421 protein-coding genes, 9 tRNA genes, 1 other RNA gene, 16 pseudogenes and 2 riboswitches (1 of these 449 running past the window's edge) are annotated in these 451235 nt (G+C 71.7%); of the genes and pseudogenes, 223 read left to right on the top strand and 224 right to left on the bottom strand.

The features are described 5' to 3' along the window. The 3 genes from katG to ACPPVX_RS12080 all read right to left on the bottom strand — a co-directional run. Positions 1-892, bottom strand: partial view of a catalase/peroxidase HPI gene (gene katG, locus ACPPVX_RS12090; RefSeq protein WP_426570809.1) — the beginning only. It extends 1343 nt beyond the left edge of the window; only the first 892 of its 2235 coding nucleotides appear in the window; its start codon is at positions 890-892; its stop codon lies beyond the left edge, outside the window. 243 nt (positions 893-1135) lie between these two features. Next, positions 1136-1738: a TetR/AcrR family transcriptional regulator gene (locus tag ACPPVX_RS12085; RefSeq protein WP_426570808.1), complete on the bottom strand. Its 603-nt coding sequence runs from the start codon at positions 1736-1738 to the stop codon at positions 1136-1138. Between the two features lie 97 nt (positions 1739-1835). Continuing rightward, complete coding sequence (locus ACPPVX_RS12080) at positions 1836-3590, bottom strand: ABC transporter substrate-binding protein (RefSeq protein ID WP_426570807.1); 1755 nt, start codon at positions 3588-3590, stop codon at positions 1836-1838. 171 nt (positions 3591-3761) lie between these two features. Between ACPPVX_RS12080 and ACPPVX_RS12075 the strand changes: the two genes are divergently transcribed. Both ACPPVX_RS12075 and ACPPVX_RS12070 read left to right on the top strand, forming a co-directional pair. Continuing rightward, positions 3762-4400 carry a hypothetical protein gene (locus ACPPVX_RS12075; RefSeq protein ID WP_426570806.1) on the top strand — a complete coding sequence of 213 codons (639 nt, stop codon included), beginning with the start codon at positions 3762-3764 and terminating at the stop codon, positions 4398-4400. Then, positions 4397-5560 carry a zinc-binding dehydrogenase gene (locus ACPPVX_RS12070; RefSeq protein WP_426570805.1) on the top strand — a complete coding sequence of 388 codons (1164 nt, stop codon included), beginning with the start codon at positions 4397-4399 and terminating at the stop codon, positions 5558-5560. The genes ACPPVX_RS12075 and ACPPVX_RS12070 overlap by 4 nt, the downstream gene beginning before the upstream one ends. Here ACPPVX_RS12070 and ACPPVX_RS12065 read toward each other — a convergent pair whose 3' ends face one another. Continuing rightward, complete coding sequence (locus tag ACPPVX_RS12065) at positions 5561-6259, bottom strand: hypothetical protein (protein WP_426570804.1); 699 nt, start codon at positions 6257-6259, stop codon at positions 5561-5563. Positions 6260-6418: 159 nt separating this feature from the next. Here ACPPVX_RS12065 and ACPPVX_RS12060 point away from each other — a divergent pair, with 159 nt between their 5' ends. Beyond that, on the top strand, positions 6419-6817 hold the full coding sequence (locus ACPPVX_RS12060; protein WP_426570803.1) for an SHOCT domain-containing protein: 399 nt from the start codon (positions 6419-6421) through the stop codon (positions 6815-6817). A 9-nt stretch (positions 6818-6826) separates the two neighbouring features. On the opposite strand, the gene ACPPVX_RS12055 is transcribed toward ACPPVX_RS12060, so the two are convergent. The 6 genes from ACPPVX_RS12055 to ACPPVX_RS12030 form a co-directional block, all read right to left on the bottom strand. Continuing rightward, positions 6827-7549: an SAM-dependent methyltransferase gene (locus tag ACPPVX_RS12055; RefSeq protein WP_426570802.1), complete on the bottom strand. Its 723-nt coding sequence runs from the start codon at positions 7547-7549 to the stop codon at positions 6827-6829. A 146-nt stretch (positions 7550-7695) separates the two neighbouring features. Beyond that, the gene (locus ACPPVX_RS12050) at positions 7696-9102 is read right to left on the bottom strand and encodes an NADH:flavin oxidoreductase (RefSeq protein WP_426570801.1); all 1407 of its coding nucleotides are present in this window, start codon (positions 9100-9102) and stop codon (positions 7696-7698) included. Further along, complete coding sequence (locus tag ACPPVX_RS12045; RefSeq protein ID WP_426570800.1) at positions 9099-10058, bottom strand: dihydrodipicolinate synthase family protein; 960 nt, start codon at positions 10056-10058, stop codon at positions 9099-9101. Before ACPPVX_RS12045 ends, ACPPVX_RS12050 begins: the two co-directional genes overlap by 4 nt. Beyond that, the gene (locus ACPPVX_RS12040) at positions 10055-11917 is read right to left on the bottom strand and encodes a DUF2264 domain-containing protein (protein WP_426570799.1); all 1863 of its coding nucleotides are present in this window, start codon (positions 11915-11917) and stop codon (positions 10055-10057) included. The genes ACPPVX_RS12045 and ACPPVX_RS12040 overlap by 4 nt, the downstream gene beginning before the upstream one ends. Before the next feature lie 353 nt (positions 11918-12270). Further along, a complete protein-coding gene (locus ACPPVX_RS12035) occupies positions 12271-13005 on the bottom strand; it encodes an SDR family NAD(P)-dependent oxidoreductase (protein WP_426570798.1) in 735 nt (244 codons plus the stop codon). 46 nt (positions 13006-13051) lie between these two features. Next, positions 13052-15262, bottom strand: coding sequence for a DHA2 family efflux MFS transporter permease subunit (locus ACPPVX_RS12030; RefSeq protein ID WP_426570797.1), 2211 nt, complete (start codon positions 15260-15262; stop codon positions 13052-13054). Between the two features lie 196 nt (positions 15263-15458). Between ACPPVX_RS12030 and ACPPVX_RS12025 the strand changes: the two genes are divergently transcribed. Together ACPPVX_RS12025 and ACPPVX_RS12020 are read left to right on the top strand one after the other, a co-directional pair. Then, positions 15459-15821, top strand: coding sequence for a nuclear transport factor 2 family protein (locus ACPPVX_RS12025; protein ID WP_426570796.1), 363 nt, complete (start codon positions 15459-15461; stop codon positions 15819-15821). Positions 15822-15857: 36 nt separating this feature from the next. Continuing rightward, the gene (locus ACPPVX_RS12020; RefSeq protein WP_426570795.1) at positions 15858-16655 is read left to right on the top strand and encodes a helix-turn-helix domain-containing protein; all 798 of its coding nucleotides are present in this window, start codon (positions 15858-15860) and stop codon (positions 16653-16655) included. A gap of 49 nt (positions 16656-16704) precedes the next feature. On the opposite strand, the gene ACPPVX_RS12015 is transcribed toward ACPPVX_RS12020, so the two are convergent. The 3 genes from ACPPVX_RS12015 to ACPPVX_RS12005 form a co-directional block, all read right to left on the bottom strand. Then, complete coding sequence (locus ACPPVX_RS12015) at positions 16705-17424, bottom strand: hypothetical protein (protein ID WP_426570794.1); 720 nt, start codon at positions 17422-17424, stop codon at positions 16705-16707. Positions 17425-17485: 61 nt separating this feature from the next. Next, complete coding sequence (locus ACPPVX_RS12010; RefSeq protein WP_426570793.1) at positions 17486-20200, bottom strand: helix-turn-helix transcriptional regulator; 2715 nt, start codon at positions 20198-20200, stop codon at positions 17486-17488. 279 nt (positions 20201-20479) lie between these two features. After that, complete coding sequence (locus ACPPVX_RS12005) at positions 20480-21019, bottom strand: cupredoxin domain-containing protein (RefSeq protein WP_426570792.1); 540 nt, start codon at positions 21017-21019, stop codon at positions 20480-20482. A gap of 134 nt (positions 21020-21153) precedes the next feature. Between ACPPVX_RS12005 and ACPPVX_RS12000 the strand changes: the two genes are divergently transcribed. From ACPPVX_RS12000 to ACPPVX_RS11990, 3 genes are read left to right on the top strand one after another with little or no spacing between them, the layout of a single operon-like run. After that, entirely contained in the window at positions 21154-21711 is a 558-nt protein-coding gene (locus ACPPVX_RS12000) for an RNA polymerase sigma factor (protein ID WP_426570791.1), read from the top strand. Next, a complete protein-coding gene (locus tag ACPPVX_RS11995; RefSeq protein WP_426570790.1) occupies positions 21708-22424 on the top strand; it encodes a hypothetical protein in 717 nt (238 codons plus the stop codon). Before ACPPVX_RS12000 ends, ACPPVX_RS11995 begins: the two co-directional genes overlap by 4 nt. A gap of 39 nt (positions 22425-22463) precedes the next feature. Next, entirely contained in the window at positions 22464-23411 is a 948-nt protein-coding gene (locus tag ACPPVX_RS11990) for an SDR family NAD(P)-dependent oxidoreductase (RefSeq protein WP_426570789.1), read from the top strand. A 65-nt stretch (positions 23412-23476) separates the two neighbouring features. Here ACPPVX_RS11990 and ACPPVX_RS11985 read toward each other — a convergent pair whose 3' ends face one another. Then, positions 23477-24049 (bottom strand): histidine phosphatase family protein, encoded by a 573-nt coding sequence (locus ACPPVX_RS11985; protein WP_426570788.1) that lies wholly within the window; start codon positions 24047-24049, stop codon positions 23477-23479. After that, positions 24046-24768, bottom strand: a complete 723-nt coding sequence (locus tag ACPPVX_RS11980; RefSeq protein WP_426570787.1) for a dienelactone hydrolase family protein — start codon at positions 24766-24768, stop codon at positions 24046-24048. The genes ACPPVX_RS11985 and ACPPVX_RS11980 overlap by 4 nt, the downstream gene beginning before the upstream one ends. A gap of 131 nt (positions 24769-24899) precedes the next feature. Between ACPPVX_RS11980 and ACPPVX_RS11975 the strand changes: the two genes are divergently transcribed. Then, positions 24900-25262: an STAS/SEC14 domain-containing protein gene (locus ACPPVX_RS11975; RefSeq protein WP_426570786.1), complete on the top strand. Its 363-nt coding sequence runs from the start codon at positions 24900-24902 to the stop codon at positions 25260-25262. A 21-nt stretch (positions 25263-25283) separates the two neighbouring features. Here ACPPVX_RS11975 and ACPPVX_RS11970 read toward each other — a convergent pair whose 3' ends face one another. The 4 genes from ACPPVX_RS11970 to ACPPVX_RS11955 all read right to left on the bottom strand — a co-directional run bounded on the left by ACPPVX_RS11970 (position 25284) and on the right by ACPPVX_RS11955 (position 28637). Continuing rightward, on the bottom strand, positions 25284-26723 hold the full coding sequence (locus ACPPVX_RS11970) for a DUF1254 domain-containing protein (RefSeq protein WP_426570785.1): 1440 nt from the start codon (positions 26721-26723) through the stop codon (positions 25284-25286). A 28-nt stretch (positions 26724-26751) separates the two neighbouring features. Then, complete coding sequence (locus tag ACPPVX_RS11965; RefSeq protein ID WP_426570784.1) at positions 26752-27567, bottom strand: enoyl-CoA hydratase/isomerase family protein; 816 nt, start codon at positions 27565-27567, stop codon at positions 26752-26754. 153 nt (positions 27568-27720) lie between these two features. Continuing rightward, positions 27721-28188, bottom strand: a complete 468-nt coding sequence (locus ACPPVX_RS11960) for a transglycosylase SLT domain-containing protein (RefSeq protein ID WP_426570783.1) — start codon at positions 28186-28188, stop codon at positions 27721-27723. Between the two features lie 360 nt (positions 28189-28548). Continuing rightward, positions 28549-28637, bottom strand: a tRNA-Ser gene (locus ACPPVX_RS11955). Positions 28638-28695: 58 nt separating this feature from the next. Between ACPPVX_RS11955 and ACPPVX_RS11950 the strand changes: the two genes are divergently transcribed. Next, a tRNA-Ser gene (locus tag ACPPVX_RS11950) sits at positions 28696-28783 on the top strand. Between the two features lie 128 nt (positions 28784-28911). On the opposite strand, the gene ACPPVX_RS11945 is transcribed toward ACPPVX_RS11950, so the two are convergent. From ACPPVX_RS11945 to ACPPVX_RS11915, 7 genes are all read right to left on the bottom strand, one after another. Continuing rightward, positions 28912-29676, bottom strand: a complete 765-nt coding sequence (locus ACPPVX_RS11945) for a hypothetical protein (RefSeq protein WP_426570782.1) — start codon at positions 29674-29676, stop codon at positions 28912-28914. Beyond that, positions 29673-31913: a class C sortase gene (locus ACPPVX_RS11940; protein ID WP_426570781.1), complete on the bottom strand. Its 2241-nt coding sequence runs from the start codon at positions 31911-31913 to the stop codon at positions 29673-29675. Before ACPPVX_RS11940 ends, ACPPVX_RS11945 begins: the two co-directional genes overlap by 4 nt. Positions 31914-31979: 66 nt before the next feature. Then, positions 31980-33554, bottom strand: a complete 1575-nt coding sequence (locus tag ACPPVX_RS11935; RefSeq protein WP_426570780.1) for a SpaH/EbpB family LPXTG-anchored major pilin — start codon at positions 33552-33554, stop codon at positions 31980-31982. Between the two features lie 71 nt (positions 33555-33625). Next, a complete protein-coding gene (locus ACPPVX_RS11930; RefSeq protein WP_426570779.1) occupies positions 33626-36991 on the bottom strand; it encodes a SpaA isopeptide-forming pilin-related protein in 3366 nt (1121 codons plus the stop codon). Positions 36992-37414: 423 nt separating this feature from the next. Beyond that, the gene (locus ACPPVX_RS11925; RefSeq protein WP_426570778.1) at positions 37415-38506 is read right to left on the bottom strand and encodes a lysyl oxidase family protein; all 1092 of its coding nucleotides are present in this window, start codon (positions 38504-38506) and stop codon (positions 37415-37417) included. Between the two features lie 59 nt (positions 38507-38565). Next, positions 38566-39309 carry a hypothetical protein gene (locus ACPPVX_RS11920; protein ID WP_426570777.1) on the bottom strand — a complete coding sequence of 248 codons (744 nt, stop codon included), beginning with the start codon at positions 39307-39309 and terminating at the stop codon, positions 38566-38568. 270 nt (positions 39310-39579) lie between these two features. Next, positions 39580-40239 carry a dihydrofolate reductase family protein gene (locus tag ACPPVX_RS11915; protein ID WP_426570776.1) on the bottom strand — a complete coding sequence of 220 codons (660 nt, stop codon included), beginning with the start codon at positions 40237-40239 and terminating at the stop codon, positions 39580-39582. A 184-nt stretch (positions 40240-40423) separates the two neighbouring features. Here ACPPVX_RS11915 and ACPPVX_RS11910 point away from each other — a divergent pair, with 184 nt between their 5' ends. After that, positions 40424-40978 carry a heme-binding beta-barrel domain-containing protein gene (locus ACPPVX_RS11910; protein WP_426570775.1) on the top strand — a complete coding sequence of 185 codons (555 nt, stop codon included), beginning with the start codon at positions 40424-40426 and terminating at the stop codon, positions 40976-40978. An 8-nt stretch (positions 40979-40986) separates the two neighbouring features. Here the strand turns inward: ACPPVX_RS11910 and pheA are convergent, their stop codons facing one another. Then, on the bottom strand, positions 40987-41985 hold the full coding sequence (pheA, locus tag ACPPVX_RS11905; RefSeq protein WP_426570774.1) for a prephenate dehydratase: 999 nt from the start codon (positions 41983-41985) through the stop codon (positions 40987-40989). 19 nt (positions 41986-42004) lie between these two features. Here pheA and larB point away from each other — a divergent pair, with 19 nt between their 5' ends. The 4 genes from larB to ACPPVX_RS11885 are packed head-to-tail and all read left to right on the top strand — an operon-like array spanning position 42005 to position 44939. Then, positions 42005-42796 carry a nickel pincer cofactor biosynthesis protein LarB gene (larB, locus tag ACPPVX_RS11900; RefSeq protein WP_426570773.1) on the top strand — a complete coding sequence of 264 codons (792 nt, stop codon included), beginning with the start codon at positions 42005-42007 and terminating at the stop codon, positions 42794-42796. Then, entirely contained in the window at positions 42793-44163 is a 1371-nt protein-coding gene (larC, locus tag ACPPVX_RS11895) for a nickel pincer cofactor biosynthesis protein LarC (protein ID WP_426570772.1), read from the top strand. The genes larB and larC overlap by 4 nt, the downstream gene beginning before the upstream one ends. Positions 44164-44182: 19 nt before the next feature. Further along, positions 44183-44632 carry a nuclear transport factor 2 family protein gene (locus tag ACPPVX_RS11890; RefSeq protein ID WP_426570771.1) on the top strand — a complete coding sequence of 150 codons (450 nt, stop codon included), beginning with the start codon at positions 44183-44185 and terminating at the stop codon, positions 44630-44632. Between the two features lie 4 nt (positions 44633-44636). Then, on the top strand, positions 44637-44939 hold the full coding sequence (locus ACPPVX_RS11885; RefSeq protein ID WP_426570770.1) for a DUF4031 domain-containing protein: 303 nt from the start codon (positions 44637-44639) through the stop codon (positions 44937-44939). A 12-nt stretch (positions 44940-44951) separates the two neighbouring features. Here the strand turns inward: ACPPVX_RS11885 and ACPPVX_RS11880 are convergent, their stop codons facing one another. The 3 genes from ACPPVX_RS11880 to ACPPVX_RS11870 are packed head-to-tail and all read right to left on the bottom strand — an operon-like array spanning position 44952 to position 48511. Beyond that, entirely contained in the window at positions 44952-45626 is a 675-nt protein-coding gene (locus ACPPVX_RS11880; RefSeq protein WP_426570769.1) for an HD domain-containing protein, read from the bottom strand. Further along, positions 45623-47434, bottom strand: a complete 1812-nt coding sequence (locus ACPPVX_RS11875) for a DUF2207 family protein (RefSeq protein ID WP_426570768.1) — start codon at positions 47432-47434, stop codon at positions 45623-45625. Before ACPPVX_RS11875 ends, ACPPVX_RS11880 begins: the two co-directional genes overlap by 4 nt. A gap of 39 nt (positions 47435-47473) precedes the next feature. Further along, a complete protein-coding gene (locus ACPPVX_RS11870; protein WP_426570767.1) occupies positions 47474-48511 on the bottom strand; it encodes a fatty acid desaturase family protein in 1038 nt (345 codons plus the stop codon). A 26-nt stretch (positions 48512-48537) separates the two neighbouring features. On the opposite strand from ACPPVX_RS11870, the gene ACPPVX_RS11865 reads away from it, so the two are divergent. After that, the gene (locus ACPPVX_RS11865; RefSeq protein WP_426570766.1) at positions 48538-49341 is read left to right on the top strand and encodes a PaaX family transcriptional regulator C-terminal domain-containing protein; all 804 of its coding nucleotides are present in this window, start codon (positions 48538-48540) and stop codon (positions 49339-49341) included. A 49-nt stretch (positions 49342-49390) separates the two neighbouring features. Next, entirely contained in the window at positions 49391-50113 is a 723-nt protein-coding gene (locus ACPPVX_RS11860; RefSeq protein ID WP_426570765.1) for an MBL fold metallo-hydrolase, read from the top strand. Positions 50114-50122: 9 nt separating this feature from the next. Here ACPPVX_RS11860 and ACPPVX_RS11855 read toward each other — a convergent pair whose 3' ends face one another. Continuing rightward, complete coding sequence (locus tag ACPPVX_RS11855) at positions 50123-52024, bottom strand: APC family permease (RefSeq protein WP_426570764.1); 1902 nt, start codon at positions 52022-52024, stop codon at positions 50123-50125. A 280-nt stretch (positions 52025-52304) separates the two neighbouring features. Here ACPPVX_RS11855 and ACPPVX_RS11850 point away from each other — a divergent pair, with 280 nt between their 5' ends. Genes ACPPVX_RS11850 through ACPPVX_RS11840 form a run of 3 tightly spaced genes read left to right on the top strand, consistent with a single transcriptional unit; the run spans position 52305 to position 54580 of the window. Beyond that, the gene (locus tag ACPPVX_RS11850; RefSeq protein WP_426570763.1) at positions 52305-52982 is read left to right on the top strand and encodes a potassium channel family protein; all 678 of its coding nucleotides are present in this window, start codon (positions 52305-52307) and stop codon (positions 52980-52982) included. Further along, entirely contained in the window at positions 52982-53650 is a 669-nt protein-coding gene (locus tag ACPPVX_RS11845; protein ID WP_426570762.1) for a potassium channel family protein, read from the top strand. Before ACPPVX_RS11850 ends, ACPPVX_RS11845 begins: the two co-directional genes overlap by 1 nt. Before the next feature lie 60 nt (positions 53651-53710). Beyond that, the gene (locus ACPPVX_RS11840) at positions 53711-54580 is read left to right on the top strand and encodes a L,D-transpeptidase (RefSeq protein ID WP_426570760.1); all 870 of its coding nucleotides are present in this window, start codon (positions 53711-53713) and stop codon (positions 54578-54580) included. Positions 54581-54586: 6 nt separating this feature from the next. On the opposite strand, the gene ACPPVX_RS11835 is transcribed toward ACPPVX_RS11840, so the two are convergent. Continuing rightward, positions 54587-54763 (bottom strand): antitoxin, encoded by a 177-nt coding sequence (locus ACPPVX_RS11835; protein WP_426570759.1) that lies wholly within the window; start codon positions 54761-54763, stop codon positions 54587-54589. 114 nt (positions 54764-54877) lie between these two features. Between ACPPVX_RS11835 and ACPPVX_RS11830 the strand changes: the two genes are divergently transcribed. After that, on the top strand, positions 54878-55228 hold the full coding sequence (locus tag ACPPVX_RS11830; RefSeq protein ID WP_426570758.1) for a hypothetical protein: 351 nt from the start codon (positions 54878-54880) through the stop codon (positions 55226-55228). Between the two features lie 41 nt (positions 55229-55269). On the opposite strand, the gene ACPPVX_RS11825 is transcribed toward ACPPVX_RS11830, so the two are convergent. Beyond that, on the bottom strand, positions 55270-55665 hold the full coding sequence (locus ACPPVX_RS11825) for a sirohydrochlorin chelatase (RefSeq protein WP_426570757.1): 396 nt from the start codon (positions 55663-55665) through the stop codon (positions 55270-55272). 26 nt (positions 55666-55691) lie between these two features. After that, positions 55692-56615 (bottom strand): tRNA glutamyl-Q(34) synthetase GluQRS, encoded by a 924-nt coding sequence (gluQRS, locus tag ACPPVX_RS11820; RefSeq protein WP_426570756.1) that lies wholly within the window; start codon positions 56613-56615, stop codon positions 55692-55694. A gap of 223 nt (positions 56616-56838) precedes the next feature. Here gluQRS and ACPPVX_RS11815 point away from each other — a divergent pair, with 223 nt between their 5' ends. Then, entirely contained in the window at positions 56839-57057 is a 219-nt protein-coding gene (locus ACPPVX_RS11815; protein WP_426570755.1) for a hypothetical protein, read from the top strand. On the opposite strand, the gene ACPPVX_RS11810 is transcribed toward ACPPVX_RS11815, so the two are convergent. The 8 genes from ACPPVX_RS11810 to ACPPVX_RS11775 form a co-directional block, all read right to left on the bottom strand. Continuing rightward, entirely contained in the window at positions 57026-59794 is a 2769-nt protein-coding gene (locus ACPPVX_RS11810) for an ATP-binding protein (protein ID WP_426570754.1), read from the bottom strand. The two genes, ACPPVX_RS11815 and ACPPVX_RS11810, sit on opposite strands and share 32 nt — an antisense overlap. Positions 59795-59910: 116 nt before the next feature. Then, positions 59911-61044, bottom strand: a complete 1134-nt coding sequence (locus ACPPVX_RS11805) for an acyl-CoA dehydrogenase family protein (RefSeq protein ID WP_426570753.1) — start codon at positions 61042-61044, stop codon at positions 59911-59913. A gap of 62 nt (positions 61045-61106) precedes the next feature. Then, complete coding sequence (locus ACPPVX_RS11800; RefSeq protein WP_426570752.1) at positions 61107-61589, bottom strand: hypothetical protein; 483 nt, start codon at positions 61587-61589, stop codon at positions 61107-61109. Next, on the bottom strand, positions 61586-62107 hold the full coding sequence (locus tag ACPPVX_RS11795) for an FAS1-like dehydratase domain-containing protein (protein WP_426570751.1): 522 nt from the start codon (positions 62105-62107) through the stop codon (positions 61586-61588). The genes ACPPVX_RS11800 and ACPPVX_RS11795 overlap by 4 nt, the downstream gene beginning before the upstream one ends. Then, a complete protein-coding gene (locus ACPPVX_RS11790; RefSeq protein ID WP_426570750.1) occupies positions 62104-63270 on the bottom strand; it encodes a CaiB/BaiF CoA transferase family protein in 1167 nt (388 codons plus the stop codon). Before ACPPVX_RS11790 ends, ACPPVX_RS11795 begins: the two co-directional genes overlap by 4 nt. A 5-nt stretch (positions 63271-63275) precedes the next feature. Then, positions 63276-64496 carry an acyl-CoA dehydrogenase family protein gene (locus tag ACPPVX_RS11785; protein WP_426570749.1) on the bottom strand — a complete coding sequence of 407 codons (1221 nt, stop codon included), beginning with the start codon at positions 64494-64496 and terminating at the stop codon, positions 63276-63278. Between the two features lie 128 nt (positions 64497-64624). Beyond that, positions 64625-65866, bottom strand: a complete 1242-nt coding sequence (locus tag ACPPVX_RS11780) for a CaiB/BaiF CoA transferase family protein (protein WP_426570748.1) — start codon at positions 65864-65866, stop codon at positions 64625-64627. Between the two features lie 72 nt (positions 65867-65938). Continuing rightward, entirely contained in the window at positions 65939-66631 is a 693-nt protein-coding gene (locus ACPPVX_RS11775) for a pentapeptide repeat-containing protein (RefSeq protein WP_426570747.1), read from the bottom strand. Between the two features lie 265 nt (positions 66632-66896). Between ACPPVX_RS11775 and ACPPVX_RS11770 the strand changes: the two genes are divergently transcribed. Further along, positions 66897-68336, top strand: a complete 1440-nt coding sequence (locus tag ACPPVX_RS11770; protein ID WP_426570746.1) for an OB-fold domain-containing protein — start codon at positions 66897-66899, stop codon at positions 68334-68336. Position 68337: 1 nt separating this feature from the next. Further along, complete coding sequence (locus ACPPVX_RS11765) at positions 68338-69543, top strand: acetyl-CoA acetyltransferase (protein WP_426570745.1); 1206 nt, start codon at positions 68338-68340, stop codon at positions 69541-69543. Between the two features lie 3 nt (positions 69544-69546). On the opposite strand, the gene ACPPVX_RS11760 is transcribed toward ACPPVX_RS11765, so the two are convergent. The 4 genes from ACPPVX_RS11760 to ACPPVX_RS11745 all read right to left on the bottom strand — a co-directional run bounded on the left by ACPPVX_RS11760 (position 69547) and on the right by ACPPVX_RS11745 (position 73066). Next, positions 69547-69954 (bottom strand): type II toxin-antitoxin system VapC family toxin, encoded by a 408-nt coding sequence (locus ACPPVX_RS11760; protein ID WP_426570744.1) that lies wholly within the window; start codon positions 69952-69954, stop codon positions 69547-69549. Then, complete coding sequence (locus ACPPVX_RS11755; protein ID WP_426570743.1) at positions 69929-70195, bottom strand: FitA-like ribbon-helix-helix domain-containing protein; 267 nt, start codon at positions 70193-70195, stop codon at positions 69929-69931. The genes ACPPVX_RS11760 and ACPPVX_RS11755 overlap by 26 nt, the downstream gene beginning before the upstream one ends. Before the next feature lie 77 nt (positions 70196-70272). Next, positions 70273-71280 (bottom strand): zinc-dependent alcohol dehydrogenase, encoded by a 1008-nt coding sequence (locus ACPPVX_RS11750; protein ID WP_426570742.1) that lies wholly within the window; start codon positions 71278-71280, stop codon positions 70273-70275. Positions 71281-71413: 133 nt separating this feature from the next. Continuing rightward, the gene (locus ACPPVX_RS11745) at positions 71414-73066 is read right to left on the bottom strand and encodes an MFS transporter (RefSeq protein WP_426570741.1); all 1653 of its coding nucleotides are present in this window, start codon (positions 73064-73066) and stop codon (positions 71414-71416) included. Between the two features lie 131 nt (positions 73067-73197). Between ACPPVX_RS11745 and ACPPVX_RS11740 the strand changes: the two genes are divergently transcribed. Further along, on the top strand, positions 73198-73791 hold the full coding sequence (locus ACPPVX_RS11740; protein ID WP_426570740.1) for a TetR/AcrR family transcriptional regulator: 594 nt from the start codon (positions 73198-73200) through the stop codon (positions 73789-73791). A 49-nt stretch (positions 73792-73840) separates the two neighbouring features. On the opposite strand, the gene ACPPVX_RS11735 is transcribed toward ACPPVX_RS11740, so the two are convergent. Beyond that, positions 73841-75625, bottom strand: a complete 1785-nt coding sequence (locus ACPPVX_RS11735) for an AMP-dependent synthetase/ligase (protein ID WP_426570739.1) — start codon at positions 75623-75625, stop codon at positions 73841-73843. A gap of 188 nt (positions 75626-75813) precedes the next feature. Between ACPPVX_RS11735 and ACPPVX_RS11730 the strand changes: the two genes are divergently transcribed. Together ACPPVX_RS11730 and ACPPVX_RS11725 are read left to right on the top strand one after the other, a co-directional pair. Beyond that, on the top strand, positions 75814-77007 hold the full coding sequence (locus ACPPVX_RS11730; protein ID WP_426570738.1) for a thiolase family protein: 1194 nt from the start codon (positions 75814-75816) through the stop codon (positions 77005-77007). A gap of 171 nt (positions 77008-77178) precedes the next feature. Further along, on the top strand, positions 77179-77484 hold the full coding sequence (locus ACPPVX_RS11725; RefSeq protein WP_426570737.1) for a hypothetical protein: 306 nt from the start codon (positions 77179-77181) through the stop codon (positions 77482-77484). Positions 77485-78005: 521 nt separating this feature from the next. Here the strand turns inward: ACPPVX_RS11725 and ACPPVX_RS11720 are convergent. Next, the gene (locus ACPPVX_RS11720; protein ID WP_426570736.1) at positions 78006-78617 is read right to left on the bottom strand and encodes a cell division protein CrgA; all 612 of its coding nucleotides are present in this window, start codon (positions 78615-78617) and stop codon (positions 78006-78008) included. 90 nt (positions 78618-78707) lie between these two features. On the opposite strand from ACPPVX_RS11720, the gene ACPPVX_RS11715 reads away from it, so the two are divergent. Beyond that, positions 78708-79298: an anthranilate synthase component II gene (locus tag ACPPVX_RS11715; protein ID WP_426570735.1), complete on the top strand. Its 591-nt coding sequence runs from the start codon at positions 78708-78710 to the stop codon at positions 79296-79298. 47 nt (positions 79299-79345) lie between these two features. On the opposite strand, the gene pknB is transcribed toward ACPPVX_RS11715, so the two are convergent. From pknB to ACPPVX_RS11685, 6 genes are read right to left on the bottom strand one after another with little or no spacing between them, the layout of a single operon-like run. Then, on the bottom strand, positions 79346-80974 hold the full coding sequence (pknB, locus tag ACPPVX_RS11710; protein WP_426570734.1) for a Stk1 family PASTA domain-containing Ser/Thr kinase: 1629 nt from the start codon (positions 80972-80974) through the stop codon (positions 79346-79348). A gap of 56 nt (positions 80975-81030) precedes the next feature. After that, the gene (locus ACPPVX_RS11705; protein WP_426570733.1) at positions 81031-82554 is read right to left on the bottom strand and encodes a peptidoglycan D,D-transpeptidase FtsI family protein; all 1524 of its coding nucleotides are present in this window, start codon (positions 82552-82554) and stop codon (positions 81031-81033) included. Further along, the gene (locus tag ACPPVX_RS11700) at positions 82554-83867 is read right to left on the bottom strand and encodes an FtsW/RodA/SpoVE family cell cycle protein (protein ID WP_426570732.1); all 1314 of its coding nucleotides are present in this window, start codon (positions 83865-83867) and stop codon (positions 82554-82556) included. Before ACPPVX_RS11700 ends, ACPPVX_RS11705 begins: the two co-directional genes overlap by 1 nt. Then, a complete protein-coding gene (locus tag ACPPVX_RS11695) occupies positions 83864-85240 on the bottom strand; it encodes a Stp1/IreP family PP2C-type Ser/Thr phosphatase (protein WP_426570731.1) in 1377 nt (458 codons plus the stop codon). Before ACPPVX_RS11695 ends, ACPPVX_RS11700 begins: the two co-directional genes overlap by 4 nt. Beyond that, positions 85237-85701, bottom strand: coding sequence for an FHA domain-containing protein FhaB/FipA (locus tag ACPPVX_RS11690; protein WP_426570730.1), 465 nt, complete (start codon positions 85699-85701; stop codon positions 85237-85239). Before ACPPVX_RS11690 ends, ACPPVX_RS11695 begins: the two co-directional genes overlap by 4 nt. Positions 85702-85751: 50 nt before the next feature. Continuing rightward, entirely contained in the window at positions 85752-86411 is a 660-nt protein-coding gene (locus ACPPVX_RS11685; RefSeq protein ID WP_426570729.1) for an FhaA domain-containing protein, read from the bottom strand. A gap of 64 nt (positions 86412-86475) precedes the next feature. Here ACPPVX_RS11685 and ACPPVX_RS11680 point away from each other — a divergent pair. The 6 genes from ACPPVX_RS11680 to ACPPVX_RS11655 all read left to right on the top strand — a co-directional run bounded on the left by ACPPVX_RS11680 (position 86476) and on the right by ACPPVX_RS11655 (position 94602). Then, positions 86476-86562 (top strand) — tRNA-Leu (locus ACPPVX_RS11680). Between the two features lie 98 nt (positions 86563-86660). Next, positions 86661-88646 carry a DUF7507 domain-containing protein gene (locus ACPPVX_RS11675; RefSeq protein WP_426575030.1) on the top strand — a complete coding sequence of 662 codons (1986 nt, stop codon included), beginning with the start codon at positions 86661-86663 and terminating at the stop codon, positions 88644-88646. Positions 88647-88884: 238 nt separating this feature from the next. Next, positions 88885-89910, top strand: coding sequence for a S1C family serine protease (locus ACPPVX_RS11670; RefSeq protein WP_426570728.1), 1026 nt, complete (start codon positions 88885-88887; stop codon positions 89908-89910). Between the two features lie 61 nt (positions 89911-89971). Next, positions 89972-90652 carry a TetR/AcrR family transcriptional regulator gene (locus ACPPVX_RS11665; protein ID WP_426570727.1) on the top strand — a complete coding sequence of 227 codons (681 nt, stop codon included), beginning with the start codon at positions 89972-89974 and terminating at the stop codon, positions 90650-90652. Further along, a complete protein-coding gene (locus ACPPVX_RS11660; protein ID WP_426570726.1) occupies positions 90642-92264 on the top strand; it encodes an MFS transporter in 1623 nt (540 codons plus the stop codon). The genes ACPPVX_RS11665 and ACPPVX_RS11660 overlap by 11 nt, the downstream gene beginning before the upstream one ends. A 175-nt stretch (positions 92265-92439) precedes the next feature. Next, positions 92440-94602, top strand: coding sequence for a hypothetical protein (locus ACPPVX_RS11655; protein ID WP_426570725.1), 2163 nt, complete (start codon positions 92440-92442; stop codon positions 94600-94602). Positions 94603-94659: 57 nt separating this feature from the next. Here the strand turns inward: ACPPVX_RS11655 and ACPPVX_RS11650 are convergent, their stop codons facing one another. Next, positions 94660-95481, bottom strand: coding sequence for an inositol monophosphatase family protein (locus ACPPVX_RS11650; RefSeq protein ID WP_426570724.1), 822 nt, complete (start codon positions 95479-95481; stop codon positions 94660-94662). 356 nt (positions 95482-95837) lie between these two features. On the opposite strand from ACPPVX_RS11650, the gene ACPPVX_RS11645 reads away from it, so the two are divergent. Beyond that, on the top strand, positions 95838-96656 hold the full coding sequence (locus ACPPVX_RS11645) for a GNAT family N-acetyltransferase (RefSeq protein ID WP_426570723.1): 819 nt from the start codon (positions 95838-95840) through the stop codon (positions 96654-96656). A 19-nt stretch (positions 96657-96675) separates the two neighbouring features. Here ACPPVX_RS11645 and ACPPVX_RS11640 read toward each other — a convergent pair whose 3' ends face one another. Genes ACPPVX_RS11640 through ACPPVX_RS11630 form a run of 3 tightly spaced genes read right to left on the bottom strand, consistent with a single transcriptional unit; the run spans position 96676 to position 99235 of the window. Beyond that, positions 96676-97368: a helix-turn-helix transcriptional regulator gene (locus ACPPVX_RS11640; RefSeq protein WP_426570722.1), complete on the bottom strand. Its 693-nt coding sequence runs from the start codon at positions 97366-97368 to the stop codon at positions 96676-96678. Then, on the bottom strand, positions 97365-98540 hold the full coding sequence (locus tag ACPPVX_RS11635) for an S-adenosylmethionine:tRNA ribosyltransferase-isomerase (RefSeq protein WP_426570721.1): 1176 nt from the start codon (positions 98538-98540) through the stop codon (positions 97365-97367). The genes ACPPVX_RS11640 and ACPPVX_RS11635 overlap by 4 nt, the downstream gene beginning before the upstream one ends. Further along, positions 98537-99235 (bottom strand): SDR family NAD(P)-dependent oxidoreductase, encoded by a 699-nt coding sequence (locus tag ACPPVX_RS11630; RefSeq protein ID WP_426570720.1) that lies wholly within the window; start codon positions 99233-99235, stop codon positions 98537-98539. Before ACPPVX_RS11630 ends, ACPPVX_RS11635 begins: the two co-directional genes overlap by 4 nt. 313 nt (positions 99236-99548) lie before the next feature. On the opposite strand from ACPPVX_RS11630, the gene ACPPVX_RS11625 reads away from it, so the two are divergent. Further along, positions 99549-100427, top strand: a complete 879-nt coding sequence (locus tag ACPPVX_RS11625; protein WP_426575029.1) for a cation diffusion facilitator family transporter — start codon at positions 99549-99551, stop codon at positions 100425-100427. 226 nt (positions 100428-100653) lie between these two features. Then, a complete protein-coding gene (locus tag ACPPVX_RS11620) occupies positions 100654-103377 on the top strand; it encodes a DUF7507 domain-containing protein (RefSeq protein WP_426570719.1) in 2724 nt (907 codons plus the stop codon). Positions 103378-103447: 70 nt separating this feature from the next. Here ACPPVX_RS11620 and ACPPVX_RS11615 read toward each other — a convergent pair whose 3' ends face one another. Then, the gene (locus ACPPVX_RS11615) at positions 103448-105694 is read right to left on the bottom strand and encodes a CocE/NonD family hydrolase (protein WP_426570718.1); all 2247 of its coding nucleotides are present in this window, start codon (positions 105692-105694) and stop codon (positions 103448-103450) included. Between the two features lie 158 nt (positions 105695-105852). Between ACPPVX_RS11615 and ACPPVX_RS11610 the strand changes: the two genes are divergently transcribed. Next, positions 105853-106527: a DUF1361 domain-containing protein gene (locus tag ACPPVX_RS11610; protein WP_426570717.1), complete on the top strand. Its 675-nt coding sequence runs from the start codon at positions 105853-105855 to the stop codon at positions 106525-106527. A gap of 13 nt (positions 106528-106540) precedes the next feature. On the opposite strand, the gene ACPPVX_RS11605 is transcribed toward ACPPVX_RS11610, so the two are convergent. Further along, positions 106541-107527, bottom strand: a complete 987-nt coding sequence (locus ACPPVX_RS11605; protein WP_426570716.1) for an aldo/keto reductase — start codon at positions 107525-107527, stop codon at positions 106541-106543. Between the two features lie 51 nt (positions 107528-107578). Continuing rightward, a complete protein-coding gene (locus ACPPVX_RS11600) occupies positions 107579-108223 on the bottom strand; it encodes a hypothetical protein (RefSeq protein WP_426570715.1) in 645 nt (214 codons plus the stop codon). A gap of 141 nt (positions 108224-108364) precedes the next feature. On the opposite strand from ACPPVX_RS11600, the gene ACPPVX_RS11595 reads away from it, so the two are divergent. Both ACPPVX_RS11595 and ACPPVX_RS11590 read left to right on the top strand, forming a co-directional pair. Then, positions 108365-109468 (top strand): dihydrodipicolinate reductase, encoded by a 1104-nt coding sequence (locus tag ACPPVX_RS11595; protein ID WP_426570714.1) that lies wholly within the window; start codon positions 108365-108367, stop codon positions 109466-109468. Beyond that, complete coding sequence (locus ACPPVX_RS11590; protein WP_426570713.1) at positions 109465-109989, top strand: carboxymuconolactone decarboxylase family protein; 525 nt, start codon at positions 109465-109467, stop codon at positions 109987-109989. The genes ACPPVX_RS11595 and ACPPVX_RS11590 overlap by 4 nt, the downstream gene beginning before the upstream one ends. A 91-nt stretch (positions 109990-110080) precedes the next feature. Here the strand turns inward: ACPPVX_RS11590 and ACPPVX_RS11585 are convergent, their stop codons facing one another. Continuing rightward, entirely contained in the window at positions 110081-111439 is a 1359-nt protein-coding gene (locus ACPPVX_RS11585) for a GH1 family beta-glucosidase (protein ID WP_426570712.1), read from the bottom strand. A gap of 431 nt (positions 111440-111870) precedes the next feature. Here ACPPVX_RS11585 and ACPPVX_RS11580 point away from each other — a divergent pair, with 431 nt between their 5' ends. Beyond that, positions 111871-112713 (top strand): hypothetical protein, encoded by an 843-nt coding sequence (locus ACPPVX_RS11580; RefSeq protein ID WP_426570711.1) that lies wholly within the window; start codon positions 111871-111873, stop codon positions 112711-112713. Between the two features lie 6 nt (positions 112714-112719). Here ACPPVX_RS11580 and ACPPVX_RS11575 read toward each other — a convergent pair whose 3' ends face one another. Next, positions 112720-114696: a penicillin-binding transpeptidase domain-containing protein gene (locus tag ACPPVX_RS11575; protein WP_426570710.1), complete on the bottom strand. Its 1977-nt coding sequence runs from the start codon at positions 114694-114696 to the stop codon at positions 112720-112722. A gap of 155 nt (positions 114697-114851) precedes the next feature. Here ACPPVX_RS11575 and ACPPVX_RS11570 point away from each other — a divergent pair, with 155 nt between their 5' ends. Beyond that, positions 114852-115490 carry a carboxymuconolactone decarboxylase family protein gene (locus tag ACPPVX_RS11570; RefSeq protein WP_426570709.1) on the top strand — a complete coding sequence of 213 codons (639 nt, stop codon included), beginning with the start codon at positions 114852-114854 and terminating at the stop codon, positions 115488-115490. Positions 115491-115496: 6 nt separating this feature from the next. Here the strand turns inward: ACPPVX_RS11570 and ACPPVX_RS11565 are convergent, their stop codons facing one another. Together ACPPVX_RS11565 and ACPPVX_RS11560 are read right to left on the bottom strand one after the other, a co-directional pair. Further along, positions 115497-116054, bottom strand: a complete 558-nt coding sequence (locus ACPPVX_RS11565; RefSeq protein ID WP_426570708.1) for a hypothetical protein — start codon at positions 116052-116054, stop codon at positions 115497-115499. Positions 116055-116113: 59 nt separating this feature from the next. Further along, complete coding sequence (locus tag ACPPVX_RS11560) at positions 116114-117364, bottom strand: DUF480 domain-containing protein (protein WP_426570707.1); 1251 nt, start codon at positions 117362-117364, stop codon at positions 116114-116116. Between the two features lie 43 nt (positions 117365-117407). Between ACPPVX_RS11560 and glgB the strand changes: the two genes are divergently transcribed. The 5 genes from glgB to ACPPVX_RS11535 all read left to right on the top strand — a co-directional run bounded on the left by glgB (position 117408) and on the right by ACPPVX_RS11535 (position 124726). Further along, the gene (gene glgB, locus ACPPVX_RS11555) at positions 117408-119312 is read left to right on the top strand and encodes a 1,4-alpha-glucan branching protein GlgB (protein WP_426570706.1); all 1905 of its coding nucleotides are present in this window, start codon (positions 117408-117410) and stop codon (positions 119310-119312) included. A 51-nt stretch (positions 119313-119363) separates the two neighbouring features. Further along, positions 119364-120665, top strand: a complete 1302-nt coding sequence (locus tag ACPPVX_RS11550; RefSeq protein WP_426570705.1) for an AAA family ATPase — start codon at positions 119364-119366, stop codon at positions 120663-120665. Continuing rightward, entirely contained in the window at positions 120662-122029 is a 1368-nt protein-coding gene (locus tag ACPPVX_RS11545) for a tetratricopeptide repeat protein (protein WP_426570704.1), read from the top strand. Before ACPPVX_RS11550 ends, ACPPVX_RS11545 begins: the two co-directional genes overlap by 4 nt. 59 nt (positions 122030-122088) lie before the next feature. Next, positions 122089-123594, top strand: a complete 1506-nt coding sequence (locus tag ACPPVX_RS11540; RefSeq protein ID WP_426570703.1) for a DNA-methyltransferase — start codon at positions 122089-122091, stop codon at positions 123592-123594. 163 nt (positions 123595-123757) lie between these two features. Continuing rightward, positions 123758-124726 carry a pirin family protein gene (locus tag ACPPVX_RS11535; protein WP_426570702.1) on the top strand — a complete coding sequence of 323 codons (969 nt, stop codon included), beginning with the start codon at positions 123758-123760 and terminating at the stop codon, positions 124724-124726. Positions 124727-124822: 96 nt separating this feature from the next. On the opposite strand, the gene ACPPVX_RS11530 is transcribed toward ACPPVX_RS11535, so the two are convergent. Continuing rightward, positions 124823-126511 carry an MFS transporter gene (locus tag ACPPVX_RS11530; RefSeq protein WP_426570701.1) on the bottom strand — a complete coding sequence of 563 codons (1689 nt, stop codon included), beginning with the start codon at positions 126509-126511 and terminating at the stop codon, positions 124823-124825. Between the two features lie 170 nt (positions 126512-126681). Between ACPPVX_RS11530 and ACPPVX_RS11525 the strand changes: the two genes are divergently transcribed. Continuing rightward, the gene (locus ACPPVX_RS11525) at positions 126682-127269 is read left to right on the top strand and encodes a TetR/AcrR family transcriptional regulator (RefSeq protein ID WP_426570700.1); all 588 of its coding nucleotides are present in this window, start codon (positions 126682-126684) and stop codon (positions 127267-127269) included. 24 nt (positions 127270-127293) lie between these two features. Here ACPPVX_RS11525 and ACPPVX_RS11520 read toward each other — a convergent pair whose 3' ends face one another. Beyond that, positions 127294-128649: a pyridoxal phosphate-dependent decarboxylase family protein gene (locus ACPPVX_RS11520; protein WP_426570699.1), complete on the bottom strand. Its 1356-nt coding sequence runs from the start codon at positions 128647-128649 to the stop codon at positions 127294-127296. A gap of 33 nt (positions 128650-128682) precedes the next feature. After that, positions 128683-128755 (bottom strand) — tRNA-Ala (locus ACPPVX_RS11515). A 192-nt stretch (positions 128756-128947) separates the two neighbouring features. Between ACPPVX_RS11515 and ACPPVX_RS11510 the strand changes: the two genes are divergently transcribed. Then, a complete protein-coding gene (locus tag ACPPVX_RS11510) occupies positions 128948-129772 on the top strand; it encodes a GNAT family N-acetyltransferase (RefSeq protein ID WP_426570698.1) in 825 nt (274 codons plus the stop codon). A 57-nt stretch (positions 129773-129829) separates the two neighbouring features. Here the strand turns inward: ACPPVX_RS11510 and ACPPVX_RS11505 are convergent, their stop codons facing one another. Next, positions 129830-130300, bottom strand: a complete 471-nt coding sequence (locus tag ACPPVX_RS11505; protein ID WP_426570697.1) for a hypothetical protein — start codon at positions 130298-130300, stop codon at positions 129830-129832. A 193-nt stretch (positions 130301-130493) separates the two neighbouring features. Here ACPPVX_RS11505 and ACPPVX_RS11500 point away from each other — a divergent pair, with 193 nt between their 5' ends. The 3 genes from ACPPVX_RS11500 (at position 130494) to ACPPVX_RS11490 (ending at position 136775) form a co-directional block, all read left to right on the top strand. Further along, positions 130494-133991, top strand: coding sequence for an EAL domain-containing protein (locus tag ACPPVX_RS11500; RefSeq protein WP_426570696.1), 3498 nt, complete (start codon positions 130494-130496; stop codon positions 133989-133991). 85 nt (positions 133992-134076) lie between these two features. Continuing rightward, positions 134077-135279, top strand: coding sequence for a magnesium transporter MgtE N-terminal domain-containing protein (locus ACPPVX_RS11495; RefSeq protein WP_426570695.1), 1203 nt, complete (start codon positions 134077-134079; stop codon positions 135277-135279). After that, a complete protein-coding gene (locus ACPPVX_RS11490) occupies positions 135276-136775 on the top strand; it encodes an alpha/beta hydrolase (RefSeq protein ID WP_426570694.1) in 1500 nt (499 codons plus the stop codon). Before ACPPVX_RS11495 ends, ACPPVX_RS11490 begins: the two co-directional genes overlap by 4 nt. Here the strand turns inward: ACPPVX_RS11490 and ACPPVX_RS11485 are convergent. The 3 genes from ACPPVX_RS11485 to ACPPVX_RS11475 all read right to left on the bottom strand — a co-directional run bounded on the left by ACPPVX_RS11485 (position 136727) and on the right by ACPPVX_RS11475 (position 140489). Further along, positions 136727-138283: an alkaline phosphatase D family protein gene (locus ACPPVX_RS11485; RefSeq protein ID WP_426570693.1), complete on the bottom strand. Its 1557-nt coding sequence runs from the start codon at positions 138281-138283 to the stop codon at positions 136727-136729. The two genes, ACPPVX_RS11490 and ACPPVX_RS11485, sit on opposite strands and share 49 nt — an antisense overlap. Positions 138284-138389: 106 nt before the next feature. Further along, positions 138390-139979, bottom strand: coding sequence for a peptide chain release factor 3 (locus ACPPVX_RS11480; RefSeq protein ID WP_426570692.1), 1590 nt, complete (start codon positions 139977-139979; stop codon positions 138390-138392). A 69-nt stretch (positions 139980-140048) separates the two neighbouring features. Then, positions 140049-140489 (bottom strand): Fur family transcriptional regulator, encoded by a 441-nt coding sequence (locus ACPPVX_RS11475; RefSeq protein ID WP_426570691.1) that lies wholly within the window; start codon positions 140487-140489, stop codon positions 140049-140051. A 148-nt stretch (positions 140490-140637) separates the two neighbouring features. Between ACPPVX_RS11475 and ACPPVX_RS11470 the strand changes: the two genes are divergently transcribed. From ACPPVX_RS11470 to flgN, 5 genes are all read left to right on the top strand, one after another. After that, the gene (locus ACPPVX_RS11470) at positions 140638-142026 is read left to right on the top strand and encodes a DUF4214 domain-containing protein (protein ID WP_426570690.1); all 1389 of its coding nucleotides are present in this window, start codon (positions 140638-140640) and stop codon (positions 142024-142026) included. Between the two features lie 218 nt (positions 142027-142244). Next, positions 142245-143009, top strand: coding sequence for an inositol monophosphatase family protein (locus ACPPVX_RS11465; protein WP_426570689.1), 765 nt, complete (start codon positions 142245-142247; stop codon positions 143007-143009). 3 nt (positions 143010-143012) lie between these two features. Further along, entirely contained in the window at positions 143013-143153 is a 141-nt protein-coding gene (locus ACPPVX_RS11460; RefSeq protein WP_426570688.1) for a hypothetical protein, read from the top strand. Continuing rightward, on the top strand, positions 143150-144205 hold the full coding sequence (locus ACPPVX_RS11455) for a hypothetical protein (RefSeq protein ID WP_426570687.1): 1056 nt from the start codon (positions 143150-143152) through the stop codon (positions 144203-144205). Before ACPPVX_RS11460 ends, ACPPVX_RS11455 begins: the two co-directional genes overlap by 4 nt. Before the next feature lie 59 nt (positions 144206-144264). After that, positions 144265-144783: a flagellar export chaperone FlgN gene (gene flgN / locus ACPPVX_RS11450; RefSeq protein ID WP_426570686.1), complete on the top strand. Its 519-nt coding sequence runs from the start codon at positions 144265-144267 to the stop codon at positions 144781-144783. A gap of 348 nt (positions 144784-145131) precedes the next feature. Here flgN and ACPPVX_RS11445 read toward each other — a convergent pair whose 3' ends face one another. The 12 genes from ACPPVX_RS11445 to dnaA form a co-directional block, all read right to left on the bottom strand. Further along, positions 145132-145986, bottom strand: a complete 855-nt coding sequence (locus tag ACPPVX_RS11445) for a sigma-70 family RNA polymerase sigma factor (RefSeq protein WP_426570685.1) — start codon at positions 145984-145986, stop codon at positions 145132-145134. 201 nt (positions 145987-146187) lie between these two features. After that, on the bottom strand, positions 146188-147165 hold the full coding sequence (locus tag ACPPVX_RS11440; RefSeq protein WP_426570684.1) for a Gfo/Idh/MocA family oxidoreductase: 978 nt from the start codon (positions 147163-147165) through the stop codon (positions 146188-146190). Next, positions 147165-147302: a hypothetical protein gene (locus tag ACPPVX_RS11435; protein WP_426570683.1), complete on the bottom strand. Its 138-nt coding sequence runs from the start codon at positions 147300-147302 to the stop codon at positions 147165-147167. Before ACPPVX_RS11435 ends, ACPPVX_RS11440 begins: the two co-directional genes overlap by 1 nt. A gap of 32 nt (positions 147303-147334) precedes the next feature. Further along, a tRNA-Ile gene (locus ACPPVX_RS11430) sits at positions 147335-147408 on the bottom strand. A 62-nt stretch (positions 147409-147470) separates the two neighbouring features. Next, positions 147471-148130, bottom strand: coding sequence for a DUF3566 domain-containing protein (locus tag ACPPVX_RS11425; RefSeq protein WP_426570682.1), 660 nt, complete (start codon positions 148128-148130; stop codon positions 147471-147473). A gap of 51 nt (positions 148131-148181) precedes the next feature. Continuing rightward, positions 148182-148523 (bottom strand): pilus assembly protein TadG-related protein, encoded by a 342-nt coding sequence (locus tag ACPPVX_RS11420; protein ID WP_426570681.1) that lies wholly within the window; start codon positions 148521-148523, stop codon positions 148182-148184. Next, entirely contained in the window at positions 148516-151014 is a 2499-nt protein-coding gene (gene gyrA, locus ACPPVX_RS11415; RefSeq protein ID WP_426570680.1) for a DNA gyrase subunit A, read from the bottom strand. Before gyrA ends, ACPPVX_RS11420 begins: the two co-directional genes overlap by 8 nt. Positions 151015-151053: 39 nt before the next feature. Beyond that, on the bottom strand, positions 151054-153003 hold the full coding sequence (locus ACPPVX_RS11410) for a DNA gyrase/topoisomerase IV subunit B (RefSeq protein WP_426575028.1): 1950 nt from the start codon (positions 153001-153003) through the stop codon (positions 151054-151056). Positions 153004-153193: 190 nt separating this feature from the next. Next, on the bottom strand, positions 153194-153532 hold the full coding sequence (locus tag ACPPVX_RS11405; RefSeq protein WP_426570679.1) for a DUF721 domain-containing protein: 339 nt from the start codon (positions 153530-153532) through the stop codon (positions 153194-153196). A gap of 29 nt (positions 153533-153561) precedes the next feature. Continuing rightward, the gene (gene recF, locus ACPPVX_RS11400) at positions 153562-154641 is read right to left on the bottom strand and encodes a DNA replication/repair protein RecF (protein ID WP_426570678.1); all 1080 of its coding nucleotides are present in this window, start codon (positions 154639-154641) and stop codon (positions 153562-153564) included. A 10-nt stretch (positions 154642-154651) separates the two neighbouring features. Then, the gene (dnaN, locus tag ACPPVX_RS11395) at positions 154652-155749 is read right to left on the bottom strand and encodes a DNA polymerase III subunit beta (protein ID WP_426570677.1); all 1098 of its coding nucleotides are present in this window, start codon (positions 155747-155749) and stop codon (positions 154652-154654) included. Positions 155750-156063: 314 nt separating this feature from the next. Beyond that, positions 156064-157461 (bottom strand): chromosomal replication initiator protein DnaA, encoded by a 1398-nt coding sequence (gene dnaA, locus ACPPVX_RS11390; protein WP_426570676.1) that lies wholly within the window; start codon positions 157459-157461, stop codon positions 156064-156066. Between the two features lie 373 nt (positions 157462-157834). Here dnaA and rpmH point away from each other — a divergent pair, with 373 nt between their 5' ends. The 8 genes from rpmH (at position 157835) to ACPPVX_RS11350 (ending at position 166571) form a co-directional block, all read left to right on the top strand. Beyond that, on the top strand, positions 157835-157969 hold the full coding sequence (gene rpmH / locus ACPPVX_RS11385) for a 50S ribosomal protein L34 (protein WP_426570675.1): 135 nt from the start codon (positions 157835-157837) through the stop codon (positions 157967-157969). An 8-nt stretch (positions 157970-157977) separates the two neighbouring features. Further along, the gene (locus ACPPVX_RS11380; RefSeq protein ID WP_426570674.1) at positions 157978-158325 is read left to right on the top strand and encodes a ribonuclease P protein component; all 348 of its coding nucleotides are present in this window, start codon (positions 157978-157980) and stop codon (positions 158323-158325) included. Further along, on the top strand, positions 158322-158582 hold the full coding sequence (gene yidD / locus ACPPVX_RS11375) for a membrane protein insertion efficiency factor YidD (protein ID WP_426570673.1): 261 nt from the start codon (positions 158322-158324) through the stop codon (positions 158580-158582). The genes ACPPVX_RS11380 and yidD overlap by 4 nt, the downstream gene beginning before the upstream one ends. Next, the gene (locus ACPPVX_RS11370) at positions 158582-159703 is read left to right on the top strand and encodes a YidC/Oxa1 family membrane protein insertase (protein ID WP_426570672.1); all 1122 of its coding nucleotides are present in this window, start codon (positions 158582-158584) and stop codon (positions 159701-159703) included. Before yidD ends, ACPPVX_RS11370 begins: the two co-directional genes overlap by 1 nt. A gap of 6 nt (positions 159704-159709) precedes the next feature. After that, positions 159710-160615, top strand: a complete 906-nt coding sequence (jag, locus tag ACPPVX_RS11365) for an RNA-binding cell elongation regulator Jag/EloR (protein WP_426570671.1) — start codon at positions 159710-159712, stop codon at positions 160613-160615. Next, a complete protein-coding gene (locus ACPPVX_RS11360; protein ID WP_426570670.1) occupies positions 160612-161238 on the top strand; it encodes an RsmG family class I SAM-dependent methyltransferase in 627 nt (208 codons plus the stop codon). The genes jag and ACPPVX_RS11360 overlap by 4 nt, the downstream gene beginning before the upstream one ends. A gap of 3553 nt (positions 161239-164791) precedes the next feature. Beyond that, entirely contained in the window at positions 164792-165670 is an 879-nt protein-coding gene (locus ACPPVX_RS11355) for a ParA family protein (RefSeq protein WP_426570669.1), read from the top strand. Next, positions 165657-166571 carry a ParB/RepB/Spo0J family partition protein gene (locus ACPPVX_RS11350; RefSeq protein ID WP_426570668.1) on the top strand — a complete coding sequence of 305 codons (915 nt, stop codon included), beginning with the start codon at positions 165657-165659 and terminating at the stop codon, positions 166569-166571. The genes ACPPVX_RS11355 and ACPPVX_RS11350 overlap by 14 nt, the downstream gene beginning before the upstream one ends. Before the next feature lie 398 nt (positions 166572-166969). Here the strand turns inward: ACPPVX_RS11350 and trxA are convergent, their stop codons facing one another. The 9 genes from trxA to ACPPVX_RS11305 all read right to left on the bottom strand — a co-directional run bounded on the left by trxA (position 166970) and on the right by ACPPVX_RS11305 (position 175580). Beyond that, positions 166970-167296, bottom strand: a complete 327-nt coding sequence (trxA, locus tag ACPPVX_RS11345; protein WP_426570667.1) for a thioredoxin — start codon at positions 167294-167296, stop codon at positions 166970-166972. A gap of 66 nt (positions 167297-167362) precedes the next feature. Then, positions 167363-168328: a thioredoxin-disulfide reductase gene (trxB, locus tag ACPPVX_RS11340; RefSeq protein WP_426570666.1), complete on the bottom strand. Its 966-nt coding sequence runs from the start codon at positions 168326-168328 to the stop codon at positions 167363-167365. Between the two features lie 100 nt (positions 168329-168428). Further along, on the bottom strand, positions 168429-168776 hold the full coding sequence (locus tag ACPPVX_RS11335) for a hypothetical protein (RefSeq protein WP_426570665.1): 348 nt from the start codon (positions 168774-168776) through the stop codon (positions 168429-168431). A gap of 49 nt (positions 168777-168825) precedes the next feature. Continuing rightward, entirely contained in the window at positions 168826-169671 is an 846-nt protein-coding gene (locus ACPPVX_RS11330; protein WP_426570664.1) for a hypothetical protein, read from the bottom strand. Beyond that, entirely contained in the window at positions 169668-170264 is a 597-nt protein-coding gene (locus ACPPVX_RS11325) for an RNA polymerase sigma factor (RefSeq protein ID WP_426570663.1), read from the bottom strand. The genes ACPPVX_RS11330 and ACPPVX_RS11325 overlap by 4 nt, the downstream gene beginning before the upstream one ends. Further along, complete coding sequence (locus tag ACPPVX_RS11320; RefSeq protein ID WP_426570662.1) at positions 170261-171868, bottom strand: serine/threonine-protein kinase; 1608 nt, start codon at positions 171866-171868, stop codon at positions 170261-170263. The genes ACPPVX_RS11325 and ACPPVX_RS11320 overlap by 4 nt, the downstream gene beginning before the upstream one ends. 59 nt (positions 171869-171927) lie before the next feature. Further along, positions 171928-172764 (bottom strand): DegV family protein, encoded by an 837-nt coding sequence (locus ACPPVX_RS11315; RefSeq protein ID WP_426570661.1) that lies wholly within the window; start codon positions 172762-172764, stop codon positions 171928-171930. Positions 172765-172827: 63 nt separating this feature from the next. Beyond that, positions 172828-174867, bottom strand: coding sequence for a hypothetical protein (locus ACPPVX_RS11310; RefSeq protein ID WP_426570660.1), 2040 nt, complete (start codon positions 174865-174867; stop codon positions 172828-172830). Then, complete coding sequence (locus ACPPVX_RS11305) at positions 174864-175580, bottom strand: GNAT family N-acetyltransferase (protein WP_426570659.1); 717 nt, start codon at positions 175578-175580, stop codon at positions 174864-174866. Before ACPPVX_RS11305 ends, ACPPVX_RS11310 begins: the two co-directional genes overlap by 4 nt. Positions 175581-175694: 114 nt before the next feature. Here ACPPVX_RS11305 and ACPPVX_RS11300 point away from each other — a divergent pair, with 114 nt between their 5' ends. The 5 genes from ACPPVX_RS11300 (at position 175695) to ACPPVX_RS11280 (ending at position 181537) form a co-directional block, all read left to right on the top strand. Beyond that, complete coding sequence (locus ACPPVX_RS11300) at positions 175695-176726, top strand: histone deacetylase family protein (protein ID WP_426570658.1); 1032 nt, start codon at positions 175695-175697, stop codon at positions 176724-176726. 30 nt (positions 176727-176756) lie between these two features. Further along, positions 176757-177839: a type IV pilus twitching motility protein PilT gene (locus ACPPVX_RS11295; RefSeq protein WP_426570657.1), complete on the top strand. Its 1083-nt coding sequence runs from the start codon at positions 176757-176759 to the stop codon at positions 177837-177839. A gap of 278 nt (positions 177840-178117) precedes the next feature. Next, a complete protein-coding gene (locus ACPPVX_RS11290; RefSeq protein WP_426570656.1) occupies positions 178118-179476 on the top strand; it encodes a CCA tRNA nucleotidyltransferase in 1359 nt (452 codons plus the stop codon). A 214-nt stretch (positions 179477-179690) separates the two neighbouring features. Continuing rightward, the gene (locus tag ACPPVX_RS11285) at positions 179691-180674 is read left to right on the top strand and encodes an ATP-binding cassette domain-containing protein (protein ID WP_426570655.1); all 984 of its coding nucleotides are present in this window, start codon (positions 179691-179693) and stop codon (positions 180672-180674) included. Continuing rightward, a complete protein-coding gene (locus ACPPVX_RS11280; protein WP_426570654.1) occupies positions 180671-181537 on the top strand; it encodes an ABC transporter permease in 867 nt (288 codons plus the stop codon). The genes ACPPVX_RS11285 and ACPPVX_RS11280 overlap by 4 nt, the downstream gene beginning before the upstream one ends. Positions 181538-181566: 29 nt before the next feature. Here the strand turns inward: ACPPVX_RS11280 and ACPPVX_RS11275 are convergent, their stop codons facing one another. Further along, a complete protein-coding gene (locus ACPPVX_RS11275) occupies positions 181567-182322 on the bottom strand; it encodes a class I SAM-dependent methyltransferase (protein ID WP_426570653.1) in 756 nt (251 codons plus the stop codon). Between the two features lie 72 nt (positions 182323-182394). Between ACPPVX_RS11275 and ACPPVX_RS11270 the strand changes: the two genes are divergently transcribed. The 3 genes from ACPPVX_RS11270 (at position 182395) to ACPPVX_RS11260 (ending at position 185969) form a co-directional block, all read left to right on the top strand. Further along, a complete protein-coding gene (locus tag ACPPVX_RS11270) occupies positions 182395-183087 on the top strand; it encodes an endonuclease/exonuclease/phosphatase family protein (protein WP_426570652.1) in 693 nt (230 codons plus the stop codon). Between the two features lie 66 nt (positions 183088-183153). After that, entirely contained in the window at positions 183154-183564 is a 411-nt protein-coding gene (locus tag ACPPVX_RS11265; RefSeq protein WP_426570651.1) for a DUF5318 family protein, read from the top strand. Between the two features lie 98 nt (positions 183565-183662). Continuing rightward, positions 183663-185969, top strand: a complete 2307-nt coding sequence (locus tag ACPPVX_RS11260) for a transglycosylase domain-containing protein (RefSeq protein ID WP_426570650.1) — start codon at positions 183663-183665, stop codon at positions 185967-185969. Between the two features lie 18 nt (positions 185970-185987). On the opposite strand, the gene ACPPVX_RS11255 is transcribed toward ACPPVX_RS11260, so the two are convergent. Beyond that, on the bottom strand, positions 185988-186170 hold the full coding sequence (locus tag ACPPVX_RS11255) for a hypothetical protein (protein WP_426570649.1): 183 nt from the start codon (positions 186168-186170) through the stop codon (positions 185988-185990). A 201-nt stretch (positions 186171-186371) separates the two neighbouring features. Between ACPPVX_RS11255 and panB the strand changes: the two genes are divergently transcribed. The 7 genes and pseudogenes from panB to dnaB all read left to right on the top strand — a co-directional run bounded on the left by panB (position 186372) and on the right by dnaB (position 191629). Then, complete coding sequence (gene panB, locus ACPPVX_RS11250; protein ID WP_426570648.1) at positions 186372-187256, top strand: 3-methyl-2-oxobutanoate hydroxymethyltransferase; 885 nt, start codon at positions 186372-186374, stop codon at positions 187254-187256. 133 nt (positions 187257-187389) lie between these two features. Next, positions 187390-188052 carry a DUF192 domain-containing protein gene (locus ACPPVX_RS11245; protein ID WP_426570647.1) on the top strand — a complete coding sequence of 221 codons (663 nt, stop codon included), beginning with the start codon at positions 187390-187392 and terminating at the stop codon, positions 188050-188052. A 175-nt stretch (positions 188053-188227) separates the two neighbouring features. Next, on the top strand, positions 188228-188572 hold the full coding sequence (rpsF, locus tag ACPPVX_RS11240; RefSeq protein WP_426570646.1) for a 30S ribosomal protein S6: 345 nt from the start codon (positions 188228-188230) through the stop codon (positions 188570-188572). Positions 188573-188585: 13 nt separating this feature from the next. Further along, on the top strand, positions 188586-189041 hold the full coding sequence (ssb, locus tag ACPPVX_RS11235) for a single-stranded DNA-binding protein (RefSeq protein WP_426570645.1): 456 nt from the start codon (positions 188586-188588) through the stop codon (positions 189039-189041). Continuing rightward, positions 189041-189289 (top strand): annotated as a pseudogene (rpsR, locus tag ACPPVX_RS11230) (30S ribosomal protein S18); the annotation flags it as partial. The gene ssb and the pseudogene rpsR, both read left to right, overlap by 1 nt. A 182-nt stretch (positions 189290-189471) precedes the next feature. Further along, positions 189472-189918, top strand: a complete 447-nt coding sequence (gene rplI / locus ACPPVX_RS11225) for a 50S ribosomal protein L9 (protein ID WP_426570644.1) — start codon at positions 189472-189474, stop codon at positions 189916-189918. A gap of 304 nt (positions 189919-190222) precedes the next feature. Further along, positions 190223-191629, top strand: a complete 1407-nt coding sequence (gene dnaB, locus ACPPVX_RS11220; RefSeq protein ID WP_426570643.1) for a replicative DNA helicase — start codon at positions 190223-190225, stop codon at positions 191627-191629. 27 nt (positions 191630-191656) lie between these two features. On the opposite strand, the gene ACPPVX_RS11215 is transcribed toward dnaB, so the two are convergent. Then, the gene (locus tag ACPPVX_RS11215) at positions 191657-191893 is read right to left on the bottom strand and encodes a hypothetical protein (protein WP_426570642.1); all 237 of its coding nucleotides are present in this window, start codon (positions 191891-191893) and stop codon (positions 191657-191659) included. Between the two features lie 369 nt (positions 191894-192262). Here ACPPVX_RS11215 and ACPPVX_RS11210 point away from each other — a divergent pair, with 369 nt between their 5' ends. Continuing rightward, on the top strand, positions 192263-194314 hold the full coding sequence (locus tag ACPPVX_RS11210; RefSeq protein WP_426570641.1) for a transglycosylase domain-containing protein: 2052 nt from the start codon (positions 192263-192265) through the stop codon (positions 194312-194314). A gap of 30 nt (positions 194315-194344) precedes the next feature. Here ACPPVX_RS11210 and ACPPVX_RS11205 read toward each other — a convergent pair whose 3' ends face one another. After that, positions 194345-194473 (bottom strand): hypothetical protein, encoded by a 129-nt coding sequence (locus ACPPVX_RS11205; protein ID WP_426570640.1) that lies wholly within the window; start codon positions 194471-194473, stop codon positions 194345-194347. Between the two features lie 164 nt (positions 194474-194637). After that, complete coding sequence (locus ACPPVX_RS11200) at positions 194638-195105, bottom strand: ester cyclase (protein ID WP_426570639.1); 468 nt, start codon at positions 195103-195105, stop codon at positions 194638-194640. Positions 195106-195645: 540 nt separating this feature from the next. Here ACPPVX_RS11200 and ACPPVX_RS11195 point away from each other — a divergent pair. From ACPPVX_RS11195 to ACPPVX_RS11180, 4 genes are all read left to right on the top strand, one after another. After that, positions 195646-196380, top strand: a complete 735-nt coding sequence (locus tag ACPPVX_RS11195) for a helicase-related protein (protein WP_426570638.1) — start codon at positions 195646-195648, stop codon at positions 196378-196380. A gap of 391 nt (positions 196381-196771) precedes the next feature. Then, complete coding sequence (locus ACPPVX_RS11190) at positions 196772-197722, top strand: ATP-dependent helicase C-terminal domain-containing protein (RefSeq protein WP_426570637.1); 951 nt, start codon at positions 196772-196774, stop codon at positions 197720-197722. A gap of 132 nt (positions 197723-197854) precedes the next feature. Further along, positions 197855-198637, top strand: coding sequence for an aquaporin Z (aqpZ, locus tag ACPPVX_RS11185; protein ID WP_426574967.1), 783 nt, complete (start codon positions 197855-197857; stop codon positions 198635-198637). A 72-nt stretch (positions 198638-198709) separates the two neighbouring features. Next, a complete protein-coding gene (locus ACPPVX_RS11180; protein WP_426574966.1) occupies positions 198710-200230 on the top strand; it encodes an ABC1 kinase family protein in 1521 nt (506 codons plus the stop codon). Positions 200231-200325: 95 nt separating this feature from the next. Here the strand turns inward: ACPPVX_RS11180 and ACPPVX_RS11175 are convergent, their stop codons facing one another. Further along, complete coding sequence (locus ACPPVX_RS11175; protein WP_426574965.1) at positions 200326-200781, bottom strand: hypothetical protein; 456 nt, start codon at positions 200779-200781, stop codon at positions 200326-200328. A gap of 355 nt (positions 200782-201136) precedes the next feature. Here ACPPVX_RS11175 and ACPPVX_RS11170 point away from each other — a divergent pair, with 355 nt between their 5' ends. Then, complete coding sequence (locus tag ACPPVX_RS11170) at positions 201137-201376, top strand: hypothetical protein (protein ID WP_426574964.1); 240 nt, start codon at positions 201137-201139, stop codon at positions 201374-201376. 27 nt (positions 201377-201403) lie between these two features. Here the strand turns inward: ACPPVX_RS11170 and ACPPVX_RS11165 are convergent, their stop codons facing one another. The 3 genes and pseudogenes from ACPPVX_RS11165 to ACPPVX_RS11155 form a co-directional block, all read right to left on the bottom strand. Then, positions 201404-201841: a cupin domain-containing protein gene (locus tag ACPPVX_RS11165; protein ID WP_426574963.1), complete on the bottom strand. Its 438-nt coding sequence runs from the start codon at positions 201839-201841 to the stop codon at positions 201404-201406. A gap of 65 nt (positions 201842-201906) precedes the next feature. Next, positions 201907-202308, bottom strand: coding sequence for a hypothetical protein (locus tag ACPPVX_RS11160; protein WP_426574962.1), 402 nt, complete (start codon positions 202306-202308; stop codon positions 201907-201909). Then, positions 202305-203907 (bottom strand): annotated as a pseudogene (locus ACPPVX_RS11155) (succinic semialdehyde dehydrogenase). Before ACPPVX_RS11155 ends, ACPPVX_RS11160 begins: the two are co-directional and overlap by 4 nt. A gap of 158 nt (positions 203908-204065) precedes the next feature. Here ACPPVX_RS11155 and ACPPVX_RS11150 point away from each other — a divergent pair. After that, on the top strand, positions 204066-204278 hold the full coding sequence (locus ACPPVX_RS11150; protein WP_426574961.1) for a hypothetical protein: 213 nt from the start codon (positions 204066-204068) through the stop codon (positions 204276-204278). Beyond that, a complete protein-coding gene (locus ACPPVX_RS11145) occupies positions 204239-204625 on the top strand; it encodes a GNAT family N-acetyltransferase (RefSeq protein ID WP_426574960.1) in 387 nt (128 codons plus the stop codon). The genes ACPPVX_RS11150 and ACPPVX_RS11145 overlap by 40 nt, the downstream gene beginning before the upstream one ends. A 58-nt stretch (positions 204626-204683) precedes the next feature. On the opposite strand, the pseudogene ACPPVX_RS11140 reads toward ACPPVX_RS11145, so the two are convergent. Both ACPPVX_RS11140 and ACPPVX_RS11135 read right to left on the bottom strand, forming a co-directional pair. Then, a pseudogene (locus ACPPVX_RS11140) lies at positions 204684-205567 on the bottom strand (thioesterase family protein). Positions 205568-205636: 69 nt separating this feature from the next. Further along, positions 205637-206104 (bottom strand): SRPBCC family protein, encoded by a 468-nt coding sequence (locus tag ACPPVX_RS11135; RefSeq protein ID WP_426574959.1) that lies wholly within the window; start codon positions 206102-206104, stop codon positions 205637-205639. Between the two features lie 114 nt (positions 206105-206218). On the opposite strand from ACPPVX_RS11135, the gene ACPPVX_RS11130 reads away from it, so the two are divergent. After that, the gene (locus tag ACPPVX_RS11130) at positions 206219-207424 is read left to right on the top strand and encodes an acyl-CoA dehydrogenase family protein (RefSeq protein WP_426574958.1); all 1206 of its coding nucleotides are present in this window, start codon (positions 206219-206221) and stop codon (positions 207422-207424) included. A 184-nt stretch (positions 207425-207608) separates the two neighbouring features. Next, the gene (locus ACPPVX_RS11125) at positions 207609-208133 is read left to right on the top strand and encodes a GNAT family N-acetyltransferase (protein WP_426574957.1); all 525 of its coding nucleotides are present in this window, start codon (positions 207609-207611) and stop codon (positions 208131-208133) included. Positions 208134-208197: 64 nt separating this feature from the next. Here the strand turns inward: ACPPVX_RS11125 and ACPPVX_RS11120 are convergent, their stop codons facing one another. Further along, entirely contained in the window at positions 208198-208611 is a 414-nt protein-coding gene (locus tag ACPPVX_RS11120; RefSeq protein WP_426574956.1) for a PaaI family thioesterase, read from the bottom strand. After that, positions 208611-209381 (bottom strand): VOC family protein, encoded by a 771-nt coding sequence (locus tag ACPPVX_RS11115; RefSeq protein WP_426574955.1) that lies wholly within the window; start codon positions 209379-209381, stop codon positions 208611-208613. Before ACPPVX_RS11115 ends, ACPPVX_RS11120 begins: the two co-directional genes overlap by 1 nt. Before the next feature lie 117 nt (positions 209382-209498). On the opposite strand from ACPPVX_RS11115, the gene ACPPVX_RS11110 reads away from it, so the two are divergent. Further along, positions 209499-209849 carry a pyridoxamine 5'-phosphate oxidase family protein gene (locus ACPPVX_RS11110; protein ID WP_426574954.1) on the top strand — a complete coding sequence of 117 codons (351 nt, stop codon included), beginning with the start codon at positions 209499-209501 and terminating at the stop codon, positions 209847-209849. A 5-nt stretch (positions 209850-209854) separates the two neighbouring features. Here the strand turns inward: ACPPVX_RS11110 and ACPPVX_RS11105 are convergent, their stop codons facing one another. Next, a complete protein-coding gene (locus ACPPVX_RS11105; RefSeq protein WP_426574953.1) occupies positions 209855-210595 on the bottom strand; it encodes a DUF2786 domain-containing protein in 741 nt (246 codons plus the stop codon). A 99-nt stretch (positions 210596-210694) separates the two neighbouring features. After that, entirely contained in the window at positions 210695-211264 is a 570-nt protein-coding gene (locus ACPPVX_RS11100; RefSeq protein WP_426574952.1) for an NADPH-dependent FMN reductase, read from the bottom strand. A gap of 105 nt (positions 211265-211369) precedes the next feature. Here ACPPVX_RS11100 and ACPPVX_RS11095 point away from each other — a divergent pair. Next, a tRNA-Arg gene (locus ACPPVX_RS11095) sits at positions 211370-211446 on the top strand. 150 nt (positions 211447-211596) lie between these two features. On the opposite strand, the gene ACPPVX_RS11090 is transcribed toward ACPPVX_RS11095, so the two are convergent. From ACPPVX_RS11090 to ACPPVX_RS11045, 10 genes and pseudogenes are all read right to left on the bottom strand, one after another. Continuing rightward, positions 211597-212649, bottom strand: coding sequence for a tellurite resistance/C4-dicarboxylate transporter family protein (locus ACPPVX_RS11090; RefSeq protein ID WP_426574951.1), 1053 nt, complete (start codon positions 212647-212649; stop codon positions 211597-211599). Next, positions 212646-212849 carry a DUF6755 family protein gene (locus ACPPVX_RS11085; protein ID WP_426574950.1) on the bottom strand — a complete coding sequence of 68 codons (204 nt, stop codon included), beginning with the start codon at positions 212847-212849 and terminating at the stop codon, positions 212646-212648. Before ACPPVX_RS11085 ends, ACPPVX_RS11090 begins: the two co-directional genes overlap by 4 nt. After that, positions 212846-213340, bottom strand: a complete 495-nt coding sequence (locus ACPPVX_RS11080) for a ubiquinol-cytochrome c reductase iron-sulfur subunit (RefSeq protein WP_426574949.1) — start codon at positions 213338-213340, stop codon at positions 212846-212848. The genes ACPPVX_RS11085 and ACPPVX_RS11080 overlap by 4 nt, the downstream gene beginning before the upstream one ends. Continuing rightward, positions 213340-213858 (bottom strand): 4Fe-4S dicluster domain-containing protein, encoded by a 519-nt coding sequence (locus tag ACPPVX_RS11075; protein ID WP_426574948.1) that lies wholly within the window; start codon positions 213856-213858, stop codon positions 213340-213342. The genes ACPPVX_RS11080 and ACPPVX_RS11075 overlap by 1 nt, the downstream gene beginning before the upstream one ends. Continuing rightward, positions 213831-213956 (bottom strand): 4Fe-4S binding protein, encoded by a 126-nt coding sequence (locus ACPPVX_RS11070; protein WP_426574947.1) that lies wholly within the window; start codon positions 213954-213956, stop codon positions 213831-213833. The genes ACPPVX_RS11075 and ACPPVX_RS11070 overlap by 28 nt, the downstream gene beginning before the upstream one ends. Beyond that, positions 213953-216139: pseudogene (locus ACPPVX_RS11065) on the bottom strand (molybdopterin oxidoreductase family protein). Before ACPPVX_RS11065 ends, ACPPVX_RS11070 begins: the two are co-directional and overlap by 4 nt. 1181 nt (positions 216140-217320) lie before the next feature. Beyond that, positions 217321-217542 (bottom strand): hypothetical protein, encoded by a 222-nt coding sequence (locus tag ACPPVX_RS11060; protein ID WP_426574946.1) that lies wholly within the window; start codon positions 217540-217542, stop codon positions 217321-217323. Between the two features lie 187 nt (positions 217543-217729). Further along, on the bottom strand, positions 217730-217972 hold the full coding sequence (locus tag ACPPVX_RS11055; protein ID WP_426574945.1) for a YwiC-like family protein: 243 nt from the start codon (positions 217970-217972) through the stop codon (positions 217730-217732). Next, on the bottom strand, positions 217966-218136 hold the full coding sequence (locus ACPPVX_RS11050; protein WP_426574944.1) for a hypothetical protein: 171 nt from the start codon (positions 218134-218136) through the stop codon (positions 217966-217968). Before ACPPVX_RS11050 ends, ACPPVX_RS11055 begins: the two co-directional genes overlap by 7 nt. After that, entirely contained in the window at positions 218133-218543 is a 411-nt protein-coding gene (locus ACPPVX_RS11045; protein ID WP_426574943.1) for an RrF2 family transcriptional regulator, read from the bottom strand. The genes ACPPVX_RS11050 and ACPPVX_RS11045 overlap by 4 nt, the downstream gene beginning before the upstream one ends. A gap of 60 nt (positions 218544-218603) precedes the next feature. Between ACPPVX_RS11045 and ACPPVX_RS11040 the strand changes: the two genes are divergently transcribed. Then, positions 218604-219026, top strand: coding sequence for a group III truncated hemoglobin (locus ACPPVX_RS11040; RefSeq protein WP_426574942.1), 423 nt, complete (start codon positions 218604-218606; stop codon positions 219024-219026). Beyond that, positions 219023-219559: a group III truncated hemoglobin gene (locus ACPPVX_RS11035; protein WP_426574941.1), complete on the top strand. Its 537-nt coding sequence runs from the start codon at positions 219023-219025 to the stop codon at positions 219557-219559. The genes ACPPVX_RS11040 and ACPPVX_RS11035 overlap by 4 nt, the downstream gene beginning before the upstream one ends. A 25-nt stretch (positions 219560-219584) precedes the next feature. On the opposite strand, the gene ACPPVX_RS11030 is transcribed toward ACPPVX_RS11035, so the two are convergent. Beyond that, a complete protein-coding gene (locus tag ACPPVX_RS11030; RefSeq protein ID WP_426574940.1) occupies positions 219585-219929 on the bottom strand; it encodes an ArsR/SmtB family transcription factor in 345 nt (114 codons plus the stop codon). 204 nt (positions 219930-220133) lie between these two features. On the opposite strand from ACPPVX_RS11030, the gene ACPPVX_RS11025 reads away from it, so the two are divergent. Next, positions 220134-220382 (top strand): hypothetical protein, encoded by a 249-nt coding sequence (locus ACPPVX_RS11025; RefSeq protein WP_426574939.1) that lies wholly within the window; start codon positions 220134-220136, stop codon positions 220380-220382. A gap of 25 nt (positions 220383-220407) precedes the next feature. Then, the gene (locus tag ACPPVX_RS11020; RefSeq protein ID WP_426574938.1) at positions 220408-221214 is read left to right on the top strand and encodes a YoaK family protein; all 807 of its coding nucleotides are present in this window, start codon (positions 220408-220410) and stop codon (positions 221212-221214) included. On the opposite strand, the pseudogene ACPPVX_RS11015 reads toward ACPPVX_RS11020, so the two are convergent. Further along, positions 221097-222715: pseudogene (locus ACPPVX_RS11015) on the bottom strand (AMP-binding protein). The gene ACPPVX_RS11020 and the pseudogene ACPPVX_RS11015 sit on opposite strands and share 118 nt — an antisense overlap. Positions 222716-223109: 394 nt before the next feature. Between ACPPVX_RS11015 and ACPPVX_RS11010 the strand changes: the two are divergent. From ACPPVX_RS11010 to ACPPVX_RS10975, 8 genes are all read left to right on the top strand, one after another. After that, positions 223110-223403, top strand: a complete 294-nt coding sequence (locus ACPPVX_RS11010) for a toll/interleukin-1 receptor domain-containing protein (protein WP_426575027.1) — start codon at positions 223110-223112, stop codon at positions 223401-223403. Between the two features lie 372 nt (positions 223404-223775). Then, on the top strand, positions 223776-224300 hold the full coding sequence (locus tag ACPPVX_RS11005) for a hypothetical protein (RefSeq protein WP_426574936.1): 525 nt from the start codon (positions 223776-223778) through the stop codon (positions 224298-224300). Further along, positions 224300-224512, top strand: a complete 213-nt coding sequence (locus tag ACPPVX_RS11000) for a hypothetical protein (protein ID WP_426574935.1) — start codon at positions 224300-224302, stop codon at positions 224510-224512. Before ACPPVX_RS11005 ends, ACPPVX_RS11000 begins: the two co-directional genes overlap by 1 nt. Beyond that, entirely contained in the window at positions 224467-224862 is a 396-nt protein-coding gene (locus tag ACPPVX_RS10995) for a hypothetical protein (protein WP_426574934.1), read from the top strand. The genes ACPPVX_RS11000 and ACPPVX_RS10995 overlap by 46 nt, the downstream gene beginning before the upstream one ends. Beyond that, positions 224859-225827 carry a hypothetical protein gene (locus ACPPVX_RS10990; RefSeq protein ID WP_426574933.1) on the top strand — a complete coding sequence of 323 codons (969 nt, stop codon included), beginning with the start codon at positions 224859-224861 and terminating at the stop codon, positions 225825-225827. Before ACPPVX_RS10995 ends, ACPPVX_RS10990 begins: the two co-directional genes overlap by 4 nt. Beyond that, positions 225824-226183: a hypothetical protein gene (locus ACPPVX_RS10985; protein ID WP_426574932.1), complete on the top strand. Its 360-nt coding sequence runs from the start codon at positions 225824-225826 to the stop codon at positions 226181-226183. The genes ACPPVX_RS10990 and ACPPVX_RS10985 overlap by 4 nt, the downstream gene beginning before the upstream one ends. Beyond that, positions 226180-226395 (top strand): hypothetical protein, encoded by a 216-nt coding sequence (locus tag ACPPVX_RS10980; protein WP_426574931.1) that lies wholly within the window; start codon positions 226180-226182, stop codon positions 226393-226395. The genes ACPPVX_RS10985 and ACPPVX_RS10980 overlap by 4 nt, the downstream gene beginning before the upstream one ends. 49 nt (positions 226396-226444) lie before the next feature. Beyond that, positions 226445-227515: a hypothetical protein gene (locus ACPPVX_RS10975; protein ID WP_426574930.1), complete on the top strand. Its 1071-nt coding sequence runs from the start codon at positions 226445-226447 to the stop codon at positions 227513-227515. Positions 227516-227824: 309 nt separating this feature from the next. Here ACPPVX_RS10975 and ACPPVX_RS10970 read toward each other — a convergent pair. From ACPPVX_RS10970 to ACPPVX_RS10960, 3 genes and pseudogenes are all read right to left on the bottom strand, one after another. Beyond that, positions 227825-228142, bottom strand: a pseudogene (locus ACPPVX_RS10970) (alpha/beta fold hydrolase); the annotation flags it as partial. Between the two features lie 42 nt (positions 228143-228184). Further along, positions 228185-230590: an AAA family ATPase gene (locus tag ACPPVX_RS10965; RefSeq protein ID WP_426574929.1), complete on the bottom strand. Its 2406-nt coding sequence runs from the start codon at positions 230588-230590 to the stop codon at positions 228185-228187. A gap of 193 nt (positions 230591-230783) precedes the next feature. Continuing rightward, positions 230784-231323: pseudogene (locus tag ACPPVX_RS10960) on the bottom strand (AfsR/SARP family transcriptional regulator); the annotation flags it as partial. Between the two features lie 198 nt (positions 231324-231521). Here ACPPVX_RS10960 and ACPPVX_RS10955 point away from each other — a divergent pair. From ACPPVX_RS10955 to ACPPVX_RS10945, 3 genes are all read left to right on the top strand, one after another. Further along, a complete protein-coding gene (locus ACPPVX_RS10955) occupies positions 231522-232436 on the top strand; it encodes a hypothetical protein (protein ID WP_426574928.1) in 915 nt (304 codons plus the stop codon). Beyond that, complete coding sequence (locus tag ACPPVX_RS10950) at positions 232433-232675, top strand: hypothetical protein (RefSeq protein WP_426574927.1); 243 nt, start codon at positions 232433-232435, stop codon at positions 232673-232675. The genes ACPPVX_RS10955 and ACPPVX_RS10950 overlap by 4 nt, the downstream gene beginning before the upstream one ends. A 181-nt stretch (positions 232676-232856) precedes the next feature. After that, positions 232857-233879, top strand: a complete 1023-nt coding sequence (locus ACPPVX_RS10945) for an alpha/beta hydrolase (protein WP_426574926.1) — start codon at positions 232857-232859, stop codon at positions 233877-233879. Between the two features lie 72 nt (positions 233880-233951). On the opposite strand, the gene ACPPVX_RS10940 is transcribed toward ACPPVX_RS10945, so the two are convergent. From ACPPVX_RS10940 to ACPPVX_RS10930, 3 genes are all read right to left on the bottom strand, one after another. Then, a complete protein-coding gene (locus ACPPVX_RS10940) occupies positions 233952-235175 on the bottom strand; it encodes a serine hydrolase domain-containing protein (RefSeq protein WP_426574925.1) in 1224 nt (407 codons plus the stop codon). 98 nt (positions 235176-235273) lie between these two features. Next, complete coding sequence (locus ACPPVX_RS10935; RefSeq protein WP_426574924.1) at positions 235274-235870, bottom strand: hypothetical protein; 597 nt, start codon at positions 235868-235870, stop codon at positions 235274-235276. A 254-nt stretch (positions 235871-236124) separates the two neighbouring features. Continuing rightward, on the bottom strand, positions 236125-237594 hold the full coding sequence (locus ACPPVX_RS10930) for a hypothetical protein (RefSeq protein WP_426575077.1): 1470 nt from the start codon (positions 237592-237594) through the stop codon (positions 236125-236127). 305 nt (positions 237595-237899) lie between these two features. On the opposite strand from ACPPVX_RS10930, the gene ACPPVX_RS10925 reads away from it, so the two are divergent. The 5 genes from ACPPVX_RS10925 (at position 237900) to ACPPVX_RS10905 (ending at position 242761) form a co-directional block, all read left to right on the top strand. Next, on the top strand, positions 237900-238382 hold the full coding sequence (locus tag ACPPVX_RS10925; protein WP_426575076.1) for a hypothetical protein: 483 nt from the start codon (positions 237900-237902) through the stop codon (positions 238380-238382). Next, positions 238325-238666: a helix-turn-helix domain-containing protein gene (locus ACPPVX_RS10920; protein ID WP_426574923.1), complete on the top strand. Its 342-nt coding sequence runs from the start codon at positions 238325-238327 to the stop codon at positions 238664-238666. The genes ACPPVX_RS10925 and ACPPVX_RS10920 overlap by 58 nt, the downstream gene beginning before the upstream one ends. 237 nt (positions 238667-238903) lie before the next feature. After that, a complete protein-coding gene (locus tag ACPPVX_RS10915) occupies positions 238904-239227 on the top strand; it encodes a hypothetical protein (protein ID WP_426574922.1) in 324 nt (107 codons plus the stop codon). After that, on the top strand, positions 239224-241899 hold the full coding sequence (locus ACPPVX_RS10910) for an NB-ARC domain-containing protein (RefSeq protein WP_426574921.1): 2676 nt from the start codon (positions 239224-239226) through the stop codon (positions 241897-241899). Before ACPPVX_RS10915 ends, ACPPVX_RS10910 begins: the two co-directional genes overlap by 4 nt. Before the next feature lie 70 nt (positions 241900-241969). Further along, entirely contained in the window at positions 241970-242761 is a 792-nt protein-coding gene (locus ACPPVX_RS10905) for a GDSL-type esterase/lipase family protein (RefSeq protein WP_426574919.1), read from the top strand. An 11-nt stretch (positions 242762-242772) separates the two neighbouring features. Here ACPPVX_RS10905 and ACPPVX_RS10900 read toward each other — a convergent pair whose 3' ends face one another. Then, positions 242773-243072 carry a hypothetical protein gene (locus ACPPVX_RS10900; RefSeq protein ID WP_426574918.1) on the bottom strand — a complete coding sequence of 100 codons (300 nt, stop codon included), beginning with the start codon at positions 243070-243072 and terminating at the stop codon, positions 242773-242775. 348 nt (positions 243073-243420) lie between these two features. On the opposite strand from ACPPVX_RS10900, the gene ACPPVX_RS10895 reads away from it, so the two are divergent. Then, complete coding sequence (locus ACPPVX_RS10895) at positions 243421-243666, top strand: hypothetical protein (RefSeq protein ID WP_426574917.1); 246 nt, start codon at positions 243421-243423, stop codon at positions 243664-243666. Positions 243667-243715: 49 nt separating this feature from the next. Here ACPPVX_RS10895 and ACPPVX_RS10890 read toward each other — a convergent pair whose 3' ends face one another. Next, the gene (locus ACPPVX_RS10890; protein ID WP_426574916.1) at positions 243716-244741 is read right to left on the bottom strand and encodes a ferritin-like domain-containing protein; all 1026 of its coding nucleotides are present in this window, start codon (positions 244739-244741) and stop codon (positions 243716-243718) included. A gap of 154 nt (positions 244742-244895) precedes the next feature. On the opposite strand from ACPPVX_RS10890, the gene ACPPVX_RS10885 reads away from it, so the two are divergent. Continuing rightward, a complete protein-coding gene (locus tag ACPPVX_RS10885) occupies positions 244896-245420 on the top strand; it encodes a VOC family protein (RefSeq protein WP_426574915.1) in 525 nt (174 codons plus the stop codon). Here ACPPVX_RS10885 and ACPPVX_RS10880 read toward each other — a convergent pair whose 3' ends face one another. After that, positions 245421-245693, bottom strand: coding sequence for a hypothetical protein (locus tag ACPPVX_RS10880; protein WP_426574913.1), 273 nt, complete (start codon positions 245691-245693; stop codon positions 245421-245423). It lies immediately after the preceding gene. Then, positions 245690-246649 carry a DUF4214 domain-containing protein gene (locus ACPPVX_RS10875; RefSeq protein ID WP_426574912.1) on the bottom strand — a complete coding sequence of 320 codons (960 nt, stop codon included), beginning with the start codon at positions 246647-246649 and terminating at the stop codon, positions 245690-245692. Before ACPPVX_RS10875 ends, ACPPVX_RS10880 begins: the two co-directional genes overlap by 4 nt. A gap of 129 nt (positions 246650-246778) precedes the next feature. Between ACPPVX_RS10875 and ACPPVX_RS10870 the strand changes: the two are divergent. Continuing rightward, positions 246779-249005 (top strand): annotated as a pseudogene (locus ACPPVX_RS10870) (molybdopterin-dependent oxidoreductase). A gap of 16 nt (positions 249006-249021) precedes the next feature. Here the strand turns inward: ACPPVX_RS10870 and ACPPVX_RS10865 are convergent. Continuing rightward, on the bottom strand, positions 249022-249672 hold the full coding sequence (locus tag ACPPVX_RS10865) for a TetR/AcrR family transcriptional regulator (RefSeq protein ID WP_426574911.1): 651 nt from the start codon (positions 249670-249672) through the stop codon (positions 249022-249024). A gap of 191 nt (positions 249673-249863) precedes the next feature. On the opposite strand from ACPPVX_RS10865, the gene ACPPVX_RS10860 reads away from it, so the two are divergent. From ACPPVX_RS10860 to ACPPVX_RS10845, 4 genes are read left to right on the top strand one after another with little or no spacing between them, the layout of a single operon-like run. Further along, on the top strand, positions 249864-251207 hold the full coding sequence (locus ACPPVX_RS10860; protein WP_426574910.1) for a bifunctional 3-(3-hydroxy-phenyl)propionate/3-hydroxycinnamic acid hydroxylase: 1344 nt from the start codon (positions 249864-249866) through the stop codon (positions 251205-251207). Next, positions 251204-251413, top strand: coding sequence for a hypothetical protein (locus ACPPVX_RS10855; protein ID WP_426574909.1), 210 nt, complete (start codon positions 251204-251206; stop codon positions 251411-251413). The genes ACPPVX_RS10860 and ACPPVX_RS10855 overlap by 4 nt, the downstream gene beginning before the upstream one ends. Continuing rightward, positions 251410-252258 (top strand): fumarylacetoacetate hydrolase family protein, encoded by an 849-nt coding sequence (locus ACPPVX_RS10850; protein ID WP_426574908.1) that lies wholly within the window; start codon positions 251410-251412, stop codon positions 252256-252258. Before ACPPVX_RS10855 ends, ACPPVX_RS10850 begins: the two co-directional genes overlap by 4 nt. After that, positions 252255-253154 carry a VOC family protein gene (locus ACPPVX_RS10845; RefSeq protein ID WP_426574907.1) on the top strand — a complete coding sequence of 300 codons (900 nt, stop codon included), beginning with the start codon at positions 252255-252257 and terminating at the stop codon, positions 253152-253154. Before ACPPVX_RS10850 ends, ACPPVX_RS10845 begins: the two co-directional genes overlap by 4 nt. Before the next feature lie 299 nt (positions 253155-253453). Here the strand turns inward: ACPPVX_RS10845 and ACPPVX_RS10840 are convergent, their stop codons facing one another. Next, positions 253454-253777: a hypothetical protein gene (locus ACPPVX_RS10840; protein ID WP_426574906.1), complete on the bottom strand. Its 324-nt coding sequence runs from the start codon at positions 253775-253777 to the stop codon at positions 253454-253456. Between the two features lie 249 nt (positions 253778-254026). On the opposite strand from ACPPVX_RS10840, the gene ACPPVX_RS10835 reads away from it, so the two are divergent. Beyond that, positions 254027-254506, top strand: a complete 480-nt coding sequence (locus ACPPVX_RS10835; RefSeq protein ID WP_426574905.1) for a hypothetical protein — start codon at positions 254027-254029, stop codon at positions 254504-254506. A 20-nt stretch (positions 254507-254526) separates the two neighbouring features. Here the strand turns inward: ACPPVX_RS10835 and ACPPVX_RS10830 are convergent, their stop codons facing one another. From ACPPVX_RS10830 to ACPPVX_RS10820, 3 genes are all read right to left on the bottom strand, one after another. Then, positions 254527-255783 carry a metallophosphoesterase family protein gene (locus ACPPVX_RS10830; RefSeq protein ID WP_426574903.1) on the bottom strand — a complete coding sequence of 419 codons (1257 nt, stop codon included), beginning with the start codon at positions 255781-255783 and terminating at the stop codon, positions 254527-254529. A 77-nt stretch (positions 255784-255860) separates the two neighbouring features. Then, on the bottom strand, positions 255861-256190 hold the full coding sequence (locus ACPPVX_RS10825; protein WP_426574902.1) for a hypothetical protein: 330 nt from the start codon (positions 256188-256190) through the stop codon (positions 255861-255863). Between the two features lie 64 nt (positions 256191-256254). Continuing rightward, on the bottom strand, positions 256255-256518 hold the full coding sequence (locus ACPPVX_RS10820) for a hypothetical protein (RefSeq protein ID WP_426574900.1): 264 nt from the start codon (positions 256516-256518) through the stop codon (positions 256255-256257). A gap of 300 nt (positions 256519-256818) precedes the next feature. Between ACPPVX_RS10820 and ACPPVX_RS10815 the strand changes: the two genes are divergently transcribed. Next, positions 256819-258345: an HNH endonuclease gene (locus tag ACPPVX_RS10815; RefSeq protein WP_426574899.1), complete on the top strand. Its 1527-nt coding sequence runs from the start codon at positions 256819-256821 to the stop codon at positions 258343-258345. A gap of 26 nt (positions 258346-258371) precedes the next feature. Here ACPPVX_RS10815 and ACPPVX_RS10810 read toward each other — a convergent pair whose 3' ends face one another. Beyond that, positions 258372-260375, bottom strand: a complete 2004-nt coding sequence (locus ACPPVX_RS10810; RefSeq protein ID WP_426574898.1) for a S9 family peptidase — start codon at positions 260373-260375, stop codon at positions 258372-258374. Positions 260376-260489: 114 nt separating this feature from the next. On the opposite strand from ACPPVX_RS10810, the gene ACPPVX_RS10805 reads away from it, so the two are divergent. After that, entirely contained in the window at positions 260490-260978 is a 489-nt protein-coding gene (locus ACPPVX_RS10805) for a VOC family protein (protein WP_426574897.1), read from the top strand. Between the two features lie 228 nt (positions 260979-261206). On the opposite strand, the gene ACPPVX_RS10800 is transcribed toward ACPPVX_RS10805, so the two are convergent. The 4 genes from ACPPVX_RS10800 to ACPPVX_RS10785 all read right to left on the bottom strand — a co-directional run bounded on the left by ACPPVX_RS10800 (position 261207) and on the right by ACPPVX_RS10785 (position 266655). Beyond that, positions 261207-262076, bottom strand: a complete 870-nt coding sequence (locus tag ACPPVX_RS10800; RefSeq protein ID WP_426574896.1) for a fructosamine kinase family protein — start codon at positions 262074-262076, stop codon at positions 261207-261209. Between the two features lie 133 nt (positions 262077-262209). Beyond that, positions 262210-264243 carry an ABC transporter ATP-binding protein gene (locus tag ACPPVX_RS10795; RefSeq protein WP_426574895.1) on the bottom strand — a complete coding sequence of 678 codons (2034 nt, stop codon included), beginning with the start codon at positions 264241-264243 and terminating at the stop codon, positions 262210-262212. Then, positions 264240-265973 (bottom strand): ABC transporter ATP-binding protein, encoded by a 1734-nt coding sequence (locus ACPPVX_RS10790; protein ID WP_426574894.1) that lies wholly within the window; start codon positions 265971-265973, stop codon positions 264240-264242. Before ACPPVX_RS10790 ends, ACPPVX_RS10795 begins: the two co-directional genes overlap by 4 nt. Before the next feature lie 61 nt (positions 265974-266034). Beyond that, positions 266035-266655: a TetR/AcrR family transcriptional regulator gene (locus ACPPVX_RS10785; protein ID WP_426574893.1), complete on the bottom strand. Its 621-nt coding sequence runs from the start codon at positions 266653-266655 to the stop codon at positions 266035-266037. Between the two features lie 249 nt (positions 266656-266904). On the opposite strand from ACPPVX_RS10785, the pseudogene ACPPVX_RS10780 reads away from it, so the two are divergent. From ACPPVX_RS10780 to ACPPVX_RS10770, 3 genes and pseudogenes are all read left to right on the top strand, one after another. Then, positions 266905-267189, top strand: a pseudogene (locus ACPPVX_RS10780) (DUF664 domain-containing protein); the annotation flags it as partial. A gap of 126 nt (positions 267190-267315) precedes the next feature. Further along, positions 267316-268202: pseudogene (locus ACPPVX_RS10775) on the top strand (arginase family protein). A gap of 70 nt (positions 268203-268272) precedes the next feature. Beyond that, complete coding sequence (locus ACPPVX_RS10770; RefSeq protein WP_426574892.1) at positions 268273-268572, top strand: hypothetical protein; 300 nt, start codon at positions 268273-268275, stop codon at positions 268570-268572. A gap of 84 nt (positions 268573-268656) precedes the next feature. Here ACPPVX_RS10770 and ACPPVX_RS10765 read toward each other — a convergent pair whose 3' ends face one another. The 3 genes from ACPPVX_RS10765 to ACPPVX_RS10755 all read right to left on the bottom strand — a co-directional run bounded on the left by ACPPVX_RS10765 (position 268657) and on the right by ACPPVX_RS10755 (position 271361). Continuing rightward, on the bottom strand, positions 268657-269397 hold the full coding sequence (locus tag ACPPVX_RS10765; protein WP_426574891.1) for a hypothetical protein: 741 nt from the start codon (positions 269395-269397) through the stop codon (positions 268657-268659). Positions 269398-269643: 246 nt separating this feature from the next. Continuing rightward, positions 269644-270600, bottom strand: a complete 957-nt coding sequence (locus ACPPVX_RS10760; RefSeq protein WP_426574890.1) for an MFS transporter — start codon at positions 270598-270600, stop codon at positions 269644-269646. Next, entirely contained in the window at positions 270498-271361 is an 864-nt protein-coding gene (locus tag ACPPVX_RS10755; protein WP_426574889.1) for an MFS transporter, read from the bottom strand. The genes ACPPVX_RS10760 and ACPPVX_RS10755 overlap by 103 nt, the downstream gene beginning before the upstream one ends. A 67-nt stretch (positions 271362-271428) precedes the next feature. Between ACPPVX_RS10755 and ACPPVX_RS10750 the strand changes: the two genes are divergently transcribed. The 4 genes and pseudogenes from ACPPVX_RS10750 to ACPPVX_RS10735 all read left to right on the top strand — a co-directional run bounded on the left by ACPPVX_RS10750 (position 271429) and on the right by ACPPVX_RS10735 (position 273144). Then, entirely contained in the window at positions 271429-271938 is a 510-nt protein-coding gene (locus tag ACPPVX_RS10750) for a MarR family winged helix-turn-helix transcriptional regulator (protein WP_426574888.1), read from the top strand. A gap of 146 nt (positions 271939-272084) precedes the next feature. Next, a complete protein-coding gene (locus tag ACPPVX_RS10745) occupies positions 272085-272636 on the top strand; it encodes a hypothetical protein (protein ID WP_426574887.1) in 552 nt (183 codons plus the stop codon). Then, positions 272570-272851, top strand: a pseudogene (locus ACPPVX_RS10740) (polysaccharide deacetylase family protein); the annotation flags it as partial. The gene ACPPVX_RS10745 and the pseudogene ACPPVX_RS10740, both read left to right, overlap by 67 nt. A gap of 149 nt (positions 272852-273000) precedes the next feature. Continuing rightward, positions 273001-273144 carry a hypothetical protein gene (locus ACPPVX_RS10735; protein WP_426575075.1) on the top strand — a complete coding sequence of 48 codons (144 nt, stop codon included), beginning with the start codon at positions 273001-273003 and terminating at the stop codon, positions 273142-273144. Positions 273145-273177: 33 nt separating this feature from the next. On the opposite strand, the gene ACPPVX_RS10730 is transcribed toward ACPPVX_RS10735, so the two are convergent. Next, entirely contained in the window at positions 273178-274101 is a 924-nt protein-coding gene (locus tag ACPPVX_RS10730) for an alpha/beta fold hydrolase (RefSeq protein WP_426574886.1), read from the bottom strand. 111 nt (positions 274102-274212) lie between these two features. Between ACPPVX_RS10730 and ACPPVX_RS10725 the strand changes: the two are divergent. Continuing rightward, positions 274213-274833 (top strand): annotated as a pseudogene (locus ACPPVX_RS10725) (oxygenase MpaB family protein); the annotation flags it as partial. A 92-nt stretch (positions 274834-274925) separates the two neighbouring features. Beyond that, positions 274926-275111, top strand: a complete 186-nt coding sequence (locus ACPPVX_RS10720; protein WP_426575074.1) for a hypothetical protein — start codon at positions 274926-274928, stop codon at positions 275109-275111. On the opposite strand, the gene ACPPVX_RS10715 is transcribed toward ACPPVX_RS10720, so the two are convergent. The 7 genes and pseudogenes from ACPPVX_RS10715 to ACPPVX_RS10685 form a co-directional block, all read right to left on the bottom strand. Then, the gene (locus ACPPVX_RS10715; RefSeq protein ID WP_426574885.1) at positions 275042-276367 is read right to left on the bottom strand and encodes a diguanylate cyclase domain-containing protein; all 1326 of its coding nucleotides are present in this window, start codon (positions 276365-276367) and stop codon (positions 275042-275044) included. The genes ACPPVX_RS10720 and ACPPVX_RS10715 overlap by 70 nt on opposite strands. A 255-nt stretch (positions 276368-276622) precedes the next feature. After that, entirely contained in the window at positions 276623-277129 is a 507-nt protein-coding gene (locus ACPPVX_RS10710) for a pyridoxamine 5'-phosphate oxidase family protein (RefSeq protein ID WP_426574884.1), read from the bottom strand. 58 nt (positions 277130-277187) lie between these two features. Further along, the gene (locus tag ACPPVX_RS10705; protein WP_426574883.1) at positions 277188-278870 is read right to left on the bottom strand and encodes an MFS transporter; all 1683 of its coding nucleotides are present in this window, start codon (positions 278868-278870) and stop codon (positions 277188-277190) included. A 60-nt stretch (positions 278871-278930) separates the two neighbouring features. Further along, positions 278931-279128, bottom strand: coding sequence for a hypothetical protein (locus tag ACPPVX_RS10700; protein ID WP_426575073.1), 198 nt, complete (start codon positions 279126-279128; stop codon positions 278931-278933). An 83-nt stretch (positions 279129-279211) separates the two neighbouring features. Then, positions 279212-279316, bottom strand: a pseudogene (locus ACPPVX_RS10695) (hypothetical protein); the annotation flags it as partial. A gap of 686 nt (positions 279317-280002) precedes the next feature. Further along, positions 280003-280935 (bottom strand): annotated as a pseudogene (locus ACPPVX_RS10690) (fibronectin type III domain-containing protein); the annotation flags it as partial. Between the two features lie 142 nt (positions 280936-281077). Then, a pseudogene (locus tag ACPPVX_RS10685) lies at positions 281078-282012 on the bottom strand (oxidoreductase). Between the two features lie 125 nt (positions 282013-282137). Between ACPPVX_RS10685 and ACPPVX_RS10680 the strand changes: the two are divergent. From ACPPVX_RS10680 to ACPPVX_RS10670, 3 genes are read left to right on the top strand one after another with little or no spacing between them, the layout of a single operon-like run. After that, the gene (locus tag ACPPVX_RS10680) at positions 282138-282539 is read left to right on the top strand and encodes a hypothetical protein (protein ID WP_426574882.1); all 402 of its coding nucleotides are present in this window, start codon (positions 282138-282140) and stop codon (positions 282537-282539) included. Further along, positions 282539-283213, top strand: a complete 675-nt coding sequence (locus ACPPVX_RS10675) for a GGDEF domain-containing protein (protein WP_426575026.1) — start codon at positions 282539-282541, stop codon at positions 283211-283213. The genes ACPPVX_RS10680 and ACPPVX_RS10675 overlap by 1 nt, the downstream gene beginning before the upstream one ends. Positions 283214-283256: 43 nt before the next feature. Further along, positions 283257-283808, top strand: a complete 552-nt coding sequence (locus tag ACPPVX_RS10670) for a TIGR03086 family metal-binding protein (protein WP_426574881.1) — start codon at positions 283257-283259, stop codon at positions 283806-283808. Between the two features lie 26 nt (positions 283809-283834). Here ACPPVX_RS10670 and ACPPVX_RS10665 read toward each other — a convergent pair whose 3' ends face one another. The 3 genes from ACPPVX_RS10665 to ACPPVX_RS10655 all read right to left on the bottom strand — a co-directional run bounded on the left by ACPPVX_RS10665 (position 283835) and on the right by ACPPVX_RS10655 (position 286041). Next, complete coding sequence (locus ACPPVX_RS10665) at positions 283835-284443, bottom strand: GGDEF domain-containing protein (protein WP_426574880.1); 609 nt, start codon at positions 284441-284443, stop codon at positions 283835-283837. A gap of 289 nt (positions 284444-284732) precedes the next feature. Then, positions 284733-285263, bottom strand: a complete 531-nt coding sequence (locus ACPPVX_RS10660) for a GAF domain-containing protein (protein ID WP_426574879.1) — start codon at positions 285261-285263, stop codon at positions 284733-284735. 127 nt (positions 285264-285390) lie between these two features. After that, positions 285391-286041, bottom strand: a complete 651-nt coding sequence (locus ACPPVX_RS10655) for an EAL domain-containing protein (protein WP_426574878.1) — start codon at positions 286039-286041, stop codon at positions 285391-285393. Positions 286042-286248: 207 nt separating this feature from the next. On the opposite strand from ACPPVX_RS10655, the gene ACPPVX_RS10650 reads away from it, so the two are divergent. Next, positions 286249-286869 carry an EthD domain-containing protein gene (locus ACPPVX_RS10650; RefSeq protein WP_426574877.1) on the top strand — a complete coding sequence of 207 codons (621 nt, stop codon included), beginning with the start codon at positions 286249-286251 and terminating at the stop codon, positions 286867-286869. Here ACPPVX_RS10650 and ACPPVX_RS10645 read toward each other — a convergent pair. Further along, a complete protein-coding gene (locus ACPPVX_RS10645; protein WP_426574876.1) occupies positions 286857-287360 on the bottom strand; it encodes a GNAT family N-acetyltransferase in 504 nt (167 codons plus the stop codon). The genes ACPPVX_RS10650 and ACPPVX_RS10645 overlap by 13 nt on opposite strands. Before the next feature lie 83 nt (positions 287361-287443). Here ACPPVX_RS10645 and ACPPVX_RS10640 point away from each other — a divergent pair, with 83 nt between their 5' ends. The 5 genes and pseudogenes from ACPPVX_RS10640 (at position 287444) to ACPPVX_RS10620 (ending at position 292433) form a co-directional block, all read left to right on the top strand. Further along, positions 287444-287926: an SRPBCC family protein gene (locus ACPPVX_RS10640; RefSeq protein WP_426574875.1), complete on the top strand. Its 483-nt coding sequence runs from the start codon at positions 287444-287446 to the stop codon at positions 287924-287926. Between the two features lie 79 nt (positions 287927-288005). Further along, entirely contained in the window at positions 288006-289685 is a 1680-nt protein-coding gene (locus ACPPVX_RS10635) for a hypothetical protein (protein ID WP_426574874.1), read from the top strand. Positions 289686-289848: 163 nt separating this feature from the next. Then, a complete protein-coding gene (locus tag ACPPVX_RS10630) occupies positions 289849-290196 on the top strand; it encodes a YciI family protein (protein WP_426574873.1) in 348 nt (115 codons plus the stop codon). Between the two features lie 114 nt (positions 290197-290310). Then, positions 290311-291499, top strand: a pseudogene (locus tag ACPPVX_RS10625) (RNA polymerase sigma factor). Between the two features lie 76 nt (positions 291500-291575). Beyond that, entirely contained in the window at positions 291576-292433 is an 858-nt protein-coding gene (locus ACPPVX_RS10620; protein WP_426574872.1) for a 3,4-dioxygenase subunit beta, read from the top strand. Between the two features lie 43 nt (positions 292434-292476). Here ACPPVX_RS10620 and ung read toward each other — a convergent pair whose 3' ends face one another. Next, positions 292477-293148 (bottom strand): uracil-DNA glycosylase, encoded by a 672-nt coding sequence (gene ung, locus ACPPVX_RS10615; protein WP_426574871.1) that lies wholly within the window; start codon positions 293146-293148, stop codon positions 292477-292479. A 102-nt stretch (positions 293149-293250) separates the two neighbouring features. On the opposite strand from ung, the gene ACPPVX_RS10610 reads away from it, so the two are divergent. The 5 genes from ACPPVX_RS10610 (at position 293251) to ACPPVX_RS10590 (ending at position 297468) form a co-directional block, all read left to right on the top strand. Then, entirely contained in the window at positions 293251-294045 is a 795-nt protein-coding gene (locus ACPPVX_RS10610; protein WP_426574870.1) for a HAMP domain-containing protein, read from the top strand. Further along, positions 294009-294599: a sensor histidine kinase gene (locus ACPPVX_RS10605; RefSeq protein WP_426574869.1), complete on the top strand. Its 591-nt coding sequence runs from the start codon at positions 294009-294011 to the stop codon at positions 294597-294599. Before ACPPVX_RS10610 ends, ACPPVX_RS10605 begins: the two co-directional genes overlap by 37 nt. After that, the gene (locus tag ACPPVX_RS10600) at positions 294596-295204 is read left to right on the top strand and encodes a GerMN domain-containing protein (protein WP_426574868.1); all 609 of its coding nucleotides are present in this window, start codon (positions 294596-294598) and stop codon (positions 295202-295204) included. Before ACPPVX_RS10605 ends, ACPPVX_RS10600 begins: the two co-directional genes overlap by 4 nt. Before the next feature lie 85 nt (positions 295205-295289). Further along, the gene (locus ACPPVX_RS10595; protein WP_426574867.1) at positions 295290-296672 is read left to right on the top strand and encodes a diguanylate cyclase domain-containing protein; all 1383 of its coding nucleotides are present in this window, start codon (positions 295290-295292) and stop codon (positions 296670-296672) included. A 79-nt stretch (positions 296673-296751) separates the two neighbouring features. Beyond that, the gene (locus ACPPVX_RS10590) at positions 296752-297468 is read left to right on the top strand and encodes a YceI family protein (protein WP_426574866.1); all 717 of its coding nucleotides are present in this window, start codon (positions 296752-296754) and stop codon (positions 297466-297468) included. Between the two features lie 17 nt (positions 297469-297485). Here the strand turns inward: ACPPVX_RS10590 and ACPPVX_RS10585 are convergent, their stop codons facing one another. Further along, on the bottom strand, positions 297486-299828 hold the full coding sequence (locus tag ACPPVX_RS10585; protein ID WP_426574865.1) for a penicillin acylase family protein: 2343 nt from the start codon (positions 299826-299828) through the stop codon (positions 297486-297488). A 52-nt stretch (positions 299829-299880) separates the two neighbouring features. After that, on the bottom strand, positions 299881-301110 hold the full coding sequence (locus ACPPVX_RS10580; protein ID WP_426574864.1) for an MFS transporter: 1230 nt from the start codon (positions 301108-301110) through the stop codon (positions 299881-299883). A 56-nt stretch (positions 301111-301166) separates the two neighbouring features. Here ACPPVX_RS10580 and ACPPVX_RS10575 point away from each other — a divergent pair, with 56 nt between their 5' ends. Next, the gene (locus tag ACPPVX_RS10575) at positions 301167-301559 is read left to right on the top strand and encodes a VOC family protein (RefSeq protein ID WP_426574863.1); all 393 of its coding nucleotides are present in this window, start codon (positions 301167-301169) and stop codon (positions 301557-301559) included. On the opposite strand, the gene ACPPVX_RS10570 is transcribed toward ACPPVX_RS10575, so the two are convergent. Next, on the bottom strand, positions 301560-302606 hold the full coding sequence (locus tag ACPPVX_RS10570) for an oxygenase MpaB family protein (protein ID WP_426574862.1): 1047 nt from the start codon (positions 302604-302606) through the stop codon (positions 301560-301562). A gap of 145 nt (positions 302607-302751) precedes the next feature. On the opposite strand from ACPPVX_RS10570, the gene ACPPVX_RS10565 reads away from it, so the two are divergent. After that, positions 302752-305949 (top strand): CocE/NonD family hydrolase, encoded by a 3198-nt coding sequence (locus tag ACPPVX_RS10565; RefSeq protein ID WP_426574861.1) that lies wholly within the window; start codon positions 302752-302754, stop codon positions 305947-305949. 10 nt (positions 305950-305959) lie between these two features. Further along, complete coding sequence (locus ACPPVX_RS10560) at positions 305960-306469, top strand: SRPBCC family protein (RefSeq protein ID WP_426574860.1); 510 nt, start codon at positions 305960-305962, stop codon at positions 306467-306469. 233 nt (positions 306470-306702) lie between these two features. On the opposite strand, the gene ACPPVX_RS10555 is transcribed toward ACPPVX_RS10560, so the two are convergent. Together ACPPVX_RS10555 and ACPPVX_RS10550 are read right to left on the bottom strand one after the other, a co-directional pair. Further along, positions 306703-307095 carry a VOC family protein gene (locus ACPPVX_RS10555; RefSeq protein ID WP_426574859.1) on the bottom strand — a complete coding sequence of 131 codons (393 nt, stop codon included), beginning with the start codon at positions 307093-307095 and terminating at the stop codon, positions 306703-306705. Positions 307096-307104: 9 nt separating this feature from the next. Then, positions 307105-308481 (bottom strand): DUF4173 domain-containing protein, encoded by a 1377-nt coding sequence (locus ACPPVX_RS10550; RefSeq protein WP_426574858.1) that lies wholly within the window; start codon positions 308479-308481, stop codon positions 307105-307107. Positions 308482-308890: 409 nt separating this feature from the next. Between ACPPVX_RS10550 and ACPPVX_RS10545 the strand changes: the two genes are divergently transcribed. After that, entirely contained in the window at positions 308891-310423 is a 1533-nt protein-coding gene (locus tag ACPPVX_RS10545; protein WP_426574857.1) for an FGGY family carbohydrate kinase, read from the top strand. Between the two features lie 29 nt (positions 310424-310452). On the opposite strand, the gene ACPPVX_RS10540 is transcribed toward ACPPVX_RS10545, so the two are convergent. The 3 genes from ACPPVX_RS10540 to ACPPVX_RS10530 form a co-directional block, all read right to left on the bottom strand. Then, positions 310453-311004, bottom strand: coding sequence for an MgtC/SapB family protein (locus tag ACPPVX_RS10540; protein WP_426574856.1), 552 nt, complete (start codon positions 311002-311004; stop codon positions 310453-310455). A 265-nt stretch (positions 311005-311269) separates the two neighbouring features. Next, the gene (locus ACPPVX_RS10535) at positions 311270-312826 is read right to left on the bottom strand and encodes an acetolactate synthase large subunit (RefSeq protein ID WP_426574855.1); all 1557 of its coding nucleotides are present in this window, start codon (positions 312824-312826) and stop codon (positions 311270-311272) included. 148 nt (positions 312827-312974) lie between these two features. Further along, positions 312975-314348, bottom strand: a complete 1374-nt coding sequence (locus tag ACPPVX_RS10530) for an FAD-binding oxidoreductase (RefSeq protein ID WP_426574854.1) — start codon at positions 314346-314348, stop codon at positions 312975-312977. A 159-nt stretch (positions 314349-314507) separates the two neighbouring features. Between ACPPVX_RS10530 and ACPPVX_RS10525 the strand changes: the two genes are divergently transcribed. The 4 genes from ACPPVX_RS10525 (at position 314508) to ACPPVX_RS10510 (ending at position 318165) form a co-directional block, all read left to right on the top strand. Continuing rightward, on the top strand, positions 314508-315296 hold the full coding sequence (locus tag ACPPVX_RS10525) for an SDR family oxidoreductase (RefSeq protein ID WP_426574853.1): 789 nt from the start codon (positions 314508-314510) through the stop codon (positions 315294-315296). 102 nt (positions 315297-315398) lie between these two features. Next, positions 315399-316070 (top strand): TetR/AcrR family transcriptional regulator, encoded by a 672-nt coding sequence (locus ACPPVX_RS10520; RefSeq protein WP_426574852.1) that lies wholly within the window; start codon positions 315399-315401, stop codon positions 316068-316070. A gap of 149 nt (positions 316071-316219) precedes the next feature. Next, positions 316220-317104, top strand: a complete 885-nt coding sequence (locus ACPPVX_RS10515) for a dihydrodipicolinate synthase family protein (RefSeq protein WP_426574851.1) — start codon at positions 316220-316222, stop codon at positions 317102-317104. 83 nt (positions 317105-317187) lie between these two features. Beyond that, positions 317188-318165: a potassium channel beta subunit family protein gene (locus tag ACPPVX_RS10510; protein ID WP_426575025.1), complete on the top strand. Its 978-nt coding sequence runs from the start codon at positions 317188-317190 to the stop codon at positions 318163-318165. Positions 318166-318385: 220 nt separating this feature from the next. On the opposite strand, the gene ACPPVX_RS10505 is transcribed toward ACPPVX_RS10510, so the two are convergent. Beyond that, a complete protein-coding gene (locus ACPPVX_RS10505) occupies positions 318386-318901 on the bottom strand; it encodes a hypothetical protein (RefSeq protein ID WP_426574850.1) in 516 nt (171 codons plus the stop codon). Positions 318902-319005: 104 nt separating this feature from the next. Between ACPPVX_RS10505 and ACPPVX_RS10500 the strand changes: the two genes are divergently transcribed. Then, the gene (locus tag ACPPVX_RS10500) at positions 319006-319833 is read left to right on the top strand and encodes a DapH/DapD/GlmU-related protein (protein ID WP_426574849.1); all 828 of its coding nucleotides are present in this window, start codon (positions 319006-319008) and stop codon (positions 319831-319833) included. Here ACPPVX_RS10500 and trmB read toward each other — a convergent pair. Then, a complete protein-coding gene (gene trmB, locus ACPPVX_RS10495) occupies positions 319830-320552 on the bottom strand; it encodes a tRNA (guanosine(46)-N7)-methyltransferase TrmB (RefSeq protein WP_426574848.1) in 723 nt (240 codons plus the stop codon). The two genes, ACPPVX_RS10500 and trmB, sit on opposite strands and share 4 nt — an antisense overlap. 178 nt (positions 320553-320730) lie before the next feature. Between trmB and ACPPVX_RS10490 the strand changes: the two genes are divergently transcribed. From ACPPVX_RS10490 to ACPPVX_RS10475, 4 genes are read left to right on the top strand one after another with little or no spacing between them, the layout of a single operon-like run. Beyond that, positions 320731-322578 carry a GspE/PulE family protein gene (locus ACPPVX_RS10490; protein WP_426574847.1) on the top strand — a complete coding sequence of 616 codons (1848 nt, stop codon included), beginning with the start codon at positions 320731-320733 and terminating at the stop codon, positions 322576-322578. Positions 322579-322624: 46 nt separating this feature from the next. Beyond that, positions 322625-323836, top strand: coding sequence for a type II secretion system F family protein (locus tag ACPPVX_RS10485; RefSeq protein ID WP_426574846.1), 1212 nt, complete (start codon positions 322625-322627; stop codon positions 323834-323836). Then, the gene (locus ACPPVX_RS10480) at positions 323836-324351 is read left to right on the top strand and encodes a hypothetical protein (protein ID WP_426574845.1); all 516 of its coding nucleotides are present in this window, start codon (positions 323836-323838) and stop codon (positions 324349-324351) included. Before ACPPVX_RS10485 ends, ACPPVX_RS10480 begins: the two co-directional genes overlap by 1 nt. A gap of 8 nt (positions 324352-324359) precedes the next feature. Next, positions 324360-327347, top strand: a complete 2988-nt coding sequence (locus tag ACPPVX_RS10475) for a fibronectin type III domain-containing protein (RefSeq protein ID WP_426574844.1) — start codon at positions 324360-324362, stop codon at positions 327345-327347. Positions 327348-327655: 308 nt separating this feature from the next. Here ACPPVX_RS10475 and ACPPVX_RS10470 read toward each other — a convergent pair whose 3' ends face one another. Continuing rightward, positions 327656-328537 carry a hypothetical protein gene (locus tag ACPPVX_RS10470; RefSeq protein ID WP_426574843.1) on the bottom strand — a complete coding sequence of 294 codons (882 nt, stop codon included), beginning with the start codon at positions 328535-328537 and terminating at the stop codon, positions 327656-327658. A gap of 299 nt (positions 328538-328836) precedes the next feature. Here ACPPVX_RS10470 and ACPPVX_RS10465 point away from each other — a divergent pair, with 299 nt between their 5' ends. Together ACPPVX_RS10465 and ACPPVX_RS10460 are read left to right on the top strand one after the other, a co-directional pair. Continuing rightward, positions 328837-329211: a type II secretion system protein gene (locus ACPPVX_RS10465; RefSeq protein ID WP_426574842.1), complete on the top strand. Its 375-nt coding sequence runs from the start codon at positions 328837-328839 to the stop codon at positions 329209-329211. A gap of 198 nt (positions 329212-329409) precedes the next feature. Then, positions 329410-332541 carry a hypothetical protein gene (locus tag ACPPVX_RS10460; RefSeq protein WP_426574841.1) on the top strand — a complete coding sequence of 1044 codons (3132 nt, stop codon included), beginning with the start codon at positions 329410-329412 and terminating at the stop codon, positions 332539-332541. A 48-nt stretch (positions 332542-332589) separates the two neighbouring features. Here ACPPVX_RS10460 and ACPPVX_RS10455 read toward each other — a convergent pair whose 3' ends face one another. Beyond that, positions 332590-333708, bottom strand: a complete 1119-nt coding sequence (locus ACPPVX_RS10455; RefSeq protein ID WP_426574840.1) for a type IV pilus twitching motility protein PilT — start codon at positions 333706-333708, stop codon at positions 332590-332592. A gap of 101 nt (positions 333709-333809) precedes the next feature. Here ACPPVX_RS10455 and ACPPVX_RS10450 point away from each other — a divergent pair, with 101 nt between their 5' ends. From ACPPVX_RS10450 to ACPPVX_RS10440, 3 genes are read left to right on the top strand one after another with little or no spacing between them, the layout of a single operon-like run. Beyond that, the gene (locus tag ACPPVX_RS10450) at positions 333810-335399 is read left to right on the top strand and encodes a PilT/PilU family type 4a pilus ATPase (RefSeq protein ID WP_426574839.1); all 1590 of its coding nucleotides are present in this window, start codon (positions 333810-333812) and stop codon (positions 335397-335399) included. Positions 335400-335448: 49 nt separating this feature from the next. Then, positions 335449-335793, top strand: a complete 345-nt coding sequence (locus tag ACPPVX_RS10445; protein ID WP_426574838.1) for a pilus assembly FimT family protein — start codon at positions 335449-335451, stop codon at positions 335791-335793. Between the two features lie 58 nt (positions 335794-335851). Then, the gene (locus ACPPVX_RS10440; protein WP_426574837.1) at positions 335852-337654 is read left to right on the top strand and encodes an O-antigen ligase family protein; all 1803 of its coding nucleotides are present in this window, start codon (positions 335852-335854) and stop codon (positions 337652-337654) included. Between the two features lie 110 nt (positions 337655-337764). On the opposite strand, the gene ACPPVX_RS10435 is transcribed toward ACPPVX_RS10440, so the two are convergent. After that, complete coding sequence (locus tag ACPPVX_RS10435) at positions 337765-339189, bottom strand: lipopolysaccharide biosynthesis protein (RefSeq protein ID WP_426574836.1); 1425 nt, start codon at positions 339187-339189, stop codon at positions 337765-337767. 118 nt (positions 339190-339307) lie between these two features. Here ACPPVX_RS10435 and ACPPVX_RS10430 point away from each other — a divergent pair, with 118 nt between their 5' ends. Next, positions 339308-340264 carry an alpha/beta fold hydrolase gene (locus ACPPVX_RS10430; protein ID WP_426574835.1) on the top strand — a complete coding sequence of 319 codons (957 nt, stop codon included), beginning with the start codon at positions 339308-339310 and terminating at the stop codon, positions 340262-340264. Next, positions 340261-340962 carry an alpha/beta fold hydrolase gene (locus ACPPVX_RS10425; RefSeq protein WP_426574834.1) on the top strand — a complete coding sequence of 234 codons (702 nt, stop codon included), beginning with the start codon at positions 340261-340263 and terminating at the stop codon, positions 340960-340962. Before ACPPVX_RS10430 ends, ACPPVX_RS10425 begins: the two co-directional genes overlap by 4 nt. Positions 340963-340980: 18 nt before the next feature. Here ACPPVX_RS10425 and ACPPVX_RS10420 read toward each other — a convergent pair whose 3' ends face one another. Beyond that, positions 340981-342057 carry a polyprenyl synthetase family protein gene (locus ACPPVX_RS10420; protein WP_426574833.1) on the bottom strand — a complete coding sequence of 359 codons (1077 nt, stop codon included), beginning with the start codon at positions 342055-342057 and terminating at the stop codon, positions 340981-340983. A gap of 176 nt (positions 342058-342233) precedes the next feature. On the opposite strand from ACPPVX_RS10420, the gene ACPPVX_RS10415 reads away from it, so the two are divergent. Further along, positions 342234-342746: a hypothetical protein gene (locus ACPPVX_RS10415; RefSeq protein ID WP_426574832.1), complete on the top strand. Its 513-nt coding sequence runs from the start codon at positions 342234-342236 to the stop codon at positions 342744-342746. A gap of 293 nt (positions 342747-343039) precedes the next feature. Further along, positions 343040-343375 (top strand): potassium channel family protein, encoded by a 336-nt coding sequence (locus ACPPVX_RS10410; protein WP_426574831.1) that lies wholly within the window; start codon positions 343040-343042, stop codon positions 343373-343375. Between the two features lies 1 nt (position 343376). On the opposite strand, the gene xseB is transcribed toward ACPPVX_RS10410, so the two are convergent. Then, entirely contained in the window at positions 343377-343655 is a 279-nt protein-coding gene (xseB, locus tag ACPPVX_RS10405; RefSeq protein WP_426574830.1) for an exodeoxyribonuclease VII small subunit, read from the bottom strand. Further along, entirely contained in the window at positions 343652-345025 is a 1374-nt protein-coding gene (gene xseA, locus ACPPVX_RS10400; RefSeq protein ID WP_426574829.1) for an exodeoxyribonuclease VII large subunit, read from the bottom strand. Before xseA ends, xseB begins: the two co-directional genes overlap by 4 nt. 128 nt (positions 345026-345153) lie before the next feature. Between xseA and ACPPVX_RS10395 the strand changes: the two genes are divergently transcribed. Next, positions 345154-347823 (top strand): DUF4214 domain-containing protein, encoded by a 2670-nt coding sequence (locus tag ACPPVX_RS10395; protein ID WP_426574828.1) that lies wholly within the window; start codon positions 345154-345156, stop codon positions 347821-347823. Positions 347824-347977: 154 nt separating this feature from the next. Here ACPPVX_RS10395 and ACPPVX_RS10390 read toward each other — a convergent pair whose 3' ends face one another. The 3 genes from ACPPVX_RS10390 to ACPPVX_RS10380 all read right to left on the bottom strand — a co-directional run bounded on the left by ACPPVX_RS10390 (position 347978) and on the right by ACPPVX_RS10380 (position 351128). Further along, positions 347978-348562, bottom strand: coding sequence for a superoxide dismutase (locus tag ACPPVX_RS10390; RefSeq protein ID WP_426574827.1), 585 nt, complete (start codon positions 348560-348562; stop codon positions 347978-347980). Positions 348563-348656: 94 nt separating this feature from the next. Next, positions 348657-350519, bottom strand: a complete 1863-nt coding sequence (locus tag ACPPVX_RS10385; protein WP_426574826.1) for an ABC transporter ATP-binding protein — start codon at positions 350517-350519, stop codon at positions 348657-348659. Between the two features lie 81 nt (positions 350520-350600). Further along, positions 350601-351128, bottom strand: a complete 528-nt coding sequence (locus ACPPVX_RS10380) for a MarR family winged helix-turn-helix transcriptional regulator (protein ID WP_426574825.1) — start codon at positions 351126-351128, stop codon at positions 350601-350603. Positions 351129-351228: 100 nt separating this feature from the next. On the opposite strand from ACPPVX_RS10380, the gene ACPPVX_RS10375 reads away from it, so the two are divergent. From ACPPVX_RS10375 to ACPPVX_RS10365, 3 genes are all read left to right on the top strand, one after another. After that, positions 351229-351798, top strand: a complete 570-nt coding sequence (locus ACPPVX_RS10375; RefSeq protein WP_426574824.1) for a YceI family protein — start codon at positions 351229-351231, stop codon at positions 351796-351798. A gap of 177 nt (positions 351799-351975) precedes the next feature. Then, on the top strand, positions 351976-352458 hold the full coding sequence (locus ACPPVX_RS10370; RefSeq protein ID WP_426574823.1) for a VOC family protein: 483 nt from the start codon (positions 351976-351978) through the stop codon (positions 352456-352458). A 219-nt stretch (positions 352459-352677) separates the two neighbouring features. Next, positions 352678-352992, top strand: coding sequence for a hypothetical protein (locus tag ACPPVX_RS10365; protein WP_426574822.1), 315 nt, complete (start codon positions 352678-352680; stop codon positions 352990-352992). Here the strand turns inward: ACPPVX_RS10365 and ACPPVX_RS10360 are convergent. The 6 genes from ACPPVX_RS10360 to ACPPVX_RS10335 form a co-directional block, all read right to left on the bottom strand. After that, positions 352970-353251, bottom strand: a complete 282-nt coding sequence (locus tag ACPPVX_RS10360) for a helix-turn-helix domain-containing protein (RefSeq protein WP_426574821.1) — start codon at positions 353249-353251, stop codon at positions 352970-352972. The genes ACPPVX_RS10365 and ACPPVX_RS10360 overlap by 23 nt on opposite strands. A gap of 139 nt (positions 353252-353390) precedes the next feature. Then, positions 353391-353477 (bottom strand) — tRNA-Ser (locus ACPPVX_RS10355). Positions 353478-353546: 69 nt separating this feature from the next. Next, positions 353547-354014 (bottom strand): nucleoside deaminase, encoded by a 468-nt coding sequence (locus tag ACPPVX_RS10350; protein WP_426574820.1) that lies wholly within the window; start codon positions 354012-354014, stop codon positions 353547-353549. Positions 354015-354078: 64 nt separating this feature from the next. Next, positions 354079-354567 carry an NUDIX domain-containing protein gene (locus tag ACPPVX_RS10345; protein WP_426574819.1) on the bottom strand — a complete coding sequence of 163 codons (489 nt, stop codon included), beginning with the start codon at positions 354565-354567 and terminating at the stop codon, positions 354079-354081. Position 354568: 1 nt separating this feature from the next. Further along, positions 354569-355321 (bottom strand): maleylpyruvate isomerase family mycothiol-dependent enzyme, encoded by a 753-nt coding sequence (locus ACPPVX_RS10340; protein ID WP_426574818.1) that lies wholly within the window; start codon positions 355319-355321, stop codon positions 354569-354571. Between the two features lie 158 nt (positions 355322-355479). Beyond that, positions 355480-355848 (bottom strand): AraC family ligand binding domain-containing protein, encoded by a 369-nt coding sequence (locus tag ACPPVX_RS10335; RefSeq protein WP_426574817.1) that lies wholly within the window; start codon positions 355846-355848, stop codon positions 355480-355482. A gap of 130 nt (positions 355849-355978) precedes the next feature. Between ACPPVX_RS10335 and ACPPVX_RS10330 the strand changes: the two genes are divergently transcribed. Together ACPPVX_RS10330 and ACPPVX_RS10325 are read left to right on the top strand one after the other, a co-directional pair. Then, positions 355979-357541 carry an HD domain-containing phosphohydrolase gene (locus ACPPVX_RS10330; protein ID WP_426574816.1) on the top strand — a complete coding sequence of 521 codons (1563 nt, stop codon included), beginning with the start codon at positions 355979-355981 and terminating at the stop codon, positions 357539-357541. A gap of 71 nt (positions 357542-357612) precedes the next feature. Continuing rightward, positions 357613-360189, top strand: coding sequence for a DUF4062 domain-containing protein (locus ACPPVX_RS10325; protein WP_426574815.1), 2577 nt, complete (start codon positions 357613-357615; stop codon positions 360187-360189). Between the two features lie 140 nt (positions 360190-360329). On the opposite strand, the gene ACPPVX_RS10320 is transcribed toward ACPPVX_RS10325, so the two are convergent. Next, positions 360330-360414: transfer RNA gene (locus tag ACPPVX_RS10320), tRNA-Ser, on the bottom strand. A 33-nt stretch (positions 360415-360447) separates the two neighbouring features. Next, positions 360448-360546: signal recognition particle sRNA small type (gene ffs / locus ACPPVX_RS10315), an RNA gene on the bottom strand. 141 nt (positions 360547-360687) lie between these two features. On the opposite strand from ffs, the gene ACPPVX_RS10310 reads away from it, so the two are divergent. Continuing rightward, the gene (locus ACPPVX_RS10310; protein WP_426574814.1) at positions 360688-360978 is read left to right on the top strand and encodes a hypothetical protein; all 291 of its coding nucleotides are present in this window, start codon (positions 360688-360690) and stop codon (positions 360976-360978) included. A gap of 15 nt (positions 360979-360993) precedes the next feature. Here the strand turns inward: ACPPVX_RS10310 and ACPPVX_RS10305 are convergent, their stop codons facing one another. Beyond that, the gene (locus tag ACPPVX_RS10305; RefSeq protein ID WP_426574813.1) at positions 360994-362562 is read right to left on the bottom strand and encodes an alpha/beta hydrolase; all 1569 of its coding nucleotides are present in this window, start codon (positions 362560-362562) and stop codon (positions 360994-360996) included. Positions 362563-362639: 77 nt separating this feature from the next. Between ACPPVX_RS10305 and dnaX the strand changes: the two genes are divergently transcribed. Genes dnaX through recR form a run of 3 tightly spaced genes read left to right on the top strand, consistent with a single transcriptional unit; the run spans position 362640 to position 365766 of the window. Beyond that, on the top strand, positions 362640-364700 hold the full coding sequence (gene dnaX / locus ACPPVX_RS10300) for a DNA polymerase III subunit gamma/tau (protein WP_426574812.1): 2061 nt from the start codon (positions 362640-362642) through the stop codon (positions 364698-364700). 27 nt (positions 364701-364727) lie between these two features. After that, entirely contained in the window at positions 364728-365159 is a 432-nt protein-coding gene (locus tag ACPPVX_RS10295; RefSeq protein WP_426574811.1) for a YbaB/EbfC family nucleoid-associated protein, read from the top strand. A 7-nt stretch (positions 365160-365166) separates the two neighbouring features. Next, a complete protein-coding gene (gene recR / locus ACPPVX_RS10290; protein WP_426574810.1) occupies positions 365167-365766 on the top strand; it encodes a recombination mediator RecR in 600 nt (199 codons plus the stop codon). A 19-nt stretch (positions 365767-365785) separates the two neighbouring features. Here the strand turns inward: recR and ACPPVX_RS10285 are convergent, their stop codons facing one another. After that, the gene (locus ACPPVX_RS10285) at positions 365786-366262 is read right to left on the bottom strand and encodes a DUF1992 domain-containing protein (RefSeq protein ID WP_426574809.1); all 477 of its coding nucleotides are present in this window, start codon (positions 366260-366262) and stop codon (positions 365786-365788) included. Between the two features lie 186 nt (positions 366263-366448). On the opposite strand from ACPPVX_RS10285, the gene ACPPVX_RS10280 reads away from it, so the two are divergent. Then, positions 366449-367201: a hemerythrin domain-containing protein gene (locus tag ACPPVX_RS10280; protein ID WP_426574808.1), complete on the top strand. Its 753-nt coding sequence runs from the start codon at positions 366449-366451 to the stop codon at positions 367199-367201. A 126-nt stretch (positions 367202-367327) separates the two neighbouring features. Here the strand turns inward: ACPPVX_RS10280 and ACPPVX_RS10275 are convergent, their stop codons facing one another. After that, positions 367328-368518 (bottom strand): acetyl-CoA C-acetyltransferase, encoded by a 1191-nt coding sequence (locus ACPPVX_RS10275; RefSeq protein ID WP_426574807.1) that lies wholly within the window; start codon positions 368516-368518, stop codon positions 367328-367330. A gap of 126 nt (positions 368519-368644) precedes the next feature. After that, positions 368645-369232 (bottom strand): DivIVA domain-containing protein, encoded by a 588-nt coding sequence (locus ACPPVX_RS10270; RefSeq protein ID WP_426574806.1) that lies wholly within the window; start codon positions 369230-369232, stop codon positions 368645-368647. Between the two features lie 125 nt (positions 369233-369357). Between ACPPVX_RS10270 and ccrA the strand changes: the two genes are divergently transcribed. Then, complete coding sequence (gene ccrA / locus ACPPVX_RS10265) at positions 369358-370707, top strand: crotonyl-CoA carboxylase/reductase (protein WP_426574805.1); 1350 nt, start codon at positions 369358-369360, stop codon at positions 370705-370707. A 214-nt stretch (positions 370708-370921) separates the two neighbouring features. Then, positions 370922-371422 carry a VOC family protein gene (locus ACPPVX_RS10260; RefSeq protein WP_426574804.1) on the top strand — a complete coding sequence of 167 codons (501 nt, stop codon included), beginning with the start codon at positions 370922-370924 and terminating at the stop codon, positions 371420-371422. A 68-nt stretch (positions 371423-371490) separates the two neighbouring features. Here ACPPVX_RS10260 and mce read toward each other — a convergent pair whose 3' ends face one another. Next, positions 371491-371910, bottom strand: a complete 420-nt coding sequence (mce, locus tag ACPPVX_RS10255; protein WP_426574803.1) for a methylmalonyl-CoA epimerase — start codon at positions 371908-371910, stop codon at positions 371491-371493. Between the two features lie 98 nt (positions 371911-372008). Between mce and ACPPVX_RS10250 the strand changes: the two genes are divergently transcribed. Further along, on the top strand, positions 372009-372947 hold the full coding sequence (locus tag ACPPVX_RS10250; RefSeq protein ID WP_426574802.1) for an ABC transporter ATP-binding protein: 939 nt from the start codon (positions 372009-372011) through the stop codon (positions 372945-372947). After that, the gene (locus ACPPVX_RS10245; protein WP_426574801.1) at positions 372944-373714 is read left to right on the top strand and encodes an ABC transporter permease; all 771 of its coding nucleotides are present in this window, start codon (positions 372944-372946) and stop codon (positions 373712-373714) included. The genes ACPPVX_RS10250 and ACPPVX_RS10245 overlap by 4 nt, the downstream gene beginning before the upstream one ends. A 9-nt stretch (positions 373715-373723) precedes the next feature. Here the strand turns inward: ACPPVX_RS10245 and ACPPVX_RS10240 are convergent, their stop codons facing one another. Beyond that, the gene (locus ACPPVX_RS10240; protein ID WP_426574800.1) at positions 373724-374224 is read right to left on the bottom strand and encodes an N-acetyltransferase family protein; all 501 of its coding nucleotides are present in this window, start codon (positions 374222-374224) and stop codon (positions 373724-373726) included. Between the two features lie 121 nt (positions 374225-374345). On the opposite strand from ACPPVX_RS10240, the gene ACPPVX_RS10235 reads away from it, so the two are divergent. Together ACPPVX_RS10235 and ACPPVX_RS10230 are read left to right on the top strand one after the other, a co-directional pair. Then, complete coding sequence (locus ACPPVX_RS10235) at positions 374346-376175, top strand: hypothetical protein (protein WP_426574799.1); 1830 nt, start codon at positions 374346-374348, stop codon at positions 376173-376175. Then, the gene (locus ACPPVX_RS10230) at positions 376172-376858 is read left to right on the top strand and encodes an ABC transporter ATP-binding protein (RefSeq protein WP_426574798.1); all 687 of its coding nucleotides are present in this window, start codon (positions 376172-376174) and stop codon (positions 376856-376858) included. The genes ACPPVX_RS10235 and ACPPVX_RS10230 overlap by 4 nt, the downstream gene beginning before the upstream one ends. Positions 376859-376981: 123 nt before the next feature. On the opposite strand, the gene ACPPVX_RS10225 is transcribed toward ACPPVX_RS10230, so the two are convergent. The 3 genes from ACPPVX_RS10225 to ACPPVX_RS10215 are packed head-to-tail and all read right to left on the bottom strand — an operon-like array spanning position 376982 to position 380618. Beyond that, complete coding sequence (locus ACPPVX_RS10225) at positions 376982-377854, bottom strand: ECF transporter S component (protein WP_426574797.1); 873 nt, start codon at positions 377852-377854, stop codon at positions 376982-376984. After that, entirely contained in the window at positions 377851-379482 is a 1632-nt protein-coding gene (locus tag ACPPVX_RS10220) for an ABC transporter ATP-binding protein (protein ID WP_426574796.1), read from the bottom strand. Before ACPPVX_RS10220 ends, ACPPVX_RS10225 begins: the two co-directional genes overlap by 4 nt. Then, positions 379479-380618, bottom strand: coding sequence for an energy-coupling factor transporter transmembrane component T (locus tag ACPPVX_RS10215; protein ID WP_426574795.1), 1140 nt, complete (start codon positions 380616-380618; stop codon positions 379479-379481). Before ACPPVX_RS10215 ends, ACPPVX_RS10220 begins: the two co-directional genes overlap by 4 nt. 108 nt (positions 380619-380726) lie before the next feature. Then, positions 380727-380859, top strand: a riboswitch (cobalamin riboswitch). A 78-nt stretch (positions 380860-380937) separates the two neighbouring features. On the opposite strand from ACPPVX_RS10215, the gene ACPPVX_RS10210 reads away from it, so the two are divergent. The 4 genes from ACPPVX_RS10210 to ACPPVX_RS10195 all read left to right on the top strand — a co-directional run bounded on the left by ACPPVX_RS10210 (position 380938) and on the right by ACPPVX_RS10195 (position 385549). Continuing rightward, positions 380938-382650, top strand: coding sequence for a DUF4214 domain-containing protein (locus ACPPVX_RS10210; RefSeq protein ID WP_426574794.1), 1713 nt, complete (start codon positions 380938-380940; stop codon positions 382648-382650). A gap of 53 nt (positions 382651-382703) precedes the next feature. After that, positions 382704-383690: a hypothetical protein gene (locus ACPPVX_RS10205; protein WP_426574793.1), complete on the top strand. Its 987-nt coding sequence runs from the start codon at positions 382704-382706 to the stop codon at positions 383688-383690. A gap of 157 nt (positions 383691-383847) precedes the next feature. Beyond that, on the top strand, positions 383848-384612 hold the full coding sequence (locus tag ACPPVX_RS10200) for a hypothetical protein (protein ID WP_426574792.1): 765 nt from the start codon (positions 383848-383850) through the stop codon (positions 384610-384612). Positions 384613-384673: 61 nt separating this feature from the next. Then, positions 384674-385549 carry a 5'-3' exonuclease gene (locus ACPPVX_RS10195; protein WP_426574791.1) on the top strand — a complete coding sequence of 292 codons (876 nt, stop codon included), beginning with the start codon at positions 384674-384676 and terminating at the stop codon, positions 385547-385549. Between the two features lie 28 nt (positions 385550-385577). Here the strand turns inward: ACPPVX_RS10195 and ACPPVX_RS10190 are convergent, their stop codons facing one another. From ACPPVX_RS10190 to ligD, 5 genes are all read right to left on the bottom strand, one after another. After that, positions 385578-386036, bottom strand: coding sequence for a winged helix-turn-helix transcriptional regulator (locus tag ACPPVX_RS10190; RefSeq protein ID WP_426574790.1), 459 nt, complete (start codon positions 386034-386036; stop codon positions 385578-385580). Next, positions 386033-388309, bottom strand: a complete 2277-nt coding sequence (locus ACPPVX_RS10185) for a molybdopterin-dependent oxidoreductase (protein ID WP_426574789.1) — start codon at positions 388307-388309, stop codon at positions 386033-386035. Before ACPPVX_RS10185 ends, ACPPVX_RS10190 begins: the two co-directional genes overlap by 4 nt. A 94-nt stretch (positions 388310-388403) precedes the next feature. Continuing rightward, positions 388404-389153, bottom strand: a complete 750-nt coding sequence (locus tag ACPPVX_RS10180; RefSeq protein WP_426574788.1) for a hypothetical protein — start codon at positions 389151-389153, stop codon at positions 388404-388406. 122 nt (positions 389154-389275) lie between these two features. Beyond that, complete coding sequence (locus ACPPVX_RS10175; protein WP_426574787.1) at positions 389276-389941, bottom strand: YkgJ family cysteine cluster protein; 666 nt, start codon at positions 389939-389941, stop codon at positions 389276-389278. Continuing rightward, positions 389938-390948: a non-homologous end-joining DNA ligase gene (gene ligD, locus ACPPVX_RS10170; protein WP_426574786.1), complete on the bottom strand. Its 1011-nt coding sequence runs from the start codon at positions 390946-390948 to the stop codon at positions 389938-389940. The genes ACPPVX_RS10175 and ligD overlap by 4 nt, the downstream gene beginning before the upstream one ends. 64 nt (positions 390949-391012) lie before the next feature. Here ligD and ACPPVX_RS10165 point away from each other — a divergent pair, with 64 nt between their 5' ends. Next, positions 391013-391717: a class I SAM-dependent methyltransferase gene (locus ACPPVX_RS10165; protein WP_426574785.1), complete on the top strand. Its 705-nt coding sequence runs from the start codon at positions 391013-391015 to the stop codon at positions 391715-391717. 8 nt (positions 391718-391725) lie between these two features. Here ACPPVX_RS10165 and ACPPVX_RS10160 read toward each other — a convergent pair whose 3' ends face one another. Then, complete coding sequence (locus ACPPVX_RS10160; protein ID WP_426574784.1) at positions 391726-392985, bottom strand: diguanylate cyclase domain-containing protein; 1260 nt, start codon at positions 392983-392985, stop codon at positions 391726-391728. Positions 392986-393074: 89 nt separating this feature from the next. Further along, positions 393075-393965, bottom strand: coding sequence for an aminoglycoside phosphotransferase family protein (locus ACPPVX_RS10155; protein WP_426574783.1), 891 nt, complete (start codon positions 393963-393965; stop codon positions 393075-393077). Between the two features lie 101 nt (positions 393966-394066). Between ACPPVX_RS10155 and ACPPVX_RS10150 the strand changes: the two genes are divergently transcribed. Continuing rightward, positions 394067-394687 (top strand): hypothetical protein, encoded by a 621-nt coding sequence (locus ACPPVX_RS10150; RefSeq protein WP_426574782.1) that lies wholly within the window; start codon positions 394067-394069, stop codon positions 394685-394687. A gap of 10 nt (positions 394688-394697) precedes the next feature. Here ACPPVX_RS10150 and ACPPVX_RS10145 read toward each other — a convergent pair whose 3' ends face one another. Next, positions 394698-396005 (bottom strand): chloride channel protein, encoded by a 1308-nt coding sequence (locus ACPPVX_RS10145; protein WP_426574781.1) that lies wholly within the window; start codon positions 396003-396005, stop codon positions 394698-394700. Positions 396006-396021: 16 nt separating this feature from the next. Beyond that, a riboswitch (Fluoride riboswitch) is annotated at positions 396022-396086 on the bottom strand. A 56-nt stretch (positions 396087-396142) separates the two neighbouring features. On the opposite strand from ACPPVX_RS10145, the gene ACPPVX_RS10140 reads away from it, so the two are divergent. Together ACPPVX_RS10140 and ACPPVX_RS10135 are read left to right on the top strand one after the other, a co-directional pair. Next, positions 396143-397171, top strand: a complete 1029-nt coding sequence (locus tag ACPPVX_RS10140; protein ID WP_426574780.1) for a Gfo/Idh/MocA family protein — start codon at positions 396143-396145, stop codon at positions 397169-397171. Further along, positions 397168-398238, top strand: coding sequence for a Gfo/Idh/MocA family protein (locus tag ACPPVX_RS10135; protein WP_426574779.1), 1071 nt, complete (start codon positions 397168-397170; stop codon positions 398236-398238). The genes ACPPVX_RS10140 and ACPPVX_RS10135 overlap by 4 nt, the downstream gene beginning before the upstream one ends. A gap of 5 nt (positions 398239-398243) precedes the next feature. On the opposite strand, the gene ACPPVX_RS10130 is transcribed toward ACPPVX_RS10135, so the two are convergent. After that, positions 398244-402026, bottom strand: coding sequence for an FG-GAP-like repeat-containing protein (locus tag ACPPVX_RS10130; RefSeq protein ID WP_426574778.1), 3783 nt, complete (start codon positions 402024-402026; stop codon positions 398244-398246). Positions 402027-402151: 125 nt separating this feature from the next. Here ACPPVX_RS10130 and ACPPVX_RS10125 point away from each other — a divergent pair, with 125 nt between their 5' ends. Beyond that, positions 402152-403081 carry a diiron oxygenase gene (locus tag ACPPVX_RS10125; RefSeq protein WP_426574777.1) on the top strand — a complete coding sequence of 310 codons (930 nt, stop codon included), beginning with the start codon at positions 402152-402154 and terminating at the stop codon, positions 403079-403081. A 1-nt stretch (position 403082) separates the two neighbouring features. On the opposite strand, the gene ACPPVX_RS10120 is transcribed toward ACPPVX_RS10125, so the two are convergent. The 3 genes from ACPPVX_RS10120 to ACPPVX_RS10110 all read right to left on the bottom strand — a co-directional run bounded on the left by ACPPVX_RS10120 (position 403083) and on the right by ACPPVX_RS10110 (position 404999). Next, positions 403083-403640 (bottom strand): cysteine hydrolase family protein, encoded by a 558-nt coding sequence (locus tag ACPPVX_RS10120; protein ID WP_426574776.1) that lies wholly within the window; start codon positions 403638-403640, stop codon positions 403083-403085. A 100-nt stretch (positions 403641-403740) separates the two neighbouring features. Then, a complete protein-coding gene (locus tag ACPPVX_RS10115; protein ID WP_426574775.1) occupies positions 403741-404532 on the bottom strand; it encodes an ArsR/SmtB family transcription factor in 792 nt (263 codons plus the stop codon). 20 nt (positions 404533-404552) lie between these two features. After that, positions 404553-404999, bottom strand: coding sequence for an SRPBCC family protein (locus tag ACPPVX_RS10110; RefSeq protein ID WP_426574774.1), 447 nt, complete (start codon positions 404997-404999; stop codon positions 404553-404555). A gap of 162 nt (positions 405000-405161) precedes the next feature. Between ACPPVX_RS10110 and ACPPVX_RS10105 the strand changes: the two genes are divergently transcribed. The 4 genes from ACPPVX_RS10105 to ACPPVX_RS10090 all read left to right on the top strand — a co-directional run bounded on the left by ACPPVX_RS10105 (position 405162) and on the right by ACPPVX_RS10090 (position 407618). Next, entirely contained in the window at positions 405162-405641 is a 480-nt protein-coding gene (locus ACPPVX_RS10105; protein ID WP_426574773.1) for an SRPBCC family protein, read from the top strand. A gap of 116 nt (positions 405642-405757) precedes the next feature. After that, positions 405758-406099: a hypothetical protein gene (locus ACPPVX_RS10100; protein ID WP_426574772.1), complete on the top strand. Its 342-nt coding sequence runs from the start codon at positions 405758-405760 to the stop codon at positions 406097-406099. 124 nt (positions 406100-406223) lie between these two features. After that, complete coding sequence (locus ACPPVX_RS10095; protein ID WP_426574771.1) at positions 406224-406685, top strand: phage tail protein; 462 nt, start codon at positions 406224-406226, stop codon at positions 406683-406685. A gap of 168 nt (positions 406686-406853) precedes the next feature. Beyond that, positions 406854-407618, top strand: a complete 765-nt coding sequence (locus ACPPVX_RS10090; protein WP_426574770.1) for an MBL fold metallo-hydrolase — start codon at positions 406854-406856, stop codon at positions 407616-407618. A 37-nt stretch (positions 407619-407655) separates the two neighbouring features. Here the strand turns inward: ACPPVX_RS10090 and ACPPVX_RS10085 are convergent, their stop codons facing one another. Both ACPPVX_RS10085 and ACPPVX_RS10080 read right to left on the bottom strand, forming a co-directional pair. Continuing rightward, positions 407656-409092, bottom strand: a complete 1437-nt coding sequence (locus ACPPVX_RS10085; protein ID WP_426574769.1) for a phosphoribosylaminoimidazolesuccinocarboxamide synthase — start codon at positions 409090-409092, stop codon at positions 407656-407658. Positions 409093-409237: 145 nt separating this feature from the next. Then, positions 409238-409310, bottom strand: a tRNA-Glu gene (locus tag ACPPVX_RS10080). Positions 409311-409549: 239 nt separating this feature from the next. Between ACPPVX_RS10080 and ACPPVX_RS10075 the strand changes: the two genes are divergently transcribed. Then, entirely contained in the window at positions 409550-411226 is a 1677-nt protein-coding gene (locus ACPPVX_RS10075; RefSeq protein WP_426574768.1) for a hypothetical protein, read from the top strand. On the opposite strand, the gene ACPPVX_RS10070 is transcribed toward ACPPVX_RS10075, so the two are convergent. Genes ACPPVX_RS10070 through ACPPVX_RS10060 form a run of 3 tightly spaced genes read right to left on the bottom strand, consistent with a single transcriptional unit; the run spans position 411219 to position 413017 of the window. Continuing rightward, on the bottom strand, positions 411219-411710 hold the full coding sequence (locus tag ACPPVX_RS10070; protein ID WP_426574767.1) for a DUF2017 family protein: 492 nt from the start codon (positions 411708-411710) through the stop codon (positions 411219-411221). The genes ACPPVX_RS10075 and ACPPVX_RS10070 overlap by 8 nt on opposite strands. Before the next feature lie 34 nt (positions 411711-411744). Continuing rightward, entirely contained in the window at positions 411745-412050 is a 306-nt protein-coding gene (gene clpS / locus ACPPVX_RS10065; protein WP_426574766.1) for an ATP-dependent Clp protease adapter ClpS, read from the bottom strand. Continuing rightward, positions 412001-413017 (bottom strand): COX15/CtaA family protein, encoded by a 1017-nt coding sequence (locus ACPPVX_RS10060; RefSeq protein ID WP_426574765.1) that lies wholly within the window; start codon positions 413015-413017, stop codon positions 412001-412003. Before ACPPVX_RS10060 ends, clpS begins: the two co-directional genes overlap by 50 nt. 116 nt (positions 413018-413133) lie before the next feature. Between ACPPVX_RS10060 and ACPPVX_RS10055 the strand changes: the two genes are divergently transcribed. From ACPPVX_RS10055 to ACPPVX_RS10020, 8 genes are all read left to right on the top strand, one after another. Then, on the top strand, positions 413134-414030 hold the full coding sequence (locus ACPPVX_RS10055) for a heme o synthase (RefSeq protein ID WP_426574764.1): 897 nt from the start codon (positions 413134-413136) through the stop codon (positions 414028-414030). Positions 414031-414259: 229 nt separating this feature from the next. After that, positions 414260-415789 carry a cbb3-type cytochrome c oxidase subunit I gene (locus tag ACPPVX_RS10050; protein WP_426574763.1) on the top strand — a complete coding sequence of 510 codons (1530 nt, stop codon included), beginning with the start codon at positions 414260-414262 and terminating at the stop codon, positions 415787-415789. Next, a complete protein-coding gene (locus tag ACPPVX_RS10045) occupies positions 415789-416385 on the top strand; it encodes a cytochrome c oxidase subunit 3 (RefSeq protein WP_426574762.1) in 597 nt (198 codons plus the stop codon). The genes ACPPVX_RS10050 and ACPPVX_RS10045 overlap by 1 nt, the downstream gene beginning before the upstream one ends. Before the next feature lie 9 nt (positions 416386-416394). Further along, positions 416395-417234, top strand: a complete 840-nt coding sequence (locus ACPPVX_RS10040) for a hypothetical protein (protein ID WP_426574761.1) — start codon at positions 416395-416397, stop codon at positions 417232-417234. 17 nt (positions 417235-417251) lie between these two features. Then, positions 417252-418451, top strand: a complete 1200-nt coding sequence (coxB, locus tag ACPPVX_RS10035; RefSeq protein ID WP_426574760.1) for a cytochrome c oxidase subunit II — start codon at positions 417252-417254, stop codon at positions 418449-418451. Positions 418452-418464: 13 nt separating this feature from the next. Beyond that, positions 418465-420534, top strand: a complete 2070-nt coding sequence (gene ctaD, locus ACPPVX_RS10030) for a cytochrome c oxidase subunit I (RefSeq protein ID WP_426574759.1) — start codon at positions 418465-418467, stop codon at positions 420532-420534. Then, on the top strand, positions 420527-421144 hold the full coding sequence (locus ACPPVX_RS10025) for a cytochrome c oxidase subunit 3 (RefSeq protein ID WP_426574758.1): 618 nt from the start codon (positions 420527-420529) through the stop codon (positions 421142-421144). The genes ctaD and ACPPVX_RS10025 overlap by 8 nt, the downstream gene beginning before the upstream one ends. A gap of 11 nt (positions 421145-421155) precedes the next feature. Then, complete coding sequence (locus ACPPVX_RS10020) at positions 421156-421542, top strand: cytochrome C oxidase subunit IV family protein (protein ID WP_426574757.1); 387 nt, start codon at positions 421156-421158, stop codon at positions 421540-421542. Positions 421543-421837: 295 nt separating this feature from the next. Here ACPPVX_RS10020 and ACPPVX_RS10015 read toward each other — a convergent pair whose 3' ends face one another. Beyond that, a complete protein-coding gene (locus ACPPVX_RS10015; protein ID WP_426574756.1) occupies positions 421838-422590 on the bottom strand; it encodes an ABC transporter permease in 753 nt (250 codons plus the stop codon). After that, complete coding sequence (locus ACPPVX_RS10010) at positions 422587-423588, bottom strand: ABC transporter ATP-binding protein (protein ID WP_426574755.1); 1002 nt, start codon at positions 423586-423588, stop codon at positions 422587-422589. The genes ACPPVX_RS10015 and ACPPVX_RS10010 overlap by 4 nt, the downstream gene beginning before the upstream one ends. A gap of 139 nt (positions 423589-423727) precedes the next feature. On the opposite strand from ACPPVX_RS10010, the gene serS reads away from it, so the two are divergent. The 6 genes from serS to pdxH all read left to right on the top strand — a co-directional run bounded on the left by serS (position 423728) and on the right by pdxH (position 428058). Next, positions 423728-425005 carry a serine--tRNA ligase gene (serS, locus tag ACPPVX_RS10005; protein ID WP_426574754.1) on the top strand — a complete coding sequence of 426 codons (1278 nt, stop codon included), beginning with the start codon at positions 423728-423730 and terminating at the stop codon, positions 425003-425005. A gap of 1 nt (position 425006) precedes the next feature. After that, positions 425007-425660, top strand: a complete 654-nt coding sequence (locus ACPPVX_RS10000; RefSeq protein WP_426574753.1) for a class I SAM-dependent methyltransferase — start codon at positions 425007-425009, stop codon at positions 425658-425660. Positions 425661-425996: 336 nt separating this feature from the next. Further along, positions 425997-426614 carry a cysteine dioxygenase gene (locus ACPPVX_RS09995; protein ID WP_426574752.1) on the top strand — a complete coding sequence of 206 codons (618 nt, stop codon included), beginning with the start codon at positions 425997-425999 and terminating at the stop codon, positions 426612-426614. Continuing rightward, entirely contained in the window at positions 426611-427018 is a 408-nt protein-coding gene (locus ACPPVX_RS09990) for a rhodanese-like domain-containing protein (RefSeq protein ID WP_426574751.1), read from the top strand. Before ACPPVX_RS09995 ends, ACPPVX_RS09990 begins: the two co-directional genes overlap by 4 nt. Before the next feature lie 64 nt (positions 427019-427082). Continuing rightward, positions 427083-427397 (top strand): phosphoribosylpyrophosphate synthetase, encoded by a 315-nt coding sequence (locus ACPPVX_RS09985; protein ID WP_426574750.1) that lies wholly within the window; start codon positions 427083-427085, stop codon positions 427395-427397. Positions 427398-427404: 7 nt separating this feature from the next. Then, the gene (gene pdxH, locus ACPPVX_RS09980; protein ID WP_426574749.1) at positions 427405-428058 is read left to right on the top strand and encodes a pyridoxamine 5'-phosphate oxidase; all 654 of its coding nucleotides are present in this window, start codon (positions 427405-427407) and stop codon (positions 428056-428058) included. 1 nt (position 428059) lies between these two features. On the opposite strand, the gene ACPPVX_RS09975 is transcribed toward pdxH, so the two are convergent. The 5 genes from ACPPVX_RS09975 to orn all read right to left on the bottom strand — a co-directional run bounded on the left by ACPPVX_RS09975 (position 428060) and on the right by orn (position 431345). Continuing rightward, positions 428060-428983: a cytochrome c biogenesis CcdA family protein gene (locus tag ACPPVX_RS09975; protein ID WP_426574748.1), complete on the bottom strand. Its 924-nt coding sequence runs from the start codon at positions 428981-428983 to the stop codon at positions 428060-428062. 3 nt (positions 428984-428986) lie between these two features. Continuing rightward, positions 428987-429631, bottom strand: a complete 645-nt coding sequence (locus tag ACPPVX_RS09970; protein WP_426574747.1) for a TlpA family protein disulfide reductase — start codon at positions 429629-429631, stop codon at positions 428987-428989. 271 nt (positions 429632-429902) lie between these two features. After that, entirely contained in the window at positions 429903-430250 is a 348-nt protein-coding gene (locus ACPPVX_RS09965; protein WP_426574746.1) for a WhiB family transcriptional regulator, read from the bottom strand. A 161-nt stretch (positions 430251-430411) separates the two neighbouring features. Then, a complete protein-coding gene (locus ACPPVX_RS09960; protein WP_426574745.1) occupies positions 430412-430606 on the bottom strand; it encodes a hypothetical protein in 195 nt (64 codons plus the stop codon). Positions 430607-430742: 136 nt separating this feature from the next. Then, positions 430743-431345: an oligoribonuclease gene (gene orn / locus ACPPVX_RS09955; RefSeq protein WP_426574744.1), complete on the bottom strand. Its 603-nt coding sequence runs from the start codon at positions 431343-431345 to the stop codon at positions 430743-430745. Positions 431346-431379: 34 nt separating this feature from the next. Here orn and dut point away from each other — a divergent pair, with 34 nt between their 5' ends. Continuing rightward, positions 431380-431829 carry a dUTP diphosphatase gene (gene dut / locus ACPPVX_RS09950; protein ID WP_426574743.1) on the top strand — a complete coding sequence of 150 codons (450 nt, stop codon included), beginning with the start codon at positions 431380-431382 and terminating at the stop codon, positions 431827-431829. A 32-nt stretch (positions 431830-431861) separates the two neighbouring features. Here the strand turns inward: dut and ACPPVX_RS09945 are convergent, their stop codons facing one another. The 3 genes from ACPPVX_RS09945 to ACPPVX_RS09935 are packed head-to-tail and all read right to left on the bottom strand — an operon-like array spanning position 431862 to position 434053. After that, positions 431862-432626 carry a SigB/SigF/SigG family RNA polymerase sigma factor gene (locus ACPPVX_RS09945; protein WP_426574742.1) on the bottom strand — a complete coding sequence of 255 codons (765 nt, stop codon included), beginning with the start codon at positions 432624-432626 and terminating at the stop codon, positions 431862-431864. A gap of 2 nt (positions 432627-432628) precedes the next feature. Continuing rightward, entirely contained in the window at positions 432629-433018 is a 390-nt protein-coding gene (locus ACPPVX_RS09940; protein WP_426574741.1) for a hypothetical protein, read from the bottom strand. A 27-nt stretch (positions 433019-433045) separates the two neighbouring features. After that, positions 433046-434053 (bottom strand): hypothetical protein, encoded by a 1008-nt coding sequence (locus tag ACPPVX_RS09935; protein WP_426574740.1) that lies wholly within the window; start codon positions 434051-434053, stop codon positions 433046-433048. Between the two features lie 103 nt (positions 434054-434156). Here ACPPVX_RS09935 and ACPPVX_RS09930 point away from each other — a divergent pair, with 103 nt between their 5' ends. The 4 genes from ACPPVX_RS09930 (at position 434157) to ACPPVX_RS09915 (ending at position 438361) form a co-directional block, all read left to right on the top strand. After that, positions 434157-435497: a PepSY-associated TM helix domain-containing protein gene (locus ACPPVX_RS09930; protein WP_426574739.1), complete on the top strand. Its 1341-nt coding sequence runs from the start codon at positions 434157-434159 to the stop codon at positions 435495-435497. Then, a complete protein-coding gene (locus tag ACPPVX_RS09925; RefSeq protein WP_426574738.1) occupies positions 435494-436009 on the top strand; it encodes a hypothetical protein in 516 nt (171 codons plus the stop codon). Before ACPPVX_RS09930 ends, ACPPVX_RS09925 begins: the two co-directional genes overlap by 4 nt. A gap of 103 nt (positions 436010-436112) precedes the next feature. Further along, positions 436113-437591 carry a ketol-acid reductoisomerase gene (locus ACPPVX_RS09920; RefSeq protein WP_426574737.1) on the top strand — a complete coding sequence of 493 codons (1479 nt, stop codon included), beginning with the start codon at positions 436113-436115 and terminating at the stop codon, positions 437589-437591. A 353-nt stretch (positions 437592-437944) separates the two neighbouring features. Beyond that, positions 437945-438361, top strand: coding sequence for an organic hydroperoxide resistance protein (locus tag ACPPVX_RS09915; protein ID WP_426574736.1), 417 nt, complete (start codon positions 437945-437947; stop codon positions 438359-438361). A gap of 9 nt (positions 438362-438370) precedes the next feature. Here the strand turns inward: ACPPVX_RS09915 and ACPPVX_RS09910 are convergent, their stop codons facing one another. Next, the gene (locus ACPPVX_RS09910) at positions 438371-439915 is read right to left on the bottom strand and encodes an alpha/beta hydrolase domain-containing protein (RefSeq protein ID WP_426574735.1); all 1545 of its coding nucleotides are present in this window, start codon (positions 439913-439915) and stop codon (positions 438371-438373) included. 125 nt (positions 439916-440040) lie between these two features. On the opposite strand from ACPPVX_RS09910, the gene ACPPVX_RS09905 reads away from it, so the two are divergent. Further along, complete coding sequence (locus ACPPVX_RS09905; protein WP_426574734.1) at positions 440041-440709, top strand: hypothetical protein; 669 nt, start codon at positions 440041-440043, stop codon at positions 440707-440709. Positions 440710-440933: 224 nt separating this feature from the next. Continuing rightward, positions 440934-441809: an MBL fold metallo-hydrolase gene (locus ACPPVX_RS09900; protein WP_426574733.1), complete on the top strand. Its 876-nt coding sequence runs from the start codon at positions 440934-440936 to the stop codon at positions 441807-441809. Positions 441810-442001: 192 nt separating this feature from the next. On the opposite strand, the gene ACPPVX_RS09895 is transcribed toward ACPPVX_RS09900, so the two are convergent. Further along, complete coding sequence (locus ACPPVX_RS09895; RefSeq protein WP_426574732.1) at positions 442002-443210, bottom strand: sterol desaturase family protein; 1209 nt, start codon at positions 443208-443210, stop codon at positions 442002-442004. Positions 443211-443248: 38 nt separating this feature from the next. Then, positions 443249-444415 carry a PLP-dependent aminotransferase family protein gene (locus ACPPVX_RS09890; protein ID WP_426574731.1) on the bottom strand — a complete coding sequence of 389 codons (1167 nt, stop codon included), beginning with the start codon at positions 444413-444415 and terminating at the stop codon, positions 443249-443251. A 27-nt stretch (positions 444416-444442) separates the two neighbouring features. Here ACPPVX_RS09890 and ACPPVX_RS09885 point away from each other — a divergent pair, with 27 nt between their 5' ends. The 3 genes from ACPPVX_RS09885 to ACPPVX_RS09875 all read left to right on the top strand — a co-directional run bounded on the left by ACPPVX_RS09885 (position 444443) and on the right by ACPPVX_RS09875 (position 447752). After that, positions 444443-445885 carry a PLP-dependent aminotransferase family protein gene (locus tag ACPPVX_RS09885; protein WP_426574730.1) on the top strand — a complete coding sequence of 481 codons (1443 nt, stop codon included), beginning with the start codon at positions 444443-444445 and terminating at the stop codon, positions 445883-445885. Between the two features lie 434 nt (positions 445886-446319). Then, positions 446320-446898: a sigma-70 family RNA polymerase sigma factor gene (locus tag ACPPVX_RS09880; protein WP_426574729.1), complete on the top strand. Its 579-nt coding sequence runs from the start codon at positions 446320-446322 to the stop codon at positions 446896-446898. After that, the gene (locus ACPPVX_RS09875; RefSeq protein ID WP_426574728.1) at positions 446895-447752 is read left to right on the top strand and encodes a hypothetical protein; all 858 of its coding nucleotides are present in this window, start codon (positions 446895-446897) and stop codon (positions 447750-447752) included. The genes ACPPVX_RS09880 and ACPPVX_RS09875 overlap by 4 nt, the downstream gene beginning before the upstream one ends. Positions 447753-447917: 165 nt before the next feature. Here the strand turns inward: ACPPVX_RS09875 and ACPPVX_RS09870 are convergent, their stop codons facing one another. Then, positions 447918-449318, bottom strand: coding sequence for a wax ester/triacylglycerol synthase family O-acyltransferase (locus tag ACPPVX_RS09870; protein WP_426574727.1), 1401 nt, complete (start codon positions 449316-449318; stop codon positions 447918-447920). Continuing rightward, positions 449306-450712 (bottom strand): wax ester/triacylglycerol synthase family O-acyltransferase, encoded by a 1407-nt coding sequence (locus ACPPVX_RS09865; protein ID WP_426574726.1) that lies wholly within the window; start codon positions 450710-450712, stop codon positions 449306-449308. Before ACPPVX_RS09865 ends, ACPPVX_RS09870 begins: the two co-directional genes overlap by 13 nt. An 83-nt stretch (positions 450713-450795) precedes the next feature. Between ACPPVX_RS09865 and ACPPVX_RS09860 the strand changes: the two genes are divergently transcribed. Further along, positions 450796-451005 (top strand): hypothetical protein, encoded by a 210-nt coding sequence (locus ACPPVX_RS09860; protein ID WP_426574725.1) that lies wholly within the window; start codon positions 450796-450798, stop codon positions 451003-451005. The last annotated feature ends 230 nt before the right edge of the window (positions 451006-451235 follow it).

Genomic DNA, 451235 nt, shown 5'->3' with positions numbered 1-451235 from the left:
CGAGCTCGGCGCCCTCGGGCTCGCGGGCGACGTAGACATCGCCGTCGGCGGCGCCGTGGGTCTTGCCGAAGGTGTGGCCGCCGGCGATCAGCGCCACGGTCTCCTCGTCGTCCATGGCCATCCGGGCGAACGTCTCGCGGATGTCGCGGCCCGAAGCCACCGGGTCGGGGTTGCCGTTGGGGCCTTCGGGGTTGACGTAGATCAGGCCCATCTGGACGGCACCGAGCGGGTCGGCCAGCTCGCGGTCGCCGCTGTAGCGCTCGTCGTCGAGCCAGGTGGTCTCGGGCCCCCAGTAGATGTCCTCCTCGGGCTGCCAGACGTCGGCCCGGCCGCCGCCGAAGCCGAAGGTCTTGAACCCCATCGACTCGAGGGCGACGTTGCCGGTGAGGATCATCAGATCGGCCCACGAGATCTTCTGGCCGTACTTCTGCTTGATCGGCCACAGCAGCCGGCGGGCCTTGTCGAGGTTGACGTTGTCGGGCCAGCTGTTCAGCGGGGCGAAGCGCTGCGTGCCCGAGCCGGCGCCGCCGCGCCCGTCGTGGATGCGGTAGGTCCCGGCGCTGTGCCACGCCATGCGGATGAAGAGCCCTCCGTAGTGGCCGAAGTCGGCCGGCCACCAGGCCTGCGAGTCGGTCATCAGCGCGGTGAGGTCGGCCTTCAGGGCGGGGAGGTCGAGGCTCTCGAAGGCGGCGGCGTAGTCGAACTCCTCGCCGAGCGGGTCGATCAGCGGCGAGTTCATGGCCAGCGACCTGAGCGTCAGCTGGTCGGGCCACCAGTGCTCGTTGGCGGTGGATCCGGTTGCGGTGTGGCTGTGATCCATCACGGGGCACTTGGCCGAGGGGGCGTCCTCCTCGTCGGTGGTGGTGATGGGACCGGTCTCTTCGTTGGCCATCGGGGGCCTCCTCGTTGCTCGAGCGCTGGTGATCCTTTTCTCCTGCAACGCGGCCGCCGCGCAAGGGCGTGGGCGGCGGCGCACGCATCCCAGTCCGACCGAACCATCGCCCGGACCCGTCATCGAGGACCGTAACGCGGCTCGCCCCGATTAGCTCGCGGACCTGGGACTACGCCGGTCGACGGGCCGGAACCGCCGCGGTCGCCGGGACGGGTGGACGACGCGGCGGGAGGGCGCGAGGGGTCAGGGCGCGGGTGGCCCGGGGTCGGCCTTGGCCGCCCGGATGACCCCGGCGACCGACGCGCCGATCAGGCGGGCGAGGTGCTCCTTGGAGACGTCTCGCGCCCGCAGCCAGTCGAGCGAGGCCCCCTCGAGGAAGCCGATCCAGCCGCGCAGCGCGATGCGCTGCGCCGGGGTCATCTCGTCGAAGCCGAACTCGTCGGCCAGGCGGCGGACCACCACGTCGCGCGAGGCCTCGACGATGGCTTGGACCTCGCGATGCGAGCTCATGCCGCCCTGGAGCACGGCCCGGTACGCCAGGTCGTTGGCCTCGATCCAGTCGAGGTGGGCGTCGAGCGCCGCCGTGCGCCGGGCCCGGGCGGGGAGCGACGGGTCGGGCTTGGTGGCCTCGGCCAGCTCGTCGGCCGCCAGGCGGACGGCGGCGAGGTAGAGGTCGGACTTGGTGGAGAAGTAGTGGTACAGCAGCGGCTTCGACGCGCCGGCGGCGGCCGCCACGTCGGCCATCGACACCTCGTCCCAGGGCCGTTCGCCGAGCAGCTGCAGGCAGGCGCGCAGCACCTCGTCACGCCGGTCGTCGACCGACAGGCGTCGTCGAGGCTGCTGCACGTCGACCATCTCTAGCAGGGCCGGTCCGACGGCCCCGGTGCCGGCGGGCGCGACGCACGCAAGGTGCGGCGCGCCCGCCGATCGGGGGGATCTTGGATCAGCTGTCGATCCACATGCCGATGAGCGAGTGGCCGTTCGCCAGGCCGGCGCTCGGCTCGAGGTCCTTGTCGGTGGTGCTCGCCTCGCCGGGCTGGCTCGGGTCGTCGCCGGGCAGCGGCGGCCCGAGGATGTTGTGGATGTTGCTCTTCTCCACGACGGCCCACGGGGTGAACCAGGTCCAGAGGCTCCACACCTGCTTGGCGAACTCGTTGTTGATCTGCTTGTAGAGCTCGGTCCGCTTGGTGGGGTCGGTCTCGCTGCGACCTTCGTCGAGGAGCTTGTTGATGGTGGCGTCGTCGTAGCCGCTGAAGTTCACGGGGTTGCCCTGGCCGTACCACCACACGTAGTTGATGTCGGGGTCGCCACCCGGGAAGTTCCGGAACAGCATCGCCTGGTACTTCTTGCCGATGGCGTCGTTGATCCCGGCGGCCTGGTCGCGCAGCACGATCTTCACCTTGAGCCCGATCTTGAGGGCCCGCTGCTGGATCAGCTGGGCGAAGCGCATGGTGGCGGCGTCGGGTCCGCTCACCAAGGTGAACGAGTTCTTGCCCCCGTCGGCCACGTACTCCTTGACCAGCTTCTTGGCCGCCTCCAGGTCGAAGGCGGGGTACCCCGGGTCGGCGACGAACGCTTCCGAGCTCGGGGCGAAGGGCCCCGAGGCCACCGTGGGCAGGCCGTTGTTCTGGACCTGGTTCAGCTCCTTGCGGTCGAGGCCCTGGGCGAGGGCCTTGCGCATGCGGATGTCGTCGAACGGGGGCTTGGTGGAGTTGAGCTGGATGAACGTCGGCTCGGCCGCGTCCTCGGACACCAGCATGTTGGTCTTGCCGGCGTTGCGCAGGTCGAGCAGGTCGCCACCGATCTGCTCGGCGTTGCTGGTGTGGATGACGTTGGCGCCGCTGGGGCTCTTGATCGAGTTCAGCCGCACCTGCCCGTCGGCGATGATCCGGAACTCGATGCCGTTCGCGTAGGGGTAGCTCTTGCCGTCGGGGGCCGTCTGCCAGTAGTTCGGGTTGCGGACGCCGACGAGCTTGTCGCCGGTGCTCCAGCTCTTGAACTCGAAGGGCCCGGTCCCGATGAGCTTGCGGTCGCACGACTTGGAGTCGTCGAGCTGGGCCTGCGCCATGATCCCCATCCGGCTGCCGGAGAAGAGGAACGCCGGGAAGGCGATCCAGGGCACCTTGGTGGTGACGGTGACCGTCTGGCCGTCGGCGGTGACGGTGTCGATGTTCTGGAGCGTGAACTTGAACAGCAGCGGCGCCCGGCCCGGGTACGTGCCCCGGTAGGCGTCGAGGTTGTTCTTGACGACCTCGCCGGTGAGGTCGGTGCCGTCGTGGAACTTCACGCCGTCGCGCACGACGATCTTCCAGGTCTTGTAGTCGGTGCTGGGCGTGACCGACTTGGCGAGGTAGGGCGTGTAGCCCCCCGCCGCGTTCGGCACGGTCAAGGTGTCGTAGATGGCGCGCACGACGAGCTCGCCCGAGATGGCGAGCTGGGCCTCGGGCAGGCAGAACCCGCCGTTGGTCTCACCCTCGAGGCCGTAGATGATGGTGCCGCCCCGCTTCGGCGTCCCGGCGTCCTTCAGGCCGCTCTCGCCGCACTTGGCGTTGAGGCAGTCCTCGGCGGTCGAGGTCGGCCCCTTGTCGGCGTCGCTCTTCGTGGTGCCGCCGCACGCGGCGGCGACCACACTGAGCGTCAGCAGCGCGGCGAGGCCGACTGCGGAGGCGCGAGAAGGTGCATGGCGGAAGGTGTGCATCGATGTCCCCTGACGGTGATGGCATTCCGGTTTTGGGCGACAGCTTGCCCCATTTCGGGTCGGCTCGTCGGGTGTTAGTATTACACACATGGTCAGTAGAGAGCGTGACCGATTTCACGCCTCGCGAGTGCCAGCCCTGGTAGGCCAACGATCAGGAAGCGACGTCACGCCATGAAGCTCTTGGACTCCTCTCAGTTCGACGTGAGCCGCCTCGACATCACGAGGCAGAACGTGGCCGTCGAGAAGGTGCTCGAGCACACCGACGACCCACGGCACCGGTACCTCCTGCAGGCGTACCTGCGGCACCGCTACCTCGAGTCGGCCGGGCGCTGGGAGGAGATCCTCGACCCCGCCCTCACCGTCGACGAACCGCACTACCGCTTCGACCTGATCGCCCAAGGCCGGTTCGCCCTGCACGGCAAGGACGAGGTGGCCGCGCTCTACGGCCACTGGACGGCCACCGACCAGTGCGTGTTCTACGTCGAGGACGAATCGGTCGCCGTCGGCGACCACATGGTGGTGGGGAGGGGCATCGGCTACCAGCAGACGCTCGGCTCCGAGGTGGCCGGCACCGGCCTCGACATCGACCCCGAGGCCATGTACCTGCTGCGCTCCCAGATCATGATGCTGTGGCCCTACGACGACCACGGCCGGCTCCTCGGCGAAGACGTCTGGGAGTTCGACGACGCCGAGAAGGCGCTGATCCGGCTCGACCCCGCCGACGTGCTCACCGCCGAGCAGGCAGGACGGCTCCTCGACCCGTTCATCAAGCCGCTCCCGGCGTTCGACGACAGCATGCTCCCCTCGTGAAGGCCGTCGTCTGCCACGAGTCGGATCTCGAGGTGGTGGAGCTCCCCGCCCTCGAGCCGGGCAAGCGCCAGGTGATCGTCGAGGTCACCGGCTGCGGGATCTGCGGCTCCGACCTCCACGCCCGCCACCACGCCGACGAGCAGGCCGACATCCTGGCCGAGGCGGGCTACGACGGGTTCATGCGCGCCGACCAGCGGGTGGTGCTGGGCCACGAGTTCGTCGGCGAGGTGGCCGACTACGGGCCCAAGGCGGCCCGGAAGCTCCCCGTCGGCACCCCCGTCGTCGCCGTCCCGCTCATCCGCACCGGCCCCGACGTGCACGCCATCGGCCTGTCCGCCGCCGCACCCGGCGGCTACGCCGAACAGGTCCTGGTGGAAGAGGCGCTGATGCTCGCGCTGCCCAACGGCCTCGCTCCCGAGGTCGCCGTGCTCACCGAGCCCATGGCGGTCGGGTACCACGCCGTGCGCCGCTCGGAGATCGCCAAGAAGGACACGGCGATCGTCATCGGCTGCGGCCCCGTCGGCCTCGCCGTCATCGCCGTGCTCAAGGCCAAGGGGGTGCGGACGATCATCGCCAGCGACTACTCCCCCGGCCGCCGCGCCCTCGCCACCGCGTGCGGCGCGCACGTGGTGGTCGACCCGAGCGAAGGCACGCCCTACGACACGCTCGGCGACGCCGGCTTCGTGCAGACCGTGCCCGACGCCGCCTGGGGTGCCATCACCATCATCGAGAAGATCCAGCGCGGCAAGCTGCCCCTGCCCTGGCCCACCGTGTGGCGGACGGCCGAGAAGCTCGGCGCCGGGCCCAAGCGGCCGGTGATCTTCGAGTGCGTCGGCGTGCCCGGGATCATCGACGGGCTGATCAGCACCGCGCCCCTGTTCTCGCGCGTGGTCGTGGTGGGCGTGTGCATGGAGGACGACACGTTCCGACCGGCCATGGCGATCAACAAGGAGATCGACCTCCGGTTCGTCGTCGGCTACACGCCGCTCGAGTTCCGCGACGCGCTGCACCTCCTGGCGGAGGGCAAGGTCGATGCCTCGCCCATCGTCACGGGGACGGTCGGGCTGCACGGCGTCGACGCCGCGTTCGACGCCCTCCAGGACCCGGAGCAGCACGCCAAGATCATCATCGACCCCCGGAGCGCCGCCACCGCTCCGTGATCAGTGGGCCAGGAGCGGGAGGTCGAGCGGAGCGCGGGCGGTGCGCTTGAGCTCGGAGAAGCCGGCGTGGTCGGCCAGGGTGCGGACCGCGTCGTACACCGCGACCGCGTCCTCGTCGTTCGGGATGTCGCTGATGACGGGGCCGAACAGCGAGTTCCCCGTGGGCGGGCCGAAGGTGATGATCGGGGTGCCCACATCGGGACCGGTGCGGCGGAACGCCTCGTCGCTCTCGGCGCGGATCAGGCCGTCCCACGAGTCGTCGTCAGCGGCCGCCAGCAGGGTGTCGGGCAGGCCCGCCTCGGCCAGCAGCTTGGCCGGCTCGACGGCGGCGGCGGCACCGGCGAAGCGATCCGTCAGGTCGCCCTCGCCCTTGGCGTACCAGAAGGCCTCGCCGTACACCCGGTACAGGTCGCCGACGGCGTCGTTGCCGAACTGCTCCCGGGCCGCCGCGCAGATGCGGTGGTACCGGAGGCCGCGCTGCTGCGCCTCGGCCATCGACTCGGACAGGTCCTCGTTGGCCTCGTTGATGAACTTGAGGGAGATGAAGCGCCAGCCCACGTTCAGGTCCCGGAGCTCCGCCACGCGCCGGATCCACACCGACGTCTGCCAGGCGAACGGACAGCCCGGGTCGAAGAAGAACTCGAGGTCGTAGGGGCCGCCCGGCAGGTCGGGGACGGTGGTAGCAGAAGCTTCAGTCATACACATTTCAACCATCATCCGAGCCCCCTTGTTCCCTGGCGCCGGACGACTTCACCCGAGACGGGGGAGGGTGGGTCAGCCATCACCCGCGGCACCACGGCTCGGCGCCCAGACTTGGGCAGGTCCCCCCTCCCGGGGCCGCAAACGAAAGGCACCCCCATGCTGGCTTCCGACTTCGGAACCGGACAGATCTTCTGGTCGTTCGTCTGGTTCACCATGTTCTTCCTGTGGATCTACCTGCTGATCGTGGTGTTCGCCGACATCTTCCGCAGCCACGAGCTCAGCGGCTTCGCCAAGTTCCTCTGGATCCTCTTCGTGATCATCACCCCGTACCTGGGCGTGTTCGTCTACTTGATCGCACGCGGCCACAAGATGACCGAGCACCGGCTCGAAGACGCCGCGGCCCGCGACCAGGCGGCCCAGGCCTACGTCCGCCAGGCGGCCGGCACGCCGCCGCCCACCGCGGCCGGCGAGCTCCAGCGGCTCGCCGACCTGCGCGACAACGGCGTGCTCAGCCCCGAGGAGTTCGAGGTCCAGAAGGCGAAGATCCTCGCCTGACGGCCCGGGTCAGCCCCGGCGGCGGACCAGCACGACGCCATCGAGCAGCGTGCCGGTCTGGCCGTCGGGGCTGCTCCCCTCTCGCTCGACCACCTCGCAGCGCACCGTGTCCCAGCGCGCCGGATCGAGCGCCAGCGCGTCGAGCTCCTCCTGCGGTGTGGGGAACCGGTGCTTCGGGTCGTGCTGGGTGGACCACGGCGGGAACGCCGCGTGCGACACCGCCAGCAGGGCGCCGCCGGGCCTCAGCGCCGCCGCCGCCCGACCCAGGATCTCGGCGCGCGGCAGGTCGATCGGCGACTGGAAGAACTGGGCCGACACCAGGTCGAACGTCCCCACCGGGAACGACACCGCCAGGTCGTGGCGCTCCCACGAGATGCGATCGGCCACGCCCGCAGCCTCGGCGGCCTCGGTCCCCCGCTCGATGGCCACCGCCGACACGTCGACCGCCGTGACCTCCCACCCGCGCTCGGCGAACCAGATGGCGTCGCCGCCCTCGCCGCACCCCAGGTCGAGCACCCGGCCGGGCGGCCACGACCCCACCTCGGCGGCCAGCACCGGGTTCACCCGGCCGCTCCAGATCAGCGGACGGTCGCGGTACCGCTCCTCCCAGAACTCGCGGGTCTCGAGCTCGTGCTCCCGCTCGTGGTCGTGCTGGTGCCCTTCGGCGTGCACCTGCCCCGAGTCGTGTGCCGACCCGTGCGCTCCACTGGATACCGACTCGTTCGCGGTCATGGTCGAACCTCCTTCGTTCCCGTGCAGGTTGGACGGGATCGCGCGATCCGGCAACCACCGTTGCCGGATCGGCAACACCCACACCGCCCCCGAAATCTGAACCTGGCACCGATCACGGACTGGGGTGGCCCTGATCCGTGCCGGGCTCAGGGGGTGGGGGCGCGGGTGGCCTTCTTGACGGCCGCCAGCTCCACGCGCTGCGGGTGGTCCTTGTAGAAGGGGTCGAGCGGGAAGCAGCCTGAGACCAAGCCGTTGCGGGGGGCCGTGGTGCAGTCGCTGAACGTGCGGCAGATGAGCCGCGAGTCGAGCGGGCGGCCGGCGAGGACCTCGGCGGGGAGGTCGGGGTGCGACAGCGCCATGCGGCCGAGACCGATGAGGCTGGCTCCGCCCGCCTCCGCCACCGCCCGCGCCGCGTGCGGCAGCCACTGCTGGAGGTACGAGTAGCCCGAGCCCACCACGGTGAGGTTCGGGTGGGCCGCGGTCAGCTCGGCGGTGGCGGTCAGCTGGCGGGCCACGCCGACCAGCGGATCCTCGGGGAGCTTGTAGCCGTCGGAGGGCGGGAAGTACGCCGGCCGCTGCACGTGCGGGTTGTAGTACGGGCTGCCTGCGGTGGTGCAGACGAGCCCGATCCCCAGGGCCTCGATGGCATCGAGCAGCGCGTGCGGCTCGGCGAGGTCGATCCCGAGCCCGGTGCCATCGCCCCCGAACGCGTACGGATAGGGACCGTCCACCACCGGCACGCCCACGCTGCCGGGCCCCGGGGCGAACGGCATCAGGTCGAAGACCGAGAGGCGCACGGCGATCGCCAGGCCCGGCGCCTGCTCCCGGATGCCGGCGGCGACCCGGCGCAAGAAGGTGGTGCGGCCGTGGAGGCTGCCGCCGTAGGCATCGCCGCGGTCGCGGGCCGAGAGCAGCTCGTGGAGGAGGTAGCCGTGACAGTGCTTGACGTCGACGAAGTCGAACCCGGCCTGGGCGGCCAGCACGGCGGCGGCCACGTACTGCTCGACCAGCTCGTCGAGCTCGTGGGTGGCGAACACGGCCTCGGCGCCGACCCCGACCCGACCGTCGAGCTCCGGGTGGGCGTAGGCGGTGCGCGGGAGCGGAGCGCCATCGGGCCGGGACCACCGACCCGAGTGGGTGAGCTGCAGCCCGGTCACCTGACCGGGGGCCAGCAGCGTGCGCAGCGCGGCGATGCCGTCGATGGTGGACTCGTCGATCACCAGCTGGTGCGGGTTGGCCCGGCCGTCGGGGCGCACGGCGGTGGCCTCGCCCCACACCAGGCCGGCACCGGAGGCCCCGAACCGCGCCCAGCGGCGGCGCACGAGGTTCGTGGCCCGGCCGTCGGTGCCGGCGTCCCAGCCCTCCATCGGCAAGATGGCGAAGCGGTTGGGGATGCGCAGGGTGCCGGCGCCGGCGTCGTGCACCTCCACCGCCTCGGCGAGCCGGCCGCCGGCGTCGACCGCGTCGGCGAGCGGGATGTCGATCCCCAGCTCGGCGCACCGGTCGCGGAGCTGGTCGACCGTGGTGAACTTCTTGACCTGCGGATACCTCACGTCAGCTCATCGATGCGGGCGCTGATGTCGGCCAGGACCGCACGGTCGGAGTCGGGGCGCTGGGGCGCGCCCGCCGGCGTGCGATCGGTGGCGGCCCAGCCGCGGAGGTGGAGGAACATCGCCGCATCATGGCGGTACCCGGGGACGGGGGCGCGGAAGGTGAAGTGGCCGAGGTACTGGAGCAGGTCGTTCAGCTCGTAGAAGCGCGGGTCGCCCTGCTCCCACAGCTGGTCGCGGCGGGCGAACGCCTCGGGCGCGAACGTCGACAGGCCGAGCAGGTAGTCGGAGCCGTACATCACCATGTCGATCGCCAGGTCGTTGCCGGTGAGGACCTGGAACTCGGGTCGGAGCTGGTCGCGCAGCGCCAGCCGGTCCCACTCGGCCTGCCGGCTGAGCGACGAGTGCTTGGCCCCGGCGCACTGCGGCACGTCGAGCAGACCGCGGTAGGCCTCGAGCGGGTAGATCCGGCCGTACGGCACGAACTGGGGCCCGAGCTCGAAGCCGATGAACCGGTCGACGCGCCGGCCGATGCCGGACATCGCCGCCACCCACGCATCGGGGTCGAGGGCGTTGAGGCCGTGCGACGGGAAGATCACCGGCGTGCCGCCGCGCTCGACGATGGGCTCGATGGCGGCGGCGTAGGCGTCCTCGTCGTAGGGCGCGCCCGGCTGGTCGGCCACGAACGCCCCCGCCACGAAGCCGCCGCCGGCCACCGTGGCTCGGGCCAGGTCGAGCACCCGCTCGCGGGTCTCGACGTCGATCAGCTGCACGTACCCGGTGTCCATGTTGACGGCCGGCGCCAACCCCGCGCGGTGGGTGCGCGCGATGTGCGCCTCGAGCGCCGACCAGTCGGTGCCGCCGTCGGCGGCGATCGGCAGGAGGATCGCGGACATGCCGGTGATGCGCCGACGGGGCCGGAGGAGCGAGGCCACGTCGGCGGGTTCGAGGGTGGTCACGGGAGGTCCTCGTGGATGATGCGGTCGAGCAGGGCGGTGGCGGCGTCGGGGACGTCGGGCCGCTCGTCGGGCAGCGGCTGGCTGGGACTGGCATAGACCAGCGCGCCCAGCCGGTGCACACCCTGGCCCAGCGCGCAGGCAAGGGCGGGGACCGCGGCGTTCGGCCGGATCAGGTTGGCGTTGACGGCGACGGCCGCCACCCACCCGGTCCGCTCCTCCCCCAAGGCGGGGAGGCCGATGAGCGCCGTGGTGCCGTGCTCGGTGGTGAGGGCCGCCCGATCGGTGACCGGAGCGGCGGCGGCGGTGAGCGCGTGGCGCGTGGGCGAGTAGCCGACCGCGAACCCGGTCTCGACGGCGCGCAGCCTCCGAGCCGTGCGGATCTGGTGCAGCCGCCCGTGCCAGCGCCCGTCGACGGCGAAGCAGACCGAATCGACGCGCACGTCGGGCCACGGGTACCAGGTGCTCCAGCTCATCGCGTCCTCGACGCCCGCGACGTCGACGCCGAGGCGGGCCCGGCGGTTGCCCTCGGCATCGGTGAGTGCGAGGGTCGAGTCGGTGACGTACGTGCCCGAGACATCGGGGACATCGGCGCTGAAGCCGAAGGCCGACGAGTAGGCGAACTTCCGGTACTTGGCCCCAGCCTGCTCGGGGAACTCGATGGGCCAGCCCGGACGCGCCACCAGGGCGACGGCCTGGTCGTCATCGCGCGTGACCACCCACCCGGGATCGGTCAGCGTGACGGGAGCGTCGGCGGCGGGCGCGGCCAGCTCGGGATCGGCCCAGTACGGGTGGTCGGCGGGGGCCGCCAGGCCCAAGAACGCCTTCATGCACCAATAGGGCGAGCCGGGCGAGTTGTAGCTCTCGGCGAGGGTGCGGTTGGCGTACGTGTAGCCCACCGACAGCAGGCCGTCGGCCTCGCTGATCGCCTTGTCGGACCACCAGCGGAGGTTGCGCAGGGTGTGGCCCTTCGCCTCGCCCCACGGCACCGGCGACGCCACGTCGGCCCACGCCAGCGCGCCCCAGAACGAGCTCATGGCGAAGCGGTACGTGAGGCTGCGGCCCACGGGGATGGCGGCGCCGTCGGCGGCGAACCAGTGGCGGAAGTCGGCGGCGAAGCCCGCGGCGCGCTCGCGGTAGAGCTCGGCGTAGCCGGGGTTGCCCAGGCCGACATCGGACGCCGCCGCACAGATCAGCCCGTAGGTGTGGAACGCGAACGGGACGTAGTAGTCGACGTTCTCCAGCTCGCCGTCGACGTACCAGTGGTGGCCGCGGCGGAACGTCTCGAGCAGCCGGTACGACTCCTCCACCTTGTCGATGGCGAACGGCTGGCCCACCCGCTGCAGCCCGAGCGCCACGAGGATGCGGAAGAACTGCCAGTTGTTGTTGGCCGGGTCGTGGTCGAAGATCCCCCACAACCAGGTGACGAGCCGCTCCCGCGCCACCGGCCCGAGGTGGTCCCACGTGCACTCCGGGCAGAAGGCGAGGGCGAGGCCGATGGCCGCCTGCTCCACCATGCGCTGGTCGAGATCTCCCTCCACCGGCCCCCAGTACTCGTCGGAACCCGGGTTGGTGCCGGCCTCCAGCCCGGCGCAGATGCGGTCCCAGCCGTGGAACGCGCCACCGCCCACCACGAGCGGGACGATCCCGTAGAGGGGCCGGGCGAACCCTTCGAGCTCCGCCGCCGCCTGGTCGAACAGGGCGCCTCCGCTCCCGACCCGCACCCGAGCGCCACCCCGGCTGGTGCGCGGGCCGAGCGGTCGGTGGAGGTCGAGCACGGCGCGCTGCAGGTGCGCCCGGGTCTCGAGCGGGCCCAGAGCGAGCGGGTTCCCGCCGAGGCGGGCGACGTCGAACGGCGGCACCGCACGATCTTGTCGCAGCGAGCCGACCTGCGCTTGCAGTACAACCAACGGGTGACCTGCCCACCCCCCTCGTCCGGCCGGTGACCGTGACCGCGGGGACCGTCCTGCTCGGCACGGTCGCGATCGAGCCAACCGCTGGGCCACCCTCGATCCCTCGGGCGCCCCGTCGACGGTGGTCGCCGACTGGCTCGCTCCCCTCGCCGCCGCGGGCTTCGACGGCCTCGAGCTGTGGGAGCGGCGAGCACGTCGCCGAGGAGATCGGGCGGTGGGCCGCCGGCGAGCCGGCGGTCAACGAGGTCCGGCTCGATCAGCTCCCCCGCCTGGCGTGAGCCCGGGCGAAGCCCGGCAGCACGTCAGATGACCAGGCCCAGCCCGCCGTCGACCACGAGGGTCTGGCCCGTGGCGTAGCGGATGCCCACCAGGGCCACCACCGCCTCGGCGATGTCGGCCGCGGTGGCCACCCGGTGCAGTGGGGCGATCGCGGTCACGCCCTCCTTCATGGCGTCCCAGTCCTCGGTCCAGGGCGTGGCGACCAGGCCGGGGGCCACGGCGTTGACCCGCACGCCACCGCCGGCGTGCTTGGCCATGATCGTCGTGAGGTGGTCGAGCGCCGCCTTCGACACGGCGTAGGGCAGCGAGCTGCCGGTCTGGCGGACGCCGGCGAGCGACGTGATGTTGGTGATCCAACCGTCGGGCGCCTCGCGCAGCAGCGGAAGCGCGGCCTGGCTCAGCAGGAACGTGCCCACCACGTTGGTGCGCAGGATCTTGTCCCAGTGCTCGGCCGTCACCGCGGCGATGTCGGTGAGCGGCACCTCGCAGGTCACGCCCGCGTTGTTGACCACACCGTCGAGGCGGCCCCAGCGGCCCTCGGCCGCGCCGATCAGCGCGGCCGCGGTGGCGGGGTCGCCCACGTCGCCCCGCACGTAGACGGCATCGGGCAGCTCACCGGCGATGCGCTCGCCGGCCTCGACCGACGACGCCGAGTTGACGACGATGCCGGCGCCCAGGGCGGCGAACCGGCGGGCCACCTCCTCGCCGATGCCGCTGGACGATCCGCTGACGATGATGGCTTGGCCGGTGAGGTCCACGGTGGTTCCGATCGACGGGGGCGAGACCGCCCATCTTGTCCGGTGGTCAGTCGACCGGCCCGGCGACGCCCACCACCCGGAGCGCCTCGTCGACCAGATGGCCGGTGAACTCGGCATCGAGCGGGTCTCTCGTGACGAGGGCGCGCAGCCAGATGGGTCCGCTGATGGCGTCGGCGAGCCACTGGATGTCGGTGCTCGGCGGGAGCTGCAGGGCGGTGACCGCCCGGTCGATCCGACCGACGAGCTGCTCGCGGCGCGGCTCCACCAGGCGGCGGCGCAGCTCGGCGTCGAGCACCGGATCGTTGGCGGCCGCGGCGATCAGCGAGCCCAGCACGGCGCGCCCCTTGGGCGTGTCGATCACCTCGCGGAGCGACTCGGCGTAGCCGTTGAGGTCGTCGACGATGTCGCCGGTGTCCTCGACGGGGTGCTGGGCGAAGACCTCGTTGACCGCGTCGACGACGGCATCGACGCGCGAGCCCCAGTAGCGGTCGAGGTTGTTGGTGCTCACGCCGGAGCGGGTGGCGATGCCGCTGAAGGACAGGCTCGAGAACCCGGCCTCGGCGAGGAGGTCGAGCGTGGCCCCGGCCAGATCTCGGCGCGACAGGTTGGGCAGCGACCGGGCGCTCGTGGCCACCAGGTCCTCGATGCCCTCGGTGGCATCCTCGTCGGCGCTGACCGGGCGGGCCGGGAGCCACACCGCCGCCACGACCGCACCCGCGAACGCCACCAGCGCACCCACGATCACGGTGTGCTGGAGCGCCACCACGAACGCCTCGTTGGCGGCGTCGGTGATCAGCTGGGCGGCTTGGGCCGGGAGGTGCGCGCCCACGATCGACGCGCTGCCCACCGAGTCGGAGACGGCCTTGGCGGCCTCGGGCGACGCCTTGGCGAGCGCCTCGTAGTTCGGGTTGGACCGGATCTGGCTCGTGTACACGGCGGCGGTGACGCTGCCCAGGATGGCCACGCCGAGGGCGCCGCCGATCTCGCGCGTGGTGTCGTTCACCGCGGAGCCGACGCCGGCGCGCGACGGGGGCAGCGAGCCCATGATCGAGTCGGTCGCCGGCGCCATGGCGAAGCCCATGCCGACACCCACGATGACCAGCACCAGGGCTACGAGCGGGTACCCGCTCGTGACCGTCACCCGGGAGAAGATGAGCAGGGCGAGGCCCACGAGCCCGAGCCCGGTGGCCACCACGATCTTGGTGCCGAACCGGCCGACGAGCTTGGCGCTGAGCGGCGCCGCCACCATCAACGCCAGGGCGATGGGCATGAGGCAGGCACCCGACTTGAGCGCCGAGAACCCCAGCACGAACTGGAGGTACTGCGTCACGAAGAACATGGCGCCGAACATGGCGAAGAACACGAGCGTGACCGCCACCGACGCCGCCGAGAACCGGGGGTTCTTGAAGAACGTGACGTCGAGGATCGGGTGGTCGGTGTGGCGCTCCCAGAGCACGAACGACGTGAGCAGCACCAGCGCTGCCGCACCGCACACCAGGATCACCGGATCGGTCCAGCCGCGCGACGGGCCCTCGATGATGGCGAACAGCATGGCGACCAGCCCGAACAGCGACAGCAGCGTGCCGATGATGTCGAGCCGCTGCGGGTGGGCGTCCTTCGAGTTGGGCACCAGGACCGAGGCCGCGATCACCGCGATGATCACGATCGGGACGTTCACCAGGAAGATCGAGCCCCACCAGAAGTGCTCGAGCAGGTAGCCGCCGGCGAGCGGCCCGATGGCCACGCCGAGGCCCGACACCCCGGCCCAGATCGAGATGGCCCGGGCCCGCTCGGCCGGGTTGCCGAAGACGTTGGTGAGGATCGACAGGGTGCTCGGCATGATGAACGCCGCGCCCAGGCCCTGGACGGCGCGCATGGCGATGAGGGCGTGGGCCGAGCCCGCCTGCGAGCAGGCGAGCGATCCGCAGCCGAAGATGACGAGGCCGACGATGAGCGTCCACTTCCGGCCCAACCGGTCGCCGGTGTTGCCGGCGATCAGCAAGGTGCTGGCGAAGATGATCGTGTAGGCGTCGACGATCCACTGGAGCTCGCTCGACGACGCTCCGATGTCGCGGACCAGCGTGGGCAGCGCCACGTTGACGATGGTCCCGTCGATGCCGACGATCAGCAGGGCCAGGCACAAGACGCCGAGGATCGTCCAGCGGTTGGGATCGCTGGGGATGGCTCCTTCCGCCTCGAGCTCGTCGGTGGAGAGCCGATCGAGGTCGTCCGCTGTGGCACTGCCCGCGTCGCCCATGCGGGGAGTCTCACAGCTTCCGGCCGAGAAGTCACCAGGTCATCGCGCCGGCGTTCACCCATGGGCCGCCCTGGAGCAGATCCCCGTCGCCCGGCGGCCCGGGCCGCTCCGGCACTACCTGACGGGTAATCGATCTTCCGCGGCCTCGGGCGCACGATCGGTGGAGCAACCATCCACCGAGCCATCGGAGCACCCCATGACCGACACCACCACCCTCATCGACACCCACCTGGCCGCGTACGCCGAGCCCGACCCGAAGCGGCGCGTCGAGCTGCTCACCGACGTGTGGGCCGCCGACGGCGAGCTGCTCGATCCACCGTTCGACGGCAGCGGCATCGACGCCATCTCGGGCCTGACCGACGCCGTGTTGGCCCACTACCCGGGCCACGCCTTCCGCCGCACCACGGCGGTCGACGAGCACCATGCGTTCGCCCGCTACGGCTGGGACCTGGTGGCGCCCGACGGGACGGTGGCGGTCAGCGGCACCGATGTCGCCGAGCTCGACGACGGGCGGATCGTCCGCATCGTCGGCTTCTTCGGCGACCTCGCCGCGGCATGACAGCCTGGACCGGAAGCGACCACGAGGAGCAGTGACATGGCAGCGACGGTGGGCGTCGGCCCGTTGGTCAAGGAGTGGCGGGGGCGCCGCCGTCGCAGCCAGCTGGACCTCGCGCTGGAGGTGGGCGTCTCCGCCCGCCACCTGAGCTTCGTGGAGACCGGCCGGTCGCGGCCCAGCCCCGAGCTGGTGCTGACCCTCGCCCACCACCTCGACGTGCCCCTGCGCGAGCGCAACGCCCTCCTCCTCGCCGCCGGGTACGCCCCTCGCTACCAGGAGACCCCGTTGGACGATCCGGCGATGGACCAGGTGCGCTCGTCGCTCACCCGCCTGCTGGCGGCCCACGACCCGTACCCCGGTGTGGTGATCGATGCCCGCTGGGACATCGTCCTGGCGAACGAGGCCGCCGGGCTGCTCACCGCAGTGCTGCCGCCCGAGCTGGCCGCGCCTCCCGTCAACGTGTTCCGGGCCTGCCTGCACCCCGACGGCCTGGCTCGCATCACGCGCAACCTCGAGCCGTGGGCCACCTACCTGCTGAGCGAGCTGCACCGGATGGCGGTCCGCTCCGCCGACCCGGGGCTGCTCGAGCTGGAGCGCGAGGTGCACGCCTACCCCGTGATCGACCACCTGGTCGGCTCGGGCCGTTGGCTCGACGACGCGCCCACCGGTCTGCTGGTGCCGGTGGAGCTCGACCTGGGTGGCCAGGTCCTGGCGCTGTTCACCACCCTCACCTCGTTCGGCACCCCTCGCGACATCACGCTGGCGGAGCTCGCTGTCGAGCTCTTCTACCCGGCCGACGCCGCCACCGAGGCGGCGTTGCGCGGCCCAACCGGCTGACGACCCGCCCGCATCGTCGCCACCGGCCGCGCACCGGGCCGAGGAGCGTTCAGTCGGCGGCGGTCACGCGCCTCGTCATCGTGATGCTGAGGGCGCCGACCCACAGGATCCACAGGAACGGGCCGACGCCACCGGCGTAGCCCGCCGCGTTGAATCCGCTCCTGGTGAACATGCCTCCGAGCTCGACGACGTTGGCCGCGATCTCGATCGCCCCGAGCACCACCAGCCAGCGCGGCAGCACCCCTGACCGCCAGATCACGATGATGGGGGCGAGCACGGACACGAGGGCCGCGCCGGCGCTCAACGCGTACAGGGACAGGTTGTTGGCATCGAAGGCGAGCTGCACGAGCGCCGGGTCGAGGCCACCCGCACCTCGCCAGACGATCGCGGCGAGTGGGACCGTGCCTCCCAGGATGATGGCCAGCAGGGCGATCCAGGAAGCGAACGTCGCGTTGGCAAGCGCAGGCGCGCCGCCCTCGACCGCGAGGAAGTCGCGGAGGTAGCCGAGGAACCAGAGCAGGAACGTGACGGCGATCGACGCCAGGAGGAAGCCGAGCAGCAGGCCGGTGCGCGCCTCGCGCAGATGAGCCGCGATCTCGGTCGCGGATGCGTCAGGCGCGAGGGGCGAGCCCCCAGCGAAGGCGCTGGCGACGTAGACCGCCGCTCCGACGGCGCCTGATGCCGCCCCGGCGCGGCGCCAGGTGAGGTCGTTCGTCCGGCGGAGCGTCGGCGCGGGCGCGGCGGCAGCGGGTGGTTGGAGGTGCATCATCGTGAGCTCCTGGGTAGCTGTGGCTCCGCCTGGTGGCGGAGGGTGGGTGGCGCCCGGAGGGTCAGCTCTCGGTGCGCTCGACCTCGCGGCGGGTTGCCGCTGACGCGAGCTCGGTCCTGGTTGCGACCCCGAGCTTGGCGAAGATGTGGCTCAGGTGGACCTTGACGGTCCCCCGGGCGATGAAGAGGCGCGCCGCGATCTCCGGATTGGTGAGACCCTCCGCGGCCAGGGCCACGACCTGGTTCTCCGTGGGCGTGAGGCTGGCCCAACCCATCGAGGGCCGCTTGCGCTCGCCCCGGGCGCGGGTCGCGTAGGCGACGGCTTGGCTGATGTCGAGCTCCGAGCCCTCGCTCCAGGCGGCGGCGAACCGGTCGGCGCCGAGCAGCTCCGTGGTGCGAGCAAGATCGCGGTCGTAGGCGGATTGGCAGCTGGGCCATCGGGCGATCGAACGGCGAGCGCGCAGGGTGGCGGCGGCGCTGAAGAGCCGAGCCGCTTCCGCCGCGCTCTCGTGCTCGAGGGCCAGCCCGGCGACGGCCTCGAGGCCCTCGATGATCCCGGGAACCAGGCCGGCCTCGACGCACTGCTGGAGCGCGGCGTGCTCGAGGTCCTCGGCGTCGCCGTACTCGCCGTCGGCACGGGCAACCGCACCGAGCTGATGATCGACCATGGCGTGCAACCACGGGTTCCCGAGCCGAGCGGCGCCCTTGCGCGCCTTGGCGAGCGCGGCCTTCGCGTCCGCGGTCTCGCCGAGCGCCGTGTCGGCCGTGCCGAGCAGGATGCGAGCCCAGGTGAGGAACACCGGGAGGCACGGCTTGGCCAGGCGGGCCGTCACGATGCGATGGGCCTCAGCGGCGTCGCCGACGCTGAGCGCGACGGTCGCCCGGCCGAGCTCGGCGTGGTGCACGCCCATCTCCCCTCCCGTCGCCCGGGCCCGGGCGATGAAGGCATCGAGGCGCGCCTGGGCTGCGGCCGGGTCGCCGGTGAGGAGCTCGAGCTCGGCGAGCCATGCGATCGCCAGACCGGCCGTCGCGGGATCGCCGACCTCGCGGCAGGCCTGCAGGGCGCGGTGCAGGTGATCGCGAGCGGCGGTGACGTCACCTCGGTGGACCGCGCTCATCCCCCGGCCGGCATGGCACCACGCGGCGAAGAACACGTTGTGCAGCGAGGCCGCCACCTCGTCGAGGGCGTCGAGCGCGCCGGCGAGCGCCTCATGGTCGTCCTCGGCCATCCACGAGACCGTGATCATCTTCAGGCCGTCGGCGATGGCCCAGTTGTCACCCAGCGAGCGGCCGAGCGAGACGCTGGCGTCGAGGGCCTCCCGAGCGGCGGGCGGGTCCGTCCACAGCTGGGCGTAGCCGATGGTGTTCAGCGCCCGGGCCTTGGCCCAGGCGTCTCCGACGGACTCGGCCAGCGCCAGGGCTTCCGGCGCCAGCGCCATGGCCACCGCGAAGTCATCGCTGTACAGCGCCACGTGGGCGGCCCCCCAGAGGGCGCGGGCCCGGACGACGTCGCCACCGTCGGTGGGCTCCTGCGCCAACGCCCGGGCGAACCAACGGCCGCCCTCGACCAAGTGCCCGCGAAGTTCCCAGAACAGCGTCAGTCCGGTCACCAGGCGGAGGAAGAGATCCGTACGTCCGGTGGCATCAGCCCACTCCAGCGCCGCACGCTCGTTGTCGAGATCGATCTCGAGGGCCGCCAACCACCGCGGACCGTCAGCCAGGGCCAGCTCCGGCTCGATGCGGGTCACCGCGGCGACGAAGACCTCGAGGTGACGATCCCGTGCCGCATCGGCGTCGCCGGCTTCGATCAGTCGATCACGGGCATACACGCGCACCGACTCCAGCAGGCGGTACCGGGCACCGCCGGGGTCGACGCTCACCAGCGACTTGTCGACGAGGCGGGTCACGATGTCGAGCACGGCGAACGGGTCCACACCGTCGTCCGCGCCCACGAGCTCCGCCGCCTCCAGCGTGAAGCCACCCGCGAAGACCGACAGGCGTCGCAGGGTGGCGCTCTCTGCCGCGTCGAGCAGCTCGTAGCTCCACGCCATCGACGCCTCGAGCGTCTGCTGCCGTGGCATCGCGAGGCGATCGCCGCCCGTGAGCAGGCGGAAGCGATCGTCCAGCCCGGCCGCGATGCGCTCCGGGTGCATCATCCGGACGCGTGCGGCGGCGAGCTCGATGCCCAGCGGCAAGCCGTCGACGCGCTGGCAGATGCGACGGACCACCTCGACCTGCTCGGGGTCGGGTGCGTAGCCCGGGCGCACCCGCGACGCCCGCTCGACGAACAGTTCGATGGCAGACGCGTCGTCCAGCGATGGCACCCGCCATCCGACCTCTCCGGCCAACCCGAGCGGCTCGCGGCTGGTGGCGAGCACCGTCAGCCCCGGCACCGTCGACAGCAGCTCGAGCACCAGCCGAGCGGCCCCATCGAGGACCTGCTCGCAGTTGTCGAGGACGAGCAGCCCTTCCCGATCGCGCAGCTGCTCCGCCAAGGTGTCACCCGCCGGACGGTCGGGCTCCTCCCGCACCCCCACCCCCGCGGCGACGACGCCGGCCACGAGCTGCGCATCCCGCACCGACGCCAGTTCGACGAACCACACGTCACGGCCGGCCGCCGCGGCCGCGTCGGAGGCGAGCCGCAACGCGAGCCGCGTCTTCCCGCACCCACCTGCGCCGGTGACGGTGACCAGCCGCTCCCGATCGAGGATCGCAGCCAACTCCACCAGGGCCGCGCCCCGGCCGATCAGCGGCGTGATCGGCAGCGGAAGCGGCATCAACGGCCGATCGTACGCATCGCCGCAATCGCCGGCACCGGTCACCTCGCACCGCCGAGCATCCAGGGGAGGTGCACCCGAAGCGATCATGCTGCGATTCTCTGCGCCGACCGAGCCGTGAACATCCCCCAGGTGGCATAGATCGTCGAGGGCGCTGCTCCTGGGCGCGGCGCGCCGAGCGCAGGGTCCGCTCCCGACGGGCCCTCCAGCCGGCCGGCGCCGCCACCGAGGCCGCACCGCGATCGATGGCGGCGACGAGCCCGGAGGGCTCGTAGCTGGCTAGTACCCGCCTCGGCCGGAAGAAGCCGCCGTGGTGGACGGGGTGGTGCTGGACGACGACGCTGCGGTGCCCGAGTAGAAGGCGCCCTGCATGCCCATGGTGCCGTGGAAGTCGCAGTGGAAGTCGAGCGAGCCCGACATCGGCACGGTCACCGTGACGGTGGCCTTGCTGCCAGGGTCGACCTTCTGGTCGATGCTCGAGTCGGCGAGGGTGAACGTGTGGGGGTTGCTGCCCTCGTTCTTCAGCTCGACGGTCACCTTGGCTCCAGGTGCCGCCTTGATGAACGTGGGCTTGAAGTAGTTGTCGTCCATCTCGACCGTCAGGTTGGTCTTCATGCCCGCCGACGAGATGTCCTTGGTGCCCTTGTTCGTGACCTTGCCGCTGAGCGCGACGGGTGCTCCGCCCGTCGCGGCGCTGCCGCTGGCGGGTGCGGTGGTGCCGCTGCTGTCGCTCCCACCGCTGCTCCCGCAGCCGGCGGCCACGAATGCGAGGGTGAGGGCCAGGGCAAGAGCGGCGCCGAGGGTCCGGGATCGGGTCATAACGAGTCCTCCGTGTCAGCCGGCGGGGTGCCGGTCCGTCGGGGGTACTACGGACGGGACCGCCAGAGGGATTGCCGCCGTACGATCTTCTGGTGCCGCGCAATCCCAAAGCGGTCCTCGGCCGTACACCTGGCATGTGGTCCGCGTCTGACGAAGCGCTCCTCGCCGGCATCGCCACCGGCGACGGGTCGGCCGCGCGCACGTTCGTGCGCCGCTACCAGCAGCGGGTGTTCGGCCTGGCGCTCACCATCTTGAGCGACCGCCACAGCGCGGAGGACGCGGCCCAAGATGCGTTCGTGCGGATCTGGCGCCACGCCGGCGCGTTCGACCCGCGGCGCGGCAAGGTGGCGCCGTGGGTGCTCACCATCACCCGCAACGCCGCGCTCGACGCCGTCCGGCTGCGCCGGGCCGTGCCCGCTGACCCCGAGACCATGCTGGCCCTGGCGCTTCCCTCGGCCGAGCGGTCCCCGAGCGACCACGCCGAGCTCGACTTCGACATCGACCGGGCCCGCGGGGCGCTGGCCGAGCTGCCGGCCGACCAGCGCCAGGCCGTGCTGCTCGCCGCGTTCTACGGGCTCACCGCGGCGGAGATCGCGGCCATCGCCGACATCCCGCTGGGCACCGCCAAGACCCGCATCCGCACCGGCCTGCGCAAGCTGCGCACCCTCCTCGACACCGAGGCCACCCGATGAGCGCCACCGCCTGCGACCGGTTCCGGGACGTGGCGCCCGAGCTGGCGCTCGGCATCGCGGTCGGCGACGAGCGCGCCGCCGCGCTCGACCACCTCGACGCCTGCGCGGAGTGCCGGCGGGAGCTCGACCGCCTCACCAGCACCGTCGATGCGGTCATCGCCAGCGCACCCGCGGCCGAGCCGTCGAGCGGGTTCGAGCTGCGGGCCCTCGCCGGGTTCGACGAGGCCGCCAGTGGCGTCGTCGCGCTGCCGGCCACACCCCGACGCTCCCGGCGCCTGCGGTGGGTGGCTGCCGCCGCGGCCGCGGTGGTGCTGGCCCTGGCCGCCGGCGGCATCGTCCAGTGGCGCAACCAGCAGGGACCGAGCCGCCCCGGCAGCACCGAGATCGCCGCCGGCGCCGGAGCCCACGGCGTGCTCACCACCCCCGACGGCGCGGCCGTCGGCAGCGTGCACGTCGACCACGGATCGGTCGGGACCGCGGGGGCGGCCTCCCAGCTGGTGGTGGCGGTCGACGCCGGCGCCCCCACCGGCACCTACCGGGTGCAGTGCGACTACGAGTCGGGGCGGCCGTACACCGCCGGCGAGCTGGAGGTCGGGGCCGGCGGCGTGCCCCACTGGAGCGCCACCGTCTCGGTGCCCACCTACGACCTGCGCCGCGTCCGGCTGGTCAGCACCACGGGCAGCGAGAACCTCGAGGCCGAGCTCGCCCGCTGACCCGAGCGGCGCCGCCGGGGGCGCGCGAGGCTCCCGGCCATGACCTTCGGATTCGAATCGACCACCGACGACGTGCTGGACGGCATCGACCTCACCGGCCACTGGGTGCTCGTCACGGGCGCATCCTCCGGTCTCGGCCAGGAGACCGCTCGCGCCGTCGCCGCCCGCGGCGCCAACGTGGTGCTCGGCGTCCGCGACGTCGCCAAGGGCGAGGCCGCGGCCGAGCCGGTGCGCGCCGCGGCGGCCGCCACCGGCGCCTCGGTGGAGCTGCGCGCCGTCGACCTGGCGTCGCTGTCGTCGATCCGCGCCTTCACCGACGAGGTGAGCGGAAGCCACGACCGTCTCGACGCCATCATCGCCAACGCGGGGGTGATGGGCTGCCCGGAGGGCCGGACCGACGACGGCTTCGAGCTGCAGTTCGGCACCAACCACCTCGGCCACTTCCTGCTGGTCAACCGCCTACGGCCGCTCCTGGCGGGCGGTCCCGCCCGCATCATCAACCTCTCGTCCGCCGGGCACCGCTTCAGCGATGTGGTGCTCGACGACATCAACTTCGAGCAGACCGCCTACGACCCGTGGATCTCGTACGGGCGCTCGAAGACCGCCAACGTGCTCTTCACCGTGGAGCTCGACCGCCGCGGCCGCGACGCCGGCCAGCGGTCGGCCGCCGTGCACCCCGGCTCGATCATGACCGACCTCGGCCGCCACCTCACGGAGGAGACCCTGTCCACGCTGCAGGCGGCCCGTGCCGGGCGGCCCACCAACTGGAAGACGGTCCCCCAGGGCGCGGCCACCAGCGTGTGGGCCGGGTTCACCGCGGATGCCGACGAGATGGGCGGCAACTACTGCGAGGACTGCGGCGTGGCGTCGATCACCGACGACCAGAACAGCCCCACCGGCGTCTTCGCCTACGCGCTCGATCCCGATTCGGCGAAGGCGCTGTGGGCCCGCTCCGAGGAGCTCGTAGCCGAGTCGTTCCCCGCCTGATCGTCCGCTGATGACCTGATCCTCGCCCGACCGCGAGCGTGGGAGGCGGGCCGCGGCGACCGGCGTCAGGAGATGGCGTCGGCCACCACGTTCCAGCGCTCGATGACGGGCACCTCGCGCTCGAACGACAGCACGCTCACGCTGGCCGGGTCGAGCACCAGGTTGGAGCCGAACAGGGCCGGCTGCCCGCACCACCGCGCGCCCAGGATCCGAAGGAGGTGGGCGTGGGCGAAGATCAACGTGACCTGTTGGGGATCACCCAGGCCGGCGATGACCTGGTCGACGCGGGTGGCCACCGACTCCAGCGCCTCGGCCCCCGCCATGGGGTGGGTCCAGATCGACCAGGCGGGATCGTCGACGCGGATCTCTGCGGTGGTCCGGCCCTCGGCCTGGCCGTAGTCCCACTCCACCAGCCGGTCGTCGACCTCGGCCCGATCGCCGAAGCCGGCCAGCGCGCACGTGTCTCGCGCCCGGCTGAGCGGACTGGTCAGCACCCGGTCGGCGTGGAGCTTTCCCAGCACGGGGGCGAGCGCGGCGGCCTCGGCGCGCCCCCGCTCGGTGAGGGGCACGTCGGTGCGACCGGTGTGGCGGCGCTCGACGCTCCACTCGGTCTCGCCGTGGCGGACCAGGTAGATCACGAGAGGGTGCGGCGCAGCAGCGAGTGCACGCGCTCCCAGTGGCGCTCGGACGCGGCGCGGTCGTACCGGGGGCCGGCCGGGGCGAAGCCGTGCTGGGCCCCGGTCTCCACATCGATGGTGAACGTGGTGCCCGCAGCGAGCAGCGCGTCGAGGACCTCCTCGCGCTGGTCAGCCGGGGCCGTGGGGTCGGGGTCGCACCAGGCGAAGTGGAGCTCGGCGGTCACCGCATCGAGCCCGAGGTGGGGCGAGTCGGTCGTGTCGCGGACCAGCCAGGCGCCGTGGATCGACGCGGCCGCGGCCACGCGGTCGGGGAGGGACCGGGCCAGCGCCACGGCCAGCCCGCCGCTCATGCAGAACCCGACGGCCCCGACCCGGCCGTCTCGGGCGGCCGGGTCTCCGGCCGCGGCCGCCAGCAGGGCCTCGGCGTCGGGGACGATGTTGGTGGGGGTGATGGTGCCCATGAGGTCGCCCCGGGCGTGCATGTCCTCGTCGCTCAGGCCGAACTCCCGGTAGGGCCCGCCCCGGTAGTACAGGTACGGGAGCATCACGTAGTACCCGGCGGTGGCGAGGCGCGACGCCATGTCCCGCAGCGCCGGCCGGACCGATGGCGCGTCCATCAGGTAGAGGACGACGGGGTGCGGGCCGCCGTGCTCGGGGTGGAAGACGAACGTCGGCATGTCGCCATCGGGCGTGGTCACGGTGATCTCTCGCTCGATCATGGGCCGAGTCTCACAGACCTGCGTCGGACGGACGATCGCAGCGGGCGGTCCCCGAGCAGCGGCACCACCGATCGGCCACCATGGGCACCAGCCCACGCACCGGCTCCGCACCCCGACCGAGGAGAACCGCCATGCTCGTACCCCTGACCGACCTGCCTGAAGGCGTCATCGGCTTCGAGGGCAAGGGGAAGCTCCACTCGGACGACTACATCAGCACCCTGCTGCCCGCCGTCGAGGCGGCCGCCAAGGCCGGCGGCGTGCGCGTGGTGCTGGTGTTCGACGAGTGGGACGGCCTCAGCGCCGGTGCCTACTGGGAGGACCTCAAGATGGGCGTCGAGCACCTCACCGGGTGGAAGCGCATCGCGCTGGTCACCGACATCGAGTGGATGCAGCACCTGACGGCGATGTTCGGCTGGATGACCCCTGGCGCCATGAAGCACTTCTCGGTGGCGGACAGGGCCGACGCCATCGCGTGGGCGGCGGCCGACGATTGACGGCGCGGGCTAGAGCCCGGGTCACCTCGAGACCACCTCGATCGGCGGGCACGACCACGTCCCCTCGAGGATCGGCTTCTGCGGCAGGTACAGCCGCATGACCAGCGTGAACGGGCCATCCGGCACCGGCAGCCAGTTCACGTCGGCATCGCCGGGCCTGGTGTGGCTCAGCTCGATGTCGACGCTCCCGTCGGCCGACCGCACCAGCCCGGGGGTCTCGCCCGACAGCGAGTAGCGGTCGATCTCGTTCGGGTAGAAGTAGAGGTCGCGGCCGTAGACCGTGAACGACCAGAACCCGTCGACCGGGGGCAGGTCGTCGCCGGCGAGGTGGATCCGGTAGCGCTTCGACCCGTCGAGCGGCTTGCCGTCCGACGCGGTGACCGCCCGCGGGTAGACCGCCTCCTCCGCCGGGACCGGCCCCCAGAAGTACCGGGCGATGACCGCCTGCTGGCGCAGTCCGAGCTCGTCGCCGCTCTTGCCCAGGTCGAGGTTGATCGCCCACCCGTCGACCGTGTCTCCCGTCGATGCCACCGAGTCGGAGAGGCCCTTCAGTCCAGCGGTCACCGCCGCGGTCATGGCGGGCACCTGGTCGGGATGATCGGTGGTGGGGGTCTTCCCCCGTCCGACGAGATCGTCGACGGCCGCCAGCGCCTGCTTCTGATCGACGGTCACGGGCCCGTCGGAGGCGAGCATCCCGCTGAGCTCGTCGTAGAACTCGGCGCCGTTGCGGCCCACCTCCTGGGGCGGGCCGATCGGCTTGGGCAGGGAGGGTGCCGCACCGGTGGGCGGGTTCAGCGGCGTCATCTTGATCGACGCCGCCACCTGGGCGGCCTGGTCCACGTCGGCCTCGGTGGCTCGCACCCGGCCGAGGATGAACGCGTGGCGCGTGGGGCTGTCGACGCGGGTGGCGCCCGCGGGGAGGTCGACCTGGTCGCCCTTGCGGGCCACGACCCACGTGCCGGCCTTGCCGCCCGTGGCCCGCGTGCCCAGCAGGGCGACGCCGCCCATCCAGGCGTCGAGGATCTGGAGCACGTGGTAGCGGTCGGGGATGTCGGGCAGGGTGAGCACCTGCGGGCCGGCGTCGAGGTCGAGCACGGCGATGGCGTAGAGCGTGTCGTGGTTGGGGGCGACGATGAACTTCGAGTCGGCGTTCGAGAGCGACCTGGTGGCGAACAGGTGGTTGATGCCCACCAGCCCCCCGAAGTCCTGCAGCGTCCGCATGGTGACGACCAGCGGCACGCCGGCGTAGAAGGCCTCCTCCAGCGGATCGGTCGCCACCGCCGCGGTCGTGGTGGTGAGGCCGGCTCGCGCCTCGTCCGATCCATCGCTCGAGGAGCTGTCGTCGCTGCTGCACGCGGCCAGGCCGCCGAGCGCGATCGCACCGGACGCGGCGCTGACCCCCAGCAGGAAGCGCCGCCGACCGAGGGCGCCGACCATCGTGGTCTGGTCCGGATCGTCCATCAGGACGATGGTGCCAGCTCCGGCCGGCTCAGGCCCCGTCAGGGAGGTTGGCGAAGTCGGGCTTGCGGCCCTCGGCGAACGCCGCGAACGCCTCGAGGTTGGCGGGCCCGCCGAGCAGCTCGATGAACGCCTGGTTCTCCCGCTCCCGCGCCGCCTCGATCTCGGGGCGGAGCGGTTCGGTGATGGTGCGCTTGCAGGCCACCAGGCTGGAGATGGGCATCGACGCCAGGTGCTCCGCGTGGCTCCGGGCCAGGGCCATGAGCTCGTCGGGCTCGGCCAGCTTCCAGACCAGGCCCATCTCGTGGGCCTCGGTCGCGCCGACCCACTCGGAGCTGAGCAGCATCCACGTGGCGTTCTGGCGCCCGATCAGCCGCGGGAGCAGGAAGCTCGACGCCGCCTCGGGCGCAACGGCCAGGCTCGTGAACGGGCACTTGAGCTTGGCGGTGGTGCTCATGAAGGCCAGGTCGGCGAAGCCCAAGATGGTGGCGCCGATCCCGAGGCCGATGCCGTTCACCGCGATGACCAGCGGCTTGGGGAACGCGGTGAGCGCGTCGATGAGCCCGAGGAACCCGTGCTTGCCCTCCTGGAACCCGTCGGGGTCCATCACCCGCGACGCCATCTCCACCAGGTCGGTGCCGGCGCAGAACGCGCGGCCGGCGCCGGTGAGCAGCACGACGGCCACGCCCGGGTCTTGGGCGGCGTCGAGCAGGCCCTCGGTGAGGGCGTCGTACAGCGCCTCGTTGCACGCGTTGAGCGCCTCGGGCCGATTGAGGGTGATGGTGCGGACGCGGGCCTCGTCGTCGATCAGCACCGACGGGGCCTGCGGTTCGGTGGGGTCGCTCAACGTGTCCTCCTCGACATCTGACGCTCCGTCAGATCGTGGCGCCATGTTGGTCGGCGGGGCGCGCTCCCGCCACTCGGGTCGCCGCGGCGTCGAGGCGCAAAACGCACACGACCCGCCCGAAGGCGGGTCGTGCGATCGATCGGTGCGGCCGGATCAGGCGGGGCAGCCGCCGCCCTGGATGGCCTTGCCGGTGGTGCGCCAGGGCGCCCAACCGTCCTTGTAGGCGGCGTAGCTCTTGGCCGACAGCAGCTTGGCGGCTTCGGCGTTCTTGTACGGGTCCTTCATCTCGGACCAGTCGTAGCCGAGGTCGGACTTGATCCACGCCTTGTGGAGGGGCATCAGCTGGAACAGGCCAGTGGCGCCGCTCGACGTGTTCACGGCCGTGGCGTCGAGGCCGGATTCGCGCTGGGCGATCTTCTCTGCACACGCGGCGTTCTTGGAGCCCCACTCCTGGGAGATGGCGTCCTTGGCCACCAACTGGGGCGTGCAGGCTGTGGTGGCGAAGGCGATGCCCACGACGGCGACGAGGCCGATCGAGAGGCTGATGGCCTTGCGGCTCCGGCGCACCTTCTTCTCCGGCACCGAGGTGTCGGCAGAAGTGGTGTGGGCGGGGCTGGTCACGATGGGTTTGCTCCTGGATCGGCGGACCCGGCCCCACCTCGGTGGGTGGCCGCTTCCCATCAGCACGAGGCCGGCGGGAGCGTGCTGGAGGCGGAATGCCGGGGGTACCCGGATTCATCGCCAGCGACGGGCTATCGGTCGGACGACAGACTGTCGCATCCGTAACGGAAATGCAACACGGACCCCCTGTTCGTGACATTCGACCTCCAGCGTTCACAGACCGGTCCCCGCGCTGATGACCAGCCGACGGGTCACCGCATCGGCGTCGATCGGGCGGTCGGGGGGGATCGGCGGCTGGACGCGCCACCGCCCGCCGGAAGGGCGGGCGGTGGGTGCGCCGGGCTCGAGCCCGGTCTTCGGCGGAGAGGGTGGGATTTGAACCCACGGACGAGTTACCTCGTCACTTCCTTAGCAGGGAAGCCCGTTCAACCAGACTCCGGCACCTCTCCGTGTTGCGCCGCAGATCGTACACAGCCCAGCACCAACCGTCCGCCTACGATGCCGAGCGGAGCGGTGGCAGAGCGGACGAATGCACCGGTCTTGAAAACCGGCGACCCGCAAGGGTTCGAGGGTTCGAATCCCTCCCGCTCCGCCAAGCGCCCGCGCCGGCCAGCCCCTGCCCGGCAAGGGTCCCGCCCCTGGAGCCCCGGAGATCCGGTGGCCGAAGGTGGCCGCCCTGGGGACGTGGCGCCGGCTTCCCGGGGACCGCCGCAGCTCTGGCCGTCACCCCGCAGCCGGGTCCGACCCGTGACCAGACCCGGGGACGGGGTCGGTCGCGATGGGTGGGTCCTCGGGGGGTCGAGGGTCGGACAGGTCGATCACCAGCTCCTCGTCGTCGTGAGCATCGGCGGGCTCTTCGGCGAACGTGTCCAACGACTTCGCGACCAAGTCCCGCAAGCGGCCCAGCCGGGCGGCCGCCTCAGCCTCGGCCGCCCGGATCCGATCGAGGCGGACGCGGGCCTGGGCCAGCTGGTCCGCGCCGATCGTCCGCGCCTGGACCTCTGCGGCCTTCAGGATCGCCGAAGCACGGTCGATGGCGTCCGACTCGAGGCGTTCCGCCTCCAAGCGCGTGAACAGCAGCTGTTCGACGACGGCGGCCAGCTCCGCCTCGGTGTCGATGAGCGCTGCCTCCGCGTCCCTTCGACGTGCCTTCTCCAGGAGCTCCGCCTCGGCGCGGGCGGCAAAGGCCTGTTGGTCGGCGTCGGCCCGCACCTTGGCTGCTTCCATCCGGAGGTTGCTGCGGATCTCCACCGCGACCGCCTCGGCCGCCTCGACGAGACCAGCGGCTTCGATCTGAGCAGCCTCGAGGACGCGCGCGACCGCGTCGCCGGCGTCACGCCATCGGCCCCCGGTCGCGACGGCGGCGTCGACGCTCCGCCCTGGGTCTGCCGCGACCTCCCGGAGGTAGGCCTGCACCTCGTCGGGGTCATAGCCATGCGCCACCAAGGTGAATCCCCGGCGGGGCATCTCTTCCGCAGAACGAGTCATGGGGTATCGGTCTCCTCGCGCGAGGGCATGGGGGATCGGGAGCGGATCAGACGGAGCTCGGCCAGGAACTCGTCGTCGCTGATGTCGAGCAAGGACGTCAGGTCGGATGCGGCCCGACCGGGCGCAGCGGGAACTGGCGCTGGCACCCCGACGTCCGGAGGCCCTGGGTCGACCGGCACCGCAACGTCGACGGTCCGCGAGCCCTTGCGACGGGGAAGGGGGGCGGTCGGCGAGATCACCGGCACCGCGGGACCTGGCACTGGCACCGGAGCCTCCGGAACCGTGAGGTCGATGCTCGGCGAGCCCGTGCGAGGGGGCGGCGGAGCAGCCGGCGGGAGCACCGGCATCGCGGCATCTCCTCCGGCTGCGGTTGCGTCGGATGGTCTCGGGACGGCGACCGTCGCCAACGCCGCTGAACCGATGAGGGGCCGATCCTCGGCGTCGGCCTCGGTGTCAGCAACGGGGTCGGCGTGATCGTCGGGGTCAGCGACGGCGCCAGCAACGAGGTCGGCGTCGGGGTCGGCGACAGCGACGATCACGGGCTCGGCCACGATCACGGGCTCGGCCACGATCACGGGCTCGGCCACGATCACGGGCTCGGCCACGATCACGGGCTCGGCCACGATCACGGGCTCGGCCTCGATCACGGGGTCGGTGGCGTCCCGCGGGATCAGATCGGCCTCGTCCGGGTCATCGACGGCCGAGAGGCCGAGGTGGGCCTCCTCGACCCGACCGACCCCCACCGGAAACCGCTCCTCGGCGGTCCGCTCCGCCTCGAGGGCCAGAGCGACTGGATCCTGGTGGAACCCGTCCGTGGTGACGAGCACCGCCGCCCACGACAGCCCGAGCGAACGCGCCGCGAGCATGACGGGGCTGGTCGCCTCGGCCACCACGCGCCCAGCCCACTCGCGAGCCCCATCGGCCTCGGCTCGAACCACGGCGAACGTCGCCGGTGACGGGAGGGTGACGTGATCGATGGCGGCGACGTTCGCCACGAGGCGATCCGCCACCTGGCGAAGCACCTCATCGCTCCCGTCCCGCCTCGTTCGCTTGTCGGTCTCGCGGATGCCGTCGACCTGCAGGAACAGGACCGAGAGCCCGTTTCGATGCGACCCCGAGGGCTCCTCGCCGATGGCCGCGATCAGGCCATCACGAGTCGGCAACCCCGTCACCTCATCGGTGTCGGCGTCGAACGGAGAGGACGCCTGCGAAGTTCGGGCGGCGGTGAACGGCACGGACCGACGGCGCCACGGCCGCGTGGCGAGCAGGCCTCGACGCCCCGGACGGGCAGGCGCCGCGCTACCCCCATCGGAAGCGTTGGTGACGGAGGGCCTCTTCCCAGCCCAGGCGGCGTATGCGACGATGCCGATGAGCGCGACCGCGTACGCCACCGCGAACCAAGGGAACGGAGCATCGCCCGGACCGGATCGCGCCGCCGCGAGATCGCGTGCGGGCGTGGGCGTCACCCGCTCCCCGGTGACCAGCATGCGGTGCGAGTTGATGCCGAGCGGGGTGCAGGTGACCAGCGTGACGAGGTCCTTCCCCTCCTCTTGGCGGATGGTGGTGGTGTCATCCGGATCGACCACCTTCTTCCGGATGACCTCGTAGGTGATCACGCGGTCGAACGTCGTGATCGTGAAGCGATCACCCCGCTGCAGCTTGTCGAGGTGGGTGAACATCGTGGCTTGGGCCAAGCCGCGGTGACCGGTGATGACGGCATGCGTGCCCTTCCCCCCGATGGGGAGCGAGGTGCCCTGGAGGTGACCGGCCCCCTTGAGCAGGGTTGCCTGGCTCGTCCCGTGGTAGATCGGGAGGTCGACGTCGATCGAAGGGATCTGGATCCGCGCCATGACGCCGGACTCGGTGTCGAGCTGCTTCCAGTAGTCGTAGCGATCGTCGGACAGCGTGCCGGCACCGGTGGGGACGTTGGTCCTGGCGGCGATCAGCGCTCCCGCCGAGAGCGCCGCGTTGTAGGCCGCGGCCCGGCGAAGCTGGGTCTTCGCCGTCGGGTCGGCGTGGTCGACCTCTCGCTGGTAGCGGTCGACGACGGCCGCCTGGTTGAGGCGTGAGAACCACTGAGCGGTCGGCGAGTAGACCAGCGTCGTCGCGCCGAGGAACGACAAGAGGGTGGTGGCCACGAGGAGGGGCGTGGCCTTCCACCGCCGAGCTCGTGCGCCGCTCGGGCGGGCCTCGGGTCTCTCGTCGAGGGTGGTTGCGGGGGAGGTCAACACGGTCATGGGGACGGCGGACTCATGTGGGGTGGGCAACCGAAGCCGCCCACCCCACACGCGGTGCGGGTCGGGTCAGGCGGCGGTGAGCCGGTCCCGACGGCGGCTGACCACCATGGCGCCGCCCACGGAGACCAACACGAGACCGAGGCCGGTCAGCGTGAGGATGCCCGCGGCGCCCGTCATCGGGAGGAGCGGGGCGACCTGCACCGTGTTCTCGATGTCGAGGGCGGGCACGGCGACGGTGCCGTTGGAGCCCGAGTGGAGCAGGACCTCGGTGAGGGCAGCGGCACCGGTGGGGAGCACGTAGCCCGACGGGGCCTTGGTCTCCTTCAGCACGTAGCAGCGCTGCGTGAAGTCGTGGCCGGGGGCCGACACGTTGGTGACCGTGCCGTCAGCAGCAACCTCGAGCTCGGTGTCACCGACCCAGAGACCGGGGACCACGACGGCGCCATCGGCGCCGGAGGTGACCTCCAGAGGACCGGTGCCAGTCGGCACCGTGACCCGGGTCAGGTTGGCGATGTCGGCCTTGCAGCCGGCCTGGTCGGTGGTGCCCATGTAGATCTGGAACACGGCACCCTCGAGCGGGTTAGCGGCGCTCGATGCCGAGACCTTCTTCACGACGAGGCCGCCCCAGCGGGTGGTCACGACGTTGGTGGGCGAACCGCCGGGGCCGTTGGGCTGGCCGGGGGTGAGGACGAAGTCGTTCAGGTTGACGAACGCCTGGTTGTCGATGACCCCGTTGGCGTTGGCCTTTGCCTCGAACTCGAGGACCACGTTCTGGCCGGCGACGAGCTTGGCCCGGCCTGCGGCGGTGAAGGTGGCGGTGAGCGTCTGGCCGGTCCACACCGGTGTGTAGTCGGTGCCCTGGACGAACGTGGTGGTGCCGGCCTTCACGATGATCTTCGTGAGATCGGTGTTGGGGTCGAGCTTGGTGTCGAGGGTGTCGGTCATGACGAACTTGTCGTACGTCTGGCCGGTGGCCAGGGCCGGGATCTTCACCGTCACCTGGTAGGTGATGGGCGCACCGAGGGCGACACCGTTGGTGGGCTGGCGCACGATGTTCTTGCGAGGCCCTTCGGCCACGGTGTTCTTGGGGTAGACGTTCACGTCGTACACCCAGTCAGCGCCGGGAGTGGCGCCGTCACCGGGGGTCGGCAGCGTGACGATGAACGGCGTCGCCCGGTCGATGACCTGGGGCGGGGCCGCGATCTCCCGCACGAAGTACGGACCGAGGGGCAGGTCGGGTGTGGTCGCCGTGCCGGTGGCGTCGGTGGTCACCGTCTGGCAGTTGACCAGGTTGTGGCCAGCAACGGTCGAGCCGGTCTGCGCAGCCGCCAGCTGGGTGGGGGTGATGGCGTTGATGGCGTCCCAGCCGGCGTTGGTGCCGTCGAGGATGTCGACGCCGTTGATCCCGCAGTACTCGAACTGCACGCCCGCGATGGGGTTGGTGGAGGGGTTCGTCCCGGTACCCGACGGGTTCTGGTTCCCGTCTCCCGGGTTCTCGTACTTGTGGATGATGATGGACCCGGTCTGGGTCGGGTCGATCGCCGCAGCGTTGGCTGCAACCCCGGGCCCGATCGCGCCGAGCACGAGCATCGCCGAGAGGACCAGCGTCCCTCGTCGAAGCTTTTTGTGGAATGGGGTCATTTCTCTTCCTTTCCTGCGTCGCCGCACGGTGCGGCGGGAGGTCGTGTGCCCGACTGGGAGTCGGACGGGACTTAGAGCGCTCGCCGTCGGCGTTGCCAGGCGGCGAGTCCCACCGCGATGGCGAGGATCCCGAATCCGCCGAACCGGAAGTCGTCGGAGCCGATGCCGCCAGCGAGTGGAAGCGTCGGGGCGTGTTGCCGGTCGTTCGTGACGTCCGGGCCCACCGTGATCTGCGTGCTGGTTGCGACCACGATCGAGATCGGTGACGGGTTCAGGACGTAGCCCACGGGGGCCTTGGTCTCGATCAGCCGGTAGCTCCCCGGGGCGAGGCCCACCACCAGGAACTGGCCACCGACCGGGTCCGTGTCCCGCCCGGCGCAGGGGATGCCGCGGCAGTCGGGGACGTTCATGGTGGGACCCGTGGGCTGCCCGCTTCCGTCGACCGCCGTCAGCGTCCACTCGGCGCCCGCCAGGGGACCACCGCTGGTATCGACCTTGCGCCACTTGAGCCCTGCCGAGACCGGGTTCACGACCGTGGTGTCGATGAAGTGGTTCCGAAGTGTTCCGTGGGCGTCGGCCTTGACCTTGACCTGGTACGACACCTGGACCGATTGACCGCCCTGGAGCGAGCCGGTCCACGTCAGGTGCTTCGTGGCCGCGTCGTAGGCCGCCGCGCCGCGTCCGGCGGGGACGATGGCGATCGAGCCGGGAAGGAAGTCGGCCTTGTCCACGACGTCGGTCAGGTCGTCGAACCGCGAGAACGGGAGGCTGTCGACCGTGCCCGTGTTCTCGATGTTGACGGTGTAGGTGAGCGTGTCACCGGGGTCGACCACCGTTCCGTCGCCCTTGTCGACGACCTTGCCGGAGTCGATGATCGGGTGGTCGACCGAGATGTTCGGCTCGACGAGCACGTTGTGCAGCCGGCCCGTGGCCGTGGCCGTCACCCGCACCGAGTAGGTGATGGTGGCCACCGTGTTGGCAGCCATCGGGTCGGCGGACGTGGCATGCCACACGAACGACGATGCTCCTGGCGTGTAGCTCAGCGCCCCGCACGTGTTGGCCGTGGGCGAGCACGCCAAGGTGGGGGCCGTGGTCAGGTCCGCCCCGTCGACGACCCCGCTCATGTTGTCGGTGACCGTCCCGGTGGTGGCCGCAGTGCCCGTGGCGTTCGAGACCGTGACCGAGTACGTCACCGTGTCGCCGGCCTGCACCGCCGTACCGGCGGCGGGGACCGACGTCTTCGCGTAGGTCAGCACCGCGGCCTTCGGGCTGTTCGTCAAGGTGCACACGATGGCGGCACCGACGACGGGGGTGAGGGCGTAGCCAGACGGGGTCCACGGCGCGGAGCCGGGCGCCGCGACGGTGCCGGTCACCCCGCCCTGAGGGAACGGACCGGCCATCACGCCGGCCGTGTCCACGCAGCTGATGGTCACGTCGTACTGAGCGAGGTCGGCGCCGCCGGTGCCCACCTCGACGAGGTAGTAGGTGGTGGCGGCGGTCGCTGGGTCGATCGTGGTCGTCCCGGTCCCCGGGGTGATGCCCGAGCCCGAGCCTGTCGTGGTCGACGAGCCCGTCGATCCCACCACGGTGCCGTTCACGCTTCCCTGACGGATCTCCATCCGGAACTGGTCGGCGCTGCCGACGCGCGCCCCACCGAGCGCCTTCACCAACGTGAGCTTCGGAGGGGGGTTGTTCGGCGTCACGCAGGCCAGGCCGCTGCCGCCGGCACCACCGGTTCCGGTCGGGTAGCCGTTCTTCGGGTTGGTGATCGACGGTCCACCGTTTCCACCGGTGAGCTGGAAGGTCACGTTCGGCACGGCGGCCGCGGGGCACGAGGCCGAAGCCCCTGCCACCTCGAGCCAGATCCCGCCCGCGCCACCGCCGGCGCCGGATGCGCCGGCGTGGAACGTGTTCGCCGTCGGGGTGCCGCCCACGCCGCCCTTCGCTCCGAGAACGAGGGGGGCGCTGATCGTGTAGGCGCGGATGCGCATCTGACCGCCGCCGCCACCACCCGAGCCGGAGTGGCCGCCACCACCAGCCGGCGTCGCCCCCGCCCCACCGTCGGAGCGGATGGCGCTCCCACCACTGATCGTCTTGAAGTCGATGAACACGATGCCGCCGCCGGCACCACCTGGGCTGGATCCTGCGTCCTGTGAGCCAACGCCGCCGGCGCCACCCATCATCAGGCGCGGATTGGTGCTGTTCAGGTAGTGCGCCGAGTCCGGGATCGCCCCGGCGACCGCCACGTTGCCTGCGCCACCCGAGGGATAGCGCAAGCTCGGCGCGTTCAGGTTGACTCCGCCGACGCCGCCAGCACCGCCGCCGGTCCAGCTCCCACCGCCGCCGCCACCGATGGAATCGTCAGCGCCGGAGAAGTTCGAGGGGGCACCGCCGCCGCCGCCGTACGAACCGCCACCGGCGCCGGCGCTGCCCTCGTGGTTGCTGTCCGTGGCGGTCTTGGGACTACCGGGGAGACCGTCGCCACCGTTGCCGACGCCGAGCGGGCCACCGCCACCGGCCGAGGCGGACGTGGGCATCGTCGGTTGCGTTGCGACGGGACGGAGCTCCCCGCCGCCACCACCACCGTCGGTTCCACCGCCGCCGCCGCCGCTGCCCGTCGTGTCGCCGGTGCCGCCGCCACCGCCACCACCACCACCACCGATGACCCCGCCTCCACCGCCGGCCGGGCCCTGAGCGCCGCCGTAGCCGTAGTCGGCATGTTGCGGCGGCCAGAACGCATTCCCACCGTTGCTGCCGGGCGCGGCGACGCCGAACCCCCACGGATCGGAATAGGTGGTCTGGCCGGCTCCGCCGCGACCTCCGCCCGATCCCAGGCCGGTGGCGGGGTTGACCCCGCCGCCCCCGCCGAGGCCGCCGCCCCCCGCACCACCGAGGCCGTGGTCGCCGAGCGCCGAGGTGGGTGGGTTGCTCCACTCGCCACCCTTGGAGCCACGTCCGGTGGTCGAGCCGCTGCCAGATGAGAGGCTCGTGGTCATGGCGGCCGTCGGCTGGTTTGCACTGGTGAACCCCGTTGCGCTCGCATCGATGTTGGCGCTGAGCACGAGATCGTCGCCCTGGAGCGCGACGACGCCGCCGGTCGTGCCGTTCCACGGCGCGGCCGTGAGGGTGGCGCTGACCGTGGTGGTCCCGGTCGCGTAGTACGCACGCACCAGCTGCACCATCTCGGCGGCCGGGCTGTAGGTGCGGGCGACGGCCGCCAGGGTGATGTTGGAGCCGGAGATGGCGGTGATGGTCGTGTTGTCGTAGTTGCCCATGTTGGAGCCGGTCTGCACCGGTGCCACACCCGTCATCTGGACCAACATCACGTGGTCGCCGACAGCGAACGGGTTGGCAGCACCTCGCGTGGCCCCCGCCACCGTGACCGTGGTGCCCGACACCGCCGAGACCTTCTGGTAGGTGTTCACGACCCCGCTCACGGGAGCCGCCTCCGCAGCCGGGGTCACGCCGAGCTCCGGGGCCACGAGACCAACCATCAGCGCGCCCAGCACCAGTGCCGCTGCGCCGGCCGACCGGCGCCACCGTCGGGGTGAGCGCGTCGCACCCTCGGGCTGGGCTCCGTGCCCCAGTCGGGTGTTCCATGGTGTTTGCATCTGCGTCTCCTGCTCCCGGCAGCACGAGCGCTTCGCTCACCGTCGTCGCCGGAGCCCCGGAAGATGTGGGGACCCCAAGCGATGCTGCGGGTTGTTCAACGCCGCCCGATCGACGGCGATGACGCGTCCGCGCCCGAAATAGGCCGAACGACCCGCTCAACGTGGGCGCCGCTCCAGGCATCGCACCCTCCGTGATGCGCCGACCGCGAAGGCGCACCACACGTCCGGCTTGCACCAACGGGCCGGGCGTCAGGGCACCTGGAGATCGACGGGGAAGGCCACGGTGTTGTTCGTCGTGTCGGACTCGAGGAGGTGGTGCTCGGGATCGACCGTGAAGCGGACCCAGTACCGCCCTGATCGGACCCCCGTGACGTCGAGCCACTGGTCGGGAAGCTCACGCCCGTAGTAGTCGGCGAAGCCGGTGTTGATGCCCTGTTCCTTCGTCCCGCACTCGAGCGGGGGGAGGTCGAGGAACACGTCACCATCTCGCCGGGCCGGAGGGTGCATCGCAAGGATGTCGGTCAGGCAGAAGCTGACCTTTCCACTGGTGCGCAGGACGGTCGACTTGTCGGCAGAGAGCAGCTCGTAGCGCTCGAACCCCTCCATGTGGAAGTGGTGGTGGGTCGGGTGGTAGACGAACCGGCCCGCATCGTGGACCAGCACCTCCGAGCGGCCGTACACGCGCTGCTGGATCAGCTGGCTCGGTGCCCCGGGCTCGGTGTGAACTCCCACCACGTGGAGGACGCCGCCGAGGTTGGCGGTCGAGCTGGCGAACCGGAGCAGCACCCGACCGGGCCTGGTCGTGGTATCGACACGGGTGTCGGTCGGAGCGGGATAGTCGTCGCCCGACGTGGTGAGCTGGGGCACCAGATCCGGCAGCTCCAGCCCGGAGCACTGGACCTGGTCGAGGCACGGGCGGAACGACGCGACGGCGACCGCGGCTCGGTGACCGAGGGAGACGGTGAACGACTGCGACAGGCCACTCGGGTCGGGCATGTCGATGGCCGCCGGCCCCTCCATGACCGGCTGCACCCGGAGCTCGGCCGTGGTCTCGCCCGGGGTGAGGTCGTCGATGCGCGGGATCGAGAACACCCCCCGATCGTCCGTCACGACCTGGCTGAGCGGCAACGGACCCGTCGAGTAGACCCGCACCGTCCACTTCGGGAGGACCACCTCGTCCTCGTCGTGAGCGCCGTTGCGATTGCGATCTTGGAAGAGGTACCCGGAGATGCCCGTGGCGGCCGGGCGCGCGACATCGGGTGCCGCCGTCTGCGCTCCGTCGGGTCTGGTGGCGACGACCACGATGCCGGCAGCCACCAGACCCATCACGATCCCCGCCACGATCCCCGCTCGGACCGCCAGGCGATGGTTCGACCGGACCGCCGGCTTCGATCGGCTCCTCACAACGGCCCCCCGAGGCCGCGAGCGTGAACGAGCTGGCCGGCAAGTCGAGCCTCCAGCTCCTCGATCCCCGGGGGCATGGGCTCGATGCTCACGCTGAGGTCGTCGCCGTCGGCGATCGTCATCGCCCACGCGTAGTCGGAGGCGGAGTTCTCGACGAGCGCGACGATCCCCACGTTGTCGAGCGCCACCACGACCCGCGCCGCCCCCGAGGGATCGCACACCCGAGCGGACAGCTCCATGAGGAGACGAGCCCGGACGAGACCGTTGCGGCTGCGCACCTTCACGAGCAGGAGGCTGTGGGAAGCGGGGATCGGAACGGCCGGGGAGCGCTGGTACAGCACCTCGGCGGCAAGGATCAGGTGGCCGATGGTGGGCAGCCCGGTGATCGCATCCCGGAACGGAGCGGCGATCACGCTCGACACCACCTGCTCGGACCAGCCGGCGACGGCCGCTCGGATCAGCTGCCACCGAGCCCCCTCCTCCGAGAACCCTGCCACCGTGGTCAGCAGGTCCTCGATGTCGTCGAGGACCTCCGACAGCAGCCACCCGGCCTCGCAGCGGCTCCGCCCGTAGGAGTCCGCCGCCCGCTCGAGCTGATCGCCGCTCGCCACCGCCGCCACGAGCGCGCGGACCTGGCGGCTGCGCCAGTCCTTCCGATCGCGGCGATGCCGGTCCATCGCCAACTGCTCCCAGCGACCGATGATGCCCGGGCCCTCCTTCTCATCACTTCGAGACTGCACGATCCACCTCCTGCCCTTGCCCGAGTAGATGAACGTCGGCGACGGCCGAAGATGACGCACGACCAGAACCTCGGTCGGGACCTTGGCCGAAGGGCGGGCCGGATCCGAGGTGCGAGGGGCGGAGGGTGCCCATCGAATCGGGGACGGCACAACTCAGGGGAGGCAGTAGCGCGGGCGCCGTCGAGCGGCGAAGCTCGGTCGCGGGGATCGCGAGCACCGGGCTCGGTCATGGGGCGGGGCCGCGCGTGGATCCCCGCCGGTCGAGCGCGGTCAGGTAGGTGAGACCGGGGGCGCGCTGGGGTCCTGGTACAGCTCGTCGCTGTGCCCGGTGGCGACGGAGGCGGCGATCGGGCGGTAGGTGCAGATGAGCACGCCGGTGCCGGCGACCTGCGAGTCGACCAGCTCGAACGTCCGGCCGACGCCGTCGTCGGTGAAGATCCGCTTGCCGCCGCCCAGGACCACGGGCTCGATCATGAGGTTGAGCTCGTCGACGAGGCCGGCCTCGATCAGGCTGCGCACCAGGGTCACGCTGCCCATCACCGCGAGGTCGCCCCCGTCCCGGGCCCGCAGGGCCCCGATGGCCTCGAGCGCGCCGGCGCCGGGGATGACGCTGGAGTTGGTCCAGGTGATGTCGTCGGCGGTGAGGGTGCTGGTGACGACGTGCTTCTCGATGGCGTTCATCTGGTCGGCGAAGGGGTCGCCGGCGCGCTCGGGCCACGCCGCCGCCATGCCCGCGAACGTGCGGCGCCCGAACAGCAGGGCCTCGACCGTGGCGAACTTGGCCCCGATGGCGCCTCCCATCACCTCCGGATCGAAGTGCGGCAGCGACCAGCCGCCGTGGGCGAAGCCCCCATCGGTGTCCTCCTCAGGCCCTCCCGGTGCCTGGACGACTCCGTCGAGGCTCATGAACTCGCTGACGACGATCCGCACGGTGACTGCTCCTGTTGTTCGGTGGATGCTCCGACCGGTCTGACGGTCCATCGTCGCCGAACTGATCGATGGGCGCAGCCGCTTCCCGCCGAACGCGGCGTGCATGAGCGCCATCGCGCCGGAACCGCAGGTCAGGGGGGAGACGGTGGTCAGCGGTGCGTGCTCACCCCGCTACCTTGTCGCCATGAGCGCATGGGGTCCCCTCGAAGGTCTGATCGGTGAATGGGCGGGCGAGGGCGGTCTCGACCGGGCCTACTCGCACGCCAAGAACGCGGTGCTCGACACGCCGTACCTGGAGAAGGTGACGATGAAGCCGTTCGGGCCCGTCGACAACGGCAGCCAGAGCCTGTACGGCCTCGACTACAAGACCGCCATGTGGCGCGACGACGAGGAGAACCCGTTCCACACCGAGGTCGGGTACTGGCTCTGGGACGCCGCTGCCGGTGAGATCCTCCGCGGCTTCGTCGTGCCCCGCGGCATCACGGTGCTGGCGGGCGCCATCGGCGTGGCCCCCGACGCCACCACGTTCGACCTCACCGCCGAGCTGGGCAGCCCCCGCTACGGCATCTCCGAGAACGCCTACCTGGGCGCCAACGCGAGCTCGGTCGCCTACACCAGCACCATCACGGTGAACGGCGACGACACGTGGTCGTACTCCGAGGTCACGATGCTGAAGATGGCCGAGTTCGGCGAGCCGTTCTCCCACTCCGACGGCAACACGCTCACCCGCACCGCCTGACGGATCTCCTACCGGCGGCGCTCCAGGCGCGTCTCGGGCGAGCCCACGATGCGGCCGCGGATCTCGGCCAGCCACACCTCGGCGTCTCGCGTGGCGCCGTCGGCGGCCTCGCGCACGGCAGCACCGTGCTCGCCGGCCGCCGGGTACGAGCCGAGGAACTTCACCTCGTGGCCGATGGCGCGGAGCACCTTGAGGCAATCGGCGACGACGTCGTCGGCCACGTGGCCCTCGAGGTCGATCAGGAAGCAGTAGTCGCCGAGCCCCTTCTTGGTGGGGCGCGACTGCAGGTTGGTGAGGTTGATCGACCGGGCCGCGAACTGCTGGAGGATGGCGAGCAGGCTCCCCGGCGCATCCTCGTGCTGGAACACCACGAGCGACGTCTTGTCGTGGCCGGTGGGCGCCGGCACCACGGTGGGGGCCACCGCCACGAAGCGCGTCTCGTTCTCGGGGTGGTCCTCGATGTCGCGGGCCAGGATCTCGAGGTCGTAGATCGACGCGGCCAGCTCGTTGCCGATGGCCGCCACCTTGGGGTTGCCGGCCTCGGCCACCAGGCGGGCGGCCTCGGCGGTGGAGTTGGCGGCGGTGGTGCGCACCGTCGGCAGCTCCTGGAACAGGAACTGGCGGGCCTGGGCGGTGGCGTGCGGGATGGACACCACCTCCTCGATGCCGCTCAGGACCGACCCGGGCACCGACATCAGGTGCTGCTGGATGGGGATGACCACCTCGCGCTGGATCATCACGTCGACGTCGAACGCGAGCGTGTCAGAGGTGACGTTGACCGTGCCCTCGATGGAGTTCTCGATGGCGACGAAGCCCAGCTCCACCTCACCGGTCTCGGTGGCGCGCAGCACGTCGGCCATCGTGGGATAGGGCACCAGCTCGGCGGTGGCGTAGTCGGGCTGGGTGAGCAGCGCCTGCTCGGTGAAGGTGCCGCGCGGCCCGAGGAACCCGATGCGCACAGGAGCAGCGGGGGCGGACAGAGGGGTTGGCTGCGCCGGATCGTTCACGACCGTGCAGGATAGGGGTGTGGACGAGGGCACCATCCGGCGATTGCTGCAAGAGGTCCGCGACGGCGCGGTCTCCCCCGACGACGCCGTCGCCGAGCTCCGCCACCTGCCGTACACCGACCTCGGGTTCGCACGGGTCGACCACCACCGCCACGTCCGCCAGGGCATGGGCGAAGCCGTCTACGGACCGGGCAAGACACCCGACCAGGCCGCTCGCATCGTGGCCGAGCTCCTGGCTCGTTCCGACACGGCCTCGGTGGTGCTGACCAGGGCCGACGCCGCGCAGGTGGCGGCCGCGACCGACGCCAACCCGGGTGCCACCGTGTGCGGCACCACCGTGGTGTGGCGGCCGGCACCGCCGCGACCCGAGCGCGTGCTGCTCCTCACCGCCGGCACCGCCGACCTGCCCGTCGCCGACGAGTGCGCCGCCACCCTCACCGCCCACGGGTTCGTCCCGCGCCGCCTCACCGATGTGGGGGTGGCCGGCATCCACCGCCTGCTCGAGCACACCAACGAGCTGGCCGACGCCCACGCGGTCGTCGTGGTGGCCGGCATGGAAGGGGCGCTGGCCAGCGTGATCGGTGGCCTCACCGGCGCGCCGGTCGTGGCCGTGCCCACCAGCGTCGGGTACGGCGCCGGGCTGCAGGGCGTGACCGCACTGCTCGGCATGCTGGCATCGTGCGCTGCCGGCATCTCGGTGGTCGGCATCGACAACGGCTACGGCGCCGCGTGCGCGGTGACCCGCCTCCTGCTCACGCCGGGCCGCGTGCGCGCCGCGGCCGACGCCGAGCACCAGGAGCTCCACCGGTGAGCACCGCCTGGTTCCACTGCTTCTCGGGCGTGGCGGGCGACATGGCCCTCGGCTCGCTCGTCGACGCCGGTGCCGACATCGACGAGGTGCGCGAGGTGCTGCGCCGCCTTCCCGTGTCGGGCTGGGACCTCGAAGCCGAGCCCGTCCTGCGCGGGGGCATCGCCGGCACCAAGGTCCACGTGCACGTCCACGAGAGCACGGTCGTGCGCACCGCCTCGCACATCCAAGGCCTGGTGGCAGAGGCCCGCCTCCCCGAACGGGTCCAGCAGCGCGCCGCCGCCGTCTTCACGGTGCTGGCCGCCGCCGAGGGCCGCCTCCACCGCCGCCCGCCCGACCAGGTGCACTTCCACGAGGTGGGCGGCATCGACGCCATCGTCGACGTGGTCGGCACGTGCGCCGCGCTCGAGCTCCTCGAGATCGACACGATCGCGGCGTCGCCCATCGCCGTGGGCCTGGGCATGGTGCGCGCCGCCCACGGGATCATCCCCAACCCTGCCCCCGCGGTGGTGGAGCTGCTGCAGGGCATCCCCACCCGCGGCATCGACCTGTCCGTCGAGCTCACCACGCCCACCGGCGCTGCCCTCATGGCGGCGCTGGCCACCAGCTTCGGGGCCCTGCCCCCCATGACCGTCGAACGGTCGGGCTTCGGCGCCGGCAGCCGCGAGCTGCCCGACCGGCCCAACCTCACCCAGGTGGTCATCGGCCAGGCCGTCGACAAGCCCAGCACCGGCGGCCAGCCGGTCGTCCTGCTGGAGGCCAACGTCGACGACGCCACCGGCGAGGTGCTCGCCCACGCCCTCGCCGCGGTGCTCGGAGCGGGCGCCCACGACGCCTGGATCACCCCGATCGTCATGAAGAAGGGCCGCCCGGCGCACACGGTGCACGCCCTGGTCGATCCGGCGCTCACCGCGCAGGTCACCGCCGTGCTCACCGCCGAGACCGGCACGCTCGGGGTGCGCGGCAGCACCATCGAACGCTGGCCGGCCCCCCGGCACCAGGGCCGGGTCCTCGTCGACGACCTGTCCGTGCGGGTGAAGGTCAGCCCCGGCCGCGTGAAGGCCGAGTTCGACGACGCCGTCACGGTCGCCAAGCTCACCGGGCGCCCGGTGCGCGAGGTGATGCGCGCGGCCGAGCAGGAGTGGCGCGACCACGGCGACGCCCCGACCGCGCTGCACCTGGCCGAGCAGGTCGACGACCCCGAGCGCGGCCACGACCAACCCCACGACCACGATCACGATCACGACAGTGACCACGGGCACGACCACGGGCACGACCACGGGCACAACCACCCCACCTACGACTCGGGCCTGCACGAGGTGGCGGAGCGGCCCGATCCCACCGACCGACACGAGGACGACCCGGCGTGAGCGCAACGTGACCAGGGAGATGGAGCGCACCGAGCTGATCGCCCGGGAGGGGATCCGCGACCTGCTCGGCCGGTACACGTGGGCCGGCGACACGGGGCGCAGCGCCGAGCTGGCCGGCTGCTTCACCGCCGAGGGTGTGCTCGATGCCGGCGTCCCCGGCGGCGCCTGGGAGGGCCGGGCCACCATCACCGCGGAGCTCGATGCCGTGGCCGCCCGCGTGGCCGCCACCGGCGATACCCCGAGCCCGGTGAACCACCACGTGTCGAGCGTGCTCATCACCATGAACGACCCCACCTCGGCCACGGTCCGCTCGTACTTCTGCGTCTACACCGACGCCGGCGCCGATCACTGGGGCCGCTACCGCGACGACGTCGTCATGGATGCCACCGATGGCCACTGGCGCTTCGCCCGGCGCACCGTCCGGGTGACGGGCTATGCACCCGGCAGCCGGTTCGCCGACCAGGGCTGACCGCGTGATCCTGGTCGACCAGCCGATCTGGCCGGCGCACGGCCGGCGCTTCGCCCACCTGGTGAGCGACACGTCGTTCGACGAGCTCCATCGCTTCGCCATCGGGCTCGGGCTGCCCGCCCGAGCGTTCCACCGCGACCACTACGACCTGCCCGACGCGTGGTGGGCCGACGCGGTCGCGGCCGGCGCCACGGTCGTCGACTCGCGCGAGATCGTCCGCCGCCTCCGGGCCTCCGGCCTGCGGCGACGCGCCCCGCGTCCCGACCGGACGACCGGACCCCCCAGGGATCACGCGACTGAGCCGTGAGGCCCCAGGAGATCAGGCCTCGAGCGAAGCCAGCTCGCGGGTGAGGTTGGCCCGGGCCCTCGCCCGGCGCTCGACGCGGTCGGGCCCGGGCCCGAACCCGTACAGCCGGTCCACGTCGTCGAGGAACCGGCGGAGCACCCCGCTGCGGCCCACCACCCACAGGTCGTCGGGCACGTGGGCGTACTCGGCGCGCACGTCGGTGGCGTACCGGTCGTAGCGCCCGACGGGTGACGACAGGATCCACAGGTCGGCGTCGACGAGCAGCGCGCCGGACCGGTCGCCCGGCGCCACCTCGTGCCCGGCGGTGAGGCGGATCAGCCGGTCGACCTCCACGACCAGGGGATCGGAGGCCGAGCGCCCACAGGCCACCAGCTGCGCCACCGCCAGCTCAGCGCTGGCCGCCTCCGAGGCACCGGCCTCGGCGCGCACGTCGTAGACGGCGTCGTGGAAGCGGACCGCCAAGCCGACCGCCGGGCCGCCACCGTCGCCATCGCCATCGCCATCGACCGGCGCCGTGCTCGCCAGCCGCGCCGCCTCGGCCAGCACCTCCTCGACGTGCTCGGCCGTGTGGTAGCGGCGGTGGGGCTCGGCGTGGCGGGCCACCAGGTCGGCGGCCACGTCCCGGGCCCCGACGCCCCGCCCACCGATGAGACGAGCGAGATCGGCGGGCGAGAACGCGGCGCTCACCAGGATCCGTGGCTCCCGCCGCCACCGCCGCCGCCGACGCTGCCGCCGGAGAACCCGCCCGACGAGAACCCACCCGAGGAGAACCCGCCCGTGCTCGCCGGCGCCGGCACGACGTGCGACGAGGTGAACGAGTGGGCCATGGCCCCGACCATGAGCGGGCTGCTGGCCTGGATCTCCTGCTGCGGCACCCCGGCGCGCTCCATGGCCCCCTGCCAGGCGTCGGCCGCGTCGAGCGCCACCGCCCACGCCGAGTACTGCCGGATGAGGCCGTTCTTCCACGCCCACTCGACGTACTGGCCCTCGCTCTCCACCAGGAACCGGCGGAACGACTCCACCTGCAAGGCGTAGGCCGACCCGTTGGCCGTGCGGCCCGGGCGCAGCGGCGCGTACGCCACCCGGGCCACCAGCGCGGGCAGCCCGATGCCCACGACGATGCCGGTGACGATCCCGCCGACCGCCCCGAAGAGGCCCAGCAGGAAGAAGCCGAGCAGGACCAGGGGCACGCCGACGAGGAGGAGCACCAGGAAGGCGCTGCAGCCGCCGGGGTGGCCGGCCCCGCGCTTGGGCGTCCCCGACCACCACCAGCCCGATGCCTGCACCCAGTCGTCCTGCAGCTCCTCGACCTTGGTCCAGGCCGACGCGAACTGGGCGTCGTAGCTGTCGAGGTCGACCACCTCGCGGTTGCCGAACAGCTGGTCGAGGACCCCCGCGGTGACCGGATCGGCGCTGTTGGCCCTGGGCCCGCGGCTGAGCCGCGGGTGCCCGTCGTTCTCCTCGATGGTGAGCAGGTCGTCGGCCACCGCGCCCGAGAACCAGGCCGTCACGGTGCCGTCGTCGAGCTGCTCGCTGGCCACCACCGCGCCCTGCCACGGCACGATGCCCTTGGGCGGAGCGAACTCGATGGTGGTCATCTCGGCCAGCTCGGCGTCGCTCACCCGGTGGGTTGGGGCGGCGGCCGCGCCCGCGGTGGCCGCGCCGGGCACCACGCCGTGGGCGGCCTCGGCCGGACCGGTGCCGACGACGTCGTTGCCGCCCTTGCGCGCCGACCAGACGTACACCGCGCCCGCCGCGACCGCGCCGAGCGCCATGGTCCACAGCGCCACGAGCCCGGCGTGGCGCTCGCGCCGGTCGGGCAGCGGCGGGGACGCGACCGTCTCACCCGGCCCCCACGCGGTGACCTCACCGCCGATGGTGATCCCCTCGTGGGCCGCGAGCCGTTCGACGTGGACGCGCAGCGGTGCACCCGGCTCGAAGGTGCAGGCGGTGGTGGACCCCTGCTTGCCCGTGACGCAGGTCGGCTGGTCGAGCGAGATGCCGTCGAACACCACCGTGACGTCGTTGATCGGGATGTCGGAGTCGGCGCCCACGGCGTCGAGGGCGAACGTCGTCGAGGCGAAGCGGGCGTTGGGCAGCGTGTAGGAGATCACGTAGCGGTGCTGGCCGGTGACCGTGGTGTCGGGATCGCCGACGCGGATCTGGGTGCCCTGGACCGGGGCGTCGAACGGGGCCGGCGCCACGTGCACGGCGTCGGGAGCATCGGGCGACGACGCGGTGACATCGGTGGGCGTGCCGAAGTCGTTCGGCACCACCAGCTGAGGGCCGTGGCGCTGCTTGGTGCCGAAGTCCTGGTCGATGGTCTCGGTGATGCGGACCCCGTCGTCTCCGGCCGCGGAGACCACGACCTGGAGGTGCTCGATGCGCTCGGGGTGGGCGTTCTCGCCGATCAGCCCCAGCAGGGCGAGGAGCCCGACCACCAGGATCGAGGCGACGACGGCCAGGTGGGACCAGAGCTTCACGGGGCGCAGCACCCCACCAGTGTGACCGGGCGAGGGCGGCCCCCAGCGGGATCAGGTGGGAGCGGGAGCCGCCGGCGCGTCGGTGGCGGAGGCGCAGGCCTTCCAGAACGTGCGGTAGTTCGGGTACACGTACTCGGTGGTGACCCAGCCCGAGGCGACCAGCTCGCGGTGGAACGCCGGCAGGTTGCGCCACGGGATGCCCATGTCGACGTGGTGGGCCAGGTGCCAACCGGTGTTGTACGGCACGATCCAGTTCCGTGCGCCCCAGCTCTGGCGGACGTGGTGGGTGGTCCGGCGCCGGTCCTTGCTGCGCTCCATCCCGCCGTGCTCGGCGATGGCTCGCAGGCGGTTGAGCACCCGCCACACGGTCAGCCACGGGCCGAGCCACAGGAGGGGGTACACCCACCAGTTGCCGGTGGCCGCCCACAGCACCGCCCACAGCACCAGCTGCGTGCCGAGGATGCGCACGGCGAACGGGCGGCCGAGGGGCGAGCGCAGCGAGGTGAACAGCGGCTTGAGGTTCTTCCAGCCCGAGATGCCGACGGCGTCGCGGAACAGCTTGCGGCGCCACGACGAGGCCGGCACCGGGTACCCGGAGTAGAGCGGGATGTCGGGCTCACCGGGACCGAACTCGTCCTTGTGGTGCGCGAAGTGCGACCGGCGGTAGACGTCGAACGGGACGAACGCCGGGTAGTCGAGCAGCCACCGGCCGACGAGGTCGTTGGCGGTGCGGTTGCGGAAGAGGAGCCGGTGCGCCGCCTCGTGGCCGAGGATCGCCAGGCGGGCGAACATCGGGCCCATCAGCACGAACACGGCGGCGTAGGCCCACACGGCGTCGATCGATGTGGCGATGGCGAACAGGGCGATGATCGTGATCCAGAGCCAGGCCACGGTGCCGGCGTTGCGCCAGCTGGCGATGCGCCGCAGCGGCTCGCGCACCTCGGGGAGGGCCTTGCCGGTGGCCGAGAGGCGGTCGGTGGGCAGCACGTCGGGCAGCGCCGAGACCGGCGGGACCATGCCGCCCGTCGCCAGCACGCGCGCCCGGCGGGCGGGGGCGGCGCCGTCGGTCTCGTTGGCGGGAGCGGTCATGGACCCATGTTACATTCAGCCACCAGATGGCGTCCACACGTAACACCCGACCCGTCGCCGGTGGCCGGCGCCGGCTGACCGCCCGTTCGGTCCTCGCCTCCACGCTGCTCGGGCTCAACCCGCCCGAGCTCTCGGCGCGGGCGCTCGTGGGCGGAGCCGAGCTGCTCGGAGTCACCCCGGGCACCGCGCGCGTGGCCATCTCCCGGATGGTCGCGGCCGGAGAGCTGGAGCCCACGGCCGACGGCTACCGCCTGGCCGGCCACCTGCTCCAGCGCCAGGCCCGCCAGGACCTCTCCCGATCCGGGGCACGGGCGCGCTGGAACGGCACCTGGCGCACCGCGATCGTGCCGGGCGAGGCCCGGTCGGCCGCGCAGCGCACCGACCTCCGCCGGGCGATGACCACCCTGCGCTACGGCGAGCTGCGCGACGGCGTGTGGCTGCGCCCCGACAACCTGCCGCCGGGCGCGCTGGCCGCCGCAGAAGCCGTGGCCGCCCACCAGACCATCGCCGTGGTGGGGACCGTCGCCGACGAGCACGCGGTCACCGCCCGCCTGTGGGACCTGGGGGGCTGGGCCGCCGACGCCGGCGCGCTGCTCGCCGAGCTCACCCCCCTCCAGACCCGGCTCGACCGCCACGACAGCAGTGCGCTCGCTGACGGGTTCGTCGTGGCGGCCGCCGTCCTCCGCCACCTCCAGGCCGACCCGCTGCTCCCCGCCCGGCTGCTGCCCGCCACCTGGCCGGGCGATGAGCTGCGCTCCGCCCAGGGCCGGTTCGACGCCTCGTTCAAGGCCGTGCTCGGCGACTGGCACCGGGCCCGCGGCGGCACCTGAGGGCCCCCACCCGGGGTGATCTGCCGCGGCCTGGTCCTACGATGCGGCCATGGCCGACACCCCCCGCCTCTACTTCCGCCAGATCCTCGCCGGCATGGACATCGCCGAGGACGACCCGGTCGCCCAGCAGATGGTCAACTTCGTCTACCTGATCGGCGACCGCGAGACCGGTGAGGCCGTGGTGATCGATCCGGCGTACGACCCGCAGGCGATGCTCGACATCCTCGAGGCCGACGGCATGCGCCTCACCGGCGCGCTCGCCACCCACTACCACGCCGATCACGTGGGCGGCTCGCTGGGCGGCATGGCCCAGATCACGGGCATCGCCGAGCTCCTCGAGCTGGTCCAGGTGCCGATCCACGTGCAGGCCACCGAGGCCGAGTGGATCAACAAGGGCACCGGCGTACCGATCGACCACCTCGCGAGCCACTCGAGCGGCGACACCGTCATGGTCGGCGAGATCCCGATCACGCTGATCCACACGCCCGGCCACACGCCCGGCAGCCAGTGCTTCCTCGTCGACGGCAAGAAGCTCGTCTCGGGGGACACGCTCTTCCTCAACGGCTGCGGGCGCACCGACCTCCCCGGCAGCGACCCCGAGGAGATGTACCGGAGCCTCACCCAGCGCTTGGCCCAGGTGCCCGACGACGCCGTGCTCTACCCGGGACACCTCTACTCCGAGAAGCCGTCCGCCTCGATGGCCGAGACGCGCCAGCGCAACGTGGTCTTCCGTCCCGACAGCCTCGAGCAGTGGATGATGATGTTCAGCTGAGGCTTCGCCTCAACCCGCCGGCGTGTCGACGGGCTGCTCCGGGGCGTCGGCGCTGGCGTCGACGTGGAACGGCACCGAGGTGACCACGGTGTTGGGGCGGCTGCGCAACCGGGTGCGCAGCACCAGCGCGCTCTGGTTGTGGAGCAGCTGCTGCCACCAGTGCTCGAGCGCGAACTCGGGCACCACGACCGTGATGAAGTCGTCGGTGTTGGCGGCGTCGAGCTCGTCGATGTAGCTGACGATCGGGCGGGACAGCTCGCGGTACGGCGAGTACAGGGCCCGGAGCTCCACCGGGATCTGGTGGTCCTCCCACTGCTGGGTGATGTGCTCCTGCTCCTCGGGGCTGGACACCACCGTGACCGCCACCAGCCGGTCCGGGTTGAGCGACCGGGCGTAGGCGATGGCGGTGAGGGAGCCCTTGGTGACCTTGCCCACCAGCACCACCACGGTGTTGGTGCGGCGACGCACCTTCTCGCCGGGAGCAGCGGCCATGCGGGAGTCGATCCGGACGTAGTGGCGGTGGATCCGGCGGAACACCATCACGATCAGCGGGATCAGCACGACCGGGATCCAGGCGCCGATCAGGAACTTGGAGGTGACGACCACGATCAGCACGATCGTGGTGGCGACGCAGCCCACGCTGTTGATCACCAGGCTGCGCTGCCAGTGCTCCTCACGCAGCTTGAGGTGGTGCTTGACCATGCCGAACTGGCTGAGCGAGAAGCCGGTGAACACGCCCACTGCGTACAGCGGGATGAGGGCGCTGACCTCGGCGCGGAAGATGACGATCAGCACGCCGGCCACGCCGGACAGGGCGAGGACGCCGTTCGAGAAGACCAACCGATCGCCCCGGTTGCCGAGCTGCCTCGGCAGGTAGCCGTCTCGGGCGATGATCGAGCTGAGCCTCGGGAAGTCGGCGAAGGCGGTGTTGGCCGCCAGGATCAAGATGGCGAAGGTGCCGAACTGCAGGGCGTAGAAGAAGACGTTGGTGCCGCCGAAGATGACCTGCGCCATCTGGGCCAGGACGGTCTGGCCGCCCTCGTCGACCACCGGGCGCATCTTGTGGGCCAGGATCGAGATGCCGAGGAAGCTCGTGCCCAGGATCGCCGCCATCATCGCCAGGGTCTGCGATGCGTTGCGGGACTCGGGCTTCTCGAAGGCGGGCACGCCGTTGGAGATGGCCTCGACGCCCGAGAGCACGACGGCGCCGGAGCTGAACGCTCGGAGCACGACGAACAGCCCGACCGACTGGGCCAGCTTGTGCTTGTCGGCGAACTCGCGGATCACCTCGGGGTTGCTGATGGTGCCGAGGTCGCCGGTGAGCAGCTTGTAGAAGCCGACCCCCAGGAAGATCGCCAGCATCATCACGTAGAAGTACGTGGGCACGGCGAAGACCTTGCCGGACTCCTTGAGACCGCGCAGGTTGCCGAGGGTCATGATGGCGAGGAAGAACAGGGCCAGGCCGATGCGCAGCGGGGCGTTGTCGTTGAAGTGGAACGCCGAGCCGATGGCCAGCACGCCCGAGGAGATCGACACCGCCACGGTGAGCGTGTAGTCGACGAGCAGCGAGGCACCCGCCACCAGGGCCGCCGTGGAGCTGATGTTCTCGCGGCTCACCACGTAGGCGCCGCCACCGTCGGGGTAGGCGTGGATGGTCTGCGTGTAGCTGATGCCCACGATCGCCAGCAGGATGCACGCCGCGATGGCGATGGGGATCAGGTAGTTGTACGCCAGCGGGTAGACCGCGGCGGTCATCAAGACGAGGAGGATCTCCTCGGTGGCGTACGCAGTCGACGAGATGGCGTCGGATGCGAAGACAGCCAGCGCCGTCGGCTTGCCGAGCCGCTGGTGCTGCTCCTCGCTGCTTGCGAGGGGCTTGCCCACCAACAGGCGCTTGAACGGAGACGTCATCGCTTCGCTTTCAGGAGTCGGGCCGAGGGCCAGAACGAGATCATTGCCGCTCCACGATGACCGGCGTGCCTGGGCCCACCGATGGACGTGGGCGAGGCACCGGCAGATCGTACGGTCCCCGGCGCAGCCGGAAACAGTCCGACGGCCGCTGCCCTCGGCACGGGCTCCCACCCGTCGATCGAGGCAGCAGAACGATCCTGACAGGTACCTGACAGGATGCGGCGCCTCGCGCCACGGGTTTAGGCTCACCCGCCGTGCCCTCCCGGGCATCTGAGGTGAGGTGAACGCAGTGCACGTCGTCGTAGTGGGTTGTGGGCGGGTCGGTTCCGGCCTGGCGCGGACCCTTGAGGAGAGCGGTCACACCGTGGCGGTCGTCGACCGCCGCTCGAAGGCCTTCGAGCGCCTTCCCGAGGGGTTCGCCGGCAAGACCGTGCTCGGCGTCGGCTTCGACCGCGACCGCCTCAAGGCGGCAGGCATCGAAGAGGCCAGCGCGCTGGCCGCCGTGACCAACGGCGACAACTCCAACATCCTCGTGGCCCGGGTGGCCCGGGAGACGTTCGGCGTCGCCAACGTGGTCGCCCGCATCTACGACCCTCGCCGAGCCAAGATCTACGAGCGCCTCGGCGTGCCCACCATCGCCACCGTGGAGTGGGCCACCGAGCGGGTCCTCCAGCGCATCCTCCCCGAGCGCCCCACCTCCGAGTGGATCGACTCCAGCGCCAAGGTCTGCCTCATCGAGCGGCCGGTGCCCGCCAAGTGGGCCGGCAAGAAGATCACCGACCTCGACCTCGCCGGCCTCGCCCGCGTCGCGGTGCTCACCCGCCTCGGCGAGGGCACCGTCGCCAGCCCCGACACCGTGCTCCAGGAGGGCGACATCATCCACGTCAGCATCGACGGCAGCTCCATCGAGTTCTTCGACCAGCACCTGCAGGGTGCACCCACGGGAGGTTCGCACTGATGCGCGTCGTGATCGCAGGCGGCGGCAACGTCGGAACGTTCATCGCCGAAGACCTCGCCAAGGCCGGCCACGAAGTGGTCATCGTCGAGGTCGACGCCGACCGCGTCGCCGAGGCCCGCGCCCAGGGCGAGCCCGCCGGCGTCGAGTGGATCGCCGCCGACGGCTGCGAGGTCACCGAGTTCGCCCGCGCCGGCGTCGACAAGGCCGACGTGGTGGCCGCGGTGACCGGCGACGACGAGGACAACCTGGTCATCTCTCTCCTGGCCAAGCAGGAGTTCGCCGTGCCGCGCGTCGTGGCCCGCGTGAACAACCCCAAGAACGAGTGGATGTTCAACGAGATGTGGGGCGTCGACGTCTCCGTCTCCACGCCCCACCTGCTCACCGCGCTCGTCGAGGAAGCCGTGTCCGTGGGCAGCCTCGTGCGCCTGCTCTCGTTCGAGGGCGGCCGCGCCCGCCTGTCCGAGGCCACCCTCGCCCCCGACTCGCCGGCCAACGGCAAGGACCTCGCCGAGATGGGCCTGCCCCGGGACTCCACCGTCGTGGCCATCATCCGCGACGACCACGTCATCGTCCCCCGCGGCGACACCGTCCTCCGGGGCGGCGACGAGGTGCTGGTGCTCACCACGCCCGATGCCGAAGACGACGTCGTCCGGACCCTCCTCGGCTGATCACCGGCAGGCGCTCGCCCGCCTGCCTCGGCCACCACCCCGGTCGGTACCGTGAGCGCGATGGCGTCCCGATCCCCACGCTCGCGCCGTCTGCTCGCAGGTGCCGTCGCGCTCGTGGTGCTGGTGGCGGCCGGCGCGACCATCGCGTGGCGCTCGTCGAACGATCAGCCCAGCGAGCAGGTGACGGCGCGGTTGTCGGTGCCCGCTCCCGGAGCTGCCGCCGTGCGCGGGGCGTGGCCCACCACCACCACCTCGACCACCGCAGTGCCCAACCTCGATCCGGCCACCGGCATCGGCGTCTCGGGACCGATCGGGCCGCCGTGGCCCACCGAGTTCACCGTGGCCGACGCGGTCAGCGCCCAGGTCCCCATCTTCGAAGCGCCCGACAAGCCCGTCCCCACCGGCCGGACGCTCCCCAACCCCACCGTCGAGGGCCACCGCCTGGTGCTGCTCGTGCGCCAGCAGGTGCCGGGGTGGCTGCAGGTGCAGCTCAACACCCGGCCCAACGGCGCCACCGCGTGGGTGCGCAGCTCCGACGTGGCGCTGCGCACCGTCCCGAACCACATCCTGATCGAGCTGGGCGCGAAGCGGCTCACCGTGTTCCACGGCGACTTCCCGATCTTCACGGCCTCGGTGGCACCGGGGAAGTCCTCGTCGCCCACCCCCACCGGCGCCTTCTACACCGACATCATCACCCGCCCGTCCAACCCGAACGGGCCCTACGGGCTCTTCCAGATCAGCGTCACCGGCTTCTCGAACGTCTACGACAGCTTCGGCGGGGGCAACGGCCAGATCGCCATCCACGGCACCAACCGGCCCGAGCTCATCGGCACCCCCGCCAGCCACGGCTGCGTGCGCATGTCGAACGACGACATCTCGGCCCTGGTGCCGCTGGCGCGCCAGGGCACCCCCGTCGTCATCGTGAACTGACGCGGGCTACTTGTCGTCGAGCTTGTCGACCACGTCCTTGGCCTTCTCGGCCGCGGTGTCGATCTGGCTGGAGTACTTGTTGCCGGTCTTGTCGTCGACCACGTCGGCCCCCTTGTCGATGGCCTTGGCCGCCTGGTCGCTCTTGCCGGAGAGGGCACCCTTGATCTTGTCCATGAATCCCATCGGTCGCTCCTGTGCGTTCGTCGGACGTCTTGGGGTGGCCCCCGCACGGTAGGGCTGCGTCCGGCCCCTGTCACCCATTGCCACGGACCACCCGACCGTGGGACAGTTGGCGCCGTGCTCAAGAACCTGCGAGAGAAGCTGACCAAGAGCCTCGACGACATCGAGGGGGAGCGGCTCCAGGGGCGCCTCGCAGACCTGGGCATCCAACCCATCGCCGGCGCCCCCACCCGCGAGCAGGTGCTGCTCGCCGGCGAGGTCCAGGGCCTCCAGGTGGTCCCGCGCGCCGGGTCCGCGTCGCTCGAGGTCACGCTCAGCGACGGCAGCGGCCGAGCGGTCGCCGTGTTCACCGGGCGCAAGCGCCTCGGCGGGGTCGACTGCGGCCGCCGCATCCTCATCGAGGGCGTGGGCCGCACCGAGCGGGGCCGTCTCGTGGTGCTGAACCCGGCCTACACCATCGTCGAGTAGCCGCCCTCCGGCGTCGCGCGCCCCGCGCTCCCCCGGTCGAGCTAGCTGCTGCGGGCCGCGGCGCGCCGGACCTGGGCGACGAGCACGCCGAGCACCGCGGGGTCCTCGCCGAAGCCCTCCATGGTGACGATGTCGACGTCGGGGTGCATGGCCGCGGTGGTGGCCACCAGCTCGGGGATGTCGAGCACGAGGTGGCGACCGGGGTAGAGGAAGTACGGCAGCACCAGGACCTTGGTGGCTCCGGCGGCGGTGGCCTGGTGGATGGCCGACGGGATCAGCGGGTCGGCCAGCTCCAGGAACGCCGCCCACACCGGCATGCCGAGCATCGCTTCGAGGTCGACGGCCATCTTCCGGTGCGCCTGGTTGGCGGCGACCGCCCGGCTGCCGTGCGCGATCAAGACGATGGCGGTCTCGCCGGGCAGGTGGGTCTCGCTCACCCGCCTGACCGTACCGGCAGCGGGTCTCAAGCCGGGGCCAGATCCTCCAGGGCGAGCGTCCACGGCGCTCGGGGCAGCGCGGCCAGGTCGAAGCCGTCGACCAGGTCGGCGGGCGCAACCGGGGCGGGCGCGGCGACCAGGCCGAGCGAGCACGCCAGCAGACCGCACACGTCGGCGGCTGTGCGCCCGGTCGTCAACTGGTCTGCCAGGGTGACGGCACCGTCGCGCTTGGCGAGGCGATCGCCCGTCGGGCCGAGCACCAGGGGGACGTGGGCGTACCGGACCGGAGGGAGGTCCAGCAGCTCGGCCAGGTGGCGCTGGCGCGGGGCCGAGCTGGCCAGGTCGTCGGCCCGCACCACCTGGTCGATCGCCTGTGCGGCGTCGTCGACCACCACGGCCAGGTTGTAGGCCGGCACCCCGTCGTTGCGGCGGAGGACCACGTCGTCCACGAGCGCCGTGACCGGGCCGAGGACATCGTCGTCGATGGTCCGCTCAGTGCCCGGGCCTCGGAGCCGCAGCGCCAGCGGACGACCCGATGCCAGCTGCTCGGTCCGCTCGGCCGCGGTCAGGTCTCGGCACGTGCCCGGGTACGCGCCATCGGGCACCGGGTCGCCGTGGGGAGCCGAGGCCGCCTCGCGGATCTCCCGGCGGGTGCACGAGCACGGGTAGGTGAGCCCCGCCGTGGTGAGCCGGGCGATGGCGGCCTCGTACCGGTCGAACCGCTCGCTCTGGCGGACCACGTGGCCGTCCCAGTCGAGGCCGAGCGCGGCCAGGTCGGCGAGCTGCGACCGCTCGTGGTCGGTGCTCGCCTGGACCTGGTCGAGGTCCTCCATCCGCACCACGAACGCGCTGCCTGCTGACCGGGCCGCCAGCCACGCCACCAGCGCGGTGCGCAGGTTCCCGAGGTGCAGGTCCCCGGTCGGGCTCGGAGCGAATCGACCGGTGGCCATCGCCCCAGCCTGCCCGACCCACAGCCCATCGGGTCACTGCTGGTTGGTGGCCAACCACCCCTGACCCGATCGCAGACCCCAGACCGCTCGGCGGCAGGTACTGGTAGTTCGCTGACCAGGGCCGCTGGGTCGTTCCGTGGTGCGATCCGTGGTCAGCACGGATGCCGCTCCGTGGTGGTCGGGCGGATGGTTGACCCATCGCTCAACCGGATCGAGGTCCGCCATGATGTTCACCAGCACCCAGGTCGCCAGCTACCAGGTCCGCAACCGGGACCGGGAGCTCGAGTCGAGCGTGGCGCCCCGGCGCCTGCGCACGCACGAGGGCGCCAAGGAGGCCAACCGGGTCGGCGTCGCCGCCCTCCTCCACCGCATGGGTCGGGCCACCGACCGCCCGGCAGCAGCCGCCGGCATCACCTCGGTGGGGCACACCCCAGCTCGGTGAGGATCGCTCGGCCAGCGTCGCCCTCCGGTCCTTCGAGCAGGGCCCGCGTGGCCGCCGCCTCGAAGCGGGCATCGATGGCGTCGAACCCCTCGGCCGCCCGGGCCAGCACGACGGGATCGCCGGTGAGGCGCCACTCCGCCCGGAGCAGGCACGGGACCCCCCAGTGGTGCGCCTGCATCACCTGGCGCACCTGCTCGAGACGGGCAGGAGCATCGGCCGCCCGGTCCGCCGCCCACACCTCGGCCGCCAGCGGCCACAGGTACGCCTCGTAGTCGGCACACGCCAAGGACGACGGGACCTCGACCGTCGAAGGATCGAGCTGGTCCGCGTGGCGGGCGAGCTCGGCCAGGGCGTCATCGAGCCGGCCCTCGTGCAGGGCGACCCGCACCAGGGCGACCGAGCGCGTGGGGGCCTTCGGCCGGACGCAGACCCGGTCGCCGATGTCGGCCCACTCGCGTGCTCGATCAGCATCGCCGCGCAGGCCGTGCACCATCGAGGCCAGGTTGGCCGCCGGGGCCATCCAGCCTGCCGCGGGCCGGCCCACGCGCTCCCAGCCCGCCCGCATGACCTCGGCCTGCGCGACGGCCTCGCCGAAGCGACCGGTGAGGGCCAGGGCGACCACGTGCTCGCGCGTCATCACGTGGGTCACCACCGCCGCCAGGGGATGGCCGAACGACGACTGGACGACATCGAGCGCCCGAGGCAGCTCGCCGACCGCCAGCAGGGCGTCGCTGGCCATGTGCATGATGTCGAGCTGCTCGGTCCCGTCGCTCATCACCACCGGCGACAGCCGCGCCAGGAGGTCCAGGCGAGCGACGCTCACATCGGTCGACTCCTGCCAGTCGCCCTCGTCGCTGAGCGCAGCGGCGACCGCATCGAGCGCGCTCGACTCCAGGCGAGGGTCCCCGGAGGCGTGGGCGAGGCGAAGGGCTTCGTACGAGGGCTCGCGGAGGGTGACCGTCATCGACTCCGTGCTCGCCCAGGCATCGGCGATCGCCAGCCGCGCCCGCAGGAGCGGGTCGGGATCGGCGCTGAGCTCGTGCGCCTGGGCGAGCAGCGCCGCCAGGTCCTCGTTCGACGGCACGTTGCGGAACTCGGCGGGGAACCGCCGGGCCCGCTCCGCCGCCAGCGCCAGCGCCCCGGCCGCCAGGTCAGGGCGCCCGCCCTCGAGCGCCCGGTCCGCCGCGGCGCGGAACAGCCCGAACCCCAGGTCGCCCAGCAGGAGCACGAACGCGCTGTAGGCGGCGTCGATCAGGTCGAGCGACGCTTCGACGGGATCGGGGGCCAGGTCGGCGGCCTGCTCGAAGAGCTGACGGGCCTCCACGAAGAAGAGGTGGCCGTAGTACAGGCGGCCCATCGCTCGCGCCAGGCGCCACGCCAGCTCGCGGTCCCCATGGGCCACGCCCCGATCGAGCCCCGCGCGCAGGTCGTCGACGATCCGGTCCACCTCGGCGGGGAACGCCCCGGTCCGCTCGATCTCCTCCGCGTACGGCGGCGCCACCTCCGAGCACCAGACGAAGTGCCGGTCGGCGGTGTCGTCGAGCTCACCGCTCGCCTCCAGCTGCTCGTAGGCGTAGGCGCGGACCGTGTCGAGCAGCCGGTAGCGCAGCGCACCGCCTTCGGGCCGGCTCGCCACCAGGCTCTTGGCCGCAAGCCGGCCGAGGCAGTCGGGCACCTCACCGGGCCGGAGGCCGTGGCCGGCCACGGCGCCGGCCTCGGAGGCCAGGAACTCGCCGTGGAACAGCGAGACCCGCCGCAGCACGGCTCGCTCATCGTCCTCGAGCAGCCCGTGGCTCCAGTCGAGGACGTCGCGCAGCGACCGGTGCCGGGCGTCGGCGCCCCGCGCCCCCACCAACAAGCGGAGCCGGTCGTCGAGCGCGGCGGCGACCCCCTCGACGCCGAGGCTGGCGCCGCGCGCCGCGGCGAGCTCGATGGCCAGCGGGATCCCTTCGAGGCGCGTGCAGATGGCGATGACGAGCGGGTCGTCGCCGTCGGTGAGCTGGGTGCCCGCGGCTGCGGCCCGCTCGCGGAACAGCTGCAGCGCGGAGGGGTCGGGCCCGTCGAGGCTCAGCGGCCGGATCGGCACGACCCGCTCGCCCATGACCCCAAGCGACTCCCGGCTGGTGACCAGCACCGAGAGCTCGGGCGAGGTCTTGAGGAGGCGGTCGACGATCGCCGCGGTGTCGTCGAGCACGTGCTCGGCGTTGTCGAGCAGCACGAGCCCGGTGCTGGTGGCCAGCTCGTCGCACACGGCGTCGACGAGCGACCGGTCCTGCTGGTCGCTCACCCCGACGGCCGCCGCGACCGTCGCGGTGACCCGGCCCGGCGAGGCCGGCACCAGGTCGATGAACCACGCGTCGGACCGGGCCTGGCGCGCGCCCACCTCCAGGGCGAGGCGGGTCTTGCCGATGCCGCCCGGGCCGGTCAGGGTCACCAACCGCGCCACCGCCATCGCCGCGCTGATCTCGTCGATGTCGGGCTGGCGGCCGACGAAGCTGGTGAACGGCTTCGGCGCCCGCAGGAGGCCGGTGGTCGCACCGTTGGATCCGTTCCCGGACCCGGTCGCCAGCGCGGCCAGCGCCTGGCGATCAGCAGCGCCGAGCTTGCGCAGCAGCGACGACACGTGGCTCTCGACGGTGCGCACGGAGATGAACAGGCGCGCCGCGATCTGCGCGTTGGTCAGGTGGGCCCCGACGAGCTCCAGGACCTCGTGCTCACGCCCGGAGATCTGCTCCACGGCGCCATTCTGGCCTGCTCAGCGGCGTGAACCACCGGAGCCGCCGTTCGCCCCATCACGAACCTCGGGTCACCGGTGGTTGCTGGGCAACCGCCCGTGACCCGGAGGGGGTGGGGTCAGGCGGGCTGGTCGAGGACCTGGACGGCGACGCGCTCGCTGAGGGCGTTGTCGTCGAGCCAGGAGATCTGGAGGGCCTTGGCGCGGCGGAAGTAGAGCTGGATGTCGTACTCGAGGGTGAACCCGACGCCACCGAACACCTGCTCGCCCATGGCCGTGGTGTTGCGGTAGGTCTGGCAGGCGAACAACTTGGCCATCGGGGCCAGCGAGTCGACCGACCGGCCATCGGAGATGGCCCACGCGGCCTCGTAGGCCAGGATGCGGCCGCCGTTGACGGCGGTGGCCGCGTCGGCCAGGTAGTGGGAGATGGCCTGGAAGGCGCCCAGCGGCTTGTCGAACTGCTCGCGGTCCTTGGCGTACTGGACCGTGATCTCCAGGGCGTAGGCGGCGCCGCCGATGGCCTGGGCGGCCAGGAACACCAGGCCCTCGGTGAGGACGGCGTCCCAGGTGGCCCAGCCGGTGCCGGCGGCACCGATGCGGTCGGCGGCGGTGACGGCCACGCTGTCGAGCTGGAGCTGGTACTGGCAGTCCGAGGCGATCGAGAACATCTGGGTGAGCTCCACGCCGCCGGCGGCGGGGTCGACCACGAACAGGTCGACGTCGGCGATGCCCTCACCGGTGCGGGCCAGCACCACGAGCTTGGAAGCCGCGGCGGCGAACGGGACGTGCCACTTGGTGCCGGTGAGCACCCAGCCGTCGCCGTCGGCGGTGGCCTGGGCGCGGACGCCCTTGGGGCCGAAGCCGCCCTTGGGCTCGAGCCACGCCGTCGTGAAGATGGCGTCGCCCTTGGCGATCTGCGGGAGCCACTCCTGCTTCTGGGCGTCGGAGCCCGAGCGGAGGATCAGCCCGGCGCTCAGCACGGCGCTGACGAAGTGGGGCGACGGGGCGAGGGCCCGGCCGAACTCCTCGTAGACCACGGCGCCTTCGAGGGCCGTCATGCCCGAGCCGCCGTACTCCTCGGGGATCATCAGCCCGGTGAGGTCGAGCTCGGCGAGCTGCGCCCAGAACTCGGGCGAGAACCCGGTGGGGTCGTCTTCGAGGGCGCGCACGGACTCGAGCGAGGCCGAGGTGCTGCACACGCCGCGCACCATCTCGCGGAGCATCTCTTGTTCTTCGGAGAAATCCAGGTCCATGGGTCAGTCCTCGTTCGGTTCGGGCGCAGGTTCGGGCGGCAGGTCGGGCAGGCGGGTGGGCGTCACGGGAGCCACTGCTCGCCGCGGCGGGTCCAGGGGTTGTCGTCGGCGGTGGTGGGCAGGGCCACGCGCACCGAGCAGTCGGTCTTGGTCTCGCCGTCGACGGCGAGCGTGACGAGCAGCGACGCCCAGCCGCAGCCGGCGGCGTCGGTGCTCACGTCCTCGACGGTGGCGCTGAACACCATGCGGTCGCCGGGGTAGACCGAGCCCTTCATGCGGAACTTCATCCGGCCGAGGCGGCCCTTCGGACCGGTCCAGTCGGTGACGTAGCGCTCGAACCAGGCGGCCTGGTTCGGCGTGTTCATGAAGATGTCCTGGGTGCCGTTGCGGTTGACGGCGAAGTCGTAGTCGTGGTGCATCGGGCGCCAGTCCCGAGCCGCCAGGGCGCCGAGCACGATGGTGGTGGCGGTGACGTCGTAGGGCAGCTCGGGCAGCGCGTCGCCCGCCGCCACGTCGGCGAGCAGGAGGTTCGTGGTGGTGCTCATGCCTCACCCCTCCGGTAGCCGAAGCCGGTGTAGGTCTCGACGCCCACCAGCTCGTCGCGCTGGTTGAGGTACTCGACGTCGATGACCCAGAACCGGCCGGTGCCGAGCTTGGTGGTCTTGGGACCGCTGACCGACTGGAGCACCTGGCGGGTCTTGAGGACGTCGCCGGGGCGGACCGGGTCGTGGAAGACGATCGTGTTGTCGGTCATCACGGCCTCGGGCAGGTCGAACAGCGCCTTCATGTCGAAGTGGACCTGCAGCGGCAGCGCCTCCTCGGTGCGGCCGGGCGCCCAGTGGTGAGGACGGAACCACACCGAGATCATGGTGGGCGGCGCGATGGGGCCGTCGGTGAGCTCAGCGGCCACCTCGGGGTCCCAGAACAGCGGGTTGCCGTTCTCGACCGAGGAGCAGCTGGTGGCGATGTAGCCCTGCTCCACCGGGAACTCGCCAGGCGTCTCGTACTGGTACTGCCCCAGCACCGAGGTCACCTCGGGGGGCAGGTCGGTGGCATCGCTCATGCGACGGCTCCTTCGGCGCGGAGGCCGGCGATGGCATCGGGCGTGTAGCCCGCCTCGGCCAGGATGGCGTCGGTGTCGGTGACGGTGGCGTCGCGCACGATGGGCGCGGCCTGGTCCTTGGCCTGCCCGGCGAGCACGAAGCCCACCTGCTCGAAGGCGTCGGCGTCGGGGCGGTGGGCGGTGACGATCACGTCGCGGTCGCGGAAGTGCTCGTCCTCGACGAGGTCGGGGACGGTGGCCACGGCCGACACGCACGTGTTGGCCGGGCCGAGCAGGTCGACCCACTCGTCGCGGTCCTTGGTGGCGAACGCCTCGCGGAAGCTGGCGCGGATGTCGTCCTGCACCGCGTCGTCGAGCTGGTGGGCCAGCCACTGGTCGCAGCCCAGCGCCTTGCAGAGGTTGGCGTAGAAGTGCGGCTCGATGGCGCCGACCGCCAGCCACTCGCCGTCGGCGGCCGGGTACACCTCGTAGCAGGCGTACCGGCCGGTGAGGATGTTGTGGCCGGGCCCGGGCACCGCGCCGGTGGCCAGGTACTCGTCGACGTAGAGCGACATGAGGGCGACGACGCCGTCGGCCACGGCGACGTCGAGGTGCTGGCCCTCGCCGGTGGCGCTGCGGCCCACGATCGCGGCGAGGATCGACATCACCGCGTGCATGCCGCCGGCCGCCGAGTCGGCGACCGTGGCGCCAGGTAGGGCCGGCCCGCCGTCGGCGCCACGGCCCGAGCAGTCGAGGTAGCCGCCGACGGCCAGGTAGTTGATGTCGTGGCCGGCCCACTGGCTCTTGGGGCCGGTCTGCCCGTAGCCGGTGGTGGAGCAGTAGACGACGCCCGGGTTGAGGGCCGAGACGTCGGCGTACCCGATGCCGAGCCGGTCGACCACGCCTGGTCGGAAGCTCTCGATCACCACGTCGGCGGCCTCGGCCAGCTTGAGGAACGCGGCCTTGCCGGCGGGAGCCTTGAGGTCGAGCAGCACGCGCTCCATGCCCCGGTGGCCGCCGTAGGCGTAGAAGGGCGGCACGATCTGCACGCCCGACCGGCTGGGCGGCGGGCCCACCTTGATGACGCGGGCACCGAAGTCGGCGAGCCAGCGCGACGTGCGCGCGGCGGGGCCGACGCTGGCGAGGTCGAGGACGGTGATGCCGTCGAGCGGGGAGCCGGACACCGGGGTCAGAAGTTCTTGGGGAGACCGAGGCCGCGGCGGGCGATCACGTTCTTCTGGATCTCGCTGGCGCCACCGCCGATGGTGTCGATGACGGTGTAGCGGTACGTGCTCTCGGCTCGACCCTCCATCGGGGCCTCGGCGGTCTTGACCCGCAGCTGGGTGCCCGGGGCGCCGAGGTCCATCGAGGCATCGGCCAGGCGCTTGGAGAACTCGGTGGCGAACAGCTTGTACTGCGACGACTCGACCGTGGGCGGGGGCGTGCCCGGCGTCGCGTCGGCCTTCATCGACTCGCTCACCACGCGCAGACCCATGACCCGGGCCACCTCGGCCTCGGTGGCCAGCTGGGCGATGCGCTTGCGCGTGATCGGGTCGTCCTTCAGGGGGTCGCCGTCGACCGTCTCGGTGCGCACGTGGTCGACCAGCACGTCGAGCCGCTGCTTGATCGGCGCGTACGTGAACATGGTGAAGCGCTCGAGGTCGAGGGCTTGGGAGATGTACTGGAAGCCGGAGTTGACCTCGCCCACCACGTACTCATCGGGGACGAACACGTCGTCGACGAACACCTCGTTGGTGCGTTCGTCACCCATCGGGACGCCGCCCATGGTGTCGATCTTGGTGATGGTGATGCCGGGCTGGTCGATCGGCACGAGCATCAGCGTGATGCCGCGGTGCTTGTTGTTCGGATCGGTGCGCACGCCCAGCCAGTACCACTCGGCGAAGTGGGCCGAGGTGGTCCACGTCTTCTGGCCGTTGAGGATCCAGCCGGTCTTGCCGTCGCGCTCGCCGCGCTCGCCCTTGAGGCGCATCGATGCCGCATCGGAGCCGGCGTTGGGCTCGGAGTAGCCGACCGCGAACTCGACCTCGTTGCAGAGGATCTTCGGGAGGAACTCGGCCTTGAGGAAGTCGTTGCCGTGGGCGATCAGGGTCTTGCCGATGATGCCGACGCCCTTGCCGATCTGCGGGCCGCCGCGGCCGGCGAGGCGCTCGTTGAGCAGGTACTCGTAGACGCCCTCGCCCTCGGAGCCGCCGTACTCCTTCGGCCAGGTCATCCCCAGCCAGCCCATCTCGCCGAGCTTGGCCATGAACGCCCGCCGCTTGGGCGTGTCGACGATCTGGGCCATGTTCTCCCGCGTGACGTCGAAGACGTCGGGGTCGTCGTTGGCGTCGAGGAACGCCTCGACCTGCTCGATGAACGTCTGCTGCTCAGGCGAGAACTCGAAGTCCATGGGTGCTCCTGGCGACCGGATCCGGGTGAGCCGAAGCCCAAGATCTGACGGGTCGTCAGATCAGCCGGAGATCATACGGTCGCCCCTGGTGCGCGACAAGCGACCCGGGTCCCGCCACCCTCGCCGGGTCAGCCGATGACGCCGGACTCGCGGAGCGCCGCGAGCCGGTCGGCATCGAGGCCGAGCTCGGCTCCCAGCACCTCGTCGGTGTGCTCGCCCAGCCACGGCACCCGGGTCTCGGGGCCCTCGGCCATCTTCGACAGCTTCACCGGGTTGCCCGGCACCAGGACCGGGTCGGGGCCGCCGTCGCTGCGGGGCATCTCCACCAGCATGTTGTGGAGGGCCACGTGCGGATCGGCGATGACCTCGGGCGCGGTCTGGCTGGGCCCGGACGCGATGCCCGCGGCGTTCAGCTCGGCGGCCACCTCGGCGCGGGTCCGGCTCGACGACCAGGCCTCGACCGCCGGTCGGATGTCGGACTCGAGCGCCGCCTCCCAGCCGTACCGGTCGGCGAAACGGGGGTCCTCGTGCCACTCGGGCTTGCCGATGAGGTCGGCCAGCTTGGCGAACTGGTGCTCGCGCACGATCTGGCTGACCACGTAGCCGTCGGAGCAGGCGAAGCCCTCGCAGATGATCCCGAGGGGCTTGTCGGGGTCGGGGCGGGCGCCCAGCGACCACAGGTTGGTGACCAGGTCGGTCATGGCCACCATGGCGTCGAGCATGGCGATGTCGACGTGCTGGCCCTCGCCGGTGCGGTCTCGGTGGCGCAGCGCCGCCATGATCCCGATCACCGCGAACAGGGCGCTGCTGATGTCGCCCAGGGCCCCGACCGGGATGGTCGTGGGCGGGCCGACGGGGTTCTTGTAGGCGTAGATGCCCGACATGGCCTCGACGATCGACGCGTACGCCGACCAGTCGCGGTAGGGGCTGTCGTTGCCGAAGCCCGACAGCGAGACGTGGATCGCACCGGGGTGGCGCTCGGCGATGACCTCGTAGCCCAGGCCCAGGCGCTCGAGCGTGCCGGCCTTGAAGTTCTCGGCCACCACATCGAAGTGCGGCACCAGCTCCAGGAACAGCTCCTTGCCCTCGGGCGCCTTGAGGTCGATGCCCACGCTGCGCTTGTTGAAGTTGTTGCGCAGGTAGGTGGCCCCGACCTTGCGACCGTCGGGGTCGAGCATGAACGGGCTGGAACCGCGGCCGGAGTCGCCCATCGTGGGGTGCTCGACCTTCACCACATCGGCGCCGAGGCGGGCCAGGAGCTGCGTGGCGTAGGGCAGCGCCTGCATCTGCTCGGCAGCGAGGATCCGGATGCCCTCGAGCGGCTTGCCGTAGCCGGCTGCCTGTTCGTTGCCGATGTCTCCGAGCTTCACGTGCCTCTCCCGATCACTGTCCTGACGGATCGTCAGACTACGGCCGAGCCTCCGCCACCACCCCAGCCGGGCTCAGCGGGTCTCGTCGATCTCGATGCCGGCGTCGGCGATGAGGGCGAGCCCCACCGTGATGACCTGCTCGTGGTCGATGATCGAGCCCTGGAGCGCCGTGGCGCCGCGCACGTCGACGATGGTCGAGCCCTGCAGGCGGGCCCGGGTGAACTTGGCGCCGGACAGCTCGGCGCCGGTGAGGTCGACGTCGTGCCAGCGGCTCCCGTTGGCCCACGCCCGGTAGAGGTCGATCTTGGTGGCCGTGCCGCCGGAGACGACCAGCCGCTCGGCCCGCACCATCCGCATGCCGACCTCGTCGAGCTGGCAGTCGGTGAAGCGCACGTCGGTGAGGGTGGCCCCGCCCAGGTCGGCGCCGTTGAGCCGGCAGTTGGTGAACGCCACCCGGTTGAGCGAGAGCTCCTCGAGCACCGCCCCCGCGAGATCGCAGTTGGACACCACCACATCGGTGAGCTCGAGCCGACGGAGGTTGGCGGCGGTGAGCCGCACGTTGGCGATGGTGGATCGGCTGAAGGTGACGTGCTCGGCATCTGCCGCGATGGCCGACCCGCTCACCGCCACCTCGGACCAACCGTCGTGGTCCTCCAGCCCGTCGAGCTCCAACGGATCCAGGTCGGTCACCACGATCGGCGCCCGGCACTCCTGGTTGGCCGGCCGGACCGCTCCCCGCCCGGTGGATCGACGCGGTGCGGCCATGGCCGCCATCATGCCCGCGAGATCAGCCCTCCGGATCCGCCTGGGCCACCAGCGGCGATCCCACTTCAGCAAGCGGCCGCCAACGATGACGCCGCGAGCCGGATCGAGGTCCGCTCGCCTCGAACCATTCGTGAAGTTGGTGGCCCTGCCACCACGATCACGAAAGTTGGAGCGGGCCGAGGGTGATCGGGTCGAGGGAGGGGGTCGGGATGAGAGCGGGGCCTGGATCTGACGGGTCGTCAGATTTGGCTCTAGCCTGGTGGGCATGCGTGGGATCATCAGCTACGGGGCCTACCTGCCCCACCGTCGCCTCGACCGGAGCGCCATCGCGGCCGTGGCCGGGACGGGGGGCGGCAAGGGCACCCGGACCGTCGCCTCCTACGACGAGGACACCACCACCCTGGGCGTCGAAGCGGCCCGGCGCGCCCTGCGGGCCACCGCCACGCGGCCCGGCGCGCTGTGGTTCTCCACGGTGGCCCCGGCCTACGTCGACAAGACCAACGCCACCGCGGTGCACGCCGCGCTGCGGCTCCCCGGCGACGTCATCGCCGCCGACTTCGGTGGCGCCGTGCGCTCGAGCGTCGCCGCCCTGCGCGCCGCCCTGGCCGGCGGGCCCGCTGCCCTCGTGGTCAGCGCCGACATCCGCACCGGGCTCCCCGGCAGCGCCGATGAGGCCGTTGGTGGCGACGCCGCCGCCGCTCTGCTCATCGGCGACGACACCGACGGCCCGGTCGTGGCCGAGCTGATCGGCTCGGGCACCGCCACCGACGAGTTCCTCGACCGCTGGCGCACCCCCGGCGACTCCCGCTCCAAGCAGTGGGAGGAGAAGTTCGGCGAGATGAAGTACGTGGGCCTTGGGCAGACCGCCCTGGCCGCCGCCCTGAAGGACGCCGGCATCGAAGCCGACCGGGTCGACGCCCTGATCGTCACGGGCACCCACGGCCGCGCCAACAAGGCGGCCGCCAAGAAGTCGGGCGTCGCCGCCGACAAGGTCGTCGATGACCTGTCCGCCACCGTCGGCAACCCGGGCGCCGCCCAGGCCGGCCTGCTCCTCGCGGCCGTGCTCGACGGCGCGGCACCCGGCCAGGTCATCGCCGTGCTCTCGCTCGCGGATGGCGCCGACGCCCTCGTGTTCAAGACTACCGAGGCCATCGAGGCGTACGAGCCCGACCGGCCCGTCGCCGACCAGGTCGCCGGCGGCGGCCCCGTGCCCTACGGCAAGTTCCTCGCGTGGCGCGGCCACCTGTCGCCCGAGCCGCCCCGCCGCCCCGAGCCCGCCCGCCCATCGGCTTCGGCCGCCGGCCGCAGCGAGGACTGGAAGTTCGGCTTCGTCGGCGCCAAGGACCGCACCACCGGGGCCATCCACCTGCCTCCCACCCGCGTGTCGATGGAGGGCGGCGCCATCGACGACATGGAGCCCATCCCCATGGCCGACGTCCAGGGCACGGTGGCCACGTACACGATCGACAAGCTCGTCTACTCCCCCAGCCCACCCGTGGTGTTCGCCATCGTCGACTTCGACGGCGGCGGCCGCGCCCCGGTGGAGCTCACCGATGTCGACCCCACCTCGGTGGGCATCGGCGACCGCGTCGAGATGACGTTCCGGAAGCTGTTCACCGCGGACGGCATCCACAACTACTTCTGGAAGGCCCGGCCGGTGCCGGGCTCGGCGTCCGCCGCCGACGACGAGACGAAGGAGGCCTGACATGGCCAGCCACGGGATCAAGGACCGCGTCGCCATCGTCGCGATGGGCTGCACGCCCTTCAAGGAGCACTGGGACAAGGGCGTCGACGACCTCGCCCTCGAAGCCAGCAACGAGGCGTTCGCCGCGGCCGGCATCACCAAGGACGACGTCGATGCCTACTGGCTCGGCACCGCCCAGTCGGGCATGAGCGGCATCACCTTGTCGCGCGCCCTCCAGCTCCAGGACAAGCCCGTCACCCGCGTCGAGAACTACTGCGCCACCGGGTCCGAAGCCCTGCGCCAGGCCAGCTACGCCGTGGCCTCGGGTGCCTACGACGTGGCCATGGCCGTGGGCGTCGAGAAGGTCAAGGACTCCGGCTACCAGGGCCTCAACGCCTTCCCGATCCCCAGCGACGGCACCACCCGCACGCTCACGGCCGCCGGCTCGTTCTCGATGGTCGCTCCCGCCTACGCCGAGAAGTACGGCGTGCCCATGGAGCAGCTCAAGCGCACCCTGGCCCGCATCGCCAGCAAGAACCACTACAACGGCGCCCGCAACCCCCGCGCCCAGTTCCGACGCGAGATGAGCGTCGACCAGATCTGCGCCATGCCCAACGTGGCCGGCGACCTCTCGGTGTTCGACTGCGCCGGCGTGGCCGACGGCTCCGCCTCGGCGATCGTCGTCCGGGCCGAGGACGCCTACGAGTACACCGACAAGCCGATCTTCGTGAAGGCGCTGAGCTTCATCGCCGGCAACGGCTCCGGCCTCGTCGACCCGGGCTACGACTACACGTGGTTCCCCGAGATCGCCGCCTGCGCGAAGGACGCCTACGCCCAGGCCGGCATCGACGATCCGGTGAGCCGCATCGCCATGGCCGAGGTGCACGACTGCTTCACGCCCACCGAGCTGGTGCTCATGGAGGACCTCGGGTTCTCCGAGCGCGGCACCTCCTGGAAGGACATCGAGGACGGCCGCTTCGACCTGAACGGCGAGCTGCCCATCAACCCCGACGGCGGCCTCAAGAGCTTCGGCCACCCGGTGGGTGCCAGCGGGCTGCGGATGATGTTCGAGGCCTACCTCCAGCTGCGCGGCGAGGCCCCCGCCGACCGCACCATCAGCTCGATCAGCGGCGACCGCAACCTGGCCCTCACCCACAACCTCGGTGGCTACCCCGGCGAGATGGTCAGCTTCATCTCGATCCTGGGTGCCGCCCTCGACGCCGCCTGAGGCTCACGTCGCCAGGACGCGGATGGCGCAGCGCGCTCCGGGTGCGGCTGCCATGCGCCGGTCGAAGGTCACCAGCTCGACCCCGAGCGACTCGGCGAGCGCGACGTAGCTCGCGTCGTAGGCGGTCATGTTGTGTCGCAGCTGCAAGATCCTCCACCCCAGTCGCTGGACCGGATAGCGGAGCATCGGCATGCGCTCGAGGCCCCGTGCCGATTCCTCCAGCTCGTGGTCCCTCAGCTTGCCCCCGAGCCAGAGGCCGCGGAGCCCCTGGAGCACTTCGAGGTCTACGAGGTTCGGGGCGACGATGCCGCCGGAGCTGAGCTCGCGTCGAGCAACCTGGCCCTGGCTGCTGTCGCTGGCGAGGAAGGCGACCAGCACCGAGGCATCACAGACCCTCGATGATGCGAGCATCTCGCTCCTCGTGTGACGCCTCGAGGTAGGCGACATCATCGAGCGATCGATCGATGCTCGGATCCCAACCCGCGTGCATGGCGTCGATCTCCTCGAGCCACTCGTCCATCGTCGGCACCACCGTGAGCTGGGACAGCGTGTCCACCAGGTACTGCTGGAGGCTCTGCCCGCGCTTGGCCGCTCGCGCTGACAGCGTGCGGTGCACCGGCTCCGGCACGTCCCGGATGGTGATGTTGGTCATGCTTGCAGTTTGCATGCATGCAAAGTACGAGGCAACCACCCCCCTCTCAACGCCAGATTCGTAGCGTCGAGCGCTGGTCAGGGCTGGAGGATGACCTTGCCGCCTTCGACACCGGCGAGGAGGTCGGCGAACCGGGCGGGGAGCTCGTCGAGGCTGACCGTGCTGTCGACGAAGCCGTCGAGGTGCAGGCCCTGGGCGCTGAGCACGTCGATGGTGTCGGTGAAGTCCTTGCGCTCGTAGTAGAGCGCGTACCGCACGTCGAGCTCCTTGCTGAGGCCGGTGTAGGGCATCGTCGAGTCGTCGGCGGCGCACACCCCGACCACCACCACCCGGCCGTCGATCGCCGCGATGTCCATGGCCTGGCGGATCATCCCGGGACGGCCGGTGCACTCGAACACGACCGACGCTCCGGTCAACGTCACCTCGAGCAGGTCGAGCTCGTCGACCAGCGGATCGAGCGTGCGGGTGGCGCCGAGCTGGGTGGCCAGGGCCCGACGGCTGCCCGACGGATCGGAGGCCGTGATGTGCTCCACGCCGAGGTGGCGGGCCCACGCGATGACCGCCAAGCCGATCGGGCCGGCGCCCAGCACCACCACCGTGTCGGCCGCCGTGACGCCGCCGCGGCGGACCGAGCGCAGGCCCACCGCCATCGGCTCCACCAGGGCCTGGTCGACGGCGCTGACCGCGGCGGGAAGGCGGTACAGCTCGTCGGCCCTCGCCGTGGTCAGCTGGGCGAAGCCGCCGGGACGGGCCATGCCGAGCAGCTGGAACTGGTCGCAGTGGTCGGCTCGGCCCCGCAGGCAGTGGGCGCAGTGCCCGCAGCCGAAGAACGGCCGCACGGCGACAGACTCGCCGATCCGCCACGTGCCGGCCTCCACCCCCGCGCCGAGGGCCTCCACCGTGCCGGCGATCTCGTGGCCGAGCACCGTGCCCGAGGGCGCCATCGACGAGGTCAGGTGCAGATCGGTGCCGCAGATGCCGCACCCGGTCACCCGGATCAGCGCCTCGCCGGGCCCCGGCTCCGGGTCAGGGAGCTCGACCAGCTCAAGGCGGGGACGATCCTCGGACAGCACGACGGCTCGCATGGCCGCAACGTACCGCCGTTTCGACGCAGCCGACGGGTGACGCAGCCGACGAGTGCGGCAACGACAAGAGCCCGTCGCACGCAGGGGGCGGGGATCCTGCGCGCAACGGGCTCGAGCTGGTCGGGTGCTGGGCTCAGGCGACGGGTTGGGGAACCAGCGCCTCGACGTCGAACCCCTCGGCATCGAGGGCCGCCTCGGAGGCGTCGAGCTCGGCCGTGGGCGACTCGGCCGTGGCCGTCCCCTGGCGAGGGAGCCAGACCAAGGCGAAGATCGCGGCGATCACCGACATGCCTGCTGCGAGCCACATGGCGTGGCCGAGGCCGTCGACGAACGCCCCGCGGGCGGTGTCCATGACCTGCTGGCCCTGGGGGCCGAGCTTCCCGGCGATGGCGGCGGCGCCGCCGATGCCCTCGCGGACCGCCGTGCCGGCCTGGGGCGACAGGTGGTCGGCGGCGCCCGACACGCCGCTGCGGTAGCCGGCGCTCAGGGCGCTGCCGATGAGGGCGATGCCCATGGCGCCGCCGAACTCGCGGACCGTGTCGTTGAGCGCAGAGGCCACGCCCTGCTCCTCGACCGGGAGCGAGCCGGTGATGCCGGAGGTGGCCGGCGTCTGGGCCAGGCCGGCACCGACGCCCAGGACGAGCAGGCCGGGGAGGACCGACAGGTAGCCGCCGCTGATGCTGGCCATCGAGGCCATCATCGCAAGGCCGAGCGCCACGAGGCCCAAGCCGCCCACGAGCATCGCTCGCAGGCCCACCCGCCGAGCGATCAGCGGGGCGACGGCGGACAGCGGGAGCAGCACGACGGCCAGCGGCATCAGGCCCATCGAGGCCTTGATGGCGGAGTAGCCGAGCACGGCCTGCAGGTACTGCACGAGGACCAGGAACAGGCCCATCATCACGGCGAAGACCGCGAGGAGCGTGACCGACGAGGCGGTGAGGGTGCGGTGGCGGAAGACCCGGATGTCGAGCAGGGGCTGCTCGGTGCGCAGCTCCCACCAGGCGAACCAGGCGGTGCCCAGGATGCCGGCGGTCAGGCCGATGACGGTGAGCGGATCGGACCACCCGACCTCAGGTCCCTCGTGGACCGCGAGGACCAGACCGCCGACGGCGACGGCCGAGAGGATCGAGCCGAGCACGTCGAAGCGGCCCTCGTGCGACTCCCGGCTCTGCGGGACGACCCGGATCGACATGGCCAGCGCGATGGCGGCGATCACGATGGGTCCGGCGAACACCCAGGGCCACGTGAAGTTGTCGACGACGATCGACGAGGAGACCAGGCCGAGGACCCCACCGGCTCCGGCGAAGCCGGCCCACACGCCGACGGCGCGGTCGCGCTCCTCGGCGGGGAAGGTGGACGTGATGACCGAGAGGGTGATCGGCATGATCATCGCGGCCGACACGCCGCCGGCGACCCGGAAGACCAGGAGCTGGGTGACCGAGGTGGCGAGGGCCGCCGCGATGTTCGCCCCGACGAAGAGGGAGAGCCCGGCGACGAGGACGTGCTTGCGGCCCCAGCGGTCGCCCACGGCGCCGATGGGCAGCAGCAGCGCGGCCAGGGCGATGGTGTAGCCGTTGATGACCCAGAGCAGCTGGCTCTGGGTGGCGCCGAGGTCGAGCGCCAGCTGGCCCTGGGCCACGTTGAGGCCCGAGACCGAGGCCACGACCGCCACCAGGGCGGTGCACATGGCGATCAGGACGAGGCGGCGGCGCTTGGCGTCGACCACGAGGCCCGCCGCATCGGTTGGCGGCTCGTGGATGGTTTCGGGGCGGGTTGCCGTCGACATGGTTGCTCCTCGGAGTCTCGATACACTACGAGACGGTAGCGTTTCTGTAGTACGAGACGGTACCGTACTGTTTCTAATCCGACAAGCCCTCTCCCATGAGACAACCGTCACCTGTAACGTCGAGGACGACCATGGACGCCCGCATCAACCGCACCCGCACCGCCGTGATGGAGGCCGCCACCGAGCTGCTGCTCGAGGGCGGGCCCGCCGCGATCACGATGGACGGCGTGGTCGCCCGGTCCGGCGTGGCCAAGTCCACGCTCTACCGCCACTGGCCCACCCGCGATGCCCTGGTCATCGACGTGTTCGGCCACATCGCACCCGACCTCCCGCGCCCCGATCCGAGCCTGTCGTTCGAGGAGGGGCTGCGGGTCCTGGCCCACGGCTTCGTCGATGTGGTCAACGACCCCTACTGGAAGCGGCTGATGCCGGCCATGCTCCTGCTCAAGGCCGACCTCCACGAGATCGCCGAGCTCGAGGACGACCTCAAGCAGAGCCAGGTCGACACGGTCACGCCCGTGCTCAGGTGCGGCGTCGACGAGGGCTGGCTCCCCGAGGGGTTCGACGCCGAGGCGGTCTCGACGCTGCTGATCGGTCCGATCCTGATGGCCGCGCTGACCGGATCGACCCCGTTGACCGACGAGTTCGCCGACCGTTGCGTCGACCACTTCATGGCCGGCGTCCGGGCCACGTGCCCGCTCCAGTCCGCCGCCACCTCCGCCTGACCCGGCCGCTCAGGCTGGGCAGGGCACCCGCCGGGCTGCCCGGTGGGCCTCAGGTGTAGAGCGCCTCGATCTCGACGGCGTAGAACGAGTTGACGCCGCGCCGCTTGAGCTTCGACGTGGGCGTGAGCAGCTCCGAGTCGGGGAGCCACTCCTGGCCCAGCACCTTCACCTTCTTCACGCGCTCGGCGTTGTTGAACGTGGCCATCACCTCGCCCAGGCCGCTGTTGACCTCGGCGATGACGTCGGGGTGGTCGGCCAGCTCCTGGAGGCTGAGCCCTTCGAGCCCGTGCTGGGCCGCCCAGGCCGGAGCCGTGTCGGGATCGAGCACGACGAGGGCCGACACGAACGGACGCTGGTCGCCGATGGCTGCGGCCTGACCGACCAGCGGGATCATCTTGAGCGCCGCCTCGAGGTTGGCCGGGCTGATGTTCTTGCCGCCAGCGGTGATGATCAGCTCCTTCTTGCGGTCGACGATCTTGAGGTAGCCGTCGTCGTCGAGCTCGCCGATGTCGCCGGTGTGCAGCCAGCCGTCGGCCGATAGGGCCTCGGCCGTCTTCTCGGGATCGTTGAGGTAGCCCTGGAACACGTGGGGGCCGCTGCAGATCACCTCGCCATCGGGGGCGATGCGGACCTCGGTGCCGGGGCAGGCCGGACCGACGGTGCCGGGCTTGATGCGCTCGGCCGTCCACGTCATGAGCCCGGTGTTCTCGGACATGCCGTAGACCTCCGACATGGGCACGCCGATGGCGCGGAACCACGTGAGCAGGTCGGGCGGGATGGGGGCGGCGCCGGTGACGGCCACCAGCAGCTCGTCGAGCCCGAGCATGGCGCGGACCGGCTTGAAGGCCACCTCGTCGAGGAACGCGTAGGTCTCGAGCTCCTCGGGCGTGGCCGTGCCCCACGACTTCTTCAGGGCGATGGGCCGGGCGACCTCGACGGCCTCGTCGAACTTGGCGGCGTTGTCGGGGTCGGCGGCGAGCGCACCGATCAGCCCGGCGTTGATCTTCTCCCAGACCCGCGGCACCCCGAACAGGACGTGGGGCCGGACCTCGGCGCAGTAGGCGGCGATCTTGCCGGGCTCTGGGCAGCAGCTGACCTCGTAGCCGAGGGCGAGCTGCGAGTAGTGGCTGACCGTGCGCTCCGCGATGTGGGCCATCGGGAGGTACGACACGACCCGCTTGCCGTTGGAGTCGTCGAACGGGAGCAGTTCGCGGGTGGCCTCGACCACGAACATGGCGTTGGCGTTCGAGAGCATCACGCCCTTGGGCGGCCCGGTGGTGCCCGACGTGTAGATGACGGTGACCAGGTCGCTGGGATCGCCGGCCTGAGCGGCCTGGGCCAGATCGACGGGCTCGGCGGCCTGCAGGTCGTCCCAGGTGAAGTCGGCGTGCTTCTCGCCCGGGTGCACGACGCCGAGCGACGTCAGCGAGGGCAGGGCGGCACGGACCGGCTCGAACCGGGCCAGGAAGCTGTCGTCCTCGACGATGCCCAGCACCGCACCCGAGTGGCCGACCAGGTACTCGACCTGGTCGGGGGCGGAGGAGTTGTAGATGGAGATCGGCGTGGCACCCACCATGAGCGCCGCCGCGTCGAGCACGTGGAACTGCGGGCAGTTGCGCATCATGAGGACCACGCGGTCGCCCCGACCGACGCCGCGGTCGCGCAGGCCGCCCGCGGCGCGGGCCACCATGGCGCCCATCTCGGCGAAGGTCCACTCGTGCCAGTCGTCGCCCTCCTTCCAGCGCAGGGCGACGGCGTCGCCGCGCTCGGCGATGACGTCGACGAAGGTGCCGGCCACGGTCTTGCCCGCGATGCGATCGAGAATGGAGGTCATGGCGGTGATCCGGATCCCCTGGAGTCGGTAGGTCGAGCGCCATAGGACTAGCAGACCCGAAGAATCCGTGATGATCGAACGGTTCCGTCAGGTTGCGTTCGCCACGGGCACGACGCTTGACTGGCACTTGACCGACCGGTCTAGAACGCCACTCGGACCCGCAGGGGCCGGAAGGGGAAGGGGCCACCATGGCTACCGCTGTCATCGTCGATGCCGTCCGCACGCCTGGAGGCAAGCGCTACGGGAAGCTCTCCGGTTGGCACGCCGCCGACCTCGCCGCCGAGACGCTCAAGGCGCTCGCCGAGCGCAACAACCTCGACCCCGCCCTCGTCGAAGACGTGATCATGGGCTGCGTCATGCAGGTCGGCAACCAGTCCGTCAACGTGGGCCGCTCCGCCGTGCTCGCCGCCGGCTGGCCCGAAGAGGTCCCCGCCACCACCATCGACCGCCAGTGCGGCTCGTCGCAGCAGTCGGTCCACTTCGCGGCCCAGGGCGTCATCGCCGGGGCCTACGACATCGTCGTCGCCGCCGGCGTCGAGGTCATGTCCACCACCCCGATGGGCGCCTCGGTCACGCCGGGCAGCTTCCCGATGGGCCCGCTGGTCATGGAGCGCTACGCCCCCCGCGGCGGCGTCGTGATGCAGGGCACCTCGGCCGAGCTCATCGCTCAGAAGTGGGACCTCTCCCGCGAGGACATGGACGCCTTCGCCGTCGAGAGCCACAAGCGGGCCACCACCGCCCGCGACGAGGGCCGCTTCGACAACGAGATCATCGCCGTCGCCGAGAAGCGCTTCGACCGGGAGACCGGCCAGATCGTCGAGACCGGCGAGATGGTCACCACCGACGAGGGCATCCGCCCCGACTCCTCGATGGAGTCGCTGGCCAAGCTCAAGCCCGCCTTCGACCCCGAGAACGGCCGGGTCACCGCCGCCAACTCGTCGCAGATCACCGATGGCGCCTCCGCCATCTTGATCATGAGCGAAGAGAAGGCCAAGGAGCTGGGTCTCAAGCCCCGCGCCAAGGTCCACTCGTTCTCGGTGGTCGGCGTCGACCCGATCATGATGCTCACCGGCCCCATCCCCGCCACCCAGAAGGTGCTCGACAAGGCCGGCCTCACCCTCGACGACATGGATCTCATCGAGATCAACGAGGCCTTCGCCTCCGTCGTCCTGGCGTGGCAGAAGGAGTACAACCCCGACATGAGCAAGGTGAACGTCAACGGCGGCGCCATCGCTCTCGGCCACCCGCTCGGCTGCTCCGGCGCCAAGCTCATGGCCACCCTGCTGAACGAGCTCGAGCGCACCGGCGGCCGCTACGGCCTCCAGACGATGTGCGAGGGCGCCGGCATGGCCAACGCCACCATCATCGAGCGCCTCGACTGATCCCGCACCTCGCGGATCGCTCGTAGAGACGAGCTGGCGGACCCACCTCCCCCCGGGTCCCAACCAGTTCTCACGGTGCCCCGGGCTCGCCCCGGGGCACCGTTACTTTTTCGCCCCTGACCGGGCAGGGCCGACTTCGGTGGGGTTGCGGCGCGTCCGTAGGCTGTCGCCATGTCGACCATCGCCGCCCAGGCCACCGTGGTCGCTGCCCTCGGTGGCGGCGACATCTTCCGGATCATCCTGGCCGTGCTGTTCGCCCTGGTGCTGCTCAAGGTCGGCATGTCCGTGCTGGGCGGGTTCGCCCGCCCGGTGCCCGAGCCGCCCGACCCCGGCGAGCTGCGCAAGGTCCGCCTCACCTACCGGTGCAGCATCTGCGCCACCGAGGTGCGCATGACGATGGCCAACGACGAGGTCCCGGAACCGCCCCGGCACTGCATGGAGGACATGGATCTCGTCACCCCGGTCGACGACATCTGAGCCGGTCCCGACTCGATCCCCAGGTCGCCAGGGACGGTGGAGAACCTTTCCCCAGCCTGTGGAGAAGATTGGGGAGAGTCACACCCCTGTAACTTCCGCGCTACCCGTGAACCCCACCCGGTTCACCGCCACCGCCCGTGAATCGCCCCCCCCCGACGCGCTCCAGGGAGCCCGTTCCAACACCCGTGCCCAGCATCCGCTGACACCCCGGGGCACCACCGCCACCACCCAACCCAGCGCCAGCAACAAGCCCAACCCAGCGCCAGCACGGCGCCCCAGCAGGCGCCAGCAACCAGCCCAACGAGCGCCAGCAACGCGCGGGAGCCAGCGCCAGCGTTCGCCGAAGGCGAGCGGGCCCGAGCGGCCCGGTGCCGGAGGCCCGCCAGGGCCGCAGGCACCCAGAGCGGAAGGAAAAGGGCATGGGTAGCTCAACGCCGAAGGCGGGGAGAAGAACCCGTGAGTCGCGAGAGGGTCGAGCGCTCCGAGGACGTGGGCCGGAGATCAGTACCGCTGAGCGAAGCTCAGCGGTACTGCGTTGCCGCGATGATGCCGCCGAGGATGAAGCCGAGGCCGATCACGAGGCGGATGTTGGACGCGTCGCCGAACACGCCCATGTAGTTGCTCATGATGAGGAGGGCACCGAGGATGAGCAGGCCGAACATGATGGCCGGCACGTACCAGGGGCTGGGGCCCTTGGCGTAGACCTGCTGGGGCGTGGCGACGGGCGCCTTGCTGACGAGGTTCTCGGTCTTCTTGGCGTCTCGGGCCTTCGAGGTGGACGGCGGGGCGGCCTTGGCGGCGGCCTTGGTGGCCGACTTCGGGGTCGCGTTGGGCCCGCCCTTGGGCGTGACGCGGCGGCTGGTCACGGTGCGGCGGGCCACCACCTGGCGCTCGGCGACGGCGGCATCGGCCTTGGCCTTGCGGTCCGCCTTGTCGTCGTCGGTGGCCGCCTTGGCACCGGCTCCGGTCTCGGCGGCTTCGGGGTCTGGCGCCGGCTCGTCGTCGTCGGTGCTGGTCGTCTCGGCCGCAGCGTCGGCGGTGGCGTCATCATCGGCGACGTCGACGGTGGCGTCGGTGGACGCGTCGGGAGCGGCCGCGTCGTCTTCGGGAGTCTCGTTCGAGTCGTCGGACATGGCCGGGATCCTACTGAACCGCCACCGAGCGGCTGGAGGCAGCGATTCGGAGGCGGGAGCGGTGGAGCCCCAGCACTACCGTGGCCGCCCATGGGCCGCCGTGTGCTGGTGATCGACAACTACGACTCCTTCGTCTACAACCTCGTCCAGTACCTGGGGGAGCTGGGTGCGGAGCCGCTCGTGTACCGCCACGATGCGATCACGCTCGATCAGGCCATCGCGCTCGAGCCCGACGGGGTGCTCATCTCTCCGGGCCCGGGGTCGCCCGACGACGCCGGCGTGTCCAACGAGGCGATCTCGTACTTCACCGGCAAGAAGCCGGTGTTCGGCGTGTGCCTCGGCCACCAGTGCCTCGGGCAGGTGTTCGGTGGCACGGTGGTCCGGGCGCCCGAGATCATGCACGGGAAGACGTCGCTCATCCGCCACAAGGGCACCGGGGTGTTCACCGGGCTGCCCGAGCCGCTCGAGGCCACCCGCTACCACTCGCTGATCGTCGACCGGAGCTCGGTGCCCGACGTCTTGGAGATCACGGCGGAGACCGACGACGGCATCGTGATGGGCCTCCGGCACCGCGACGCCCCCACCGAGGGCGTCCAGTTCCACCCCGAGTCGATCCTCACGGTGGGCGGCCACGACCTGGTGGGGAACTTCCTCACGCAGGTCGACGTGTACTCCGGCTGAGCCGACGGCCGCGGACCAGGATCAGGCAGGGGCCGAGAGGCCGGGCGTCAGAGCCCGCCGGCGGACGTGGTGGTGGTGGTGGCCGGCTTCGTGGTGGTGGTGACCGGCGGCGACGTGGTGGTGGGCGGCGAGGTGGTGGTGGGCGGCGACGTGGTGGTGGCCGGCACGGTGACCGGCGGTGAGGTGGTGGTGGCCACCGGCGGCGAGGTGGTGGTGACCTGGGCCTGGTCGGCCACGATGAGCACGATCACGCGGTCCTTGGCGTAGACGCCCGGCGCCGGATCGGTGCGCAGCACGGTCCCAGCGGGCTGGTCTTCGGATTGCTCCAGCTGCTGCTGCACGTTGGTGAACCCGGCGACGCGCAGGATCTCGCGGGCATCGATCTCGGTCTTGCCGGAGAGGTCGACCAGGGTGGCGTCGCCCACGCCGGTGCTGACGCTGAGGATGATGGTCGTGCCCTTGTCGGCCTGGGTGTCGCCCGCGGGGCTCTGGGAGACGACGTTGCCCTTGGGCTGGGTGCTCTCGGAGTCGGAGGTGGTGACCTTGAAGCCGAGCTTCTCGAGGATGGCCGTGGCCGGGTCGACGGGTTGGCCCACGACGTTGGGGACGCCGACCGACTTGGTCTGCTCCTCGAAGATGCCGAGCTGCTTGCCGAAGACGTAGAGCAGCGCGCCCAGGACGACGAGCAGGAGGAGGATGATCACGAAGAACCAGCCGGTCTTGCGGCCCGATTCCTGCGTGACGGGCGCGGCGGGGGGTGCCGCCTGTGGAGGTGTGGCCGGGGCCGGGGTGGGCGGGCGCGCCGGCCCGGCGGGCACCGCGGTGGCGGCGGCCAGGGGCTTCCCCTCGCGGAAGCGCAGCAGGTCGGCGCGCATGGCGGCGCCGTCGGCGTAGCGGTCGTCGGGATCCTTCTCGAGGGCCCGCAGCGTGATGGCCTCGTAGTCCTTGGGCACGTCGGGCACCCGCTCCGACAGGGACGGAATCGGTTCCTGCACGTGCTTGTAGGCGATGGCGACGGGGCTGTCGGCGCTGAAGGGCGGCTTGCCCGACACCATCTCGTAGAGCACCACCCCCAGGGAGTACAGGTCGGAGCGGGCATCGACGGGCTTGCCCTGGGCCTGCTCGGGGGAGAAGTAGGTGGCCGTCCCCATGACCGAGCCGGTCTGGGTGAGGTTCTCCTCGCTGCTCGCCGTCATGGCCCGGGCGATGCCGAAGTCGGCCACCTTGACCTCGCCGGCCTTGGTGATGAGCACGTTGCCCGGCTTCACGTCGCGGTGGACCACGCCCTTGCGGTGGGCGAAGCCCAGGGCGGCGGCCACGTCGGCGGCGATGCCGGCGGCTCGCTTGGGCTCGATGGGGCCGTCGTTGCGGAGGATCTCCGACACGGTCTGGCCGTCGACGAACTCCATCACGATGTAGTAGGTGCCGCGCTCCTTGCCCCAGTCGTAGACGCCCACGATGTTGGGGTGGTTCAGGTTGGCGGCGGCCTGCGCCTCCCGGCGGAACCGGGCCACGAACGACGGGTCGGTGGCGAACTCGGGGAACAGGATCTTGATCGCGACGAGCCGGTCGAGGAGCCGGTCGCGAGCGAGGTACACCTCAGCCATGCCGCCGCGGCCCACGCGCCGGTGAAGTTCGTAGCGCCCGTTGAGGACGACCTGTTCACGGTTCGACATGGTTCAGGCCAGCCTACGAGACGGGTTCGTGGCGTTGGGGGTCTGGGCGCACCGCATCAGTTGGCCGCCGTGGTGCTGGTGGTGCCGGGGGCGGTGGTGGTGGTGTCGGCGGGCGGGGCCGGCATGGGCTTGAACGCCTGCTCGATGACCTGCTTGGCGATGGGGGCCGCGAGACGGCCGCCGGTGGACTCGCTGGCGCCGCTCTGGTCCTCGACGATGACGGCCACCGCGATGCTGGCCTGCTGGCCCGGCACCGCGGCCCACGCGATCACCCAGGCGTGGGAGCGCAGCGGCGCCGCGGGACCGAACTGCGCCGTGCCGGTCTTGGCACCGACGTCGTAGCCGGGGATCTGCAGGCGGGTGGCGCTGCCGGTGGCCACGACCTCGCGCATGCCCTGGCGCATGGTGTCGGCGGTCTGCGGGCTGATGGCCTGCTTCCACTGGGTGGGGTCGTGCTTCGACACCAGGTCGCCCTGGCTGTCGCGGATCTCGCTGACCACGTGGGGCGCCATGATCACGCCGTTGTTGGCGATGCCCCCGGCCACCAGGGCCATCTGCAGCGGCGTGGCGACGGTGTCGTTCTGCCCGATGGACGACTGGGCCAGCGCGGCCTCGTTCTGGGTGAAGTCGGTGCGGAACCGCGACGCCACCGCGGGCAGGTCGAACGGCGGGGTCGAGTTGAACCCGAACGCCTGGGCGCCGTTGATCATGTTGTCGGCGCCGAGGTCGAGGCCCATCTGGGCGAACGACGTGTTGCACGACTTGGCGAGGACCGTGAACAGCGTGCCACCGCAGGCCTCGCCGCCGAAGTTGGGGAGCAGCCGGGTGGTCCCGGGGATCTTGAGCGCCCGGATGGTGGGGTACACGGGGGTGTCGGGGGTGACCTGGCCGGTCTGGACGCCGGTGGATCCGGTGACCGTCTTGAACGTCGACCCCGGGGGGTAGACCTCGCGGTACGCCTTGGCCAGCAGCGGGTTGCCGGGGGCGGCGTCGTAGAGCTTGTAGGCGGCCTCGCTCTTCTTGAAGTCGTGGCTGGCCAGCAGGTTGGGGTCGTAGGTGGGGTTGCTCCAGAGGGCGAGGATCTCGCCGGTTCGCGGATCGAGCGCGACCACGGAGCCCTTCTGGTCGCCCAGCGCCGCCTTGGCCACCTCTTGGATGTCGGAGCGGACCGAGAGCTTGAGGTTGCCGGTGCGGTCGTTCTTCACGAACAGGTCGCCGACCGAGCGCAGCTGCTGCTTGGCCGTCTTGCCGGAGAGCTCGTCGTTGTACGCCCGTTCCAGGCCCGTGGCGCCACGGCTGTAGTTGAAGAACCCGGTGAGCGCGGCGTAGGTCTCGCCCTCGGGGTACTGCCGCTGGTACTGGTACCGGTCGTCGCTGGGCACCGACTTGGCGAGCAGGACGCCGTCGGCCGTGCTGATGGTGCCGCGCGGCCGGCTGAACGCCTGGACGACGGCGCGGTCGTTGTCGGGCTTGGTGTTGAGGTGCGACGCCCGCACCACCTGGATGTAGTTGAGCTGCACGAACAGCGCGCCGAAGCACAGCATGAGGAACACGCCCAGGCGGCGGATCGACCGGTCCATCAGGCCACCTGCGCCATGGCGACCTTGGGCTGATCGACACGAGCCCGGGAGTTGTTGTCGGAGATGCGCAGCAGCAGCGCCAGCAGCACGTAGTTGGCCACCAGGGCCGAGCCGCCGTAGGCGACGAACGGGAGCACCACGCCGGTGAGCGGGAGCAGCCGGGTGATGCCGGCGAGGATCACGAACGCCTGGAACCCCAGCAGGGCGGTGAGCCCGGCCGCCAGGAGCTTGTCGAAGGCGTGCTCGGCCTGCACGGCGATGCGCAGGCCCGACCCGACGATGAGGAGGTAGGCCATCAGCACGGCGGTGCCGCCCAGGAGGCCGAGCTCTTCGGCGATGGCGATGAAGATGAAGTCGCTGGCCACGAACGGCACGCGCTCGGGCCGGCCGAGGCCGATGCCGGTGCCGGCGATCCCGCCCCAGGCCATGGCGTACCAGCCCTGCACCACCTGGTACCCCTTGTCGGCCGTCCACGGGTTGAGCCACGCCGTGACCCGCTCCTGCACGTGGGCGAACTGTGTCCACGCCCCGTACGACGCCACCGCGAACAGCCCGGTGCCGGCCACCGGGTAGGCAGCGCGGCCGGTGGCGACCCACAGCATGGCGATGAAGAGGAAGAACAGCAGCAGCGACGACCCGAGGTCGGTCTCGGCGGTCATCACCAAGATGGCGACCCCCCAGGCGAGCAGGATCGGGCCCAGGTGCTTGAGGTCGGGCAGGACCGGCCGGAACTTGGGCCAGGTGGCCATCGAGAGCAGCTCGCGCTTCTCCACCAGGTACGAGGCGAAGAACAGGGCGAAGGCGATCTTGGCGAACTCGCCGGGCTGGAAGCTGATGGGGCCGAGCGCCACCCAGATCCGGGCGCCGTGGATGCTGACCCCGACCCCGGGGACGAGCGGGAGGACGAGCAGCAGGAGGCCGGCGGCCAGGAACGTGTACCGGTAGCGCTCGAGGTCTCGGACCCGGCGCACGAACGCCAGCGTCAGCACGAACGCCGCGATCCCGACGAAGGTCCAGGTGGCCTGGTTGTCGGCCAGCTTGGGATCGAGCCGGGCGATGAACACGTAGCCGATGCCGTTGAGCAGGGCGACCAGCGGGAACAGGAGGCCGTCGGCCTCGGGGGCGAGGCGCCGGATCGCCAGGTGGGCCGCGAAGAAGAGGCCGGTGATGGCGGCGAAGAACGGGCCGATGTTGGCGGGGACCGACGAGGTCTGGCCCAGCGACGCCAGCGTGTACGCCCCACCCGTGATGAGGATGGCCAACACGAGCAGCCCGAGCTCCGCCCGGCGACGGGCCTGTGCGACCGCGGTCACGGTGCTGCGGTGGTGGTGGGGGCGGGCGTCGTGGTGGTGGTCTTGGGCGCGGTCGTGGTGGTGGACGACGCCTTCGTGGTGGTGGTGGTCTTCGGCTGGGTCGTCGTGGTGGTGGCGCTCTCGGCCTCCTGCCCGTCGACGATGGCCTGCAGCGTGACGACGTAGCGGACGGCGGCGGCCTCCGAGCTGAACTGCTTGTTCGCGGCGACCGCCTCGCGTGCGTCCTGCGGCAGGTCGGACTTGGTGATGTCGGTGGTCTCCTGGAGCTGCGGGTCGATCCACAGCACGCCGCCCGGCTTGCCCTTGTAGACGGCGACGTTGTTGCCGTCGAAGCCCACGAAGTACGTGTTGCTCCCGGACCAGACGATGGCCCCGAGCACCACGCCCACCACCGCCAGCAGAGCCACCACGAACAGGGCGACGCGCCAGGTGAACCGCTTCGACCGGGCCCCGTCGAGGTCTCGGAACATCTCGTCGGACTCGGCGCCGTAGTCGTCGGTGGACTCGGGCAGCGAGCTGCGCCGATCGGCGAACACCGGCACGTACGCATCACCAGCCGGCGCGGTGGCCGGCTCGTCGCCATCGACCGACTTCAGGCGGGACGCCTCGGCGGCGAGCAGGGCCGCGGACGCCGCTGCGCTGCGGCCGTCGTCGTCGGTCACCTCGACGATGACCACCGTGATGTTGTCGCGGCCACCGGACTCGTTGGCCAGGCGCACCAGCTCATCGGCGGCCTCGGACGGATCGGCGAGGCGGCGCAGCGCCGACGAGATCTGGTCGGCGGTCACCTCGCCGAACAGGCCGTCGCTGCACAGCAGGAAGCGGTCGCCGGTGAACGGGATGACGGTGGACCCGTCCACGTCGACGTCGACGTCGATGCCCAGCGCCCGGGTGATGATGTTGCGCTTGGGGTGGACCTTGGCCTCGTCGGGCGTGAGCTGGCCGTCGCGCAGGAGGTCTTCGACGAGGCTGTGGTCGCGGCTCAGCTGGATGAGCTCGTCGTCGCGGAACAGGTACACGCGGGAATCGCCCACGTTGATCCAGGCGATCTCGTCGCCCTCGGGGCCCGGGACCACCCGGACGGCGCAGAGGGTGGTGCCCATGCCGTGCAGGTCGACGTCGTTCCCGGCCTTCTCGAAGATGGCGCGGTTGCCGATGCGGGCCGCCTGCTTGAGGTTCTCGAGCGACGGCTCGCCGGCGTGCTCCTCGAGGAACTCCACCGCCATGGCCGAGGCGATCTCGCCGCCGTTGTGGCCGCCCATGCCGTCGGCCACGCCGTACAGGTCGGCGTCGGGCAGCACGAGGAACGAGTCCTCGTTCAGCGACCGGACCTGGCCGACGTGGGTGGCGGTGCCGGAGCGGAGGGTGGTCATACGAGCTCCAGGACGGTGTTGCCCACCTGCAGGCGGTCGCCGCGGCGCATGACCTGCGGGCCCTGCACCTTCTGGCGGTTGAGGTACGTGCCGTTGGTGGACCCCAGGTCCTCGACGAACAGCTGGCCCTGGCGGTTGAACACCCGGGCGTGGATCTGCGAGGCGTACGTGTCGTCGATGGTGACCTGGCAGCCGGCGGCCCGACCGACGGTGAGCTCCTCGCCCAGCGGGTAGGTGCGGCCTCGGAGGCTGGCTGGTTCGACGATCGCCAGCTGGACCGGCGCCGCCGCCCGTTCGGCCCGCTTCGACGGCTTCGGGGGTGCCGCGGCCTGGCGCGCCGGAACCGCCACCGCCTTCGGGCCGCGGATCTCGGCCCAGACCGCCCGCAGCACCCGGAAGAAGAACAGGTAGAGCAGAGCCAGGAGGCAGAGCTTGAGGATCGTGAGCAGCTGCTCGTCCATGTCCTGGCGAGCCTACCGGTCGGCCTGTTCCTGCTTCGGCGCGCCGGGGCTCAGGACGCTTCGAAGTGCAGGACGGTGTTGCCGAAGGCGATCTCGTCGCCCTCTCGCAGCTCCTGGGAGCTGACCCGCGTGCCGTTGACGCGAGAGCCGTTGGTGGACCCCAGGTCGACCAGCACCCAGCCGTTGCCGTGCGGGCGGATCTCGGCGTGGTTGCGGCTCACGTTGGGATCGCCGAGCTGGAGCGTGGACTCCGGCCGGCGGCCGATCGTGACCACCGCCTCGCTGAGCTGGATGCGCTCGCCGGTGGGCAGCAGCAGGGCCCCGGCCCCGGAGCCGCCCTTGCCCTCGCGCATGCGCCCGACGATCTGGAACGACCCGGCGTGCTGCTTCTCGGACAGCTCCAGGTGCACCGACACCGGACCCATGAACACGTAGCTCTCGTCGCGGGCGTGCTCGCGGGCCGCTTCGGCCAGCTCCCGCTCCAGGCTCTCGGCCACCTCGGCGAACTGCTCGAGGTCGGTCTCGGAGAGCTCCACCGAATAGGCGTTGGGGACGAGCGTGCGGCCGCGCACGTCGACGGAGCGGTTGTCGTCCATCTCCCTGACCAGGCGACGGCCCAGCTCGACGGGCCGGATGGTGGAGCGGAAGATGCGCGAGAAGGTGCCCTCGACCATGCGTTCCAGTCGTCGTTCGAACCCTTTGAGCGCCACGGCGAGGCAGGTTACCGGTGTGAGCCGAGCGGGAGCGGTGCGCTACGGTCTTCTCCGCCCACTCGCGCGAGTGGCGGAATTGGCAGACGCGCTGGATTCAGGTTCCAGTGTCCTAACGGACGTGGGGGTTCAAGTCCCCCCTCGCGCACCACAGGGTTGTTCACGAAACAGCCGCAAGACCGGCCACCTCATACGAGGTGGCCGGTCTGCGTTGCAGCCAGCGGACGCTGGGCCCCTCGGATCTCTTGCATGACGCTCGTCACATCGGCGTCATGGATCGGATCGGGACGAGTTGAGACATGGCTGTGCGCCCGGAGAGGGCGCGCTCGGCGCCGATGCCCCAGGGAACTGGGCGAGTGCCAGGCATCACCGTTCGACGACCGAAAGCCCAGGCACCAGATGTTCACCATGAATCGGCGGAAGCCAGCACGAAGCCAGCCAGGTAGCTCGGCGAGCCGCAGTGCCGGTCGCCCCCGGAGCGTTCGCCTCTGGGGTGCCCTGGTCGTCGCTCTCATCGTCGGTCTCGGGACCGCGGCACCGGCATCGGGGCCCGCCACGGCCGCTCCGGCCGATGCTCCGGCGATCGATCTGGTGAAGACCGTCGACAAGCCATCGTTCTCCGCCGGTGAGACGCTGACGTTCACGCTCAAGGTGACGAACAGCGGGAACATCCCGCTGTACGGAACCACGATCTTGGACCGCTTGGCGGGGGCCTCGCCGCTGTCGTGCGATCAGCCCCTGCCCGCCGATCTGGCGCCGGGCGGGATGCTCACCTGCACGGCGACCTATGTGACGACGCAGCAGGACTTCGACTTCGGGCACATCTACACCAGCGCCACCGCCACGGGCCGGTTCGCCGTCAGCGGCACGAATCCGCCGGTGTTCTCGACGGTGTCGGGCGACGATGAGGTCGTCGTCCTTGCCGCTGGCCGCGAGCCTGGGATCGATCTGGTGAAGACGGCAGACAAGGCGGCGTTCGCGGGCGTGGGCGACACGATCAGCTACACGTTCGTGGCCACCAACACCGGGAACCTGACCCTGCGGCTGACGTCGATCACCGATCCCCTGCCAGGCCTGTCGGCGCTGTCGTGCGATCAGGCGCCACCGGTCAGCCTGGCCCCAGGCCAGGTGCTCACGTGCACGGCGACCTACGTGGTCACCCGAGCAGATGTCGACGCCGGAAGGGTCGAGAACACGGCCACTGCCACCGGCCGCTACCTCGATCCCACCTCGTCACCGCCGGTGGGGCTGCCGATCTCCGACACCGACACCGTGACGGTCTCGGCTCCCGCGCCGGGCATCGATCTGGTGAAGACCGTCGACAAGGCATCGTTCACCGCACCGGGTGAGACGTTGACGTACGGGTTCGAGGCGACGAACACGGGCAACGTGACCCTGACCGACACCGCGGTCTCCGATGCCCTGCCCGGGCTCTCGGCCCTGTCGTGCAACCCCCACGAGCCGGCGACGCTGGCTCCCGGACAGAAGCTCACCTGCACGGCCACCTACGTGACGACGCAGGCCGATGTCGACGGCGGGAAGATCGTCAACGTCGCCAACGCGACGGGCACGCCACCCGTTGGTCCGCCAGTGACGACCTCGGACACCAGGACCGTGAGTGGTCCAGGTGCAACGCCGGGGATCGACCTCGTGAAGACGGCGGACCGGTCGACGTTCGATGCGGCCGGCCAGGCGATCACCTATGCGCTGGTCGCCACCAACACCGGCAACGTCACGCTCGACGATGTCCAGGTGGACGACGCCCTGCCCGGGCTGTCGGCCCTGTCCTGTGAGCCAACGGTCCCGATCAGCCTGGCGCCGGGTGCCTCCGTGCAGTGCACGGCCACGTACGTGACCACAGACGCCGACCTCGAAGCTGGCGAGGTCGTGAACGCTGCCACCGCCGTCGGAACGCCCCCCGATAGTCCGCCTGTGCGTGATGTCGACGGTGTCACGGTGCCGTCGACCGCAGTGCTCGGGACGACGACCTCGATCGTCTCGACCACCACGGTCCCGCCCACCACCGTCCCGCCGGCGACCGGTCCATCCCAGCCCGTCCCGCCCACCACGGTCGCGCCGGACGCCCCACCCTCGCCCCAGACGGCCCTCGCACGGACCGGCCTCGAGCTCCGCGGCTACGGCTGGACGGCGCTGGCGCTCATCGCCAGCGGCATCGGCTTCGTCCTGGTGGCTCGCCGCCGTCGGTCGCTCATGGATTCCCCGTTCACCGGTTGATCTCGCTCGTTCCCGGCGGCTGGAGACCGACCTCCAGCCGCCGGCACCGGCCCAACTCGGGATCCGGATCGCGCCAGGTCGGCTGGTTCGGGCAGACTCCTCTGAGCGAGGTCGATCGCCGCTGACCAGGCGGACGTACGAGTCGGGAGCGGTTTCGGTGCCTGAGCCAGAGCCAACGGCAAGCGATCCGGCACCACCCGTCCGGCGGCGCCGGCGATGGGTCTGGATCGCAGTCGGGGTGGCCGTCCTGCTCGTGACGGCCGCGCTGGGCTTCGTCGTGGGCGCCATCGTCACCGGACGCCCCGACGTCACGTCGGTCGCCTGTGATGCTCGATCCGTCGCGTCGCGCCGCCTGCCCTCGGTCGTGACGATCCAGGTCCGCGGCGCCTCGGGCACGGGCTCAGGCTCGGGCGAGGTCATCCGTCCCGACGGCCACATCCTCACCAACAACCACGTGATCGCCGCCGCGGCGAACGGAGGCACGATCACCGTGGTGTTCAGCGACGGCGCCTCGCAGCAGGCCAGCCTCGTCGGGCGGGATGTGGCGACCGATCTTGCGGTGCTGAAGACGGCGCCCCACGACGGCGCCGACGTGCTGCCGTGGGGCGAGTCCTCGAAGCTGGACGCCGGGCAGCCCGTTGTCGCGCTCGGTGCGCCCCTGGGCCTCTCGAGCTCGGTCACCACGGGGGTGGTCAGCGCGCTGGGGCGGAGCGTCACCGTCCCGGCCGACGAGGGTCGCACCGCCCTGCTGGTGTCCGCCATCCAGACCGACGCCGCCATCAACCCGGGCAACAGCGGCGGGGCCCTCGTCGATTGCGACGGCAAGCTCGTCGGAGTGCCGACCGCGGGAGCCACCGTCCCGAACCCCGACGGCGGGTCCACCAGCGGCAGCATCGGCATCGGCTTCGCCATCCCCTCGGACTTCGCCCGCACGATCAGCGACGAGCTGATCGAGCACGGCTCGGTGACCCACTCGTCCTTCGGCATCCAGGTGGTACCGACCTCCGCAGTGACCGGCGCGGAGTCGAGCCCGGCGGGGTTGTTCGTCATCGGCGTCGTCCCCCGCGGGCCGGCGGCCGCCGCGGGCCTGGCCGAGCAGGACATCATCACCGAGCTCGACGGCACGCGGATCACGAACACCGAGCAGCTCCAGGCCCTCACGCTCACGCGCCGGCCGGGCGACACCGTGAAGGTCACCTACCTCCGAGGCGGCACCGAGCACGACGGCGAGATCACGCTCGGACGCCAGCCGTCCGGCTCGTAGCCCGCCGGGGCATGGCGGCCTCCATCGACTGACTGGTCACTCATTAACCTAGGGTGGGCCGGTGCCGAGCCAAGCCGAACGCATCCACAGCACGAGATCCCGGCTGCTCGAGGCCGGGGTGGCCCTCCTCGTCGAGGTGGGCCTGGACGGCTTCACCACGACGGCGGTGGCCACGCGCGCCGGGGTGGCCCAGGGCACGGTGTTCCGCCACTTCGCCACCAAGCAGGAGCTGTTGGTCGCCACCGTCGAGCAGGCGCTGCGCTCGTGCCGCACCGAGCACGAGGCGGAGTTCTCCCGTCGGATCGCGGCCGAGCACCCGGACACGACCGGCGCGCTCGTGCGCATCGCGCTCGAGTGCCTCTGGGGGTCGTGCACCGACGAGCGGGCGCTGGCCGTGATCGAGGTCCGGGCGCGGTGCCGGTCCGACGCCGGTCTGCGTGCCGCGCTGGAGCCGGCGATCCGAGCCGAGAACGCCGTGGGCGGGGACCGCGTGGCCCTGCTCCTTCCCCCGGCCTTCCAGCTGCGGCGCAACGACTACGTCGACATGAGCCGGATCGTCCTGAACGCCATGCAGGGACGGGCACTGGCCGGCCTGGCGCGGCCCGATCCCGGCCGGGACCGGGCGGTCCTGGAGTCGCTCATCTCGTTCGTCGAGCAGCGGTGCGAGGCTGCGTTCGCCGACCCGACGCCGGAGCGCCACCGCCGGCTCGCGCCGAGCAGGAGGAACCACCATGACGACTGAGCTGGCGTCGCCCGACACCACCGAGGTCCCCACCTCGTGGGTCCCGATGATCGGGTTGTTCCTCGCCCAGGTGCTGATGTCGTTCAACGTCGCCGCCCTGCCCGTCTCGCTCGGCGGCATGGTCGACGACTTCGGCGTGGCCCCCACCGAGGTCAGCACCGCCATCGTCACGTACGGGCTCGCGGTCGCCGCCTTGGTGATGGTCGGCGCCAAGCTGGGCCAGCGGTTCGGGTGGATCCTCGTCTTCCGGGTCGTCGTCGCCATGTTCGCCTGCTCGGCCACCATGATGATCCTGGCGCCCACGGTCAGCTGGGTGATCGCCGCCCAGGCCATCGCCGGGGCCTCGGCCGCCATCATCGTGCCCTCCCTCGTCGCCCTCATCGCCGAGAACTACCGAGGCGCCCAGCAGGCCACGGCGATCGGCTCGCTCGGATCGGCCCGGGCCCTTTCGGGGGTCAGCGCGTTCTTCATCGGTGGAGCGCTCGGCTCCCTGGTGGGGTGGCGGCCGGTGTTCGGAATCGTCCTCGGCCTCGCGGTGGCGGTGTTCGCCCTGAGCTTCCGGCTCCGCTCCGACCGCGGCGACCCCGGGGTCAAGATCGATGTCATCGGCGCACTGTTCATCGGCGCCGGGATCGTCCTGCTCACGCTGGGCTTCAACAACCTCAACGGCTGGGGCATCGTCGAAGCCACGGCCAACGCGCCGTTCGACGTGCTCGGCCTCTCGCCCGCGCCGCTGTTCATCCTCGGCGGGATCCTCCTCGGCCAGGCGTTCTTCTTCTGGACGAGCCGTCGCACGAAGGCCGGCCAGGTGCCGTTGGTCAGCCTGTCGATCTTCGGCTCGTCGAGGGAGCGAGCGGCGGTCTACGCGATGTTCATCGTCGTGCTGCTCGAGGCGGCCCTGAACTTCACGGTCCCCCTCTACATCCAGATCGTCCAGGGCCGATCGCCGTTCGACACCTCGCTGGCGATGATGCCGTTCAACTTGACGGTCTTCATCACGGCCACGCTCATCGTGCGCCTCTACAAGCGGTACCCGCCCCGGACGATCGGGGTGGTCGGGTTCATCCTCACCACGAGCGCGCTCGCCTGGCTGGCGTTCGTGGTCACCAACAACTGGGAGACCCTCCCCACCATCCTCGGCCTGTTCGTGTTCGGCCTCGGCCAGGGCGCCCTGGTGACGCTGGTGTTCAACGTGCTCGTGACCTCATCGCCCAAGGAGCTCGCCGGCGACGTCGGGTCCGTCCGCGGCACCACCCAGAACCTGGCCTCGGCGGTGGGCACCGCCGTCGCCGGCGCGCTGCTCGTCACCCTCCTCAGCTTCAACGTCGGCCAGGCCCTGCTCAACAACGTCGAGCTCACCCCCCGCCTGGCCGATCAGGTCGGCCTCGACAACGTCAACTTCATCAGCAACGACCAGCTCCGCGAGATCCTCCACCGGACCGACGCCTCGAACGCGCAGATCAACGCCGCCGTCGCCGTCAACGTGAAGGCTCGGCTCGATGCGCTCAAGCTGGGGCTCCTGATCCTGGCCGGGGTGAGCGCCCTGGCGATCTTCCCGGCCCGCCGGCTCCCCAACTACCGACCGCACGAGATCCCCGATCCTCACGACTGAGAGCACCAGATGGCGTCGATCACCGTCAGGCAACCAGCGCTCCCCGATCCCTCGCCGTCCCCCTGCGACGGGTCCGCCACCCCGCTGACGGAGCCCGCGTGGGGTTCGGTGGGCTGCCCACCCGGAGCGACGGAGTGGCGGTGAGGTGATGCGCACCCGGGCCCGGAGCTGGGGCGTGACCGCGGTGGCGATCGTGGCCATCACGTCGGGCTTCATCCTCCTGTCCGGGATCGTCATCGTGCGTCAGCAGGTCGTCCAGGAGGGCTTCTACAGCCGCGCCCTCCGTCACGATCGCGTGTACGAGCGCGTGTACAGCCAGGTGCTCACCGACCCGGAGCTCACCGCGCTCACCGAGGGGCTGGTGGGCGACCTCCGCCTCGACGGGGTCGATCCCGCGGACGCGCGCGTCTTCACCACCAACGCGCTGCACCTGGTGCTCCCCCCGTCGCAGCTGCGCCAAGGCGTGGAGAGGCTCCTTGCGGCCGTCCTGGCCTACGTGCGCGGCGACACCGACCGGCTCAGCGCGGTCGACGTGAGCAGCCTCCTCACGAACGTCCGAGCAGCGGCCGTGACGTTCGCCGACTCGGCCCTTTCCTCGGCGCGCCCGGAGACGGTGGCCACGGTCGCCGCCTATCGAGCCTCTGTGCGCCAGGTCGAGGCCGAGTTGGCCGCCGGCCGGATCCCCGACGTCGTGCCGCTGCCCGCCGCCACGCTCTCGGTCGAGGACGTCGTGGCCGTGCTCGACGACGCGGCCGGACCAGACCTCAGCCGCGCCGACACCGTCTTGATCCAGGCTGCGGTGGGCGCGTCGAACCCGCTCGAGGCGCTCATCGCCGCGATGAAGCCCCAGGTGGAGGCGGCCGCCAGCACGTCCGCCACCCACCTGTCGGACGACCTCGGCCACGGACGCGACTTCGACGTTGCCGGTGCGCTCGCCGAGCACGCGCGCACCTCCTCGGCGCAGGTGACCGCGAGCCTCGCCGTGCCCCGTCGAGCCGCGTCGTGGTTCGGCCTCCCGGCCGCCGGCGCCGGCGTCGTGCTGGTGCTGGCCGGCATCGCGATGCTGTTCGCGGTCCATCGGGGGCGACGGGCGCGCGCCACAGCCGTCGCCGTCGCGCTCCTCGCCGCGGGCGTCGCGATCAACGGGCTCTGGCTGCTGGGCCGCCACGGCATCGACCCACCCCTCAGCCCCGCGACCACCGCCGGGCCCGGCGGGTGGAACCTCCCGACCGGTCTCCGACTGGTGGTTCGAGACGTCGAAGGCACCCTGGCCGACCAGCTGCAGCACGCGGTCTGGCGCATCTCGGTGCTCCCGCTCGTTGCGGGCGGAGCGATCCTGGTCGCGCTGGTCGCGACCCGTCTCGCTCGGTCCGGGGCCGTTCGGATCGGGGCGGTGGCGGTGGCCGCTTCCGGGGCGATCGTCCTCGCGGTCCTCGTCGCCGCACCGGGCCCGAGGTCCGAGCGGGCGTGCAACGGCCACGCCGAGCTGTGCGATCGACCGTACGACACCGTCGTCCAGGCGGCCACGCACAACGCCATGTCGAGCCCCGACGCCGTGCAGATCTGGCCGGAGCAGGACCTGACCATCGGCGAGCAGCTCGACCTCGGGATCCGCACCCTGCTCCTCGATGTCCACCACTGGCCCCGCACCACCCCCGCGGACATCTCGCGCGTCGTGCCTGGCGTCTCCCCCGCGGCCGCGAGGAGCATCGCGTCGCTCGATGCCGAGCGGTTCCGACCCCGGAAGGGCGTGTTCCTCTGCCACGTGCTGTGCGCGCTCGGAGGCATCCCCGTCGGCGACGGCCTCGCGCCGATCCGCACCTTCCTCGACCGCAACCCCGACGAGGTCGTCACCCTGATCGTGCAAGACGAGGTGCCACGGGCTGACGTCGTCCACGCCTTCACCGACGCGGGGCTCGCCGGGTACGCCTACCCCCACCGGCGAGGGGAGCCGTGGCCGACGCTCGGAGCGCTCATCGACCAGGACCGCCGGCTCGTCGTCTTCGCCGAGAACAGCGGATCGCCGCCCTCCTGGTACCAGGCCGCGTTCGACCAGATCAGCGACACCCCCTTCGGGTTCCCGCGCGGAGCCCCCATGACCTGTGCTACCAACCGGGGACCCGACGACAGCGCGCTGTTCCTCGTGAACCACTGGGTCTCCGGTCCGGCACCTGATCGCGCCGCCGCCCTCGCGGTCAACCAGACCGATGCCATCGTCGAGCGGGCCCGCCGGTGCGCCAAGGAGCGCGGGCAGGAGCCGAACTTCATCGCCGTCGACTTCGCCGGCCTCGGCGGAGAGCTCGAAGCCGTCGACATCCTCAACGGCTTCGGCCCCTGACGGCGACGCTTCGATCGCACCCCACCGGGTCCCGCCGCGCGCCCGCGAGGCGACCGATCAGAGGTGGCCGTCGGGGGCGAGGAGGGCGAGGACCCGGGCGTGGGTGGCGGGATCGGCGGCGAGGAGCAGGCCGAGCCGGTCGACCCAAGGCTCGTAGTCGGCGCCATCGAGGCGGGCGACGCGCCCGCCGGCCTCCTCCACCAGCAGCGAGCCGGCGGCGTGGTCCCAGACGAGGGTGCGCCAGTAGAGGACGAAGTCGAGCTCGCCCTCGGCGATCGCGGGGTACAGCACCCCGGCCGCGTTGCGGTTGGGGCTCAGCCGACCCACCGCCGCCGCCCGCTCGGCCACCCGGGCGCTCACCTCGGGCTCGAGCAGCCGCGCCACCACCACACCGTGCAGGTCGGCCACATCGACGGGGGCCGGCCGGCGGACCAGCGCGACGCCGTCGATCTGGGCACCTCCCCCGCGCACCGCAGTGAACATCCGCCCGGAGACCGGGTGGTAGATCCACGACGCGGTCGGGGCGCCGTCCTCGAGCAGGGCCACCATCACCGCGAAGTCCTCGGTGCCGGCGACGAAGTTCCGGGTGCCGTCGATCGGATCGATCACCCACACCCGCTCCGATGCCCGACCGCGATCGAGGACCCCGGGGTCGGCCGCCACCGCTTCCTCGCCCACGACGGCGACGCCCGGCGCCAACCCTTCGAGGAACCGCGTCAGCTCCACCTCGGCCTCAGCATCGGCGATGGTGACCAGGTCGCCAGGGCCCTTCTCATCGACCTCACCGTCGGCCAGGGAGCGGAACCTCGGCATGATCACGCGAGCGGCGACCTCTCGGATCGCATCGGCCACCTCGTCGACGTGCGGATCCTGGGCCACCCCGCCATCTTGACCGGCTGGGCGCCGAGGCCGGCCCACGCACCGATCCATGGGTCCTGACCAGGGAACCCACCGATCTGAGTAGTCACTACTCTCCCCCGATCCCCGGGCGATCCGTACGTTGAGACCCAGCAAGCGCACACCCCGCTCGACCCGCTCGGCACCCGCCGTCACCCCCCTCGGTGAAGGCGGGGTGTGCGCTCCAGATCCCCCCACACGGCGGGTGTCCAGCAGCCGGTCCAGCGGGAGGCCCGGCTGCTGGCCCGCGCTCACCTGCGGGAGCTACCGGAAGTCGGACGGCGGCTCGGGCCCGCGCCGACGATGATCGCGGTCCGACCCACCCCGAGGAGCCGAGCGTGACCATCCCTCCACGATCCCTGGATGCACCCGCCGTCGCCGCCCTGTGCGACGCCAACTACACCGAGTCCGCCCGGGAGCTGGCCCGCTGGTCGGGGGCCGAGGGCGAGCTCATCGAGCGCGACGGTGCCCTGCTGCTCGCCGCCGGGTCGGACTTCCCGGTCTCGAGCAACGTGGCCATCCGGCTGGACCCGGCCGCCGACGCCGACGCCGTCCTCGACCTCGCCGACGCGTGGTTCGGCGAGCGCGGCCGCGGCTACTCGATCACCACCACCAGCTCCGACGGGAGCGGCGAGCCGGACCTGGTGGCGGCGGCCGAAGCGCGGGGCCTGCTGCGGGTCATGGACTCGCCGGCGATGGTCTGCGACGCCCGCCTCCCCGACGGCACCGCACCCGACGGCGTGGAGCTCCGCGTGATCGACGATGCCCAGGGCGTCGCCGACTTCGTGGCCGTCAACGACGCTGCGTACCAGTCGCTCGGCATGCCAGCCGGGGTCATCGCCGCCATGATCCGTGCGCCCCACCGCCTGCTGGCCCCTCACGTCCAGACGGTCGTGGCCTACCAGGGGGCCACCCCGCTGGCGTGCGCCCAGGTGGTGCTCAGCCACGGCGTCGGCGGCGTGTACTTCGTCGGCACCGTCGAGGCCGCCCGCGGCCAGGGCCTGGCCGAACTGGTCACCCGCACGGTCACCAACCGCGCCTTCGACCTGGGCGCCGCCCTGGTCACGCTCCAGGCGTCGTCGATGGGCGAGCCGATCTACCGGCGCATGGGCTACCGGGAGCTGTACCGCTACACCACCCACACGCGCTTCGTCTGAGCCCCGCCGCCACGACGGCCTAGGCGGCCCGGACCTCGTAGGCGCAGTGCTGGTCGCCCGCCACCATGTGCTTGACGCGCTCGATGCGGGTGCCGGGGAGGACGGCCCGGAGGAACTCGATCTCGCTGCTGCACGCCTGGCCGTAGCGGCGGGCCACGGCGGCGATGGCGCAGTTGTGCTCGACCACCCGGTAGGTGCCGGTGCCGATGCGCTCGGCGGTCGCGAGGTAGCCGTCCTCGTCGAGGATCTGGGCCACCTCGCGGACCTTGGCGCCCAGCGTGGCCTTGGCGTCGAGCCGCTCCTGGCCCCGCCGGATCCGCTCGTCGCGGCGGCGCGAGAAGATCCGGTCGACGACCGACCCGTCCTCGTCGTCGAGGTACCCGAGCAGCTCGTTGGTCAGGGCGCCGTAGGCCTTGGGGAAGAGGGCGTCGCCCAGGTCGGTGACCCGGTAGGTCAGGCGCGCCCGGCCTCGGCCACCGGGAGCGCGCGGGGCCTCGGTGGCCTCGACCAGCCCCTGCTCGGTGAGGGCGACGAGGTGCTGGCGGGCGCCGCTGACGGTCATGTCGAGCAGCTCGGCCACCTCGCCGACCGTGGCGTCGTCGAGGCGGCGGACCCCGTAGAGCACGACCCGGCGGCCGGCAGGGAGCGGGGGCGCCACCGTGACCTCACCGGGGGTCGACGCCGCCGGCCGGGAGGTGCGCGTCGGGCTCATGGCCGGTCAGCGTAGGGAAGCAGCAGGTGGCTGTCGCCGAACTCGTGCCAGAGGTAGCCGTGGTCGAACGCCTCCCGGTACGCCAGCAGCAGCGCCTCGCGGCCGGCAACGGCCTCGAGCATGGCGAGGTGAGTGGCCGCCGGCTCGTGCCAGCCGGTGATGAGCCCGTCGACGGCGCTCACGCCTCGAGCGGGGGTGATGACCGTGTCGGTACACCCCTCCGCCGGGTGCACCAGGCCCTGCCGGTCGACCGCGGTCTCGAGCGCACGGACCACGGTGGTGCCGGCCGCGATCACCCGGCCACCCGAGGCGTGCACGGCGTTGACGACCGCTGCGGTGGTGGCCGGCACCTGGAACCGCTCGGCGTACGGGAGCTCGTGGCCCTCGAGCGACGACACGCCGGTGTGGAGGGTGACCGTGGCCAGCCCGACGCCGGCCGCCACCAGCCGGGCCACCACGTGATCGGTGAACGGGCGCGACGCGCTCGGCATCTCGGCGCTGCCCGGGATCGACGCGAACACCGTCTGGTACGCCTCGAGCGGCCAGTCCTGCGGCACGTACGAGTACCGGATCGGGCGGCCGTTGCGCCGGAGGGAGGCGGCCACATCGGTGCCCTCGCCGGGCACGGCCAGCCACAGCCGGTCGGAGCCGGGGGCGGGTCGAAGGAGCTCGAAGCGGGCCTCGGGGTCGCCGTCGACCCGGGCCAGCGCTGGAAGCGCCGGCAGGTGCAGCGGCCGGGTCGACCCGTTGGCACGGCGCGCCCGGGGCTCCACCATCCAGAGGCCACCGGGCAGCTCCGTCGACACGTGCAGCACGAACGCGGTGCCGTCGTCGAGGGTCACGTCGATCGCCGCCGCGACCGTCCCCGACGTGTTGACGACGATCAGGTCGCCCGGCTCGAGCATCGCCGGCAGGTCGCCGAACGTGGCGTGGATCGGCGCCTCCAGCCCTCGCGAGACCATCAGGCGGACGCCGTCGCGGGCCACGCCGCGCGCCTCGGGCGGCTCGTGCGCCTCGTGGGCGGCGTCGAGCTCGAAGCCCAACGGCAGCCGCGGCCCGAAGTCGACTGCCCCCCTCCCCGAACTTGTTGCAGCCAGTGCTCCATGGACCTCTGGCTGCAACATGTTGGTCGGGGTTGCGGGGGCGGGGGCGGGGGCGGGGGCGGGGGTCATCGGGCCAGCTCCTGGGCGCGGTAGCGGCCGCTGCCCTGCTGGCCGTCGATGAGCGACCGGAAGCCGGGGACGGCCGCCTCGGGCCCGGGCAGGTCCGAGAGGTCCTCCCCGGGGAAGGCGGCGCGGTGGAGCTCGGTGTCGAGGTCTCCAGGATCGATCGCCAGCACCCGCCAGGAGGGGTGCTCCTCCGCCAGGATCATGCTGGCGTGGTCGAGGGCGGCCTTCGAGGACCCGTAGCCGCCCCAGTGCTCGTAGGGCTCCACCGCAGCGTCGGACGAGACGTTGACGATCGTGGCGTCATCGCCGAGCTGGTCGGCCAGCGCGGCCACGAGGGCGATGGGGGCCACGAGGTTCACCTCCAGGGTGCGGAGGTAGGTGGCGGGGTCGAGGTCGACGAGCGCGGGCAGGGGGCTCGCCCCCAGGGTGCTGGCGTTGTTCACGACGAGGCGCACCGGCCCCAGATCCTTCGCGGCGGCCGCCAGCGCGGCCCGGTGGGCCGCATCGGCCACGTCGCCGGGCACCGCGACGACCGTCGACCCGCCGGTGCCGGCGTGGGCGATGTCCGACGCGGCGTGGGCGAGGAGGTCCTCTCGCCGGGCGTCGATCACGAGCGACCACCCGTCGGCGGCGAGCGATCGGGCGAGCGCCAGACCCAGACCCTGCGAGGCTCCGGTGACGACAGCGACACGTTCCATGGGGTTCCTCCCGGTTCGGCCCGCTCATGATCTCACGGGACCCCTACAAGAACAAGCAAATACTGTTTCTATTCCTCCGACATTGCCGGCCGAGTGCGAGAACCACTCCCGGACGCCCGCGACCCGAGGTCGGGTACCGTCCGCCCATGGCTCGCCGTGCACCTCTCGGAGCGGCCGCTCACCGGGGCCCGGTCCCGCCGTGAGCGACACCCACGCGAGCCACGACCACGAAGGAACCGGCGGTCACGGCGAGACCGGCGGTCACAGCGACGACCACGGTGGGAGCACGGGTCACGCCCACTCGCACGGCTCGATCCGCTCGGGCGAGCGCCACAAGGGCAAGCTCCTCGCCGCCTTCTGCGTGCTGGCCGCCCTCATGGTCGTGGAGCTCGTCGGCGGGATCGTCACCGGTTCGCTCGCCCTGCTGTCCGACGCCGGCCACATGCTCACCGACGTCCTGGGCCTCGGCATGGCCCTCGCGGCCATCCAGCTCGCCAGCCGCGGGAGCAAGCGCACCCAGAACACGTTCGGCCTGTACCGCGTCGAGATCCTGGCCGCCCTGGCCAACGCGATCCTGTTGTTCGGCGTGGGGATCTACGTGCTGGTCGAGGCCGTGCGCCGCATCGGCCACCCCGTCGAGATCGACGCCACACCCGTGCTGGTGGTCGCCACGCTCGGGCTCATCGCCAACCTGGTGGCCTTCGCCCTGCTGCGCGAGGGGGCCAAGGAGAGCCTCAACGTGGAGGGCGCGTACCTCGAGGTGCTGGCCGACACCGTGGGATCGGTGGGCGTCATCGTCGGTGCGATCGTGATCGCCACCACCGGCTGGACGTGGGTCGACCCGGCCGTCGGTGTGGCCATCGGGTGCTGGATCCTCCCTCGGACGTGGCGGCTGGGCGGCCAGGCCGTGCGGATCCTGGTGCAGGCCGCGCCGCCGAACCTCGACATCCCCCAGATCCAGGCCGATCTGGGCGCGGTGCCCGGAGTGGTCGACGTGCACGACCTCCACGCGTGGACCCTCACCTCCGACATGGAGGTGGTGTCCGCCCACCTCATGATCAGCGAGGGCACCGACGCCCACGCCGTGCTCGACCAAGCTCGCGACCTGCTCCTCGCCAGCTACGGCATCGGCCACGCCACCCTCCAGGTCGAGCCCGAGGACCACGACGGCTGCGAAGAGATCACCTGGTAGTCGGCGACGGCCGCTCGGGCGCTGCGCCAGTCGCGTCGCACCTCCCGTCCCCCTGACGACAACCCGGGTGCCGCCGCGCTAGACCGCCCCGGCGACCTCCGGCTGATCCCGCGCCGGTCGTCCCCGCGAGCAGCACCCTGCTCCCCTCCTCGCCGGTCGCCGGCCCGCGCAACCAGCGCAGCCGACTCGACCCCTCGGCGGCACCGCCGTCATGCAAGGAGCTCCCATGCATCCGCCTTCCCCCTCGTCCCGCTTCCGGACGCTGCCCTCGCCGGCCGCGCTCGCCCGCCCGCTCACCGCCACCCTGCTGCTGGCCCTGACCCTCACCCTGACCCTCGCCACCGCCGCAGTTCGGCCCGCAACCGCGGCCGGCGCCCACTCCTTCGGCGACCCGGTCTTCTCCGCCGATGCCCGAGGCGACATCACCACCATCGGCAACGTCACCACCACCTGCGATCCCACCTATGCGAACGACAACTGGAGCGCCACCGAGTCGGCGGCGGCGTGCAACGGGGCCACCTCTGGTCAGACGGCTCTCACCAACTTCGAGGGAGGACCGATGCTCCCGGTCAACAACCGGTTCCCCATGGAGGACGTCGATGTCGACACCGACCCCGGCACGTTCAACTCCTCCACCGCCCGCCTCACGATGCCCGCCGGGTCGACCGTCCTCTGGGCGGGGCTGCACTGGAACGCCGCCACGGCCGTGTCCCTGAACGCGGCCGCCGCCGGATCGGCGTACAAGGCACCACCACACCAGGTGGAGGACCGGTACCGGGTGCGGATCACCGCACCGGGCGGTGGCCCGGTCGGCCTCGACGCGGCACCCGCCGACGGCACCAGCCGCGACCACTGGGACGACACCGACGGCACCGGCACCTACGGGGCCTTCGTCGACGTGACCGACCTCGTCCGCCGCGCTGGGGACGGGAACTACACGGTGGCGAACGTGCAGTCGTGCCGAGGGTTCGGGGGCTGCTTCGGCTCGTGGTCGCTCACGGTGGCGTACGCCAACGCCTCCCTGCCGGCCCGCAACCTCAACGTGTGGCACGGCTGGCAGCTCACCTCGCCGTCGCGCGACGGCGGCACCCAAGCGTTCACCGTCGAGGGGATCACGCCCCCGCCGAAGGGCCCCGTGAGCGCCCGCATCGGCGTGGTCCAGGCCGACGGCGACCGGGGCGCGGGTCCCGACTCGCTCGACATCTCATCGCCGTCGTCACCGACCTGGAAGCCGTTCACCACGATCGACCGGCCCCTCGCTCCCGGCGAGCACGACTGGTTCAACTCCACGGTCAACGCCTTCGGCCGGCGGCGATCAGACGCCGATGCCACCCCCAACCTGCTCGCCAACCTCAACCAGGACATCGCGCTGGTGGAGGACCGGTCCACCATCGGGAACGACGACCACTCGGTGAGCTTCCGGGTCCAGACGGCCGACCTCGAGAACCTGTTCAGCCAGGTCGTCCACAGCGCGATCGACATCTACGAGCCCCAGATCGCGATCGACAAGACCGTGGCACCCACCGGGCCGGTCCACGCCGGTGACGAGGTGACGTGGACGCTCGAGACGCGCAACGTCGGCATCGACCCGGTCCGCCACGCCGTCGTGAGCGACCCGCTGCCCAACGGCCTCGCCTACGTGCCCGGGTCGATCCAGATGCTCGAGGGCGGCCCCGCCGCCCTGATCGGCCCCAAGTCCGACCGCACCGGTGACGACCAGGCCGACTGGGATCCGGTCCACCGCACCCTCACCTTCCGGCTGGGCGCCGGCGCCGACGCCACCACGGGGGGCACCATGGGGATCGCTCCCGCCGCGGACGGCTCGGACCGCCTCGTCATCACGTACGAGACGAAGGTCGAGGTCGAGCCAGGGGCGTCGGTCACCAACGCCGCCACGGCTACGGGCCAGGGAAGGGAGCTGGCCGATCCCTTCGGACCGCTCATCACGGAGGCGCGCGACGACGCCACCATCTCGGCGGCGCCCGAGGCCGACCTCGGCGTCACCAAGACCGACCACGACGCCGTGGTGCGCAAGGTGGGGGACCGGTTCTCGTACACCCTCACCGCCACCAACGCCGGACCTTCGCCGGCCACGGGTGTGGAGATCACCGACCAGCTCGACCCGATGCTCCACTTCGTCGCCTCCGCCGATGGCTGCACGGCGGCTGGTCAGGCCGTCACCTGCCCGATCGGCGACCTCGCGGCCAGGGCCTCTGCGGCGCGCACGATCAGCGTCGAGGTGGTGTCGCTCCCCGGACCGGGGCGGACGATCGCCAACCGGGCGGTGATCGATGGCAACGAGCCCAACCCCGACTGCACCGGCACCACGCCCGAGGCGCTCTGCAACCACGACGACGAGGACACGCCGCAGCCGCAGGTCGACCTGGGCATCGCCAAGACGGACGGCGGGGCCGTCGTGCACCGTGCCGGGGATCGCTACACCTACCGACTCGACGTGACCAACGCGGGGCCCGACGCCGCGACCGGTGTGGTCATCACCGATGCCCTCGATCGCCACCTCCAGTTCGTCTCGTCGGACCGGTGCCAGGCCGACGGCCAAGCGGTGACCTGCGCCATCGGTGACCTGGCTCCGGGCGCGACCGCCACCGCCGAGCTCACGGTTCGGGTGGCCGCCCTGCCGGAGCGGGGCGGCGAGATCCCCAACGTGGCCACGGTCGCCGGCGCCGAGCCCGATCCCGACTGCACCTCGGCGACGCCCCACGCCCGCTGCAACCACGACGACGAGCACACGCCGTGGGTCGAGGAGACCGCGACCACCCGCCCGCCGGCCACCACGCCACCCGCCCCGCCGAGCCCGCCGGCCGTGGTCGCCCGCTCGGGCCCGCTGCCCCGCACCGGCGCCTCGATCATCGGCCTCGTGGCCCTGGGCACCACTGCGGTCGCGGGCGGGGCCCTGGTGCTCGCGTCCCGGCGACGGATCGCCCGGTGAGCGCGCCGCGCTGACCGCCATGATCAGGGTCCGGCCCGGCTCCCCCACCCGCCGGGTCGGACCCTCTGGGTCAGCTGCCGTTCGGCTCGTAGGTGCGGCAGGGCTGGCCGCGCAGCGCCGGGCAGGCCGGCAGCGGCGTGGGCACCTTGATGCCGGGCACCACGGGGAGCACCACCGCCGATGGGCGGCCGGCCGAGCGCGCCACCTCGTTGTCCTGGGTCCCCTTCAGGGTGACGAAGCTCCAGATGGGCTTGTCGGCGCCGGGAGCGCTGATGATCACCCGGATCTTGCTCCCCGCCCGGAACGCGTGGCCGAACGGGTAGATCTCCACCCGCACCGGCGTGAACCCGTCGGCGGGCAGATCGGCGGCATCGGTCTTCAGCTGCGTGATGAGCGGCTGCAGCGCGGTCGAGCGGTCGTCGTCGAGCTTGCGCTTCGACGCCCGCAGCCAGCCCGACTGCACGTAGGTCTCCTTGCCGTCGGGGCGCACCTCGGTGATCGTCACCTGGAGGTCGGTGTCCTTCTCCGACGACTTGAGCCACAGGTCCGCACTGCCGCTGCCCACCATCACCGTGTCCTTCGTGAGCGCGGGCGTCACGTAGCTCAGCGAGTCGTCGGGCGACGGCGACTGCCAGTCGTACTTCGGCAACCGCCACCAGGTGTCCTGGCCGTCGACCAGGTTCACCTCGGGGCGCACCGACGGGTCCGACGTGTACGAGTCGACGGTGCCCTTGGCGTCGTCGGCCGCGGTGGGGGCCTTCGTGGTCAGCGCACCGTCAGGGCCCAGGTACCAGCTGGTGGCGTCGACAGAAGGCACTGGGTACGAGGGGAACGACTCCTCGAAGCCCGCCTCGGGCAAGCCGGCCGCCAGGCCCGGCGCGCCGCCCTCGTCGAACAGCACCCGCACCTTCGGCTGGGCCTCGAACTGCGCCTTGGCGTCCTCGTAGGAGGTGCCCTTGGTGAAGTGCTCCGGCGGGATCGGCAGCTTGGTGGCCGCATCGGTGTCGCCGATGATCTGGCCGGCCACCGCGGCGTAGAGCCCGGTCATGCCGCTCGTGTCGGGGGTCTTGTGCGCCACGTAGATCTGCAGGAACTCCATCCACCGCTGCAGGACCGTGGGGTTCGCCAGGCCCTCCGTGTGCAGGCCGTTGATGAGGGTCACGTACTTGTGGGGCACGTTCTTCAGATCGGGCACCATCGTGGGCGCGTGGCCGCCGACCTGCTCGTCCTGCCACGACGCCACCATGAACGTCGGCACGTCGATCTTGTCGACGAAGCTCTGCGGCGCGAACGAGTCACCCAGGTCGTTCTGCGTCGGGTAGTACGGCATCGCGTCGATCAGCTTGGAGAGCTCGACGTTCTGGCCGCGCAGGCGCATGTTGGCCTTGCAGGTCTCGTCGCCGGACGCGATCTGCTTCTTCACCCAGTCCTCGGCGGCGGGCGCCGCGTTGTGGTCGCGCTCCTCGACCCACGAGCGGGCGAAGCCCTTGTTCTGGATGCCACCAGGCCACAGCAGGGCGCGGAAGCCGTCGTCGTAGGCGGCCATCGGGGCGAGCGCCTCGAGGCTCGGCGGGTTGGTGGCGCCGGTGTAGAGCATCGCGGTGGCCGGATAGGAGATGCCCACCATGCCGACCTTGTGGCCCTGGACCCACGGCTGGGCGGCGATGGCCTCCACCGCGTCGTAGCCGTCCATCGCCTGCGAGTCCTCCCACAGCTGGAACGAGCCGCCCGAGCAGCCCGAGCCCCGCACGTTCACGCCGACCGTGGCGAAGCCCTGGCCCGCGGCCAGCTGCTTGCTGATCGTGACGAGCGACGGCTTCGGGTTGGCCGGGTCGTAGCCGGAGTACTCGATGACCGTCGGGTACGGCCCGTCCTCGGGCGGACCGGGCAGCGTCACGTTGATGGCGAGCTTCGTGCCGTCGCGCGTCGTGAGGTACCCGTAGCCCTGCTCGATGTGCTGGTGTTCGTAGAACGACTCGGCGGGGTGCTCGGTCGTGGTGGTCACATCGAACGGCTTCGACACGCCCGGCCCGTTGACCTGCTTGACCACGTAGCCCTTGCCGGCCTTCACGTAGCGGAAGACCAGGGCGCCCGCCTTGTCGCTGGCGCGGGTGTCGACGTCGTGCACGGCCGCCTTGTCGTCGACCACCTGCGAGGACACGACCTTGCCGTCGGCATCCTCGATCTCGAGCTCCACCCCGGGCTTGGTGGTGAGCCACACCTGGTTGGTGCCGCCGTGCGCATCGATCGCGACGGCGGCTTCCTTCTTCTCGCCCGACGAGCTGTCGGAGGAGCACCCTGCGGCCACCAGGGCCATGACCAGCACCGCAGCCGAAGCCGCTCGACGAACCCCCACTGCCTACCCCCCGGTAATGACGACCGGCGCAGGCTAGAGCAGCACCTGTCGCGGCCACACATCACCCGAACGGACAGATGCCGGACAGCGGACGGGCCTTCGGTGCAACACTGTGCGCCGTGAGCTACGTGCACGGATTGGCGGGGCAGGTGCTCGAGATCGCGCGCGGCAACGCCTCGTGGATGACGTGGAACCTGATGCTCGCGTCCATCCCTGCCGGCCTCGCCCTCGTGCTGTTCTGGCAGTCGCACCGACGCACCGCCGGGTGGTGGCTGGGGGTCGGCGCGTTCGCCCTGTTCCTCCCCAACGCGCCGTACCTGCTGACCGACCTGATCCACCTGCGGTCCGATGCCGCCGCGGCGACCAGCAACGGCGCCCTCATGTTCGGGGTCCTGCCCATGTATGCGGCGTTCGTGCTGCTGGGCATGGGGTCCTACGTGCTCTGCACCGAGCTCATCGTGCGAGAGGTGACCGATGTGCGGCCCGGCGTCGCGAGGGTGCGCGTCGAGCTCCCCGTCCACCTGCTGTGCTCGATCGGCATCGTGCTCGGCCGGATCAACCGCCTCAACAGCTGGGACACGATCACCCGCCCCCGAGGCACCGTGGCGAGCGTCTTGGAGGCACTCACATGGCGAGGCACGCCGTTCGCCATCGCCATCGCCTTCATCGCCGTGCTCACCTCGTTCACGATCCTGCGGGCCCTGATCGTGGCCGCCGACTCATGGGGCCGAGACTGGATGGCACGCGTCCGCGGTGCCCACGCGGCGGGCGATCACACGCCGATCCCGATCTGACGGGCGGCCCCCGTCAGCCGTGCTGCCAGAAGCGGTTGGCCAGGCTGTTGGTGCCCGACAGCGCGGCGGCGTCGAGCGCGGCGACATCGTCGGCGTCCATGAGCCAGCCCAGCGCACCGGCGTTCTCCTGGGCCTGGTCGCGGTTCTTGGCACCGGGGATCGGCACCGCGCCCTTGGCGATGATCCAGTTGAGCGCCACCTGCGACGGCGTCTTGTTGCCGTTGGCCTCGCCGATGCGACGCAGCTCGGCCACCACGCCATCGACCAGCTCCATGGGGTGAGCGGAGAAGTTGCGGGTCTTGGGCGGCGGGTTCGACGCCGAGTACTTGCCGGTCAGGCGCCCCTGCCCGATGGGTGAGTACGCCAGCGGGACCACGCCCAGCTCGGCGCAGGTGGCCAGGAGACCGCTGGTCTCGGGCGACCGGCGCAGCAGGGAGAACTCGATCTGGTTGCTGGCGAGGCGCAGGCCGCGCTTGCGCAGCTGGGCGTCGATGCTGCGGGTCTCGCGCACCGAGTAGTTGGACACGCCGACCGCCCGCACCAGGCCCTGCTGGTGCGCACCCGCCAGGGCCTCGGCGATGGCGGCATGGCCTCGGAGGCTGATCGGACCGTGGATCTGGTAGAGGTCGACGCGCTCCAGGCCCAGCCGATCGAGTGACGCCCGCAGCGATGAGAGCAGCGCCGAGCCCACGTTGACCTTCCACGGTTGCGGCATGAACTTGGTGGCCATCTGCACCTTGGCCGCCCGATCGGGGTCGCCGGCGAGCAGCCGTCCGATGATCCGCTCGCTCTCGCCCGAGCCGTAGACCTCGGCCGTGTCGAACAGGGTGGCGCCGCCGTCGATCGATGCATCCCATGCCTCGCGGACGGTGTCCTCGTTGGTGGCCGCGTCGTAGGAGCCGTAGCCCCACGTCTTGGCATCTCCCCACGCCCACGTCCCGACGCCCAGCGCGGGGATCTTCACATCGGTGCCTGCCAGCTCGAACCCGTCGGTGCCCATCGCGGCAACGTACCCGCCGGAGAACCAGCCGGGCGGGGACGCTGGTGCGGATCAGGCCGCTGGGGCCGGGGCCTCGGGGTCGTCGGCGAGGACGGCGCGGAGGGCCTTGGCGCCGCGCTCCAGGTCGACGCAGGCTCCCACCCAGAACACGAACACCAGCAGGAGGTAGCCGACCACCCAGCCGGTGCCGACCACTCGCCCCGCCACCAGGCTCCACCAGTCGGGATCGGAAGCCCCGGCGGCGGGGGCGCGGCCCAGCACCAGGGCGGCGCCCAGCGCCGCCACCGTGAGCACGCAGATCGCGTACAGGTTGGGACGGGCCTTGCGCAGGTGGTCGCGCGCCTCGGTCCAACCCGCCCGGTCGCACCAACCGCTGGTGAACGCGATGTAGGCCAGCAGCCCGGCGACGAAGCCGAGGAGCACCACCAGGCTCAGCCCGGCCGCTTCGACCGACGGCACCCAGCCGATCACGCCGAGCACGGTGACCAGCGCCGCCACCCCCATCGTGACCTGGAGGCCGCGCCGACCGTCGGGCGACGTGGCGATGGGGCGGAGGCCGGCGAGGGCCCACACCATGGCGGCGGCCGCGACCGGCAGCAGCACCGCCCGCCCGCTGATGCGCGGCTGGAGCACCAGGCCGAGGATGAACACCCACCCGATGCGCCGAAGGATCCGTTCGACGTCTCCGGCGCGCATGGCGGGCGACGCTACCGGCGCCGGTGAGCGCCACCGAACCCACGGGGGCGGGACCAGTCCGCAGCGGCACCGTATGGCACGGGACCGCCCAGATCTGACGGGTCGTCAGCACAGCTCGACGGGCATCGGTAGGGTCGACCCATGGGTGATCAGGGGAAGATCCAGACCGTCGTGTGGGGCACCGGGAACATGGGCCGGGCCGCCATCCGCGCCATCGACGCCAACCCGGCGCTCACCCTCTCGGCGGTCATCGTCGCCAACCCCGACAAGGTCGGGAAGGACGCCGGCGAGCTGGCCGGCGTGGACCGCACGCTCGGGGTGACCGCCACCGCCGACGTCGACGCGGTCCTCGCCACCCGGCCCGGGGCCATCGCCTACACGGCGTCGGGCGACATCCGGCCCGACGATGCCGTCGCCGACGTGTGCCGCGCCCTGCGCGCCGGCGCCGTGGTGGTCACCCCCGCGATCTACCCGCTGTACGACCCCACCAACGCGCCCGCCGAGATCATCGACCCGGTCACGGCGGCGGCGAAGGAGGGCGGCGGCTCGCTGTTCGTGTCGGGCGTCGACCCGGGCTGGGGCAACGACATCTTGCCCATCCTCATCTCGGGCGTTGCCGGCGCCATCGATCAGGTGCGCTGCCAGGAGATCTTCGACTACTCCACCTACGACCAGCCCGACTCGGTGCGCTACCTCGTCGGCATGGGCCAGCCCATGGACTACGAGCCGATGATGGTGGCGCCCACCGTCCCCACGATGGTCTGGGGTGGCCAGGTCCGCCTCATCGCCCGGGCCCTGGGCGTCGAGCTCGACGAGATCCGCGAGACGCTGGAACGGCGGCCCCTCGAGGCGACGGTCGAGAACGTGATGGGCACCTTCGAGGCGGGCACCCAGGGCGGCCTGCGGTTCGAGGTGCAGGGCATCGTCGACGACCGGCCGGTGATCGTGCTCGAGCACATCACCCGCATCCACCCGTCGGTGGCGCCCGACTGGCCGTCGCCCGCTGACGGCGGGGCCGGCGCCCACACCGTGATCATCGAAGGCAGCCCCCGCATCAGCCTCAGCCTCGAGGCCGAGGAGGAGGGCGGCAACCGCGCCGCCGGCGGCAATGCCACTGCGGCCGGCCGCCTGGTCAACGCCATCCCGTGGCTGCGCGCCGCGGGGCCCGGCATCTACGACGCGCTCGACGTCCCGCTCACCCCCGCCACCGGCAAGCTCCGGTCCTCCGGAAGGAACCCGTCATGACCGATCAGGCCACCCCCGATGCGGTGCTCCATATCGACCCCGCCGGCATCGACATCCCCGTCGGCAAGGACCCGATCTACTACGTGTGGGGCGAGATGGTCCCCGGGATCGGCATCGCCGCGTCCACGTTCGCCCAGAGCGTCTACGAGCACTCCACGCTCGGCCTCCGCGAGTTCGAAGCCGCCCGCCTCCGCATCGCCCAGATCAACGGCTGCCTGTTCTGCCAGGACTGGCGGACCGAGCGCGACGGCCAGAGGGTCGAGGCGGCGTTCGACACCGCCGTGGAGCAGTGGCGCACCACCGACGCGTTCGACGCCCGCACCCGCCTCGCCGCCGAGTACGCCGAGCGGTACGCCATCGCCCACCACGACATCGACGCCAGCTTCTGGGCCCGCATGAACGCCCAGTACTCGCAGCAGGAGATCGTCGAGCTGTCGATGTGCATCGGCTCGTGGATCGCGTTCGGCCGCCTCAACCACGTCCTCGGCCTCGACAGCGCCTGCGTCCTGCCCGACCACTGACCCCTCCGCCGGCGTCTCCGGTCGATCCGCTGGTCGATGTTCCACCCCACGGGGGGAAGATCGACCAGCGTGCGCGGGTGGGCCGGGCCGCTCAGGCGGGGACGGTGCTCTGGGCGCCCAGGAAGTCCTGGAACCAGTAGCCGCTGTCCTTGATGGTGCGCTGCTGGGTGTCGAAGTCGACGTGGGTGAGGCCGAAGCGGGGCACGTAGCCCTCGGCCCACTCGAAGTTGTCCATCAACGACCAGCAGAAGTAGCCGTGCACCGGGAGGCCGTCGGCGACCGCCCGCTCCACCTCGGCCAGGTGGGCCCGGTAGAAGGCGGTGCGCCGATCGTCGTGGACCCGTCCGTCGACCAGGGTGTCGGGGTACGCCGAGCCGTTCTCGGTGATGATCAGCTTCGGCACCTTGTCGTAGGCGGCGAAGCGCTCGAGCGACTCGTACAGGCCGTCGGGCTGCACCTCCCAGCCCATCGCGGTGATCTCGTAGCTCCGGTAGTCGTGGCTCATCCACGGCACGCCCCGCAGCTTCGGGACCGGCCACGGCTTCACCAGCTGGCGCTGGTAGTACTGCACGCCCACGAAGTCCCAGTCGACGGTGATGGCCTCCTCGTCACCGGGCTTGATGTGCTTGTCGATGCCGGCGATGAGCGGGCAGTCGTCGACCGGGTAGCCGAGCCCGAAGTTGGGCTCCCAAAAGATGCGGTTGGCGATGACGTCGATGCTCGCCTTGGCCCGGCGGTCGCGCTCGGTGTCGCGCTTCGAGCGCATCGGGGTGACGATGTGGGTGGTGCCGACGTTGGCGTCGGGCACCTTGGCCCGCAGCACCTGGGCCGCCGCCGCCTGGCTCAGGTTGACGTGGTGGGTGGCAGCCAGGAACTTCCTCAGGCTGCGGGTGCCCGGGGCGTGGTAGCCGAGCAGGTGCCCGACCACGAGGAAGCTGCACGGCTCGTTGAAGACCATCCAGTCCTTGACCCGGTCGCCGAGGCGGTCGGCGACGATGCCGACGTAGTCCTCGAACCAGCCGACGATGCTCCGGTTGGTCCAGCCGCCCAGGTCCTGGAGCGCCTGCGGGAGGTCCCAGTGGTAGAGGGTCACCCACGGCTCGACGCCCTTGGCCAGGCAGTCGTCGACCACGCGGTCGTAGAAGTCGAGGCCCGCGGCGTTGGCGGCGCCGCGGCCGTCGGGCTGCACGCGGGGCCACGAGATGGAGAAGCGCTGCGCGTCGAAGCCGAGCTCCTGCACCAGCGAGGTGTCGTCCTGGTACCGGTGGTAGAAGTCGCAGGCCACGTCGCCCGTCTCGTGGTTCTTGATGCGCCCGCCGCCGTGGGTGAACGTGTCCCAGATCGACGGGCCCTTGCCGTCGAGGTCCCACGCCCCCTCCACCTGGTAGCTGGCGTGCGCCACGCCCCACGTGAAGTCGTCCCCGAAGTCAGCCTTGGCCAGTCCCGTCATCTCGCCATGATGACGCGGCTTCCCGAGGGCCGCCGAATGGGCGAACGGGAGCCGGCCTCAAGACCTGGACGCAACCGCCGATGACATCGATGGCGACCCGTGCGTCGCCGGACGGAGGCAGGGACATGGCGGATCCACAGCAGGAGGGCCCTTCGGTCGCTTGGCCCTACGCCGACCGGGTCCCCGCCGCGCTTCCCCAGCCCGCACCGCCACCCGCACCGCCGGCCCCCGGGAGCTCGGTCCCGCCGCCCCCCTCGACCCCGGTCGGCTGGGGCTCAGCGCCCAGCGCGCAGGGCCCCGTCGGGACCTGGCCCGGCGGACCACCGCCCGGCGCGCCGGGGCCTCCGCCTGCCGCTGCCTCCATCCCGTACCTCGGACCGTCGCCCGCCCCGAGCCGGCCGTGGGGTCGGGCGGTGATCGCGGCGGCCGTGGTGACCACCCTGATCCGGTTGGTCAACGCGTTCTACCTCCAGCAGCTGTCGGGCGTCGACGACCGCCTCTACCAGCGCCAGCAGCTCCGGCTCCGCGCCATCGGCGCCGGCGTCGGCCTCCCCGCCGACCAGACGCTGGCCGACGACCTCCGCGCCGCGACCGACCGCATCCACGCCCTGCAGCCCGTCGTGCTCGGCTCGTGGCTGGTGCTCGTCGGGCTCCTGGTGGTCTGGGGCCTGAAGCGCCGACCCAAGGCCCTCCTGCTCAGCCACGGCGAGACCCACGTCGAGACGCAGGCCCGCCGGATCGAGCCCACCGGCTGGTACCGGGTGCAGTGGGGCGTCGCCGCCGCCGCCATCCTCCTCGGCCTCCTGAACAGCACGAGCCCCGACCTGTCGCAGGTCGCCTCGCACCGCTCCCAGTCGGCCCTGGCCAACCTGGCGTGGGCCGTCGTGTTCGCGCTCTCGATCCCGATCGTCCTCTGCTCCGAACGCCTGCTCGCACGCCGGACCCTGCTCGCCCAGCAGCTGGTGGCCGCCGCGGTCCCCGTCGCCTACGTGGCCCCCATCGACCCGCCGCGGGGCGATCCGGAGCTGGCCGCCGCCCGGCCCGGGTGGATCCTGGTGACGGCCGGCAAGGTGACCCTGATCGGCATCGGCGGGCTCTGCGCGGTGGCGTTCATCGGCCAGGCCCTCGACCCCACCATCTCGGCGCGGCCGCAGTTCGCCGTCGCCGGGATCGTCCTCGGTGCCCTGGTGCTCTGGGTCATCGCCCGGCGCTGGCTCCCCGACCGTTGGGCGCTGCGCCGGACCCGTCCAGCGGGCGAGCCCGCGTCGTTCTGACCGGGGTCAGCCCTGGGCGAGCTTGGTGAGGAACTGGGCGGCGAGCGGAGCCGCCACCTGGCCGCCGAAGCCGCCGTCCTCCACCAGCACCGCGAAGGCGATGTCGCCCTGGAACCCGGTGAACCAGGCGTGGGTCTGGGGCGGGCTCTCGGTGCCGAACTCGGCGGTGCCGGTCTTGCCCGACACGTCGCCGCCCGGGATGCCGGCCAGCGCGGTGCCCGTGCCGCCGGTGACCACGCCGCGCATCAGGCCGCGGAGCGCCTCGATCGGTCCGGCGGGGAGCTGCTCGCCCAGCGTGGGCTCGGGCGCCGCCGGGTCGATCACCAGGCGGGGCTGGACCGAGCGGCCGCTGGCCACCGATGCCGACGCCAGGGCCACGTTGAGCGGGCTGGCCTCGACCTTGCCCTGGCCGATCATGTTGGCGGCGTGCTCGGTCTCGCTGTCGGTCACCGGGACCGAGGCCGTGATGGTGGGCACCCCGATGTCGACCTTGCGGTAGCCGAGCTTGGCTGCCGTGTCGGCGAGCTGCTGGGCGGTGATCTTGCGGGACTGGCCGACGAAGGCGGTGTTGCACGACTCGGCGAAGTTCTTGCTGAACGGGACGGAGCCGAGCACCTCGCCCTCGGCGTTGGAGAACTCCTTGCCCACGACGATGGTGGCGGGGCAGTCGACGGGGGTGTCGGGGGTCAGGCCGTTCTCGAGCAGCGTGAGGCCCGACGCCACCTTGAACGTGGAGCCGGGCGGGTACTTGCCGATCAGCGCCCGGTTGTAGCCATCGGCTCCCGCCGGGCCGTTGGCCACCGCCAGGATGTCGCCGGTGCTGACGCGGATCGCCACCAGCGCCGCCGGCTTCGGCGCCGAGGCCATCACCTGGTCGGCCGCGGCCTGGATGCCGGGGTCGATCGTGATGGTGACGGGCAGGCCGGGTTGCGCCGGGAAGTCCTTCAGCACGTAGGCCGCCTGGCCCGAGCCGGCCTTCGGGACCACCCGCACCGAGATCCCCGGCTTGCCGGCGAGCACCGCGTCCTGCGACGCCTGGAGCCCGGAGAGCCCTGTGGTGTCGCCCGCAGCGACGCGGCCGTTCGACGCCGCGGCGATCTCCGCGGTGGCGGGCCCGGTGGTCCCGACGAGGGCTCGGGCGAAGTCACGGGTGGGTGCGAGGGGCAGCTGCGCCTCGCGGAACACGGTGCCCGGGATGGCCTTGAGCCGTGCGCTCAGCGGCTCGTACACCTCGCGGCGCAGGGTGACCGCCGAGACGAACGTGTCGGCGCCGGCCTTGGTGACCCGATCGACCAGGCCCGCCGGGTCGACCCCCACGATGGCGGCCACCTGCTGGGCGGCCGCCGTGCGGTCCGTGGTGCCCGCGGGGTGGATGCCCACCTCGACGACCGGGCGGAGACCGACGAGGGCCTTGCCGTCGGGGCCGAGGATCTCGCCACGGGTGGCCTCGAGCCGGACGGCATCGAGCGTGTCGCCCTCGGTGAGGCGGCTGTGCACCACGGTGGGCGCCCAATCCACCAGCCACGTGGGATCGGCGTCGTCGACCCCGGCCTTCTCGACCAGGGGCACGTTGGTGTCGTAGGTCCAGCTGCGGGTGTCGTCGATCTTCCACGTCACGGTGACGGCCGCCGTCTTGCGGGCTGGGGCATCGGCGGCCTGGGTGCCGGCCACAGGCAGGTCGGTGATGGCGTTCACCTTCACCTGGGCGGGCTTGCCGCCGGCTGCGCTGCCCAGGCCCGCGGTGATGGCGAACGTGCGGGCGTTGATGTCGCCGCTGGCCTTGGTGACCGGCACCTTGTCGAGCCCGCCGGCCATCCAGTCGGTCGCGAACGCATTGGCCGCGGCCACCGCGAGGTCGTCGCCCGCGGCAGAGCTCGCGGTCCCATCGTCCTGATCGAGGACGCCGAACCACACCACAGCAGCAGCGAGGGCGAGCAGCACCACCACCCCTCCGCCGATCAGCGCTCCGCGCTTGTTGCCCACCCGATACCTCTCACCAGCAGTCCAAGCGCTCGAACCTAGCGATGTGTCCAGGTGTCCATGCCCGGCTTTCGTTCCAACTGGCGCGCGATCCGATGACGGCGCAGTCAGATCCGCCTACGGTCCCGCTCGCACCGACCACCACCGAGGAGACACCCGTGCCCAGACTGCGCCAGGTACCCAGGGCCGAGGCACCCGACGGGATCGTGCCGCTCATGTACGACTACATCTTCGGCGACCGCGATCCCGTGGCCGAGCCCGGGCTCCCGAACGGCACCCCAGGGAACTGGTGGACCGTCGTGGCGCAGAGCCCCGAGCTGATGGAGCACTGCGTCACCGGCTTCGCGTTCTACCGCTCCGAGGATCGGGAGCTGCCGCCCCTCCTCCGAGAGCTGGCGCAGACCAGGGTGGGCTGGGCGCGCGGCAGCCGGTTCGTCTTCTCCCAGCACTCGAAGGCCAGCCGCGACAACGGGGTGAGCGAGGAGCAGATCCAGGCCGTCCCCGCATGGGAGGTGAGCGACGTGTTCTCGCCGGCCGAGCGGGCGGTGCTGGCGTGGACCGACGCGCTGGTCCTCCACGGGGGCCGGGCGTCCGATGCCCTGTTCGCCGCCCTGCGCGAGCACCTCTCCGAGCTGGCGATCCTGGAGCTGACCTACATCACCTGCTGGTACGACCTCCACGCCATCATGAGCCGCGCCCTCAAGCTCGAGCTCGACGACGTCGACGATCCCATCACCGAGCTCACCGGCCCCGGCATCACCAGGTCGCTGGAGCCCGACGCCGTCCCGGAGGCCTAGCCACGATCACCAGTCGGCGAGGCGGGCGGTGGCCTTCGGGTCGTAGAGGCAGACCACGTCGGAGAAGTACCGCAGTCGCAGCGCGGCGTCGAGCATCGCCGCGCCCGACCCAGCCTCGGGCAGGTGCGAGGTGACCACCACGTACGGGGCCGGGTCGGTGAGCGAGCGCAGCAGCGCGCCGTTGGCGATGGCCTTCTTCAGCGTGTCGGTGCGGATCAGCCCGGGCCGCTTGCCCTGGATGGATCCCTTGTACTCGAACCACACCACCGTGCCGCTGGGGCTCACCGCCTCCTGGTCGATCTCGACCCCGACCTCGGTGAGGACCCGCCGGCCCTTCAGCTCGAAGCCGAAGTGGGCCAGCAGGGTGTCGCACTGCTCGGCGAACTGGCGGCCCTGGATGCCGGCCGACGCCTGGAACGACCGCGGCTTGGGCGGCTCGGCGGGAGCGGGAGCGGCGGCGGCCTCGGGCTCGTGGTCGGTGGCCGGTGCGGCCCCGTCCTCGGGCTTGGGCTCGTCGTCGGGGGGAGGCGTGCCCCCGAAGGGCAGCTGGTCGAAGCCGCTCATGTGGCCGCGAGGCTAGGCGGCCCCGCGCTACGCCCCGCGGGTGGCGGGCGCCTGAGCGCTCAGGCCGGGCGGCGGGCCAGCACGTAGAGGCGCTCGGTGTCGGCCTCGCCGTCGGGCCGCGGCCCCCGGCGGTACCACTCGACGTCGACCAGACCGGCGGTGGCGAAGGCGTCGAGCACCGCGGCGGGGTCGTGGAACACGAAGCTCACGTCGATGGGCTGGCCCCACAGCTCCGTCTGGTGGCGGACCTCGTCGCCCACGTGCAGCGCCACGCCCAACCAGCCGCCCGGACGCAGGGCGGCCGCCAGCAGCGCCACCGCCGGACGCAGCTCCGACCCGGCCAGGTGCACGAGCGAGTACCACGCGGCGATGGCGGCCCACCCCGGGCCCGCGCCGGAGGGGGCCGGCAGCGCGGTGAGGTCGGCCACCTCGAAGCGCAGCTCCGGGAAGCGGCGCCGGGCCTCGGCCACCATGCCGGGCGCCAGGTCGAACCCGGTGACGTCGGCCCCGGCGGCCGCCAGGTAGAAGCCCACCTGGCCTGGTCCGCACCCCGCGTCGGCGACGGGGCCGCCCTCGGCCAGCTCGGCGAGCCGTTCGAGCATCCAGCGGTCGAAGGGCTTGGCATCGAGCTCGTCGATCAGCTCGTCGGCGTAGGTGGGGGCCAGGGCGTCGTACGAGGCGACCACCTTGGCGTCGCGGGCCACGGGCCCGTCGCCGAGCACGACGTCGCGATCGATGGTGGGTGGGCCTCCGGGGGCCGACGGTGCGCCGGCGACGGCGATGTCGACCGGGCCGAGCAGGTGGATCCACCGGTTGTCCTGCTGGCCGGGCAGCCGCTCCAGCTCCTGCACCAGGGGCGGCGTGACGGCGGCCATCGCCACCAGGCACGCCTCCACATCGGAGCGATCGTCGAAGGCGTGGAGGCGCTCGGTGCGGGTCTTGAGCGCACCCGGGGCCTGGGCGCCGCGGAGCAGCAGCACGGTGAGCAGCGCCCGCTGGTCGGGTTCGAGGCCGAGGTGCTCGTCGAGCACCTGGCGGTACTTCACCGCCCGGGCGCCGGTCCCCGCGTAGACCATCCGGGCCAGCCCCCGGGCCTTGAGGCGGTCGATCGCGTCCGTGATGGTGCGGTCGTCGAGATCGAGCACCGGCTCCCGGCTCGAGCTCTGGTTGCACGCGGTTCGAAGCGAGTTCAGCGTCATGGGGTACGACGCCGGAACGGTGCGCTCCTTCTCGAGGAGGCTGCCCAGCACGCGCTGCTCGACGGGGTCGAGGACGGGGAGGCTGCCGGCGCCGTCGGTCTGCTCATCCATGGCCTTGGACCATACGGCCCGCTGCGCCCCCTAGCGTCAGCCCATGGCAACCCGCGCCGCGGCCACTCCCGTCACGCCCCCACCCGTGCCGGCGGAGCTGGCCGGGCTCGACGACGGCGACCATGCCGACGTCCACCACCACCTCGGTGCCCACCCCGCGCCCGGTGGCCCCGACGGTGGCGTGCGGTTCTCGGTGTGGGCCCCCGCCGCGTCGCACATCGCCGTGGTGGGCGACTGGAACTTCTGGGATCCGGCCACCACGCCCATGGAGCGGGTGCCCGACAGCCCGATGTGGACCGCCTTCAGCGCCGATGCCCGGCTGGGCCACCGCTACAAGTTCGCCATCACGGATCAGCACGGCCACACGGTCCAGCACGCCGACCCGCTGGCCTTCCGCACCGAGCCGGCGCCCGAGACGGCCTCGATCGTCCACACCAGCACCTACCGGTGGGGCGACGGCGAGTGGAGCGGGCACCGGGCCCACGTGCTGGCCTCGCCGATGTCGGTCTACGAGGTGCACCTCGGATCCTGGCGGCGAGACCCGGGCGAGCCGCACCGAGACCTCGGCTTCCGGGCCCTGGCCACCGAGCTCGCCGAGTACGTGGTGGAGATGGGCTTCACCCACGTGGAGCTGCTCCCCGTGATGGGCCACCCGTTCGCGGGGTCGTGGGGGTACCAGGTCACCTCGTACTTCGCGCCGGCGGCCCGCTGGGGCGAGCCCGACGATCTCAAGCACCTGATCGACACCCTCCACCAGGCCGGCATCGGCGTCATCCTCGACTGGGTCCCGGCGCACTTCCCCAAGGACGAGTGGGCCCTCGGCCGCTTCGATGGCACGCCCCTCTACGAGCACCCCGATCCACTCCGGGGCGACCACCCCGACTGGGGCACCTACATCTTCGACTTCGGCCGCCAGGGCGTCCGCAACTTCCTGCTGTCGAACGCCCGCTACTGGATCGACGAGTACCACGCCGACGCCCTGCGGGTGGATGCCGTGGCCTCCATGCTCTACCTCGACTACTCCCGCGCCGAAGGCGAGTGGCGCCCCAACCAGCACGGCGGCCGCGAGAACCTCGAGGCCGTCTCGCTGATCCACGCCGCCAACGTGCTGGTGCACGACGACGGCGTCGGCGGCTTCACCATCGCCGAGGAGTCGACCGCGTGGCCCGGCGTGTCGCGGCCCGTCGATCAGGGCGGCCTGGGCTTCACCCTCAAGTGGAACCTCGGCTGGATGCACGACACCCTCGACTACTTCGCCAAGGACCCGATCCACCGCCAGCACCACCACCACGACCTCACGTTCGGCGTCCACTACGCGTTCAACGAGAACTTCGTGCTGCCGCTCAGCCACGACGAGGTGGTCCACGGCAAGCGATCGCTCCTGGCGAAGATGCCCGGCGACCGGTGGCAGCAGCTGGCCAACCTGCGCGCCCTGTACGGCTGGATGTGGGCGCACCCGGGCAAGCAGCTCCTGTTCATGGGGGGCGAGCTGGCCCAGGAGCACGAGTGGGACCACGACGGCTCCCTCGACTGGGCCGGGTTGGGCGACCCCGGCAAGGCCGGCGTGCAGCGGGTGGTCCGAGACCTCAACCACGCCTACCGGGCCCGCCCGTCGCTGTGGTCCCGCGACGTCGAGCCCGACGGGTTCACCTGGCTCGACAACGACCCTGCCCACAACGTGTCGGCCTTCGCCCGCATGGGCTCGAACGGCGAGGTGCTGACCTGCGTGGCCAACCTGTCGCCGGTGGTCCACTACGACCACCTGGTCGGGATGCCCGTCGCCGGCCGGTGGACCGAGGTGCTCAACACCGACGCCCAGCTCTACGGGGGCTCGGGCGTCGGCAACCTGGGTGCCGTGGTGGCCGATGGTCCGCCGGCGCACGGCCAGCCCACCTCGGCGCGCATCACCCTGCCGCCCCTGGCCGTGGTGTGGCTCGAGCCCAGCTGAACGGGCCCGACCGACGAGGAGTCGGACAGGTGCGCCGCTAGGTTCCTCGCCGTGCCTGTCGATCCCGCTGTCCTCGCGGCCCTGCACGCCGCGCTCCAGGCCGACCCGGCCAACGTCGAGGTGCGCGCTCACCTGGCGCTGCTCCTGCTGGAGTCGGGAGATGCCGAGGCGGCGTGGGATCAGGCCCGGACCGTGCTCGCCTCGCAGCCCGACCACGTGAGCGCGCTGCGCACCGCGGCCGATGCCGGCGACCGCCTCGGCGAGCTCGACCTGGCCGCGGGCTACCGCCGGCTGCTCGCCGCGCTCGACCCCGCTGGCTCGGCCCCGCCCGACGCCGCTCGCCCCGCCGCCGAGCCGCCTCCGGTCGAACCGATCGCGGTCCCGCTGACCGGAGGGTCGGCGATGCCCGACACGGCCGACGAGCTGCTCGCCCACTGGGACCGCGTCGCCCCCATCAGCGAGCCCGAGATCGGCGCCCTCCACCGGCCCTCGGTGACCCTCGACGACGTCGGCGGCCTCGACCAGGTCAAGGCCCGCCTCGAGCAGTCGTTCCTGGCCCCGCTGCGCCACCCCGAGCTGCAGCTCCAGTTCGGCAAGTCGATGCGCGGCGGCCTGGTCCTCTGGGGCCCGCCCGGCTGCGGCAAGACCTACATCGCCCGGGCCGTGGCCGGCGAGCTGGGTGCCAGCTTCTACGAGGTGGGCCTGGCCGACGTGCTCGACATGTGGATCGGCAGCAGCGAGCGGAACCTCCGGTCGGTGTTCGAGGTGGCCCGGAGCAACCGCCCGTGCGTGCTGTTCTTCGACGAGGTCGACGCGCTCGGCCACAAGCGCACGCAGCTCTCCACCTCGGGCGGCGCCATGCGGGGCGTGGTCAACCAGTTCCTCACCGAGCTCGATGGTGCCAGCAGCGACAACGAGGGCGTCTTCGTCCTGGCGGCCACCAACCACCCGTGGGACATGGACCCGGCCCTGCTGCGCCCGGGGCGCTTCGACCGCAAGCTCCTCGTCCTGCCCCCAGACCTCGACGCCCGCGCCGCCATCTTGGCCACCCACCTGCGCGGCCGGCCCACCGAGGTGCTCCAGCTCGACAAGATCGCCGCCAAGACCGACGGCTTCTCCGGCGCCGACCTCGCCATGGTCTGCGAGCAGGCCACCGAGACCGCGCTGGCCGCATCGGTCAAGGCCGGTTCGGTCCGGCCCATCACCCAGGCCGACCTGACCAGCGCCGCCCGGTCGATCCGCCCGAGCACCGGCGCGTGGTTCGACACCGCCCGCAACTTCGCCAAGTTCAGCAACGAGGGCGGTGACTACGACGAGCTGCTCCCGTACCTGGACCGGAAGCGGCGGTCATGACCAGCTCGGCGGTCTCGCGCGCCTCGATGCTCGTGGCGGTGGGCCGGTGCCGAGACGCCGTCACCCTCCTGCGCAGCGTCGGCGACGACACGGCCAACAGTGCGACCGCGTGCTCGGTGCTCGCCCAGGCCCACCTCGGGCTCGATGAGCCGAAGGAGGCCCTGGAGGCGGCCGATGCCGCCCTGGAGATGGCGCCGCTGCACATCGATGCGCTCCGGTTCCGCGCCCGGGCGCTGAGCCAGCTCCACCGGCACTCCGCCGCCCTCGAGAGCGCCCGCACGGCCGTGCGCTGCTACCCCCACTCGGCGCTGGCCCTCATCACCCTCGCCAACTGCGAGCTCGACGGCGGCCGTCCGCTCGACGCCGAGGCCACCGCCGCCGCCGCCATCGAGATGCAGCCCGCCGACGCCGGCACCCACGCCCTGGCGGGTCGGGTGGCGCTCGAGCTGGGCCAGCTCGACGAGGCCGCCGCCCACCTCCACCGCGCGCTGGCCATCGACCCCGAGCGCGCCGACGCCCTGAACAACCTGGGCATCGTCGAGCTGCGGCGCGGCGAGTACGCGGCCGCCGAGGAGCGGTTCCTCGGCGCCGTCCGCCTCACGGGCTCGGAGACGATGGCGTCCAACCTGCTGCGCGCCCGCAAGGCCGAGCAGTTCCAGCGCGGGCAGTGGTGGCGCACGCCCGTGCTGTTCGTGGTGTTCGCCGGGTGCGCCTTCGTCACCCTCGCGTTCAACAACCCCTGGCCGGGCATCGTGATCAGCGGCCTGGTGGTGGGCGGCCTGCGCATCTCGGTGAACGATCCCGAGGGCGACTGGCCGACGCGGGTGCGGGCCACGGGCCGCCTGGCCGCGCGCACCCTGCCGGCGCTGCTCGTGGCCCTCGCCGTGGCCGGGCTGATCGACGGCCCGCTGTGGCTCACGGCGCTGGCGGTGCCCCTGGCGATCGCCGCCTTCCTCGCCGGCCAGGCCCTGCGCCAGCGAGCCGCCCCCCTTCCGCACATCCCGCGCGCGCCGATCGCCACCGCCAAGGAGGCGGCGCTGGTGGTGAGCGGCGGCGCTGGGCTCTGGGCCGTCGCGGCCCGCGGCAACGGCTACCTGCTGGTGGCGCTGGTGGCCGTCATCTTCGGCGCCCGGATCGTGACCCTGGCGCGCACCGGCCAGCTCCGGTTCCGCGAGCGCGTCCGGCGCCCGCTGCGGGCCATGGCGATCCTGATGATCGCCTACGCCGCGCTGATCATCGCCGCCTCGGTGGCCGATCACGACCCGGGGCCCGGCATCGTGGCGGCCGTGGTCCTGGTGGGTGCCTTCGCGGCCCAGCGCTACCTGCGCCGACCCACGGCACCGGGCACCACCCCCACCGCGTGACCGAACACCCGCGCGATCCGTTCCCCTCCGCTGTCACCCCCCACCGGTAGGGTTCCTCCGTGGCTGATCGACCGAAGCGGCAACGCACCGCAACCTCCAACTTCGGCGTCGGCAAGCGGGAGAACCACGACGCATCGGGCTTCTACGAGCGCTTCGGCGCCCCGCAGATCTCCGCCGACGACGTGGTGAACACGGCGCCGGAGGTCGACCGCATCTGGGTGCACGACGCCCGGGAGATGCCCGAGCTTCCCGACGCATCTGTCGCCCTGGTCGTGACGTCCCCGCCGTACTTCGCCGGCAAGGCCTACGAAGAGGAGCTGGGCCAGGGCTCCATCCCTGCCAGCTACCTCGACTACCTCGAGATGCTCAGCGACGTGTTCGCCGAGTGCGCCCGGGTGCTCGAGCCGGGCGGCCGCATCGCCGTCAACGTGGCCAACCTCGGCCGCAAGCCCTACCGCTCGCTCTCGGCCGACGTCACCCACATCCTCCAAGACCGCCTCGGCCTCCTCCTGCGGGGCGAGGTCATCTGGCAGAAGGCCCGCGGCGCCGGCGGCAACTGCGCCTGGGGCAGCTTCCAGAGCGCCAAGAACCCGGTGCTGCGAGACCTGTCGGAGCGCGTGATCGTGGCCAGCAAGGGCCGCTTCGACCGGGCGCTGTCCACGGCCAAGCGAGAGGCCCGGGGCCTCCCCAGCCAGAGCACGATCGGCAAGGACCGCTTCCTCGACCTCACGCTCGACGTGTGGGAGTTCGCTCCGGAGTCGGCCGTGCGGGTGGGCCACCCCGCGCCGTTCCCCGTCGAGCTGCCCCGCCGCTTCATCGACCTGTACACGTTCGAGGGCGACGTCGTGCTCGACCCGTTCATGGGCTCGGGCTCCACCGGGGTCGCTGCGGTCGAGAGCGGCCGCCGGTTCGCCGGCTACGACACCGATCGCACGTACGCCGATGCCGCGCTCGAGCGCATCGACCGGGCCCGCCACGACCTCGAGCTGGAGCAGGCCGAGCTCAAGCAGGCCACCCTGCCGCCCGTGTTCGACACGCTCCGCGGCCGCTCCCTGAGCGATGCCCAAGAGGTGGTCAACTTCCAGCAGCGGGCCAAGGCCGACGGGGCGCGGGCCCAGGTCCTGGCGCACGAGCTGCTGGAGCACTGCGGGTTCCGCGGCCAGCTCATCGAGGGCAAGAAGTACCCCGTCGGGGTCGAGGTGAACTTCGTCGGCACCGATCGGGCCGGCTGCGAGTGGGTGTTCGACGTGTCGGGTGCGTTCTCCAGCTCCCGGCCCGGCCTGCAGCGCACCGACACGCTCTGGAAGGCCCTCGGCAAGGCCGCCATCTTGCAGACCGAGTACCCCGACCGCGAACGGCCGTGCCGGTACGTCCTGCTCACCACCGACGTGCCCACCTCCGGCTCCGCCGGCGGCAAGGCGCTGAAGAGCGCGCAGGAGTCCGGCCTGATCTGGGACGTCCTGGTGCTCGACCAGCCGGAGTCCGTCGCCGAGCTGCTGCACTACGCCTCCGGCAAGCGGTCCGACCCGGCCGGCCGGCGCCCCACCCCCACCGCCTACGCCTGACCACCGGCCCGTCGGCGCGGGTTCGCGTGCACGAGGAGCCGAACCGGTTCACGATGGTCCGAGCGGCCGAGCGCCGTCGGATGTCCCCACCTCCCGTTCCACCGGAATAGTTGAAGTTTCAACAGCGTTGGTGGGGGAGAACCGAGCCCCAAGGAGGCACGAAATGCCTGCAGTGACCGTCGACGACATCCTCACCCTCCCCCGACTGGCCGAGCCCGACGCGGCCACCACCACCGACCGAGCGGTCAAGAGCCTCACCACCGGCCCCAAGGGCTTCGAGGGCGAAGGCTTCCCCGTCACCCGGGCGTTCGCCGGCGTCGAGCTGCACGAGCTCGACCCGTTCATCCACATGGATCAGATGGGCGAGGTCGAGTACGCCCCCGGCGAGCCCAAGGGCACGCCGTGGCACCCGCACCGCGGGTTCGAGACGGTCACGTACATCATCGACGGCACCTTCCTGCACCAGGACTCGCACGGCGGCGGCGGGGTCATCACCAACGGGGCCACCCAGTGGATGACGGCCGGCAGCGGCCTGCTCCACATCGAGGTCCCGCCCGAGGAGCTGGTGCAGTCGGGCGGCCTGTTCCACGGCATCCAGCTGTGGGTCAACCTGCCCGCCGCCAAGAAGTGGTCGTCGCCGAACTACCAGAGCCTCGAGGGTGAAGACGTCACCCTGCTCACCTCACCTGATGGCGGTGCGCTCATCCGGGTCATCGCCGGCGAGCTCGGCGGCCACCAGGGGCCGGGCAGCACGAAGTCGCCCATCACCATGCTCCACCTCACCATCGAGCCGGGTGCGCAGGTCCGCCTGCCCTGGCCCGAGCACTTCAACGGGCTGGTCTACGGCCTGTCGGGTGCGGGCACGGTCGGCGCCGACCAGCGGCCCCTCGCCAGCGGCCAGCTGGCGGTCACCGCCCCGGGCGACGTGCTCACCATCGGTGGCTCCACCAGCCCCGATGCCCGCACCACGGCGTTCGACGTGCTGGTCCTCGGCGGCCAGAAGATCGGCGAGCCGGTCGCCTGGCAGGGCCCCTTCGTCATGAACACCCGGGCCGAGCTGCTCCAGGCGTTCGGCGACTACGAGGCCGGCAAGCTCGGCGTCATCCCCCCGGGCGCCATCGGCATCAGCTGAGCCCCGGCGCCACCGCACTCAGCTCGAACGGAGAACCAGAAGGGCCGGTCCTCGCGGACCGGCCCTTCGTCGTGGTGTGGGGTTAGACCCCGGTGGTCAGTCGATCACGGGTGCGGGCCGACCGCTCGGCGCCGAGGGCTGCTCCTCGGGCTCGCCCCGGTCGTCGACCAGGGCGTCGATCTCGTCGGGGTCGAGCGACCCGTCCATCGACAGGTCCGTCTGGTTCTCGTGCTCGGCGACCGTGGTGCCGGCCTGGACGCCGAAGTGGTGCGGGAGCAGGAACCAGGCGGCGATCGCCGCGATGATCACCACGATGCCCGCCACCATGGCGGCGAGGCCGATGCCGTCGACGAACGCGGCCCGGGCGCTGTTGGCGATGGCCGCCCCCTGCACGCCGCCGGTCTTGGCGGCGACGGTGAGGGCCCCGGCCAGGCCGGAGTCGGCGAGGTGACGGGCCGAGGCGGGCAGGCCGCCGAGGTCGTGGAGGTTCGACTTGTAGGCCGAGGTCACGATCGAGCCGAGGACGGCCACGCCGAGGGCGCCGCCGAGCTCACGGGTGGTGTCGTTCATGGCCGAGCCGACGCCGGCCTTGCCGAGCGGCACCGACGACATGATCAAGGTGGTCAGCGGGGTCATGGTGGTGGCCATGCCGGCGCCGAGCGGGATGATCGACAGGTAGATGAACCAGATCGGGCTGTCGACCTGCACCTGCGAGAAGAAGGCCATGCCGATGGCGATGAAGGTCAGACCGGCGGGCACCACCCGGTGGGCACCGAAGCGACCGACCAGCTTGGGCACCTGCGGAGCGATCGCCATCATCACGATGGCCATCGGCAGGGTGAGCAGACCCGACTTGAGGGGCGAGTAGCCGAGCACGAGCTGGAAGTACTGGGCCACCAGGAAGAACGTGCCGAACATGGCGAAGAAGGTGAGGGTCATGCCCACCGAGGCCACGCTGAAGCGCCGGTCCTTGAACAGCTTGAGGTCGAGCATCGGGTGCTTGGCCGTGTTCTCCCGCCAGATGAAGGCGGCGATGCCGGCGATGGCGAGGCCGAAGGTGGCGGCCGAGGTGGCCGACAGCCACCCGTGCGTGGGGCCTTCGATGATGCTGTAGACGAGCGCACCGAGACCGATGATCGACAGCAGCGCACCGGGCAGGTCGAGCGGCGACTGCTCGGGGTCCCGGGACTTGGGGACCAGGAAGTAGCCGAGCACCAGGGCGATGAGGATCACCGGCACGTTCACCAGGAACACGGAGCCCCAGTAGAAGTGCCCGAGCAGGTAGCCGGAGGCCAGCGGGCCGATGGCCGCACCGGCACCGGACACGCCGGCCCAGATGGCGATGGCCTTGGGCCGCTCGTGGGCGGGGAAGACGTTGGTGAGGATCGACAGCGTCGACGGCATGATGAACGCCGCCGCCAGGCCCATGACCACGCGGCCACCGATGACGGTGGCGGCGGAGTCGGCCGTCGAGGCCAGGAGCGTGCCGGCGAGGAAGCCGACGAGGCCGGCCTGCAGGGCGCCCTTGCGACCGAAGCGGTCGCCGATGGTGCCGGCGGTGAAGAGCATCCCGGCGAACACCAGCGAGTAGGCCGCCACGATCCACTCGAGCTGGCTGTTCGAGGCGTCGAGCGCCTTCGACAACGTGGGGATGGCCACGTTGAGGGCGGTGTTGCCGATGATGACGATCATCAGGCTGGTGCACAGGACGGGGAGGATCAGCCACCGCCGCTTGTAGATCTCCGGGTCGATCTCGTGCTGGACCGGTGGTGTCGTTGCTGTCATGTTGCTCCCGCGCTTTCGCATCGTCGCGATTTCGCTACGTGGTCGACTCAGAACTCTAGAGAGCCAGATCCGCGCTTGCACCATGTGATTTCCGGTTTGACCTGTGACTCATGCCACTGGACAGGTCGTGATGTTCTGTGAGCGGCCGGGTTTCGCTACGATTCCGGATCGTGGCACGACCCAGAAGCGAAGAAGCGCACCGAGCCGCCATCGAGACCACCACCCAGGTGCTGCTCGAGAGCGGGATCGAAGGCGTCACGTTCGACGCCGTCGCGGCGCGCTCCGGTGTGGCCAAGTCCACCCTCTACCGCCACTTCGGGAGCAAGGAAGCCCTGGTCGCGCTGGCGGCCCGCGGCTGCGTGATCGAGCACCCCACCCCCGACACGGGCAGCCTCGAGGAAGACCTCCTCTTCCTGTTCGGCCGCTACGAGTCCACCGAGGCCGACATGCGGTTCCCCCAGCTGCTGCCGATGCTGATCGACGCCGCCACCCGGGATCCCGAGATGCAGCAGGTCGTCGACGAGGTGATCGCCGAGCGCCGCCGCCCCATCCACACCGTGCTCAAGCTGGCCCAGATGCGCGGCGAGATCAGCCCCGACCTCGACCTCGACGCGGCCGTGGCCACCATCGTCGGGCCCCTCACCTACCGGCGCATCGTCGAGCGCCGAGACGTCACCCCCGAGTTCAAGGACCAGACGCTGCGCGGCGCCGTCGCGGCGCTGCGCTCCACGGTGTTCGCGCCCCGCGCCTCGGCCTGAGCGCCGCCACCAGCCCCGCCTCGATCAGTCGGGCAGGCAGGCCCGCACGTCGTCGAGCGTGGTACGCGGGTTCGTGATGCACAGGCGCAGCACGGTCTCGCCCCGCCAGGTGGTGGGCACCACGAAGCCGATCTGGTCGGCCAGCAGCTGCTCGCTCCACGCCCAGTACTGATCGCGGTCCCAGCCCGTGCGGCGGAACACGATCACCGACAGCTCCGGCTCGGTGACCAGCTCCAGGTGGTCGGTGGCGCGGATCACCTCGGTGGCCGCCTCCGTGGTGGCGATGGTGATGTCGATCGCATCGCGGTACGCATCGGTGCCGTGGACCGCCAGCGAGAACCAGGTGGGCAGGCCGCGGGCCCGGCGGGACAGGTGCGGGGCGTAGTCGCTGGGCGACCAGTCGTCGGTCTCGGTGAGCACGTCGAGGTAGCCGGCGTGCTGGGTGAACGTGCGCTTGGCCAGCCGCGGCTCGCGGTAGAGGATGGCCGCGCAGTCGTAGGGAGCGAAGAGCCACTTGTGCGGATCGATCGTGAGCGAGTCGGCTCGCTCGATCCCGGCGAACAGGTGGCGCCGGGTGGTGGAGCACAGGGCGGCCCCGCCGTAGGCGCCATCGACGTGGAACCAGGCCCCCAGCTCGGCGGCGGCTTCGGCCGCGGCGCTGAGGTCGTCGACCGTGCCCGTGTTGGTGAGCCCGGCGGTGGCGACCACGGCGCACACCGACTCGCGCTCGGCGTCGGTGAGCGAGTCGAGGGCGGTGCGCAGCGCGGCCGCGGTCATGCGGTCGGCGCCGTCGACCTCGACGGGCTGCGACCGGAGGTCGAGCAGCGCCAGCGCGGCGGCGTTGGACGAGTGCGCCGCCGACGACAGGAGCACCAGGGGTCGCCGCTCCTCGCGAGCCGGGTCGACGTCTCGCCACACGGTGCGCGCCACGGCCAGGGCGGAGAGGTTGGCGATGGATCCGCCCGAGACGAACGTGCCGCCGGCGCCGTCGGGCAGCCCCGCCAGGTCGGCGAGCCACCGCAGCGTCTGGTTCTCGGCGTAGACCGAGCCGCTGCCCTCGAGCCAGCTGCCGCCGTAGATGCTGGTGGCGCTCACGATCAGGTCGAACAAGGTGGCGGCCTCGGTGGGCGCGGCCGGGATGAAGGACAGGTACCGCGGGTGGTCGATCGACAGGCACGCCGGGCCGAGCACCTCCTCGAACAGGCGCATCACCTCGGTACCCCCGAGGCCCTCGGCGGTGATGGTCTGCCCGGCTTGGGCCTGGAGCTCGGCGAACGGCACCGAGAAGTCGAGCGGTGGCGGGTCCATGGCCATGCGCTCCGCCGTGAACGCGAAGACCAGCTCCATCAGATCGTGGGCCTGCTGGTCGTGGACGTGCATGCGATCTCCGCACCCAAGGCGTCTGGAATCGAGTGGAGCTGATCGGAATCGAACCGACGACATCTGCCTTGCAAAGGCAGCGCTCTGCCAACTGAGCTACAGCCCCGAGGTGGGAACGGCGAGGTTAGCGAACCCGGTGCCGGCCCCCCAGCGACCGACGGCAGCGCAGGTCGGAGTAACCATGCGCGTCGCGCGCCTGTCATATTGTGGCCAGGCACATCGACGGTTCACTGAGGGGCATCCGTTGGACGCATACGAGTCAGATCAACCAGCACCGGTCGACGGATCCGATGAGGTCGTGATCGACATCACCGATGCCACGCTGGCGAAGCAGGCGCTCTACGACCAGCTGGTCAGGACCACTCCGGCGGGCGAGCAGGTCATCGACCTGCGCGACGAGGTGCTCGCCGCCATCCTCGAGCTGGCGCCCACGGGTCGCACCATCCTCCCGTCCGAGCGCGCCAGCGGCCGCCCGCCCGACCTCCAGGAGGGCGTCCACCTCGAGATCCCCACCACCGATGCCGAGTGGAAGCGCGTCGAGGAGTTCGTCTACGACACCTACCTCGAGCTCGGGTACACCGAGGAGAACCGCGACCACGAGGTGGCCGAGCTCGCCGAGTACCGGTCCCGCTCCCGGTTCCACGTCGCCGTCAACGCCGACGGCGGCATCGTCGGCTCACTGCGCGTGATCATGGGCGAGTACCACGACCTGCCGGTGGGCAAGTTCCAGCGGATCGACTTCGCCGACGAGGAGCCGATGTGCCACATGTCGTCGATCGTCGTCGACCCCGCGGCCCGCAGCAAGGGCGTCATCGAGCACCTCTACCGCGCCGGCTGGGCCGATGGTGTCCGCCACGGCGCCCGCACCATCTCCGGCCTGAGCGAGCGCTGGATGCTCGAGGGCTTCCGCGAGGTCTACTGCATGCCCTTCGTCCCCAGCGGTGTGCCCGAGTGGTACATGGGCGGCGAGGTCATCCCCATGACGATGTCGACGTCGGTCGCCGCCATGGAGCAGGTGGCCCGGGCCAACCCCGAGTTCTGGCTCTGGAACCTCGAGGAGCTCACCGACCAAGAGGTCGAGCACTTCGGGTTCAGCGTCCTGCGCGCCGCACCCAAGGTCTGACCGCACCCGAGGTCTGACCGAGACCTCACCGCTGCGGGCCCGAACGGCCCGGCGGCGTCAGGAGGCGGGGGAGACGTCGCGGGCGCTGCGGACCTTGCGGTAGCCGCTCAGCACCGCGTTGGTTCCGAAGCCCAGGATCAGCAGGCCGAGCACCACCCACACCACGGGCGGGAACGAAGCGTCGCGGCCGGACCACGCCACGTACAGGTACGGCGCCAGGAACGACCCGGCGGCCACCAGACCCCACTTCATGGCGTTGCCCGACTCCTTGTCGATGATCGAGGTGACCACGCGGGCGACGCCGATGGCGTAGGGCACCGCGGTGATCAGATCGATGAAGCCGAACACCCAGATGTTGAGGCCGTACTTCTCGAGCGTGGAGCCGGCGACGGCCACGCGAGCGATGGTGAACGCCACCACCGCGATGACCCAGGAGCCGGTGACGTACTGGCGGAGGCGGTAGCGCGGGTGCTTCGGGGGCTGGTCGTCGGCGTCGGTACCAGCGAGCGCTGTCGTTCCCTGACTCATCTGGGCACCCCCGATCCGCTTTCCGCTCACCCTGCGTGGTGGCAGGCTAGCTCTTGGTGGCGACAAGCGACAGTGCTGGTGAAAATGGACACCTGACGCGGTGATGAGGCGGTCCGCGCGACTCCGGGTACGCGAGCCTGTAGATCTGCCCGTCCTGGCCGACTTGATAGGGAAGATGCGCTCACGTACCTGGATGATCCTGCTTGCGATCGGTTTCGTCGCGAGCACTGCCGCGGCGGTGCTCGGACCGACCGCCCAGATCGTCGTCGCGCTCCCGATCGGGTTCGGGGCCGTGATCTTGGGCCTGATCATCGCCCAGCGCAGCCCCGACCACGTCCGGGCCACGTGGCGGCTGTTCGCCCTCGGCGGCGCCGGCTGCATCATCGCCAGCATCGTCCAGGCGTTCTCCGAGTCGCTCGGGATCGACACCTTCCCCGGCCCCTCGCACCTCATCTACGCCGTGTCGTACGGCACGCTCATCGTCGCCACCTACCGGATGGGCAACATCCGTGCCTCCAACGGCAACCTGGCGGCCCACCTCGACGGCCTGATCATGGCCATCGGCGCCTCCACCGTGGTGTGGGCGCTCGTGCTGTGGCCGTACATGGCCGACACCAGCCACCCGCGCAACGAGCAGCTCGTCAACGTCGGGTTCTCGGTCCTCACGATGATGCTGCTGGCCGCCACCACCCGCCTGGCGGTCGGCCCTGGCGTGCGCAGCGCCAGCTACTACATGCTCGCGGCCGCCGTGGGCCTGGTGTTCGTGACCGACGTGGGGGCCACGCTCTCGTCGGTCAACGGCATCCGCTCGGGCGTGTCGCTCCTGCTGACGCCGTTCATCTACACGCTGTTCGCCGCGGTCTCCATCCACCCGGAGATGCCCTACCTGTTCGAGCCACCATCTGAACGCGTGCACCTGCTGACCCAGAAGCGCCTCGTGCTCCTGGGTGCCGGCCTCCTCGTCGTGCCCGTGATGATCGCGTGGTCCGAGGTCGCCGACCGCCCGATCGACCTGCCCATCCTCGCCATCGGCGCCGCCGCCATGGCCGTCGTGGTGCTGATGCGGTTCCGGCTCCTGGTGAAGGCGCAGGAGGAAGCGGTCCAGATCCAGCAGATCCAGCGCGAGGCCAACGCCGACCTCGCCGCCGCGTCGTCCCGCCACGCCATGCACCGCGCCACCCTGCGGGCCGTCATGCGCCTGGCCGGCGAGCAGCCCGACATGCGGGTGTCGATCACCCAGGCCGTCGGCGACTCGCTGCGCGTGCTCGATGCGGTCGGCCAGGACGCGGAGGCGGCCGTCGGCAGCTCGATCGCCATGGACGCCATCCCCGAGGCGCTGCTCCAGGGCCTCAACGACCGCACGCTCAGCACGGTCGAGGGCGCCGCGCCCATCGACCTCAGCGCCGCCGCGTCCGGCGGGGCCACGGCGTGCGTGCTCGTGGCTCCCCTCAGCTCCCAGCACGACCTCAACGGCGCCCTGATCCTGACCTCGCGCCGTCCGGCCAGCGTCACGCTGATCCAGAGCGTGGAGACCCTCGCCTCCACCGTCTCGCTCGCGCTCGAGAGCGCCGTGCTCACCGAGAACCTCCTGCGCCGCCGCAGCGAGCGCCGGTTCCGGGCCCTCGTCGAGAACTCCTCCGACATCGTCCTGGTGGTCGACTCCGAGCGCCAGATCACCTTCGCCAGCCCGGCGGCCCACCGCCTGCTCGGGCTGAGCGAGAAGTCGCTGCTCGCCACCCACCCCGCCCGCTGGGTGCACGCCGACGACTGGCCGGTGCTCGCCCGCGTCCTCGATGGCACGTCGAGCCAGCAGCACAGCGAGACCGACAGCGTCGAGGTGCGCATCCGCCACATCGACGGCAGCCACCGGTGGTTCGAGATCCGCACCCGCGACCTCGAGCACGATCCCGAGATCCAGGGCCTGGTCGTCACCGCCCGCGGCATCAGCGACCGCAAGGCCACCGAGAAGCAGCTCGCCGAGAGCGAGGCCCGGTTCCGTGCGCTCGTCCAGAGCTCCAGCGACGTCGTGGCCGTCGTCCTCGACAACGGCTGCTTCTCCTACGTCAGCCCGGCCATCTCCGAGATGCTCGGCTACAGCCCCGAAGAGCTCGACGGCACGCCCGCCATCGCCCTCGTGGCACCCGACGAGGTGGCCACGTTCGCCACCACCTACCCCGAGCTGTCGCAGCGCCGCCTGCCCTCGGGCGACCTCACCACCCGCCGCATCGAGACCCAGCTGCGCCACCGCTCGGGTGAGCTGCGCACCGTCGACATCACCGTCAGCGACATGCGCGACGACCCTGCGGTCGGCGGCATCGTGCTCAACGCCCGCGACATCACCGTCCGCAAGGCGCTCGAGGCCGACCTCCGCTTCCAAGCCCTGCACGACACCCTGACCGGGCTGGCCAACCGCACCATGTTCACGCAGCAGACGGCGTCGGCCCTGCGCTCGGGCAAGGGCGTCGAGTCGGTGGGCGCCCTGTTCATCGACCTCGACGACTTCAAGACCGTCAACGACAGCCTCGGCCACGCGGTCGGCGATCAGCTCCTCCAGGAGGTGTCCACCCGGCTGGTCACGTCGCTGTCGTCCGAGGATCTGGCGGCCCGGCTCGGCGGCGACGAGTTCGCCGTGCTCGTGGTCGACGCCCCCGACCAGACGGGCGTGGTGGCCCTCGCCGAGCGGGTGCTCGCCCTGGTGGCCCAGCCCTACCGCATCCAGGGCCGCGACATCCGCGTCACCGCCAGCATCGGCATCGCCTTCGCCGACGACGAGGGCGTCGACGCCGAGGTGCTCCTGCGCAGCGCCGACGTCGCCATGTACCTCGCCAAGGACCGCGGCAAGAACCGGTACGCCGTGTTCGAGGCCCACATGCACACCAGCGTGTTCGAGCGGCTCGAGCTCAAGGCCGACCTGGTCCGCGCCATCGACGACGGCCAGCTGCGCTGCCACTACCAGCCCATCGTGTCGCTCCAGACCGGCCGCATCTCCGGGGTCGAGGCGCTCGTGCGCTGGGAGCACCCCACCCGAGGCCTCCTGTCGCCCGACGCGTTCATCCCGCTCGCCGAGGACACCGGGCTCATCGTCCCGCTCGGCCGCTGGGTCATGCGCGAAGCGTGCCAGCAGCTCCGCGCCTGGCAGCTGCGCCTCCCCGCCCGGTCCACGCTGTCGATGAGCATCAACCTCTCGGTGCGCCAGCTCATGCACGAGCAGATCATCCGCGACGTGCGCGAGGCCATCGACGACGCCGGCCTCGACCCGTCCACGATCACGCTCGAGATCACCGAGACCACCCTCATGCACGACACCGAGATGACCCGCGAGCGCCTGGCCGAGCTGCGCCGCATCGGCGTGTCGCTCGCCGTCGACGACTTCGGCACCGGCTACTCGTCGCTCCAGTACGTGCAGCGCTTCCCCATCGACATCATCAAGATCGACCGCAGCTTCGTGACCGGCCTCGGCACCAACCCGGGTGACGGCGCCGTGGTCCAGTCGATGATCGAGCTTTCGCAGCGCCTCGGGGTCCACACCGTCGCCGAGGGCATCGACCGGCCCGAGCAGGTCACCCTCCTCCAGTCGCTCGGCGCCGACCTCGGCCAGGGCTACCTCTTCTCCAAGCCCGTCGAGGCCTCGAAGATCAGCGACCTCCTCGACTCCAGCCCTCACGAGAACCCCCGCTTCCTCCTCCACTGAGGCTTCGCCTCGATGCAGGGACCCGCTCGACCCGGGCGACCTCACGCACCCGTCGGCCGGGCCCACCCAAGTAGCGTCACCCTTCGTGTCCACCACTCCCGCCTTCGTCTCGCGGCTCGTCCGCCTGCCCCTGACCGACGCCGACGGCGACCCGGTCGGGCGCATCCGAGACGTCGTGTTCGCCCCCTCGGGCGACAAGCTCCGGGTGCTCGGGCTGGTGGCCAACATCGAGCGCCGCAACATCTTCATCAACATGAGCCGCGTCGCCGAGATCGACGCCGGCGGCGTCCGCATGATCGGCGGCACCGTCTCGGTCCGGTCGTTCAGCCAGCGGTCCGGCGAGCAGCTCGCCGTCGGCGACCTGTTCGACACCCGCATCGGCGACGAGTACCTCACCGACCTCGCCATCGCTCCCGGTCCCGACAAGGCGTTCTGGTACGTCGTGCTCGCCGCGCTCGGCCGGCGCGGGCCGCTGCGCCGCCGGGCCCCCAACGTGGTCCCGTGGGAGCAGGTGGCCTCGCACTTCGCCAGCACCCCCGACATGGAGGAGGTCGCCGAGCTCCGAGACCTCCACCCCACCGACGTGGTCAACCGGCTGCAGTCGCTGTCGCTCGCCCGTCGCCAGCAGGTGGTGGCCCTCCTCGCCGACGAGCAGGTGGCCGACCTCCTCGAGGAGATGCCCGAAGAGGAAGCGGTCCGCCTGGTCGAGGGGCTCGACCTCGAGCGCGCCGCCCACATCCTCGAGGAGATGGAGCCCGACGACGCCGCCGACCTCCTCGCCGACCTGGCCGAGTCCGAGCGCGCCGCCATCCTCGAGGAGATGCGCCCGGAGGAGTCGATCCCCCTGCGGCGCCTGCTCGCCTACGACGAGAACACCGCCGGCGGCCTCATGACCCCCGAGCCCGTGATCCTGTCCAACACCACATCGGTGGCCGAAGCGCTGGCATCGATCCGCGCCCGCGAGATCCCCGCCGAGCTCGCGGCCCAGGTGTTCGTCACCCAGTCGCCGGTCTCCACCCCCACCGGCCGGTTCGTCGGCGTGGTCGGGTTCCAGCGGCTGCTGCGCGAGGCCCCGTCCACCACCCTCGAGGAGTGCGTGTCCGGCAGCACCGAGCCCGTCGCCCCCGACCTGCCGCTGCGAGAGGTCGCCGAGCGGCTGGCGTCCTACGACCTGCTCGCCCTGCCGGTCTGCGACCGCGCCGGTCGCCTCGTGGGCGCGGTCACCGTCGACGACGTCCTCGACCACGTCCTGCCCGAGGGGTGGCGGCGGCGCCAGGTCCGGCCGTGAAGCGCGCGGCCATCGTCGTGCTCGCCGGCGCGCTCCTGGTCGCGGGCTGCTCGACCACCGGCGGCAACGACGCCGGACCCACGTCCACCACCTCGTCGAGCACGTCCTCCAAGGGGTCGACCCCCAGCCCCGTGCCCGGGGCGCCCGCCATCGACTGGCACGACTGCGGCGGCGGCTTCCAGTGCGGCGACATGGAGGTCCCGCTCGACTACGCCAAGCCCGACGGCAAGAAGATCCAGATCGCCGTCACCCGCCATCCCGCCGACAAGCCCGACGAGCGCATCGGCGCTCTCTTCATGAACCCGGGCGGCCCCGGCGCCTCGGCCATCGACCTGGCCCGCAACTTCTCCCGCGCCGGCGAGATCGGCGACCGCTTCGACATCGTCGGCTTCGACCCTCGCGGCGTCGGCGAGAGCTCGCCGCTCGACTGCCACTCGCACCTCCTCGACATCTACGACGCCGACCCCACGATCGACAGCGCCGCCGATCGAGCCGAGACGCTGAAGGCCTCCAAGGAGTTCGTCGACGAGTGCCGGCGCAAGTACGGGCCCATCCTCCCGTTCCTCGGGACCACCAACGTCGCCCGCGACATGGATCAGGTCCGCCAGGCGCTCGGCGACGACCAGCTCAACTACCTCGGCTACTCGTACGGCACGTCCCTCGGCCAGGAGTACGCCCGCCTGTTCCCCACCCACGTCCGGTCCATGGTGCTCGACGGCGTCGTCGACCACGCCCCCGACGGGCTGACCACCGCCGAGGAGCAGGCCGGTGGCTTCACCACCGCGATGAAGAGCTACGTGGCCCACTGCAAGGCCGAGGGCTGCGGCTTCGACAAGCCCGCCGACCAGGTGATCGACGATGTGGTGGCCCAGGCCGAGAAGGCGGCCATCCCCGCGCCCAACGCCAACCGCCCCGCCGGCCCCGGCGTCGTCTCGCTCGCCTTGGCGCAGGCCCTCTACAGCGAGACCCTCTGGGGCACCTTGTCCAGCGCGCTGCGCGACGCCCAGGACGGTGACGGCAGCGGCCTGGTCGACCTGGCCGACCAGTACCTCGGCCGCAACGACGACGGCACCTACAGCGGCATGTTCGAGATCTACTTCGCCGTCAGCTGCCTCGACGACAGCTGGCCCACCGACCCGGGCAAGGTCTTCGCGGCGGCGGCCAAGGCCGCCAAGAAGGACCCGCTGTTCGGGTCGCCCATCGTCCTCGACTACATCCGCTGCGCGATGTGGCCGGCCAAGCCGGAGCCGCTGAAGCCGGTTCCGGCCGACACCAAGGGCCTGCCGCCCATCGTCGTGATCAGCACCACCAAGGATCCGGCCACCCCCTACGAGAACGGCGTGGCGGTGGCCGAGCAGATCCCCACGGGGGTGCTCGTCACCAACGTGGGCGAGGGCCACACCATCGTCGGCCAGGGCAAGCCCTGCATCGACGACATGGTGGCCGACTACTTCATCGACCTGACGGTCCCCGAGGACGGGCTCGTCTGCAAGTAGGGCCGGATCCGGGAGCTGCCCCGGACCACCTCGTGCGTCGAGGCGCAGACCTCCCCGGCGCTCGGGGCCAGCACCCCGTCGACGAACCACCACTGGCCCCGCACCCGCTCGCGGTCCACGTCGATGAGCACGTACCCGTGGCCGTCGAAGTCGGTCCACCGGGCGTGGGGGAAGGTCTCGAGGAACCGGTCCTGCACCGCCCGTGACCCCCCGTAGGCGTAGCCGAGCTTGTCATCGAGGTTCTGCGACGTGATGCTCGCCGTCACCAGCTCGGCGGCGATGGGCTCGGCGCCGGAGGCCGCGGCCGCGAACGGGTCGCGGTGGACCTCGCACGCCAGCCCGACGTGGATGTCACCCGACAGCACGACCAGGTCCCGGATCTGCTGCTCCTCGACGTGGCGCAAGATGGCGTCGCGCTCCGCGGGGTAGCCATCCCACTGGTCGCTGTCGCACGCCAGCTGGTCGGCGTGGATGAGCTTGAGCTTGCGCAGCGCCGGCAGCAGGTCTTCGGGCAGGTCAGGGCCGAACGTGGTCGACAGCACCGAGGGGTTGCCCCACAGCCGCCAGGCCGCGGTCGACGCCGACAGCTCGTCGAGCAGCCACCCCCGCTGCTCGGCGCCGAGCGCGGTGCGCTCCGGATCGAGCATCGCCAGGCCGCCGACCGGCTGGTCGCGACGGCTGCGGGCATCGGTCAGCACCAGATCGGCCAGGTCCCCGAGCGCCATCGACCGGAACACCCGGGTGGGATCGTCGGGATCGGGCCGCCGGACCGGCAGCCACTCCTCGCGGGCCCGGAGCGCGCCGGCCTTCCGATCCGCCCAGGGCCCGAAGGCGGCCTCATCGTGGTTGTCGGCTCCACCGCGCCAGGCCCCGTCGGCGAGCTCGTGGTCGTCGAGGGTGGCGATGATCGGCAGCGCGGCCCGCAGCCGCAGGACCGACGGGTCGGCGCCGTACTGCCGGTAGCGGGTGCGGTAGTCGTCGAGGGTCACGCACTCGTGCAGCGGTGCGAACTGCCGGCCGATGTCGGCACCCGGCGTCTGGTTCTTGGGCGGGGTGTTCGACGCCTCGTAGATGTAGTCGCCGAGGTGCAGCAGGAAGTCGATGTCACCGGCCTCGCCACGATCCGCGATCCGGTCGTAGGTGTTGAAGAACCCGGCGTTGAACTTGGCGCACGACACCATGGCGAACCGGGCCCGCTCGGTCGGCCCCGCCGGGAGGGTGCGGGTGCGCCCCACCGTCGACGACGCCCCCGCGATGGCGAACTCGAAGCAGTAGCTGGTGGCGGGCTCGAGCCCGGTCACGTCGACGTGGACCGTGTGGTCCCGGTCGGCCCGAGCCACGGCGGTGCCCTCGGCCACGACGTGCTCGAGGGCGCGGTCGGTGGCCACCGCCCACGACACCTCGACGTCCGCGCCGGTGTCGGCGCCGGACACGTGGGTCCAGATGATCACTCGATCCGTGAGCGGATCGCCGCTGGCGACCCCGAAGGCGAAGGCGTTGCTGTCCATGCGATCAGCGGACCACGCGGCCCCCTCCCGCCACATGAGCAGCAGGTACTCATTTTCTCCGTGCCCGACGAGCGCCGGCCGTCGTGGAGGGCCGGAGGCAGACCGATCAGCTGCTCGCCAGCTCGCCGGCAACCAGGGGCTCCAGCACCAGCTCGGGCTGGTCGGCCATGAGCCGGTCGAGCCAGTAGATGCTCTCGAACACGGCGATGAGCGTGCCGTCGGAGCGGCCCAGGACGTCGACCCCGCGCATCGAGCGGAGGGCCCCGGCGCTCGCCGCATCGGTGCGACGCGCCACCGTGTACGACGTGGGGCTCAGCTCCACGGGAGCGCCGAACTCGTTCTCGAGGCGGTGGACCGCCACCTCGAACTGCATGGGCCCGACGGCGGCCAGGACCGGCGCCTGATCACCGAAGTCGGGGTCGCGCAGCACCTGCACCACGCCCTCCTCGTCGAGCTGGGCGATCCCCTTGCGGAACTGCTTGAACTTGCTGGTGTCCCGGACGCGGATCACCGAGAAGTGCTCGGGGGCGAAGCTCGGGATGCGCGGGAACGTCACCGGCTGGTCCAGCCACAGCGTGTCGCCCACGCGCACGTCCATGGCGTTGACCAGGCCCACCACGTCGCCCGGGAACGCCACGTCGAGGGTCTCGCGGTCGGCGCCGTTCACGGTGTGGGCGTACTTGGTGGCGAACGGGCGGCCGGTGGCGTCGTGGGTGACGACCATCCCGCGCTCGAACTGCCCCGAGCACACCCGCATGAACGCGCTGCGGTCGCGGTGCGCCTTGTCCATGTTGGCCTGCACCTTGAACACGAACCCGCTGAACGGGGCATCGATCGGGCGCGGGGCATCGTCGAGATCGAGGCGGGCCGACGGCGCCGGGGCCAGGTCGATCACCCCATCGAGGAGGAGCCGCACGCCGAAGTTCGTGACGGCCGAGCCGAAGAACGTGGGCGACAGCTCTCCGCCGAGGAAGAGCTCCTCGTCGTAGTCGAGCCCCATGGCCGAGAGCATCTCGTGACCTTCGCCCGCTGCGGTCCAGGCGGCGCCCTCCTCGGCGGCGGCCCGCTCGGAGTCGACGATCTCCTCGGGTGCCTCGGTGGCGCCGCGCGCGGTTCGGGTGAACCGGACGAACGTGTCGGTGCGGCGATCGATCACCCCACGGAAGTCGCCGGCGATCCCGACGGGCCACGTGACCGGCGCGGCGGTCACACCGATCTTCTCGTCGATCTGGTCGAGCAGCTCCAACGGGTCGAGCCCGGGCCGGTCCCACTTGTTGATGAAGGTGATGATCGGGATCTGCCGCGCCTTGGCCACCTCGAACAGCTTGAGGGTCTGCGGCTCGATGCCCTTCGCCGCGTCGAGCACCATCACCGCGGCGTCGGCCGCCGCCAGCACGCGGTAGGTGTCCTCGGAGAAGTCGCGGTGACCAGGCGTGTCGAGCAGATTGACCACGCAGTCGCGGTAGGGGAACTGGAGCACCGTCGAGGTGATCGAGATGCCGCGCTGCTGCTCCAGCTCCATCCAGTCGGAGGTGGCCGAGCGGCGATCGCCACGGGCCTTCACCGCGCCGGCACCGGTGGTGAGGGCCCCGCCGTAGAGCAGGAACTTCTCGGTGAGGGTGGTCTTGCCGGCATCGGGGTGGGAGATGATCGCGAAGGTGCGGCGGCGGGCAGCTTCGGTGATGGGATCAGACATGGTGCAGGAGGCTCCTGGGGCGCGGGGATGGACGGACGCGGGACTCGGGTGGGCGAGCAGCGAGCGTCGTCAGAGGTCGTGGCAGCGTGCGCACCGACCGAAGAGGTCGAGGCGGTGGTGATCGGCCTGGAACCCGGCGGTCCGGGCCACCTCGGCCATCAGCTCGTCGAGCGAGCGTTCGAGACCGTCGGGCGCGGTGAAGTCGGCGACCGCTCCGCACGAGGTGCAGATCAGGTGGTGATGGTGGTGGTCGGTGAGGTCCTCGGCCAGCTCGAACCGGGCGAACTCGTCGGAACCGGCCACGCGGTTGACGATCCCGCACGACTCCAGGACCGCCAGGTTCCGGTAGGCCGAGCTCTGGGCCAGGTCTCCCTCGACCAGGACCTCGGCCGCGGTGAGAGGCCGGCCCGCGCCTTCGAGCACCTCCACCAGCTTGCGCCGGCCGGAGGTGTAGCGCTGCCCGTCGTCGTCGAGGCGGGAGGCGATCGCAGGGTGCAGGTCGTCGGCCACGCAGGCACCCTACCGGTCACCCCCACCGCCGGAACCTGGTGTCGCCAACGGTCGTAACGCTATCGTCATATAGTCCCGCGTCGTCGTGCCGATCTGTAGCACTGGCCGCATCGGCCGCATCCGGCCCATCCCGAAGGTCTCTTCCTCCATGTCCTGCAGCTGCCATCCCGACGACGAGCACCAGAAGCGGCACCTCAGCCGGCGCCTCGTGCTCGCGGGCGGACTGGCCGTGGGCCTCACCCCGCTGCTCCCCCGGGTCGCCGGCGCCACCGACCCCGATCCCGGGCTCGAGGGCACCGACGGAGCCACCGGCGCCGCCACCCGCGACTACGGCTTCTTGCCGCCGCGACCGGCCTCGGAGAAGTACGTCCGGCCGATCATGTTCCCGGTGCTGCCCGACGCCACGCTGGGCAAGGCCACCTGGTCCGACACGTACCTGGCGCCCCGCAGCGGTGGCCGCCTGCACGAGGGCCAGGACCTCATGGGCAAGAAGATGCTCAAGCTCCTGGCGGTCACCGACGGCACGATCGTCGAGCTGAGGCACGACACCGCCGGCAACTCGCTCTACCTCAAGGGCGACGACGGCTGGTACTACTGCTACCTCCACATCAACAACGACGACCCGGGCACCGACAACGGCGCCAACCAGTTCAAGTACGCCTTCACCACGGGCATGGCCATCGGGAAGCGGGTCCTCAAGGGCGAGCACATCGCCTACCTCGGCGACAGCGGCAACGCCGAAGCCACCGGCTCGCACTGCCACTTCGAGATCCGCATGCCCAACGCGAAGTGGTACAACGCGGCGGCGGTGAACGCGAAGTACTCGCTCGAGGCGGCCCTCCCGGCCAAGGTCCGGGCCAAGGTCGCCGACGCCGCCTTCGCCCCCCTGGCCAACGCCTCGGCCTTCGCCCGGCAGCAGTCGCTCGACTTCCTCGGCCTCGAGCCGTCAGCGGCCTGGCTGCAGCAAGCCGTCGGCGATCTCGAGGGTGCGGTCGTCGGCCTCGACGCCTTCATCGAGGGGATGCTCGCCGAGAACGGGTCCACCAACATCACGGCGCCGATCATCCGCCTCTACCTCGGCTACTTCCTGCGCATCCCCGACTACGGCGGCCTCGCCTACTGGATCGGCAAGATCCGCACCGGCACCAAGCTCGACGCCGCCGCCACCCAGTTCGCCAACAGCCGCGAGTTCATCAAGAGCTACGGCCCACTCACCAACACGGCGTTCGTGACCAAGATCTACGAGCTGCTGTTCACCCGTGAGCCCGACGCCGCCGGGCTCGCCTACTGGGTGCAGCGTCTCGACAACGGCGCGTCGCGCGGCTGGGTGATGCGCCAGATGTGCGAGTCCACCGAGTACAAGCGCAAGACCGACTCCCAGGTCCGCGTCATCCAGGTGTACACGGCCATGCTGAACCGCGCGCCCGACTCCAGCGGCTACGACTACTGGGCCCACAAGGACGCCGGCATCGACACCGGTCTCCAGCAGCTCATCAAGAGCCTTCGCACCGGCACCACCTACGCCTCCCGCTTCTGAGGGTCTGAGGCTCGCCTCACCAGCGCGGGTCGGCCCACGCCTGTCCCCGAGTCCCGGCACACGCGGCTGACGGCTCCTCTCCCTGCTTTCGCGTCGAGCTACCCTGCCGTACGGATCCGCTCTGGGTGCTGCTGGTCCGGCGAACCGCTCGTCAGGACCGTTCGGGCTCGGCCCTCCGCGAGCTGGGGCGACGCCGCGGGCCGTGGGAAGATGCGGCCATGGCCCCGCCCACCGAACCTGAGCTGCTCGAAGCCGCCGTCACCATCTTGCGCAAGGCCGGAGACTTCACGCTCCAGCACTTCCGGCACGCCGACCTCGCCATCGACCGCAAGGGCGACGGCACCCCGGTGACCGTCGCCGACCGCGGTGCCGAGCGCCTCGTCCGCGAGGAGCTCGAGCGGCTCTTCCCCGACGACGGCATCCTCGGCGAGGAGGAGGCCGAGAAGATCGGCACGTCCGGCCGCCGCTGGATCCTCGACCCGATCGACGGCACCAAGGCGTTCACGCACGGCGTCCCGCTCTACACCAACCTCCTGGCCCTCGAGGACGAGCACGGCATCGCCGTCGGCGTGATCAACGTGCCGGCGCTGGGCGAGACCGTCTTCGCCGGTCGCGGCCTCGGCTGCTTCGCCAACGGCGCGCCGGTGTCGGTCAACGACCGACCCACGCTCGAGGGGGCGTGCGTCAGCACCAGCGGCTTCACCCCGTGGGACGACGATGCCGTGCTCCGCGTCAAGAACAGCGGCGTGCAGCTGCGCACCTGGGGCGACGGCTACGGCTACGTCCTGGTGGCCACCGGGCGCATCGAGGCCATGTTCGACCCGGTCGCCGAGCTCTACGACCTCGCGCCGATGCCCATCATCTTGTCCGAGGCCGGCGGCCGCTTCACCAGCCTCGACGGCGAGGACGGGCCCGGCCACGGCCACGGGCTCGCCACCAACGGCCGGGTCCACGACGAGCTCCTCTCGATCCTGCGGGGCTGACCCGTGCTCGCCATCGGCTCCCTCGTGGTCGCGGCCGCCGCCAACGACACCTCCGGCTCCGACACCGCCGTGCTCGTGATCGGCGTCATCGTCGTCACCATCATCGGGGTGTACGTCGCCGCCCGGATGAAGCGCCGGTCATGACCACGGCACGGGTGGCCGGACGAGCCTTCGCGGTGCTCGTCGGCCTCGCCGTGCTGCTGCTCCCCGCGGCGCCGGCCTCGGCCGACGCCCCGAAGCCCACCGACTACCGGTCCGAGGTGCTGCACATCACCCCCGCGCTCCCCGCTGGCATGACCGCTCAGGTGGTGGGGGGCGACTCCTTCCTCGAGCTCAGCGTGCCGCGCGGGCACCGGGTGGTGGTCCCCGACTACGCCGCCGGCGACGACGAGCACCCCGCGCCCTACCTCCGCTTCCAGGCCGACGGCACCGTCCAGCGCAACCGGCTGGCCATCGCCACGGCGGCCAACGAGTCGCGGTTCGGCACGTCGGATCGCCAGCCGGACCCGACCGCGGCGCCGGAGTGGGAGACGGTCGCCACCGGCGGCACCTACGCCTGGCACGACCACCGGATTCACTGGATGTCGCCCACCCCGCCTCGAGGAGTCAGCGCCGACGGCCGCGTCGACCTCGGGGGCAAGGACGGCACCTGGTCCGTCCCGATCGTGGTCGACGGCACGCCCACCACGATCACCGGCCAGCTCGTGCTGCTCCCCAGCCCGTCTCCGCTGCCCTGGGTGGCCCTCGCCGTGGTGGTCCTGGCCGCGGGCCTGTTCATCGGCGTCCGTTGGGGCCTGAGCCCGGTGGCTGCGATCGCCGTGGTGGTGGCGTCGGCTGCCGTCGGGGTGTCGTGGGCCACCTGGACGTCGGCGCCGGCCTCCACCGGCGTCTCGTGGATCCCCATCGCGGTCTCGCTGGTGGCGGTGGTCGCCGCCCTTGCTGCCGTCTGGTCCCCGCCGCGGGTGCAGTTCATCGCCATCGCCGCCACGGCCGCCGCCCTGGTGGGGTGGGGCCTCTCGCGCTGGACCGTCCTCACCAAGGCCGTGCTGCCCACCACGCTGCCCTACGGGCTCGACCGGGCCGTCACCTCCGGGGCGTTCGGCGTCGGTCTGGCGCTCGCCGCGCTCCTGCTGTGGAAGCCGCCGGCCCGGTCCCGCCCTCCCGCTGCGTCGCTCCTGGAAGGTTCGACTTCGTAGAGCGAGGAAATCGTCCCGATGACTTCACCCAGCGTGGCCGAGGCCGATGGATGGCGTACATGGAACACGTCGGAACCATCCTGGAGCGAGAGGGCGATGCGCTCGAGCTCCTCCTCTTCAAGCTCATCGAGACCCGGCTCCTCCTGGAGGCGGGAGAGGCACGGTTCCTCCCCCGAGCGACCCGTGAGGTGGAGCGGGCCCGGACGCGAGCCCGCGAGCTCGACCTGCTGCGAGCGGCCACTGTCGCCCAGACGAGCAACGGCGCCACCCTGCGCGACCTGGCGGCCGCCGCGACCGGTCCATGGCCGGCGATCCTCCGCGACCACCACGATGTGCTCAGCCGCCTCGTCGAGGAGATCGAGGTGGTGGCGCACCAGAACGCCCGGACCGCACGCGAGGGCCTCGAGCAGCTGAGCCGGCAGCCCGTCGGTGCCGGCGCGGCGGGGCCCGGCCCCACCGGTGGGCGACCCATCCGCAACGCCGAGCTCGACCACCTGGCGAAGGGGGCCGCCCTCGATGCCGTCCTCGGCACCGCCGCCCGCCTGCGGATGCCCGACCTCCTCGACTTCCTCCGCTGAACCGGCGCTCGTCCGGCGCGACAGAGCCGGACCCGAAGGCCCGGCTCCGTGGACACGCCTCGGAGGGCGAGGCGAGTGGTTCGCATGCTGGGGACCAACCCGGTCGTCCCAGCACCAGCAACAATCGTGAGCCAGCAACGATCCTGACCCAGCGCCAGCGCTCGCCGAAGGCGAACGGGCCCGAGCGGCCCGGTGCTGGAGGCCCGCAAGGGCCGGAAGCACCCAGAGCGGATCAGTCCGGCATGGGTAGCTCAACGCCGAAGGCGGGGAGAAGCAACCGCAAGCCGCGATCCCGGCGCCGGCGCATGGCGGACCCGAGCCGGAGATTCGCCACGGTCTGAGCGAAGCTCAGGCCGTGGCGAGCTTGTCGGAGCCGATGCGGTCGTGCCAGTGCGACGCCTCGCCGATGGCCGAGGCGTACCCGGCCTTGCGGCGGGCGACCCGGCCCTGGGGGGCCTCGACGGTCTCACCGGTCTCGGCCTCGTACTGGGCGGTGATGCCCTCGCGAAGCATCTCCAGGGCCTCCGAGCGGAGCTGGGAGATGCGGGACTCGGTGACCCCCAGGAAGGAGGCGAGGTCCTGCGACTTGCGACCCTCGAGGAAGTAGCCCACCACGACCAGGCGGTGGCGCTCGGGGAGCAGGTGCACCGCGTCACGCAGGTACGAGCGCAGCTCCCGGTTCTCGAGCTCCTCGGAGGGCTCGAGCGTGCTGTCGTCGGTGAGCACCTCGACGAGGGTGAGGTCTTCCTCGCCGTCGTTGACGTCGTACTCGAGGGCCAGGACCACCGAGCGGAACATCTTGTCCTGCAGGCGGCGGAGCTCTTCCTTGCTGACACCGAGTGCCTGCGCGGTCTCGTCAGCCGAGGGCATGCGCCCCAGGTTGCTGGCGAGGCGCTGCTCGATCGACTCGAGCCGGCGGGCCAGGTTCCGCACGGAGCGGGGGGCCCAGTCGGCGGCGCGGACGGCGTCGAGGATCGCTCCACGGATGCGCTGCGCAGCGAAGCGGTCGAACGGGACGCCCCGGGACTCGTCGTAGCGGCGGGCCGCCTCGACCAGTCCGAGCGCACCGGCCGTGGCCAGCTCCTCGCGGTCGACGTGGCGGGGGAAGTTCACCGCCACCTGGAAGACCACGTGGCGGACCAGCGGAAGGTGATCCTCGATCAGCTTCTGCAGTTCCTTGTTCTCGGCACCTGTGTTCATCATCGCCCTCTTTCTGTTTGACCCGTGTCCAGTGGGTGACAGAAGCTTCGGACTGATATCGACATCACTTGAACGATTTCTTTTTGAAACCGCTCTCGATCGGCCTTGTTCGGCCACCTTTGAGTCATTCGACCCAGGAACCTGGCCCGTTCCCGAAGAAATCTTCTCGCAGAGCGGTTGAAGACCCACGCTCCGTGAGGTGACTCAGCCGAAGGAGGCGACCTTCACGCCACGGCGGGCGAGCTCGCGCAGGAACGGCTTGGGCTCGACCATGGTGGCGAGCCCGCCGGCACCCAGGTGGCAGGCCCGGCCCTCGCCCAGCTCCACCGCGGCGAGCGCGGCCACGGCGCCGCCGGCCACGCCCGGACGGTCCATGGCGCCCAGGATCTCGACGGCGATGCCGTCGTCACGGCGACCGCGGACCTCGACGCGCACCGCGCCCAGGCCGCCCTCGGGGTGCGGGGGCCGAAGCATGGGGAGCCGTGCCGTGAGGCGGTCGCGGCGGGTGGCGGCCAGGCGGGCCGTCACCCGGCCGACGCCGGGGAAGGCCGGGACGAGCAGCAGCGCGTCGGGCAGCGCGGCGCGGTAGCAGTCGGCGGCACCGATGGGGTCGGGGAACCAGCTCAGCTCACGGCCCGAGCCGGCGGCGCGGCGCTGCCAGCCGCCATCTCGCCAGTCGACGGCGACGCCCCCGAGCGACCCGTGGTGCTGGCGGGCGCAGGCGGGGCCACCGGTGCCCAGGCGGGCGACGTGGATCTCGTCGACGCTGCCGAGGCGATCGGCGGCCAGGCGGGCCAGGACGCAGGTGAGCCCCGGCGAGAACGTGGCGCCCACGATCAGGCTGGTGCCCCGGGCCTCGGCCTCGGGCCCGAGGTCGAGCAGGGCCCGGACCTCGTCGATCTCGTCGGACGTGGTGACCACGGGGATGCCCTCGGCGATCAGCTTCTGCGCCGCCTGCAGCTGGGTGCCGCACGGCGTGGCCAGCACGACGACGTCGGCCTCGGGCACCTGCTCGGTGGATCCGGATCTCGCCACGGCCTTCGATCCGAGTGAGCTCGACACCTCGTCGACACGTCCCTCGGCCGTGTCGCACAGGAGCACTCGCTCGACGCCGTCGGTGGATGCCAGCTGGCGGGCGGCCCGGGTGCCCACGGCCCCGAGCCCGACGACCGCGACCCGCATCAGCGGAGCTCGTCGGGCGAGAGCTCGCGCCAGCCGCCGCGCTGGGGCGGGGTGCCGCCGGAGCCCCGGACCCGCAGGACGGCCGCGATCCCCCCGGCGATGCCGATGGCGACCAGTGCTCGGCGGATCAACGTCACGGTTCTCTCCGGGCGGGATGGGAACGATCTCGTGGGGCTAGCTGGAATCGAACCAGCGACCTCACCCTTATCAGGGGTGCGCTCTAACCAACTGAGCTATAGCCCCGAGCGGGAGCCGACGGTAGCGGCTCGACCTGCCAGGATGCGAACCGCTTCGGTCCGACCGCCTCAGCGCTCGACGTCTTCTTCGATCACGATGAGGCGGATGCCGCCGGTCATCTCGCTGATGACGTTGACCAGCGCGGTGGCCAAGACGGTGATCACCGTGCCGGCGATCACGCCCACGGCGCCGATGGCAGCGCACGCCCGGAACATCTGGTTGCCGTAGAACGTGAAGTTCTCGAGCCCCACATCGGCGAGGAACGACTGCAGCTTGTCGACGTTGCCGCTCGAGTACAGGATCCCCCACAGGGCCGCGAGGGTGGCCAGCACGGCGAGGTACAGGCACGTGTACACCACGAGCGCGAGCTTCAGCACCGACCAGAGGTCGATGCGCCGCACCACCCGCTTGACGCGGCGGGCGTGGCGGACACGAGGGCCCGATGACGCGGTGGCGGTGGCGGTGGCGGCCGTAGAGGCCGCGGGTGCAGGCGCCGGGACGGCGCGGTGCTCGCTGGTGTCGTCGGGCCCGCGGTCGGCGACCGCGGTGGCTGCGGCGGGGCTGCCGCCCAGGAACCCCGGAGGCACCGCGGCGGGCGACGCCGGGGCCTTGGGCTGGGGTGCCGGGGTTGGCGGGGCCTCGATGGCCTGGCCGTTGCCCCACCCCGCGGGCGTGGGGCGCTCCGGACGAGGCGGGCGGCTGGGGCCACCGGCACGCGGAGCGTTCACGGAAGCCTTTGGCGCGGTGGGACCCGGCTCGTCGACAGACACGTTCCGAGCCTAGGGGATGGGCGTGGGCACCCAACGAGCACGGGCCGAGGCCGTGAGGCCCGCTCGCTCGATGGTGACGGCCACACCGCCATCGTCGTCGTGGAAGGTCACCAGGGTGGCCTGGTTGACCGTGGCCAGCGCCGAGGCCGCACCGCGACCCTGCGTTGCCCCAGCCAGCGCAGCGGCGTCGGCCGCAGCCTGAGCCGAAGCGCGCGACCCGGCAGCGGTCCCGATGCGGGCCACGCCCAGCGAGAGCAGCGCGGCGAACAGGACCGCCACCAGGACCAGCGGAGCGACCTGGCCCCGCTCCTGCTGCTGGCCGGGCCGCCGGCGTGCGGCCGAGTCAGTCATCTTCGGCCGAGAGCACCGGGGCGACCGCAGCCACCGTCCGATCGCCCTCGACGTTCATGACCTTCACACCCGTGGCATCTCGGCCCTGCGAGGAGATCCCTCGGACCTCCATGCGGCTGACGACGCCGTCGGAGGCGATCGCGAGGATCTCGTCCTCGATGCCGACCATGAACGCAGCCACCACGAAGCCCTTCTTGGCGGTGAGCTTGATGCCCCGCACGCCCTGGCCCCCTCGACCTTGGATGTTGAACTTGTCGAGCTGGGTGCGCTTGCCGTAGCCGCCATCGGTGACGATCAGGATGGCGGTGTCATCGCGGGCGACGTCGCACGAGACGACCTCGTCTCCGGGCTTCATCTTCATGCCGCGCACGCCGGCGGTGGAGCGGCCCATGGGGCGCACGTCGTCTTGCGTGTAGCGGATGGTCATGCCGCTGCGGCTGACCATGAAGATCTCGTCGGCGTCGTTGACGGGGATGACCTTCACCAGTTCGTCACCGTCTCGCAGGTTGATGGCGATCAGCCCGGCCCGCAGCGACGAGTCGTACTCGCTGAAGCGCGTCTTCTTCACCTGCCCGTTCCGGGTGGCGAAGAACAGGTACTGGTTGGTCTCGTAGTCGCGCGTGTCGATGATCGCCTTGATCTGCTCTCCGGGCTGGAGGGGCAGGAGGTTCACGATGGCGGTGCCGCGCGCGGTGCGCTCCTTCATCGGGATCTCGTGCGCCTTCAGGCGGTACACCCGCCCGAGGTTCGAGAAGAACAGCAGGTAGGCGTGCGCGGTGGTGGTGATGATGTGCGCGATGTAGTCCTCGTCGCGCAGCTTGCCGCCCGACACGCCGCGACCGCCTCGGCCCTGGGCCTTGAAGGCGTCGGCCGAGATCGTCTTGGTGTAGCCCTTGGCCGACATGGTGACGATGAGGTCCTCGTCGTCGATCAGGTCCTCGATGTCGATGTCACCGATGTCGTAGGTGACCTTGGAGAGGCGGTCGGTGGCGTACTTGCCCCGGATCTCGCCCATCTCGTCCTTGATGACCTGCATCAGCACGACGCGGTCACCGAGGATGGCCTCGTAGCTGGCGATGCGGGCCCGGAGCTCCTCCATCTCCTCCTCGAGCTGGGAGCGGCCCAGGCGGGTGAGGCGGTGCAGCTGCATGTCGAGGATGTACTCGGCCTGCACCTCGGAGAACTCGAAGGGCGTGGCCTGCAGCGCGTCGCGAGCGTCGGCCTTGTCGGCCGACGCGCGGATCGTGGCGATGATCTGGTCGATCAGGTCGAGGGCCTTGATGAGGCCTTCGACGATGTGGGCCCGGTCGCGGGCCTTCTTGAGCCGGAACTCGGTGCGCCGGGTGATCACCTCGACCTGGTGCTCGATGTAGTGGAACAGCACCTCACGCAGGTTGAGGGTGCGCGGCACGCCGTCGACCAGGGCCACGGTGTTCACCGAGAACGAGGTCTGCATCGGGGTGCGCTTGTAGAGGTTGTTGAGGATGACGAGACCCGGTGCGTCGCGCTTGAGCGTGATGACGATCCGGGTGTCGTTGCCCGAGCTCTCCTCGTTGGCGTCGGAGATGCCCTCGATCTCCTTGGTGGCCACCAGCTCCTTGATCTTGGAGAGCACCGCGTTCGGACCGACCTGGTACGGCAGCTGGCTGATCACGATCTTGTCGCCGCCGCGGGTGGACTCCTCGATCTCGGCGACGGCGCGCATGCGGATGGTGCCGCGGCCCGTCCGGTAGGCGTCCATGATCCCGGCGCGGCCCATGATGAGTGCGCCCGTGGGGAAGTCGGGGCCCTTGACGTACTCCATGAGATCGTCGGGGGTGGCGTCGGGGTTGTCGATCAGGTGGATGGTGGCGTCGATGACCTCGCCCAGGTTGTGGGGCGGGATGTTGGTGGCCATGCCCACCGCGATGCCCTGGCTGCCGTTGACCAGCAGGTTGGGGAACCGGCTGGGCAGGACCTGCGGCTCGACGAACTCACCGGAGTAGTTGTCGTCGAAGTCGACCGTGTCCTCGTCGATGTCGGCGAGCATCGACATGGCGAGCGGAGCGAGGCGGCACTCGGTGTAGCGGGCGGCCGCGGGCCCGTAGTCGGACGAGCCGAAGTTGCCGTGGCCTTGGACCAGCGGGTGGCGCATCGAGTGGTCCTGCGCCATGCGGACCAGCGCGGCGTAGATCGAGAGATCGCCGTGGGGGTGGTACTTGCCCATGACCTCGCCGGTGACGCGGGCGCACTTCATGAACTGGCGATCGGGGCGGTTGCCCAGGTCGTGCATGCCCCAGAGGATCCGGCGGTGCACCGGCTTGAGGCCGTCGCGCACGTCGGGCAGGGCACGGGAGACGATGACCGACATGGAGTAGTCGAGGAACGACCGCTCCATCTCGTCTTCGATCTCGATGGGCTCGATCAGCCCGTAGGCGGTGATGGTGGGGTCGTTGCCGTCGTCGTCGCCGACACCGGCATCGTCGATCGGGGGAAGCTCGTCGTCAGCCATGGTTCTCGTTCAGTCCTGGGGGATCGGTGGGGCGCGGCCTCAGATGTCGAGGAAGCGCACGTCCTTGGCGTTGGTCTGGATGAAGTTCTTGCGGGCCTCGACGTCTTCGCCCATGAGGGTGGAGACCGCCGTGTCGGCCGTGGCCGCCTGCTCGACGCCCACCTGCAGCAGCGTGCGGCTGGCGGCGTCCATCGTCGTGACCTTGAGCTCGTCCCAGTCCATCTCGCCCAAGCCCTTGAGGCGGGCGAACTCCTTCTTGTGGTTGGGGTTCTCGGCGAGGAACGCGTTCTTGGCCGCGTCGTCCTTGAGGTAGAGCTTCTCCTTGCCCACCACGGTGGAGTACAGCGGCGGCTGCGCGATGTACACGTGGTTCTGCTCCACGAGCTCCTTCATGTGGCGGAAGAAGAACGTGAGCAGCAGGGTGCGGATGTGACTGCCGTCGACGTCGGCGTCGCACAGCAGGATGACCCGGTCGTAGCGGATCTTCGTGACATCGAACTCGTCGGCCCCGAACCCGGCCCCGATGGCGGAGATGAGGGCCTGGATCTCGTTGTTCTTGAGCATCTTGTCGAGGCGGGCGCGCTCGACGTTGAGGATCTTCCCGCGGATCGGGAGGATGGCCTGGACCCGGGGATCGCGGGCCTTGATGGCCGAGCCGCCGGCCGAGTCGCCCTCGACGATGAACAGCTCGCACTCGCTCCGGTCTCGGCTCGAGCAGTCCTTGAGCTTGTCGGGCATGCCGGCGCCGTCGAGCGCGCTCTTGCGGCGGGTGGCGTCGCGCGCCGTGCGGGCCGCGGCCCGGGCCCGCTGGGCGTCGATCGACTTCTTGACGATCTTGTTGGCCTCGGTGGGGTGCTCCTCGAACCAGTCGGCCATCTTCTCGTTGGTGGCCTTCTGCACCAGGCTCTTGATCTCGGGGTTGCCGAGCTTGTCCTTGGTCTGGCCCTCGAACTGCGGCTCCTGGAGACGCACCGAGATGATGGCCGTGAGGCCCTCCCGGACGTCTTCGCCGACGAGGTTGACGTCCTTCTCCTTGAGCAGGTTGCGGGCCCGTGCGTACTTGTTGATGACCGTGGTCAGCGCGGCGCGAAAGCCCTCTTCGTGGGTGCCACCACCGTTGGTGGCGATGCCGTTGGCGAAGCTGTGCATGCCGTCGGTCTGGTAGCCCTCGTTCCACTGGAACGCGATCTCCACCTCGGCGAACTCCTCGGCCTGGTCGAGGTAGCCGACCCGGCTGAACAGGGGCGACTTGGTGGCGTTGACGTGCTTCACGAAGTCGACGATGCCGTTGGCGTACTTGTAGGTGACGCGCTCGGACTCGTGCCCCTCGCGCTCGTCCTTGAAGTTGATCTCCAGCGCCTTGTTGAGGAAGGCCATCATCTGGAAGCGCTCGAGCATCGTGCGCGAGACGAACTCGACCGACTCGAAGATGCCGGCGTCGGGCCAGAAGGTGACCGTGGTGCCCGTGCGCTCGCGCGGGGACTTGCCGATGACCTCGAGCTTGGTCCGCTTGGTGCCGCCTTCGGCGAACTCGATCTGGTGGCGGTCGCCGTCGCGGTCGACCTCGACCACCACGCGGCTGGAGAGCGCGTTGACCACCGACACGCCGACACCGTGGAGCCCGCCGGAGACCTTGTACCCGCCGTCGGGGCCGCCGAACTTGCCGCCGCCGCCGAGCTTGGTGAGGGCGATCTCGACGCCGGTCATCTTGAACTCGGGGTGGACGTCGACCGGGATGCCACGACCGTTGTCGGCCACGCGGCAGGCACCGTCGGCGAGGAGGGTGATGTCGATCCGGTCGCAGAACCCGGCCATCGCTTCATCGACCGAGTTGTCGACGACCTCCCACACGAGGTGGTGCAGCCCGGAGATCCCGGTGCCGCCGATGTACATCCCGGGGCGCTTGCGGACGTGCGCGAGCCCCTCGAGGATCGTCATGGAACTAGCTGAGTACGACTGCTTCGCGGGAGGCACGGCGCGACCTTTCAGGACCGAGGGAGAGACCGGTGAGCGACTGCTCGGGGAGCCACGGCGAGGGCGGTGCCGAGTGGCAGTTCGAGGCGCTTCACGATGGCACTGAGCCTACCACGAGAGGGTGACATCGAGGCTCATCCCCGACCACATCGGGAACTCATGAGAATGAGGCGCTACAAGGCCTCATGACCGATTTGGAGCCGGCTCAGCGACGAACGATCCTGGTGCTCACCGAGGTCACCACACCGGGCCCCACGAGGCGGTCGAGCCGCCCGATGATCTCCCGCTCCGACCACCGGAGGTGACTCGCCCACGCCGGGCTGTCGACCCCCACGCGCAGGCACCCGTCCTCGATCGCGACCGGCTGCGCGTGCCCCGCCAGCTCGTCGCCCACGACGGTGCTCCAGCCCTCGTGGATCTGGATGATCGCCTCCGCCTTCGGGGCCCCCATCCCAGCGAGCACGGTGTCGAGCAGTCCCGCGAGCGCGCTCGGCTCGGGCCCGTCGCCCGTGGCATCAGAGGTGGGGAGTCGGGACCACGGCACACCACCAGTCTCGCGCGGGGGTGTGACGGTCAGCCCGGGGCCACCGTGCCGTCGCGCACCTGGAGCACGGCGCCGGGTGACGCGCCTGCGGGGAGCCCACCCGCCGTGGACAGGATCGTCTGCCCCGGAGGGAGCGATCGCAGCAGGGCGTCGCTGCGCTCGGGGTCGAGCTCGGAGAACACGTCGTCGAGCAGCAGCACGGGTGAGCTGTCGGTGTGCTCCGTGACCACGTGGTGCGCGGCCAGCCGCAGCGCGAGCGCGAGCGACCGCTGCTCCCCCTGCGATGCGTGGGTTCGGCTGGGCAGGCCGGCGATCACCAGGTCGAGCTCGTCGCGGTGGGGCCCGACGGTGGACACGCCGCGGCGCAGGTCGTCCTTGCGCGAGGCCAGCAGCGCGTCGGCGAGCCCGACGGCCATCCACGGCGGGTCGTAGGTGGCGTGCACCTCAGCCGCCTGCTGCGCCACCTGGTCGTACGCGTCGGCCAGGACCGGCTCGAGGGCTCCCACCAGGTTCTGGCGGGCTGAGGCGAGCGCCTCCCCCGCCGCCACGAGCTTGGCGTCGAACACGTCCAGCGTGAGCTCCACCTCGGGTGTCAGCCGGCCACCCGACTGCTTCAGGAGCGCGCCGCGCTGGCGGAGGACGCGATCCAGATCGGACTGCATCTGGTCGTAGCGCGGGTGCAGCGACACGAGGGTCTCGTCGAGGTACCGGCGGCGATCCCCAGGCGAGCCCTTGACCAGCGTGAGGTCGTCGGGGGAGAACACCGTCGCCCGCAGGGCCCCGAGCAGGTCCCGGGCTCGGCGCAACGGCTGCTTGTTGAGCTGCGCCCGGTTGCGGCCGTTGGCCACGATCTCGGCCTCGAGGAGCAGGTCACGGCCCTCGCGATCGGCTTCGGCCCGCACGATGGCGCGCTCGGCGCCGGCGCGCACCAGTGCTTCGTTCGGGGCGCCGCGGAACGAGGACAGCGTGGCCAGGTAGCCGATCGCCTCGAGCAGGTTGGTCTTGCCGTGGCCGTTGGGGCCCAGCACCGCGGTGAGCCCGGGATCGAACGCCGCGTCGGCCTCTCGGTAGCCGCGGAAGTCGGTCAGCCAGAGGCGACGGAGCTGCACCCGGTGCGGATCAGGAGACCCGGACCGGCATCAGCAGGTACAGGAACTCCTGGGCCTCGCCGGCGCGGATCACCGCGGGCTTCTGGGCATCGACCGTGTCGAGGTAGATCTCATCGCCGGGCGTGACCTCGACCCCGCTGAGCAGGTAGTCGGGGTTGAACGCGACGGTGAGCTCCGTGCCCTCGTAGCTGGCGTCGAGCTGCTCGTGGGCCTGACCGACGTCCTGCGTGATGGCCACCAGCTCGAGCCCGTCGGCGCTCATGGCGAGGCGCACGGGCGTGTTGAGCTCGCGCGCCATGAGCTTGACGCGCTTGACGGCTTCGACGAGCGCCTCGCGCCCGACGGTGAGCCGGTTGGGGTGGCTGGCCGGGATGAGCCCCCGGTAGTTCGGGAACTCGCCCTCGATGAGCCGGGTGGTGAGGCGGACGCCACCCACCTCGAAGGCGGCCTCACGCTCGCCCAGGCGCAGCGTGACCTCTTCGGCCGACCCCAGGAGGCGCTCGAGCTCGCGGAGCGCCCGAGAGGGAACCAGCACGCTCTGGCCCTCACCCAGCACCGAGGTGCCCGGCAGGTCTCGCACGGCGAGCCGGTACGAGTCGGTGGCCACGAGCCGCAGGCCCCCGGCTTCGGCCGCGAGGAGCACACCGGTGAGGATCGGGCGGGCGTCGTCGGCGCTGGCAGCCGGGACCACCTGGCGCAGAGCGCCGGCGAAGTCCTTGGCGGCCAGGGTGACCGCCTCGTCGGCGGGCATGGCCAGCCGCGGGAACTCGTCGGCCGGAAGGAGGCGCAGCGATGACTCGAAGCGGCCGGCGGTGATCCGGGCCTCGTCGCCCTCGACCGACACCTCGACACGGGGATCGCCCAGCGAGCGGACCAGGTCAGACGAGATCTTGGCCGGGAGCACGGCCACGCCGTCCTGTTCCCCGGCGACGGTGATCTCGATCTCGATGGTGAGCTCCAGGTCGCTGCCGGTGAGGCGCAGGCGATCGCCGGTGAGCTCGGCACGGACCCCGGAGAGCACGGGCAGGGCTCCGCCGCGGTTGGCCACGGCTCGGCCGGCCGAGGCAAGGGCCTCGACCAAGGTGTCACGCTCGCAACGGAACTTCACGGGTAGCGCTCGCTTTCTCCGGAGAAGGTGCTGATAGAGATCTGGTGTTGGTAATAGGGCCTGTGGACTGGGGACAACTGTCCATCAGTGCAGGTCAGAGGCCAAGTGGTTGGCCGGCCGGGATCCACAGCGTTCCACAGGTCGCGGACGTCGCGGTGCACCGGTGGGGATTCGGGGGCTGGTTCTCCCCGTTCGTCCCGTGCGCGTCCCTCGCTCGTCCACAGGCTGATCCCCGGGAACGCGCCGAGAAATGCCCAGGCTCCTGTGGATAGCAGTGGACAACCCATGTGACGCCGGGCACGAACGCACCGTGGTCATGCGCCCTTGCGGATCTGGTTGAGCAGCTCGGTGACCTGGTCGTAGATCTGCCGGCGCTCGCCCATGAGGGCCTTGATCTTCTCGACCGCGTGGATGACCGTGGTGTGATCTCGGCCGCCGAACTCTCGTGCGATGGCCGGGTACGACAGGTCGGTGAGGTCCCGGAAGACGTACATCGCGATCTGACGCGCGGTGACCAGCGGTCGCTGGCGGCTCTTGCCCTTGAGGTCTTCGATGCTGAAGTCGAACATCTCCGAGGTGGTCTGCAGGATGAGCGCAGGCGTGATCGGCCGCGGCTGGCGGTCGCCGATGATGTCGTGCAGGTGCTTCTCGGCCTCTGCCAGGGTCACTGGACGCTTGTGGAGCTTCGCCAGAGCCGAGACCCGGTTGAGGGCGCCTTCGAGCTCACGGATGTTGTCGGTGATGTTGACCGCGATGAACTCGAGCACCTCGTCGGGCACCGGGACGGCTTCGCCCTCGGCCTTCTTTCCCAGCACGGCCAGGCGCGTCTCGAGGTCGGGCGGCTGGATGTCGGTGATCAGCCCCATCTTGAAGCGGCTCCGCAGCCGGTTCTCCAGGGTGGAGATGGCGTCGGGCGGGCGATCGGACGACAGCACCAGCTGGCGGCGGCCCTCGTGGAGGGCGTTGAACGTGTGGAAGAACTCCTCCTGGGTCTCCTTGCGGTTCTCCAGGAACTGGATGTCGTCGACCAGCAGGACGTCGACCTCTCGGTAGCGGCGCTTGAACTCGGCCGAGGTGTTGAGTCGGATCGATTCGATGAACTCGTTCAGGAAGGTCTCGCTGGTCACGTAGCGGACCACGTAGTCGCGGTAGTTCTCCTCGACGTAGTGCTTGATCGCCTGCAGGAGGTGGGTCTTGCCCAGGCCGGCGTCGCCGTAGATGAACAGTGGGTTGTAGGAGCGCCCGGGCTGGCCGGCCACCGAGAGGGCGGCTGCGTGGGCGAACTGGTTCGACGGCCCCCGGACGAAGTCGTCGAAGGTGCGCGTCACCGGCGCGGCGTCCATCCCGGGGATGGCCGGGGGGCCCTGGCCGCCGGTGGAACCAGACGGCGCCGGCGTCACCTCGACCGGGCGAGCCCCGAGGAACTCGTCGAACGGGTCGGCCACCGTGGAGCTCTCACCGGCGTGCGGGCGGACCTCCAACACGATGGTGAGCTGCTGGTTGCTGGCGTCTCGCACGATGTCCTGGACGAGCGAGAGGTAGCGGCCCTCGACGCGGTCCTTGACCACTGCACTGGGCACGGCCAAGCGCAAGACGTCGCCTTCGACGCCGAGATCGGTGATGTCCTGGAACGTTGACCGCCAGACCGCATCGGACACCTGGGTCCGGAGCGATTCCTGGCAGTTCGTCCACAGGTGCTCACCGTCTCCCACCTGCTCGAACCGTCCTCGTCGTTGGTGTTCCACAGCCGAGTCCACACCTGTGGAAAAGCATGTTCAACCCCGGAGCGTGCGGCTGCTCCGGGGACCTCACTATCGCCTCTGTGCCCCACATCGCTCCAGCGGACCGGTGTGGCAGAGAGCGGACCGTACCACCGTCGGCACGGGCGTGCGCAAGGGCTCCACGGCCGGTCTTCTGCGGGTGCAGGTCAGCGTGCGGGCGGGCCGCGATTGCTCCACGGCGTGGTGGGGACGTAGCGTTGTCCGGATGGCTCCGTGCTCGCGCACGGTCCGCACCGTCGTCATGCGCGGCCACACCTTGGTGGCCGCTCGAGCTGCGCCAGCGCGCAGCTCCCGAGGAGGAACAGTGAAGCGCACCTTTCAACCCAACGTCCGCAAGCGGGCCAAGAACCACGGCTTCCGCAAGCGGATGTCCACCAAGGCCGGCCGCTCCGTGCTGCGCAGCCGTCGCCTGAAGGGCCGGGCCAAGCTGTCGGCCTGATCCGCCGCGTGCCCGATCGCCGCACGTTCGTGGCGCTCCGGGCATCGGGGATCCGGGTCCGCCGCGGACCGCTCTCGGCGACCTACCTCGCCGTCGATGGTGACGGTGCCACGCAGGTGGCCTACGCCATCACCAAGCGAGTTGGTGGTGCGGTGGAGCGAAACCGGTTGCGCCGGCGGCTCCGAGCGGTGTTCGCAGATCTGGCCCGGGAGGGCCGGGGTGCGGTGCCCGAAGGTGTGCTGTTGGTCTCGGCAGGTCCAGAGGCGTCCGACCGAGACCCTGAGGAACTGAGGAACGACGTGAAGAGGCTGCTCGCCGCTCTCGAGACCCGCCGGATCGGCGGGGAGGCGCCATGAGCCCCGTGGCGCGCGTCCTTCGCAGCTTCGTGCGCTTCTACCAGCGGGTTCGCGCCGGTCGGCCCTCGCCGTGCCGCTACCAGCCCACCTGCTCCTCCTATGCGGTCGAGGCGCTCGAGGTGCACGGCGCGGCCCGCGGATCCTGGCTCGCCATCAAGCGGATCAGCCGCTGCCATCCCTGGGGCGGCCACGGGTGGGACCCTGTCCCCCAGCCAACCGACCACTCTGACCACCACCACGAACGGACGGCCGCCTGATGTACAACCTCATCGCGAAGCCGCTGGAGTTCTTCTACGGGTTGTACCCGAACTACGCGGTCGCCATCTCGCTGCTGACGTTGTCGATCATGATCCTGCTGCTGCCGCTGACCCTCAAGGGCACGCGCAGCATGCTGGCCATGCAGAAGCTCCAGCCGGAGCTCAAGAAGATCCAGAACAAGTACAAGGACGATCGCCAGAAGCTCAACGAAGAGATGATGGCGTTCTACAAGGAGAACAACATCAACCCGGTCTCGGGTTGCCTGCCGCTGCTGCTGCAGATGCCGGTGTTCATCATCTTGTACCGCACGCTCTTCCAGCTCTTGAACCGGGCGCCCTACGGCTACGACATGGGCGCGGCATCGGTCCGGTCCACCACCGGCATCAACGGCGGCGCCGGCGTCGGGATCTGGGAGAAGTTCGGCTGGTTCCGACCGAACCACATCTCCCACACCTCGCAGCTCTACATCGACCTCAGCCACACCCGGGTGATGGAGGCGTGGGGCTTGAACCTCGCCGAGTCGGCCCAGAAGGCGCTCCGCCAGGGCTACTCCTCGGCGCTCCCCTACATCTTGCTGGTGCTGGCCGTGACGGCCACGTCGTACATCCAGCAGAAGCAGGTGTCGGGCCGGAACACCGCCACCCCGGTGAACCCGCAGCAGCAGATGCTGATGCGGATCATGCCGCTGTTCTTCGCCTTCATCTCGTTCACGCTGCCCGCCGGCATCGTCGTGTACTTCCTGGTCTCGAACCTCTTCCGGGTGGGCCAGCAGGCGCTGATCACCCGCACGATGTACCGAGACGATGACGCTCCCGTGGCCACCACTGGCCGGGAAACTGCCAAATCGTCAATAAAATCTGACGAGGTCGCGGAGAAGCCGAAGGGCTTCCTCGCCCAGATCAAGGAGATCGGGCTCCCCAACCCGGCTGAAGCCAAGCGCGAGGCGCAGAGCTCCAAGAGCTCCGGTACGTCCGGCAACAGCACCAACACATCCAAGAACGGAGCCTCTTCGACGAAGAGCTCCAACTCCGCCCCGTCGGCCAAGTCGTCGACGGCTGGCCCGAGTCGTGCGGCACCAACCGCGGCGAACCGGTCCAAATCCAAGAAGAAGAGGAAGTGATCGCCTGTGCAGTGGGTTGAAACCACAGGGCGCACCATCGAGGACGCCAAGGAAGCCGCGCTCGACCAGCTCGGCATCGACGAGAGCGAAGCCGAGTTCGAGGTGATCGAGGAGCCGAAGACCGGCCTCTTCGGGCGCCCGCGCGGCGAGGCTCGCATCCGTGCCCGCGTGGTGCCCAAGGCGCCCCGCCCGAAGCAGGAGCGGCGTCCACGCCGCCAGCGCACCGGTGGCAAGGACAAGCCGAACGACACCGGCAGCAGTGCCGTCGCCGTGGCCGACGAGGCCGACGACGACGCTCCCGCGTCCGAGTCGGACACCGGTGGCCAGGGGCAGAACCGCAACCGCCGAGGCGGCGGTCGCGGCCGGTCCGGATCCAACGGTGGCGGCCGTCCCGCCAAGAACCAGCAGGAAGGCAACCAGATGACCGACGAAGAGGTACCGGTCGGCGATCAGGCTGACATCATCACCGAGTTCCTCGAGGGGCTCCTCGTGGCTCTGGGTGCCGAGGGCACCGTGCGCCGCACCGAGGTCGACGACGAGACCATCGAGCTCAGCGTCGAAGGCGACGACCTTGGGCTGCTGATCGGTCCGAAGGGCCAGACCCTCACCGCCGTCCACGAGCTGTCCCGCACGGTGCTCCAGCGCCGGGCCACGGGCCGCCACATCGGCCGGGTCCGCATCGACATCGGTGGCTACCGCCAGCGGCGCCAGGAAGCGCTCGCCCGCTTCGTCCAGCAGCAGGCAGCCGCCGTCATCAGCGAAGGCGCCGATCGGGCCCTGGAGCCGATGAACTCGGCCGACCGCAAGGTCGTGCACGACACGGTCAACGAGATCGACGGCGTCGACACCATCTCCGAAGGTGCCGATCCTGACCGTCGCGTGGTGATCGTGCTCGCAGGCACAAGCGAATGACCGTCTCGCTGACGGACCTCCTCCTGGAGGCTCGCCAGCGGGGGTTCCTGGGCCCGGGCCCGGTCGAGCGTCATCTCGACCATGCCCGGGCCTTTGTCGTTGCCGTCCAGGACGCCCCCACCCGGGCCCTCGACCTGGGCGCCGGCGGTGGGCTCCCCGGTCTGGTGCTGGCGGTGGAGTTCTGGCCCGAGACGCAATGGGTGTTCCTCGACGCCCAGCAGAAGCGCACCCAGTTCCTCCAGGAGGCCATCGAGGACCTCGACCTGGAGGACCGCGTGTCCGTGGTGGTGCAGCGGGCCGAGGAGTTCGGTCGTGACGACGATCATCGCGGCGCGTACGACCTGGTGGTGTCGCGGAGCTTCGGCCCGCCGGCGGTCACGATCGAATGTGCCGCTCCCCTCCTCCGGGCGGGCGGGTCGTTCGTCGCCAGCGAGCCGCCCGAAGGCACGCCACCGGGCCGCTGGCCGATCGATGGACTCGAGATGCTGGGCTGCGGCCCGGCCCACGGCCTGGTCGTCGGCGACGATCCCGAGTTCCACCTGGTGCGGATCGACCAGGAAACGCTGGCCCCGGAGCGCTATCCCCGCCGGGTAGGGATTCCGGCCAAGCGGCCCCTCTTCTGATCCGTCCTCGAGGACTGCTTCCCGCGCCGTTCCACGTGGAACCTCCAGGCCCGGGTCTGTGCGGCCTGGGATTCCGCCCGCAGGTGTCGGGCTCGGGTGACCCCATTCGCGGGCGAGAGAGGCACAACGGCAGCGGGGCCCGGGCACAACCCGGTCCACCCAGGCCGAAGACATGGGCCGCCATCCGGCCCCCTGGCAGGCGCCCCGGGGATGACGACCGGCGAGGTGCCAGCGATGCCCCTTTGGTCTGCCCCAAGCGCGTCGCGGAGCTTCCGTTCATCGGTCCCGCGGCGGAGAGCGCCCGCACGGGCGGCCCGCCCTGTGGGGCCGCACGTTTCACGTGGAACGTGCGTGTCGGGCGGTGATGTTGGCGGAAGGAGGGGCTTGCCGGCCTCATGCGAACTGACGGGCTGGGCGTGCCCGGGGTTGATGAGGGTGCTGCTCTCGCGGGCCTATGGATTGCTCGGCGCTGCGAACGCTCGGTCCTGCGCTTGGGGGGGGGACGGTCGGATGGCATGTCCCACGCAGGTGGCTACCCCTGTGTCACCCCGGGCGCTGGGGAAGGGACCCACGTCCGGCCCGGAGGTGGACCGGTGCTGGGCCTTGGCTCGAACCTGTCCGGCCTAGGGCACCGCCGATCGTCTCGCCCCCACCTCACCAGATCGTTGGGCAGCCGTCGTCGTCGGGCCAAGCCGCCCCAGCCGGCACGGGGGCGTGGTCACCGTGCTGCGGACCGCCGAGGGTTTCCTGACCGTCCGCGAACGGACCTAGCCGCTGTGGGGACGGTCGAGGAGCGCCTTTCCGACCCGGGGAACTGGCAGCCCCCCACCCGCCCCCCTTTGGGGGATCGGGTCTGGAGGGCCCAGGGCCACCACCCTTGCGGTGGATCCCTGAGATAGGTCCCGAGGGGAGGTGGCCGCCTGGTGGACTGCTCCCAGGGACGACGTGGGGTCGCCGTTGCGACTGCCTGGCGATCCTGGGAGCAGGACCCAAGCCGACCTCCTCCCTCGGCCTCAGTCGGGCGCTCAAACGGTCCTTCCTGGCGAGAGGCACGGCCAGGAGCCACGCCTGCACCAGGGCGCGCAGATGTGTCAGAGGCGTCGTGATGAGAGGCCCGAACCGATCGAAGACGTACGGACCGCTGACGCCCATCGGAGGCCTCCCCCGAGGTCTTGGTTCGGTCGACCCTTCCCGGCAAGCAGACCGGTGCCGGTGGGAGACGCGGCGTTTCGCGGCTCATCCAGCCTCGGTCCTGGGCGCCAGGTCCATCGGTAGCGCACATGGGAGGCACTCGAAGTCGCCTCCGATCGCGCCGGAGAACCCCGCAGGTCGCGGGGCCGGGGCAGGGCGCTCTTGCGTCCCACGGGGCGAAGGCAGGCGTCGGGATGGCCACACGGGCGCCAACCTCTACCGGGCATCCGACGGACGGCTGACCCCTTCGTCCCGTGCTTCTCTGGCTCATCCCAGGGAGGGGACCGAGCGGCCGCCAGGGATGGAGGATCTCCCGGGTGACCTGGGATGGGACCGACGGCGGGTGGCTCGGGTGCAGCGGTGTCCCAACCCGAGACGGGCGATGTAGGCGCGCTCCCCTGCTGAGGTGACCTCCGACCAGCCTCGGGACCCCGATCGATCCTGAGCTGGGCGGGCAGCCTGGCCGGAGTCCTACCGAGACGTGTTCCTCTTCTGGGCCTCGTGCGCTTTGCCCTCCTGGCCTCGGCCGTGGGCTCCGATCCGGCTTGCTGGGGGTGGGCCCCGCGCTCCTCGGCGGGTTCCCGACCGGCGCCAGCTGCGGGCCAGGGGGTCTGGCTCGCCGGACTCATCGAGACGGGAGCCGGGCTAGATGGCCGGGGCCCGGCACGGGCAGCGTGACGTTCGGGTCGGTTGCCGGCACAGCCCAGTGCGTCCCCCGACCACCGTCCACCCAAAGCCCCTGCGGCCCTGGTCGGCGCCGTCGTTGCCGCGCCTCCGACCTGTCGCCGGTCGGGTCCCGATGACCCGCCTGTTGGCGGTTGGCCCGGGTCACAGGCTTGTTGCCGGTCGAGCCCCGGTCCCCGGTCTGGTGTTGCCCTTGGGCCCGATGCTCGGCTTGTTGTTGCCCGTGGCGCCGGATGCCCGGCTTGTCGTCGGATGGGCCCTCGTCCCCGGGATGGCCGGCGCGGGCGAGGGCCTGGCGTGGATCTCAGTGGGTCGCCGCTCGGCCTGCCCAATGGGCCGACCTCGGCATACTTGGAGCTTCCGGGCCATCGCCCGCCCCCGGGACCTGGCCCCCTGCTGACTGGGCCAAGATCCGGAAGGCCGGCGCAGGTGTCGGGGCCTCCGGGCCCGGAGGGCACGGGTCTGCGTTGACCTGCCGTCGGAGGATCCTGGGCCGCATCGGAAGGCTGGTTGGCACGAGATCCCTGGAGGGGACCAATCGGGCGCCGCATGCCCTGATCTGCGGATCTGTTGGTCGTCGGGGCGTCACCCTTGGCCTCGAGCGTCCGGAGTCATCGTTGGCTCCCGGCCTGCGTATGGTCCCGCTCTGCGGCCACGTCTGCTCAGGACACTTCCGGGGCCGGACCGTCGGCCGCCGCTGCCGGGATCCCGGCACGCCTGGTCCCGGAGGTGGCCCGTGGCCCCGCACCTACCGGGCAGCCATACGTCTGACGGTGGGGGCGCTCCTGGGGCTGGCCGCGCCCTGGGTCTCAGCTCAGACGAGGCGCTGGATGCCCGTCGCTGTCGGGGGTGGACCGGCTGCGTTGTCAACGCTTCGCCTGCCTGGTTCTGGCCGCCGTCGATGCGGGCAACTCCGGACCCGGCTCGATGGACCTGGGCCGCGCCGATTCCCCGGGCCGCGGTCTGCTCGCCGGGGTGGCGGGACGGACGACGACCGCCTCGGGCAGGTGGCCTTGCCGGCCTCTGACCGGTCGGTGCCTCGGGATGCTTGGGCCCAACGCGGGATGCACGTGCGGGTGCTGAGCCGCGGGTAGGTCTGGTGGCTGTCGCCGAAGAGGGGTTTGGATTGGGCGGGCTCGTCGGCGTCCTGAGCGTGCTCGTTCGCAGGGCAGCCCTACCGCCCACGCTTGCCCGGACCGAGACGGCGGTCAGCCCCCTGGCTTCCCTTTGGTCAGCTCGATCGGGTGGGCCTCGATGGGAGCGGGCAGGGGACGGGCCGGCCGCGTTGCGCGGCGGCTGGGAAGTCTCCTTCGGCACGTTCCACGTGGAACCGACGAGAGCGCGATCGACTCGACGGAAGGATCCTCCGGTTCTTCCTACGGGATCAGGCCAGTGCATGTTCCACGTGAAACGGTGGGTTGCCCCATTCGGCGCCGGATGTTTGGGCGGTGATGGGGGAGCGTGCACGGGGTGGACGGCACTGGCTCAGCCCCGCGAGGAGCCTCGGGGCCGCTCGTCGCCCGCGGGTCCGCGAAGCGCTGGCCGTACCCGCGGGGGCGACGAACGCCGTGACGGGTGGGTCGCTGGCGGCGCGGATCAGGGGCTGGGTGGATCGCGTTCCACGTGAAACTGTGGACCGGTGCTTGACCCCCGGACGCTGGGACGGAAGTATGGGCGCGTGACTGATCCTGCCCCGATCTCCGATGCGCAGCTCGAGACCGATTCGGCGGGCGAAGCAACGGCGACCGAGCCCGCGGTCGACCCCACTCCTGTGGGCCGCGTCCGTCCGGCGCTCCCACGGATCATGGCTGTCGCCAACCAGAAGGGTGGGGTCGGGAAAACCACCACGACGGTGAACCTCGGCGCGGCACTTGCCGATCTCGGCTACCGGGTCCTGGTCGTCGATCTCGATCCGCAGGGCAACGCCAGCACCGGGCTTGGCATCAACATCCGGGGCCTGCAGGCGTCGATGTACGACGTGATCCTGAGCGACGTGCCCATCGAGGACTGCGTCGAGGCCTCCTCGGTGAAGAACCTGTTCGTCGCTCCGGCCAGCCTGGATCTCGCAGGCGCGGAGATCGAGCTCGTTCCCGCCTTCAGCCGTGAGCTTCGTCTCAAGCACGCGCTGGCCGAGGTGCACGACGACTACGACTACGTCCTCATCGACTGCCCGCCATCCCTCGGGCTGCTGACCATCAACGGCATGGCTGCCGCGTCCGAGGTCCTCGTGCCCATCCAGTGCGAGTACTACGCGCTCGAGGGGTTGGGGCAGCTGATGCGCAACGTCGGGCTCGTCACCAAGAACCTCAACCCGACCCTCGACATCTCCACCATCGTGCTCGTCATGTACGACGCTCGGACCAAGTTGTCCGATCAGGTGGCCCACGAGGTTCGAGATCACTTCGGCGACAAGGTGTGCAAGATCATGATCCCACGCACGGTTCGGCTCTCTGAGGCCCCATCGTTCGGTCAGCCCATCACGGCGTTCGACCCCACCTCGCGGGGCGCAGTCGCCTACCGCGAGCTGGCCAAGGAGGTCAGCGGTGGCCCGGCGTAGCGGACTTGGCAAGGGCCTGGGCGCCCTCATCCCCAGCGATCTCGCCGGGCCCAGTGACGATGCCACCCTCCGGGAGCTCGCGGTCAGCCAGATCGAGCCCAACCAGCACCAGCCTCGCGGGACCTTCGACGAGGAGGCGCTCGTCTCGCTCACCGACTCGATCCGCGAGCTCGGCGTGCTCCAGCCGATCCTGGTCCGGCCGTCGGGTCTGGATCGCTACGAGCTGATCGCGGGGGAGCGTCGCTGGCGCGCCGCCAAGCGCGCCGGCCTGCAGACCATCCCCGCGGTGGTGCGCAAGATCGACGAGACGGCGTCGCTCGAGCAGGCGCTGGTCGAGAACCTGCACCGGGAAGACCTCCATCCCATGGAGGAAGCCGCGGCGTACCAGCAGCTCATCGAGGAGTTCAAGCTCTCTCACGACGATGTGGCGCGGCGGGTCGGCAAGAGTCGGTCAGCAGTGTCGAACATGTTGCGATTGTTCCAACTGCCGCCCAGCATCCAACGGCTCGTCGCCGATCGTCAGCTGTCCGCTGGGCACGCCCGCGCCTTGCTGGGGACGCCAGATCGGGCGTTCCAGGAGGCCCTCGCACGTCGTGCCGTGGCCGAGCAGCTCAGCGTCCGCGACGTCGAGGAGGCCGTTCGGGCTCGCTCGGGAGAGGCCGACGACGAGGTCGGTCCCGATGCTGGGCCGACCAAGCCGTCGTCGGGTGTGGCAGGGCGCCGGCTCCGGCCTCCGGGGCTGCTCGAGCTCGAAGGCCTGCTGTCGGATCGGCTCGATACCCGGGTCAAGGTGGCGATGGGTGCCAAGCGCGGCAAGGTGACCATCGAGTTCGCCAGCCTCGAGGATCTCGAGCGCATCTATCGGGCGATGATCACGCCGCCCGATCCCGCAGCCTCGTAGCGCTCTCCCTGGTCAGCAGCGCCGCAGTTCGGCAGGACGGTGGCGGATCGCGATCCACGCCGGGCGGGCATCGATGATGGGTCGAACGTTCCTCGGCGAAACCTCCCGCCATCCGACCGCGATGCGCGTCTGAACCCGACGGTCAGCCTTTCCCCGGGTTTATCCACAGTTGTGGGAAACGCTGTGGCAAACCTCGCGCCTCTTGCTTCGGTTCACCCTGTCCCCGTGGCACGCAATGCGTCAGTACCGGCCTCCAGGCATTGACGATATGCCAATAGAGCGGTACCCGGGGTACGGGCGCCGATACGCAGCGTGCGATCGCCCGACCGTGCTCGGGACGCGAAACGGGGCCGGGTCTGATGACCCGGCCCCGTTCGGTTGTTCGGTGTGGGAGGGACCTAGAGGAAGTCGCTCAGCTGCTCGAGGAGCCCGGCCTTGCCGGAGGCACCCTGGAAGCGGTGCACGGGCTGGCCGTCCTTGAACACGATGAGCGTGGGGATGCTCATGATGTCGAACTGGCGGGCGATGTCGGGGTTCTCGTCGACGTTGACCTTGGCGATCGAGAGCTTGTCGGCGTTCTCGGAGGCGACCTCGTCGAGGATGGGGGCGATGCGCTTGCACGGCCCGCACCACTCGGCCCAGAAGTCGACCAGGACAGGCTTGTCGGCCGTCGCGATGGCCTCGGGGAAGCTGGACTGGGTGAGGGTGCTGATGGCTTCAGCCATTGGTGGTTCTCCTTGGGTGATTCGTGCGTTACAACCGGAAACGGGCTCGAGAGATTCCCGGGGAGATCAGGCGTGGTCGGCCTGGTCCTCGAGCCAGCGCTCGGCGTCGATGGCCGCCATGCAGCCAGAGCCGGCGGCGGTGATGGCCTGGCGGTAGGTGTGGTCCTGGACATCGCCGCAGGCGAAGACGCCCTCGATGTTGGTGGCGGTGCCGGGCCCGGTGATCAGGTACCCGTTGTCCTCCATGTCCAGGATCCCGGTGAACAGGTCGGTGTTGGGGCGGTGCCCGATGGCCACGAAGAGGCCGGTCACGTCGAGGTCGGCGAGCTCGCCGGTGGTCGTGCTGCGCACGGTGATGCCCGACAGCTTGTGGTCGCCGTGGATCTCGGCCACCTCGCTGTCCCAGAGCACGTTGATCTTCGGGTTCGAGAACGCTCGCTCCTGCATGATCTTCGATGCCCTGAACTCGTTGCGGCGGTGGATCAGGGTGACGGTGTCGGCGAACTTGGTGAGGAAGGTGGCCTCCTCGATGGCGGAGTCGCCCCCGCCCACCACGGCGATGTGGTGGTCACGGAAGAAGAACCCGTCGCAGGTGGCGCAGGTGGACACCCCGTGACCGAGGAGCTCGCCCTCGCGGGGGAGGTTGAGCATCAGCGACTGGGCGCCGGTGGACACGATGACCGAGGCGGCCACGTAGGTGGGCTCGGCGGCATCGGGATCGCCCACCCAGATCTTGAAGGGGCGCTCGGAGAAGTCGACCTTGGACACCTTCTCCTGGCGGGCCTCGGCGCCGAAGCGGAGGGCCTGGTTGCGGAAGTTCTCCATGAGGTCGGGACCCATGACGCCCTCGGGGAAGCCGGGGAAGTTCTCGACCTCGGTGGTGAGCATCAGCTGGCCACCGGGCTGATCGGAGGTGGAGGACGGCTCACCCTCGAGGATCAGCGGTGCCAGGTTGGCGCGGGCGGCATAGATCGCCGCCGTGAGGCCGGCGGGGCCGGAACCGATGATGACGACGTTGTGGCTTGAGGGCACGGAGACTCCGTTGCGGTCGGGGACGTGAACGTCCAACGCCGAGACCGGTCGGAACCTTCCCGGTCGGCTCGGCGGCGACCGGTCCAGCAGGTGGCGCGGGTCAGAGGGTCTCTGGCTGCTTCGGCGCGTTGGCCTTGCGCAGGCAGACCAGGCCGCCGATGCAGAACACGATCGCGAAGAAGGCGTAGATCGGCCACACCGGGCCGGGGGCCCAGACGTCGTACCAGCGCACGATCATCAGCAGCACCAGGAAGAACGTGATGGCGCCGACGACGGCAGCGATGATCCCGTAGACCACGGCGCGGGCCGCGAGCAGCAGCGGCTTGGTGGTCCGGTCGCGCACCATGGCGATCGTGTCGACGATGGTGTCGGCTGCTTGGGCCGGCCACTCGGAGGGGATCACGCCCTTCGGAGCGGACGGGCCGCGCGGTGGGGTTGGTACAGCCATGGGTCGAGACCCTATCCGCCGCACGAACGGCGGGACTCGCCGACGGCGCTCAGCGCTGGAAGATCACGACCTGGTCGCACGCGTCGACACCGACGGCGGCGACGAGGGTGGCGGGGGTCTTCTTGTCGACGACCGAGGTGGTGCTGAACTCGTAGACGAGCACCGGATCGGTGCCGACCTTGCCGTAGCCGACCTGGACCGGCGGGTCGGCGAGGCTGAGCGTGACCTGGAGCTGCTGGGCGCACCGGTCGATCGCCGCCGCCGCCGGGACATCGGCGGTCTTCGCGCTGCCGAAGCTGCCCGTGGCCGCGGTCCAGGCCCCTCCGCCCCCCAGGGCCTCCCGGAGCTTGGCACCGGTGGCGAAGTCGCCGAGGTAGGTGGCTTGGGCTGCGAGCGACTTGGTGGTGGTGGGCGCGGCCGTGGACGAGTCGAGCTGGGCGTCGGCGGCAGACGAGTCGGACCCGTGACCACCGGCCCGGGTGTCGGACTTGGCGCTGGACTCCGCGGCCGCGGTGGTGGACGCCTCCGCGGCGGTGGAGCTGGCCTGGTCGTCCTGGCTGCTGCGCCCGGCCCAGATCAAGGAGAGCCCGATGGCCATGAGGACGGCGACGCCGGCGGCCACCAGCCAAGGGGCCGGGCCGCTGCGGGCGGCCCGCGCCGGCTTGGCGGGGGCCATGGGTGCGTCGAGCGCGGAGGCGATCAGGTCGTCGACCGTGTCGGCGGGCAGCGGCTCGATGGGGGAGCCGGCGACGCGGTCGGAGGCGGCCCGCAGCTCGGCCTGCCGGGCCGAGGCGTCGGGGTCGGCGTCGATGCGGGCCTGGAGGTCGGCGTCGGCCTCGCCGTCGATGGCGGCCGACAGCTCGTCGTCGGAGAAGGAGGTGGGGTGATCGGTCATGGCGTGGTGGTGGGACGTTCGTCGGGTTCGGTCTGGTTCCCGCCAAGGAGGTCCGCCAGCTGCGCTCGGCCGCGTGCGATTCGTGATCGGACCGTACCCGGTGGGATCTCCAGGACCTCCGCGATCTCCGCGTAGTCGAGCTGGCAGAGGTCTCGCAGCACGACGGCGGCGCGGAAGTCGGGGCCGAGGGCGGCCAGTGCCTGGTCGATGTGGTCGCGCTCGGTGACGTGGTGCGCGGGGTCGGGCGAGCCGGGGTCGGGCAGGTCGATCGGCGTGCCATCGCGCTCGGGGAGGCCGACGACGGGGCGGCGCTTTCGGCGGCGGAGCTCGTCGAGGCAGGCGTTGGTGGCGATGCGGTAGGACCAGGTCGAGAACCGGGACCGACCGTCGAAGCGGGCCAACCCGCGCACGATCGCGATGAGTGCCTCCTGGGTGGCATCGAGGGCGTCGGTGTCGTTGCCGGTGATGCGGCGGCACAGCGCGTGGATCCTCGGCTGGTGCTCGCGGAGGAGCCGTTCGAGGGCGGCCCGATCGCCGTCGCGGGCGGCCCTGACCAGACGGCGCTCGTCGTCGAGGGAGGTGACGGTGCTCATCGGGCTCGCACCGCCAGCTCGGCGACGCTCATGTTCCCCGATGGAGGCACCCGCGTGAACCAGACCAGGACCTGGTTGCCGGTCACGCCGTCGATCGTGAGGCGGGTGACGCCCGCGGCGGCTGACTGCACAGAGGCGAGCGGCTTGCCCCACCCAGCCAGGTCGGCGGGCGCGTCGCCGTCGGCCAGGTACACCTGGGCGCTCCAGCCGGCCTCGGGGCTGCGGACGTCGACCTGGCCGAGGTCATGGGATCCGTCGAGCGTCAGCACCAGGCCAACTCCATCTTTGTCCGCCATCTTCTCGGGGTCGGTGTAGTGCTCGCTGGTCCAGACGGTGTCGATGTTGCCGTCGACTGCGTTGGGAACCTGGTCGGGGTGCTCGACCTTGTTGTCGCCCTGCGGATCGAACGAGGCCGCGGATGCGATCGTCAGCTCCTTGCCGGTCCCGTTGCTGGCCACCGGGTCGTTCCCGCGGGTGAGCACCACCCCGGCGATGGTGGCGAGCACCACCAGGACGAGCACCACGATCCAGCCGCGACGTCGGCGGTGCGCTGGTGGTGACTCGTCGGTGGGGATGGTGGCGTGCGCGGGATCGGGCGATGGAGCAGCCGCGGCCGGCGGTGGGGTGGGCGGCGCGGCTGTGGGCTGCGCGGGGGCGGCCGGCGGCGGGGGCGTGCCGGGTGGCTGGGTCATCGGGGGGTTGGCCGCGGCCGCGGCGACGGCGGCGGCAGGAGCGCGGCGGGGGTCGGCGCCGGCACCCAGCAGCGCGGTGCGCATGGCGGCGGCGGTGGCGAAGCGATCGGACGGCGCGCGGGACATGGCCTGCATCACCACGGCCTCGACCGCCACCGGGATCTCGGGCCGGAGCTGGCGCGGCTCGGTGGGGTAGCGGTGCAGCCGGGCCAGGGCGGTGGCCGCGTCGGTGTCGGCGACGAAGGGTGGGGTCCCGGTGAGCGCCTCGTACAGCACGACGCCCAACGAGTAGAGGTCGGCGCGCCCGTCGATGGGGCCGCCCTCGACCTGTTCGGGTGCCAGGTACTTGGCCGTGCCCACCATGGCGCCGGCGTTGGTCAGGTCATTGCCCTCGGCGGCCTTGGCGATGCCGAAGTCGGCCACGAGCACCCGCCCGTCGGCCGACAGGAGGATGTTGGCCGGCTTGACGTCGCGGTGGACCAGGCCGCTGGCGTGCGCCGTGCCGAGCGCATCGGCCACCTGGGTGCCGATGGCCAGCACCGCCTCGAGGCGCATCGGGCCGTGCTGGTCGAGATCGGCCCGCATGGTGGTGCCGACCACCAGCTCCATGACGATGGCCTCCATGCCATCGTCGGAGAACGTGTCGTACACCGAGACGATGGAGGGGTGGCCGAGGCGAGCCGCGGCGACGGCCTCCGCCCTGAAGCGCTGCACGAACGAGTCGTCGCGGCTCAGGTGGGGATGGAGGAGCTTGACCGCCACCCGCCGGGCGAGGGTCTCGTCGGTGGCCTCCCACACCTCGGCCATGCCGCCCGACGCGATCGGGCGGTTGAGCCGGTAGCGCCCGACGAGGAGTCGGCCGGCGAGCTGGTCCTCTGCGGGTCCGGGAATGGAGGGATCGGGCGCGGCCACGGCCTGGTCACGCTACTTGGCCGCCACCGCGCCCCTCAGGGCGCCCCCAGCGGCCAGGCTCAGGCGGGGTCCTGCCACACGAGGCCCATGACCCGGGGGCCGCCGTGGGCGCCGATCACAGGACCGATGGTCCAGGTGCTGATCTGCTCGGGCGCGTACCGGGGCGAGATGAGCTCGATCAGCTCGTCGACGTCGTCGGAGCAGCCATGGGCCACGGCCACCGACTCGAGGTCGGCCACCTCGAACAGCCGGTCGCGCAGCCACACCAGCGACTTCTTGCGGGTGCGCTGCTTGCCGGCCTCGGTGACGGTGCCGGTGGAGATGTCGATGATCGGCTTGATCGACAGGATCGAGCCGAGCATCGCCTGGGCGCCACCGATGCGGCCGCCCTTCTTCAGGTTCTCGAGCGTGTCGAGGGCCCCGAAGACCCTGGTGCGGCTCCGGAGGTCTTCGATGAGGGCCACGATGTCGGCGGGGGACCCGCCCTGCTCGGCGAGCTCGGCGGCGGCGAGCACCTGCATCCCGAGGCCGGCGGTGATCGAGGTGGAGTCGAGCACGGTGAGGTCGAGGTCGTCACCGATCGCCTTGGCGGCGGTCTGGGCCGACTGCATCGTGGCGGACAGGGCGCTCGAGAGGTTGATGCACACGACGGGGTCGCCGTCGGCACCTGCTTCGCGGAAGGCGGCCTCGAAGGCACCGGGCGAGGGCGCGGCGGTGGCGGGCAGCACATCGAGCTGGGCCATCTTGTCGTAGAAGGCCTGGGGGGTGAGGTCGACCCCGTCGGTGTACTCGTCGTCGCCGAACCGGATCGTGAGCGGAACGATCCGGATGCCGTGCGCAGCGGCCTGCTCCGGTGGGAGGTCGGCGGCGCTGTCGGTGACGATCTTGACGGGCATGGAGGACTCCGGGGGACGGCTGAGGTGACGAACAGTGCTTCGACCCCAGCCGGCACGCGGGGGTTACACCTCGGCGGGGTCGGCCGTCGGACCGAGGATGGGCTCGTCGTCGGGCCCAGGGGGCGGAGGACCTGGTGAGCCGGGCCCCGGGCCGCGGGCGTGACGGGCCTTGCCCCGGTTCCGGTACCAGTGGCGGCCCCACCACAGGGCGAGGAACACCACCGCGCCGACGGTCAAGAAGACGCCGACCCCGGACACGGCGGTGGCCCGGATCGTGTACTTGCTCTCGGCGAGGACGACCCCGTCGTCGGGCGTCCGCACGGAGACCCGGACGGGGGTGTCACCGGCTGTGTGCGTCTTGACCCGGATGTTCAGCACCGTGCGCCCCGGCGGGAGATCCGTCTCGATCCGGTTGCGGGGGAACTCCACCCGGTCGTTGGCGTCGAGCTCGATCACCACCTTCACCGGGTAGTCGAGGCCGGATTCGATCGGCAGAGGGAAGGTGGCGTCCTGGGCGCCGAGCGTGACCTTGTCCTTCGCCGGGATCGAGATGGCGTTGAACGGGACCTGGAGCGCCGCGCTCACCGATCGGGCGTCGAGCTCGCGCTGGTCGAGGGCGAGGTCGTCAGCGGCGCTGATCGCCAAGGTGCGCTCGTACGGCCGGATCTGCTCGGTGGCTCCCCCCACCATCGAGAGGTAGCTGGTGAGCGCCGACTGCGAGCGCTGCAGGTCGACCGGGTACGTGCCGAGGTGGACGCTCGGAGGGTCGGTGAGCGTGGCCCCCGGCGGGGCCGGCTTGGCGGCGAACAGGTCGTCGACCCCGGTGGCGGCGAAGAACGGGGTGCCGAACGAGAGGGCGTCGGTGACGATCTGCAGCGATGCGGGTGTCACGGTGGCCGGGTCGATCGAGACGACGACGCCCGCGGCACCCGTGGCGCTCGGACCGGTGGCGGCCAGCCGGGCGAGGAGGCGGTGAGCGGCCAGCACCGGATCTTCGGGGGCCTGCAGGCCCAGGGCGTACGCACCGGACACGGCGACGGCGCGCACGTCGTGGTCGCCCACGGACAGGTCGACGGGGGCCTGCACGCCGCCGCCACCGACGAGGGCGTCGGCCGGCAGGAGCGTGCGCGAGATGCCCCGGTCATCGAGGGCGCGGAGCGTGGCGGTGTCGACGCGGTCCTGGAGCTGCCAGGTGCCGGCGGTGGGTGGCTCGAGCAGCTCCGAGAGGGTCTGCTGCCCGAGCTCGTGCTGGAGGTCGAGGGTGTCGGCGAGGTCGTTGTCGACGAGCGACGCCGCGTCGATGTGGACGTAGGGCGCGTCGAGGAGGGCCTGGTCATCGCGCGCGAGCGCGGTGCGCAGGCGGGCCAGGTCGGTGGCGGCGCTGCTGTCGGCTGCGACTCGGGCCACCGTGTCGGGGGTGATCGAGTAGGTGGCAGGGAGCGACGGGTGGGCGGCGAGGTCGTCGAGCACGGGATCGAGGTCATCGAACAGCGTGTCGTCGGTCCGGTTGTTGGCGGCGCGCTGGGCGGCGTCGTCGGGTGGGGGCTGGTGGACCGGGACCAGCAGGGCGGCGTCGGTCTGGGACACGGTCTGGCCGGGACCGGGCAGGCGGATGATCGAGGTGATCAAGGTGCTGAGGACGTTGCCGTCGGTGTCCCACAGGGCGATCCGCACCGGGTACACCCCGGGCTCGTTGATCCGGTAGCCCCACGCCGGATCGGGGTTGGCGTGGCCCTTCGTGAACAGGTGGATGGTGAACGCGGCGTTGCGCGCCGAGGCGGTCTTCGGGGAGCCGAGGGGGACCACCGGGAACGTGGCATCGGAGCCGCCCGTCGGCTGCACGCCGACGGCGTCGCCGGGCTCCACCCGGTCGTAGACGTCGACCGCCAGCGACGTTGCCGTGGGCGCGTGCTCCGCGGCCACGAACACGGTGAAGGTGCCGTCGGGCTCGACCGCCACCGGCTGGCCCAGCAGCGTGAGGCGGGGCTGATCGGCACCTCGAGGCGCCGCGGGACGGGCCCCGGCAGCGGGACCGAGCGGGACCACGGTGAGCACGCAGGTGACCAGACCAGCGGCCAGCGCCGCGAGGGAGCGGCGGTTCACGGAGCCCCGTCCTGGAGCTGCTTCGTCAGCACCGTGAGGCCGTGGGGCTCGAGGACGAACCCGGTGGCCAGGTAGAGGCTGAGGGCGCCTTCGTTGTGCTCCTGCGTGTTCACGACGGCCACCCCCGCGCCGGTGCGGCGGAGCCAACGCAGCGAGTCGGCGACCAGCGTGGCGCCGATGCCCTCGCGGTGGTGCGCGGGGTCGACGGCCAGGCGCTGCAGGTAGCCGCGGTTGGCCGCCCGACCGGTGACGGCGTACCCCGTGATCGGGCCGTCGGTGGACACGCGGAAGCGGCTGGCCGGGGTGGCCCGGACCGCATCGTCGAGGCCGCCCGCATCGAGCGCCCAGAAGGCGTCGAACGCCCGCCGGTCGATCGCCAGCACCTCGGCCTGGTCGCGCCGCCAGGCCCGGCGGTGGCGGATCCGGGCCGTGACCTCGGGAAGGCGGAGGAGGTCGTGGCGCAGCAGGTGCAGGCGTTCGTGCTCGATGAAGCCGGCATCGAGGAAGGGCGCCAGCTCGCCCCGGTGCAGCGCGCCCGTGAGGACGCGCTGAACGCCCCGCTGGGTGAGCAGGTCGACCTCGTGCTGGATGTCCTGCACGCCGGGAGCCGGTCGATCGGGCAACGGGCTCAGGACCACGGTGTCGTGGCGGCCCCGCCAGGCGGCCACCTGAAGGTGGGCGCGTGCGCCCCACCACCGGTCATCGGCGGCCATGACGCCAGACCCGGGTGAGAGGGGTGTTGACCACGCCTTCGGACCTTAGGTGCTGCGTCGGCGATCGCCCGCTCGTGGAGCGCCGACCGGGGCACGCCCGTAGCCTGAGCCCCCATGCCGGTGCTGTACGCCACCCACCCCCGCTTCTTGGACCACGACACCGGTCGCGGCCACCCCGAGTCTCCGGCGCGCCTCCGGGCGGTCCAGCTCGGCGTGCAGCAGGCGGGCCTGGCCGAGGCCCTGGTCCGCATCGAGCCGGTCGCCGCGAGCGACGCCGACCTGCAGCGGATCCATCCGGAGGCGTACCGCCGGGCGCTGCAGTCGTTCTGCGAAGCCGGCGGGGGCGCGATCGACGCCGACACCGTGGCCGTCGAGGCCTCGTGGTCGGCCGCGCTGCTCGCCGCCGGCGCCGGGCTGGAGGTCATCCGCCGGCTGCAGCAAGGAGAAGGCGACGCCGGCTTCTGCGCGGTGCGGCCCCCCGGGCACCATGCGCTGGCCAGCCAGGCCATGGGGTTCTGCCTCTTCAACAACGTGGCGGTGGCCGCGGCCCACCTGCGCGACCAGGGGGAGCGGGTGGCCATCGTCGACTACGACGCCCACCACGGCAACGGGACCCAGGACCTGTTCTGGAACGACCCCGACGTCTTCTACGTGTCGATGCACGAGTGGCCGCAGTACCCGGGCACCGGGGGCATCTCCGAGGTGGGTGCGGCAGCCGGGCTCGGCACCACCCTCAACCTCCCGTTCCCCAGCCACACCACCGGCGACGTGTACCGGCGGTCGCTCGACGATGTGGTGCTCCCGGCGCTGACGGCGTGGAAGCCCACCTGGCTGCTGATCTCGGCCGGCTTCGACGCCCACCGCGCCGACCCCATCACCGACCTCGGGCTCACATCGGGCGACTACGCCGACCTCACCACGGCCCTGCTCCCGCTCGTGCCGGCCGGCCGGCGCCTGCTGTTCCTCGAGGGCGGCTACGACCTCGATGCCCTGCTCCACTGCACCGGCGCCGTGCTGTCCGCCCTGGTCGACGATGGCGCCTACCGCCCCGAAGGGGCCACGGGCGGAGGCCCGGGCGACGAGGTCTGCGACGCAGCCCTCAAGATCAGGGGCGCGTTGGCCGACGGGTACTTGCGGTCTCCATGAGGAGTCGTTCGTCCTGACCGGAGGGTTCCCGTGACGCGGGTCGTCGATCTACTGCAGTACCTGCTCGAAGAGCGCGGCTCGGACCTGCTGGTCAAGGTGGGCTCGCCCCCCTGCCTCCGCCGCAACGGCAAGCTCGAGCGCACCACGCTCGAACCCCTGACCCCAGAAGAGATCGAAGCGCTCGCCGGCGAGCTGCTGACCCCGGTGAAGGCCGAGGAGTTCCAGCGGACCGGCGAGACCGACCTGGCGCACAGCGTGCCCGGGCTCGGGCGCTTCCGGGTCAACGTGTACCGCCAGCGCGGGTCCGTGAGCCTGGCCATCCGTCGCGTCGTCCCCGGCGCACCCGCCATCGCCGACCTGGGCGTGCCGCCCGTGGTCGCGGAGCTGGCCGGATCCCGAGACGGGCTCGTGATCATCTCGGGCCCCGCGGCCTCGGGGAAGACCACCACCGCCGCCGCCATGATCGACCACATCAACGCGTCGCAGTCACGCCACATCGTGACGATCGAGGATCCGATCGAGGTGCTGCACGCCGACCGCGCCGCCATCGTCAGCCAGCGCGAGGTCGGGGCCGACACGATCGACATCGTCGACGCGCTGCGCCGCGTCGCCCGCCAGGACGCGGACGTCATCTTCATCAGCGAGCTCACCGACCCGCTGGCGGTCACCGAGGCGCTCACCGTCGCCGCCGCCGGCCGCCTCGTCATCGGCGTGATGAACACGCTGTCGGTGATCGACACCCTCAGCTGGATCGTCGACCGCCAGGAGCGGCACGCGCAGGACCACACCCGCCAGCTCCTCGCCCGCGTGCTGCGCGGCATCATCTGCCAGCGCCTGGTGGATCGGGCCGACGGGCGAGGCCGAGTGGCCGTCGTCGAATCCATGACCGCCACCCCCAAGATGCGCGACGCCCTGGCGACGGGCGCCGACTCCGCCCTCATCGAGCGGCTGATGAGCGAAGGCGACTACCACGGCATGGCCACCTTCGACCAAGCCCTGTTCCAGCTCTTCAGCGAGGACCTCGTCACCCTCGACGAAGCCCTCGATCGCGCCGCCCATCCGGAGGACTTCCGCATCGCAGTGCAGCAGGCGGGGCTGGCAACGCTGAGGTAGTCCTCGTCGCTCGTTCACTCCGCTGCGCTCCGTTCTCTCCGCTCCTCGGAACTGAAGGACGGCCTGACGGCCGGCGGCTTCCGCTCAGGGGCACGACTTCGTCGCACCCCTTCGTCTTGGGGGGCTCCGCAAGCTCCGCCCCCCAAACCCCCCGGGCTCGCTTCGCTCGGAACCCCACCCCGCGCTCGTCGCGCGGATCTTGGTGAGGGACAACGGACTCATCGGGGTTGGGGTGGGTCACCTAGCGTCTTGGTGTGATTCCGCCGCGGTTGCAGCCTGTGCTCGATGAGGTCCGGCCTCTTGCCGACGCCTTGGTCGGGGCGGGGCACCGGGTCTTCCTGGTGGGCGGCATCGTCCGCGACCAGCTGCTCGGGCGCGAGCTGGGGCCGGGCGCAGACATCGATCTCACCACCGACGCCACGCCTCCGCAGATCAAGGACGCCGTCGGCCCCATCGCCGACGCGCTGTGGACGCAGGGCGAGCGGTTCGGGACCATCGGCGTGAAGCTCGGTGAGCGGGTGATCGAGATCACCACCCACCGCGCCGAGTCCTACGCCCCCGACTCGCGCAAGCCCGAGGTGGCCTTCGGGACCGACATCGTCGCCGACCTCGCCCGCCGCGACTTCACCGTCAACGCCATGGCGCTCGAGCTGCCCGAGCCCCAGCTGATCGACCCGTTCGGTGGGGCCGACGACCTGGCGGCCAAGCGGCTGCGCACGCCGCTGGAGCCCAGCGTCTCGTTCACCGACGACCCGCTGCGCATGCTGCGCGCCGCGCGCTTCATCGCCGGCTACGGGCTCGAGCCCGACGCCGACCTCGTCGCCGCGGTGCGGGCCAACGCCCACCGCCTCGAGATCGTGTCGGCCGAACGGATCCGCGACGAGCTCGACAAGCTGCTCCAGGTGGCCGATCCCTCGGCTGGCCTCTGGTTCGTCGTCGACACCGGCCTGGCCGAGCTGTTCCTGCCCGAGCTCACGTCCATGCGCCTCGAGCAGGACCCGATCCACCACCACAAGGATGTGCTGGCCCACACCATCGCGGTGGTGGCGAAGACCCAGCCCGAGCGGCTGGTGCGCCTCGCCGCGCTCCTGCACGACGTGGGCAAGCCCAAGACCCGGTCGTTCACCGACGGCGGCGTGACGTTCCACCACCACGAGGTGGTGGGCGCGCGGATGGCGCGCGACCGGATGCAGGCCCTCAAGTACTCGGCCGACGACGTCGAGGCCGTGCGCAAGCTGGTGTACCTGCACCTGCGGTTCCACGGGTACGGCGACGGCTGGACCGACTCGGCCGTGCGCCGGTTCGTCCGCGACGCGGGCGACCAGTACGACCGCCTCGTCGACCTCACCGCGAGCGACTGCACCACCCGCAACAAGCGCAAGGCCGCCGAGCTGGCGCAGCGGATGGACGAGTTCAAGGTGCGCGTGGGCCAGCTCCGCGAGCAGGAGGAGCTCGACGCGCTCCGACCAGATCTCGACGGCAAGCAGGTCATGGACCACCTCGGCGTCGGCCCCGGCCGCCACATCGGCCAGGCGCTCGACCTCCTCCTGGAGATCCGGCTCGAGGAAGGGCCCATCGGCGAGGCCGAGGCCTACGCCCGCCTCGACGCGTGGTGGGCGGACCAGCCCCACGACTGAGGCCGCGCTCCTTCGGGAGCGATGAAAATTCGTGGGGAGATCCGTCGACCACCTGACACCATGGTGGTGCGGGTATCAGGTGCGATGGCGCGCGCCCCGAGACCAGCGCTCGCCTGGTGCTTGCTACCGATACGGTCCCGATATATCGTGATCGCATCGTATTGACCGCACCACCGACCCCCTGCACCCGAGCTCACCTGTTCACGGAGCCCTCATGACCTCGTCCCATCCGATCGAAGCCACCGGCCTGGTCAAGCGCTACGGGGAGAAGGTCGCGCTCGGCGGTATCGACATCGCGGTGCCCGCCGGCACGGTCACCGCCGTGCTCGGCCCCAACGGCGCCGGCAAGACCACCGCCGTGCGCATCCTCACCACGCTGTCGCAGGCCGACGAAGGCCAGGCCACCGTGGCCGGGTTCGACGTCGCCACCCACCCCACCGAGGTGCGCCGGCGCATCGGCCTGGCCGCGCAGGACGCCACCATCGACCCGCTCCTCACCGGGTTCGAGAACCTGGTGATGATCTGCGAGCTGCACCAGATGAAGCGGTCCGAGGCCAAGGCGCGGGCCAACGTCCTGCTCGAGGAGTTCTCGCTGTCCGACGCCGGCGGGCGCGTGACCGGCGGCTACTCCGGCGGCATGCGCCGCCGCCTCGACCTGGCTGCCACCCTGGTGGCCGATCCCCAGGTCCTGTTCCTCGACGAGCCCACCACCGGGCTGGACCCGCGGGCCCGCAACGAGCTGTGGGCGGTGCTCGACCTGCTGGTCGGCCGCGGCACCACCATCCTGCTCACCACCCAGTACCTGGAAGAGGCCGACCGCCTCTCCGACGACATCGTGGTGATCGACCACGGCCGGATCATCGCCCAGGGCGATGCCCGCAGCCTGAAGCGCCAGGTGGGCGGCGACAACATCGGCGTGATCGTGCTCGACCCCGATCGCCTCGAGGACGCCGCCTCCGTGCTCAGCCGGGTCACCGGATCCCAGGCCCTCGTCGACGCCCCCAACCGCTCAGCCGTCGCGCCCACGTCGGAGGGCGTCGCCGGCCTGGCCGACGTGGCCCGGGCCCTGGCCGACGCCGGCATCGAAGCCGAAGACCTGGGGCTGCGCCAGCCCACGCTCGACGAGGTGTTCCTCACCCTCACCGGGCTCCCCATCCTCGAGGACGACGACGCACGAGCCACGGAGGTCGCCCGATGACTGCCACCACCCCCACCGAGATCACCATCGACGTGCCGGTCGCCGGCGAGTCCGAGCCCCACGAGTCGCTGGGCGTGCTCCACGACGTGTGGGTCATCGCCCGCCGCGGCCTGATCCACATGAAGCGCCAGCCGGAGGCGCTGAGCGACGCCACCATCCAGCCGATCATGTTCGTGCTGCTGTTCGCGTTCGTCTTCGGCGGCGCCATCAAGGTGCCGGGCGGCGGTTCCTACAAGGAGTTCCTGATGGGCGGGATCTTCGCCCAGACGCTGGTGTTCAGCGCGTTCGGCGTGGCCATGAGCATCGCCAACGACCGCAAGAACCAGGCGGTCGACCGGTTCCGCTCCCTGCCCATCGCCAACGGCGCGGTGCTCGGCGGCCATGCCGTCGCCAACGTGCTCAAGTCGCTGCTGCCCATCGTGCTGATGTCGCTCACCGGGCTGCTCATCGGCTGGCGGATCCACAGCAGCGCCCTCGAGGCGGCCCACGGCTACGTGCTGATGATCGCGTTCTCGTTCGCCATGATCTGGATCGGCGTGTTCCTGGGCAGCATCGTGGCGACCCCGGAGGGCGTCACCGGCATCGCCTTCGCCGTGCTGTTCCCCATCACGTTCATCGCCAGCACCTTCGTGCCGCTGATCACGATGCCCGAGCCCCTGCGCACCGTCGCCCAGTGGAACCCCACGAGCTCGCTGGCCGACGCGCTGCGCGAGCTGTTCGGGAACCCCAACACCCCGGCGGTGCCGTCCGACCCGTGGCCGATGCAGCACCCGGTGGCCTACACCTGGATCTGGATCGTGGGCCTCGTGCTGGTGATCGCGCCGCTCGCGGTGCGGGTCTACCGCAAGTCGATCGCCGACTGACGCTCAACAGGGGGAACCGTGGCGGAGCGTCAGTTGCCCTGCTTGCGCGCTCGGAGGAGCAGCGTTGCGGGCACGGTGCGCATCACGTCGGCGTAGCCGGGGTCGCGGCCGGAGGGGCCCGAGGCCGTGGGCTCGATCACGTGGTCGATGCGGAAGTTGGCCCGCGAGAACGTGGTGAACAGGTCGGCGAACGTGCGGGGGAAGTCGGTGACGTCGCGGCCGTCGAGCTCCCACGTGCGGGTCGAGGAGTCGTCGTAGGCCCGCACGATGCGCAGCGGGTCGGGGGCGGTGGGATCGATCATGGCGAACGCCGGGTGGGGCACCGAGCACACGAGCGGGGCCTCCGGCTTGAGGACGCGGTGGACCTGGCGGAACACCCGGGCCAGGTCGTCGGCGCTGGCCAGGGCCATCACGCTCACGGCGGCGTCGATGCTGTCGGAGCGCAGGAAGGCGAGCTCGGCCAGCCCGGCCTGGTGGAGCTCGACGCGCACGTCGGCGGCGTCGGCCCGGTCGCGGGCCAGGGCGAGCAGCTCGGTTGACGGGTCGACCGCCAGGACCTTGGCGCCCTGGCGGGCGAGCGCCACCGCGTTGCGACCGGTGCCGCAGCCGAGGTCGAGGATGCGGCTGCCCTCGACGGTGCCCAGCAGCTTGAGCTCGGTCTCGGTGGGCAGCTCGGTGCCGTAGACCACCGTGGTGCCGTTGTCGCCGGGACTCTGCCGCGCGGTGGTGTAGCGGTGCCACGAGGCATCGGCGGGCACGGCGGTGGGGAAGAGGGCGTCGACCATCCCCCGAGTCTGCCGCCACCGGAGCGCCTGGTCGGGCCACTCGTCGCCGGCTGGCCGTGGAAGGCTCTGGCGGTGCGCGTGGTCAGCTTCAACATCCACCACGGGACGGTCGGCCGGAAGGGCCCGGTCGACCCCGAGCGCCTGGGCGCGGTGTGCGCCGCGTTCGACGCCGACGTGATCGCGCTGCAGGAGGTCGACGAGGGCACCGTGCGGGCGAAGGGTCGCGACCTGGCCGCAGCGGCAGCCGAGGCGGCCGGCATGGAGCACGTGTTCGGGTCGTCGCAGCGGCTCCTCGGCGGTCGGTACGGCAACGCCCTGCTGGTGCGCGGGGAGATCCACGAGACCGCGGTGACGCGGCTCCCCAAGGTGCCGCGCACCCGGTTCTGGCAAGAGCAGCGGACCGTGCTCGAAGCCCGGGTCACCGCGGCGCAGACCGAGCTCTGGGTGGCCAGCACGCACCTCGCCGTGAAGGCGTGGAACAACGAGCCCCAGCTCGACTTCCTGCTCGAGCACGTGCGCAGCCGCCCGGCCCCGCTGCTCGTCCTCGGCGACTTCAACCGCGAGGGGTCCGCCATCACCCCGCACCTGCCGGACGGGCTGCGGCTCGCGGCGCACGGGCCGACCTTCCCCGTGCACGAGCCGCGCCGGATGATCGACCACCTGATCCACTCCTCGGTCGTGACGGTGCGGAAGGCCGAGGTGCGCTCCACCGAGATGAGCGACCATGCCGCCCTGGTCATCGACCTGGCGGTGGGCGAGGGCTGAACGCGTTCTCGCGGCCGTCGCGCGATGGCCGGTCGTTCGGCCGTTTCGGTCGGTAGCCTCCCGCCCATGGGTTTCCGACCCGAAGCCGTCCGAGGTTCTGAAGGGCCCGGCGAGATCGACTACCGCTTGGCGCGCCAGTCCGTGCTGTCGGAGTACCGCAAGGGCCGCATCGCCCGCCACGAGATCTGCGATGCCCACCCGGAGCTCGCCCGAGCCGCCAGGGAGCTGGGCGAGCCCACCAAGCTCACCTGTCCGGTGTGCGAGGAGACCAACGTCGTGCTCGTGTCCTACGTCTTCGGCCCGAGGCTGCCGGCGTTCGGCCGCTGCATCAGCACCAAGAAGGAGCTCCAGGCCATCGCCAAGCGCTCCGGCAACTTCTCCTGCTACGTGGTGGAGGTGTGTCCGGAGTGCTCCTGGAACCACCTGGCGCGCACGTTCCTGCTGAACCCGGCCCGGTCGCGAGCCGCCGCCAACTGAACCGATCCCCCGCCAGGTCCGACGGGCCTGACTGCTCAGCGGGTGGGGGTCGTTGGTAGCGTGTCTCGTCGCCGTTCGGCCGTCCGCACCTGTCGTCGATGGCCCCGACACCCCTCACCATGCCCCGCACCCGCAAGCCCGTCCCCGTCCACAACCTCAAGGTGACGCGCAAGGGGAAGGTCAAGAAGCGGTTCTTCCTGTGGCGCATGCGGCGGGTCTTCTACGTCGCGGCCCTCGCCGTCACGGTCGGTGCGGCCGGTCTCATCTACGTGCTCAGCCAGGTCGAGCTGCCGGTCGACCCCAAGGTGGCGCCGGTCGAGGAGCAGACCTCGTTCATCTGCTCGGGCGAGGTGCAGGCCAACTGCGGCGCCTCCAACGCCATGGCGCAGCTGCACGGCACCGAGGATCGCGTGATCGTCACGTACGACCAGATCCCGCAGGTGCTGGTCCACGCAGTGCTCTCGGCCGAGGACAAGGACTTCTTCAAGCACGGCGGCGTCGATCCCATGGGCATCGCCCGTGCGGCGTACCAGGACCTCAAGGGCGACGGCGTCCGCCAGGGCGGCTCCACCATCACCCAGCAGTACGTGAAGCAGACGTACCTCAACTCCGAGCAGACGGCCACCCGCAAGATCAAAGAGGCGGTCATGGCGGTCAAGCTCGAGCAGCAGATCCCCAAGAAGGAGATCCTGACCCGGTACCTGAACACCGTGTACTTCGGTCGGGGCGCCTACGGCGTGCAGGCGGCGTCGCGGGCCTGGTTCGGCCACGACGTGCAGGGCCTCAACGCCGGCGAGGCCGCGTTCATGGCCGGCCTGCTGCGCAACCCCAACGGCGCCGATCCCTACCGCGGGCCCATGTCGTTGAAGGAGGCCCAGCGCCGACGCAGGGTCGTCCTCGTCAACATGCAGAAGGAGGGCTACATCACCCCGGCGGAGTTCAAGCTCTACAGCTCCGTGTCGATGAACCCGCTCGATCCCAACGTGGCGAGCACGGAGCGGTTCATCGAGCCGCCGCCGAAGGCCTCGGTGCTGGGCGAGAACGTCCGCGGCAAGGAGTGGGGCAGCGAGTACTTCGCCGAGTACGTGCGCAAGTGGCTGGTGAAGGAGTTCGGCACCGACACCGTCTACGGCGGCGGGCTGAAGGTGTACACCACCCTCGACCTCGACATGCAGAAGTCGGCGTACGACGCCGTCACCTCCACGCTCGACCGGCCGGGTGACCCGGCGGGGTCCCTCGTCGCCCTCGACGACCAGGGCCACATCAAGGCGATGATGGGTGGCACCGACTTCACCAACAACCAGGTCAACCTGGCCACGGGCACCCAGGGTGGCGGCCTCGGCCGCCAGCCGGGCTCCACGTTCAAGGCCTTCGCCCTGTCCGATGCGGTGAAGCAGAACTACTCGATCCGCTCGGTCCTGCCGTCGCCCGCCAAGATCGACATCCCGCTCGACCAGTGCCCCAACGGCACCAAGGAGTGGAGCGTGCGCGGCGGCCCCGGCGGGTCGATGTCGCTGATCTCGGCCACCAAGAACTCCGTCAACACGGTGTACGCCCAGCTCATGGCGCGCCTCAGCCCGCGCTCGGTCACCGACATGGCCACCCAGATGGGCGTGACCGCCAAGGTCAAGCCGGTCTGCGCCGTGGTGCTCGGCGGCGGCGAGGTGTCGGTGCTCGACATGGCGTCGGGCTACTCCACCCTGGCCAACCAGGGCGTGTCGAAGTCGCCCATCGCCGTGACGCGCGTCGAGTTCCCCGACGGTCGCGTGAAGACCTACGGCCCCGACCAGAAGCAGGTCCTCACCCCCATCCAGGCCGGCCGGGTCACCTATTCGCTCCAGCAGGTCGTCGATGGCGGCACCGGCAAGGCGGCGGCGTTCGGCAAGCCGGCGGCCGGCAAGACCGGCACCACCCAGAACAACGCCGACGCGTGGTTCGTGGGCTACACCCCCAAGCTCACCGCGGCGGTGTGGATGGGCTACCCCGACAGCCTGAAGTCGATGGACGACGTCCACGGCATCAAGGTGCAGGGCGGCACGTTCCCCGCCGAGATGTGGCGCAAGTTCATGCAGTCGGCCACCGCCGACTTCGACACGGGGACGTTCCCGGAGTACCCGGCCGAGGAGCTGGGCGCCGGCAACGTGCTCGACCCCAACATGGGCACCTCGGGGGTCATCGTCTCGGGCGAGTCGTCGATCGGGGCCACCGCGACCACGCAGCCGCGCGTGCAGACGACGCAGCCGCAGACCCAGACCACGGCGCCCGCCACGTCGACGCCCACCACGGTGCCGCCCACGACCCCCACCACCACGTCGCCGCCGGCCACGCCCACCACCACCGCCCCCGCCACGGGGCAGGGGACGGGCACCGGCAAGGGCAAGGGCCCCGCCAACAGCGGGAACTGATCCCGCCCGGTCGGAGGCTCAGGCCTCGGCCTGCACCTCTTGGTGCGGATAGGTGACGCGGCAGACGGGGCACCAGGTCTCGAACTCGTCGGCCATCCGGTGACCGGTGGGCTGGTGCTGCTCGTCGAACACCACGTAGATGCGCTGCACCGTGGCCAGGTCGGGGCCGTCGTCACCGCAGGAATCGCACCGATCGCTCATGGACCCGACGGTAGCCACCCGGTCCGCTCCTTCCACGGGATCGGACCGGGGGCAGGGTGCCGGTGCGCCGTCGACGGCCGTGGTCGGAGGTGGTGCCCGGTCGGGGGTCGTCCGGAATGGAAACGGTCGCTCCAGGCGTTCTAACGTTCGTACACCGCCGGTAGCCGAAGGGCACTGGACGGATCTGCAAGGGAGGCTCGCATGAGCTCAACGACAATCCCCCCGGTCGCCTCGCGCGCCCCCATCACCGTTCCTGCCGTGCGGAACCGCAAGGTCCGCAACGGCGACGAGCCCTTGGTGATGGTCACGGCGTACGACGCTCCCAGTGCCCGCGTGGCCGATGAGGCAGGGGTCGACATGATCCTCGTCGGCGACTCGGTCGCCATGGTGGTCCTCGGCTACGACGACACGCTCCAGGTGACGGTCGACGACCTCGCCCACCACACCGCCGCGGTGGCCCGGGCCAAGCCCCGGCCGCTGATCGTCGCCGACCTCCCGTGGATGAGCTACCACGTGTCCACCGAGGACACCGTCCGCAACGCGGCGCAGCTGATCCGTGCCGGCGGCGAGTGCGTGAAGCTCGAGGGCGGTCGCAAGCGGGTCCCCATGATCGAGGCGCTCGTCGACGCTGAGATCCCGGTGATGGGCCACCTCGGCCTCACCCCCCAGTCCGTGCACGCCATGGGCGGCTTCAAGGTGCAGGGCAAGGAGACCGACGCCGCGATGGCGCTCGTGTCCGACGCCAAGGCGCTGGCCCACGCCGGCTGCTTCGCCATCGTGCTCGAAGGCGTGCCCACCGAGGTGGCCTCGCTGATCACCGCCGCGGTCGACGTGCCGATCATCGGCATCGGGGCCGGCGACGACTGCGACGGGCAGGTGCTCGTGTACCACGACGTCCTGGGCATCGAGGACCGGATCGCTCCCAAGTTCGTCCGCCGGTACGCCGACGTGAAGGCCGCCTCCGTGGCCGGCGTCGCCGCCTACGCCGCCGACGTGCGCACGGGGGCGTTCCCGTCGGCCGCCGAGTCGTACCACCTGTCGGCCGAGGCCGCCGAGACGCTCGGGCTGTACGGCCGGCCCGCCTGACGGCACCGCCGCCTCCTTCCGCCTCGGGCGGAGCACCACCCACCAGTAGCGTTGCCGCATCGACGCGGCCGCTCCACCACCTTCCGACCCCGAGTCGAGCCCCTCGCCCGCGCCGGTCGACGGGGAGCCTCGCGTGTCGGGCTGGGTCATCGTGGGCGTCATCTGCGTCGTGGCCGGCCTGGTCCTGGCCGCGGTGATCATCCTCACGTCCACCGGCGACGGCGGCGACGACGCGGCCGGCACCACCCCCACCGCCGCGTCGGCCGGAACGGTCGTGGCCCCCGGGCTCGCCCCGGGCACCACCGCGCCCACCACCCCGGCGGGGCTCGGCGTGGGCACCGTGCCCGAGCGCGACGGGCGCTCGCCCCTGCGGGGGTTCGGCGAGGCGCAGGTCACCATCACCGCCGGCGACGGGACCACGTGCACGTCGTGCCTGCTCTCCGCCATGACGCAGGCCCAGCGGGAGCGGGGCCTGATGGAGGTCACCGACGAGGGCCTGGGCGGCTACGACGGGATGCTGTTCGAGTCGCCCGTGCCGGTCGCCGGCTCGTTCTGGATGCGCGACACGCCCATGCCGTTGTCGATCGCCTACTTCGACGCCCAGGGCAAGCTGGTGTCCACCACCGACATGGCCCCCTGCGAGGACTCCACCTCCTGCCCGTCGTACCCGGCCGGCAAGCCGTTCGCCTACGCGGTGGAGGTGCCCAAGGGCATGCTCGACAAGATCGGGGTGGTGGGAGCCGCCACCCTGCGGATCGACGCACGCCACTGCCCGCTGGCCACCGGAACGGGCTGACACCAGGCTCCGACGGACTGCGGCTCCACTGTCAGACCCCCTGGGCACGATGGGGTCCGATGAGGTCGAGGGGCCTGTGGTCCGCTAAGTTCGCACGGTCCACAGGAAGCCCTTGCCCCATCGCCAATCGGCACAGGGGCCCCGGTCGTACCGGGTCCAGGAGGTGATGCTCGCGATGCGAGCCTACGAAATGATGGTTATTTGTGATGGCGACTTGGAAGAGTCCGCTGTTGCAGGAGTGATCAACCAGGCCACGGCCCAGATCGAGACTGCCGGCGGTTCCGTCGTCAAGACCGACAAGTGGGGCCGTCGCCGGTTCGCCTACGAGATCAACCACAAGAACGAAGGGTTCTACGTGGTGCTCGAGATCGAGGCCGAGCCGGGTGCGCTCGACGACGTCGACCGCAACCTGCGCCTCGCGGACGAGGTCGTCCGCCACAAGATCATTCGGCTCCCCGATTCCGAGGCCCACCGTCGCGGCCTCCTCGGAGCCCCTGCCCCGGCCGTCGAAGCCGGGTGACCAGGAGGTCAGCATGGACAACAACGTGACGCTCGTGGGCAACGTGACCCGCGACCCCGAGATCCGCTACACGCCCTCGGGCCAGACGGTGGCCACCTTCGGCCTCGCCGTCAACCGGCGCTGGCAGAACCGCCAGAACAACGAGTGGGAGGAGCAGGTCTCCTTCTTCGACGTCAAGGTCTGGGCCCAGATGGCCGAGAACGTCTCCGAGTCGGTGCAGAAGGGAACCCGCGTCATCGTGACCGGGCGCCTCGAGCAGCGCTCCTGGGAGACCGACAACGGCGACAAGCGATCCAAGATCGAAGTGGTGGCCGACGAGGTCGCCCCCAGCCTGCGGTGGGCAACCGCGCAGGTCAACCGAATCGAGCGCAGCCAGGCCGCTACCGGCGGCGGCGCCGCCAGCAGCAGCGGTGGCGGACGCCCCGTTGCCAACGAGCCCGCCAACTACGACGGGGAGGAACCCTTCTAATGGCACCCAAGCCGAAGCGCGCCAAGAACAAAGACAACGCGCGTCGTTCCAAGAAGAAGATCAGCATCCTGAGCCAGGAGTCGGTCGACTACGTCGACTTCAAGGACGTCAACCTGCTCCGCCGGTTCATGTCCGACCGGGCCAAGATCCGGGCCCGTCGCGTGACGGGCAACAACGCCCAGCAGCAGGCCACCATCGCCATGGCGATCAAGAACGCCCGTGAGATGGCGCTGCTTCCGTACGCCAGCCGCGTCACGCAGCAGCGTGGCGGTCGTGGCGGCGAGCGCGGTGGCGAGCGCGGCATCCGTGCCGATGGCCCGCCGCCCCGTCCCACCGCCCCGCCCCCCACGGGTGGCGAGGATGCCGGCGAAGAGTTCCTCACCGATGAGATCGGTGGCGAGGAGTTCGAGACCGCGGAGGTCGACGCCTGATGCGAGTCATCCTCCGCACCGACGTCAAGGGCGTCGGCAACAAGGGCGACGTCCTCGACGTCACCAACGGCTACGGCCGCAACTTCCTCCTGCCCCGCGGGCTGGCCTTCACGGCCAGCGCCGGAGCCGAGGCTCAGGCCGAAGGCATGCGCCGCTCGCGCAACATCAAGGATGCGGCCGACCGGTCCGCCGCCGAAGAGGTCGCCAAGACGCTCGTCTCCACGCCGGTCACCATCACGGCCCGCGTGGGTGCCGACGACAAGCTCTTCGGTTCGGTCACCTCGGCCGACATCGCGGAAGCCGTCGCCACCCAGACCGGTGTCGAGATCGACCGCAAGCAGCTGCTGCTCGCCGAGCCCATCCGCACGGTCGGCACCCACCTGGTGCCGCTCAAGCTGCACGCCAACGTCGAGTTCCCCGTGACCGTCGAGGTCGTCGGGGGCTGATGCCTCGTGACCTGCCCGACGGTGCTCGCACCGGCCGGGCAGGTCGCAGTTATCCCCACCCGTCCACAGCCGGTCACCCTCGGTGGCCAGGTCGGGTGGGTTCGACGCGTCCCTGACCAGGCGGAACGCGTCTCGGCTCCCAGGAACAGGCGACGGGAGCCGATGAGGCGCCACCACGGCTGTCCTGCACCTGTGTCGCGCCCCGTCGCCGGCGCCTCCGTTCCGTCACCGACTTATCCAGTGCCTGTCCACAGGCAACAGGGACTCGTTATCCACAGGCGATCTGGTTGAGAGTAGAGACCTCATGAGCGATGCCCCCCCGGACTACGACGACGGCCCGCCAGACGACTACGAACCGGCTCCGCGTCGAGCCGGATCCGGCGCCCCCACCAAGGGTCGGGTGCCCCCGCACAACCTCGCGGCCGAGGAGTCGCTGCTCGGAGCGATGCTCCTGTCGCGCACGGCCATCGACGTGGCCTCGGAGTCGGTGGCCCCGTCCGACTTCTACAAGCCGGCCCACGGCCACATCTACGAGGCCATCACGTCGCTGTCGTCGCGCGGCGAGCCCGTCGATCCGGTCACCGTCGCCGATGAGCTGTCACGCCACGACCTGCTCGACGCCATCGGCGGCCCGCCCACGCTGATCAACCTGCAGGCGGCCACGCCGGCCACCTCCAGCGCCGCCCGCTACGCCAAGATCGTCGAGGAGCACTCGCTGCTGCGCGGCCTCATCGGCGTCGCCGGTGAGATCGCCGAGATGGGCTACGACGTCCCCGACGACGTGCCCAAGGCCATCGACCGGGCGGAGACCCTGGTCTTCGAGATCGCCCAGCACCGTCAGACCGACTCCATGTCGCGCCTGCACGACCTGCTCGACCAGACCCTCGACAGCCTCGAGGCGCTCTACGAGCGGGGCGACGCCATCACCGGGACGCCCACCGGGTTCACCGACTTCGACGAGATCACCGCGGGCCTCCAGCCCAACGCCCTGGTCGTCGTCGGCGCCCGCCCCGGCATGGGCAAGACCAGCTTCGCCATGGGCATGGCCGGCCACGCCGCGCTCGAGGCGGCGAAGCCGGTGCTCTTCTTCTCGCTGGAGATGAGCCGCGTCGAGCTGTCGCAGCGCCTGCTGTGCTCCGAGGCCCGGGTCGACTCCACCAAGGTCCGCAACGGTCGCCTCAGCGACGACGACTGGCGGCGCATCAGCCACGCCATCGGCCGCCTGAGCGAAGCGCCGCTGTGGATCGACGACAACCCCAACGTCACGGTCATGGAGATCCGGGCCAAGGCCCGGCGCCTGCAGTCGCGCGTCGGCCCGCTCGGCATGATCGTGGTCGACTACATCCAGCTCATGACCGGCAACGCCCGCGCCGAGAACCGCCAGACCGAGGTGGCCGAGATCAGCCGTGGCCTCAAGATCCTGGCCAGGGAGCTGCAGTGCCCCGTCGTCGCCCTGGCCCAGCTCAACCGTGGCCTCGAGCAGCGGGCCGACAAGCGCCCCATGCTCTCCGACCTCCGTGAGTCGGGATCGCTCGAGCAGGACGCCGATATCGTGGTGTTCCTCTACCGCGACGAGCACTACAACACCGACTCCGCCGACCGGGGCACGGCCGAGGTGCTGATCGCCAAGCACCGTGCCGGCCCGACCGGGATGGTGCGGCTGGCGTTCCTCGACCACTACACCAAGTTCGCCAACATGGCGCGCGAGTAGGCCCCCTGGCGCTGCTCGCCGGCACCGTCAGCCGCGCACGCCCTCTCTCGAAGAGATGGCGAGCAGATCGGCGAGGTCGCGGTGGACCTGGCCGATCTCACGATCGTGGGTCTCGACGCTGCGGCCCGCCCCGAGCGCGAGGGAGCGGGCACGGACGAGCTCGATGAGCTCGAGCTCGAGGCCCATGGCCCGGTCCGCCTGGCAGGCACGGCCCTCCTGCCAGGGGAAGAGCGGGGGCGGCGTCGCTGCGTTCGTGGGCTCCATCGGTGCTCCTGGGGTCGGTCGGTCCACGCCCGTTTCCCGCCCCGACCGGCGGCCACACCCGATGAAGGTTGCAGTCTCGTGACGGTCGTCGGTGGCCGCGGGGTCGGGTCCTCGTCCTGGACCAGAGTGCACGTGAGCGTTTCGAGGGGGGCCAACGCGGGTACTCCCCGACGTCTCGGTGGTGGACCGCCGGGAACAGCTCGCTCATCATCCACGAACCGGCTGCAGCTCGTGCCGCCCGAACCCACGGAGGCCGTGTTGCCCTCAGCTGCCGAACCCGCCCGTCCCGCCCCTCGACGTGCCCGGTCGAGGGTCCGGGCCTTCCGCTCCACGAGGGTGTGGCGGTGGGGACGATGGCCACTTCTCGCCGTGGTGCTCGTGGGTGCAGCCGGCACGCTCGGCTTGGTCTACCTGTACGTCACGGTGGACCTTCCGGCGACGCCGCCGATGCTGCAGTCGTCCACGGTGGTCGACGCCCAGGGGCGGCCGCTCGCCATCTTGGCCAAGGACGGCGTGCGCCAACGAGTGACGCTCGAGAACATCGCCCCGGCCGTGCCGAAGGCGCTCATCGCGGCAGAGGATCGCAACTTCCGCCACAACCGCGGGATCGACCCGAAGGGCCTCGCCCGAGCCTTCGTGAGCAACGTGCGGGGCAATCCGACGCAGGGCGGCAGCACGGTCACCCAGCAGCTCGTCAAGAACAGCTACCTCACCCCCGAGCGCTCGTACTCGCGCAAGGTCAAAGAGGCGATACTGGCGATCAAGCTCGATCAGCGCATGAGCAAGGACGAGATCCTCGAGCGCTACCTCAACACCGTGTACTTCGGGCGCGGCGCGTACGGCATCCAGGCGGCGGCGGGCGTCTACTTCGACGTCAAGGCCTCGCAGCTGACCGTCCCCCAGTCGGCTCTGCTCGTGGGTCTGCTGCGGGCACCCGAGAGCGCAGATCCCACGAAGGACCCGGTCACGGCGAAGCACCGCCGCGACTCCGTGCTCGGTGACATGGCCGAGGTGGGCGACCTCACCCCGGCGGAGGCGGCCCGGTACCAGCGCTCCGAGCTCGGCGCCCGTCCCGAGCGATCCATCACCAAGCTCCGCGCCGGTGTCGGCGCCCATGCGGTGGAGTGGATCCGCCAAGACGCCATCGCCCGGTTCGGCCCCGAAGCGGTCTACGGCGGCGGTCTGACCATCCACAGCACCATCGACATCGACAAGCAGCGCGCGGCGGAGCAGGCGGTCAGCAGCGTGCTCGACCAGCCGACGGACCCCGAGGCGGCACTGGTGGCGCTCGACACGAAGGGCGGCGTGAAGGCAGAGGTCGGGGGACGTGACTTCCAGCGGCTCAACGTCGACCTGGCGCGGGGGACGGCCGGAGGGGGCGGAGGACGCCAAGCGGGCTCGTCGTTCAAGCCGATCGTCCTGGCCACCGCGATCGACGAGGGTGCCGCGACGCTCGGTTCGCGCTTCGCTGGCCCGCCGACGCTGACCTTGGCGACATCGGCGGGGCCGTGGACGGTCGGGAACTTCGGGGGCGAGTCGTTCGGTCAGATCGACCTCACCACGGCCACGGCCCACTCGGTGAACACCGCCTACGCCCAGCTCATGGTGCAGGCCGACCCGGCGAAGGTGGTGGACACCGCCGCGCGCTTGGGGGTGGCCAGCGATCTCGAGCCCAACCCATCGCTCGTCCTGGGCACGAGCGAGGTCTCCCCCGTCGACATGGCGACTGCGTACTCCACGTTCGGGCGCGACGGCCGCCGGATCGACGCGCACATCATCGGGCGGGTCGAGGACTCCACCGGCCACACCATCTTCAAGGCCGAGACCGGGCCCGGCGATCAGGTCATCAAGCCCGGCACCGCTCGCGCCGTCAACCACGCACTCCAGGCGGTCATCCAGGAGGGGACCGGCGCGGCAGCGAAGCTCGACCGTCCCGCAGCCGGGAAGACCGGCACCACCCAGGACTACGGCGACGCCTGGTTCGCCGGCTACACCCCGAACTACACGGCCGTCGTCTGGATGGGCTATCCCGAAGGGCCCGGCCACCGCATGGATGACGTCCACGGCCGCTCCGTCACCGGGGGCTCCTTCCCTGCAGAGATCTGGAAGCGGTTCATGGATGCCGCCCTCACCGGAGTGCCCAAGAAGGACTTCCCTGCGGTTCCCCCCGATCTCCTGCGGCCGCCCGCTGACCCGATGAAGCCTCCTCCGACGGATGCGTCGATCGCCACGACGACCGCCGTCGAGCCCTCGACCACATCGACATCGATCGCCTCTACCGATGCGAGCACCCCGAACACCACGACGACCACGCCGGATGCGTCCACGACGACCGCCCCACCTCCACCCTCCACCACCACCGAGCCGCCGATCGCCACCACCACCACGGCACCCGGAGCGGTTCCCGCCGGAGGGCCCTGACCGCCCGGAGGACGGCAACCGAACCGGCCCTCAGTCGTCCATCTGCATGAACGGCTCCCAGACGCCGTCCAACGCCTCGCCGGCACCTCGGGCGGTGAGGGCCATCAGGCACCGGTAGAGGACGCCGATGGTCATCATCTGCAGCCGCAAGATCCTCATCTCAACCCTCCAAGGCGATGGGGCCACCGGACCCCGAGAGGTGGGAGGCGCCGCGCTGACGGCAGCTGCTACCCGCAGCCGGCATCGCCCAAACGCATGCGCAGGGGCGGAGAGGGCGGGCAGCCCGCGGTGGAGGAGCGGCGCGCCGGACGGGGTCGGGCGCCTCAGGGCTCGGCGGTGGCGGCGGCCCAGGCGAGCACCTCGCCCCGACCGATCTGGAGGAGGACGCTGGCGCTGTCGAAGTAGACGCGCTCGTTGACGATGCGGTCGGTGCCGGCGGCGAACGAGAACACGGCGATCACGGGGACTCGGAACGACTTGCCGGTGGGTGCCATCCCGTAGAACTCGCCGAGGTTCGTGCCGAGCAGCTCGAACTCGGAGATGACCGTGTCGTCATCCGCGAAGTGGTGGGTCACACCGTCGTGGCGCTGGTCGGGGAACGCGGTGCGCTGGGCGCGGTGGTAGGTGAGCACGTCCTCCTCGCCGTCGTGGATCTGTCCGGTCGCCATGATCTCGTAGCGGGGGTGGCCGTCGAAGGTGGCGATCGTCCGGTCGAACTCCTTCTCGACCTCGGAGGCGAAGTGCTCCTCGAGCACCTCGAGGCGACGCTGCTTCAGGTCTTCGCTGGTCATGACGGCCCCTCGGTGGTGGTCGGGTCGCTGACGAGCTTGCCCGAGGCGGGCCTCCCCGTCGACGGCGATGCCGAAGGGGTGGCAGCGACCACACTGGCGGGGTGACCGTGCCCGAGGTGCCGCCGACCGGGCTGCCGGTGGAGGACGTGGTGGGCGAGGTGGCCGAGGTGCTGGCCGGCCCTGGTGCCGGCGTGCTCGTGGCGCCGCCCGGAGCCGGCAAGACCACGGTGGTCCCGCTGCGGCTGCTCGACGCCGCCTGGCTGGGCGACCAGCGGATCGTCGTGCTCGAGCCGCGCCGGCTGGCCGCTCGCGCTGCGGCGGTGCGCATGGCCGACCTGCTCGGCGAGCGGGTCGGCGCGACCGTGGGCTACCGCACCCGCGACGAGCGGGTGGTCGGCAAGGAAACGCGCATCGAGGCGATCACCGAGGGGATCCTGGTGCGCCGGCTCCAGGGGGACCCCCCCCCTCCAGGGCACCGGCCTGGTCATCCTCGACGAGGTCCACGAGCGCAACCTCGTCGCCGACCTGTCGCTGGCCCTCGTGGCCGACGCCCGCACGGGCCTGCGGCCCGACCTGCGGGTGCTCGCCATGTCGGCCACGGTCGATGCCGACCGCTTCGCCCAGGTGCTGGCGACCGACGGGCGGGCGGCGCCAGTGGTGCGCAGCGACGGGCGCAGCCACCCGGTCGACGTCCGCCACCAGGCGCCGGGCCCTCGCGACCGCCCCGACGCCCACCTCGCACGGGTGGTGGCCGGCGCGATCGCCGCCCACGCCGAAGGCGATGTCCTGGTGTTCCTGCCGGGCGCGGCGGACATCCGTCGGGTGGCCGAGCGGCTGCAGGCCCCGGGCGCCCTGCCGGCCACCGTCGACGTCCGCCCGCTCTTCGGGGCGCTCGGTCAGCGCGAGCAGGACGAGGCCCTCGCTCCCTCGCCCGTGGGGCGTCGCCGGGTCGTGCTCGCCACCGACATCGCCGAGTCGAGCCTCACGGTGGCCGGGGTACGGATCGTGGTCGACGCCGGGCTGGTGCGCGTCCCGTGCTTCGACCCGGCCTCGGGCATGACGAGGCTGCAGACCGAGCCGGCGTCGGCGGCCTCGGCCGATCAGCGGGCCGGGCGGGCCGGTCGCCTTGGTCCGGGCACGGCGTACCGGGCGTGGGACCCGTCCGATGGCGCCCGCCGCCCCCGGTTCCCGGTCCCGGAGATCGCGGTGGCCGACCTGGCGGGCTTCGCGTTGGAGCTGGCCGTGTGGGGGCGTGGGCCTCGGCGCTGGCGCTGATCGACCAGCCGCCCGTGGCATCGATGGCCCAGGCCGAGGTGCTGCTGCGCGAGCTCGGCGCGATCGATGCCCACGGCCGTCCCACCGCCCGGGGCCGAGCCATGGCCGACCTGCCGCTGCACCCCCGCCTGGCCGCGCTGGCCCTGGTCGGCGACGACCGGGGCGTGGGGTGGACGGCGGCCCTGGTGGCCGCCCTGCTGGAGGAGCGCGACGTGCTGCGCGGCCGACCCGAGGAGCGCCCGGCCGACCTGGCGCTGCGCGTCGGGCTGGTCGACGGCGGAGGGACCGAAGGCGCCGCGGCCGACCGGGGCGGGGTGCGGACGGTCAGGCGCCGCGCCGAGCAGCTGGCTCGTCGGATCGGCGTCGCGCCCGGCCGCGCCCGCTTGATGAGGTGGGGCCGTTGGTCGTGGTGGCGTACCCCGAGCGCATCGCCCAGGCCCAGGGCGGTGGCGGGTTCCGCCTGCGAGGTGGGGGCGGGGGCCTGGTGCCGTCGGGCGACGCGCTGGCCGCATCGCCGTTTCTGGCGGTCGCCCGCATCGAGCCCGGTGTCCGGGGCCCGGTGGTCCGGCTGGCCGCCCACCTCTCGGCGGCAGAGGTGGAGGCCGCCGTGGCGGGCCAGGTGGAGGAGGAATCGGTGCTGCGGTGGGACGCAGAGGCCGACGACGTGCGGGTGCGCAGCGAGCGTCGCGCCGGAGCGCTGGTGCTGGCGTCGTCGGACCGGGCTCCGGCGCCGGGCCCGGCGGTCACCGAGGTGCTGCTCGACCGGGTGCGCGCCACGCAGGGGGGCATCCTGCGCTGGACGCCGGGCGCCCGCGCCCTCCAAGGCCGCCTGCAGTTCCTCCACGGCCTCGATCCGGGCGCCTGGCCCGAGGTGTCCGATGCCGGGCTGCTCGCCACGCTCGACGAGTGGCTGGGCCCGCTCCTCCCGGGGGCGAAGGGCCGCCGGGACCTCGAGCGCATCGACCTCGCCCACGCCTTGCTGGCCCGTCTCCCGTACGGGGCGCGCCGAGACCTCGACGCCCTGGCGCCCACCTCGTTCGCGACCGTCGACGGGGGCAACGTGGCGATCGGGTACGAGTCGGGTGGACCCCGGGCCGAGGTCCGGGTCCAGCGGCTGTTCGGGCTGACCGAACACCCCACGGCCGTGCGCGGCGCTGTGCCGGTGGTGCTCGAACTGCTCTCACCTGCTGGTCGTCCGATCCAGGTGACCGCGGATCTGCCCGGGTTCTGGGAGGGTTCGTGGGCCGAGGTCCGCAAGGAGATGGCCGGTCGCTACCCGAAGCACCCGTGGCCGCCCGACCCGGCCGCCACCCCTCCGCCGGCCCGGCGCGGGCGCCGATGACCTGACCGCCACCGGCGGCAGCATCACCGGTCTGGACATTTGTCAGTGTCAGGCTGGCGGGTGAGGGCTTGTCACCACGGCACCACCCAGACGGTCTACCCATCTGGGGGTGCCCTTCATCGGAGGTAGGAAATGACCATGCAACGACGATTGGCCGCCGAGGTGTTCGGCACCTTCTGGCTTGTCCTTGGCGGTTGCGGCTCGGCGATCTTCGCCGCCAACTTCTTGACCAAGGGCGAGACGCAGACCTCGCTCGGCATCGGCTTCTTGGGTGTCGCGTTCGCCTTCGGGCTCACGGTGCTGACGATGGCCTACGCCGTCGGGCACATCTCCGGCGGGCACTTCAACCCCGCCGTGACCATCGGCGCCATGGTGTCGGGCCGCTTCGACAAGAAGGACGCCGCCCCGTACATCGTCGCTCAGGTGATCGGCGGCATCATCGCCGCCGGCGTCCTGTACGCCATCGCCAAGGGCCAGCCCGGCTGGAAGATCGACAACACCCAGCCCGGCGCCTTCGCGGCCAACGGCTACGGCAAGCTCAGCCCTGGCCACTACGGCATGGGCGCCGCGTTCCTCGCCGAGACGGTCCTCACCGTGTTCTTCCTGCTCGTGATCCTCGGCGCCACCGCCAAGAAGGCCGCGGCCGGCTTCGGCGGCATGGCCATCGGTCTGGCGCTCGTGCTGATCCACCTGATCTCGATCCCGATCACCAACACCAGCGTGAACCCGGCCCGCTCCACCAGCCAGGCGATCTTCGCCGGCGGCGACTACATCCCGCAGCTGTGGCTGTTCTGGGTGGCTCCCATCCTCGGGGCCGTCATCGGTGGGCTCATCTGGAAGTACCTGCTCGAGGAGGGCGCCGACGAGGTGGCCCTCGTCGAGGGCGTCGAGGTTCCGGGGAACGCCCCGGCCTGACCGCACCGGTCGCACCGCGGTCCCGGCCTTCGTGGTTCGGGACCACGGCGACCACCCCGGTAGCGTCGCCGCATGTCATCGACGCGGAAGCGTGCCCTCCTGGCCCTCGCCGCCGCCGCCGCCGGAGGGGTGGTGCTGCTCCGGAACCGGCGGACGGCGCCCGACCAGGGGACCGGCCCGCGGCGCGGTCCCGTGGGTGCCACCGGCCGGGCGCAGCGCTCGGCGGTGCTGGCCACCACCGCCACCAAGGTCGGTGGCGGCTGGGCTGCCGATCGGGCCCGGAGCGTGTTCGCCGACGCCGAGCGGCGCGAGGCCATCGACGAGGCCCGTCAGCTGAAGACGGCGGAGCAGATCGCCGACACGCTCGGAAACATGAAGGGCGCCATGATGAAGCTCGGCCAGATGGCCAGCTACCTCGATCAGGGCATGCCCGAACCGGTGCGCGAGGCCCTCGCCGAGCTCCAGCAGGACGCCCCGCCGATGGCGCCCGAGCTGGCGGCGCAGGTGGTGCTCGAGGAGCTGGGCACCCGGCCCGAGGCGCTGTTCGCCGAGTGGGATCCGGTGCCCATCGCAGCCGCGTCGATCGGCCAGGTGCACCGGGCGCTCACGCACGACGGCCGCGCGGTGGCCGTGAAGGTGCAGTACCCGGGCGTCGACGACGCCATCCGTGGCGACCTCGACAACGCCGGGATGCTCTTCACGGGCATGAAGTTCCTGTTCCCGGGCCTCGACCCCGGGCCGCTCGTCGAGGAGCTGCGCGAGCGCATCATCGAGGAGCTCGACTACCGCCTCGAGGCCGACAACCAGCGCCTCTTCGCCGCCGCCTACGAAGGGCATCCCTTCATCCGGGTCCCGGCGGTGCTCGCCGAGCTCAGTGCCCGGCGGGTGCTCACCACCGAGCTGGCCGCGGGCGTCCGCTTCAACGAGATGCTGACGTGGTCGCAGGACGAGCGGGACCTGGCCGCCGAGGCGATCTACCGCTTCGTGTTCGGCAGCCTCTACCGCCTCGGCGCGTTCAACGGCGACCCGCACCCGGGCAACTACCTCTTCGAGCCCGGCGGCAAGGTCACGTTCCTCGACTACGGCCTGGTCAAGCAGTTCACCGACCAGGAGCTCCAGCCGTTCGAGGACATGATCGTCGCCATGGTCCTCGACCACGACCTGCCCGAGTTCCGGCGCATCGTCGAGCGGGTGGGTCTGCTCAAGCCGAGCCCGGAGTTCTCCGACGAGGCCATCGGCGACTACTTCGGCCACTTCTACGAGTTCGTCATCGAGGACCGCGAGCTGACGATGACCGAGGAGTACGCCAGCGAGACCGTGCGCCGGTTCTTCGACACGTCGGGCGAGCACGGCGAGATCATGAAGGCGGCCAACGTGCCCCGCTCGATGGTCATCATCCAGCGCATCAACCTCGGGCTCTACGCCATCCTCGGCCAGCTCGACGCCACCGCCAACTGGCGCCGGATCGCCGAGGAGCTGTGGCCCTGGACCCACGCCTCGCCGTCGACGCCGATGGGCGAGGCCGAGGCGGTCTGGCGAGCGCAACCGACGCGATGGCCGCTGCGCTGGCCGACTGACCGACTGACCGACTGACCGACTGACCGACTGACCGACTGACCGACTGACCGACTGACCGACTGACCGACTGACCGACTGACCGACTGACCGACTGACCGACTGATCGAGGATCAGGCCGGCGGAGGGAGGGCCCGGCGGCGGCGGCGCCAGAGGAACGACCGGTGGGTGACCTCGACGAGCGCGGCGACGAAGGCGATGCCGAGCCCGCTCACGAGCATGATGGCCGGCGCCTTGGCCTGGTCGGCCACCCGCTCCCGGCACGGCCGGTCGTTGTTGGCCTTGGCCTCGGCGGCGGTCACGCCCTTCGGCGGATCGGCGGGATCGACGAACACGTTGACCCGGCCGTCGAGGATGAAGCCGATCACCGTGCCGCAGTCCTGGGTGGGCGTAGAGACCGAGCGCAGCAGGAGCCCGAACCCGAGCACCGCGGCGATGACACCGACGAAGGCCACCACGGCCGTGGCCCGGAGCAGCCCGGTCGGACGAGGGTGCGACACCGTCGGCGCCGGCGCGGCCGCGGGCTCATCGGCCGGCGGGCTCGCAGGATCGGTGGTGGGAGCGGACACGGTGACCTCGGTGTGGGCAGCCGAGGCAGGTTAGGGCGCCACGGCGCCTGGCTCCCGGCGCGCCGCTGCCCCCCGGGTGGGAAGGGGGGCAGCAGCGGTGTTGGTTCCGAGGGGGCGGAGCGAGAGCCACCACAGTGCTGTGTGCCCTGGACAAGCACACCGAGCATTGCGTAATGGAGGGATATGTGGCTCCCGCTCCTGTACCCCGTTTGTCGGTGGGGGCGATGTGCCACCGACACCAAAACCATCGGTTCTCCCGTGCGGGAACTTGAGGGAGAATTTCACGGATGGTGCTCGTTCCAGCGCTCACCGTGGTCGTTTCGGCCGGGAGGGATCGGCTCGTTAGCCTGCACCGGTGATCGGCATCCTGGCTGCGAGCGACTCTGGCGCCTTCCTGGGCAAGGATCTGCTCCCGTACCTGGTGCTGGCCATGGGTGGAGCGCTCGTCGCCGGCAACCTGGCCGCCATCGTCAAGCCGCCCGAGGCCGCCCGCAAGGACGGCGACCTGGAGCGGGCCCCCATCGGCCGTTCGGTCGTCATGGCCGTCATCGGGCTGGTGGCGGCCCTGTGGGCCCTTGCCTCGCTGCTGACCTGATCGCCGGTCGACGGCAGGCCGACCCGGTCACCAGCCGGGCGTGGTCCAGCCCGACGGCAGCCAGCCGTCGGAGGCGAGCTCGAAGCCCGAGAAGTCGAACGCCGGGCTGACCGTGCAGCCCACCAGCGTCCAGCCCCCGACCGGGCGGGCGGCCTGCCAGGCCCGGGCCGGCACCACGGCCTGGGGCTCCTGACCGGCGTCGATGGCGGGGCCGAGGGTCACGACCTCGTGGTGCTCGCCCTCGGCGATGGCCAGCTCGAGCGGGGCACCCGCGTAGTGGTGCCAGGCCTCCGCGGCGTCGACCCGGTGCCACTGCGACCGCTCACCTGCATCGAGCAAGAAGTAGATGGCGCTGCCGACGCCGCGACCGCCGTCGGCCGGCAGGTCCCGCCACGTCTCGCGGTACCAGCCGCCCTCGGGGTGCGGGGCCAGCCCCAGCCGCTCGATGACCTCTCCTGCGTCCATCCACCAAGTGTGGACGACACGGTGGTGCCGCCCGACGACCCGGCCGGGCCGTCGGGGGCGTCGGGCTACGGGAGGGCGCCGTCCTGGCCGGTCTCGCCGGCGGCCTTCCACTTGGCCCGGTTGGCCTGGGCCTTGTGGCCACCGCGGAAGATCACCACGCCGATGCCGGCGATGGCCACCATGATCCCGCCCAGCAGCAGGAGCTGCTCGGAGCCGCCCCGGTCGCCGGGGTGCTCGGGGGCGGTGCCCGAGTTGGGTCGGTCGATGATGTGCGGGGTGCCGTCCTGGGTGGCCGTCGGCGCCTTGGTGTTGCCAGGGTCGGAGAACAGCGCGATGGCACCGATGCCGAGCACCAGCGCTCCGAACAGGACGAGCACGCTGAGCACGAGGGTCTTGCGGGGGATGTCGCCTCCGCCGCCGCGGCGGACCGGGCCGGAGGGGGCCGTGGGGGCAGTTGGCACGGTCACCGGGGCAGGTGCTCCGCGACCTTGAGGAGCGCCGTGAACCGCTTGGCGTACCCCTCACCATCGGTACCGGGCGTCTGCAGCTTCTCGGCGAGCGCGGAGCGGACGGCCACGGTCTGGGACTCGGTGTACTTGAGCAAGCCTTCTCGACCGTGTCGTCGCCCTACGCCCGACGCCTTCATGCCGCCCATCGGTGCGTCGACGCTGGCCCAGCCCGACGAGTAGCCGTCGTTGATGTTGACGGTGCCGGCCATGAGGCGGGCGCCGAGCTGGCGGCCCTTCTTGGTGTCGCCGCAGTAGACGCTGGCGTTGAGGCCGTACTCGGTGTCGTTGACCGCCTCGACGGCTTCGTCGACCTGGGCGTACGGGTAGATCGACACGACGGGACCGAACGTCTCGTCGCGGTAGACCTCCATCGCGGGGGTGACCTCGGCGAGCACGGTGGGCTCGTAGAAGAACGGGCCGATCTCCGGGCGGGCCTTGGCGCCGGCGACGACGCGGGCGCCCTTGGCCACGGCGTCGTCGACGTGCTCGGCGACCTTCGAGAGCTGGGCCGCGGACGCGAGGGCGCCCACCTCGGGGCCGTACTCCTGGTCGGCTCCGAGGGTCAGGCCCGAGACCCGCTTGGCGAAGCGCTCCGTGAACACCGGGGCGATGGCCTGGTCGATGTAGATGCGCTCGATGGAGATGCAGAGCTGGCCGGTGTTGGCGAAGCAGCCCACGGTGGCTCCCTCAACCCGCGGTTGATGTCGACGTCGGCGGTGATCACCATGGCGTTCTTGCCGCCGAGCTCCCCGGAGAACCCGATGAGGCGCTCGCCGGCCTGCTTGGCGACGGTGCGGCCGGTGGCGGTGGAGCCGGTGAACATCACGTAGTCGGTGGACTCGATGATGGCCTTGCCCACCTCGGTGCCGGGGCCGGTGACGATCTGGACGAGACCCTTCGGCAGGCCCGCCTCCTCGAGCAGCTCGAACGCCCGGATGGCGGTGAACGGGGTCTGCGAGTCGGGCTTGATCACGATGCCGTTGCCGGCCACCAGGGCGGCGAGGGCGTCGGACAGGGCCAGCACGAGCGGGTAGTTCCACGGCGCGATCACGCCGATCACGCCCTTCGGCACGTGGTGCTCCTTGGCGCTGACCAGGCCGGGCAGGGCGGTCAGGCGGGTGGTGGGCTTGAGGGCCCGAGGGGCGAGCCGGGCGTAGTACCGGGCCGTGACGGCCTGGTCCATGATCTCCTCGAACGCCCCACACGGGCCTTGCCGTTCTCGGCCTGGATCAGGTCGAGCAGCTCGTCCTGCTTCTCGAGGACGAGGTCGTGGTACCGCAGGAGCACGGCGGCCCGGTGGCGGATGGGCGTGGCCGCCCACTGCTTCTGGACCCGGCGGGCGGTGGCCACGGCCTTGGCGACATCTTCGGCGGTGCCGATCGGGACCTCGCCCACGACCTGGCCGTTGAGCGGCGACGTGACCTTCTTGAGCTCCCGTCCGGGGCCCACGTCGACCCGCTGGGCCAGGCGGTCGGTCTCGGCTCGACCGGGTCGCAACGAGGCGGCGGGTGCCTCCGAACGAGCGACGGGGGCAGGGCTGGCGTCGGTGGCGGTCATGCGGGCCTCCTGGTGGCTGCATGGGGCAGCCTCGTGGGACACCAACGGTACCGGGGGGTCCCTCCCGGGGCGAAGGCGGACCTGGGGCCAGGGCATCCGCGGCCTCCTGGGCGGGAACTCCCTCGGTCGACACGGTCGCGCCCGGCCACACTCGCGGGGTGGAAGCGCTCCCCGAACTCGTCGAGCACGACGGCCTGGTGCTGCGCCGCTGGACGGTCGACGACACCGAGCTGGTGGGCACGCTGGTCACCGCGAACCTCGAGCACCTGCGTCCGTACATGCCGTGGATCGAGCGCGAGCCGCTCTCGCTCGACGAGCGCCGCGGCTCGAGGTGGGCTGGGACACGGCCTGGGCCGCGGGCGGCGACGTGATCATGGGCATCTTCGACGACGGCACCACGGTCGGGAGCACCGGGCTGCACCGCCGCCTCGGGCCGGGTGCGCTGGAGATCGGCTACTGGGTGGACGCCCGCCACCTGGGCCAGGGCATCGCCCGACGGGCGTCCGAGGGCCTCACGACGATGGCCTTCACCGTGCCTGGGATCGACCGGGTCGAGATCCACCACGACATCTCCAACGTGCACAGCCGCCGCGTCCCCGAGCAGCTCGGGTTCCGCCTCATCGGGAAGTCCACCGCGCCAGGCGAGCCGCAGGCCCCGGCCGACACCGGGGTCGACCTGGTCTGGCGGATGACCCGAGACGAGTGGCTCGCCCGCTGATCCCACCAGCGGGCACGCCTGCGGCCGCATCCACCGATGGCGGCGGGCCTCGGCGGGGTCAGCCCTGGGGGAAGGCGGTCACGGCGTCGTCGTCATCGAAGCGGATGGCGGCGAGCTGGGTGGCCTGGCCGACGAGCGTGCCCGCCGAGTCCCACAGCTCGCAGACCTCGTCGACCCGGCCGTCGGCCACCTGCTGGGCCCACATGCGCACACGAGCGGGCCGGGCGCCGGGGCGGCGCGGAGGTAGGTGGTGAACGACAGGGTGGGCACCCACCCCGACCGGGCGATGTCGAACGTGGCGGGCGGGAGCGCGTCGAGGAAGAACAGGAGCGCGAGCGGGTCGATCGGCCGGCCGTCGGCGAACGAGATCCAGCCCTTCAGCTCGCCGCGGCCGCTCGGCTTCCCGCTGGCGAACCCGAGCACGGTCGGGTCGAGCCGGAGGTCGCTGCGCTCCATGATCGACACCTTGAACTTGCCGCCCGGCGGGTCGGCGGGCACCCGGAAGCACTGGTCGATGGGCGCCACCTCGAACGGTGTCACCGAGGACCAGGTGGGGGGGCCGGCATCGGGGCGGAGGGTGCCGACGGTGAGGGTGACGTCGACGCAGCGGCGCCCGCCCTGGGTGATGGTGGCACGCGCCTGGCTGGCGCCACGGCCGGTGCGCAGCGTCTCGACCTCGATCGACGCGGGCCCGGGGTCGGGCGCCCAGAGGTAGTGGGCGGTGGCGGCGAGCACGTCGCGGTGCACGCTGCCGGCCTGCTCCAGCGCCAGGCCGGTGGCGCGGGCAACGACCGCGAGCAGGTAGCCGCCGTTGGGCTTGGGGCCGACGGTGAACCCCTCGTCGACATCGAACTCGTAGGTGCCCTCGATGGTCCCCGGCCGCACCGCCGTGGCGATGTCGAACTCGTGGACGGCGGTGGCGGTGGAGGGGTCAGCGGCCATCGACAGACCCTAGGGCGGCGGTGGGTTGCATGAAAGAACTGAGTGCGTGGCATGTGCCACAGCGGCTCCTCAGTTCGCGGCCGGCTCCGCTTCGACCACGGACCTCATCGCCTCGAGCGTGCGGCGCATGCCGTTGCGGTTGGTCTTGCCCCGGGCCCAGCCGGCGAGGGCCCAGTAGATCTTGAGCGGAAGGGTCTCGGTGAGCTGGAAGAACTCGGTGACGTCGGTGCCGCCGTCGGCCTCCACCAGCCGGTAGCCCCAGGTGTTGATCACCTTGCCGCCGTTGACCACCCCGAACGTGAACTCCACGTCGGGCTCGCAGACCTGCACCACCGACGTGGTCCAGTAGGTGGGCCCCTTCTCGTTGCGCTTCACGTGGCCTCGGAACTCGGCGCCCACCGCCGGCCCGGTGGCCGGCTCGACCCACTTCGCCTCGAACGTCTCCGGGCTGAACTCGCCGATGCGGGTCACATCGCTGACGACGGCCCACACCTGGGAGGGGGTGGCGTTCATGTGGACGGTCACCGAATCGTGCATGGCGGCACCCTACGGCGGGCGCACAGCAGGCGTCGGGAGGAGCCGGTACGGTCCGATGGTCCTCGCGGCGCCCGGCTCGCACCGCCCCAACCTCTCCCCCGGAGGCACCCGATCATGACCACCGATCCCGCTCAGCTCGTCAAGGAACGGATCACGCAGCTGCTCGACGAGGTCGACCCTCGTGCGGTCAGCCTCGAGGAGCTCCGGGGCAAGCAGTACGACCTCGGCCTGGCCTGGGTGCACTTCCCCGAGGGCTGGGGCGGCCTCGGCCTGGCGCCCAGCCACCAGAAGGACATCGACGCCGCGCTCCACGACGCCGGCGGCGGCTTCCCCGACTCCCGCCACTTCTTCGGCCTCACCATGGCCGGCCCCACCGTGGTCACCCACGGCGACGACGCCCTCAAGACCCGCCTGCTGCGCCGGATGTTCACCGGTGAGGACTCCTGGTGCCAGCTGTTCAGCGAGCCCGGCGCCGGGTCCGACCTCGCCGGCCTCGCCTGCAAGGCCGTCCGCGACGGCGACGAGTGGGTCATCACCGGACAGAAGGTGTGGAACACGCTGGCGCACCTGGCCGACCGGGGCATGCTCGTCGCCCGCACCGACCCCGATGCGCCCAAGCACAAGGGCATGACCTACTTCGCGCTCGACATGCACGCCCCGGGCGTCGAGGTGCGGCCGCTGCGCCAGATCACCGGCGAGGCCGAGTTCAACGAGGTGTACATGACCGAGGTGCGGGTCCCCGACTCGGACCGCATCGGCGATGTGGGCGAGGGCTGGCGGGTCGCCATGACCACGCTGTCCAACGAGCGCACCACCATCGGTGGCGGCGGCGGGGGCGTGCCGGCCCGGGGGTCGGGCGCCATCGCCGAGGCCGTGCGCATCTGGAACGACGAACCGAACATCGACCGCAACCCCGTGGCACGCGACGACCTCATGAAGCTCTGGGTCCGCGCCGAGGTGCTGCGCCTCACCAACATCCGGGCATCGCAGAACCGCCGAGCCGGCAACCCCGGGCCCGAGGGCTCGATCGCCAAGCTGGTGTTCGCCCAGGTGAACATGGACGTCTACGCCTACTGCGTCGACCTGCTCGGTGCCGGCGGCATGGTGGGCTACGAGTACATCGACAAGCGGGTCGAGAACCTGGGCCTCACCGGCCCTCCCGGGTCGAGCCGCAAGATGTTCCTGCGGGCCCGCGCCAACTCCATCGAGGGCGGCACGTCGGAGATCCAGCGCAACATCATCGGCGAGCGCGTGCTCGGCCTTCCCGGCGAGCCCCGCAACGACAAGGACGTCCCGTGGAAGGACGTCCCTCGCAGCTGAGCCCGACCGCCGCTCGTGCCCCCCGCCCATCCGGCGGGGGGTGTGCCGTTCCGTGTCGTGACGACACGTTTCTGCACGCGCACCGGGGCTGGCGGACCGGTGCCGTCGGTCGGCGTGCGGGGTTTCGTGTCGTGAGCACACGGAACGGCACACCCCCTGGGCGATCTGCGGGAGGCCGGGCGTGATGGGTGCGGTGGCCGTGCGGTTGGCGACCGCGGACGACGTGGCGCAGCTGCCGGCGATCGAGGCGGCGGCGGGCGAGCAGTTCCGCACGGTGCCGGGATTGGCGTTCGTGGCCGACCACGACCCGTCGTTCGCGCCCGAGTTCATCGACGTCGCCGTGGCGCAGGACCGCGTGTGGGTGGCCGAGGTCGACGGCGCCCTGGTGGGCTACGCGCTCGGGCTCGACCTGGGCGGCCAGCCCCACCTCGAGCAGGTGTCGGTGCTGCCGGGTCATCAGGGCACGGGCATCGGGCGGGCGCTCATCGACCAGGTGTCGACCTGGGCCGCCGCGGTGGGCGGCACCTCGCTGACCTTGGCGACGTTCCACGACGTGCCGTGGAACGCCCCGTTCTATGCGCACCTCGGGTTCGTGCCGATCCCCGAGGACGAGGTGCTGGCCGACGCAGACCTGCTGGCCGTCCGAGCCGACGAGGGGACCCACGGCCTCGACCCCGACACCCGGGTCTTCATGCGCCGCCCGGTCTGACCCGCCGGGCTCTGTGGTCGATCGTCCCCCTGCCGGGGGGAAGATCGACCAGCGATGGCCACGGTCAGGTGGCGCGGAGGACGGCTTGGGTCTGGGTGACCTTGGCGACACGCTTGCCGGCGGCGTCGAGGACATCGGTCTCGACGACGATGGTGGTGCGGCCGGCGTGGAGCGGGCGGCTGATGGCCTCGACATGACCGTCACGCACGCCGCGCAGGAAGTTGGTGGCCGATGACACCGTGGTGGTGCCGGTGGCGCCCTCGGGCAGGTTCAGGAACACGGTGACGGCACCGGTGGCGTCGGCCAGGGCCATGAGGGCGCCACCGTGCATCAGGCCGCCGATGGTGCACCGCTCCGGGGCCCACGCCAACGTGGCGCGGACCTCCGGGGCGGTGACCGTGGTGAACTCGACGCCCATCAGCCCGCTGAAGGGCATGGTGGCCAGCGCTTGAGCGGGCGTGAGGGCGTCGTGGGCCATCAGTCGGTGGACTCGGTCACGCCGATGAACGCGAACGTGGCGCCAGCGGGGTCGGAGATGATGGCGAGGCGCCCGGCGGGGGTGTCGAACGGGGCCATCTGCACGCTGCCGCCCAGCTCGGTGACCTTCGCGGTGGAGGCGTCGACGTCGGCGACGCCGAAGTAGACGAGCCAGTGGTTGGGGACCATCGGCGGCATCTCCGGGCCCATCGGGCGCATGCCGGCGACGCCGCGGTCGCCGAGCTTCCACTCGGTGTACGTGCCGCCGGGCGACGGCATGTCGTTGGCGGCCCAGCCGAACACGCCGGGGTAGAAGGCCTTGGCCTCGTCGGGCTTGCGGGTGTTGAGCTCGTTCCAGGTGGGCGTGTTGGCGACGTTGACGATGCCGGAGCCGGAGTGGGTGCCCGCCTGCCACAGCGAGAAGAAGGTGCCGACGTCGTCGGTGCAGACGGCCATGCGGCCGAAGTCCATGACGTCCATGGCCTCGACGACGATCGCGCCGCCGGCGGCGACCGCCTTGGCGCAGCTGGCCTCGACATCGGCGGTGGCGACGTAGGTGGACCAGAACGGCGGGCCCGGATCCATCTTGGGACCGAAGCCGGCCACGTCGACACCGTCGACCTGACCCATGCGGTACCCACCGGTTTCCTCACTGCCTTCGGTGAACGTCCAGCCGAACAGGCCGCCGTAGAACGCGACGGCGGCGTCCATGTCGGGCACGCCGATGTCGACCCACGACGGGGTTCCGGGTTCGTAGCTGGTCATCTTCATGGTGTCTCCCTTGGGTTGCGTCGGTGCCCCTCCCGAACGGTTCGACAGTACCCAGGGGGTGTGACAGCCGCGCCCGGGAGCGGCCGCGTTCGCCCTCCGTTGTGCGAGCCTTCACCGGTGAGCATCGACGTGCGGCTCGAGGACCTTGCCGGGGCGATGGAGGAGCGTGGCCCCGAGGCGTACCTGGTGACGGTGCGCGACGACCGTCCGCACGTGGTGGCCGTGTCGGTGGCCGCCCGCGAGGACGTGCTGGTGGTGGGGGCCGGCCGGCGCACCGCCATGAACATCGAGGATCACCCGCTGGCCACCCTGTTGTGGCCGGTGACCGACGTGCACCCCAAGCACACCCTGCTGGTGGACGGCACCGCCGCGCTCTCCGAGGACGGCGAGTGGCTGTTGATCACGCCGACGAGCGCCATCCTCCACCGCGCCGGCGGCCGGCGGCGTGCGCTTCCCGACGAGGCCTGAGCCCCTCAGCCCCGGGGCAGGCCCTGCTGCGGGCCGGCGATGCCCTGCTGGTTGAGCGAGGAGCGGTCGGCGGCGGACCGGCCGCTCACGTGGCCCGACTGGCTGGAGCTCTGCACCCGCTTGGTGCGCAGGTTGGGGTAGGCGTCGGTGAGCGCTCGATCGACCTTGGCCTCTCGGCTGGCCAGCACCAGCGACACCGATCGGCCCGTGGGCTGCTCGAGCTGCTCCCGTTCGGCCTCGGCCTGCGTGGCTTGCTCCACCTCTCGCAGCCGTTCGCCGATGCGGTGGGCGTAGGCCAGCAGGAACGAGTGGCGGAACCGCCGCGGCGTGTCGTGCGGAGGGACGGTGGCGGCGAGCATGAAGCGCACGGCCTGGTACGAGAGGGCCATGAACAGCAGGCGGACGTTGTCGACATCGGTCTGGTAGCCGACGACCGTGCAGTACACGCGACCGCCGCTGCTGCGCTCGGTGACCACGCGGCAGCGGTTGGCCTGGGCGACCGCGCCCAGCAGGAAGGACTTGGCGCTGGCGTAGGGCGCCGCGATGACCCGGTGGTCCTGGACGATCTCGTCGGTGGCGTGGCCGGCCGCGGCGAGCATCGCATCGTCGATCGTGTGGCGGCCCATGAGCTCCTGGGCCTTGGCCATGAACGCGTCGGCCTCGGCTTGGTAGGGCGTGGACTCCGCCTTCTCGATGAGGGCGTGGACCCGGTTGATGTAGGTGTCGTTCGGCGATTGATCGGACATGTCGGCCTCAGTTGTAGGGGATCCCCCCGACGGCCGCCCATCCTGCGACGGGGGTCTGACAGCGAGGGTTGCGAGGGCGGCCCCGGTGGTCGGAGGTGGTCAGGGGCGGTGCGGGTCGGCGTGGGTGAGCAGCACCGTGACGGCCGCGGCGAGCGCAGAGAGGTCGTCGACGTCGGTGAGCCGGTCGTCGGCGATCTTCGGGGAGACGCCCCAGATGCTGACCGGCCCGATCACCTGTGCCGACATCGCCCGCAGCACCTGGGCGAGCGCCTCGCCGGCGTGCACGCCGCCGCCGCCCGACGCCGTGACCAGCAGGACGGGCTTGTCGACGAGCTCGCCCGACCCGACCGTCCAGTCGAGCGCATCCTTGAGCGCCCCCGGGTAGCTGTGGGCGTACTCGGGCGTGGCGATCACCACGGCGTCGGCCGCCGCGAGGGCGTTGCGCCACGTGGCCACCTCGGGATGGGCGGGGTCGTCGTCGTGGTCGGGGTTGAAGTGGGGGAGCCGGTCGATGCCGCGGAACCGGTGGTACTCGATGAGCGCCGGGCCGCCATCGGCGCCAGCCTCGACGGGTGTGGGCGCCGCGGTCACGAGGTCCGCCACCGACGCCAGGACGGCCGCGGTGGTGGACCGCTCCTGCAAGCTTCCGCACACCCCCACGACGCGCATGCACGCCTGTCTACCGGCCCGATCGCTGGGGTGCACCCGCGTCGGCGAGGTTGTCGTTGGCTGCGCACGGAGGCCCCCGGCAAAGGTTCCCCGGCTAGTGCGCAGGCGCTTGTAGCTCAATTGGATAGAGCATCTGACTACGGATCAGAAGGTTGGGGGTTCGAGTCCCTCCAAGCGTGCCAGCAAAATACGCAGGTCAGAGGCCCCTCCGGGGGCCTCTGCTCGTTTCCAGGGACCGTGGCCCGGCCAGCCGGCCGCAACCGCTCGCTGAGGGGGTCGATGAGACCCGCCACCGGCGGCGCTCGCCTGCAGGTCCGCAAGTCAGCTCGAAGTCAGGTCCTGGTCGCCTTCGGAGCGATCCCTCGTGTGCCTTGGAGGACGAGCCCGACGAACGCGGCGGTCCAGGCGGTGAGGGCGACCCCGAGCGTGACGCGAGGGAGCCATTCGAGGCCCTGGAGGTCGATCGCGGCACACATCTTGAAGGTGGCCGCCCCGTACATGCCCAAGGGGAAGACGAGTGCCCAGTACGAAGGGTGGTAGCGCAGCGGGACGCGGCTGATGATGTGGCGCCAGATGCCGATGGCGACCATGAGCGGGAACCAGAACGTGGCGGTGGCCCACGCCAACATGACGATGCCTTCGATGAACGGGGCCAGCCGCTCGATCTGCACGGAGACGAGCCGGGCGCCGAGGAGGTTCGAGCCGGCCAGGACCGTGATGGCGACGGCGCCTGCGGCGATCCAGGCCGGTGGGTCGGCTTCGGTGGGCTCGAGCTCCGTGAACGTCCAGCGCAGGAACACCATGGTCATGACGATCAGGTAGAGGACCAGACCGAGGGCGAACGCAGCGATCAGGGCGAACGCCAGCAGGTCGTCGGGATGGCGGACCAGCAGGAGGGCGCCGAGCACGACGATCGACTCGGTGGCGACGGTGAGCAGGAACCAGGTGCCGTTGATGCCCTTGTCGAGGCCGGGCTTCGGACCCTTGAGGACCACCGTGAACAGCGTGGCGTACACGAAGAACACCCACAGGGCGAGGCTGAACCACCACAAGGTCCACGACACGGTCCACCAGCCGTGGATGATGCCGGACCCGGCCCCCAAGACGTTGCTGGCCGCGACGGTGGTCAGGAACGTGAAGCCCTTGGCGTGGCTGGTGATGTCGTCCGCGAGCTGATGGGGGAACACGATGGCGCGCCACACGAGCAGCACCGTGAGCACGACGAAGGTGACCGCGGCGATGGCGTAGAGGCCGTCGGCGAGCCAGGTGAGGTCCTGCTGGGCGGCGCCGATGGCGACGATGCCCGTCGCCATGACCATGGCGAAGTAGCCGGGGAACAGGGTCCGGACGTCGGCGGTGATGTCGGGCCCTTCGCCTGCGGTCATGGGCGCAGGTACCGGAGCAGGACGGCCGAGCCGCCGGCGAGCGTGATCGACACGGCGGCGGTGGCCCAGGCGAGGGCCTCGTCGTCGGTGGCGAAGGCCTCGACCGCGACGGTGAGGAGGAACACCTGGAAGGCCACCAGGATGATGACGTAGACGACGACGGCCGACGACGCCCGGTGGGCACGGGCCGAGCTCCTCACGGTCGGTACCCGAGGGCCCAGATGGTGTCGTCGCGGATCTCCACCTCGATGCGGCCCAACGGCCGCGGTGGCGGCCCGGAGATGACCGCGCCGGTGCGGGTGTCGAAGTTGCCTTCGTGGCACGGGCAGTGCCAGCGATCCTCTTCGGCCTCGAAGTAGACGACGCACCCGAGGTGGGTGCACTTCTGGCTGAAGGCCACGACCTCGCGGTCCGAGGTGCGCAACAAGATGGCGGGGTCGTCCTCGGTGGGGTACTTGAACAGGTAGGTGCCGCCGACCACGATGTCGGCGAGGGGGATCAGCTCGCGTGGCTCGCCGGTGTTGATGGTGCGCAGCTGGGTCCAGGCGGCGAGGCCGAGGTTGCCGGCAGCCATGACCCCCGCGCCGGCGACGAGGTAGCGGGCGAACTCGCGGCGGGTGACGTCGTCCTCGGCGGCCGATTCGTACGGGAAGTCGCGCTTCCAGGCGGGCTCGTTCGCATCGTCGTCCATCAGCCCTCCAGGCCGAACGGGTCATCGAGCCAGGTGCCGGTGGTCCCATCGAGCGCATCGATCGGTCCGAGGTCGTCGACCACGGTGAAGACCTTGGTGTGGACGGCCTGGCGGCCGAACAGCCAGTTGTCGACGATGGAGCCCGTGCGGGTGGCGTGGAACTCCTCGGGGGTGCCGTACCAGAGGGCTTCGCTGGGGCACACCGACGCACACATGGGGGCGTAGCCCTCCGAGGTGCGGTCGGTGCACATGTCGCACTTCATCATCTGGTCGAACTCGGCGACGTACTTGGGCACGCCGAACGGGCAGGCGATCACGCAGTTGGAGCATCCGATGCACCGTGGCTTGAGGGCCGATTGCACGATGCCCTCCTCGGTCTGCTTGATGGCGTCGGCTGGGCACACCTGCGCACAGGTGGGGTCCTCGCAGTGCATGCAGACCATCGGGGCGGTCTGGGTGCTGACGGCGCGGTCGATGCGCTCGAGGTGGATCAGGGACTGGCCGGGTGCGTGCCGCACTCGGCGCAGGCTTGGACGCAGGCCTCGCAGCCGATGCACCGGCTGGGGTCGATGACGAAGATGGGCTTGTCGTCGATCCCGTAGCGGGTCGCCTTCACGTGGGTTCCTCCCTGGCGAGGGCCACGTGGACCGCGGCCACCTTGAACTCGGGCATCTTCGAGAGCGGGTCCACCGCTCGGATGGTCAGCTGGTTGGCGGCCTTGTTCCCGGGCCAGTGGTACGGGATGAACACGGTGTCGGGCCGGATGGTGTTGACCACCGTGGCGGGCAGCGTGATCTCGCCGTGCCGGGAGCGGACGGTGATCTGGTCGCCGTCGGCGATGCCGAGCGATCCGGCGAGCTTGGGGTGGATCTCGCAGAGGGGCTCCGGGTACTGCTCGACGAGGCTGGCGATGCGGCGGGTCTGCGTGCCGGACAGGTACTGGCTGACGACGCGGCCGGTGGTGAGCCACACCGGGTACTCGTCGTCGACGACCTCGGCCGGGGGCCGGCAGGGCACCGTGTGGAAGCGGGCCTTGCCGTCGGGGTGGGAGAACTGGCCGCCCTCGTGGAGTCGGGGGGTGCCCGGGTGGCCGATCTCGGGGATCGGCCAGAAGAGGCCGTGCTCGTCCACGATGCGCTCCCAGGTGGCACCGGTGTAGTCGGCGGTGCCACCTGACGACGCCCGGCACAGCTCGTCGAAGATCTCGTGGGTGCTCTGGTACTGGAAGTGCTCGCCCTTGCCGAGCCGGTCGGCGATCTCGAGCAGGATCTCCCAGTCGAGCCGGGCCTCGCCGGGTGGGGTGACCGCGGCGTTGATCTTGATGATTCGGCCTTCGCCGCTGGTGGAGGTGCCCTCGTCTTCTTCGTGCAGCGATCCGGCCAGGACCACGTCGGCGTGCTGGGCCGTCTCCGAGAGGAAGAAGTCGATGACCGAGAAGAACTCGAGCTTGTCGAGCGCCTCGGCGGTGAAGTTGGCGTCGGGCGACGAGACGGCGGGGTTGAAGCAGATCGACAGCAGGCCCTTGATGGTGCCGTCGTGGATGGCCTCGATGATCTCTTGGGCGGGGATGCCCTTGGTGGGGATCTCGGACTCGTCGACCTCCCAGACCTTGGCGACCGCTTCGTGGTGCTCGGGGTTGGAGATGTCTCGGTTGCCGGGGAGCTGGTCGGACTTGTGGCCGTGCTCGCCCGCCCTGCCCGTTGCCCTGACCGGTGATGGTCGAGACGCCGCAGCCCGGCTTGCCGAACTTGCCCGTGGCCAACCCCAGGTTGATGGCGGCGAGCACGTTCTCGGTGCCCTTGACCTGCTGCTCGATCCCCCGAGCGTGCAGCATCATGCCCGTCGCGGCCGTGCCCCACAGCTCGGCCGCCTCCTCGATGCGAGCGGCGGGGACCCCGGTGATCTCGGCGGCCCAGGCGGGTGTCATGTCGGCCGCAGCGGCCGCCGCCTGGTCGAAGTCGAGGGTGTGGGCGTCGATGAAGTCGTGGTCGAGCCAGTCGTTGCGGATCAGCTCGTGGAGCACCGCGCCGAACAGCGCCGAGTCGGAGCCCGGCCGGACCGGAAGGAGGAGGTCGGCGGTCCGGGCGAGGGGAACGACCCGAGGGTCCTGGACGATGAGCTTCGCCCCTGGATCGGTGCCCGCCAGATGTAGCTGGTGGTGATGGGGAAGGTCTCGGCGACGTTGGAGCCGGCGACCCACACCACGTCGGCGAGGGGGATGTCGCTCCACGGGTTCGGGGCGCGGTCGATGCCGAGCGCCTTCTTGTTGCCGACGCCGGCGGACACCATGCAGTAGCGGCCGTTGTAGTCGAGGTTGGCGGTGTGGAGCGCCAGCCGGGCGAACTTGCCGACGAGGTAGCTCTTCTCGTTGGTGAGCGAGACGCCGGACAGCATGGCGAAGGCGTCGTCGCCGTAGGTGGCCTGGATGCGCTGGATCTCGCTGACCACCTTGCCCAGCGCCTCGTCCCAGGACACGTTGCGGAACCCGCTGGGGGCGGCCTCGTCTCGCACCATCGGGTGCAGGAGCCGGTCGGGGTGGCTGCCCTGGAGGTAGCGCTTCACCCCCTTGGGGCACAGCTTCCCCTCGTTGAACGGGAAGTCGTACCAGGGCTCGAACCCGACGACCTCGTTGTCGTGGACCTTCAGCTTGATGCCGCACTGCTGGCCGCAGAAGCAGCAGTGCGTCTCGACGACCTTGTCCATCTCGAGGCCCGCGTCCCAACCACCCGGGGGCGCTTCGTTGAGGTGCGGTCCGTACTGCTCGATGAGCAGCTCCTCGGTGATCGGTATGCGGGCCATCAGCCGAACCCTCCAACTCGCGGACTGCGCCAGGGTCACGCTCGCCCGTCGACACCTCGGGCAGGTGTCCTGGTAGCTACCGCCACCGTCGATGCCGTAGTCGAAGCCGACCTGCGGAAGGACCTCTTTGAGATCCGCGACCTGCTGGGCGCTGGCGAACCCCTCGCCGCAGCGGCGGCACACCGCCGCCGGGCCTTCCTCGTTGGCGGTCCGGTAGTAGGCGACACCCAGGTTCCCGGGCCGCTGGAAGATGTGGAACAGCTTCCCGAACGGCAGGTACATCAGCCCGAGGATCACGGTGAGTGCGTGGATCGTGTTGAGCGCTGCGTAGAACTGGCCGTGCAGCCAGGTGCTCGACACCGTGAGGAACAGCCCGGTGACCGACACCGCGAACAGGCCGGCCAGGGCGAGGAAGTCTCCGCTGCGCTCCACGGCGAGCGCCCCGGGGTCGTGCAGGCGGCGACGCAAGAAGATGAACACGCCGGCCAGCACCAGCACGGCGGCGATGTCGAGGCCGTGGAAGATGACCCAGCCGAGGATGCTCCCCGCGTCGAACGTCGCCGTACCGACCCTCGACATGTACACCTGGTAGCGCTCGGCCTGCTGGCCGACGCTCTGGAAGTGCAGGAGCCCGAGCGTCAGCGGGAACGTGATGAGCGTGGCGAGGATGCACCCCCAGAACACCAGCTGATGGGCCAACCACCGGGTCCGAGAACGGCGCCGGATGAACGTCTGCGCCAGCAGCTGCGTACCTACGAGCGCAGGGAGGGCGACCGCGTTGCGGGCCTTGCGAGCCCGGAACGCGTCCCAACCGCGACGGTTCAACATCGCCGTGGACGGACGGCGCAGCCACACGGCATAGCGGTAGGTGACGCCGAACACGGCGAAGACCAGCCCGAAGAGGTAGCCGACGAGTGCCGCGTCGAACCAGACCAGCTGGTCGCTGCCGATGAAGGTGAGCGCCACCACGATCGCCACCGCGATCAGACCCCAGGTCAGACCCCGCCGGTCCAGAGGATTGCTCGTGCTCACGTCACCGCACCGCCTCTCTGGAGCGAGCGTAGGTTGCCGGGGCCGTCGATGGCGGCTGGACCTGGAATGCCTGTCGCCCGCTCACGATGGGGTGGCCGCACCTTCGTCCTCGGTCGTGATCTATCTGGCACGGGTAGACCCCTTCCCCTTCAGCTCGGCGAGAGGAGCACGCCGATCGTGGTCACGACGACGACACCGAAGCCGATCGCCATCTGGCGAAGGCCGAGCACGACGGGCCGCGGTACCGGCTGGGCGCCGGCGAGCCGTTGGCCCATGACGACCGCCAGGACCGCGGCGGCACCAGCGGCCAGACGATGGTCGAGCCCCACAGCCCCGGCCGTGAGCACGACGGCTGCCAGGTCTCCCAGCATGGCGGTGCGCGCCGAGACGCCTGGTGGTGAAGCCGAGCGATCTGCGCTCGGACGTGGGGGATCGAGGTGGCCACGTGGGCGGCGAGCACCAGCCACGCGCCCACCGCGAGCCGAGCACCCTGCCCATCCGCGAGCAGCACGATCGCCGCCACCGAGCACACGCTGATCGCGCCGGCCATCTCCGGGATCAGGCGTCGACCGTGGAGCGGACGTCGAACCAGGCCTCCACCGCCAGCAGCGGCAGAGCCACGGCACCCGGGATCCAGAACCCCGGCGCCGCGAGCACGACGGCCGCGATGGCCAGCAGCGCCAGCAGGGTCAGCTCTCCGGCTGCGACCCGTCGAGCGAGTCTCGTCCGGGCGAGGTTCCGGCCCCGCCGCTGGTCGATCACGGCGATCTTCAACGGTGTCCGGGCCAGGAACGCTACCACCGCGCCGAGGGCGACGCAGAGCCCAGCGACACGGGCGTGATCAGCAGCCCGAGCAGCCCGGGCTCCAAGGTGAGGCCCCAGCCGCCGTGCTCGGCCGGCAGCGCCACCGCCCGCAGCGGCGACCGTGGCGCCGCCGCCCCAGATGGCCGCTGCGCCACGCTCACGTCGGGCCCGCTTCGATCAGCGACGAGAGCGTCTGGGCTCCCAGATCGTCGAGCAGGTGTCCTCGGGCTCGGGACCAGGGACGGTGCAGCGCACACGTTCCCGCCTGGGCGCAGGCCCGGTCCTCCAGCACGCACCGGCCGGTGTCGACCGGTCCCTCGATCGCCTGGATCACCGTGAGCACGCTGACCTCGTCGGGATCGAACGCAGAGGCGTACCCACCGGTCGGTCCGGGGTCCGATCGCACCCACCCCTGTTGCACGAGCGGGTTCATCACCTGGGTCAGGAACCCCTTGGTCGTCCCGACCTCCTCCGCCAGCGTCGTGGCCTTCGACCGATCCGCACTCGCGTGCAGAGCGAGCAGGGCACGGATGGCGAGATCGGAGCGGCGGGTTACCTCAAGTCGCATACTCAGAGACTATTCGATTACGGTGGCCGGTGAGAAGCCCAGTTCGAAAGGTGGGTAGCCATGAGTGCAGGACCCCTGAGGCCGCAGCCGACCCGCGACCTCGACACGCCCGAAGAGATCGTGGAGATGGTGCGGCGCTTCTACCAGGACGTCGCCCAGGACGACCTGCTGGGCCCGCTCTTCAACGACGTCGCCCAGGTGGACTGGAACGAGCACCTGCCCAAGCTCACGCGCTTCTGGTGCCGGGCCCTGCTGGGGATGGAGGGCTACGTCGGCAACCCGTACCGGTCGCACGTGCTGGTGAACGACCGATCGCCGTTCACGATGGCCCAGTTCGAGCGGTGGCTCGAGCTGTTCCACGATGCCGTCGAGCTCGGATGGGTCGGACCCCGTGTCGACCAGGCGCTCGCGCTGGCGCACAACGTGGCGGACGTCCACTCCAACCAGCTCGTCGGCCGCAGCGCCGCGGAGGCGGTGCGGTGACCGGCGAGGAGGGGGGCGACCCGCCCTGCTGGGCCTCGCTGGTGGTCGACCAGCGCGGCACCGTGCCGGCCGCTCCGGTCCTGGCCGACCTCTCGACGCCAGCCGAGGTCCACGACCTGGTCACCCGGTTCTACCGGGAGATTGCCTTCGACGAGCTGCTCGAGCCGATGTTCGGCGAGGTGGCCGAGGTGGACTGGGCCGAGCACATCCCCAACCTCATTGACTACTGGTGCTGGATCCTCTTCGGCACGGACCACTTCGGCGGTGCCGTCACCCGGACCCACCGCGACCTCCACGCCCTGCGACGGATCGAACCTCAGCACTGCGACCGCTGGATCAGCCTCTGGTTCACCACCATCGACGCCGGTTGGTCCGGGATCCACGCCGACCACGCCAAGGACCACGCCGCCAAGCTCATGGCAGGCATGGCGAAGCACGTGTTCGGCTTCTCGTGGCCTCCGCCCCCATCGGCCCGTCCCCACGAAGGAGCGCTCAGGTCGCAGCGGCAGGCGATGGGGTCCACGGTGCAGTGATGCTCCGACGCGCCACCTCGGTGGTTCAGCGGCCGGATTCCGCGAGGTTGTCGAGCAGGTCACGGGTCGAAGCCAGGGTGACGAGGAGGAGTCGTCGGGCGACGTCGAGGAGCTCGCCCACCAAGGGGTCGCGCAGCGTGTAGATCACCGATGACCCTTCCTTGCGGGTCACCACCAAGCCGGCCTTGCGAAGGACCGCCAGCTGCTGGGAGAGGTGCGATGCCTCGATCCCGACGAGCGGCTGCATGTCTCCCACGGCGAACTCGCCCGTGGTGAGCACCTCGAGCACGCGAACCCGGGCAGGGTGGCTCAGGGCCTTGAACATGTCCGCCTTGATCTCGGAGAGCGGCCTGCTCGGCTCGAGATTCATGCGGCGAGGCTATCAGACCTGATGACCTGACCGATCTGTCAGGTCCGCCTGCGTCCGAGGAGGCCGTGGTGGCCGGACCCATCCAGCCGCCACGGCCTCTCCCCCCTTGGAGCAGCTCGAGTCCGAGTGGCGGGACCCGGAACCGAACTACCTGCGCATATTATCAGATGGCAAGGTACACACAGTGGCGGATAGGCTTCGGGCATGCCGGAGCCGTCTGAGGAGTCGAGTGGCCAGCGCGGGCGTGACGTGGTCGCGAAGCTGCCCCGGAACGTGGCCGTGGGCATCGTCGTGATGTTCGTCCTGACGGTGCTGATCGCGCTGCCCGCCGGGGCGGGTCTGCAGGTGGCCGTCGGCATCGCGCTGGTGCCCGCCGTGTTCGCAGGGCCGTTCGTCGGAGGCCTGATCACGGTGGCGCTCTACGAGACCTCCGAGGAACACCCGGAACCGTGACCGCCGCCCAGATGCGTGGCCCAGCGTGACGACAGAGACCCGGCACCACCCGTCGGGGCCGCTCAAGCTCGCGATCACGCTCGCGGCGTGCGCGGGGTTCGTCGATGCTCACGTGTATTTGAACGTGACGCCGGTGTTCGTCGCGAACATGAGTGGAAACCTCATCCACCTCGGGATGTTCACCGGGCTCGGCGACTGGCGGGAGGCGGTGGCCTCGATCGTTGCGTTCGCCGGGGTGGCTGCCTCGATCGTCCACCACGACCACCAGATCCAACGCGGCCTCCCCATAGGACCCAGCCGGCTGCTGGCGGTCGAGGCAACCCTGGTGGTCGCCCTCAGCCTGCTCGTCGCCCGCTTGCACGTCGGGTTCACCGCCCAGCCGTCGCCGAGAGATCTTCCGATCCTGCTCATCGGAGGGGTGGCGATGGGTCTCCAAGCCGGGTCGCTTCGACGGGTGGGCGAGATCTCGGTCGCAACCACCTACGGCACCGGCGCCATCGTCCGGATCGGCGAGAAGGTCGCGTCGGGGCTCGGGCGCCGATCGAGTCGCCGCGCACCGGCGCCGAGTGACCATCGCCGTGCTCGCCATCGTCTTGTGCAGCTACGTCGCCGGCGCGATCGCCGCCGCGATCGCCGGACCTCGACCAGCGCTGCTCATCATCCCGGGGATGGCCCTCGCCGCATCGTCCGCCGCGAGCCACCGGTGGCCCAGCGTCAGGGGCGGAGACCGAGGAGGTCGATCGAGCGGTCGCGCATCTCGACCTTGCGGACCTTGCCGGTGACGGTCATCGGGAACTCGTCGGTGAGGTGGAGGTACCGTGGGACCTTGTAGTGGGCGAGCTTGCCGTCGCAGAACTGCCGGACGGCCTCGATCGTGAGCTCGTCGGCACCGGCGCGGAGCTGGACCCACGCCATGAGCTCCTCGCCGTAGCGCTCGTCGGGCACGCCGATGACCTGGACGTCGTCGATGTCGGGATGCCCGTAGAGGAACTCCTCGATCTCCCGCGGGTAGATGTTCTCGCCGCCGCGGATGACCATGTCCTTGATGCGGCCGACGACGGCGACGTAGCCCTCGTCGTCCATCGTCCCGAGATCGCCGGTGTGCATCCAGCCGGCGCCGTCGATGGCGCCGGCGGTCTGCTCGGGCGCATCCCAGTAGCCGAGCATCACCGAGTAGCCGCTGGTGCACACCTCGCCCGGCTCGCCCCGTGGGACGGCGAGTCCCGACACGGGGTCGACGATCTGCACCTCGATGTGCGGCATGACCGTGCCCACGGTGGAGACCCGGCGCTCCAGGTCGTCCTCGTGCCGGGTCATGGTCGACACCGGGGAGGTCTCGGTCATGCCGTACATGATCGTGACCTCGTCCATGTGCATCTCGTCGACCACCCGCTTCATCACCTCCACCGGGCACGGCGAGCCGGCCATGATCCCGGTGCGCAGCGAGGTCAGGTCGTAGGTGGCGAACCCGGGCACGGCCAGCTCGGCGATGAACATGGTGGGGACGCCGTAGAGCGAGGTGCACCGCTCGTCCTGCACCGCCTGCAGGGTGGCGACCGGGTCGAACGGGGGGCCGGGATGACGATGGTGGCCCCGTTCGAGGTGGCCCCGAGGTTGCCCATTACCATCCCGAAGCAGTGGTAGAAGGGCACCGGCACGCACACCCGGTCGGCCTCGGTGTATCCCAGCAGGTGCCCGACGAAGTAGCCGTTGTTGAGGATGTTGTGGTGCGAGAGGGTCGCCCCCTTGGGGAAGCCCGTGGTGCCCGACGTGTACTGGATGTTGATGGCGTCGTCGAAGCCGAGGGTGGCCTGGCGGTCGTCGAGCGTGCTCCGATCGACGACCGTCGAGGCGATGCCCTCCCAATCGGGCGAGCCGAGGAGGATGACGAGCTCGAGCGGGGCACTGGCCGCGGACCTCGGCGATCATGGCCGCGTAGTGCTCGTCTTGAACGATGGCGCGGCCACGAGCATGCGGATGCCGGCGTGGCCGAGCACGTACTGCAGCTCGTGGCTCCGGTAGGCCGGGTTGATGTTGACGAGGATGGCCCCGAGGCGGGCGGTGGCGTACTGGACGAGGATCCACTCGGCGGAGTTCGGCGCCCAGATGCCGATGCGGTCGCCCTTGGCCAGGCCCATCGCGAGGAGGCCCGAGGCGACGCGGTCGACGGCCTCGTCGAGCTCCCGGTAGGTCCACCGCCGGCCGGTGGGCACATCGACCACGGCTTCCGAGTCGGCGAGGCGCGCCACGGTGCGGGCGAGGTCGTCGCCGATCGTCCGGCCGATGAGCGGCTCGGTGCCGGCGCCACTCGCATAGCTCAGCGCTGCGGTCACCCCAAGACCCTCGCGGGCCGGACCGGCGGCCGCTGGATGGATCGAAACCAGGGGTTGACGTTCCGCTCCTCAGGGTGTGCAGTGGTGCCGTTCGCTCGGCGGAGGCGGACGACGGCGGTTGGCTCGGACCTGCGAGGTCCAGCCGGGAGGGGACGACCAGATGGTTGCTGTGCTGTTGGCGCAGACACCACCGACGGTGTGGGGCATTCCCCTGACCGGAGCGGTGATGTTCGGCATCTATCGGGTGGTCCAGACCGCGACGATCGCGGCGAACAGGCCCGAGAACATCGAGGCGGTGAAGGAGTTCTTCCGGGGGCCGGAGTCCAAGCCGCTGACGCCCACCTTCAAGCCCAACCCCCTGGTCGTACAACGGGTCGCTGCGCTCCAGCCCGGCGTGGCCCCGCCGGACCAGTCCCTCGGGTCATCGTTCGTCTTCATCTCGTACAAGCACAAGGACAGGGCCGCCGCGCTGAAGCTCAAGGAGCAGCTCCGGGGCGAGGCGTTCAGCGTGTGGATCGACAGCGACCAGCTCAAGGCGGGCACGTCGTGGAACCGAGCGATCCAGGGAGCGATCGAGCACTCGCGGTCGTGGTCTGCCTCATGTCGGGGCAGGAGCCGAGCGAGGTCGTGGAGCAGGAGCTCCAGTGGGCGAAGCTGCAGGACAAGACCATCGTCCCGATCTCGCTGAACGGTGGCAGGTACTTCGAGGTCAGCGGAGCCCAGCACGAGAAGTCCTCCGACGGATCGGTCTCGCAGCAGTTCCTGGTCGACCTTCGGCAAGAGGTGCAGCCCTCTCGTCAGCGGTAGGCGCAGGACGCGGCCGACCGTCGACCTGCTCGACCAGCGGTACGGCCTGAGCCGCAGCCCGAGAGCGGGGCTCGTCGTTCGCACGGGTTCCGAGCCGGTCCCGAGGATCGTCGGACCGAGGGCACGCCGAAGCGCCGTCGGCGAACGGGAGCTGGTCGAAACCGGACACACGTACGAACACGTTCGGTCCGGGAGCGGGCATGATGAGCGGGCCGGATGCGTGCGGGCAGCGGCGGTGGGGGGACGTGGTGCGGTGAGTACTCCGGAGGTGGCAGTGGGCGACCCGGGCGAGGTGGAGGTCGGGTCGGAGCCGTTCGACTCGGGGCGCGGCGACGGGCGGGCGACCGCGCTGACGGTCGTGCTGCCCCTGAAGCTCGGATCCACGCTGTTCCTGCGGCCCTGGCTCTACCTGCTCCGTGTGGGCCCGTGGCGCCGGTGGGCGGTGGGGACGGTCGACCACCAGCGGTTCGTGCAGGCCATCCGGTGGTCGCTCCTCCCGCCGTTCGCCCGGCAGCGCAAGCCGTGGCTGCGCCCGGCCGACACCCGCTGGCACCTGCTGTTCGAGAGCAACTTCGACGGCGAGTGGGACGAGTACCTCGACGTGTTCGGCTCGGTGATGGGCGGTCCGCTCCAGACCATCGCCTACTGGGGGCGGGGCTTCCCCGGCCTCGAGGACATCGATCTGTTCAAGGCCTACACGAGGGCGTTCGACCAGACGCCGGAGCACTACAGTCGGCGTACCCGGACTGGACGTCCGCTGACATCTACCAGGAGGTGATGGCGCAGGCGACGAGCCCGCACGACGCCCGCAAGCAGATCGCCAAGGACGGCTACGGCCGGAGCGACCCCCGGTGGACGACCGTGCTCCTCCCGCTCAAGGAGGGCCGGGAAGCCGAGGCGGCCGACATCAGCCGCTCGTTCTCCGAGCCCGACCCCGACTCGTCGTGCCCGTTCCTGCGCACCGAGCTGGTGCACTCGTCCGCATCGTGATCCTGCGCCGGGCCGCCGGCTCGTGGCTCCTCATCACCGCCACCCACGACTGCTCGACGCAGGAGCTGATCGAGGGCGCGGTCGCCCAGGATTCGGCGATGGCCCAGACGGCGGGCGAGGCGGAGCACGGCCGACTCCGGCGGCTCGTCGCCTGCACCGCCGAGGTCCCGGAGCAGCAGGACGGGTGGTGGGACGACGCCGACCTGGCCCGCCACCTGCTCAGCGGGGTCCCGGCGTCGTCGAGGTCGTGGATGGCGTACTGCGGGTACCCGGGCTGGACGGTCGCGACGATCCGGGGCTTCGACGAGGTGGCGCGAGACCCGCGGTGGCCCGTGCCGGAGGGAACGTGATCGACCGCTCCCAGGTCCAGTGGCTGGTCCTGCGCCCGAACAACCGGCGCGGATGCACATCGACTTCTACCGGTTCCGCACCGCGGGCGCTGGCCGAGTTCCTCGGCGTGGTCCGGCCGTGGGTGGCGTACGCCGACGCGACGGGCCGCACCGACCGCGTCAACGTGGCGATCACCGGTGACGGCATCCGGCTGCTCGACACCGACGCTCGCAGCCGGGCGGCGATGCCGGCGGCGTTCATGGACGGGATGCGGGCGGCCGTGGCCCGCCTCGGCGATCGCGGCCCGAGCGCCCCGGCCCACTGGGAGGCGCCGTTCCGACCCGACGACCCCGACGTGCACGTCGCCGTGCTGACGCTGCGATGGGACCCGGAGCCGCCGCTCGACGCAGCATGGACGGAGCTCCGGGACCGGTTCGCCGACGAACGGCTCCCCGAGAGTTGGACCGGTGTGGCCCGGCCGGAGAACCGCGAGGCGTTCGGCTTCCGGGACATGATCAGCGACCCGGTGATCGAAGGGTCCGGGCGCCGGGTGACCCCGGGCAACGGGGTCTGGGAGGCGTGGTCGAAGCGCTGGCGGGCGGTCCGCGCCGGCGAGGCGGTGCTCGGCCACCTCGACGAGAGCGGTGCCGTCGGCGGCCACCCCGATGCGGCCCTGCTGGAGCGCGACGGCAGCTACCTGGTGCTCCGCAAGCTGGGGCAGGACAAGGCGCTGTTCGTGGCGGAGTGCCAGCGCATCGCCGACGCGTCGGGCCACGGCGCGGTGCCGGCGATGACCTGGCAGGAGGTGGCCGAGCAGATCGTCGGGCGCCGGTTCGACGGCCAGGCCCTCGGCCAGGAAGGATCCGGCGAGCCCGAGAACGACTTCTGCTACCGGGACGGCAGCGTCAACGGCAAGGCGACCCCGGCCTCGAGCCACATCCGCCGGGCCAACCCCACGACGACATCGAGGCGGCCGAGAAGATGATGAGACGCCACCACGTCTTCCGACGGGGCATGCCCTTCGGCGAGTCGGGCCGCGACGAGGGGCTGCTGTTCCTGTCGGTCTGCGCCAGCATCACGCGGCAGTTCGAGTTCGTGCAGGGCCAGTGGCTCCAGGACGGCAACCGGTTCGGCCTCGGTCGCGAGACCGACGGGCTGACCAGCCAGCGCGACGACTCGGACCACGTGCAGCGGGGCTCGCTGTCGGTCGCCCGGGCCGACGGCAGCCGGCTGCGGTGCCCGTCGATCGCCTCCTTCGTGACCACCCAGGGCGGCGAGTACCTGCTCCTTCCGAGCCGGGCCGCCCTCGAAGCCATGGCGCCCGGCGAGGGGGCTCGGTGACCGCGCCCGGGCGAGGGTGGCGCTACCTCGGCTCGCGCCCGGAGCTGGCGCCGCCGCTGGCCGCCGTCGCCGACTTCCTGAGCGGGTTCCGGCAGGTGGTCACCGGTCCCGCCGCGATCGACGCGCTGCTCGCCGATCCCACGACACGGTGCCCTACCAGGAGCGCAGCGAGCGCCTGGGCGTCGGGCGGTTCCGCTCGCGCTCGACGGTGAGGAGCACGTCAAGGCGCACGCCCTGATCGCGGCGGTCCTGCGCGACACGGTGGCGGCGCACCAGGCCGGCATCGCCAAGGCGAGGCGGCAGGCGCTCGACATCGTCGCCTCGACCGGCCCCCGGCTCGACGTCGTCGCCGACCTGATCGATCCCGTGCTCCGGACCTGGTGCGAGACGTGGCTGGGCCTGCCCGGCGAGGGCCTGCACCTCCAACGTGTCGGGCAGCTCACCACGCACACGGTGTTCCTGAACCCGCGGGCCCCGGAGCCGCGGGTCCCTGGCCAAGGGATCGACTGCGACGGCCTGGCGCGGTGCGTGGAGCTCATCGCCGAGCAGCGGGCGCGCTGGGCGCCGATGGTGGCCGCGGCCCCCGAGGGCTCGGTGGTCCGGGCCCTGCACGAGCACCCCTCGGTGGCCTCGCCCGACGAGGTCACCGCCCACACGGTCGGCCTGACCGTCGGCCCGCTGGCGCTCGGTTCGAGGGCGGTGGCGATCGCCGTCGACGAGCTGCTGAAGCGCCCCGAGCAGTTCGCGGCGATCACCGACGAGACCGCGGCCACCGCTGCGTTCGACCGGGTCCTCGCCGTCCGCCCGCCGCTGCCGGGCGTGCCCCGGCGGCGCGGCGGCCACGAGGTGCTGGCGCTGACCCAGGCGGCCGCGGCGGTGGCCGCGAGCGATCCGGCGGCGTGGGCCTTCGGCGCCGGTCCGCACCGGTGCATGGGCCGGCCCCAGATCTCCGAGGCAGCGGCCGCGATCCTGCTGGCCCTCGCGCCGACCCGGCCCACCCGATCGGATGGACCGCGGCAGGCTCCGGATGGCGCACGGACCATCGGGGGTCCGGAGCTGGCCGTTCGAGGGCCACCTGGTGGTCGACCTCAACCCGTGAGGGCTCCGCGCAGCTGCTCGACCACCCAGGCGGGCACCTCGTCGGGGAGCCAGTGGCCGGCACCGACCACGGTGCGGACCTCCAGCTCGCCGGGCTCGGTCCGGGGCAGGAACATCGCCGCCTTGGAGATCTGCTCGTGGTCGCCCAGCCACACCTCGGCCGGCATGGGCAGCCGGTCCGGCCGCGGCGACGAGCACGCCTCGCGGAGCTCGGTCACGACCATGCGCCGGTAGAGCGCCTGCGTGGTCCGCCGCGCGTGCGGACCGAGGCGGTCGACGTAGGTCTGCAGCGCCTGGGCCCGATCGGGCGACCCCCACGACGCACCGTCGGCGGAGCTGTAGCGCACCAACCCCTCCACCCAACGCGACCGCTTGGCCACCGCGGCGCCGACCCCCGCCATGGGCAGGAGGTAGAGCAGGCCGCGGCAGTGGCGCAGCACCTGGGCGGGGGCCAGCCACGGCGGCATGATCGCCATGGTGGTCACCGTCAGGACGCGTCGGGCGCACCGGTGGCGACCCGGAACCGAACCAGCCGCCCCAGTCGTGGCCCACCACGTGAGCGGCGTCGAGGCCCAGGTCGTCGAGGGTGGCGGTCACGTCGGCGGCGATGCCGGTGGACGTGATCGGCTGCGGCGGGCGGCAGGGATCGATGGTGGACCAGCCGAAGCCCCGCGTGTCGATGGCGATCAGCCGGTGGCTCACGGCGAGCCGCGCAGGACGTGGCGCCAGGCGAACCAGTGCTGTGGCCAGCCGTGGAGCAGGACCACCGGCGGCACGTGGGGTCGCCGGCCTCCACGACGTGCTGGCGGCCCCGACCGCGATCGAGCATGCGGTGCACGAGCGGGACGCCCACCGCGGCATCGAGCGCCGGATCCGGCGACGGCACGGTGGCCGGCGCGCCGGTCACACGAGCGGCTGGTCGGCCGGCCGGGCGTCGGGCTCGACCGTGCCGGCGCCGGCGCCGGCGCCGGCCAACACGTCGAGCGATCGCCAGCAGTCCTCGAAGGAGCCGATCAGCCCCTCGCCCCAGCCGAGCACGACCTGCTGGCCGCGGAACGGCTCCACGAGGGGGAGGAGCTGGGCGGCCACATCGGCCCGGCCCACGCTCGCCACCGCCGTCGACATCAAGGCCAGCTCGCTCGGGTACCGGCGGCAGCAGCTGAGGTGGAGCTCCTTCCACGGCGCCAGCTCGTCGAGCTCGCCTCGGGCCTGGTCGGGCTCCCCCATCTCGAACAGCAACCGGATCCGGTAGAGGTCGGCGAGCATCCGGTCGGTCTGCCAGGCGCCCTGCGGGGGGAGCGCAGTGCGGACGGCATCGACGAAGTGCAGGGCGGTGGTGAGGTCGCCCTCGGCGTGGCTGAGCAGGAGGCGCTGGGTGCCGACGAACACCCAGCCGGCGAGCGGGTCGGCCGCCAGCCGATCGAGCTCGGCGATGCAGCCGCGCAGCCCGTCGAGGTCGTTGCGGGCCAGCGCCACCGCCGAGCGGCAGCGGAGCACGTCGGACTGGTACATCCACGATCCGGTGCGGATGGCGACCGTCTCGAGCTCGGTGGCGTCCTCCTCGACCGACTCCAGGTCGCCGGCCGACAGGTGGGCCATGCACAGGAGCCGCAGGCCGCGGCCGACCGAGCGGAGGTCCTGACGGGCCCGGCCCCGATCGGCGAGGAGGTGGGCGTGGTCGCGACGGTCATCGAGGTCGGGTGAGCGGAGGTTGGCCAGCCCATCGGTGAACACGACCTCGTCCATGAGGTCGTCGGGGCACGGATCGGGGAGCTCCTGGCGGGCCTGGGTGAGCGCGGCCTCGACCACCGTGCTGGGCGCACCCCACGCCGCCTGGTGGTAGGCGAGGGCCACCGCGCAGCGGCCCCTCGCCGTGGGGTGGACCAGGGCACCCAGCCGGCGGAGGCGAGCGCGATCGACGAGGGATCGGGCCCGAACCCGGCCCCGATCGTGCCGTGGAGCCCCACGGCGCGGGCCAGCGCGTCGTCGGGCACCAGGTCGGGCCGGGCCGCCCGCAGGTCGGCGACCGAGCTGGCCACGGCCTTGGCGGTGGCCAGGTCTCCGGCCCGCCAGACGCGTCGGCGTGGTGGAGCAGGGCTGCGGCGCGCACCGGCTCGGGCGCCAGCGCCACCTCGCGCTCGAAGAAGCGGGAGGCGTCGACGAACGCACCGCGGTCGCCGGCCTCTCGACCGGCGCGGTCGAGGGCGGCGGCGGCGTCGGCCGGGGGCACGAGCCGCCCTCCGTCCTCGGCGTGCTGGGCCAGGGCGGCCGCGGGCACGGGCTCGAGCGCGAGGCGGTGGAAGGCGTTGGCGTGGAGCACCAGGCGGCGTCCCGCGGGGATGGAGTCGCGACGGCGGAGCGGAACGTGGCGTGCACGAAGGTGGGCCCCGCGGGGGTCTCGCGGAGCAGGCCGTACTCGACGAGCCGGTCGACGCCGTCGAGCACCACCTCGACCGAGAGCTCGGGCACGAGGTCGGGCAGGACGTCGAGGGAGATCGGCTCGGCGAGGAGCGACGCCGCCTTCGCCACCTCGGTGGCCACCTCGCCGGCGCCCGTCAGCCGCCGCACGGTGATCGAGCGGGCGGTCTCGGGGATCTGGGCGATGTCGCCGTCGAGCGGCCGGTCGTCGGCGGCCGCCGAGGTGATGACGTCCTCGACGAACAGGGGCACGCCGCTGGTGACCTCGAAGATCCGCTTGGGAAGGTCGGCGGCCGCGGGGGCGGCGTCGCCGCGCTGGCGTTCGAGCAGCGTCCCGATGTCGGTCTCGTCGAGCACGCCGAGGGCGACGCGCGGCCCGCGCCGCTTGGCGACGTGCTCGGCGAGGGCCACGGCGGGCACGCCCACCTTCACCTCGCGGGGGCGCCAGGCGATGATGGTGGTGACACGCTCGGCGCTCGTCTCGGCCAGCACGTGGAGCAGCAGGCGGGTGGTCCCCTCGTCGGCCCAGTGGGCATCGTCGAGGAGCAGGACGACCGGTCGGCCGGCGGCGGCCTGAGCGATGTTGGCCCCGACGCCGTGGAAGAGCTGGTTGCGGCGCCACTCGCCGGTCTGGTTCTGGTCGGTCCAGCCGTCGAGCAGGCTGCGGACCTCGGTGGCGCCCAGCTGGTCGAGCACCTCGACCCACGGCACATACGGCGCGGCGTGGTCCTCCCGGGACCGGGTGGACAACACGGTGGCGGAGCTGGAGACCTCCTCCACGATGGCCGTGAGCAGCGCCGTCTTGCCGAACCCCTCGTCGGCCTCGACGACCACCAGGGTCCCCACCTGCTCGGCCGCGCTGCGCTCGATAGCGGCGCGCAGGACCTCCATCTCGGGCTCCGGCCAACCAGCGCGGGTGCGGCGTGCTTCGAGCGGGCGGGGGCCGGGCGGGGGCCCGCCGCGGGTGCGGGGGTGACGGGTGGACGGGGGAGCAGCTCGTCGTCGTGGCGGAGGACCGCGAGCTGCAGCGCCTGGAGCGAGGGCCCGGGCTCGAGGCCGAGGTCCTCGTTGAGGTGGCTGCACGCCGCTCGTAGGCGCGCAGCGCATCGGCTTGGCGGCCGAGCACGTAGAGGGCACGCATCAGGTGCTCCCAGAGCGGCTCGCGCTCGGGGTGCAGGCCGACCAGGCCCTCGAGCTCGGCGACGATCCGGGCGTGGTCGCCGAGCTCGAGGTCGGCTCGGAACCGGGCATCGAGCGCCTGCTGGCGGAGCTCTTCGAGGCGGGCCGCCTCGCCGCCGGCGAACGGCAGGTCGGCGACATCGGCGAGCGCCGGCCCGCGCCACAGGGCCAGGGCCCGGTGCAGCTCGACGGACCGGCTGGCCGCGTCGGGCTGGTCCTGAGCGGTGCGGACGAGCTGCTCGAAGCGGCCGAGGTCGGTGTCGGCGGCATCGACGTGGAGCGAGTAGCCGGCCGCGCTGGTCTGGATGGCCCCGTCGGGCAGGACCTGGCGGAGCTTCGAGATCTGGACCTGGACGGCCTTGCGGGCGGTGGGCGGCAGGCGCTCCCCCCAGAGGGCGCGGGCGAGGGCATCGACGCTGAGGCTGCGGCCCGGCGCCAGGATCATCCGCGCCAGCACGCCCCGCCGCTGGGGCGAGCCGAGGTCAACGGCGCGAGATCCCACCGCAACCGTGGTGGGACCGAGGATCAGGTACGTCGCACTCGGTTCCGTCACCACCTCGCCAATCTCCTCTGACGGGCCCGCTCCCACCGCGCTTGCCCGATGCCAACCGTACGCTTACCGGGCTGGTCCACGATCACCTTCGTGGATTCGGAACGGTTCGAGCGGCAGTATCGATCGGGGCTGGCAGGCGGCAGCCGCATCCTCGTCATCGACGACGACGAGCTCGCCCGAGCCGGGATCGTGGGTGCGCTGGGCCAGATCGACCACTCGTTCGACGTCATCGCCCTCGGGTTCGACGAGGCGCTGACCGCCAGCATCGACGGGGTCGCAGCGGCCGTGGTCGAGGCGGTCGACCCCACCAGCGACGGCGACCAGGTAGCCGGCGCCCGCATCGTCCAGCACCTCCGGCACAGCACCACCGACCCGGTGAGGATCGTCGTCACCTGCTCCGTGCTCCAGGACGACGCCGTCCGGCGGCGCATGTACGAGGTGGGGGTCGACCGGTACCTGCACCGCGGCTGGGCCCGCAACCGCGGCGACCTCCGCCGTGCCGTGCTCGAGCCCTTCGCCCCGGAGCTGGCGGTCCCCGCCCCGGTCGACCTCGGTGCGATGCACCGCCTCGGGATCGATGTCGGCAGCCGGGTCAACGGTGGCGTGCAGGCCACGCTCGCCGAAGGGCTGGTGCACGACTACGCGTGGGTCGGCCCGCAAGGGCGGGACCGGTTCGCCCGGCGGGTGCGCTTCAACGATGCGGCCCGGCTCCGCCCGGTCACCGTGGAGGGCCTGACCAGCGAGCACGGCGAGATCGTGCCCTCGCTCCGCCAGGTCCAGCGCTTCTTCTCCTGGGCGGCCCGGGTGGTCGATTGCCCGCCGCGGCCCGGACGGCAGTCCGAGTACCGGCCGGCACAGCAGGTGCGCATGGGCACCAGCGAGATCGCGGCTCGCCTGGCGCACCCCAGCCGATCCATGGATCGCGCCGCGGTGCCTGTGGGCCGGCGTGCCTTGCGCCCGGTCCAAGACGATGTCTCCGACGATGCTCAGGAGGTGGTCTCGTGACCGCGTCGACCCAGGTGCGGCGGGTCCCCGGAGGCTCGGCCACCCAGGCGGGGGTGGCTGAGCCGACCGAGGCGTCCGGCCTGGCGGCGGCGCTCGGTGCCGCCACCACGCCGGTCCCCGAGGCCCTCCGGTTCGCGGCTCGCCGCGACGAACCCGATCCGGCCGCCGACCTCGATCCCCCTTCGCACGGGACCGGTGGGGCGCTCAAGCCCCACGATCCCCGGCGCCGCCACCGGTAGCGCCCACGTTCACCTCGCCGGGCCCTGCCCCCACGGACCGGTCGGCCGCAACGACGGATGCGGCCGGCTCCCGGGGGCCCGGTGGAGGTGGTCCCACCCCGATCACCCGAGCCGGCGGAGCTCGGGGGATCGGGGTGAACCGCTGCTCACGGGCTCATCACCGCGTGGGAGGGTGACGGCCATGGGCCTCCACCACGCGCTGCGACCGGTCGTCCGTCCTCGGCTGGCGGCCGCGGTGCTCGTCGCTGCGCTGGCGGTGGTGGCGCAGGGGTGCGCGAGCAGCGGCGATCAGGCGAGCCGCCCGACCACCACCGCTCCGGCGGCGGGGTCCACGACCACTGCGACCGCGTCGTCGCTCGATTGCCACGGGACCGGGACCGTCGCCACCCACGACGTCCGGTACCGGCAGGTCGCCGGCGTCGACCCCGACCTGCTCTCGCTCGACTACTACCGGCCGGTGCGGGCGCCGGGCTGCGGGCCGGCGCCGATCGTCGTGTACGTCCACGGTGGCGGCTTCCGCATCGGCGACAAGGCCCGGAAGATGCCCGACAAGGTGAAGCTGTTCAACGACGAGGGCTGGGTGTTCGCCAGCGTGGACTACCGGCTGTCGCCCCAGCCGCCGTGGGCCGCGCCCGGTGAGGTGCGGTACCCGACCCAGGAGCAGGATGCGGCGGCGGCCGTGGCCTGGCTGCACGACCACACGTCGGCGTTCGGGGGCGACCCGAGCCGCATCTCCCTCATCGGCCACTCGTCCGGCGCGTTCATCGTGTCGCTGCTCGGCACCGACACGTCGTTCCTGGAGCAGGCGGGGTCCACGCCACCGAGGTCCCGTGCGTGGTCTCCCTCGACACCGAGTACGACATCCGGAGCCAGGTCGCCCAGGGCGGGCCCCAGGAGGTCCTCTACGCAACACGTTCGGCGACGACCCGGCCGTGTGGAAGGCGGGCTCGCCGATGGAGCACACCGCCGCCGGCGAGGTCCGACCCCACTTCTTGATCTACGCGCGGGGGCGAAGCGCCGCACCGCGCAGGCTGCCGCGTTCGCCGAGGCCCTGGTGGAGGGCGGCACGCCGGCCCGTTCGATCGATGTGAACCCCCTCGACCACGAGGGGATCGACGACGCCGTCGGCCGCCCGGGGGACACGGTGGTCACGCCGCCCCTGATGGCGTTCCTGCGGACCTGCGCCCGCCCGGCGAGCAGCTGACCCCTCCTGCCACCATCGCACGGCACCGGGCGCTCACCGCCCGCATCCCCACGAAGTTCGGTGATGGGGTGGTCAGTCCTGGACGGCGGCGGCGATGGGGGCCAGGAACTTGGCGTCGTCCCAGCTGTCGGGAGGCTTGGTGCCCTTGCCGGGGACCAGGTCGTCGGGCGGGTACTTGCCGAACAGGTTGGGGTCGGCGACGGCCGGGCCGGGGTCCTTCACGTACGTGCCCGTGCGGACGACCACCAGGTCGAGGCTGGGGATGACGTAGATGAACTGGCCGTCGTGGCCCTCGGCCGCGAACAGGTCCTTGGGGACGCCGTCGACCTCGGGCAGCCACCACATGTAGCCGTAGCCGGGGTGGTCGCCGGGGGCGTCCTGCACCGAGTCGTGCACCCACGAGGCGGGCACCACCTGCTGGTCGCCCCACCTGCCGTCGTGCAGGTAGAGGAGGCCGAAGCGGGCGAACCCGCGGGCGGTGGAGTCGAGGCAGCAGTAGCCGAGCGTCTGGTCCTCCGCGTCCTTCCACCACTCGGCGCGCTCCATGCCGATGGGCTTGAACAGCTTCTGCTCGGCGTAGTCGCCGGCGGGCATCCCGGTGGCGCCCTCGATGATCCCCGACAGGATCATGGCGTCGCCGCTGGAGTACAGCCACCGGGTGCCGGGGGTGGTGGCGACGGGGCGGGATGCGGCGTAGGCCAGCTCGTCCTTGCTGAGGCCCATCTTCACCACGTCGGAGCTGCCGGCCGAGGTGGGGTCGTAGTCCTCGTCCCACTGGAGGCCGGACTGCATGTGCAAGATGTCCTCGACCCGGATGCCCGCCTTGTCGGTGCCCTTCCACCGTGTGAGGTAGGTGGCGGCGGGCTCGTCGACGCCGGCGATCTTGCCGTCGGCCACCGCGATGCCGGTGACCGCGCTGGAGAAGCTCTTGGCGACCGACCAGCTGGCCACCCAGGAGTCGGCGTCGGCGCCGGCCGTGTACCACTCCGACACGATCACGCCGTGGCGGACGACCACCACGCCCTGGGTGTTCTTCCCGTCGGCGAAGGCGTAGGTGCGGGCCTTCTCGAGGTCGGCGGCGTCCATGCCCTCCTGCGCCGGCTTCTCCACGGTCCACGCCTTGCCCGGCACGAGGGTCTTCGTGCCGATGCCCTGGCCCGCAGCCGCCGCCGTGCTCGCTGCCGCCGTGGTCGTCGTCCCTGCGCCGTCGCTGCCGTCGGAGCTGCTGCACGCCGTCAGCGCACCCATCAGCACCGCGGCCGCGGCCAGCCACCGCACCGCGCCCTTCGTCCCCATGCCGATCAGTCAACCACCGTGCTCGACCGGGCGCTCGCAGGACGTTGCGCTCCGGCGGAACCGTCGTGCCCGTGCGCGCTCCGGGCGCACCCGGCGTCTCAGTAGAACTTGGCCCAGCCGCCGGTGTGGAAGGTGATCTCCGGTGGCGAGATCACGCCGGCCTTGTCCATCACCGCCTTCAGCTCGGGGTCGGCGACGAACCTCCTGAACGTGTCGAACGTCTCGGCCTGGTGGTACACGGTCACCCGCTGCCGGTCGTCGAGGTCCCGGTTGGCGGCCTGGCCGATGATGCCGCCGGCTCGCTGGAAGTCGTCGACCGAGTCGTAGACGTCGAGCCAGGCGTCGAAGTCGGCGACGCGGTGGTCGAGGATGAGGGCGGGGAGCTGCCGGTCCCAGATCACGTCCTCGCGGACCGGCTGGAGCCAGCGGATCTCGGGTGCTGAGGTGGCCCCGGCCTCCTGCATCCTGGCGGCCAGCTCGGGTGAGGTGGAGAAGGCCCTCGCCCGGTCCAGGTCGGAGAGGGCCAGGAAGATCGTGACCCGGTTGGGGTCGTCCTCGGCCCGGTTGATGTGGTGGCCGAGGATGCCGGCGGCACGGCGGGCGTCTTCATCGTGGTCGAAGGCGCGTTGCCACTGGTCGAGGTCGGCGACCGAGTGGGTGAGCAGGGCGGCGTACGGGGGCAGTTCGTCAGCCATGGCGGTGCGTCCTTGGGCGAGGGGTGGTACCCGTGCAGTGTCCGCTCCTGGCGTTTCAGTTGCGCGTCACCTGGCTGCGGGCCTGGTCCCGGAGCCCGTCGCCGACGTTGCCGTCACCCAAAGCAGGGCGACAGCGGGGGCGCTCGCTGGAAGGATGTCCGCAATGGCTCCCTCCTGGCCGCTGACCGGACGCAGCGCGCTGTTTGACCGGATCGGCCGCGCCTACACCGAGGGCACGGCGGGCGGCGTGGTCCTCACCGGGGCCGCGGGCGTGGGCAAGACCCGGCTCGGCGAGGAGCTGCTGCTGGCCGCGGCCGCCCGGCCGACGGCGCGGGGTGGGGCACCCGGCCACCGAGCAGATCCCGCTCGGTGCGCTCGCCCACCTGCTGCCGTCGGACCTCGGCGACGACATGGGCACGGGCGAGGACGATCGGCCGGCCCTGTTCCACCGGGCCCGCACCCACCTGGCCGACCGCCCCGACGGGCAGCGCCTCCTGCTGCTGGTGGACGACTTCGACCACCTCGATGCCACGTCGCTCGCGCTGCTGCTGCCGCTCACGATCGAGCGGCGGATCTTCCTCGTGGCCACCGTCCGGGCCGGGTCGCCGCTGCCCGACTTCATCGTGTCCCTGCTCAAGGAGGGCCACCTGACGATCGAGACCATCCCGGAGCTGTCGGTCGATGAGGTCGGCACCCTGCTCCACCGGGTGCTCGACGGCCCGGTCGACACCGATGCGGTCGGCCGGCTCGCCGAGGTGTCGGGCGGGAACCTGCAGGTGCTGCGCGAGCTCGTGCTGCGCTCGCAGGAGCAGGCCACCCTGGTCCGCGAGGGCGGGGTGTGGCGCCTGCACGGCCTGCCCCGGTCGGCGGGGCTCGACGAGCTGATCGGCGCCCACCTCGCCGAGCTCGATCGGGCCGAGCTGGAGGCGCTCGAGGCCCTGGCGGTGGCCGGGTCCGTCGGGCTGGTCGACGTGGAGGCGCTGGCCGGGCTCGATGTGGCCATGGCGCTGAACCGGCGCGGGCTGCTCCGCGTCACCACCGACGGGCGGCGCACCCGCGTCGGGCTGTCGCACCCGATCTACGGCGAGATCCTCCGCCAGCAGCTGACGGTGCTGCGCACCCGCCAGCTGCAGCGCACGCTCGCCGACCTGTACGAGCAGCGCGGGGCGCGCCGCTGCGACGACCTCACGCAGCTGGCGCGCTGGCGCCTGGAGGCGGGGGGCTCGGTCGAGCCGGACCTCCTGGTCAACGCTGGCCGCCTGGCTGTGCTCGGTCGCGACACCGACCTGGCCCGGCGCTTCGCCCGCGCCGCCAGCGAGGGCGGGCGCAGCCACGACGCCGCGCTCATCGCGATCGAGGCGGCGGTCCTCGACGGCGACGCCGAGGAGCTCGAGCAGATCGTGGCGTCCGTCTGGGACGACCCCTCGCTGCCGCAGTCGAGCCGGTCGCTGCTGGCCCGCCGCCTGGCCAACGCCCGGTTCTGGTCGGGCGACCTCAATGGCCGCTCCCGCCCTCAGCGACGCCGAGCCCCTGCTCGACGATCCCGTGGCCGCCATGACCGTCCGCGCCCAGCGGGCGCTGCTGCTGGCCAACAACGGGCGTGCCGAGGAGGCGCTCGAGATCGTGGCCACGGTCGGGCCGGTGGCCGATCCCCGGGTGCGGGTGGACCTGGCCGTGGCCGAGAGCATCGGGTGCGTCAGCCTGGGCCGCTTCTCGGAGGCCATCGCGATCTCCCGGGAGGGCGCCCGCACCCAGGCGCTGCTCCCCGCCTGGCAGCGCCGGCGCGGCATGGCGGCGCACGTGCTGAACGAGGCCCACGCCCTGGCGTACAGCGGGCGCTACCCCGAGGCGTGGACGCTGATCGAGGCGGCGGTGCCCGGTGCCCAGCACGCTCGGGCGGTGCCGCGATCGTGTGGTTCGAGGTGGTGCTCGGGGAGATCGACCGGGACTCGGGGCGTGGCCGGGACGCGGTCGCCCACTTCACGGCGGCGGCCGACCTGGCGGCCGACGGGGCCAGGAGGCGGCCCTGGTGTGGGCGCTGGTCGGGATCGCGCAGGGGCACCTCCTGCTGGGCGATGGCGCGTCGGCCGCGGCCGCGCTGGAGTACGCCGATGCCCGGACGAGCCCGCTGGCCACCTCGTGGTCCACCCGGGAGCGGGCGTGCGCCTGGCTCCTCGCCTGCCACGGCGACCTGGGGCTGGCCCGGCGCCTCATCGCCCAGGTGGCGGAGGCGTCCGCCGAGCACCTGTGGAACTTCGAGTGCGGTGTCGTGCACGACCTGGTCCGCTTCGGCGATCCGGAGGCTGCGGTCGGGCGCCTGGGCGAGCTGGAGCAGTTGGTCCAGGGGCCCTACATCCGCGGGCCGGCGGCCCACGCCCGGGCGGCGGTGACCGGCGACACCGCGCGACGCCGGCGCGGTCGAGCGGTTCGTGGCCCTGCCCTGCTACGTGCTCGGTGCCGAGGCGTCGATGGAGCTGGCCGACCTGCACCGGCGGGCGGGTGCGCACCGTGAGGCGTCGGCCACGGTGCGTCAGGCGGTGCAGCTCGTCGACGCGGCCGGTGGTGCCCGCACGCCCGGTCTCCAGCGGGCGACGCCCTCGAGCCCCTCTCCGACCACGACGCGAGGTTGCCCTGCTCGCCGCGGGCGGCATGGCCAGCCGGGAGATCGCCGAGCGCCTCTACCTGTCGAAGCGCACGATCGACTCCCACCTCAGCAGCGTGTACCGCAAGCTCGGCGTCACCGGCCGCGACCAGCTGCACGCCGCCCTCGACCCGGCCATGGGCGAGCCCAGGTAGATCCATCGGCGGCCGCTGCGACCTGCACGTCCGCCGTTGCGTACCGGCCCCGGCGGCGATCGGTACACGATACCGATGCGGCCACCGCCGTCGGCCCGCATCGTGGAGGCATGCAGACCGACAGGTGGAGAAGACCATGAGCCCCGACGAGATCGACCAGGTCAACCGCACCTGGAAGCAGGCGGTGAACGACGCGAGCTCCTCCTCCAGTCGATCGGCGACCGGCTCCCGGGCTCGGTGTCGTTCCGCACCGAGCGGGCCGAGTGGATCGTGGAGGCGGTGTCGTCGCTGTCTCCCGTGCTCGACCACCCGACCGTGTTCGTGCCCGCCGCGATCCACCTCATCTCGATGCGGTTCCCGCTGACCATGGAGGAGCTGGCGGCCGAGCGCGAGGCCCTGCTCGAAGCCCTGGAGGAGCGGTGCGGCCCCCTCACCATGGCGGCCGGGCACATGTGGGACCTGGCGATCGAGCTGTTCGGTGAGATCGCGTGCTCGATCGGGCTGGACCCGTTCGGGCTGCCCCGAGCGGGGCACGCGACCTCCTTGGGCCGATACCCGTGATCTCCCCGGGCACCACCACCTTCCTGTTCACCGACATCGAGTCGTCCACCGCCGAGTGGGAGCGCTCCTCGGACATGTCCGGGCGCCTGCACCGCCACCTCACGATCCTGCAGGAGACGGTGGCCATGTTCGGCGGCGTCGTCTTCGCGTCCATGGGCGACGGCATCGCTGCCGCGTTCTCCTCGGCCGATGCTGCGGTCCACGCCGCCATCTCGGCCCAGGGCGAGCTGCCGACGTCGGGTCTCCGGGCTCGCATGGGCCTCCACACGGGCGAGGCCGAGCAGGTGGGCCACGACCACCGCGGCCGCCCGGTGAACCGTGCCGCTTGCATCATGTCGGTGGGCCACGGCGGCCAGATCCTGCTGTCGGACCTCTGCGCCTCGCTCGTCCGCAGCGGCCCCGACCCCGTCGAGCTGGCCGACCTGGGGACGCACCGCCTGCGCGGCCTGCGGGATCCCGAGCGCCTCTGGCAGGTGCTCGACCCGGCCCTGGAGGAGCGCTTCGCGCCGGTGCACGGCGTGGGCACGATGGCGCCCGACCTGCCGCGCTCGTGCACACCGCTGATCGGACGCGACCGCGAGGTGGCGCGCCTGACCGACCTGGTCCGCCGGGTCCGGATCATCACGCTGAGCGGGCCCGGCGGGGTCGGCAAGACCCGCCTGGCGCTGCAGGCCGCCCAGGAGCTGTCGTCGTTCGCGGACGCCCGGCTCGTGGAGCTGGCGAACGTGAGCGTCGGCGCGCCGTGGGCCGAGGTGGGCTGCGCCATCGTGGCCGCGGTGGGCATCGGCTCGACCAGCGATCCCATCGACACCACCGTCGCCATGCTCGAAGGCCACGACGTGCTCCTGGTCATCGACAACTGCGAGCACGTCATCGACGGGGCCGCCGAGGTGATCAGCGAGCTCACCGACCGCTGCCCTCGCCTCCGGGTCGTCGTCACCAGCCGCGAGCCGCTCGGCATCGACGGCGAGCACGTCGTGCGGGTGGCGCCGCTGCCCGCCACGACCGCCTGCAGCCTGTTCCGGTCGCGGGCGGAAGCCGCCGGGATGGAGCCCGACGCGATCGACGACGACCTGGCCTTCGAGATCGTGCGGCGCCTGGACGGGCTGCCGCTCGCGATCGAGCTGACCGTGGCGCGCGCCGTCACCCTCGGGCTCCCTGCGATCGTCGACGGGCTGGCCCACCGCTCGCCGTCGTCGGCTCGGCGCCGGCGCGGGAAGGTCGACCGCCACGCCACGATGGCCGCCACCATGGCCTGGTCGTACGACCTCCTCGGGCGGGAGGAGCAGGCGCTGCTCGGCCACCTCGCGGTGTTCCCCAACGGTGCCGAGCTCGATGCCGTGATCGACGTCGCCGAGCGCCTGGGCATCGGCGCCGCCGATGCCACCGAGCACCTGGCCTCCCTCGTCGACAAGAGCATGCTCGTGGCCGAGCCCGACCAGAAGGGCGTCCGCTACCGGATGCTCGAGACGATTCGCGGCTTCGTCCTCGACCGGCTCGACGTGGCGGGTGAGCGGACCGTGGCCCAGCTGGCCCTCGCCGAGTGGATGGCCTCGATCACCGATGTGCCCTTCGCCGCCGCCGGGACCCTGGTCACCGAGCAGGCTGCCATCCGCCTCGAGCGGGAGGCCGACAACTGGCGCGACGCGCTGCGTGCCGCCATCCGTGCCGGGCGGGGTGACCTGGCGGCTCGCCTGTGCGGACCGGCCACCGTGTTCTTCCTGCTGGGCCGCCACGACCTCGCCCCGTGCGTCCGCCTGGCGGTCGACCTGTGCCGCACCGACCGCGACCAGCGGCGGGCGACCCTCTGCGCCCTGATGGTGTCGGCGGCCGGCACGAGCAGCCCGGCCCAGCTCCAGGAGTGGGCCGACGAGATGGCCGAGATCGAGGAGCGGTCGCCGACCGGCCTGGGCTGCTTGATGCAGTGGCTGGCCCGCATCTGGAACGGCGACTTCGACGGTGCTGTCGCCGCGTGCCTCGCCGGTGCCGACGATCCCCGCCTCGAACCGACGATGCGGGACCTGCTCCTGTGGATCGCGGTGCTCGACCACTTCAGCCTCACCGGCGCGACGACCGATCCCCACGGGCTGATCGACGGGGGCTGGCGTGCGCCGAGCGCTCCGACGTGGCGCTGCCCGTGCCTCCGCTCGCCTGGGCGCCGCCTGGGGCCTGGCCGGGTCGGCACCCGATCGGTGCATCGAGCTGGTGCGCCTCGCCATGGCCGACCTCGACGAGGTGCCGGCTCTGACCCGGCTGACCCTGCCGGGCAGCGCCTTCCGGCTGCTCGCCGGGCTGGATCCGAGCATCGCGGCCAAGGGCCTGCTCGAACAGCTCGACGCCTTCAGGTGCCGCCGGTCGTTCGTCGACCTGATCCCGCTCGCCTACGCCGGGGCGCTGCTCGACCGGGTCGGCCACCCCGTGGCGCAGCGGGCGCTCGAGGCGGCGTCGGCCGCGCCCGCCGTGCCGCACCTGTCGATGATGGACTTCGTCGAGCACGCCCGGCGGATGGCGGCGGGCAGCAGCCCCGAGGTGCTCGAGGAGGTGGAGGCCTGCATCCGCGAGGCCCTGGTGGAGGTCGCCTCCGGGACGAGCGGAGCCGAGCTCGCCGGTGCGCTCGCCGGCCCCCGGTAGCTCGGGCCGCTCGCTCCTGGTCCGGCACCGATCGGGCTTGACCGCCACTGGTACCGTCACGTCGAAGGCAGCCGGTTCGGTCGGGCCGGGCGGACGATGCGGGGTTCGCGGATGTGGGTGTTGGCGGTCGTGCTCCTGGTGGGCGGAGCAGTGTCGATCTACGTCGGGCTGTGGAGCCTCCGATGGGAGCGGCTCGCGGGAGGCGTGGCGGTGGGCCTGCTCGCGCTCGCCGTGGCCGCCATCGGGGTCACCCACGACCCCGATCGCGCCCCGCTCGATCCCAACCCCGGCAGCGCCACGTCGATGGTGGCGATCGGCGACTCGTACATGTCCGGCGAGGGGGCGTCGGCCTACTTCCCCGGCACCGACGACGAGGGCTCGAACAAGTGCCATCGGAGCTCGGATGCGTTCCCGTACCTCGCCGCCCAGCAGCTCCATGCGTCGTTGACGTTCGCCGCCTGCTCCGGCGCTCGCGCCAGGGACATCGTGGGAACGAAGGACGACGGCTCGAAGGCCGATGGCCAGTACCCCGACAGCCCCGCATCGATCCTGGGCGGCACGCCCCAGATCGACGCCCTCCAGGGGAAGCACCCCACGTTCGTGCTGGTCGACGTCGGTGGCAACGACGCCGGCTTCGGCGATCTCGGCAAGGGCTGTGCCATCCCGACGACCCCGGACTGCCGACGCTCCGCGTCCTTCTGGATGAAGCGCTTGGACACACGGGCCTACCCCGACATCCTGCGCACGCTCCAGGCGGTGAAGGCGGAGGCCGGCGGTGCCCCCGTCTTCGTCGTCGACTACCCGAACCCGCTCGGGCCGAAGGACTGCTGGAAGATCCGCATCGCTGCTCCTGAGCTCGGGTTCCTCGCGACCCGTTCATCCCTCGCCTCAACACGTTGGTGAAGTTCGTGGCGTCACAGGTCGGTGTCGAGGTGATCGATGTCGAGCATGCGCTGGATGGCCGGCGCCTCTGCGAGACCGAGCGGCTGGCCGACACGGCCGTGAACTTCGTGGCGCTCGGCCGGACGAAGGGCAGCCGGGTCGAGCTCTCCGTCAAGCGGTTGAGCAACCTGGGGCACGGAACCTTCCACCCGAACGAGCTCGGGCACCAGATGCTGGCCAAGGTGATCGTTCCGGCGATCCGCCAGCGCCTCGGTGCACCGGCCGACGGCTCCACCACGATCGCCCACCGATCCGCCGTCTGGTGCGAGCACGTCCACACCGGACGGACCCCCAGATCTCCCTCCCGGAGCCGGCCTCCCGCCTGGAGCCGGTCTTCCCCCTGGAGCTGGCCTCCCGCCTGGGGCGGGTGTTCCCTCCGACGGCCCGCCGGACATGCCACCGATTCCAGACACCGGTGAGTTCGGGCCACCGCTCGGCCCGTATCCGTTCCCCGAGCAGACCCGTTGCACCGGTGCTCAGCTCGATGCGCAGGTGCCACGATCGGCGCCGATCGGCCACAAGCTCGACATCAGCGACGCGAAGGCCGGCAGCACGGTCTGCTACCGGGGCTACAAGGCGGCGTGGCACCACACCGTCGCCGATGCCGACGGCCGGGCGGGGTGCCGTTGGACTTCGCCGGCGCCACCGGCCTCGGTTCGACGAACGAGGTCCTGGTCGAGTCGCCGACCGGCAGCTGGTCGGAGTTGATCGTGGCACGGGCGGACGATGGATCGACGCCGTCGACAGCACCTCGCCGGAACCAGCTCCTCGGCCTGGCCGGCATCGCGGTCCTCGCGCTGGTCGTGCCGCTGGGCCTCCACTGGCGCACGCGGTGGCAGCACCACCAGCTGCGACAGGCCGGCTGAGCAGGGACAGGAGCGGAGCTCCCGGGTGCCTCGGAGCGCAGTCCCAGGGTCAGTCGGAGACGGTGGCGAAGCTCGGGCCCGCGGGGAGTCCGTCGTCGGTGGGGGCCGACAGCAGGTTCACCGCCAGGGGCGAGAGCCGGTACATGGCGCCGACCGCGGCGTCGAGCGAGGGCGGATCGCCGTCGAACGTCTGGTGCAGCAGGTTGAGCACCTTGGCGTAGCCGGCGTCGAACGCCAGCTGGGCGATCCGGGCGGGGCTCCCGGCGGGGTGGTCGGTCGAGCGCGGGTTGGTCCGCATCGGGATCACGCCGTCCCAGTCGACCGCGACCGCCTCGCCGGTGGGGCCCGACAGCGGCGTGTCGCCGGGCTGGAAGCGGCGGCCGAGCTTCAGCTCCAGGAAGCGGTAGTGGTGGGCCACCTCGTTGCGGTCGGGGTGGACGATGTCGCGGTCGCCGTCCCACACCTCGTGGTGGGCCATGCCCTCGCCCTCCTCCACGATCTCGTCGAGGGCCTCGAGCGCCGTGGCCAGGCTGTCGATGGCCGCCAGGTGCCCGGCGCCGCCGTGGAAGTCGGTCTGGATCACCTGTCGGGCGGGGTCGCCGCAGAACACGGCCGCCTCGCCGAGCTCGTGGCACAGGGTGAGGAGGCCCTCCATGATCGCGGCGTAGAACTGCCCGATCGTGGCGTAGCCATCGGTCTGGGGCTCGGCCTCGGCGGAGGCCGGGCGCTCGATCGACAGGAACAGCTCGATGGCCTCGTGGCCGAACGGGAGCAGGGACACCTGCAGCGTGCCGTTGCTGTGCGGCAGCGGCTGCGGGTAGTCGCGCCGGAGCGTCGAGCCATCGAGGTGGGGGCGGCCGCCGACCATGTTCAGCAGGTTGGCGACCAGCGTGGCGTGGAGCATCTCCTCGACGGCGACGCTGCGCAGGACCGCGGCGGCCTCGGGGTTGCGCTCGGGGTCGAGCGTGTAGAGCGCGCACAGGTACGGCGGCAGCGTCGACAGCTCGAGGTCGATCGCCCACTGGAGGTGCTCGCGGAGGTCGTCCAGATCGTGGATGGAAGGGACCTCGGGCATCCGTTCCTCATCTCGGGGTGGAGGGGCAGTGGGGTGGCGAGGTCCGCAACGTAACCGACCTGACCTGCACGGAGTTCCGAGACCCCACAGGGCGCGAAGTCCGGGGCGCCGCGTCGCGAGAGGCGCCAGACTGCGGCGACCACCCCCGAACCGAATGGAACCCACCGTGGCGCTCCAAGGCTTCTCGCACATCGGCATCTGCGTGTCCGACCTGGATCAGTCGGCGCGGTTCTACGTCGACGTGCTCGGGTTCTCGCAGCTGTACACGGTCGACTTCGTCGGCAACGAGGTGGCCACCACCATGGAGCAGGAGGGCGGGTTCCGCTCGACGATGCTGCTGCGCGACGACGTGCGCCTCGAGCTGCTGCAGTGGATCGATGTCCCGATGACCGGCTCGGGCGACCGCAAGCCGATGACCCAGCTCGGGTTCACCCACCTGTCGTTCCGGGTCGAGGACGTCGACGAGCTCTCCGATGCCGTGCGCGCCGGGTGGCGAGGTCCACGAGCACACGCTCTCGGTCCTCGGCGATCCCGGCGGCGATGCGGCGCCCACGAAGCTGCTCTACCTGACCGATCCGGATGGGACACGGATCGAGCTCATGGAGAACGTCCCCGACCCTCGCTCATGGCCCCCTCCACGGCCGACGCCCTCGCCGCCCGCTTCGACCGCCCTGACTGATCAGCCCGACTCGCACCCCACGCCGTCGCCGTCGCTGTCGAGCTGGTAGGGATCGTTGCCGGGGTTCAGGACGCTGACCGGCTTCATGGCGGACGGGAGCTGACCGCAGTCGACGTCGCCGGTCCCATCGACGTAGCTGGCCACGCACGCGCCGTTCTTGGCCTTGTAGACGGTCTTGGTGCTGCACCCGGCGGGGGCCGTGGTCGTGGTGGTGGGCGGCCGGGTGGTGGTGGTCGTCGGCGGGTTGGAGCTGGTGGCCGTGCAGTTCGTCAACCTGGTGGCGAGGGCCGAGCGCTCGGCTTCGTCGACCGACAGGCCCCAGTGGAACTTGGTGTTGACGGTGAGCTCCGCGAACGCGCAGTTCGACGCCGCCCACGACGGGGCCCACTCGCCGGCGTCGCGATCGCTCTTCGATTGGTTCGATGCCGACGACACGGCCACGAGGTTGTCGGCCCAGTCGGCGAAGCGGTCGCGCTGGTCGCGGTCCACCCGTCGGCCCCCGAGTCCCACGCCTCGGCCAGGGCGACGACGTGATCGATCTCGAGCTGGGACACGTCGTTCGTGCTGGAGCCGTCCCAGAGCGAGAACCACATGCCGCTCTTGGCCTTCTCGGCCTGCAGCACCTCGCAGCGGGTGTCGCACCCGTCGCCGTCCTCGTCGTCCCAGTGCTTGAACAGGCTCCGGTCGTAACCGGTGCGGACCGGCTCGGGGCCCCCGGTGAGCGCGGCGAGCATCGCCTGGGCGTTCGTCCCCACCCGGAAGCCCGGCGGCACCCCGAGGGCGGTGGCACGCTTGTACTCCGACGAGTCCGAGAACGACAGCATCACGGTGCCACGGGCCAGGCCCTTGTCGAGCCGGCCGAGCCAGTAGGTGCGGCCGGTGCCGTCGGGCGGCCGGCCCAGGACGTTGGCGTAGACCCGGTCGATGAAGGCGCCGTTCGTGAGCTTCCCGTACCGGTTGGTGAACTCGCTCGAGCGGGCGAACGACTCGGAGATCTTGGCCAGGGTGGTTCCCCGGAGGTTGGCGCTGCGCCAGTAGGTGAAGCCGGCCTGGTCGGGCTCGCGCAGCATGTAGGCGCGGTACAGCCGGTAGATCGATCCCTGGCTGGTGGCGGGGTCGTAGTAAGCGGCGAGGGCCTCGGCGCGGGGCTCGTGGCGCCCGACCGTGACGCCGATCGCGCCGACCACCACCATCGTGGCCATCACCAGCACCCGCACGTTCCGCCCCATCCGCCCTGCCCCCCTGCGCACGACCGTCGCCGTGTCCGATTTCGTTCCTGACCTGGTCGGCAGAGGGTCGGGCGATGTGAGGCTCCGGCCACCGGGCAGGCGGCCGAGATGGCACGTACGTTGACCACGATGGCCACCCACCTGCGCACCTGCCCGCTGTGCGAGGCCATGTGCGGGCTGGAGATCGAGACCGAAGGCCTCCAGGTGACGCGGGTGCCCAGCGATCGCGACGACGTGTGGAGCAAGGGCTTCCTCTGCCCGAAGGGGGCGTCGATCGGCCAGCTGCACCACGACCCCGACCGCCTCCGCGTGCCGATGGTCCACGACGGCGACGAGTGGCGCGAGGTCAGCTGGGACGAGGCGTTCACCCGGTGCGAGGAGCTGCTCCAGCCGGTCATCGCCGCCCACGGCATCGCAGCGGTGACCGCCTACCTCGGCAACCCCAACGTGCACAGCTACTCGCTCAGCCGGTACTCGGGCGCGGTGCCGGGCCTCGGCGGCATCGAGGTGCTGTGGTCGGCGGGGACCGTCGACCAGTGGCCCAAGAACCTGGTGTGCGCCCAGCTGTTCGGCGGCATGTGGAAGTTCCCGATCCCCGACGTGGCCAACACCGACCTGCTCGTGATCATGGGCGCCAACCCGCATGCGTCGAACGGCTCGCTGCTCGCCTTCCCCGACCTGATCGGCGAGGTCGACCGCATCGGCGAGCGCTGCGGCCGCACGATCGTGATCGACCCGCGCCGCACCGGCACCGAGGAGCACGCCGACGAGTGGCTGCCCATCATCCCGGGCACCGATGCCGCGCTGCTGCTGGCCGTGGTCCACGTGCTCGACGACGAGGGTCTGGTCCGCCTGGGCGCGGTCAACGGCGTGCGGGGTCGACGAGGTGCTCGTCGCCCCGCGGGTTCTCGCCCGATGACGTGGCGGCGTGGTGCGGCATCGACGCCGAGCGCATCCGCGGGCTGGCCCACGACCTGGCGGCCACGCCCAGGGCCGTGGTCTACGGGCGCATCGGCCTGTGCAACCAGGAGTTCGGCACGCTCGCCACCTGGCTGGTGTCGGTGGTGAACGTGCTCACCGGCCACTTCGACACCGAGGGCGGGGACCGTTCCCCAAGCCGGCCATCGCCTCGCTGTCGTCCACGGCGCGCCGGCGCGGCCCCATCACCACCGGCCGCTGGCGCACTCGGGTGCGCCGCCCCGAGGTAATGGGGCAGGCGCCGCTGTCGTGTCTGGCCGAGGAGATCGACACGCCCGGCGACGGCCAGATCAAGGCGCTCATCACCATCGCCGGCAACCCCGCGCTGTCGGCCCCCGATGCCGGCCGGCTCGACGCCGCCCTCCCGCTGCTCGACGCCATGATCAGCATCGACAACTACCTCAACGAGACCACCCGCCACACGCACGTGATCCTCCCGGGGCTCTCGCCGCTCGAGCAGCCGCACTGCGACGAGGAGATCTGGACGTACACGCTGCGCAGCGTGGCCCGCTGGTCGCCGGCGATCTTCGATGCGGGGGACCGGCCCGAGGAGTGGGAGGTGCTGCTGCGGCTCGGCGCCATCATCGGCGGCACGCCCACGGCCGACGTCGATGTCGACGCGCTCGACGACCTGTGGTTCGACGCTCGCGCCGGGCGCCACGGCGTCGACCCGGCGACGGTCGACCGTCAGGACCGCCGCGGCCCCGACCGCCTCGTCGACCTGACGCTGCGGATGAGCCCGTGGGGCGACGCCTACGGCGAGCGGCCCGATGGCCTGACCCTCGACCGGCTCCAGGACCACCCCCACGGCATCGACTTCGGACCCGCCCACTCGGAGCTCGACGAGATCCTGCGCACCGCGTCGGGCGACATCGAGCTGGCCCACGACGTGTTCCTCGACGACCTGCCGCGGCTCCGCGACCGGATGGCGGCACCGCGCCCGCCGCTGGTGCTGATCGGCCGCCGCCACGTGCGCTCGAACAACTCCTGGATGCACAACCTGCCCGGCCTCATGCGCGGCCACGACCGCTCCACGCTGCTGGTGCACCCCGACGACGCCACGGCACACGGCCTGGCCACCGGCGATCAGGCCCGGGTGACGAGCGAAGCGGGCTCGGTGCTCGCCACGGTCGAGGTGAGCGACGAGATCTGCCCCGGCGTGGTGAGCCTCCCGCACGGCTTCGGCCACGGCCGCCCCGGCACCCGCTCCGCCGTGGCCGACCAGCGCCCCGGTCCCAACACCAACGTCTTGGTCCCCGGCCACCTGGTGGACGTGCCCTCCGGCAACGCCGCCGTCAACGGCGTCCCCGTCGACCTGGTGGCCGTCGACCCGTCGTTCGGGTCACCCACCCACCCCAGCGGTGGCGTTGTGACCTGATCGGACCGGGGACTGGCTAGGCGATGGGGGCTGCTTCGGGGCCGAAGAGGAGGCGGATGACGGCGTCGGCGTGGGTCTGGACGGCCTCGGGGCTGAGCGGGTCGAAGCCGGCGAGGCGCTGGCACTCGGGCGCCAGCACGAAGATCGTGGGGCCGGCGCCGGTGAGCAGGTAGTAGAGGAACGGTGCCGGGATGTCGGGCACGGCGCCCAGCTCGGTGAGGCGCTCGAACATGGTGGTGGTGAGCTCGTAGAGCGGCCGGATGTGGTGGTCGACCAGCCAGTCGATCCGCTCGCCCTCGCCCTTGCTCTCCTGGGTGATGATCCGGTGGAGCTGCGGGTTGGCGGCCGAGAACGTGATGAAGTCGCGGATGACGAGCTTGGCCGTGGTGAGCAGGTCGACCCCGCGCAGGCCGTCGATGCGCTGGGCCAGGGCGGTGTCGAGCTTGGCGAACAGGCCCGCCACCGCCGCCTGCCACAGGGCTTCCTTGGACTGGAAGTGGTAGTTCAGCGAGGGCTGCGAGACGCCGGCGCGGGCGGCGATCTCGCGGGTGGTGGCGCCCTCGTAGGAGAGGTCGGCGAACAGGTCGAGCGCAGCGGTGAGGATCCGCTCGCGGGTGGCGTCGGCCGACGGACGGGTGACCCGGGGGTCGGAAGACGTGAGCGCCATGGCGGCGAGGTTACTCCTGCGATCCAAGAGCGGCCTATATATCTGATCGGTCGATCAGCTACGGTGCAAGGCGATGCACGCCAGGGGACAGGCCATCACCACGCGGAGGTCCGCGGCATGACGATCGACGAGGCACCGGGGGCGGACGACCGTTCGACGTCGCGGTCATCGGCTGCGGCCCCGTCGGCGGCGTGCTCGCCACGCTGCTCGGCCGGCAGGGCCACCGGGTGCTGGTGGTCGAGCGCCACCGCGAGCCGTACCAGCTGCCCCACGCCGTCCACTTCGACCACGAGATCGCCCGGATCCTCCAGGCCTGCGGGCTGGGCGACCAGCTCGCCACCATCTCCGAGGCCTGCGACACCTACGAGTGGCGCAACGCGGCGGGCCAGGTCCTGCTGCGCTTCGGCGGCCGTCCCGTCGGGCCGTCCGGGTGGCCCGACATGAACATGTTCTGGCAGCCCGCCCTCGAGGCGCTGATCGAGGAGGCGGCACACGCCCAGCCGTCGGTCGAGGTGCGCCGGGGCACCAGCGTGGCGGGGCTCGACGACCACGGCGACGAGGCCGGCGTCTCCCTCACCCTCGCTGCCGACCTGGGTGGTGCCGAGCACCAGGCCTACGCCCGCTACGTGGTCGGCTGCGACGGCGCCAACAGCACCGTGCGAGACCTGGTCGGCATCAGCGTCACCGACCTCGGCTTCTTCTACGACTGGCTGATCGTCGACCTCGCCTTCCACGAGCCCCGCGAGTTCGTGCCCATGAACGTGCAGATCTGCGATCCGGTCCGGCCCACCACCGTGGTGTCGGGCGGCCCTGGCCGGCGCCGCTGGGAGTTCATGCGGCTGCCGCACGAGACGGTGGCCGAGCTCGACGACCGGGACCGGGCCTGGAAGCTGCTCGAGCCGTGGGCCATCACGCCCGCCGACGCCACCCTGGAGCGTCACGCCGTCTACCGCTTCCAGGCCCGTTGGGCCGAACACTGGCACGCCGGCAACGTGCTGCTCGCCGGCGATGCCGCGCACCAGATGCCGCCGTTCGCCGGCCAGGGCATGTGCTCGGGCCTCCGCGACGCCGCCAACCTGGCGTGGAAGCTCGACCTGGTGCTCACCGGCACCTCGTCGCCCGACCTGCTCGACGCCTACGAGGTGGAGCGCACCGACAACGTGCGAGCCGTCATCGACTTCTCCATGGAGCTGGGCCGGGTCATCTGCATCACCGACCCGGCCGAGGCCGCCGAGCGGGACACGCTCATGGCCGGTGGGGTCGACGGCGACGCCGTGGCCGCGCCACCCCCGCTGCCGGGCGTCACCGGCGGCCTGGTCCACGACGGCGATCCGCTCCACGGCCTGCTGTTCGCCCAAGGCCGGGTCACCGATCCCGACGGAGACGGAGACGGGGACGGAGACCACGGCCGCCGGTCCTGCTCGACGACGTGGCGGGCGCCGGCTGGCGGCTGGTCTCGCTCGATCCGGCCATCGCCGCGGAGGTCCCCGACGAGCTGGCGGCCTGGTTCACCGCCCTGGGCGGCGCGGTGGTGACCGTCGATCCCGCAGCGGACGTCGACGGCACCTACGCCGCGTGGTTCACGGCCAACGGGGTGGCCGCCGCGCTCCAGCGCCCCGACTTCCACCTCTTCGGTGCCGCCCCCGACGCGGCCGGCACCGCCGCCCTGCTCGCCGAGCTGCGCACCGCGCTCGGCGCCTCGTTCGTCACTGCACCCACCCCCGATGGAGGAACCCCATGAAGCTCGCCAACCACGGCGGTCGCCTGGCGCTGGTCGTCGACGGCGGCTGCATCGATGTCGCCGACGCATCCGCCGGCCGCTTCGGTCCCGACCCGGCCTCGGCTTACGCCGACTGGGACGCCCTCGACGAGTGGGCGGCCACCGCCACCGGTGACGTGAAGCCGCTCGACGAGCGGTCCCTCGGCGCGCCCTCGCCCGAGCCCCGCCAGGTGTTCGCCATCGGCCTCAACTACGCCAGCCACGCCGAGGAGTCGGGCATGGCGCTGCCCGAGGTACCGGCCGTGTTCACCAAGTACCCGGCGTCGCTGGGCGGGCCGTTCGAGCCCATCGAGCTGTCGGGCGAGATGGTCGACTGGGAGGTGGAGCTGGTCGTGGTCATCGGCCGCCACGCCGACCGGGTGGTCGAGGCCGATGCCTGGGCTCACGTGGCCGGGCTCTGCGTCGGCCAGGACGTGTCGGACCGCAAGGTGCAGTTCGCCGCCGGCGCCCAGTTCTCCCTGGGCAAGTCGTACCGGTCCTACGGCCCAACCGGTCCGTGGCTGGTCACGCTCGACGAGCTCGACGATCCCGGCGACCTGGCCCTCGGCTGCTCGATCGACGGTGAGACCGTCCAGGAGGACCGCACCACCGGGCTGGTGTTCGACATCCCTCGCCTCATCGTGGAGCTCTCGGCGGTGGTGCCGCTGCTCCCCGGCGACCTGATCTTCACCGGCACCCCGGCCGGCGTCGGGATCACCCGCCAGCCTCCTCGCTTCCTCAAGGAGGGCGAGGTGGTCGAGAGCTGGATCGAGGGCATCGGCACCATCCGCAACACGGTGATCGCACCCTCGGAGGTGCCGTGGTGAGCGAGTCGATCGAGCTGGGCTACCTCCGCGTCGAGGTCGCCGATCCGGCGGCGCTGGTGCCGTTCTTCACCGACGTCATCGGCCTCGCCCCGGGCGAGCCCACCACCGACGGCGACCTCACCTGGTCCGACGACGCCGCGTCGCAGCGCCTCATCGTCGGCGTCGGGCCCGCCGAGGACCTGACCACCCTGGGGTTCGAGGCGGTCGACGCCGCCGCGTTCGAGGCCACCGTCGCCCGCCTCGCCGCCGCCGTCTTCGCGGCCACCGAGGGCGATGCGGCGCGGTTCGCGGCTCGCCGGGTCGAGCGCGTCGCCGTGGTCGACGCGCCGTGGGGCTCGGCGGTCGAGGTGGCGCTCGGCCTCGAGCGGGCGCCGCACCCGGTGTCGACGCCGCTGGTCCCCGGCGGCTTCCTCACCGCCGGGCAGGGCTTCGGCCACACGGTGGTGGCCACCACCGAGTTCGACGAGTCGGTCCGCTTCGCCACCGAGGGCCTCGGCATGGTCCAGTCCGACTGGCTGGAGATGGAGCTCGCCCCCGGCATCGTGCTCGAGGTGCGGTTCTTCCACTGCAACGCCCGCCACCACACGCTGGCCCTGGCCAAGGCGCCGTTCGAGCTGCCGCAGGTGCTGCACCGCGTGATGTTCGAGACCATCGACCGCGACGACATGGGCAAGGCGTTCGACCGGGCCTTCGCCGCCGGCCTGCCGCTGCCCAACGGCCTGGGCCGTCACGACAACGACGAGATGTTCTCGTTCTACGTGGCCAGCCCGGCCGGCTTCCAGGTCGAGGTGGGCCACGGCGCCCGGCAGATCTCCGAGCCGTGGACCGACGACCGCCGCTACGACCAGATCAGCGCCTGGGGCCACCAGCCCGTCGTCCCGGCTCCGCCCACGTAGCCGTGGCCACCGAGGTCATCCTCACCGGCACCGGCGTGCCCCACCCCCGGCCCGGCCACGCCGGGCCAGTCCTGCTGACCACCTCATCCCGCCGCCGGACCGGCCCGAGGACGCCGGGCGTTCGCCCAGGACCTCCGCGACGGCGGGTACCGCGGCGAGATCACGGTGGGCGAAGACCTCGACGCGGCGATCATCGAGGCGGCGGAGACCAGCGCGTGACCCGGTCGCGGCGAGCGGTCCTCGGCTGCCCGCGGTCTGAGCGCTCCCGGGGCAGATCGGGGTCGCCGAGCGACCGGGACCTACGCCCGAACGGGGGGTTCGGAGGCCGCGGGTGCGTGGCGCTCGTCGCGACCGTCGTGGTACGACAGCACGAGGACCACGATCGGCAGGGCCGCCAGCAGGCCGAGGCTGACGATCTCGCCCACCTGGTCGAAGGTGTCGAACGGGCTCAGGTGGCGCAGGTGGTACACGAGGTGGGGCACGGCGTTCACCAGCCAGGCGGCGCTCGCCACCCGGACCAGCACGGGCGTCATGGTCACCAGCGTGGCCAGGCTCACCACCGACAGGGCGATGCTGGCCTGGCCGATGTCGTGGACCAGGTGCTCGTTGAACGGGCCGTCCACCGCCACCCACGCGGCCGAGGCCGGGGAAGTCGGCGTAGAAGGAGCGCGGGAAGAACGCGGCCCACACGCCCACCAGCAGCCCGGCGATCGTGAGGTAGGCGAGGATCGCACGCTGGATGATCGACGAGAAGGTCATGCCCATCCGACGATCCGGCCCGCCGATAGGTGACACCGGCCGGCCGGCCGATGCGTGACACCGCCGGTCGAGGGTGCCCCGGTGGGTGCCGCGGCCGTGGGATCGTGGATCTTATGGCTGACCTGATGGTGTGGTGCGCGTTCTTCGGCACGTGGCTGCTGGTCGCCGGCTCGTCGTACCAGGCCCTGCAGGAGCTCCACGCGGAGGAGCTCGAGTTCGATCGCATCCGCCTGCTGTCTCCCGGCGAGGAGGCGCTCCCGCGCACCTCGCGCTGGTGGCTGGCGTTCCCGCCGGTGTGGTTCGTGCTCGAGCACCGCCGCCGCGAGCAGCACCGCCGGCTTGTCATCGACGCGATGAGCGACGAGGACTACGAGGCCGTGACCCGCTACGTGAACAAGGCCACTGGCTGGCTCTACGTCGGCGCGGGCAGCTTCTTGATCGCCGTCACCGAGACGTACGCCTTGGTGCACGCCCACGACTGGCCGATCGCCCTGTTCTGGGTGCTGCTGGTGGTGATGGCCGCCCTGTGCGTCGGGAACGGGGTGGCGAGGGAGAACCGCTCGGCTGAGCACCTGGCCGCCCACCGCCGCTGAGCCGTGGGAGCGGGGTCGGTCTAGGGCTGGTCGTCCGTCGTGCCGTCGTCGGGCGAGCCACCCGAGGAGCGGCGGCGGAAGGCGACCAGCCCGCCGACCCCCGCGGCCACGATGGCGGCGCCGCCGAGGACGACGCCCGTCGGGAGGTCGTCGGTGGCGACATCGGCATCGTCGGTGTTGGGCTCTGCCTTGGCCTTGGCCTTGGGTGACGGCGCCGGCATCGGCTTCAGACCGGACAGGTCCCGCTCCACCACCACGTTGCGATCGGACACCCGGGCGCCGAGCGCGAACTGCGGCCAGGTGCCGGCGATCTGGGTGCGGCTCCGCTCGCTCCAGGCGCGGGCCTCGTCGCTGCTCGACTTGTGGAAGTTGAGGGCGTAGCCGCCCTCGTGGATCCGCAGCAGCGTGAACCCGCCCGGGTACTCCTTGACCGCGGCCACCTCCTGGTGGACGACGCCCGGTGCGCCCGCCAGCTCGCTGCGCCGGTTGCGGTGGGTGTGGCCGGCGTGGTGGAGGAACACCCCGGGGTTGGCCTGGTACCGATCGACGATGGTGGCGGCCTGGGCGGCGTCGAGCGTGCTGCCGCCCGTGACGGGGTACGGCGATGCCTCGACCAGCAGCGGGTGGTGGCCGAACACCACGGTGGGCTGGTCGGGGTGCTCGTCGATGGTCTGGCGGAACCAGTCCATCTGGTCGGGGCCCATGCCGCCGGAGTCGCTGCCCTTGCCGGCCTTGTCGTAGGTGTCGATGCCGATCACGCGGAGGCCGAGCAGGTCGGTGGCCAGCCAGGTGGGCCCGGTGCCGGGGAAGAACTCGTCGACGAAGCAGTCGTGGCCGCCCCACCGCCCGACGCTGCACGAGGCGTAGTCGGCGCCGTCGTGGGCGTGGTCGTGGTTGCCGGGGGTGAGGAACCAGTCGGTGTGGCGGTCGCCGAAGGCGTCGAGCATCGATCGGGCGGTGCGCAGGTCGACCGGCTCGGCCTCGGCCGTGATGTCGCCCGTGGCCAGGAGGAAGCCGGCGCCGAGCTTCGTGGCGTCGTGCACGAGCGACTTGAACATGACCTCGGGGTACGGCGCGTGACCCGGCAGCTGGGACACGCCCTGCAGCGCCGGGATGTCCCCGGAGTGCCCGGCGACGGTCTCGCCGACGTGCAGGTCGTTGCACAGGACCACCGAGAACAGGAACCGGCCGGGCGGCGGCTGCGGGACGGTGAACGAGAACGGCCCGGTGCCCGCGGCCGGACCGGCGCTGGTGCTGACCGTGTTGCCGGCGACCATGCTGAACGCCGTCGGGGTGGCGAGCTTGCCGCCGGAGCGGGCCCGGTAGTGGTACGTGCGTCCGGGCTCCAGGCCGGTCAGGCGGACCAGGTGGTAGGGGGTGTCGGTGCGCCCGCTGGTGGCGGTGCGGTCGAGCTTCGCCGGGTCGGTGCCCCACTCGACGGTGGCGTCGGCGGGGGCGGGAGCCAGGCGGCCGAGCCCGTCGTCGGACCCGTCGTGCCGGTGTACCAGGTGATGATCGCCTCGTCCTCGGTGAGCGTGACCAGCTCGAGGTTGGTGGGCGTGACGTCGTTGCCCGCCCCGGCCCACGCCCGACCCGGCAGGGTGAGCGCGCCGGCCGGCGCCGCCGCCGCGGCGAACGCCGTCCAGCGCAGGAGGTCTCGTCGTGTCACGTAGCAGCCGGGCACGGCGTCGAACGCTAACGCCCGCTCGTGACCCCCAGATGACGCCGACGGAACGCCCCGGGGCGGGTCAGGTTGACGGTGGCGAGAGCCGACGCCGGTGGGCCAGACCGGCGACGAGCCCGGCGAGGCATGCGACGGCCAACGTGATGGGTGCGTAGATCGCCAGCGCGAACAGGCCGGCGAAGACGCCTGACACCAGTCGTCCGGGCCCGGCGTCGTGGTCGTACTGGGGGTCGAACTGCGTGAGGACCAGGCCGATGACGCCCACCAGTGCCGATAGCCCCGTCCAGGCCATGAGCCCGACCCGCCACCCGAAGCCCCAGCCGCTCACGGTCCCAGTCAACCGGGGACCGCTGCCGGACCTCCCTTCAACGAGACGAAGCCGACTTCCGACGGTCGGGTCAGCCGTCGGTTCGCCAGCCTCCCGCAACGTGACCGACGTGGATCGACGGCACCTGACCGTGGACCAGATGGCTCGGCCAGCGTGTCACCGTCGAGAGGTGATCTACCGATCCTCTGCTGGGTCTGCCAGGCGACCGATGTCCGATGTCCGATGTCCGGTTTGGGACTTTCCTGCCCTTTCCGTGATTTCCTGTTGTGATCGAACATACGTTCGCCTACGCTTCAGGGCATGCCCTCCCCGTCCACCCTCCGTGCCGACTCCCTGCGGGTGGCGCGCCTGCTGGACCCCTCGACGATGACCGGCGACCAGGCCGCCGCAGTGGTCGCCGACCTGGCCATCGCCGAGAAGGCCTGTGCCACCGGGCGCATGTTCGCGGCCGTGCGCGTCGCCGAGACCGACGCGTGGCGCGGCCGGGGCCACCAGTCCGCGGCCGACTGGCTCGCGGCCGAGACCCGGATCTCGGTGCGAGACGCCCACGCCCAGCTCGGCACCGCCCGCCGCGCCCGCAACCTGCCCAAGACCAAGAAGGCCATGGACCACGGCGAGCTCTCCCCCGACCAAGCCGCCGCCGTCACCGACGGCGCCACCGCCGACCCGGGCGTGGAGGACGACCTGCTCGACGCCGCCGCCAACGACACCCACGCGGCGCTGCGCGACAAGGCCGCCAAAGCCAAGGCCGCCGCCACCGACACCGCCGAGCGCGAACGCCAGATCCGCCGCAACCGCACCCGACGCCTCCGCCTCGGCGGCGACGGCACCGGCACCCTGTGGATCTCGGGCCCCGCCGTCGATCTGGCCAAGCTCCACGCCATCTTGCGCCCCTTCGAAGAACGCCGCTTCCGCACCGGACGCACCGCCGGGACGCGACACCTACGACAACCGCCAGTACGACGCCTTCTTCGCCATGCTCAGCCACCACACCGGCACCACCTTCAGCACCACCACCGCAGACGACGCGTCCGTCCAGCCCACCCCACCAGCGCCGGCTGCTCCGGCGCCTCCGGCCCGGCCGAGCGCCGCACCCGCCACTACGCCCGTTCCCGCCTCGGGACCGGCCAGCCCTCCAGAACCAGCCCCTCCCTCTCCGCCCACCCCAGCCGCCAAGGTGCCCGGTGGGAACAACGTCAAGGTCATCGTCAACATCGACCACACCGCCCTCGCCCGCGGCCACACGATCGCCGGCGAGACCTGCCACGTGGCCGGCGTCGGCCCCATCCCCGTCACCGCCGCCAAAGCGCTCATGCGCGACGCCTTCCTCGCCGCCGTCATCACCAAGGACGAGACGTCGTCAACGTCGCCCACCTCGGCCGCCACCTCAACGCCCACCAACGCACCGCCATCGAAGCCATGGGCCTGCACTGCACCAACATCGCCTGCAACCGCACCATCGCCCTCGAGATCGACCACCGCCACCCCTACGCGCAGGACCCCATCACCAAGCTCGACAACCAAGAGCCCCACTGCCCCGAATGCCACCGCAACAAGACCCACCACGGCTGGCACCTCGAAGCCGGCACCGGACGCCGACGCTTCCTCCCACCCGGCCACCCCGACAACCCCCTCACCCCCAAACCCCCGGCGCCCGACCCAACGCGGCCCACCGACCGCCCGTGGCTCGCCGGACGCGATCTCACCGACCCCCACCTCGAGCTCACCGACGCCCAGGCCGACACCATCGAACGACGCCTCCGCCGACGAGTCGGCCTCGACCAACCCGACCCGGTGCTGATGTCCCCGAACCGTGGCGGGCGCTGACGTCGGGCGACCTCGGCCTCGGCGGGTCAGCCGGCGGGCTTGAGGTGGCGGTCGAAGAACTCGAGGATCAGCTCGGCGTGCGGCACCCGGTGCTTGGGGCTGCCGCTGCGGGAGAGCTCGTGGTTCTCGCCGGGGAACCGGTGGTACTCCACGGCGTGGCCGGTCATGTGCAGCGCGATCCAGAGCTGGTCGGCCTGCTCGATCGGGCAGCGGATGTCGTCCTCGCTGTGGATGATGAGCAGCGGCGTGGCGATCGCATCGACGTAGGTGATCGGCGACATGCGGAGGTACTCCTCGGGTGCCTCCAGGTGCGACAGGCCGAGCTGCCAGCGGAAGAGGCCGGCGGCATCCGACGACCACTCGCACGTGAGCAGGTTGTTGACCGCCCGCTCGGAGCAGGCGGCGGCGAACCGGTCGGTGTGGCCGATGAGCCACGAGGTGAGGTACCCGCCGTAGCTCCCACCGAGGACGCCGACCCGGTCGGCGTCGAGGAACCCGTAGGTGGCGAGCGCGTGGTCGAGCACGGCCAGCACGTCGTCGGCGTCCTGACCGCCCCACCCGCTGCCCGGCTCCTGCGGCGAGCGCGGCGAGCGGATCGACCGGCCGAACGCCTCCTCCCGGCCGCTGGAGCCGTGGGGGTTGGTGAACAGCACGCAGTAGCCCGCCGTGGCCCACAGCTGGAACTCGTCGAACCAGCGCTCGCCGTACTGGGTGAACGGGCCGCCGTGGATGCTGAGCAGCACCGGGTGCGAGACCGAGGGGTCGAGGTCGGCCGGCGTCACCAGCCAGGCGTCGAGGTCGCCGCCCGACGGCGACGCCACCGTGAACCGCGCCGTGGGGTGGGCTGGGCGACGGCGGTGGAACCCGTCGGTGAGGGTGGTGAGCTGCCGCTCGGTGCCGTCGTCGGCCAGGGCGTGCAGCTCGGACAGGCGGTCGGTGGTGGTGCTGGTGAACGCGGTGGCCCCGCCGGCCAGGTCGAACCCGCCGATGGTCCGGCGTGCCCCACCGATCACCTCCACGGGGGCTGCGGACCCGTCGGCGGGCACTCGGAACAGCTTCACGGCGCCGCGGTCCTCGGCGTTGAAGACCAGGTGCTCGTCGTCCCACACCGGTGGCCGGGCGCCCGGGTACGGGGCGTGGCTGCGGTCGAGAGCCGCGGCGGGGAACGTGACCGAGCCGTCGTCGAGGTGCAGCACGGTCACCTTGTAGTTCGAGACGCTCACCTCGAGCTCCTCGGTGAGCCCGACGATGCGCGAGCCGTCGGGCGACCAGGCCAGCCCGGTCCACCCCATGGGCCCGCCCCGGAGCAGCTCGGGCTCGGCGGCGTCGTCCGGGATGCCGTGGCCCACCTCGATCACGTGCGGCGCGGTGCGCAGGTCGAGGTCCCAGTCGGGCTCGCTGCTGGCGGTGAAGGCCAGGCGCGTGCTGTCGGGGGACCAGGTGGGGCTGCCGTGGTCGCCCGGGTTGTCGCCGCCGGACACGGCCACGGCCGGACCCGATCCGTCGGCGGGCACCACCCAGATGCGGGTGGGCCGGTCGGTGATGAAGCCCTCGCCGTTGAGGCGGTTGAGCAGGTGGGTGATCTTGCGGGCGGGGCGGGCGGCATCGTCCTTGCCGGCCTCGAAGCGCGGGCCGCGCCGGTGGCACGAGAAGGCGATGCGGGTCCCATCGGGCGACCACTCCAGTTCGCCGAGCCCCTCGGGCTGGCTGGTGAGGGTGATCACCTCGCCTGGCCCGTCGACCGGCAGCACGTGGAGGGTGGACCGCTTCTCGTCGCCGTCCTTCTCCCGGCTGCTCGTGAACGCGAGCAGGGTGCCGTCGGGCGACCAGCACGGGTTGCCGTCGCCCTCGATGCCGGCCGACAGCTGGCGCGCCGGCTTCGACCCGTCGGTGGGCACCACCCAGACCGACGATCGGTAGCGGTTGGCATCGAGGTCGGTGCGCTGCACCACGAACGCAGCGAGCGATCCGTCGGGCGAGAGCTTCGGTTGGCCGAGGTCGAGGAGGCGGCCGATGTCGTCGGGGAGCATGGTCGGACGGTACCCAAGGCGGGTGACGCCCGTCCGGGGCGTTTCCACCCGGAGCCCGGCCGGCGCTCACCGGCGGTGCTTGTCAGGTGGCCACGGCGCCGCGAGCATCGGCGCATGAACGACGCTGCGTCCCGTCCCGTCGGCCCGACCGACCTCTACCACGTCGGCATCGTGACCCCCGACCTCGAGGCGGGCATGGTCCGGTTCTCGCAGCTGCTCGGCATCCGCTGGGGGCCGGTGTTCGAGGTGGACACGGACGTGCGCACGGCCGACGGCGAGGTGCGCACCGTGACCATGCGGCTGTCGTACTCGATCGACCAGCCCCACCTGGAGCTGGTCCAGGAGATCGAGGGCACCCCCTGGGTCTGCAACCCGTACTCCAACCTCCACCACCTCGGCTTCTGGACCGGCGCCCTCGAGGGCCGCTCCGCCGGGCTCTCGAGCTCCGTGTGCCCGCTCGAGGTGTGCGGGGCCGGCGACGCCACCGGACCCCGCTCCTTCGCCTACCACCGAGACCCGCTCGGGGTGCGCGTCGAGCTCGTCGACGACGCCATCCGTGGTGGGATGGAGTCGCTCTGGTCCGGGCTGGCCGCCGACGGCTGACCCGACCCGACCCGACCGACCGACCCGACCGACCCGACCGACCCGACCGACCCGACCGACCCGACCGACCCGACCCGACCCGACCGACCCGACCCGACCGACCCGACCCGACCGACCCGACCCGACCGACCCGACCCGACCGACCCGACCCGACCGACCCGACCCGACCGACCGACTGCGGCCCGGCCGAGCCCTGCGCAGGTCGTTTCGCTCGGCCGTGGCCGGCGCTCAGGTGTAGGTGGTGATGGCCTCGGTGGCCGCGGCGCGGTAGCTCGCACCGAACTTGATGGCGTGGATCACGAGCGGGGCGATCTGGTGGAGGGCCACCCGGTCCGCCCAGCCGTCGGCGAGCGGCCACGCCTCGTCGTAGGCGACGAAGCAGGCCCGGCCGAACCCGCCGAACAGGCGCATCATGGCCAGGTCGAACTCGCGGTGGCCGCCGTGCGCCGCCGGGTCGATCAGCCAGCTCGTCCCGGCGCGATCGACGATGCGGTTCCCCGCCCAGAGGTCGCCGTGGAGGCGGGCAGGCGGCTCGACCGGTCCGCCCACCTCCACCAGGCGGTCCGCATCGAGCCGCTCGAGCGCGTCGATGGCGACCGGTGCCAGCGCCCGTTCGTCGCGGGCCAGGCGAGCGAGCGGCGCCAGGCGCTGGCCGGCGTAGAACTCCGCCCAGCTCGGGGCCGGATCGTTGGGCAGGCCCCGGCTGCCGGTGGTGCGGCCGTCGGTGCGCCCGAAGACCGCCGGCTCGGCGCGGTGGAGCTCGGCCAGGGCCCGGCCGAGCTCCTCGTCGGTGGTGGTGGCCGCCGGCCCCTCGTCGATCCAGTCGAGCACGAGGTGCGCAGGGTGGCCGGCATCGCCGTCCGATGCGGCCCGCACGCCGGGCACGGCCACCGCGCCCGGCTCGGCCAGCCACGCCAGGTTCACGGCCTCGGTGGTGAAGAAGCCGGGCGGCGGCGCCGGGTGCGTCTTGGCGAACACGGTGCGGCCCGAAGCCAGGTCGATCCGGAACGCGGAGGCCGTGTCGCCGCCCGACACCGGGGTGACGTGCCGGACCTGGTCGCCAAGGGCCTCGGCCACGGTCTCGGCCAGCGATCGCATCCCACCGAACCTACGGCCCCTCCGCCCTCACCTCCCCGGAAGCCCCGACCCCGCGGACCTTCGGGTGCGAGCGGGCGTCAGGCGCCCTGATCCCGACGAGGTTCGCAGGGGGTGGGGGATGGGGTGGTGCGGGTCAGGCCACTTCGGCGGCGGCACCGGCGAACTGGGCGTTGTAGAGCGCGTGGTACGCCCCGCCCGCGGCGAGGAGCTCCTCGTGGTTGCCCTGCTCGACGATGCGGCCGGCGTCCATCACCAAGATGGTGTCGGCGTCGCGGATGGTCGACAGCCGGTGGGCGATCACGAAGCTGGTGCGGTTGGACCGCAGCGCCGCCATCGCCTGCTGGATGAGCACCTCGGTGCGGGTGTCGACCGAGCTGGTGGCCTCGTCGAGGATCAGGATCGTGGGGTTGGCGAGGAAGGCGCGGGCGATGGTGAGGAGCTGCTTCTCGCCGGCGCTCACGCTGCCGCCCTCGTCGTCGACGATGGTGTCGTACCCGTCGGGCAGCGAGTGCACGAACCGGTCGACGTAGGTGGCCTTGGCCGCTTCGCGGATCTGTTCCTCGGTGGCGTCGAGGTTGCCGTAGGCGATGTTCTCGCGGATGGTGCCGCCGAACATCCAGGTGTCCTGGAGGACCATGCCGATGTTGGAGCGCAGCTCGTGGCGGCGCATGTGGGAGATGTCGAGCCCGTCGAGGCGGATGGCGCCGTCGTCGAGCTCGTAGAAGCGCATGATCAGGTTCACCAGGGTGGTCTTGCCGGCGCCGGTGGGCCCGACGATGGCCACGGTCTCGCCCGGCTCGGCGACGAGCGACAGGTCCTTGATGAGCTCGGTGCCGGGCAGGTAGCTGAACGACACGTGGTCGAACTCGACGCGGCCCTCGGGGCGCTCGTCGATGAGCGGGTGCTCGTCGTCGGCCATCTGGTCGGGGCCGTCGAGCAGCTCGAAGACCCGCTCGGCCGAGGCGATGCCCGACTGGAACACGTTGGCCATCGAGGCCAGCTGCGTGAGCGGCTGGGTGAACTGGCGCGAGTACTGGATGAAGGCCTGCATGTCGCCGATGCTCAGCTGGCCGGTGGAGATCTTCACGCCGCCGACCACCGCGATGGCCACGTAGTTCAGGTTGCCGAGGAACATCATCGCCGGCTGGATGATCCCGGAGATGAACTGGGCGCCGAAGCTGGCCTCGTAGAGCTCCTCGTTCTTCTCGTTGAAGCGGTCCTCCACGTCTTGGGTCCGCCCGAACACCTTGACGAGCGCGTGGCCGGTGAAGGCCTCCTCGACCTGCGCGTTGAGCGCCCCGGTGTGGGTCCACTGGGCGATGAAGCGCTTCTTCGAGCGGCTGGCGATGGTGCGCAGCGTGAGCAGCGACGCCGGGATGGTGAGCACGGCGATGCTGGCGAGCAGCGGCGAGATCGTGAACATCATGATGACGACGCCGAAGATGGTGAGCACCGAGGTGAGCATCTGGCTGAGGGTCTGCTGGAGGCTCTGGGCCACGTTGTCAATGTCGTTGGTGACCCGGCTCAGCAGGTCGCCGTGGGGCTGGCTGTCGACGTAGCCGAGGGGCAGCTCGTGGAGCTTGTCCTCGACGTCGGACCGCAGCTTGAACATCGTCTTCTGGACGACGCCGGCCAGCAGCCGGGCCTGCAGGTACGCCATGGTGGCGGACACCACGTAGAGCACGGCCACGCCGAGCAGCGTCTGGTGCAGCTCGTGGAAGTCGATGCCCTTCCCGCTGATCACGCCCTCGACGACGATGTTGGTGGCGTGGCCCAGGATCTTGGGACCGAGCACCGAGAGCGTGACGCTGCCGATGGCGAGGAGCAGCACGGCGACGAGGCCGTTGCGCTCGGGCCGGAGCAGGCCGAGGAGCCGCCGGGTGGAGTTCTTGAAGTCCTTGGACTTCTCGGCCGGCATGCCGGCGCCGCCGAAGCGCCCGGCCGCCTGTCGGGCCTGCGAGGCGGTCTTGCGGATCGACTCGAGCGAGTTCTCGGCCGGGACCTCGGTCTCGGCCTGGGCGATGGCGTCGCGGGCCAGGAGCTCGGCCGCCGCCTCGGCCTCGGCGGCGGGATCGACGCCGTCGATCGGGGTGCCGTCGGGGTGGGCGCCGTCGGCACCGTTGGAGCTGGAGCCGTTGGGGGTCGAGCCGTTCGTGGAGTCGCTCATGCTGCCTCCTCCTCGGTCATCTGGGAGGCGACGATCTCCTGGTAGGTCGGACACGATTCGAGGAGCTCCTGGTGGGTGCCGAGCCCCACCTGCTCCCCGTCCTCCAGGACCAGGATCTGGTCGGCCCGGGAGATGGTGGACACCCGCTGGGCCACCACGATCATCACGGCGTCACGGGTGACCGGCTCGAGCGTGGCGCGTAGCCGGGCGTCGGTCGCCAGGTCGAGCGCCGAGAACGAGTCGTCGAAGAGGAAGATGCTCGGCTTGCGGGTGAGCGCCCGGGCGATGGCCAGGCGCTGGCGCTGGCCGCCCGAGACGTTGGAGCCGCCCTGCTCGATGGTCGAGCCCAGGCCGTTGGGCATGTCGCTCACGAAGCCCTTGGCCTGGGCGATCTCGAGGGCGGTCCACAGATCGTCGTCGGTGGCCTGGGGGTCGGCGTAGCGCAGGTTGCTGGCCACCGTGCCGGAGAACAGGTAGGGCTTCTGCGGCACGAGGCCCACCTGGGCCCACAGGACCTCAGGATCGATGTCGTGCACGTTGGTGCCGGCGACGAGGACCTCGCCGGAGGTGGCGTCGAACATCCGCGGGACCAGGTTGAGCAGCGTGGTCTTGCCCGATCCGGTGCTGCCGATGATGGCGGTGGTGGTGCCGGCCTCGGCCCGGAACGAGATGTCGCACAGCACCGGCGACTCGGCCCCCGGGTAGGCGAAGCTGACGTTGCGCAGCTCGAGCGAGGCCGCAGTGGGGAGCGAGGTGACCGGGGCCTCGGGATCGACCACGGTGGACGGGGTGCCCAGCACCTCCTCGATGCGGTCGGCGCACACCGAGGCGCGCGGGGCGAAGACGGCCACGAACGTGGCCATCATCACCGACATCAGGATCTGCACCAGGTAGGTGAGGAAGGCGATGAGCGAGCCGATCTGCATCTCCCCCGACGAGATGCGGTTGGCGCCGAACCAGATGGCCGCGATGCTCGACGCGTTCAGGATGAACATGACCGAGGGGAACATGAACGCCATGAGCTGGCCGGCCCGCAGCGAGGTGGCGGTGAGGTCGTCGTTGCCGGCGCTGAACCGGGCCTTCTCGTGGGGCTCGTGGACGAACGCCCGCACGACGCGGAGGCCGGTGATCTGCTCGCGGAGGATCTCGTTGACCCGGTCGATGCGGACCTGCATCACGCCGTAGGTGGGCACGAGCCGCCAGATGACCGAGCCGACGCTGAGGAGGAGCGCCGGCACGCTGACCAGGAGCAGCAGCGAGAGCGGACCGTCCTCGTGGACCGCCATGATCACGCCGCCGACGATGGTGATGGGCGTGGCCACCAGCAGCGTGCAGGACATCAGGACCAGCATCTGCACCTGGGTCACGTCGTTGGTGATGCGGGTGATGAGCGACGGGGCACCGAAGCTCGACACCTCTTGGGTGGAGAAGCCGGTCACCTGGTGGAACAGCCCGGACCGCACGTCGCGGCCGAAGCCCATGGCGGCCTTCGAGCCGTAGTAGACGGCGATGACGGCGAACACCACCTGCACCAGGGTGACCAGGAGCATGAGGGCGCCGACCCTGTAGATGTAGTGCGTGTTCCCGGTGAGGACGCCGTGGTCGATGATGTCGGCGTTGAGCGACGGGAGCGTGAGGGCCGTGGCGGTGGCGACGATCTGCAGGCCGACCACGGCGGCGAGCAGCTTGCGGTACCGCTTCAGGTAGGTGACGAGGAGGTGGATCAACATGTCGGTTCCATCGGGTGGGAGCGGGAGGGGAGGGGCGGGTTGGAGCTGCGGGCGGTGCGGGTCATGGCGGTGGAGCGGCGGGCCGGGCGCGGACGCCGTCGAGCACGAGGGCGACGATCTCCTCCGACGCCATGGGCTCGGTGTCGATCATCAGCGGGTGGGTGCCCACGATGGTGAGGGCCCGGAGCACGTAGGCGGCGGCCTGCGGATCGCGGTCGATCTCGCTGGGGTCGGGCTCGAACACCTTGCCCAGCACCCGCAGCTCGGGCGGCCGGGGCTTGTTGACCGGGCGGTTGGCGCCCGTGGGCGTGGCCCCGGCGGCGGCCATGACCTGGAAGACGCTCGCGGTGCGGCGGCGCAGGATCTCGACCGCTTCGTAGAGGCGCTGCTCGAGCGGGAGGGTGAGGTCGATCTCGCGGAGCGTGGCCTCGGTGGGGGCGGGATCGATGGCGGCCTCGACGACGGCGTCGATCAGGGCCTGCTTGTCCTCGAAGACCCGGAAGATGGTGCCCTCGGCGATGCCGGCGGCTTCGGCGATCTGGCGGGTGGTCATGGCGGCGCCGTGCTCCATGAGCAGCGGCAGGGTGGTGGCGATGATCTCGGCCCGGCGCTCCGACGGGGGCAGGGCGGCCGCCCGGACGCGCTTCTCCGTGGGGAGGAGGGCGGCATCGTCGGAGGTCATGGCGACCCACCCTAGACTGAGTGCGCACTCACTCACTCATCCAAACCGGCAGAAGTGCCACATGTCTCACTGCGGCCGGTGGCCGGTCCCGACCACGCCCAGGGCGCGCCCGGCCGGGAACTCCGGCACCATGGAACGGTGACCTGGACCGCTCCCGCCGCCCCGCCGTCACCCGACGGCCCGTTCGTCGGGACCGACCGGCCCATCCTCGAGGCCTTCATCGCCTGGCAGCGCTCGGAGCTGCTCGGCATGTGCGCTGGCCTGACCGGCGACCAGCTGGTCATCGCCGCCGTGCCGCCCTCCAACCTCACGCTGCTCGGGCTGGTCCGCCACCTGGCCAAGGTCGAGCGGATCTGGTTCCGGGAGCGCGCGGCGGGGCAGGCGATCGGCCGCCTGTTCGACCCCGAGCTCGGCCCCGACCACGACTTCGAGGGCCTCGACCCCGCCGAAGCCGAGGCCGACTTCGCCCGCTACGCCCAGGAGTGCCGGCTCGGCGACGAGGCCGTGGCGGGTCTGCCGTTCGACCACGAGCTCCAGGTGCACGGAGAGACGTGGTCGCTGCGCATGGTCTACGTGCACCTCGTCGCCGAGTACCCCGCCACAACGGCCACGCCGACCTGCTACGCGAGCGGATCGACGCGGGGATCACCGGGTAGGGCCGTGGCGGAGCGGTACACGGTCATCGAGGCGCCGTCGGTCCTGGGCCTGTTCCCCGGCGGCGTCGAGCGCCTGCCCGAGGTGCTCCTCGACCTCGGCCTGGCCGACCGGCTCGGTGCCCGCCGCCACGGCGTGGCGCTGCCTCCCCCGTACGACCCACAGCTCGACCCCACCACCGGCGTGCTCAACGCGGCCGCCATCGCCGCCTACGCGGTCGACCTGGCCGACGCGGTCGGGTCCGTGCTCGATGGGGGCGAGGTGCCCGTGGTGCTCGGCGGCGACTGCTCCATCCTGCTGGGGACCCAGCTCGCCCTGCGCCGCCGCGGCCGCTTCGGCCTGCTCTTCCTCGACGGCCACGCCGACTTCTACCAGCCGGCCGCCGAGCCGGAGGGCCAGGCGGCGTCGATGGACCTGGCCCTCGCCACCGGCCACGGCCCCGAGCTCCTCACCGGCATCGAGGGCCACGCTCCGCTGGTGCGCGAGGCCGACGTGGCCCACCTCGGGCGCCGGGACGGGGAGGAGGCCGACGAAGCGGGGAGCCGGCGCATCGAGGAGTTGGCCATCACGATGGTCGACCTCGACGCGGTGCGCGCCGACGGGATCGGGCGGCGCTCGCCCGGGCGCTCACCCCCGTCACCTCCGATGCGCTCGCCGGGTTCTGGCTCCACCTCGACTGCGACGTGCTCGACGACGAGCTGGTGCCCGCGGTCGACTACCGCCTGCCCGGTGGGCTCCGATGGGACGAGCTCGAGGCGGTGCTGCGGGCCACGGTCGGCTCCGGGCGCCTGGTGGGCGTCGAGGTCACCATCCTCAACCCGTCCCTCGACCCCGGTGACGCCATCGCCCAGCGGCTGGTCGACGCACTCGTGGCCGGCCTGGCTCCGGGCTGACCGCTCACTTCGGCGGCTCTGGGCCGTCCCACCTCCGGGAGCGCCATCGCGGCGCCCGAAGGGAACGACGATGACCGCAACCGTGGTGCGCTACCAGGCCAAGCCCGATCGGGCCGACGAGAACCAGGAGCTCATCGAAGCCGTGTTCGCCGATCTCGGGGCCCGCCGGCCCGTCGGCTTCACCTATCAGGTCTTCCGGCTGGAGGACGGCGTCTCGTTCGTGCACGTCGTGGTCGAAGACGACGGCGTGGAGCACCCCGATGCCCTGACCGACGTCCCGGCGTTCCAGGCGTTCGTGCACGACATCGGCGATCGGTGCGACGTGCCGCCGCAGGTGGCGGGCGCCACCCTGGTCGGCGGCTACCGCTGACCCGCTCGGGGTCGAGCCCTCAGGGGACCGATCGCCGTGGCCGACGCTGAGGGGCGCCCCGGTCGATCGGCCTCCCCCCTGAGCTCAACCGGTCAAGGCCGTGGCACCGCTGACGACCGGCTCGGCCGGGGGCGCCTCCACGTGGGCGCCTTCGACCTGGGGCTCGGTCGTCGCCGTGGTGCTCGTCCCCTTGGCCGCCGTGGTGGTCGACTCGTCGGGGACGGTGGTGGACGCGATCACCTGCGGGCACGTCACCGTGAGGTCGCTGTAGCGGGGCTTCAGGTCGAGCACCTGGTAGCCGTCGCTGCTCTGGTCGGGGACCTTGGCGTGGATGCGCAGCGACGCGGGGTAGGACCCCTCGGCCAGCGGGCCCGAGGCCTCCCAGCCGGTGGCGCCGTCGGCGGTCTGGCCGACGAAGGCGAAGTCGGGCGCGGTGCCGTCGTTGCCGCTGAGGCCGTCGACGATCTTCCCGCCGCCACCGACCCGGACGTAGTCCTCCTCGGGGTCGAGCGTCTGCAGGATCACGCCGTCCGATGCCGCCACGTAGACGTACAGCACCTTGGCGTCGCAGTCGTAGCGCAGCGAGGCCGTGGCCAGCGCCGTGTACGGCGGATGGTTCGAGTACAGGCTGCCGAAGATATCGCCGCCGCTCCACTCGCCGGGCGAGCCGTCCACCGTCGCCGTGCCGTAGGTCGGCTCCGGTGGGTTGGACGCCCCCGCCGGCAGCAGCGGCTGCCAGATCGTGGCGGCTCCGACCGCCGCCACACCGAGGGCGATGCGTGCCCGCCGCTTCCGCCGGCTCCCGCTTGTTCGCACACCACTCATGTCACCCATCCCTCCGACGCCCGGGGGTTCCCGGGCTGAACCTGGACAGACCGCCCCTGCGGACGGAACCCTCTGAGTGTCCACATGGGCGATCTCGCCACCTACGCCAAGAAGGGTGAGCCCACGTACCCCTGCTTGACGAGCGCCGTCACGGCGCCGTCGGGGCTCGGGACCACCCCTCGGGCGGGTGGTGCGGGGCCGGGCGTGGGCCGCCCACGACGCCGGGCAGCACCCGGCGGGACGGGGTCAGTGCGCTGGTGAGGGCTGGGATCCGCCGGGGAGCTCGTCGAGGCGGGCGGCGTCGTCGACGGCCACGGTCTGGTCGTCGGCGCTGTCGGCGAACACCGGCGGCACCCCGGCGATGCCGAGCTCGGCCGTGTCCTCCATCGCCTCCACGGGCCCGTGCATCGACGCTTCGTCGGGCAGCTCCCGGGGCAGGAACCGGTACACGGTGGCGGCGGCGATGAGCGCCAGGATCGAGCCGACCGTCACGGCGAAGTGGATGCCGTCGACGAACGCCGTCTGGCTGCCGACCGTGAGCACCTTGCCCGCCGCGCTTGGGAGCTCGGTGGCGGCGTGGAGGGCATCGGCCAGCGTGGTGCGGGCCGCTTCTTGCACCGATGGCGAGAAGTGCGTGGTGAGGCGGTCCATCTTGTGGGCGTACTGCGAGCTGGCCACGCTGCCCATCACCGCGATGCCGAGCGCCGCGCCCAGCTCCCGGGTGGCGTCGTTCATCGCCGAGCCGGCGCCGGCCCGGTTGGCCGGGACGGCCGACATGATCGCTGCGGTCATCGGTGACATGGCCAAGGCGATGCCGCTGACCAGCGGGATGAACGACACGAGCAGGTACCAGTAGGGCGTGGTGAGGCCGAGGTTGCGGAGCATGATCAGCCCGAGCGCCACGCAGCACATGCCGAACGAGACGGTGCGGTGGGCGCCGAAGCGCTTGCCCAGCCGTGGCGTGAGCGGCGCCACGATGATCATGATCGGGGCCATCGGCAGGAGGCGCACGGCCGTCTCGAGCGGGCTGTAGTCGAGGACGAGCTGGAAGTACTGGCTGACCAGGAACATGACGCCGTACATCGACATGAAGACGAGGATCATGCCGCCGGTGCCGGTGCTGAACGCCGGGATCTTGAAGTACCGGATGTCGAGCATCGGGTCGTCCTTGTGGAGCTCCCAGAAGACGAACAGCGTGAGCACGACGACGCCGACCGCGAACGGATGAGCGTCTCGGCGCTGAGCCACCCGTGATCGGGCGCCTCGATGAGGCCGTAGACGATCGCCACGATGCCGACGATCGACAGCAGGGCCCCGACCGGGTCGAGCGGGTTGCGCTCGGGGTCCTTGGTCCGCGGGATCAGCAGGCCGCCGGTGATCAGCGCCAGGAGGAGGATCGGGACGTTGACCAAGAAGACCGAGCCGAACCAGAAGTGCCCGAGCATCCAACCGCTGGCGACGGGCCCGATGGCTCCGGCGGCGCCGGTGACGCTGGCCCAGATGGCGATGGCCTTGGTGCGCTCGGCGGGGGAGAAGACGTTGACCAGGATCGACAGCGTCGACGGCATGATCACCGTGGCGCCGACGCCCATGCACGCCCGGCAGGCGATCAGCTGCTCCATCGAGGTGGCCTTCGATGCGGCGACGCACGCCATCAGGTAGACGACGAGCCCGAGCTGCAGGGCGCCCTTGCGGCCGTAGCGGTCGCCCGCTGCACCCGTGGTGAACAGGAGGCCGGCGAAGACCAGGGAGTAGATCGCGATGACCCACTGGAGCTGGGAGTTGGTGGCCGCCAGGTCCTTCGACAGCGTGGGGATGGCCACGTTGAGGCTCGAGTTGCCGATGAAGACGATGAGCAGGCTGAGGCACAGCACGGCCAGGGTCCACCACCGCTTCGCGTAGACCGAAGGCTGGTCGTACAGCGGGATGGCCGCCAGGGGGTCATGCTCTTGGACGTGTGCCACCAGTTCGCTCCTCGCCGCGGTGCCGCCCGCAGCCTCGATCCTCGAAGAAGTAAGGTAGCCTGACCACATGGCGATGCACCAGCGTCCACCCGATCTGGGGACCTCCGGGACCGAGACATCGGTCACGCCCCGGTCCGGCGACGAGGAGCTCCCGCTCCTGATGATCCGGGCCGTGAAGGCGATGGTCGCCGATGTGGCCGCCCGCAAGGCCGAGGACGAGGCGGTGTCGGCATCGGGCTTCACCGCCGTGCACGGCATCGCCGCCCGCTACATCGAGGGTCACGCCGACATCACCATCGTCGAGCTGGCGGCGCACCTGCGGGTCACCAAGCAGTCGGCCTCGGAGATCGTCGGGGCGCTCGACCGCGAGGGCTACGTCGCCCGCCGGCCCCACCCCGCCGACGGGCGGGCGCGGGTCGTCGAGCTCACCGACAAGGGCGCCGTCGGCCTGGCCCGGTCGCGCCGGCTGTGGGCCGAGGTCATGGCCGACTTCGAGGCGCTCGTCGGCCCGGGCGACCTCGACGTGGTCGCCCCCCGGCTCGAGGCGTACCTCGATGCGCACCCCGCGGCTCCCTGACCTCGACAGGGCGCCGGACCGGGCCGGGTGACGCCTGCGGGCAGGACCCGGGCGAGGATGGATGCCTTGTTCCTGCCTCCGAACCGCCGTGCGCCACGCCCGCGGAGGGGTTCGGGAGGCTCGGACCGGTCGGTGCGGTCGCGCTGGTGGCGGTCTCGGCCCTCGCCACGGCCTGCGGATCGTCGAAGCCGCCCGAGCCCGTGGCGGTGTCCGTGGTCCAGGACCACCACCGCGCCGCGATCCGGCTGACCCCGGGCAAGACCATCGGCGACGCCTTGGAGCAGGCCAAGGTCACGCCCCAGGAGGGGCAGGTCCTGGCCGCGGTCACCCACAAGCCGGTTGAGCCCAACGGCCACGCTCCGGTGCTGCGCTGGAATGGGCGCACGGTCGCCGCCAGCCACCGCATCGACAAGGCCGGCAAGCTCGAGGTGATCCCCGGTCGCGACACGCCCGAAGCCACCGAGGTGGGCGAGCGCCCGCTGGCGCCCGAGGGCCTGCCCAACGCCCTGCAGTACGTGCAGTACGCCGGTGTGCCCGGCGTCGAGAAGGTCACCGTCGGCGTGAAGAGCGGCGAAGTGGTCACCCGCACCACCATCACCCCACGGTCCCCGCCCACCGCGCCACCGGGAAGGTGGTCGCCCTCACCTTCGACGACGGCCCGAACGCCACCTACACCCCACAGATCCTCGCCATCTTGAAGGCCAAGGGCGTGACGGCCACGTTCTGCGAGGTGGGCTCCGAGGTGCAGCGCCGCCCCGCGCTGTCGAAGAAGATCCTCAAGGCGGGCCACCAGCTGTGCAACCACACGCTGCACCACGTCGAAGGGCTCGAGGACGAGCCCCACGCCACCATCGACGCCGAGATCGGCGGTGGCGCCAAGGCCATCGACGACGCCACCGGGACGCCGCCGCGCTACTACCGCCCGCCGGGCGGATCGCTCGGCCCGCCGATCTACGACGCCGCGGCCGACCAGGGCGAGGCCGTCCTCTACTGGAGCATCGACCCCACAACTGGAAGAAGCCCCCGCCCGAGGAGATCGTCTCCAGCGTCCTCAACCAGCTGGTGCCGGGCGGGATCATCCTCCTGCACGACGGCGGCGGGAACCGAGACAACACCATCCAGGCGCTCCCGACGATCATCGACTACGTCGAGGCGCTCGGGTACACGTTCACCCCGCCCATCACCACCCGGCACCAGGTGGGCTGAGCCACCGGGCCTCGTCAGCGGACGCGCCCGGGATCAGGAGCCGGAGCGCTCGATCAGCGCCAGCATGTCGGCGGTGAGCTCGCTGCACATCGACAGCGGGAGGTCGTGGCCCATGCCGTGGTGACCGATGAACGTCGCGCCGGGGATGGCCTTCGCCAGGGCGAGGCCGCCGGTGGCCGACACCAGCGGATCGCTCAGGCCGTGCACCACGGTGGTGGGCACACGGAGGCGGCGCAGCGCTTCGGTGCGGTTGGGCTGGGCCATGATCGCCGCCAGCTGCCGCATGCGACCGCTGCCGTCGTGGTTGCGGTCCCAGGCGATGCCCGACAGCTCCCGGATCTGGTCGTCGTGGGTGCCACCCGGCGACCCGATGAGCTTGTTGACCGAGACCGACTCCTCGATGGCTTCGGCCCGACCGCCCGGCTCGGCCGCCGCGGCCATCATCTTGATCACCGCGGGCGTGGGCCGACCCACACGGCGCGAGCCGGTGGACGTCATCGACAGCGACAGGGTCAGCACCCGCTCGGGAGCGCGGATGGCCATGGTCTGGCTGATGAAGCCGCCCATCGAGGTGCCGGCCAGGTGGAAGCGGTCGATGCCGAGGTGGTCGACGAGCGCCAGCGCATCGCTGGCCATGTCGTTCACCTGGTACGCCGTGTTGCGCTTCAGGAGGATGTCGGCGATCGACGGCACGGGCGCATCGATGAACGTCGACAGCCCCACGTCTCGGTTGTCGAAGCGGATGACGAAGTGGCCGGCCCCGGCCAGCGCGGTGCACATCGCCTCGGGCCACGCCAGCATCTGGGTGCCGAGGCCCATCACCAGCAGGATCGCCGGATCGGACGGATCGCCGAAGGTCTCGTAGGCCAGCTCGAGCCCGTTGGCCGGCGCCACCTGCACCGTGGGCCACTCGGCGAACCGGGGCCGGGTGTCCTGCTCGACCGCTGCATCAGCCATGGGATCGTCTCGCTCTCGTCGTGGGTGCGCCACGACGGTAGGAGCCAGGACCGAGGGGCCACAACGCCGCGATCGATTGACAGCCGATCGGGTCGGCCGCAGGCTGGGTCGATGGACCTGCGGGAGAAGCTCCGCCGCGAGATCGAAGCGGTCGGCGGCCGCCACGACGAGCTCGACGTCTACGGCGGCGAGCCGGGCGACCCCGGCCTGGCCGGTGGGCCCGGGAGCATGTCCTGGGAGATCAACGGCGACCTGGCGAGCGTGAGCGCCGCGGGCATGGCCGCCATCATCATGGAGGTGCTCCACCCGTCGGTCATGGCCGGCGTGTTCCAGCAGTCGGGCTACGAGACCGAGCCGCTCAAGCGGGCCCAGAACACGCTCGGCTACGTGCTGCGCACCACGTTCGGCAGCACGCCGGCGGCCACCACGGTGATCGATCACGTCAAGGGCGTGCACCGCCACATCCACGGCGAGCGCCCCGACGGGGTTCCGTACCGGGCGCTCGACCCGGCCTTGATCGCCTGGGTCCACACGTGCATCCCGTGGGCGATCATGGAGGCCTACCACCGGTACCGCCGCCCGCTCAGCATCGCCGAGCGAGACCGCTACCTCGGCGAGCAGGCCCGGATCGGCCGCATGGGCGGAGCCGACCGGGTGCCCGAGACCATGGCCGAGCTCACCGACTACGTCGAGGAGATGCGACCGCTCATGGCGATGAACGAGCAGACGCGCCGCTTCACCGACTTCCTGGCCGGCGACAGCGACGGCGAGTTCGGCATCGGCCCGCGAAGCGGCTGGAGAACCGGATCGGCCTGGCCGCCGCCATGTCGCTCATGCCGGCGTGGGCCCGCCACCTGTCCGGCACGTACCAGCCCGCCGCGGTCCGGCGGCTCGTGCTCGACCCGAGCGCCCGGCTCCAGTTCCGGCTCATCACCTGGGCCTACCCCGAGCTGCCGTGCCACGAGCTCGCGGTCGCCCGGGCGAGCGCCACCCTGGTCACCGCCGCCTGACGCGGGGCGCCCGCGCTGCGCATCGGGGCGACGACCGCGTCCCGGCGTCGGTCAGCGACGGCGGGACTTGGCCCGTACATGGCGTGGTCGGCGCGGCGCAGGACGTCGTGGCAGGTGTCCTCGTCGACCGCGACCGACAGGCCGACGCTGCACGTGATCCCCAGCCCGTCGCTGCGGGTGACCGCGGTGACCGCGCCCTGGAGCTGGTTGCCGAGCTGCTCGTAGCTGTGGGCCTGCGGGTCGGTGATGATCACGAACTCGTCGCCGCCGAGGCGGGCGAGGTGGGCGGTGTCGCCCACGGCGGCGCGCAGCGACTGGGCCACGGCGGCGAGCAGCTGGTCGCCGCGCTCGTGACCCCACGTGTCGTTCACCGCCTTGAACCCGTCGAGGTCGATGTAGGCGACCATCGTCGGCTCGCCCCGGTCCAGGCGGCACTGCAGCAGGCGGTGCAGCAGGGCGCGGTTGAGCAGCCCGGTGAGCGGATCGTGGTTGGCCCGCTCCTCGAGGTCCCGATGGACCGCATCGCGCTCGGTCACGTCCTCGATGGTCACCACGATCGAGCTGATCTCGTCGCCGCCCTCCGATGTGAAGCTGCACTCGACCACCTCCATCACGTTGGCGCTCAGCCGGACGGTGCAGCGCTCGTGGCCGGGGGTGGCGGTGAGGCGCCGGAGGATGTCGTCGATGTGGTGGCGATCGTCCGGCACCACCGAGGGGCGCAGGCCGACGTGCTTGATCGACTCGTGGTCACGGCCGAGCATCGTGCACGCCGTGTCGTTGGCGAAGACGGCGTGGCCGCGGCCGTCGAGCAGGAGCACGCCGAGCGGCAGCAGCTCGGCGAGCGTCTCGATCGCCGAGGTGCGCTCGATGCCGGTAATGTCCTCGGTAATGTCGTGGGGGAGCTCGCGGGTCCGCACCACCATCCCGGCGATCACCGGATCGTCAAACTGGTTGATGGCGGTGATCTCGTAGCGGCCCCAGATGCCGTCGCCGTTGCGCTGGCGCACGATCTTGGAGCCGCGCCAGCCGTGCTCCGTCGAGAACGCCTGGATCCCGAGGTCCATGATCAAGATGGCGTCGTCGGGGTGCATGTCCTCGAGGGTGTGGATGCCGATCCCGAGGCCTCGCCCGATCAGGCCTCCCGGGGGCGCCAGGTTGGCCTTGATGGTCCAGTCGTGGTCCAGGACCATGAGCGACTCGGCGAGGAAGGGCCGGAGCCGTTCGAGCAGGGCCGCATCGACCCCGGTCTCGTCCACCGGTGCGCACCCGTCGACGGGCGTGGGATCGTCGCCTTCGCCTCGGATCGCTCGGTCTGCGGGGATCGCCGCGCCTCCAACCTCGTCCTGCACGCCGTCCCATCGGCCGGTCAGGGTCGGTTACCGAGCGATCGATCGGTATCTGATGCGAACGACCCATGGGCGGCGTGACGCCTGACTCACCCTGGGCCGGGCGAGCCCGCTCGCCCGACCGCTGCGGGCGGTCATCCCCGGTCATCCCCGGTCATACGGGGCTCAGGTGGCGGGGCGCCAGACGGTGTGGCCGGCGGGGAGGCCGCCGCGGGGCTGGGTCAAGGTGAGCAGCAGCCGGTCGATGCGGAGCTCGACGAGCACCTGGGTGTCGAAGTCGGGCCACGGCTCGGCCATCTCCCGTTCGGCGAAGAACCGGTCGGCCAGGGCGGTTCGAAGGGCCGGGTCGTCGGGCTCCACGACGGTGCCGGTGAGGTAGATGGCGTCGTCCTGGTTCGGCGGGCCGACGGTCTCGCCGTGCAGCACGTAGCGGCCGTCCCGTCGCAGGTCGGCCAGCTTCGGTCCGTCGACGATGAACACGTACAGCTCGCCGTCGATCAGCGGGCAGATCGGGTGGACCCGCGGGCCGCCGTCGGGGCGGATCGTGGCGAGGAACCCCAGCCCGATGCCGACCTCGTAGAACAGGGCTCTCGCCTCGGCGGCGAGGTCGGGCCGGGCCGCCGCCAGCCCGCTCCACGAGACCTCGGGCACGGAGGGCGTCGAGCTCGTCATCGGGCCACCCTGCCACGGTGGATCGGCCTCCGCTCCGGCCGACCCGGCGGCCGCCGCATCAGAGCGCGATGAGCTCGACGCGCACGTCCAACCCGGCGGCGATCGCTTCATGTCCTCGGGGTCGCTCGTCACGATGGCATCGCCGCGGGCGATGGCCCCGAACACGAGGCTGCGACGCATGGGGCTCGTTCGCGCCGGCGCGGGATCGTCTCGCGCCGCCGACGCACGGCGCTGGTTCCGAGCTAGGCCACCGTGGAGGGGGCGGGGTCGGGATCGGCGAGGCAGGGGTCGCCGCAGGCCATCTGGGGCGAGGGTGGACCACGGGCTTGGTCTTGGCGGCCTGGCGGATCATGGCGAACGACACGGCCACGCCGATGCCGCAGAGGATCGCGGCGAGGTGCATCGCGGTGGCGAAGCCGTCGGCGAGGGCGGTCTCGATGGAGTCGCCGAGCGCGATGCCGGCCAGCGCGGGCAGCACCGCCACGGCGAGCAGCCCCGCCAGGCGGGAGACCGCGTTGTTGACGCCCGACGCCACGCCGGTGAGGTCGGGGCCCACGCTGCCGAGCACGGTCGCCGTGAGCGGGGCCACCGTGAGGGCCATGCCCAGGCCGAACGTGACGACCGCGGGGAGGACGCTGGTGGCGTAGTGGTCGCCGGGCGAGATCCGGCTGAACAGGAGCATCCCGGCCGCAGCCAGCAAGGGCCCCACCGTCATCGGGAGGCGCGGGCCGATGCGGGAGCTGAGCTGGCCCGCCTTCGGCGACAGCCAGAGCATCAGGAGCGTGAAGGGGAAGAACGACACGCCGGCCTCGAGCGCCGAGTAGCCGAGCGAGATCTGCAGCCGCAGCGTGACGAGGAAGAACGCGGCGCTCAGCGCGGCGTAGACGGCGAACGTGGTGAGGTTGGCGCCGCTGAACTGCCGCGAGCGGAACACGCCCAGCGGGAGCATCGGGTGGGAGCTGCGGTGCTCGACGATCAGGAACGCGATCAGCGCCACCACGCCGATGGCCACGGCGTAGGGCTGGAAGGCGCTGTCCTGCTCGATGGCGGCGAACGAGATGGTCCCGAGCGACACCGTGATGAGTGCGGCACCCAGGAAGTCGATCGGCATCCGCACCGGCGAACGGGTCTCGGGCACGTGGCGCACCCCAATGGTGATGGCCACCGCAGCGAGCGGCACGTTGATGAAGAAGATCAGCCGCCAGGAGAAGGCGTCGATGAGCCAGCCGCCCAGGAACGGGCCCAACGAGCTGGTCACGCCGGCCATGCCCGACCAGGCGCCGATCGCTCTCGCCCGGTCTTCGGGGTGGAACGCAGCCCCCAGGATCGACAGGCTGCCCGGGACGAGCAGGGCCCCGCCCACGCCCTGGAGCGCTCGGGCGGCCACGAGGAAGCCGGTCGTCGGCGCCAGGCCGCACAGCATCGACGCGGCCGTGAACCAGATCAGCCCGATGACGAACACCCGGCGCCGCCCCAGCTGGTCGCCCAGGCTGCCACCGAGCAGCAGCAGCGACGAGAGCGTGACCATGTAGGCGTTGACCGTCCACTGCATCCCGGCGAGCGAGGTCCCGAGGTCGTTGCCGATGGCCGGCAGCGCCACGTTGACCACGGTGCCGTCGAGGAACACGATCCCCGAGCCGAGGACCATCGTGGCGATGACCCACGTGGCCTGCCGGGTGCCGTAGCGCAGCTGCGGACCGGCAGACGGGTTCGCTACCCCCGTACCCCCGTCGGCGTCCACCGCTCGAAGGGTACCGGCGCCCCGCTCGCCCACGCCCGGGCCCTCGCCCTCGGCGGGGGTTCAGCTCCCGTAGGCGGCGCGGCGGACCAGCTCATCGAGGAGGGCGGCGTCGGTCGTGCCCGCCTCCTCGCGGGTGACCCAGTCGAGGGTCTCCTCGGCGGTGGGCGCCCGATCGAGCAGATCGAGGTAGGCGACGGCGGCATCGGTGTTGTGGGCTTGCCGGCGCCGGTACTCGCTCGACTCGGAGAAGCCGAGCACGACCTGGGCGCGGACCTCGCCCGGGTGTCGAGCTGCTTCGCCCAGTACGTCACGCCCCCGGGGTCTGCGGGCCGGCCGAGCACGTCGGCGTAGATGTGCTGGACGAACGACCGGTTCGGCAGGGACCCGTAGGTGTGCTCGAACTCGCTCGAACCGGCGAACTGGGCCCGAGCTGGCTGAGCGACCACTGGCGTGCCGGTGGCACGGCGCGGCGCCGGCCGATCCAGTACTGCAGCCCGTTCGCGTCCGGCGGCCGCCCGAGGAACGCCCGGTACAGGCGCACGACGGGGTCGACGTTGGCGACGTTCTCGGCCGAGCGGCGCAGCGTGTCGTCGAGGTCGCCGGGCGTCTTGTGGCCGTCACCGAGGTCGGTGACCCAGGTCGCGAGCTCGGTCTTCGTGGGTGGGCGGTCGAGGATGGCTCGGTGGTGCAGCACGACGAGGTCGGACCACGACCCGAACCCCGGGTGCGGGTCGGGCTGGCTGGCGGGCAGCCAGGGGCCGGCCCACTTCAGGGCCCCGTGGAGGTCGGGGGACATGGTGTCGACGACGAGCAGCGCCCTGAACGTCGGGCCGGTCCAGTCGATCGCGTAGACGTTGTCGTTGATGGCGAAGTCGCCGTTCGGGAGGGTGCCGTCGACCTCCACCATCGCCCGGTCGAACGCCTCGCCACCGATGCGGTGGAGGCGGCCGTCGGCGAGCAGCCAGTACCGGCCGTTCGAGGCGATCAGCAGGCCCCGGCCCGGTGCCCACGAGACCTTCGACGGGAAGGGGACGTTCGTGGTCGTGGCCGGCAGGTCCTGGCCGGCCTCGAAGGTCGAGCCGCCGTCGCCGGCGACCGTCTCGATGTTCCCGCCGACGGTGAACCTGCGGACCCGGTGGTCGTTCGTGTCGGCGATGTACACCGCCCCTGTGTCGTCGATCGCCAGGCCCTGAGGAACGTTGAGGGTGGCGGCGGTGGCCGGGCCGCCATCTCCGCCGTAGGAGCCGTCCCCCGGAGGACCGGTCCCGGCGGCTCCGGCGACGAGCTCGAGGTTCCCGCCCACGGTGAAGCGGTAGATCTTCGTGTGCAACTCCTCGAGGAAGAAGACCGAGCCGTCGACGGGGCTGATCGCCAGGTCGGTGATGTTCCAGATGGGGGCGCCGAGCGCCGGTATCGGCCCGACGGGGGGCGGACCGTCGGGCACTCCGCCCCCGGCGACGGTCTCGATCTGCCCGTCGTGGAACCGCCGCACCACCTGGACGTAGGAGTCAGGGTTGCGCTCGGACCAGTAGAGGTCGCCGTCGGGAGCCAGGGCGAGGGTCTGGAGGCCCACGACGTCGAGCTCGACGGGCGTGACCGTGGAACCGTCGGGGCTCACACGGAGCAGGTGGTTGCCGCCCCCCACGTAGGTGGTGCCGTCGGGTGCGACGACCATGTCCGAGTAGTCGCCGAGCTGCTCGGCGCTGATCACCGACTCGATGGGCGGCACCGGCGTCACCGGGGCGGCCGCGGCGGTGGGCCCGGAGCCGAGCCGGTTCACCGCGGCGACGGTGGCGGTCACCTCTACGCCGTCAGCGAGCCCGGTCACGACCGCGGACGAGGCAGGAGCGGCCACGGCGATGGTCCGGCCCGTCGGTGCCACCTGCACCTCGTACGCAACGATCGGTGCGCCGCCGTCGTGGACGGGTGGGGTCCACGTCACCGTCACACGGCCCTGGCCCGCGACGGCCGCTGGCGTCCGCGGCGCCCCCGGCACCGACACGGGCGCGACGGCGGCCACGCGGGTCGGGGTCGCGGCCGTCGGGACGGAGGGGACGAGGAGCATCGCCCCCGAGCAGGAACGCGGCCGCCGTGGGCGCTCGAAGGGTCACGACCACCCTCATCGGCCGAACGCGCTCGGTTCTGGAGCACTACCGCGGAGTTACCGACCGAAGGATGGGGATGCAGGGCGCCGGGCGGCGCGGGCGTCAGGCTGGTGCCGAGGTGGGCACGGTGGGGGCGACTCCGGTGAGCTCCACGGAGAGGTCCCACGGCCGCGCCTGCAGCCGCCGGTCCTGGGAGCGGGCGCTCGATCGCACCACGATGGGGTGGCCCTTCATCTCGGCGAGGCGGTTCGGGCCGAAGTACTGCCCGCCGCCGGCGAACGGATCGGTGGCGGCACGAAGGCTCGGGAGCACGCCAATCGATGAGCTCTGGGCCAGGAAGCCGAGGTACCGCTGCAGGACGCGGGAGCCGGGCACGTGGCGCACCAGATCGGTGTCGGAGCCACCCGGGTGGGCTGCGAGCGCCACGGTGCGTGCGCCCGCCACGGTGAGCCGCCGGTGCAGCTCGTAGGTGAAGAGGAGGTTGGCCAGCTTCGATCGGGAGTAGGCGGCGAAGCGGTTGTACGAGCCCTGGGCCCGAACGTCGTCGAGGTCGACCCGGAACGGAAGCCAGTGGCCCATGCTCGCCACCGTCACGATCCGCGAGCCCTCGACGCCGACCATCCGGTCGAGCAGCAGCCCGGTGAGGGCGAAGTGGCCGAGGTGGTTGGTGCCGAACTGGAGCTCGAAGCCGTCGGCGGTGAGGTCCCGGTCCGTGTACATCACCCCGGCGTTGTTGATGAGCAGGTCGATGCGCTCGTAGGTCTCGCTGATCCCTGCCCGGCCGCTCGGACCGAGTCGAGCGACGCCAGGTCCAGCGCCCGCAGGTCGAGCCGTGCGCCGGGGACCGTGGACTCGATGTCGGTGACGGCGCTCGCACCCCGCTCGGGGCTTCGGCAGCCCAGCACCACGGTGGCGCCCGCCGCGGCGAGCTGCCGGGCGGTCTCGAGGCCGATGCCGGAGTTGGCCCCGGTGATCACGACCACGTGCCCCGTCTGATCCGGGATGTCGACCTCGCCCCAGCTGTCGTCCGTCACCATCGCGTGTCCCCTCCGTGCCGCTGCCCACTCTGCCCGAGGCGCCAGGTGGCATCGGCATCCGTCGGCTGACGACGGCATCAGTCGAACCATCAAGGACGGTGGCCCACGGCCGACAGGAACGGGTGATGGACACCCTGAGCGACTTCGAGATGGAGACCCCGCGCCAGCGGTGGAGCCAGCTGTGGCCGTTCATGCTCGCGTTCGTCCTGGGGTTCGCGCTGGCCTGGCTGGCGCCGCAGGGCCCCGAGAACGTGACCTACATGGTGGTCGTGGGCGTGATCATCGTGGCCGTGGCCGCCTCGATCCTGCGGTGGTCGTGGTCGTCGGTGCCCGACATCCTCACGCTCCTCCCGGTGGCGGCGCTGTGCGTCGCCGTCGACCTGATGCGGGCCGCCAGCGGTGGCGGCAGCTCGGCGGGCTACGGCTCGCTCCTGCTCATCCCGGTGATCTGGCAGGCGATGCGCCGCGGCCAGCGGGAGCTGGTGCTCACGATCGTGCTGGTGTCGATCGCCAACGTCGTCGGGTGATGGTGCTCGCCTCGCCCGTGTCCGCCGTGGCGCAGTGGCGCTCGGTGATCCTCTTCACGGTCGTCGCCGCCACCATCGGCCAGACGATCCACCGGCTGGTCCAGGCGTGCGCCGAGCTGCTCGAGCACATCACCGAGCTGGCCCGCCGCGACGCCCTGACCGGGCTGGCCAACCGCCGGACGTGGGACGAGCGCTTCCCCGAGGAGGTCGAGCGGGCCAGCCGGCACGCCCTGCCGCTCGCGGTCGCACTCCTCGACCTCGACCACTTCAAGGCCTACAACGACGAGCACGGCCACCAGCGCGGGGACGTGCTGCTGGAGGCCATGGCACGGTCGTGGTCCGAGATGCTGCGCACCGGTGATCTGCTGGCCCGCTGGGGCGGCGAGGAGTTCGCCCTGCTCATGCCGGCCACCGATGTCGACGAGGCGGCGGTCGTGCTCGAACGCCTCCAGGACGCCACGCCCGAAGGTCAGACGTTCTCGGCCGGCTACACGGTCGAGCGCTTCCACCCCGGCTTCGAGCCCGACCTCGACCAGGTCCTGCGGGCGGTCGACCAGGCCATGTACGTGGCCAAGGCCTCGGGCCGGGCCCGCTCAGCCCTCGCGGTGGTCGCGGCCATCCGGCTCGACGAGCCGCTGAGCGCCCCGCTCGCACCGGCACCGGCGCCCGGCTGACGTTCCGGCTGCGCGCCCGCTCGTCCCGTGGTGGGATGGAGCGATGAGCGAACCAGCAGACCGCTACCGCCGGGTGGCCGGCCAGTTCACGGCGCGCGTCGAGGCGGTGCCGCCCGGCGGGTGGGACGCGCCGGCGCCGTGCGAAGGGTGGGTGGCCCGCGACGTGGTCGGCCACCTGACCGGCTGGTTGCCCGCCTTCTTCTTCGGGACGTGGGGCATCAGCGCCCCACCGATCCCGTCGGCGGCCGACGATCCGGTCGGGGCGTGGACGGTGCTCGACGCCACGATCCAGGGCGCGGTCGACGACCCCGCCATCGCCACGACGGTCCACGACAACCACATGGGCTCCACGTCCTTCGAGGACACCATCGACTCCATCTGCACCAGCGACGTCCTGGTCCACACGTGGGACCTGGCGTGGGCCACCGGCCTCGACGAGACCCTCGACCCCGTCGAGGTCCACCGGTTCGTCGAGAGCATGGAGCCGCTCGACGAGGTGCTCCGCACGAGCGGGCACTACGGCCCGCGGGTGCCGGTGCCCGACGGCGCCGACGAGCAGACCCGGATGCTCGCCTTCCTCGGCCGCCACCCGTAGCGGGGCGCGGGCGGCTCCGGGCCCGCTCAGCGCCGGAGCTGGTAGGGGCGCGGCGCCGGCCGGTCGCCCCGGGCGTAGAGGCCACCGATCGGACGCTTCGCCGCCTTCGCCAGGTAGAGCTGGGCGTCGGCGCGCTCGAGCGTGTCGATGAGCGCCTCGTCGGCGCGCCGGTGGCCGACCCCGACCGACAGGGCGGCGCCGTGCACCGCGAGCACCGGTCCGACCGACCGCTCGATCTCGCGCTCGAGGGCCCGCACCGTGTGCGGGGCGGCGTGGACGCCGTGCAGGATGATGGCGAACTCGTCCCCGCCGATGCGGAACACGACCTCGGGATCGTCGAGCACGCGTTGGAGGTCCTGGGTGGTGGTGCGCAGCACCTGGTCGCCCAGCAGGTGGCCGCCGGTGTCGTTGACCTGCTTGAAGTTGTCGATGTCGAGGACGAGCAGCGCCACGTTCGGCTGGATGGCCAGGTCCCGGAGGCGCTCGTGGAACGACGAGTGGTTGCCGATGCCGGTGAGTGCGTCGTGGCGGGCCTGCCGGCGGAGCTCCTCGACGGTGGCCGCGGTCTCGAGGCAGCTGCCGGCGAGGACGGCGAGCAGCTCCAGCGGCTCGACCTGCTCGGGTCCGAGCGGCACCGGGTCCGAGTCGGTGAGCAGCAGCAGCCCGGTCCGGCGGCCGGGGCGGTGATGGGCAGGGCGACGAGCGAGCGGGCACCGATGTCGTGCAGGGTCTTGCTGGCCGTGACGCTGCGACCGGTGGCCTCGCCCGCGGTGTAGCACGACGTCAGCGGTTCGAGCACCGACGACAGGTGGGCGAGCTCAGCGGGCGTCATGGCGTCGAGCGGTCCCGCCAGCGGTCCGGAGGTGTGGCGGCGCTGCCCGGTCCACTCGTCCTCGAGCACGAGCATGGCCGAGCCCATGGCGCTCAGCTCCTGGGCGGCGGCCAGCACCGCGTCGATCGTGCGCCCCGCGTCCTCCACGGCCGCCAGCGAGGCCCGGTGTGCGCCAGCCGGCGCAGCGGCACCCGGGAGAGCTCGGGCTGGAGGTCGCCGAGGCGATCGCCCAGGAGGGCGGCAACGGCGCGGACCTCGGCCTGGACCGCGTCGCTCAGGGGCACGAGCGACTCCACGTTCAGGGCGCCGACGATCTGGTCGTCGGTCCGCAGCGGGACGCAGAACTCGGAGACGACCCCGGGGATCGCCTCGAGGTAGTCGGCGGCCGCGGAGATGTCGTCGACGTACTGCTCGTTGCCGGTGCGGTACGTCAGGCCGGTGATCCCGGCGCTCGGCTCCATGCCGTCGAGCACCTGCCAGAGGCCGCGCTGGGCCTGGCAGCGCAGGCGCCCGCCGAACTCGAGGTACACCGAGGGCATCAGGCCGCCCTGGCGGAACAGGTGGGCGGCGACGGCCTCGCACGGGCCGCGCCGGTTGCTCGCGTCGTCGAGCCGCTGCGACAAACGGTGCAGCCCGCCGCGCCGCGCTGCGGCCGGGGTGGACCGCCTTCGACCACGGGGGCAGCGGCCTTCCCACCAAGAAGCCCTGGACCAGGCTCACGTCGGCATCGCGCAGCCAGGTCAGCTCGGCTCACGACTCCACGCCCTCCACGATCAGGTTGGCCCCGATCTCCGAGGCGAAGCCGGCGAGGGCGGCGACGAGCGCCTGGCGGTGGCGGTCCTCGTGGATGCCGACGATCAGCGACCGGTCGATCTTCACGAACTCGGGCAGCAGCTCCACCACCTGCTTGAGGCTGGAGTAGCCGGCGCCGGCATCGTCGATGGCGAGCCGGGCGCCGGTCCGCAGCCACGGCTCGCACGAAGCGCGCAGCGCGGCCACGTCGTCGATCTCCTCGCGCTCGGTCAGCTCCAGCACCAGCCGGTGGGGGAGCTTGTCGCGCAGCTGCACCGACTCGGGGTGGGCGAGCAGCGCCGGGCTCACGTTGACGAACAGCGGCGCGTCACCAGGGGGAGCGCCGTGCTTGGCCACGGCGCGCAGGCACGCCCGCTCCAGCTCGACACGCCGGCCCAGCTGCGACGCCAGCACGAACCACTCCGACGGCTGGGCCCGCTCGTGCTTCACCGATCGGCAGAGGGCCTCGTAGCCGACGATCTCGCCGTCGGCGATGCGCACGATCGGCTGGAAAACGGCACGCAGACCGGCGGGCGCGACGAGGCGATCGAGGAGCACGTCGGCCTCGGCATCTCGTCGGATCGGTCGGCGCCGCCGCGTTCTCTCCATCCGGTAACACGTCGGCAGCAGCCAGGCGTTCGGTGAGGGAACCGGGGTGAACGTCTTCTGTTGCCAACCTGACAGCGAGATCACGGCTCGGGCGCCCCACGCCGGCTCGGGCAGGGTTAGGTTCCGGCCCATGGAGAAGGTCATCTACGTGCTGCGCGCCCCGTCCGAGCCCACGGGGGACGACCTCGGGCCCCGGCTCGCGGCGAGGTGGCCGATGCCCTGTGGGGTGCCGGCGCGCACCGGGTCACCGTGAACGTGGCCGATGCCGACGTGGAGCCGGCGGCGGCGCTGCGGATGCCTGGTCCGGAGTCGCCGGTCGCCCTGGTGTCGGTGTGGGTCGACAGCGCCACCGACCACCTCCGCGCTCCGGTCGATGCGGTCATCGCCGCGGTCGGCCTCCCCTGGTCGGCGTACCTGGTCACGGAGTCGATCCCGATGGTGAACACCCGCTTCCCGGCCGCCGTCGGCGAGCGGGTGCACGGGCTGGCGCAGGTGGCGTTCCTGCAGCGGCCCCAAGGGCAGTCGGTGGAGGAGTGGCTCGACATCTGGCTGAACAGCCACACGTTCGTGGCCGTCGACCTGCAGGACACCTTCTCCTACGTGCAGAACGTCGTCGCCCGGGTGCTCACGCCTGGGGCCGAGCCGTGGCACGCCATCGTCGAGGAGTGCTTCCCGGCCGCGGCGATGACCGATCCCCACGTGTTCTTCGACGCGGTGGGCGACGACGAGCGCCTCGCCCGGCACCAGACCGAGATGTTCGAGAGCGTCCAGCGGTTCATCGACCTGGCCAAGATCGCGGTGCTCCCCACCAGCCGCTACGACGTCTGATCGGCCGCGGTCCAGGCGAGGAGGCGCACGACCTTGGCGCCGCCGTCGTGGGCGAGGGTGCCGACCGGGCGGAAGCCGCGGGCCTCGTGGAAGGCGAGCGAGGCGTGGTTGGGCGGCAGCTCGTTGACCTCGAGCAGGAGCGGACGGCCGCTCGCCGCGGCCAGCGCCTCCACCTGGTCGTAGACCGCGCCGCCGATCCCGGTGCGGCGGAACCCCTCGTCGATCGCGACCCGATCGAGGTAGAGGAAGTCGTCGTAGCGCTCCGAGAACCACCGGTAGTTGGCGCTGCCGTAGGCGGCACCGGGCTCGAGCACGAACACGAACCCGGCGAGGCGGCCGTCGACCTCGGCCCCCCAGGCGCACCGGGCCGTGGCCAGGAACCAGGCGAGCTCCGTCTCGTCGAGCGGCGCCAGCTTGTGGACCACGGCCTCGTTGATGCGCAGGACGTCGGCCGCGTCGTCGAGGGTGAGCGGACGGATGTGCGGGGCCATGGGCGCCACTCTGGCCGACGCCGCCCGTCCCGGGCCACGTCACTCCCCGAACCCCCTCCCATCGGCTGGGGTACCGTCCGCGCATGACCGACGATCCCGCCCCCGATCCCGCCGACTCCGTCTCGCTGCGCATCGAGGCGTCGGCCGACGCCCTCTACGACATCATCAGCGACCCGGTGAAGATGGGCGAGCTCAGCCCCGAGTTCATCAGCGGCCGCTGGCTCGACGGCGCCACCGGCGCGGCCGTGGGCGCCCGGTTCAAGGGCAAGAACAAGCGCGGGCTCGTCCGCTGGTCCACCACCAGCAAGGTGATCGCCGCCGACCGCGGGCGGGAGTTCGCGTTCGAGGTGGCCGACAGCGGCACCCGCTGGGGCTACGTGTTCGAGCCCGACGGCACGGCGACGGTGGTCACCGAGTCCCGAGCCGCGGCCGGCAAGTACCCGTTCATCGCCAAGGCGTTCGCCACCGTGCTGCTCGGCGGCGTCGACAGCCACGCCGAGGAGCTGCACGCCGGGATGCGCGCCACCCTCGAGCACCTCAAGCAGGTGGCCGAAGCGTCCGCCTGAGGTCGACGGCCGGCGAACTTCTCGCACGCTCCGTGCAAAGACCGTACCCTGGTGGGACTCGAACGCTAGGGGACAAGCCGTGAGCGACGTTCTGGTGGGCCAGGAGAACGAAGATCCGGCGGTCGGGCCGCCACCGGGACCGGCCCAGCCGCACCTCGGCTGGGCGCTGGCCGGGATGTCCACCGGCGCGGGCGTCATCCACATCGCGATGACGCCGATCCACGCCGGCACCTGGCAGGAGGCGCTCGGGTTCACGGCCGCCGGGTGGTTCCAGCTGGTCACCGCCGGCATCGTGCTGGCCAACCGGGGCGGCAAGCGCTTCTACCAGGTGGTCGCCCTGGCCAACCTGGCCTTCATCGCCACGTGGCTCTACAGCCGCACCATCGGCCTGCCGTTCGGCGAGACCCCCAACGTGGCCGAGCAGGTGGGAGCCATCGACGCCGCGTGCGTGGCCCTCCAGATCGGCGTGATCTTCGTGGCGGTCCGCCTCATCCTGGCGCCGGAGCGGCGCTCGGTCGGCAAGCTCGCCCCGGCCCTGTGCGCCGTCGCCGCCCTCGGCCTGGCCACCTCCGTCATCACCTCGCCGAGCGCGGCCAACCACAACCACGCCGCCAAGCCCACCGGCATCGACGCCCTGGCGCTCACGATCGACGAGGACCGCTGCGACACCCAGTTCAACGAGGCCGGGTACTGGAAGGAAGCCAAGTACCTGGGGGTCGACACCCGCTGGGGCGGCACGCCGCCCGCGGTCGCCGGCACCAGCACGGTCTCGGCCGACGGCCACGACCACGGCACGGCCACCCCGAGCAGCGGGTCCACCACCACCACCGAGCCCGACCCGTACCAGGGCCGGGGCTCGCCCGGCCTCGACCACCTCGTGTCGGCCACGTCGCTGGCGGCCACCTCCGAGGTCGAGGCGGCCAAGATGGTCACCGCTCTGAGCAACGCCACCCAGAAGGACTACGACACGTGGCTCTGGTGGCTCCGCAACAGCGGCACGCTCAACCACACCCACGCCGTCACCGCGGCCACCACCACCGCCGAGGACGGCAGCGGCCACGGCGGCCACCTCGGTCCGCAGCCCTGGGTCGCCATGACCGACCAGAAGCAGTGCGACCGGCTCGCCAAGGAGCTCGACGAGGCCCGCGCCACGGCGCTGGCGTACCCCACGGCCAAGGACACGCAGGCGGCGGGCTACCGGCTCGTCACCGGCTACCTGCCGGGCATCGCCGCCCACTGGATCAACAACAGCCTGATCGACGACACCTTCGAGATCGACAAGCCCGAGATGATCCTCTACGACGGCAACGGCCTCGACGCCCACGTGGTCGGGCTCAGCTACTACCTGTGGCACGCCGGCGACAACAAGCCCACCCAGGGCTTCACCGGCGACAACGACCACGGGCACCGCCACCTCGGCCTCTGCAGCAGCAAGGACACCGGCACGATCATCGGCGACAGCTCCACGTCCGAGGCCGACTGCGAGGCCCGAGGCGGCACCAAGAGCGACGGGTCCATGGGCTGGATGAGCCACGCCTGGGTCGTCCCGGGCTGCGAGAGCCCGTGGGGCGTGTTCAGCGCCGCCAGCCCGCTGCTCGACGACGAGCTCCCCAAGTCGTCGGGCCAGGACCACGGCCACTGCGCCGGCAGCGGCGTCCGCACCCGCTACGGCATGAGCACCTCGGCCACGTCCACCTCGTCGTCGGCCTCGCCCGCCGCCGACGACGACGAAGGCGCCACCGGCACCACCGGCGGCTGACCCCACCGCCGCCGGGTCGCGCTGTGCGCAACCGTGTGCCTGCGACACGGTTCCGCACGCGGCGGCGAAGAAATCCTGCTCCACTGTCCTTTTCCAGCACGGCGGTTCGTCTCCTCCGTGAAGACCGGCCACCGAGGTCGGCTCGTCCCGAAAGGACCCTGCCATGCCCACCTACGCCGCCATCATCTACGGCCCCAACGTCGACTACACCCAGCCCGAGTACGCCGAGACCGGCGCCGCCTACATGGCGTTCGGCGAGGCCGCGGCCGCGGTGATCCGCGGCGGTGCCGGCCTGTACCCCACGTCCACCGCCACCACCGTCAAGGTGCCGGGTGGCCAGGGCACCGACGTCGTCACCAGCGACGGGCCCTATGCCGAGGCCAAGGACGTGCTCACCGGCTTCTACCTGTTCGAGTGCGCCGACCTCGATGAGGCCGTCCGGTACGCCGGGATGATCCCCGGCGCCGTCGACGGCGGCGTCGAGGTCCGTCCCGTCCTGCCGATGGGCTGAGCACCAGGTGGACGATGCCAACGAGGTCGGCCCCGCCACGGGCGGGGTCGACCCTCGGTCGCGGCGGACCCGTCGGTCTCGCTCGATCGGCTCGTCCGCGCCGAGGGCCGGGCGGTGCTGGCCACGCTGATCGGATCGACCGGCCGCCTCGACCTGGCGGAGGACGCGGTGCAGGAGGCCGTCGTCCCGCCCTGGAGACGTGGCCCCGAGACGGGATCCCCAAGCACCCGCGGGCGTGGCTCACCACGGTCGCTCGTCGTCGGGCGATCGACGTGATCCGCCGCGAGGCCCGCCGCGACCGCAAGGAGGAGGAGGCCGTGCGCATGCTCGACGACGACGGCGACGCGCCACCCTCGGACTCGCAGGTCCAGCACGACCTCCTGCGGCTGGTGTTCACCTGCTGCCACCCGGCGCTGTCGCTGGACGCGGAGGTGGCCCTGAGCCTGCGGACCCTCTGCGGCCTGTCGACCCCGGAGGTGGCCGCCACGCTGCTGGTGCCGGAGGCCACCATGACCAAGCGCCTCACCCGGGCCCGCCAGAAGATCGCCGTCGCCAAGATCCCGTACCGGGTGCCGGCCGACCACGAGCTCCCCGAGCGGCTCGCGGGGGTGGCGGCCACCGTCTACCTGGTGTTCAACGCCGGCTACAGCCACCCGCCCACCGCCGAAGGCACCGGCCGCGACCTGGCGGTGGAGGGGGTCGAGCTGGCCCGGTTCCTGCACGACCTCATGCCGACGAGCCGAGCGTCATCGGCCTGACCGCCCTGGTCGTGCTGCAGCACGCCCGCCGGGCCGGTCGCTTCGACCAGGGCGGCGTGGCGGTCCCGCTGGCCGACCAGGATCGGAGCACCTGGGACCAGGACCTGATCGGGGAGGGCGTGGTGCTCGTGGGCGACGGGTTGCGGCGCACGCCCGACCGGCCCGATCCCTACGTGATCCAGGCGGCGATCGCCGTGTGCCACGCCCTCGCGCCGACCGCCGACGACACCGACTGGGCGGCGGTGCTGTCGTGGTACGACGTGCTGCTCACCGTGCACGACACGCCCGTGGTGCGGCTCAACCGGGCGGCGGCGGTGGCCTCCGAGCACGGTCCGGAGGAGGGGCTGGCCGACATCGACGCCATCGCCGGGCTCGAGGGCTACCCGTTCTGGCACGCCAGCCGCGGCGAGCTGCTGGCCCGCCTCGACCGCCCCGAGGAGGCGCGCCGGGCCTGGGCCTGCGCCCTGGACCTGGGCCTCCCCGACGCCAACGCCCGCTGGGTGCAGGGCCGCCTCGCCGACCTCGGGGTCCCAGGGGGTACCTGACGGGCTCTGCGGAACCTCCCAGGCACGGGGACCACGATGGGTGGCGCTCCGCACCCGACCATCGACAGGACCTCCGATGCGCCGCTCCACCCCCAGCGCCGACCCGCACGATCACCACGACGACGACCACGACCGAGGTCTGGCGTTCGACGTCGGCACCCTGATGGCCCGCCGCCGAGCCCTCGCCCTGATGGGTGGCGCCGGCCTGCTGGCCCTGGTGGGCTGCGGCACATCATCGTCCGACGGCACGTCGACCACCACCGCCGCCACGGGTGCAGCCACCACCGCCGCGGCCGGCTCGACCACCGGCTCGTCGGGCGACGCGATCCCCGAGGAGACCGCCGGGCCCTACCCGGGCGACGGCTCCAACGGCCCCGATGCGCTCGGCCAGAGCGGCATCGTCCGCAAGGACATCACCACCAGCTTCGGCGGCTCGTCGGGCACCGCCGGGGGCATCCCGCTCACCATCCGGCTGGAGGTCGGCGATGCATCCACCGGCAAGGCCGAGGAGGGCCTGGCGGTCTACGTGTGGCACTGCAGCCGGGAGGGCGGCTACTCGATGTACTCGCCGGGCGTCGAGGACCAGAACTTCCTCCGCGGCGTCCAGCCCACCGCCGGCGACGGCGCCGCCACGTTCACCAGCATCTTCCCCGCCGCCTACGACGGCCGCTGGCCGCACGTGCACTTCGAGGTCTACGAGAGCGCCGACGCCGCCACGAGCGGCGGCGATCCCATCGCCACCTCGCAGATCGCCCTGCCCAAGGACGTCTGCGAGCAGGTGTACGGCACGACCGGCTACGAGGCGAGCCCTGCCAACCTGGCCCGGGTCTCGCTCGAGACCGACATGGTGTTCGCCGACAGCTACCAGACCGAGCTCGGCACCGTCACCGGCTCCCTCGCCGGCTACACCGTCACCCTCGCCGTCCCCGTCTGACCCACCCTCCCCGTGCGCCACCCTCGGAGGGGGGCGAGGCGGGTCAGCGGTCGGGGATGGTCCAGTCGATCGGATCGCGTCCGGCCGCCACGAGGGCCTCGTTCGTGCGGGAGAACGGCCGGCTGCCGAAGAACCCGTTGTGCGCCGACAGGGGCGACGGGTGGGCCGACTCGATCACGGTGTGCTTGCGCCGGTCGATCAGCTCCTTCTTCCGCCGGGCCGCCGCCCCCCAGAGGATGAACACCACCGGATCGTCCTTGGCGTCGACGGCCCGGATCACCTGGTCGGTGAACGTCTCCCACCCGTGCTTCTGGTGCGAGGCCGCCTGGTGGGCCCGCACCGTGAGGGTGGTGTTGAGCAGCAGCACCCCCTGGTCGGCCCACGCGTCGAGGCACCCGTGGTTCGGGGTGGGGGCGCCCACGTCGGTCGCCAGCTCGGCGTACACGTTGCGCAGCGACGGCGGCAGCGGCACGCCCGGTCGCACCGAGAAGCACAGCCCGTGGGCCTGGCCGGGCCCGTGGTACGGATCCTGGCCCAGGATCACCGCCTTCACGTCGCCGTAGGCGGTGCGGTGCAGCGCCACGAACACCTCGTCGGCGGGAGGGAACACCTGGTGGTGCCGGCGCTCGTCGGCCACGAAGGCCTGGAGGTCGGCCCAGTACGGCTTGGCGAGCTCGCCGCGGAGGACCGGGTTCCAGTCGGTCTGAGGGGCCATCGCCGCGAACGCTACCGGTGGCTGCACCCGCAGTGATCCCTCCCGTGCGTGCGGACCTGCCACAGTCGTGAGCGTGCGTGGATCGGAGGGACCCTCTCTGGTGTGGCGGCCGCCGCTGCGCACCGCGCCATGGTGGCGTTCGGCGGGCTGGCCTTCGTGGTGTCGACGCTGCTCGCCATCGTGTGCTTCGAGGTCACCCGCTCGACGCTCATCCGCCAGCGCGAGCGCGTGGCCGAGCGCCAGACCTACGTCAACGCCCGCGCCGTCGACAACGCCCTGACCCAGAACCCGGCCACCCCGTCGGAGGCGCTGGCCGATGCGCAGACCAGCGCCCAGGGCTTCGCCCTCGTCCGGGTCGACGGCACCTGGTACTCCAGCTCCGTCACCGGCGACCGCAGCGACATCCCCACCTCGCTCGTGACGGTGATCGACTCCAGCACGGCGGGCCGCCAGCGGGTCCACCTGAGCAGCGGGACGGCGGTGGCGGTGGGCGTGCCGCTGTCGGCCGCCGCCGGCGGTCCGGCGTACGTCGAGCTGGTCCCGATGGCCGAGGTGGCCAACTCGATCAACCGGGTGCGCCAGGGCCTGATCCTCGCCGCCGCGGCCACCACGATCGCGGGTGTGCTGGCCGGCCGCTGGGCCAGCGCCCGGATCCTTCGACCGGTCCGGCGCACCGCCGATGCCGCCAACCTCATCAGCGAGGGCGCCCTCGACCGGCGCCTCGAGAGCGACGGCGACGCCGACCTCGAGCCGCTGGTCCAGTCGTTCGACAACCTGGTCGACGGCCTCCAGCTCCGGATCGAGCGCGAAGCCGCTCCGCGTCCGACGTCAGCCACGAGCTGCGCACGCCCTTGGCCGCCATGCTGTCCGCCCTGTCGGTGGCCCGGCGGCGGGTGAAGGAGCCGGCGGGCACCGAGGCGCTCGACCACCTCCAGCACGAGGTCGATCGCTTCACCACGCTGATCACCGACCTGCTCGAGATCTCCCGGGTCGAGGCGGGTGTGGCCGAGCTGGTCCTCGAGCCGGTCGACCCGAAGGCGTTCGTGACCGACGTGCTGACCTCGATCAACCGGGAGGAGCTCCCCGTCGTGGTGGGCCCCACCGCGCCGAAGGAGGTGCGCATCGACAAGCGCCGGATGGGTCAGGTGCTGGTGAACCTGGTGCAGAACGCCGACATCTACGGCGGCGGTGCCACCGAGCTGCGCATCACCGGCGATGCCGACCACATGCGCCTGCTCGTCGACGACGCCGGTCCGGGCATCCCCGCCGGCGAGCGCGAGCAGGTGTTCGAGCGCTTCGCCCGGGGTGCCGACCCGTCGGTGCCCGGCACCGGCCTGGGTCTCGCCCTGGTGCGCGAGCACGTCCGCCTCCACGAGGGGACGGTCGTGATCAAGGGGGCGCCCGCTGGTGGCGCCCGGTTCGTGGTGACGATCCCGAGGTCCCTGCCGTGACGTCCGTGCCCCGAACCTCCACCACCCTGGTCCGCCGTCGGGCCGCCCTCGCCGGCGCCCTGGTCCTGGCCGTCCTGGTGAGCACGCTGGCCTCGTGCGGGATCTCCTCGGAGCCCGACGCCAACCGGATCGAGCCCACCGACGTGCCGTTCGGCCTCCTCGACGACAAGGCCACCACCACCTCCGTCGAGGCCGGCCGCACCGCCGAGGTGTACCTGCTCACCAAGGACAAGCTGCTGGCGGTCGACCGGTCGGTGCCCGACGACGCCAGCCTCTCCGACCTGCTCTCCCTGCTCATCGCCGGCCCCACGGAGGTGGAGCAGTCGCTGGGCATCACCTCGGCGGTCCCGGCGGGCACGATCGCCTCGGTCCGCACCAGCCGGGGCACCGCCAAGGTCGACCTGACCCCGGCGTTCGGCGACATCCGCAGCGGCGAGCAGCTCCTGGCCCTGGCCCAGATCGTCTACACGCTGACCGGCCAGCCGGGCATCGGCGGGGTGCGCTTCAGCGTCAAGGGCAAGAAGGCGACCGTGCCGCTCTCCGACGGGACCAACAGCGACGAGGCCCTGTCGCGAGACGATTTCGAGGCGCTCCAACCCGGGTGACCCCACCTGATCGGGTGGGCGATCCGACCTTCTTTGCCCCGGCAAGGGTTCAGGACCTCCGGGAGGCGCCGATCATGGGGGTGTCATGAGCAACCCCTCCGCACTCGACGCCAGCCTGGGCAACCGGCTCGCCGCTGCTGGTGCGTCGGCCGACTTCGAGACGGAGCAGGGGATCCAGCGGGTCCGGGCCTGGTGCCTGGTGCTGGCGCTCGTGCAGACGGCCCTCTACCCCGGGCAGTTCTGGTACCTGGCCTGGGGCGCCATGGCCGTCCTGTTCCTCTCCTGCCTGTGGATCCGGCGGGGCCTGCGGGCCGCGGACGTGGTCCACCGCCTGCCGATGATCGGCATCACCGCCATGGCGGCCGACTCGATCGTGGTCATCATGATCATGGCCAACCTGATGGCCAGCGCCGACGACCCGGTGCAGCTCCTGCCGCTCGCCCTCGCAGTGGAGGCGGCGGTCCGCTGGGGCCGGATCGGCGGCATCCTCGGGGGGATCGGCGGCGGCCTCCTCCTGACCGGGTGGTCGCTCGGCGTGCACTACCGCAACGACCTCGCGTTCTCCCCGGGCTACGCGTGCTTCCGGTTCGGGGTCGTCGTCCTGATCGGCTCGATCGTCGGCAACGCCGTCCGCGAGATGCGCCAGCAGCGCCGGGCGGCCGAGGCGGTGTTCCAGGCGTCGCGAGACCTGATGGTCACGCTGTCGAGCGACGGCGACGTGCTGTCGGCCAACCCGGCCTGCGAGGCCATCTTGGGCTACACGCCCGAGGAGCTCGAGGGGCGCGACCGATCGTTCCTGCTCGACACCGATGCCGAGGGCGGCGGCTCCCGCCCGGCGCTCCTGGCGACCACCGAGGGCGCGCAGCGCGTCGTCCGCCGCGTGCAGCACAAGGACGGCCACCTCGTGTGGATCGAGCTCGACCTCGTCTCCGACGTCCAGGCCGGCCTCATCTACGGGATCGGCCGCGACGTGAGCGATCGCAGCCGCACCGAGTCGGAGCTGCGGCACCGGGTCGACCACGACGGCCTCACCGGGGCGTGGAACCGGCACTCCCTGATCGCCTACCTCCACCGCATGCTCAACCGGGGCTACCTGCCGGGGCTGGTGTTCATCGACCTCGACCGGTTCAAGGAGATCAACGACCGCCACGGGCACCTCGCCGGCGACACCGTGATCATCGAGCTGGCCGAGCGCCTCGCGGTGGCCGCCGGCCACGAGGGATCGGTCGCCCGGTACGCGGGCGACGAGTTCTGCATCGTGGTCGACGATCCCGATGACCTGGAGGAGGTGGCCGAGCGCACCCGTCAGGCCTTCGACGCCGCCTTCACCTCCGGCCCGGCCGAGCTGTTCGTCACCGGTTCGGTGGGAACGGCGGCGAGCCGTTCGGGCGACACGCCCGAGCACCTCGTCCACCGGGCCGACCAGGCGATGTACCAGGCCAAGAAGGCCGCCCGCCTCGTCCCCTGACCAGGTCTCGAACCGAGCCCGGGGCCGGCTCGCTGCGCTCCGACGTGGCAAAGACAGGGCGATCCGCAACACTGCAGGGATGCTGAAGAAGCTGATCGGTGTGGCCATCGTCGTCGTGCTCGTGGCGGGAGCGGCCTTCTGGTGGTTCGTGCTGCGCGACGATCCGCCGGCCGAGCTGTCCGTCAACGACACCAGCGGCAGCAGCAGCCAGACCACCACGGGCACCACCCCCGCCTCCCTCGACGGCACGTGGACCGTCCAGGCCGGCGACACCACCGCGGGGTTCCGCATCAACGAGTCGTTCGCGGGCGGTCTCGCCGATCACACGGCGGTCGGTCGGTCCGGCGACGTCAACGGCTCGATCGCCGTCGCCGGGACGAACATCAGCAGCGGCGACTTCACCGTCAACCTGAGCAAGCTGGCGTTCTCCGACGAGGTGCCCGGCCTCTCGGTGACCAACCGGGCCAACGCCCTCAAGAGCCGCGGCCTGCAGACCTCGCAGTTCCCCGAGGCCTCCTTCAAGCTCACCGAACCGATCGACTTCGGGTCCAAGCCCGCCGAGGGCGAGACCGTCACGGCCACCGCCACCGGAGACCTCACGCTCCACGGGGTCACCAAGCCGGTGACGTTCGACGTGGAGGCCAAGATCGTGGGCGACACCATCCGCGTCGCCACCAAGGAGCCGGTCCCGATCGTCCTCACCGACTACGGCATCGACAAGCCCACCGGCGGCCCGATCGCGTCGATCGACGACCAGGGCTCCTTCGAGTTCCTCGTCGTCCTCGGGAAGAGCTGAGAGGTCGGGGCGAGCGATCAGGTCGAGCGGAGGGTGCGCCGGACCAGGGCCGGGTCGGCCTCGATGGCTGCGTCGGTGAACAGGAGCGGGCGGGTGGCCTTGGCCGCGTACGCCTCGGACCCGTCGACGTGGTGGGGTGAGCGAGGGTCGCCCGACTGCCCGTAGGCAAGGAGGCCGACGCCCTGGGGGCCGTCGTCGGTGAGCTCGACGGCCATCAGGAAGCTGGTGCCGTAGGTGCAGCGGTAGCCGCCCTCGGCGATGCCGGTGGTGAGCATGCGCTCCGGTGCCACGGCACCGAGCGGCGCCGGTCCGGGCTCGAGGCTCAGCGAGGCGAGGGCGCCCGTCGGGACGAGGATGTTCAGCACGCCGTCGCCTTCGTAGCCGCCGTGCACCGGCACCCGGTGCTCGCCGCGCTGCGCCCACTGGACCTCGCCGAGCGGGGCATCGATGGCCACGCCGGCGGCGTCGAGCAGGCGGAGGGCGGTGGCGAGGGCCACCAGGATCGGATCGTCGCCTTCGACCGGCGCGCCGGCCAGGTCGGCCGGGGTGGTGACCGGGGCCGTCGGGTCGAAGTCGGTGGCGAACAGCGGTCCCGACGCCTGCATCTGCTGGGAGCTGAACGCACCCATCAGCTCGCGCCAGAGGGCGGCACCGACCGAGTTGAGGTCGCAGCGCCGGTCCCAACCGGCCAGCACCGCGGCCGCCGGGCCCAGATCGATCGCGGCGCCGTCGATCGTGGCAGTCCCCGCCGCGGTGGCGCGGGCGATCACGGCGTCGCAGAGGAGCTCGGCGCTGAGGCTGTCGTTGGTGAGCAGCGCCTCGACCGCGCCCGGCACGGTGAGGGCGCCGGTGGCGGCCAGGCGCTCGGCCGTGAGCAGGTTCTGGCGGGTGCGCAGCGTGCGGGCCGTGCGCTCCAGGCCGTGGAGCGGCGAGTAGCCCTCGAGCGCGTGGGTGGCGTGGTTGAGCCAGTGCGAGTCGTTGGCGTTGAGGGCGTAGTCGCGGCGCTCGAACTGGGGGAGGCGGTCGAACGGGAGCAGGCCGGGGGAGCGGGCGCCCGGGTCGTCCTGCCAGTCGTCGCCGGGGTCGCTGCCGTCGAGCAGGGCCACCCGGTTCTCGAACAGCAGGGCCGCCACCAGGTCGGTGTCGATGCGGTGGTGGAACCGGGCGATGGCCTCGTCGGTCAGGTTCGGCGTGGCCGAGGCGTCGACGAACCAGGCCCGCCCGGTGCGGTCGGCGGCGAGGGTGTTGGCCCACGGCATGCCCTGGACCTCGGCGAAGACGGCCTGGAACTCGTCCATGCCCTTGGCCTGCGCCATCCCCAGGAACTGGGCGAGGAAGTGGTCGTTGTCGAGGTTGGCGTCGCGGTAGGTGAAGCCCACGTCGAGGCCCCAGCCGATGAGCGGCAGGTTGACCATCGGGCCGTGGTGGCTGCGCCAGAGCGTGCGGGTCACCGACGAGATCGTGCCGTCGTCGCCGAGCACCTCCACCGCCACCTCCCGGGAGGTCATCTCCCGCGCCTCGTCGCCGTAGCGGTAGGTGGTGGGGGACCCGGGCACCAGCGCGAGCTGGGCCAGCGTGAAGCGGTGGCCGCGGGAGAACGTGTGGGCCCAGGCCACGTCGGCGTTGAACCCGAGCTGCACGCCAGGGGCGCCGAGCAGGGCGACCCCGTAGGCGTCGAGCTCACCGGGGATGGTGAGGTGGCACTCCCAGAAGCGGGCCTCGCCGCCCCACGGGAAGTGCGGGTTGGCCACCACCAGGCCGTGCCCCGATGCGGTGGCCTCGCTCCCGAACGCCCACCCGTTGCTGGCGCCGGCTCCGCCACCGAGGGCGTCGAGCCCGGCGGGGGCCGCGGGCCCGTCGGGACCGGGCGCCTGCGCGCTGCCGATCACCTGGGCCAGATTGCGGCCGCTCGCCAGCAGGCCCATGTCGACGTAGTACGCCCACAGGTCGAGCTCGGAGATGGGGCGGACCCAGGCGGCGCCGGCGCCCCACTCGGGCAGGGTGCCTTCGCGGGTGCCCTCGTCGAGCCAGGCGTTGTACCCAGCGGCGTACCCGGCCACGAGCGCTCGCATGTGCGGCGGTTGCGCGTCGCGCAGCTGCGGGGCGCGCTCCCGCACGCCCAGCGCGAGGTAGCCGAGGTCGGAGTGGAGGTGGGCGTCGCCGGGGCCGGCCCCGTGGAAGCGGGCCCGTTCGCTGCGCACCTTGACGATCTGGTCGGCCAGCGTGGGCAGGTGGTCCCGGGCGCACGCGAAGCCCTGGCCGTACCCGAGGCTCCCCCAGTCGCCGGCGCGGATGTGGGCCACGCCGTGCGTCGTCCACCGGATGTCTGCCTCGTACCGTCCCTCACCCCGTACGTCCATGGACGGTGGCTAGCAGCTCGACGCCCGCACCGCGGGCACCCTCCAGGTCGGCTCAGGCCGACCGGGGCTCCGCTGAGGGCCGGGCGTCGGCGGCACCTGCACCGCCCAGATCGATCGACACCGTGCCGTCGGCGGCGTGGAGGCTGGCCGACTTCACGAGCAGCGGGAGCCCGATGATGCTCATCACGGCGAGGGCGATGGCCGGCGCACCGGGCCCCGTGAGGCTGACCCAGATCCCGACGACGGCCGACAGCCCGAGCTCCATCACGTTGGCCGACAGCAGCTGCCACCCCATCACCCGGCCGGCGGCGCCCACCCCGACGCGGTCGGCCGTGGTCGACATCAGCGTGGGGAACATGGCGGCGAGCGCCAGCCCGGCCACCGAGATCAGGCCGATCGCCACCGGAACGGGCGCGAGCGGGATGCCGACGTAGACCACGGTCGCCAGCACGCCCGAGCCCACCAGCACCTGGCGGGCGCTGAACGGCCGGCCCGGCCCGGTGACCAGCCCGAGCCCGAGGCGGCCGAGGGTCATGCCGGCCCAGAAGCCGCTCATCGACCACGCCGCCGCCGATCCCGACACGCCCCGGTGGCCCTCGAGGTACGACGCGCCCCAGTTGCCCGTGGTCACCTCCATGCCGCAGTAGATGCCGAAGAGCGAGAGCGAGAGGGCCACCACCCAGCGGGGGACCTGGATGCGGCTGTGGTCGCCGTGCGGCGGTTCGGCCTCGTCGATCGCGGCCGGCCACCGCACGGCCCGTGGGACCGCCAGCAGCGCGGCCACCGCCGCCACCCCGGCCGAGGCGAGGAACGCCGGCGTCCACCCGGCGATGGCGACGAGGATCGGCCCGAGGGTGGCGCCCACCCCGAACGCGCCGAACATGAGGCCGGCGCTCCCCACGTTGCGCACCACCGTCTGGTAGCGGTTGCCCAGCGCGTCGAGGCAGCCCGACACCAGGCCGATCACCGCGAACACCGCCACCAGCACGGCGAACGAGCGGGTCAGGGCCACCGCCACGCCCGACAGCGCCAGGACGGTGGCCAAGACGGCCGTCGCCTCGCGCACGTGCCAGCGGCGCAGGATGGGCAGGGCCGAGGTGGCGGTGACCAGCCGCCCCAGCCCGTACGCACCGGCCACCAGCCCCAGCGACCCGGTGGAGCTGTGGAACAGGTGCCGGGCCTCGGGCCAGCCGGCGCCGAGCATCCCGATCGGCGCCCCGAACGCGAGGAACACCGTGCACTCGACGACGAGCGGGTGGTGGCGTCGGCGCTCGTCGGGCATGCCGCCACGCTATTGATCCCCGCCCCCGGCGGTCAGGGTCGACCTACGTTGGGGCGATGGTCCAGCAGCTCAGCACCGTCGTCCTGGTCGTCCCCGGCTACGACGAGGCGATCGCGTTCTACTGCGGCGTGCTGGGCTTCGACCTGCTGGAGGACACCGACCGCGGTGGCGGCAAGCGCTGGGTGCGCGTCGCCCCTCCGGGGTCGGTGGGCACGGCGCTGCTGCTCGCCGAGGCCGATGGGCCGGCGCAGGCGGCCTCGGTGGGGAACCAGACCGGCGGCCGGGTGGGCTTCTTCTTGACCACCGACGACTTCTGGCGCGACCACGCCCGCTACTGGGCCGGCGGCGTGCACTTCGAAGAGGAGCCCCGGGTGGAGGAGTACGGCACCGTGGCGGTCTTCCAAGACGTCTACGGCAACCGCTGGGACCTCATCGAGCCCGCCGGCTGATCAGCCGGTGATGCCCAGGCGGACCTTGGCGGCGCTCAGCTCGGGGCCGTCGCCGCTGCTCAGGTTCGACAGCAGCCGCAGCGTGGCCCGGCAGCCGATCAGCTCGGCCGTGGACGGCTCGGGCAAGTTGAGCAGGCGGTGGGCCACGGGCGGGAGCGAGGCCCGGGCCCCGCCCCACAGCGAGCGCCAGACCGGCTTCGACGCCGCGGGGAGGATCGGCGGGTCGTTCAAGAAGCCGATGCCGGCGGCGGCGTACTCGCCGACGGCCAGGTTGGGCCGGTGGCGCTCGAGCGCCTCGAGGATCTCGGCCCACGACCGCGGCGGGTGCTCCACGCCCGTGGCCTCGCCCACGCGGGCGACCTCGGCGATGTACTGGTCGAGCTCGTCCCGGGTCATGGGGTGCAGCGAGAAGCGCCGGTTGGCGGACGCGATGGCGAGGTACTCGGCGATGTGCACCCAGTCGAGCAGGTCGGGGTCGTTGGCGGCGTAGGGGCGCCCGTCGGGGGCCACGCCCACCACGGGCTCGTGCACCTTGCGCACCATCCGGCACAGCCGCTCGGCTCGCGCCGATGACCCGTACACGACGCCCTGGACGAACTCGGCGGTGCGCCGGGTGCGACCGAGGAAGTCGTCGGAGAAGGCGCTGTGCTCGGCGACGCCGGCCATGGCGAGCGGGTGGAGGGCCTGGAGGGTGAACGCGGCGATGCCCGCCACCAGGAGCGACGGGTCGCTGTGGACGCGCCACGCGACGCTGGTCGGCCCGAACCAGCCCGGATCGCCCATCTCGGCGGCGTCGACCGGACGCGAGCCCGGTCCGGGGCCGAGCGCGGACATGGCGCGCAGGATCGGGCGGGCGATCACCGGCGCTGCGAGCGCACCGAACACGCCACCGGTGATGCCCCCGACCAGCTCCGCGCTCGATGCGGTGGCCGGCACCCACTCGGGCTCGGGCCGCCACATGCGGGCCGCCGCGGGGTGGATGCCGGCGGTGCGCGCCGGACGGGCGGGTGGCGGCGTGTCGCTCGTGGCCTTGGCAGCGGGAGCCATCGGATCCTCCGTGACGCGTGCGGTGGCAGAGGATGGCACGCCGCACCTGGTGGGGCAACGCGCCCGCTGACTTGGTCCAGCGGGGCGGGGCCGCCAGAATCGGGCGCACGAGGGGCCTGGTGCGGCCCCCGGGGGGAGAAACCTGATGCGTCGTGTGCTGCTCGTGCTCTGCCTGCTCGCTGTCGCGGGCCCGTTGGCGGCCTCGCCGTCTGGACCGGCGGCCGCCGCGGCGCCGCCGTTCACGGCCTCTGGCAGCGTCGAGCAGGTCTACGCCTACGGCCTGGGCGCCGGCACGCCGGTGCAGCTGCTGAACAGCGCCAGCACGGTCGTCGACAGCGGCACCGCCGACACGGCCGGTGCCTACCTGTTCCACAAGGTCACGCCCGGCAGCGGCTACCAGGTGGCCACGGCCGCCGGCACCGTCGGGGCCCTCACGGTGACGAGCACCGACGAGGACCCGCCGGACAGCTTCTACGCCAACATGGCCGCCACGCAGCCGATCTCGGCCGGGTTCGGCTACCTCACCACCCGTGACGGCACCAAGCTCTCCATCAACGTCACCATGCCCAACGACGGCAGCACCGGCCCGTGGCCCGTGGTGGTCAACTACTCCGGCTACGACCCTTCGCAGCCCGGCGATCCGCCGCAAGAGGTGGCGTTCTACCCGTACCAGGGGTACGTCACCGTGGGCATCAACCTGCGCGGCACCACCTGCTCGGGCGGCGCGTTCGAGTTCATGGAGGACCTCCAGGGCCTCGACGGCTACGACGCCATCGAGACGCTCGCCCACCAGACCTGGTCGAACGGCCACGTCGGCATGGCCGGCATCTCGTACTCCGGCTACAGCCAGCTCTACGTGGGCGCCACCAACCCGCCGCACCTCGACGCCATCGCCCCGGCGTCCCCGTTCTCCGACACCTACAGCGGCATCCTCTACCCGGGCGGCATCTTGAACGACGGCTTCGCCGTCGACTGGGCCACCGAGCGCGAGAACGATGCCAAGCCGTCCGCCCACACCTGGGTGAAGAACCGCATCGCCAACGGCGACACCACGTGCGCGCAGAACCAGATCATGCACAACGAGGCCAAGCCGCTCCTCCAACGGATCCACAACACGCCGTTCGCGGACCACGAGTTCGACTACCTGAACACCGAGACGTTCATCCACGACATCAAGATGCCGACGTTCCTGTCGAGCCAGTGGCAGGACGAGCAGACCGGTGGCAGCGCCGCCAACCTGATCCCGCTGTTCGACCCGGCCACCAAGGTCTACGGCAACTTCACGAACGGCACGCACGTCGAGCCGATGGGCCCGGAGCAGATCCAGGACCAGATGAGCTTCATCGACCTCTACGTGGGCCACCGGATCCCCCACACGGCATCGCTGCTCACGCTCGGGATGCCGTCGATCCTGGCCGACCTCTTCAACGCGCCCAACAACGATGCCGACTTCGCGCTGCCCTTCAACACGTGGGCCTCGAAGCCGTCGTACGCCCAGGCGCTCGCCGACTGGGAGGCGCAGCCGCGGATCTCGATCCGTTGGGAGAACGGCGGCAAGGCCGGCAAGGAGGGCCTGCCCCTCGCGGCCACGCAGACCCGCTACACCAACTGGCCGCCCAGCGAGATCAGCGCCGAGAAGCTCTACCTCCAGCCCGACGGCGCGCTCGGCGCGTCGGCCCCGGCCGTCGCCGACACCGCGGCTCGGGCCTCCTCGTCGTACACCTACGACCCGGCCACGAAGCGGGCCAGCACCTCCGACGGCAGCACCGGTGATGCGTGGGGGCCCCACCCCAACTACCACTGGGACGTGCTGAAGGAGGGCAACGCCCTCAGCTTCGTGACGGCGCCCTACACCCAGAAGGTGGCGTACGCCGGCCAGGGCAGCGTCGACCTGTGGCTGAAGTCGTCGGCGGCCGACACCGACCTCGAGGCCACGTTCACCGAGGTCCGCCCCGACGGCAAGGAGGTCTACATCCAGAGCGGTTGGCTGCGGGCCAGCCACCGGACCGAGGACCCGACCCGTTCCACCGAGCTGGTGCCGTACCAGGACCACCAGGCCGTCGACGCGTCCCCGTTGCCGGCCGGTCAGTTCACCAAGGTCCGCATCGAGATGTTCCCGTTCGCCCACGTGATCCGGCCCGGGTCGCGCCTGCGGGTGAACATCGAGGCGCCCGGCGGCAACCAGCCGTTCTGGAAGTTCGAGACCATCGACGGCACCGCCACCAACTCGGTCGGCCACAGCACCGGGATGCCGTCGCGCATCGTCCTCCCGCGGCTGCCCAGCGCCCCGTTCTTCCTGCCGACGGCCCTGCCGGCGTGCACGCTGTCCGGGGTGACCAGCCAGGCCGTCTCGCTGCGCAACCAGCCGTGCCGCGACTACGTCCCCAACCGCGTCGCCACCGCGGTCACCGCGTCAGCCCAGGGCGGCGACGTCGCCGTCAGCTGGACCGCTCCGGCGGGCACCGCACCCGACTCGTACACCGTCACGCCGCACGTGGCCGCCGGTGCGCCGTCGGGATCGACCGCACCCGCCGCCGTGACGGTCGCCGGTTCGGCGACCGCCGCCACCATCCCGGCGGTCACCCCCGGGGTGCCGCTGGAGGTCACGGTCACCGCGGTCTACGGCGCCACCACCGCGCCGGCGTCCGACGCGTCCCTGCCGGTCACGGTGAAGCCGCTCGCCCTCCGCCTCTTCGGGACGTGGAACGCGTTCGTCAAGCGCCAGCTCACCGACTTCACCGGCTCCGCTCCCGCCTCGGCGGTGACGGCCGGTGTCGCCGCCCTGAACGGCGGCCAGTCGGCGGAGGACTACATCACCTCGCTGCGCCACGGCACCGAGGCCACCACCACCATCGATCCGGTCACCCGCCTCTACCTCGCGTACTTCCAGCGGAGCCCCGATGCCGCCGGTCAGGCGTACTGGGTGGGCAAGCGCCGTACGGGCACCTCGCTGCTGAAGGTGTCGAACAGCTTCGCCTCGTCGACCGAGTTCAAGACCAAGTACAAGTCGCTCACCAACAAGGGTTTCGTCGAGCGGGTGTACCAGAACGTGCTCGGCCGCCCGGGCGACGCCGCAGGGATCGCCTACTGGACGGGCCAGCTCGACCAGCACAAGAAGTCGCGCGGCCAGGTGATGCTCAACTTCTCCGACTCCAGCGAGTTCAAGCGCACGTCGGCGAACACGGTCGACGTCATCAACCTGTACTTCGCCCTGCTGCGCCGGGCGCCGTCCACCACCGAGCTCACCACCACGGTGGCGCGGTTGACCGCAGCGACGCCGTTGTCCACCATCGTGGGTGAGCTGATCGCCCTGCCGCAGTACGCCGGCTCCATCCCCTCCTGAGGACCGATCCATGGCCACCTTCATCCCAGAGACGATCGACTTCGCCGAGACCGCACCGGTGATCGCCGAGGCCGTGGGGTTGGTCTCCGGCACGCCCCAGGAGGTCTGGACCTCGATCCTCGACTACCCGCGCTGGACCCAGTGGATGGGCTCGCTCAAGGACTGCCGGGCCACGTCCGAGCCCGCCACCGGCATCGGCTCGACCCGCCAGGTCACCCTGACCGGCGGCCTGAAGTTCCAGGAGCGCTTCATCGCCTGGGACGAGCCCAACGTGTGGGCGTTCACCGGCACCGAGGGGCCACCGATCTTCGAGCGCCTGGTCGAGCGGATCACCATCCGCGAGGTGAGCCCCGGCCGGTCGCAGGTGACCTACCGGATGGCCATGAAGCCCCGTCGCGGCCTGACCCCGGTCCTCAAGGTCGCTCGCAAGGGCATCGAGAAGAACCTGGCGGCGTCGCTGGCTGCCCTCGACGGGGTGGTGGCGGCCGATCGCGCCGCCGCGTCCACCGACGGCGCCTGAGCCGGCCACCCGATCGCTCGGGCCTTTTTCTCAGCGCGGCGTCATGTTCGTCGACGCTGGGGGTTACCTCCTGTGACGTGGCCGACCCGCAAGGTCACGTCGCCGGAGCTCTCGGGCTCCGGTCTCGGGATCGCCACGCCCCTCCATTGTGGTGATCCCACCGGCTCTGCCGGGCTCCGGCCCGGCAGAGCCGCTTTCGCGTCCGGGCCCTCCCCTCGTGCGAGGGCTGGGCGTCAGTCGGCAGCCGGGGCGATGAGCTCGACCTCGAAGCCGTCGCGGTCCTCGAGGTAGGCCACCGTCTGGCGCGGCCCCAGGGGGTGCCGGGGATCGTCGCCCAAGCGGTGCCAGCCGTGCTCGGTGGCCTCCTCGACCAACCCGCCGATGGCCTCGGTGCTCTCCACGTGGAAGGCCACGTGGTTCATGCCCGGCCGGAGCCGCGAGTGGAGCATGCCGGGGACCATGTCGGGCGAGGCCTCGATCACGATGCCGGTGCCGTCTTGGCGCCAGACCCGTCCGTGGTCCCACTCGCGGGCCAGCTCGTAGCCGAGCGACTCCAGGAGCCACCCCCAGGACTCGGTGGCGCGGGCCAGGTCGGGAACCCAGAGCTGCAGGTGGTGGATCGACACCGCGTGATGCTACGGGCCAGCCGTTCCGTTGCACGCCTGGCGGCGCAGCTCCTCGGCCCGCCGGACCGACGCGTTGAGCGCGGCGGCGCCCCCGGCCGGAGGCTCGTCGCAGCGCAGCGCGGGCTCCAGGATCGGTCGCCCGTCGGGGCCGAGGGCGCCCCACCGGGCGACGAGCGCGGGGACGGCATCGTCGGACAACGACGCCAGGTACCGGGCATCGAGGTCGGCGCCGTGCTCCGCACGCGCGACGTTGTGGCGCACCACGAAGGCCTCGGGGTCGGCGGCGTCGGCGGCCACCACCAGCACCGCGCCCACGAGCAGCGAGGCCCCGAGCACCCACTCCCGGCGCCAGGCGACGCCGGCGTTGCGGGCGGCGATGAACAGGAGCACCACACCCATCCACACGGCCGCGCCCATCACCCAGAGCCGCAGCATGGTGAGGCCGAACGCGTCGTCGTAGAGCCCGAGCCGCCGGAGGCTCACGACCACCAGGCCGAGGGCCAGGCACGGGACCACCGCGGCCAGGATCCGGACGAGCGGGGCACGCATGACGCCGGGCGCCGCCAGCCGGCGGATCACGGCCAGCAGGCTGAGGATCAGCCCGGTCGCCCAGCACAGCTGGAAGAAGCCGCTGCGGGCGTACTCGGCGGGGGTGAGCCCCGAGCGGTCGACGAGCCGCTGGCCGGCGCTCGTGACGGCGACGAGCTGGGCGGTGACGAACAGCCCGAGGACGGCGGCGGTGAGGGCGAGCATCGTGGCGGTCTCGAGCACTCCGAACCCGCCGCGGGACTCCGGATCCTCCGCATCGGACGCCGCCGCCCCGACGACGCACGCGGCGAGGGCGGCGAGCAGCGCGGTCCAGACGAGGTGGCCCACCACCGGGCCGACGTGGAGATCGGGGGTCAGCAGCCCGGCGAACACCGGATCGGCCGCGGCGAGCAGCAGCACCACCAGGGCGAGGACCGGTACGCACACCAGCGCCGCCACCCCGACCCGGGCGGCGCGCTGTCCGCTCGTCGCCGACACCTCCGGGAGCACGGGGGCCAGCGCTCGCGGGCCCGACCAGGCGCTGGGGATGGCTCGGGCCCATCGGCGGACCAGGCGGCCGAGCGTGGTGTCCGACACGGATCCGCTCCGGCTGAGGCCGATGGCGACGGCGACCAGGGTGGTGGCGAGCACCACGTTGCTGGTGGCCAGCCACGGGCTCGAGCGGACGGCCAGGAACCCCAGGGGCACCACCGCGGCAGCAGCGACGGCACGCGACGGACGGTTGGGGATCCGCCGGTCCGTGACCAGCGCGATCACCACCAGCACCGCACCGGCAGCGACCAGCACGTTGGCGACGCCGCCGCGAAGGCCGACCTCGAGGAGGACGCCTGCGGCCACCACGAGGGCGAGGAGCCGGCCGGGAGCCGGATCGGGCGGGCGCGGCGCCCGGACGCGACCGGGCGCGATCGGCCCCGGCCCTTGCCCCGTCGCCGACGGTGGGGGCGGGGGCAGCGGTGCCCACCCCGGCCGGTGCATGGCCACGGCACCGGGCGGTGGCGGGCCGAGGGGCACGCCACCCGGGCCGGATGGTGGGACCGGTCGATCGGACCCGGTCGGGCCGCTGGCACTGGTCATCTGGTTCCCCCGCTCCCGCGGCGGCCGCCCCGCAGGCGCCCGCTCTGGGGGCAACGTAGGAACGATCGTGTGTGACGGTCCTGCGCGGGTTGTGCAGATCAGGTGCAGGCCGGTGACGGGACGGCCGCCGCGGTGCGTAGGGTCAGCCGGCCATCGAAGGGAGGCCGCTGTGGTGGATGCGCTCGGGATCGACATCGGTTCGACCAACGTCAAGGTCGTGCTGGTGCGCGACGACGGGACCACGGTCGGCGCCGCGCACCGGCCCCTGAGCTGGATCCGGCAGGGCGACGTGGCCGAGCAGGATGCCGAAGCGCAGTGGGACGCCGTCGTCGGCGCCCTCGATGACCTGTCGAGCGCGGTGGGCGCGGCGGCGATGGCCGAGGTCCGCGCCATCGGCCTGTGCGCCCAGTACTCGTCGATCGTGCCCGTCGACGCCGACCTCCTGCCGCTGGCCCCGATGCGCCTCTACTTCGACCAGCGCGGCACCCCGCACTGCTTCGACATCCTGGGCCGTCACGAGTCGGCCTTCGCCACGTGGATGGAGCGACACCCCATCCCGCCGATCGGGGGTGGCCTGGCCCTGGGTCACCTGCTGGCGCTCCAGCTCGACGCGCCCGAGGTGCACGCCCGCACCGCCCACTACCTCGAGCCCGTCGATTACGTGACCGCCCGGCTCACCGGCGTGGTCCAGGCCACCCAGGGCTCGATGTTCGCCAGCCAGCTGATCGACAACCGCACCCTCGGTGCCACCACCTACGACGCCGAGCTCGTGGCCATGGCGGAGGTCGATGCCGATCGCCTGCCGCCGCTCGTGCTGGTGGGCTCGGTCGTCGGTCCCGTGCGCGCCGAGCTGGCGCACCGCTTCGGGCTGGCGGCCGACGTGCCCGTCCTCACCGGCATGACCGACAGCTGCGCGGGTGCCCTCGCCACGGGGGCGTCGCTCCCGGGGCGCGTGGGGGTGGCCATCGGCACCACCGGCGTCGTCCTCAGCTCGGCGCCCGAGCTGGGTGCCGACTTCGATCACGAGGTGCTGACCATGCCGGGCCTCCGCACCGACGAGTACCTCGTCTCCGCCGAGAACGGCATCGCCGGCCGGTCGGTCGAGCACGTCCTGCGCTCGTTCGTCCACGCCGACGATGCCCTCGGTTCGCACGGCGCGCCCGACCCGTTCACCGGCTTCGAGGCGGCGCTGGCGGCGTCGGTGCCCGGCGCCGGAGGGGTGCGGTTCCTCCCGTGGTTCTCGGGCTCGATGTCGCCGCAAGCGGACTCGTCGGTGCGCGGCGGGTTCATCGGGGTCTCGCTCGACACCCAGCGCGTCGACCTCGTCCGCGCCGCGGCCGAGGGTGTGGCCCACAACCTGCGCTGGCTGCTCGGCCCCGTCGAGGCGTTCACCGGGCAGGAGGCCGCCGAGGTGGTGCTGACGGGCGGCGCCGCCCGCTCTCCTGGGTGGTCGCAGATCCTGGCCGACGTCCTCCAACGGCCGGTCCGCACCATCGTCGAGCCCGATCACTCCGGGGCCCGGGCTGCGGCCGGCTGGGCGCTCGATCAGGTGGGCGTCGCGGCCGGCGTCGACTGGGTCCGGCTGGATGCCTCGTTCGAGCCCGACGCGTCGGTGGCCGCCGTCCACGACCACGCCCAGGGCCAGTTCACCGCCGCGTTCGACGCCCTCCGCCCGCTGGCCCTCGGCACCCCGCCGCCCATCTGACTCGATCAGCCCCGTCACCGGGCCGGGCGTCAGTGGCTGTCGGGGTCGTCGTTCGACTGCGTGGTCTCGTCGTCGGGGAGGTCGGGGTCGTTCGGCGCCACGAAGCGGTGGGCCCAGCGGCGGCCGTCGAGCCAGCGCAGGACCTTGCCGTGGCGGACCTCGAGCATGAACAGCGCGCCGGCGGTGGTGATGGTGGCGAGGTACAGCTCGCCCTGCCCGCACGCCGCGCCCACGGCGGCGGCGAGGTAGATGGTGGCGGCGGTGGTCACGCCCCGGATCATCGACTCGTCGGGGCGGACCCCGCCGTGGATGATCACGCCGGCGCCGAGGAAGCCGATGCCGGTCACCACGCCGGCCAGCGCGTTGGGCGCGTTGTTCAGCGCCAGGAAGCCGATCACCGCAGAGCCGAGCCCGATCAGCGCGAACGTGCGGTCGCCGGCGGCCGCGCCGCGCAGCTCGCGCTCGAACCCGATCAGGTAGGTGAGCCCCAGCGCAGCCAGCATCCGGAACGTGAGGTCGGCCCGCGCGATCCCGTGGACCGCGAGCAGGTGCGGCCCGAGCTCGGCCGCCATCGTCACCATGCCGCGCACCCTACCGGCGCCCCCGGTCCGACCACGCGGACGCTGTCACCGCGCCAGCAACGCCGCGTGAGCCGGCGCCAGCCCTCGCCGAAGGCGATGGGCCCGAGCAGCCCCGGTGCTGGAGGCCGCCAGGCCCGGAGCACGCTGAGCGGAAGGAACGGCATGGGTAGCTCAACGCCGAAGGCGAGGAGAGGAGCGCGTGCGCCGCGATCCCCGTGAGCGAGCGACCGATGACGGCCAAGGCAGCATCATCGGAGGCGGAGCCTCAGATGATGCTGGGGACGATGGCCTCGATGACCCTCGGGCCCTTGGTGGCGAGGGCGGCCTGCAGCTGCTCGCAGAACTCCTCGGCGGTCGTGGCGCGGGTGGCGGGCACCCCGCAGCCGGTGGCCAGTGCGACGAAGTCGAGGTTCGGGCCGCTGAGGTCGAGCATCTCCTTGGCCTTGGGGCCGCCCTCGGTGGCGCCGACGCGGTTGAGCTCCATGTTGAGCACGGCGTAGCTGGCGTTGTTGAACAAGATGGTGACCACATCGAGCTCCTCGCGGGCCATGGTCCACCAGCTCTGCATCGTGTACATCGCCGAGCCGTCGGACTCGAGGGCGATGACCTTGCGCTCGGGGCAGGCCACGGCGGCACCCAGTGCGGCCGGGAGGCCCTGGCCGATGGCGCCGCCGGTGAGCGTCATCCAGTCGTGGGCGGGGGCACCGGCGGTGTGGCCCGCGGCGAACAGGCCCGAGGTGTTGCCCTCGTCGGAGACGATGGCGCCTTCGGGCAGCAGGGCACCCAGGGCCTGGCAGACGCCGTCGGCGGTGAGCGGTCCGGTGGGGAGCTCGGGCCGGGCCTCGGCCTGGATGGTGGCGCCGTCGGCGGGCGCGCCCACGGCCTCTGCCAGCGCCGCGAGCGCGGCGGCCGGGTCGCCCCCCTGATCGGCCAGGACGTGGACGGTGCAGCCCTCGGGCACCAGGTCGCTCGCCTTGCCCGGGTAGGCGAAGAACGACACGGGCGCCTTCGAGTCGACGAGCACCAGGTGCTTCAGCCCGTCGAGCTGCATGGCGGCGAACTCGGCGAGGTAGGCGAGGCGGTCGACGGGCACCCGGCCGGCGCCGCGCTCGATGCGGGCGGGGAACGTCTCGGCCAGGAGCTTGGCGCCGGTGCGGTTGGCGACGCGGCTGGCGTCGACCAGGGCGTCGGCCCGGCACGCCCGGCCCCCGAGGAACACGGCGGCGGGCTCGTCGGCTTGGAGGACGGCGGCGATGGCGGCCACGTTCGCCGGGTCGACGGCGGTGGGCTCGGCGGGGGCGACCGGCGACGCGGGCACGCCGCCCTCGCTCCAGCTCACGTCGGCCGGGAGGATGAGCGTGGCGATCTGGGCCGGGGGCCCCGAGGCCACGGCGACGGCGTCGGCGGCGTCGGCGGCCACCTCCTCGACGGATGCCGAGGTGCGCAGCCAGGTGGACACGTTGCGCGCCACCGTCTCGATGTCGGACTCCAGCTGCGCGTCGTACTGCTTGTGGTACGTGGCGTGGTCGCCGACGATGTTGACCACCGGCGTGTGGCCCTTGCGGGCGTTGTGGAGGTTGGCGAGGCCGTTGCCGAGGCCGGGCCCGAGGTGCAGCAGCACGGCGGCGGGCTTGTCGGCCATGCGGGCGTAGCCGTCGGCGGCACCGGTGGCGACGCCTTCGAACAGGGCGAGCACGCCGCGCATCTCGCGCACGTCGTCGAGGGCGGCGACGAAGTGCATCTCCGACGTCCCTGGGTTCATGAAGCAGACGTCGACGCCGGAGTCGACGAGCGTGCGGATGAGGGCCTGGGCACCGTTCATGGGATGGGTCCTTCTCTGGGAGTGGAGGTGGGTGCGGAACCGTGCCGTGTCGACACCGTCCTGCACGAACCTCGCCGATCGGGGCTGGCGAGGTGAGCCCGGGCCGTGCAGCATCGTGTCGTGGCGCCACGGTCCTGCACAGGCCTGGTCAATCGAAGATGACGCCGGGGTTGAGGATGCCGGCAGGGTCGAAGCTGGTCTTGATGCGGCGCATGAGGTCGAGCTTGGCGGGGTCTTCGATGGCGGCGAGGTAGGCCTTCTTCTCGGTGCCGATGCCGTGCTCGCCGCTCACCGCGCCGCCCAGGTCGGCACCGGCGCGCAGGATGCGGCCCACGACGTCCTTGCGCGTGGCGACGTCGGGTTGGAACACCGAGAGGTGGACGTTGCCGTCGCCGGCGTGTCCGCAGCCGACCACGAGCGAGCCGGTGGCCGCCCCGATCTCCTGCACCGCGCCGAGGTACTCGGGGATGCTGGCGCGGGGGACGACCATGTCGATGATGTCGTCGGCGTTGTTGGCCTTCGCCGTCCAGAACGCCTTCTCCCGGGCGTCGATCAGGGCGGCGCCCGAGTGGGACGGGAGCACGTAGAGGTCCATGGCGCCCAGGCCGGTGACGAGCTCGGCCAGCTCCACGATGTCCTCGTCCACGCGGTCCTGCGCCCGGTTCTCGAGGACGACCACGAGGTAGGCGAGGGCCCCGTCCTTGATCTCCTGGGGGACCCCGAGCTCGAGGTTGTTGGCCGCGGTGATCGCGCTCATGGTGATGAAGTCGATGTACTCGAGGATCGTCGGCATGAGGCCCGATCCGACGATGCGCGGGACCGCCGCCGCCACCTCGTCGAGCCCGGGGAACGGGACCAGCACGGTGGCGCCGTGGGTGAGGCGGGGGTGGAGGCGCAGCGTGGCCTCGGTGGCGAGGGCGAGCGTCCCCTCGGAGCCGATGATGAGCTGCGTCAGGTCGTAGCCGGAGGTGGCCTTCACGAACTTGCCGCCAGTGGTGATGACCTCGCCGGTGCCGAGGACCGCGGTGAGCCCGAGCACCTGGTGGCGGGTGACGCCGTACCGCACGGCGCGCATGCCGCCGGCGTTGGTGGCGACGTTGCCGCCGAGGCTGGCCGAGTTCTCGCCGGGGAACACCGGGTACACCAGCCCGACCGCGGCGGTGGCCTCGTCGAGCTGCGCGAGGGTCACGCCGGGCTGCACCCGGGCGACGTGGTTGTCGGTGTCGATCTCGAGGATGTCGGCCATGCGGTCGAACGACACGAGGATCCCGTCGGGCTGGGGGATGCACGCGCCCGACAGGCCGGTGCCCGAGCCCCGGGCGGTGAGCGCGACGCCCTGCTCCGCCGCGAGGGCCACGATGGCCGCCACCTCATCGGTGGTGGCAGGGCGCACGACGGCGGCGGGGACGACGGGCACGGCGGTGATCGCCTCGTCGTGGGTCAGGTCCTCTGCGATGGCATCGCCCGTGGCGACGTTGGCGGCGCCGACGATGTCGACCAGTGCCGTGACCAGATCCCCCATGGAGCCCCCTGCGTGGTGGTTCCGGGCGGAGCAGGGCGGGCGCCCGTCGCCCGGACGTGGGTCGCCAGCATGCCACGCCCCTCGCCGTCGAACCCGAGCCCGCCGCCGGCCGCGGCGACCTACTCTGACGGTCCGTCAGATCCAGCCCGGGAGCCACCCTTGATCCTCGACAAGTTCCTCCTCACCGACCAGGTCGCCATCGTCACCGGAGCGGGAAGGGGGATCGGTGCCGCCACCGCCGTCGCGCTCGCCGAGGCCGGCGCGGATGTGGTCATCTCGTCCCGGTCCGAGGACCAGCTGGCCGAGGTGGCCGCCCGGATCGAGGCCGCCGGCCGTCGGGCCCACGTCGTGGCCGCCGACCTCAGCGACCTCGACGCGGTGGCCGCCCTGGCCGGCGCGGCGAAGGACGCGTTCGGCCGCCTCGACGTGGTCGTCGACAACCTCGGCGGCTCGATGCCCCGGCCCTTCGAGCACACCTCGCCGCGCTTCCTCGCCGAGGCGTTCTCGTTCAACGTGGTGACCGCCCACGCCCTCAACCGGGCCGCCCTCCCGATCATGTTGGAGACGGGTGGCGGGTCGATCGTCGGGATCTCCTCGATCATGGGCCGCGTCTCGGGCCGGGGCTACCTCGCGTACGGCACGGCGAAGGCCGGCCTGGCCCACTACACGCGCCTCGCCGCGCGCGACCTGGCGCCGAAGGTCCGGGTGAACGCCATCGCCGTCGGTTCGGTCGCCACGTCCGCGCTCGACATCGTCATGCAGGACGACGGCATGCGCACGGAGATGGAGGCGCTGACCCCGCTGCACGCCATCGGCGAGCCCGATCACATCGCCGCCACGGTCGTGTACCTCGCTTCTCCGGCGGGTGGCTACGTCACCGGGAAGGTGATCGAGGTCGACGGGGGCCTGGAGCAGCCGAACCTCGATCTGGGCTTCCCAGACCTCTGACCTGGTAACCCATCCGGGTGAGCGCGGCCCTCGCTGTCGGTGGTGGAGCGAGCCGCCCGCGCGACCAACGAAGGATCTTTGGGTGACGTAGGATCCGCGCCCATGACTGCCCCCGTGAAGGTCCACCGCGCCAGTGCGCAGCGCCGCCGTGCCGCGCTGCTCGAAGCGGCGGCTCAGCTCACCGCCGAGGTGGGGGCCGGAGCGGTGACGCACCGGGCCGTGGCCGCCCGGGCGGGCGTCCCGCTGTCCACCACCAGCTACTTCTTCAGCTCCATCGACGAGCTGGTCACCGAGGCGCTGCGCCTGGGCGCCACGGCTCGGGTGTCCGACTTCGATGCCGCCGAGCGGGTCGCCGTGCTCTCGGTCGACACCCCCACCGACCTCATCATCGAGGCAGTGGTCGACGAGGCGCTGGCCTGCTCGCTCAGCGCCCAGGGCAGCCACGTCGAGTACTACCTGGCGGCCGGCCGAGACCCGGCGCTGCGCGACGAAGCGTCGGCCACCGTCGAGCGCCTCGCTGACCGGGTCGCGCTGATGCTCGAGCGCAACGGGGCCGAACGGGCCGACGACGTGGCCTGGGCCATCACCGCGCTCGGCGACGGCACGATGCTCCACCGCATCGCGCAGGTCGACACCGACCACCGCGAGCGGCTCTCCAACGGGCTGCGCATGCTCCTGGCGGCCGCCATGCTGCGCGACGACGAGGTCGACGAGCTGCTCACCCGGTACGAGACCGGCGCCGCCACCCGCGACGGCGAAGCCGCCTCCGCCTGATCATCGCCTCGCGCCCGCAGCCCGGCACCGGTGCCGAGCGCGTCGGGACCATCGCCCCGCGGCGTTAGGGTCGCCCGTCAGTGGCGATGCTCGAGGACCCACCGTTCGACCTTCTGTGCCCCGGGCGTCGACCCGCAGGGCTGGCTCCCGTGCTCCTGCCGTTCCTTGCCGACGGCGAGCCCGATTGGGACGGCTTCGCCCACCTGCTGGGGCAGGTGGTCGACGCCGGGCTCACGCCGCTGCTCAACGCGGGCCCGGGCGCGGGCGACCTGCTCGATGCCAGCACCCGCGCCGAGGTGATCGCCACGGTCGGCGCGGCGCTCGGCGGCCGTTCGTTCGTCGCCGGGGTGCGCGCTGAGGACGGGGCCGACGGCGGGTTCGACCCCTCGCGCCTCGCCGGATCCGTGGCGGCCATCTCCCGCCACGGCGGTACACCGGCGCTGCTCCCGTCGCCCACGCTGTCCACGCTCGACCCCGATGAGGCGATCGGCCTCCTCGCCTGGATGGGTGAGTGGTGCTCGCGGCTGATCGCCGTCGACCTCCCGGCCGAGCGCTGGCCCGGCGGCCGCGCCTGGGGCATGGACGCGTTCACCGCGCTGCTCGAGCAGGACACGTGCGTCGGCCTCGTCGACGGGTCCTGGAACCGCCAGGTCGAGTGGGACCGCATCCGCCGCCGCGACGACCTCCGCCCCGACTTCGCCCTCTACTCCGCCAACGCGCTGGGCATCGACCAGATCATGTACGGCGCCGACCACGCGCTCGACCTGGCGGCGGCCGTGCCCGATGCCATCGCCGACCGGGACGAGGCGTGGGCGCGGGAGGACCCCGATGTGATCGACCGCAACGACGCGCTCCAGGCGCTCGCCACGTTCATCTTCCGGCCGCCGTTCGGCGCGGCGCGGCACGCGCTGGCCCGCACCCTCTTCCTGCGCGGCTGGCTCGCCCACGACGGCGTCCACCACGCGCTCCCTCGGCGCCCCGAGAGCGACGACGACCTGCTGCTCCCCGCCCTCGACCGCCTCGGCCTGCTCTGATCGCTCCGGGCGACGATACGCAACCGTGCTCCTAGGCTCGGGTGGTTCGCCACCGCAGACCCCGGGAGCTCCCCATGACCGACATGCCGTACAACCGCCTCGGAGGCACGGGCCTCAAGGTCAGCGCCCTGTCGTTCGGCTCCTGGGTCACCTTCGGCACCCAGGTCGACACCACCCTCGCCAAGGAGTGCCTCACCGCCGCGCGCGACGCCGGTGTGAACTTCTTCGACAACGCCGAGGCCTACGCAGGGGGCCAGTCGGAGCAGATCATGGGCGATGCCATCGCCGAGCTCGGGTGGGAGCGCTGGTCCTACGTCATCTCCACCAAGATCTACTGGGGCATCCACGGCAACACGGTCAACATGAGCAACACGCTCAACCGCAAGTACCTCATGCAGGCGATCGACGGGTCGCTCGAGCGGCTGGGCCTCGACTTCGTCGACCTCCTCTACTGCCACCGCCCCGACCCGGCGACCCCGATCGAGGAGACGGTGTGGGCCATGAGCGACATCGTCTCGTCGGGCAAGGCGCTCTACTGGGGCACCTCGGAGTGGTCGGCCGACGAGATCCGCGCCGCGTGGGACATCGCCGACCGGCGCAACCTCCACAAGCCCGTGGTCGAGCAGCCGCAGTACAACCTCTTCGAGACCAAGAAGGTGGAGAAGGAGTACGCCCGGCTCTACGACGACATCGGGCTGGGCCTCACCACCTGGAGCCCGCTGGCGTCGGGTCTGCTCAGCGGCAAGTACGCCGACGGCATCCCCGAGGGGAGCCGGGCCAGCCTCCCGGGCTACGAGTGGCTCAAGGGCCTGCTCACCGACGAGAAGAAGAACGCGCAGGTCAAGGAGCTGGGCGAGCTGGCCGCTCGCCTCGACGTCACCACGTCGCAGCTCGCCATCGCCTGGTGCGCCAAGAACCCGCACGTCTCCACCGTGATCCTCGGCGCCAGCACCGTCGACCAGGTGCACGAGAACCTCGGCGCCCTCAAGGCCCTCGACCAGCTCGACGACGCCGTGCTGAACGAGATCACGGGCATCATCCACCCCTGGACCCGCGGCTAGCGGCTCGCTTCGCATCGCCGCTTCTCGTCGCTCGTTCGGCTGCGCCTCGCTCCGTTCCTCGAGCTCCGATCGACGGGCAGGCGTAGGACTGCGTCGCACGCCTTCGGCTCGAGGGGGCTCCGCAAGCTCTGCCCCCTTGAACGCCCCCGAGCTCGCTCCGCTCGAACCCCAGGCCCATCCCCGCGTTCGCGGCCCGGGTGGATCGGGGGGGGGGGGGGCGTCAGTGGAAGAGCGCCCAGATGTCTTCCGAGAGGAGGACGAAGAGGAGGCCGATGATGCTGAGGGCGATGATCGAGAAGTACCACCGGTACTTGTGATCGGCGGCGAAGAAGCGGCGGATCGTGAACGTGTCGCACACGATGGCGAAGGTGCCGATGGCGATGCCGAGCGGCGCCTCGACGCCCTTCAGGATCCCGAGCAGCGGGATGACGAACGGGAACACGATGTAGGTGAGCGTGCACCGCGTGGCCGAGATGAGCATCGACTTCTGGAACGCCTTGTTGGCGGCGTTCTCCGACACGCCGCCGGGGCGCTCCTTGATGCGCAGCACCTTCCAGACCCAGAGGTCGGCCTTCGAGCGGTGCACGGTGCGCCGGGCGCGAGCCGGGCCGACGCCGGGGACCGGGCAGGTCTCGGCGGCGGTGCCGTGGGGGAAGGGGCACTTGGCCTCGCCGGCCTCGGGGAGGTCGGCCGCGACGGCAGGCGTCGCGGTCTGCGGGTCCTCGACGGTGCTCACGGCGCCCAGGCTAGGGAACCGTCGCCCCGATCCGCCAACAGCCCGTCGACGGGCCCGTCGGCCCTCGCTGGGATCGGCGCCCCGACGGGCCATACGCTGCCGCGGTGCTCCCTCGTCCTCTCGCCGTCCGCGTCCACCGGGTGACCAACGAGCTCATCCAGCGAGGGTGGGCCCGGCTCCGCATCTCCGGGGCGATCGCACCCGGCACCGCCGCCGCCGAGCGGTTCGGTGCCTTCGGCAAGGGGAGCATCATGGGGTTCCCCACCGCGGTGCTCTACGGCGAGCGCCACATCTACGTGGGGACCGGGACCACCATCAACACGTGGGTCACGCTCGCCGCCGGCTACCACCCCACGCAGGAGGGCCTGCCCGACAAGGTCATCTCGATCGGTGACCACAGCGTGATCGGCATGCGTTCGGGCATCGTCGCCCACGAGTCGATCACGATCGGCGACGACGTCTGGTTCGGCCAGGAGATCTACGTCACCGACGCCAACCACGGGTACTCCGATCCCCGCACGCCGCCGGGCAAGCAGCTCGGTGCCCACACGCCCGTGGTGATCGGCGACGGGTGCTGGATCGGTCACGGCACGGTCATCCTCGCCGGCACCAACCTCGGCAAGCACGTGGTGGTGGCGGCCAGCTCGGTGGTCCGCGGCACGTTCCCGGACCACTCGGTGATCGGCGGCGTCCCCGCCAAGGTCATCCGGGAGCACGTGCCCGGGGTGGGCTGGCGACGGCCCGACGGCACCGGCGACATCATCGCCGAGTCCGACACCATCGATCCCGAAGCGCTGGCTGCCGACCTGGCTCGGCTGGCCGAGATGAGCGACGAGGAGATCGCCGCCGAGATCGAAGCGGCGGCGGCGCACCGCCCGCCCGCGGCTCCGGCGCCGGCCCCCGCTCCCGAGTCGAGCCGCCCCGCGTCCTAGCCGCGGTCGGTGGGTCCGCTCGGGCGCGAGCCGTCGAGGTGGAAGACGAGGTCGACGATGGTCCGCCGGGCGTCGAGGCCTCGCTGCTCGTAGGCGGTGATCGGACGAGCCGGCCGCCCCGCCGCCTCGTCCCGGACGAACCGCGGCTCGGTGGCGACCATCGACGCCATGTGCTGCGCGTAGTCGGCCCAATCGGTGGCGAGGTGCAGCACGCCGCCGGGCTCGAGGATCTCCGCCATGTGCGTCACGAAGCGGCGGTCGACGAGGCGGCGAGCGACGTGGCGCCGCTTCGGCCACGGATCGGGGAACAGCACCCGGACCGCACGGACCGATCCCGGCTCGACCGCATCGAGCACCGCGAGCGCGTCGTCCTCGATCACCCGTACGTTCGCCGGGCCCGTGGCGTCGAGCGCGCGGAGGAGCTTCACGATCCCCGGCCGGTGCAGCTCGATCGCCACCACATCGGCGTCGGGCCGGCGGACGGCCCAGTCGATCGTGGCGCGCCCGTCGCCGACGCCGAGGTCGACGAGGAGCGGCCCGGTGCGCCCGAAGGCGGCGGCTCGGCGCCGGGCGGTCGTCACGTCGTCGGCCCCCACCTGCCAGACCTCGCCCAGGGCGGCCAGCGCCTGGATCTGTGCGGTGGAGGTGCGCCCTCGCCGTTTGGTGGTGCGCACGCCGGTGGGTCGCGGCGGTGACGTGCTCGCGTGCCCTTCCGTCATGGCGCCCAGCATGCCAGCGGACGGCCCGAGCGGCCCCGTGGTGCCCGACCTGGACCGGGAGGGGGGCGGTCGGAGCCGGGTGACCGTGCGGTAGGGTGGTCGACCGCGCCACGCTGGCGCGGAGCGACCAGCACTTCCGGGGGGAACACGTGATTGGGTCACACGCAGCGGCAACGGGGTGTCTGTCTTGGCATTGAGGCGGCAGAAGGACAAGGGCGCGGGCCTCGTCTCGGTCGGCAAGCGAGGCGCACGGGTCGCCGAGGCCGACGATGCTGGGGTCTGGGTCGAAGAGACGCCGTCCGAGCAGGCCGGCACCAACGGCGCGGCCCGCTCCGCTGCGCTCGTCCGCGTCCGCCCCAAGCTCGGCGGGCTGCTGGTCGAGGCCGGCCTCATCGACGATGAGGCGCTGGCCCGTGCGATCGAGGCCCAGCCCCGCCGAGGCCTCCGCCTCGGGGAGCTCCTCATCGAGGACGGGCTCATCACCGAGGAGGACGTGGCTGACGCCCTGGCCCGGCAGTACGAGCTCGACCGGGCGTCCATCAAGCGGACCTCGTTCGATCCCAAGACGGTGGAGCTCATCGATCGGGCCACGGCCGAGGACCTGCGGGCCATCGCCACGTCCCGCTCCGGCGCGCGGGTCCTGGTGATCGTCTCCGACCCCACCCGGCTCGATCTCGACGAGCAGCTCGCGGAGATCACCGGCCATCCGGTCACGTTGGCGGTCGCGTCGGTCAGCCAGCTGGACGAGGCGATCGAGCGGGCCTACGCGGCCACCGAGACGGTGTCCGACGCGGTGCGGGTGTTCGAAGCCCGAGCATCGGAGCGCGCCCCGGTCGGCGCCGTGACGGTCGGCGAGGTCGACGCCACGGCCCCGGTGGTGCAGGTCGTGTCGATGATCCTCGCCCAGGCGGTGCAAGACGGTGCCTCCGATGTGCACATCGAGCCGATGGGCGATCGGGTCCGGATCCGCAACCGGGTCGACGGTGCCCTCCACGAGGTCCTCTCCCTGCCCCAGTCGATGGCTCAGGCCCTGGTCAGCCGCATCAAGATCATGGCCGACATGAACATCGTCGAGCGGCGCCGGCCCCAGGACGGCCAGATCGAGACCTCGGTCGACGGGGTGGCCCTCGACATCCGCGTCAGCACCACCTCCACGCAGCACGGCGAGAAGACGGTGCTCCGGATCCTCGACAAGACGCGGGCCCTCTACGACGTGGCCACCCTCGGCATGGCCGAGGACACCGCGTCCGTCTACCAGGACATCATCCGGTCGCCCTACGGGATGGTGGTCTGCGCCGGCCCCACCGGCTCGGGCAAGACCACCACGCTGTACGCCACGTTGATGGCGATCAACACCGACGAGATCAACGTGATGACGGTCGAGGATCCGGTCGAGTACACGTTCCCCACCATCAACCAGATCAGCATCCACGAGCAGGCCGGCGTCACGTTCGCAGCGGGGCTGCGCTCGATCCTCCGGCAGGATCCCGATGCCATCCTCGTCGGTGAGATCCGCGATGTGGAGACGGCCCGGATCGCCATCCAGGCCGCCCTCACGGGCCACTTCGTCCTCTCCACGATCCACGCCACCGACGCCACCAGCGCACTGCACCGGTTCCTCGACATGGGGATCGAATCGTTCCTCCTGGCTTCGTCGATGCTCGCGGTGGTCGGTCAGCGCCTGATCCGCCGGAGCTGCACCGAGTGCCTGGAGGAGTACGAGCCGTCCGTCGAGGACCTGGCCTTCTACCAGCGCGCCGGTGGACCCCGGAAGTCCACGTTCTTCCGGGGTCGCGGCTGCGCGGCCTGCTCGGGCACCGGGTACGCCGGGCGCGTCGGTGTGTACGAGGTGCTCCGCATCACCAACGAGATGCGCGACCTCGTGGTCCGCAACGCTCCGGTCGACGAGATCGGCGCGCTGGCGGTCGAGCAGGGCATGGTCCCGCTCCGAGACCAGGCCCTCCGTCTGGTGACGGACGATGTCACGACAATTGCTGAGGTCATGAGGACCGTCTACATTCTCTAACGATCTTGCGCTTGCGCAGGACCGGGATCCAGGGGGAGGTGCCGCTATGGCGGTATTCAAGTACTCGGCAGTCACTGCCGATGGTCAGAAGGTCAGGTCCTCGGTGGAGGGGATCAGCCTCACCGCGGCCGAGAACGACCTGATTCGGCAGAACCTGCAGGTCGTCAAGATCCGCGAGCGCAAGGGCGTCTCGCAGATCGAGATCTCGCCCGAGCGCGTCCCGCGCACGGAGATCATGCACTTCTCCCGGCAGGTCGCGGCGTTCGTGCGCACCGGCATCCCGATCACCGACGCCGTCAGGGTGGTCGAGGACGGCACCGACTCCAAGCGCTTCAAGGCGATCCTGGGCGATGTCCGTGAGAGCCTCGAGGGCGGTGTGCCGTTCTCGGAGGCGCTCCAGACCCACGCCGCCGTCTTCCCGCCGTACTACCTCGGCATCTTGCGCTCCGCGGAGCTCACGGGCCAGCTCGACACCGTGCTCGACCAGCTCGCGGTCTACATCGAGCGAGACCTCGAGGCCCGCTCCGCGATCAAGTCGGCGCTGACGTACCCCCTCGTGGTGATGGGCATGAGCATCGTGACCATGGTGGTCATGGTGACGTTCGTGCTGCCCCGCTTCGTCGTGTTCTTCGACGAGCTCGACTCCGAGCTGCCCCTGCCCACCCGCATGCTGCTCGGGTTCAGCTCCTTCGTGAGCACCTGGTGGTGGCTCATCGCGTTGCTCGTGATCGCCGCGGGGATCGGGTACTACGCCCTCGGTCGCAGCGAGCAGGGCCGAAGGTGGAAGGCCCAGGTGTTCCTGTCGCTGCCGGTGATCGGGATCATCGTGCAGTACGCGTCGGTCGAGCGCTTCTGCCGCATCGTCGCCGCCATGATGCGGGCCGGCGTGCCCCTGCCAGAGGCCATGACGTCCGCCATCGAATCCACCAACAACCAGGTGTTCGTCGATGCGCTGCGCACCGCTCGCTTCGAGATGCTCGAGGGCGACGGGATGGCGGGGCCGCTCGAGCGCACCGACCTCTTCCCGTCCGCCGCCGTCCAGATGATCAGGGTGGGCGAGGAGACCGGCACGCTCGACCAGCAGATGGAGTCGGCCGCGGAGTTCTACGCCCGTGAGCTGTCCATCAAGCTCAAGCGGCTGACCACGCTGTTCGAGCCGGCGGTCATCTTGTTCATGGGCTTCATCGTGGGCTTCGTCGCCGTCGCCCTCATCTCGGCCATGTACGGCGTCATCCAGGGCCAGAAGAAAGAGCTCTGATGCGCCTGGCGCACGCACGGCGGGGCACAGCCCGCCGTGCCGCTGGAGCCGATGAGGCGGGCGAGACCCTCATCGAGCTGATCGTGACGGTGATCCTCCTGGGAACGGCCATCGTGACGCTGCTCGGCGGCCTGTTCTCGGTCGTGGTCCTCGTGGGCCGGCACCGGCAGAACGTGGCCACCTCGGCACGCGCCACCGAGACCGTCGAGACGCTCCAGCGGGCCACCTACGTGCCGTGCACGGCCACGCCGGACCCGACGACCGCGTACTCGGGGTTGTTCTCCACCCCGGGCGCGTCGATCTACTCCGTCAAGTACCTCCAGAGCCAGACGGCCAACCCCGCAGTGTTCACGACGACCTGTCCCGCCACGGATCAGGGCGTCACCGAGGTGGTGGTCGAGGTCACGTCCGGGACCGGCACCAGCCGGGTGGTGACCCGGCAGACCATCCTCAAGCGTGCGGACGACTGTCCCGGGTCGATGAGCACGACCACCGTCGCAGGCCAACGTTGCTAGGTAGGCAGATGCGCATCCTCCACCACCACCACCACCTGCACAGGTCCGACCGCGAGGGCGAGGCCTCCGGCATCACCCTGCTCGAGGTCATCGTCAGCCTGATGATCCTGGCGATCATCATGGTGCCCCTCGTCATGGCCTTCACCTCTGGCCTGCTCACCACCAACGCGGCCGGCAAGCGCCTCGACAACGACGGCGACATGGCTCGCATCACCAACGCCTGGACGCGAGATGTCGTCGACGTCGATCCGACCGGCGTCTACGACACGGGTCTCACGGGCGCCTCATCCGTCACCGCCGCGCCCTGCGTCGATCCCTCGCAGACGGCCTCGACGCCGCTGGTGTCGTTCCAGTCCGACGTGGCCGTCAGCGCCGGTTCGGTCCCGCGCCTGTCCACCTGGTCGATCGAAGGGTCGGGAACCTCGGCCAAGCTCGTCCGGACGATCTGCTTGGCGGGTGCCCCCTCCTCCTACGACGTGCTCGCCGACAGCTTCGGCACGGTGGGCACCGCGGCGGCGAGCCTCGTGCACGGACCCGGTGGAGCCAACACCGTGTTCTGCACCGGTCGGTCCTGCACGATCGAGATCCACGGGGCCTACACGTTCGCCCTCACGATCGGCCGTCGGGTGCCGGATCTCTCCGTGTCGAGCCTGGCCAACACCGCGCCGGCTCCGCCCCGCATCACGTCGCTGACCCCGCAGAACCAGGCCTTGGCGGTGTCGTGGAACCCGCCGGAGCTCCTGGTCGGCCAGCCCAGCGTCGATCAGTACGAGCTCCAGGTGCTGTCGAGCGCCACCGGGCCCGTCGTGCAGACCGTCTCGAGCATCGACGGCAACGCCGTGGGCGTCCTCGTCAGCTCGCTCACCAACGGCACGCCCTATTGGGTGCAGGCGCGGGCGCACAACTCCGTCGGTTGGGGCGCCTTCAGCAACGTCTACGGTCCCGGGACCCCGCGGCCGTTCCCCCCTGGCGGGCCCACGGTCCTGACCATCACCCGGGGCGACCACCAGCTCAGCGCCACCTGGACCGCCGTGGCCGGTGCCACGGGCTACCGCATCTATGCCCGCGACCCTTCGGGCCTCGAGCGCGGCCCCGTCGACGTCTCCACCGCCTCCGGCACGATCGGCAACCTGACCAACGGCATCGCCTACCAGCTCCTGATCTCGGTGACCAACGCCGACGGCGAAGGCGCACGCGGTCCGTTGTCGGCGGCGGCCCGCCCCCACGGCGCCATGGTCGATCCGCTCACCGTGACGGCCCGCGCCTCGGGCTCGAAGACCGTCACGGTCGAGTTCACGCTTCCGAACTCGAGCGGCGACTCCTGGGTCAACCTGAACGGCAACCAGCTGCTCGGTATCCGGCCGGCGCTCTACTCCGTCAACGCCGACGGTTCGCTCACCTACGTGAGCGGCGCCGGCTACTTCGACCGCTTCTACGCGACGGGCGCGGCGGGCTGGAACAGCCCCACGTCGTACACGTGGCAACCGACCGACACCCCCGGAACCCCCATGGCGGACGGGACGTCGTACGTGATCCGCCTGAGCATCATCGGGGCCGGCGAAGAGGGCATCTCGACGTCTCGCTCCGAGAGCGCCCGCTTCGACTCCGTCCCGGGGTACGCCGGAGCCATCCGGCCTCCAGGCGTCACCCCGGCCGGCATCCCCGGCAAGCCCGGGGCCGTCCACCAGTACTCGCTGCCGCGCGACGACCAGCGCTTCGATGTCTCCTTCGACCAGCCTGCGGGTGACACGGCGACGTCCGTCACCCTGAACGGCGGGAAGGCCGTGGGCTACTCCGCACGCATGGACGAACGGACCGCCGACGCCCCGAACGGCACGGCGTGGGCCACCAGCGCCACCCCCGCCCCCGCGCTGCTCATCCCCGGCGATGCCAACTCCTCCTGCTACTGGTGCGCGGTCGCTCCCGTCGCTCTGCCGGTGCAGTCCTACGACCGCGTCGTGTACGACGTGGGACCGGTGTACGGCGGCAAGGAGTACCGCCTCGGCATGCGGATCGCCACGCAGGGCGAGTGGCCGGGGGCGCCCACCACCTGGGGGCCGTACTCCGACATGTGCCAGGGCGACAAGGATCCCGCCCACCCCGAGTACCGGCAGTGCGTCGTCGCCGGCGTCGGCCTCAAGGACACCGCGACCGGTGTCACGCTGAGCCGACCGGCCAACTCGGCCCCGCAGACCCTGAGCATCAGCTTCCGGACGCCGGTCAACGGTGGCACGGTGACCCGGTACAACATCGTGTGCGACGGTGGCGGCGCGCCGACCAAGACCTACAACATCATCAAGACCGTGGCTGCCAACACCCCCGTCGTCGAGTCGCTCTCCGGTCTCCGAGACGGTCGGAACTACCGATGTACCGTCCAGCTCGGAAACGCGGCCGGGTTCGGTGGCTTGACCCAGTCGGCCAACCAGGCCATGGCGTACGGCGAGTGCGAGCTGGTCTCGTCCACCGACACCTACGTCGACGACGAAGACGGCACCACCCGGGGTGGCGCCGGCGACCTCAACGTCGCCCGCAACGGCGCCTGGTACGAGTTCGGGGCCCAGGCCAACCGGTGGGCGCTGCTGAAGTGGAACTACGCCGACAACTGCCGCAACTACACCAACATCGCCATGTCGTCGGCGGCCTACCTCGTCGACACGTCGTTCAACGTGTACATCTCCGACGGCGGCACCACGCGCACGCACCGCGTGTACCTCATCACCTCGGCCTGGAACGACTCCACCAACTGGGGCTCGCGGCCCTCCTCGGGGGCCTCGCCGGGCGCCTGGTCGGCCCAATCCGGCAACAGCTGGCGATCGCTCGATGTCGTGACCCAGGCCCGGACCCAGAAGGCCAGCGCGGCTGCCAACAACGGGTGGCTGATCCGTGACGACGGCGGCGACGCGTACAACTTGTACGCCCTCTACGCCTCGCGCGAGAACGGCAACACCAGCATCCGGCCCTACCTGAAGATGCGGTTCTACCAAGACGGCCAGTAGCCGTTCGCTCTGGCCGCGGCGACTGCCGCGGACCAGAGCGCCACGACTGCGGCACGGCTGACCGCCACCCGCGTGCGTGACCACGCTCGGTGGAGCTCCTGCCGCGGCCACCGCAGCGCGGCTGCGGTGACCCGCGTGCGTGACCACGCTCAGTCGAGCTCCTGCCGCGGCCACCGCAGCGCGGCTCCAGCGATCGACCCATCCCCGGGCTGACACCTCGTGGCCGGGTCGAGCCGGGCCTCAGACCGGCCCACGGCCAGGCTCGGAGCGGACCGTCGGGCCGCCCCGGCCGATGAGCCCGGCGCCGCTCAGCCGGTGGCGGCGTCGGCCACGGCGACCGCGAGCTTCCGGCCGGCGGTGGAGCTGCCGGCCGAGGTGTCGGTGGTGACCGTGAGCAGCTGATCGCCGGTGGCCACGGTCAGCTGTCCCGCGCCGGGAGCGGTGGGGTCGGCCAGCCAGGCCGCACCGTCGCCGAGGTGGGCGACCGCGGTCTTGGGCCACGCCTTGCCGTCGGTCGCTCGCTCCAGGGCGCCGATGACCTTGGCGGCCTTGCCGTCGAGGGGCCCGACCTGGACGGTGGCGTTGCCGCGCCCGGGCGCGCTCACCGAGCAGCCGCTCGGGTAGATCGGGGTGACGGTCACGGCCGCGTCCAGGGCCTTCCCGAGCGCCTTGCCGTCACCCAGCCGGTCGCAGGGCCCAGCGGCGGCGTGCGGGGTGGTCCCCACCTTGCTCTGCGGCGCCCGCCGCAGCGCGGCGCGCGCGATCGTCGCGGCCTGGCGCTGTGCACTCGCGTCGGAGCCCGCGGCCGGACCGAGATCGACGATGATGAGCGATCCGTCCTGGCGAGCGACCAGACGGGCCCCCAGGGGCCCGCCCTGCGGATCGAACCGGGCCGCCGAGCCCAGCCCTTCCACGGCCTGGCCGTTCGGCAGCAGCCGGACCGGATCGTCCTTGCCGGCTCCGGTGCGGAGCTCCACCACCGCCGACGCGGCGTCGGGGCGGGCGGCCGCGTAGGTGCAGGGGATGCCGTCGCTGCTGGTGGCCTTGACGGCGTGGTGCACCGCCGCGCCGACCTCGGCTGCGGTCACGAGGAGGCACGGGCGCTGGCGGACCTGAGCGGCCGTCAGCGTGGCCTTGGGGTGGCTCCCTGCGTCGCTCGAGCACGCGGCCAGAGGGCCGAGTGCGAGCACGGCCGCGACCGGTAGCAGCAACACCGAACGTCGTGGCATCGACCCCCCTCGCACCGACCCCGCGTTGGGATCGAGCCGCAGTGTAGGACGCGGCCGGTGGCGCCACGGGTCGACCACATCGGCGCCGAGCGGGAGAGAATGAGCCGTTCGGCTCAGCGACGGCCGTGGGGTGATCATGTACCGTTCTGCACGCTGTCGAACGGCGGCACGGGGGGACCATCGGTACGCGATGGATTCAGCATGCAGGCACCTGCTCGCTCGCTGCCGCTCCGGACTCATACATTCCCTGGGGGAACCACATGCTTAAGCACCTGCAGTCCACTGCCGAGTGGGACGAGAAGTCCGTTGGAGCCAAGGGCTTCACGCTCATCGAGCTCCTGGTCGTCGTGATCATCCTCGGCATCCTCGCCGCGGTCGCGGTGTTCGCCGTCGGTGGCCTGACCGACAACGCCAGCAAGAACTCGTGCAAGACCGAGTACTCCACGGTCAAGACCGCCATCCAGGCCTACAAGGCCCAGAACGACAACGCGGCGCCCGCCAGCGTCGCCGTCATGAAGGAAGCGGTCGGTGGCAACCTCACCGACGACCCGACCTACTTCATCGTCACCGCCGGCGCCATCGTGAACGGCAACGGCTCCAACGGCGCCAAGACCCCGCCCTCCGGCTGCCCGTGATCCTCGCTCCTCCGGGAGCGAACCTGAGTTGAAGGAGGGGGAGGGCCTGCGGGTCCTCCCCCTTCCGCGTTTTGGCCGCGACCAGGCGATCCGGGCCGCCATGGCCTACACTTCACGCCGCTCGTCTCTGCGCACCCTGCCCGCCGCCTTGGCGGCCGCAGCCGTCCGCACCGCTGATGTCCGGGGGGACCCAAGTTGATGCGATCACGTGTCTCGCACCACCGTCTGGCCGGTACCGACCGACTCCGCCGATGCAGCGAGCGCGGTGCCGCGCTGGTCATCGCGCTGGTGATGATCATCGTCCTCGGCGTGATCTTGGCGGGGCTGCTCACCTACAGCGGCACCAGCGTGAGCTCGGACCGCACGTACAGCACCATCCGCAAGCAGCGCTATGCCGGCGACAACGCCATCCGCGCCGCCGTCAACTGGGTGCGAGACCAGCCGAAGCTGGCCCGCGACCCCGCCCTCTCGGTCAACGATCCGGCGTGCGTGTACCACGTCCCGAGCGAGGTCGGCACCATCACGACGAGCTGCGCCGCGGACCGCAACGGCGGATCGGGCAAGCCGTCGCAGGGCGGCCTCGTCCCCGACAACGCCATCGTGGCGCTCGGCGCCCAGCAGAACGAGTCCAAGAACCAGGGCTCCAACCAGTACAACAACAGCGGCTGCGGTTCCGACTTCGTCAACTTCTTCAGCCCCGAGAGCCCGGAGCCTTCGGCCGAGCCCTCGATCCTGTTGCAGTACAACTCGGTGAAGCAGCCGAACGGCGTCGGCTTCGTGTGCCAGACCCGCTCCCGACCCGCCGGTGAGTTCACCGTCAACGGCAACGTGCTGGCGGCCGGCAACATCAAGGCCACCGCGGGCTTCAACATCCGCACCGACACCACGCACTCGGTCCAGGCGAAGGCGGGCTGCGTGGGCACCTCGCCGCTGTGCGCCGCCAACTCCGGCCTGAGCGTCACCGACCCGGCGGCGGGCGACTCCGCGTGGGATCACGTCCCGATCAACTGGGACAACGTCCGCACCAACCCCTACTGGTGGAACGGCACGAGCCTGGTGCAGTACACCGACGCCGAGGGCTGCAGCACCCGGGGCGGAGTGATCATCTTCCAGCCGGGCTGGTACAAGGACGCCAACGTCATCAACAAGTACACGGCCAACCCGGCGTGCTCCGACCGCACGATCTGGTTCGCTCCCGAGCCAGGGCCCGACGGTCTCCTCCAGACCACCGACGATGTCACGGGTGCGTACTACTTCGGCTTCCAGAACACCTCCGCGAGCTACAGCTGCAACATGGCGGCCACGCAGAGCCACCGGCTCTGCATCGGTGGCTCGGCCACCCAGACGCCCCGCGTGGTCGCCGGCGGCGTGAAGATCGGCAGCACCGGCACCGGCGGGTTCAACCCCTTGGCCGTGCCCGGTTCCGGCAGTTCCCAGACCGTCACCCTCAACCAGGCCACCACCGTCGACTCTGGTCTCTCCCAGTCGTGGTCCAACGCCGACGGAGCCAAGCTCATCGGCGACGGCGGCAGCTCCGGCAACGTCGCCACCTACTCCGCCAGCTTCTGCATCCCGTTGTTCGGCTGCCGCTCGACCGACCGGTCGATCCGGGTGCGCAACTTCGCTCCCCAGGTCGTGACCGGCCCGGACAAGGTCGGGTCCAACCCTGGGCCGATCTTCCTCCAGGTGGCGCACCAAGAGGATGCGGGCTCGGGCATCACGCCCTCGGTCGAGGTGCGGGCCGTCGGCCCCGAGTCCGGTCGGCAGGCCAGCTGCGGCACGTTCACCCTGCCGCAGCGGACCACGATGACCACCGACACCTTCACCGCGAACCAGGCATCGGCCCTGGGGGCCTGCCTGAGCTCCGCCGACCTCATCAACGGCATGCAGGTCACCTACCGGGCGACCGGCAACGGTGGCAACAGCGGCAGCCCGAAGGTGCGCCTCGATGGGGTGAAGGCGTACTTCAGCACCACGCCCACCACCTCGTTCCCGGCCAGCGTCGGCAGCTCCGGCACCGCCGCCGTCGACTGCGACCCCGAGGGCGCGGGTGCCCAGTTCATCCTCGGAGGCGACTCGCACATCTACGTGGCCGACGGCAACCTCCAGGTGTGCGCTGGCGCCTTCCCCACCAACCCGGAGGACCACCAGCAGATCGGGATCTGGGAGGCACCTGCGCTCCCTCCGATCCAGCCGAGCACCGTGGCCGTCGATCCGTCGACCTCGGGCGCAGCCACCACGTTGGCCAACCCCAACAACGCCAAGGTGATCGCCGAGTCCTCGGGCGGCTCGGCTGCCACCGCCAACCTCCGGCGCTCGTCGAGCTGTGACAACAACGGCATCACCTGCCTCTCGCTGTTCGGCTTCGTGATCGGCGGCGGAGGCACCAACACCGCCAGCGCGAACTTCAACTTCGACGGCTACACGCCGCCCGCCGGCATGGCCATCGACAGCGTCCAGCTGCGGGCCGCGTACACCAACGCACCGCTGTTCAACATCCTCGGCGTGATCACGCCCGGGAGCTCGGCGAAGATGGAGGTGCAGGGCTGCGCCGCCTCCGACATGGGCGTGACGCTGGACAACTCCCAGACGCGGAGCAAGGCCGCCGACGTCACCTCCTGCCTCACGGGCGACCACGGCGGCGGCTCGCTCCTCAGCACCGGGTTCACCGTGGCGTGGCGGGCCAGCCGCACGGCGATCTGCGCCCCTGGCGGGTCGTGCACCGGCGGCATCGACGAGAAGCTCGACGGCATCCAGATGCTGGTCAACCTCAAGCCCGTCGATGCGAACTCGCGGGTCGTCGTCCCGGCCTCGGGCTGCGTCCGCGGCCTGCCCAACTACTGGGCCGGCCTGGCCAACCCCGACTGCGCGGTCCTGAAGGCCGACAGCACGGTGCAGAACACGCCCATCCCGCTCCTCCAGACCGACGAGTCGAAGTGGTTCGGGCGGTTCTCGATCCAGGGCACGGTCTACGCCCCGTCGGGCGCCTTGGAGATCGACGACAGCGACGCCGCGTACCCATCGGTCACCCGCGGCATCGTCGTCCGCCACCTCCGGGTCACGGGCTACGCCAAGCGCGCCGGCTACACCGGATCGTCCGTCGATGTCGTCATCAAGAAGGACACCGCGCCTCGCGAGGCGACGTTCACCTCGTGCATCCAGAGCGCCGCTCGGGTCACGGCCAACGCGCCGTGCAGCACGACCGATGGTGACCGCGTCCTCACCCGGTCGCGGGTCCGCTTCGAGATCGACCCGGCCACCGCCAACAACCCGGCGGTGCAGCCCAAGGCCAACATCCCCCAGACCCTCTGGTGGTCTACCAAGCACTGATCGGCCGGCGGGTCGGGCCCATCGGCCCGACCCGCAGCCGGTGTTCGCTCAGGCGACGGGGACGGCCCCGGCGGCCGGGTTGTTCTCTGCGTGGGTGGCGGCGGTCCGGATGTCGGTCGGGACGACCGCCCGGGCGAGCGCCTCTTCGTGGCTGATGAGGTCGTGGGCGATCAGGACCGAGAGGCTCTGCTCGAGCGTCTGCATGCCGTCGCGGACGCTCTGGGCGATCACGTTGCGGATCTGGTGGGTCTTGCCGTCGCGGATCAGCGCTCGCACCGGGTTGTTCGCCAGGAGGATCTCGAACGCCGCGATCATGCCGCCGTCTTGGCGGGGGACCAGCCGCTGAGCCACGACGCCCGCGAGCGACGAGGCCAGCTGGACGCGGATCTGCGCTTGGCGCTCGCTCGGGAACACGTCGATGATGCGGTCGATGGCCGTCGACGCGTCGTTGGTGTGCAACGTCGCGAAGACCAGGTGCCCCGTCTCGGCGATGGTCAGCGTGGTGGCGATGCTCTCGGGATCTCGCATCTCACCGACGAGGACGACGTCGGGATCCTCGCGGAGCGCCGCCTTGAGGCCGTCTTGGAAGGTGGGGGTGTCGAACCCGACCTCTCGCTGCGAGATCATCGACATCTGGTGGCTGTGGACGTACTCGATCGGGTCTTCGAGCGTGAGGATGTGCCGCCGCCGCGTGGCGTTGATGCGTCCGATCATGGCGGCCTGGGTGGTGGACTTGCCCGAGCCCGTGGGTCCGGTGATCAGCACCAGGCCCTGGTGGCTGTTGCAGAACGTCTCCATGACCGGGGGAAGCAGGAGCTCCTCCATCGTGGGGATCTGGTACGGGATGGCCCGCAGCGCCAGGCTGACCGCGCCGCGCTGGCGGAAGGCGTTGCCGCGGAAGCGGGTGGCATCCTTCCAGGAGAACGAGAAGTCGACCTGGCGGGTCACCTCGAACTGCGCGAGCAGCTCGGCCGGCAGCATCGCCTCGAGGATCGACTCGACGTCGTCCGCGTGGAGGGGCTGGTGGCCGGGGAAGGGGTGGAGGTCGCCGTCGACCCGCATCATCGGCGGCGCGTCGGCGCCGATGTGGATGTCGGTGCCGCCGGACTCCCACAGGGCTTGGATCAGCCCCGAGATGGGCTCGATGTTGACTTGACTCATCTTCATCCGGGGAGTCTCGCGCACTCCTCGATGGGCGGCACGCGATCTGCGGCCGGGAGCCGTGTACGGTGCGTCCGCTCAGGCGCAGTGCTACCAGGGGGAATCCAGTGCTCAACAGCCAAGCTCGACGATTCGGCGAAGCGCTCGTCGATCGCCACGTCATCACTCGCGAGGCCATGGACGCGGCGCTCGACGAGTCATCGCGGACCGGGGTGCTGCTCCCCGCGGTCCTGGAGTCGTCGGTGGCGCTGCCCGCCGCCGACCTGGCCGCGGCATGGGCCGCTGCCACCGGGGCCGAGTACGTCGACATGGGCAGCGAGGTCATCCATCCCGAAGCCCTCGCGATCTTGCCCGAAGAGCTGATCGTGGCGCACCGGGCCATCCCGATCCGGCTCGACCAAGCGGGTCTGCTCGTGGCGTTCTCGGCGCCCGCGGTCGCCGCATCGGTGCGCGCGATCGCCGACCACCTCGTGGCCGCCGGGGGTCCCGACCTCATCGTCGGGCTCACCGACGACGAGTCGATCACCGCCGCCATCGCGGACCTCGCCGACGGGTCCGGGCCCCACGACGCGCAGCACGGCGGATCCACCCGCAACGACAACACCACGGAGCTGTACCGGCTCTTCGACCGCCTGCTCGGGTTCGGTGCATCCGACCTGCACCTCGCGGTGGGCGAACCGCCCTTCATGCGGGTCGTGGGCGACCTCATCCGCATGCCCGACGAGCCGGCGCTGACCGCGACGCGCATCCGCGAGCTCGTCTACTCGATCCTCTCCGTCCGGCAGCAGGCCAAGTTCGAGGAGACCCGCGAGCTCGACACCTCCCACGCCATGGGCGCCAAGGTCCGGTTCCGCGTCAACGTGTTCCTCCAGCGCAACGCGGTGGGTGCGGCGTTCCGCGTGATCCCGTACGAGGTCGTCGACTTCGACGTCCTGGGCCTGCCGCCCGTGGCGCGGACCGTGGCGGACCTCCCGCGCGGGCTGGTGCTCGTGACCGGACCGACCGGTTCGGGCAAGTCCACGACCCTGGCGTCGCTGGTCGACATCGTCAACCGGACCCGTCACTGCCACATCATGACGATCGAGGACCCGATCGAGTTCGTGCACCGGCCGAAGGTCGCCCTGATCAACCAGCGCGAGGTCGGCGAGGACACCCTCGGCTTCGGTGTCGCCCTGACGTCGGCCATGCGCCAGGACCCCGACGTGATCCTCGTGGGCGAGATGCGCGACCTCGAGACGATCTCCACCGCCATCACCGCCGCGGAGACCGGTCACCTGGTCTTCGCCACCCTCCACACCCAGGACGCCGCCCAGACCGTCGACCGCATCATCGACGTCTTCCCCGGAGAGCAGCAGGGGCAGGTCCGGGTGCAGCTGGCGAACTCGCTGCAGGCCGTGATCACCCAGCAGCTGCTCCCCTCCGTCGACGGCCGCAGCCGGGTGGCGGCGTGCGAGCTCATGTTCGCCAACAACGCGATCCGGGCCCTCATCCGCGAAGGGAAGGTCCACCAGATCCACAACGCGATGGCCTCGGGCAAGCGGGCCGGCATGCAGACCATGGACGACTCCCTGGCCGATCTGGTGCGCCGTGGGATGGTGGAGGGTCGTGAGGCCGTCCGCCGGGCCAAGAACCCCGACGAGCTCGGCCGGGCGGTCGGTCTCGCTCCGCTTCCTCCTCCGCCGACCGGTAGGCCCTGACCCGGGTCCGCTACCGTCGGACCGTCCGATGTCGTGAGGAACTGACGCCATGGTCGCCGTAGGGCGGAAGCATCGCAGTGCGAGCACCTCTGGGTTCACCATCGCCGAGCTCGTCCTGGTGCTGGTCGTCTTCACCGGGCTGGTGCTGGTCGCCGTCGTATCGCTCCGAGGCATCCGGTCCGACCGGGCCGCCACGGATTGCGACACCGAGCTGCGCGCCCTCAAGGCGGCCTCCTCGCAGTACGAGGCCCAGTTCGGCGTCGCCGCGCCCGATCTGGACGCCCTGACCAAGGTGGGCCTCCACGATGTCGATTCGATCGATGGCTGGACCTACAACCCCGGGGCCAAGGGTGAGGATCCGACGTTCGAACCGGCCCGGGCCGAGTGCCGCTGAGCGCTCCCGCCGGTGATCATCGACCCCGAACGTGCCCGACCGCTCCGATGAGCCGTTGATGTCCGACGAACCGGAGTCGGCGGTGGCCGTCGCGGGTGAGGCCCTGCCCGTCGTCGATGCCGTCCCGCGGGAGCCCGAGGTCGATGGTCCGCCGCCGGGACCTTCGAGCGGGGGTCGGGAGCTCGACCTCCTGGTCGCCGCCGCTGCCCTCCTCCTCCTGGTCGTCTACGTCCCTGGGCTGGACCAGGGACCGGTCACCGCCCGGCTCATCGTGCTCGCCCCGCTCGGAGCCGCAGGCATCGTCGCCCTCGTGCGCCTCGCGATCGATGGGGACGCGCCGGCGCGCTGGGCGGCCGGCTTCCTGGTGGCGGCCGGTGCCGCCACGGCGCTGTCCGACGACGTCCGGAGATCCCTGGCATCGGGGTTCGGCACCGACCGCGGTTGGATCTTCCTGGTCCTGTTCCTCGGTTGCTACGCCGCCGGACGGCGGCGCGGACCCACCGGGACCCGGCTGCTCGTCGGCGCCGTGCTGATCGGCCTGGTGATCAACGCCGCGGTGGCCATCGGCCAGGTGGCGGTCCACCACCACCAGGGCATCCTCTCGCTGACGGATGGGCGGGCGCTCGGCCTCCTGCCCAACCCGGTGTACCTCGCGAGCCTGATGGCCGGCGCCGTTCCGCTCGCCGCCTGGACCGTCGGCCGCCCGGTGGCGCGCTGGTGGCTCGGGCTCCCGCTGGTCACCCTGATGGTCGCCGGCTCCCAGGCGGCCGGGGGTCGCAGCGGCGCGGCGATCGGCGTGGTGGTGGCCCTCGTCGCGATCCGCCGCATCGGGGCGAAGCGGATCGCCCTGGTGGTGCTCGCCATCGCCCTCGGACTGCTGCTGATGGTCCCGCTGGGGCAGCAGGGATCGGCCGCGACCCGAGCGGCCGACGGTGGCGAGAGCGGCATCGGCACCCGCCTGGAGATGTGGGGCGACGCGTTCGACCGCGTGACCGAGCGCCCCCTTCTCGGCTGGGGCCCGAACGAGTTCGCTCCCGCCACCACGCCGCACATCTCGGCGGAGTTCGCCCGCAGCGAAGGTCCCGATCAGGTGTTCTTCGATGCCCACAACGTGCTGATCGAGCAGCTCTTCAGCATCGGCATCCCGGGCCTCGTGCTGGTGGTCGGGTTCGCGGTCGCCGCGGGGCGGCGGGCTCGAGGGCCGCTCGCGCTCTTCGCGCTGGGCATCGCCCTCTCGTGGTTGCTGGAGCCGATCTCGATCGGGACGGCCCCCGTCACCCTGCTCGCGCTCGGAGCGGCCGACCCGACCGGCATCCCGGCGTTGACCACCGCGGCGCGGCGCGCGGTGGCAGGGGTGGCCACCGCGATCCTCGTGCTCGTGGCGTCGATCGGCGCCGGCCGATCGTTCCTGGTGGACCAGGCGGTGCACCGCGGCAGCGCCGACGCCTCCCTCGACGACCTCGCTCGGGCCCGGCGCCTGCTGCCGCACGACCCGGTCGTGTCCGACGCCGAGACGCAGCTGCGGCTCCACTTCAACGACGTCGGGCCCGACGCTCGGAACCAGGCCCAGATGCGCCGGGCGGCGCAGCGGACGGTGGGCCTGGAACCCGACCGGGACACCTGGTGGTTCCGGCTCGCTCAGGTGGAGTACGTCGCCGCCCCTGGATCGAGGCACGACCGGCTGGTGGCGACGCGCCACGCGCTCGAACGGGCCAACGAGCTGCACCCGTGGTCGCTCACCACGATCGACGCGCTGCGGAAGGTGTCATCGGAGCTGCACGACCGCGCCGCGTCCGCTCGGTGGAGCGACGCGAGGTGCGAGCTCGTCGACTGCGCTGCCGACCCCTCCGGGGGCGGTTGACCCGTCACCGAGCCGGGTGACGGGAGCGGTCCCCCGGAGGCGATGGACCGGTCGAGGCCGCGGTGAGGGCTGCTCCCGCTGCTCGGGCCCGGCTGGAGCCCGCGACCGCGTCAGATCACCGGTGCGAGCGGGTCGAGCTCCTCGATGGCGTGGGTGGGTGACTCCACCCGGCGGCTGATCAGCGTGACCACGATGGCCACCCCCGCGGCGAAGATGTTGCCCAGCAGCCAGGCCGCCGACGCACCGTCGAGCCCACCGTCGTGGCCGTGCTCGGGCACGAGGATCAGCGCCGGCACGATGATCGACAGGGTCAGCGTGACGGTGATGATCACGGTGGCGACGTTGCGGTGGAGGACGCGGGCCTCGGTGAGCAGCAGCGACGTGATGGCCCACGGGATGCCCGCCAGCATCATCGCCGGGAGGATGTGCGCGGCCTCCTGGTACGACTTGTCGAAGGCCGCGATGACCAGGCCCTTGCCGAAGAAGGCCACCACGGTGCCGAGCGCCATGAGCGACACGGCGAGACCCATGGCCAGGCGCATCTGGGTCTGCACGTGGGCGCCGCCCTTCCCGCCTTCGGCCAGCAGGGCCTGGCCGATGGCCGAAGGCACGTAGAAGGCGATGGCGACGATGCCCCAGGCCACGTAGAAGCTGCCGTTGGTGGTGCTGTCGACGTTGGTGAGCACGATGACCGGCAGGGCGAAGTAGGGCGCCTGGTAGGCGAGCGTGGACACGTAGTTGATGGCCGAGTAGCGGATGGCCGCGTGGGTCGACGCCGGCCGGGGGCGCAGCCGGTGCCGCCCGCCGGTGATCTTGCCGATGAACGCCACCCCGAGGAACCCGGAGATGGCCACCGGTGCCGCCAGGTCCAGGAAGATCCACAGCGCCCGCTGGTCGGACTGCTGGAACAGGGGCAGCAGGGCGATCTTGGCGACGGCCACGACGCAGATGCGCGCCAGGACGAGGTTCCACCGTCGCATGGTCATGCAGCGGACGTCGAAGATCAGCGAGAACGCCGAGCCCACCACCACGAGCCCGAACAGCACGAAGCCGCCCACCGGGTTCCAGTCCCACAGCACGTGCGCCGCGTTGGGGGCGACCAACCAGAGGTAGAGGCCCGAGGCGATGAGCGACGCGGGGATGGTGGCGAGCACCGCCCAGGAGAAGATGACGTGGCTGTCGACGCTGCGGTCGGGTGCGTAGCGGGCCAGTGCGACCGGCAGGCCCAGGCCCGCCAGGTACGTGACGAACAGGACCGACGTGAACAGCGCGGTGGCGTTGCCGAAGTCGCTCTTGACGTCGATCTTGCTGACGAAGATCGAGAACGCCAGGCCACCGAAGCCCTGCACCGCGGCGCCGAGCACGAGGACGCTCGAGCCGGTGAGGAGGTGGCGGGATGCCGAGCCGCTCGATCTCGAGCGGAGGGCGGAGAGCCGACCGGTGGGCGGTGCGACGGGCTCGACCTCCGGCGGGAGGGTGTCGTCGGTGATCACGGCCGACCCGTCGAGCGGAGCAGAAGGAGGCAGAGCGGACACAACGGCTCCACTGTAGGACTCGGCCTGCTCCCGACCCGGGTCCGAGGGCCGGCGGTCATCGGGCACAACCCGCCCGATCCTTGACCCTCCGGTCAAGAAGCACCGGTAGCCTGCGCCGATGGCCGGCATCACGGTGTTCGACCCCGCACCCACCCGCAGCGAGGCCCCGGCCCGCGGCCTCGAGCCGGTGCCCGGGGCCCGTCGTCCCGACCGGCGGCGGCAGGTCGATGCGGGCGGCATCTCCCTCACCGTGTGGGAGTGGGGCGACGAGGACGCACCTCCGTTCCTGTTCGCCCACGGCGGGTTCGACTTCGCCGGCACCTTCGACGTGCTGGCACCGCTCGTGGCCGATCGCGGGTTCCGGGTGGTGTCGTGGGACCAGCGCGGGCACGCCGACTCGGAGTACGCCGCGCTGTACGCCTGGGACGCCGACGTGCGCGACGCGATGGCGGTGCTCGATTCGATCGGGCCTCACGCCATCCCCGTCCTCGGCCACTCCAAGGGCGGCTCGGTGATGCTGCACCTGGCGGACGCGCTGCCCAACCGGGTGAGCCACCTCGTCAACCTCGACGGCATGCCCTCGGCGCGGACCTCACCCGATGTGCCCGACCACCACCGGACCAAGCTGCTGAGCGGCGAGATCGCCGACTGGCTCGGTCACCGCCGGGCCGCCGCCGACAAGATCCGCAGGCCCGGCACCATCGATGAGCTCGTCGAGCGCCGCGGCCGGATGAACCCGCGGCTGTCACCGGACTGGCTGCGCTACCTCGTGCGGATCGGCGGGTTCGAGTCGCCCGACGGGTGGCGCTGGAAGATCGATCCGGCCATGCGCATGGGCGGCTTCGGCCCGTGGCGGCCCGAGTGGTCGATGTCGCGGCTGCCGTCGCTCGGGATGCCCGTGCTGTGCATCCTCGGCCTCGAGATCGAGGTCATGGGGTGGGGCACCGTCCCCGACGACGTGGTGCCGAACCTGCCGGCCGGTGCTCGCTTCGTCCCCCTCGACGGCGTCGGCCACTTCGTCCACATCGAGCGGCCCGACGTGGTCGCCGATCTCGTGCTGGACCTCGTCTCGTGAGCCCCGAGCGCACCACCCGGTTCCTCACCCACGTGAAGGTCCGCCTCGCACTGCACGAGCTCCGGCCCGGCACCGGGCGCCCGCTGCTCCTGGTGCACGGCCTCGGGGAGTCCACGCCCACCGCGCCTCCTCCCTTCACCGAGTCGTGGCCGGGCCCGGTGCTCGGGCTCGACCTCACCGGGCACGGCGAGTCGAGCCGAGCCCCTGGCGGGGGCTACACGGCCGAGGTGCTGATGGCCGACGTCGATGCCGCCCTCGCCGTCATGGGACCGTGCACGGTGGTGGGCCGCGGCCTCGGCGCCTACGTCGCGCTGCTCATCGCCGGCGCCCGCCCCGAGCTGGTGGTGGGCGCGGTGCTGTGCGACGGGCCCGGGCTCGCCGGAGGCGGCGCCACCCCGAACTCGCCGATCCTCTTCCAACCGGCGCAGGCCCCTGCGGCGGTGCCGTCGCCGGGTGCGCCACCCGATCCGTTCGCCCTCATCGAGATGGCGCGCGACGTGCGACCCGGTGACTACGCGTCCACGTACGCGCGCCTCGCCCTGCAGTTCTCGGGCCGCGACGACCCCATCGCGATCGCCGCCCTGGTCCGCCCCCCGTGGCTGACCGCGGTGGCCGCCGAGCCCGGGGTGGTCATCGAGTCCCTCGCCGCCGCCCTGCGGCGGTACGCCGCCGTCGGCCTCAGCGCGGCGCCGGCGTAGCTGCGGCTCGGGCCGGCGTCAGGTGGTGCGGGCCACCACGAAATCGGCCAGGTCGCGCAAGGCGAGGTCGGCGTGGTCGGGGAGGTCGAGCGCCGGCAGGGCCGAGACGGCCCGGGCCGCGAGGGCGGTGATCTCCGCCTCGGCCACATCGAGCGCGCCGGTGGACACGAACAGGGCCTGGAGCTCGGCGATGGTCTCGGCGTCGAGGTCGGGGTCGCCCACGCGAGCGAGGAGCTCGACGTCGGTGCCGTGGGCGCGCTCGTGGGCCACGGCGAGCATCAACGTGGGCTTGCCCTCGCGGAGGTCGTCGCCCACCGGCTTGCCGGTGCGGCTCTCCAGCCCGAACACGCCCAGCACGTCGTCGCGCAGCTGGAACGCCTCGCCCAGCGGGTCGCCGTAGGTGCTGAGCTGGATGGCCAGCTCGGCATCGCCGCCGAGCAGCGCGCCGAGCTGGAGCGGGCGCTCGATGGTGTAGCGGCCCGACTTCAGCCGGGCGATGCGGCGTGCGCCCTCGCGGCCCACGCCACCGGTGGCGGTGCCGGCCAGGTCGAGGTACTGGCCGATGTTGAGCTCGATGCGCAGCTCGTGCCACAGGGCGGCCAGCTCGGGGCCGCCGTCGGGGATCAAGACGTCGGCGTAGACCAGGGCCAGGTCGCCGGCCAGGATGGCCACGCCCTCGCCGAAGCGACGGGATTCGCCGGCCCAGGCCTGCTCGCCGTGGCGGTCGGCGAAGCGCCGGTGCACCGCCGGCTCGCCGCGCCGGGTGGCCGAGCCGTCCATGACGTCGTCGTGGATGAGGGCGAACGCTTGGAGCAGCTCGAACGCGGCGCCGGCATCGATGATGCGCTGGTCGTCGGGAGCGCCGCCGGCAGCCACGAAGCCCCAGTGGCAGAACACGGGGCGGAGCCGCTTCCCGCCGGCCATGACGAGGGCCCGCAGGGCCTCGAGCGGGTGCAGCAGATCGGGGTCGACCGCCGCCCAGCGGCCGGTCTCTTGATCGAGGAGCTCGGTGACCCGGCCCTCGACGCGCGAGGCCACGATCCCCAGGTCAGCGGGGAGCGGCTCGGTGTCGGAGGTCGATGCGGGTCCGGCCATCAGGAGTGAGGCTAAGGCGGTCCGCCCTGCTTCCCCCTATCGAACCGCCCCCGCCCCGGAACCCCCGCTCCCCGGAAGCCGGCACGGATGAGCGCCGGTCGCAGCCGGGAACGGTGCCGCGTTCGACGTTGGGGGAGGAGGGGCTGCGCCTGAGCAGCGGCCCGTAGCCTGTGGCCATGGGAACCCTGGGGTCGAGACGGTCGCTCGCCGCCCTGGCCGTGGCGGTGGCGGTGGTCGGAGGCCTGGCGGGGTGCTCGAAGGACGAGTTCGCCGACCGCACCGCCGTCGTCGCCATCGGCGGCACCTCCCAGACCTACAAGGTGTCGTCGTGCGGGCTCGACGGGCAGACCGTCTTCGTGGTGGCGCGGGCGCCCGACGGGGCCGTCCTGCAGGGCGTGATGGGGCTGAAGAAGGACGACAAGACCGGCATCACCGAGTCCACCGGCGCCACGGTCGACCTCGACCCCGCCTCCACCGAGACCCGCGTGGCGGCGTTCGGGACGGAGGCGTGGGAGCGCAAGGGCTCCACCGGGCCCGCTCCCGGCTCGATCACGTCGGCTCGCCTGCGCGGCAGCCGCATCCAGTTCGCGGGCGAGGCCGTGCCCGTCGATGCCAACGACGAGCCCACGCCCGACGGGAAGGCCGAGCGGTTCTCGGTCGATGCCCGCTGCGATGAGGTCGACGGCTGAACGGCACCCGACGGGTCCGATTCCGCTGGTGGTGCGACTCGTAGGATCGCGCCATCGACGAGCCCAGCCCAGATCAGCCCGAGAAGCGCACCGCCCGCATCCCGGCGCAGCGACCCCCCGGGATCCACATCGACCGCGACGCGTCCAAGGCCCTCGTCCGGGCGATCCTCATCCCAGCCGTCGCGCTGCTCCTCTACTTCATCACGCCGTTCGACGACAACGCCTGGCTGCTCGGCGCCGGCCTGGGCTTCGTCGCCACCGCGATCGGCGTGCCGTACGCGGTGCGGAGGATCGTGCGGATCCGGTCGGCCCAGCACCCGCTGGCCGAGGCGCTGGCGGTGATCTCGCTGCTGTTCTCGCTGGTCGTGGTGGGCTTCGCCGGGAGCTACTACTCCCTGTCGCTCCACACCGATCAGTTCCCCGACATCCACACCCGCATCGACGCGCTCTACTTCACGATCGTCACGATCGGCACCGTCGGGTACGGCGACATCGTGCCCTCGGGCCAGGAGGCCCGCCTGCTGGTCAGCCTCCAGATCATGCTCAACCTCACGCTGATCGCCACGGTGGTCCGGTTGCTCGGGCGGGTGGCCACCTCCACCCCCGCCGCCCGGGAGCACCTCTCGTAGCTCAGCTCGACGAGGTGTCGTCCTCGTCGTCCTCGTCAGGTTCGTCGTCGCCCTCGACGGCGAGCCCGTCGGGGGTGAGGCCGGCCACCACCTGGTCGACCTTGATGCGGGCCGCGGTGATGCGGGCGCGGCAGTGCCCGATGAGCGCGGTGGCCCGGGCCACGTCGTCGGCCACGCGGTCGACATCGGGCTCGTCGTGCTCGAGCCGCTCGAGGATCGTCTCCAGCTCGGCCAGCGCATCGGGATAGGACATCTGGTCGACGGGGATCGGGGTGCTCATGGTGCGGGCTCCTGCGGGGGATCGGGCGGATCGATGACGGTGCTGACCACCCGGCCGTCGGCGACGCGGGTGACCAGGGTGGTGCCCGGCGGCGCATCGGCGAGGTGGCGGACGAGGCGGCCGTCGTCGGTGGTGGTGATGGACCAGCCGCGGGCAAGGGCCAGCTGGGGATCGTGGGCGCGGATGCGCGCCGCGGTGGCGTCGAGGTGCCGTTCGGCCCGGGCCGTGGCGCGTCGGCCGCGATCGCCGACCGCCCGGGCGGGAGCCTCGAGGCCGGCTGCGGCCGCGTCGAGGGCCCGGCGGGCCGCTCGCGTGGTCCGCTCGCCGGCCAGGTCGAGCGCGGTCTGCTGGCGGTCGAGGGCCCGGCCCCCGCTGCGCGCCACCCGGCCGGTGCGATCGTCGAGCCGGCTGCCGGCCACGCGCAACGACCGGTGGACGGCTCGCTGGATGGCCGCGGCGCGATCGTCGACGTCGCCCAGGAACGCCCGGACCCGGTTGACGATCGCGGCGGCCGCGGCCGTGGGGGTCTTGTGCGTGGTGTGGGCCACCTCGTCGGCGATCGACCGGTCGACCTCGTGGCCGATGCCGGTGAACACCGGGACCGAGAGCCCGGCGATGGCGCGGGCCATGAGCTCGGTGTCGAACGCGGCCAGGTCGGTGCGAGCGCCGCCGCCGCGGACCAGCAGCACGACGTCGACGCCGTCGCGATCGAGGATGGTGAGGGCGCGGGTGATCGACGCGGCCGCGTCGGCGCCTTGGGTGCGGGCGTCGACCGAGCGCACGGTGAAGCCGATGCCGCTGGCGGTGAGCTCGCTCATCACGTCGGCGTGGGCGGCGGTCCCGATGCTGGTGACGAGCCCGATGCGCAGGGGCACCAGCGGGACGCGCAGGCGGCCGTTGCGGTCGAGTAGGCCCTCGGTGGCCAGGGCGGCGAGCGTGCGGTCCTTGTCGGCCTGCAGGCGGCCCAACGTGTACGCCGGATCGATGCCGTGCATGCGGATCTGCAGGACGCCGCGCGGGCCGTACCAGCGGACCCGCCCCTGGATGCGGACCTCGATGCCGTCCTCCATGCGGACCCCGCCGCCGGCCCGCTTGATCTGGGCGTTGACCAGCATCCGCTCGGGGGCCAGCAGGGTGACGGCCAGCTGGGTCTTGGGCTGCTGGCCGGCCGGACACGGCTCGGCCAGCTGGAAGTAGACGTGGCCGTTGGCCGACCGGTTGAGGTTGCGGATCTGGCCCTCGATCCACACGTCGTCGGGCAGGGCACCCGCGAGCAGGCGAGCGAGGTGGGCCGACAGCTCGGGCACCGTCCAGGTATCGCCCCGAGGGTCTCGGCCGACGGATTCGTCGAAGAGCGCGCCGTCGGTCACGGCTCGAAGGTACCGGCCCTGCCGGGGGACGGTGAGCGACGCCACCACCGCTCACTCCGGGTAGGGTCCCGCCCACGGTCGGTGTCAGGGGACTCCGGCCTGGATGAGTCGAGTCTCAGGGGGCATCGATGGTGCAGCGTCAACGTGGATGGCGGAGCTTCGTGGTGTCGGGAGCCGTGGTGGCATCGGTCGCCGCCGTGCTCTCGCTGCCGATCGGACCGGCAGGGGCCCGGAGCGGCCGCCCGGCGTCGCCCGCCAAGGCCGCGGTGGTGGCCCCGTCAGGTGCGCTCACGGCCCAGCCGGCCAACGCCACCTGGGCCCGCCAGATCCTCGCCCGCTACGCGGGCACCAAGTCGACGGCCGACATCGTCGCCCTGGCCACCGCGCTCGGGAAGACCTCGAACCCGTCGGTGCCGATCCGAGCCGCCGCCCTCAAGAAGGCGCAGGTCGACAAGCGCGTGGCCGAGCTCTTCGAGCAGGTGCTCGAGCGGCCCACCGACCCCACCGGGCTCGACTACTGGAGCGGCCGCATCCGAGCCGGGAGCGTCTCGTACGAGAACCTCCTGATCACGCTCAGCACCTCGAACGAGGCCTGGCGCAAGGCGGGCTCGACGCCCGACGGCTACATCGACTGGACCTACTCGCACCTGCTCGGCCGGGCCGCCGACGCCCCCGGCAAGGCGTACTGGCAGGCCCGCCTGGGCGACGCCTCCGCCCGCGAGCTCTTCGTGCGCTCGTTCATCCGTTCGTCGGAGCGGGCCCGTCAGCTGGTCCGCGCCGACTTCGTCCGGTACCTCGACCGCGACGCCGATGCCAGCGGCCTGGCCCACTGGATCTCGCAGTACACCGCCGGCAAGGTCGGTGAGCTCGACCTCGCCGTCGCCCTCCTCGCCAGCAGCGAGTCTCGCAACGCCGGCTGCGGCTACGACCCCACCTACTGCCTGCTGCCGTTCCCGAGCAGCCGCCAGACGGTGAAGGACGCGTCCACCGTCACCGGGGTGCGGGTGGCGCTCAAGCCCGAGTGGATGCCCGCCAACGCGTCGGGCAAGCACATCGACCCGGTCGAGTGGAACCGCAACGACGGGTTCAGCCCCGGCCAGGCCATCGTGGTCCGGGTGCCCGGCATCGACGTGGCCAAGACCGGCCTCGCCGGCCAGACCGACATCGGCGCCAGCCTCGACGACGACGCTCCCATCGCGATCATCGACCAGAAGACCGGTGAGCGGCAGCCCTACTTCGCCGAGCTCGACTCCAACGTGCCCGCCGGCTCACCCGACCAGGTGCTTTACGTCCGGCCCGCGATCGACTACAAGGCCGGCCACACCTACGTGGTGGGCATGACCCACATGAAGGACGCCTCCGGGGCCGAGATCCCCGCCCCGGCCAAGTTCGACCGGCTCCGCGACAAGATCCTCGAGGCCGATCCGGATGCCCCCACCGGGCCCGGCACCGGCGACGCGGTCGAGACCACCTTCGGGTTCGCCGCGCTCGCCCACCACGCCGACATGCTCCCCCAGGACCTGTACCTGGAGTGGCAGTTCACCGTCGCCTCCACCGAGAGCACCACCGGGCGGATGCTCCACATCCGTGACGACGCGCTGGCCTCGCTCGATGGCCACGCCCCGGCGTTCACCGTCACGTCGGTCACCGCCAACCCCACCGAAGGCGTGGCCAAGCGGGTGATCGGCACGTACCAGGTGCCGCTGTACCTGACGGGCGACGGCTCGGCCGGGCAGGCGTTCAACACCGGTCCCGACGGCCTGCCCAAGCGCAACGGCAGCTACACCGCCCGCTTCGACTGCGAGCTCCCCACGCTGACCGGTGGCCAGAAGGCTCGCGCCGTGATCTACGGCCACGGCCTGTTCGGCGACTACGGCGAGGTCCAGTCGGGCCCGCAGCGCGCCATGGTGCGCGACCACGACATGGCGTACTGCGCCACCGACTGGGTCGGCATGAGCGACCAGGACGTCGGCAACGCCCTGACCATCCTCACCGACATGTCCACGTTCCGGACCCTGAGCGACCGCTCGCAGCAGGGGATCCTGAACACGGTGGTGCTCGGCCGCCTGATGCTGGCGCCTGACGGGCTCACCTCGAACGCCGCGTTCAAGACGGCGGGCCAGCCGGTGCTCGACACCAGCGACCTCTTCTACGACGGCAACAGCCAGGGCGGCGTGATCGGCGGTGCGTTCATCGCCGTGTCGCCCGACATCTCCGCCGGCGTGCTGGGCGTGGCCGGCATGAACTACTCGACCCTGCTCGAGCGCAGCGTCGACTTCGACCCGTTCTTCTCGGTGATGAAGAACACCTACCTGCGGGCGACCGATCGCGTCCTCGGCCTCCAGCTCATCCAGATGCTGTGGGACCGGGGGGAGACCAACGGGTACGCCGCCCACCTCACCGACGATCCGCTCCCCGGATCGGGTGCCAACCGGGTGCTGATCCACGTCGCCCTCGGCGATCACCAGGTGGCACCGCTCACCGCCGAGATCGAGGCGCGCACCGCGGGGATGGCGATCCACCGACCCGTGTACGGCGACGGCCGCTCGGCCGATGTCGACCCCGGCTGGGACCTGCCGTCCATCGACTACCCGTCCAGTGGCTCGGGCCTGGTGGTCTGGGACAGCGGCGCCACGCTCGCCCCGCTGGCCAACGTGCCCCCGAGGGTGGGCGAGGATCCGCACCAGGACCCTCGCTCGTCGTCGGTCGCCCAAGGCCAGAAGGACGCGTTCCTCCGCACCGGCGGCACCATCACCGACGTGTGCAGCGCCGCCCCCTGCACCGCCCCCCAGTCGTAGCCCCAGCGATCTCAGGTCGGGCACCCACCCGTGGGGTGGGTCGGTGACCTGAGATCGGGTGGGTGGAGACGCGACGAGGGCCGCCCCCGGGTGGGAGCGGCCCTCGTGTCGACACAGGCGAGCGGCGGTGGGCCGCTCGGTCAGCGTGGGGTGATCAGCCGGCCATGTTGGCGGCGACGAAGTCCCAGTTGACCAGGTTGGTCAGGAAGTTGGCCACGTAGTCGGGGCGGGCGTTGCGGTAGTCGATGTAGTAGGCGTGCTCCCACACGTCGACCGTGAGCAGCGCCTTGACGCCGTGCTTCAGCGGCAGGTCGGCGTTGAAGGTCTTCTGGATCTTCAGGCCGCCGTCGTCGACCAGCCAGGCCCAGCCGGAGCCGAACGTGGTCTTGGCGGCCTCGGTGAACTCGGAGGCGAAGGCGTCGTAGGAGCCGAACGCCGAGTTGATGGCGTCGCCGATCTCGCCGTCGGGGGCGCCGCCACCGGAGGGCGACAGGCAGTTCCAGTAGAAGGTGTGGTTCCACACCTGCGCCGAGTTGTTGAAGAGCGGCCCGGCATCGGCGGCGAGGATGATCTCCTCGAGCGACGAGTCGGCGTGCTCGGTGCCCTCGATCAGCCCGTTGAGCACGTTCACGTACGTGGCGTGGTGCTTGCCGTAGTGGTACTGGATGGTCTCCGCGGAGAGGCCCTTGGCGGCAAGGGCGTCTTCGGCGTAGGGAAGCGGGGGCAGCTCGATGGCCATGGTTGGTTCCTTTCGGCGCTTCATCAGCGATTCGGCTGGACCCTACTTCCCGATCTCCCGAATGCGAACCGTGGCGCTGGTGGGCCGGGGTGGATCAGACGCCGGCGCGCACCAGCGTGCGGTACAGCTCGGCGTAGAGGCCGCCCGTCTCGATGAGCTCGGTGTGGCGGCCCTGCTGGACGAGCCGGCCGTGGTCGAGCACCAAGATGCGGTCGGCGTCGACGATGGTGGACAGCCGGTGGGCGATCACGATCGACGTGCGGCCGCGCAGCGCCTCGGCCAGGGCCTCCTGCACCAGCAGCTCGTTCTCGCTGTCGAGGCTGGAGGTGGCCTCGTCGAGGATGACCACCGCGGGGTCCTTCAGCAGCATGCGGGCGATGGCCAGCCGCTGCTTCTCGCCCCCGGACAAGCGGTAGCCCCGCTCGCCCACGACCGTGGCGTAGCCGTCGGGCAGCGCGTCGATGACGTGGTGGACGCGGGCCGCGGTGGCTGCGGCCACCAGCTCGTCGTGGGTGGCGTCCTGCTTGGCGTAGCGCAGGTTGTCGGCGACCGATTCGTGGAACAGGTGCGGGTCCTGGCTGACCACGCCGATCGCGGCGCGCAGCGACGCCTGCGTGAGGTCCCGGACGTCGATGCCGTCGATGCGGACCGCCCCGCTGGTCACGTCGTAGAGCCGCGGGATCAGCTGGCTGATGGTGGTCTTGCCGGCACCCGAGGGGCCGACCAGGGCCACCAGCTCACCCTGGTCGATGTGCACCGTGAGGTCGTGCAGCACCGGGCCCGACCCCTGGTCGGGCGCCGCCAGCTGCGCCGCGCTCTCGAGCGAGGCGACCGAGGACTCGAGGCCCGACGGGTAGGCGAACGTGACGTGGTCGAGGTCGATGATGCCGACGGGAGCGTTGAGGCTGACCGCATCGTCCTTGTCGGTGATGGGGTTCGGCGAGTCGAGCACCTCGAACACCCGGTCGAACGAGACGAACGCGGTCATCAGGTCGACCCGGGCGTTCGTGAGGCTGGTGAGCGGCGAGTAGATCTGGGCCACGAACACCCCGAGGGCGACGAGCGTGCCGACGCTGATCGACCCCGAGATCACCAGGTGGCCGCCGACCAGGTAGATGGCGGCGGTGCCCACCGCGCCCACCAGCGTGAGGGCCGTCATGAACGTGCGCGAGTACATGGCGCTGCGGATGCCGATGTCGCGGACCTGGCGGGCCCGGTCGGAGAAGCTGTCGGACTCGTCGTCGTGGCGCCCGAAGAGCTTCACGAGCAGCGCGCCCGACACGCCGAACCGCTCGGTCATGGTGGCGTTCATCGAGGCGTTGAGGTCGAAGCCCTCGCGGGTGATGCCCGCGAGGTGGCCGCCGACGCGCTTGGCGGGGAGCAGGAAGAGGGGGAGCAGCACGAGCGACAGCAAGGTGAGCTGCCAGCTCAGGAAGAACATGGCCCCGAGCGTGAGGGCGAGGGTGACCACGTTGGACACGACGGTGCCGAGGGTGCCGGTGACGGCCCGCTGGGCCCCGATCACGTCGTTGTTCATGCGGCTGACCAGTGCGCCCGTCTGGGTACGGGTGAAGAAGGCGATCGGCTGGCGCTGGACGTGGTCGAACAGGGCGGAGCGCAGGTCGTAGATGAGGCCCTCGCCGATGGTGGCGGAGAGCCACCGCTCCACCATGCCGAGCGCGGCGAGGGCGAACGCCACGGCGATCATGATCCCGGCCAGGACCGTGACCATGCGGTCGTCCTTCTGCGGCACGGCGTCATCGATGATCGCCTTGATCACCAGGGCGGGGATCAGCCCGAGGAACGCCTCGACCACCACGATGCCGAGGAAGCCGAACACCCGCAGCCGGTACTCGTGGGCGAACCGCCACACGCGGCTGATCAGCCCCGGGGTGAGGGTGGTCTTCGAGGCGGACGCGTCCGCCATCATCATCCGGTGCATCACTGACGGGTCCATGGCGCGTCGAAGGCTACGGCGCGCTGCGGGAAACCCCGCGGTCGGAGGGGGTTCGGGCCGTGGTGCGCAGGTGGGCGGGAGCTACTCGGCGGCGGCAGGCCCGCCGGTGCCCGGGCACTGCTCGCCCAGGCAGTCGGCGCTGGGACCGAGGGCGCCGTCGATGCGGGCGAACACGTTGGCGATGGTGGCCAGCTCCTCGGAGGACACCTGGTCGAGGAAGTACTCGCGCACCCCGGTGACGTGGTGGGGGGCGATGGCCTCGATGGTGGCCCGGCCTTCGGGGGTGAGCACGGCGAACGAGCCGCGGCGGTCGTCGGGGCAGCTCTGCCGAGCCACCAGGCCGCGGGTCTCGAGCCGGCCGATGTGGTGCGACAGGCGGCTGCGGGACTCGACCGACAGGTCGGCGAGCTCGGCCATGCGCAGGCGGTCGTCGGGCGATTCGGAGAGGGCGACGAGCACGCCGTAGTCGTCGTGGGTGACGCCCTGTGCCTTCAGGTCCTGGTCGAGCTGCTCGAGCAGGCGCCGCGAACCGGTGATGAAGCTCCGCCAGGCGCGCTGCTCCGAGTCGGTCAGCCACTGGACGGGTACCGGGGGTGCGGAGGAGGCCATGGAGAAATCGTACCCGAAGGTGGTTGACATTTCAACGATGCGGGATAAGATGATTGCAGTTTCAACAATCAAACGTTCAACACGCTGCTAGGAGCACACCATGAGCACCACCGAGATCCCCGCCGGCACCTGGGTCATCGATCCCTCCCACTCCGAGGTGGGCTTCAGCGTCCGCCACCTGATGGTCTCGAAGGTGAAGGGCAACTTCCACACCTTCGACGGCACCATCACGATCGGGGAGAACCCCCTCGACTCATCGGTCACGGCCAGCGTCGACCTCGACTCGATCAGCACCCGTGACGAGGGCCGCGACGCCCACCTCCGGTCGGCCGACTTCTTCGAGACCGAGACCTACCCCAAGCTCACCTTCGCCTCCACCTCGGTCCTGGCCGACGATGGCGACTTCAAGGTCACCGGCGACCTCACCATCAAGGGCGTCACCCAGCAGGTCGTCCTCGACCTGGAGTTCAACGGCGTCAGCGGCGACCCGTGGGGCGGCACCCGCTCCGGCTTCTCCGCCGTCACCGAGATCTCCCGCAAGGACTTCGGGATCGACTTCAACATCCCGCTCGACGGCGGCGGCCACGTGGTCGGCGACAAGATCAAGATCTTCCTCGAGGTCGAAGCCGTCCTCCAGGGCGCTGACGTGCCCGCCGAGGCCAACGCCTGATCACCCTCCGTCGCACCTGACCGGTCCCCCTTGCCGGTCGGTTCGATCGACGGGAGCATCTGGAGTCGAGGATCCCGCCCCTCGCCTCCGGGTGCTCCCGTCTCGCGTCCATCCCGAACACCCCACCCCTCGCCCGCCCTTCCACCGAGGCGGGCCTCACACCGAGGAAGCTGTGCCATGGCCATCAAGCGCATGAACCACGCCGTGCTCTACGTCCGAGACGCCGAGCGCACCGCCGCGTTCTACCAGGACGTGCTCGGGTTCCGCACCGTGATGGGGTTCCCCGGCGCGGTGTTCCTCCAAGCGCCCGACTCCACCAACGATCACGACCTCGGGCTCTTCTCCATCGGTGAGGGAGCCGGGCCGCCCTCGGCCGGCCGCACCACCGTCGGGCTGTACCACCTGGCCTGGGAGGTGGGCACCCTGGCCGACCTGGCCGAGGCCGGTCGGCAGCTGCAGGCCGCCGGCGCCCTCGTGGGCGCATCCGACCACGTCAGCACCAAGAGCCTCTACGCCAAGGATCCCGACGGCCTCGAGTTCGAGGTGTGCTGGGTCGTCCCTGCCGACCTGCTCCCCGCCGATGCGCAGGTCGGGACGTTCCCGCTCGACCTCGATCGCGAGCTGGAGCACTTCGGCCCCCTCACCCCCGGCGGCCGCTGACACCGCTGGCCCAGGCCTTGCCGCGGGTCCGCCGGTGCAGTAGGTATACGCATCGTCATCAAGAGATGCGCGGCCCGCCCTCACCCCAGGCGATCGCGCCGACAGCGGGAGCGGCCATGGCCAACGCACGGTGGGGTGGGCACCCGGCGGATCGCCGAGCGCCGGGCCAGATGAGCAGCATCCCGGACGGTTGCCGGTGTGTGCTGGTTGCATGCGGAGATGACCATGCCTGACCAGACGTCGCGGATCGAGGACCGTCTGGCGTCGCTGGAACTGGAGCTGGCGCTCCTTCGAGCCAGCGTCGAGGAGCGCCTCCGCACCCGTCAGATCGTGGTGGTCGACGAGGAGGGGGTCGAGCGGATCGTGCTCGATGCCCGCCACGGGACCGGATCGGTCCTCGTCCGCCTGGCGGGGCCGCCCGGTCGCACCACCGGGGTCGAGGTCTACGCCAGCCAGCCCGAGCTCGGACCGCCGGAGATCGGGTTGTGCGTCCTGCGCGACGGCGACGTGGTCAGTCGCTGGACGTCGGGCTGAGCCCGTCGGACCCGATCCCGTCCACCAGCTCGCCCGGGCGCACGCCCAGGCCCCGGGCCAAGCGCAGCACGTTCTTCAGGGTGAGGTTGCGCTCGCCCCGCTCGATCTGGCCGATGTAGGTCCAGTGCAGGCCGGCAGCATCGGCCAGGGCCTCCTGGGTGAGCGAGCGCTCGTGGCGCAGGATCCGCAGGTGCTGGCCGAACGCGATGAGCTCGGGATCCTTGGCCTTGGCGGGTCCGGCGCTCGAGGAGGGGGTCATGGGTGGTCATCAAGCCAGGGCAGAGACGAGACATCCAGAGACGGATCGTATGGTCACCGGCTGGCGATCCCACGGGTGACGACCGAGGCCCGAACGGAGAAGAGGACCCGGACCGAGTGGTCCGAGTCCTCTTCGGGGGCGGAGGGCGTGGGATTTGAACCCACGGTGACCTTGCAGCCACAACGGTTTTCGAGACCGTCCCATTCGTCCGCTCTGGCAGCCCTCCGGCTCCGACGTTAGTCGGCGGCCACCGCCGCGCCACAGGCCGGTTCCCCCGGCCGGGCGGGCCCGAGCGTCAGCGGCGGTCGGCGAAGAACGCGGTCAGCAGGTCGGCCGCCTCGTCGGCGCGGACCCCCGCCACCACCTCGGTGGTGTGGTTCAGGCGCTGGTCGACGGCGACGTTGTAGAGCGAGCCCATGGCCCCGGCCTTGAGGTCCGCGGCACCGAAGACCACGCGGCCCACCTGCGCCGCCCACACCGCCCCGGCGCACAGCGGACACGGCTCGAGGGTGACCACCAGGGTGGCGTCGCGTAGGCGCCGGTCGCCCAGGGCCGCGGCCGCGTCGCGGATGGCCAGGACCTCGGCGTGGGCGGTGGGATCACCGCTCTGCTGGCGCTCGTTGCGCCGCGCCGCGACCACCTGGCCGTCGATCAGCACCACGGCGCCCACCGGCACCTCGTTGGCGGCCGCCGCCTCTCGGGCCAGGTCGAGCGCGAGCCCCATGGCGGCGTGGTCGTCGATCGGCAGCGGTTCTCCAGGCACCGCAGGAGCGTACGGCGTGGCCGACCAGCCCCGGCTCCGTGGCCGCCGCCGACCGGGCCGTCGCCTACCGGGCCGCCGCCCGCTGGTCCTCGAGCCGGTCGATCAGCTCGGCCTGGGCCGGGTTCAGCTTCACGCGGGCGATCGGCAGCGGGAACCACTCGGCCCGATCGACCTCGGGGAACGCCTGGATCTGGCCCGAGCGCGGCGGCCACTCCTGCTCGAACGTGTTGCTGGAGATGGCGGTGGCGTCGAAGTCGGCGGCGCGAGCGAAGCAGCGGATGCGCTTCCCGCTGGCGAGGCGCACGAACCCGAGATCGTCGTCGGCGACCGTGGGATCGGGACTGGCCGGCGGCGGTGGCGAGCCGAGCTCCTCGGTGAACTCGCGGATGGCGGTGGCGTGCGGGTCGTCGTCGGGTCCGTGCTCGCCCTTGGGGATCGACCAGGCGCCGTCGTCCTTCTTGGCCCAGAACGGGCCGCCCGGGTGCACGAGCAGGACCTGCACCTCGTCGCCCACCTCGCGGTGCAGGAGCAGGCCGGAGCTGAGCTTCACCACGTCAGGCGAACGTCCGCATGAGCCGGAGCACGTCGTCGGCATCGGGTCCGGTCCCGTGCAGGCCGGTGGCTGCGGCCGTGGCGCGCTGGCCGGCGACGGTGCACAGATCGAGGGCGGTGCCCGTGATGACCGTGGTGGCCGCGGCCGCGTCGCCGAACGTCCACGGCGAGCCGTCGGGGCCGGCCACGGTGAACGCCACCGGGCCGGCGGCGACGATGCCCTCCTGGCCCAGCGCGTAGGGGACGGTGCGCCACGTGAGGCGGACGGTGTGCCACAGGCGGTCGGTGGGCGGCGGCGGCGGACCGAACGCGACGGCCGCGTCGACGGTGTGGATCCACGACTCGGTGAGCCGCGTGGTGGCGAGCGAGCGGGCCGCGAGGTCACCGGCCACCCACTGCACGCGGGCGTCGGGGTCGCTCCGCTCGAACGCCTGGCTCTGGGCCTCGGCGCTGGCGATCCAGCGGTCGCGCGCCGCGCTGGGGTCGGTGCGCTGCGCGTCGACGAGCGCGCCGGCCCAGTCGTCGATCGATCCGGTCGGGCTCAGCCCGGCCGCGGCGCCGTCGACGAACTCCCCCAACCGGCCCTGCACGCTGGCGACGGCCATCTCGTTGGTCTGCGCCAGGTGGAGGAGCACGTCGGCCACGGTCCAGCCGTCGCACCGAGAGGGCTGGAGCAGCGCGGCCTCATCGGCGCCGGCCACGTAGCCGGCCAGCTCGACCTGTTGCGCCCGCAGCGCCGCGTTGACGTCGTCCACCCGCCCATCATGTCGCGGTGGACGCCGGCGTGACCCGGGTCGCGACCATCCCGCCCGCCACAACCCCCGCGGAACCTGGCCCCCATCCCGGACGAGGCGTCCGTGATCCGTGCCGCGTTCGGGCGGGGGCGGGGGCGTTCGGCGATGGCGGTCGAGCGCTACGAGGGTGACATGGCCGCGTGGATGGCGGCTTCGGTCGCCGCCAGCTGGTCCGTCGGGCTGATCATCGCCAGCTCGGTGCCGGCCTCGATGTCGGGAACGTGGCCGGGGGACATGTAGTAGACGTCGCCCTCCTCGAGCACCTCGTCGTGGTCCTCGTAGCGGACGGTGACCCGGCCCTTCACCACGTAGCCCCAGTGGGGGCAGGCGCAGCGCCCGCCCGGGAGCGAAGCGAGGATCGGGGTCATGTCGATGTGCTCGCGGAACGTGGTGAGCGAGACGGTGTGGCCGTCGGTGAGGCTGGCGCGGTCGAGCACCGGTCCCACGTCCTCGACCAGGTCGGCGTGGCTGCTGGAAACCTTCGTCATCGGTCTTCCTCCTGTGGTTCGACTTCCTCACCGGGACGGTACGGATGCGCAGCGATCCGGTCATGGGGTGAACCCCTCATCTTCCGCGGGTTCCAGGGCGCGGTCGGGCCGCTGGTCGTAGCCTCCGCGCGTGGACCTGGAGGCTCCTCCCGCGGCGGTGCGGTTGGCCGAGGTGCTCGCGGCCCTGTCGCTCGGCATCGACCTCGGGTTCGGGCAGCCGATGGAGCACGTCCTGCGCCAGTGCCGCATCGCCCTCCGGTTGGCCCAGCTGGTCGACCTCGACGAGCAGGAGCGGGCGACCGTCTACTACACGGCGCTGCTCGTCAACGTGGGGTGCCACACCGACGCGCACGAGCAGGCGCTCTGGTTCGGCGACGACATCGCGCTCCGGGCGACCAAGTACGACCACGACCCGTACAGCGTCGGCGACGTGGTCGCCATGCTCAAGCTGCTCGGCTCCGGAGGGACGCCGCTGCACCGGATCCGCGTCGGCTTCGACTTCGCGGTGTCGGGTCGCAAGGAGGCCGACGGGATGATGGAGCGCCACAGCCAGCTGGCCCGGTCCCTGGGCGAGGAGCTCGGCCTCCCGGAGCCGGTGCTCGCTTCGCTGATGGCGTCCTATGAGCGGTGGGACGGCAAGGGGTGGCCCGGGACCCTCGCCGGTGATGCCATCCCGATGGCGTCGCGCGTCACCCAGCTCGCCGAGTTCTCGGAGGTCGCCTTCCGGGCGGGCGGCATCGACGGCGCCGTGGAGATGGCGGATCGCCGGTCCGCGAAGCAGTTCGACCCGGCGCTGGTCGAGGCGCTGCGCGGCGATCCCGAGAAGGTGTTCCACGACCTCGAAGCGGACGGTTCGTGGGATGTCGTGATCAGCGGCGAACCGACCCTCGCGGTGCTGCTGTCACCGGCCGAGCTCGACGAGGTGCTCGCGGCCATCGCCCGCTTCGTCGATCTCAAGTCGCCGTACACGCTGGGTCACTCGGAGGCCGTCGCCGCCCTCTCGGCGCGGACCGCAGAGCTGCTCGGCGCGCCGGAGGCCGAGGTCGATGCCGTGCGCCGGAGCGGCCTGGTGAGCGGGTACGGGCGCCTGGGGGTCTCGAACGCCATCTGGGACAAGGCCGGACCGCTCACGGCGGGTGAGTGGGAGCGCGTCCGCCTCCACCCGCACTTCACCGAGCGCATGCTCCACCAGGCCGCGGCCCTCGCCTCGGCCGGGGGTGCCGCGGTGCAGCTCCGGGAGCGGCTGGACGGCTCGGGGTACCCGCGGGGCCTCGACGGCGCGGCGATCTCGCGCGACGGGCGCGTGCTGGGCGCGGCCGACGCCTACCAGGCCATGTGCGAGCCGCGTCCCCACCGCGAGCCCCTGCTCGCCCAAGAGGCAGCCGATCAGCTCCGGGCCGAGGGGCGGGCCGGCCGGCTCGACCCCGACGTGGTCGACGCCGTGCTCGAGGCAGCCGGCCACCGTCGGAGCCGCCGGCAGCGGGGCCCTGGAGGACTGACCAACCGGGAGGTCGAGGTGCTGCGCCTGCTGGTGCTGGGCCTGTCGAACAAGGAGATGGCCGCCCGGCTGGTGATCGCGCCCAAGACGGTGGGCAACCACGTCGAGCACATCTACACGAAGATCGGCGCCTCGAACCGAGCCGGCGCCAGCCTCTACGCCATGCGCCACGGTCTCCTCCCGGTCGAGCCGTAGCCCGACGGCGCGGCACGGCTCGCGTGCAGGCGGTAGACCGTCGCGATGGACGCGCGGGGTTCACGGGCGACGTGATACTGACGCCGGATCAGCGCCTGCGGGTGTTCGTCAGCTCCACGCTCGGCGAGCTGGCGCCCGAGCGGGTCTCGGTCCGGGGCGCGGTCGAGCGGCTCCACCTCATCCCGGTGATGTTCGAGCTGGGCGCGCGGCCCCACCCGCCGGCGCAGCTCTACCGCGCCTACCTCGACCAGAGCCACGTGTTCGTGGGGGTGTACTGGGAGCGGTACGGCTGGGTGGCGCCCGACGAGACCATCTCGGGGTTGGAGGACGAGTTCCTCCGCTCGGACGGGATGCCGCGGCTCATGTACATCAAGGAGCCGGCGCCCGAGCGCGACGCGGCGCTGACCGAGCTGATCGGGCGCCTTGCCGACAACCCCGATTCGTCGTACCGCCGGTTCTCGACGCTGGAGGAGCTGGCCGACCTGGTCGAGGGCGACCTGGCCATCTTGCTGAGCGAGCGGTTCGAGGCGAACGATCATCCCGTCGTGGTGCCCGGGTCGACCATGCGGAACGCGCCGCCGGCCCTGCTCGCGCCGCTCACCCCCACCATCGGTCGCCGCTACGTGGTCGAGGCGATCGCCGACCTCGTGCGATCGGGAGCGCGGCTCGTCACCATCACCGGCACCGGCGGCGTGGGCAAGACGCGGGTGGCCTCCGAGGTGGCGCGCGCCGTGGAGCCCGACTTCGACGAGGTGCGCATCGTGCGCATCGGCGACGTGGTGGACCCGGCGCTCGTCACCGCCACGATCGCCGCCGCGATCGGCGCCACGGTGGAACGGGCCCGACCGGCGCTCGATGCCGTCGTCGACGCGGTCGGAGCCGACCACCTGCTCCTGGTGCTCGACAACCTCGAGCAGGTCACCGAGGCCGGTCCCGAGCTCGCGCTGCTGCTCGACCGGTGCCCGGGACTGGCGCTGCTGATCACCAGTCGCCACGTGCTGCGGCTGCGCGGCGAGCACGAGCACCCGCTCGCGCCGCTGGAGGTTCCCGGGCGGACCGCCGAGGATGCGCCCGACGCGGTCGAGCGCCTGGGCGCGATGGCGGCGGTCGAGCTGTTCGTCGAGCACGCCACCGCCGCCCGCCCGGCCTTCCGCCTCGACGCGTCGAACGCGGCCGCGGTGGCGGAGCTGTGCCGGCGCCTCGACGGCCTGCCGCTCGCCATCGAGCTGGTCGCCGCCCGCACGCGCCTCCTCTCGCCCGAGGCGCTCCTCGACCGCCTGGGGGACAGGATCGATCTGCTGGCGAGCGGCAGCGTCGACCTGCCGGACCGCCAGCGCACGCTCCGGGCGACGCTGGACTGGAGCCACCGGTTGCTCGATGAGCGCGAGCAGGCGCTGTTCGCCCGCCTCGCCGTGTTCCGCGGCGGGGCCTCGTTGGAGGCGGTGGAGGCGGTGTGCGCCGCGGAGCCCATCGACGACGTGCTCGAGACGCTGTCGTCGCTGCTGGAGAAGAGCCTCGTGGTCCTGGTGGAGGACACCGGTGCCGGACCGCGCATCGCCATGCTCCAGACGGTGCGCGCCTACGCCTGGGAGCGGCTGCTGCAGCGGCCCGAGCTGGCGGCCACGCGCGACCGCCATGCGGAGCGGTGCCTGCAGCTGGTCCTCAGCTGCGATCCGGCGCACCAGGCCCGGGCGACCAACCAGTGGGCCGAGCTCGAGCGAGACCTCCCCAACGTCCGCGCCGCGATCGCGTGGCGGACCGAGCAGGACGATGGCGCCGCGCTCGGCCTCTTCGCCGCGTCGCTGTGGGCCTGGTACTGGCTCGGCGGCCGGATGTCGGAGGGCCGGGCGTGGATCGAGGGCCTGGCGCCCCGGCTCGACCGGGCCGAGGGGGTCGCTGATGGCGAGGCGGAGGCCTGCGTCAGCGAAGCGCTCGGGGCGGTGCGCTTCTCGCTCGGCGACCGCGCCGGTGCCGAAGCCCTGCTCCGGCGGGCGCTCGCCGCCTACCGCGCCACCGACGACCTCGAGGGCATCGCGATCGTCTCCTGCCTGTTGGCGGTGATCATCCCGGCGGTCGACGGCTCGATCGCGGAGGCGGTGGAGCTGGCCACCGCGGCTGTCGCCGGCGGGCGTGCGCTCGGCCTCGACTGGGGCCTGGCCTTCGCCCTCGCCGTGCTCGGCTCGGTGACCAGGCGGGAGGGATCGGTCGAGCAGGGCATCGCCCTCCAGCACGAGGCGCTCGTCCTCGCGAGGGAGGTCGGCGAGCTGGTCCTGATCGGCCAGATCCTTGGCCAGCTCGCGATCGGGGCCCTGCGCGACGGCGATCTCGACGAGGCGGCCTCGTTCCTCGCCGAGGCGGCCGACTGCTGCCGGCTGACGCGGCAGACGGAGGAGACGGTCTTCTGCCTCGAGATCGGGGCCGCCATCGCGTTCGGGGACGATCGCATCCGCGAGGCCGCGGTGCTGATGGGTGCGGCCGACGCCATCAGGGACCGAGTCGAGGTGGCGGTGTGGCCTGTCATGCAGGCCCAGCGCGCCGCGCTGGTCGCTGCGCTCGCCGAAGCGCTCGGCCCCGACGAGCACGCGGCCGCCCGCGCGGCAGGGTGTGCTGCGGACCCGTTCGTCCTGCTCCCGACGACGACCCGGTAGGTCCGGACCGACGAGCCGTCACGAGGGTGGAGCCAGGGGCGCCACGCCGACACATCGGGGTCGGAGACGGCGCGGCCGGCGCGCAGGGGGGGCGGTGGGGCGCGACGGCGCCCCGAACCAAGGTCCGGGGCGCCCTTCCGCGGAGAGGGTGGGATTCGAACCCACGGTGAGTTTCCCCACACACGCTTTCCAAGCGTGCCGATTCGGCCGCTCTCGCACCCCTCCGGGCACTGCACTTCTACGTCCACACCCGCAGGAGGCGACCGGGCGGTCTGCGGCACTCCTCAGACACCGCTGAGAGCTGCTGCCTTCCGGCCCTGACCCGGTTCACGGGCTGAAGATGCACAGGACCCGGCCGCCACCTGCGGGTGCGGACAGATCCACGATAGTCGGCCGGCCCGGCCCTGCGTCCATGCGGGCCGGTGACCAGGGGAGATCCGCGGCGCCCGCCGAGGGCGCCGGGTACGGTCAGGCCGACCGCTGCGGAAGGATCTGACCATGGGCTGTGGATGCATCGTCGCGATGATCGGGATGGCGGCGCCCCGCTTCGCCATCTTCCTGGTGTGGTTGTTCAGCGACCGCATGGCCATCGCGTTCAACGGGTTCCTGGAGGCGTTCCTCGGGTTCTTGTTCCTGCCGTTCACCACGCTGTTCTTCGCGCTGGTCTACGCCCCGGTGGGCGGGGTCAGCGGCTTCGGCTGGATCATCGTCGGCTTCGGCCTGGTCCTCGACATCAGCTCGTACACCAGTGGCGCCAAGGCCCGAGCCGACCGGGCCGCCTCCATCTGAGCCCCAGCGGGCAGGTCAGCCGAAGGTGATCGGCTCGATGTCGTCCATGCAGGACGTGTCGGGGTAGCCGCTCGGATCGTCCATGAAGGCGAACCAGATCGTGCGCGCGCAGTCGTCGCTGCCCACGGCGCCGTGGCCGACGTTGGGGAACAGGAGCAGGTCGACGCCGAGCGCGTCGGCCACCCGCTGCGAGCCCGACACCTGGGTCACGGGATCGAACCGGCCGGCCATGGCGATGATGGGCACCTTGACGTCGTCCTTCTTCAGGAGCTCGTTGTAGGGCGGCGGGTTGGACTCGACGTCCCACTCCGGGCAGCCCGTCTCGGGCAGCCCGAGGTAGACGAGCGCGGAGAGCTCGGGGTGCTCCTCCAGGAACGGGTCGACCTTGCTGGCGTCGAACAGCTCCTGGTTGTCGGCGCAGTCGACCGACGTGGTCATGCCGTCGGTCTGGTCGGTGGCCAGGGGGATGCCCGACTCGGCGATGGCGTCGACCACGCCGTTGTCGCCGTTGACGATGGCCTGCGCGACGCCGGGCAGGACGGGGATCAGCGAGTTGTCGTACATGGCGTTGAACAGGCCCGCCCACACGTCCTGGCCGGTGAGCGAGACCTGGCGCTCCTTGCCGGTCTGGTTGTCGATGACGGAGGTCTCGTAGGGGTCCTTGTCGAGGATGGCGGCGGCCTTGTCGAACAGGACGTGGAGGTCGCCGTACTTCTTCGCGCAGGCGGCGTCGTCCGCGCAGGCTCGGTAGAGCTGGTCGAACGACTTCAGCGCGCTCTCGCCGCGGGCCACGCCGCCGAGGCCGGCATCGGGCGGCACGATCGAGTCGAGCAGCACCGAGCGCAGGCCTTCGGGGTGGCTGCGGACGGTCTCGATCGCCAGTGCCGACCCGTACGACACGCCCCGCAGGTTCCACTCGTCGATGCCGAGCGCCACCCGGAGGTCGGCCAGGTCGGCGGCGTTCTGGACGGTGTTGTACCCGTTGAGATCGACCCCCTCGGCGACCAGGCGCTTGCGGCACGCCCGCATGCTGTCCTGGAGGCGGGCGCCCTCGGTGGGGGCGTCGTCGGTGGTCCGGAACGACTCCCAGATGGCCTCGTTGGCCTCGGGGCAGTCGAGGTTGGGCTTGGAGAACCCGGTGCCGCGCTGGTCCCAGAGGATGTAGTCGCGGTCGTCGAGCACGGGCGAGGTGGCGTCGTTGCCCACGTCGGCCAGGCTCGAGAAGCCGGGTCCGCCCTCGAGCCGGACGACCGGGTCGGGCTTCGGGTCAGGGGACGTCGAGTGGAGGGTGGCGACCGCGAGCTGGATCATGCGGCTGTCGGGATCGAGCCGGTTCTCGGGGACCGCCACGGTGCCGCACGTGACGTCGACGATGACCGCGTCGCCGAGGCGCATCGGGCACTCGCCCTCCTTGAAGACCGGCTCGGGCCAGTCGATCGCCTTCACGGTGGTGCTGGTCGCCTTCGCCGCGGTGGTCGACGTGGTCTTCTCTGACCCGTCGCTGCCGTCTCCGCTCGAGCAGCTCGCCGTGGCCAGCCCGAGCACCGCCACCGCCAGGATCATGCGCTTCGCCATCGTCCCCATGGCCGCGGAGAGTACCGCCGGAGCGGCGTCCCGGCCCTCGAAACGAGGGTTGCCGACGATCGGTAGGGTGAGCGTCGATGGCCTACCAGTCGCTCTACCGCCGCTACCGACCGCACCGGTTCAGCGATGTCCGAGGCCAGGAGGAGGTGGTGCGCGCCCTGCGCAACGCCGTCCGTGAGGAGCGGGTGGGCCACGCCTACCTGTTCAGCGGCCCGCGGGGCACCGGCAAGACCTCCACCGCGCGCATCTTGGCCAAGGCGCTCAACTGCGTGAACCTCGACGGCGGCGAGCCGTGCGGGGTGTGCGACAGCTGCCTGGCCATCGATGCCGGCACGTCCTACGACGTCCAGGAGCTCGACGCCGCCTCCAACAACAAGGTGGAGGAGGTGCGGGAGCTGATCAGCCGGGTGGCGCTCGGATCGCCGGGGCGCACCAAGGTGTACATCCTCGACGAGGTCCACATGCTCACGCCGGCCGCCTCGGCCGCGCTGCTCAAGACGCTCGAGGAGCCGCCCGACCACGTCGTGTTCGTGCTGGCCACCACCGATCCGCAGAAGGTGCTGCCCACCATCCGCAGCCGCACCCAGCACTACGAGTTCCGGCTGCTGGGCGCCGAGGAGCTGTCCGAGCACGTCCGCTGGGTCATCCACGATGCCGAGTTGGGCCTGGGCGACGACGCGGTCGAGTACGTGGTCCGCGTGGGCGGCGGTTCGGCCCGAGACACGCTGTCGGCGCTGGAGCGGGTGGCTGCTGCAGGCGGCGTGGTCGACGACGGCGAGGCGCTCGGCGACCTGCTCGACGCCGTCGCCGCCGCCGATGCCGGCAAGGCCCTGCTCGCGGTGGCCGACGCGGTCGGCTCCGGCCGAGACCCCCGTGTGCTCGGCGAGGCCCTGCTCGCCCGGCTCCGCGACGTGTTCCTCCTGCGCATGGGCGCCCCGCTCACCCACTTGTCGCAGGCCGACCTCGACCGGGTGCAGGCTTGGGCCGACCAGCTCGGCGACCGGGCCACCACCCGCGCGCTCGAGTCGGTCGGCGATGCGCTCCTCGAGATGCGCCAGGCCCCCGACCCGCGCATCCCGCTCGAGGTGGCGCTGGTCAAGCTGACCCGCTCCGACACCGACGCCTCGCTCGACGGCCTCATCGCCCGGATCGCCAAGCTCGAAGCGGCGCTGGCCTCCGGTACGGCCGTGGCGTCGGCACCCGCTCCTGCGGCCCCGCCCGCGGTATCCCCGCCCCCCGCGGCGGCCTCCGCCCCCGCACCCCCGGCCCCGACCGAGCGAGCGCCATCGGCTCCCGCCCCCGTGGCGTCGGCCCCCGCCCCGGCTCCCGCCCCCGCCCCCGCCCCGGAGTCGGCGCCGCCCGTGACCGGTCCGGGCGGACCGGCCGCCCAGGCCCGCGCCCAGCTCGCGGCCCAGCGCGCCGACCGCGCCGCCAGGACCGGCGGGGCGCCGCGCCCGGCGCCCAGCGCCGCCGCCGCGCCCCCCGGGCCGCCGCCCAGCGCACCCCCCACCGCACCGCCTCCTGCGGCCGCCGACCCGGCCCCCGCTCCGGTCGCGCCGGCTCCCGACCCGACCCCTGCTCCCGAGCCCGAGGCGGCCGCACCGGTCGCGGCTGCCGCGCCGCCGAGCCCGCCGGCTCCCGCGCCGGCCGCGCCGGCCCCGGCGGTCGAGGCCGCATCGCCAGCCGCCCCGTCGCCAGCCGCCTCGTCGGGCGGGTCCGCGCCGGCCGGGCTGTGGGCCGACCGGGTGCTCCCGGCGCTGGCCGGGCTCACCAAGGCCATGTTCCAGACGGCCGATCTGGTGTCGGTCGACGGCGGCACCGCGGTGGTCCGAGTGGACAACGACCACCACCGCCAGAACTGCGAGCGCAAGCGCGCCGACGTCGAGCGGGTGCTCTCACAGGAGCTGGGCCAGCCCATCACGATCACGTTCCAGGTGGCCGCGGGGGCCGAGGGCAGCGGAGGCGGCCCGGTGCCGTCGGCCGGTCGCCCCCCATCCCGCCCGCCCACCGATGATCCCGACGAGCACCTCGCCGGCGCCGACGTCCACGACCTCGACGACGCCCCCGACGCCCCCGCGGGCGGCCTGGCCGCGCTGGCCGAGGCGTTCCCCGGCGCCGAGCTGCTCGAAGAGAGCTGACCACCCACCTCGTTCCCTGGAGGAACCGTGAGCAACGATCCCGACCACGACGACGCCATCAGCGCCGACGCCATCGACTTCCCGGCGGCCTCGCCCCCCGGCGACGATCCGCTGGCCGCCCTCCTCGGCGGGGGCGGGCCCGGTGGCTTCGACTTCGGCGTGCTCATGGAGCAGGCCGGTCAGGTGCAGGCCCAGCTCATGGCGGCGCAGGAAGCGGCCGCGTCCACCGTGGTCGAGGGCGTGGCCGGCGGGGGCGCCGTGCGCGTCGCGGTGACCGGGAGCTTCGAGTTCCAGTCGGTGACCATCGCCCCCGAGGCGGTCGATCCCGACGACGTCGACATGCTCCAAGACCTGATCCTGGCCGCCCTGCGCGATGCGGTCGACGAGATCCAGGGCCTCCAGCAGGGCGGCCTGAGCCTGGGCGACATCGATCTCGGCGGCCTGCTGGGCGGGAGCTGACCCACCGGTGGCCACCTATGCCGGTCCGGTCCAGGACCTGATCGACGAGCTCGGCCGGATGCCCGGCGTCGGCCCCAAGTCGGCGCAGCGCATCGCCTTCCACCTCCTCAAGCTCCCCAAGGAGGACGCGGTCCGGCTGGCTCGCGTCATCGTCGAGGCCAAGGAGAAGGTCGCCTGGTGCGAGCGCTGCTTCAACCTGTCGGAGGGGCCGCTCTGCGGGATCTGCGCCGACGACCGGCGCGACGCCCACACGATCTGCGTGGTCGAGGAGCCCAAGGACCTGGTGGCCGTCGAGAAGACCGGTGAGTACAGGGGCAAGTACCACGTGCTCCAAGGCGCCATCAGTCCGATCGAGGGCATCGGCCCCGATCAGCTGCGCGTGAAGGAGCTGCTGACCCGCCTCGATCCCGAGGGCGTCACCGAGGTCATCCTCTGCACCAACCCCAACATCGAGGGCGAGGCCACCGCGATGTACCTGGGGCGGCTGCTCACGCCGCTCGGCATCAAGACCACCCGCATCGCCAGCGGCCTCCCGGTGGGCGGCGACCTCGAGTACGCCGACGAGCTCACCCTCGGCCGAGCGCTCGAAGGCCGTCGAGACATCTAGCGACGAGGTCGGGTCGGGATCAGCGCCGGCGGATGACGCGCCAGCGCCAGCGGCGGCGCGGCGGGGTGGAGCCGGCCGGCTCGGCCGACGGAGCGCTCGTGAGGTCGGCAGGGTGGTCGGTGCGCCACCGGTCGAGGAACTCGTCGACCGGGTGGGCCACCAGGGTGATGGGCGGGCCGGCGACGGCCACCCGGTTGGCCGTGCGGATCCGGTCGTTCACCGCCTCGATGCGCAGGCGGGCCTCGTCCTCGGTGGGTGCCTCGCGGGCGTCGCCCACGGCCCGCTCGATGTCGCGCCGCAGGATCAGCGACGGCGGCAGGACCTCCAGGCCCTCGTCGCGGATCTTCCGCTTGATCCACCAGTCGGCGTCGTGCTGGTCGGCCAGCTCGATCGGGCCGCGGGGCAGGTCATCGAACGCGCCCTTGGCCGCGCCGTCGCGGATCTGACGATCCACCCACGTCTCGAACGTGACCTGCGGAGGCTTCCGTCCAGCCATGCCCGGGAGCGTACCCACGACCCTCCCGGATCGAGCTCCGTTCTGGGTCCGGAGCGCGCCCACGCACCAGATCCACACGACGTTCGGGGCGGGATGCGCCGTTTTCGGGTGCAGGCGGGTGAGCCATGGTTCACACTGCACCTTGCAGTGCGGCCGCTGCGGCCGCTCGAACAGAGGAACCACCCCATGAGCCCCACCCCACCGTCCAGCGCGGACCTCCTTGCCTTCACCGATGTGGCCTCGGCCGTGGCGGGCGGCACCCGTCCCCACGCGCCGCTCTACGCCGCCGACCTCTACCGCGACATCCACAAGGGGATCCGCGCCGAGCTGTTCGGCCTGACGATGGCCGCCGGGAGCCTGGCGCCCGACGACGACACCGGCCGCGCCGCGCTCGCGGCTCACCTGGCCGCGGTCGAGACGCTCCTGACCCAGCACGCCGGGCACGAGGAGGACCACGTCGACCCGGTGCTGCGCGACGTGGCGCCGGACCTGGCCGAGGAGGTCGATGCCGAGCACGCGCAGCTCCACCACGCGTTCCACGCCGCGGCCGCGTTCGCCGCCGAGATCGTCCACGAGGAGGCGTCGGAGCGAAGAGGTGAGCTCCAGCTGCTCTACCTCCAGCTCTCGGGCTTCACCAGTGCCTACCTGCAGCACCAGCTGGTCGAGGAGCGGATCATCATGCCGCTGATCCTCGAGTCGATCGGGCCCGACGCCACCATGGCCCTGATGATGACGATCATCGGGTCGATCCCGCCCGAGCAGATGGCGGACGGCCTGGTGTTCATGCTGCCCGCCATGAACGCCCCCGACCGCGCCGAGATGCTCGGCGGCATGGCCGCCTCCGCCCCGCCCGAGGCGTTCCAGGGCGTGCTGGGCCTGGCCCGCACGGTGCTCTCACCCGATCAGTACGAGCGCACCGAGGCGCTCCTCCCCCGCTGATCGCACCCGGCCCGAGACGCGGCGAAGGGCGGCCCGGAGGCCGCCCTTCGCTCGGGTTCCATCGGACGTCGGAGGTGACGGGGCCCTCGGGGCTCCTGACCTACGACGCTCGCGTCGTGATCAGGTTCAGCCGTTGACCTGGAGGAGGATGGCGTCGCCCTGGCCACCGCCGCCGCAGAGGGCAGCAGCACCGAGGCCGCCGCCGCGGCGGGCCAGCTCCAGCGCGAGCTGGAGGGTGACCCGGGTGCCAGAGGCGCCGAGCGGGTGGCCGATGGCGATGGCGCCACCGTTGACGTTGGTGACCTCGTCGGTGATGCCCAGGTCTCGCATCGAGGCGATGCCGACGGCCGCGAAGGCCTCGTTGAGCTCGAACAGGCTCACGTCGGACACGGACTTGCCGGCCCGGTCGAGCGCCTTGACGATGGCGTTGGAGGGCTGGTGCAGGAGCGAGGCGTCGGGCCCGGCCACCTGGCCGTAGCCGACGATCTCGGCGAGGATCGGCGCACCGAGGGCCTCGGCCTTGGCCTTGCTCATCACGATGACGGCGGCGCCGCCGTCGGAGATCTGCGAGGCGTTGCCGGCGGTGATGTTGCCTTCCTTGTCGAAGGCGGGGCGCAGCTTGGCGAGGGTGTCGGCGGTGGTGTCGCCCCGCACGCCCTCGTCCTCGGTGACCACGACCGGGTCGCCCTTGCGCTGCGGCACGGACACCGAGATGATCTCGTCGTCGAACAGGCCGTTCTTGTGGGCGGCGGCCGCACGCTGGTGCGAGCTGGCGGCGAAGGCGTCCTGCTCCTCGCGGCTGATGCCCTGGGGCTCCTTGCCGCAGTAGGCCTCGGTGGAGGCGCCCATGGCGACGTGGTCGAACTGGTCCCAGAGGCCGTCGTACATCATCGAGTCGACGACCTTCTGGTCGCCGATCCGGTAGCCGCCCCGGGCGCCGGGGAGGAGGTACGGGGCGTTGGTCATCGACTCCATGCCACCGGCGACGACGACGTCGGCCTCACCGGCGTTGATCATGAGGTCGGCCAGGTAGATGGCGTGCATGCCCGACGGGCAGACCTTGTTGACGGTGGTGGACGGGACGCTCATGGGGATGCCGGCGTTCACCGCCGCCTGGCGGGCCGTGATCTGGCCGGCACCGGCCTGGAGCACGTGGCCCATGAAGACGTACTCGACCTGCTCGGGCGTGAGCCCGGCCCGCTCGAGGGCGCCCTTGATGGCGAAGCCACCGAGCTCGGCAGCGGAGAAGCTGGAGAGCGCTCCGGACAGCTTCCCGACCGGCGTGCGTGCGCCGGCGACGATGACAGATCCAGCCATTGGAGGTTCCCCTTGCGATGTGGCTTCGGACGGTTGCGTCATCGTACCGAGGGGTCACCCCGGCCTGTCCATCCGAGCGCCCGCCCGGCGCCTGCTCCACCAGGTCTGGCGCCCGCCGCGCCGGGGCTAGCTGATGGTGTCGGGCTCGGTGACCGCGAGGGCCTTGTCGAGCTTGGCCCGCAGCTCCGTGAGCTGCTGGCGGGAGGCGTCTCGGGCGCCGTTGAGCTCGTCGACCTGCCCGGTGAGGTGGGCGACCGCGGCCTGGGCCTGGTTCTCGGCCTCGACGCGGGAGCTCTCGATCATCTTGTCGACCCGGACCTGCGCGTCGGCCACCAGGCCGAGGGCTTCGTCCTGGGCGGCGGTGAGCTTCTGCTTGGCCTCGTTGTTGTGCTGCTCGGCCTCGGCGCGGGTGGCCTCGGCGTAGGCGTCGGCATCGGCGCGGGTCTTGGCGGCAGCGGCCTCGGACTCCGTCTTGAGCTTGGCGGCCTCGTCGCGGGCGGTGGCCAAGATGGCCTCGATCTGGCCGCCCAGGTTGGACAGCCCGCCGTCGGCCGCAGGGGCCTCGGCGGGTGCGGCGGGAGCCGCCTCCTCCGGAGCCGGCGCTTCGAACGCGGCGGCGACGGTCTGGAGGAACGAGCGCACCTCGTCCTTGTCGTAGCCGCGAAGGCCGACGAGGAACTCCTTGTTGGCGATCTCCTCCGACGTGATGGCCATGGTGCTCGGACTCCCGGGGGTTGTGCAGACGGACGGAACACTATCGGCGCCAACCTGGTCGTCGAGAGGAAACCGAGGATGCGGGCTTCGCCCCGATCGGGGGTCCACCTCTAGGATCGGCGGCCATGCAGGCCTTCCTCGATGCCATCACCGCCGGCGCGTCCGGCGACGACCTTGCCAACATCGCCATCCCGGAGTCGTACCGGGCCGCGTTCGTGAAGCGCGACGAGCAGACCATGTGGGAGGGGGTCGAGTCCGAGGACAAGGACCCCCGCAAGTCGCTGCACGTCGGCGAGGTGGCCACGCCCGAGCTGGCCCCCGACGAGGTCTACGTCGCCGTCATGGCCTCGGCCATCAACTTCAACACGGTGTGGACCTCGATCTTCGAGCCGCTCTCCACCTTCGGCTTCCTCGACCGCCTCGGCAAGGAGAGCGTGTGGGGCGCCCGCCACGCCCTGCCGTACCACGTGGTCGGCTCCGACGCCTCGGGCGTCGTGGTCCGCACCGGCTCGGCCGTCCGCAACTGGAAGGCCGGCGACAAGGTCACCATCCACTGCAACCACGTCGACGATCAGTCGCCGTCGGCCCACGACGACTCGATGCTCGCCGACAACCAGCGCATCTGGGGCTTCGAGACCAACTTCGGCGGGCTCGCCGACCTCACCGTCGTCAAGGCCAACCAGCTGATGCCCAAGCCCGCCCACCTCACGTGGGAAGAGGCGGCGTGCAACGCGCTCTGCAACTCCACCAGCTACCGCATGATCGTCAGCCCCCACGCCGCTGACCTCAAGCAGGGCCAGGCCGTCCTCGTGTGGGGCGCCACCGGCGGCATCGGCGGCTACGCCGTGCAGTACGTCCTCAACGGTGGCGGCACGCCGGTGGGCGTGGTGTCCTCCGACAAGCGCCGCCGCCTCCTCAACGAGATGGGCGTCGAGCACGTGATCGATCGCCGCGAGGCCGACTACAAGTTCTGGAAGGACGAGCACACCCAGGACGAGAAGGAGTGGCGCCGCCTCGGCAAGGACATCCGTGGCCTCATCGGCCGCGACGTCGACACCGTGTTCGAGCACCCGGGCCGCCAGACCTTCGGCGCCTCGGTGTTCGCCGCCGCCCGCGGCGGCAAGATCGTCACCTGCGCCGCCACCTCCGGCTACATGATCGAGTACGACAACCGCCACCTCTGGATGAAGCTGAAGAGCATCGTCTCCTCGCACTTCGCCAACTACAAGGAGGCCTGGGCGGCCAACCAGCTCATCGCCGAGGGCAAGATCCAGCCGCTCCTCAGCCGCACCTACTCCCTCGAGGAGACCGGCGAAGCCGCCCTGGCCGTGCACAAGAACCAGATCGAGGGCAAGGCCGGCGTGCTGTGCCTGGCCCCCGAGAAGGGCCTCGGCATCGACGACCCCGAGTTCCGCGCCAAGGTCGGCGAGGACAAGATCACCTTGTTCCAGCGCTTCGACCAGTTCGAGAGCTGACCCGGTAACGGGAAGGGCACTTCGGCTTCGCCGAAACAAGATCACGTGTTCATTGCTCGGCACGGCTGCGCCGCACCGAGTGTTCCAACGCTTCGATCAGGAAGCCTGACCCGGCCACCCCACCGCTCCGTTCTGGCGTAGACCTGGGTCGCAGCGCGACGCGGATCGACGCCAGGAGCCGCGGTCGAGCGGCTGATGGAGAGAGCAGGACACGATGGGCATCCAGGCACGCAACCCCAACGAGGACGACGAGGACGGCAGCGATGCCATCTTCGGCGAGATCGACGAGGCGTTCGACGGTGGCCTCGAAGCTGCCGTCCTGACCGACATCGACCACATCGGCATCGTCGTCCCCGACCTCGACGAGGCCATCGCCGAGCACCGCGACACCTTCGGGGTCCTGGTGGAGCACCGCGAGGAGCTCCACGGCGAGGGCTACGAGGTGGCCTTCCTCCAGGTGGGCGGCTCCACGATCCAGCTGATCGCCCCCACCGAGGACGACTCCGAGTACGCCGAGTTCCTGGCCGAGGGCGGCCCGGGCCTGCACCACATCGGGTACCGCGTCGACAGCTGCGCCGACGCGCTGAACGCCCTCACGTCGTCAGGCAAGGAGGTCCTCGACGTCGAGCCGGTGCCCGGCCCGCGCGAGTCGAAGGTGGCGTTCCTGCACCCCGACGCCGCCTTCGGGGTGCTGGTCCAGCTCGTCGAGCGCTGATCGTCTTCGGGTCGCCCACCCACCGCAAGGGTGGCTCCGTGACCTGGATCCGGTGGTGACCGGAAGGGTCAGTGGGCGTCGGTGCCCGGCTCCACCAGTTCGACCAGCACGCCACCGGCGTCCTTGGGGTGGATGAAGTTGACCCGCGACCCGGCCGTGCCGTTCTTCGGCACCTCGTAGAGCAGGCGCACGCCGCGGTCGCGCAAGGTGGCGCACACCGCGTCGATGTCCTCGACCCGGTACGCCATCTGCTGGATGCCGGGGCCGTTCTTGTCGAGGAACTTGGCGATGGTGGACTCGGGCGTGAGCGGGGCCAGGAGCTGGATGCAGCTCCCGGAGTCGCCGACGGCGAGCATCGCCTCGCGGACGCCCTGCTCCTCGTTGACCTCTTCGTGCACCGACTTCAGGTCGAACTTCTCGGCGTAGAACGCCAGGGCTTCGTCGAGGTCGGGCACGGCGATGCCCACGTGGTCGATGTGGGTGAACATGCGGCCATTCTGCCCGGAGGCGCGGCCTCGGGGCACAACGGCAGAGGGTTCGGGAAACGCGCCGCACTGCGGCCGGGCCTGCGGACCAGACTGAAGGCGTGGGTGACCAGGCGGTGCTCCAGGTCGAGGGGGTCGTGAAGGGCTACGGCGACCACACCGCGCTGCACGGCGTCAGCCTGGAGGTCGAGGCGGGAGAGGTGTGCGGCCTGCTCGGGCCCAACGGCGCCGGCAAGACCACGCTCGTCTCGATCATCGCCGGGCTGCGCTCGCCCGATGCCGGTCGGGTGCTCGTCGACGGGCTCGACATCGCACAGCACGGGCGGGAGGCCCGTCAGGCGGTCGGGCTGGCCGGCCAGACGACGGGCATCTACCCGACGGTCAGCGTGCGGGAGAACCTCGAGCTGTTCACCCGGCTCGCCGGCTACTCGGGTGCCGGCGTGGCGAAGCGGTTGGAGGAGGTGGCCGAGGTCGTCGAGCTCACGGAGCTCCTCGACCGCCAGGCCCGCAACCTGTCCGGTGGGGAGCAGCGGCGGCTCCACACCGCGATGGCCCTGGTCAACCGGCCCAAGGTGCTCATGCTCGACGAGCCGACCACCGGCGTCGACATCGCCACGCGCGCCCGGCTGCTCCACGCGATCGGCCGCCTCACCGCGGACGAGGGCTGCGCCGTCGTCTACTCCACGCACTACCTGCCCGAGGTCGAGGAGCTGGGCGCATCGGTGGCGATCCTCGACCACGGCCGCATCCTCGCCCGCGGGCCGCTGGCCTCGCTGGTGGACGAGCACGGCTCCGGGCTGGTCGAGCTGACCTTCGATGGGCCGGCCCCCGAGCTGCCGGGCGCGGTGGTCGACGGCTCGGTGGCTCGGGTCACCACCGACCGGCCCGGTCCCGATGCCGCCGCCCTGGTGGGCTCGCTCGGCGCCGATGCCGAGCGCCTGATCTCCGTCGACCTGTCCCGCCCCAGCCTGGAGACCGTGTTCCTGGCGGTCACCGGCCGGGCGTACTCGAGCGACGTCGAGCAGGAGCTGGCCGGGTGAACCGGATCCGGGCGATCGCCCGCAACGACCTGCGCCTCCTGCGCCGCGATCCGGCGTTCCTCATCATCTTCACGATCACTCCCATCGCGTTCATGGCGTTCAACGAGTCGGCCATCGGCGCCGCGCTCGGCGTGCGGTTCCCCCACGCCCAGGTGAACGGCGCCGCCTACGTGGTGCCCGCCGCCACCGTGATCTTCAGCGGGTTCCTGGTGGGCAACGTCGGGTTCGGCGTGTTCCGCGAGCACGGCTGGGGCACGTGGGAGCGCCTCCGTGCCTCGCCGCTCACGCCCAACGAGCTCATGCTGGGCAAGAGCGTCGTGCCGATCCTCACCATCTCGTTCCAGATCGCGGTGCTGCTGACCGCCGGCTTCGTGCTGTTCGACCTCGACGTGCGCGGGTCGATGGTGGCGTTCGTCGCGGTCGCGCTGGCGCTGGCCGTGATGAACGTGGCGCTCGGGTTCATGCTGCTGTCGGTCTGCAAGTCGGTCATCCAGCTCAACGCCCTCGCCACCGCCGGCGCCATGTTGATCGGCGGCCTCGGCGGCGCGCTCACCCCGGTGGAGTTCCTGCCCGGTTGGGCCCAGGCCATCGCCCCCTTCACCCCCGCCTACTGGGCGATGCAGGGGTTCCGCGAGGTCACCCTGAAGCCGGGCGGGATGGCCGACGTGGCGGTGCCGCTGCTCGTCCTCGCCGGCTTCACCGCGGTCTTCACGGTGGTGGCCATGGTCCGCTTCCGGGTCGAGGACACCAAGATCAGCTGGGCCTGACCGCCGGGGTCAGCTCTCGACCAGCAGGCCCATCTCGATGACGTCCCAGAGCTCGCCGTCGGCGCGGCGCCAGTGGCGGTGGCGGTAGCCCTCGACGATGAAGCCGGCGTGGCGGTAGAGCGCGAGGGCCCGGTCGTTGTGCGGCCACACCTGGAGGGTGACCTTGTGGACGTCGGGCTGCGCCCGGGCCCAGGCCAGCGCGCGGGCGAGCAGGGCTCGGCCGAGGCCGGCGCCGCGGTGACCGGGCAGGAGGGCCATGAACAGCTCGGCGTGGCCGGCGCCGTTGGTGTGCAGGCCGCCGTCACCGACCACGGCGCCATCCACCTCGGCGACGAGGTAGATGCCCTCGCCGTCGGTGATGGATGCCCGGAGCCGGTCGGCCAGGTCGTCGGGCAGCGGCAGCTCCCGGCCGATCCACCGGCCCTCGCCCGCCACCTCCTCGCGGATGGCGATGATCGCCGGCACGTCTGCTTCCGAGGCGGGGCGGATGTTCGGCTGATCTGCGGCCATGGCTCCGACGGTACCGACGCCTCGCCCCGCGGGCGCCACGAGTTGTCCGTTGGTGCCGAACCCCGCCCGCTCCCGCCTGTCGCCGGGCAGGGGTGCAGCAGTAGCGTCGTCACCCGTGTCCATGACCCTCGCTGAGTCCGCTGCTGTCGTCGGTGAGCTGCGGCGCGCCCGGCGCAAGCGACGGGTCGCATCCATCCACTGGATCGATGCGCTGTACCAGGTGTACCTGACCGGCATCGTGTCCGTCGTGGTGGTCGTCGTCTTGTCGGGCGCCATCGGCGACGGCAAGGTCAGCCCGGCCGGCATCGCCGACATCAAGCAGTACGGACCGGCCGCCGCCGGCCTCCTCGTCTCCCTCGCCGTGTTCATGGGCCTGCGGTCGGGCAGCCGGGGCGGGCCCCTCGCGCTCGAGCGCCCCGACGTCCGCCACGTGCTCCTGTCTCCCGTCGACCGCGGCGTCGCCCTGCGCGGCCCCGCGTGGCGCCAGCTGCGGTTCCTCGTCGCCATCGCCGCGGCCGTCGGTGCGGCCACCGGCCAGCTCCTCGTCCGCCGCCTGCCCGGGAACCCGCTCGAGTGGATCGTGTGCGGCGCCCTGTTCTGCGTCACCGCGGTGGGCCTCGGCTACGGCAGCGCGCTGCTGGCCTCGGGCCTGAAGATGAAGCACTGGATGGCGTCGCTGGTGGGCGGCGTCCTGGTGGCGTGGTCGGCGGGCGACCTCGTCGGCCGGGTCCCGCTGTCGCCCGCCACGGTCGTCGGCCACATCGCGGTGTGGCCGCTCGAGCCGGATTGGTTCGCCGTCCTCGGCGTCATCTTGGCGGTGATCCTCGTCGTGCTCGGCATGCGCTGGGTGTCGGGCATCTCGCTCGAGGCCGCCGAGCGCCGCACCGCCCTGGTGGGCCAGATGCGCTTCGCCGTCACCCTGCAGGACCTGCGCACGGTGCTGGTCCTGCGGCGCCAGCTGTCGCAGGAGCACCCCCGCTCGAAGCCGTGGATCCGTGCCGCCCGCCGCACCCCGAAGTACCCGGTCTGGCACCGCGGCGTCCGCAGCGTGGCCCGCTGGCCGCTGTCGCGCGTGGTGCGCGCCGTGCTCATGGCCGCCATCGCCGGGATGTGCCTCCGGGCCGTCTGGAACGGCACCACGCCGCTCGTGATCCTCGCCGGGATGGCGCTGTGGGTCGCGGCGCTCGATGCCGCCGAACCGCTGGGCCAGGAGATCGACCACCCCGGCCGCACCGACACCTTCCCGATGCCGCGCGGCCAGCTCTTCCTGCTGCACCTGCCGATCCTGCTGGTGGTCTCGGTCATCGTCGGCGTCATCGCCGGCGCCATCGCCGTCGCCCCCATCGGGGCGTCCGTCCCCGTCGGCCCCGGCCTGTTCACCGGGTTCATGGCCGGCCTGCTGGCCGCCTGCGGCGGCGCCATCAGCGTCGTCCAGGGCGCCCCCGACCCGGTCGACACGCTCTCGATGGTCACGCCGGAGATCGCCGGTACCCGCACCGTGTTCCGCACCGCGCTGCCGCCCGCCATGGCCGTGCTCGGCACGATGCCGCTGCTGGCGGCCCGGGCCTCGTTCAACGGCAGCCAGAAGCCTCCGCCCATGGCCGCCGCCATGAACATCGCCATCCTGCTGTCGATCATCATCGTGATCGTCGGCGGCTGGGTCCGGTTCCGCGACGACATCAAGAAGTGGATGGCCGACGCCGCCGACCAGATGTCGCCCACCAAGGCCGTCGAGCGCCAGCGCGAGGAGCGCCTCGCCGATGAGCTGCGCGAGCGCGAGGCGCTCAAGGAGTCTCGCCGGGTGGGCGAGGAGGCCTCACCGGCGCAGCGCGCCAAGGCCCGCCAGCCCCGTCCCAAGCCGAAGCCGTCCACCCCCGTCAGCCCGCCGCCCGAAGGCGTCCGGGGCGGGACCAGTGCCAAGCCCATCGGGCGAAAGAGGGATCAGAAGTGACCGCGCAGCCCCCGGCCCTGGTGGCCAAGGACCTCTCCAAGACCTACGACGACCTGGTCGCCCTCCAGCCGATGAGCATCAAGGTGCCCGTCGGCCAGTCGGTCGCGCTCATCGGCCACAACGGCTCGGGCAAGTCGACCTTCCTGCGGATGGTCGCCGGGCTGCTCGATCCCAGCGACGGCGAGATCGAGATCGCCGGGTTCGACCTCGCCGATGTCGAGGCCCGCGCCACCACCTCGTTCCTGCCCGACGACCCGGTCCTCTACGACGACCTCTCGCTGCGTGAGCACGCCGAGTACATCTCCAAGCTCCACGGCGGCGACGGCTGGGACGACTACGCCGAATCGCTCTGCGTGCGCCTCGGCCTCGAGGAGCGCATCGACGACCTGCCGTCGCGCTTCAGCCGCGGCCTCCGCCAGAAGACCTCGATCGTGCTGGCCCTGGTCCGCCCGTTCTCGCTGCTGCTGGTCGACGAGCCGTTCGTCGGGCTCGACCAGCCCGGCAAGCTGGTGCTGCTCGAGCTGCTCGAGGAGATCCACCAGGACGGCGCCGCCACCCTGGTCGCCACCCACGACCCCACCTACGTCGACCGCGTCGACCGCAGCGTCGCCCTGCGCGACGGCGAGGTCATCTTCGACGGCAAGGCCTCGGTCGAGCAGGTCCTCCACCTCGTCGGCGGCTGACCTCCGAGGCTCCGCCTGAGGAGCCCGGCCGCCCAGCGCGTCGCATGGGCTCGGGAACCTGGCACGCATCCGGGACCGGTGCGTCTGTGACGGGCGCCGGGTTCGTGGAGGAGGGGGCGGGCCTCAGGTGGTGGCGGGCTCGAGGATGGTGACGGGCTCGAGTCGGTTGGCGTAGCGGCGCAGCGTCGCCATGAGGGCCCGGCCGACGATGAGGATGATGACCGCGTTGGCGAGCGCGCCGGCCGCGTCCCACGCCAGCGACGTGGCCACGTAGAACGACCAGTACCGGTCGAGCGACTGCGCCAGCGACATGCCGGGTGCCCAGTCGAGCGAGCCGCCGCGCTGGAACGGCCAGAACCACAGGTTCAAGATCGCGCCGAAGACGAAGCCCCACACCCAGCCGTACGCGGCCAGCACCCCCACCTCGGCCCACGGCGACATCCGTCTGGTGGCGTGACCGATGAAGCCCGCACCCGCGCCCATCCACCCCAGGGCGAGCATCTGGAACGGCAGCCAGGGACCGATGCCGCCCGACAGCACGGCCGACACGACGAACGACGTGATGCCGAGGATCATCCCGAACCGCGGGCCGAACGCGGCGCCGGCGAGGATCACCAGGAAGAACAGGCCGCTGCCACCGCCGGGCAGGTCGAGCAGCTTCATCAGGCCGGCGAGGGCCGAGAGCATGCCCAAGATGGCGACGGTGGTGCCGGTCATCGTCCCGCGACGGATCTCGAGCGCCACCGCACCCACCGCGAGGGCCCCGACCAGGGCGGCGACGAGCGGCGCATCGCCCGCGTGGGCCTGGCTGGGGAGTGCCGAGGACGGGAGCCAGAACGGGTAGAGGAACGCGGCGACCCCGATGACCAGGACCAACAGGTACACGGTCATCGACCGCAGCCGGCCCACCAGCGAGGGGCGGCCACCGAGCAGCAGCGGCGCCGGATGGTGGCCGGACCGCTCGTCGGGCGCGGTGGGTGGCGCGGTGGTGGTCACGGCGCGACGACCTCGGCCGGTCCCGCCCCGGCGGCGATGGCGGCGCGGACCTCGGCGACGGTCAGCAGCGGCGGCAGGACGCGCAGCACCTGGGGGGCGAACAGCGAGCCGGCGAGCACGGCGCGCGCGTCGCCGTCGGCCACCACGTCGCCGTCGCCGAGCACCACCACGCGGGTGGCCACCCTGGCGGCCAGCTCGATGTCGTGGGTGGCGAGGACGACCGCGCCGCCGCCGTCGCGGTGCTCGGCCAGGGCCAGCTCCAGGGCGTGGCGCGACGTGGCATCGATGCCGCGGGTGGGCTCGTCGAGCACCAGGACCGGCGCGTCGCCGACGGCCACCGCGGCGATCGCGACCCTCTGGCGCTGGCCCACCGACAGGCTGCGCGGGTGGCGGTCGGCCAGGTCCTCGAGCTGCAGGGCGCGCAGCCAGTGGTCGACCGCGGCAGGGTCGCGCCGGCCGAGGAGGCCGAGCGTGGCCTCGACCTCGCCGCGCACGGTGGTGCTGAACAGGAGCGAGTCGGGCTCCTGGGGCACGTAGGCCACGGGGACGAGCGCCTCGACGGTGCCGGCGGTGGGCGGGTGGGCGTTCGCCAGCGCCCGCAGGAGCGTGGTCTTGCCCGAGCCGTTGCGGCCCAGCACGGCGACGATCTCGCCCTGGCGGACCGTGAGGTCGACCGGGCGCAGCACGGTCCGGGGGCCGTGGCTGACCGACACGCCCGCGGCGGTGAGCAGGGCAGCACCGGCGACCGGCGGCGCCGGCTGGTCGATCACGGCTGCGGCCGCGGCCTGGGCGGCAGCCACCGCATCGGGGACGCCGAGGGTGCGGACCGCGCTGCGGGCATCGCGCACGGTGAGCGGCGGCGGCTCCCACCCCAGGAGGCGCCCGAGGTGGGTGACGGGCGGCGCGCCGGGGAGGGCGGCCAGCACGGCGCTGGGGCTGGCATCGGCGGCCACCAGCCCGGCGTCGATGAGCACGGCACGGTCGGCGAGGGGCCCGGCCCGCTCCATCCGGTGCTCGGCGAGGAGCACGGTGGTGCCGAGGTCGTCGTTGAGGCGCCGGAGGGCGGCCATGACGTCGTCGGCCCCTTGCGGGTCGAGCATCGAGGTGGGCTCATCGAGCACCAGGATCTGCGGGCCCGCGGCCAGGGCGCCGGCCACCGCGCAGCGCTGCCGCTCGCCACCCGACAGCGTGGCCGGTGAGCGGTCGCGCAGGTGGGCGACGCCCAGCGCGTCGAGCACCTCCTCGACCCGCCGGCGCATGGTGGCGGGATCGGTGCCGAGGTTCTCGAGGACGAACGCGATGTCGTGCTCGACGTGGTCGACCACGAACTGGGCCTCGGGGGTCTGGTGCACGAACCCCACCACGTCGGCCAGGTCACGGGGGCGGTGCGTGGTGATGGACCGGCCGCCCGCCACCACATCGCCGCGGAACCGGCCGCCGCTGGTGTGGGGCACGAGCCCGTTCACGGTGCGCAGCAGGGTCGACTTCCCTGAGCCCGATTCGCCCACCACCAGGACCACCGAGCCCGGCGCCACCTCGAGGTCGATCGGGCCGAGCGACCGCGGTGCGTCGGGGTAGGCGAACGCGGCGTCGGTCCAGGTGACGGCGCCGTGCTGCGGCGCGCTCACCGGGCACCGGCCGGGGCGGGATCGAGGTCGGTGGCCGGGCGGCGCTCGGCCTCGAGGGCCACGTCGGTGAGCGGGAGCGGCGGGACGAGCACCGGGATGGCCAGGGCCGCGAGGCAGAGCGTGGGCCACACCGAGAACGGCGGGAACCGGAGGGGGTAGGCGGTCCAGTAGAGGGTCTGGTCCCAGATGCCGGCGATGAGCGCCAGGCCGAGCGGTGCGAGGAGCACCCCGGCGCCCACGGCCACGTCGAGACGGGTGAGGCGTCGCGGCCGGTACCGGGAGGTGCCCGTCGAGCGCGAGGCCAGCACCACGGCGGCGAACAGCGCGGCGATCCCGATCGAGCCGGCGATGACCGCCACCTCGGTGGCCCGGCCGATCAGGGCCACGAACGCCCCGCCGAGCGCCAGCATCGCCACCAGCCCGAGCCAGGCCGAGGCCCGGTCGCCCCGGCCGCGCGGCTGGCGCGCGAACCCGCGGGCGTCCATCGACTCGGCGAGCGAGACGGCGCGCTCCAGCCCCGATTCGAGGATGGGGACGGTGAGGCGCACGAGCCGCCCGCGGCGCACGACGCGGCCGCCGGTGCGGGCCCGGTCGGCCTCGTGGGCGTCGGCGACCGCGGCCATCGTGGACGGCACGAACGCCAGCGACACGGTGAGGATCAGGCCCGGCTCGTGGAACGCCCGGGGCGCGGCCTGGACCAGCTCGTGGTGGGAGGCCACGGCGTTGAACACGCCGAACGCGCCGAGGATCCCGACGACGGCGAACGCCTGGGCGGCGGCGTACAGGACGATGTCGCCCTCGATGGTCCCGCCGACGGTGAACCCGCCGAGGACCCGCGGCAGCGTGGCCGACGGGAGGGTGAACCACAGGTACTCGGGCGGTCCGTCGACCAGCGGGCTGTGGGTGGTGAGCGCGGTCAGGACGACGCGGATGACGGCGAAGGCGACGCCGAGGCCGATCAGGATCGGGAAGGCCCGGGCCAGCGTGGTGTCGAGGCGGTGGGCGCTCACCACCAGGAAGCTGATCGCCAGCACGATCGCCACGTACAGCGGGTTCGGTGCGATCTGCACGCAGGCCGCAGCCGCGATGGCCCACACGAGCCAGGTCACGGCGTGGAGAGGGCTGGTGGTGCGCACGATTGGGGATCCGTGGATCTGCCGAGGCTGGGAGCGAGGCGAGGCGGCTCCACGTTGACCGGGCGCCGCGCTGACCCGTACGGTGACAGCCAGTTGAGGTCGCTGGCAACCCGGAAGTTGCCGGCGGGCGTGCACTCCGGTGCACAACGGGGGAAGTCGGTGAGAGTCCGACGCTGACCCGCAGCTGTAACCGGCCCTCGTGGCCGGGAGCCAGGTGACCCGCCTCCACTCCGCCGGAACTCCCGTTCCGACGGTCGCTCCGTCCCGCTCACCGGGACCAGTTACGACCCCCGAGGTTCGGGGTCTTGGAGGAAGTTCCATGTCGATCCGTCGATTCGTTGCGGTAGGCCTCGGCCTGTCGCTGCTCGCCCCCCTTGCTGCCGCCGGCGGCGCCGGTGCCGAACCGGCCGGGGACACCACGGTCAACAAGGCCCAGACGTGGCTCCTCACCCAGCAGCAGGCCGACGGCGGGTTCGAGGTCTCCGGCTTCGCCGGCTTCGAGACCCCCGATGCCGTGCTCGCCCTGGCGGCCTCTTCGCAGGGTGGCGACAACTGGAGCGCCAACGACGCCCGTGACGCCATCGCCTCCCTCGACAACGGCACCGGCAAGGACCCGCTCGACGCCCTCGACAAGCTCGCCGAGGCCAGCCTGGTCCCCGGGAACGCCGCGACCGACCCCACCAACAACGCCGGTGCCGCCCGTGCCGCCAAGCTGATCGCGCTCGTCGCGGCTCCGCTCGGCATCGACGCCACCGACTTCGACCCGTCGAACGACTCCGCCACCCCGGTCGACCTGGCCGCCGTGCTCGAGGCCCACAAGCAGGTCGACGGCAGCTACGCCCTCGGCGCCCTGTTCAACGGCCTGCTCTACGTGCCCATCGCCCTCGAAGCCACCAACACCGCCGTCCCCGCCGGCCTCGTCGCCCAGATCAAGGCCGGCCAGCGCGCCGACGGGTCGTGGGACTACACCGGCACGCCCACCGGTGGCCCTGGCGAGGACGTCGACACCACGGCGCTCGCCCTCGACGCCCTGGCCTCCTCCGACCTGACCACCACCGACGCCGCCGTGAAGAAGGGCGTGCAGTTCCTCGCCGCCCACCAGCAGGCCAACGGCTCGTGGCAGGCCTTCGGGAGCAGCGATCCCAACTCCACCTCCACCGCCACGGTCGCCCTCAGCGACCTGCACATCGACACCACCACCTCGGGCTGGCGCACCACGTACGGCACGCCGTCGTCGGGCACCTACGTCAGCCCGCAGGCCTGGCTGCGCACGCAGCAGGCCGTCGACGGCCACATCAACAGCCAGAACGACTCGCCGACCTTCGGCACCAACACGTTCGCCACCACCCAGACCGTGCAGGCCCTCTCCCGGCAGCGGTTCCTGACCCTCGAGCGCGAGCAGCTCGTCCGCGGCTACTCGGAGCGCCTGGCCTCGCCGGCTGCCGCCCCCGATCCCAACCTCGACGGCGCCCACCAGCTGGCGTCCGATGCGGTCGGGCCCAACACCTCGATCAAGGCAGCTCGCGTCGCCGCCGCCACTGCGGTGGTCGCGGGCCAAGACAGCCGCGAGGCGGCCGTCGAAGACCTGTTCCAGCAGGCCTTCCACCGCAGCGTCGATCCGTCGGGCCGGTCCTACTGGGCCGGCAAGCTCATCACCCTGAGCCGTCCCGAGGTGCTGTCCCGCCTGACCGGCTCGTCGGAGTACTTCCGCAAGGCCGGCGGCACCATCCCGAAGTTCGTCGACGCCGTCTACCAGTCGGTGCTCGGCCGGGCCGCCGACGCATCGGGCCGGGCGTACTGGATCGGTCAGCTGAACCAGGGCAAGTCGGTCGAGCGGGTGGCGCGCAGCCTCGTCGCCAGCACCGAGTACCGGCGCCACGTGGTCAACGATGCGTTCGACCGGGTGCTCGACCGGGTGCCCACCTCCGGTGAGCGCTCCTACTGGATCACCAGGATCGCCACCACGCGCGTCGAGGTGCTCCTCGCCACGCTGGCCGCCAGCGACGAGTTCTACGGGTCGCTGACGTCGTGATCGGAACCGTCGTCGGGCGCCACGGTGGCGCCCGACGACGTCGGCGGCCCGTCGTGGCCGCAGCGATCGCCGCCGGGGCGTTCGGCCTGGTCCTCGCGGTCGCCGTGCCCACGATGGCGGCCCCCGCCCGGGTGCAGGCCACGGGCGGCTGCCAGGCGGTGGGCGGCGGGCCCGTCGCCGGCGGTGGTCCCCACCGGGCCACCGTGGTCGTCGACACCGGCTCCGGGCCCGTGTGGTCGGCGTGCATCTCGTTCGACGGGTCGATCTCCGGGATCGAGGCCCTGAACCGGGCCGCCTCCGTCATCACCGACCTGAACCCGGTCTTCGACCAGTACTCGGGCATCGGCAAGGCCGTGTGCCGGCTCCGCGGGGTCGGCACCGATCCGCCCGACTGCCTGGGCAAGTCGGTCGACTACTGGTCCTACAGCCACGACGGGCGGGTCGCCCCCGTGGGCGCGGGCGCGGTCACGCTGTCCGACGGCGATGTCGACGGCTGGCGGTACGGCACGGGCGGCACCCCGCGCGCGGCCACCGAGGGGACGCGCGCCGCCGAAGCGCCTGCCCCCGCCACCACCCGGCCCCCAACCGCCACCACCCAGCCCTCCGGCGGCACCGGGCCCGGTGGCGGCTCGGGCGGCCTGACCGGGTCGGGCAGCGGACCGACCGGTGGCACCACCGGGCAGGGCACCCAGGTCACCCGCGCCGGGGGCGACCCCGCCGGTTCGACCACCAGCACCACCGACCCGACCGGTCGGTCCACCACCACCTCCCCGGCCAAGGGCTCCGACGAGGCCAAGGCCGACGGCGGCACCACAAACCCGGGCGGGAGCGACGCCGGGTCCGGCTCCGGGGCCAAGGGCGAGGTGGCCGCAGCCGGCGCGAGCACGTCGGGTGGCAGCTCCAGCTCATCGGGGGGCGGAGGCGGCTCGCCGCTTCCCTCCGTCCTCGGGTTCCTCGCCGTGGTCGCCCTCATCGGCGGCGGCGTGGTGCTGGTCCGGCGCCGTCGGACCGCTGGTCAGCACCCCATCGTCCCCACCTGAGCGGGCGGTCGCCGACCGTGGCGACCGCACGAGGTGAGTGCAGCACGAGCCCGGGGTGAAGCACGGTACGCCGGTTGGTGGACCCTCGATCTGAGGGCCGGACCTACCGTGACGGCGTCCGCCACGCAGGTCGACGGCGGACGGGAATCGAGGAACCGTGCCGGCACCAAAGACCCGCGCCGCGCTCACCATGACCGCCTCCCGAGACTGGCGGACCTGGTTCCGCCCGAGCATCGCGACCCCCGTGGTTCTGGTCGCCGGCGTGGGTGCTGCGCTCGTCGTCATGCTGATCCTCGGAGGCGGTGACGTCCCGGGAGCGCACCAGCTCGGCCGGGCGCTGGGTGCGAGCCACCGGGCCACCGCCGACGCCCAGTCCCAGGAGGTCAAGACCATCGGCAAGGTCGCCGACCCGGTGGAGGCGATGGCCGACGGCACGGTGTCGCGGGCCGAGCTGCGGTCCGCGGTGCAGGAGGCGAGGATCATCCGCCAGGGCGGGCCCGCGGGCGCGGGAGGCGGGTTGAGCGATCTGCTGGTGATCAGCGGTGGGACCGGCCAGACATCGATCTGGACGCTGCTGGGGCTCGACGGCGGCGGGACCTCGACGAGCCAGGGGGTGACCGTCGGGCCGACCCGCCGGCCGGGGAACGTGCCCACGACCACCCAGCCGTCGACGACCATCCCGTCGACGACCCAGCCCCCGACGACCGTGCCGGAGACCACCGTCCCCGACACGGTCGTGCCCGTGACGGTGCCCGACACGGTCCCGGAGACGACGGTCCCGGTCACGGTGCCCGACACGGTCCCGGACACGACCGTTCCGGTCACGGTGCCCGACACCGTCCCCGACCCGACCGTGCCCACCACCGTGGTGCCGCCGGATCTGCCCGGGGTGACCATCCCGCCGATCATCCCGTTCATCTGAGGCGTCCGGGGCCCGATCGCCTCCGGACGCGGCCTGCGCCCCGGTCTGCAAGGGTCGTGACATGCAGGTCCACCTCATCGACGGCACGTACGAGCTCTTCCGGTACCACTTCGCGCTGCCGTCGCACATCACCGGCGACGGCCAGGAGGTGGGGGCCACGCGGGGCGTCGCCGGGTCGATGCTGATGCTGCTCGAGGAGGGCGCCACCCACGTGGGGATCGCCACCGACCACATCATCCCGAGCTTCCGCAACGAGCTCTACGAGCCCTACAAGGACGGGTCCGGGATCGAGGAGGAGCTGAAGTCGCAGTTCCCCCTGGTCGAGGAGCTGCTCGTGGCGCTGGGCTTCGTCGTGTTCCCCATGATCGAGTTCGAGGCCGACGACGCCCTCGGGGCGGCCGCGGAGATCGCCGCGGCCGACGACCGCGTCGAGCGCGTGCTGATCTGCACGCCCGACAAGGACCTCGGGCAGTGCGTCGGCGGCAAGGTGTTCCAGCTCGACCGGCGCAAGGGCCTGGTCAGCGGCGTCGACGAGGTGCGAGAGAAGTTCGGCGTGCCACCCGAGTCGATCGCCGACTACCTGGGCCTGGTGGGCGACACCGCCGACGGCTTCCCCGGCCTGGCCGGCTGGGGCGCCAAGTCGGCCGCCGCCGTCCTGGCCCGGTACGGCCACCTCGAGGACATCCCGCCCGACCCGGCCGACTGGGACGTGACGGTTCGCGGCGCGGCCAAGCTCGGCGCCACCCTCCGAGAGCAGTTCAACGACGCCCTCCTGTTCCGCCTGATCGCCACCATCCGCACCGAGGCGCCCACCATCGAGAACGTCGACGAGCTGCGCTGGACCGGCCCGCGTCCGGAGCTGGCCGAGGTGGCCGCCCGCCTCGACGCCGGCAGCCTCGTCGAGCGGGCCGACCGCCTCGCGGCCAAGCTCGCCTGAGCGGGCACCCCGGTCGCTGATCCGGCCGTCAGGCGGGGAGCTCGGCGCGGGGGTTGCGGCGCATGCGGATGCGGCGGACGTCGAGCGGCGCGCCGGTCTCCTCGTCGACGATGAGCGGGCGCACCTCCTGGTGCGTCTCTCGGTCGGACAGGATCGCGGGCGGCTCGCCGTCGAACGCCCAGTCGGAGCCCCACCGCCACATCGCCGCCAGGACGTCCCACATCGCCCGGCCCTTGGGGGTGAGCCGGTACTCGTAGCGGGCCGGCCGGTCCTCGTACGGCTCCTTGGTCATCAGCCCCTCGTCGACCAGGCGGGCCAGACGGGCGGACAGCACCGCCTTCGGGATGTCGAGGGCCTGCTGGATCTCGTCGAAGCGGCGGCGGCCGGCGAACGCCTCGCGCAGGACGAGCGGCGTCCACCAGTCGCCGAGGAGGTCGATGGTCCGGGCGATGGGGCACGGCCAGTCGTCGAACCGGGTCCGCCTCACGACGCCACCACCTCGAGCCGGGCCCGCACGTTCTTGTGCAGGGGGGTGCCGGCGAACCAGTCGCGGTTGTCGACCGAGGTGAGCTCGTTGGGCGCGACGCCGTGGCGGACGCGGTTGCCGTCGGCGTCGGGGTAGTCGAGGCCCAGTCCGTTGGGGAGGGAGACGTGCCCGACGTGCATGGTCTCGGTGAGCTCGACGGGGACCTCGGCGGATCCGCCCTTGGTGGTGATCCGGACGATGGACCCGTCGAGCGCACCGATCCCGGCGGCATCGTCGGGGTGGATGCGCAGGGCGCCCTCGGGATCCTTCTTGCGCCAGGCCGGGTCGCGGAACGCGGTGTTGGCGGTGGACGACCGGCGCTCGCCGGCGGAGAGGATGAACGGGAACTCATCGTGGATGGGCGTGGGGTCCTCGGTGGCCAGGCCGAGCAGCTCGGGCACCAGCTCGTCGACCACCAGGTTGATCCGCTGGTCGGCGGTCTCCATGCGGTCCCAGGTGGCGGTGTACTCGTCGAGGGTGAACACCACGCCCTGGGGGTTGGCCACGATGGCGTCGAACAGCGCGTCGCCATCGGCGTGGCCGGCCCGCTGCACCGCGTCGGGGTACGTCATCGCCGCGATCTGGGCCAGGCCCCACACCGCCGCGGTGGCCGCGTCGCCGTCGGGGAGGGTCGGGCCGAGCGTCTCGTACAGCACGACGGGCGCCATCTTCGACAGGTGGGGCTGGGTGAGCATCGCCGTGAGGAACGCGTCGGCGAAGACCGCCCGGCCCTGGGCGGCGGCCTTGCGCAGCGGGGCCAGGTCCTCGTCGGTCAGGGCCCCGAGGGCGCGGACGAGGCGAGCGTGGATCTCGGGCTCGGGCAGGGTGCCGGGCGTCGCCGGCAGCAGCGGCCGGCGGAGCTGGAACGCGTTGGCCGGGAACTCGAGTGTGAAGAAGGTGGCCTCCCACTTCTCGAACTGGGTGGACGCCGGGAGCACGTAGTCGGCCTCGCGGGCCGTCTCGGTCATCGCCACATCGATGACGACGACGAGCTCCAGCGCCCGCAGCGCCTCCCGCCACCGCTTCGAGTCGGGCAGCGAGTGCGCCGGGTTGGAGCTCTCGATGAGCATGGCCCGGAAGCGGTCGGGGTGGTCGGTGAGGATCTCGTCGGGGATCACCGCCGAGGGCACCAGGCCCGTGAGGATGCGGTGGCCGCCCACCGGCGTGGGTGGGGTGGCGGTGCTGCGGCCGAACAGCTGGGCGAACGCGGTGTGGAGGTTCATCCCGCCGGGCTTGCCGAAGTTGCCGGTGAGGAGGAACACCAGCTTCTCCAGCCACGAGTTGAGGGTGCTGTGCGGCGCCTGCTGGATGCCGAGGTCCTCGAAGATCGACATGCTCGCCGCCCCCGCCATCCGCCGGGCGGTGGTGCGCAGCTGCTCCTCGTCCACCCCGCAGATGGCGGCGCTGCGGGCGACGTCGACGGAGCCGATCACGCCGGCCAGCTCCTCGAGCCGGTTGGCGTGCGCCGCCAGGAAGTCGTGGTCGATCAGGTCCTCGTCGAACAGGACCGCCAGCAGGGCGGTGAGGCACCAGGCGTCGGTGCCCGGCTTCACCTGGAGGTGGATGTCGGCCAGCTCCGCGGTCTCGGTGCGCCGGGGGTCGATCACGATCAGGCAGCGTTCGGGATCGTTGGCGATGGCCTTGAGGATGGGCCGGGCCCGGGGGAAGCCGTGCGACTGCCACGGGTTCTTGCCCAAGAAGACGGCCACCTCAGCGCGCTCGTAGTCGCCGGTGGTGTGGCACTGCGGCTTGCCGAACAGCTGGCCGTCGACCCAGAACTCGCCGGTCTTCTCCTGGGCCAGCGCGTTCGACGCGTAGCGCGACCCCAGCGCGGCGCGCGTGGCACCGCTGTACCCGCCGCCGAGGTGGTTCCCCTGGCCGCCACCCCCGTAGTAGAAGATCTTCTCCCCACCGTGCTGGTCCTTGATCGCCGTGAACCGCTGGGCGATCTCGGCGATGGCGGTGTCCCACCCGATCGCCTCGTAGGTGCCGTCGTCGCGGCGGCGCATCGGGCTGGTGAGACGGTCCGTGGAGCTCTGGTAGTGGTCGAGCCGGAGGGCCTTCTCGCAGGTGTACCCCTCGGAGGTGGGGTGCGACTTGTCGCCGCGGATGCGGGCGAACCTCCGCCCGTCGAGCTTCACCTCGATCCCGCAGTTGATGCTGCACAGGATGCACGCGCTCTGGTGCCACTCGGCACCGGCGTCGTGGGTGGGATCGCTGGTCGGCACGCTCATCGGGCCCCCTGGGAGTCGGTTCAACGAACGAACCTAGTTCGGGACGTGCCGCTCGGCCAGCCGGTCGCGGGTGCGGCCGGCGGGAGCCCGCTGGTCAGCCGGTGTAGCCCGCGGTCCCCGGCTGGGGGGTGGCGGCCGGAGCCTCCGGAGGGGCGCCGGCGACGGTGGGCGGAACGACCGACGGGCTCGGTCCGGCGGGGCCGTCGATCCGGAGGGTGTCGTAGGTGACGGCGCCGCACGAGGCCTCGACCGTGATGGCCGCCGAACCGAACGGGACCGGCAGCGGGACCGACCAGTCGCCGCGCTCATCGATCTCGGCGCTGAACGCCTTCCGGGTCTCCCCGATGAAGAAGAAGCCGGTGGCGCTGGAGCCCTGCGGGCAGTCGGTGCCCTCGAGCGTGGACGTCGGGGTGGAGTGGGCGATGTGCGCCGGCCGGGGCCCGAGCCAGAGCCGCGGCGAATCGGTGTCGAAGCGACCGGTGCCGGCGGCGGCGGCGTCGCACGTGGCGGAGTAGGCCGAGTCCCAGTCGCCGGCGGTCTCGTCGATGGCCCAGACCGACGGGGAGACCTCGGTGACGTCGTCGGGCGGGCGGGGAGCGATGGTGCCCTGCACCTGGTCGCCCTGGGTGTTGATCTGGAAGATCGACGGTGTCACGCCGCAGTCGACCTGCACCTGGAAGCCGGTGCCGGGCGGACCGCTCGACGGGGTGACGGTGAGCCCGCCCTCGGCACCGGCGGTGAGGTGCCACCCGCCCAGGATCAAGAGACCGGTCGCCCCGGCCAGCGCGGCACGGCGGCGCCGCCGTCCTCTGGTGGCCTGGTCTTCCGCTCGCTGTCGGGACATCTCCGCCTCCACGCCTCGCCTGATGACGACGGACCCTACCGGCGGGCCGTCGCGGCTCGCCCCGATGCGCCGGGCCGGGGGTGCCGGTCAGCGCCACCGGTCGGTCGGCGCCGCCGGTGCGGTCAGGGGCCGAGGAGGCGGTCGCTGACCTCGGCGTGGACCCGCTCGGGGTCGGGCACGTCGCCGTCGTTGAACTCGTCGCGGACCTCGACCGCCAGGACGGCCAGCTGGGTGGCGTCGAGGTGGGCCACCACGTCGGGCAGCTCGTCGGCGCGCTCGCGCAGGTAGGTGGCGGCGGCGCGCACGGCGTCGTGCTCGGTGCGGTCGTCCTCGGTGGGGTGGTCGAAGCGCCAGCGCCGCGCCCGGTCGCGGATCTCCCGCTTGGTGGCGTCGTCGACCTCGATGCCGGCCGCCGGGAACACCCGGCAGTCGTAGGTGCGGCAGGTCCGGGGCCGGTGGTCGTAGATGGTGCACAGCCCGTCGCTCAGCATGGGGCAGTGGCCGCGCTCGTCGTAGCCGAGAAGCACGTGGCCCTTCGGCAGGCCCGGCGCCGGGAAGCGGAGGGCGGCGGGGATGTGGGCCAGCGCATCGGTCTCGTGCGGGCCGATGTGGATGAACTGCGACGAGGTGCAGCAGGCGGTGCAGGTCCCGCAGGGCACGTCGGCGTCGCGATCGCCGGCGAGCGCGGCATCCATGGCGTCGGCCCAGGCGGCGAACGGGCCGGCGGCCAGCCCGTCGTCGGCCGCGGTGGTCACCCCGTCGTCGGCCCCGGCAGAGCCGTCGCTCACGGTTCCTTCTTGGCCCGGCTGGCGCTCACGCGCGGCGGCTCGTTGGGCATCTTGGGGTACTGCGGCGGCCACGGGGCGTCCATCATCCCGTCGTCGAGGTCTCGGTCGTACCAGTCGATCAGGGTGTCGATGGACTGGGGCGCGTCGTTCATGGCGGCCCACGGGTTGCCCTCGGCGGCGATCTTGGCGGGGACGTTGGCGAGGGTCAGATCGTCGATCTCGACGGTGGCGACCTCGTCCCACGGGATCGGGCACGACACCTGGCCGCCCACCCTCGGCCGGACGCACCACGTGCCGAAGACCGTCTTGTGCGGCGCGTTCTGGTTGTAGTCGACGAAGACGCGCGTGCCCCGGTCCTCCTTCCACCACTGGGCGGTGATGAGGTCGGGCCGGCGCCGCTCGAGCTCGCGGGCCACGGCGACGGCCGCCGAGCGCACCCCGTAGCCGTTCCAGTCGGGCCGGAGCCGCACGAAGATGTGCAGGCCCTTGCTCCCGCTGGTCTTCACGAAGCTGGTGATGCCTTCGCCGTCGAACAGGGCCTTCACCTCGTACGCGGTCTCGCGGACCATGTCGAACGTGACGCCGGGACCGGGGTCGAGGTCGATCCGCAGCTCGTCGGTCACCTCCGGGTCGTCGGCCATGAACGGCCACGGGTGGAACCCCAGGCAGCCCATGTTGACGGCCCACAGGAGGTGGGCCAGATCGGCGATCACGAGGGCGTTGCTGGTGGTGCCGTTGGGCGTGGCGACCTCGGTCTGCTGCAGCCAGTCGGGTGCGCCCGCCCCCACCCGCTTCTGGAAGAACGACTTGCCGTGCGCCCCGTCGGGGAACCGCTGCATCAAGGTGGGCCGGCCGCCGAGCGCGGCGAGGATCGGCTCCTCGACGGCCTGGTAGTAGTGGACGAGGTCGAGCTTGGTCTCGCCGCGGGTCTTGAAGAACACCTTGTCGGGGCTGGTGATGCGGAGCTCTCGCCCGCTGGCTTCGACGGTGGTCTCCTCGCTGGCCATGCGATCGACGGTACCGCCGGAACTCACCTGCGTGCCGCCTGGACGCGGGCGTACCGTCGCACCCATGAGCACCACTGAGGGAACCGCCGACCCGCAGGCCTGGTTCGACCGCTGGGTCGACACCTACGACACCGACCGGCGGGTGCTCATCCCGTGCTTCGACGAGTTCTACGGCACGGCCGCCGAGGTGGCGTCGCTCGGCCGCACCGGTGCGGTGCGCGTCCTCGACCTGGGCGCCGGCACCGGCCTGCTCTCGGGCGTGCTGGCCGGCGCGCTGCCCGACGCCTCGTTCGTGCTCCTCGACGAGGCGCCCGCCATGTTGGAGCGGGCGGCCGAGCGCCTCGCGCCGCTGGGCGACCGGGTGACCACGGTGGTCGCCGACCTGCGCGACGACCTGCCGGAGGGGCCGTTCGACGTGGTGGCATCGGCACTGGCCATCCACCACCTCGACGACGCCGGCAAGGCCGACCTGTACGCGCGGGCCGCGGCCGTCCTGGCTCCGGGCGGGGTGCTCGTCAACGCGGAGCAGGTCGCCGGCCCCACGCCCGGCATCGACCAGCACTTCCGGGATCGGTGGCGCGAGCACTGCCGGGCCCGGGGTGCCACCGAGGAGGTGCTCGCCGCGGCCGATGCCCGCATGGCGATCGACCTGCCCGCGTCGGTGCCGGACCAGCTCGAGATGCTCCAGCGCGCCGGCCTCGCCGACGTCGCCTGCGTGTTCCAGTCGTGGCGCTTCGCCGTGATCGCCGGCTGGAGGCCTGCGGCCTGACCGGCCCGTCAGCTGCGGTGGTGCTTGGCCGCGAACATGGCCTCGTCGGACCGGCGCAGCAGCGACGCGGTGGTGTCGCCGGCCACGGCCGTGGCCCCGCCGGCGCTGACGGCGAGGTACACCCGCTCGCCGTTGGGAGCGATCACGATGGCCGGCTCGGTGGCCGTCTCGCCGACGCGCTGCACGAACCGCATGAGGGCGCCGCCCGTGAGGCCGGGGCAGACGATGACGAACTCGTCACCGCTCATCCGGCCGACGAGGTCGGCCGGGCGGACCAGCTCCCGAAGGCGTTCGCCGACCGCGACCAGGGCTCGATCGCCGGTCTCGTGGCCGTAGGTGTCGTTGATGCTCTTGAGGTCATCGAGATCGACGTAGACCACCGACAGCACCGGCTCGGGATCGAGCAGCAGGCCGCTGATGGTGCCGAGCACCTTGGTGCGGTTGGCCAGGCCGGTGAGGGCGTCTCGCGTGGCGAGGCGCACGAGCTCGGGCTCGGCGGTGTGGTCGACCAGCACGACCGTGACCACCTTGTGCTCGGTGTCGGTGCCGCGGGTGTGGAGCTCGGCCTCGACGACCCGGCCGCCGAAGCGGTTGCGGGTGGTGGCCACCACCGTGCGGGCGCCGGTGGTGTGGAGCAGGGCGTGGTAGGCGGACAGCACGATGGGCTGGTCCTGGTCGACGACGAGCTCGTTGATGGGGAGGCCGATGAGCGCGTCGCGGGAGGTGCGCAGCAGCTCGGTGGCGGCCTCGCTGGCGTAGCGGATGGTGCCGCGCTGGCCCAGGGCGAGGTAGGCGGTGGGCAGATCGTCGCCGATCGCGGTGAGCTCGGGATCGAGGCCGGCATCGCCCGCCTCGGCGGTGGGCACCTCCCGCATGATGCCGACCATGCCGTCGATCTCCGGGTCGCCGAAGCGGTTGTGGATGCGCAGGTCGAAGGTGCGCCACGAGCCGTCGGCGTGGCGCAGGCGCACCCGCACCTCCCCGGTCCACCCGTGCTGCGCCTCCTGCGCCTCGGCGCCGATCTGGAGGCCGCGCGGCGCGTCGTCGGGGTGCACGTGGGCGAAGACGTTGGCGCCGGCCTCGATCCCGTAGCCCAGGAGCCCGTTGGGCGGGGAGAGCCGGGCCTTCAGGTCGCCGTTGCGGTCGAAGACGAAGATCGCCTCCGAGAGGAAGGGGAGCATGGCGTCGAGGTGCTCGGGCCCGACGAGTCCGTCGGGTCCGTGGGTGGCGCCGTCTGGGATGTCGAGCCCGTCGTTGCCAGCGGCCACGGCGAAACCTCCCTTCGGTTACTCGCAGTAGGCAGTGTGCCACCGTGGGCGGTCTTCACCACCCGCGGGCCGGCGATCGGAGCCGGGGCTCAGGTGGGGTCGGTCAGCACCGACGTGATGGTGGCCCGGCCCAGCCGGACGAAGTCGGGGGTCGAGAGCGGGCTCGACACGTAGGCCAGCGCCAGGGCCAGCGCCCACCCCCGTCCCCGCTCCCACGTGCCGTCGTCGACGCCGGCCGCGCTCCGCAGCGCGGGTCGGGCCGCGGGGGGCAGGAGCATCCACGCGATCGCCAGGTCGGTGGCCGGGTCGCCCGAGGTGATGTCGCCGAAGTCGATGACCGCGGCCACCTCGCCGTGGTGGACGATCACGTTGTGCGGGTGGAGGTCGCCGTGCAGCCACAGCGCGGGGCCGGCCCACGGCGGGAGGGCGGCGTGGCGGGCCCAGCAGGCCAGGGCGGCGGGACCGTCGATCGTGGTGCCGAGGGCCTCGATGGCGGCGCGGGCCTGCTCGTCGCGGTCGGCCAGCGGGATCCCCCGGTAGGGGTTGGCCGGGGCCTCGGCGGGCGCCGGCCGGTGGAGCGCGGCCACGAAGGCCCCGAGCTGCGCGGCGGCCCGCTCGAGGTCGGCGGGAGGCTGCGCCAGCGCGGACGTTCCGGGGAACCACGGCGTGACCGACCACGGCCACGGGTAGCGGGCGCTCGGCACGCCGGTCCGGACCGCCACGGGCACCGGGAGCGGGAGGTGGGCGGCGAGCTCGGGCAGCCACCGCTGCTCGCTGACGATGAGCGGGGCGGCCACCGCCCGTCGGGGCAGCCGGACCACCAGGTCGGGGCCGAGCCGGAACGTGACGTTGTCCCACCCGGCGTCGAGCGGCGTCAACGGCCGGTCGGCGAGATCGGGGTGCTGGGCGGCGAGCAGCGATCGCACCAGCTCCTCGGTGATCTCGACCTCGGGCGCAGGTGGGTCGACGGCACCGATCACCCGGTCAGTCTGCCGGTCGGTGCCGGGCGGGCGCGGCGATCGCCGATCACGGCGGCCCGCGGCCCCGCGCGGGTGCCGCGGTGCGCCCCTACGATCCGGTGGTGCCCGGCGAACCCACGTCCCTCGGCGATCGCCCGCGCGTGCTGGCGTACTCGGACTGCGAGCACTGCCGGCCGGGGCTGGTCTCGCAGCCGGCCAACACCGTGTCGAGCCTGGCCTACGTGGCCGCGGGCGCCGAGCTGCTGCGCCACCACCACCCCGACCGGGCCTACGCGTGGTCGCTGATCGGGGTGGGCATGGGATCGGTGGCCTACCACGGGCCCGGCGGCGCGGCCGGCAAGTGGGCCCACGACGCCACGCTGCTGGCGATGTTCGGGCTGATGGCGCTCTCCGACATCACGATCGCCGAAGGCCGGCCCATGTCCCCGGCCGCGATCGCCGGGGTCACCGCGGCGGCGGCCGCTGGTGCCCACCCCCGCACCACCGACGTCGCCCAGGGCGTGGCGGGGGCCCTGGCCCTGGCGGCCACGGCGCGGCGCTTCACCCACAGCACCGCCCATCGCGACCTCGTGGTCTCGCTCCCGTTGTGGGTGGTCGGCCTCACGCTCCAGGTCCTGGGCCGCACCGGCCAGCCCCTGTGCCGTCCCGAGTCGCCGTTCCAGGCCCACGCCGCGTGGCACGTGCTCTCCGCCGCTGCCCTCTGGACGCGGCGCCGGTTCTGACCGGCCGCGGTCAGGCGGGTGTCGGGCGCTGGTGGCGGAACCCCCAGCGGCGTCGGTGCTGGCTGGTGTAGATCCCGCTCGATCCCGAGCACACGTAGGACACGCCGCAGGCCAAGGCGAACACCACGACCAGGGCCGGGTGGAGCCCGAACAGCTCGAGGCCGAGGATCGTGCTGGCGACGGGCGTGTTGCTGGCGCCGGCGAACACGGCCACCAGGCCGGCGGCGGCGGTCAGCGCGATGGGCGCGTGCAGCACGTGGCCCATGGTGACGCCCAGCGTGGCGCCGACGACGAACAGCGGGGTGACCTCGCCGCCGTAGAACCCGGAGCCGAGGGTGAGCGCGGTGAACAGGGTCTTCCATGCGAACGCGCCGAGCGCGACGCCGGCGCCGCCCGCGAGCGACAGGCCGATGAGCGGGAGCGACAGGCCGAGGTAGGCCCGGGTGCCGACGAGGCCGGTCGCCGCGATGACCAGGACGCCGCCGAGCAGGGGCCGGGCGGGCGGCCACGACGCGAGCCGGGCCGACCAGCGGTGCACCCGGTGCAGCGCCTCGGCGAAGACCGTGCTCATGAGGCCGAACGCAGCGCTGGCGATGATCAGCTTGCCGAGCAGCAGCGGCGACAGGTGGACGGTCCCGAGGGAGGGGAGCGCGTCGTGGACGATGCCCAGCTTCAGCACCGTCGCGTCGGCCACAGCGGCGGCCACCGCGGTGGACACGATCGCCGAGCGGCGCAGACGTCCGAGCGTCTGCACCTCCAGAGCGAACGCGAACCCGGCGGCCGGGACGCCGAACACGCCGCTGAACCCGGCGCCGATCGCGGCGACCAGGAGGATGCGCCGCTCGTGGCCGGTGATGCCCAGGCGCTTGGCCAGGCCGTCGGCGATGCTGCCGGCCATCTGCACGGCGGTGCCCTCCCGGCCGGCGGAGCCGCCGAACAGGTGCGTGATGATCGTGGCGATGAAGATCAGCCCGGCCATGCGGCGAGGGATCCATGCCTGCGGCTCGTGGATCTCGTCGAGGATCAGGTTGTTGCCGGCTCCCGACCCGCGCCCGAAGTAGTGGTAGACGAGGCCGACCGCGAACCCGGCGAGCGGCAGCCCGAAGAGCAGGAGCGGGTGCTCGACGAAGCTCTTGGTCGCCCAGCCCATCGCCTTGAGGAAGGCCGCCGACGCCACGCCGGAGAGGAGCCCCACCAGCGCGGCCAAGCCGATGCGCACGAGCCACCGCACCACGGCACCGCGGTCGGGCCGGTGGTCGGCCGCCGGCTCGGTGCCGTGCGGGGGATCGGACTCGGGTGGGGGCACGGGGATCTCCACGGGACGCGCTTCTGTCGGTCTCGTAGGAGCCATCAGCCGGGTGGACCGGCGGTTGCGGCGAGCCCCATCGCCCGGGCCGATCGTAGCGAGGCCCCCACCCGGTCGACCAGCGGGGAGGGTTGGGTAGGGTCGGCCGGATGCGCTCAGGGGGCAAGATCCGCGTCGGGGTCATCGGGCTCGACCACAACCACGGGCTGGTCCTGTCGGCCCGCCTCTGGCAGGCCGGCGCCACCATCGCCGCGTTCCACGCGTCGGGGACGCCGAACGTGGCGGCCATGAAGCTGCTCGGGCCCCGGGCCCGCTCACGGTCCGTCGACGACGTGATCGACGACCCGTCGATCGATCTCATCGTCACCGCGGCCATCCCGTCTGAGCGCGGCGACCTCGCGGCGCGGGCCCTGCGGGCGGGCAAGGACGTGGTGGCCGACAAGCCTGGCGTGACCACGCTCGACGGGCTGGCCGCCATCGAGGAAGCGGTCGCCGAGACCGGGCAGCGCTGGTGGGTGATGTTCGGCGAGCGGTTCGAGAACCGGGCGGTCGCCGAGGCGTGCCGCCGGGCGCAGCTGGGCGACATCGGCCGGGTGGTGTCGGTGATCGGCCTCGGCCCGCACCGCATGGGCGCCGGCGGCCGTCCCGACTGGTTCTGGGACCCCACGGCGACGGGCGGGATCCTCGTCGACATCGGGTCGCACCAGGCCGACCAGTTCCTCATGGCCACGGGCGCCGACGCGGTCGACGTGATCAGCTCGCTGGTCGGCAACGTGTCGAGCCCTCGGCACCCGGCGATGCAGGACGTCGGCCAGATGGTGCTGGCGGGTGGAGGCGCCATCGGCACCCACCGGGTCGACTACCTGTCCCCTGCCGGTCTCAAGACGTGGGGCGATGGCCGGCTGATGATCGTCGGCACCGAGGGGACCATCGAGGCCCGCACCAACGTCGACATCGCCGGCAAGAAGGGCAAGGAGCACCTGATCGTGGTCGACGGCAAGGGCACGCACCGGATCGACTGCAAGACGGCCAAGGTCGACTGGGCCCGGCGCCTGGTGGCCGACGTGGTGGACCAGAGCGACACGTTCGTGAGCCAGCGCCACGTGTACGCCGTGTGCGACCTCACGCTCCGGGCCCAGGCGGCCGCCGGAACGTGGCCGGCGGCGGTGACGGCATGACCCGGCTGCGGATCGGCGTCGTGGGCCTGGGCATCGGCCGGCTGCACGTGCTCGCGCTGCTGCGGCTGCGGTCGCACTTCGAGCTGGTGGCCGTGGCCGACCCCGCGCCCGCCCGGCGCCGCCAGGCCCGCCTCCTCGGCATCAAGGCCGTGCCCGACCTCGACTCGCTGCTGGCGCTGGGGCTCGACGTGGTCGACATCTGCACACCCCCGCACCTGCACGAGCAGCAGATCATCCAGTGCCTCGAGGCCGGCACCGATGTGGTGTGCGAGAAGCCGTTGGTCGACTCGGTGGCTGCCGTCGACCGCCTGGCCGAGGCCGAGGCCCGCACCGGTCGCCGGGTCGCGCCGATCTTCCAGTACCGCTGGGGCGCCGGATCGCAGAAGCTGAAGCGGCTGATCGATGCCGGCATCCCGGGGCGGCTGCTCGTCGCCACCAGCGAGACCATGTGGAAGCGCGGCGACGCCTACTACGCGGTCCCGTGGCGCGGCACGTGGGCGGGCGAGCGCGGCGGGGCCGTGCTCAGCCACGCCATCCACCTGCACGACCTGCTCACCTGGTTGGGCGGTGCGCCCGCCGAGGTGGTCGCCCGCACCACCACGCGCTCGTTCGACATCGAGGTCGAGGATTGCGCGGCCGCGGTGATCACCACCGACGACGGTGCGCTCATGACCGCCACGGTCACGCTCGGCGCCGCGGTCGAGACGTCCCGCCTGCGGTTCGTGTTCGAGCACCTCACGGTCGAGTCGTCCCAGTCGCCCTACAAGCCGGGCGCCGAGCCGTGGACCTTCCACTACGGGTCGAAGGACGTGGCCCGCCGCGCCGAGGCCGCGCTCGCCGCCTGGACGCCGCCGCTCAGCGGGTGGCGGGGCCAGCTGGCGGCAACCCACGACGCGATCGTGAGCGGGGGCCCGCTCCCCGTGAGCCTCGACGATGCCCGGACCGCGCTCGAGATCGTCACGGCCTGGTACGGGTCGGCGCGCTCGGGTCTCCCGCAGGCGCTGCCGCTCGCCGCCGACCACCCCGACCGCGCCAGCTGGCTCCCCGAGGACCTCCGGGAACGCTGACCCGGTCAGGGGACGAGGGGTGCCATGAACCAGGTCACGTCGGGCACCGTCCCGGGGCCGTACCAGAAGATGTCGTCGGTGCCCCCGCCGGTCAGGTCGGCCGCGGTGGGGCGGGCCGACGGCGGGGTGGCCAGCGTCGTGGTGGTGTGGCTGCCTCCCGCGTCCACCTCCCAGAGCGGATCGTTCGGGCCTCCGCTGGCGTACCAGAGGATGTCGTCGACATCGTCGCCGGTGAAGTCGCCCGCCACCGGCGTGTAGGTGTGGGCCTGGGGCGCCGTGACCGCGGTGGTGGTGCGGGTCCCGCCGATGTTGAAGTCCCAGAGGCTGTCGGGGGCGGTGCCGGGTGCGTACCAGAGGATGTCGTCGACGTGGTCGCCGGTGAAGTCTCCGGCGACGGGCCGGTAGGTGCCGTTGATGGTGATCGGGGTGGTGGTGTGGGTGCCGCCGGTGTTGAAGTCCCAGAGGCTGTCGGGGGCGGTGCCGGGTGCGTACCAGAGGATGTCGTCGACGTGGTCGCCGGTGAAGTCTCCGGCGACGGGCCGGTAGGTGCCGTTGATGGTGATCGGGGTGGAGGTGTGGGTGCCGCCGGTGTTGAAGTCCCAGAGGCTGTCGGGAGCGCTGCCGGGTGCGTACCAGAGCACGTCCGTCACCCCGTCGCCGGTGAAGTCGCCCGCCACGGGGGTGAAGGTGCCCGAGACGCTGACCGAGCGGGTGGTGAAGGTGCCATCGCCGCGGTAGGTGCGGATCACGTCGGCGCCGGCGCCCGGTTGGTACAGCAGGAGGTCGTCGGTCCCGTCGCCGTCGAAGTCGCCGGCGATCGGCTGGTACGCCCCGCCCAGGGTCTGGGGCCGGGTGACCGCGGGGAGGCTCGAGACGGGGGTCGGCGGATCGAGGTAGCGGAAGCGGGGGCCGCCGGTCGAGGCGTAGGTGCCGCGCTGGGCGACGATCACCGCGCCGCCGGCCGGGTGCGGGGGCGCCGTGACGGTGAGGGTCGTCGCCGACACCACGTGGAGGTCGGTCGCGGGTCGGCCGCCGAACGTGACGCCGGTGGTGCCGAGCAGGTTGGACCCGGTGAGGGTGACCGTCGTGCCGCCCAGGGCGGTCCCCGAGGCGGGCGCCGCCGCCGTGACCTTCAGGGGGGCGGCGAACGAGGCGGTGATCGGCACCGAGGCGCCCCAGGGGCTGGTCACGGTCACCAGGTGGGCGCCGGGGGTCTGGGTGGGTGGCGTGGCCTTCAGGTGCTCGGCATCGGTGATCGTGAACGGGACCGACACCCCGTCGAACCGCACCGACGTGGCGCCGCCCAGCCCGGCGCCCGTCAAGGTGATCGGCGCCGGCTGGTCGATGACCGGAGCGGGCGTGGCGGTGTCGACCACCGGGGCCAGGCCGTCCACCACGAGCTCGCCCGCGGCAGTGGCGATGAACGCCCGGTCGCCGGCGGCGTCGAGCGCCAGGCCGTACCGCGCGGGGTCGGCGGTCAGCGTGTGCGTGGCTCGCGCATCGCCGGCTCGGGCGACGACGTGCTGGAACGCGAGCACGCCGCCGTGGCCTGGCGAGTGCGCCACCGCGCTGCTGCTCGTGCCCGGGTAGTTCGTCCCGGTGGGCGTCATGGTGCTCAGCACCAGCTCGCTCCCGTCGTCGCCCCAGAGCCGGTCCGCGGTGGCCGAGGCGACGAAGTCGAACGGGTACCGCTCCCGCGACCAGGGCTTGTCGGTGGCGAGCACCGCAGGGGTGGCGGCGGTGCCGTCGAGGTGCGCCACCGTCATGGCACTGACCATCGGGCTCCAGGCGAGGTAGCGGTTCGGCGCGCCCTCGATGCTGCCGAAGCGCGCCTGGTCGAGCGTGGGATCCAGGCCGCCGGTGACCGCGCCGGTGGTCAGGTCGAGCGTCGCCTCCTTCCGGCCCGGGCCGGAGCCGTCGGCGAACCGCACCCGGTTCCCGGTGATCGCGAACGAGCCGGAGGAGGCTCGCCGGAGCGCCAGGCTCCGCACGACGGCGAGCGACGAGGTGTCGATCTCGGACAGCTTCCCGGCGTTGGGGAGCATGGCGTAGAGCTTGGAGCCGACGATCTGGAGATCGCTCACCTCCCACTGGTCGGGGATGCGTCCCACCTGCCGGCCGTTGCTGTCGACCACGACGATGGCGTCGCCGACCGCCACGTAGGCGCGGCCCGTGGCGGGGTCGGTGATGACCTGGCGCACGTCGCCGGGCGGCAGCGGCAGCCGGCGTCGTTCGAGGGTGCGGTGCGGGGGTGAGGCGAAGTCGACGTCACGGGTCCAGGCGCTCGGATCGACCGTCCCGTCGAGCACGAGGTCGTTGCTGGCGATCGAGGTCGACGTGCCGGGCGCGGTGATCACCAGGTCCAGGTGGCGCCCGAAGGCCACGTTGGCGAGCTGGTAGGTCCCCTCCGGTCCGGTCGTGGTGGTGCGGGCGGGGCCCGTCTCGCCGGTGAGCGAGACCGAGGCTCCGGCGACCGGCGTCCCGGCTCGCGTCACCGTTCCTCGGAGCGTCGCCGTGCCGTTGGCGATCACCTGGACGGTCGTCGAGACCGGCCCCAGCGGGCCGTCGAGCACGAGCGGCTGGGTGCCCACCGTGGCAGACGTGCGCACGTCGATCGTGATCTGGTTCGGACCCTGGTGCGAGAGGGCGACCGGCGCCCCGCCCAGCTTCACCGAGGTGATCAGGCCGAGGCCCGTCCCCGTGATCGTGCGGCGGGCGTCCACCCCGCGCGGGATCGCCGGTCCGCTGATCCCCGTGACGGTGGGTGCCAGGTCCCGCGTGGTCAGCGACAGCCAGCGGTCGTCGTCGCCGGTCAGGAGGTAGGCGCGGGTGGCGTCGGGGGCGAGCGCCACCTTCCAGAAGCCGTCGGTGAGGCCCTCGGCCACGAGGGGCACCCCTCGCCGCGACAGGGTCAGGCGGCCTTGTTCCGATTCCGTGGCGATGAGCCCGCCCGCCCCTGGGCTGTAGGCGACGGTGGTGCCGTACTGGGACGTGGGGTACGACGCCCCGGTCGGGTGCATCACGCCGGCCGCGTCGGGCGTGGAGCTGTACTCGACGAGCCGGCTGCTCTGGTTCGAGGCGGCCACCAGGAAGGTGCCGGCTTCGGTGACGGCCAGGTCGTTCAGCTGGGACCAGGCGGGGGCCTCCACCTCGCCGATGACGGTGATCGGGTTGGTCGTGAGGTCCACCTTGTGGACCCGGTACGGCTTGCCCGACGATGCGGCCATGAGCGCCTGGGTGGTGGAGCCTGGGATCTCGGTGATGTTCCAGCTGTCCTGCACGATGCCGTGGTCGGTGACCTCGCTGGTGGTGGGGTCGAGCGAGCGGAGCTCGGGGTTGAAGTCGCGCGGGCTGAAGAACCAGATCTGGCCGGCGATCGTGGCGATCGAGGCGCTGATGTACGCGCCCACCGGGTACTCGGCCACCTTGGTCAGGGTGCTCGGGTCGATCTTGGCGAGCGCATCGGCGCCGGACTCGGCGACCCAGAGGAACCCGTCGTCGTCGAACGCCATGCCGCGGGCCTCGGGCACCGGCGTGATGGCGCCGAGCTGGGCTCCCTCGGGGCTGAACGCGACCACCTTGTCGGCCCCCGACACGAAGACGCGGCCGCTCCCCGGGTCGACGATCATCATCCCCAGGTCGGCGAGCTGGAAGCCGAGGGCGGGCGCCGTGGCGCCGGCGGGCTGGGGGGCTGCGGCCACGAGCGGCACGAGCGTGGCCAGCACGGCCAGCGCCATCGTCGCGGCGCGGTGGCGCCGACGCGTCCGGCCGATCGCCTGCACCGTCATCTCGTTCGCTCCATCGTCGCCGTCAGCACCCGTTCCCATCATCGGCCGTCCGGACCGGGACCATGAGCGATCGACTCCGGCATCCAGGGTGCGCGCGCCAAGTGACCCGTCGGTAATCTCGGCTGATGGGCACCCCAGTGATCGACCGCATCGAGCGGCTCAACCGAGCCTCGGCGAAGCGGGTCATCGACCCCGATGTCGAGCTGGTCGGCAACGTGGGCGACGGCCAGCTCCTCCCCGACGAGCTGCTGTCGGTCCACGGCCTCGACGTGCACCTCACCCCGGAGCGGCGCCGCACCCTCGCCCGTGAGGAGGTGGCTTCGATCTTCGACAACGGCATCCGCTTCGAGGCCATCCTCGAGGCCGGCTTCGCGCTGCAGATCGCCCGGTCGGCCGACCTCAACGATGCCCGCATCACCTACCTCCTCCACGAGATGGGCGAGGAGACCCGGCACCAGCGCCTGTTCCAGCGGGTCCGCCAGCAGATCGAGCCCACGGCCGGCAACCCGTTCGCCGACGTCTGGATCATGGGCCAGATCGACCGCTACGGCTCGGCGTGGATCATCAACCACCTGCCGATGCTCTACGTGATGGTCCTGGCGGGCGAGGAGATCCCCGACCTGCTCCAGAAGCTGGCATCCGAGCACCCCGACACCGACCCGTTCCTGGCGCAGCTGAGCCGCTACCACCGCCAGGAGGAGGCGCGGCACCTGTCGTTCGCCCGGGCGATGCTCCCCGAGATCTGGGCCAAGGCCACCACCTCGGAGAAGGTCGCCGTGCGCCGCGTCGCGCCGCTCATCATCACGCAGATGTTCACGTTCCTCGTGCAGCCCGGCGTCTACGAGACGGTCGGCCTCCCGGGTTGGGCCACCTGGAAGGCCGTCAACCGGCTCCCCGAGCGCATCGCCCTGCGCCAGCAGGCCACCAGGCCGGTGCTCGCCACGCTGCTCGACGCCGGGGTGGTGGCCACCGGCCGCATCCCCCGGGCGTGGCAGAAGCTGTGCGGCGTCGACGCCAAGGGCCGTCCCGTCGTGCCTGCGGTCCAGCCCGCGTAGCTCAGGAAGCCGCGAAGTCGACCTCGTCGGTGGCCACGGTGCCGGCGGTGCGGCCGGGAGCTTCCTGGTTGTCCCAGTAGAGGTTGGTGTGGGCGATGACCAGCTCGGGCGTGGGCGCCCCCCATTCGGTGAGGTCCGCGGTGGTGTGGGCGTCGCCCACCAGCGTGGCGTCGTAGCCGCGGGCGAAGGCGCCGTGCAGGGTGGAGCGGACGCACTGGTCGGTCTGGGCCCCGGCCACCACGAGCCGGCCCACGCCCAGGTCGGCCAGCACCGCCTCGAGCGTGGTGTCCTCGAACGCGTCGCCGTAGTGCTTCTCGACGTGCGGCTCGGCGTCGTCGGGGGTGAGCTCGGCCACGATCTGCCAGCCGTCGCTGTCGCGGACGGTCCGCTCGTCGGAGTGCTGGACCCACACGACCGGCACCTCCTCGGCTCGGGCCCGGTCCACGAGGGTGGCCACGTTGGCGACCACCTCGTCTCGCTGGTGGTTGCCCTCGACCACCCGCGTCTGCACGTCGATGATGATGAGCGCGGTGTTCGGCCGGTTCTCGAGGGTGGTCATGGGGTCCTCCTGGCGACGTGCTGGTTCGGGGCTCGTCCGGCCACGGTAGGTACCTCCGTCCCGCCGCGCCACCGGCACCGACGTGCCGGGGCCGGCGCGGTCAGGGGAGGGGCTCGTCGGGGGCGATGCCGGTCTCGAGGATCGACTTGAGCGACGCCAGCACGATGGGCCAGCCGCCGCTCACCATCGACAGGACGAGGCCGTCGGGGTCGGTCTCGTGGGTCACGGTCAGCTTGACGAACGGGTCGCCGTCCTCGATGTCGAAGTTGGCGGTGGAGCGGCCCTCGGCCTCCCAGCGCTGCTGCTTCTCGTCGTCGATCCCGATGGCGTCGGCCAGCTCGGGCGTCATCGAGTGCCACGTGTAGGAGAGGTGGGTGTAGGGATCGGCGGCCAGGACCACCTGCTCGGGGTCGTCGACCACGACGCCGTGGTTGGTCCAGACCATCTTCGAGCCCGGCTTCCAGTCGGTCTGGAACGACAGGCCCCAGTAGCGGCTGGTGAACGCGGGGTCGGTGAGGGCCTGCCAGAGCTCGGCGGGCGTGGTGCGGATGTAGGTGGTGTAGACGAAGGTCGGCTTCGACATCGGGGGTGCCTCCAGGGCGGTCTTCAGGTCGGCCAGGGCTTCCACCCGGCCACGGTCGTAGTGGCTGATCCACCGGTCGCCGATGTCGTTGATCGGGGCGGCGTTCAGGTAGTGCAACTTCTCTCGACCGTGGCGGACGGTCGTCACCAGGCCGGCGGCCTCGAGGATGGCCAGGTGCTTGCTGACCGATTGGCGGGCCATGTCGAGCTCCGCGCACAGGTCCCGTAGGTTCTGCCCGGGGGTCTCGCGCAGGCTGTCGAGCAGCGTGCGCCGGCCGGGGTCGGCGAGGGCGCGGAACACGTCGTCCATCGGATGAGTGTTGCCGGTGCTCAGTGGTCCCAGCTGCTGATCACGAGCTCGTCGGGGTAGGTGCAGGAGCGCCCGCCCTCGAGCAGCGCCTTGAGCCCGAGCAGGAACGTGCCCCACTTGGTGGTGCAGTGGCCGATGAACGGGACGGCTTCGCGCCAGTCCCCGTGGGTGAAGAACAGGACCGTCTCGTCGCCCTCCTGGGTCAGCTGGAACGTGCAGGTGGTGTCGATCCATTCGTCGGGCCCGGCGATGCCGCGCCAGACGATGCGGTCGTCGGCCACCTCGAGCACCTCGAACGAGGCGCTGCGGTCCGGGCTGCCGAAGGTGAAGACGAGCTTGCCGCCGACGGTGGGGTCGCCTTGGGTGTCGGTGGTCCACCACGAGGCGAGGCCCTCGGTGGTGGTGAGCGCGTGGTGCACCCGCTCCATCGGTGCGTTGATCCCGATGCGGTGGTGGATGTCGTACATGGCGTCTGCTCCTGATCGTCCGGCCGCTTCATGCAGCCGTTTGGCTGCCCATCATGATGCGCAGCCAAACGGCTGCCTGTCAAGGCCCCCCTTCGGTGCCGCCCCCGTGGCCGGGGACAGGGAGGGCTTGTGGCGCCCGCCTGCGGCCGCGAGCATCGGCGCATGGCCTCCCCGCTGCACGTCTCCCGCTCGCGCACCTTCCCCATCGCCCTCGCCGAGGCGTACGAGCGCACGCTGGCCTGGCCGCTCCCCGAGCTGTTCGAGGCTCGGTACGGGCCGATCCCGCCGATCACCAGCACCGACCAGGAGGGGGAGTGGGGCACGGTCGGCCAGGTGCGGACCATCCACACCGGCGACGGCGGCTCGATGCGGGAGCGCCTGGTCCGGGTCGACCCGCCCAACGTGTTCGCCTACGAGATCACCGAGCTCACCGGCCCGATGAAGGGGCTGGCGTCGCTCATCGAGGGCACGTGGGCGTTCGAGGAGGTCGGCACCGGCTGCCGCATCACCTGGTCGTGGACCATCCACCCCAAGTCGTCTGCCTCCGGCGTCGCCCTGCCGGTCTTCGGCCGCCTGTGGAAGGCCTACGCCAGCCGCGCCCTCGACCACCTCGAAGACCTCCTGCTCACCCCGGCGGCCTGAGCGCCGCGCCGTCGCTTCCTGGCGTCGGGCCGGGCTGCTCGGCTCAAGGTCCGGCGGACCGGGCCGATCGTTCCCATGGACCGTCGCGGTCCGGCGGACCACCGAGGAGAACGTGCATGGAGCCAGCTGCGCCACCGACGACCACATCCGACGACCCGTCGTCGCGCTGGGGGTCTCGGTCCGGTTCCACCGAAGGCAAGGTGCGGTTCACCGCCATCGATCGCGACGAGGTCGGTCAGGGCTTCCTCGAATCGAACCGGACCATCGCCACCGGTGTGGCGTGGGTGCTGGTCGGCCTGGTGGTCACGATCGGGTCGCTGCTCCTGGCCCCCGGCGGCTACGTGATCTTGGCGGTCCCGCCCATCGGCGCCGGGGCGTTCCTCGTCGCCAAGGGCGTGCAGCTGCGCAAGGCGGTCTGGGCCGAGGCCGACCGGTTGGAGCGCTCCGGCGCGACCTGAGCCGGGGAGGGCCGTGAGCGTTCGGGGGCTGTCGGCCGGCGCGGCCACCGTGGTCGGCCTCGAGCCGGCGGTAGCCTGCCGTCCTCGCCGAGGTCGGCCTCGGGCGTCACCGTGGAGCGTGGACATGTCGTACGCAGTGGATTTCGTGACGGTCTCGACCGTGGGCCTGGAGTCGTCGCCGGTACCAGAGGCCCTGGCGGGCCTGCGCGCCAACGAGGCGCGCTACATCAAGAACAAGTACGACCACGTCTTCACCGTGGAGCCGGCGAGCAAGGCCAAGGAGACGATCGATCGGGTGAGCCGCATCCTCCAGGAGCGCGACCTCGTGATCGCGTCGAAGCCCCTGGAGGCCACCACGTTCGAGGCCGACGGGATCCGCTTCGACTACGTGTTCTACGAGAACGGCCTCGGGATCAACGTGATGTACACGCTGGCCGACGGCGGGAAGCGGGCCGTCGGGTTCAAGCTCTCGGACGGGATGGAGATCCCCGAGGAGCTCGACGCCAAGTTCAAGTTCGCCCGGCAGAAGTCGAAGCTGGCCGGCACCATCCGCGGCTCGTACTTCGTCATCAAGGGCGAGTACTGACCGGTCGTCGCGGCCCGTGCTGGGCCTGAGCGATCGTCCCCCACCTACGGTGCGCGGCTCCGACGAGGCCGGCGCCCCAGTCGTCGTCCCGGCGGGCGATGATTCCGCCGCCTCCCCACCGTCTGTCGATCATGTGCTGGTCGTGGACGATCGTGGGAGCGTGAGCTGGTGTTGACGGAGGTGGCCGACGGGGTCTGGGTCCGGCAGAGCGCGTGGGTGTGGACCAACTCGATCGTGGTGCGCGGCGATGGCGGGTTGGTCGTGATCGATCCGGGCATCGAGGGCTCCGAGCTGGACGAGCTCGCCGACGACATCGACCGGCTCGGCATCCCGGTGGTCGCCGGGTTCTCCACCCACCCCCACTGGGACCACCTGCTGTGGCACCCCCGGTTCGGCGCCGTGCCGCGCTACGCCACGGCTGCCAACGCCGAGCTGGCCGGCCTCGCCCGCGAGCGGGCGCAGGCGATGGCGGCGGAGAGCGCCACGGGCATCCCGCTCGACCTGGTGGCGCTCCTCACGCCGCTGCCGGCCGACGGCGGACCGATGCCCGGCGAGATCATCGAGCACCACGCCCACGCCGTCGGCCACGCCGCGATCCTCCTGGCCGACCGGGGCGTCCTGCTCGCCGGCGACATGTACTCCGACGTGCTGATCCCCATGTTCGACCCCCGCCAGGCCGACCAGGTCGACGCCTACGAGGCCGCCCTCGACCGGCTCGGTGCGGCGGCCCTCCAGGTCGACGTCCTCGTCCCCGGCCACGGCAGCGTGGCCGAAGGCCCCGAGGTGGCGGCTCGCGTCGCCGCCGACCGGGCGTACATCGACGCGGTCCGGCGAGGGACCGATCCCGACGATGCCCGCCTCGGCCCGGACCCTTCCCAGGAGTGGCTCGGCGCCATCCACCGCTCGAACGTGGAGGCGACCCGAGCCCAGTAGCCGCGGCGCAGGGCCGGAGGAGCGGCCGCGGTGCCGTTCAGGCGAACTGCTTCGTGAGCTCGGCGATCTCGTCGAAGTTCCTCTTGATGTCCGGCAAGGACTGGCTGCCATCGCGGTAGGCCTGCTTGGACATGTCCTTGGCGCCGAAGCGGAGCCGTCCGGAGTCGCTGTCGATGACGTCGGCGACCAGCAGCGCGCCGGTCTCGGCGTCGACGCCGCACTCGATCTTGAAGTCGAAGTACGTCCCGCCCAGTGCGGCCCAGGCCTGCTCCACGATCTCGAAGGTCCCGAGGGTGAGCTCGCGGAGCGCGTCGAGCAGCTCCGAGGTGACCAGGGAGAAGCGGCTGCGGGAGAGCGGCTCCTGGCTGATGAGATCGCCGGCGCGGCCTCCGAGCTGGATGGCCGCGTTCGCGTTGGGCGCCAGACGTCGCAGCACGTCGCCGTCGAAGTCGAGCTCGAGGAGCGGGTCGTGGTTGGCGTCGTCCTTCTCGAAGACCTCGAAGACGAGGTCGGCGAGCACGGTGCCGTCGGCGATGTCGGGGTTCCGGTCGATGAAGCCGCCGGTGGCGATCCGCCGAGCGACCAGCTCGAGCGGGATCATCTCGACGCGGCGCGCCCGGAACGTGATCGCGTCGACCTGCTCGATGAAGTGCGTCGGCACGCCGTGGCTGCTGAGCAGCTGGAAGACGTTGCAGGTGGTCGTCGTCGACGACGCCGCCTTGCCGTCGATGACGTCGTGCTTCTCGCCGTCACCGGCCGTGATGTCGTCCTTGCTGCGGATCAGCACGGTGCCGTCCCCGGAGTCGATGATGATCTTGGTCTTGCCTTCGTCGATGGCTTGCATGAGCCGCTCCTTCTCTCGGTCGAACAACGACGCGGGCGCGTCGGGCAGGGGCGCCAGCCGGTCGGGACGGACCGAGCGGACGCCATCGATCTCGTCGGTGGCGGCGCGCAGCCGCTGCCGCACCCGGTTGAGCCGTGACCGCACGGTCCCGGTGGGGACGCCGAGCGCGTCGGCGATCTCGCCGTAGGTGAGGTCCTCCCAGGCGAACAGGAGGAGCGCGTCCCGCTCGCCGGCCGGCAGCTCCTCGAGCAGCTCGGCCATGGCTCGAAGCTGGACGTGGGCGTCGACCGACGCCGTCACCGAGTCGGCGTGATCGTGGCGCTCGCTCTGGACGAGCACCCGCTCCAGGGCCCGGAGCTCCGACGCGCGGTGCCGGTGGTGCTTGCTGAGCAGGTTGGACGCGATGCCGTACAACCAGGGCAGTGCCGCCGGGTGGCTCTGGTCGTACCGCCCCCGGGCTTCGAAGGCGGCGAGGAACACGTCGCTCAGGAGGTCGCCGGCCTCATCGGGGCCGATCCGCCGGGCGAGGAACCGGAAGATGGATCGCCCGTGGCGGTCGAAGATCTCCCCGAACCGGCCGGCGTCGACGAGCGACTCCGCCATCAGCTCGGCATCCGACGATCGGGTCACATCCAATACTTACCGCCAGACCCGATCGCGGTTCGCGGCCCGACGATGGACCCCGCTTCCCTGCCAGCCATCGACCCGTCGCGGCATCGGGGCGGGGGCCGGCGCGTGGCGTCCGGGCCCGCGTCGCGCACCGGGCGGGAAGGAGCACCCCCAACGGGATTCGAACCCGTGTTACCTGCGTGAAAGGCAGGCGTCCTAGGCCGCTGGACGATGGGGGCCTGTCCCGAGATCGGGACCTCGGCACGGTAGCAGGACGCCCCATCGGGCCCCGAAGAGATGGCCCTGGGTGGCGCCGAGGGCTGCTTGACCTCGATTTTCGCGGGCGCCGAATAGGTTGTCCCGATGTCGCACGGTCCCTTCCCCTTCGCCGCCTCCGGGCTAGCGCGCCGACCAGGCCTCAACCTCTGGGTTCCCGCTGCCGACGAGGTTCATGTGAACACGGCTGGAGATGGTGAGCGTGGCTGACGAACAGGTGCCGTGGCCCCCGCCACCCCGCGAGCCAGGTCCGTGGGCGGGCGGTCCTCCCGTCGCGCCCCCTGGGAACACCCCGCTGCCCCCGCTCCCCGGCGCCGGCGGCGTCGTGCACGGTGCCGCGCACCAGGCCAACCCGTGGGCGGAGCCGGCGCCCGGCAGCCCCGGCGCCTGGGGCGTCCCCGGGCAGTTCCCGGGCAGCCCGCCTCCTGGGGGCCGAGAGTTCCCCGGCCTGCCGCCGGCGGGCTCCGGGCTCGTCGACCGCGCCCCCAAGGCCGTGCTCGTCGTGGCGGCCCTGCTGGTCATCGCCCTGATCGCCGGTGTCGGCTACGTCGCGGTCAAGGGCGGGCGGCAGTACCCGTCGGCCTGGGACCCGCGCGTCGAGGGCATCACCAAGTGGGTGGCGAAGGAGCGCGAGCTCGACTTCGAGCACCCGGTCAAGGTCAACTTCCTCACCGACAAGGAGTACACCGCTCGGTCCACCGAGGGCGGTGACCAGGGCTCCACCGAGTCCAAGCAGTACTACGACGACCAGGCCGCCCAGCTGCGGGCGCTCGGCTTCCTCGAGGGCAAGGTCGACCTGGCCAAGGCCAACGACACGCTCAGCGACTCGGGCACGCTCGCCTACTACGACCCCGAGGTCAAAGAGGTGTTCGTCCGCGGCACCGCGCTCACGCCGGCCGTGCGCGTCACGCTCGCCCACGAGCTCACCCACGTGCTCCAGGACCAGCACTTCGACCTCAACCGGATCGGCAAGCTCGACTCCGGCCGCGCCTCGGTGCTGCGGGCGCTGGGCGAGGGCGACGCCACCAAGGTGGAGGACGCCTACGTCGCCAAGGGCCTGAGCGCCAAGGACCGCGCCACGTACATGAAGGAGTCGGCGGCCAGCGCCAAGGAGTCCACCGACGCGGTCGACGCCTCCGTCCCGCCGATCCTCAGCACCGTGTTCGCCTCGCCCTACATCCTCGGTCCCGAGCTCATCTCGTACCTCGACCAGAAGGGCGGGTGGACCGCCATCAACGAGGCGCTCGAGGACCCGCCCACCGAAGAGGCCATGTTCGACCCGAGCACGTACGGCACCGATGCCGCCCGCCAGCAGACAGTCGACATCAAGGCGCCCACCGGAACCGAGGTGCTCGACAAGAGCGAGTTCGGGCCCACCACCTGGTACCTGCTCCTCGCCAGCCGCCTCGATCCGGCCAAGGCGCTCGCAGCCACCGACGGATGGGGCGGCGACCAGTACGTCGTGTACCGCCAGGACGGCAAGGTCTGCCTCGACGCCACCATCGAAGGCGACACCCCCGACGACACCAAGGAGCTCGCCACCGCCCTCGGCGAGTGGGCCGCCAAGTCGCCCAAGGGCACCACCGCGGTCACGAGCGACACCGGCGAGGTGCAGTTCCACAGCTGCGATCCGGGCACCAAGGCCAAGGCGGTCGGCACGAAGGTCACCCCCGACCTGCTGACGTTGCCGGTCACCCGGACCGAGCTCTACGTCCAGGCGATGAAGGCCGACAAGACGCCGAAGGAGTCGGCCTGCTTCGCGAACGGGGTCGTCGACAAGTTCACCCTCAGCCAGCTGAGCGACCCCGACGGGGCCTTCTTGAACTCCACCGCCGGCCAGCAGATCATCAGCGAGCTCCGGCTGACCTGCTTCAACTAGGCGGGTCGGGCGGGTCGGGGACGCGGTCGTCGAGCGCGGCCACGACCTCGTGCTGCACGATCGTGGTGAAGTCGTACACGGCCCAGAGCGCATCATCCTGGGGCCCTCGTGACGGGCGGTGCAGCGGCCCGTGGTCGTCGTCGTCGATCTCGAGCCTCGTGCCCACGACCAGGCGCACGGCGTTGAGCGCCTGGATCCAGTCCCAGAGCTCGGGCTCGGTCACCTCGGTGCGGGTCAGCGAGTCGATGACGGTGGCGATGGATGCCTGCCGCGAGGTGCGCAGCTCCTCGCCCGCCAGGAGCTGGTAGCCGGCGTCGGCCTCGTCGTCGTCGAGGTAGGCCGGCGGGCTGAGGCGATCGAGGTTGGGGTGGTCGGGGCCGGTGTCGAGCTGCGAGCTCAGATCGGCGAGCAGCAGGGTGAGGACCTCGCGGCTGTCGTCGTCGAGGTTGACGTCGTAGCGCCCGTCGGAGCGGCGCTTGATCATCTTGGGTCTGCGGAACAGTGCGATGGCGGAAGCCCTACTCGTCGTGCTGCATGGTGGCCCACAGCCCGTGCTCGTGCAGCCGGAACACGTCGAGCTCCGCCTTCTCGCGCGGTCCCGACGAGACCACGGCCCGGCCCTTGTTGTGGACGTCGAGCATCAGCTTCTCGGCCTTGTCCTTGGAGAACCCGAACAGCTTGCGGAAGACGAGGGCGACGTACTCCATCGTGTTGATGGGGTCGTTCCAGACCAGGACGATCCAGGGCAGGTCGGTGTCGAGCGCGACATCCCCCTCAGGGGACGAGATCTCCGTGGGGGAGATGGTCGGGGTGCTCGGTGCCACCCCCCGATTGTGCCGCGGTTGGGGCCTCCGACTCCAGAGGCGCCCGCATCCGCAGCAGGACCATGAGCACGGCGACCCACACCAGCGACGCCCCGAGGATGTGCAGGGCCACCAGCCCGGGCGGCACGCCGGTGAAGTACTGGGTGTACCCGATGGCCCCCTGGAGGAGCAGGACCGTGAGCAGCGTGGTGGTGGCCGCGAGGAGCTGGCCCTTCGGCTGGTGGCGCCGGAGCTGCACCAGGACCCAGATGGTCGCGCCGAGGAACACCATCATCGCGATGCCGTGGATGCGAGCCGCGTCGTGCACGTGGATGGGCAGCCGGCGGACCGAGGCCGCGGCTTCGCGCTGCTCGGCGAGCGATGCGCCCATCTCGGCTTCGTTGTGGCCGCTGTGGGGCCCGGACCCCGTGACGAGCGTGCCGGTGAGGAGCACGACCATGGCCAGGCCCACCAGGGCCTTGCCCCAGGCGAGCAGCGCGGGGGTGACGACGGGCCGCGGCGCGACGCCGTCGGGGAGCCCGGCGCGGTGGGTGAGCACGGTGGCGTTGGCCACCAGGGCCATCGACACGACGAAGTGGCCCTGCACCAGCCACGGGTTGAGGTCGCTCAGCACCACGAGGCCGCCGAGCACGATCTGGGCGACGACGCCGCCCACGAGCCCGAGCGACAGCCACACCAGGTCCTTGCGGCGCGGGGCCCGCCGCAGCGAGCCGAGCACGGCGAGCACCACCGCCACCGAGACCAGGCCGGTGATCATGCGGTTGTAGAACTCGATCTTGGCGTGCAGGTCGGTGGACGGCGTGAACGTCTTCTGCGTGCAGCGGGGCCAGTCGGTGCAGCCGAGGCCCGAGCCGGTGAGGCGGACGCCCGCGCCGGTCACGACGATCGCGACCAGCAGCACCAGGGCCGCCATCGTGATCACCCGGTAGGTGCGCGGCGAGACCGGTTGACGAAGACGCGACAGCACCGTTCCAGGGTACGGGCGCCGCGCGTGCCCGACCCAAGCGGGGGCCGGGTCGCCTGCCTCTGCCGCCGCGCCACCGGAATAGTTCGGGCCGGTGCCCGAGACTTAGGGTGGCGACCGTGTTGAAGCCGGCCCAGTCTCCGCTGCGATCTCGTGTCGCCGGGTACGTCGCGCTGACCAAGCCGCGCATCATCGAGCTGCTCCTCGTCACCACCGTGCCGACCATGGTCGTGGCCGAGAAGGGGATCCCCTCGATCTGGCTGATGATCAACACGGTCATCGGTGGGGCCCTCGCCGCGGGCGGGGCCAACGCCATCAACATGTACGTCGATCGAGACATCGACGCGCTGATGGAGCGCACCAAGAACCGCCCGCTCGTCACCGGGCTCATCAAGCCCCGCAACGGCCTGATCTTCGCCATCGCCCTCGAGGTCATCGCGTTCGTGTGGCTCACCTACTGGGTGAACCTGCTCACCGCGTGCCTGGGCGTGGCCGCCTGCCTCTTCTACGTGTTCGTGTACACGCTGTGGCTCAAGCGCACGTCGAAGAGCAACATCGTCATCGGTGGTGCGGCGGGCGCCGTCCCCGTGCTGATCGGGTGGACCGCCGTCACCAACAGCCTGAGCTGGGCCCCGATCGTCTTGTTCGCCGTCATGTTCTACTGGACGCCCCCGCACTTCTGGGCGCTGGCCATCAAGTACAAGGACGACTACTCCTCCGCCGACGTGCCGATGCTGCCCTCCGTGGCCAGCATGAAGACCACGGCGACGCGGATCCTCCTCTACACGCTGCTCCTGTGGGGCCTCACCCTGGTGTTCTCGCCGGTGGCCGACATGGGCGACATCTACCTGGTGTCGGCCATCGTCCTCGGCGGCGTGTTCACCTGGTTCGCGGTGCGGCTGCTGCGGGAGCCCACCACCCAGCGCGCCATGAAGGTGTTCACCTACTCGATCACCTACATCACCTTGCTGTTCGGGGCGATGGCGCTCGATGTCCTGGTGCGGAACGCCCGATGAGCACCGGTGTCTCCGCCCCTGCCCACCGCGGCTTTTCCTGGCCGCAAGGGCGACTGTGTAGTGTCCCGATCCGTACGGAACCGAACCCCCACGAAGCGTCGCGCTGCCCCTGGGAGGGTGTGGCGACGGTGAGGTCAGAGCACCCATGGCTGTAACCGAGACCCCTCCCGAGACCGTTGACGCGGCCTCTGCGACGGATCCCTCGCCCCAACGCACGCAACCCACCGGGTTGGCCGGCGTCCTGGGCTCCGGCGACCACAAGGTGATCGGTCGCCTGTTCATCGTCACGTCGCTGATCCTCGGGCTCGTGGTGCTGGCGCTGAGCGAGGGCTTCGTGATCGAGGCCATCAAGCCCGAGACGCTCGACATCTTCACCAGCGACACCGCCTACCAGCTGTTCACGCTGGCTCGCATCGGGTTCATCTTCCTGCTGGCGATGCCCCTGGTGATCGGCGTGGCCATGGTGGTCGTGCCCCTGCAGGTGGGCGCTCGCACCATCGCCTTCCCCCGGGCCGCCGCCGCCTCGTTCTGGGGCTGGTTCCTCGGCTCGCTGGCGCTCATCGGCTCCTACATCGGCAACGGCGGCCCCGGCGGCGGCAGCAGCATCGGCGTGAACCTGTGGATCACCTCCATGGGCCTGATCGTGATCTCCCTCCTGCTGGCCTCGATCTGCCTGGCCACCACGGTGCTGGCCCTGCGCCCCACGGGCATGTACCTCCAGCGGGTCCCGCTGTTCTCGTGGTCGGCGATGATCGCCGCCCTCCTGTGGCTGCTCACCCTCCCGGTGCTGTTCGCCCTGATCGTGCTGATGTACGTCGACCACCGCAGCGCCGGCAGCGTGTTCGTGGGCAACCCGGCCACGCTCTACGGCAGCCTCACCTGGCTGTTCCGCAACCCGCAGATCTACGTGGTGGCCATCCCGGTCCTCGGCTTCGTCGCCGATGTCCTGGCCACCACCTCCGGCGCCCGGATGCAGCTGCGCTCGGTCGCCCAGAGCGCCATCGCCGTGTTCGGCATCCTCTCGTTCGGCGCCTTCCTGGTGGCCCCCAGCGCCTCGGCCCTCGACTCGCCCCTGGTGCTGGTCATGGGCCTGGTGGCCGTCCTGCCGCTGCTCGCGCTGGCCGCCGCCTGCGCCGACCTGTTCCGCAAGGGCTCGTTCAAGCTCCACGCCGGCGTCGTCTACGCCGTGTCGGCCTTCTTGATCCTGCTCCTCGGTGTCGCCGCCGGTGCGCTCGGGTCGTTCCCGAACCTGCTCGACGCCCCCAAGGGCACCTCGGTGTCCAACAGCATCTACTTCGTCGGCGTGAGCACGGCCGTCCTGCTGGCCACGGTCATCGCCTCGCTCGGCGCCATCCACTGGTGGGCCACCAAGATCGGTCGTCGCCCCGCCAACGAGAAGCTCGGCCTGCTCGCCCCGCTGGTCCTGCTGCTCGGCTCGGCCATGGCGGTCATCCCCGACCTGGTGGCCGGCCTCACGGGCAAGGGCCTCGAGCTCAACGCCGACTACACCGGGGGCTCGGCCGCCGGCAACGGCATCGCCGCCGCCGGCATCGGCCTGCTCGCCCTCGGCGTGCTCATCGCCGTCATCTCCTTCCTGCCGCTCTTCAAGAAGAGCGACGACGAGGTCGAGGCCGATCCGTGGAACGGCCTCACGCTCGAGTGGCTCGCCCCGTCGCCTCCGCCCCTCGACAACTTCGTCGGCGACATCCCGGTCGTCACCTCGGCCGAACCGCTCATCGACCTGCGTGAGGAGAAGTGATGGCTGCCGACGCCGCCCTCGCCCTGCCCCCGGCCGCACCGCCTGCTCGCCCCCGGGTCCTGCTCGTGGGCACCGCCCTCGCCGCCGGGGCCACCTTCATGGCCTTCGCCGGCATGATCGGGCTCTACCTCGGCCAGCGCGCTGCGGTCCTCTCGCAGGGCGGCACCTGGCTCCCCGACGGCGTCCACATCCCGCTCACCCCGGGCGGGATCGGCATGGGCACCATGCTCCTGTCGGCCGTCACCATGTGGTGGGCCGTCGACGCCGTGGGCCGCAACGATCGTCCGTCCGCCTACCTGGCGCTCGGCATCACGGTCATGTTCGGCCTGGCGGTCATCAACGCCACCACCTTCCTGTACACGCAGATGGGCCTGGCCATCCACACCAAGGTCGGCCTGCTCATCTACACCATCACCGGTGCCCACCTGGCCATGATCGTTGCTGGCCTCGTGTTCGCCTCCGTGATGACCTTCCGCACGCTGGGCGGCGAGTACCACGGTCGAGACCGTGAAGGCCTCGTCGCTGCAGCCCTCTTCTGGTACGCGACCATCGCCGTGAACGCGGTCATCTGGTACGCGATCTACGTCACCAAGTAAGGGCCCGAGATGTTCAAGACCGGTTCCAAGTTCTTGTACGGCCTGGCTGCCTTCGGCTTCGTCGCGGCCATCGCCTACGCCATGGCCACCGACGGCCACCCCTTCGACAAGGTCGGCGCCATCCTCGGCCCGCTCTCGCTCGGCTACAAGGGCTACGTCGGCGATCACGTGGGCTTCACCATCCTGGTGGGCCTGGCGTTCACCGCCTTCTTCCTCGCCGTGCTGCTGTCGGCGCTCCGCGACACCGACGCCGAGGCCGTCGCCCAGGATGCCGGCCTCGAGGTCGTGCCCGCTGTCCCCGCTCCGGCCACCGTCAACTACTGGCCCGTCGTCGCCGCCTTCTCCGCCGCCGCGGTGGTGCTCGGCCTCGCCGTCGGCTCGCAGCTCTTCGTCGTCGGCCTCATCGGTGCCACCGCCGCCACGTTCGAGTGGACGGTCCGGGCCTGGTCCGACCGGGCCACCGGCGACCCCGAGGTCAACCGGGGCATCCGCAACCGGCTCATGCACCCCATCGAGGTGCCTGCCATCGCCATCCTCGGGATCGGCGGCTTCGTGCTCGCCATCTCCCGGATCCTGCTGGCGCTGCCCAAGACCGGCTCGTACCTGGTCTTCGCCATCGTGCCCGCCCTCATCTTCGGGGTGGGCGTGCTCATCGTCACCAAGCCGAAGCTGTCGCAGTCGGTGATCGCGGCGCTCCTGCTCGTGGGCGGCTTCGCCGTCCTCGCCGGTGGCGTGGCGGCGGCCATCCACGGCGAGCGAGAGCCCGAGAAGCACAAGACCGATCAGGGCGAGCACCGCATCGCCCCGTTCGTCGAACCCGGACAAACCGTGATCAGGGTGGGCAACTGATGGAAGGTCGAGGAACCATGACCGGGCGAGCACGCTCCCCCTTCACGAAGGCCGCCCTGCTGGGTGTCGGCCTCATGCTCTCCGCGGTCGGTTGCGCCAGCAACGCGCCGCAGGACACGTTCAAGCCCAAGGGCCCGCAGGCCTTCCAGATCTTCCACCTCGCCGTCCCGGTGTTCATCATCGCCGGCGTGGTGCTGGTCCTCGTGATGGGCCTCGCCGTCGGCATCGCCGTCAAGTTCCGGGCCAGCAAGGACGAGCACCCCGACGAGTTCCCCGCACAGGTGCACGGCAACTTCAAGGCCGAGATCACCTGGACCATCATCCCGCTGCTGATCCTCGTCGGCGTGGCCATCCCCACCGTGTTCACGGTGTTCGACCTGGCCAAGAAGCCGCCGGCCGATGCGCTGACCGTCGAGGTCTACGGCCAGCAGTGGTGGTGGGAGTACCGCTACAACTTCGACGTCGACAACGACGGCAAGGTCGATCAGATCATCACCGCCAACGACCTCGTGGTCCCGGCGGGTCGGCCCATTGCTTTGCGCATCAAGTCGCGCGACGTCATCCACTCCTGGTGGGCCCCGGCGCTCAACGGCAAGAAGGACGCCGTCCCCGGACGCGTCCACCCGCTGAGCATCGAAGCTCCCGATCCCGGCGAGTACATCGGCCAGTGCACCGAGTTCTGCGGGCTCTCCCACGCCGAGATGCGGATCAAGGTCGTGGCCATGAAGCCCGCCGAGTTCCAGGCTTGGGCCGAGAACCAGATCCAGCCGTTCCAGGCACCCACCGAGGCCGGTGCCGCCGCCGGCTTCAGCACCTTCGCCAGCCAGTGCACGTCGTGCCACCGCATCACGGGCATGACCGATCCCACCGACTCCAGCAAGACGTTCGTGTACCCCAAGGTCGTGAACCAGGTCTCGGGCGAGGTGCCCAACCTCACCAAGTTCATGACCCGCACGATGTTCGCCGGCGGCAAGTTCAACCTGCGCCTGCCCACGACCGAGTGCAAGGCCCTCGGCGAGACCTGGGCCTCCACCAAGGACGGCATCGCCAAGTGCCTCAACCGCGAGGCGCTCGAGGCCTGGCTGCGCAACCCACCGGCCGAGAAGGCCATGCACCCCGGCGAGGTGCCCAGCCCCGAGAGCCGCGGCATGCCGAACTTCCACCTGACCGAAGACCAGATCGATGATCTGGTCGCCTTCTTGATCACGCTGCAGTAGGAACGAGCACGTCATGAGCACCATCGACGGACCCCTCGCCCTCGGTACGGGCGACGTCGCGAACGAACGCCCTTCCGGCGTCTTCGCCCGTCCCACCACAACCACCGGCTGGCGCAGCTGGGTCACCACGGTCGACCACAAGAAGATCGCGATCATGTACGGCGCCGCCGCCATGTTCTTCTTCATCTTCGGTGGCGTCGAAGCCCTGCTGATCCGCCTCCAGCTCGCCCGTCCCAACGGCAAGCTCCTCAGCGCCGACCTGTACAACCAGGTCTTCACCATGCACGGCACCACCATGATCTTCCTGGTGGTCATGCCGATCGGTGCGGCGTTCATGAACTACCTGCTGCCGCTGCAGATCGGCGCCCGAGACGTGGCGTTCCCGCGGATGAACGCCCTGTCGTTCTGGGTGTTCCTCTTCGGTGGCGTCGTCCTCAACTCGAGCTGGCTGCTCGGCGGCGGCGCCGACGGCGGCTGGTTCAACTACGCCCCGAACAACGGCGTCATCTTCTCGCCGAGCCACGGCATCGACTTCTGGAACATGGGCCTGCTGCTCACCGGCATCGCCTCCCTGGTCGGCGCGGTGAACCTCATCGTCACGGTGCTCAACATGCGGGCGCCGGGCATGACGCTGATGAAGATGCCCGTGTTCACCTGGATGAGCCTCGTCACGCAGTTCCTGCTGCTGTTCGCCATCCCGGTGCTCACGTCAGCGCAGTTCCTGCTCATGTTCGACCGGCTCTTCGGAGCACAGTTCTTCAACGTGAGCCAGGGCGCCGACCCGCTGCTCTGGGAGCACCTCTTCTGGATCTTCGGGCACCCCGAGGTCTACATCATGATCCTCCCGGCCTTCGGCGTGGTCTCGGAGATCATCCCGGTCTTCGCCCGCAAGCCGATCTTCGGCTACCCGTTCATGGTCTTCTCCGGCATCGCCATCGGCTTCATGGGCTGGGGCGTCTGGGCCCACCACATGTTCGCCTCCGGCATCGGCCCCATCTCCGTGGCGGCCTTCTCGGTGTCCACCATGTTCATCGCCGTGCCCACCGGCGTGAAGATCCTCAACTGGCTGGCCACCATGTGGGGCGGCAAGCTCACGTTCTCGGCCCCGATGATGTACTCGATCGGCCTGGTCACGATGTTCACCATCGGCGGCCTGTCGGGCGTCACCCACGCCGTCGCCCCGGCCGACACGCAGCAGACCGACACGTACTACATCGTCGCCCACTTCCACTACGTGCTCTTCGGTGGCGCCCTGTTCGGGTTCATCGGCGGCTGGTACTTCTGGTGGCCGAAGGTGTTCGGCTACGCCTTGGGCGATCGCACCGGCAAGATCAACTTCTGGATCCTGCTGATCGGCTTCAACCTCACGTTCGGGCCGATGCACATCCTCGGGCTCCAGGGCATGCCCCGGCGCACCTACACCTACCGCGACGGCTACGGGTTCAACTTCTGGAACTTCGTCAGCACGGTGGGCGCCTTCATCATCGCCACGTCGTTCCTGATCTTCTTCTGGAACATCTGGGCGAGCTATCGAAAGGCGAAGAAGGCCGCCGGCGGCAAGGGCAAGCGCCTCTCGATGCCGGCCGACCCCTGGGACTCCCGCTCGCTCGAGTGGATGATCCCGAGCCCCACGCCGGCGCACAACTTCGACGTCGTCCCCACCGTGCAGTCGCTCGACGAGTTCTGGCACCGCAAGTACGGCGAGGACGAAGACCACCGCCTGGTGCGCATCGCTGCCACCGAGGACGTGGTCCAGAAGGGCGACGCCACCGACGTCCACCTGCCCTCGCCGTCGTACTACCCCATCGTGCTGGCGTTCGGCCTGCCGTGGATCACCTGGGGCCTCATCTACAACCTCTGGTTCTGCGCCTTCGGTGCGATCTTCGTGATCGCCGGCATCTACGGCTGGGTCCTCGAGCCCTCCACCGATCCCAACGCCGGGCACGACCACGACGACGACCACACCGATCACGATCCGAGCGGCGACGAGGTGACCGAGCCCGCGGGCGAGGGCACCGACTCCGACGCTGCCGAACCGAGCGGCGATGCCGCTCCCACCGAGGAGGCCGCGCTCGTTGACTGACCTGGCTGCAGCTCTGAAGGAAGAACTGGTCGGACCCGACCACGAGCACGTCACCACCACCGGCATCTCCAACGAGAAGCTGGCGATGTGGACGTTCCTCGGCTCCGAGTGCCTCCTGTTCGGTGGCCTCATCTCCACGTTCCTGCTCTACAAGGTGCGCGCCGCCGGCGGGCAGACGCCGCACGACCTCTACGACATCGCCTTCACGTCGATCTCGTCGTTCGTGCTGCTGATGAGCTCGCTCACCATGGTGCTCGCCGTCTCGTCGATCCAGCGCCGCGACCTCCGCGCCATGCGGGGCTGGCTGATGACCACCGCCCTGCTGGGCGTGGTGTTCATCTCCGGCCAGGTCTACGAGTTCACCGAGTTCGTGAACGAGGGCTACGGGTTCACCCACAGCCCGGCGTGGTCGGCGTTCTTCACGCTCACCGGCTTCCACGGCGTCCACGTCACCATCGGCATCGTCATGCTGCTGTCGGTCGTGGTGCTGTCGCTGCGGGGCCACATCACACCAGAACGGGCCGAGGCCGTCGAGATCGTGGGCCTGTACTGGCACTTCGTCGACGTGGTCTGGGTCGTGATCTTCTCCGTCGTCTACCTCATCAAGTAAGGGACAGGCACATGACCGACATCGCCGCTGCGCCCGCTGCCGAGGCTCCTGAGGAGCACCACCACGCGCACGATCACCACGTCCCCAACGACATGGTGTTCGTCCGGGTCTTCATCATGCTGGCGGTCATCACCGCCGTCGAGGTGGCCTGGGCGTACGCACCATGGGCCGACGCCGGCAGCAGCCGCGGTGCCACCGCGTTCTACTGGGGCGGGCTGCTCATCATGATGTGCATGAAGTTCGCCATCATCGCCGGGACGTTCATGCACCTCCGCTTCGACAACAAGCTGCTCACCCGGCTCTTCTACGCCGGCGTGTTCCTCGCCGTGATCGTGTACCTGATCGCCCTGAGCACCTTCCAGCTCTTCAGCAACAAGCCCCCGGGCTTCGCCCCCTGAGGCACCGCCCCTCCGGTGACGATCTGACCAGAGGCGCCCTCCGGGGCGCCTCTGCCGCGTCCTGGCCCGGCTCGATAGGCCCTGCCCGCGGGCCCGCTCGGACCGGCTGCAGACCGGCTGAGCGTGCAGTCCCGTGCCGCAGGGACACGGTTCCGCACGCGGCACTCGGCCGGTGGCGCCCAGGGTGGCCCGGGCCGTGGGCGGCGCGGGCTGTGGGGCGTGCGGTCTCGTGTCGCTGGGACACGGTTCCACACTGCGCTCGGCGGGGCCGGGCGGGTCGCGGTGCGGCCCGGGGTTACTCCCAGCGGAACCAGCGGGCGGCGGCGAGGGGGGCGACCACGGCCCAGACCGTCAGCACCACCAGCGCCGAGCCCGGGACGCTGCCCGTGGGGCCGAGGGCCCCGTGGAACACCTGGGCCAGCGCCGTGGAGGGCAGCAGCTTGGAGATGCTCTCCATGGGCTCGGGGAGCTTGTCGAGCGGGAAGACCATGCCGCTGACCAGCAGCAGCAGCAGGTAGAGGCCGTTGGCCGCCGCGAGCGTGGTGAGGGCGGGCAGCGTGCCGGCCATGAGCAGGCCGATGCCGGCGAACCCGATGGTGGCCAGGACCGCCGCCACCAGGGCCAGCCCGAGGGCGGGGCCGGAGAACCGGAAGCCGAGGAGGTAGCCCTCGATGGCGAGCACCGCGACCTGCACCACCTCGATCGCGACGACCGCCGCGGTCTTGGCCCCGAGCAGCTGGCGGCGGGTGAGGGGGGTGGAGCCCAGGCGCTTGAGCACGCCCATCTGGCGCTCGAAGCCGGTGGCGATGGCCACCGACACCAGGGCGGTGGACATGATCGCCAGGGCCAGCACGCCCGGGAACAGGAAGTCGATCGGGTCGCCATCGCCCGTGGGCAGCACGTCGACCTTGGCGAAGAACGCCAGCAGCACGACCGGGATCAGGAACGTGAGCAGGATCGACTCGCCCCTGCGGGCGGTGAGCAGCAGCTCGATGCGGGTCTGCGCCTTCCAGGCCTGGCGGCTCGGGGCGGCGACGGGGGCGGTCACGCGGCCCCGGGGCGGCGACGCCCCCGGCCCAGGCGGTCGGTCTTGGCCTTGGCGGTCTCGGGGGGCCGCTGGTCGAGCCGGACGGCCGGGACCTCGCCGGTGATGGTGGTCATCCGCAGGAACACGTCCTCGAGGGTCTGGCGCCCGGCGCGGATGTCGGCGAGCGCCAGGTCCTTCTCGGCGAGCCAGCTGGTGAGGGCGGCGATGTTGGCGGGCGACGGCTCGGTCTCGATGAGGTACTCGCCCGGCGAGCGCTCGTGCACCGCAGCCAGCATGACCTTGCCGAGCGCCGCGGTGTCGATGCCGGCGGGGGCACCGAAGCGGATCTCCCGGCTGCCGCCGGCCGCCATCAGCTCGTCGGGCGTCCCGACGGTGATGAGGTGGCCCCGGTCGATGATGACCACCCGGTCGGACACCTTCTCGGCCTCGTCGAGGTCGTGGGTGGTGAGCACCACGCACACGCCGTCGTGGGCCAGCTCCCGCACGGTGCGGCGGATCAGCTGGCGCCCCTGCACGTCGACGCCGGCGGTGGGCTCGTCCAAGAAGGCCACCCGCGGCTTGCCCACCAGGGCCAGGGCGAGCGAGAGGCGCTGCTGCTCGCCACCGGACATGTGGCGCCAGGTGTTGCGGCGCACGTGGGTGAGGCCCACCCGCTCGAGCAGCTCGGTGGGGTCGGCGGGATCCCGGTAGAAGGCGGCGTGGAGCTCGAGGGCCTCGATGGGCCGGATCCCTGGGTAGACGCCGCCGGCCTGGAGCATCACGCCGATCTGGGGCACGAGCTGGTCGTGCTGGGCGATGGGATCGAGGCCGAGCACGCGCACCTGGCCCGAGGTGGGGCGCCGGTAGCCCTCGAGGCACTCGATGGTGGAGGTCTTGCCGGCACCGTTGGGCCCGAGCACGGCCAGGACCTCCCCGGCCTCTGCCGAGAACGTGAGCCCGTTGACAGCTCTGGTGTTGCCGTAGGAGATGATGAGGTCGGAGACCTCCAGCGCGGGCATCGAGATCCACGCTACTTGCGAGGTGGGGCGTTGCCGTAGTCCGCCCGACGCCCGGAACCAGGGCGCGCCCCGACCAGGACCTGGACGCCGCCCCAATCGCATCGCCGGGGTTCAGGGCCGCCGAGTACCGTCGTGGCCCATGCTCGACATCCGCCGCATCCGTAGCGAACCCGATGCGGTGAAGGCGTCGCTGGCCCGCCGGGGCATCGACACCGCCGACATCGACACCGTCGCCGCCCTCGACGAGCGGCAGCGCCGCCTGGGCTCCCAGCGCGACGAGCTGCGCGTCCAGATCAAGGCCATCTCGAAGCAGGTGGGCCTCCTCCACAAGGAGGGCAAGCGGGAGGCCGCGGCCGACGCCCAGGCCGAGAGCCGGCTCCTCGGCGAGAAGGAGGCGGCCCTCGCGACCGAGGCGGCGGCGGTGGCGGCCGAGGTGCGAGACCTCCTCCTGCGCATCCCCAACACCCCGCACGACGATGCGCCCAACGGGGCCGGCGAGGCCGAGAACCCCGTCGTGCGCGTCGTGGGCTTCGACCCCGACGGGTACGGCGAGCACCAGCGCATCCCGCACTGGGAGCTGGGCCCCCGCTACGGGATCCTCGACAACGAGCGCGCCGTGAAGATCTCGGGCGCCATGTTCACCATGCAGCGCAAGGGCGGCGCCACGCTGGCCCGGGGCCTGCTGCAGTACGCCCTCGACCGCAACGCCGACGAGTTCGAAGAGGTGCGGCCCCCCACCCTCGTCACCAGCGACACCCTCACCGCCACCGGGCAGCTGCCCAAGTTCGCCGACGACGCCTACTGGGTCGAGCGCGACGACCTCTGGTGCATCCCCACCGCCGAGGTGCCGCTCACCTCCATCCACCGAGACGAGATCCTCGACACCGCCGAGCTGCCGATGCGGTTCATGGCGGCCACCTCGTGCTTCCGCCGAGAGGCCGGCTCGGCCGGTCGCGACACCCGCGGGATGCTGCGCACCCACGAGTTCGACAAGGTCGAGATCTTCCAGTACGCCACACCCGAGCAGGCCCCGGCCGAGCTCGAGGCCATGGTGGCCCGGGCCGAAGCGGGGATCCGAGACCTCGGCCTGGCCTACCGGGTGATCGAGATCTGCACCGGCGACATGGGCCAGAGCCACCACCGCTCGTTCGACATCGAGGTCTACGCCCCCGGCACCGACCAGTGGCTCGAGGTGTCGTCGGTCTCGTGGTTCAGCGACTACCAGAGCCGTCGCGGCAACATCCGCTACCGGCCGGGCGGCGGGGGCACCGCCATGGTGCACACCCTCAACGGCTCGGCGCTCGCCGTGCCCCGCGTCTGGGCCGCCATCGTCGAGACGTACCACCGCGCCGACGGGGGCATCGACGTGCCCGAGGCGCTGCTGCCCTACTTCCGCGGCAGCGATCGGATCGCCTGACGTGATCAGCGAGCTGGCCGCGGTGGTGGTCGAGCCCGAGCGGGCGGCCACGTGGGGCAGCTCCGCGGTCGATCACCCGATGCGAGAGGTCACCCGTGCCGTCGCGTTCGACCCCGACGGCTGGACGCCCGAGCGCCAGGCCCGGGTCGTCGAGCTGTTCGACTCGCTGGCCCCCGAGTGGAACACCCGCGACGTGGCCGGCCGCGAGCTGCCGATGCTCGACGCGCTCGATCGGGGCCTGGCGGCGGCCCCGCCGGCCGACCGGGGGGTCGCGGTGGAGCTGGGGGGCGGCACCGGGCTGTACTCGGGGGCGCTCGCCGAGCACTTCTCCACGCTGGTCACCGTCGACATCTCCACGGAGATGATCCGGCTGGTGCCGGCAGGCGCGGCCCTGCCGGTCCAGGGCGACGGGTCGCGGCTGCCGCTCGCCGACGGATCGATCGACGCCCTGGTCCTGGTCAACATGTTCCTGTTCCCCACCGAGGTCGGCCGGGTCCTGGCGGCCACGGGCGTGGTGGTGTGGGTCAACTCCCGCGGGGCCGAGACGCCGATCCACCTCACCGCTGACGAGGTCGATCAGGCCCTGCCCGGCGCCTGGGACGGGGTGTCATCGGCCGCGGGCTGGGGCACCTGGTCGGTGCACTGGCGAGCCTGATCGGCTGAAACCCCTAATTCCGATTGCATTGGTCGGGATTAGCCGGTACCGTGACGCACATGCGGTACCGCCTCGGCCTCCAGGCCCATCACGTCCAGCGCCGCGGCGAGTGTCGCCGCCCCGTGATGTGTCGCTGTTGACCTTCGTCGCAGCCTGACCGCTTCCTTCGCACGTCGGCCCGCATCCCCTGGTGGGCCGGTCGTGGTCGGCCCGCCCGCTCCTCCCTTGCGGGCGCGGCCCGAGCAGAGCGGCCGCCCGGGACCCCTTGCGCCTGGGCGGCCCTCTCTGCCTCGCTCTCGTCCTCTGCTCCGCACCACCACCGTCTCCGAGGCCCCCATGTCGACGCCCGCCGCTTCCCCGCTCTCCCGCCCCGCCCGCCTGCCCATCGACGACCGCTCGCCCGCCGCCCGCCGCGTCTCGCTGGCCCGACCGGGCCCTCGCCCGACCGATCCGCCGGTGCTGCCGGTGGGTGTGCTCGCCGACATCGCCCTCGGCCTCGCCCGCGCCACCGAGCTGTGGCAGCCGCACGTGTCCCACGACCCGCTGAGCCGGACCAGCGTCCGCCTGGTGGCCACCGAGTCCTATGAGGTGTGGCTGCTCGGGTGGACCCAGGGCCAGCGGGTCGAGTTCCACGACCACGGCGGCTCGAACGCGGCGTTCGCCGTGCTCGAGGGCGAGCTCCAGGAGATCACGCTCGGCGTGGCCGGCACCACGTCGAAGCGCCTCACGTCGGGACGCGTGGGCACCGTGGCTGCCGGTACCGTCCACGATGTGATCAACCCGACCGCGGTCGTGGCCACGAGCCTGCACGTGTACTCGAACCCGTTGCGCACGATGACCTACTACGACGGCCAGGGCCGCCCCACCTACACCGAGCTGGTGGAGCAGGTCCCCGCCCTGGTCACCTCGCCCACCCAGGCCCGAGCCCTGCACCCCTCCCGGGCGCGGGCATGACGACGCCCGGCTCCCGCATCGAGCAGCGCCTCGCCGAGGCCCGCGCCGTGCTGGACCGGGTGCGACCGGACCAGCTGGCCGCCGAGGTGGAGGCGGGCGCCCTGCTCATCGACCTCCGGCCCGAGGCCAACCGGGCGACGGAGGGCGAGCTCCCCGGAGCGATCGTGGTGGAGCGCATCCACCTCGAGTGGCGCCTCGACCCCACCAGCGGCGCCGCCCTGCCCGAGGCGAGCGACGACGCCCGGGTCATCCTGTTCTGCAACGAGGGCTACAGCTCGAGCCTCGCCGCTGTCGACCTGCACCACCTCGGCATCGCCCGTGCCACCGACCTGGTGGGCGGCTACCGGGCGTGGCGCGCCTTCGTCGACGGGCCGCGGCACCCACTGCCCATCGCGCCCGTCTGACCGCCCTGCCGAGGTCGAGGCGGCATCTGACGCGAACCCGGCGCGCGTTCGCCAGACTGAGGGCATGAACGATCCCGAGACCGTGGTTGATGCGCTCCGACTGCTCCGCGCCGACGGGTACGAGATCGAGTTCCAGCTGATCGACGGCCACCTGCAGTGCAACGCCGACGACCAGGCGTGCCCGGCCAGCGATGCGGTGGTGGAGCGCCTGTACCGCTTCGAGGGCGCCAGCGACCCCGGTGACGAGATGGTGGTGTTCGGCCTGCGAGACCCGGTCAGCGGCCGCCGGGGCGTCCTCGCCTCGGCGTACGGCATGGCCGCCGATCCCGACCTGCTCGAGCACCTCAACGGCCTGTCGTCGCGCTTCGGCACCGCGTGACGCGGTCGTGACCCGCGACCTGAGCGACCTGCGGGAGTCGTACCAGCGCGCCGGCCTGCGCCGGGCGGACCTGGCCGCCGATCCGGTCACCCAGTTCGAGTCCTGGTGGGACGCGTGGCGGCGCACCGACCCCTACGACGCCGCGGCTTGCGTCCTGGCCACGGTCGGCGCCGACGGCCAGCCTTCGGCCCGCTACGTGCTGTGCCGCTCGTTCGACGCCGACGGCTTCGTCCTCTACACCAACCAGCACAGCCGCAAGGCCGCCGACCTGGCGGCCAACCCTCGAGGCGCGCTCGTCTTCGGCTGGCTGGAGCTGGCCCGCCAGGTGCGGATCGAGGGGCCGGTCGAGGTGGTCGACGACGCGACGGCCGACGCCTACTGGGCCAGCCGCCCTCGCGGCAGCCAGATCGGGGCGTGGGCCTCGGCGCAGAGCGAGCCCGTGGCCGACCGCGCCGTGCTCGACCGCCAGCAGGCCGAGGCGGAGGCGCGGTACGGCACCGATCCGGCCGGCGAGCCGATCCCGCGGCCCGCGCACTGGGGCGGCTACCGGGTGGGCATCGACCGCATGGAGTTCTGGCAGGGGCAGCCCGACCGCCTGCACGACCGCTTCGAGTACCGCCGCCAGGGCGGCGCCTGGGAGATCACCCGCCTGTCGCCGTGAGTCAGTGCGGCGCGTGCTCCGAGGGGGAGCTGGACGAGGTGCCGGCCTCGGCATCGTCGTCGGTCCGGCGAGCGCGGGCCGGGGTGCGCAGCAGGGCGAACAGCACGGCGCCGCCGATCAGCAGGGCCAGGACCAGCGCCACCTCGAGCGGGTCGAAGTGGCCGAGCCAGCTGGAGACGTCGCTCGACCAGTTGGTGACCAGGCCGACCGGGCCGCGGGTGGCGTCCTGCTCGCCCCGCTGGATCAGCCGGATCTCGTAGACGCCGTACCAGGCCAGGTAGGCACCGGCGATCACCATGATCGCCCCGGCGATCCGGGTGAAGAACGGCAGGGCGCGGCGCAGGCGGATCAGGACGCCCTGGCGGGCGAGGGCGAGCGACACGGTGAGGACCATCAGCAGGAGGGCCATGCCCAGCCCGTAGGCCACGAAGGTGGCGATGCCGGCCGCGACCGACGACCGGGAGAACGTGGTGGCCACCACGGCGGTGAACGGGCCGATGGTGCACGACAGCGACGCCACCGCGTACGAGATGCCGAACACGAACATCGACCAGAGGCCCCGGCTGCGACCGCCCTTGTCGAGGCGGGGGAGCGCCAGCGCCGGCTCCCAGCCGGCCACGAACGCGATGCCCATGACCAACAGGGCGACGCCGATGATCACGGTGAGCCACGGCGACCACGTGCCGATGGCCAGCGAGGTCCACGAGACCAGCGCTCCGGCGATGGCGAACAGCAGCAGGAACCCGGCCGACACGACCGTGCCCACCAGCAGGGCCCGGGCCAGCGAGGCGCTCGACTGGGCGTCGTCGCCCTGGTCGATGCCCAAGAAGTAGCCGAGGTACGCGGGCAGCATGGCGAAGCCGCACGGGTTGACCGTGGCCACCATCCCGGCGGTGAACGCGGCCGCGAGGGGGGCGTCGATCACGGCTCAGCCGCCGTGCTGGTCGATGAACGACTGGAGCTGTGCCTGCGACTTGAAGGCACCGGTCTTGCTGGCGAGGAGGTCGCCGTCGGCGCTGAGCAGGAGCGTGGTGGGCATGCCCGCCGCCTTGGCGGCGTAGAAGAAGTTGCCGCTGGGATCGAGGGCCCACGGGTACGTGATGCCCGTCTGGTCGGCCAGCTCCTTGGCCTTCTCGACCCGGTCCTGGGAGGCCACGCCCACGAACGTGACGTCGGGGTTGTCGGCCCGGGCCTGCTCGAGCAGCGGCATCTCCTTGATGCACGGCGCGCAGGTGGACTGCCACAGGTTGACCAGCATCGGCTTCTCATCGAGGTGGGCGCCGAGGTTGGTGGAGCCGCCCGTCGGCGTGTCGAGCGGGAGGGCGAGCAGCTGTGCGGTGTCGACGTTCGTGGCCTCCTTGAGGTCCATCTGCCCCGCCCGGCCGGCCGCCTGGTCGTCGTCGCCCATGGCGATCGAGGCGATCAGGCCCGCGGCGAGCGCGGCCAGGAGCGCGATGCAGAAGCAGATCGCGACGGTCCGGCGATCCAGCGTCCGGGCCCGGGGGCGAGTGGTCTCGCTCGAGGGGGCCCGGTCGTCGGGTTCGCCGGCCTGGGGCTCGGGGGCGTCGACCATGACGCCTACGACGGTACCGGGATCGGTGGGTCCGCTCCCCATCGCGGCGCCCCCGATCGGGGCCCGGACGGCCACGGGCGCCCGGCCCCGGACCGCCCACCGGCGCGGGGCCGGGACGCGCCACCGGCGCCCGCCCCCGAGGGGGCCGACGCCGGTGACGGTGGTGTGAGTTGCGGGTCACGGCTCAGAAGGATCTGTTGCCGATACCGCTCTCGGGGTGCTCCGTTGCCAGGGGAGCAGGTGGTGCTGGGGCTCGGCTCGAGGGCCGGCCTCAAGCCGAGCGCAGGTGCTCGGGGATCGGGACCTCGGGCAGCTGGTCCTCGGGACGGGCCACCTTGGGCGGCCGGCCCCGACGCCGCTTCGACGCCAGGATCTTCCCGTTCAAGAAGAGCTGACCACCCCACACCCCCCACGGCTCCCGGCGCGCCATGGCGCCTTCGAGGCAGGGGATGAGCACGGGGCAGTCGGTGCACAGCCGCTTGGCGGCCGCGATGTCCTGCAGCTCCTCGGAGAAGAACAGGGCGGTGAGGCCGGCGCCACCGGTGGCGCACAGGGCATCGTCCTTCCAGGCTTCTGCGTCGTTCTCGTTCAGTGCTTCTTCGTCCGGTGCGAACAGCATCGGTATCCCCTTGCTCGTGTGGTGCTTCGTGTGTCAGTCGGGTGGTGGATGGGAGGTCATGTCTCGTTCGGTTGGGTGGAACCCGGGCCGGAAAAGGCGAAAGGCCGCTGGGATGTCCCAGCGGCCTTCGGAGGATTCGGATTCGATCTGGCAGGTTGTGCCTAGTTCGAGTCCTCCGGAGGCCGGTGGCGAATGCCCTTGACGTTCTTCACCACATAGCTGGACGGCATCGGCTTGATGGCGGCGAGCTCGTGATGGGAGCCAAAGGCGGCGGCGGTAGCCGACCAGCGAGCAGTGCGCGCGGCGGTACCGACGGGGGCCTGGAAGCTCCGCATGTCAGTGATCGTCGTGCTCATCGGACTGCTCCGGGTTGACGGGTGGGTAGAGGTGCGCCCGTGGGCGCCGTGACAGGGCACCACGCGGGCGCAGACCTTGTCAAACGATTTTCTTGCCGACCTCTGGGTGCCATCGCTCGCCGGGCGAGCGCCGGGGCTACTCCGCAACGCCACCCGGAGGGGTGACGGAGCCGTCACCTGCGACCGCGGCGGCGGTGCTGGACGCAGTGGGGACGAACAGCCGCTCGCGATAGAACCGCAGCTCATCGATGCTTTCGCGGATGTCGTCGAGGGCCCGGTGGGCGGTGGCCTTGCGCGGCAGCGCCGAGAGCGCGCCGGGGTACCAGCGGCGGGCCAGCTCCTTGATGGTGGACACGTCGACGGACCGGTAGTGGAGGTAGTCCTCGATCTCCGGGAGGTACTTGGCCAGGAACCGGCGATCGGTGCCGATGGAGTTGCCGCACAGCGGGACGGTGCGGGCGTCGGGCACGTGCTCCTTGATGAACGCCAGCGTCTGGGCGCCGGCGTCGGCCAGGGAGATCGTGGACGCCTCGATGGCCGGCAGCAGGCCCGACGAGGTGTGCATGTTCCGCACGAAGTCGTCCATCTCGGCGAAGACCTCGGGCGGCTGGTGCACCACCAGGTCGGGGCCCTCGCCCACGATCTGCAGCTCGTCGTCGGTCACGAGGGTGGCGATCTCGACGATCACGTGGCGTTCCGGCTCGAGGCCGGTCATCTCTAGGTCCATCCAGACGAGCACCCGGGGGAGGTTAGGGCGCGCCCGCCGCTCTAGCGTGCCCGGCGTGCTCCACGTCCCGATCCAGCGCCTCGACCCCGACCTGCCTGCTCCCGCCTACGCCCACGAGGGCGATGCCGGCGCTGACCTGCGGGCGCGCGAGACCGTCACCCTCGCCCCCGGCGGCGGGCGGGCGCTGATCCCCACCGGGGTGGCGATCGCCTTGCCGCCGGGGACGGCCGGGTTCGTGCAGCCCCGCAGCGGCCTGGCCCTGAAGCACGGCGTCACCTGCCTCAACTCGCCGGGCCTGATCGACTGCGGCTACCGCGACGAGCTCAAGGTGATCCTGGTCAACCTCGATCCCACCGAGCCGTTCGTGGTGGAGCGCGGCGACCGCATCGCGCAGCTCGTCATCCAGCGGGTGGAGCAGGCCTCGTTCACCGAGGTCGACGACCTGGGCGCCTCGGCTCGAGGCATCGGGGGCTTCGGCTCCACCGGCCACCGCTGACCGCTCCGCGCTGACCGGTCGGCTCGGAGCCGTCAGCGCTGCGCCACCTCGGCGCGTCGGCGCAGCTCCTCGAGGCACCGGGCCAGCATCCGCGACACGTGCATCTGCGACACGCCCAACCGCTCGGCGATCTGGTGCTGGGTCATCTCCTCGAAGTACCGGAGCCGGAGCATCAGCTGGTCGCGCGGGGCGAGGTGGGCGAGCAGCTCCTCCACCAGGAGGCGGTTCTCGGCCTCGAACAGGCCGAGGTCGTCGATGCCGAGCTGCGAGGGCGGCGCGTGGTGGTCGTCGTCGTCGTGGCTGCCGCTGCGGACATCGATCGAGTGCGAGCGGTACGCCTGCGCCGCTTCCATGGCTTCGAGGACCTCCTCCTCGGAGGCGCGGGCGGCGACGGCCAGCTCGGCGATGGTGGGCGAGCGGCCGAGCTGGTGGGTGAGGTCGGCCACCACCGTGTTGAGCCGCAGGTGCAGCTCCTGGATGCGCCGCGGCACCCGGACCGCCCAGCCACGGTCGCGGAAGTGGCGCTTGAGCTCGCCCATGATCGTGGGCGTCGCGAAGGTGGAGAACTCGAGGCCGCGTGCGGGCTCGAAGCGGTCGATGGCCCGCAGCAGCCCGAGCGACGCCACCTGCTCCAGATCGTCGAGCGACACGCCGCGGTTCGAGAACCGGCGGGCCAGGTGCAGCGCGAGCCGCAGGTTGGCCGCCACCAGCTGGTCTCGGATGGCCTGGTCGCGGGTCTCGTGGAACTCCTGCAGCAGCTTGCGCTGCTCGGCCCGTTCGGCGTCGTCGATCGGCACGGTCAGTCCTCCAGCCGCTTGACGATGCGGAAGCGGCCGCCGTCACGATCGATCTCGACCTCGTCGACCACGGCGTCGAGGATCATGCGGGTCAGGGCGGTGACCTCGGCGAGGGGCAGCGGCGGCTCCCGCGACGCCACCACCTCCAGCGCGTCGGGGCGCAGCCGGCAGGAGAACACCAGGTGCCCGTCGGCATCGGCCGGCTCGACCAGGGCGCCGAACAGCTCGCCGATGGCGACGCGCAGGTCCTCGACCTCGAGGTAGGTGAACCCGTTGCGCGAGGCCAGGGCGGTGACGGCGAGGCGGGCGACGCGGCTGTAGGGCGCCAGCGCGGGCACCGTCAGCCGGATCTGGTCGGCCTCGTCTGCAGCGTCCTGATCCTGGTGATCCACGGTGCGGGAATCGTAGGCCGGGTGCCCTCAGTGCGCTGACGTGGCCGCGGAGTACGCGAGCCGGATCTCCTGGGTCACCGTGGTGGCACCCGAAGCGCTGGTCAGGACGATCACCTGCGGCCCCGACACCTTGGTGGTGAGGGTGAAGCCGGGCGAGGTCAAGGCCAGCGTCCCCGTGCTGGTGCCCTCGAGCGCCGAGGATCGCAGCGACGCGGTGGTGCCCTTGGGCAGCCCGTCGAGCTCCAGGTCCTGGGGAGCCGCCGAGGTGGAGATGGTGGCGGTGTAGCCCACCTGGGCGGTGGTGAGCGCGGTGGCGGTGTAGATCGTCTGCGTCTTGATCTCGGCCCCGCCGGCGTCGCTCGTGGCGGTGACCGCCCAGCGGGCGCCCACGCCGATCGGTTCGGCCGGGAGCGACGGGCCCAGCCCCATGATCTGGCGGTCGAGCGCCTGGATCCGGGCGGTGGTGGCCTTGTCGACCCCCTTGGGCACGTCGAAGGCCAGGTCCTGGAACTCTCCGAGCGGGGTGACGAGCCCGGTCCCCTCGATGCCGACGAGCGGATCGAGCTGCTGCTGGAGGGCCTGCACCTGCTTGGCGGTCAGGCCCGTGCCCTTGGAGCGCACCGTCACGGCGGTGACGCGCATCGTGACCTGGGCCCCGGCGGAGGTGACCTTGCCGACGGTGTAGGTGAGCGTCTGGTTGATCGGCGGGCTGTCGACGCCCTGGGTGGGCGTGCCGGCGGTGGTGCCCTGGTCGACGGCGACGTCGGAGGTGAACGAGATGGTGGCCTCCTGCCCTTCGGTGAAGTGGAGGCGCAGGGCCAGCAGGGGCTCGGTCCCCGGGTCGAGGATCGTGGGCGGATCGCTCACCGCGACCGGCGGCTCGGTGGTGGTGGTCGGGGCGGCCGTGGTGGTGGCCGTGGCGTCGCTCCCCACCAGTCCGCAGGCGCCGAGCGGGGCGGCGAGGAGGACGGCGGCCGCCGCGGTGGCGACGGCGCGAGCGAGGGAACGGGGGGAGGGCGGCACGACGCCGTCCATGGTGGCGCACCGGGCGCGCTCCGACCAGGTCGGCCCATTTGCACAGCATGCCTAAGAATAGAAAGCATGCTTAACAACATTCGATTCCGCGGGAGGAACCATCGTGAGCCTGGTCCTGGATGGCCCCGCGTCGCCTGACGCCGTGCCAGAGGCGGAAGAGGCCGTGGCTCCGCCGGCGGCGGCACGCCGACGAGTGCCCCGCCGCCGCCTCCACCGGTTCCTGGTCGCCCGGCGCGCGCCCCTGGTGAAGGTGCACCGCTGGCTCTCGTTCCTGCTGCTGCTGTGGATCGTCGTCGAGAGCGTCACCGGGTCGTCGATCGTGTTCGCCGGCGACATCGATCGGCTCTGGAACGCCGACCAGTTCTCCACCACGGCCGGCGACGTCGGCCTGGTCGATGCCACCGCCGCCGCCCGTGAGGCCCGGCCCGACGACCTCGTCCGCTACGTGACCGCCCCGTCGTCGGGCGACACCGGCGGGATGTACGAGGTCTGGATGACCGACCCCGGCGGCGACTACCACGCCGTCCTGGTCGATCCCGGCTCCGGCACGGTCACGTCGGATGACCACCAGGCCCCGGCGGTGATCGCCCTGCTCGAACGGGTGCACTTCAACCTCAACAGCACATCGGTGTTCGGCCTGGCACCGCTCACCGTCATGGGTTGGATGGCCGTGGGCTGGCTGGTCGTGCTGCTCAGCGGCTTCTACCTCTGGTACTGGCCCGGGGTGAAGCGCTGGGCGCGGGCCTGGCGGGTGCGGCGGTCGCGCGGCCGGTTCACCTTCCACCTCGACCTCCACAAGGCCGTCGGCATCACGGTCCTCCTCCCGCTGCTGGTGGTGGTGATCACCGGGATCAACTTCGCGTTCCCGAACCAGGTGCGCGACGCCTGGAACGTGGTGACCTTCGGGAACTACCACGCGGCCTCGGCGGAGACGCCCCTGTCGACGCCCGCGGCGGGGGCCCAGCCGCTCACGGCGGACCAGGCGGTGAAGGTGGTCAGCCGGGTCGACCCGAGCGTCGACGTGTCCTACGTGTACCCGCCTGGCGGCAGCCCGGTCGGCGTCTACACCGTCGAGGCCACCGTCGACTCGGCGTTCCTCGGCACCGCGGGCGGCCAGCGCGACGTGGAGTTCAACGTCGACCAGTACTCGGGTGCGGTGGTGTCCATCGAGGACCCCGCCGACCAGAACGTCGCCACCCGCGCCTACGACGACTGGGCGTCCGACGTGCACTTCGGCACGTTCGGCGGGCTGACCACGGAGGTCCTGTGGGTCCTGCTCGGCCTCGGGCCCTTGGTGCTGGCCGTCACCGGGACGGCGATGTGGTTCACCCGGCGCAACAAGCGCCGAGCCCGCGCCGCTGCCGACTTCGGAGCCGCCCCGCCGCCCGATCTCGATGACCCCGACGACCCCTCACCCCCGCAACCCACAGGAGCACCCTCGTGACCACCCGCACCGCCCACATCCGTCGCGCCCGCCGGTCGCCCCTGGTGGTGCTGGCCGTTGGGTGCGCCCTCGCCGTCAGCGCGTGCGGCAGCACCCGCTACGTGGTGGTGCAGAACGGCTCGGCCGGCGCCGCGGTGGCCACCACGGCCGCGCCGTCGGGGCCCATCTCGGCCGATGACCAGAAGGCCATCGAGAAGGCCGTCGACGGTGCACTCGGCCTCGACGACCGGCCCTTCGCCGAGCGCGCCGGCTACCTCGACGGCGCCGATGACCTGGGCGACACCTACGCCTCGGTCCTCAAGCTGGTGAAGGACCTCGACGCGTCGCTCCGCATCGACAAGGTGGTCGCCGACGGTGACGAGGCCACGGCGACCGTGACCGTGGTGGTCTCCGGCGCCGAGTTCGCCGCGGGAGTGCCCGTCGAGCTGGTCCGGGTCGACGATGCGTGGAAGGTCACGCGCTCGGGGGCCTGCGCCGCCCTGGCGATCGGGAGCCCTTGCCCCGACGAGTGAGCGCCGCATGCCGATGGGGTCATGAAACGGCCTCGCCGCTAGCCTCGCGCGTCGTTCAACAGACGGGCACCTGGTCCGTCACACCTCCGGAAGGACCGCAGTGATGGCGCAGGAACTCGACTTCGAGACGCAGATCTTCGAGAAGGAGATCATCGAGGTGGCGGGGACCAAGGAAGCCATCGTGCGCGGTGGCCGCCACCTGCTCCCGCTGCTCCCCAAGGCCCTCGAGGGCATCCACCAGATCGGTGTGATCGGCTGGGGATCGCAGGGCCCGGCGCAGGCCCAGAACCTGCGCGACTCGCTCGTCGGCACCGACATCAAGGTGGCCGTCGGCCTGCGCGAGGGCTCGTCGTCGTTCGCCTCGGCCCGTGAGGCCGGCTTCAACGAGGAGGACGGCTCGCTCGGCGAGATGTTCCAGGTCGTCCGCGACTCCGACTTCGTCATCGTCTTGATCTCCGACGCCGCCATGGCCGAGCACTACCGGGCCATCTTCGACGCCCTCAAGCCGGGCGCCACGCTCGGCCTGTCGCACGGCTTCCTCCTCGGCCACCTCGAGAACGTGGGCGACACCTTCCCCGCCAACGTCAACGTCGTCGCCGTGTGCCCCAAGGGCATGGGCCCGTCGGTCCGAGCCCTCTACGTGCAGGGCGCCGAGGTCAACGGCGCCGGCATCAACGCCAGCTTCGCCATCCAGCAGGACGTCGACGGCAAGGCCACCGACCACGCGCTGGCCTGGTCCGTGGGCCTCGGCTCGCCGTACACCTTCCAGACCACCATGGAGTCCGAGTACCGCTCCGACATCTTCGGCGAGCGCGGCATCCTCCTCGGCGCCGTCCACGGCCTGGTCGAGAGCCTGTACCGCCACTTCATCACCGAGGGCGCCACGCAGGAGGAGGCCTTCCTCCGCAGCGCCGAGTCGATCACCGGCCCCATCTCCAAGACCATCTCCCACCACGGGATCATCGGGGTCTTCGAGCAGCTCGACGACGCCGGCAAGCAGGTCTTCAACCGGGCCTACGACGTGACCTACCTGCCGATGAAGGCCGTGCTGCAGGAGATCTACGACGAGGTCCGCTCGGGCAACGAGATCCGCTCCGTGGTCGTCGCCGGTCCCCGCCTCGAGACCTACCCGATGCCGACCATCGACCAGACCGAGACCTGGCGCGTGGGCGAGACCGTCCGCGCCGCCCGCGTCGAGGAGGAGATCCCGCTCGATCCCTTCACCGCCGGGGCCTACTGCGCCACGATGATGGCCCAGATCGACGTCCTCGACGAGGCCGGCCACCCGCTGTCGGAGATCGTCAACGAGTCCGTCATCGAGGCCACCGACTCGCTCAACCCCTACATGCACGCCCGCGGCATCGCCTACATGGTCGACAACTGCTCGGTCACCGCCCGCCTCGGCTCGCGCAAGTGGGCGCCCCGCTTCGACTACGCCATGGTCCAGGAGTCGTTCCCGGCGCTCGACGCCGCCGAGTCCGACACCAAGGCCAGCTCCTCGTTCGTGGGCCACCACATCCACGAGGTCCTCGACACGGTCGGCAAGCTCCGCCCCTCTGTCGACATCTTCGTCGCTTCCTGAGGTTCGAGGCGAAGCCTCGAACCTCAGATCTCCGGCTCGCAGTCGTGGTTCAGCTGCGTCTACCGCGACCTACGGGTTCTTCTCCCCGCCTTCGGCGTTGAGCTAGCCATGCCGTGCCTTCCGCTCTGGGTGCTTCCGGCCCTGGCGGGCCTGCAGCACCGGGCCGCTCGGGCCCTCTCGCCTCCGGCGAACGCTGGCGCTCGCTGACTCGCGCGGCGAACGCTGGCGCTCGCTGACTCGCGCGGCGAACGCTGGCGCTCGCTGACTCGCGTTCGTCCGCGGAGCTTCTGCGTGCGGTTCGGAGGATCCGGGGCGATACTGCGGGCTTCGCCCTACGGAACGAGGTCCTGCCCATGGAAGCGCTCTACACCGCGGTCGCCCTGGCCACCGGAGACGGCCGCAACGGCCACGCCACCTCCGAGGACGGGATCTTGGACTTCGACCTGCGCGTCCCCAAGGAGATGGGTGGGGCGGGTGGCGCCACCAACCCCGAGCAGCTCTTCGCGGCCGGCTACGCCGCGTGCTTCCACTCGGCCATGAAGCTCACGGCCGCCAAGGACAAGCTCGACGTGACCGGCACCGAGGTGTCGGCCAGCGTGTCGATCGGGGTGCTCGAATCGGGCGGCTTCGGCCTGGCGGTCGAGCTCGACGTCCACGCGCCCGCGCTCGACCAGGCCACGGCCGAGCAGCTGGTGGCGGCCGCTCACGAGGTGTGCCCCTACTCCAACGCCACCCGCGGCAACGTCGAGGTCACCCTCCGCGTGGTCTGACGGTCGGCCTCAAGGGACGTCGGACTTCTGGGCTTCGGCGATCATCTGGTCGGCGGCGGGCCGGAGGAGGAAGCCCTCGGTCACGGCCCGGTCGGCGGAGGCGGTGACCTGCTGCACGTAGGCGTCGTGGTCGGCGTAGTGGGCGTCGAGCTGGGCCTGGGTGAACGGGGTGGTGGAGCCGAACAGGACGCAGATCACCGAGCTCGACGGGTTGGTCCCGGTGTGGGTGGCGGTGGGGGCGTCGACGGCGGGGGTGCGGATGCCGCCCGTGGCGATGCCGTCGCCGTCGCGCACGATCGTGCCGCCGGCGTCGGTGTCGATGCGGGGGCTCTGGGCCGGCTTGGTCCCGTCGACCACCCACGTGTGGAGCGAGTCGAAGGCCTTCTGCACCACGGGCTGCTGCGGGCCTTCGTTGACCTGGCCGCACGCCTGGCTGAGGTCGACGTTGACGTCGGTCCAGTTGTGGCCGGCGAGCACGCCGTAGTCGAGCGAGCTGCGGTCGACGTGCGCGGTGCCGGCGGTCTCCCAGGTGACCAGGTGGTCATCGTCGGCTTGACGGGCCTTCACGAAGCCGAGGTAGCCGAGGTCGGTCTCGGTCTCGAACTGGAGGACGGGCACGTCGTGGTCGGTGCGGATCTGCGTGCCGACGGGAGGAGCCTGGCCCTTGGCGTCGTTCAGCGCGGCGCCGTCGGCACCGCGGCTGTGGATGAGGAAGCCGTCGAACAGCTGGCTGGTGGGCTGGATGGCGTCGACGTAGGTGACCATGCGGAACGCCGACTGCGACTCGCCGGTGGCGATGACCTTCTGGACGTCGAGATCGCCCAGCGGCGTGCCCTTGCCGGTCCTCAGCGCCGTCTGCGCGGCCTGGCCGAAGATGTCGTACGAGTACTGGTCGCCGGGGTGCGACAGCGAGCCGTAGCGCTCGGGGTCCCACTCCTTGAGCGGGGCGAGGGCGGCCTTCGGCACGCCCGGGATGTCGATGCCGAGGCCGCCGGGCTCGACGCCGGTCTTCTGGGCGGACACGGCGACGTAGGCGTAGCCCTTGCGCATGAGCTCGTCGGCGAGGAAGCCGAAGTCGGGGTCGGAGTCGCGGCCGGCCGACACGTTGAGCCACTCCACGACGACGGTGCCGTTGAAGTCGGCGTCGTCCTTCGGCCGCCGGACCACGATGCGGGTCTTGTACGGCGCCGTCTTGCCGGTGGGCTCGGCGTCCCAGCGGCCGTCGACCGTGAGGTCGGTGGCCGACGCGTACGACGTGGCGTCGCCCGACAGGAAGTACTCCTGCTCGGTGTAGCGGTACTTCTGCTTCCAGCCCTCGGGCATGGCCAGGTAGGGCAGGTCGTACTTCCCCCCGGTGATGGGGCCTTCGATCTTCGCGGCCGGCTGCACCGGCGAGGAGGCCGCCTTGGGCTTGGCCGGCGCGGTGGTCGTGCTGGAAGGGCCCGGCCCGGTGGCCGCGCCGCCGCTGTCGGATGAGCAGCCGGCGAGGGCGGCGAGGACCAGAGCGGAGGCGATGACCAGGGCCGACGCCGGCCGGAGGTGGGGTGCGCGCATCGACACGGCCTAGCAGCCCAGCCATCCCTCATGCGGCTTCCAAGTCGCCTCCAAGTGGGGGCGCGGATGGTGGTTCCACCAAGCGGAACCGATCCGCACGACCACCACCCCGAAGGAGCCCTCACATGTCCACCCTCAGCGCCACTGCCCTGAAGACGCACTACCGCCACGAGGATGGCGAGTACGCGCCGGTCAGCCGCCGCCGCAAGGCCGTCGCCCTCGCCTTCCCGATCGTGGTCGTCGCCGCGCTCCTCCTCGCCGGCTGCGGGTCCGATGCCGACGCCGCGACCAAGACCACCGGCACGACGGCACCCACCCACGTCCACCCGGCGGAGCAGGCCGCCTCGACCACCTCGACCACTGCGGCCCCCGACGGCACGATCGTGGTGACGGCGGTCGACTTCAACTACGAGGACCTGCCGGACCAGGTGCCGGCCGGCACCACCTTCAAGCTGGTCAACGACTCCGAGTCGGAGCTCCACGAGTTCGTGGCGTTCAAGCTCCCCGACACCGAGGAGCGCTCGGTGAAGGAGCTCGTCGAGCTCCCGATGCCGGAGCTGGAGAAGCTGTTCAGCGCCGGTCCTCCGGCCACGGTCCTCCTGGCCAAGCCGGGTGGCCCCGAGATCAAGGCCGTCGGTGACGGCACCCTCACCGAGCCCGGCCGCTACCTCGTGGCCTGCTCGATCCCGGTCGGCGCCGACCCCGACGAGATCCTGGCCGGCGACGGCCCGCCGCCGGCCACCGGCACCCCCCACTTCCACAAGGGGATGTACGCCGAGCTCACCGTCGTCTGATCCCGCGCCGTGACCGCCGGCCCGCTCCGCCGGGCCGGCCGGTCACCGGTCCACCCATCCCGTCCAACCCATCCCTTCCAACCCGTCCCGTCCACCCGTCCCGACCGACCGGCTCCATGCGGCTCTCAAGAGATCGCCAAGCGGGTCGTGGGACAACAAGACCCAGCACAGCAACCAGCTCGACCGGCCCGGTCGACCGACCCGAAGGAACCAAGGAACCCGTCATGAACCAGGAACTCCCCATCCGATTCTGTGAGCCCGAGCAGGTCGCCCCCGACACGTGGGTCGTCCGCCAGCTCGCCGGCGAGGGCCTCGGCCCCGTCGCCACCTACGTCAACTCGTCGGTGATCACCGGTGCCGAGCCCGTCATCGTCGACTGCGGCCCGGCCATCACCCGGGACGAGTGGCTCGAGACCACCTTCTCGATCGTCGACCCGGCCGACGTGCGCTGGATCTACCTCTCGCACGACGACGTCGACCACACCGGGAACCTGATGCAGGTGCTCGACGCCTGCCCCGATGCCACCCTCGTCACCACCGCCTTCATGATGGAGCGGATGAGCGCCGACTACGGCCTGTCGCTCCCGCTGCACCGGATGCGGTGGGTCAACGACGGCGAGCGCATCGACGCCGGCGACCGCGAGCTCGTGGCTGTCACGCCGCCCAGCTACGACAGCCCCACCACCCGTGGCCTGTTCGACACGAAGTCGGGCGTGTACTGGGCCTCGGACTCGATGGGGTCGCCCGTGCCCCACGAGGTGTCGAACATCTCCGACCTCGACCCGGGGTTCTGGCGTGAGGGCTTCCTCGGCCAGCAGCTCCTGCTGAGCCCGTGGCTCACGTGGGCCGATTCGACCCGCTACGACCGGGCCGTCGACCGGGTGCTCGACCTCGGCGCCAACGTCGTCACCTCGGCCCACGGTCCGGCCCTGCGCGGCTGGCAGATCGAGTCGGCCTGCCGCCTCCTGCGGGAGCTGCCGTTCCTGCCGCCGGCCAAGCTGCCCGGCCAGGTGGAGCTCGACGCCATCGTGGCGATGCTCGTCGAGGCCGAGGGCGCCGCCGCGGGTGCCGGGACCGATCCCGGGCAGGTGGCGGCATGAGCGCCGAGGTCGGGGTCGCGCCGGCCCCCATCGCCCCGGTGGCGGTGCTGGGCGTGGCCCTGCGGACCGCCGCCGTGCTGGCGGTGCTCACGGCCGCCTTCGGATGACCCGAGCCTGGCGGGGACCCCCAGGACCATGAGGCCACGCCTGCGGCTCACGCCGGGGGCGTGGCCTCGGCGCGCGGTGGGCCGTTCAGGCGTGGGCGGACGAGACCGTGGCGAGGTCGCCGCGCTGGGCGTGGCGCTCGTAGGCCCAGCCCGGACCGCGGAAGGCGAAGCTCAGCCGCTCGGTCCACGAGGTGGACGACGCCACGTCCTTGAGGATGTCGATGTGCTCGTGGGTGGCGATCTTCACCGGGTTGTACGTGTCGATGTTCTTGGTGAGCCCGTAGGTGACCGGCTCGGCCTCGCGCTCGAACGTGCCGAACAGCCGGTCCCAGATGATGAAGATGCTGCCGTGGTTGCGGTCGAGGTACTGGCGGTTGGAGCCGTGGTGGACCCGGTGGTGCGAGGCGGTGTTGAGCACCTCCTCGATGGGGCCCAGCTTCGGGACGGTCTCGGTGTGGATCCAGTACTGGTAGAGCAGGTTGACGCCGCGGGCGGTCTCGATGGTGTCGGGGCGGAACCCCATCAGCGCCATCGCGCCGACGGGCACGAACACGCCCACCACGTCGAGCACGGGCTGCCGCAGGGCGGTGGACAGGTTGTAGTGCTCGGAGCTGTGGTGGACGACGTGGATGGCCCACATCCACCGGCTGGTGTGCATGAGCCGGTGGTTCCAGTAGTAGATGAAGTCCCAGGCCACGACGGCGCCGACGGTGGCCGCCACGCCCGTGCCGAGGTCTCGCTTGTGGCTCTTCCAGAGGCGGTCGGCGGTGGTCTTCGAGGCCCAGGCCGTGCTGGCCGCCAGCACGCCGCCGGCGACAGCGGTGGCTCCAGCCGATCCGGCGATGCGGCGGGCCAGGCTGCGGCGCTTGCGGCGGTTCCCATCGGGGAGGGCGTCGTCGTCTGTGGTGCCAGCGGGGCCGGTGGTGCCGGTGGCGGTGCCGGTGCCGGTGCCGGTGGGCAGGTCGGGGCGGGTGCCGCCGTGGGGCAGCCGGCCGCCGGCCTCCTCGCGCTTGGCCAGGACGTCGGCGATGGTGGTGATGGCGGCGGCGCCGAGAGCGGTCGCCACCAGCGCCTTGCCGTACTTGCCGCGACCGGGCGTGACCGGGTCGACCAGGCGCTTCAGCGTGAGTGGGGCGAGCAGGCTGCCCACGCCCATCGCCAGGCTGGCCAGCGTGTCGTCCTTGGTGTAGTCGCCGGCGATCGGGGCGCGGTCCTGGGCCTGGTTCTTCAGGTAGCGGTACTCGGCGCCCATGGTGCTGAAGTACGCCGGGATGGCGATGACGGTGAGATCCACGTGCTTGTCCCCTCGGCCGTGACGCCCCTCATTGTGCCTCAGCCCGGCCGGATCACCCCAACGAGCCGGTCGACGGCCTGGTCGAGGTCGGTGGGACCGGCCGTGGCGTAGGAGAGCCGCATCCAGCGCCGGTGCGGATCGTCGACGCCGAACGCCGCGCCGGGCACGAACGCCACGCCGTGGTCCAGGGCGACCGGGAGCAGGGCCGCCGTGTCGGCCGTCGGATCGGTGAGCTGGGCCCACAGGAACATGCCACCACCCGGCGCCTCGAACGAGAGCTCGTCGCCCAGGCGGTCCTCCAGGGCGGTGGCGAGGTGGCGGGCCTGGTCGCCGTACGTGGTGCGCAGCGCGGCGAGGTGGTCGGGCAGGAAGCCGGGCTCGCGCAAGACGCGGTGGACGATCAGCTGGTTCAGCGAGGAGGTGTGGAGGTCGGCCGACTGCTTCAGGATGGTCATGGCCCGCCGGACCTCGACCGGGGCGACCGCCCAGCCGACCCGCAGGCCGGGGCTGAGGACCTTCGACGTCGAGCCCAGGGTGATGGCCCGGTCGGTGAGGTCCCGCAGGGCGGCGGGCGCGGTGCCCTCCCAGCGCAGCTCGCCGTAGGGGTCGTCGTCGATGATCCAGAAGCCGTAGCGGTCGGCCAGGGCGGCCAGGTCGATGCGGCGCTGCGGGCTGAGGGTGGCCCCCGACGGGTTGTCGAAGTTGGCGACCACGTAGACCACCGCCGGCCGCGCTCCTTCCGCCAGGCGCTCGGCCAGCACGTCGACCCGCAGACCGTCTCGGTCGGCAGGGATGGCGAGCAGGTCGACGCCCGCGGCGCGGAAGGTCTGCAGGGCGCCCACGTAGGCGGGATCGGCCAGGGCGAGCTGGCCGCCCGGGTCGACCAGGGCCCGGGTGAGCAGGTCGAGCGCCTGCTGTGACCCGTTGGTGATGATCACCTGCTCCTCGCCGTCGGGGCCGAGGTCGTAGCGGTCCGCCACCCAGCGCCGCAGCGGGCGATGGCCCTCGGTGGGGCCGTACTGGAGCGCGCCGAGCGGGTCGTCGGCCAGGGCGGCGGCCGCGGCGCGGGCGATGGCGGCGATGGGGAAGGCGCCGGCATGGGGGAGGCCTCCGGCCAGCGAGATGATGTGGGGCTGCTCGGTGATCTCGAGCAGGTCGCGGATCGCAGACGATCCGGCGCGCTGGACGGCAAGGGACTTGACCATGACGTTCGACTCTGTCAGAAGTGGATCATGGTCAACAGGGCCACTTCTGCACGGGTGGCCCGTTCTGCCCAGGTCGACCTGGTGGTCGACGCGCTCGGCGACTGGTCCGCCGGCACCGGCCCGCTGTTCCGGCTGCTGGCCCGAGCCATCACCGCCGCGGTCGAGCACGGTGACCTGCCCCGGGGCGCCCGGCTGCCATCGGAGCGGGCGCTGGCCGCGGCCGTCGCGGTCAGCCGCGGGGTGGTGGTGGCCGCCTACGACGAGCTGATCGCCGACGCGGTGGTCGAGCGCCGGCCGGGCAGCGGCACGTTCGTGTGGGGCTCGCCCGACGCCGGCTTGCCGCCCGGCCGCGAGGGCTCGTCGCTGGTGGGACGGCTCGTCGATCAGGGCAGCGCGCCGGCGGTCATCGACCTGTCGATCTCGGTCGTGCACGAGGCCCGGTGGCTGCCCGAGGTGTCGGTCGGCCCGGCCCAGCTGGCGGGGGTCGGCGCCGACAGCCCGTGGGGCCTGCCGGCGCTGCGGGATCGGGTGGCCGACGGGCTCGGGCGCATCGGGCTGCCCACCACCGTGGACCAGGTGGTCATCACCACGGGTGCGCAGCAGGGGATCAGCATCGCCGCGGGCTGCTGGCTGCGGCCGGGTGACGTGGTGGTGGTCGACGACCCCACCTACCCGGGCGCGCTGTCGGCCTTCGCGGCCGCGGGCGCGGTGGTCCGGCCGGTGCCCGTCGACCGCAACGGGGTCGTCCTCGCCGCGCTCGACGCCGCGCTCGCCGAGCGGCCCGCGCTCGTCTACCTCCAGTCCGGCCCGCACAGCCCCACCGGCGCCCGGCTGTCGGCCCACCGCCGCCAGGTGATCGGTCGCTGGGTGGCCGAACGGCGCATCCCGCTGGTCGAGGACCTGGCCCTCGAATCGGTGGACTGGTCGGGCGCAGCGCCGCCGGTCCCGATCGCCGGGCACGTCCCCGGCCACCCGGCGGCGGTGGTGGGCTCGTTCTCGAAGCAGTTCTGGGCCGGGCTGCGGGTGGGGTTCGTCCGGGCGCCGGAGCCGGTGGCCGCCCGGCTGGTGCGGGTGAAGGCCACCCACGACCTCGGCTCGTCGACCATCAGCCAGGCGATGGCCCTGTCGCTGCTGGTGCACCCCCACCACGGGCGAGCGCTCGCCCGCCGCAACGCCGAGCTGGCCGACCGGTGCGAGCTGCTGGCCGGCCTGCTGCGTGCCGCCCTGCCGTCGTGGCGGGTGGACGTGCCCACCGGCGGGCTGTCGCTGTGGGTCCGGCTGCCCGAGCCGGTGGCGGCCCGGTTCGCCGCGGTGGCGCTGCGCCACGGCGTCGCCGTCGCCACCGCCGACGGCCTGTCGGCCACCACCGACCACCGCGACCGGCTCCGCCTCACGTTCGCCCTCCCCCCGGCCGACCTCCGCGAAGGCGCCGCCCGCCTCGCCACCGCCTGGACCGCCTTCACCCCCTGACCGGGCCCACCTCCCGGGGGAACTTGTTGCACCCGGTGCTCGATGGCGCACTCCCTGCAACAAGTTCGCCCCGTGCCCGCCCCACCCCTCGGAACTTGTTGCACCCGGTGCTCCATGGCGCACTGCCTGCAACAAGTTCGCCCCGTGGCCGCTTCACCCCTCGGAACTTGTTGCACCCGGTGCTCGATGGCGCACTGCCTGCAACAAGTTCGCCCCGTGGCCGCCCCACCCCTCGGAACTTGTTGCACCCGGTGCTCGATGGCGCACTGCCTGCAACAAGTTCGCCCCGTGGCCGCCCCACCCCTCGGAACTTGTTGCACCCGGTGCTCGATGGCGCACTGCCTGCAACAAGTTCGGTGGGGGACTACACGTTCTGCGGGGCTGGGGCGTTCCTCCTCCGTATGGTCCTTCTGCATGAGCGTCCGGGGGTGGCGGTGAGCGACGAGCTCGTGGCGGCGCCCACCGTCGAGTTGTCGGTGGTCGATCTGGGGCCGGAGGCGTTCTGCCGCGACATCCACCCGCGCCTGGTGGGGTCGCTGCGGCTCTACCTCGGCGATGTCGAGTCGGCGCGCGAGCTGGCGCAGGACGCGCTGGTCCGGGTGGTCGAGCGGTGGCCGCAGGTCGCGGTGATGGACCATCCCCAGGCGTGGACCTACCGGGTGGCGTTCAACCTGGCCCGCTCCCGGCTGCGGCGCACGATGGCCGAATCGCGGGCGCGGCGCCGAGCCGATGCACCACCGACGTCGAGCTGGGGCGTCGATGTGGCCGATGTGCTGGCGGTCCGGGCCGCCGTCCACCAGTTGGCACCCCGCCAGCGCCAGGCGATCGTCCTGCGCTTCTACAGCGACCTGACCGTGGACCAGATCGGCGAGGCCATGGGCTGCCGCCCGGGCACGGTCAAGGCCCACCTCCACCAGGCCCTCCGCGCGCTGCGGTCCGCCGGCCTGGCCACCGACGACGACCTCCTCGTCGTCGAGCCCACGACGAAGACCGAGACGGAGAACGACCGATGAGCAACCTCGGAGACAACCTCGACAAGGCGGCGGGACCGCCCGAGCCCGCCCTCGACGTGGCCGGCCTGCAGAACCGGGCCGCGGGCCGGGCCCGCACCAAGCGGCGGGCGCTGGCCGGCGGCGCGGTGGCCGCACTCCTGCTGGTGGGCGGGGTGGCGTTCACCGCCATCCAGGGCGTCGACGGCGGGAGCCAGGTGGTGGCAGCCGGCGAGGGCGGCGACGGGCCCACCAGCACGGAGGCACCCGACACCACCACCGCCACCACGCCGACCACCGAGGCCCCGACCACGACGATCGTCGGGGGCACGACGCCGGTGGGGCCCACCGTCACCGTCGATCCCGGCGTCGAGGATCCGCGGGACGGGTCGTCGACGACGGTCATCCCGCCGGCGACGACCGTGCCGCCCGCCGCGGGGGTCGATTCGCTCCGGGTCGGCGGGACGTACACCGGCAAGGAGCACTACCGGCTCGACGCCACCGAGTGCCGCGCATCGGGGAACACGATGTCGCACTCGCTGCTGTCGACCCTCACCGTCACGGCCGACTACGACGGCACGGCCGATCCCGGCACCTGGACCTACAAGTCCGACTACTGCAGCCGCATCGTCGGCGACACGTGGCGGGGCACCGGCACCTTCGCCATCGGCCTTCCGGGCGGCGAGACGCTGACCGGCACGGTCGACGACGAGACCGCCTACCCCACCGAGGGCGAGCCCTACACCGTGAAGATCACGTCGGGGTCCGGCCGGTACGAGGGAGCCACGGGGGTCTGCCAGCTGACGGTGCACATCAGCGACAAGGCGTTCGGCTCCCAGACCCAGAGCGGCGACTTCAAGTGCGAGATCTCCACCTGACCTGCGCCTGATCCGGTCGCCCGAGGGCCGGAACTTGTTGCGGTGAGTGTCGGATGGAGCACTGGCTGCAACAAGTTCGTGCCCTGTTCGGGGCCCGGGCCCATCTTGTTGCACGGGGTGTTCCATGCAGCACTGGCTGCAACAAGTTCGTCGGGGCGGGAGTGGTCAGGCCGGGGCGGGAACCGTGGCCTGGAGGTCGGCGAAGGCCTGCTCGATGTGGCGGGTGAGGGCGGCGGGGTCCTGGAGGGCGTCGGCGAAGGCGAGGATGCCGAGGAGGAGGCGGTCGCCGTAGCTCCAGAGCATCACGTTGAGGCCGACGCCGTTGCTGGGCGGACCGTCGATGTAGAGGTCGACGACGTCGCAGCCGAGCAGCGTGAACGGCTCGGCCGGGCCCCGGATGTTGGAGATGAGCACGTTGGCGTCGACGAGGCCGTCGCTGTCCTGCAGCCGCTTGATGAGCGCCTTGGCGCCGGGCTCGCTGACGAACGGCGGCACGAAGTCGAGCCAGGCGGGGAGCAGCTCGGGGCCGAGCATGGTGAGCTGCGCCTTGGCCTCGGCGGCGACCGAGCTGATCGTGGCGAGGCGCTCGGCGGGGTCGACCACGTCGGTGGCGAGCGAGGTGGTGAAGCTCCAGAACCGGTTGCCGGCCTGGCGGACGGGTGCGTCGGCCGCTTCGTACGACACGGGGACGCTGGCGAGCAGCGGGAGGTCGGGGAGCTCGTCGCGCTCGTGCAGGTAGCCGCGCAGGGCGCCGGCCACCGTGGCCAGGACGACGTCGTTGAGCGTGACGCCGGCATCGTCCTTCACCCGCTTCACCTCGGCGAGCGGGAGCTCGGCACGGGCGTACTCGCGGGGTGCGGTGAAGGCGTCGTTGAGCGCGCCGTTGGGGGCGGCACCGCTGAACTCGGGCACCGCCACCGTGGCCTGGGCCCGCCGGGCCTTGACCGCGTCGAGGCCGCGCTTGGTGCGGGCGGCGAGGCCGGGGATGCGCAGCAGGGAGCGGAGGTGGTCGAGCAGGGCCAGCACCACGAGGGCGACGCGGCCGGGGATGGGCTCGGGGGCCCACGGGATCGGCTCGCCGGGGATCGGGTCGGTGGGGGCGTCGGAGAAGACCCGGGAGAACGTGGTGAACGCGGCGACGCCGTCGGCGAGGCAGTGGTGGTACTTCAGGATCAGCGCCTGCTCGCCACCGGGGAGGCCGTGGACCAGCGTGAGCTGCCACAGCGGGTGCCGGCGGTCGAGGTGCTTCTCGGCGAGCAGCGCGAACAGGTCGTCGGTGGTCTGGCCGGGGGCCAGGGTGGCCTCGCGCAGGTGGAAGTCGAGCTCGAAGCGGGGGTCTCGCACGCACACCGGGTGGTGCAGGCCGAACGGCACGGGGACGATCCGCCACCGGAACGACGGGAGCTGGTCGAGGCGGTCGGCGATGTGGGTGCGCACGTCCTCGATGGTGAGCGCGGCGGCCCCTCCGTCGGGAGCGCGCAGCGTGCCGATGGCGATGGTGTTCATCGCCTGCTCGGGCTGCTCCATCGACAAGAAGCCGGCGTCTTCTCCGCTCAGCCGATGCATGCGCGCAGCTCCTCGAGCGAGGTGTGGAACCGGTGGGCCAGGTCTCGGGGGGCGTCGATCGTGACGGGGCTGCCGACGATGGTGACGTGGAGCTCGTCCTGGTAGCCGACCACGGTGATGTTGAGGCCGGTGTCGTCGCCGATCGGCCCCGACAGGTACACGTGGCGGACTCGGTGCTCGCCGATGCGCCAGTCGTTGGCGGGTACCCGCACGTTCGACACCAGCACGTTGAAGTCGGCCTTGTCGGGGTTGCGGGCGCTGCGCTTCACCATCGTGCGCGCCGCGGGCCGGCCGACGAGCGGGGGCATCCGGTCGAGCCACTCCGTGAGGGTGTCGTGGCCCTGCATGGCCAGCTGGAGCTTGGCCTCGGCGGTGCTGGCGCTGATGGCCAGCAGCCGCTCGACCGGGTCCTCGATGTCGGTGTGGAGCAGGGCGAAGAAGTTGGCGAAGCGGTTGCCCCACTGGCGCGGCGGCGTGCCGGGCGGATCGCCCGAGACGGGCACGTTGGCCACCAGCGCCTTCGCCGGGAGCTCGCCCCGATCGAGCAGGTACGACCGCAGGGCGCCGGCCACGATGGCCAGGGCCACGTCGTTGAGGGTGGCGCCGGTGGGCTTGCGCAGCTCTTGGAGCTCGGGCAGGGGGAGGATGGTGCGGGCGTAGGTGCGCTCGGCGGGACCGGGACGGTTGAGGATGCTGCCGGGCGCGTCGCCCATGGGTCGGGGCACCTCGGCCACGGCCTCTTCGCGCCGGGCCTCCACCGTCTCGAAGATGTGCTTGGTGGACTTCACCATGCCCGGGATCTGGCGCCAGTTGTGGGCCTGCTCGCGGGCGGCCTGGCGCAGCAGCGTGCGCCGGGTGGGCGGGGGTGGGACCGGCGGCAGGGCGGCAGGCCGGGGCAGCTCGCCGGCGGCGTCGCCGAGGAGCAGGTCGAGCGTGTGGAGGAGGGCCGCGCCATCGCACAGCGAGTGGTGGAGCCGGTAGATCAGGGCCTGGCGCGCCTCGCCCGGCCCGGTGAGCCCGTCGACCAGGATCAGCTGCCAGAGCGGGTGGCGCAGGTCGAGGCGCTGGGGCTCGATCTCGGCCATGAGCGCGTCGACCTCGGCCGGTCCTCCCGGTGCGGGGAGGACCCGGTGGCGGATGTGGTCGTCGACGTCGAACTCGGGATCCTCGATCCACACCGGGTGGTGGATGCCGAGCGGGACCGCCTGCAGGCGCCACCGCCACGACGGGAGCAGGTGGATGCGGTCGGTGACCCGCTGGCGGATGTCGGCGACGGTGAGCAGCGGCGCATCGGGGCTCGACGCGACGAGCTCGGTCAGGTCGACGCAGACCGAGGTCTGCTCCTCGGTCTCGATGAAGAGGAACCCGGCGTCGCTACCCCCCAATCGCTGCACGCCGGTCAGCATGCCAGGCGCTCGGGGTGCGGTCGCACCGGCGCTGGCCGGGACCGGATCGACCACCGGCCACACTGGTCCCCATGTGGCTGTTCGGGATCGCGCTGGTGGTCCTCGGGGTCTTCGGGATGGTGGCCATCCGGTTCGCGATCGGCCGGTACGGCCCGGGTGGCGGGGTGCCGGGGCCCGCAGGCGAGGAGCGGGCCCAGCAGAACTACGCCCTGGCCAGGTGGATCGCCATCGCCGGCGCCGCCGTCCTGGTCCTCGACACCCTGTGGTGGATGTTCTCCTGACGGCCGGCCAGGGTGACGGTGCCCTCCCCCTCCGGCGGGCGGCGGGAGGGCTCCCCGGGGCGGGTCCTGCCGCTGGGAGCGAATGTTCTCGCACGTCAGGTGCAAAAACGGAGCGATTGCTCGGTGTTCACCTTCCGGGAGCAAGATGTCACGCAGCGTTGACGCGGCCCTTTCGGGATTCGGGGGGTCGCGGTGTACCGTTCAGGGCCGTTCGGCCCATGCGCGGCCGT

Origin of the sequence: Aquihabitans sp. McL0605, from assembly GCF_049993875.1 — a bacterium.
Taxonomy (GTDB): Bacteria; Actinomycetota; Acidimicrobiia; order Acidimicrobiales; family Iamiaceae; genus Aquihabitans.
The sequence above is the reverse complement of the archived record's forward strand: the minus strand, read 5'-3'. Positions and strand labels throughout refer to the sequence as shown.

Bases quoted from the DNA above. Each gene is read 5' to 3' on its own strand.
- ACPPVX_RS10185 (WP_426574789.1), bottom strand. From the start codon at position 388,309: ATGAGCGTGCCGACCAGCGATCCCACCCACGACGCCGGTGCCGAGTGG.
- ACPPVX_RS10130 (WP_426574778.1), bottom strand. From the start codon at position 402,026: ATGACGGTGCAGGCGATCGGCCGGACGCGTCGGCGCCACCGCGCCGCG.
- ACPPVX_RS10120 (WP_426574776.1), bottom strand. From the start codon at position 403,640: ATGACCACCCTCGAGAACCGGCCGAACACCGCGCTCATCATCATCGAC.
- ACPPVX_RS11505 (WP_426570697.1), bottom strand. From the start codon at position 130,300: ATGAGTCAGGGAACGACAGCGCTCGCTGGTACCGACGCCGACGACCAG.
- ACPPVX_RS10045 (WP_426574762.1), top strand. From the start codon at position 415,789: ATGGCTGCCGACGCCGCCCTCGCCCTGCCCCCGGCCGCACCGCCTGCT.
- ACPPVX_RS11200 (WP_426570639.1), bottom strand. From the start codon at position 195,105: ATGACCAGCGAAGACCTGAAGCAGCGTCGCCTCGAGGTGCTCGAGGAG.
- ACPPVX_RS09890 (WP_426574731.1), bottom strand. From the start codon at position 444,415: ATGGTCAAGTCCCTTGCCGTCCAGCGCGCCGGATCGTCTGCGATCCGC.
- ACPPVX_RS10560 (WP_426574860.1), top strand. From the start codon at position 305,960: ATGGCCACCTTCATCCCAGAGACGATCGACTTCGCCGAGACCGCACCG.
- ACPPVX_RS10010 (WP_426574755.1), bottom strand. From the start codon at position 423,588: ATGCCCGCGCTGGAGGTCTCCGACCTCATCATCTCCTACGGCAACACC.
- ACPPVX_RS11470 (WP_426570690.1), top strand. From the start codon at position 140,638: ATGTCCTGCAGCTGCCATCCCGACGACGAGCACCAGAAGCGGCACCTC.
- panB (WP_426570648.1), top strand. From the start codon at position 186,372: ATGAGCTCAACGACAATCCCCCCGGTCGCCTCGCGCGCCCCCATCACC.
- ACPPVX_RS11630 (WP_426570720.1), bottom strand. From the start codon at position 99,235: ATGGAACGTGTCGCTGTCGTCACCGGAGCCTCGCAGGGTCTGGGTCTG.
- ACPPVX_RS11585 (WP_426570712.1), bottom strand. From the start codon at position 111,439: ATGACGGGACTGGCCAAGGCTGACTTCGGGGACGACTTCACGTGGGGC.
- ACPPVX_RS11180 (WP_426574966.1), top strand. From the start codon at position 198,710: ATGTCATCGACGCGGAAGCGTGCCCTCCTGGCCCTCGCCGCCGCCGCC.
- ACPPVX_RS12005 (WP_426570792.1), bottom strand. From the start codon at position 21,019: ATGACCCGATCCCGGACCCTCGGCGCCGCTCTTGCCCTGGCCCTCACC.
- ACPPVX_RS10800 (WP_426574896.1), bottom strand. From the start codon at position 262,076: ATGCGATCGCTGGCCGAGACCGTGGCCGAGGCCCTTGGCGACCAGGTC.
- ACPPVX_RS10575 (WP_426574863.1), top strand. From the start codon at position 301,167: ATGGTCCAGCAGCTCAGCACCGTCGTCCTGGTCGTCCCCGGCTACGAC.
- ACPPVX_RS11300 (WP_426570658.1), top strand. From the start codon at position 175,695: ATGCCGGTGCTGTACGCCACCCACCCCCGCTTCTTGGACCACGACACC.
- ACPPVX_RS11910 (WP_426570775.1), top strand. From the start codon at position 40,424: ATGAGCGCATGGGGTCCCCTCGAAGGTCTGATCGGTGAATGGGCGGGC.
- ACPPVX_RS11860 (WP_426570765.1), top strand. From the start codon at position 49,391: ATGGCCGACACCCCCCGCCTCTACTTCCGCCAGATCCTCGCCGGCATG.
- ACPPVX_RS10260 (WP_426574804.1), top strand. From the start codon at position 370,922: ATGGGCATCCAGGCACGCAACCCCAACGAGGACGACGAGGACGGCAGC.
- ACPPVX_RS09915 (WP_426574736.1), top strand. From the start codon at position 437,945: ATGGAAGCGCTCTACACCGCGGTCGCCCTGGCCACCGGAGACGGCCGC.
- ACPPVX_RS09875 (WP_426574728.1), top strand. From the start codon at position 446,895: ATGAGCAACCTCGGAGACAACCTCGACAAGGCGGCGGGACCGCCCGAG.
- ACPPVX_RS10750 (WP_426574888.1), top strand. From the start codon at position 271,429: ATGGCGATGCACCAGCGTCCACCCGATCTGGGGACCTCCGGGACCGAG.
- ACPPVX_RS11115 (WP_426574955.1), bottom strand. From the start codon at position 209,381: ATGAAGATGACCAGCTACGAACCCGGAACCCCGTCGTGGGTCGACATC.
- ACPPVX_RS11465 (WP_426570689.1), top strand. From the start codon at position 142,245: ATGGCCCCGCCCACCGAACCTGAGCTGCTCGAAGCCGCCGTCACCATC.
- ACPPVX_RS09990 (WP_426574751.1), top strand. From the start codon at position 426,611: ATGACGACGCCCGGCTCCCGCATCGAGCAGCGCCTCGCCGAGGCCCGC.
- ACPPVX_RS10630 (WP_426574873.1), top strand. From the start codon at position 289,849: ATGCCCACCTACGCCGCCATCATCTACGGCCCCAACGTCGACTACACC.
- dnaX (WP_426574812.1), top strand. From the start codon at position 362,640: ATGGCCTACCAGTCGCTCTACCGCCGCTACCGACCGCACCGGTTCAGC.
- ACPPVX_RS09965 (WP_426574746.1), bottom strand. From the start codon at position 430,250: ATGCTGTTCGCACCGGACGAAGAAGCACTGAACGAGAACGACGCAGAA.
- ACPPVX_RS10370 (WP_426574823.1), top strand. From the start codon at position 351,976: ATGGCCATCAAGCGCATGAACCACGCCGTGCTCTACGTCCGAGACGCC.
- ACPPVX_RS11260 (WP_426570650.1), top strand. From the start codon at position 183,663: ATGGCCCCGACACCCCTCACCATGCCCCGCACCCGCAAGCCCGTCCCC.
- ACPPVX_RS10395 (WP_426574828.1), top strand. From the start codon at position 345,154: ATGGTGCAGCGTCAACGTGGATGGCGGAGCTTCGTGGTGTCGGGAGCC.
- aqpZ (WP_426574967.1), top strand. From the start codon at position 197,855: ATGACCATGCAACGACGATTGGCCGCCGAGGTGTTCGGCACCTTCTGG.
- ACPPVX_RS11500 (WP_426570696.1), top strand. From the start codon at position 130,494: ATGATCCTGCTTGCGATCGGTTTCGTCGCGAGCACTGCCGCGGCGGTG.
- ACPPVX_RS10375 (WP_426574824.1), top strand. From the start codon at position 351,229: ATGAGCACCACCGAGATCCCCGCCGGCACCTGGGTCATCGATCCCTCC.
- ACPPVX_RS10165 (WP_426574785.1), top strand. From the start codon at position 391,013: ATGAGCACCACTGAGGGAACCGCCGACCCGCAGGCCTGGTTCGACCGC.
- ACPPVX_RS10765 (WP_426574891.1), bottom strand. From the start codon at position 269,397: ATGAGTGGTGTGCGAACAAGCGGGAGCCGGCGGAAGCGGCGGGCACGC.
- ACPPVX_RS10640 (WP_426574875.1), top strand. From the start codon at position 287,444: ATGACCGACGATCCCGCCCCCGATCCCGCCGACTCCGTCTCGCTGCGC.
- ACPPVX_RS10100 (WP_426574772.1), top strand. From the start codon at position 405,758: ATGGAGCCAGCTGCGCCACCGACGACCACATCCGACGACCCGTCGTCG.
- flgN (WP_426570686.1), top strand. From the start codon at position 144,265: ATGGAACACGTCGGAACCATCCTGGAGCGAGAGGGCGATGCGCTCGAG.
- xseB (WP_426574830.1), bottom strand. From the start codon at position 343,655: ATGAGCACCCCGATCCCCGTCGACCAGATGTCCTATCCCGATGCGCTG.
- ACPPVX_RS10885 (WP_426574915.1), top strand. From the start codon at position 244,896: ATGGAACCCACCGTGGCGCTCCAAGGCTTCTCGCACATCGGCATCTGC.
- ACPPVX_RS11305 (WP_426570659.1), bottom strand. From the start codon at position 175,580: ATGGCCGCCGATGACCGGTGGTGGGGCGCACGCGCCCACCTTCAGGTG.
- ACPPVX_RS11595 (WP_426570714.1), top strand. From the start codon at position 108,365: ATGGGTGATCAGGGGAAGATCCAGACCGTCGTGTGGGGCACCGGGAAC.
- ACPPVX_RS11795 (WP_426570751.1), bottom strand. From the start codon at position 62,107: ATGAGCGATGCCACCGACCTGCCCCCCGAGGTGACCTCGGTGCTGGGG.
- ACPPVX_RS11030 (WP_426574940.1), bottom strand. From the start codon at position 219,929: ATGAATCTCGAGCCGAGCAGGCCGCTCTCCGAGATCAAGGCGGACATG.
- ACPPVX_RS11855 (WP_426570764.1), bottom strand. From the start codon at position 52,024: ATGACGTCTCCGTTCAAGCGCCTGTTGGTGGGCAAGCCCCTCGCAAGC.
- ACPPVX_RS11725 (WP_426570737.1), top strand. From the start codon at position 77,179: ATGTCGACCATCGCCGCCCAGGCCACCGTGGTCGCTGCCCTCGGTGGC.
- ACPPVX_RS11255 (WP_426570649.1), bottom strand. From the start codon at position 186,170: ATGAGCGATCGGTGCGATTCCTGCGGTGACGACGGCCCCGACCTGGCC.
- ACPPVX_RS11735 (WP_426570739.1), bottom strand. From the start codon at position 75,625: ATGACCTCCATTCTCGATCGCATCGCGGGCAAGACCGTGGCCGGCACC.
- ACPPVX_RS10310 (WP_426574814.1), top strand. From the start codon at position 360,688: ATGGGCTGTGGATGCATCGTCGCGATGATCGGGATGGCGGCGCCCCGC.
- ligD (WP_426574786.1), bottom strand. From the start codon at position 390,948: ATGGCCAGCGAGGAGACCACCGTCGAAGCCAGCGGGCGAGAGCTCCGC.
- trmB (WP_426574848.1), bottom strand. From the start codon at position 320,552: ATGACGGAAGGGCACGCGAGCACGTCACCGCCGCGACCCACCGGCGTG.
- ACPPVX_RS10040 (WP_426574761.1), top strand. From the start codon at position 416,395: ATGTTCAAGACCGGTTCCAAGTTCTTGTACGGCCTGGCTGCCTTCGGC.
- ACPPVX_RS11615 (WP_426570718.1), bottom strand. From the start codon at position 105,694: ATGGCCCTGGTGGCCGCAGGGTGCTCCTCCGACAGCTCGTCGGGCGAG.
- ACPPVX_RS10385 (WP_426574826.1), bottom strand. From the start codon at position 350,519: ATGGACCCGTCAGTGATGCACCGGATGATGATGGCGGACGCGTCCGCC.
- ACPPVX_RS11975 (WP_426570786.1), top strand. From the start codon at position 24,900: ATGCTCGTACCCCTGACCGACCTGCCTGAAGGCGTCATCGGCTTCGAG.
- ACPPVX_RS11335 (WP_426570665.1), bottom strand. From the start codon at position 168,776: ATGGCTGTACCAACCCCACCGCGCGGCCCGTCCGCTCCGAAGGGCGTG.
- ACPPVX_RS11600 (WP_426570715.1), bottom strand. From the start codon at position 108,223: ATGCGCGCCGGAGACGTCGAACGGATCCTTCGGCGCATCGGGTGGGTG.
- ACPPVX_RS11440 (WP_426570684.1), bottom strand. From the start codon at position 147,165: ATGCGGGTCGCGGTCGTCGGGCTCGGGGCCGTGGGCACCCGGGCCGCC.
- ACPPVX_RS11750 (WP_426570742.1), bottom strand. From the start codon at position 71,280: ATGCGAGCCGTCGTGCTGTCCGAGGATCGTCCCCGCCTTGAGCTGGTC.
- ACPPVX_RS10485 (WP_426574846.1), top strand. From the start codon at position 322,625: ATGGCGGTATTCAAGTACTCGGCAGTCACTGCCGATGGTCAGAAGGTC.
- ACPPVX_RS10530 (WP_426574854.1), bottom strand. From the start codon at position 314,348: ATGGGGGATCTGGTCACGGCACTGGTCGACATCGTCGGCGCCGCCAAC.
- ACPPVX_RS11080 (WP_426574949.1), bottom strand. From the start codon at position 213,340: ATGGACGACGATGCGAACGAGCCCGCCTGGAAGCGCGACTTCCCGTAC.
- mce (WP_426574803.1), bottom strand. From the start codon at position 371,910: ATGTTCACCCACATCGACCACGTGGGCATCGCCGTGCCCGACCTCGAC.
- ACPPVX_RS10135 (WP_426574779.1), top strand. From the start codon at position 397,168: ATGACCCGGCTGCGGATCGGCGTCGTGGGCCTGGGCATCGGCCGGCTG.
- ACPPVX_RS11620 (WP_426570719.1), top strand. From the start codon at position 100,654: ATGCATCCGCCTTCCCCCTCGTCCCGCTTCCGGACGCTGCCCTCGCCG.
- ACPPVX_RS10420 (WP_426574833.1), bottom strand. From the start codon at position 342,057: ATGGCCGGACCCGCATCGACCTCCGACACCGAGCCGCTCCCCGCTGAC.
- ACPPVX_RS10240 (WP_426574800.1), bottom strand. From the start codon at position 374,224: ATGGCCGCAGATCAGCCGAACATCCGCCCCGCCTCGGAAGCAGACGTG.
- ACPPVX_RS10945 (WP_426574926.1), top strand. From the start codon at position 232,857: ATGGGCCTCCACCACGCGCTGCGACCGGTCGTCCGTCCTCGGCTGGCG.
- ACPPVX_RS11135 (WP_426574959.1), bottom strand. From the start codon at position 206,104: ATGCACGATTCGGTGACCGTCCACATGAACGCCACCCCCTCCCAGGTG.
- ACPPVX_RS11535 (WP_426570702.1), top strand. From the start codon at position 123,758: ATGCCTGCAGTGACCGTCGACGACATCCTCACCCTCCCCCGACTGGCC.
- ACPPVX_RS11690 (WP_426570730.1), bottom strand. From the start codon at position 85,701: ATGGACGAGCAGCTGCTCACGATCCTCAAGCTCTGCCTCCTGGCTCTG.
- ACPPVX_RS09970 (WP_426574747.1), bottom strand. From the start codon at position 429,631: ATGGTCGACGCCCCCGAGCCCCAGGCCGGCGAACCCGACGACCGGGCC.
- ACPPVX_RS10180 (WP_426574788.1), bottom strand. From the start codon at position 389,153: ATGTCCCGACAGCGAGCGGAAGACCAGGCCACCAGAGGACGGCGGCGC.
- ACPPVX_RS11480 (WP_426570692.1), bottom strand. From the start codon at position 139,979: ATGTCTGATCCCATCACCGAAGCTGCCCGCCGCCGCACCTTCGCGATC.
- ACPPVX_RS11845 (WP_426570762.1), top strand. From the start codon at position 52,982: ATGCGCGTCGTGATCGCAGGCGGCGGCAACGTCGGAACGTTCATCGCC.
- ACPPVX_RS11205 (WP_426570640.1), bottom strand. From the start codon at position 194,473: ATGAGGATCTTGCGGCTGCAGATGATGACCATCGGCGTCCTCTACCGG.
- ACPPVX_RS10905 (WP_426574919.1), top strand. From the start codon at position 241,970: ATGTGGGTGTTGGCGGTCGTGCTCCTGGTGGGCGGAGCAGTGTCGATC.
- ACPPVX_RS10270 (WP_426574806.1), bottom strand. From the start codon at position 369,232: ATGGCCATCACGTCGGAGGAGATCGCCAACAAGGAGTTCCTCGTCGGC.
- ACPPVX_RS11695 (WP_426570731.1), bottom strand. From the start codon at position 85,240: ATGACCACCCTCCGCTCCGGCACCGCCACCCACGTCGGCCAGGTCCGG.
- ACPPVX_RS10730 (WP_426574886.1), bottom strand. From the start codon at position 274,101: ATGGCTGATGCAGCGGTCGAGCAGGACACCCGGCCCCGGTTCGCCGAG.
- ACPPVX_RS10285 (WP_426574809.1), bottom strand. From the start codon at position 366,262: ATGGCTGGACGGAAGCCTCCGCAGGTCACGTTCGAGACGTGGGTGGAT.
- ACPPVX_RS10810 (WP_426574898.1), bottom strand. From the start codon at position 260,375: ATGCTCCCCGACGACATCGGCCGCCTCCTCGACCTCGGCCAACCGAAG.
- ACPPVX_RS10210 (WP_426574794.1), top strand. From the start codon at position 380,938: ATGTCGATCCGTCGATTCGTTGCGGTAGGCCTCGGCCTGTCGCTGCTC.
- ACPPVX_RS11770 (WP_426570746.1), top strand. From the start codon at position 66,897: ATGCGTGGGATCATCAGCTACGGGGCCTACCTGCCCCACCGTCGCCTC.
- ACPPVX_RS10620 (WP_426574872.1), top strand. From the start codon at position 291,576: ATGCGCCGCTCCACCCCCAGCGCCGACCCGCACGATCACCACGACGAC.
- ACPPVX_RS10110 (WP_426574774.1), bottom strand. From the start codon at position 404,999: ATGTACGACATCCACCACCGCATCGGGATCAACGCACCGATGGAGCGG.
- ACPPVX_RS11865 (WP_426570766.1), top strand. From the start codon at position 48,538: ATGGCGTCCACACGTAACACCCGACCCGTCGCCGGTGGCCGGCGCCGG.
- ACPPVX_RS11640 (WP_426570722.1), bottom strand. From the start codon at position 97,368: ATGAGCCCGACGCGCACCTCCCGGCCGGCGGCGTCGACCCCCGGTGAG.
- ACPPVX_RS11980 (WP_426570787.1), bottom strand. From the start codon at position 24,768: ATGATCGAGCGAGAGATCACCGTGACCACGCCCGATGGCGACATGCCG.
- ACPPVX_RS10940 (WP_426574925.1), bottom strand. From the start codon at position 235,175: ATGGGGACGAAGGGCGCGGTGCGGTGGCTGGCCGCGGCCGCGGTGCTG.
- ACPPVX_RS11315 (WP_426570661.1), bottom strand. From the start codon at position 172,764: ATGCCCGTCAAGATCGTCACCGACAGCGCCGCCGACCTCCCACCGGAG.
- ACPPVX_RS11760 (WP_426570744.1), bottom strand. From the start codon at position 69,954: ATGCTCGCATCATCGAGGGTCTGTGATGCCTCGGTGCTGGTCGCCTTC.
- ACPPVX_RS11090 (WP_426574951.1), bottom strand. From the start codon at position 212,649: ATGACCGCAGGCGAAGGGCCCGACATCACCGCCGACGTCCGGACCCTG.
- ACPPVX_RS10095 (WP_426574771.1), top strand. From the start codon at position 406,224: ATGTCGTACGCAGTGGATTTCGTGACGGTCTCGACCGTGGGCCTGGAG.
- ACPPVX_RS10125 (WP_426574777.1), top strand. From the start codon at position 402,152: ATGGGCACCCCAGTGATCGACCGCATCGAGCGGCTCAACCGAGCCTCG.
- ACPPVX_RS12030 (WP_426570797.1), bottom strand. From the start codon at position 15,262: ATGGGCGACGCGGGCAGTGCCACAGCGGACGACCTCGATCGGCTCTCC.
- ACPPVX_RS11945 (WP_426570782.1), bottom strand. From the start codon at position 29,676: ATGACTCGTTCTGCGGAAGAGATGCCCCGCCGGGGATTCACCTTGGTG.
- serS (WP_426574754.1), top strand. From the start codon at position 423,728: ATGCTCGACATCCGCCGCATCCGTAGCGAACCCGATGCGGTGAAGGCG.
- ACPPVX_RS10070 (WP_426574767.1), bottom strand. From the start codon at position 411,710: ATGATCAAGCGCCGCTCCGACGGGCGCTACGACGTCAACCTCGACGAC.
- ACPPVX_RS10510 (WP_426575025.1), top strand. From the start codon at position 317,188: ATGCCGTACAACCGCCTCGGAGGCACGGGCCTCAAGGTCAGCGCCCTG.
- ACPPVX_RS10805 (WP_426574897.1), top strand. From the start codon at position 260,490: ATGAACGACGCTGCGTCCCGTCCCGTCGGCCCGACCGACCTCTACCAC.
- ACPPVX_RS10930 (WP_426575077.1), bottom strand. From the start codon at position 237,594: ATGGCCTCCGAGAAGCGGCCCAGGCTGACGCACCCGATGCTCTCGGCC.
- ACPPVX_RS10305 (WP_426574813.1), bottom strand. From the start codon at position 362,562: ATGGGGACGATGGCGAAGCGCATGATCCTGGCGGTGGCGGTGCTCGGG.
- ACPPVX_RS09995 (WP_426574752.1), top strand. From the start codon at position 425,997: ATGTCGACGCCCGCCGCTTCCCCGCTCTCCCGCCCCGCCCGCCTGCCC.
- ACPPVX_RS11560 (WP_426570707.1), bottom strand. From the start codon at position 117,364: ATGGATGAGCAGACCGACGGCGCCGGCAGCCTCCCCGTCCTCGACCCC.
- gluQRS (WP_426570756.1), bottom strand. From the start codon at position 56,615: ATGGCCACCGGTCGATTCGCTCCGAGCCCGACCGGGGACCTGCACCTC.
- ACPPVX_RS09905 (WP_426574734.1), top strand. From the start codon at position 440,041: ATGTCCACCCTCAGCGCCACTGCCCTGAAGACGCACTACCGCCACGAG.
- ACPPVX_RS10570 (WP_426574862.1), bottom strand. From the start codon at position 302,606: ATGGCTCCCGCTGCCAAGGCCACGAGCGACACGCCGCCACCCGCCCGT.
- ACPPVX_RS11935 (WP_426570780.1), bottom strand. From the start codon at position 33,554: ATGACCCCATTCCACAAAAAGCTTCGACGAGGGACGCTGGTCCTCTCG.
- ACPPVX_RS09910 (WP_426574735.1), bottom strand. From the start codon at position 439,915: ATGCGCGCACCCCACCTCCGGCCGGCGTCGGCCCTGGTCATCGCCTCC.
- ACPPVX_RS10520 (WP_426574852.1), top strand. From the start codon at position 315,399: ATGACTGCCCCCGTGAAGGTCCACCGCGCCAGTGCGCAGCGCCGCCGT.
- ACPPVX_RS10795 (WP_426574895.1), bottom strand. From the start codon at position 264,243: ATGAGCGACTCCACGAACGGCTCGACCCCCAACGGCTCCAGCTCCAAC.
- ACPPVX_RS10440 (WP_426574837.1), top strand. From the start codon at position 335,852: ATGTCCGACGAACCGGAGTCGGCGGTGGCCGTCGCGGGTGAGGCCCTG.
- ACPPVX_RS11675 (WP_426575030.1), top strand. From the start codon at position 86,661: ATGACGCTCGTCACATCGGCGTCATGGATCGGATCGGGACGAGTTGAG.
- ACPPVX_RS11815 (WP_426570755.1), top strand. From the start codon at position 56,839: ATGATGTTCACCAGCACCCAGGTCGCCAGCTACCAGGTCCGCAACCGG.
- ACPPVX_RS10875 (WP_426574912.1), bottom strand. From the start codon at position 246,649: ATGGGGCGGAACGTGCGGGTGCTGGTGATGGCCACGATGGTGGTGGTC.
- ACPPVX_RS11990 (WP_426570789.1), top strand. From the start codon at position 22,464: ATGACCTTCGGATTCGAATCGACCACCGACGACGTGCTGGACGGCATC.
- ACPPVX_RS11545 (WP_426570704.1), top strand. From the start codon at position 120,662: ATGACCAGCTCGGCGGTCTCGCGCGCCTCGATGCTCGTGGCGGTGGGC.
- ACPPVX_RS10890 (WP_426574916.1), bottom strand. From the start codon at position 244,741: ATGCCCGAGGTCCCTTCCATCCACGATCTGGACGACCTCCGCGAGCAC.
- ACPPVX_RS10680 (WP_426574882.1), top strand. From the start codon at position 282,138: ATGGACACCCTGAGCGACTTCGAGATGGAGACCCCGCGCCAGCGGTGG.
- coxB (WP_426574760.1), top strand. From the start codon at position 417,252: ATGACCGGGCGAGCACGCTCCCCCTTCACGAAGGCCGCCCTGCTGGGT.
- ACPPVX_RS09960 (WP_426574745.1), bottom strand. From the start codon at position 430,606: ATGAGCACGACGATCACTGACATGCGGAGCTTCCAGGCCCCCGTCGGT.
- ACPPVX_RS11775 (WP_426570747.1), bottom strand. From the start codon at position 66,631: ATGGCCGCACCGCGTCGATCCACCGGGCGGGGAGCGGTCCGGCCGGCC.
- ACPPVX_RS10460 (WP_426574841.1), top strand. From the start codon at position 329,410: ATGCGATCACGTGTCTCGCACCACCGTCTGGCCGGTACCGACCGACTC.
- ACPPVX_RS11870 (WP_426570767.1), bottom strand. From the start codon at position 48,511: ATGACCGCTCCCGCCAACGAGACCGACGGCGCCGCCCCCGCCCGCCGG.
- ACPPVX_RS11605 (WP_426570716.1), bottom strand. From the start codon at position 107,527: ATGGGCACCGACGGGTTCGAGCTGGCAGGCACCGATGTGAAGATCCCC.
- ACPPVX_RS10935 (WP_426574924.1), bottom strand. From the start codon at position 235,870: ATGGCTGACGAACTGCCCCCGTACGCCGCCCTGCTCACCCACTCGGTC.
- ACPPVX_RS10275 (WP_426574807.1), bottom strand. From the start codon at position 368,518: ATGGCTGGATCTGTCATCGTCGCCGGCGCACGCACGCCGGTCGGGAAG.
- ACPPVX_RS10770 (WP_426574892.1), top strand. From the start codon at position 268,273: ATGACCGCAACCGTGGTGCGCTACCAGGCCAAGCCCGATCGGGCCGAC.
- ACPPVX_RS11370 (WP_426570672.1), top strand. From the start codon at position 158,582: ATGTACAACCTCATCGCGAAGCCGCTGGAGTTCTTCTACGGGTTGTAC.
- ACPPVX_RS10605 (WP_426574869.1), top strand. From the start codon at position 294,009: ATGCTGTCCGCCCTGTCGGTGGCCCGGCGGCGGGTGAAGGAGCCGGCG.
- ACPPVX_RS11000 (WP_426574935.1), top strand. From the start codon at position 224,300: ATGGCGCAGGCGACGAGCCCGCACGACGCCCGCAAGCAGATCGCCAAG.
- ACPPVX_RS11280 (WP_426570654.1), top strand. From the start codon at position 180,671: ATGACTGCCACCACCCCCACCGAGATCACCATCGACGTGCCGGTCGCC.
- ACPPVX_RS11940 (WP_426570781.1), bottom strand. From the start codon at position 31,913: ATGACCGTGTTGACCTCCCCCGCAACCACCCTCGACGAGAGACCCGAG.
- ACPPVX_RS10985 (WP_426574932.1), top strand. From the start codon at position 225,824: ATGATGAGACGCCACCACGTCTTCCGACGGGGCATGCCCTTCGGCGAG.
- ACPPVX_RS11420 (WP_426570681.1), bottom strand. From the start codon at position 148,523: ATGACTGACTCGGCCGCACGCCGGCGGCCCGGCCAGCAGCAGGAGCGG.
- ACPPVX_RS11730 (WP_426570738.1), top strand. From the start codon at position 75,814: ATGGCTACCGCTGTCATCGTCGATGCCGTCCGCACGCCTGGAGGCAAG.
- ACPPVX_RS11970 (WP_426570785.1), bottom strand. From the start codon at position 26,723: ATGGACGATCCGGACCAGACCACGATGGTCGGCGCCCTCGGTCGGCGG.
- ACPPVX_RS11755 (WP_426570743.1), bottom strand. From the start codon at position 70,195: ATGACCAACATCACCATCCGGGACGTGCCGGAGCCGGTGCACCGCACG.
- ACPPVX_RS10535 (WP_426574855.1), bottom strand. From the start codon at position 312,826: ATGAACGGTGCCCAGGCCCTCATCCGCACGCTCGTCGACTCCGGCGTC.
- ACPPVX_RS10445 (WP_426574838.1), top strand. From the start codon at position 335,449: ATGGTCGCCGTAGGGCGGAAGCATCGCAGTGCGAGCACCTCTGGGTTC.
- ACPPVX_RS12000 (WP_426570791.1), top strand. From the start codon at position 21,154: ATGTGGTCCGCGTCTGACGAAGCGCTCCTCGCCGGCATCGCCACCGGC.
- ACPPVX_RS10020 (WP_426574757.1), top strand. From the start codon at position 421,156: ATGACCGACATCGCCGCTGCGCCCGCTGCCGAGGCTCCTGAGGAGCAC.
- yidD (WP_426570673.1), top strand. From the start codon at position 158,322: ATGAGCCCCGTGGCGCGCGTCCTTCGCAGCTTCGTGCGCTTCTACCAG.
- ACPPVX_RS10480 (WP_426574845.1), top strand. From the start codon at position 323,836: ATGCGCCTGGCGCACGCACGGCGGGGCACAGCCCGCCGTGCCGCTGGA.
- ctaD (WP_426574759.1), top strand. From the start codon at position 418,465: ATGAGCACCATCGACGGACCCCTCGCCCTCGGTACGGGCGACGTCGCG.
- dnaB (WP_426570643.1), top strand. From the start codon at position 190,223: ATGAGCGATGCCCCCCCGGACTACGACGACGGCCCGCCAGACGACTAC.
- ACPPVX_RS10720 (WP_426575074.1), top strand. From the start codon at position 274,926: ATGTCGCTCATGCCGGCGTGGGCCCGCCACCTGTCCGGCACGTACCAG.
- ssb (WP_426570645.1), top strand. From the start codon at position 188,586: ATGGACAACAACGTGACGCTCGTGGGCAACGTGACCCGCGACCCCGAG.
- ACPPVX_RS10670 (WP_426574881.1), top strand. From the start codon at position 283,257: ATGAGCGAACCAGCAGACCGCTACCGCCGGGTGGCCGGCCAGTTCACG.
- ACPPVX_RS11745 (WP_426570741.1), bottom strand. From the start codon at position 73,066: ATGTCGACGGCAACCCGCCCCGAAACCATCCACGAGCCGCCAACCGAT.
- ACPPVX_RS10835 (WP_426574905.1), top strand. From the start codon at position 254,027: ATGGCTGACCTGATGGTGTGGTGCGCGTTCTTCGGCACGTGGCTGCTG.
- ACPPVX_RS10195 (WP_426574791.1), top strand. From the start codon at position 384,674: ATGCAGGTCCACCTCATCGACGGCACGTACGAGCTCTTCCGGTACCAC.
- glgB (WP_426570706.1), top strand. From the start codon at position 117,408: ATGGCAACCCGCGCCGCGGCCACTCCCGTCACGCCCCCACCCGTGCCG.
- ACPPVX_RS11120 (WP_426574956.1), bottom strand. From the start codon at position 208,611: ATGGCCCACGACGCCCTCACGCCCGCTCAAGCGCTGGCCACCATGCCC.
- ACPPVX_RS11265 (WP_426570651.1), top strand. From the start codon at position 183,154: ATGGGTTTCCGACCCGAAGCCGTCCGAGGTTCTGAAGGGCCCGGCGAG.
- ACPPVX_RS11995 (WP_426570790.1), top strand. From the start codon at position 21,708: ATGAGCGCCACCGCCTGCGACCGGTTCCGGGACGTGGCGCCCGAGCTG.
- ACPPVX_RS10965 (WP_426574929.1), bottom strand. From the start codon at position 230,590: ATGGAGGTCCTGCGCGCCGCTATCGAGCGCAGCGCGGCCGAGCAGGTG.
- ACPPVX_RS11445 (WP_426570685.1), bottom strand. From the start codon at position 145,986: ATGATGAACACAGGTGCCGAGAACAAGGAACTGCAGAAGCTGATCGAG.
- ACPPVX_RS10430 (WP_426574835.1), top strand. From the start codon at position 339,308: ATGGCCGGCATCACGGTGTTCGACCCCGCACCCACCCGCAGCGAGGCC.
- ACPPVX_RS10785 (WP_426574893.1), bottom strand. From the start codon at position 266,655: ATGACCTCCGACGATGCCGCCCTCCTCCCCACGGAGAAGCGCGTCCGG.
- ACPPVX_RS09985 (WP_426574750.1), top strand. From the start codon at position 427,083: ATGAACGATCCCGAGACCGTGGTTGATGCGCTCCGACTGCTCCGCGCC.
- ACPPVX_RS11360 (WP_426570670.1), top strand. From the start codon at position 160,612: ATGACCGTCTCGCTGACGGACCTCCTCCTGGAGGCTCGCCAGCGGGGG.
- ccrA (WP_426574805.1), top strand. From the start codon at position 369,358: ATGCAGGCCTTCCTCGATGCCATCACCGCCGGCGCGTCCGGCGACGAC.
- ACPPVX_RS11840 (WP_426570760.1), top strand. From the start codon at position 53,711: ATGGCGTCCCGATCCCCACGCTCGCGCCGTCTGCTCGCAGGTGCCGTC.
- ACPPVX_RS11165 (WP_426574963.1), bottom strand. From the start codon at position 201,841: ATGGACGCAGGAGAGGTCATCGAGCGGCTGGGGCTGGCCCCGCACCCC.
- ACPPVX_RS10675 (WP_426575026.1), top strand. From the start codon at position 282,539: ATGGTGCTCGCCTCGCCCGTGTCCGCCGTGGCGCAGTGGCGCTCGGTG.
- ACPPVX_RS10815 (WP_426574899.1), top strand. From the start codon at position 256,819: ATGCCCTCCCCGTCCACCCTCCGTGCCGACTCCCTGCGGGTGGCGCGC.
- ACPPVX_RS10710 (WP_426574884.1), bottom strand. From the start codon at position 277,129: ATGACGAGCTCGACGCCCTCCGTGCCCGAGGTCTCGTGGAGCGGGCTG.
- ACPPVX_RS11215 (WP_426570642.1), bottom strand. From the start codon at position 191,893: ATGGAGCCCACGAACGCAGCGACGCCGCCCCCGCTCTTCCCCTGGCAG.
- pknB (WP_426570734.1), bottom strand. From the start codon at position 80,974: ATGTCGAACCGTGAACAGGTCGTCCTCAACGGGCGCTACGAACTTCAC.
- ung (WP_426574871.1), bottom strand. From the start codon at position 293,148: ATGGCCCCTCAGACCGACTGGAACCCGGTCCTCCGCGGCGAGCTCGCC.
- ACPPVX_RS11325 (WP_426570663.1), bottom strand. From the start codon at position 170,264: ATGAGCACCGTCACCTCCCTCGACGACGAGCGCCGTCTGGTCAGGGCC.
- ACPPVX_RS11025 (WP_426574939.1), top strand. From the start codon at position 220,134: ATGCCGGAGCCGTCTGAGGAGTCGAGTGGCCAGCGCGGGCGTGACGTG.
- ACPPVX_RS11520 (WP_426570699.1), bottom strand. From the start codon at position 128,649: ATGCACGTCCACGACCAGCAGGCCCACGATCTGATGGAGCTGGTCTTC.
- ACPPVX_RS10360 (WP_426574821.1), bottom strand. From the start codon at position 353,251: ATGACCCCCTCCTCGAGCGCCGGACCCGCCAAGGCCAAGGATCCCGAG.
- ACPPVX_RS09920 (WP_426574737.1), top strand. From the start codon at position 436,113: ATGGCGCAGGAACTCGACTTCGAGACGCAGATCTTCGAGAAGGAGATC.
- ACPPVX_RS09935 (WP_426574740.1), bottom strand. From the start codon at position 434,053: ATGGACGGCGTCGTGCCGCCCTCCCCCCGTTCCCTCGCTCGCGCCGTC.
- ACPPVX_RS11765 (WP_426570745.1), top strand. From the start codon at position 68,338: ATGGCCAGCCACGGGATCAAGGACCGCGTCGCCATCGTCGCGATGGGC.
- ACPPVX_RS10465 (WP_426574842.1), top strand. From the start codon at position 328,837: ATGCTTAAGCACCTGCAGTCCACTGCCGAGTGGGACGAGAAGTCCGTT.
- ACPPVX_RS10580 (WP_426574864.1), bottom strand. From the start codon at position 301,110: ATGCCCGACGAGCGCCGACGCCACCACCCGCTCGTCGTCGAGTGCACG.
- ACPPVX_RS11060 (WP_426574946.1), bottom strand. From the start codon at position 217,542: ATGCTGGGAGACCTGGCAGCCGTCGTGCTCACGGCCGGGGCTGTGGGG.
- ACPPVX_RS11100 (WP_426574952.1), bottom strand. From the start codon at position 211,264: ATGCGCGTCGTGGGGGTGTGCGGAAGCTTGCAGGAGCGGTCCACCACC.
- ACPPVX_RS10655 (WP_426574878.1), bottom strand. From the start codon at position 286,041: ATGGAGAGAACGCGGCGGCGCCGACCGATCCGACGAGATGCCGAGGCC.
- ACPPVX_RS11530 (WP_426570701.1), bottom strand. From the start codon at position 126,511: ATGACAGCAACGACACCACCGGTCCAGCACGAGATCGACCCGGAGATC.
- gyrA (WP_426570680.1), bottom strand. From the start codon at position 151,014: ATGGCTGACGACGAGCTTCCCCCGATCGACGATGCCGGTGTCGGCGAC.
- ACPPVX_RS11715 (WP_426570735.1), top strand. From the start codon at position 78,708: ATGGGCCGCCGTGTGCTGGTGATCGACAACTACGACTCCTTCGTCTAC.
- ACPPVX_RS10105 (WP_426574773.1), top strand. From the start codon at position 405,162: ATGGCCTCCCCGCTGCACGTCTCCCGCTCGCGCACCTTCCCCATCGCC.
- ACPPVX_RS12015 (WP_426570794.1), bottom strand. From the start codon at position 17,424: ATGATGCACCTCCAACCACCCGCTGCCGCCGCGCCCGCGCCGACGCTC.
- ACPPVX_RS10140 (WP_426574780.1), top strand. From the start codon at position 396,143: ATGCGCTCAGGGGGCAAGATCCGCGTCGGGGTCATCGGGCTCGACCAC.
- ACPPVX_RS09870 (WP_426574727.1), bottom strand. From the start codon at position 449,318: ATGCATCGGCTGAGCGGAGAAGACGCCGGCTTCTTGTCGATGGAGCAG.
- ACPPVX_RS12065 (WP_426570804.1), bottom strand. From the start codon at position 6,259: ATGACTGAAGCTTCTGCTACCACCGTCCCCGACCTGCCGGGCGGCCCC.
- ACPPVX_RS12020 (WP_426570795.1), top strand. From the start codon at position 15,858: ATGGCAGCGACGGTGGGCGTCGGCCCGTTGGTCAAGGAGTGGCGGGGG.
- ACPPVX_RS10830 (WP_426574903.1), bottom strand. From the start codon at position 255,783: ATGGTCGCCGGCAACACGGTCAGCACCAGCGCCGGTCCGGCCGCGGGC.
- ACPPVX_RS12055 (WP_426570802.1), bottom strand. From the start codon at position 7,549: ATGACCGCGAACGAGTCGGTATCCAGTGGAGCGCACGGGTCGGCACAC.
- ACPPVX_RS11040 (WP_426574942.1), top strand. From the start codon at position 218,604: ATGAGTGCAGGACCCCTGAGGCCGCAGCCGACCCGCGACCTCGACACG.
- ACPPVX_RS10475 (WP_426574844.1), top strand. From the start codon at position 324,360: ATGCGCATCCTCCACCACCACCACCACCTGCACAGGTCCGACCGCGAG.
- ACPPVX_RS11565 (WP_426570708.1), bottom strand. From the start codon at position 116,054: ATGAGCGGCTTCGACCAGCTGCCCTTCGGGGGCACGCCTCCCCCCGAC.
- ACPPVX_RS10335 (WP_426574817.1), bottom strand. From the start codon at position 355,848: ATGACGAAGGTTTCCAGCAGCCACGCCGACCTGGTCGAGGACGTGGGA.
- ACPPVX_RS10380 (WP_426574825.1), bottom strand. From the start codon at position 351,128: ATGGCCTCCTCCGCACCCCCGGTACCCGTCCAGTGGCTGACCGACTCG.
- ACPPVX_RS12080 (WP_426570807.1), bottom strand. From the start codon at position 3,590: ATGCACACCTTCCGCCATGCACCTTCTCGCGCCTCCGCAGTCGGCCTC.
- ACPPVX_RS11720 (WP_426570736.1), bottom strand. From the start codon at position 78,617: ATGTCCGACGACTCGAACGAGACTCCCGAAGACGACGCGGCCGCTCCC.
- ACPPVX_RS10850 (WP_426574908.1), top strand. From the start codon at position 251,410: ATGAAGCTCGCCAACCACGGCGGTCGCCTGGCGCTGGTCGTCGACGGC.
- ACPPVX_RS11635 (WP_426570721.1), bottom strand. From the start codon at position 98,540: ATGACCCCCGCCCCCGCCCCCGCCCCCGCCCCCGCAACCCCGACCAAC.
- ACPPVX_RS09860 (WP_426574725.1), top strand. From the start codon at position 450,796: ATGTGGCTGTTCGGGATCGCGCTGGTGGTCCTCGGGGTCTTCGGGATG.
- ACPPVX_RS12025 (WP_426570796.1), top strand. From the start codon at position 15,459: ATGACCGACACCACCACCCTCATCGACACCCACCTGGCCGCGTACGCC.
- ACPPVX_RS10365 (WP_426574822.1), top strand. From the start codon at position 352,678: ATGACCATGCCTGACCAGACGTCGCGGATCGAGGACCGTCTGGCGTCG.
- ACPPVX_RS11285 (WP_426570655.1), top strand. From the start codon at position 179,691: ATGACCTCGTCCCATCCGATCGAAGCCACCGGCCTGGTCAAGCGCTAC.
- ACPPVX_RS11105 (WP_426574953.1), bottom strand. From the start codon at position 210,595: ATGTCCGATCAATCGCCGAACGACACCTACATCAACCGGGTCCACGCC.
- ACPPVX_RS09885 (WP_426574730.1), top strand. From the start codon at position 444,443: ATGGTCAACAGGGCCACTTCTGCACGGGTGGCCCGTTCTGCCCAGGTC.
- ACPPVX_RS12010 (WP_426570793.1), bottom strand. From the start codon at position 20,200: ATGCCGCTTCCGCTGCCGATCACGCCGCTGATCGGCCGGGGCGCGGCC.
- ACPPVX_RS11330 (WP_426570664.1), bottom strand. From the start codon at position 169,671: ATGACCGATCACCCCACCTCCTTCTCCGACGACGAGCTGTCGGCCGCC.
- ACPPVX_RS12060 (WP_426570803.1), top strand. From the start codon at position 6,419: ATGCTGGCTTCCGACTTCGGAACCGGACAGATCTTCTGGTCGTTCGTC.
- ACPPVX_RS10595 (WP_426574867.1), top strand. From the start codon at position 295,290: ATGAGCAACCCCTCCGCACTCGACGCCAGCCTGGGCAACCGGCTCGCC.
- ACPPVX_RS11800 (WP_426570752.1), bottom strand. From the start codon at position 61,589: ATGAGCACCACCACGAACCTCCTGCTCGCCGACGTGGCGGCGGGCGAC.
- rpsF (WP_426570646.1), top strand. From the start codon at position 188,228: ATGCGAGCCTACGAAATGATGGTTATTTGTGATGGCGACTTGGAAGAG.
- ACPPVX_RS11590 (WP_426570713.1), top strand. From the start codon at position 109,465: ATGACCGATCAGGCCACCCCCGATGCGGTGCTCCATATCGACCCCGCC.
- ACPPVX_RS10865 (WP_426574911.1), bottom strand. From the start codon at position 249,672: ATGGCGCTCACGTCTTCCGACCCCCGGGTCACCCGTCCGTCGGCCGAC.
- ACPPVX_RS10280 (WP_426574808.1), top strand. From the start codon at position 366,449: ATGAGCCCCACCCCACCGTCCAGCGCGGACCTCCTTGCCTTCACCGAT.
- ACPPVX_RS11455 (WP_426570687.1), top strand. From the start codon at position 143,150: ATGACCACGGCACGGGTGGCCGGACGAGCCTTCGCGGTGCTCGTCGGC.
- ACPPVX_RS09900 (WP_426574733.1), top strand. From the start codon at position 440,934: ATGAACCAGGAACTCCCCATCCGATTCTGTGAGCCCGAGCAGGTCGCC.
- trxA (WP_426570667.1), bottom strand. From the start codon at position 167,296: ATGGCTGAAGCCATCAGCACCCTCACCCAGTCCAGCTTCCCCGAGGCC.
- ACPPVX_RS10790 (WP_426574894.1), bottom strand. From the start codon at position 265,973: ATGTTGATCCACCTCCTCGTCACCTACCTGAAGCGGTACCGCAAGCTG.
- ACPPVX_RS11660 (WP_426570726.1), top strand. From the start codon at position 90,642: ATGACGACTGAGCTGGCGTCGCCCGACACCACCGAGGTCCCCACCTCG.
- ACPPVX_RS10115 (WP_426574775.1), bottom strand. From the start codon at position 404,532: ATGGACGACGTGTTCCGCGCCCTCGCCGACCCCGGCCGGCGCACGCTG.
- ACPPVX_RS10455 (WP_426574840.1), bottom strand. From the start codon at position 333,708: ATGAAGATGAGTCAAGTCAACATCGAGCCCATCTCGGGGCTGATCCAA.
- ACPPVX_RS11785 (WP_426570749.1), bottom strand. From the start codon at position 64,496: ATGGACTTCGAGTTCTCGCCTGAGCAGCAGACGTTCATCGAGCAGGTC.
- ACPPVX_RS11805 (WP_426570753.1), bottom strand. From the start codon at position 61,044: ATGGACCTGGATTTCTCCGAAGAACAAGAGATGCTCCGCGAGATGGTG.
- ACPPVX_RS11130 (WP_426574958.1), top strand. From the start codon at position 206,219: ATGACCACCGATCCCGCTCAGCTCGTCAAGGAACGGATCACGCAGCTG.
- ACPPVX_RS10565 (WP_426574861.1), top strand. From the start codon at position 302,752: ATGCGTCGTGTGCTGCTCGTGCTCTGCCTGCTCGCTGTCGCGGGCCCG.
- ACPPVX_RS11045 (WP_426574943.1), bottom strand. From the start codon at position 218,543: ATGCGACTTGAGGTAACCCGCCGCTCCGATCTCGCCATCCGTGCCCTG.
- ACPPVX_RS11740 (WP_426570740.1), top strand. From the start codon at position 73,198: ATGGACGCCCGCATCAACCGCACCCGCACCGCCGTGATGGAGGCCGCC.
- ACPPVX_RS11890 (WP_426570771.1), top strand. From the start codon at position 44,183: ATGGAGCGCACCGAGCTGATCGCCCGGGAGGGGATCCGCGACCTGCTC.
- ACPPVX_RS10415 (WP_426574832.1), top strand. From the start codon at position 342,234: ATGGGAACCCTGGGGTCGAGACGGTCGCTCGCCGCCCTGGCCGTGGCG.
- ACPPVX_RS11705 (WP_426570733.1), bottom strand. From the start codon at position 82,554: ATGGACCGGTCGATCCGCCGCCTGGGCGTGTTCCTCATGCTGTGCTTC.
- ACPPVX_RS10645 (WP_426574876.1), bottom strand. From the start codon at position 287,360: ATGGCCCCGCACATCCGTCCGCTCACCCTCGACGACGCGGCCGACGTC.
- ACPPVX_RS10540 (WP_426574856.1), bottom strand. From the start codon at position 311,004: ATGGTGACGATGGCGGCCGAGCTCGGGCCGCACCTGCTCGCGGTCCAC.
- ACPPVX_RS11835 (WP_426570759.1), bottom strand. From the start codon at position 54,763: ATGGGATTCATGGACAAGATCAAGGGTGCCCTCTCCGGCAAGAGCGAC.
- rplI (WP_426570644.1), top strand. From the start codon at position 189,472: ATGCGAGTCATCCTCCGCACCGACGTCAAGGGCGTCGGCAACAAGGGC.
- ACPPVX_RS10585 (WP_426574865.1), bottom strand. From the start codon at position 299,828: ATGGACGTACGGGGTGAGGGACGGTACGAGGCAGACATCCGGTGGACG.
- ACPPVX_RS10590 (WP_426574866.1), top strand. From the start codon at position 296,752: ATGCTGAAGAAGCTGATCGGTGTGGCCATCGTCGTCGTGCTCGTGGCG.
- ACPPVX_RS10235 (WP_426574799.1), top strand. From the start codon at position 374,346: ATGACCCTCGCTGAGTCCGCTGCTGTCGTCGGTGAGCTGCGGCGCGCC.
- ACPPVX_RS10390 (WP_426574827.1), bottom strand. From the start codon at position 348,562: ATGGCCATCGAGCTGCCCCCGCTTCCCTACGCCGAAGACGCCCTTGCC.
- ACPPVX_RS11275 (WP_426570653.1), bottom strand. From the start codon at position 182,322: ATGGTCGACGCCCTCTTCCCCACCGCCGTGCCCGCCGATGCCTCGTGG.
- ACPPVX_RS11125 (WP_426574957.1), top strand. From the start codon at position 207,609: ATGGGTGCGGTGGCCGTGCGGTTGGCGACCGCGGACGACGTGGCGCAG.
- ACPPVX_RS12075 (WP_426570806.1), top strand. From the start codon at position 3,762: ATGAAGCTCTTGGACTCCTCTCAGTTCGACGTGAGCCGCCTCGACATC.
- ACPPVX_RS11485 (WP_426570693.1), bottom strand. From the start codon at position 138,283: ATGGACAGCAACGCCTTCGCCTTCGGGGTCGCCAGCGGCGATCCGCTC.